The 424,750-nt window shown below is 57.7% G+C and carries 392 protein-coding genes, 6 tRNA genes, 1 pseudogene and 1 riboswitch; of the genes and pseudogenes, 154 read left to right on the top strand and 245 right to left on the bottom strand.

Annotation, left to right across the window (positions count from 1 at the left end):
* A partial coding sequence (locus tag NITLEN_RS18305) for a hypothetical protein (protein WP_219999433.1) occupies window positions 1-184 on the bottom strand: 184 nt, incomplete at its 3' end.
* Window positions 185-217: 33 nt separating this feature from the next.
* Here NITLEN_RS18305 and gspF point away from each other — a divergent pair.
* The 10 genes from gspF (at window position 218) to NITLEN_RS09765 (ending at window position 9,143) form a co-directional block, all read left to right on the top strand.
* The gene (gspF, locus tag NITLEN_RS09720; protein WP_121989417.1) at window positions 218-1,456 is read left to right on the top strand and encodes a type II secretion system inner membrane protein GspF; all 1,239 of its coding nucleotides are present in this window, start codon (window positions 218-220) and stop codon (window positions 1,454-1,456) included.
* Window positions 1,457-1,500: 44 nt separating this feature from the next.
* Window positions 1,501-2,040: a type II secretion system major pseudopilin GspG gene (gene gspG, locus NITLEN_RS09725; protein WP_281267797.1), complete on the top strand. Its 540-nt coding sequence runs from the start codon at window positions 1,501-1,503 to the stop codon at window positions 2,038-2,040.
* A 234-nt stretch (window positions 2,041-2,274) separates the two neighbouring features.
* Entirely contained in the window at window positions 2,275-2,901 is a 627-nt protein-coding gene (locus NITLEN_RS09730; protein WP_181416767.1) for a pilus assembly FimT family protein, read from the top strand.
* Window positions 2,902-2,916: 15 nt separating this feature from the next.
* Window positions 2,917-3,342, top strand: a complete 426-nt coding sequence (locus tag NITLEN_RS09735) for a prepilin-type N-terminal cleavage/methylation domain-containing protein (RefSeq protein WP_121989420.1) — start codon at window positions 2,917-2,919, stop codon at window positions 3,340-3,342.
* Window positions 3,317-3,931: a type II secretion system protein GspJ gene (locus NITLEN_RS09740; protein WP_121989788.1), complete on the top strand. Its 615-nt coding sequence runs from the start codon at window positions 3,317-3,319 to the stop codon at window positions 3,929-3,931. The genes NITLEN_RS09735 and NITLEN_RS09740 overlap by 26 nt, the downstream gene beginning before the upstream one ends.
* Complete coding sequence (gene gspN, locus NITLEN_RS09745; RefSeq protein ID WP_181416768.1) at window positions 3,931-4,821, top strand: type II secretion system protein GspN; 891 nt, start codon at window positions 3,931-3,933, stop codon at window positions 4,819-4,821. The genes NITLEN_RS09740 and gspN overlap by 1 nt, the downstream gene beginning before the upstream one ends.
* A gap of 35 nt (window positions 4,822-4,856) precedes the next feature.
* A complete protein-coding gene (pilM, locus tag NITLEN_RS09750; protein ID WP_121989422.1) occupies window positions 4,857-6,440 on the top strand; it encodes a pilus assembly protein PilM in 1,584 nt (527 codons plus the stop codon).
* A complete protein-coding gene (gene gspM / locus NITLEN_RS09755; protein ID WP_121989423.1) occupies window positions 6,437-6,985 on the top strand; it encodes a type II secretion system protein GspM in 549 nt (182 codons plus the stop codon). The genes pilM and gspM overlap by 4 nt, the downstream gene beginning before the upstream one ends.
* Window positions 6,972-7,913, top strand: a complete 942-nt coding sequence (gene gspK / locus NITLEN_RS09760; protein ID WP_121989424.1) for a type II secretion system minor pseudopilin GspK — start codon at window positions 6,972-6,974, stop codon at window positions 7,911-7,913. Before gspM ends, gspK begins: the two co-directional genes overlap by 14 nt.
* 144 nt (window positions 7,914-8,057) lie before the next feature.
* Window positions 8,058-9,143, top strand: coding sequence for a PstS family phosphate ABC transporter substrate-binding protein (locus tag NITLEN_RS09765; RefSeq protein ID WP_121989425.1), 1,086 nt, complete (start codon window positions 8,058-8,060; stop codon window positions 9,141-9,143).
* Between the two features lie 28 nt (window positions 9,144-9,171).
* Here the strand turns inward: NITLEN_RS09765 and NITLEN_RS09770 are convergent, their stop codons facing one another.
* The 4 genes from NITLEN_RS09770 to NITLEN_RS09785 all read right to left on the bottom strand — a co-directional run bounded on the left by NITLEN_RS09770 (window position 9,172) and on the right by NITLEN_RS09785 (window position 12,543).
* Complete coding sequence (locus NITLEN_RS09770) at window positions 9,172-10,104, bottom strand: hypothetical protein (protein ID WP_121989426.1); 933 nt, start codon at window positions 10,102-10,104, stop codon at window positions 9,172-9,174.
* Entirely contained in the window at window positions 10,095-10,472 is a 378-nt protein-coding gene (locus NITLEN_RS09775) for a hypothetical protein (RefSeq protein ID WP_121989427.1), read from the bottom strand. The genes NITLEN_RS09770 and NITLEN_RS09775 overlap by 10 nt, the downstream gene beginning before the upstream one ends.
* Complete coding sequence (locus NITLEN_RS09780; protein WP_121989428.1) at window positions 10,454-10,990, bottom strand: Slp family lipoprotein; 537 nt, start codon at window positions 10,988-10,990, stop codon at window positions 10,454-10,456. Before NITLEN_RS09780 ends, NITLEN_RS09775 begins: the two co-directional genes overlap by 19 nt.
* Before the next feature lie 62 nt (window positions 10,991-11,052).
* On the bottom strand, window positions 11,053-12,543 hold the full coding sequence (locus tag NITLEN_RS09785; RefSeq protein ID WP_146216156.1) for a hypothetical protein: 1,491 nt from the start codon (window positions 12,541-12,543) through the stop codon (window positions 11,053-11,055).
* A gap of 351 nt (window positions 12,544-12,894) precedes the next feature.
* Between NITLEN_RS09785 and NITLEN_RS09790 the strand changes: the two genes are divergently transcribed.
* The 6 genes from NITLEN_RS09790 to NITLEN_RS09815 all read left to right on the top strand — a co-directional run bounded on the left by NITLEN_RS09790 (window position 12,895) and on the right by NITLEN_RS09815 (window position 18,055).
* Window positions 12,895-13,911 carry a PstS family phosphate ABC transporter substrate-binding protein gene (locus tag NITLEN_RS09790; protein ID WP_121989430.1) on the top strand — a complete coding sequence of 339 codons (1,017 nt, stop codon included), beginning with the start codon at window positions 12,895-12,897 and terminating at the stop codon, window positions 13,909-13,911.
* Between the two features lie 19 nt (window positions 13,912-13,930).
* The gene (gene pstC / locus NITLEN_RS09795) at window positions 13,931-14,875 is read left to right on the top strand and encodes a phosphate ABC transporter permease subunit PstC (protein ID WP_121989431.1); all 945 of its coding nucleotides are present in this window, start codon (window positions 13,931-13,933) and stop codon (window positions 14,873-14,875) included.
* Between the two features lie 25 nt (window positions 14,876-14,900).
* Window positions 14,901-15,785: a phosphate ABC transporter permease PstA gene (gene pstA / locus NITLEN_RS09800; protein ID WP_219999435.1), complete on the top strand. Its 885-nt coding sequence runs from the start codon at window positions 14,901-14,903 to the stop codon at window positions 15,783-15,785.
* Window positions 15,786-15,789: 4 nt separating this feature from the next.
* Window positions 15,790-16,575: a phosphate ABC transporter ATP-binding protein PstB gene (gene pstB / locus NITLEN_RS09805; protein ID WP_121989433.1), complete on the top strand. Its 786-nt coding sequence runs from the start codon at window positions 15,790-15,792 to the stop codon at window positions 16,573-16,575.
* Between the two features lie 17 nt (window positions 16,576-16,592).
* Window positions 16,593-17,267 (top strand): phosphate signaling complex protein PhoU, encoded by a 675-nt coding sequence (phoU, locus tag NITLEN_RS09810; RefSeq protein ID WP_121989434.1) that lies wholly within the window; start codon window positions 16,593-16,595, stop codon window positions 17,265-17,267.
* 92 nt (window positions 17,268-17,359) lie between these two features.
* Window positions 17,360-18,055: an LbetaH domain-containing protein gene (locus NITLEN_RS09815; protein ID WP_121989435.1), complete on the top strand. Its 696-nt coding sequence runs from the start codon at window positions 17,360-17,362 to the stop codon at window positions 18,053-18,055.
* Window positions 18,056-18,191: 136 nt separating this feature from the next.
* On the opposite strand, the gene NITLEN_RS09820 is transcribed toward NITLEN_RS09815, so the two are convergent.
* The 21 genes from NITLEN_RS09820 to NITLEN_RS09925 form a co-directional block, all read right to left on the bottom strand.
* Window positions 18,192-18,440, bottom strand: a complete 249-nt coding sequence (locus NITLEN_RS09820) for a hypothetical protein (protein WP_121989436.1) — start codon at window positions 18,438-18,440, stop codon at window positions 18,192-18,194.
* A 9-nt stretch (window positions 18,441-18,449) separates the two neighbouring features.
* The gene (locus NITLEN_RS09825) at window positions 18,450-18,971 is read right to left on the bottom strand and encodes a phosphate-starvation-inducible PsiE family protein (RefSeq protein WP_121989437.1); all 522 of its coding nucleotides are present in this window, start codon (window positions 18,969-18,971) and stop codon (window positions 18,450-18,452) included.
* A 16-nt stretch (window positions 18,972-18,987) separates the two neighbouring features.
* Complete coding sequence (locus tag NITLEN_RS09830; protein WP_121989438.1) at window positions 18,988-19,371, bottom strand: CBS domain-containing protein; 384 nt, start codon at window positions 19,369-19,371, stop codon at window positions 18,988-18,990.
* 407 nt (window positions 19,372-19,778) lie between these two features.
* Window positions 19,779-20,015, bottom strand: coding sequence for a hypothetical protein (locus NITLEN_RS09840; protein ID WP_121989440.1), 237 nt, complete (start codon window positions 20,013-20,015; stop codon window positions 19,779-19,781).
* A 114-nt stretch (window positions 20,016-20,129) separates the two neighbouring features.
* Entirely contained in the window at window positions 20,130-21,029 is a 900-nt protein-coding gene (locus tag NITLEN_RS09845) for an ATP-binding response regulator (RefSeq protein WP_121989441.1), read from the bottom strand.
* A complete protein-coding gene (locus NITLEN_RS09850; protein ID WP_121989442.1) occupies window positions 21,026-21,385 on the bottom strand; it encodes an Hpt domain-containing protein in 360 nt (119 codons plus the stop codon). Before NITLEN_RS09850 ends, NITLEN_RS09845 begins: the two co-directional genes overlap by 4 nt.
* Window positions 21,382-22,581: a PP2C family protein-serine/threonine phosphatase gene (locus tag NITLEN_RS09855; protein ID WP_181416769.1), complete on the bottom strand. Its 1,200-nt coding sequence runs from the start codon at window positions 22,579-22,581 to the stop codon at window positions 21,382-21,384. Before NITLEN_RS09855 ends, NITLEN_RS09850 begins: the two co-directional genes overlap by 4 nt.
* Before the next feature lie 13 nt (window positions 22,582-22,594).
* Window positions 22,595-22,939 (bottom strand): STAS domain-containing protein, encoded by a 345-nt coding sequence (locus NITLEN_RS09860; protein WP_121989444.1) that lies wholly within the window; start codon window positions 22,937-22,939, stop codon window positions 22,595-22,597.
* A 53-nt stretch (window positions 22,940-22,992) separates the two neighbouring features.
* Complete coding sequence (locus NITLEN_RS09865) at window positions 22,993-23,331, bottom strand: STAS domain-containing protein (RefSeq protein ID WP_121989445.1); 339 nt, start codon at window positions 23,329-23,331, stop codon at window positions 22,993-22,995.
* 16 nt (window positions 23,332-23,347) lie between these two features.
* Window positions 23,348-24,415 carry a protein-glutamate methylesterase/protein-glutamine glutaminase gene (locus NITLEN_RS09870; protein ID WP_121989446.1) on the bottom strand — a complete coding sequence of 356 codons (1,068 nt, stop codon included), beginning with the start codon at window positions 24,413-24,415 and terminating at the stop codon, window positions 23,348-23,350.
* Window positions 24,416-24,436: 21 nt separating this feature from the next.
* Window positions 24,437-25,054, bottom strand: a complete 618-nt coding sequence (locus tag NITLEN_RS09875; RefSeq protein WP_121989447.1) for a chemoreceptor glutamine deamidase CheD — start codon at window positions 25,052-25,054, stop codon at window positions 24,437-24,439.
* A 4-nt stretch (window positions 25,055-25,058) separates the two neighbouring features.
* Entirely contained in the window at window positions 25,059-25,877 is an 819-nt protein-coding gene (locus NITLEN_RS09880; RefSeq protein ID WP_121989448.1) for a CheR family methyltransferase, read from the bottom strand.
* Window positions 25,878-25,881: 4 nt separating this feature from the next.
* On the bottom strand, window positions 25,882-26,343 hold the full coding sequence (locus NITLEN_RS09885) for a DUF420 domain-containing protein (protein WP_181416770.1): 462 nt from the start codon (window positions 26,341-26,343) through the stop codon (window positions 25,882-25,884).
* A gap of 176 nt (window positions 26,344-26,519) precedes the next feature.
* On the bottom strand, window positions 26,520-29,357 hold the full coding sequence (locus NITLEN_RS18560) for a methyl-accepting chemotaxis protein (RefSeq protein WP_121989450.1): 2,838 nt from the start codon (window positions 29,355-29,357) through the stop codon (window positions 26,520-26,522).
* A 22-nt stretch (window positions 29,358-29,379) separates the two neighbouring features.
* Window positions 29,380-29,895 carry a chemotaxis protein CheW gene (locus tag NITLEN_RS09895; RefSeq protein WP_121989451.1) on the bottom strand — a complete coding sequence of 172 codons (516 nt, stop codon included), beginning with the start codon at window positions 29,893-29,895 and terminating at the stop codon, window positions 29,380-29,382.
* A 90-nt stretch (window positions 29,896-29,985) separates the two neighbouring features.
* Window positions 29,986-32,151 carry a chemotaxis protein CheA gene (locus NITLEN_RS09900; RefSeq protein ID WP_121989452.1) on the bottom strand — a complete coding sequence of 722 codons (2,166 nt, stop codon included), beginning with the start codon at window positions 32,149-32,151 and terminating at the stop codon, window positions 29,986-29,988.
* Between the two features lie 78 nt (window positions 32,152-32,229).
* Window positions 32,230-32,601, bottom strand: a complete 372-nt coding sequence (locus NITLEN_RS09905) for a response regulator (protein ID WP_121989453.1) — start codon at window positions 32,599-32,601, stop codon at window positions 32,230-32,232.
* 54 nt (window positions 32,602-32,655) lie between these two features.
* Complete coding sequence (locus tag NITLEN_RS09910) at window positions 32,656-33,744, bottom strand: methyl-accepting chemotaxis protein (RefSeq protein ID WP_121989454.1); 1,089 nt, start codon at window positions 33,742-33,744, stop codon at window positions 32,656-32,658.
* The gene (locus NITLEN_RS09915; RefSeq protein ID WP_181416771.1) at window positions 33,734-34,012 is read right to left on the bottom strand and encodes an STAS domain-containing protein; all 279 of its coding nucleotides are present in this window, start codon (window positions 34,010-34,012) and stop codon (window positions 33,734-33,736) included. The genes NITLEN_RS09910 and NITLEN_RS09915 overlap by 11 nt, the downstream gene beginning before the upstream one ends.
* Window positions 34,013-34,144: 132 nt before the next feature.
* On the bottom strand, window positions 34,145-34,960 hold the full coding sequence (locus NITLEN_RS09920) for a flagellar motor protein MotB (protein WP_121989456.1): 816 nt from the start codon (window positions 34,958-34,960) through the stop codon (window positions 34,145-34,147).
* An 81-nt stretch (window positions 34,961-35,041) separates the two neighbouring features.
* Window positions 35,042-35,812: a flagellar motor protein gene (locus NITLEN_RS09925; protein WP_121989457.1), complete on the bottom strand. Its 771-nt coding sequence runs from the start codon at window positions 35,810-35,812 to the stop codon at window positions 35,042-35,044.
* 132 nt (window positions 35,813-35,944) lie between these two features.
* Here NITLEN_RS09925 and NITLEN_RS09930 point away from each other — a divergent pair, with 132 nt between their 5' ends.
* Complete coding sequence (locus NITLEN_RS09930) at window positions 35,945-36,181, top strand: hypothetical protein (RefSeq protein ID WP_121989458.1); 237 nt, start codon at window positions 35,945-35,947, stop codon at window positions 36,179-36,181.
* Window positions 36,182-36,183: 2 nt separating this feature from the next.
* Here the strand turns inward: NITLEN_RS09930 and NITLEN_RS09935 are convergent, their stop codons facing one another.
* The 9 genes from NITLEN_RS09935 to NITLEN_RS09975 all read right to left on the bottom strand — a co-directional run bounded on the left by NITLEN_RS09935 (window position 36,184) and on the right by NITLEN_RS09975 (window position 45,007).
* Window positions 36,184-36,711 (bottom strand): chemotaxis protein CheW, encoded by a 528-nt coding sequence (locus tag NITLEN_RS09935; RefSeq protein WP_121989459.1) that lies wholly within the window; start codon window positions 36,709-36,711, stop codon window positions 36,184-36,186.
* 26 nt (window positions 36,712-36,737) lie between these two features.
* A complete protein-coding gene (locus NITLEN_RS09940; protein WP_121989460.1) occupies window positions 36,738-38,423 on the bottom strand; it encodes a methyl-accepting chemotaxis protein in 1,686 nt (561 codons plus the stop codon).
* Between the two features lie 219 nt (window positions 38,424-38,642).
* Complete coding sequence (locus NITLEN_RS09945; protein ID WP_121989461.1) at window positions 38,643-39,713, bottom strand: protein-glutamate methylesterase/protein-glutamine glutaminase; 1,071 nt, start codon at window positions 39,711-39,713, stop codon at window positions 38,643-38,645.
* Window positions 39,714-39,765: 52 nt separating this feature from the next.
* The gene (locus tag NITLEN_RS09950; protein WP_121989462.1) at window positions 39,766-40,719 is read right to left on the bottom strand and encodes a chemotaxis protein; all 954 of its coding nucleotides are present in this window, start codon (window positions 40,717-40,719) and stop codon (window positions 39,766-39,768) included.
* Between the two features lie 33 nt (window positions 40,720-40,752).
* On the bottom strand, window positions 40,753-42,630 hold the full coding sequence (locus NITLEN_RS09955; protein WP_121989463.1) for a chemotaxis protein CheA: 1,878 nt from the start codon (window positions 42,628-42,630) through the stop codon (window positions 40,753-40,755).
* Between the two features lie 124 nt (window positions 42,631-42,754).
* Window positions 42,755-43,393, bottom strand: a complete 639-nt coding sequence (locus NITLEN_RS09960) for a protein phosphatase CheZ (protein WP_121989464.1) — start codon at window positions 43,391-43,393, stop codon at window positions 42,755-42,757.
* A 14-nt stretch (window positions 43,394-43,407) separates the two neighbouring features.
* Window positions 43,408-43,791, bottom strand: a complete 384-nt coding sequence (gene cheY, locus NITLEN_RS09965; RefSeq protein WP_121989465.1) for a chemotaxis response regulator CheY — start codon at window positions 43,789-43,791, stop codon at window positions 43,408-43,410.
* Between the two features lie 18 nt (window positions 43,792-43,809).
* Window positions 43,810-44,673, bottom strand: a complete 864-nt coding sequence (locus NITLEN_RS09970; protein ID WP_121989466.1) for a CheR family methyltransferase — start codon at window positions 44,671-44,673, stop codon at window positions 43,810-43,812.
* A 112-nt stretch (window positions 44,674-44,785) separates the two neighbouring features.
* Window positions 44,786-45,007: a helix-turn-helix domain-containing protein gene (locus tag NITLEN_RS09975; protein WP_121989467.1), complete on the bottom strand. Its 222-nt coding sequence runs from the start codon at window positions 45,005-45,007 to the stop codon at window positions 44,786-44,788.
* A gap of 190 nt (window positions 45,008-45,197) precedes the next feature.
* Here NITLEN_RS09975 and NITLEN_RS09980 point away from each other — a divergent pair, with 190 nt between their 5' ends.
* Window positions 45,198-46,097, top strand: coding sequence for a nucleotide-binding protein (locus NITLEN_RS09980; RefSeq protein WP_181416772.1), 900 nt, complete (start codon window positions 45,198-45,200; stop codon window positions 46,095-46,097).
* 58 nt (window positions 46,098-46,155) lie between these two features.
* Here the strand turns inward: NITLEN_RS09980 and NITLEN_RS09985 are convergent, their stop codons facing one another.
* The 26 genes from NITLEN_RS09985 to NITLEN_RS10110 form a co-directional block, all read right to left on the bottom strand.
* On the bottom strand, window positions 46,156-46,752 hold the full coding sequence (locus tag NITLEN_RS09985) for a PilZ domain-containing protein (RefSeq protein ID WP_121989469.1): 597 nt from the start codon (window positions 46,750-46,752) through the stop codon (window positions 46,156-46,158).
* A 27-nt stretch (window positions 46,753-46,779) separates the two neighbouring features.
* The gene (locus tag NITLEN_RS09990) at window positions 46,780-48,201 is read right to left on the bottom strand and encodes a GGDEF domain-containing protein (RefSeq protein WP_181416773.1); all 1,422 of its coding nucleotides are present in this window, start codon (window positions 48,199-48,201) and stop codon (window positions 46,780-46,782) included.
* Window positions 48,202-48,305: 104 nt separating this feature from the next.
* Complete coding sequence (locus tag NITLEN_RS09995) at window positions 48,306-48,506, bottom strand: hypothetical protein (protein ID WP_121989471.1); 201 nt, start codon at window positions 48,504-48,506, stop codon at window positions 48,306-48,308.
* A gap of 23 nt (window positions 48,507-48,529) precedes the next feature.
* Entirely contained in the window at window positions 48,530-48,856 is a 327-nt protein-coding gene (locus NITLEN_RS10000) for a hypothetical protein (RefSeq protein WP_121989472.1), read from the bottom strand.
* A 4-nt stretch (window positions 48,857-48,860) separates the two neighbouring features.
* A complete protein-coding gene (gene fliS / locus NITLEN_RS10005; RefSeq protein WP_121989473.1) occupies window positions 48,861-49,256 on the bottom strand; it encodes a flagellar export chaperone FliS in 396 nt (131 codons plus the stop codon).
* Window positions 49,257-49,287: 31 nt separating this feature from the next.
* The gene (fliD, locus tag NITLEN_RS10010; protein ID WP_121989474.1) at window positions 49,288-50,685 is read right to left on the bottom strand and encodes a flagellar filament capping protein FliD; all 1,398 of its coding nucleotides are present in this window, start codon (window positions 50,683-50,685) and stop codon (window positions 49,288-49,290) included.
* A gap of 20 nt (window positions 50,686-50,705) precedes the next feature.
* Window positions 50,706-51,068: a flagellar protein FlaG gene (locus NITLEN_RS10015; protein ID WP_121989475.1), complete on the bottom strand. Its 363-nt coding sequence runs from the start codon at window positions 51,066-51,068 to the stop codon at window positions 50,706-50,708.
* A gap of 66 nt (window positions 51,069-51,134) precedes the next feature.
* Window positions 51,135-51,962: a flagellin N-terminal helical domain-containing protein gene (locus NITLEN_RS10020; protein ID WP_121989476.1), complete on the bottom strand. Its 828-nt coding sequence runs from the start codon at window positions 51,960-51,962 to the stop codon at window positions 51,135-51,137.
* Window positions 51,963-52,159: 197 nt separating this feature from the next.
* Window positions 52,160-52,678 carry a hypothetical protein gene (locus NITLEN_RS10025; RefSeq protein ID WP_121989477.1) on the bottom strand — a complete coding sequence of 173 codons (519 nt, stop codon included), beginning with the start codon at window positions 52,676-52,678 and terminating at the stop codon, window positions 52,160-52,162.
* A 50-nt stretch (window positions 52,679-52,728) separates the two neighbouring features.
* On the bottom strand, window positions 52,729-54,405 hold the full coding sequence (locus NITLEN_RS10030; protein ID WP_121989478.1) for a glycosyltransferase family 9 protein: 1,677 nt from the start codon (window positions 54,403-54,405) through the stop codon (window positions 52,729-52,731).
* Complete coding sequence (locus NITLEN_RS10035) at window positions 54,402-56,219, bottom strand: CgeB family protein (RefSeq protein ID WP_181416774.1); 1,818 nt, start codon at window positions 56,217-56,219, stop codon at window positions 54,402-54,404. The genes NITLEN_RS10030 and NITLEN_RS10035 overlap by 4 nt, the downstream gene beginning before the upstream one ends.
* 7 nt (window positions 56,220-56,226) lie before the next feature.
* Window positions 56,227-57,402 (bottom strand): glycosyltransferase family 9 protein, encoded by a 1,176-nt coding sequence (locus NITLEN_RS10040; RefSeq protein WP_121989480.1) that lies wholly within the window; start codon window positions 57,400-57,402, stop codon window positions 56,227-56,229.
* Between the two features lie 6 nt (window positions 57,403-57,408).
* Window positions 57,409-63,951 (bottom strand): glycosyltransferase, encoded by a 6,543-nt coding sequence (locus NITLEN_RS10045; RefSeq protein WP_181416775.1) that lies wholly within the window; start codon window positions 63,949-63,951, stop codon window positions 57,409-57,411.
* A gap of 262 nt (window positions 63,952-64,213) precedes the next feature.
* Window positions 64,214-66,109: a B12-binding domain-containing radical SAM protein gene (locus tag NITLEN_RS10050; RefSeq protein ID WP_121989482.1), complete on the bottom strand. Its 1,896-nt coding sequence runs from the start codon at window positions 66,107-66,109 to the stop codon at window positions 64,214-64,216.
* Between the two features lie 55 nt (window positions 66,110-66,164).
* On the bottom strand, window positions 66,165-67,673 hold the full coding sequence (locus NITLEN_RS10055; protein ID WP_121989483.1) for a B12-binding domain-containing radical SAM protein: 1,509 nt from the start codon (window positions 67,671-67,673) through the stop codon (window positions 66,165-66,167).
* 47 nt (window positions 67,674-67,720) lie between these two features.
* Window positions 67,721-68,674 carry a transketolase C-terminal domain-containing protein gene (locus NITLEN_RS10060; RefSeq protein WP_121989484.1) on the bottom strand — a complete coding sequence of 318 codons (954 nt, stop codon included), beginning with the start codon at window positions 68,672-68,674 and terminating at the stop codon, window positions 67,721-67,723.
* Entirely contained in the window at window positions 68,647-69,558 is a 912-nt protein-coding gene (locus NITLEN_RS10065) for a thiamine pyrophosphate-dependent enzyme (RefSeq protein ID WP_121989485.1), read from the bottom strand. Before NITLEN_RS10065 ends, NITLEN_RS10060 begins: the two co-directional genes overlap by 28 nt.
* A gap of 12 nt (window positions 69,559-69,570) precedes the next feature.
* On the bottom strand, window positions 69,571-70,776 hold the full coding sequence (locus NITLEN_RS10070) for a pyridoxal phosphate-dependent aminotransferase (protein ID WP_121989486.1): 1,206 nt from the start codon (window positions 70,774-70,776) through the stop codon (window positions 69,571-69,573).
* A complete protein-coding gene (locus NITLEN_RS10075; RefSeq protein WP_181416776.1) occupies window positions 70,776-71,606 on the bottom strand; it encodes an SDR family oxidoreductase in 831 nt (276 codons plus the stop codon). Before NITLEN_RS10075 ends, NITLEN_RS10070 begins: the two co-directional genes overlap by 1 nt.
* 10 nt (window positions 71,607-71,616) lie before the next feature.
* Entirely contained in the window at window positions 71,617-72,345 is a 729-nt protein-coding gene (locus NITLEN_RS10080) for a nucleotidyltransferase family protein (protein WP_121989488.1), read from the bottom strand.
* On the bottom strand, window positions 72,345-73,424 hold the full coding sequence (locus NITLEN_RS10085; RefSeq protein WP_121989489.1) for a GHMP family kinase ATP-binding protein: 1,080 nt from the start codon (window positions 73,422-73,424) through the stop codon (window positions 72,345-72,347). The genes NITLEN_RS10080 and NITLEN_RS10085 overlap by 1 nt, the downstream gene beginning before the upstream one ends.
* A 33-nt stretch (window positions 73,425-73,457) precedes the next feature.
* Window positions 73,458-74,405 carry an NAD-dependent epimerase/dehydratase family protein gene (locus NITLEN_RS10090; protein WP_121989490.1) on the bottom strand — a complete coding sequence of 316 codons (948 nt, stop codon included), beginning with the start codon at window positions 74,403-74,405 and terminating at the stop codon, window positions 73,458-73,460.
* 15 nt (window positions 74,406-74,420) lie between these two features.
* A complete protein-coding gene (locus NITLEN_RS10095; RefSeq protein WP_121989491.1) occupies window positions 74,421-75,377 on the bottom strand; it encodes an NAD-dependent epimerase/dehydratase family protein in 957 nt (318 codons plus the stop codon).
* Complete coding sequence (locus NITLEN_RS10100) at window positions 75,374-76,570, bottom strand: DegT/DnrJ/EryC1/StrS family aminotransferase (protein WP_121989492.1); 1,197 nt, start codon at window positions 76,568-76,570, stop codon at window positions 75,374-75,376. Before NITLEN_RS10100 ends, NITLEN_RS10095 begins: the two co-directional genes overlap by 4 nt.
* Window positions 76,571-76,776: 206 nt before the next feature.
* The gene (locus NITLEN_RS10105; RefSeq protein ID WP_121989493.1) at window positions 76,777-77,475 is read right to left on the bottom strand and encodes a flagellar brake protein; all 699 of its coding nucleotides are present in this window, start codon (window positions 77,473-77,475) and stop codon (window positions 76,777-76,779) included.
* Window positions 77,472-78,695 (bottom strand): cyclic di-GMP phosphodiesterase, encoded by a 1,224-nt coding sequence (locus NITLEN_RS10110; RefSeq protein ID WP_121989494.1) that lies wholly within the window; start codon window positions 78,693-78,695, stop codon window positions 77,472-77,474. Before NITLEN_RS10110 ends, NITLEN_RS10105 begins: the two co-directional genes overlap by 4 nt.
* A 246-nt stretch (window positions 78,696-78,941) precedes the next feature.
* Here NITLEN_RS10110 and NITLEN_RS10115 point away from each other — a divergent pair, with 246 nt between their 5' ends.
* Together NITLEN_RS10115 and NITLEN_RS10120 are read left to right on the top strand one after the other, a co-directional pair.
* A complete protein-coding gene (locus tag NITLEN_RS10115) occupies window positions 78,942-80,207 on the top strand; it encodes a cyclic di-GMP phosphodiesterase (RefSeq protein WP_121989495.1) in 1,266 nt (421 codons plus the stop codon).
* Window positions 80,207-83,047 carry a hybrid sensor histidine kinase/response regulator gene (locus tag NITLEN_RS10120; protein ID WP_121989496.1) on the top strand — a complete coding sequence of 947 codons (2,841 nt, stop codon included), beginning with the start codon at window positions 80,207-80,209 and terminating at the stop codon, window positions 83,045-83,047. Before NITLEN_RS10115 ends, NITLEN_RS10120 begins: the two co-directional genes overlap by 1 nt.
* 59 nt (window positions 83,048-83,106) lie before the next feature.
* Here NITLEN_RS10120 and fliW read toward each other — a convergent pair whose 3' ends face one another.
* The 42 genes from fliW to NITLEN_RS10330 form a co-directional block, all read right to left on the bottom strand.
* Window positions 83,107-83,595, bottom strand: a complete 489-nt coding sequence (gene fliW / locus NITLEN_RS10125) for a flagellar assembly protein FliW (RefSeq protein ID WP_121989497.1) — start codon at window positions 83,593-83,595, stop codon at window positions 83,107-83,109.
* A gap of 6 nt (window positions 83,596-83,601) precedes the next feature.
* Complete coding sequence (gene csrA / locus NITLEN_RS10130; RefSeq protein ID WP_121989498.1) at window positions 83,602-83,847, bottom strand: carbon storage regulator CsrA; 246 nt, start codon at window positions 83,845-83,847, stop codon at window positions 83,602-83,604.
* 82 nt (window positions 83,848-83,929) lie between these two features.
* Window positions 83,930-85,696 (bottom strand): flagellin N-terminal helical domain-containing protein, encoded by a 1,767-nt coding sequence (locus NITLEN_RS10135; RefSeq protein ID WP_121989499.1) that lies wholly within the window; start codon window positions 85,694-85,696, stop codon window positions 83,930-83,932.
* A 15-nt stretch (window positions 85,697-85,711) separates the two neighbouring features.
* A complete protein-coding gene (gene flgK / locus NITLEN_RS10140) occupies window positions 85,712-87,739 on the bottom strand; it encodes a flagellar hook-associated protein FlgK (protein ID WP_121989500.1) in 2,028 nt (675 codons plus the stop codon).
* Between the two features lie 3 nt (window positions 87,740-87,742).
* The gene (flgN, locus tag NITLEN_RS10145) at window positions 87,743-88,255 is read right to left on the bottom strand and encodes a flagellar export chaperone FlgN (RefSeq protein WP_181416777.1); all 513 of its coding nucleotides are present in this window, start codon (window positions 88,253-88,255) and stop codon (window positions 87,743-87,745) included.
* A gap of 73 nt (window positions 88,256-88,328) precedes the next feature.
* Window positions 88,329-88,634 (bottom strand): flagellar biosynthesis anti-sigma factor FlgM, encoded by a 306-nt coding sequence (gene flgM / locus NITLEN_RS10150; RefSeq protein WP_121989502.1) that lies wholly within the window; start codon window positions 88,632-88,634, stop codon window positions 88,329-88,331.
* 79 nt (window positions 88,635-88,713) lie between these two features.
* Window positions 88,714-89,082: a rod-binding protein gene (locus NITLEN_RS10155; RefSeq protein ID WP_121989503.1), complete on the bottom strand. Its 369-nt coding sequence runs from the start codon at window positions 89,080-89,082 to the stop codon at window positions 88,714-88,716.
* A 75-nt stretch (window positions 89,083-89,157) separates the two neighbouring features.
* Window positions 89,158-90,300 carry a flagellar basal body P-ring protein FlgI gene (locus NITLEN_RS10160; RefSeq protein WP_219999436.1) on the bottom strand — a complete coding sequence of 381 codons (1,143 nt, stop codon included), beginning with the start codon at window positions 90,298-90,300 and terminating at the stop codon, window positions 89,158-89,160.
* Between the two features lie 20 nt (window positions 90,301-90,320).
* Window positions 90,321-90,587, bottom strand: a complete 267-nt coding sequence (locus NITLEN_RS10165; RefSeq protein ID WP_146216157.1) for a hypothetical protein — start codon at window positions 90,585-90,587, stop codon at window positions 90,321-90,323.
* A 15-nt stretch (window positions 90,588-90,602) separates the two neighbouring features.
* Window positions 90,603-91,304, bottom strand: a complete 702-nt coding sequence (locus NITLEN_RS10170) for a flagellar basal body L-ring protein FlgH (RefSeq protein ID WP_121989505.1) — start codon at window positions 91,302-91,304, stop codon at window positions 90,603-90,605.
* Window positions 91,305-91,312: 8 nt separating this feature from the next.
* A complete protein-coding gene (flgA, locus tag NITLEN_RS10175) occupies window positions 91,313-92,116 on the bottom strand; it encodes a flagellar basal body P-ring formation chaperone FlgA (protein ID WP_121989506.1) in 804 nt (267 codons plus the stop codon).
* Between the two features lie 10 nt (window positions 92,117-92,126).
* Window positions 92,127-92,918: a flagellar basal-body rod protein FlgG gene (flgG, locus tag NITLEN_RS10180; protein ID WP_121989507.1), complete on the bottom strand. Its 792-nt coding sequence runs from the start codon at window positions 92,916-92,918 to the stop codon at window positions 92,127-92,129.
* A 9-nt stretch (window positions 92,919-92,927) separates the two neighbouring features.
* Entirely contained in the window at window positions 92,928-93,698 is a 771-nt protein-coding gene (locus tag NITLEN_RS10185) for a flagellar hook-basal body protein (RefSeq protein WP_181416778.1), read from the bottom strand.
* Between the two features lie 216 nt (window positions 93,699-93,914).
* Window positions 93,915-94,652 (bottom strand): GGDEF domain-containing protein, encoded by a 738-nt coding sequence (locus NITLEN_RS10190; protein WP_181416779.1) that lies wholly within the window; start codon window positions 94,650-94,652, stop codon window positions 93,915-93,917.
* Between the two features lie 369 nt (window positions 94,653-95,021).
* Complete coding sequence (locus NITLEN_RS10195) at window positions 95,022-95,771, bottom strand: sigma-70 family RNA polymerase sigma factor (RefSeq protein ID WP_121989510.1); 750 nt, start codon at window positions 95,769-95,771, stop codon at window positions 95,022-95,024.
* Window positions 95,772-95,793: 22 nt separating this feature from the next.
* On the bottom strand, window positions 95,794-96,660 hold the full coding sequence (locus NITLEN_RS10200) for a MinD/ParA family protein (RefSeq protein ID WP_121989511.1): 867 nt from the start codon (window positions 96,658-96,660) through the stop codon (window positions 95,794-95,796).
* Window positions 96,661-96,671: 11 nt separating this feature from the next.
* On the bottom strand, window positions 96,672-98,078 hold the full coding sequence (gene flhF / locus NITLEN_RS10205) for a flagellar biosynthesis GTPase FlhF (protein ID WP_121989512.1): 1,407 nt from the start codon (window positions 98,076-98,078) through the stop codon (window positions 96,672-96,674).
* 8 nt (window positions 98,079-98,086) lie between these two features.
* Window positions 98,087-100,189, bottom strand: coding sequence for a flagellar biosynthesis protein FlhA (gene flhA / locus NITLEN_RS10210; RefSeq protein ID WP_121989513.1), 2,103 nt, complete (start codon window positions 100,187-100,189; stop codon window positions 98,087-98,089).
* A 15-nt stretch (window positions 100,190-100,204) separates the two neighbouring features.
* The gene (gene flhB / locus NITLEN_RS10215) at window positions 100,205-101,299 is read right to left on the bottom strand and encodes a flagellar biosynthesis protein FlhB (RefSeq protein WP_121989514.1); all 1,095 of its coding nucleotides are present in this window, start codon (window positions 101,297-101,299) and stop codon (window positions 100,205-100,207) included.
* A complete protein-coding gene (gene fliR / locus NITLEN_RS10220) occupies window positions 101,292-102,080 on the bottom strand; it encodes a flagellar biosynthetic protein FliR (RefSeq protein ID WP_121989515.1) in 789 nt (262 codons plus the stop codon). Before fliR ends, flhB begins: the two co-directional genes overlap by 8 nt.
* 6 nt (window positions 102,081-102,086) lie before the next feature.
* The gene (fliQ, locus tag NITLEN_RS10225) at window positions 102,087-102,356 is read right to left on the bottom strand and encodes a flagellar biosynthesis protein FliQ (RefSeq protein ID WP_121989516.1); all 270 of its coding nucleotides are present in this window, start codon (window positions 102,354-102,356) and stop codon (window positions 102,087-102,089) included.
* A gap of 4 nt (window positions 102,357-102,360) precedes the next feature.
* Complete coding sequence (gene fliP / locus NITLEN_RS10230) at window positions 102,361-103,137, bottom strand: flagellar type III secretion system pore protein FliP (RefSeq protein WP_121989517.1); 777 nt, start codon at window positions 103,135-103,137, stop codon at window positions 102,361-102,363.
* A complete protein-coding gene (locus tag NITLEN_RS10235; protein WP_146216158.1) occupies window positions 103,130-103,537 on the bottom strand; it encodes a flagellar biosynthetic protein FliO in 408 nt (135 codons plus the stop codon). Before NITLEN_RS10235 ends, fliP begins: the two co-directional genes overlap by 8 nt.
* A gap of 19 nt (window positions 103,538-103,556) precedes the next feature.
* Window positions 103,557-103,925: a flagellar motor switch protein FliN gene (gene fliN, locus NITLEN_RS10240; protein ID WP_121989519.1), complete on the bottom strand. Its 369-nt coding sequence runs from the start codon at window positions 103,923-103,925 to the stop codon at window positions 103,557-103,559.
* A 24-nt stretch (window positions 103,926-103,949) separates the two neighbouring features.
* Window positions 103,950-104,930 carry a flagellar motor switch protein FliM gene (gene fliM, locus NITLEN_RS10245; protein ID WP_121989520.1) on the bottom strand — a complete coding sequence of 327 codons (981 nt, stop codon included), beginning with the start codon at window positions 104,928-104,930 and terminating at the stop codon, window positions 103,950-103,952.
* 10 nt (window positions 104,931-104,940) lie between these two features.
* Window positions 104,941-105,489: a flagellar basal body-associated FliL family protein gene (locus tag NITLEN_RS10250; RefSeq protein WP_121989521.1), complete on the bottom strand. Its 549-nt coding sequence runs from the start codon at window positions 105,487-105,489 to the stop codon at window positions 104,941-104,943.
* 311 nt (window positions 105,490-105,800) lie between these two features.
* Window positions 105,801-107,537 (bottom strand): flagellar hook protein FlgE, encoded by a 1,737-nt coding sequence (locus NITLEN_RS10255; protein ID WP_121989522.1) that lies wholly within the window; start codon window positions 107,535-107,537, stop codon window positions 105,801-105,803.
* Between the two features lie 41 nt (window positions 107,538-107,578).
* Entirely contained in the window at window positions 107,579-108,259 is a 681-nt protein-coding gene (locus NITLEN_RS10260; protein WP_121989523.1) for a flagellar hook assembly protein FlgD, read from the bottom strand.
* A gap of 18 nt (window positions 108,260-108,277) precedes the next feature.
* The gene (locus NITLEN_RS10265) at window positions 108,278-109,906 is read right to left on the bottom strand and encodes a flagellar hook-length control protein FliK (RefSeq protein WP_181416780.1); all 1,629 of its coding nucleotides are present in this window, start codon (window positions 109,904-109,906) and stop codon (window positions 108,278-108,280) included.
* 394 nt (window positions 109,907-110,300) lie between these two features.
* On the bottom strand, window positions 110,301-111,074 hold the full coding sequence (locus NITLEN_RS10270; protein ID WP_121989525.1) for a MotE family protein: 774 nt from the start codon (window positions 111,072-111,074) through the stop codon (window positions 110,301-110,303).
* On the bottom strand, window positions 111,071-111,511 hold the full coding sequence (gene fliJ, locus NITLEN_RS10275; protein ID WP_121989526.1) for a flagellar export protein FliJ: 441 nt from the start codon (window positions 111,509-111,511) through the stop codon (window positions 111,071-111,073). Before fliJ ends, NITLEN_RS10270 begins: the two co-directional genes overlap by 4 nt.
* A complete protein-coding gene (locus NITLEN_RS10280) occupies window positions 111,508-112,812 on the bottom strand; it encodes a FliI/YscN family ATPase (RefSeq protein ID WP_121989527.1) in 1,305 nt (434 codons plus the stop codon). The genes fliJ and NITLEN_RS10280 overlap by 4 nt, the downstream gene beginning before the upstream one ends.
* Complete coding sequence (locus tag NITLEN_RS10285; RefSeq protein ID WP_121989528.1) at window positions 112,799-113,848, bottom strand: F0F1 ATP synthase subunit delta; 1,050 nt, start codon at window positions 113,846-113,848, stop codon at window positions 112,799-112,801. The genes NITLEN_RS10280 and NITLEN_RS10285 overlap by 14 nt, the downstream gene beginning before the upstream one ends.
* Window positions 113,849-114,850 carry a flagellar motor switch protein FliG gene (gene fliG / locus NITLEN_RS10290; RefSeq protein ID WP_121989529.1) on the bottom strand — a complete coding sequence of 334 codons (1,002 nt, stop codon included), beginning with the start codon at window positions 114,848-114,850 and terminating at the stop codon, window positions 113,849-113,851.
* A 2-nt stretch (window positions 114,851-114,852) separates the two neighbouring features.
* Entirely contained in the window at window positions 114,853-116,427 is a 1,575-nt protein-coding gene (fliF, locus tag NITLEN_RS10295) for a flagellar basal-body MS-ring/collar protein FliF (RefSeq protein WP_121989530.1), read from the bottom strand.
* Window positions 116,428-116,464: 37 nt separating this feature from the next.
* On the bottom strand, window positions 116,465-116,770 hold the full coding sequence (gene fliE, locus NITLEN_RS10300) for a flagellar hook-basal body complex protein FliE (protein ID WP_121989531.1): 306 nt from the start codon (window positions 116,768-116,770) through the stop codon (window positions 116,465-116,467).
* A 3-nt stretch (window positions 116,771-116,773) separates the two neighbouring features.
* Entirely contained in the window at window positions 116,774-117,223 is a 450-nt protein-coding gene (gene flgC, locus NITLEN_RS10305) for a flagellar basal body rod protein FlgC (RefSeq protein ID WP_121989532.1), read from the bottom strand.
* A gap of 20 nt (window positions 117,224-117,243) precedes the next feature.
* A complete protein-coding gene (gene flgB / locus NITLEN_RS10310) occupies window positions 117,244-117,651 on the bottom strand; it encodes a flagellar basal body rod protein FlgB (RefSeq protein WP_181416781.1) in 408 nt (135 codons plus the stop codon).
* Between the two features lie 142 nt (window positions 117,652-117,793).
* Complete coding sequence (locus NITLEN_RS10315; RefSeq protein ID WP_121989534.1) at window positions 117,794-119,203, bottom strand: sigma-54-dependent transcriptional regulator; 1,410 nt, start codon at window positions 119,201-119,203, stop codon at window positions 117,794-117,796.
* Window positions 119,196-120,500, bottom strand: a complete 1,305-nt coding sequence (locus tag NITLEN_RS10320) for a two-component system sensor histidine kinase NtrB (RefSeq protein WP_121989535.1) — start codon at window positions 120,498-120,500, stop codon at window positions 119,196-119,198. The genes NITLEN_RS10315 and NITLEN_RS10320 overlap by 8 nt, the downstream gene beginning before the upstream one ends.
* Window positions 120,497-122,662 (bottom strand): tetratricopeptide repeat protein, encoded by a 2,166-nt coding sequence (locus NITLEN_RS10325; RefSeq protein ID WP_146216159.1) that lies wholly within the window; start codon window positions 122,660-122,662, stop codon window positions 120,497-120,499. Before NITLEN_RS10325 ends, NITLEN_RS10320 begins: the two co-directional genes overlap by 4 nt.
* A 161-nt stretch (window positions 122,663-122,823) precedes the next feature.
* On the bottom strand, window positions 122,824-124,275 hold the full coding sequence (locus NITLEN_RS10330) for a sigma-54-dependent transcriptional regulator (protein ID WP_245924429.1): 1,452 nt from the start codon (window positions 124,273-124,275) through the stop codon (window positions 122,824-122,826).
* A gap of 730 nt (window positions 124,276-125,005) precedes the next feature.
* Here NITLEN_RS10330 and NITLEN_RS10335 point away from each other — a divergent pair.
* The 15 genes from NITLEN_RS10335 to NITLEN_RS10410 all read left to right on the top strand — a co-directional run bounded on the left by NITLEN_RS10335 (window position 125,006) and on the right by NITLEN_RS10410 (window position 138,471).
* The gene (locus NITLEN_RS10335; protein ID WP_121989537.1) at window positions 125,006-125,383 is read left to right on the top strand and encodes a hypothetical protein; all 378 of its coding nucleotides are present in this window, start codon (window positions 125,006-125,008) and stop codon (window positions 125,381-125,383) included.
* Window positions 125,384-126,121: 738 nt separating this feature from the next.
* Entirely contained in the window at window positions 126,122-126,724 is a 603-nt protein-coding gene (locus NITLEN_RS10340) for a recombinase family protein (RefSeq protein ID WP_121989538.1), read from the top strand.
* A 1,374-nt stretch (window positions 126,725-128,098) separates the two neighbouring features.
* Window positions 128,099-128,845, top strand: coding sequence for a hypothetical protein (locus NITLEN_RS10350; RefSeq protein ID WP_146216160.1), 747 nt, complete (start codon window positions 128,099-128,101; stop codon window positions 128,843-128,845).
* Entirely contained in the window at window positions 128,842-129,675 is an 834-nt protein-coding gene (locus NITLEN_RS10355; protein WP_121989541.1) for a ParB/RepB/Spo0J family partition protein, read from the top strand. The genes NITLEN_RS10350 and NITLEN_RS10355 overlap by 4 nt, the downstream gene beginning before the upstream one ends.
* Before the next feature lie 310 nt (window positions 129,676-129,985).
* Entirely contained in the window at window positions 129,986-130,153 is a 168-nt protein-coding gene (locus tag NITLEN_RS18685; protein WP_342776543.1) for an excisionase family DNA-binding protein, read from the top strand.
* Between the two features lie 20 nt (window positions 130,154-130,173).
* Window positions 130,174-131,283 (top strand): tyrosine-type recombinase/integrase, encoded by a 1,110-nt coding sequence (locus tag NITLEN_RS10365; protein WP_121989543.1) that lies wholly within the window; start codon window positions 130,174-130,176, stop codon window positions 131,281-131,283.
* A 29-nt stretch (window positions 131,284-131,312) separates the two neighbouring features.
* Window positions 131,313-131,387: transfer RNA gene (locus NITLEN_RS10370), tRNA-Thr, on the top strand.
* Window positions 131,388-131,809: 422 nt separating this feature from the next.
* Window positions 131,810-132,637, top strand: a complete 828-nt coding sequence (locus NITLEN_RS10375; RefSeq protein ID WP_181416782.1) for a sensor histidine kinase — start codon at window positions 131,810-131,812, stop codon at window positions 132,635-132,637.
* The gene (locus tag NITLEN_RS10380; protein ID WP_121989545.1) at window positions 132,634-133,275 is read left to right on the top strand and encodes a response regulator; all 642 of its coding nucleotides are present in this window, start codon (window positions 132,634-132,636) and stop codon (window positions 133,273-133,275) included. Before NITLEN_RS10375 ends, NITLEN_RS10380 begins: the two co-directional genes overlap by 4 nt.
* Window positions 133,276-133,629: 354 nt before the next feature.
* Window positions 133,630-134,274, top strand: a complete 645-nt coding sequence (locus NITLEN_RS10385) for a DNA-binding response regulator (RefSeq protein WP_121989546.1) — start codon at window positions 133,630-133,632, stop codon at window positions 134,272-134,274.
* Between the two features lie 223 nt (window positions 134,275-134,497).
* Window positions 134,498-134,914 carry an FKBP-type peptidyl-prolyl cis-trans isomerase gene (locus tag NITLEN_RS10390; protein ID WP_121989547.1) on the top strand — a complete coding sequence of 139 codons (417 nt, stop codon included), beginning with the start codon at window positions 134,498-134,500 and terminating at the stop codon, window positions 134,912-134,914.
* 198 nt (window positions 134,915-135,112) lie between these two features.
* Complete coding sequence (locus NITLEN_RS10395) at window positions 135,113-135,562, top strand: hypothetical protein (protein WP_121989548.1); 450 nt, start codon at window positions 135,113-135,115, stop codon at window positions 135,560-135,562.
* A gap of 72 nt (window positions 135,563-135,634) precedes the next feature.
* Window positions 135,635-135,868, top strand: a complete 234-nt coding sequence (locus NITLEN_RS10400; RefSeq protein WP_121989549.1) for a hypothetical protein — start codon at window positions 135,635-135,637, stop codon at window positions 135,866-135,868.
* Window positions 135,869-135,921: 53 nt separating this feature from the next.
* Window positions 135,922-136,728 (top strand): peptidoglycan-binding domain-containing protein, encoded by an 807-nt coding sequence (locus NITLEN_RS10405; protein ID WP_181416783.1) that lies wholly within the window; start codon window positions 135,922-135,924, stop codon window positions 136,726-136,728.
* A gap of 87 nt (window positions 136,729-136,815) precedes the next feature.
* Window positions 136,816-138,471, top strand: coding sequence for an alpha-glucosidase (locus tag NITLEN_RS10410; RefSeq protein WP_121989551.1), 1,656 nt, complete (start codon window positions 136,816-136,818; stop codon window positions 138,469-138,471).
* 9 nt (window positions 138,472-138,480) lie between these two features.
* Here the strand turns inward: NITLEN_RS10410 and glgB (NITLEN_RS10415) are convergent, their stop codons facing one another.
* The 23 genes from glgB (NITLEN_RS10415) to treZ all read right to left on the bottom strand — a co-directional run bounded on the left by glgB (NITLEN_RS10415) (window position 138,481) and on the right by treZ (window position 163,577).
* On the bottom strand, window positions 138,481-140,412 hold the full coding sequence (gene glgB / locus NITLEN_RS10415) for a 1,4-alpha-glucan branching protein GlgB (protein ID WP_245924430.1): 1,932 nt from the start codon (window positions 140,410-140,412) through the stop codon (window positions 138,481-138,483).
* Between the two features lie 80 nt (window positions 140,413-140,492).
* The gene (locus NITLEN_RS10420) at window positions 140,493-142,154 is read right to left on the bottom strand and encodes a putative maltokinase (RefSeq protein ID WP_121989552.1); all 1,662 of its coding nucleotides are present in this window, start codon (window positions 142,152-142,154) and stop codon (window positions 140,493-140,495) included.
* A gap of 19 nt (window positions 142,155-142,173) precedes the next feature.
* On the bottom strand, window positions 142,174-144,168 hold the full coding sequence (locus NITLEN_RS10425) for an alpha-1,4-glucan--maltose-1-phosphate maltosyltransferase (protein WP_121989553.1): 1,995 nt from the start codon (window positions 144,166-144,168) through the stop codon (window positions 142,174-142,176).
* A 35-nt stretch (window positions 144,169-144,203) separates the two neighbouring features.
* Window positions 144,204-144,902: a mechanosensitive ion channel family protein gene (locus NITLEN_RS10430; protein WP_121989554.1), complete on the bottom strand. Its 699-nt coding sequence runs from the start codon at window positions 144,900-144,902 to the stop codon at window positions 144,204-144,206.
* Window positions 144,899-146,179: a glycosyltransferase family protein gene (locus NITLEN_RS10435; RefSeq protein WP_146216161.1), complete on the bottom strand. Its 1,281-nt coding sequence runs from the start codon at window positions 146,177-146,179 to the stop codon at window positions 144,899-144,901. Before NITLEN_RS10435 ends, NITLEN_RS10430 begins: the two co-directional genes overlap by 4 nt.
* A 67-nt stretch (window positions 146,180-146,246) precedes the next feature.
* Window positions 146,247-147,446 carry a glycosyltransferase gene (locus NITLEN_RS10440; RefSeq protein WP_121989556.1) on the bottom strand — a complete coding sequence of 400 codons (1,200 nt, stop codon included), beginning with the start codon at window positions 147,444-147,446 and terminating at the stop codon, window positions 146,247-146,249.
* A gap of 30 nt (window positions 147,447-147,476) precedes the next feature.
* Window positions 147,477-149,156: a maltose alpha-D-glucosyltransferase gene (gene treS, locus NITLEN_RS10445; RefSeq protein WP_121989557.1), complete on the bottom strand. Its 1,680-nt coding sequence runs from the start codon at window positions 149,154-149,156 to the stop codon at window positions 147,477-147,479.
* 11 nt (window positions 149,157-149,167) lie between these two features.
* Window positions 149,168-149,836: a DUF5752 family protein gene (locus NITLEN_RS10450; protein ID WP_121989558.1), complete on the bottom strand. Its 669-nt coding sequence runs from the start codon at window positions 149,834-149,836 to the stop codon at window positions 149,168-149,170.
* 71 nt (window positions 149,837-149,907) lie between these two features.
* Window positions 149,908-150,525: a YtxH domain-containing protein gene (locus NITLEN_RS10455; protein WP_121989559.1), complete on the bottom strand. Its 618-nt coding sequence runs from the start codon at window positions 150,523-150,525 to the stop codon at window positions 149,908-149,910.
* A 2-nt stretch (window positions 150,526-150,527) separates the two neighbouring features.
* Window positions 150,528-153,434, bottom strand: a complete 2,907-nt coding sequence (treY, locus tag NITLEN_RS10460) for a malto-oligosyltrehalose synthase (protein WP_121989560.1) — start codon at window positions 153,432-153,434, stop codon at window positions 150,528-150,530.
* Window positions 153,435-153,444: 10 nt separating this feature from the next.
* The gene (glgC, locus tag NITLEN_RS10465) at window positions 153,445-154,698 is read right to left on the bottom strand and encodes a glucose-1-phosphate adenylyltransferase (protein WP_219999437.1); all 1,254 of its coding nucleotides are present in this window, start codon (window positions 154,696-154,698) and stop codon (window positions 153,445-153,447) included.
* A 27-nt stretch (window positions 154,699-154,725) separates the two neighbouring features.
* Window positions 154,726-155,355, bottom strand: a complete 630-nt coding sequence (locus NITLEN_RS10470; protein WP_121989561.1) for a superoxide dismutase — start codon at window positions 155,353-155,355, stop codon at window positions 154,726-154,728.
* A complete protein-coding gene (locus tag NITLEN_RS10475) occupies window positions 155,352-155,984 on the bottom strand; it encodes a superoxide dismutase (RefSeq protein ID WP_121989562.1) in 633 nt (210 codons plus the stop codon). The genes NITLEN_RS10470 and NITLEN_RS10475 overlap by 4 nt, the downstream gene beginning before the upstream one ends.
* Window positions 155,985-156,115: 131 nt before the next feature.
* The gene (locus NITLEN_RS10480; RefSeq protein WP_121989563.1) at window positions 156,116-156,784 is read right to left on the bottom strand and encodes a TetR/AcrR family transcriptional regulator; all 669 of its coding nucleotides are present in this window, start codon (window positions 156,782-156,784) and stop codon (window positions 156,116-156,118) included.
* Between the two features lie 6 nt (window positions 156,785-156,790).
* On the bottom strand, window positions 156,791-157,144 hold the full coding sequence (locus NITLEN_RS10485) for an isoamylase early set domain-containing protein (RefSeq protein ID WP_121989564.1): 354 nt from the start codon (window positions 157,142-157,144) through the stop codon (window positions 156,791-156,793).
* A gap of 40 nt (window positions 157,145-157,184) precedes the next feature.
* Window positions 157,185-157,328: a hypothetical protein gene (locus NITLEN_RS18125; RefSeq protein ID WP_181416784.1), complete on the bottom strand. Its 144-nt coding sequence runs from the start codon at window positions 157,326-157,328 to the stop codon at window positions 157,185-157,187.
* Window positions 157,329-157,411: 83 nt separating this feature from the next.
* On the bottom strand, window positions 157,412-158,377 hold the full coding sequence (locus NITLEN_RS10495; protein ID WP_181416785.1) for a sugar phosphate nucleotidyltransferase: 966 nt from the start codon (window positions 158,375-158,377) through the stop codon (window positions 157,412-157,414).
* 114 nt (window positions 158,378-158,491) lie between these two features.
* Window positions 158,492-158,761: a twin-arginine translocase TatA/TatE family subunit gene (locus tag NITLEN_RS10500; protein WP_121989567.1), complete on the bottom strand. Its 270-nt coding sequence runs from the start codon at window positions 158,759-158,761 to the stop codon at window positions 158,492-158,494.
* Between the two features lie 63 nt (window positions 158,762-158,824).
* Window positions 158,825-159,013 (bottom strand): hypothetical protein, encoded by a 189-nt coding sequence (locus NITLEN_RS10505; protein WP_121989568.1) that lies wholly within the window; start codon window positions 159,011-159,013, stop codon window positions 158,825-158,827.
* Window positions 159,014-159,110: 97 nt separating this feature from the next.
* Window positions 159,111-159,341 (bottom strand): YtxH domain-containing protein, encoded by a 231-nt coding sequence (locus NITLEN_RS10510; RefSeq protein ID WP_121989569.1) that lies wholly within the window; start codon window positions 159,339-159,341, stop codon window positions 159,111-159,113.
* 193 nt (window positions 159,342-159,534) lie between these two features.
* The gene (locus NITLEN_RS10515; protein ID WP_121989570.1) at window positions 159,535-160,002 is read right to left on the bottom strand and encodes a hypothetical protein; all 468 of its coding nucleotides are present in this window, start codon (window positions 160,000-160,002) and stop codon (window positions 159,535-159,537) included.
* A 712-nt stretch (window positions 160,003-160,714) separates the two neighbouring features.
* The gene (locus tag NITLEN_RS10520) at window positions 160,715-161,629 is read right to left on the bottom strand and encodes a mechanosensitive ion channel family protein (RefSeq protein ID WP_121989571.1); all 915 of its coding nucleotides are present in this window, start codon (window positions 161,627-161,629) and stop codon (window positions 160,715-160,717) included.
* Between the two features lie 64 nt (window positions 161,630-161,693).
* The gene (gene treZ / locus NITLEN_RS10525) at window positions 161,694-163,577 is read right to left on the bottom strand and encodes a malto-oligosyltrehalose trehalohydrolase (RefSeq protein ID WP_219999438.1); all 1,884 of its coding nucleotides are present in this window, start codon (window positions 163,575-163,577) and stop codon (window positions 161,694-161,696) included.
* A gap of 148 nt (window positions 163,578-163,725) precedes the next feature.
* Here treZ and NITLEN_RS10530 point away from each other — a divergent pair, with 148 nt between their 5' ends.
* Entirely contained in the window at window positions 163,726-164,628 is a 903-nt protein-coding gene (locus NITLEN_RS10530; protein ID WP_121989572.1) for a mechanosensitive ion channel family protein, read from the top strand.
* Complete coding sequence (glgX, locus tag NITLEN_RS10535) at window positions 164,625-166,760, top strand: glycogen debranching protein GlgX (protein WP_121989573.1); 2,136 nt, start codon at window positions 164,625-164,627, stop codon at window positions 166,758-166,760. Before NITLEN_RS10530 ends, glgX begins: the two co-directional genes overlap by 4 nt.
* Window positions 166,761-166,930: 170 nt before the next feature.
* Here glgX and NITLEN_RS10540 read toward each other — a convergent pair whose 3' ends face one another.
* The 4 genes from NITLEN_RS10540 to NITLEN_RS10555 all read right to left on the bottom strand — a co-directional run bounded on the left by NITLEN_RS10540 (window position 166,931) and on the right by NITLEN_RS10555 (window position 171,644).
* Window positions 166,931-168,349 (bottom strand): sigma-54-dependent transcriptional regulator, encoded by a 1,419-nt coding sequence (locus tag NITLEN_RS10540; protein WP_121989574.1) that lies wholly within the window; start codon window positions 168,347-168,349, stop codon window positions 166,931-166,933.
* Between the two features lie 7 nt (window positions 168,350-168,356).
* Window positions 168,357-169,130 carry a hypothetical protein gene (locus NITLEN_RS10545; RefSeq protein WP_121989575.1) on the bottom strand — a complete coding sequence of 258 codons (774 nt, stop codon included), beginning with the start codon at window positions 169,128-169,130 and terminating at the stop codon, window positions 168,357-168,359.
* A gap of 8 nt (window positions 169,131-169,138) precedes the next feature.
* Window positions 169,139-170,611 carry a sensor histidine kinase gene (locus tag NITLEN_RS10550; RefSeq protein WP_121989576.1) on the bottom strand — a complete coding sequence of 491 codons (1,473 nt, stop codon included), beginning with the start codon at window positions 170,609-170,611 and terminating at the stop codon, window positions 169,139-169,141.
* A gap of 202 nt (window positions 170,612-170,813) precedes the next feature.
* Complete coding sequence (locus NITLEN_RS10555) at window positions 170,814-171,644, bottom strand: hypothetical protein (RefSeq protein WP_121989577.1); 831 nt, start codon at window positions 171,642-171,644, stop codon at window positions 170,814-170,816.
* Between the two features lie 235 nt (window positions 171,645-171,879).
* Between NITLEN_RS10555 and clpB the strand changes: the two genes are divergently transcribed.
* Complete coding sequence (gene clpB, locus NITLEN_RS10560; protein ID WP_121989578.1) at window positions 171,880-174,480, top strand: ATP-dependent chaperone ClpB; 2,601 nt, start codon at window positions 171,880-171,882, stop codon at window positions 174,478-174,480.
* 25 nt (window positions 174,481-174,505) lie between these two features.
* Here the strand turns inward: clpB and NITLEN_RS10565 are convergent, their stop codons facing one another.
* Genes NITLEN_RS10565 through NITLEN_RS10575 form a run of 3 tightly spaced genes read right to left on the bottom strand, consistent with a single transcriptional unit; the run spans window position 174,506 to window position 176,727 of the window.
* Window positions 174,506-174,931 (bottom strand): hypothetical protein, encoded by a 426-nt coding sequence (locus NITLEN_RS10565; RefSeq protein ID WP_121989579.1) that lies wholly within the window; start codon window positions 174,929-174,931, stop codon window positions 174,506-174,508.
* A 44-nt stretch (window positions 174,932-174,975) separates the two neighbouring features.
* A complete protein-coding gene (locus NITLEN_RS10570; protein ID WP_146216162.1) occupies window positions 174,976-175,191 on the bottom strand; it encodes a hypothetical protein in 216 nt (71 codons plus the stop codon).
* A gap of 6 nt (window positions 175,192-175,197) precedes the next feature.
* Window positions 175,198-176,727 (bottom strand): YifB family Mg chelatase-like AAA ATPase, encoded by a 1,530-nt coding sequence (locus NITLEN_RS10575; protein ID WP_121989581.1) that lies wholly within the window; start codon window positions 176,725-176,727, stop codon window positions 175,198-175,200.
* A 130-nt stretch (window positions 176,728-176,857) separates the two neighbouring features.
* On the opposite strand from NITLEN_RS10575, the gene NITLEN_RS10580 reads away from it, so the two are divergent.
* Window positions 176,858-177,499, top strand: coding sequence for a hypothetical protein (locus tag NITLEN_RS10580; RefSeq protein ID WP_146216163.1), 642 nt, complete (start codon window positions 176,858-176,860; stop codon window positions 177,497-177,499).
* Between the two features lie 52 nt (window positions 177,500-177,551).
* On the top strand, window positions 177,552-177,788 hold the full coding sequence (locus tag NITLEN_RS10585; protein WP_181416786.1) for an Lrp/AsnC family transcriptional regulator: 237 nt from the start codon (window positions 177,552-177,554) through the stop codon (window positions 177,786-177,788).
* Window positions 177,789-177,848: 60 nt separating this feature from the next.
* Here NITLEN_RS10585 and NITLEN_RS10590 read toward each other — a convergent pair whose 3' ends face one another.
* Window positions 177,849-178,838, bottom strand: a complete 990-nt coding sequence (locus NITLEN_RS10590) for a Gfo/Idh/MocA family protein (RefSeq protein WP_181416787.1) — start codon at window positions 178,836-178,838, stop codon at window positions 177,849-177,851.
* Window positions 178,839-179,001: 163 nt separating this feature from the next.
* Here NITLEN_RS10590 and NITLEN_RS10595 point away from each other — a divergent pair, with 163 nt between their 5' ends.
* Both NITLEN_RS10595 and NITLEN_RS10600 read left to right on the top strand, forming a co-directional pair.
* On the top strand, window positions 179,002-179,802 hold the full coding sequence (locus NITLEN_RS10595) for a dienelactone hydrolase family protein (protein WP_181416788.1): 801 nt from the start codon (window positions 179,002-179,004) through the stop codon (window positions 179,800-179,802).
* Window positions 179,803-179,865: 63 nt separating this feature from the next.
* Entirely contained in the window at window positions 179,866-180,753 is an 888-nt protein-coding gene (locus NITLEN_RS10600; RefSeq protein ID WP_121989586.1) for a hypothetical protein, read from the top strand.
* A 20-nt stretch (window positions 180,754-180,773) separates the two neighbouring features.
* Here the strand turns inward: NITLEN_RS10600 and NITLEN_RS10605 are convergent, their stop codons facing one another.
* Window positions 180,774-181,175 (bottom strand): DUF423 domain-containing protein, encoded by a 402-nt coding sequence (locus tag NITLEN_RS10605; protein WP_121989587.1) that lies wholly within the window; start codon window positions 181,173-181,175, stop codon window positions 180,774-180,776.
* A gap of 175 nt (window positions 181,176-181,350) precedes the next feature.
* On the opposite strand from NITLEN_RS10605, the gene NITLEN_RS10610 reads away from it, so the two are divergent.
* Entirely contained in the window at window positions 181,351-181,806 is a 456-nt protein-coding gene (locus NITLEN_RS10610; protein WP_146216164.1) for a hypothetical protein, read from the top strand.
* 81 nt (window positions 181,807-181,887) lie between these two features.
* Here NITLEN_RS10610 and NITLEN_RS10615 read toward each other — a convergent pair whose 3' ends face one another.
* The 6 genes from NITLEN_RS10615 to NITLEN_RS10650 all read right to left on the bottom strand — a co-directional run bounded on the left by NITLEN_RS10615 (window position 181,888) and on the right by NITLEN_RS10650 (window position 185,645).
* Complete coding sequence (locus tag NITLEN_RS10615) at window positions 181,888-182,274, bottom strand: type II toxin-antitoxin system VapC family toxin (protein WP_121989589.1); 387 nt, start codon at window positions 182,272-182,274, stop codon at window positions 181,888-181,890.
* Window positions 182,275-182,542: 268 nt separating this feature from the next.
* Window positions 182,543-182,914: an IPT/TIG domain-containing protein gene (locus NITLEN_RS10625; RefSeq protein ID WP_181416789.1), complete on the bottom strand. Its 372-nt coding sequence runs from the start codon at window positions 182,912-182,914 to the stop codon at window positions 182,543-182,545.
* A gap of 375 nt (window positions 182,915-183,289) precedes the next feature.
* Entirely contained in the window at window positions 183,290-183,631 is a 342-nt protein-coding gene (locus NITLEN_RS10630; RefSeq protein WP_121989592.1) for a DUF2489 domain-containing protein, read from the bottom strand.
* Window positions 183,632-183,876: 245 nt separating this feature from the next.
* A complete protein-coding gene (locus NITLEN_RS10635; RefSeq protein ID WP_121989593.1) occupies window positions 183,877-184,557 on the bottom strand; it encodes an RHS repeat-associated core domain-containing protein in 681 nt (226 codons plus the stop codon).
* A gap of 562 nt (window positions 184,558-185,119) precedes the next feature.
* Window positions 185,120-185,206, bottom strand: a tRNA-Leu gene (locus NITLEN_RS10645).
* A gap of 178 nt (window positions 185,207-185,384) precedes the next feature.
* Window positions 185,385-185,645, bottom strand: coding sequence for a YtxH domain-containing protein (locus NITLEN_RS10650; protein WP_121989595.1), 261 nt, complete (start codon window positions 185,643-185,645; stop codon window positions 185,385-185,387).
* Window positions 185,646-185,982: 337 nt separating this feature from the next.
* Between NITLEN_RS10650 and lgt the strand changes: the two genes are divergently transcribed.
* Window positions 185,983-186,810: a prolipoprotein diacylglyceryl transferase gene (gene lgt / locus NITLEN_RS10655; RefSeq protein ID WP_121989596.1), complete on the top strand. Its 828-nt coding sequence runs from the start codon at window positions 185,983-185,985 to the stop codon at window positions 186,808-186,810.
* Here the strand turns inward: lgt and NITLEN_RS10660 are convergent.
* From NITLEN_RS10660 to NITLEN_RS10680, 6 genes are read right to left on the bottom strand one after another with little or no spacing between them, the layout of a single operon-like run.
* On the bottom strand, window positions 186,804-187,184 hold the full coding sequence (locus NITLEN_RS10660) for a metallopeptidase family protein (protein ID WP_121989597.1): 381 nt from the start codon (window positions 187,182-187,184) through the stop codon (window positions 186,804-186,806). The genes lgt and NITLEN_RS10660 overlap by 7 nt on opposite strands.
* 2 nt (window positions 187,185-187,186) lie before the next feature.
* A complete protein-coding gene (locus NITLEN_RS10665; RefSeq protein WP_181416790.1) occupies window positions 187,187-187,600 on the bottom strand; it encodes a tetratricopeptide repeat protein in 414 nt (137 codons plus the stop codon).
* 13 nt (window positions 187,601-187,613) lie between these two features.
* The gene (locus tag NITLEN_RS10670) at window positions 187,614-190,949 is read right to left on the bottom strand and encodes a UvrD-helicase domain-containing protein (protein WP_181416791.1); all 3,336 of its coding nucleotides are present in this window, start codon (window positions 190,947-190,949) and stop codon (window positions 187,614-187,616) included.
* Window positions 190,933-194,208 (bottom strand): PD-(D/E)XK nuclease family protein, encoded by a 3,276-nt coding sequence (locus tag NITLEN_RS10675; protein ID WP_146216165.1) that lies wholly within the window; start codon window positions 194,206-194,208, stop codon window positions 190,933-190,935. Before NITLEN_RS10675 ends, NITLEN_RS10670 begins: the two co-directional genes overlap by 17 nt.
* A 41-nt stretch (window positions 194,209-194,249) precedes the next feature.
* Window positions 194,250-194,417 (bottom strand): hypothetical protein, encoded by a 168-nt coding sequence (locus NITLEN_RS18130; protein WP_181416792.1) that lies wholly within the window; start codon window positions 194,415-194,417, stop codon window positions 194,250-194,252.
* Between the two features lie 24 nt (window positions 194,418-194,441).
* Window positions 194,442-194,705 (bottom strand): glutaredoxin family protein, encoded by a 264-nt coding sequence (locus NITLEN_RS10680; protein WP_121989601.1) that lies wholly within the window; start codon window positions 194,703-194,705, stop codon window positions 194,442-194,444.
* Window positions 194,706-195,045: 340 nt separating this feature from the next.
* Between NITLEN_RS10680 and NITLEN_RS10685 the strand changes: the two genes are divergently transcribed.
* Window positions 195,046-195,270, top strand: coding sequence for a hypothetical protein (locus NITLEN_RS10685; protein WP_121989602.1), 225 nt, complete (start codon window positions 195,046-195,048; stop codon window positions 195,268-195,270).
* A gap of 328 nt (window positions 195,271-195,598) precedes the next feature.
* On the opposite strand, the gene NITLEN_RS10690 is transcribed toward NITLEN_RS10685, so the two are convergent.
* Window positions 195,599-196,642, bottom strand: a complete 1,044-nt coding sequence (locus NITLEN_RS10690; protein WP_121989603.1) for a Kelch repeat-containing protein — start codon at window positions 196,640-196,642, stop codon at window positions 195,599-195,601.
* Between the two features lie 833 nt (window positions 196,643-197,475).
* Here NITLEN_RS10690 and NITLEN_RS10700 point away from each other — a divergent pair.
* Together NITLEN_RS10700 and NITLEN_RS10705 are read left to right on the top strand one after the other, a co-directional pair.
* Complete coding sequence (locus tag NITLEN_RS10700) at window positions 197,476-198,156, top strand: Crp/Fnr family transcriptional regulator (RefSeq protein WP_121989605.1); 681 nt, start codon at window positions 197,476-197,478, stop codon at window positions 198,154-198,156.
* Between the two features lie 386 nt (window positions 198,157-198,542).
* Entirely contained in the window at window positions 198,543-199,163 is a 621-nt protein-coding gene (locus NITLEN_RS10705; protein ID WP_219999439.1) for a cytochrome P460 family protein, read from the top strand.
* 251 nt (window positions 199,164-199,414) lie between these two features.
* Here the strand turns inward: NITLEN_RS10705 and NITLEN_RS10710 are convergent, their stop codons facing one another.
* From NITLEN_RS10710 to NITLEN_RS18135, 6 genes are all read right to left on the bottom strand, one after another.
* A complete protein-coding gene (locus NITLEN_RS10710) occupies window positions 199,415-199,792 on the bottom strand; it encodes a matrixin family metalloprotease (RefSeq protein WP_121989606.1) in 378 nt (125 codons plus the stop codon).
* Window positions 199,767-201,245: a hypothetical protein gene (locus NITLEN_RS10715; protein WP_121989607.1), complete on the bottom strand. Its 1,479-nt coding sequence runs from the start codon at window positions 201,243-201,245 to the stop codon at window positions 199,767-199,769. Before NITLEN_RS10715 ends, NITLEN_RS10710 begins: the two co-directional genes overlap by 26 nt.
* A gap of 41 nt (window positions 201,246-201,286) precedes the next feature.
* Window positions 201,287-202,849 carry a DEAD/DEAH box helicase gene (locus NITLEN_RS10720; protein WP_121989608.1) on the bottom strand — a complete coding sequence of 521 codons (1,563 nt, stop codon included), beginning with the start codon at window positions 202,847-202,849 and terminating at the stop codon, window positions 201,287-201,289.
* 106 nt (window positions 202,850-202,955) lie between these two features.
* On the bottom strand, window positions 202,956-204,059 hold the full coding sequence (locus NITLEN_RS10725) for a DNA topoisomerase IV subunit A (protein WP_121989609.1): 1,104 nt from the start codon (window positions 204,057-204,059) through the stop codon (window positions 202,956-202,958).
* A 6-nt stretch (window positions 204,060-204,065) separates the two neighbouring features.
* On the bottom strand, window positions 204,066-206,096 hold the full coding sequence (locus NITLEN_RS10730) for a DNA topoisomerase VI subunit B (RefSeq protein ID WP_245924431.1): 2,031 nt from the start codon (window positions 206,094-206,096) through the stop codon (window positions 204,066-204,068).
* 1,066 nt (window positions 206,097-207,162) lie between these two features.
* On the bottom strand, window positions 207,163-207,339 hold the full coding sequence (locus NITLEN_RS18135; RefSeq protein ID WP_181416793.1) for a hypothetical protein: 177 nt from the start codon (window positions 207,337-207,339) through the stop codon (window positions 207,163-207,165).
* A 163-nt stretch (window positions 207,340-207,502) separates the two neighbouring features.
* On the opposite strand from NITLEN_RS18135, the gene NITLEN_RS10735 reads away from it, so the two are divergent.
* On the top strand, window positions 207,503-208,009 hold the full coding sequence (locus NITLEN_RS10735) for a HugZ family pyridoxamine 5'-phosphate oxidase (RefSeq protein WP_181416794.1): 507 nt from the start codon (window positions 207,503-207,505) through the stop codon (window positions 208,007-208,009).
* Between the two features lie 145 nt (window positions 208,010-208,154).
* Here the strand turns inward: NITLEN_RS10735 and NITLEN_RS10740 are convergent, their stop codons facing one another.
* Entirely contained in the window at window positions 208,155-208,403 is a 249-nt protein-coding gene (locus NITLEN_RS10740) for a hypothetical protein (RefSeq protein ID WP_121989611.1), read from the bottom strand.
* Window positions 208,404-208,428: 25 nt separating this feature from the next.
* Window positions 208,429-208,917, bottom strand: coding sequence for an exosortase system-associated protein, TIGR04073 family (locus NITLEN_RS10745; RefSeq protein ID WP_121989795.1), 489 nt, complete (start codon window positions 208,915-208,917; stop codon window positions 208,429-208,431).
* Between NITLEN_RS10745 and lnt the strand changes: the two genes are divergently transcribed.
* From lnt to NITLEN_RS10780, 7 genes are all read left to right on the top strand, one after another.
* Complete coding sequence (lnt, locus tag NITLEN_RS10750) at window positions 208,886-210,505, top strand: apolipoprotein N-acyltransferase (protein WP_245924432.1); 1,620 nt, start codon at window positions 208,886-208,888, stop codon at window positions 210,503-210,505. The two genes, NITLEN_RS10745 and lnt, sit on opposite strands and share 32 nt — an antisense overlap.
* Window positions 210,506-210,636: 131 nt before the next feature.
* Window positions 210,637-211,777, top strand: a protein-coding gene (prfB, locus tag NITLEN_RS10755; RefSeq protein WP_181416796.1) for a peptide chain release factor 2 whose coding sequence is annotated in 2 segments (ribosomal slippage) — window positions 210,637-210,705 and window positions 210,707-211,777 — 1,140 coding nt in all. Because the reading frame shifts where the segments join, the coding sequence is not laid out codon by codon here.
* 17 nt (window positions 211,778-211,794) lie between these two features.
* Entirely contained in the window at window positions 211,795-213,276 is a 1,482-nt protein-coding gene (lysS, locus tag NITLEN_RS10760; RefSeq protein ID WP_121989614.1) for a lysine--tRNA ligase, read from the top strand.
* Between the two features lie 12 nt (window positions 213,277-213,288).
* Window positions 213,289-214,560 carry a lipoprotein-releasing ABC transporter permease subunit gene (locus NITLEN_RS10765; protein ID WP_181416824.1) on the top strand — a complete coding sequence of 424 codons (1,272 nt, stop codon included), beginning with the start codon at window positions 213,289-213,291 and terminating at the stop codon, window positions 214,558-214,560.
* A gap of 38 nt (window positions 214,561-214,598) precedes the next feature.
* The gene (locus NITLEN_RS10770; RefSeq protein WP_121989796.1) at window positions 214,599-215,261 is read left to right on the top strand and encodes an ABC transporter ATP-binding protein; all 663 of its coding nucleotides are present in this window, start codon (window positions 214,599-214,601) and stop codon (window positions 215,259-215,261) included.
* A gap of 77 nt (window positions 215,262-215,338) precedes the next feature.
* A complete protein-coding gene (gene traF, locus NITLEN_RS10775; protein WP_181416797.1) occupies window positions 215,339-216,460 on the top strand; it encodes a conjugal transfer protein TraF in 1,122 nt (373 codons plus the stop codon).
* A 16-nt stretch (window positions 216,461-216,476) separates the two neighbouring features.
* Window positions 216,477-217,097: a hypothetical protein gene (locus NITLEN_RS10780; protein WP_121989617.1), complete on the top strand. Its 621-nt coding sequence runs from the start codon at window positions 216,477-216,479 to the stop codon at window positions 217,095-217,097.
* Between the two features lie 53 nt (window positions 217,098-217,150).
* Here NITLEN_RS10780 and trpA read toward each other — a convergent pair whose 3' ends face one another.
* From trpA to NITLEN_RS10820, 8 genes are read right to left on the bottom strand one after another with little or no spacing between them, the layout of a single operon-like run.
* On the bottom strand, window positions 217,151-217,948 hold the full coding sequence (gene trpA / locus NITLEN_RS10785) for a tryptophan synthase subunit alpha (RefSeq protein WP_121989618.1): 798 nt from the start codon (window positions 217,946-217,948) through the stop codon (window positions 217,151-217,153).
* Entirely contained in the window at window positions 217,945-219,138 is a 1,194-nt protein-coding gene (gene trpB, locus NITLEN_RS10790; RefSeq protein WP_121989619.1) for a tryptophan synthase subunit beta, read from the bottom strand. The genes trpA and trpB overlap by 4 nt, the downstream gene beginning before the upstream one ends.
* A 45-nt stretch (window positions 219,139-219,183) precedes the next feature.
* Window positions 219,184-219,810, bottom strand: a complete 627-nt coding sequence (locus NITLEN_RS10795; protein ID WP_121989620.1) for a phosphoribosylanthranilate isomerase — start codon at window positions 219,808-219,810, stop codon at window positions 219,184-219,186.
* A 16-nt stretch (window positions 219,811-219,826) separates the two neighbouring features.
* Complete coding sequence (trpC, locus tag NITLEN_RS10800; RefSeq protein WP_121989621.1) at window positions 219,827-220,651, bottom strand: indole-3-glycerol phosphate synthase TrpC; 825 nt, start codon at window positions 220,649-220,651, stop codon at window positions 219,827-219,829.
* Window positions 220,652-220,654: 3 nt separating this feature from the next.
* Window positions 220,655-221,671: an anthranilate phosphoribosyltransferase gene (gene trpD, locus NITLEN_RS10805; protein ID WP_121989622.1), complete on the bottom strand. Its 1,017-nt coding sequence runs from the start codon at window positions 221,669-221,671 to the stop codon at window positions 220,655-220,657.
* Window positions 221,672-221,694: 23 nt separating this feature from the next.
* The gene (gene pabA / locus NITLEN_RS10810) at window positions 221,695-222,258 is read right to left on the bottom strand and encodes an aminodeoxychorismate/anthranilate synthase component II (protein ID WP_121989623.1); all 564 of its coding nucleotides are present in this window, start codon (window positions 222,256-222,258) and stop codon (window positions 221,695-221,697) included.
* 4 nt (window positions 222,259-222,262) lie between these two features.
* Window positions 222,263-223,759 (bottom strand): anthranilate synthase component I, encoded by a 1,497-nt coding sequence (gene trpE, locus NITLEN_RS10815; RefSeq protein WP_121989624.1) that lies wholly within the window; start codon window positions 223,757-223,759, stop codon window positions 222,263-222,265.
* A gap of 10 nt (window positions 223,760-223,769) precedes the next feature.
* Window positions 223,770-224,408: a LysM peptidoglycan-binding domain-containing protein gene (locus NITLEN_RS10820; RefSeq protein WP_219999440.1), complete on the bottom strand. Its 639-nt coding sequence runs from the start codon at window positions 224,406-224,408 to the stop codon at window positions 223,770-223,772.
* A 231-nt stretch (window positions 224,409-224,639) separates the two neighbouring features.
* Between NITLEN_RS10820 and NITLEN_RS10825 the strand changes: the two genes are divergently transcribed.
* Genes NITLEN_RS10825 through ligA form a run of 3 tightly spaced genes read left to right on the top strand, consistent with a single transcriptional unit; the run spans window position 224,640 to window position 229,563 of the window.
* Window positions 224,640-225,593 carry an AAA family ATPase gene (locus tag NITLEN_RS10825; RefSeq protein WP_121989626.1) on the top strand — a complete coding sequence of 318 codons (954 nt, stop codon included), beginning with the start codon at window positions 224,640-224,642 and terminating at the stop codon, window positions 225,591-225,593.
* Window positions 225,594-227,519, top strand: coding sequence for a hypothetical protein (locus NITLEN_RS10830; RefSeq protein WP_121989627.1), 1,926 nt, complete (start codon window positions 225,594-225,596; stop codon window positions 227,517-227,519). It abuts the gene before it with no gap.
* Window positions 227,497-229,563 carry an NAD-dependent DNA ligase LigA gene (gene ligA / locus NITLEN_RS10835; RefSeq protein ID WP_121989628.1) on the top strand — a complete coding sequence of 689 codons (2,067 nt, stop codon included), beginning with the start codon at window positions 227,497-227,499 and terminating at the stop codon, window positions 229,561-229,563. Before NITLEN_RS10830 ends, ligA begins: the two co-directional genes overlap by 23 nt.
* Here ligA and NITLEN_RS10840 read toward each other — a convergent pair.
* From NITLEN_RS10840 to NITLEN_RS10865, 6 genes are all read right to left on the bottom strand, one after another.
* Window positions 229,556-230,836: a hemolysin family protein gene (locus tag NITLEN_RS10840; protein WP_121989629.1), complete on the bottom strand. Its 1,281-nt coding sequence runs from the start codon at window positions 230,834-230,836 to the stop codon at window positions 229,556-229,558. The two genes, ligA and NITLEN_RS10840, sit on opposite strands and share 8 nt — an antisense overlap.
* 279 nt (window positions 230,837-231,115) lie before the next feature.
* On the bottom strand, window positions 231,116-231,796 hold the full coding sequence (locus NITLEN_RS10845) for an SPOR domain-containing protein (protein ID WP_121989630.1): 681 nt from the start codon (window positions 231,794-231,796) through the stop codon (window positions 231,116-231,118).
* A 3-nt stretch (window positions 231,797-231,799) separates the two neighbouring features.
* Window positions 231,800-232,210: an ACT domain-containing protein gene (locus NITLEN_RS10850; RefSeq protein ID WP_121989631.1), complete on the bottom strand. Its 411-nt coding sequence runs from the start codon at window positions 232,208-232,210 to the stop codon at window positions 231,800-231,802.
* Window positions 232,211-232,643: 433 nt separating this feature from the next.
* A complete protein-coding gene (locus NITLEN_RS10855; protein ID WP_121989632.1) occupies window positions 232,644-233,051 on the bottom strand; it encodes a hypothetical protein in 408 nt (135 codons plus the stop codon).
* 17 nt (window positions 233,052-233,068) lie between these two features.
* Window positions 233,069-236,602: a vitamin B12-dependent ribonucleotide reductase gene (locus NITLEN_RS10860; protein WP_121989633.1), complete on the bottom strand. Its 3,534-nt coding sequence runs from the start codon at window positions 236,600-236,602 to the stop codon at window positions 233,069-233,071.
* 293 nt (window positions 236,603-236,895) lie between these two features.
* Window positions 236,896-237,267 carry a DUF4359 domain-containing protein gene (locus tag NITLEN_RS10865; RefSeq protein WP_181416798.1) on the bottom strand — a complete coding sequence of 124 codons (372 nt, stop codon included), beginning with the start codon at window positions 237,265-237,267 and terminating at the stop codon, window positions 236,896-236,898.
* A gap of 138 nt (window positions 237,268-237,405) precedes the next feature.
* Here NITLEN_RS10865 and NITLEN_RS10870 point away from each other — a divergent pair, with 138 nt between their 5' ends.
* Window positions 237,406-237,699 (top strand): hypothetical protein, encoded by a 294-nt coding sequence (locus NITLEN_RS10870; RefSeq protein ID WP_121989635.1) that lies wholly within the window; start codon window positions 237,406-237,408, stop codon window positions 237,697-237,699.
* On the opposite strand, the gene NITLEN_RS10875 is transcribed toward NITLEN_RS10870, so the two are convergent.
* The 4 genes from NITLEN_RS10875 to NITLEN_RS18690 form a co-directional block, all read right to left on the bottom strand.
* Window positions 237,696-238,988, bottom strand: a complete 1,293-nt coding sequence (locus NITLEN_RS10875) for an AmpG family muropeptide MFS transporter (protein ID WP_181416799.1) — start codon at window positions 238,986-238,988, stop codon at window positions 237,696-237,698. The two genes, NITLEN_RS10870 and NITLEN_RS10875, sit on opposite strands and share 4 nt — an antisense overlap.
* Before the next feature lie 171 nt (window positions 238,989-239,159).
* Window positions 239,160-239,546: a hypothetical protein gene (locus NITLEN_RS10880; protein WP_245924433.1), complete on the bottom strand. Its 387-nt coding sequence runs from the start codon at window positions 239,544-239,546 to the stop codon at window positions 239,160-239,162.
* Complete coding sequence (locus NITLEN_RS18140) at window positions 239,473-240,372, bottom strand: cadherin repeat domain-containing protein (protein ID WP_181416800.1); 900 nt, start codon at window positions 240,370-240,372, stop codon at window positions 239,473-239,475. Before NITLEN_RS18140 ends, NITLEN_RS10880 begins: the two co-directional genes overlap by 74 nt.
* Window positions 240,302-240,985, bottom strand: coding sequence for a matrixin family metalloprotease (locus NITLEN_RS18690; RefSeq protein ID WP_342776540.1), 684 nt, complete (start codon window positions 240,983-240,985; stop codon window positions 240,302-240,304). Before NITLEN_RS18690 ends, NITLEN_RS18140 begins: the two co-directional genes overlap by 71 nt.
* A 39-nt stretch (window positions 240,986-241,024) precedes the next feature.
* On the opposite strand from NITLEN_RS18690, the gene NITLEN_RS18695 reads away from it, so the two are divergent.
* The 4 genes from NITLEN_RS18695 (at window position 241,025) to NITLEN_RS10905 (ending at window position 246,304) form a co-directional block, all read left to right on the top strand.
* Entirely contained in the window at window positions 241,025-241,678 is a 654-nt protein-coding gene (locus NITLEN_RS18695; protein ID WP_342776541.1) for a hypothetical protein, read from the top strand.
* Between the two features lie 332 nt (window positions 241,679-242,010).
* A complete protein-coding gene (gene mtaB / locus NITLEN_RS10895) occupies window positions 242,011-243,360 on the top strand; it encodes a tRNA (N(6)-L-threonylcarbamoyladenosine(37)-C(2))-methylthiotransferase MtaB (RefSeq protein WP_121989640.1) in 1,350 nt (449 codons plus the stop codon).
* Window positions 243,357-244,691, top strand: a complete 1,335-nt coding sequence (gene miaB / locus NITLEN_RS10900; RefSeq protein WP_121989641.1) for a tRNA (N6-isopentenyl adenosine(37)-C2)-methylthiotransferase MiaB — start codon at window positions 243,357-243,359, stop codon at window positions 244,689-244,691. Before mtaB ends, miaB begins: the two co-directional genes overlap by 4 nt.
* Before the next feature lie 632 nt (window positions 244,692-245,323).
* On the top strand, window positions 245,324-246,304 hold the full coding sequence (locus NITLEN_RS10905) for a hypothetical protein (protein ID WP_121989642.1): 981 nt from the start codon (window positions 245,324-245,326) through the stop codon (window positions 246,302-246,304).
* Between the two features lie 13 nt (window positions 246,305-246,317).
* Here NITLEN_RS10905 and NITLEN_RS10910 read toward each other — a convergent pair whose 3' ends face one another.
* From NITLEN_RS10910 to NITLEN_RS10920, 3 genes are read right to left on the bottom strand one after another with little or no spacing between them, the layout of a single operon-like run.
* Window positions 246,318-247,034, bottom strand: a complete 717-nt coding sequence (locus NITLEN_RS10910; protein WP_121989643.1) for a ribonuclease H-like domain-containing protein — start codon at window positions 247,032-247,034, stop codon at window positions 246,318-246,320.
* The gene (locus NITLEN_RS10915; RefSeq protein WP_121989644.1) at window positions 247,031-247,435 is read right to left on the bottom strand and encodes a (deoxy)nucleoside triphosphate pyrophosphohydrolase; all 405 of its coding nucleotides are present in this window, start codon (window positions 247,433-247,435) and stop codon (window positions 247,031-247,033) included. Before NITLEN_RS10915 ends, NITLEN_RS10910 begins: the two co-directional genes overlap by 4 nt.
* Window positions 247,436-247,441: 6 nt before the next feature.
* Window positions 247,442-248,164: an A/G-specific adenine glycosylase gene (locus tag NITLEN_RS10920; protein WP_121989645.1), complete on the bottom strand. Its 723-nt coding sequence runs from the start codon at window positions 248,162-248,164 to the stop codon at window positions 247,442-247,444.
* Window positions 248,165-248,357: 193 nt separating this feature from the next.
* Here NITLEN_RS10920 and NITLEN_RS10925 point away from each other — a divergent pair, with 193 nt between their 5' ends.
* Window positions 248,358-248,852, top strand: coding sequence for a hypothetical protein (locus NITLEN_RS10925; RefSeq protein WP_121989646.1), 495 nt, complete (start codon window positions 248,358-248,360; stop codon window positions 248,850-248,852).
* A gap of 21 nt (window positions 248,853-248,873) precedes the next feature.
* On the opposite strand, the gene NITLEN_RS10930 is transcribed toward NITLEN_RS10925, so the two are convergent.
* Complete coding sequence (locus NITLEN_RS10930; protein ID WP_121989647.1) at window positions 248,874-249,089, bottom strand: hypothetical protein; 216 nt, start codon at window positions 249,087-249,089, stop codon at window positions 248,874-248,876.
* A gap of 132 nt (window positions 249,090-249,221) precedes the next feature.
* On the opposite strand from NITLEN_RS10930, the gene NITLEN_RS10935 reads away from it, so the two are divergent.
* The 4 genes from NITLEN_RS10935 (at window position 249,222) to NITLEN_RS10950 (ending at window position 250,441) form a co-directional block, all read left to right on the top strand.
* Window positions 249,222-249,578, top strand: a complete 357-nt coding sequence (locus NITLEN_RS10935) for a PilZ domain-containing protein (protein ID WP_121989648.1) — start codon at window positions 249,222-249,224, stop codon at window positions 249,576-249,578.
* A gap of 2 nt (window positions 249,579-249,580) precedes the next feature.
* Entirely contained in the window at window positions 249,581-249,907 is a 327-nt protein-coding gene (locus NITLEN_RS10940) for a PilZ domain-containing protein (RefSeq protein WP_121989649.1), read from the top strand.
* 65 nt (window positions 249,908-249,972) lie between these two features.
* Window positions 249,973-250,176 carry a hypothetical protein gene (locus NITLEN_RS10945; protein WP_121989650.1) on the top strand — a complete coding sequence of 68 codons (204 nt, stop codon included), beginning with the start codon at window positions 249,973-249,975 and terminating at the stop codon, window positions 250,174-250,176.
* A 4-nt stretch (window positions 250,177-250,180) separates the two neighbouring features.
* The gene (locus tag NITLEN_RS10950) at window positions 250,181-250,441 is read left to right on the top strand and encodes a type II toxin-antitoxin system RelE family toxin (RefSeq protein WP_121989651.1); all 261 of its coding nucleotides are present in this window, start codon (window positions 250,181-250,183) and stop codon (window positions 250,439-250,441) included.
* A gap of 7 nt (window positions 250,442-250,448) precedes the next feature.
* On the opposite strand, the gene NITLEN_RS10955 is transcribed toward NITLEN_RS10950, so the two are convergent.
* Complete coding sequence (locus NITLEN_RS10955; RefSeq protein WP_121989652.1) at window positions 250,449-251,009, bottom strand: NUDIX hydrolase; 561 nt, start codon at window positions 251,007-251,009, stop codon at window positions 250,449-250,451.
* Between the two features lie 29 nt (window positions 251,010-251,038).
* On the opposite strand from NITLEN_RS10955, the gene NITLEN_RS10960 reads away from it, so the two are divergent.
* The gene (locus tag NITLEN_RS10960) at window positions 251,039-252,214 is read left to right on the top strand and encodes a THUMP domain-containing class I SAM-dependent RNA methyltransferase (protein WP_121989653.1); all 1,176 of its coding nucleotides are present in this window, start codon (window positions 251,039-251,041) and stop codon (window positions 252,212-252,214) included.
* A 116-nt stretch (window positions 252,215-252,330) separates the two neighbouring features.
* Here NITLEN_RS10960 and NITLEN_RS10965 read toward each other — a convergent pair whose 3' ends face one another.
* The gene (locus tag NITLEN_RS10965; protein ID WP_121989654.1) at window positions 252,331-252,879 is read right to left on the bottom strand and encodes a hypothetical protein; all 549 of its coding nucleotides are present in this window, start codon (window positions 252,877-252,879) and stop codon (window positions 252,331-252,333) included.
* Window positions 252,880-253,169: 290 nt separating this feature from the next.
* Between NITLEN_RS10965 and NITLEN_RS10970 the strand changes: the two genes are divergently transcribed.
* Window positions 253,170-253,556 carry a DoxX family protein gene (locus NITLEN_RS10970; protein ID WP_121989655.1) on the top strand — a complete coding sequence of 129 codons (387 nt, stop codon included), beginning with the start codon at window positions 253,170-253,172 and terminating at the stop codon, window positions 253,554-253,556.
* Between the two features lie 62 nt (window positions 253,557-253,618).
* On the top strand, window positions 253,619-253,969 hold the full coding sequence (locus NITLEN_RS10975; protein WP_121989656.1) for a hypothetical protein: 351 nt from the start codon (window positions 253,619-253,621) through the stop codon (window positions 253,967-253,969).
* A gap of 43 nt (window positions 253,970-254,012) precedes the next feature.
* Here the strand turns inward: NITLEN_RS10975 and NITLEN_RS10980 are convergent, their stop codons facing one another.
* The 3 genes from NITLEN_RS10980 to NITLEN_RS10990 are packed head-to-tail and all read right to left on the bottom strand — an operon-like array spanning window position 254,013 to window position 261,492.
* Complete coding sequence (locus NITLEN_RS10980) at window positions 254,013-257,144, bottom strand: multidrug efflux RND transporter permease subunit (protein ID WP_121989657.1); 3,132 nt, start codon at window positions 257,142-257,144, stop codon at window positions 254,013-254,015.
* Window positions 257,141-260,257: an MdtB/MuxB family multidrug efflux RND transporter permease subunit gene (locus NITLEN_RS10985; RefSeq protein ID WP_121989658.1), complete on the bottom strand. Its 3,117-nt coding sequence runs from the start codon at window positions 260,255-260,257 to the stop codon at window positions 257,141-257,143. Before NITLEN_RS10985 ends, NITLEN_RS10980 begins: the two co-directional genes overlap by 4 nt.
* A complete protein-coding gene (locus NITLEN_RS10990) occupies window positions 260,254-261,492 on the bottom strand; it encodes an MdtA/MuxA family multidrug efflux RND transporter periplasmic adaptor subunit (protein WP_121989659.1) in 1,239 nt (412 codons plus the stop codon). Before NITLEN_RS10990 ends, NITLEN_RS10985 begins: the two co-directional genes overlap by 4 nt.
* Window positions 261,493-261,854: 362 nt before the next feature.
* On the opposite strand from NITLEN_RS10990, the gene NITLEN_RS10995 reads away from it, so the two are divergent.
* Together NITLEN_RS10995 and lon are read left to right on the top strand one after the other, a co-directional pair.
* Window positions 261,855-263,816, top strand: a complete 1,962-nt coding sequence (locus tag NITLEN_RS10995; protein ID WP_146216166.1) for a hypothetical protein — start codon at window positions 261,855-261,857, stop codon at window positions 263,814-263,816.
* Between the two features lie 152 nt (window positions 263,817-263,968).
* Entirely contained in the window at window positions 263,969-266,365 is a 2,397-nt protein-coding gene (lon, locus tag NITLEN_RS11000) for an endopeptidase La (RefSeq protein ID WP_121989661.1), read from the top strand.
* A 110-nt stretch (window positions 266,366-266,475) separates the two neighbouring features.
* On the opposite strand, the gene NITLEN_RS11005 is transcribed toward lon, so the two are convergent.
* Both NITLEN_RS11005 and NITLEN_RS11010 read right to left on the bottom strand, forming a co-directional pair.
* Window positions 266,476-267,012 (bottom strand): hypothetical protein, encoded by a 537-nt coding sequence (locus tag NITLEN_RS11005; RefSeq protein ID WP_121989662.1) that lies wholly within the window; start codon window positions 267,010-267,012, stop codon window positions 266,476-266,478.
* Entirely contained in the window at window positions 266,991-267,188 is a 198-nt protein-coding gene (locus NITLEN_RS11010) for a hypothetical protein (protein WP_121989663.1), read from the bottom strand. The genes NITLEN_RS11005 and NITLEN_RS11010 overlap by 22 nt, the downstream gene beginning before the upstream one ends.
* Window positions 267,189-267,461: 273 nt before the next feature.
* On the opposite strand from NITLEN_RS11010, the gene NITLEN_RS11015 reads away from it, so the two are divergent.
* A complete protein-coding gene (locus tag NITLEN_RS11015) occupies window positions 267,462-267,794 on the top strand; it encodes a type II toxin-antitoxin system RelE/ParE family toxin (RefSeq protein WP_181416802.1) in 333 nt (110 codons plus the stop codon).
* Window positions 267,781-268,092, top strand: a complete 312-nt coding sequence (locus NITLEN_RS11020; RefSeq protein WP_121989665.1) for an XRE family transcriptional regulator — start codon at window positions 267,781-267,783, stop codon at window positions 268,090-268,092. Before NITLEN_RS11015 ends, NITLEN_RS11020 begins: the two co-directional genes overlap by 14 nt.
* Before the next feature lie 17 nt (window positions 268,093-268,109).
* On the opposite strand, the gene NITLEN_RS11025 is transcribed toward NITLEN_RS11020, so the two are convergent.
* Both NITLEN_RS11025 and NITLEN_RS17885 read right to left on the bottom strand, forming a co-directional pair.
* Entirely contained in the window at window positions 268,110-268,682 is a 573-nt protein-coding gene (locus tag NITLEN_RS11025; protein WP_245924434.1) for a GDSL-type esterase/lipase family protein, read from the bottom strand.
* 234 nt (window positions 268,683-268,916) lie between these two features.
* Window positions 268,917-269,135: a hypothetical protein gene (locus NITLEN_RS17885; RefSeq protein WP_146216167.1), complete on the bottom strand. Its 219-nt coding sequence runs from the start codon at window positions 269,133-269,135 to the stop codon at window positions 268,917-268,919.
* A 71-nt stretch (window positions 269,136-269,206) separates the two neighbouring features.
* On the opposite strand from NITLEN_RS17885, the gene NITLEN_RS18565 reads away from it, so the two are divergent.
* The 8 genes and pseudogenes from NITLEN_RS18565 (at window position 269,207) to NITLEN_RS11060 (ending at window position 276,962) form a co-directional block, all read left to right on the top strand.
* Complete coding sequence (locus NITLEN_RS18565) at window positions 269,207-269,338, top strand: hypothetical protein (protein ID WP_281267803.1); 132 nt, start codon at window positions 269,207-269,209, stop codon at window positions 269,336-269,338.
* A gap of 220 nt (window positions 269,339-269,558) precedes the next feature.
* Complete coding sequence (locus NITLEN_RS11030; protein WP_121989666.1) at window positions 269,559-270,503, top strand: HamA C-terminal domain-containing protein; 945 nt, start codon at window positions 269,559-269,561, stop codon at window positions 270,501-270,503.
* 29 nt (window positions 270,504-270,532) lie between these two features.
* Window positions 270,533-273,082, top strand: a complete 2,550-nt coding sequence (locus NITLEN_RS11035) for a DEAD/DEAH box helicase (protein ID WP_121989667.1) — start codon at window positions 270,533-270,535, stop codon at window positions 273,080-273,082.
* 81 nt (window positions 273,083-273,163) lie between these two features.
* Window positions 273,164-273,373: pseudogene (locus NITLEN_RS18700) on the top strand (DUF1810 family protein); the annotation flags it as partial.
* Window positions 273,374-273,483: 110 nt separating this feature from the next.
* Window positions 273,484-273,786, top strand: a complete 303-nt coding sequence (locus NITLEN_RS18310) for a DUF1810 family protein (RefSeq protein WP_121989669.1) — start codon at window positions 273,484-273,486, stop codon at window positions 273,784-273,786.
* Between the two features lie 365 nt (window positions 273,787-274,151).
* The gene (gene msrB, locus NITLEN_RS11050; protein ID WP_121989670.1) at window positions 274,152-274,571 is read left to right on the top strand and encodes a peptide-methionine (R)-S-oxide reductase MsrB; all 420 of its coding nucleotides are present in this window, start codon (window positions 274,152-274,154) and stop codon (window positions 274,569-274,571) included.
* A 143-nt stretch (window positions 274,572-274,714) separates the two neighbouring features.
* Window positions 274,715-276,013 (top strand): hypothetical protein, encoded by a 1,299-nt coding sequence (locus NITLEN_RS11055; protein WP_121989671.1) that lies wholly within the window; start codon window positions 274,715-274,717, stop codon window positions 276,011-276,013.
* A 49-nt stretch (window positions 276,014-276,062) separates the two neighbouring features.
* A complete protein-coding gene (locus NITLEN_RS11060; protein WP_121989672.1) occupies window positions 276,063-276,962 on the top strand; it encodes an NAD(P)-dependent oxidoreductase in 900 nt (299 codons plus the stop codon).
* On the opposite strand, the gene NITLEN_RS11065 is transcribed toward NITLEN_RS11060, so the two are convergent.
* The 3 genes from NITLEN_RS11065 to NITLEN_RS11075 form a co-directional block, all read right to left on the bottom strand.
* Complete coding sequence (locus NITLEN_RS11065) at window positions 276,940-277,419, bottom strand: response regulator (RefSeq protein WP_181416803.1); 480 nt, start codon at window positions 277,417-277,419, stop codon at window positions 276,940-276,942. The two genes, NITLEN_RS11060 and NITLEN_RS11065, sit on opposite strands and share 23 nt — an antisense overlap.
* 89 nt (window positions 277,420-277,508) lie before the next feature.
* The gene (locus NITLEN_RS11070) at window positions 277,509-278,045 is read right to left on the bottom strand and encodes a DUF4112 domain-containing protein (RefSeq protein ID WP_121989674.1); all 537 of its coding nucleotides are present in this window, start codon (window positions 278,043-278,045) and stop codon (window positions 277,509-277,511) included.
* Window positions 278,020-278,436 carry a CoA-binding protein gene (locus NITLEN_RS11075; protein ID WP_121989675.1) on the bottom strand — a complete coding sequence of 139 codons (417 nt, stop codon included), beginning with the start codon at window positions 278,434-278,436 and terminating at the stop codon, window positions 278,020-278,022. The genes NITLEN_RS11070 and NITLEN_RS11075 overlap by 26 nt, the downstream gene beginning before the upstream one ends.
* Window positions 278,437-278,577: 141 nt before the next feature.
* Here NITLEN_RS11075 and NITLEN_RS11080 point away from each other — a divergent pair, with 141 nt between their 5' ends.
* Window positions 278,578-280,659, top strand: a complete 2,082-nt coding sequence (locus tag NITLEN_RS11080; protein ID WP_181416804.1) for a DUF4139 domain-containing protein — start codon at window positions 278,578-278,580, stop codon at window positions 280,657-280,659.
* A gap of 2 nt (window positions 280,660-280,661) precedes the next feature.
* On the opposite strand, the gene NITLEN_RS11085 is transcribed toward NITLEN_RS11080, so the two are convergent.
* The 3 genes from NITLEN_RS11085 to NITLEN_RS11095 form a co-directional block, all read right to left on the bottom strand.
* Window positions 280,662-281,210, bottom strand: coding sequence for a DsbA family oxidoreductase (locus tag NITLEN_RS11085; protein WP_121989677.1), 549 nt, complete (start codon window positions 281,208-281,210; stop codon window positions 280,662-280,664).
* Window positions 281,211-281,319: 109 nt separating this feature from the next.
* On the bottom strand, window positions 281,320-283,248 hold the full coding sequence (locus tag NITLEN_RS11090) for a PAS domain-containing hybrid sensor histidine kinase/response regulator (RefSeq protein WP_121989678.1): 1,929 nt from the start codon (window positions 283,246-283,248) through the stop codon (window positions 281,320-281,322).
* Window positions 283,245-284,486: an HD-GYP domain-containing protein gene (locus NITLEN_RS11095; protein ID WP_121989679.1), complete on the bottom strand. Its 1,242-nt coding sequence runs from the start codon at window positions 284,484-284,486 to the stop codon at window positions 283,245-283,247. The genes NITLEN_RS11090 and NITLEN_RS11095 overlap by 4 nt, the downstream gene beginning before the upstream one ends.
* 392 nt (window positions 284,487-284,878) lie before the next feature.
* On the opposite strand from NITLEN_RS11095, the gene NITLEN_RS18885 reads away from it, so the two are divergent.
* From NITLEN_RS18885 to NITLEN_RS11110, 3 genes are all read left to right on the top strand, one after another.
* Window positions 284,879-285,295 carry a RuBisCO large subunit C-terminal-like domain-containing protein gene (locus tag NITLEN_RS18885; RefSeq protein ID WP_181416805.1) on the top strand — a complete coding sequence of 139 codons (417 nt, stop codon included), beginning with the start codon at window positions 284,879-284,881 and terminating at the stop codon, window positions 285,293-285,295.
* Between the two features lie 114 nt (window positions 285,296-285,409).
* Window positions 285,410-285,501: riboswitch (cyclic di-GMP riboswitch) on the top strand.
* A 106-nt stretch (window positions 285,502-285,607) separates the two neighbouring features.
* Window positions 285,608-285,961 (top strand): flagellar basal body rod protein FlgC, encoded by a 354-nt coding sequence (locus NITLEN_RS11105; protein WP_181416806.1) that lies wholly within the window; start codon window positions 285,608-285,610, stop codon window positions 285,959-285,961.
* A gap of 76 nt (window positions 285,962-286,037) precedes the next feature.
* A complete protein-coding gene (locus tag NITLEN_RS11110; protein ID WP_121989681.1) occupies window positions 286,038-288,215 on the top strand; it encodes a B12-binding domain-containing radical SAM protein in 2,178 nt (725 codons plus the stop codon).
* Between the two features lie 86 nt (window positions 288,216-288,301).
* Here the strand turns inward: NITLEN_RS11110 and NITLEN_RS11115 are convergent, their stop codons facing one another.
* Window positions 288,302-288,937, bottom strand: a complete 636-nt coding sequence (locus NITLEN_RS11115) for a peroxiredoxin (protein WP_121989682.1) — start codon at window positions 288,935-288,937, stop codon at window positions 288,302-288,304.
* A 196-nt stretch (window positions 288,938-289,133) separates the two neighbouring features.
* Between NITLEN_RS11115 and NITLEN_RS11120 the strand changes: the two genes are divergently transcribed.
* Window positions 289,134-289,496 (top strand): pentapeptide repeat-containing protein, encoded by a 363-nt coding sequence (locus NITLEN_RS11120; RefSeq protein WP_121989683.1) that lies wholly within the window; start codon window positions 289,134-289,136, stop codon window positions 289,494-289,496.
* A 39-nt stretch (window positions 289,497-289,535) separates the two neighbouring features.
* On the opposite strand, the gene NITLEN_RS11125 is transcribed toward NITLEN_RS11120, so the two are convergent.
* From NITLEN_RS11125 to rph, 5 genes are all read right to left on the bottom strand, one after another.
* On the bottom strand, window positions 289,536-292,469 hold the full coding sequence (locus NITLEN_RS11125; protein ID WP_121989684.1) for a DUF748 domain-containing protein: 2,934 nt from the start codon (window positions 292,467-292,469) through the stop codon (window positions 289,536-289,538).
* Window positions 292,470-292,485: 16 nt separating this feature from the next.
* Window positions 292,486-292,562: transfer RNA gene (locus NITLEN_RS11130), tRNA-Arg, on the bottom strand.
* Window positions 292,563-292,627: 65 nt separating this feature from the next.
* A tRNA-Pro gene (locus NITLEN_RS11135) sits at window positions 292,628-292,704 on the bottom strand.
* Window positions 292,695-293,312: an XTP/dITP diphosphatase gene (locus NITLEN_RS11140; RefSeq protein WP_245924435.1), complete on the bottom strand. Its 618-nt coding sequence runs from the start codon at window positions 293,310-293,312 to the stop codon at window positions 292,695-292,697. Before NITLEN_RS11140 ends, NITLEN_RS11135 begins: the two co-directional genes overlap by 10 nt.
* Before the next feature lie 9 nt (window positions 293,313-293,321).
* On the bottom strand, window positions 293,322-294,065 hold the full coding sequence (rph, locus tag NITLEN_RS11145) for a ribonuclease PH (protein ID WP_121989685.1): 744 nt from the start codon (window positions 294,063-294,065) through the stop codon (window positions 293,322-293,324).
* A 443-nt stretch (window positions 294,066-294,508) separates the two neighbouring features.
* Between rph and NITLEN_RS11150 the strand changes: the two genes are divergently transcribed.
* Both NITLEN_RS11150 and NITLEN_RS11155 read left to right on the top strand, forming a co-directional pair.
* Window positions 294,509-295,648 carry an HD-GYP domain-containing protein gene (locus NITLEN_RS11150; protein WP_121989686.1) on the top strand — a complete coding sequence of 380 codons (1,140 nt, stop codon included), beginning with the start codon at window positions 294,509-294,511 and terminating at the stop codon, window positions 295,646-295,648.
* A gap of 130 nt (window positions 295,649-295,778) precedes the next feature.
* Complete coding sequence (locus NITLEN_RS11155) at window positions 295,779-296,285, top strand: hypothetical protein (protein ID WP_121989687.1); 507 nt, start codon at window positions 295,779-295,781, stop codon at window positions 296,283-296,285.
* A gap of 73 nt (window positions 296,286-296,358) precedes the next feature.
* On the opposite strand, the gene metH is transcribed toward NITLEN_RS11155, so the two are convergent.
* Window positions 296,359-300,054: a methionine synthase gene (gene metH / locus NITLEN_RS11160; RefSeq protein WP_245924436.1), complete on the bottom strand. Its 3,696-nt coding sequence runs from the start codon at window positions 300,052-300,054 to the stop codon at window positions 296,359-296,361.
* 134 nt (window positions 300,055-300,188) lie between these two features.
* On the opposite strand from metH, the gene NITLEN_RS11165 reads away from it, so the two are divergent.
* Entirely contained in the window at window positions 300,189-300,971 is a 783-nt protein-coding gene (locus NITLEN_RS11165; RefSeq protein ID WP_146216169.1) for a hypothetical protein, read from the top strand.
* 36 nt (window positions 300,972-301,007) lie between these two features.
* On the opposite strand, the gene NITLEN_RS11170 is transcribed toward NITLEN_RS11165, so the two are convergent.
* Complete coding sequence (locus tag NITLEN_RS11170) at window positions 301,008-301,640, bottom strand: DUF4124 domain-containing protein (RefSeq protein ID WP_181416807.1); 633 nt, start codon at window positions 301,638-301,640, stop codon at window positions 301,008-301,010.
* Between the two features lie 158 nt (window positions 301,641-301,798).
* Here NITLEN_RS11170 and NITLEN_RS11175 point away from each other — a divergent pair, with 158 nt between their 5' ends.
* Complete coding sequence (locus tag NITLEN_RS11175; protein ID WP_121989690.1) at window positions 301,799-302,242, top strand: hypothetical protein; 444 nt, start codon at window positions 301,799-301,801, stop codon at window positions 302,240-302,242.
* A 37-nt stretch (window positions 302,243-302,279) separates the two neighbouring features.
* Here the strand turns inward: NITLEN_RS11175 and NITLEN_RS11180 are convergent, their stop codons facing one another.
* Together NITLEN_RS11180 and NITLEN_RS11185 are read right to left on the bottom strand one after the other, a co-directional pair.
* Window positions 302,280-302,516 (bottom strand): putative signal transducing protein, encoded by a 237-nt coding sequence (locus NITLEN_RS11180; protein WP_121989691.1) that lies wholly within the window; start codon window positions 302,514-302,516, stop codon window positions 302,280-302,282.
* A 92-nt stretch (window positions 302,517-302,608) separates the two neighbouring features.
* Complete coding sequence (locus NITLEN_RS11185; RefSeq protein WP_121989801.1) at window positions 302,609-302,890, bottom strand: hypothetical protein; 282 nt, start codon at window positions 302,888-302,890, stop codon at window positions 302,609-302,611.
* A 576-nt stretch (window positions 302,891-303,466) separates the two neighbouring features.
* On the opposite strand from NITLEN_RS11185, the gene NITLEN_RS11190 reads away from it, so the two are divergent.
* From NITLEN_RS11190 to NITLEN_RS11200, 3 genes are all read left to right on the top strand, one after another.
* Window positions 303,467-305,074 (top strand): right-handed parallel beta-helix repeat-containing protein, encoded by a 1,608-nt coding sequence (locus NITLEN_RS11190; RefSeq protein ID WP_181416808.1) that lies wholly within the window; start codon window positions 303,467-303,469, stop codon window positions 305,072-305,074.
* Between the two features lie 369 nt (window positions 305,075-305,443).
* Window positions 305,444-306,193 carry an iron-containing redox enzyme family protein gene (locus NITLEN_RS11195; RefSeq protein ID WP_121989693.1) on the top strand — a complete coding sequence of 250 codons (750 nt, stop codon included), beginning with the start codon at window positions 305,444-305,446 and terminating at the stop codon, window positions 306,191-306,193.
* Between the two features lie 11 nt (window positions 306,194-306,204).
* Window positions 306,205-307,077: a formylglycine-generating enzyme family protein gene (locus NITLEN_RS11200; RefSeq protein ID WP_181416809.1), complete on the top strand. Its 873-nt coding sequence runs from the start codon at window positions 306,205-306,207 to the stop codon at window positions 307,075-307,077.
* A gap of 137 nt (window positions 307,078-307,214) precedes the next feature.
* On the opposite strand, the gene NITLEN_RS11205 is transcribed toward NITLEN_RS11200, so the two are convergent.
* From NITLEN_RS11205 to NITLEN_RS18890, 5 genes are all read right to left on the bottom strand, one after another.
* On the bottom strand, window positions 307,215-308,552 hold the full coding sequence (locus NITLEN_RS11205) for a DUF1501 domain-containing protein (RefSeq protein ID WP_121989695.1): 1,338 nt from the start codon (window positions 308,550-308,552) through the stop codon (window positions 307,215-307,217).
* A gap of 26 nt (window positions 308,553-308,578) precedes the next feature.
* On the bottom strand, window positions 308,579-310,309 hold the full coding sequence (locus NITLEN_RS11210; protein ID WP_121989696.1) for a DUF1800 family protein: 1,731 nt from the start codon (window positions 310,307-310,309) through the stop codon (window positions 308,579-308,581).
* A gap of 801 nt (window positions 310,310-311,110) precedes the next feature.
* Window positions 311,111-311,770, bottom strand: coding sequence for a hypothetical protein (locus NITLEN_RS11215; RefSeq protein ID WP_121989697.1), 660 nt, complete (start codon window positions 311,768-311,770; stop codon window positions 311,111-311,113).
* A gap of 11 nt (window positions 311,771-311,781) precedes the next feature.
* Window positions 311,782-312,102 (bottom strand): hypothetical protein, encoded by a 321-nt coding sequence (locus NITLEN_RS11220; RefSeq protein WP_121989698.1) that lies wholly within the window; start codon window positions 312,100-312,102, stop codon window positions 311,782-311,784.
* Window positions 312,103-312,111: 9 nt separating this feature from the next.
* A complete protein-coding gene (locus NITLEN_RS18890) occupies window positions 312,112-312,342 on the bottom strand; it encodes an FmdB family zinc ribbon protein (RefSeq protein WP_121989699.1) in 231 nt (76 codons plus the stop codon).
* A gap of 65 nt (window positions 312,343-312,407) precedes the next feature.
* Here NITLEN_RS18890 and NITLEN_RS11230 point away from each other — a divergent pair, with 65 nt between their 5' ends.
* The 3 genes from NITLEN_RS11230 (at window position 312,408) to NITLEN_RS11240 (ending at window position 314,097) form a co-directional block, all read left to right on the top strand.
* Window positions 312,408-312,674 (top strand): hypothetical protein, encoded by a 267-nt coding sequence (locus tag NITLEN_RS11230; protein ID WP_121989700.1) that lies wholly within the window; start codon window positions 312,408-312,410, stop codon window positions 312,672-312,674.
* Between the two features lie 2 nt (window positions 312,675-312,676).
* Entirely contained in the window at window positions 312,677-313,807 is a 1,131-nt protein-coding gene (hemW, locus tag NITLEN_RS11235) for a radical SAM family heme chaperone HemW (RefSeq protein WP_121989701.1), read from the top strand.
* Window positions 313,808-313,890: 83 nt separating this feature from the next.
* Window positions 313,891-314,097, top strand: coding sequence for a hypothetical protein (locus tag NITLEN_RS11240; RefSeq protein WP_121989702.1), 207 nt, complete (start codon window positions 313,891-313,893; stop codon window positions 314,095-314,097).
* Window positions 314,098-314,107: 10 nt separating this feature from the next.
* Here NITLEN_RS11240 and cax read toward each other — a convergent pair whose 3' ends face one another.
* Window positions 314,108-315,181, bottom strand: coding sequence for a calcium/proton exchanger (cax, locus tag NITLEN_RS11245; protein WP_121989703.1), 1,074 nt, complete (start codon window positions 315,179-315,181; stop codon window positions 314,108-314,110).
* A gap of 34 nt (window positions 315,182-315,215) precedes the next feature.
* Between cax and NITLEN_RS11250 the strand changes: the two genes are divergently transcribed.
* Complete coding sequence (locus NITLEN_RS11250; protein WP_121989704.1) at window positions 315,216-315,896, top strand: hypothetical protein; 681 nt, start codon at window positions 315,216-315,218, stop codon at window positions 315,894-315,896.
* A 33-nt stretch (window positions 315,897-315,929) separates the two neighbouring features.
* Window positions 315,930-316,226: an ATP-dependent Clp protease adaptor ClpS gene (locus tag NITLEN_RS11255; RefSeq protein WP_121989705.1), complete on the top strand. Its 297-nt coding sequence runs from the start codon at window positions 315,930-315,932 to the stop codon at window positions 316,224-316,226.
* 31 nt (window positions 316,227-316,257) lie between these two features.
* On the opposite strand, the gene NITLEN_RS11260 is transcribed toward NITLEN_RS11255, so the two are convergent.
* Entirely contained in the window at window positions 316,258-316,641 is a 384-nt protein-coding gene (locus NITLEN_RS11260; protein ID WP_121989706.1) for a hypothetical protein, read from the bottom strand.
* Between the two features lie 246 nt (window positions 316,642-316,887).
* Between NITLEN_RS11260 and NITLEN_RS11265 the strand changes: the two genes are divergently transcribed.
* The 3 genes from NITLEN_RS11265 (at window position 316,888) to NITLEN_RS11275 (ending at window position 318,535) form a co-directional block, all read left to right on the top strand.
* A complete protein-coding gene (locus NITLEN_RS11265) occupies window positions 316,888-317,562 on the top strand; it encodes a DUF3386 family protein (protein WP_121989707.1) in 675 nt (224 codons plus the stop codon).
* A 62-nt stretch (window positions 317,563-317,624) separates the two neighbouring features.
* The gene (locus NITLEN_RS11270; protein WP_121989708.1) at window positions 317,625-318,065 is read left to right on the top strand and encodes a DUF5069 domain-containing protein; all 441 of its coding nucleotides are present in this window, start codon (window positions 317,625-317,627) and stop codon (window positions 318,063-318,065) included.
* Between the two features lie 29 nt (window positions 318,066-318,094).
* On the top strand, window positions 318,095-318,535 hold the full coding sequence (locus tag NITLEN_RS11275) for a hypothetical protein (RefSeq protein ID WP_121989709.1): 441 nt from the start codon (window positions 318,095-318,097) through the stop codon (window positions 318,533-318,535).
* A 226-nt stretch (window positions 318,536-318,761) separates the two neighbouring features.
* Here the strand turns inward: NITLEN_RS11275 and NITLEN_RS11280 are convergent, their stop codons facing one another.
* The 6 genes from NITLEN_RS11280 to NITLEN_RS11300 all read right to left on the bottom strand — a co-directional run bounded on the left by NITLEN_RS11280 (window position 318,762) and on the right by NITLEN_RS11300 (window position 322,486).
* Window positions 318,762-319,514, bottom strand: coding sequence for a TPM domain-containing protein (locus NITLEN_RS11280; protein WP_121989710.1), 753 nt, complete (start codon window positions 319,512-319,514; stop codon window positions 318,762-318,764).
* Window positions 319,511-320,275: a hypothetical protein gene (locus NITLEN_RS11285; RefSeq protein ID WP_121989711.1), complete on the bottom strand. Its 765-nt coding sequence runs from the start codon at window positions 320,273-320,275 to the stop codon at window positions 319,511-319,513. Before NITLEN_RS11285 ends, NITLEN_RS11280 begins: the two co-directional genes overlap by 4 nt.
* Window positions 320,265-321,560 (bottom strand): FAD-dependent monooxygenase, encoded by a 1,296-nt coding sequence (locus NITLEN_RS11290; protein WP_121989712.1) that lies wholly within the window; start codon window positions 321,558-321,560, stop codon window positions 320,265-320,267. The genes NITLEN_RS11285 and NITLEN_RS11290 overlap by 11 nt, the downstream gene beginning before the upstream one ends.
* 11 nt (window positions 321,561-321,571) lie before the next feature.
* Complete coding sequence (locus tag NITLEN_RS18145; protein ID WP_181416811.1) at window positions 321,572-321,748, bottom strand: phospholipase D-like domain-containing protein; 177 nt, start codon at window positions 321,746-321,748, stop codon at window positions 321,572-321,574.
* Complete coding sequence (locus tag NITLEN_RS11295) at window positions 321,735-322,034, bottom strand: phospholipase D-like domain-containing protein (protein WP_121989713.1); 300 nt, start codon at window positions 322,032-322,034, stop codon at window positions 321,735-321,737. Before NITLEN_RS11295 ends, NITLEN_RS18145 begins: the two co-directional genes overlap by 14 nt.
* Window positions 322,035-322,108: 74 nt before the next feature.
* On the bottom strand, window positions 322,109-322,486 hold the full coding sequence (locus NITLEN_RS11300; protein WP_121989714.1) for a hypothetical protein: 378 nt from the start codon (window positions 322,484-322,486) through the stop codon (window positions 322,109-322,111).
* A 148-nt stretch (window positions 322,487-322,634) separates the two neighbouring features.
* On the opposite strand from NITLEN_RS11300, the gene thiS reads away from it, so the two are divergent.
* The 9 genes from thiS to NITLEN_RS11345 all read left to right on the top strand — a co-directional run bounded on the left by thiS (window position 322,635) and on the right by NITLEN_RS11345 (window position 328,282).
* A complete protein-coding gene (thiS, locus tag NITLEN_RS11305) occupies window positions 322,635-322,835 on the top strand; it encodes a sulfur carrier protein ThiS (protein ID WP_121989715.1) in 201 nt (66 codons plus the stop codon).
* A gap of 2 nt (window positions 322,836-322,837) precedes the next feature.
* Window positions 322,838-323,761 (top strand): cysteine synthase A, encoded by a 924-nt coding sequence (cysK, locus tag NITLEN_RS11310; RefSeq protein ID WP_121989716.1) that lies wholly within the window; start codon window positions 322,838-322,840, stop codon window positions 323,759-323,761.
* A 143-nt stretch (window positions 323,762-323,904) separates the two neighbouring features.
* A complete protein-coding gene (moeB, locus tag NITLEN_RS11315) occupies window positions 323,905-324,717 on the top strand; it encodes a molybdopterin-synthase adenylyltransferase MoeB (protein ID WP_121989717.1) in 813 nt (270 codons plus the stop codon).
* A gap of 29 nt (window positions 324,718-324,746) precedes the next feature.
* Window positions 324,747-325,997, top strand: a complete 1,251-nt coding sequence (thrC, locus tag NITLEN_RS11320) for a threonine synthase (RefSeq protein WP_121989718.1) — start codon at window positions 324,747-324,749, stop codon at window positions 325,995-325,997.
* Entirely contained in the window at window positions 325,994-326,266 is a 273-nt protein-coding gene (locus NITLEN_RS11325; RefSeq protein ID WP_121989719.1) for a MoaD/ThiS family protein, read from the top strand. The genes thrC and NITLEN_RS11325 overlap by 4 nt, the downstream gene beginning before the upstream one ends.
* A 2-nt stretch (window positions 326,267-326,268) precedes the next feature.
* Window positions 326,269-326,508: an NIL domain-containing protein gene (locus tag NITLEN_RS11330; protein ID WP_121989720.1), complete on the top strand. Its 240-nt coding sequence runs from the start codon at window positions 326,269-326,271 to the stop codon at window positions 326,506-326,508.
* A 28-nt stretch (window positions 326,509-326,536) separates the two neighbouring features.
* Entirely contained in the window at window positions 326,537-327,340 is an 804-nt protein-coding gene (gene moeB, locus NITLEN_RS11335) for a molybdopterin-synthase adenylyltransferase MoeB (protein ID WP_121989721.1), read from the top strand.
* Window positions 327,341-327,344: 4 nt separating this feature from the next.
* Window positions 327,345-327,854 (top strand): M67 family metallopeptidase, encoded by a 510-nt coding sequence (locus tag NITLEN_RS11340; protein ID WP_121989722.1) that lies wholly within the window; start codon window positions 327,345-327,347, stop codon window positions 327,852-327,854.
* Window positions 327,855-327,955: 101 nt separating this feature from the next.
* Window positions 327,956-328,282, top strand: coding sequence for a hypothetical protein (locus NITLEN_RS11345; protein WP_121989723.1), 327 nt, complete (start codon window positions 327,956-327,958; stop codon window positions 328,280-328,282).
* Window positions 328,283-328,306: 24 nt separating this feature from the next.
* Here NITLEN_RS11345 and NITLEN_RS11350 read toward each other — a convergent pair whose 3' ends face one another.
* The 13 genes from NITLEN_RS11350 to NITLEN_RS11410 form a co-directional block, all read right to left on the bottom strand.
* A complete protein-coding gene (locus NITLEN_RS11350; RefSeq protein ID WP_121989724.1) occupies window positions 328,307-328,516 on the bottom strand; it encodes a hypothetical protein in 210 nt (69 codons plus the stop codon).
* A gap of 2 nt (window positions 328,517-328,518) precedes the next feature.
* Window positions 328,519-328,713, bottom strand: a complete 195-nt coding sequence (locus NITLEN_RS11355) for a hypothetical protein (protein ID WP_121989725.1) — start codon at window positions 328,711-328,713, stop codon at window positions 328,519-328,521.
* Window positions 328,714-328,987: 274 nt separating this feature from the next.
* Window positions 328,988-330,712: an ABC transporter ATP-binding protein gene (locus NITLEN_RS11360; RefSeq protein ID WP_181416812.1), complete on the bottom strand. Its 1,725-nt coding sequence runs from the start codon at window positions 330,710-330,712 to the stop codon at window positions 328,988-328,990.
* 24 nt (window positions 330,713-330,736) lie between these two features.
* The gene (gene def, locus NITLEN_RS11365; protein WP_121989726.1) at window positions 330,737-331,261 is read right to left on the bottom strand and encodes a peptide deformylase; all 525 of its coding nucleotides are present in this window, start codon (window positions 331,259-331,261) and stop codon (window positions 330,737-330,739) included.
* A gap of 101 nt (window positions 331,262-331,362) precedes the next feature.
* Window positions 331,363-332,154 (bottom strand): HEAT repeat domain-containing protein, encoded by a 792-nt coding sequence (locus NITLEN_RS11370; RefSeq protein ID WP_181416813.1) that lies wholly within the window; start codon window positions 332,152-332,154, stop codon window positions 331,363-331,365.
* A gap of 25 nt (window positions 332,155-332,179) precedes the next feature.
* A complete protein-coding gene (locus NITLEN_RS11375) occupies window positions 332,180-335,257 on the bottom strand; it encodes an efflux RND transporter permease subunit (RefSeq protein ID WP_121989727.1) in 3,078 nt (1,025 codons plus the stop codon).
* 189 nt (window positions 335,258-335,446) lie between these two features.
* Window positions 335,447-336,598 carry an efflux RND transporter periplasmic adaptor subunit gene (locus tag NITLEN_RS11380; protein ID WP_121989728.1) on the bottom strand — a complete coding sequence of 384 codons (1,152 nt, stop codon included), beginning with the start codon at window positions 336,596-336,598 and terminating at the stop codon, window positions 335,447-335,449.
* Window positions 336,595-337,914, bottom strand: coding sequence for a TolC family protein (locus NITLEN_RS11385; protein ID WP_181416814.1), 1,320 nt, complete (start codon window positions 337,912-337,914; stop codon window positions 336,595-336,597). The genes NITLEN_RS11380 and NITLEN_RS11385 overlap by 4 nt, the downstream gene beginning before the upstream one ends.
* A 147-nt stretch (window positions 337,915-338,061) precedes the next feature.
* Complete coding sequence (locus tag NITLEN_RS11390; protein WP_121989730.1) at window positions 338,062-339,138, bottom strand: polyamine ABC transporter substrate-binding protein; 1,077 nt, start codon at window positions 339,136-339,138, stop codon at window positions 338,062-338,064.
* An 8-nt stretch (window positions 339,139-339,146) separates the two neighbouring features.
* Window positions 339,147-339,914, bottom strand: a complete 768-nt coding sequence (locus NITLEN_RS11395; protein ID WP_121989731.1) for an ABC transporter permease — start codon at window positions 339,912-339,914, stop codon at window positions 339,147-339,149.
* Window positions 339,911-340,804 carry an ABC transporter permease gene (locus NITLEN_RS11400; RefSeq protein WP_121989732.1) on the bottom strand — a complete coding sequence of 298 codons (894 nt, stop codon included), beginning with the start codon at window positions 340,802-340,804 and terminating at the stop codon, window positions 339,911-339,913. Before NITLEN_RS11400 ends, NITLEN_RS11395 begins: the two co-directional genes overlap by 4 nt.
* Window positions 340,801-341,901, bottom strand: coding sequence for an ABC transporter ATP-binding protein (locus NITLEN_RS11405; protein WP_121989733.1), 1,101 nt, complete (start codon window positions 341,899-341,901; stop codon window positions 340,801-340,803). Before NITLEN_RS11405 ends, NITLEN_RS11400 begins: the two co-directional genes overlap by 4 nt.
* A gap of 65 nt (window positions 341,902-341,966) precedes the next feature.
* Complete coding sequence (locus NITLEN_RS11410) at window positions 341,967-342,257, bottom strand: hypothetical protein (RefSeq protein ID WP_121989734.1); 291 nt, start codon at window positions 342,255-342,257, stop codon at window positions 341,967-341,969.
* A 46-nt stretch (window positions 342,258-342,303) separates the two neighbouring features.
* Between NITLEN_RS11410 and glgC (NITLEN_RS11415) the strand changes: the two genes are divergently transcribed.
* Genes glgC (NITLEN_RS11415) through NITLEN_RS11425 form a run of 3 tightly spaced genes read left to right on the top strand, consistent with a single transcriptional unit; the run spans window position 342,304 to window position 346,559 of the window.
* Entirely contained in the window at window positions 342,304-343,617 is a 1,314-nt protein-coding gene (gene glgC, locus NITLEN_RS11415) for a glucose-1-phosphate adenylyltransferase (protein ID WP_245924438.1), read from the top strand.
* Window positions 343,592-345,451, top strand: a complete 1,860-nt coding sequence (locus NITLEN_RS11420; protein ID WP_121989735.1) for a helicase-related protein — start codon at window positions 343,592-343,594, stop codon at window positions 345,449-345,451. Before glgC (NITLEN_RS11415) ends, NITLEN_RS11420 begins: the two co-directional genes overlap by 26 nt.
* Window positions 345,452-345,491: 40 nt before the next feature.
* Window positions 345,492-346,559, top strand: a complete 1,068-nt coding sequence (locus NITLEN_RS11425) for a DEAD/DEAH box helicase (RefSeq protein ID WP_121989736.1) — start codon at window positions 345,492-345,494, stop codon at window positions 346,557-346,559.
* Between the two features lie 27 nt (window positions 346,560-346,586).
* Here NITLEN_RS11425 and NITLEN_RS11430 read toward each other — a convergent pair whose 3' ends face one another.
* Both NITLEN_RS11430 and NITLEN_RS11435 read right to left on the bottom strand, forming a co-directional pair.
* Entirely contained in the window at window positions 346,587-347,588 is a 1,002-nt protein-coding gene (locus tag NITLEN_RS11430) for an omptin family outer membrane protease (protein ID WP_181416815.1), read from the bottom strand.
* Window positions 347,585-347,851, bottom strand: coding sequence for a hypothetical protein (locus NITLEN_RS11435; protein WP_121989738.1), 267 nt, complete (start codon window positions 347,849-347,851; stop codon window positions 347,585-347,587). The genes NITLEN_RS11430 and NITLEN_RS11435 overlap by 4 nt, the downstream gene beginning before the upstream one ends.
* 554 nt (window positions 347,852-348,405) lie before the next feature.
* Between NITLEN_RS11435 and NITLEN_RS11440 the strand changes: the two genes are divergently transcribed.
* The 3 genes from NITLEN_RS11440 (at window position 348,406) to glgB (NITLEN_RS11450) (ending at window position 354,817) form a co-directional block, all read left to right on the top strand.
* Window positions 348,406-351,861, top strand: coding sequence for a LamG-like jellyroll fold domain-containing protein (locus NITLEN_RS11440; protein WP_181416816.1), 3,456 nt, complete (start codon window positions 348,406-348,408; stop codon window positions 351,859-351,861).
* A 138-nt stretch (window positions 351,862-351,999) separates the two neighbouring features.
* A tRNA-Arg gene (locus NITLEN_RS11445) sits at window positions 352,000-352,076 on the top strand.
* A 533-nt stretch (window positions 352,077-352,609) separates the two neighbouring features.
* Complete coding sequence (gene glgB / locus NITLEN_RS11450) at window positions 352,610-354,817, top strand: 1,4-alpha-glucan branching protein GlgB (RefSeq protein WP_121989740.1); 2,208 nt, start codon at window positions 352,610-352,612, stop codon at window positions 354,815-354,817.
* 10 nt (window positions 354,818-354,827) lie between these two features.
* Here the strand turns inward: glgB (NITLEN_RS11450) and NITLEN_RS11455 are convergent, their stop codons facing one another.
* Together NITLEN_RS11455 and NITLEN_RS11460 are read right to left on the bottom strand one after the other, a co-directional pair.
* On the bottom strand, window positions 354,828-355,376 hold the full coding sequence (locus NITLEN_RS11455; RefSeq protein ID WP_121989741.1) for an FKBP-type peptidyl-prolyl cis-trans isomerase: 549 nt from the start codon (window positions 355,374-355,376) through the stop codon (window positions 354,828-354,830).
* A gap of 86 nt (window positions 355,377-355,462) precedes the next feature.
* Window positions 355,463-356,029 (bottom strand): YcbK family protein, encoded by a 567-nt coding sequence (locus tag NITLEN_RS11460; RefSeq protein WP_245924439.1) that lies wholly within the window; start codon window positions 356,027-356,029, stop codon window positions 355,463-355,465.
* A 262-nt stretch (window positions 356,030-356,291) separates the two neighbouring features.
* Between NITLEN_RS11460 and NITLEN_RS11465 the strand changes: the two genes are divergently transcribed.
* The 4 genes from NITLEN_RS11465 (at window position 356,292) to NITLEN_RS11480 (ending at window position 358,208) form a co-directional block, all read left to right on the top strand.
* Window positions 356,292-356,657 (top strand): response regulator, encoded by a 366-nt coding sequence (locus tag NITLEN_RS11465; protein WP_121989742.1) that lies wholly within the window; start codon window positions 356,292-356,294, stop codon window positions 356,655-356,657.
* A gap of 175 nt (window positions 356,658-356,832) precedes the next feature.
* Entirely contained in the window at window positions 356,833-357,177 is a 345-nt protein-coding gene (locus NITLEN_RS11470; protein WP_121989743.1) for a PilZ domain-containing protein, read from the top strand.
* A 1-nt stretch (window position 357,178) separates the two neighbouring features.
* Complete coding sequence (locus tag NITLEN_RS11475) at window positions 357,179-357,613, top strand: response regulator (RefSeq protein ID WP_121989744.1); 435 nt, start codon at window positions 357,179-357,181, stop codon at window positions 357,611-357,613.
* Window positions 357,614-357,779: 166 nt separating this feature from the next.
* Window positions 357,780-358,208 carry a VanZ family protein gene (locus tag NITLEN_RS11480; protein WP_121989745.1) on the top strand — a complete coding sequence of 143 codons (429 nt, stop codon included), beginning with the start codon at window positions 357,780-357,782 and terminating at the stop codon, window positions 358,206-358,208.
* Here NITLEN_RS11480 and NITLEN_RS11485 read toward each other — a convergent pair.
* Genes NITLEN_RS11485 through NITLEN_RS11495 form a run of 3 tightly spaced genes read right to left on the bottom strand, consistent with a single transcriptional unit; the run spans window position 358,192 to window position 361,304 of the window.
* The gene (locus NITLEN_RS11485) at window positions 358,192-358,620 is read right to left on the bottom strand and encodes a glycine zipper family protein (RefSeq protein ID WP_121989746.1); all 429 of its coding nucleotides are present in this window, start codon (window positions 358,618-358,620) and stop codon (window positions 358,192-358,194) included. The two genes, NITLEN_RS11480 and NITLEN_RS11485, sit on opposite strands and share 17 nt — an antisense overlap.
* A gap of 45 nt (window positions 358,621-358,665) precedes the next feature.
* A complete protein-coding gene (locus NITLEN_RS11490) occupies window positions 358,666-359,520 on the bottom strand; it encodes a hypothetical protein (RefSeq protein ID WP_121989747.1) in 855 nt (284 codons plus the stop codon).
* A gap of 41 nt (window positions 359,521-359,561) precedes the next feature.
* Entirely contained in the window at window positions 359,562-361,304 is a 1,743-nt protein-coding gene (locus NITLEN_RS11495; protein WP_121989748.1) for a SagB/ThcOx family dehydrogenase, read from the bottom strand.
* 232 nt (window positions 361,305-361,536) lie between these two features.
* Here NITLEN_RS11495 and NITLEN_RS11500 point away from each other — a divergent pair, with 232 nt between their 5' ends.
* The 20 genes from NITLEN_RS11500 to tadA all read left to right on the top strand — a co-directional run bounded on the left by NITLEN_RS11500 (window position 361,537) and on the right by tadA (window position 376,169).
* A complete protein-coding gene (locus tag NITLEN_RS11500; RefSeq protein WP_121989749.1) occupies window positions 361,537-361,950 on the top strand; it encodes a hemerythrin domain-containing protein in 414 nt (137 codons plus the stop codon).
* 125 nt (window positions 361,951-362,075) lie between these two features.
* Window positions 362,076-362,498 carry a hypothetical protein gene (locus tag NITLEN_RS11505; protein WP_121989750.1) on the top strand — a complete coding sequence of 141 codons (423 nt, stop codon included), beginning with the start codon at window positions 362,076-362,078 and terminating at the stop codon, window positions 362,496-362,498.
* A 222-nt stretch (window positions 362,499-362,720) separates the two neighbouring features.
* On the top strand, window positions 362,721-363,494 hold the full coding sequence (locus NITLEN_RS11510; RefSeq protein ID WP_121989751.1) for a tetratricopeptide repeat protein: 774 nt from the start codon (window positions 362,721-362,723) through the stop codon (window positions 363,492-363,494).
* A gap of 156 nt (window positions 363,495-363,650) precedes the next feature.
* Window positions 363,651-364,247 (top strand): acyloxyacyl hydrolase, encoded by a 597-nt coding sequence (locus NITLEN_RS11515; RefSeq protein ID WP_121989752.1) that lies wholly within the window; start codon window positions 363,651-363,653, stop codon window positions 364,245-364,247.
* Between the two features lie 22 nt (window positions 364,248-364,269).
* Complete coding sequence (locus NITLEN_RS11520) at window positions 364,270-365,013, top strand: hypothetical protein (RefSeq protein ID WP_121989753.1); 744 nt, start codon at window positions 364,270-364,272, stop codon at window positions 365,011-365,013.
* 116 nt (window positions 365,014-365,129) lie between these two features.
* On the top strand, window positions 365,130-365,447 hold the full coding sequence (locus NITLEN_RS11525) for a tetratricopeptide repeat protein (RefSeq protein ID WP_121989754.1): 318 nt from the start codon (window positions 365,130-365,132) through the stop codon (window positions 365,445-365,447).
* A 15-nt stretch (window positions 365,448-365,462) separates the two neighbouring features.
* Window positions 365,463-365,663 (top strand): hypothetical protein, encoded by a 201-nt coding sequence (locus tag NITLEN_RS11530; RefSeq protein WP_121989755.1) that lies wholly within the window; start codon window positions 365,463-365,465, stop codon window positions 365,661-365,663.
* 21 nt (window positions 365,664-365,684) lie between these two features.
* The gene (locus NITLEN_RS11535) at window positions 365,685-366,782 is read left to right on the top strand and encodes a hypothetical protein (protein ID WP_121989756.1); all 1,098 of its coding nucleotides are present in this window, start codon (window positions 365,685-365,687) and stop codon (window positions 366,780-366,782) included.
* Window positions 366,783-366,784: 2 nt separating this feature from the next.
* Window positions 366,785-367,585: a class I SAM-dependent methyltransferase gene (locus tag NITLEN_RS11540; protein WP_121989757.1), complete on the top strand. Its 801-nt coding sequence runs from the start codon at window positions 366,785-366,787 to the stop codon at window positions 367,583-367,585.
* Window positions 367,586-367,666: 81 nt separating this feature from the next.
* Window positions 367,667-367,978 (top strand): PqqD family protein, encoded by a 312-nt coding sequence (locus tag NITLEN_RS11545; RefSeq protein WP_121989758.1) that lies wholly within the window; start codon window positions 367,667-367,669, stop codon window positions 367,976-367,978.
* Window positions 367,962-368,873, top strand: a complete 912-nt coding sequence (locus NITLEN_RS11550) for a radical SAM protein (RefSeq protein ID WP_121989759.1) — start codon at window positions 367,962-367,964, stop codon at window positions 368,871-368,873. The genes NITLEN_RS11545 and NITLEN_RS11550 overlap by 17 nt, the downstream gene beginning before the upstream one ends.
* Window positions 368,866-369,981: a radical SAM protein gene (locus NITLEN_RS11555; RefSeq protein ID WP_121989760.1), complete on the top strand. Its 1,116-nt coding sequence runs from the start codon at window positions 368,866-368,868 to the stop codon at window positions 369,979-369,981. The genes NITLEN_RS11550 and NITLEN_RS11555 overlap by 8 nt, the downstream gene beginning before the upstream one ends.
* Complete coding sequence (locus NITLEN_RS11560; protein ID WP_121989761.1) at window positions 369,978-370,178, top strand: hypothetical protein; 201 nt, start codon at window positions 369,978-369,980, stop codon at window positions 370,176-370,178. The genes NITLEN_RS11555 and NITLEN_RS11560 overlap by 4 nt, the downstream gene beginning before the upstream one ends.
* A gap of 8 nt (window positions 370,179-370,186) precedes the next feature.
* Window positions 370,187-371,092 (top strand): hypothetical protein, encoded by a 906-nt coding sequence (locus NITLEN_RS11565; protein WP_121989762.1) that lies wholly within the window; start codon window positions 370,187-370,189, stop codon window positions 371,090-371,092.
* Entirely contained in the window at window positions 371,092-372,150 is a 1,059-nt protein-coding gene (locus NITLEN_RS11570; protein WP_121989763.1) for a radical SAM protein, read from the top strand. Before NITLEN_RS11565 ends, NITLEN_RS11570 begins: the two co-directional genes overlap by 1 nt.
* On the top strand, window positions 372,119-373,081 hold the full coding sequence (locus NITLEN_RS11575; RefSeq protein ID WP_121989764.1) for a nucleotidyltransferase family protein: 963 nt from the start codon (window positions 372,119-372,121) through the stop codon (window positions 373,079-373,081). The genes NITLEN_RS11570 and NITLEN_RS11575 overlap by 32 nt, the downstream gene beginning before the upstream one ends.
* Window positions 373,078-373,854 carry a S26 family signal peptidase gene (locus NITLEN_RS11580; RefSeq protein WP_181416817.1) on the top strand — a complete coding sequence of 259 codons (777 nt, stop codon included), beginning with the start codon at window positions 373,078-373,080 and terminating at the stop codon, window positions 373,852-373,854. Before NITLEN_RS11575 ends, NITLEN_RS11580 begins: the two co-directional genes overlap by 4 nt.
* Window positions 373,855-373,993: 139 nt before the next feature.
* On the top strand, window positions 373,994-374,599 hold the full coding sequence (locus NITLEN_RS11585) for a sigma-70 family RNA polymerase sigma factor (protein ID WP_121989766.1): 606 nt from the start codon (window positions 373,994-373,996) through the stop codon (window positions 374,597-374,599).
* A complete protein-coding gene (locus NITLEN_RS11590; RefSeq protein WP_121989767.1) occupies window positions 374,596-375,612 on the top strand; it encodes an anti-sigma factor domain-containing protein in 1,017 nt (338 codons plus the stop codon). Before NITLEN_RS11585 ends, NITLEN_RS11590 begins: the two co-directional genes overlap by 4 nt.
* A 68-nt stretch (window positions 375,613-375,680) precedes the next feature.
* Complete coding sequence (gene tadA, locus NITLEN_RS11595) at window positions 375,681-376,169, top strand: tRNA adenosine(34) deaminase TadA (protein WP_245924440.1); 489 nt, start codon at window positions 375,681-375,683, stop codon at window positions 376,167-376,169.
* A 35-nt stretch (window positions 376,170-376,204) separates the two neighbouring features.
* On the opposite strand, the gene NITLEN_RS11600 is transcribed toward tadA, so the two are convergent.
* The 3 genes from NITLEN_RS11600 to NITLEN_RS11610 are packed head-to-tail and all read right to left on the bottom strand — an operon-like array spanning window position 376,205 to window position 387,989.
* A complete protein-coding gene (locus NITLEN_RS11600; protein ID WP_181416818.1) occupies window positions 376,205-377,014 on the bottom strand; it encodes a 4'-phosphopantetheinyl transferase family protein in 810 nt (269 codons plus the stop codon).
* A 35-nt stretch (window positions 377,015-377,049) separates the two neighbouring features.
* Window positions 377,050-378,684, bottom strand: a complete 1,635-nt coding sequence (locus NITLEN_RS11605; RefSeq protein ID WP_121989769.1) for a cyclic peptide export ABC transporter — start codon at window positions 378,682-378,684, stop codon at window positions 377,050-377,052.
* The gene (locus NITLEN_RS11610; RefSeq protein WP_121989770.1) at window positions 378,681-387,989 is read right to left on the bottom strand and encodes a non-ribosomal peptide synthetase; all 9,309 of its coding nucleotides are present in this window, start codon (window positions 387,987-387,989) and stop codon (window positions 378,681-378,683) included. The genes NITLEN_RS11605 and NITLEN_RS11610 overlap by 4 nt, the downstream gene beginning before the upstream one ends.
* 373 nt (window positions 387,990-388,362) lie before the next feature.
* Between NITLEN_RS11610 and NITLEN_RS11620 the strand changes: the two genes are divergently transcribed.
* Window positions 388,363-388,452, top strand: a tRNA-Ser gene (locus tag NITLEN_RS11620).
* A gap of 69 nt (window positions 388,453-388,521) precedes the next feature.
* Here NITLEN_RS11620 and NITLEN_RS11625 read toward each other — a convergent pair.
* Window positions 388,522-390,054 carry a DUF2779 domain-containing protein gene (locus NITLEN_RS11625; RefSeq protein WP_121989772.1) on the bottom strand — a complete coding sequence of 511 codons (1,533 nt, stop codon included), beginning with the start codon at window positions 390,052-390,054 and terminating at the stop codon, window positions 388,522-388,524.
* Between the two features lie 72 nt (window positions 390,055-390,126).
* Between NITLEN_RS11625 and NITLEN_RS11630 the strand changes: the two genes are divergently transcribed.
* On the top strand, window positions 390,127-391,467 hold the full coding sequence (locus NITLEN_RS11630; protein ID WP_121989773.1) for an MATE family efflux transporter: 1,341 nt from the start codon (window positions 390,127-390,129) through the stop codon (window positions 391,465-391,467).
* Window positions 391,468-391,492: 25 nt separating this feature from the next.
* Here NITLEN_RS11630 and NITLEN_RS11635 read toward each other — a convergent pair whose 3' ends face one another.
* Complete coding sequence (locus NITLEN_RS11635; RefSeq protein WP_181416819.1) at window positions 391,493-392,845, bottom strand: 2-dehydropantoate 2-reductase; 1,353 nt, start codon at window positions 392,843-392,845, stop codon at window positions 391,493-391,495.
* 66 nt (window positions 392,846-392,911) lie between these two features.
* Between NITLEN_RS11635 and NITLEN_RS11640 the strand changes: the two genes are divergently transcribed.
* Window positions 392,912-393,646 carry an SIR2 family NAD-dependent protein deacylase gene (locus NITLEN_RS11640; RefSeq protein ID WP_121989775.1) on the top strand — a complete coding sequence of 245 codons (735 nt, stop codon included), beginning with the start codon at window positions 392,912-392,914 and terminating at the stop codon, window positions 393,644-393,646.
* Here NITLEN_RS11640 and NITLEN_RS11645 read toward each other — a convergent pair.
* Window positions 393,629-394,345 carry an HAD-IA family hydrolase gene (locus NITLEN_RS11645; protein WP_245924445.1) on the bottom strand — a complete coding sequence of 239 codons (717 nt, stop codon included), beginning with the start codon at window positions 394,343-394,345 and terminating at the stop codon, window positions 393,629-393,631. The genes NITLEN_RS11640 and NITLEN_RS11645 overlap by 18 nt on opposite strands.
* A gap of 159 nt (window positions 394,346-394,504) precedes the next feature.
* Between NITLEN_RS11645 and NITLEN_RS11650 the strand changes: the two genes are divergently transcribed.
* From NITLEN_RS11650 to NITLEN_RS11690, 9 genes are all read left to right on the top strand, one after another.
* Entirely contained in the window at window positions 394,505-395,632 is a 1,128-nt protein-coding gene (locus NITLEN_RS11650; protein WP_146216170.1) for a response regulator, read from the top strand.
* A 289-nt stretch (window positions 395,633-395,921) separates the two neighbouring features.
* Entirely contained in the window at window positions 395,922-398,687 is a 2,766-nt protein-coding gene (locus NITLEN_RS11655) for a valine--tRNA ligase (RefSeq protein WP_121989778.1), read from the top strand.
* A gap of 3 nt (window positions 398,688-398,690) precedes the next feature.
* Window positions 398,691-399,572: a carboxylating nicotinate-nucleotide diphosphorylase gene (gene nadC / locus NITLEN_RS11660; protein WP_121989779.1), complete on the top strand. Its 882-nt coding sequence runs from the start codon at window positions 398,691-398,693 to the stop codon at window positions 399,570-399,572.
* 3 nt (window positions 399,573-399,575) lie between these two features.
* Window positions 399,576-400,415 carry a biotin--[acetyl-CoA-carboxylase] ligase gene (locus tag NITLEN_RS11665; RefSeq protein WP_181416821.1) on the top strand — a complete coding sequence of 280 codons (840 nt, stop codon included), beginning with the start codon at window positions 399,576-399,578 and terminating at the stop codon, window positions 400,413-400,415.
* A gap of 34 nt (window positions 400,416-400,449) precedes the next feature.
* Window positions 400,450-401,238, top strand: coding sequence for a type III pantothenate kinase (locus NITLEN_RS11670; protein WP_121989781.1), 789 nt, complete (start codon window positions 400,450-400,452; stop codon window positions 401,236-401,238).
* A 98-nt stretch (window positions 401,239-401,336) separates the two neighbouring features.
* Window positions 401,337-401,909: a nucleotide exchange factor GrpE gene (gene grpE / locus NITLEN_RS11675; RefSeq protein ID WP_121989782.1), complete on the top strand. Its 573-nt coding sequence runs from the start codon at window positions 401,337-401,339 to the stop codon at window positions 401,907-401,909.
* A 44-nt stretch (window positions 401,910-401,953) separates the two neighbouring features.
* Complete coding sequence (gene dnaK, locus NITLEN_RS11680; RefSeq protein WP_121989783.1) at window positions 401,954-403,870, top strand: molecular chaperone DnaK; 1,917 nt, start codon at window positions 401,954-401,956, stop codon at window positions 403,868-403,870.
* A gap of 74 nt (window positions 403,871-403,944) precedes the next feature.
* Window positions 403,945-405,066, top strand: a complete 1,122-nt coding sequence (dnaJ, locus tag NITLEN_RS11685) for a molecular chaperone DnaJ (RefSeq protein WP_245924446.1) — start codon at window positions 403,945-403,947, stop codon at window positions 405,064-405,066.
* A 39-nt stretch (window positions 405,067-405,105) separates the two neighbouring features.
* Window positions 405,106-405,846, top strand: a complete 741-nt coding sequence (locus tag NITLEN_RS11690; RefSeq protein WP_121989784.1) for a 16S rRNA (uracil(1498)-N(3))-methyltransferase — start codon at window positions 405,106-405,108, stop codon at window positions 405,844-405,846.
* A gap of 25 nt (window positions 405,847-405,871) precedes the next feature.
* Here the strand turns inward: NITLEN_RS11690 and NITLEN_RS11695 are convergent, their stop codons facing one another.
* From NITLEN_RS11695 to NITLEN_RS11705, 3 genes are all read right to left on the bottom strand, one after another.
* Window positions 405,872-415,654: a Tc toxin subunit A-related protein gene (locus NITLEN_RS11695; protein ID WP_121989785.1), complete on the bottom strand. Its 9,783-nt coding sequence runs from the start codon at window positions 415,652-415,654 to the stop codon at window positions 405,872-405,874.
* A gap of 204 nt (window positions 415,655-415,858) precedes the next feature.
* Window positions 415,859-423,442 (bottom strand): SpvB/TcaC N-terminal domain-containing protein, encoded by a 7,584-nt coding sequence (locus NITLEN_RS11700; RefSeq protein WP_121989786.1) that lies wholly within the window; start codon window positions 423,440-423,442, stop codon window positions 415,859-415,861.
* A gap of 242 nt (window positions 423,443-423,684) precedes the next feature.
* Complete coding sequence (locus NITLEN_RS11705; RefSeq protein WP_181416822.1) at window positions 423,685-424,668, bottom strand: YCF48-related protein; 984 nt, start codon at window positions 424,666-424,668, stop codon at window positions 423,685-423,687.
* Window positions 424,669-424,750 lie beyond the last annotated feature (82 nt).

Here is a 424,750-nt window from a genome sequence, read left to right on the forward strand (position 1 = left end):
GGCTCAGGGTGTGACAACGACCGAAGAAGTGATGCGGATCACGCAGCAGGAGATTGACCTCTAGCACGATGCTGAAAACGTCCTCCAGCCGCGTTCTCGCGGCGCTCGTTTCCTCGACGTACCCCAGAGGGTACGCCTCGTCTTCTCGCTTGCTGCGACCTTGCCGGAAGAATGTTTTGAGCATCGTGTGCGCGTCTCGACAGGGAATTCTCTAGTCATGCCGGTCTATCAATATCGCGGATATAAGAGTGACGGCGGATCTGCCGTGGGCATCGTCGATGCTGAGAGCGTGAAGGTAGCTCGCCTGAAGCTCCGCAAGGACGGAGTGTTTCCGACCGATGTGGTTGAGCAGGGGCAAACTGCTGGTCGCGGGTTGGCACATGATCGTGTCGCCGTCTCGGCTCCGCTCGGAAGATCTCAGGTTTTGTCGGCGCCCGATTTGGCCATGCTGACTCGTCAGTTTGCGACGCTGTTGGTCGCTGGGCTTCCTCTGGTCGAAGCGTTGGGAGTCTTGATCGACCAGTCTGAAAAAAAGCAGGCGAAAGCATTGCTTGCCGACGTGCGCGAGCAGGTGCGGGCGGGAAAAGCGCTCAGCAGCGTGCTGGAATCTTACGGCAAAGATTTTTCCCCGATCTATGTGCACATGGTGCGGGCGGGTGAAACGAGCGGCGCGCTGGACCAGATTCTTTTTCGCCTGGCCGAGTTTCTTGAAAAACAACAGGCGCTTCGGAACAAAGTCACCAACGCGATCCTCTATCCCGCCTTGATGCTGATAGTCGGCGTAGGTGTCCTGTTTTTCCTGATGACCTTTGTGGTTCCGAAGATCACAGCGGTCTTCGCCAGCATGAAGGCGACGCTCCCCTTCCCGACCGTGGTGCTGATGACGATCAGTCGCTTCTGCTCCGCCTACTGGCCGCTCTTGTTGCTGGCCGTGGTGGGCGGCGGGCTGCTCGTTCGCCGATTCATCCAGACCGAGTCGGGACGCACCGTTACCGATCGACTGATCCTCCGCATTCCCCTGATCGGAGACGTGGCGCGGATGGTGTCGATCTCTCGGTTGACCGGTACCTTGGCGACGATGTTGTCGAGCGGCGTGCAGTTGCTGGAGGCGTTGGATGTCTCGAAGCGCGTAATGAACAATCGGATCCTGGAAGAAGCGGTCGAATGCGCCAGGCAGAATATCCGGGAAGGCGAAACGATCGCGGACCCGCTCAAGCGCAGCGGCCAGTTTCCATCGCTCGTGACCCATATGATCGCCGTCGGGGAGCGTAGCGGCGAAATGGAAGAAATGCTGCGGCGCATCGGCCAGATTTACGACGGTGAAGTAGAGCGGGTCATCACCCGGTTTACATCGCTCCTGGAACCGATCATGATCTTAGTTATGGGCGTCATCGTGTTCTTTATTGTCGTGGCCATCTTGCTGCCGATCTTTGAAATGGGTCAGATGGTGCGATAGGCCGGTGACCGATGGTGTGTGATGAGTTTAACGGGAGGTATTCGATGAGAGGAAGACAGCAGTGTGGGCCTGCGTGGACGATGTGGGGCGGGCATCTTCGAGGTCCCAGTCGCCTTGCGGCACCCATCACCAATGATCCATCACGCCATATTCTCCGCAGTGAGCGCGGCTTCACCTTCATCGAAATTATGGTAGTGGTGGCGATTCTGGCCATCCTGGCGGCGCTGGTCGTTCCGCGAATCATGGGGCGAACCGACGATGCCAAACGGACGGCCGCGAAAGTGCAGATCCGAAACATCGAAGGCGCGCTCCAACTATATAAGCTCGACAACGGTGTTTACCCTTCCAGTGAGCAGGGATTGCGGGCGCTGGTGGAAAAACCCTCCGTGGGCGTTATTCCAAAAAAATGGAAAATCGGCGGGTACTTGCCGAAACTGCCGGAAGATTCCTGGGGCAATCCCTATAAATATTTGAGCCCCAGCCCCAAGGGCGACTACGAAATTATGTCGCTCGGAACCGACGGCGAAGTTGGCGGAGAAGGTGTGAATGCCGACATTACGAATTGGAATCTGGAAAAGGATTAGCAGTTGTTGAAAGCGTCCGCCAGCGGCACTTTTTCGGCGCCCAAGTCCTCAATGTACGGCGAGGGACAGGCTCCGGCGCAGCCGGTGCCTATCCCTCTGTTTGACGGGGACAGCCACCTGGCGGAAGGGTGGCCGTCCCCTCGCTTGCCGCGGTCTTTCCCGTGGGGCGGCGCGTCTTGGCGCGCCGGGGCTGAGCGGGTGAGATGGTCAGCCATTGTGAGCAACGTGCGAGAGATGTCCAGATCTCTTTCTTTCCTGGCTCTGCTCCGCTCGTCTCGCGTCAGGAGCGCAGGTGGTTTCACCTTGCTGGAGATGATCATCGTCATGTTTCTGTTGGCGGCGATGTTGGGGATCGTGATTCCGCGCATCAACTTGAACGACGATTTGGCGTCAACGGGCCGCAAGTTTATCGGAACGGTGCGAACGCTCCAAGGGATCGCGATGAGCTCGCAGAAACCGGTCAAGCTCTATCTGGACCTGGACCAAAATCAATACTGGGCGAAGACCATCGAGGGGAAAGAAGAGAAGCCCTTGTTGGACGCCGCCTGGGCAACCCCGCGCCTGCTTCCGGACACCATCCGTCTGGCCGAGGCGTCCTCCGGGTCAATCAAACGGACAGCCGGCCGCCTCGAATTGATGCTGTATCCCAACGGCCGGATCGATGAAGCGGTGCTGCATCTGACCGATGCCGGGAACAATGTGTTGGCCATCGTCATCGAAGCCGCCACCGGAGCGATTCGGACCAGTGATGCGCGGATCGAACCTCAGCGCCTCGCATCCATTCCTGATCGCGTCAGAACCCTCTTGGTTCCGACGACCATGACGGCTACTGGGAATCAAGTTGGCCTGCTCAAGCCGTAACGCCGCTCAAACGATATGTGGCCATACTCCCCCAAGAACGAACGCGGATTTACCCTGCTGGAGGTGCTGCTGGCCGTCGCAATTTTGGCGATCGCCCTCCCCGTGCTGCTGGGGCTGAGAAATTTCGATTTAGAACTACAATCCCGCGCCATGGAACTGACGACGGCGACGCTGTTAGCGCAAGAAAAATTGCTGGAAACAGAACTCTCTGGCTCGTTCCCCATTGGAGAGACGACAGGAGAGTTTCAATTGCCGGCCCCCGGAGTCCTCACATCGATCTCGGAGCCCAATCGTGCGCCAGGGTATCGCTGGAAGCGCAGCATTGTGCCGACCCCGCTGGAACTCATTCGCGAAGTCAAAATTCAGATCTCCTGGCCCCGGGGCCAGCAGGATGAAACGTTGGAAGTGAGTACGTATGTCTTTGCCGGCCTCGCATTTTAAGCAAGAAGGCGGATTCACGCTGGTCGAAGCGCTGTTGGCGATTGCGTTGCTCGCCACCTTGGGAGCAATTGTGTTTGGATCGTTACTGACTACGACGCAGGTTGTGGATGCCGGTCGAGCGGCGGCGTCTCGGGAGCAGACAATTCGACGCGTATTGCGGTTGATGGGCGAGGAGCTCACGATCGGCGTCAAGGAAACAACGTTCCCCTGGGTCGGTCTGAACGGGACGCAAGACGGCCAGTCGGCCGATACCCTGGCCTTTGTGACGAGGGGGGACGGAGTCGGCGTGCAGGCCGCGGGCGAGAGCGAGATCGTGCGCGTGATTTATACGCGCGAAGGCGACCGCCTGATCCGATTCGTCCGGCGGAATCTCTATGGGCTCACCGATGAATCGGTTGACCAGGTCAATCTGGCGACGAAGGTGAAGGCGTTCAATGTGCGCTACTATAGTCGGCAAGGTCAGCTGTGGCTGGATGAATGGAGCTCAACCGGACCGCTGCCAGCGGCGTTGCTGGTAGAAATCACGTTTCAGGAGCCCAATGCCGACCCCTATACCATTCGTGAATGGGTCACAGTAGGAGTTTCCTAATGGTGTGGCCCGGGAAGGATCTCTCAGCCTGGAAGGCCCCGCTGTTGTGGATGGCGTTTGGATGCAGCCTGTTGTTCCTGTCAATGGCTCTCACGTTTCCCTATGGGGCCTTACAGACGAGAATCATCGGGGAGCTACAGCGCGCGACCGGGATGGAAGTGCGCGCGGCGGACTGGGCGATCGGGTTTCCAGCGGCGATTGAGTGGCGACAGATGAGTTTGACGAAAGCTGACTGGTCTCCCCTGCAGGTGGGGCTGGTGCGGGCCCAATTGGGGCTCTGGCGGTTGCTGATTGGCGGGGTGGCCCTGGATCTTACGGCGCAGATCGACGAAGCCACTGCGGCCCAAGGCACGGTCAAATTGACGATGACCGCCGCGTCTTGGTCCATGACGGGGCCGGTGGCCATGGTTGGCAACATTCACACGCTCGATCTTTCGAAGGTCATTCGCCCTTTTGTGACACGGGGCACCATGGATGGAGAGTTTACGCATCGGGTCGACGGCGCCGCGACCGCCGGCCTTGCCTCATTCGGCGAGGGTACGTGGAAAGCGAATGCCAAGGATCTGTCGCTGGATCACATTCCAGTCGGCAATGGCCGGATCCTCTCGCTGACCTTCAGCAGCCTCTCGATCGCTCTGGCATGCCGGGAGCAGATCTGCGAAGTGACTGAATTGAAGGGCGACGGAATCGACGGGTCGTTTTCCGGACAGGGAACGGTTACAATGCAGCAACCCTTACAACAGAGTCAGCTGGCGCTGTCGTTGACGGTGATTCCCGGTGTGGGATTTTCGTCCAAGGCTCCTGGGTTGGGTATTCCCCCCCTCCCGCCTGGAACGCCGTTTACGTTTAAACTGCTAGGAACATTGGCACAGGCCAGGGTGGCGTTGTAGAGTAGCACGAGACTGTAAGAGGAATTGCAAACTGCATGAGTATCGCCACTGAATGCGTGGGCTTGGATATCGGCCAGACCGGCCTGAAGGCCGTGCGCTTTCGCCGCCGCCTGAGCGGTCGTGAAACGATCGAGTATTTCCACCAGCCCTTGCCGTTTGCGCATCCGGAAGATGTGGAACCGGCCAGGCGGGTGCAATCGTTGCGCGGCTTTCTCTGGCACAACGGGCTCTATGCCACGGATCGCTTGGTGACGGCAATCCCCTGCCAGGATCTTTTTGTGCGTACGCTCTCGTTCCCGTTTAAAGATGCGGAGAAATTGTCACAGGTCGTTCCCTTTGAAGTGGAGAATCTGATCCCGATGCCGGTGGATGAGCTGGCGATCGGAAGCGTCGTGCTTCCGCCCGGGCTCACCGCCGAGGGGATGTCACGGATAACCAAAGGGTCAGACGTGCTGGTCACGGCGGCTCCGCGGGACAAAGTGGCCGAACATCTGCGTTTCCTTGCCCAGGCCGATATTGAACCGGCGGCGATCAATGTCGATGCGATGGCCCTGTATTCTGTCACACAATTCATTCAGCAAGAAGGCGGCCATGTTCCACACGATCTGGCCATCATCGATGTGGGCGCATCCAAGACCACCATCTGTCTGGTCCATGAGGGGCGTCCGGTCGTCTTGCGGACCATTTTATGGGGCGGCAATCATCTGACTCATGCGTTGGCGGTGCGGCATGCCTGTAGTTTTGCCGACGCGGAACGGCGCAAGCGCAGCTTGACGGTGCAACAGGTCGACCCCTGGTTGGATCCGCTGCTCAAAGAATTGCGCGTGACCATCCAAGGCTACGAAGGGGCGGAGCGCGGGCGTCTCACTCACTGTTGGGTATCCGGCGGCGGCGCAAAGCTCAGAGAGATCGGCGGGTATGTCGCGCATCAACTGGGGCTCTATCCGGTCGGCCCGCGGCAGGGCTTCGGGTTGGACAGTCCGCGCGCCTTTTCGATTGCTTTTGGATTGGCGATTCATCCGAAACTCATTCGGCCGAAGTGGCGCTTCAAGCCGACACCGGCGGGTCTTGCCCTCGATTTGAAGGCCGTCTCGGACGCGAACGCCCCGCAGGCTCGGACCTCGGCGCGGGACAAGCGATTGGCTCTGGTGGGAGCCGCGGTGTTGGGCGTTTTGGCACTCGCGGATGGATTGACACATCTCCATGTGAAAGAACAACGCGTGCAACAGTTGAAGGATGCGCTTCAGGGGCACTATGCCCAACTCTTTGGGCCGGGGGCTGCGCCGGGTGAGGAAATTGATCAGGCCCGTTTTCGCATTGCCGCGGTCGACAAGGCGCTGGCGGTCGTCGATGGTTCGCAGCAGCATATCCTGGCGACGATGGCGGCATTTATGAAGCAAATGCCGGCCGGCGCCTCCGTCAAAATACGGGATTTGACCGTCGAAGGTCCCATGGTATTGCTCGAAGGCGAGACGACCTCATTCGAAGCCGTGGAGAAGATCAAACAGGCGTATTCAGCCGGCGGGATGTTCAAGGATGTGGCTGTCAGCGAAACCCGGGTGGGTGCGTCATCGAATCAGGTAGTGTTTCGGATGAGCGCGACGGTGGCTCAGCCATGATGCACCAGTTGCGTGAACGGTGGACTCATTTGGCTCCGCGCGAGCGCACGATCTTATCGGTCGGCGGTCTCGTGGTTGTGGTCAGCCTGCTGTTCGTGCTGGTCGTGGATCCCCTGTTGGCCTCCATGGATCGCTTGGATCGCCAGGCGGCCAAAAAACAACGAGAGAGCAACGAACTGACGGCGTTGGGGGCCGACTATGCGAGCAAACGCGCGCGACTGAGTCGTGCCGAACAACGGATGCCGGTGACTGATGCGGGGTTCTCCCTGCTGGCATTTATTGAGGAAGCGACGAATCAGGCTCACGTGCGTGAGCGGATCGCCGGCATGCAGCCGCAAGTCCAAGCCCTGGCGCAAGGGTATCAAGAAACCGCGGTGGATCTCCGGTTGGATGGCGTACAACTGCCGGATCTGATGGCGTTCCTGCTGGCGATCGATCAGGCTCCGTATGATCTGCAAGTGAGGCATCTGCAAGTGCGCCCGAAGTTCGACAATCCCATCAATCTCGACGCCACTGTCCGAGTGGTCAGTTATGCCAAAGGATGATGAACGCGGCGTTGCGCTCCTGCTCGCTCTGCTCATCTTGGCGCTGCTGGTTGCGCTGATTCTTGAATTCGACGGCGAAGCCCGGCGCGAATATCGCGATGCGGCTGCGTTCCGCGATAACTTCAAAGCCCAAACCTTGATTCGCGCCGCCGTTCAGGCGGCCCGCGCCGTCCTCCAGCAAGATTTCTTGAAAGATAAAAAGGCCGGTGAAACGTACGATTCGACGACCGATCTTTGGGCCATGCCGATCAAGAACTATGCAATCGGCGACGGCTTTCTGAGCGCACAGATCGAAGATGAGCGGGGTAAGCTCAATCTCAACGACCTGTCTGCTGTCTCTTCCGACTCCATCCAAAAAAAAACAAAGATCGATCGATTCAAACGGCTCTTTGAGTTGCTTCAGCTGAACCCGGACTTGGTCGATGCGGTGGTTGATTGGGTGGATCAGGATGAAAACCAGGAACCGGCCGGAGCGGAAAGTCTGTACTATCAATCGCAGCGTCCGCCCTATCGCGCCGCTAATGCGCCACTCTCAGGCCTGGGCGATTTGCGGCTGATCAAAGGGTTTACCCCGGACATTGTCGACCGGCTCTCACGGTATGTGACGGTGCTTTCTGATTCAGGCTCGCAGGTCAATCTGAATACGGCGGATTCTCTGGTGATTCAAGCACTGGATCCGGCCATCACGCAAGCGATGGCGTCAGAGATTATTCAAGGACGGCCGTATAAGACGAAAGTCGATCTTGATCGAATCGGAAGTTTCCAAGCGATCGGCGCTCGCATCCGATCTGAGTATGATGTGAAGAGCACGGTCTTTTCAGCCCGCTTAGCTATCAGCGTGAATGAAGTGACCAAGACCGCTTTGGTGGTGCTCCAGCGCGACCCGAATAAGGGCGAGAGTACGGTCATGTCCCTACGAGTCTACTGATTCTTTGGGTGATTCTGTTCGCCGTCTCGCTATCCCCCGGAAAAATTAACAATTCTGTAACGTTGAGGTTACTGCCCTGAAATTGTTCCCCGCTAGTATGGCGGGTGTAGGGTGCAGTGAACTCACTATACGGAGGAATGTAGGATGACACCACATCGCGGGGTATGGGCTATGGGATTTCTTCTGATAACGGCGATTCACTACGGCGTTGCCGATAATCGATCCTATGCCGAAGTCAGTGGCCCGATGGTTGCTGCGACGGTCGATAGCGCGCTGGCCCATTACAATCCCCAGTCGCAAATTTCCGGGACCTTCAAGATACAGGGCTCTGAAACCATGTATCCGTTGATGAGTCGTCTGACAATGGAATTTCAACGTCGGCAGTCGAAGGTGGCGATTGACGTGAAAGGCGGCGGTTCCACCAAAGCCGTCGCCGAATTCCTTCAGCCGCCGTTGAGCAAAACCGGCAAGGTCATGTTGCAGGAAGAACGCGCCGGCAGTTTTAAGATGATTACGACGTCGCGAGAACTCTTTGACGCCGAAGTCAAAGAGTTCGTTGCGCAGCACGGCTATGAGCCGACGGCGGTGCCTGTGGCGGTCGATGCCGTTGCGCTCTATGTGCACAAGGATAATCCGGTCACCGGGTTGACGCTCGATCAAGTGGATGCCATGTTTTCAACGACGCGTAAGCGCGGCTATCCATCAGCCATTACCCAATGGGGTCAGCTCGGACTGACTGAGGGCTGGGAGAAGGCCGCGATCCAGCTTTACGGGCGCGATCGTAAGTCAGGAACCAGGGCGTTCTTCCAAGAGCATTGCCTGGCCGGCGGTGAATTTATGCCCAGCCTCCATGAAGATCCCGGTGCGGCATCCGTGATTCTGGATTTGAGCCGCGATCAAGTCGGGATTGGCTACAGCGGATTAGGGTTGCAAGCATCCAGTGTCCGAGTCGTTCCTCTCGCAGAAGCTGCGGGCATGCCGTTTGTGACGCCGGCAGCTTCTACTGTTGCCGATCAAACCTATCCTTTGCGGCGGGTCTTGTATCTGTACGTTGATAAGAATCCGAATGCCCCGCTCCCTGCCGCCGCGCAGGAGTTCTTGAGATTCATCATGACCCAAGAAGGCCAGGAGGCGGTGTCGAAGGCTGGATTCTTCCCTTTGCCCGTTGGTGAGGCCGCGAAGAGTGCCGTGGCAGTGGGACTCTCGTCCCCTGCCCCGGCGGTCCAGTAGAGGGTGGGGACAGAGACGGTACTTGTGGTTATGGCGTGGGGCGTGTGCGAGACGGCTGCTTCTTGGATTTGGTCTGATCCAGTTCGAGACGCAGCCGTTCCATTTGAGCATTCAGTTCTTCCATTTTCTTCTTCTGATCATCAAGGCGGCTGCGGAGTTCTAAGTTGGAACTGGTCAGTTCACGGATTTGAAGTTGTAACTCGTCGGAAGGAGCTGCTGCCGATCCGGTCTTCTGAAGCGCTGCCGGCGGCAACTCGGCTCCCGACCGGATGGTGCGAGCCGGCAATGGCGCCGTAAGATGCGCCAACACGTCTTTGATGTTCAGCGACAGATGCACGGTCTCGAACGGGGCCCATTGAGGCTCTTCCAAATCAGGAACCATGGCCGCCTGAGCGGGGCCTGCCACTGACAGTTTCATTCCTTTCGTGTCGCGGAGATCTTTGAGCTCTCCACCCCCGGTATCTGCCTGGATAAAAGCCGCATGATCCTGAACGACCACGTGCAGGTATCGGCCTCTCATAAACAATGCTCCCACCGTGCGATCTTCGCTATAGGCCACGTCCGGTTTCGGCAGCGAGAAAAAGATCCGTTCAGTCGGTGTGGCTTGCCGGAACGCCGCGACCAGTTTGCCGGAAACCATCGCCAGCTCTTTGGGTGTAAAGAGAGGGATCGGCTGAGGGGTGCTCAGTATGCCGACGAGCGTCCCGCTCCAGCCGCTCACCTGAATGACTCGGAGCAAGGCTTCAAGTTCTGTCACGGACAATTCGGCCGGATGTCGATTGAGAGTGAGGGGGGCGGACCGTGAGAGTGTCGGGTCCGGTTCAAGGCCGATGCGAATCCCCTGCTGGTCGTAGACGATTCGTTCCGCTGGGGAAAAGAGGCTGCAAGATGACATCACAGGTGCGCCGAGCAGCAGCGAGCATGAGAGAATGATGCGGCCCGTGGATTTGTTTATTTGCATGTGAAGTGGATCCCCCATATACGATCGGCCCCGATCTGAGGCCCCCAAGCCCGATCGGCGGCTTGGCTGACCTTCGGCACTTCGCCCTCTTTGACGATATGGATGCCGGATGGACATTTCTCCTGCATGATACGTTGCGCATCGTGCCGGCCGGTGGACGAAAAGACATCCGATTCCGAGAGAATAGAAAATGTCACCAGGCCGCCTCCGGCGGTTTCGCGTTGCAGAGACGCGTCATGACCGCAGGCGGCCGCGCTTAGTAGTGCGATGGCCAGAACGCCGGCTCTGAGAACAGGTTCGATGCGCCGCGTTCTGGCCGCTTTCGGTACGCGAATGGCCGCGTCTCCTGCTATTGAGTAGAGGTGCAAAAGGTGTCTTCTTCCAATGGCTGATAGCCTGCGCCGAAGAATGGAAAATCTGCAATCTCTCTCCCCCCGGTTTTCCAGATGTGGAGACAGGAGGCGACGACTGCGGGAAGACTTCTGGGGAGGTCGTCCACGGATACGAGTTTGGGCGCGTGAGTGGAGCCCACCACCATGATGCGGTTGCCGGATTGAAGGAAAGACGGATCAATCTTCCCTTGATAGGTGATCGCAAATTCCCCGCTTCGCTTTCCCGTGTCCCTGGGGCCGTAGGCAGGATGGGCGACGATGGGCAGCTGTGTCGCGACAATCGTGATGCTGTCTCCCGCCCTATCTGACTGAATAATCCGTCCACCGAGTTGAATCTTTTTGGCTTCGGCCTGGTTGGGCACCATTCGCCAGTGAGCGAAATCGAAATTCTGGTCTACGCCAACGACTGCCTCTGGGGGGAAAACCCCTCGCGCGGCGCATGCGACAAGCGTTGCGCCGAACAAGACCAGAAGCCCCTTCGTAAATATCCCCATGCTGTTTCTCCTTACCGCGGGAGTTGTCGGAATGAAATAGTCTAGCAAATTGCCATGACCGGTTACATGAAGCGAAGTTGAAATTGCACAAAGAACGCATTCTGGGAAAAGGGATCCGATCTCGAATCGAAGGCCGGCGTATTGGGGCCAGTACCGAGTCCCGAGTGATGACGGAACTCATAGTTGAACTGTAACTTGGACTGAATCTTCGGCGGGAAGTTTTCAAAGTAATAGGTCAATCCTACGATCGACCTCGTATACATGTCATTACCCATGTCGGTATTCGGATCGAATTGTTCATACATGACGGTGGGCTCAAAGTTTTCCAGCGGGCCGCTGGTAATCAGATACTTCGCCAGCACGTACCAGGTGCGACGGTGCATCCCGGGCGCACCGGAGCCGCCGCAGCCGCTGGCACAGTCTCCGTTGGCCCCTAATCCGACCGTCGTGGCGTTGGCGCCGTCATGCCCTTGCCAATATTCGCCCTGCACCATGAATCCGGGCAGGACTTTCGAGGTGTAGCGCGCATCGACGCCGTACCGGTCGAAGGAGCCTTTGCCGCGCCCGTTGATCAGTGTGCCGGCGTTGTTCGAATGGCCTTGAATCGTTGTGAAGCTTATAAATGAGACATCGTTTCCGAACAATCTGATCCGGCTATAAAAGGCTTTGGGCTGATTGCTTCCGCCGATCCCGGAGGTGCTGCTGAGAAGGGCATTGGCCGTATAGTTGTTGTTGTTCATTACGCCGACGACATACTCAAGGCGGTTGGCGATTTTCCCTCGAACGTCGACGAAGTAATCCCGCTCTTGGAGGAAGTCAATGGCGCCGCCGGTGCCATTTCTATTGCCGGTCCCGCTTCCGATGGAGGTGAGATAGGGGGAGCTGATGACATCTCGTAATCCGCCCGAGGTTTCCGTGAAGATGCCGAAAGGCATGCGGAAGACTCCAAGCCGGATCATGTTGAGGTTAGGCGCCCAGGATTGAACCGGACGAAAATCGATATAGGCCTCCCGGAAGAACGTCGCCGCGGTCGCAGAGCCGGTGCCGCTCGTCGGGGTGTTGTTCGACAGGCCGGTACTCTGAAACTCCATGAGCGTGTGCCATCGAGGGATCATATCGCTGATTTTTCCCCAGAAGACAATTTCCGAACGGCGAATTGAGAAATTGTCTTGGCTGCGCCCTTCCGGCACCTTGGCATCGACGTGCCCATACAGAAATTGCAGCGCGTTCAGTCCGAAGTTCACTTTGTCTCGAAGCAGCGGAAGCAGTTCGGTTTTCCCTTTCCATTCTTCCAGCGAATCGATCCGGCGCGATTGATCGGCGACTTTATATTCCTGCTCGGCGCGGATTTGAATCCACTCATCCATACTAATGGTGCCCTTTTGCAGGAGCAGATCTTCGATGGACATGCCGCCCGGCGGTAATTCCCGCGCCGGCGCCGGTCCTTGGCCTTCGGGTGTAGATGTGGTCGCCGTCTGTGCGACGATAACCGGTGATTCACCGCGATCTTGGGCGCGCCTCGGCTCTGCGGCGCGGGCATCTGACTGCGGCATGGCCAGAGCCATCGCAGTCAAGATCGCTGCAATATGGACTGTCCTCTGAAGTCCTCTCATTTCGACGTACCCCCTCGGTTGAATGGTGATCGTTTCATGATAGCGAGCCTGTTCTCTCATGAAGGGATCACGGAATAATTGCGGGCATGTTACAGCATTGTTAAAACTCCGTCTGCTCTCATTTCTAGAAAGCGGAAGCGTTCCCGCGCGCGGGGAGAGTTAACGCACTGTTAACAGTTGTGTAACGTGCAGGGAAACCGGCGGGCGTAGGATGCCTTCTATATGACGGTCGGAATGATGATGAAGGCCACGGTGACGATGAGCTCGGTAACGATGAGAAGGAGAACATCCATGCAGAGACTGGTACCGGTCGGGTTGAGCGCGATTCTGCTGTGTGCGGCGATGAGTGTCATGGGCTGGCCTGTTGAGACGGTCTATCCCGAACCTACGACCTTGATCAAGGTCGACGGGTCGAGCACGGTGTTCCCGATTACGGAAGCAGTGGCGGAAGAGTTTCAGAAGGACACGCGAGGGTCGGTTCGTGTGACGGTCGGCATTTCAGGAACCGGCGGCGGGTTCAAAAAGTTTTGCCGCGGCGAGATCGATGTGCAGGATGCCTCTCGTCCTATTTCCAGCAGCGAAATGGACGCCTGCCGCGCCGGCGGAGTCCAATTCTATGAACTGCCGATCGCGTTCGATGCTCTGACCATTGCCGTGAGTCCTCTGGCAACGTGGGTGGACTCCATCACGGTGGCAGAATTGAAAACCATGTGGGAGCCCTCCGCGCAAGGGCGAGTGACCAAGTGGAGCCAGGTCCGTTCAACCTGGCCCGATCAGCCGCTGAAACTGTTCGGCGCCGGGTCCGACTCGGGCACCTTCGATTACTTCACTGAAGCAGTGGTTGGGAAAGCCAAATCCAGCCGGGGCGACTTTACCGCCAGTGAAGACGACAATACGCTGGTCCAGGGCATCGCCAACGACAAGCAGGCGCTCGGCTACATCCCCTTCGCCTATTACGAACCGAATAAGAAGCGGTTGAAAGCGGTATCCGTCGATGGCGGGCATGGGCCGGTAAGCCCGTCGCGCGAGACCGTCGAAAACGGCTCCTACCAACCGCTCTCGCGTCCGTTATTCATCTATGTCAGCACGAAGTCAGCGGCCAGGCCAGAAGTGAAACGCTTCGTCGAGTTCTACCTGGCGCAAGTACCGGTGCTGGCCCCACAAGTGAAGTATGTGCCGCTACCGCCGAAAGCCTATGCGCTGGCCGGTGAACATTTTAAGAATGGCCGACAGGGGACCGCGTTTCAAGGAGGCTCGACGGTCGGGATGAAGATCGAAGAATTGCTTCGCCGCGAAGCGACACTCTAAGGGGCAAAGGATGGCTACGATGGATGTCCATATCGCCGAGAGTCCAGTCGAGAAGCAGACCATCCGCACGGGTCTCTCTCCCCGACTGCTACCCCGTCTCAAGGAGAAAGCGATTAAGCTACTCTTGCAGGCGGCGGCGTTCACCTCGGTGGCAATTACACTTGGAATTGTCGGCGTGCTGGCGTACGAGTCGTTCCATTTCTTTCAGCAGGTCTCTGTGGTGGATTTTCTGACCGACCGGCAATGGACTCCGCTCTTTGCCGATGCGCATTACGGGATTCTCTCCCTCGTGTCGGGTACGCTGGTCACGACGACTGTGGCGTTACTCGTGGCCATTCCAATGGGGAGCCTGATCGCCATCTATCTGAGCGAGTATGCCGCGCGTTCGGTGCGTGAATTCGTGAAGCCGGTGCTGGAGTTGCTCAGCGCCGTGCCGACCGTCGTGTATGGCTACTTTGCGCTGTTGTTCGTGACGCCCACATTGCAAACACTCTGGCCTGACCTGCCGGGCTTCAACATGCTGAGCGCCGGGCTGGTCATCGGCTTCATGATTGTTCCCTATGTCAGCTCCGTGAGCGAGGATGCCATGCGCGCGGTTCCCGTGTATCTGCGCGAAGGCGCTTTTGCGCTGGGCGCGACTCGTATGCAAACGGCGTTGCGCGTCGTCTTCCCTTCGGCCCTATCCGGCATCACGGCCGCCTATGTCTTGGGCGTCTCCCGGGCGATCGGGGAAACGATGGTGGTGGCCATTGCTGCGGGGATGCAACCGACGCTGACCCTGAATCCGTTGGAACCGGCGGCGACGATGACTGCGTACATTGTCCAGGTCAGCTTGGGAGACTTGCCGCACGGGAGCGTGGGCTATCAGACGATCTTTGCGACGGGGCTCATGCTCCTATTGATCACCCTATTATTTAACATTGCAGGCCATGCGCTTAAAAAACGGTATCGCCAAGTATATTAAGTCCACTGCCTTGCAACGACGCATCATGCGGCGCAAGGCCCTCGATCGTTTCTTTGCGTTCGAAGGACTATTCGTGATGGGTGTCGCCCTGCTCGTCTTGTTCGCCCTGGTGGGGCAACTGGCGGCGGACGGAGCCGGCCGCTTGTCCTGGCAATTCCTGACCTCCTTCCCGTCGCGGTTTCCGGCGCAGGCCGGGATTCTCACCGCCTGGATCGGGACCCTCCTGGTCATGCTGCTGACGGCGCTGACGGCGGTTCCGTTAGGGATCGGAGCTGCCATTTATCTGGAAGAATATGCCGCGAAAAGCTGGTTGACTGAGGTGATCGAAATCAACATCGCCAATCTGGCCGGCGTGCCGTCGATTGTCTACGGGCTCATGGCACTCGGGCTGCTGGTCTATGAGCTGCACTTGGGACAAAGTTTCCTGACGGCTGGGCTGACCCTGGGCATGTTAATCCTCCCGATGGTTATCATTGCGACGCGCGAGGCGATTCGATCGGTCCCTCCTGCCGTGCGCGAAGCGGCCTATGCGCTTGGCGCGACCAAGTGGCAGACCGTGCGGGATCATGTCCTTCCCTATTCAATGGGCGGCATTCTGACAGGGATGATCCTGGCGCTCTCGCGTGCCGTCGGCGAGACGGCGCCGCTGATCACCGTCGGGGCCCTGTCGTTCATTGCCTTTCTTCCTCATCCGCCTTGGCAGGAAACGTTCCCCTTTGTGTCGTTTGAATGGCTATTTGATCCCTTTACGGTGATGCCGATTCAAATGTTCAATTGGGTGTCCCGGCCGCAAGATGAATTTCACGTGAATGCGGCGGCGGCCGGTTTGATCTTGCTGGTCATGAGCCTGGCGATGAACGCGGTGGCGATCGTCATTCGAGCGCGGTTTAGAAAACGGATTCATTGGTGATGCTATGAAAGCCTTAGATGTATCGCAGACGGTGTTGAAAGCGGAGTCGCAGGGGCTCAATTTCTTTTATGGATGGGCGCAGGCGCTTCATGGCCTGTCCCTCCCCGTCTACGACCGCTGTGTGACGGCGCTGATCGGTCCCTCCGGTTGCGGGAAAACCACCTATTTGCGTTGTTTCAACCGCATGCATGACCTGTATCCAGGAAATCGCTACGAAGGGGCCGTCATCCTGTATCCGGACCGGGTCAATATCGTCGGACCTGAGGTGGATCCCATCGAGGTGCGCATGCGCATCGGGATGGTGTTTCAAAAACCCAATCCGTTCCCCAAGTCCATCTATGAAAATGTGGCGTATGGGATGCGGATCAGAGGCCTATCGTCGAAGGCCGATCTTGATCTCGTGGTCGAGCGGGCGTTGCATGAGGCGGCGTTATGGGGAGAAGTCAAAGACCGTCTCCAGGCATCGGCGATGAATCTCTCGGGCGGACAACAGCAACGCTTGTGTATTGCCCGGGCGCTGGCGACTAGTCCGGAACTTCTCTTGTTCGATGAGCCGACCTCGGCGCTCGATCCGACGGCTACTGCGCGCATCGAAGAGCTGGTGACGGAACTGAAGCAGAAAGTCGCGATCGTCATCGTGACGCACAATATGCAGCAGGCGGCGCGAGTCTCGGACCACACAGCCTTCATGTATGAGGGGCGTTTGGTGGAATTCGATCGGACAGAGAAGATGTTTACGAATCCGTCCGTCAAGTTGACGGAAGATTATGTTACCGGCCGTTTCGGATAAAAATCGGAGTGAGCACCATGCAACGACATATGGATCAAGAACTCAGTGACTTGAAAGACCGCCTGCTCCAGATGGGGGCGCTGGTCGAAGAGCAGATTGAGCGCGCGATTGCGGCCATGATCGAACGCGATGCTGTGCTGGCGGGGCAAGTCATCGAGCGGGACCGGCTGGTCAATCGTTTCGATGTGGAGATCGATGAAACCTGCATTCGCCTCTTGGCCTTGCAGGCGCCGGCGGCGAAAGATCTGCGCTTTGTCACGACGGCCATGAAGATTTCCACCGAACTCGAGCGCATGAGCGATCTCGCAGAAAATATCTGCGAGCGTGTCATCGAACTCAATGAAGAGCCGCAGCTGAAACCCTACATCGATCTTCCTCGCATGGCTGCCTGGACGATGAAGATGGTGCGTGAATCGCTGGATGCTTTCGTTCGGCAAGATGCCGCCCTGGCTCGAAAAGTCTGTGCCGACGATGACTTTGTCGATAACCTCACGCATCAGCTATTTCGTGAGCTCGTCTCGTTCATGATTGAAAACCCCGCCACCATTACCCGGGCGATCCGGCTCACGTTTATCGGCAAATACATCGAACGGATCGCGGATCATGCCACCAATATCGGCGAATTGGTCATCTATATGGTGGAAGGAAAGATCGTGCGCCATATGACTTCTCCGTCGCCGGGGCCTTCTTGATGTGATCGATTGGTGCGTATTCTTGCCGTCCTGCCTCCCGCCTACATTCTTCTCCCTTCTCAACCGATAGAGGGCCATCACCGAGGAGTGACATGAACATTCGTGCGCGCTTGCTGGCGATCAGCCTGTCGGCCAATCTTGTGCTGGGGGGACTGTTGTTGGCCGGATTTGTGGCTCCCAACGTTCAAACCTCGTTCAATCCGGAGATTGATCTGCCGGTCATTGCCCCTTCCGCCAGAATTCATCCGCTGGCGGCGGTGGATGGATCGGTCACGATCGGGGAACTGGTGTTTGTTGCACCGGGGGCATCGATTCGCGGGGATGAGGGCCAGAACATTGTCATCGGCAACTATAGCAATGTGCAGGATGGGGTCGTGATTCATGGGTTGGAGACGTTCGAAGGCGGGTATGAGCTCTTCCAGAATGAGGTCGAGGTGGCCGGAAAGAAGTACTCGGTGTACATCGGAGACCGCGTATCCCTCGCCCATCAATCGCAGGTGCATGGGCCGGCCAGAGTCGGCGACGATACGATGATCGGAATGCAAGCGCTGGTCTTTCGTGCCCAGATCGGCGATCACGTCGTGATCGAACCTGGGGCAAAGTTAATCGGGGTCACCGTGGCGCCCGGCCGCTATGTGCCGGCGTTGTCGATCATTACACGGCAAGAACAGGCAGATGCGCTTCCTGTCATCACGGACGGTTATGCCTATCGAGAATGGAATGACAGTGTGGTGCGTGTGAATACTCAATTAGCCAGGGCCGGTCAGCCGTTGCCGCTGAATCGGTAGGCTCTCCGCGCTGGAAGACGGCGGCGCCTGAGGCCATCTTGTCCATGTGTTGAATCTCCCCCTGCCCCTCTTTGTCAGCCTCTCGCACGGTCATGGGAAAGCAGAAAGAGTGGAAGCGTGGCGGAGGGCAGCAGCGCTAGGCGGCGTAGTGCGTGGAGAAGAGCGTGTATTCGGAACGGTGCCGGCGCAGGGTAATCCCACCGCATCGGGCCAGGCGATCGACTACATGGAAGATTTGGTTCCAGCTATAGTCCGGCAGGAGTATGACGAGCGCATCCAGGCTGATCACGGCCTGTTCGTCGAGGTGCCCGAGAATGATGGATTCAAGTGCCTCGTCCCCTACCTGGGTGAGCGCCGGTGCGTCGAGAAGTGCATAAGCAGACATAGGATCCTCCTAGTGGGTTGATGAGAAAATTGGGGCGATGGTTGGCGAGGGCGAGGAATGAGCCGGCTGGGCCGGACTGAACCGTACGGCCACGACCCGGATCAGTCCGAGCGTCACGAGGATCACCGCCAGGATAGCCAGCTTCTGCCAGTCTCCCCCGGTGAACCATTGGGAAATCACTTCCGTCAACATCACCACGAGGACGGTATCGACAATAAACGTGACGCGCACACGGCCTTCTGAAAAATATGCCAACGTGGTCTTGAGGACTTCCACCACCGCCAACAGCATGAGCGTATTGACGATGAGGTGACGCAGGCCGAGATCGATCTCGGCCGTCAGGAGGAGCCGCAGGCCGATAAAGGTCTTGATGACCCCGCCCGCCAGTCCGACCAAGATCGTGACGATGAGCAGGCTCAGGACAGCCTGCGTTCCTTTTTCCCAGAGCAGGGTCAGATCCGGTGCCGCGAAAAGCTGCCGGATCCAGGGTAGGCACAGGCGGGATTCAGTTGATGTCAGACTACCGATCATAGACGTTCCTCCTCCTCTAAAACTCGTCGATAGAGACCGGGTGAAGCAAGTCCCGCACAGAGAGCGTTCCGACGATGGCGCCGCTTTTGAACACCGCCAGATGGCGCGTGCCATGGAGTTCCATGAGGTCGGCGGCTTCCGTAATGGGCCGCTGCTCATCGATCCCCACGATGGGGCTGCTCATGATCTCTTCCACCGGAATGTAGTAGGGCACGCGGTCCGCTCCGACGACCTTCCGGACAATGTCCGGCTCTGTGACGATGCCGACGAACTGGTTATTTCGCGTGACGAAGACGCTACCGATCTTGTGCCGCGTCATCAATTTGGCGGCATCGATCGCCGAGGTGCCTGTTTCGATGTGAACGACACGCGGGGTCATGATGTGACTGACGGTGATCATACGAACCTCCTGTGAATGGGTGGTTGAGAGCGCGATGGGATGGCCAGGATGGCAAGATGAGAGATGCCGGCTGCATCGCGTGTGCGAAGCAGCGGGATCCAGGTTGTTCCCCGGAGTCCGAGCAGTGTGTGGCCTGCATAGGCGAGAGGCACGGTGAGACCGAGAGAGAGTAGTCCGATGAAGAGCCCGGCATCCTGCGTCATGGTTTGCCTTTCCTGGAGCCCGTGATGTCGGCTCCTTGTCTGGACAAACTGTACTGCCCGGCTATTCCAGCAGGATCACCGGCGGGTTAACTTTCTGTTAACTCGCAGGCGTTGAGAGTCAGGGGCAGGAGCACAGCGATACGGGCGGAGCGGGTCGCACAACAGACGAGAGTCTGAGGAGATGAACGCAGCGGGTATGAGAAGCTATTCGCTTTCCACGATGCGCCACCCCTCCCGCTGCAAGCAGCGCTCGGTGGCGTTGAGGATCAGTAACTGGCTCCCCTGTTGGAGCTTGGGGTCTCTGATCACGAGATTTTGGCAGCGATTATATTCGTTCGTAAATTCGGTCGACGGTTTCGTCGGGTGGACCCACGTGCTGCCTCCGCAACCGGTCAGGAGCCCTGTAAGCAACAGCGATGAGACGATAAGTCGAATCGTCATACAAATTCTCCCGGTGGCAGACTGATGATGCCGGAAGATAGAGCCTTTGGTGGGGTGGCGTCAAGCTTGTTAGCCTGAGGCTGAGATCGTCCGCCAGCGGCACGGGTACCCAGGTCAATGAATAGGGATTTGGACGGTGACTTCATTCCCCCGATCGTTGTAGCGAAGATTGGGAAAGAATGACCGGGCCAAGAAAATCCCCCGCCCGCTGGCATCTTCGACCTGGCAGGGCGCGGCGGTGCGATGCAGCAAGGTCTTCCATTGAAAGCCTTTCCCCTGATCGATGATCCGATATTCCAGCAGTCCGGCCTGGCGGTCGCAATGGACATGGATAGTAACAGTGCGTTGGACCAGGCGCGGTTGCGCGAGCCGTTCTTGCACCAGCTGGCTCAAGCGATTCTGATCGATCGCTTGCTGTTTGACCTGGTAGGAAATTTCCAAGTTGCCGTGCTCGACGGCGTTGAGCAGCAACTCTTGCAGCGTGCCGCGGAGATGCAGCTGCGTCGTATCGGATAAAGCCCCGGCCGTGGCTCTGATCAACCAGGAGACAATGCCGGGGATGTGCCGCGGGTCTGAATCGACGGTCAGTTCGTAGTCGGAGCGTACCAGGCCCGGCGTCTCCGCCATATCGGCCGGAAGCAGATAGCGCGCTCGTTGCAATGCATGCGCCAGCTCTTCCACGCCGACGGGCTTTTGCAAGAAATCCACGGCCCCAGCGCGCAACGCGTGGATCACCGCCTGTTCAGACTGATGTGCGGCCATCACGATGACCGGGCACGGCACCTGTCTGGCTCGAAGCGTTTGAGTCAACGTTAAGCCCGAGCCTTCCGGAAGGAAGGAATCGGTCAACACGATATCGGGGGCCGTGAGCTCGATGGTCGCCAAGGCGGTGGATGGGTCGGACGCCGTAATCACGGAGAATCCGCGATCTTGCAGGTGGCCCAAGATCTGCGCTTGCGTGTCCCGGCAGGGATCGACCACCAGGACAGTGCAGGAAACCGTTGGCGTATTCATGCCGCGGGCCTGTGTGCAATGTACTCGTTCAACGCCGTCATCAGTTGTTGTAACTCGTGGGTCACGCGGGCACAGACCGGCTTGGCCTCATCGATACGGCCGGCTTTGCCGAGCGCTTCCAGTTGTTTGGTCGCTTCGAACAGTGCAGAGGCAGAGAATTGCAAGATCGCTCCCTTCATTCGGTGTGCGGCGCGGCTTAGTGCCTCGGCATCGCCGGCATCCATGGCTGCTTGTGTGGCGGCCATATCCAACGGCGCCTGTTCCAAGAACAGTTCGGCCAATGTCTGAAACAGTTCTTCATCGTCATCGACACGCGTAAGTGCATCCGCGAGATTGAATACGTCATCGGCGCTCATACGCGGAACTCCAATCCCAGCAAGGCGGCATCGTCGGGAAAGACCGGGGCTCCATGCCAGCGTTCGGCCTCCGCCATGAGCGCCGGCAGTGCCTCTTTGAGCGGTACGGATCGATGGGCGCTGAGGGTGTCCTCTAAGCGCGCGGTGCCCCAGATTTCTCCCGTAGGCGCCGGTGCTTCGTAGACTCCGTCGCTCATGAGAACGACGCGGTCGCCATCGGCAATCTGGATGGTGGTGAGTTCGTAGGTGCTGTCCGGTTCGAATCCCAGGGGAAGGTGCGCGCGAGTCAACCACTCGATGGCGCCGCCCCGCCGTTGAATGAGCGCGCCGCCGTGACCGGCTGTCGCATAGCTCAACTGATGAGTAGTGCGATTGAACGATCCGATCCAAATCGTAAAATAGTTGCCGTCTTTGGTCAGCGGATAGCGGGAGTTGGCCTCGGTCAACATCGCCGCCGGATCGTGCTGCGTGATGCAATGCCGGAGATTTTCTGGTCGGAGGAACGTGGCGAAGGATGCCGCTCGCAATGCGGGGGAAACCCCATGGCCGGAGGCATCCAAAATGTAAAAGTAGATCGAGTGATCATCCCAGCTGGACACGTTGAAGAGATCCCCACCGAGTGCCAGCGAAGGCCGATACGTCCAAGCCATATCGATCTGCGGGGCGATTTCTCCCTCTACAGGCAACAAGGATTGAATGTAGTCAGCGGCGGACTTGAGTTCGCCTTCCAACTCCCCTTGCTTGGCGCGCAGCTCATCGCGCGCGCTTTCAATGCTCCGGACCAGCGACGCGGCGCGCAGTCCAGATTGCACCCGGGCGATGACCTCCTGCTTGCTGGCGGATTTGCTCAGGAAATCGTCTGCCCCGCGAGCCAGCCCCTCGGCGATTTGCTCCGGCTGGTCGTGAGACGTCATCAGGATGAGCTGACTGGACAGGATGTCGGCGTCTTGCCGAACTTGTTCACAGACGGTCGGTCCATCCATTTCCGGCATCACCCAGTCCAGGATCGTCAGATCCGGCCGTTCACGCCGCAGGATGGCGAGCCCTTCTTTTCCATCGCCGGCTTCGAGGACGCGCAGCCCCATCCGCTTCAGGCGGGCGGCCATACTCAAGCGGCTCACCGGCTCGTCGTCCACCAGGAGCACGGTGGCGGTGGCCGAAGGCGCAGCAGGTTTTACATTGGCATCAACATTCATAGCGGCGCAATCGTTACGCGGCCTGGGCGGTGTTCTTGACCGCATCTCGCTCGTTATCAAACACCGGAATCAGCTTGGGGATATTGGCCAGCCCCAGAATTTCCCGCACGTAGCTTTGGGGGTTGAGCATGCTCACTTTCCCCTGATTCAGCTTGAAATTCTGGGAGACCAGCGCCAGCAGGCCGAGGCCTGAGCTGTCGACGAACCGCACATCGGCCATATTCAAAATGACGTGACGGCAGCCTTTTTGGCGCAACGCTTCCACGGCGGCTTTAAAGGCGTCGCGATGGGCGTAGGTCAGATCTCCGTTGAGATCGAGAATGACGGCGTTGGGAATCGGGCGTTCTTTGATTTGCATCGTGGATGTCCTTTCATGTGAGTAAACCGAATGCTGCTATGACGGTCCTGCGGTCACGCGGCTTTTGCGCCGATAGCTAGATCTTCGCTTGCGTAGGTCGGAATCATCTGGTCGATGTGCGCGAGCTGCAAGACCTGTTTCACGGTTCCCTGGATGCCGACCAACGAGAGTTTGCGGCTGGTGCCTTTATAGTGTTGCGAGCTCAAGGCGAGGAGCCCGATGGCCGCGCTGTCGACAAAGGTCACCTGCTGGAAGTTTAGAATGACGTGCGCGCTCCCCGACTGTTTGACCTTTTCCATCGCCGCGGTAAATTCCTTGCGAGTCCCGAAATTAAATTGTCCGCTGATGGATATGACATCGGCATTCCGATAGGTGCGATGGGTGATCTGCATGACAAACCTCCAGAAGTTATGAAAGACGTGATACGTGCGTCAGTACCGCTCCGGCGATATCTCCCAAGGGGAGAATTTTGTCCACGCCGCCGAGCTTGATCGCCTCTTTGGGCATGCCGAACACGACACAACTTGCTTCATCCTGCGCGATGGTATAGGCGCCGGCCTGTTTCATCGCGAACATTCCCTTGGCTCCGTCGCCGCCCATGCCGGTCAGAATGACTCCGACCGCATTCGCCCCGGCATATTGCGCGACAGAATCGAAGAGCACATCGACCGACGGGCGGTGACGATTGACCGGTGGATCCTGAGTGATCCGCACGGAATAGCGCGCGCCGCTGCGCACGAGCGCCATGTGATAGCTTCCCGGCGCCACGAGGGCATGTCCCGGCAACACGCTGTCCCCGTCTTCAGCTTCCTTCACGGAAATGCGGCAGAGTTGATTCATCCGGTCGGCCCAGGTCTTGGTAAACCGTTCGGGCATATGCTGGGTGATCAGAATCGGCGGAGTGTTGGGGGGAAGGACTTCGAGCACCTCTTTAACGGCCTCCGTCCCGCCGGTGGAGGAGCCGATGGCGATGATGGTATCCGTCGTTTTGATCATCGCCGAAGAGAGATGTGTGACCACCCGTGGCGCCGGAGCCTGCCCGCTTCCATTGGCGGCCTGCACCGCTCCTCGAATTTTCGCGACGGCGGCCGCTTTGACCTTTGCAATCAAGTCATCCGCGATGTCTTCCATGCCTTCCCGAAGATCGATCTTCGGTTTGGTGATGAAATCGACGGCGCCCAACTCCAAGGCCCGCAATGTCGTCTGGCACCCGGCTTCCGTGAGCGAGCTCACCATCACGACCGGCATGGGGCGGCCCCGCATCAGCTTTTCCAGGAATGTGAGCCCGTCCATTTTCGGCATCTCGACGTCCAAGGTGATGACATCGGGATTCAAGGCCTTGATCTTCTCGCGCGCTATATAGGGATCCGGAGCCGATCCAACGACTTCAATGTCCGGATCTTTCGAGAGCAATTGCGCGAGGACTTGGCGCATCAAGGCGGAATCGTCGACGGTAATGACGCGTATCTTCCCCATAAGACAGTCTCCCGTGGGCAATCAAAACAATGTGATATCGCTCTGCGGCTGCTCTTGCGCCTCTTCCACCTTGTGTTGGTACGCGACTTCCCGGTCGTAGATCGTGCGATTCTTGATCTTCTCAATCTTCTTCATCAGCACACGTCCGGAGTCCGTGAAGTAGTACACTTTGCGCGGATACACATCGCCGAGATCGCTCTTCGCGAGATTGAGCCCTTCGGCTTTTAGATAGTTCAGCACCCATTCCGTATTGCGCGCGCCGACGTCGATGTTGCCTTCATAGATCTTTCCGGCTCCGAATAGCTTCACTTCCAGCCGAGTCTTTATCCCGCCGCGTTGCAAAATTCCGTTGATCAGCTGCTCCATGGCAAAGGACCCGTAGCGGGTGGATTCCCCGCCCCAGGCATCCCCGGAATGATGCGCTTTCGGCGCCGGCAGCATGAAATGATTCATGCCGCCCACGCCCGCGATCGGATCGCGAATGCAGGCAGAAATGCAGGAACCGAGCACGGTATAGACCACCATCGGCTCCCGGCTGACAAAAAACTCTCCCGGAAGAATGGAGGCAATCTCGTGGGGAAACCGGCTGTCAGTCACGCGGCGCACATGACTGAAATGTTCCGTGTCGATCACTGGCATGGGGCTAGCCTTCTTTCCAATAGATCGTCGGGGCGACCGTCTTGAAGGAATGCTTGACCCATTGCAGACTTTCGGAATGGCCGATGAACAAATGGCCTCCGGGCTTGAGGCATTTGTAAAACTTGCCGATCAGCCGTTCCTGGGTCGGCCGATCGAAGTAGATCATGACATTCCGACAGAAAATGAGGTCCAACGGTTGCTTGATGGGGAAGCGGTCATCCATCAGATTCATGCGGCGGAATTTGATGATGTCGGAGAGATGCGGCTTCACCTTGACAAGGCCGCGTTTCTCGCCGCGGCCTTTTAAGAAATGGCGCCGCGCAATGTCGGGCGGCACGGTTTTGATGCGCTCTTCGCCGTAGAGTCCGGCGGCGGCATGGGCGAGCACGCGGGTGGAGATATCCGAGGCGAGGACTTGGAAATTCCACTGTTCTGGATGCGGCACGCTTTCATGGAGCGTGATGGCGATGGTGTAGGGTTCTTCGCCGGTCGAGCAGGCGGAAGACCAGATCCGAATGCACTTCTCCTTGGCGAGTCCCGGCAGAATCCGGTCGCGGAGAAAATCGAAGTGTTTGGGTTCCCGAAAAAAGTCAGTCTTATTCGTCGAGAGCAGATCCAGCATGCGCGTGAACTCGACGCCGCTGTCATCGCCGGTGACGAACTCGTAATAGGCATCGAAGCTATCCAACTGCAGTTCCCGCAGGCGTTTTGAGAGGCGCGACACGACCAGGGATTGTTTGTTGTCTCCGAGCGAAATGCCGCTTTCGTCGTAGAGCAGCGTACGGATGTGATCGTATTCTTTGACGGTGATGGGGTACTCCATGGTCTTATTCCTTGTACCAGACGAATATCATCATATAGACGAGATAGGCGGTGCCTATCGTGCCGGAGAATGTCCAGAGCAGGAGATGCCCGAGTCTCCGATGCGTCGTCATGCCGGCCGCCATGGCGCCGACACTGCCATAGCGCAGACGATGCAGGCCCATGTAGAGGTTGTACCCTCCGAGTCCGATCGTGCTGACAGCAAAGAGCATGTGGGTGGCGAAGACAGGCAGATAGAGGGTCCAGTATTGCTCGCTTGTGCCGCCGAAATGCTCCCTGCCGAACATGATTTGTTTGAGTACGTAAGCGACAAGCCAAATCCCAACGACCGTGCAGGCAATAATCATCCGGCGCGAGTGGTGCGGGACATCATGACTCTTGGCCGAACGCACCCCTGCCAGGGCGACGAAATAGGCTCCGGTGATGCTGGTTAAGACCGCATACCAAAGGAAGGATTTTAGATCCATGATATCCTTTCCAGTCATTGGTGGCGCCTGTACAGCCACGCCTCCGTATCGGTCCGTTCGTGTGGAATCTTTACTCGTGGATCGTGGAAAGACCGAATTGATCGTGTGTGGGAGGCCCGTCGAAGCGAACGGCGCGGGGCAGGCAGAATCTGCCTACCCCACGCGAGGGCTAGAATCTAAAACTCTTCAAAATCGTCGTCTTTCCGGCGGCGATCATGGCCGTTGCCCGCTCCGACGCCGACCGGTGCCTTGGCCTCAGCGGGTTTCGAGGTAAAGGCCGGTTTCTTCAGTCCTGCTTTCGCGCCGTTGCCGGCGCTCATGGGCTTGGGAGCCGGCTTCGTGGCTGCGACGTACTCACGCCGCGGAGCGGAATGATTGTCTTCGGCCGATGTTTTGAAGACTTCGACTTGCGACATCAGTTCCTTGGCCTGGTCCTTCATGGACTGACTGGCCGAGGTGGTCTCTTCCACCAGCGCGGCGTTCTGCTGCGTGGTTTCGTCCATCTGCATGATGGCCTTATTCACCTGGTCGATGCCGCTGGCCTGCTCCTGCGATGCAGCCGTAATCTCGGCGATGATGTCCGTGACGCGCTTGACGGAGCTGACAATCTCTTCCAGCGTTTTGCCGGATTGATTGACCAACTCGCTGCCGTCGGAGACGCGCTGGATGGACTCGTTGATGAGTCCCTTGATTTCTTTGGCCGCTGTAGCGGAGCGTTGGGCCAAGTTGCGGACCTCGGCGGCCACGACCGCGAACCCACGGCCGTGCTCCCCTGCCCGGGCCGCTTCGACCGCGGCATTCAAGGCCAGGAGGTTGGTCTGGAACGCGATCTCGTCGATCACCGTAATGATGTCAGCAATCTTCTTGCTGCTCTTGTTGATTTCGCCCATCGCTTCGACCGCCCGCACCGTGACCGATCCGCCCTTGTCCGCGATATCGCGCGCGGTGATCGCCAGCTGGTTGGCCTGCTTTGCGTTGTCGGCGTTCTGCTTCACCGTGGACGTCATTTCTTCCATCGAGGCGCTGGTCTCTTCGAGCGACGAGGCCTGTTCGCTGGTGCGCTGCGAGAGATCTTCGTTGCCTTTGGTGATCTGCTCGGCGCCGGCCGTGACACTTTCTGCGGCTTCGCGGACGGTGGTCAGTGCCGTGCCCAACGTCTGGATGGCCCCGTTCAAGCTGGACTTCATCTGATCGAACTCACCCTCGTAGGACCCGGTCATTTGCTTGGTGAGGTCGTTGGCTGCCATCGCCGTCAGAACCATTTGGGCTTCGTGCAATGGCGAGACCACCGCATCCAGCATCTTATTGATACCCAAGGCGAGGGATTTGAAGAAACCCTCGAACTCTTCGGCTTTCATCCGTTGGGAGAGTTCTCCCGCAGCCGCCGCGCCGATCAGCTTGTCGATTTCGTCTTGCGCCTTCTTTTGCGCAGTGATGTCCGCCCATTCGAGCGTGTTGCCGAGATATTCTCCTGAATCGGACACGATGGCGCTGACGGTCAGGGAAAGCGTCAACGGCCCCAGCTTGATGTCCGCCCGGTGGGGAAGATTCTTCGGGTCGCCCAAGAGCCGGCGCTGCATATCGGGGACTTTATGGAAGCTGTCGATGCAGGTGCCGACAATTTTTGCGGTGTCGAACGCCGGCAGCACCTTGCGAATTTCACTTTCCAAGGCCTTCAGCTTGTTCAGAGCCGCTTTGTTGATGTAGGTGATCGTCAGGTTGCGGTCACACATCAGCACGTTGCTGGTGGAGTTATCGAGTGAGTTCTTCAGCGTCGCCATGTCTCGCTCGGCTTTCCGCTTGGCGGTGACATCGGACCATTCGAGAGAGTTGCCGAGATATTCGCCATTCTCGGAGATGATCGCGCCTACATTGAGTTCGAGAAGCAGCGGGCCGAGCTGGATATCCGCCTTGTGAGGCAAGTTGTTCGGATTGTCGAGCAGGCGGCGCTGCATCTCCGGGGCCTTGTGGAAGCTATCGATGCAGGTGCCGACGATGGTATCGGTATTGAAGGCCGGCATCACCTTGCGAATCTCGTGCTCGAGCGCCTTTAATTTATCGTACGCCGCTTTGTTGATGTAGGTGACCCGCAGATTCCGATCGCACATCAACACGTTGCTGATGGAATTGTCCATGGCGGACTTCACCAGGGCTTTTTTCTTTTCTTCCGTAACATCCAAGGCAAACGTGACGACTTTGGAGAGCTTGCCTTTCGCGTCCATAATGGGATTGTAGGACGCCTGGATCCAGAGTTCCTTCCCGCCTTTGCCGAGGCGTTTATAGACGCCGGCATCCAATTCGCCGCGGTTCAATTTGGCCCAGAAGGCTTGGTACTCAGGGCCGGCGGCATAGGCCGGATCGATGAACATCCGGTGGTGCTTGCCTGTAAGCTCATCGAGGCTATAGCCGAAACAGTTGAGGAAATTGTCGTTCGCCGTGATGATCGTCCCATCGAGATTGAACTCGACGACGGCCTGAGAGCGGTTGATCGCGTCTACTCGCGCAGCAAGATCCTTAGCGTCAAGCTTACCGGGTTTGGTGGTGGGTGCTTTCTTGCTCGTGGCCATCTTCATTCCTCCTTGTTGGATTGACGCCGGACGCGGTTCAGCTTCGCGAGCGCCTTCAAGCATGATGTGTGCGATTGTATTCAGGGCATCGGTCCAAGCCTGTTTGACATCGTGCGTCCAGGCCGGCCCGGCCAGTTCTCCCATGACTCCCAGCAGCGTTTCCGCCACCGCGCCGTAGTGAGCCGGCTGCGTGCCGTAGGCGACATGCCGGGCGCCGAGTTGCTTGAGCGCGGGCGTCAGCGTCTCCGGCTTGCGGAGGTTCTGCATGACCAGCACGAGCGAGCCGAGCAGTTTCTTTTTTTGCTCGGACATCGGCGTGCGAGCGAACATCGGCTTGACGGCCGGGTATTTGTCGAACAACCGCTCATAGAAGCGGCTGACCAGCGCTTCAGCCTGGGGTTTCAATAATGCAAAGCTGGATTCCAGTAACCCGACGTTCAAGCCCATGATGTGTAATCCTCCTTTTGTCCTAAGCCGCTACCGCGGCGGTCGTGTCTTGTAAGTCGTCATCCGAGAGCAGGCGATCCATGTCCAGGAGCGCAATGAGTTTGTCGCCGGACTTGCCGATGCCGTTCAGAAAGCTCACATCGACCTTGGCCCCGAATTGAGGGGCCGGCTGAATGTCTTTCTTGTCGATGTTCAGCACGTCGGATACGGCATCGACCACCAGGCCCATGATTTTTTCCCGCACGACCACAACCACGATGACCGTAAACATGGTGTAGTCGATCGTCTGCATGCCAAATTTCGTGCGCAGTTCTACGATCGGTACAATCGTACCGCGCAGATTCAACACGCCTTTGATATGCGCCGGTGTGTTCGGAATCTTGGTGACGGCGGTGTAGCCTTTGATTTCCTGAACCCGGAGAATATCGACTCCGTACAGCTCCTCGCCGAGCTGGAAGGTGAGGAACTGGCTGCCATCCGTCGTCAGCCCGATTTGCTGGTTGATTTCTTTTGCCGCCGTTTCAAGCGCTGCTGCCATGGCATCCTCCCCATTATTAAATAACGCGAGACCCGGAATACGTGACGTTCGCGCAGAGTCTCTGAGACGTCGGCGTGGTGCGGCGCGGCCTTATGCCGCCACCGGCACGTCGCGACGGGCAATGTCGAGCAACCCGCGCACGTCAAGAATGAATCCCACCGTGCCGTCGCCGAGAATCGTGGCTCCGGCGATTCCTTCCACTTTCCGGAAGTTCTGCTCCATACTCTTGATGACGACCTGTTGTTGCCCCAGAATTTCGTCCACCATGACGGCGACTCGTTCGCCTTCCGTCTCAAGAATTAAAAGAATGGCTTTTGTAGGGTCCGTAATTTCCGGCTGTAAGGCGAAGACTTCATACAGCCGCATCACCGGGAGATAGGACCCGTGCACGTTGACCAGTTCTCCCTTGCCTACGACCGTTTTGAGACAGTCCGCTTTGGGCTGGATCGATTGGAGAATCGACAGCAGCGGGACGATGTAGGTGTCCGAGCCCACTCGCACCGTCATCCCTTCAATGATCGCCAGCGTCAGCGGCAGCTTGAGGGTAAACGTCGTGCCCTTACCCGTGACGGTCTTGATGCTCACCGTACCGCCGAGCCCTTCAATATTGCGTTTCACCACATCCATGCCAACGCCGCGGCCGGAAACATCCGTGACTTTTTCAGCGGTGGAGAATCCGGGCCGGAAAATCAGGCCCCAGATCTGATCGTCTGAGAGTTTGTCGGTTTCGGCGATCAAGCCCTGTTTCAGGGCTTTGGCGAGGATCCGGTCGCGATTTAATCCCCGGCCATCGTCCACCACGGTGATGCAAATGCTGCCTCCCTCATGGAAAGCGCCGAGATGAATGGTCCCTTGTTCGGGCTTGCCGGCCGCCAGGCGCTCATCCGGCGGCTCCAAGCCGTGGTCCGCGGAGTTCCGCACCAGGTGCGTGAGCGGATCGCCGATGGATTCGATGACGGTTTTATCGAGCTCTGTTTCCTCCCCTGAGAGCAACAGTTGAATCTTCTTGCCGGCTTTTCCGGAAAGGTCGCGTACGAGCCTGGGAAAGCGGCTGAACGCGTTGCCGATCGGGAGCATGCGGATGCCCATCACGCGTTCTTGGATTTCGCGGGTGTTGCGTTCCAGCTGAGCGATGCGTTCGAGCAACACCGCTATCTGGCCCATCTCAAACCGTGAACCCAAATCGCTCAACATCGACTGTGTAATCACGAGTTCGCCGACCAGGTTGATCAGTTTGTCGATCTTCGCGGTATCCACGCGGATTGAGGCCGCATCGGCGGCTTTCTTCGGCGCGGCGCCCTCCTGCTGTTTTTGGAGCGCGTGCGAGATTTGCTGCGGAGTGGCGGCATGTTGCTCGATCAGGATTTCCCCGACACGCTTCTGTTGCGCCAGCGCCTTGTCCAACGTCTCTCGAGACACCACGCCGGTTTCAACGAGAATTTCTCCCAGCGGCTTGGGCTCTCCCTGCTCGGCAGGTGAGGTGGCAGATGGCGTGGCCGGGGACTGTCCGGATGGTTCGGCCTGCGCTTTGATGGTTTCAATTGTGAGTACGCTGTCGTCCCGGACGAAATCAAAGACAGCTTCAATGACGGAGGGCTGTTTGACTGTGCGCAACTCGCAGGTCCAGGAGAGGTAGCAGACTTCCGGATCGAGCGCTGAAAAGGTCGGCACGTGTCCAACGTCAAGCGAGCGAGATTCGACGGTGCCCAGCTCTTCAAGTTCGGCGATGATTCGCAAGGGATCAAGGCCTCGTTGAAAGAGCCACCCCGGCGGAGTCCAGGCAATGCGATACCGTTGCTGCGAGGGATCCGTCGATGCACCTGAGCCGGCGGCGGCGCCGGGCGCGCTTTGTTTGGGCGCTTTCGACGATTCTCCGGCGGCGGCGGCCAGTTCGCCTTCGAGTTGAGTGATCGTCGCCTGATCGGGAGCGGCTTCTCCGTGGGCTGCGTCGATCAATAACTTGAGGCAGTCGGTGGAGCGGAGCAGGACGTCCGCAATGGCCGGCGTGACAGAGAGATGCCCGTTGCGCAGTTGATCGAGGAGGGTTTCCATCTTATGCGTGAATTGCCCGACAGCGGTGAACCCGAACATGCCGCTGTTCCCTTTGATGGAATGGGCCGCGCGAAAGATGCGGTTCAGCAGGTCCAGATCTTGGGGATGCTGTTCAAGCTGAAGCAGGCCGTCTTCGATCGTGGAGAGGTGCTCGGCCGATTCCTCGAAGAAGGATTCTTGAAACTGTGAAAGATCAGTGCTCATAAATAGCTTTCCGCCTTCAGTCTTCAGCCAGCGGCCGGATCGGATGACCCGGTGTCGACGGCTGATCGCTGACGGCGTCTATGCGGGTAATACTTTCTGAATGACTTTCAACATCTGTTCGGGATTGAACGGTTTCACGATCCACCCGGTCGCGCCGGCCGCCTGCCCTGCCTTCTTCTTGTCGTCTGCCGATTCCGTGGTCAGCATGAGAATCGGTGTGAATTTGAAGGCCGCCATCTTGCGAATCTCCGTGATCAGGGTAATGCCGTCCATCTCCGGCATGTTGAGATCCGTGACGACCAGCGCCGGTTTCGCTCCCCCGTTGAGTTTGCCGACGGCTTCTTTGCCGTTCCCGGCCTCCACGACCTCGTAGCCGGCGCTGGTCAGGGTATAGGCGACCATCTGACGCATGGTCGAAGAATCATCGACTACTAATACTATCTTTCCCATCGCATCCTCCGGTTCTCGTGGTTCAATGTATGTCTTCCTTGTACTGGTGCTGTGTCAAAACAACACAATGTCTTCCGTCGGCGCTTGCGCATCCGCTGTCGGGCTGCTTTTGCCGGCGCTGGAATGGATGAGCCGCTCATCCTGCATGGTGTAACGGTTCTGCAAGTCTTGGATGAAGCGGCGCGTGCCGTCGAATGAGGCCGGCGCATGCCCGGTTTGGACGGCTGTCAGATCCTGCAACAGGAGATCCAAGGGCTCCATCACATGCTCAATCTGTTGGCGGACGCTGTCCTGAAATTGGAGGGACATGATGATGGATGCGATGTCCTGCCCGATACGTTCCGCATTCACTTTGGTTTCTCCGACATTCAACCGCAAGGCCTCGTTTTTGTCGGTCAGGGATTTGGTCATCCCGTCGAGCTTATCTTTGGAATTCAGCGTCTTCGTCAGATCGACGGAGGCCAGCGCCTGGATTTCGATCATCGCCTGCTGGCTTTGCGTCTGAACGTCGGCCACCATGGTTCTAATCCCAATGGCCGCCTGGCTCGAGCGGTTGGCGAGTTTCGTGACCTCATCGGCGACCACGGCGAATCCCCGGCCATGTTCTCCAGCGCGGGCGGCCTCGATCGCTGCATTCAGCGCCAGTAAGCGGGTTTGGTCGGCGATAAACGTAATCTCTCCCAACATGCCGCTGATCGACTTCGTGCTGGCATCCATCTTGTCCATGGTGGTGGAGACGCTCATGGCGATGGTGGCGGAGTGCATGACGTCATTGACGAAGAGTCCGAACATCTCCGACATCTGCGCGACCAGATCCTCTTCACTCACATCGCCGTTGGTGAAGAGGGCGGCCGATTCGGAGGCCTGCTGTCTGGCTCTTCCGGCGATGTCTTGAAAGCGCTGGCCTAATTGCATGATGGCCTGCTCTGTTTGTGCGATCACGTTCCGGAGTTGGCCGGTGAGGATCGGCACTAACGGCGCCAGCGTGGCGCAGATGGCTGTTTCGGGAGCCTCCCGATCAGCCATCTCTATCGCCTTCGCGAGTGCGGCGGCGCTGGTGGCCTGCTTGGCGCGACAGACGAACCACGCTCCGGTAACACCACAGGCCGTTCCTGCAAGAAACGTCGCTCCTTCAATCCACATAGGTGACCTTGCATCCCTTCGGCGGCACCCAGCCTAAACAGGCCAACTGTCCGGCGATACGTTTCGGCGTGTTGCGGAGTTCAATGGGGCCGGCTTCGCAGGCCGCGATGAGCGTTTGCAGGGCCGAGATGTCCAGCGTGCCGACTTGCGCGAGGTCGATGGCCACCCCGTGTCCCAGGTCGATGGCCGCCTGGAGCTGCCCTTTGAACTCGGCGATTTCAAAAATGGTGATATCTCCTGTCGGGGCGCACGGTGTTGGATCGGTCACGAGATCTCCATTCAGTAGCGTCTAAGGTAGAACACGAACCGCTAGGGCTATTGTGTTTGTCCCTATCGGCGTTTCTGAGTCGGTCTTTAGCCTTGTCGGAAAGATTGTTAGACTATTATTAGGTATGAGACGCTATCGCGTGGAAGGCGGCGCCGGGGCGGCCGAGATCTGCGGTGTTTCTGATGATCCGGTCGCGTCATCCGCCACCGCGTTGTCTTGCTGTTCCGGCCGCACCGGCGCATGTTCCAAAATCACCACCTCAACCCGGCGGTTTTTGGCGCGCTGCTCGAGGGTGAGATTCTCGGTCAGCGGTCGGGAGTCGGCGTAGCCGAGCGCGGCGAGGTGTTCCGCCGGCACGGAGTACAGCTCCGATAACACCCGAACGACAATGACGGCGCGGGTCGCGGACAGTTCCCAGTTCGACGGAAACAGCGCCGTGTGAATCGGAACATTATCCGTATGGCCCTCCACGCGCACCTGCCGATTCAGCTCGATCATGGCTTGGGAAAGCCCCTGAAGAAACGGAAGGGCTTCGGGGCGCACGGCGGCTTCTCCGCTGTTAAAGAGGACTTGATCCGGGATGGTGATGACGATGTCGCCATTGAGCTTTTCTTGGAGGTGCATGAAGTCGAATTGAGAGTTCGCTTTCATGTTCTTGACCAGTTCGCGCATCTTTCTGATCGCGACTTCTTTGTTGCCCGGGAGGTTTTGGGTCATCAAGGTCGGCCGCTGTTGCCCGAGCGTAAAGGCCATCGATGAAGCCGGAGGCGTCGAAATGGGATTCAAGGCGGCCTTGATGGAGTCGCTGACCGTGCGATATTTGCCTTCATTGACGGAGGAGACGGAATACATGACGACAAAGAACGCGAACAGCAGCGTGATGAAGTCGGCGTACGACACCAGCCAGCGTTCATGATTCTCATGCTCTTCGTGTTTGTGTTTGGCCATGTGTGACCGTGTACCGTGGTCAGTGTGGTAGTCGAAGCTCCGTGCCGCCGGCGCAAACGCCGCGTCGTGATGCCTTGCCGATTACTTCTTCGCCTCTTTCGAACGTTCCTCATGAGGCAGGAAGCTTTCCAGCTTTTCCTGGAGCAACCGGGGATTCTCGCCTTGGGCCAGGCCGACCAGCCCCATGATGATGATGTTCCGCGCGCCGGACTCTTCCTTCAGTTTCATCTTAATTTTGTTCGCAAAGGGCAGAAAAAAGAGGTTGGCGAGTCCGACCCCGTACACCGTGGCCACGAAGGCCACCGCGATACCGCCACCCAGCTTGGACGGATCCGCGAGATTTTCCATCACGTGAATGAGTCCCAAGACTGCTCCCAAGATGCCGACTGTCGGCGCATAGCCGCCGGCGGCTTCCCATACTTTGGCCGCCTTGACGCCGGCCTCTTCATGATGCTCGACTTCGATTTCAAGAATTTCATGCACCGCTTTTGGGTCGGTTCCGTCGACAATGAGCTGCACGCCCTTTTTGAAGAACGGATCCTTGATGTCTTTGAGTTTGCCCTCCAGGGCCAGCAAACCCTGTTTACGCGATACCGTGGCCAGATCGAGGATCAGCTTGATCGTCGCCTTTGTATCGATGGGAGTATTGCCGAAGACCATGCCCAGCGATCCGATGGACTTGATCACCACCGACAGCGGATTTTGGACGCAACAGGCTCCGATCGTGCCTCCGGCCACGATGATAAAGGCCGTCAACTGCATGATGGAGCTGAGATGGCCTCCTTCGAGCGCCTGCCCACCGATGATCGAGCCGATGGCGAGTACGATTCCGAGTAGTGTTGCTATATCCACGAGTCAGTGTGTCCTTACAATGCGCGCGCATGAGCCGGAGCGATCAGTCGGTGAAGCACGCCTACTTTTGAACTATTGCGCCTCGAATTCCGCCTCTGCTAGGGTGCGGTATCCAACAGAAGGAGCCCGCGCATGGATTCGTCTGATAGGTTGATGCTCGATGCCAAGCAAGCCATTCTGGAGGAACAACATCGCCGGTTTCAGGCCCTCCAGAAGGAAGGCAAGTGGGCGGAGGCGATGCAACAGTTCCAGGCCACGATGCATTGCGCCTCGGATCTGTTGACGGATTCCCTGACCTTGCTCGAACGAGTGCTTGAAACACATCGCCGGCTCCCCCCGGAGAATCCTCAGAACGGTCCCCTGGCATAATCCTAATGCGTGGCTGCCTCCATGGCCGCTTGTTCGCTCGGCAGCAGCAGCCGGTTCAGGTCCAGTACGATCAGCAGCCGGTCATCGATCCGCCCGACCCCCTGAGTAAACTCTGCGCCGGCTGAGTTGCCGACGGAGGGAGGCGGTTCGATCATCACTTTGGGCAACCGCAGCACTTCCACCACTTCATCGACGATGAGACCGACCATCCGCTGACGGACCAGCACCACCATGATGCGTGAGTTGTCCGTCCGGTCGACGGACGAGAGGCCGAACCGCCGGCGGAGATCCAGCACAGGGATGATCCGCCCGCGGAGGTTGATGACCCCTTCGACGAAGTACGGCGCTTTGGGGACGCGCGTCACTTCGACCATCCGGTTGATTTCCTGCACACTGAGCACATCGAGCGCGAATTCTTCATGGGCAATCCGGCACGTCACGAATTGCACCAGGTCATCCCCGCCCTTGCCTGTCCCGCTGGGCCCGGCTCCTTGTTGAACCAGGCCCGGTGTTTTCTCCTCGACAATCATCGGTGTCCCCCTTTCCTGGCTCGGGCCTAGAGCTTGAAGGATCCGACAATGCCTTGCAGTTCGGTCGCCAACTGGCTCAGGTCATGGCTGGCTTTCGCCGACTCATTGGCGCCTGACGCCGATTCCTTGGTGACCTTGGCGACATTTTCGATATCGTTCGCGATCTGTTGCGTCGCGACTGATTGCTCTTCAGAGGCCACGGCAATCTGTCTGATCATATCGGCGCTCTCGGAGACCATCTCGACGATGCGTGATAGCGCTTCGCCGGTCCGGTTCACCAGATCGACGCCACTGGTGACCTTAACGGTCCCCTGTTGCATCGACTCGACTGCGCCGCGGGTATCATGCTGAATCTGCCGGATCATGTCTCCGATTTCCTTGGTGGCTTTGGTCGTCCGTTCCGCCAACTTGCGGACTTCATCCGCGACGACCGCAAATCCACGTCCCTGTTCCCCGGCGCGGGCCGCCTCGATGGCGGCATTCAAGGCCAGCAGGTTGGTTTGGTCCGCGATGTCTTCGATGACTCGGACGATTTCGCCGATCTGATCGGACGATTTGCCGAGTTCCGAGATGATGGTGGCCGAGCTGGACACGGCATCGGAGAGTTGCTGCATCCCCGAGATGGTATCGGCAACCACCGAGCCGCCGTCTTTCGCGGTCTTCACGGTCTCTTGCGCGAGCGTCGCGGCTTTGCCGGAGTTCTGGGCCACCTGGCTCACCGTCGCGTTCATCTCTTCAACCGCGGCGGCCGTCTGAGACGCCCGCGAGGTCAGCGTATCGGTACCCTTGGAAATTTCTTCGGCAGTCGCCGACAATTCCACTGATGCCGAGGCCACTTTGTCGGTGACATGAGCGACTTTCCCGATCATGTGCTGCAACTTTTCGATGAACATATTGAAGAAGCCACCTAACAGGGCAATTTCGTCTTTCCCGTGAACCGGGACGCGCTTGGTCAAGTCGCCCTCTCCCTGCGCGATATCTTTGGTGATCGTCATCATCTCTTGAATGGGCTTCAAAATGATGCTGCGCAAGAGGAAGTAGGTCAACAGCACAATGGCCATGACAATCGTGAGGATGACGCCGGCTGTCTTTACCAAGGACTCCCTGGACAATTCTTTCGCCCTGGTCATCGGCATATTGACGGTCAGCATGCCGAGGGTATCGCCCACTTGTTTGTCAGTGTGGCAGGTGACGCAGCTCGCATTGATGGCTTTGTCGGGTGTGGCTCGGCGAAAGGTCGAGACCCCGTTGATCTCTTCGATGCGTGAAAAGCTGTCGTTTCCGGCCTGAATCGCCTTCATCGCGTCGTTTTCAAACGTGTCTTTCGCGATGTTGGCCGGATTCATCGGATTGGGGCTGATCAGCCGAATATTGAAGAGGCCGCTCTTATTGGCTTCCTCTCCCAATTCCCGCATCGCGGTGGCTGGAAATGGAATGGTGTCGGCGATGCCGATATGCTCTTTGGCCACGACGATATCCGATCCGGCCTTGGATTTCTTGATCTTGCCCACATAGTTCTGGGCGATATAGGCTCGGGTGATCTGCGTATAGCTCTCAATGACTTTCCCGCGACCTTCCAAGAGTACATGTAACTTATCGTTTTCCTGTTCCTGGATCAGGAACAAACCGATCAGCGTGATGATCGCGGCGACTCCCACGATGGCCACCACAAATTTCGGTCCGATGTTCATATTCTTCATCAGCGTCTTCATAGGTCCTCCTACCTGCTACGTGTGAATGAAATGAGTGCGTGCCCTATCAATCCCGTCTCGCTCGTCGTAGTTCGTGCACCAGATGACACTCTTGCCGTAACGGTAGGAGCGGTCACTACCGTATCGGCTGTTTCTCGTATTCCTGTACTGCTATGTCATCGTCAATACCTCGCCGATTGTGCGATCGAACCGTGCCCGGATCGATGCATCCCTCTTCCGTTACACCATGTTCAACACTTCGCCGATGATGTGCGGCAACGGCACAACTTTATCCGCGCAGCCTGCTTCCACGACTGCTTTGGGCATGCCATAGACGATGCAGGTCTTTTCATCTTGCGCGATGGTCCGGCCTTTTGAGGCTTTAATTGCTTTCATCCCCTCAAGTCCGTCATGGCCCATGCCGGTAAGAATAATGCCGATGCCGCGTTCCCCATAAAGCGCCGCGACCGATTGCAACATGATGTCGGCGGCCGGCGCATGCAGGTGCTTTTCATAATTCGGGCTCAGAGAGACGACATTGACGGTAATGGACTTCTTCTTGACTCTAAACTGCATACCGCCCGGCGCGATCAGGACGCGGCCGGCTTTGACTTCATCACCGTCGGCCGCTTCTTTGACTTCCAACGGACAAATTTGGTTCATGCGCTCGGCAAAGGGCTTGGTGAACGATTTCGGCATATGCTGGACGATGACAATGCCCGCGGGAAAATCGGCCGGCAGCATCGGCAGGATTTCCATCAACGCTTGCGGTCCCCCGGTCGAGCAGCCGATAGCCACAAGGCGGTTGCCTCTGGTGACGCTGATCGAATGGGCCGACAAGGCGCCGCCGGCTGGTTTCGCAATCGCGGCCATCGGACTGCTGGAGCGCCGAATTGCCAGTTTCCCGGTCGCTTGGCTGGCGCCCACAATCTTGGCGACCAATTCACGCTCAATCTCGACGATATTGGTGGCGACTCCATCCAATTGTTTCGGAATGAAGTCGACCGCCCCATATTCCAGGGCTTTCAGCGTATCGTTGGCGCCTTCCGTCGTGAGCGAACTGACCATGACGATGGGAACCGGGAATTCCGCCATGATGCGTCTGACCGCTTCAATGCCGTTCATGCCAGGCATTTCCACGTCCATGGTCACGACATCGGGTTTTAAGGCTTTGACCTGTTGAATCGCTTCTTCCCCGTTTCGAGCCAACCCGGCAATGGCGATGCGAGGATCGCTGGTCAGCATCGTGGACAGGCTTTTTCTCATAAACGTCGAGTCATCGACGACCAGGACTTGAATAACTTTGGCCATAACTGAGTAAACCCTTCCTTCTTGGTTGTGCTCCTGCGCGGTGCGCCGGGCCCTAGAGGATGTAACGGGTCAATTTTTGAGAGAACTCTTTCGGGTCGAATTTCGTGACGTAGTCGGTGGCGCCGACCTGTGCGCCTTTTTCCTGATTGCAGCTGCCCGTCAAGGAGGAGTGAAGCACGACAGGCAGATGCGCCAGTCTTGGATCGGACCGAATGTGCTTGGTCAGGGTAAACCCATCCATGTCGGGCATTTCAATGTCACTGAGGATCAGCTGAATGCGATTGACCTGCGGCAGCCCTTGCTTGACCGCATCTTCGGCCAGTTCCGTGAGATAGTCCCAGGCTTCTTTGCCGGTGGTGGTTTGCACAAAGGCGATGCCCATCTTTTCGAGCGCTTTGCGGATCTGAGTCCGCGCCACGGACGAATCGTCGGCGAAGAGGACGCACTTCGACTTCAACTCTGGCCGTATATCAAGGCCGGCATAGACTTCCTCGTCCGGTCTCGGGCAAATATCGCTGAGCACCTTCTCGACATCCAGGATCAGCACCATGCGGCTGTCGTCCAGCATGGTAACGGCGGTGACGGCCCCCTTGTTGTTTTCACGCACCAAGGCGGGCGGCGTTTTGATTTTGGACCAGGACGTTCGGATGATGCGGTCGACCGCCGCGACATGAAAGGCCTGCAAGCTGGCGTTGTATTCGGTGATGATCAGGATCCCGTTTTCCTTGCACTCGGGCTTTGTCAGATCGACATCCTGCTCGCCCAGCCCCAGGGCCCGTCGCAACGCAATGACCGGCACCATCGTGCCGCGGATATTAGCCATCCCCAGCACACGGCTGTCGGCTTCAGGCACTCTGGTCAAGGGCGGCAGTTTCATGACCTCACGAACTTTGAACACGTTGATCCCGAAGACTTCTCCGGTGCCGAGATGGAATAAGAGCAGTTCCATCTGATTGGCGCCGGCCAATCTCGTGCGTGCATCGATTTCATTAATCAGCGTAGACATCAGCGAACTCCTTTGCGGCCCCTGCCCGTTGTCCTAAGCCACCATGGCGGAGGCATGCCAGGCTTGGGCGTTCTCCACGAGCTCTGAAATATCCAGAATGAGTACGACTTTTCCTTCGCCGGTAATCGTGGCGCCGGAAATGCCTTTGATACTGTCCAGATATTCCCAAATGGACTTGATCACGACTTCTTCCTGCGAGCGCAATTCATCAACGACGACGCCGATCCGGCGATCCCCGAGCGCGGCGACCACCACGTAGAACCGGTCGCGCTCCTTGTCCGTTGGAATTTCAAACTCCTTGGCCAGACGCAACAGCGGAAGGACTCGGTCGCGAAGGTGTAAGACCTCCCGTCCGTTGATGGTTTTGATTTCAGATTTGGAAATTCGCACCGCCTCGATGACCGAACTCAAGGGAATGGCAAACGTGGCTCGTTCTACTTCGACCATGAGCGCTTGAATGATGGCGATGGTCAGCGGCAGCTTGATCGTGATGAGACTGCCCTTGCCTTCTTCGGATTCGATCTCCACCGTGCCGTTCATCTTGCGAATGTTCGTCCGTACGACATCCATGCCGACGCCGCGGCCGGAGACATCCGTGACTTTTTCCGCCGTGCTGAATCCCGGCAGGAATACCAAGTTGACGACTTCCCGTGGCTCCATCGTCGCCAGCTCGGCTTCGCTGATAAGGCCTTTCGATAGCGCTTTGGCTTTGATCTTGCTGAGCGCAATCCCTTTGCCGTCGTCCTGGATGCGGATGACGATGCTGTTGCCTTCCTGGCTGGCGGCAATGCGCAGAACTCCCTCACTGGGTTTTCTGGCGGCATGGCGTTCAGTCGGCATTTCGATACCGTGATCGATGGCATTGCGGACCAAGTGGACGAGCGGATCGCCGATTTCGTCGGCCACTGACTTGTCGAGTTCCGTTTCTTCTCCGTGCGTTTCCAGCCTGACTTGCTTGCCGAGCTTCGCAGACAGGTCTCGTACCATGCGGGGCAGTTTGGCCATCACTTTTTTGATCGGCAGCATGCGCGTCTTCATGACGGCGAGTTGCAAGTCGGTCGTCACGAGGTTCAGCTGTGTGAGCGTTTCACTGAGCGCGCGGACCTGCGGATCTGTTTCGTGCGTTTGCTCAAGCACTCCGCCGATCTTGATGAGGCGATTTCTTCCGAGGACCAATTCACCGACGAGATTCATGACGGAATCGAGCCGTCTCGTTTCCACACGGATCGTGGCATCCTCTTCCGCCTTGGGGTGCTTCTCTTGCTTCTGTAAGGCTTGATCGAGCGCCTTTTCGGAGATGGCTTTCGCCTGAATGAGCAATTCTCCAAGCGGTTGCTTGGGGTCAGGTTGCTTGGATTGTTCCGTCAAGGCATCGAAGACCTGTTCTTTGGTCGCCAGGCCCTCGGTGACGAGAATTTCTCCCAACTGTGGGGGCGGAGCCGCCGCCGCTGGCGGTGCCGATACGGGTTCCGGCGCCTGGGCTGCCGGAGGCGCTGGGGGAGTAGCCGTCGCCGCGCTGAACTTGCCGGCCAGAATATCATCGAGCTTTTGCGACATCGCCTCCACCGGAATCTTGACGTCCGTCCCGGAAGAGCGGATCTCGGCCATGATCATCTTGACGGTATCGACGGTTTCGAGAATGACCGTGATGATTTCCGGAACGACCGCCATTTCCCCTTGCCGAAGTTTATTGAGAATGCTTTCTGCCCGGTGGGTCACATCGACGAGATGATTGAATCCCAAAAAGCCGGCTGAGCCTTTCATGCTGTGCATGGCCCGGAAGATCTCGTTGAGAAGATCTTTATTGTCCGGCTGGGTTTCAAGCTCGACGAACTTCTGATCGAGTCCGTCGATCATTTCCGTCGTTTCGGTCAGAAAGTCGTTGAGTATTTCCTGTGTTTCATCGTCCATGGCACCCTCCGGTATGAACTGCCGTGATGTGTGACGCGCAAGCAGAGATTGGGCTTGCGTGCGGTGTCATTGTCTGAGAACCGACACTCGGTACGTCACCCTTCACCGTTCACTCATCACGCGATCAATTAAATCCGAACTGCTTCAAAATCTCGTCCGCGACATCCTGATTCATCGAGGTATTCTTCGACGCTTCCAACTGTTTCAGCATTTCCGATGCCTTCCCGGTTTCTTCTTTGCCGGCGCCTTTGGTGTAGGGGCCGAAGACGACGACGAGTTCGAGCAGCTTGTGCTCGACTTCCTCGACGATGGTCACGAGCTTGTTGACGCGCTGGGCCACGAGGTCCTGGAACGACAAGGCGGTGATGATATCGATGAGCGGCTTGTCGTCCTTTTTTATTCCCGCGCGGATGGATGCGAGGGCTGCCGCTTCATCGCCGGTCAGGTGCTGAGCCAGGGCATCCATTTGAGCGAAGACGCGCTTGTGATTGTCCGTGACTGTTTCAACCAGCTGCATGATCGTATGGGTGCCGTCTTCCGTCAGCTTGCGCAGATCGCGCAGATGCGCAGTCGCATCGGGGAGCTGTTCTGAGGTCGCACTCATCGGGGCGCTGAACTGCGAGATGGTCTTGATCGTCTTATCGATAAAGCGGGTCAATTCACCAAGTTTCTCGTAGAGCGCCGTGTCCGGATTCTCGGCATCAATGTCGTCGTCCAGGCTCTGTGAAGGAGCAGGGGTATTCACATGTGCTCGTGAAGTCATGAGTGCGATCCTTCCTATTTGTTGAAGATCTTATTGATCTTCTCCTGCATGGTTTCCGCCGTGAACGGCTTGACGACGTAATTGTTGACGCCTGCTTGGATGGCTTCGATGAGATTCTCTTTCTGCGCTTCGGCCGTCACCATGAGGACCGGGATATGCTTCAACTTTTCGTCCGCCCGAATGGCGCGCAGCATCTCGATGCCCGGCATGACCGGCATGTTCCAATCCGATACGACAAAGCCGAACGGCTCGGCCCGCAACTTTTGCAGCGCCTCCTGCCCGTTCTCGGCTTCTTCCATGTTGGAAAAGCCCAGTTGCTTGAGAATGTTTTTGACGATGCGACGCATGGTGGACATGTCATCGACGACGAGAATCTTCATGTTGAGATCTGCTGGCATGGGTCCTCCTCTAGTCTCTTATATTTTCTGATAGACGACCGCGCGGCCGATGTGTTGTGACCGGAGCACATCGCTCATCTTGGTCAGGGATTCTGAAAAACCGATGATCAGATAGCCGTTGGGTTTAAGCGCGCCCGCGATATCGATCGCAATCTGATGTTTCGCTTTCTCATCGAAATAGATCAGGCAATTCCGGCAGAACACGATATCGATGCCTCGCACCAACTTGAGGCGCGGGCGGTCATAGAGATTGAGATTCATGAACTTCACCCGGCTTTTGATCGTTGAAGAAATAGCGAAGTTCTCCCCTTGCGCATTGAAATGCCGGGTCTTGAGATGCGGCGGGACATGACGCAAGGCGTGCGCGGTGTAGACGCCCGCGCTGGCCATCTTCAGGATCGGTTCACTGATGTCCGTGGCCAGGATTTCAATATTCCAGTTCACCAGCGGCGCGTAGTCCGACAGCATCAAGGCCAGGGTGTACGGCTCATCGCCCGATGAGCAGGCGGCGCTCCAGATCCGGATCTGTCGGGACGCTTTATTCGCTTCCATGACGGCCGGGATCACGGTCTTGATGAACGAGTCGAGCTGCGGTTGATCCCGGTAGAAATAGGTCTCGTTCGTAGTGATCAGGCCATAGAGCGAGACCAGCTCCCGGTCGCGATACGTATCGAAGCGGAGATAGTTGACATAGTCGGCATAGGTCGCGAGTTTGTGTTCCTTGAGACGGGATGCGAGGCGGCTCTCCAGAAGATATTTCTGGTTCTCCTGAAAGGTGATCCCTGTCTGTTCGTAGATAAATTCCCGCAGCAGCTTGAAGGTCTCGGCATCCATGCCTCGCTTGCTGTTTTCCGCTTCTGCTTTTGTGACTGGACTGCCCATGAGACTCCCTTACCCGCCTGCGGGGGTTGCACATTGGCCGTGGTATTCCCCGCTATGGGGCGCACCTCGACCGTCGGAGGTTATACTCAGCCGCTCTTTGCCGCGAATGGAACTATGCGGCTTGTGAGCGACTGTGCATCCAGTCATGGATGTCGCGTCGCAGGAAGCGCCAATGCTTCCCGATCTTCGATGCCGGCAATTCGCCGACACGCGCGAGCTTATAGACGGTGGACTTGGGCACACGAAGAAAGCGCGCCACTTCCTGGACCGTTAAGATCTCGCCATCCGTTGTGTTTGCCTGGGTCACGATTGATGCGGTCGTAGGATTATTCATAGTGAGTGGGTTATCGGTGTGCCTGATAGAAAACTTGAGAGGACGCTTGCGTCGAATAGCGCAGCGCGTCTCCCGGTGTGATCGATTGGGAGCGAGCCACGCGCGGAGTGAACGGTTGTGCTTAGGTTCGGCGGAAATTCAGCCGATGAAGGATTCGTTATCCATCCCCAACCATCAGGAACTTTGCGCAATGGCCACGATCGTCTCGATCGCATCGGGAAAAGGAGGAGTCGGCAAGAGTGTGGTGTCGGCGAACCTCGCGCTCTTGTTGGCCAAGCACGGGCACCGCGTGGTCTTGGCCGACCTCGATGTAGGCGGCGCGGATAGTCACATTCTGTTCGGTCTCCTGAATCCTCCGCTGACGTTGACCGATTTTCTGAATCGTCGCGTCGCCACGCTGTCGGAAATTGCCCAGCCCTTGTCCGTACATAAGAACCTCCGCATCATTCCTGGCACCGGCGACACGCTGGCCACGGCCAACATGCCCTATTCGAAGAAAAAGCGGCTGATCAAAAACTTCCAGGAATTGGATACTGACGTCATTGTCGCGGATATCGGCGCCGGAACCAGTTATCATGCGCTCGATTTCTTTCTCATGGCTGATCACCATGTCGCGGTGGCCACGCCTGACCCGACCTCAGTCTTGGACCTCTATCGCTTTATCAAGCTGGCGGCGATTCGCCGTGTGCTGTCGTCGTTTCTGGCCCGGGATGCGATGGCCGAGGCATTGTCGGATCGCGATTTCAGCAGCGTCGAAGAAGTATTAGATGTGGCGGGCAAGACGGATGAAGCGGGACGAGTGATCGCTGAGACCTCATTGCGGACGTTTCAACCGGCCCTGATTTTGAATCGTGTCGCCGGTCGCTCGCGGGTCAATGTCTTGCAGCTTCGGAAACTCTTGAAGGAGTATGTCGGCGGCGACCTGACGCTTCTGGGGGAAATTCCCGACGATCCCGCCATGGAACGGGCGGTGCGCAGCTATCTTCCTGTGACCGAACTGGAGCCGGCAGCCCCCGCCGCCGTGGCGCTCGGACGCATTGCCGACACGTTGCGGCAACGCATTCAGGATGCTTCCGCGAAGGCCGCCTAGCGACAACCAGCAGGCATGATCCGTTCAACTCGATTGAGGTGTGAGGACGAGCGTCGTCTCAAGCACTGGCGCGTCTGGCTCGGAGCCGTTCTGCCTGTGTCTGAATAATGTGGCGGATAATATGCTCTTGCTCATCTGGGGCCAGTTCGACGTACTGTGTGGCGATGAGGTAGCCGGGTGCTCCGGTCAGCGGTGACGTGCGAATGACCTTCGCAGTGGTGTTGACGGGAGTGAAGGGCGGAAGAATCAGCTTCAGCGTCAAGAGGTCCGACGGTTGGAATGGTCGCGGTGAGACGAAACTGATTCCTCCCCCGCTGATATTTACCTCGGTGAGTCGCGCGATGGCGATACTGTCAGGCTGCATATGCGCCATGCCGCGCAGCAGTACCTCCATCAACCAATCCACTTTCATGATCCACGGAAGCAAGGGAGACGTCGCCAGCGCATCGCCTGAGCGCGCAAGCAGATCGGCGGTCGGTTTGCCGACGGCAGCCGCAATCATCTCGTCGGTCAGCGGCGGCGTACTCGGCTGAGGGGCGTCGGCTGATTCGCTCGTCAGGCGGTACTCCATCAAAAGATGGTCGTCGACACGGATCCACTCCCGGCGTTCATCGACGGCGAGAGAAGATTCTTTGAGCGACTGGGTGTGATTCATCGTGGGGCTGAGTCTTTCTTACACAGCTTAGGCGGCGACGCAGAGCGTGGCCGCCTGAACCGGAGCGAGTGGAACTGGCGCATGGACGACCACGCGATTACGCCCCTGCGCCTTCGCGTGGTAGAGAGCCGTATCGGCTGCATTGACCCAATCTTCAACCGAGGCAATGGCCGGGTTGCACACTTCGGCGATTCCAATGCTGGCCGTCAACCGCACCGTGCCGTCTTCGACGTCGAATGCATGGGTTTCAATGAGGTTGCGCAGGCGCTCGGCTAAGGGCTGAGCCTGCTCGATTGAGGTATGGGGCAGGATGATGGCAAATTCCTCTCCCCCGTACCGGCCGACCATATCGACGTCGCGCACCGTGTCGGTCATCAACGAGGCCAGCTCCCGCAATACCAGATCGCCGGCCGTGTGCCCTAAGCGGTCGTTCACGGTTTTAAAGTAGTCGAGATCCAGAATCGCCAGGCAAGCCGGCGCTCCGTAGCGGAGGCCCGCCTTCAATTCACGCATCAAGGGTTCATCGAGGGCACGACGGTTGAAGACGCCCGTCAGAGGGTCTCGCAAAGCCATGTCGTGGAGATCCTGGTGGGCATCGGCATTCCGCAACGTGAGGGAGAGTGACGTGCCGATGGTTGCCAACAACTGCTGTTCGTCTTCTGTGAAGGGCTGGGATCCCGCTCGTTGAACGTGGAGCACCCCGATGGCGTGCGGTCCGATCGCCAGCGGAATGTCGTGCATCGCGTGGGCGTCCGGCTGCGGGAGCGCAAGAAGGGCATCGTCGCTTCTTATCGACGGCATGGGATGCGATCCGACCAGGCGCAAGGTCGTCGCTCCTGCTGTGACTCGCTGCGGCGCTCGTCCAAGCCGTCCGAGTAGTTGGGCGTTGAGGGCCTGTTCCCGTTCCTGATTGCCGTCCTTCGACCACGTCCACACGTGTTCCGGATTTGTGCGGACTAAACCAATCAGGTCTGCCCCGATGAGTGCGGGGACGCCGGTAAAGAGGGCTTGAACGACATCTTCGGGCTGTAAGGATCTGGCCAGCGCTTGCGTCAATTGATTGAGTCCGGCCAAGCGTTGATTGAATTGTTTGAGAGTATCGCGCTCATGGGCCAGCGATTGATTGGCGGTGGCGAGATCTCCGGAGAGGTTGCGGACTTCCAAAAAGATTTGGCGGTTGGTGAGCCCACTGGTCAGAGAGTCGGTCAGGCGCGAGAGGGAACAGGGCCAATTGACATAATCGAAGGCCCCGTTGCGAAGAAACTGCGCGACCGTGTCCGGTTTCTGGTTCCGTCCGACGAGAATAATACAGAGGTCACTTTGTCGAGCGGCCATGGCCTTGAGGAAAGCCAGCGTGTCTGCCGCGCGCGCGCCCGCTTGATACACGATAGCCTGGACATCCGCGGTGCGGCCGGTGATGAGTGTGCAGTCTCGTTTTGCGACGGGCACGAAGACCAATCCTTGTCGCGCGAGCTGAATCCAGCGCATGTCACGATGGAAAGCCGGGGTTCCGGCGAGCAGTATACGCGAGCGACCGTCGTGCGATTGCTGGCTCACTTGGACCTCTTGGGGTTATCGCGGTCATGTTCTGGCAGTGCGGTGACGTGCTCATGCCGTTCCCGCGCTTCCGCGGAAACCGAAACGCGGTCGGCCTGACCGCTCACTGGTTCGAGTGCCTTTGCAGGCGGTGCCGGCTGGAGCGCACGTTGATAGGTGCGGACCAGGTTATGGATCTGATGGACGGCGATCCCCATGTGCCTCTCCCGGGTGCGATTGGTTAAACGAGCCGCTCAATCGTCCCTGAGTCCGAAGACCACGCGCCATTCCATTGGCGCAGTCCTTGTAGCCGTTGGCGAGTCTTGGCCGCTTCATCAAGCTGTGAAGTCAAGCCTGCCTGGGCCACCGAAATCTGTTCCGCGATCGTGCGATCAACCGACAGCACATAGGCTCGATGTTCGGGGGAGAGGGATTCCTGAGAGAGGAGTCCTTCTCGCAATTGATAGTAGTGCTCCACCCGATTCCACTCCCCTCGGGCCGCTGCGATCCCTGCCGCATCGGTAACCGCCATGATCGTATCCAGGTGCTCGTCGGATCCTTGGTCCATGTGATTATCGGGCGAGCGCCAGCGGGGCCTGCTGCTGCGCCGCGACCTCTCTCCAGGCTTCCCGCAAGGTGGTGAGGCATCGGGCTGGTCCATCGAGCCGAGCACTCACATGCTTGGCATTGGCTTCCACCAGTTCGCTCAGCATGTAGTCGTAGAGTCGATGCAATGACTTCGCGATCTCCCCGCCCTGCTCATAATCCAGTACACTGTCGAGTTCTCCTACAATGGAGATGGCACGGCCGATGAATCGGGCTTTATCGCGGTAGTTGTTGGTCTCGATGGCGCGGCGTGTCAATTCGATGGATTGAATCGCAGCATCATAGAGTAAGACCACGATTTGTACCCGAGAAGAGGTGAGGATTTGCGTCTGCTGATACTGCTGGGCGTATTGTGCGACCATAGCTGTGTGTATCCCCTACTGCGTAATAAGCTCAGTTTCCGCTGGACGAATTCGATTGAAGTGAAGAGGTTTGGCTCTGGAGGCGCCTGAGCAGACCATCCAGTGACGCATATTGGGCTTTGAGCCGCTCTTCGTACTTGGCGACCGCGTCTTCTTTTCTCAGAATGTCTGCGGACAGACTGGTAATCTGTTTGGCGATGCCGTTCTTTCGGAGCGTCAATTGACCGGATGCCACGTTGGTCAGCGAGTCGATTGCCGTATTGAGCAACTGGGCGACCCCGGCGCTTCCTGTTTGACTGACAAACAAGGTCCGGACACTGCTGTAACTGGCGCTCAATGCGGTATCGAGCTTTGCTTCATCGACGGTGATGGTTCCCTCTCGATCCGTCTTGAATCCCAGATTTCCGAGGGTATTCAGAGATCCCGCGCCGGGGATCGAGGCGGAGAGCGCCGTGCGAATCTGGGAAAGGATTCCGCGAACGGTCGGTTCTCCGAAGAAGTTTCCGCCCTTTTTCGTGGCCACATCGTAGGTCGTGCGCTCATTGATGTATTTGAGGACTTCGTTATAGGCGGTCGCCAACCCTTTGATGTTGTCTTTCACCGCGGTGACATCGCGGCTCACATTGACCTGAACGGTCGATGTTCCAGTGGTCTTCAATAACGTGAGCGTGACGCCGGCAATGGCATCGGAGATGGCATTGGTGCTCCGTGTCACGGTAACAGGGTTGAGCGCCGGGTCTCCGACAATGGCAATGGCATCTTGAGCGGCTTGCAGCGTATCGACGCCGCCGGTTCCGCTGCCGTTTGTGAAATCCAGCGTCGTATTGTCGGCCACGATGGTGATGCCGTTGGACGCGCCTGTGGTGGCGGATGTGAGGACGAGCCGATAGGCCGGAGTCGTATCCGATCCGGTATTGATAATCGAAGCCGTTGCACCGGCGCCGAGATCGTTAATCGCGCTTTTGAGATCTTCCAGCGTTGCCGTGTCGCTGAGCGTCACCGTTTGATCGACTCCGCTGCCGATTTTGAAGGTGAAGGTGCCTGAGGCTCCTGCGACGATATCGGTCGTCGTCGCGGCCACGGTTTTGGCGGCTTTGTTCGTGATTTGATTGGACTGCGCGAGCTGAGTGACCTTGATCGCGTACGTGCCCGATGTGGCAGTGGAGGAGCCGACGGCGCTCAACGCACTGGTATCGGACACGCTTGTCGTGGTCCGGTCAAATGAGGTCGAGAGCCGCAGCTTATCCGCAGCGCTCTGGAGGCCGATCAGTTTGGTGCTCAAGGTCGCGTAGTCGGTCGACTTTGAACTGAGGGCGCCTTTTTTTTCGTTCAGGCTGTCAACCGGCAAGTGTGCGACCTTGACTAGTTGTTCAACCACTTTCCCGAAATCAAGTCCGTTCCCCAGACCGCCAAAGCTGATGGTTGCCATATCTCGTGCCTCTCGCGGGCTTACGCCTCTTTCTTGAGAAGGATGCCTTTCGATTTGTCAAAAAACTTTGCCAATTCGACCACCTCTTTCGGTGGCAATTCACGGATCACTTTGCCTGAGTCCGTGGCAATCACTTTGACAATCACGCGCTCCGTGGAATCATCGACTTCAAACTTCAAATTCGTGTCTTGTGCCTGTACGTCTTCACTGACCTTGGCCACCGCCTGTTCGAGTGTCGTGCGATCAATCGGGGAGGTTGGCGTTTTCTCGGTATCAGATTGCGTCCGTGCGACAGTCGGCTGTTTCGCCGCTGCATGATCCGGTTCACCCCCGCGGGCGGGTGTGGTCAGGAGATCTGCTTTGCCGGTTACCGATGTAATCATGGCAGCCTCCGTGTGAACCTGAGATTGGGGCGGCCGCTCATGAAGAGCGGCCGCCCCTGCTATTTACTACCCTTGCAACAAGGCCAATGCCTGCTTCGGCAGGTTGTTGGCTTGCGCAAGCACCGAGATGCCGGTTTGCACCAAAATCTGATTCTTGGTGAAGACCGACGTTTCATGAGCAATATCCGCATCGCGAATACGCGATTCTGCGGCGGTGAGGTTTTCACTCGTCACCTGCAGATTCGCGATGGTCGCTTCGAACCGGTTCTGGATCGAACCGTATTCGGCGCGGGCGGTCGCGATGGCGCTGATCGCGCTATCGATGTTCGACAATGCGCTGGTGGCATTGGCCGAGGTGGACACGTTCACCGTGCTGAGGCCCAGTGAAGAGGTGGTGATGTCATTCAGGTCGAGGCTGAGTGAATTGCCCGCACCGCTTCTGAATCCGATGGCGATGGAGAAGCTGATGGAACTTCCACTCGTCAAGGCCTGGCCGTTGAATTCGGTAACCTGCGCGATACGGTCGATTTCCGACCGCAAGGCCACGAATTCCTGATCGATGTACGACCGCTCGGTGTTGCCGACCGTACCGCTCGCGGACTGCGAGGACAATTCCCGAAGCCGTGACAGCAGGTTTCCAATGGTGGAGGCGGCGCCGTCGGCGATCTGCGTCAAGCTGATGCCGTCTGAGGAGTTCCGGACAGATTGGTTGATGCTGCGGATCTGCGCCCGCAACGATTCGGACAGTCCGAGGCCGGCGGCATCATCCGCGGCTCGCGTAATCCGAAGGCCGGATGAGAGGCGCTCGACCGAGCGTCCCAACTGGTTGGTGCTCACCGACAAATTCCGCTGGGCAGAAATTGATGCCGGGTTGTTGTTGATAATTAATGCCATGGATGCTTCCTCCTTGCCGACTGCTGTGCTGTACCTGCCTCGCTTCCGCGTCCGTGCAGAAGCGTCTTACCCCTCTACGCCTAGAGAGCGGTTGCATCCCTTATCGGAGGATACCCCTCAGACTTGAGAGGTTCGAAGCAACTGCAGCCAATCGTGCGTGTCGGCAGAAACTGAACGCAATGAACACAGCGGTCATCCTAGGGCTCCAATCTTGGCGCGAGTTCATATTCAAGCAGATCGGCGACGCGAATCAGGTCGCGTTGGGCGCGCGCCTCCAACAAGGCCTGTACCCACGGGGTCATGGCCCGATCGGGATGCATCTTCGCTGGGTAGGATTCCACCAGCTCCAGATAGTCGGCCAGTTTGCCCAGCCATGCATCCAATGCCGTGAGCCGTTCGTCTCCCATGCGGAGATGCGAGGCGAGTTCCTCAGCTTCCTTCCGGAGAAGCTCGGCGTAATGCTGAATCGTCGATGAGGCTCCGCGCATCACCTCATCCATGGTTTGAGACACGGCCTTGAGACGAGTGAAGCGCGCGATCGGTTCACCTAAAAAGGTTGCGTCCAAATCGCGATCTGTAATGGTGCGCTGATCGACGGTCAAGGACGTAATCAGCCGTGAGCGGGCATGGGCTTTCTCGCTGATATCCGTCAACACGTCGCCAAGGCTGAGCCCATTGGCGGCTTCCCACTGATCTTGATCGAGCATCACATGCATAACGTTCTCTCCTTCTTAACGAGGCGGGATAGGCCGGAGCGATCCGGCCGCTATCCTGAATGGGCGACTGGAGAATCCGTGAGCATGGCCAATCGCCGCAATGTGGACTTCGAGGGACTCTGAGTCAGGTATCGCTGGATGTCCGTCAGCTGTCGCCTCCAGTGTCGGTAGGCCAAGGCATGATGCCGGGCCATACGATCGAGGCCCCTGACATGATCTTGGTGAATGGAGCGCACGAACGAGGTCGTCACCGGGGAACTGGCGATATGACTCATTCCTTGGCGGACGACGCGTTCACGCAGCGATGTTTGCTCCCGTTGCAGCGCCTGCAAGGAACCTGGCGATGGCGCAGCCTGCGTGGTGGCCTGGACAATGGCATCGGCTTGACGGCAGAGTCGGTCAATACCCGGCATCATGCCTGCCAGGTGGTGGGCCGCGCCGGCGGCATTCTGAGGCACGGTTGAGTCTTCCGGGATACGGCTGGAGGTGTGAGTCAAGGTTTCATACCAGTATCGTCTCCAATACCGGCTGTACCAGTCGAGATCCGAGGATTCGTCGGTTCCTACCGCGCAATAGTGTCCTAATTGATCTTCATCGACGGACGAGCGATAGAGCCGATAGCCGGGCGCCGCCGGGGGGCACTCCCCTTTGGCCAACACATGTAAGAGCAAGTCCGCCACCATGGTCACGGGAAGACGATCCTTGCAGCTGTGATGGGCGCACACTTGATCGAATCCGCAGGGCGCGCATTCCAGCACCGGTTGCACGACCCAATGCCCAGATCCATACGGACCGGTTTCTCGGAAATCCACATGTCCGACGGACAGGTCGATCACCGGCACCTGAACACCGACGGCCAGATGCATCGGACCGGTGTCGTTGGTTAAGAGGAGCCGGCACTCCGCGAGCAACCCCACCAACTGCTCCAGTGTTGTCTGGCCCGCTGCATTGAGGACGGGGTTGCGTCCTCCGGCCTCCCGATAGACTCGGACAACCTGCGCGATAGTGTCTTGTTCAGCCGGGGCTCCGATCAACACGATGCCACCGTGCCAGCGTGCGCTCAGGTGCGTCAGCGTGCGGCCGAAATGCTCAGGCCGCCAGGCTTTCATGACGTCGCTCGCTCCGGCTTGCACCGCAATCCACTCCTGAGCCGTTTCCGGCGAAGCGGCGAGAAAGCGTCGCGCCCAGTCCTGCGCGGCCGGCGTCACACGCACCGACAAGGGCGCGTAGGCTCCTGGCCCGCTTCCGCCTAACGCATAGACGTCGACAAGGTTGAATCGATTCAACGCGCGGAAATGATGCATGTCCGTGAAATACGCCATCCAGGGATTGTCGATCACACTCTCCCCGTCCCAGGCGCAGCGGGCACCGCGGATATCCGGCGCACCGATGTACGATGCCAATAACGCGCTGGGACGATTGAAGGTGAGATTGATGATGCGATTGTAGCGCCGCTCCACCAAAGGACGAGCCCAGGCGGCGAGATCGGTATAGAGCGCGGTCACACTCTTGACGGCCGCGCGGCTGTCATCAATTAGGGCTTGAAAGTCATAGGTGATAATGTCACGGAGCCCGGGCAGCAGAGACGCCACGGCCGCGAACCGGCGATCCACGATCACATCGACCGCCACGCCCGGCCATTCTTCTTGCAGCCTGGCCAGCAAGGTCCCCATTTGGACCAGGTCTCCCATTCGGGTGACATTCAGGATCAGCACTTGCCGATTCATACCAAGTCCCTTGTTTCAGTCCGATAACTGTCCAGCATGAGAATAAGCAGATCTTCACGGCTGAGTTCTGTGCGGGGTCCGCGGGCGCGAATCTGTGCCGCCATATCCTTCAGCTCGACCCGCTGATCGGGCGCGAACTGTCGCAACATCGGGGCCAGTTCAGGCGGCGTGGTGGTCTGCGCGGTGAGGACTTCCGCCGTCCGATCTCCTCGCAGGATCGAACCCAATCGATCGGGTTCCCGCATGCCCAATTCGGCCAGCAGGTCCTTCATGCGGTGTTCGTACGTATGCTGCAGCATGACCCGCCGGCGGGCCGCGTCGGCGATGGTCCGACGACCGACCGGATCACGCAGCCAGGTTCTGATCAGGGAGGGCACCTCGTCAGTGCCTTCAAAGCTGACGATCTCGTCTTCGGTAAAGCACTCGGGAAGAAGCGCCCGTTGGTCGACCAGTTGGAAGGCGCCTGCCGCGGCCAATTCAAATGTACGGGGATTCACAAAATCTGCCGCCGGGTCCAGTCCCTCACCGGTATTCGAGTGGAGATTCAAATTGATTGCCGTGGCGTTAAATACTTTGAGACAGGTGTCGGTGTCGATCCGCGCACCGTTCCGCTGTAAGACAGGCGCCACCGCATCGGCGCCGTCCCATTCATTGCCCCATACCTTGAAGGTCCAGTCCTTGCCGATCCAACGCGGGAGCACCGCGCGGCGATTGGCGTATCCGGCGCCGACAAAGGACAGATCCGATCCGAATTCCAGTTGTTCGCTCATCGTCAAGCTGAGCGGACGATGCACGGATGGATCGGCGGCCATGGGGAGATAGCTGACATGCGGAGCCCCGGCCCGGCGGAGGGCGTCATGACACTCGTTCTGTTGAATCGTGAACCAATAATCGTATCCGGGAGCAAGTTGCTGCCAGTACGTCAAATGCCTGTAGTTTTCGACGAACCACATCGCCGTCATGAATTTCTTCCGGCGCAGATGTTCGAGAGCGCCGAGCGACATGGGGGCTTGAGCCATGGCCAGAACGAGATCCGGAGGATCTTCCGAGAGTTCCGTCAGCGTGCCCATGCTGAGCACATCGGCAAACCGGCTTTGCATCGAGAGCCGATGGCGGGGGTCATGAAATGTATTGAATCGCTCATAGCTGGCATGATGGATACTATGGTCCACCCAACTCACCCGATGACCGAGGGATTCCAGCGCCCGCACGACGTATCCGGCGATGGGCAATGAGCCGCCATAGATGGGTCCTACGACCGCGACGTGCAGACGCCCATGCTGGCGTGCCGCCAGCAGCCGGCGCAGCTCCACATCGAGGACCTGGTGTTGTGTCGCATAAGGACGCGCCGCCGGTGCATAGGTGAAGAAGCGGAGCGGGGCCGATTTGGAGGCGAGTTGCGTCGCCATTTCATCAGGGCTTCCCCAAATCCATTCAATCGCATTGAACCAGGGACCCAACGGGCGTACGGCCAACGCATCTTTGAACGCGGCGATGTCAGCGATCGCGACGGCCAATCGAGCGCCGGCCGGCTTCAATGCGACTAACGCTTCGACGTGATAGAGCAGTCCTGCGCCGAGCACGACGCCTAGCTCCCCGGCATGCCATTCCTTGGCGTGGAGCGCAGCCCATGACTGGGCTTCCTTTCTCGGGTCGTAGGCACTGTGAATCCATTGACCGTTTTGCGTCGCAGATGGACTGCCCTCTCGTGACGGTGCGATGGTGAGCACTCCGCCGCCGCTTTCTGTCAGGGCAGAAACCAGATTCGGGAACGTCTTTCGAATGCCGTCGAGATGAGTCTGTAAAAGATTCATGCGTTCCTTATACCGGCATGGCTGGTGACAGCTCATGCCACAGGGCTTCACGTTCCCGAGGCGGTGCTGAGGATTGTCCGGCTTCACTATAGTAGGTGCCCCACTCATCAATCTGGCTGGTCCAATGTGACCATTGGGATTGTGCCCGAGGCGATGTGTTGAGCAGCACATCCAGAGAGGGCTCGATGGGCCATGTGGCCGGGACTACCGCTCCCCCATCTTCGCTCTGGGCTTGCCAAATGCGGTGACCGGAACCATAGGGGCCGGTCTCATGGACCCGGGCGCGGGCGAAATACCACCCTAGGGTCGGTGTGCCGACCGCGGCGGCCAGGTGCAAGGGGCCGGTATCTGAGCCCACGACGTATTGGCAGCGGGCGAGTACTTGCGCCAGCGCATGGATGGTCGTCTGTCCGGTGAGGTCCCAGATGCGTCCGAGGATCGAGGGCGGCATCGCGTGCTGAATGTCCCGTGCGCGGTCGCATTCGGCCCCGTGGCCGATCAAGACGACTCGCCCTCTCGGGAGCACCGCCAGAAACCGGACAATCCATGTGCGCCAAACCTCAATAGGAATCTGACGGGCCGGATCCCCTGCCCCGACAATCACCCCAATCCATGGTCCGCCACCCTGCCCGATTGGCTCCAGATTGCGCGAGGGAGAGAGGAGCGGCGTCAAACAGCGCGGCGGCGTTCCCGGAGGGAGGAGTCCGCACATGCCGCAAAAGGCGTCCGACAAATGAATACGATTGGATCGGCGAGTTCGGGCAATCTCCCGGACATACGCGGCCCAGGGGGTCAGCTGTTCACTCAACGGTCCATGGGCGAGCGGTCCGACGCACTCTTTGGCCAACAACGTTCCGGCGACGATGGCCCGCGTGTGCTGATTGAGCACGAATGCCCGATCGTAGGTGTGAGGACAGAGGGCGCGGAGCTCCTGTTCAATCTCTTCCCGCTGATTCGGTCGGAGGCCTTGCGTGGCTTGGGCCGCCCAGCGATGCCATCGGGCCCCATCCCATCCGACGACTCGATCGAGCCCTGGAATCAGAGTCCCGAGATCCCGAAGCGGTTCAGGACAGAGAAGGTCAATGGTGTCGCGAGGGGACAGCTTGCGCAACGCCATGATCATCGGCATCGTTTGCACAAGATCGCCGAGTCGCGCCAGTTGAATGACAAGCGTTCGGGACATACTCTCCTAGGCGTTGGACACATTCATGGCCAGCACATTTTCTTGAGTCGCTATGGCTTGTCCGAGTTCAACCAATCCCTCGTGTGCGGGAGCCAACGCGCGCAGCTGGTCATATTCCTGACGCGCGGCATCCACCAGATCGGCCCGCAATAAGACCCCGGCGTAGGCGAATCGGACCGACAGATCACTGGGGTTCCGCGCCAGATAGTTGTGGAGCTGCACGCTTAACTCACGCCAGCGGTTTTGCGCGGTGCCCGCTCGCAGCAGCCAATGAATCACATCGGCGTCGTCTGGATTTTCCGCGAGGACCCGCAGAAAGGTCTGCCAGGCTCCTTGCGGATAGGCCCGGCCCATCGACGCCATGCCGATTCCCATGAGACACTTCTTGCGATTGGCTCCCTGATTGAGCGCTGTGGTAAAGGCGATTTCAGCTTCACGGTATTGCTCCCGCTGCATATGTAGGATGGCACGCAGCAGCAAGGCTTCGGCATGGGTGGGATACTGTCTGAGTAACGCATCGACACGAGTTGACGCCATCGAGAGCTGACCACCGGCCAGTGCGGCACGAATCTCCTCCAGCTCGCGAAATGCGGGATCGTTGAGGCTTTCAGCTCGGCGGCGATACTCCTCGGCGACGGCCGGCAATTTCATGGATTTCGCCACCGATGCCGCCCATTGCAGAATGGACGAATCCGCCGGCCACTCCGCATGCCGTTTCAAGATGGCTTCGACGGTGGCCAAGTCCTGGTCATGCGCCGCCCGTTGCATGGATGAGACGAGATCCCAGGCTTGTCGTTCTTGAGCGCTATCAAGCAGATGGAGTTTATAGGAGGTGATACCGTTCCGATCCTCTCCCACGGCTTTGTAGCCATCCCCTGCATAGATGCTGTCGTCATCGACCAGCCACCAGCAGTGCCCCCAACGCTGATGCAAGCGATTCGCGTTCGACTGGTCGTGTTGTTTGCGGCCAGGCGTCTGGCTTTCCAGATGGTATAAGACGCTGTGAGGTTGATAGATGATACGGCACTGCTTGTCGCGTACTTTCAAGCACAGATCGACATCCTCAAACCCGTTGATAAACCCTTCATCGAACCCGCAGATCTCAGTAAAGACCGAGCGCCGGATGAGGAGGCAGGCAGCGGTCACGGCATTCAGTTCTCGCCGCTTGTTGACGGCCGGATGATCGCCGGCAAATCCGTTATAGATATGGTAGGGAGTCAGATTATGCCGATCGATGGCCACGCCCGCATGTTGTACGGTGCCGTCTTCATACAATAGTTTGCTGCCGACGACGGCGACATCCGAGTGCGTCCGTACTTCTTCGACCAGCGCGCTCAGCCACCCTGCGAGTGGGATCGTATCGTTGTTCAGAAACACGAGGTACTCGCCCGTGGCGGCGGCTGCTCCTTGGTTGCAGGCCTTGGCAAACCCCAGGTTGTCGTCGTTGGTGATGATGCGGACATCGCCGCCCAGTGACGCAAGGAATTCAGGCGTGCCGTCCGTCGAATGGTTGTCGACGACGATCAGTTCGAACGACACGTCTTCGGTGGCAGGACCGAGTGCGACGAGACATTGACGGGTGAGCTCGACCTTGTTCCAAACCGGAATAATGATGGAACAGACAAACTGTTTGCGAGCGTGCTCTTTGCGATGGGTGGCGAGGTTCTGCTGCTGGTGCTCCCGCACGCCGGCATACTTGGCCGCGTAGGGCGCGTACTTACGATAGATAATCTCCATGGTGCGTAGAAAGATATCTTTGCGCTGGCTCGACATCGATGAGCCGTCCGTCCGCCAGGTAAATTCAGCTGTCGTGGCGGGAAGGCGCGTGAATGGATATCGAGTCGCCATTCTGATCCAGAGATCCCAATCTTCGTGGACGAAGAGGCTTTCATCGAAGCTGCCCACCTCGTCAAGGATGGCGCGTTCATGCATGAGGCATAACACCGGAATATAATTTCCAATCAGGAGTTGGTGCGCATTGAAGTCTTCGGCGTAGGGCTGGTCGCGCTTGATCTCCGTGATCGTGTTGTCGGACAGGCGTTCATGTACCCGCCAGGCGTCGGTGTAGGCCACCTTGCAGCCGGAGTCTTCCAGGTGGGTGACCAGTGTCCGCAGGTGATCCGAAAGAAAGCGGTCATCGTCATCCAAATAGCACACATACTTTCCTGAAGCCTGTCGCAGTCCGGTGTTGCGGGAGGCGGCCAAGCCTCGGTTGCGATCGTGGGTGATGAGGGTAATCCGGCCATCGTGATTCAGATCGGCGATGGCGTCTTCCACCGAGGTCGCTCCGTCATTGACCACAACGATCTGAAAGTCTTGATAGTCTTGATTGAGTACGCTCTCGATGGCGGTGCGCAGACGGTCGGGACGATTGTAGGTGGGGATGATGACGCTGACCATCGGCGTCTTGTTGATCCTTGTGCGTGGTTGAGCTGCAGCCGTCGCGGCCCTCTGCGCTACCCATACCTGATAGATGGGAAGCAGATTCATCGTCTTGACGTTATGCGGAGTGGGCGCAGGAATATACCGGAGGCTGGGAATCTCGACGTAGATCCGTTCGAGGCCCAAGGGAGTGAAGCCTTGAGCGATCATGGCTTGGGCGAGCCGGTCTTCGGTGATCCAATCTTCGATCGGTTGGCAAGGCGGCGCGATGCGTTGCCACTGTTCCCACATTTCTCCTCGCGGCGTGGTCAGAATGAGATAGCCATCTGACGTCAGCAACTGCCGTAGCTCTTCTAGGAACGCCGGCTTCTGAGGATCCGGCACATGCTCGATAACTTCTGAGCACAGCACCACATCATAGGGAGTAAAATCAGGGCGGCGCAGGACGGCGTCCGCTGTTCCGGCTTCAAACCGAATGTGCGGAAACATCTTCCGGGCGTGAGAGACGACGCCAGCGACTGGCTCCACGCCTTCCACCGTCCCGTATTGGGAAGCCAAGTTGCTCAGCCATCCCCGTCCGCTGCCGACTTCAAGGATGCGGAGTGTGGCATCCGGATTGTTGACCTTCACTCTCCGGAGGATATGTTCCAGGAAACCGGCGATTTTCGACCAACGGGCGGATTCATCGTCATTCGGTTCCGGCGTTGACCATCCAGGACTCTTCACAAACATATTGATGTAAAACTGATCTTGGTCCATTGAGCCCTCGTGTGATGGTGTAACAGCGGGATGCTGTGGCCGCTGTGCGTCCGGTGAAAGACTCGCGGATATTGGTGTGCGTGCGGCAGCCGTCCTTGAGTCGTTGTCTGGTTGATGGCGCGTTGAGGAAACCGGGCTGATTGCGTGGAACTGTGTCCGCAGGCGGTCACGCGTGCGCGCAATCGCGTCCGGAGTCTCAAAGGATTGCGACAGGTGCCCGTCGCGAATCAATGAGACCCATCCCGCAAGGATGCGCTCCCATTGAAAACAGCGTACCCAATGTTCATAACCTGAATGGCCCAGCTCGGCGCATAACTCGGGATGCGTCATCAACCGCTCGACCGCCGATCGAAATTCGCTCAGTGAAAGGATCAGACCACCAGCCTGCTCGTTGGCCGTTCCACAACCAGGCGTCGCGATCCATGGCCGCTTCAAACTCATGGATTCTAAAATACAGAGCGGCGACACTTCGGCCTCGGAGGAGAGTACGACGAGATTCGCGGCTTGAATCGCCGCAGCGACTCCTGTTCGATCGAGTCCCGGAATAGCGAGGACGTCGGGGCGAGCCGCGAGGGCGCGTTGGACTTCTGCGACATACTCGGTTTCATGAGTCGGCTGGCCGACCATGACCAACATGGCCCGTGGCGGTAAATGTTGCAGCGCATCGAGTAAGCCCAGATGGTTCTTGACTCGATACAGATTGGCAATATGAACAACAAGGAAGCGATCCGGTGAGATGCCGTACTCTTTTCGAAAATCGAAGGCCGGCTTCAAGACTGGCGTGCCGTTAGGGATAATAGTGGCGGGAATGTCCGATTCCAGGCAAAACCGCGCGTCGAGGGTGTCATGCCCTAACGCAATGACGGCGGCGGTTTTATGGGCCAATTGTTTTAAGAGGGAACGGACCATCGGTCGCTCTTGAATGAAATCGTACCCTTCTTGATTGATGGTCGGCTGGAAGAGAATCCTGCGGGATTTCAGATCGTGAATGTCCAACATTGCGTAGAAGAGTGCATTCATGGGCGAACCCAGCAGAATGCATGACTCGTAACGGTTTGAAGTAATCAGCTGTTTCACTTGGAGTGCTGCGGTCGGTACACCATTGATCATCTGATCCGGAGGAGCCAAAGGGATGATGTCGATGCCCCGATAGCGATCCATTGTTCGATCAGTTTGTTCATAGCAGGCGACCTGCACATGGAACCCCGCCCCAATCAAACCCGCGCCCAGATCCTCTGCGACTGTTTCGACGCCGCCGACAGAGGGCCAGAAATATGGAGTCACGATGAGAATATGGCGTGGCTGCCCGGTTGTGTCCTCTGCGAGTGCTGCAGAAACAAGCGGCGGTGGTTCAGCTGCTGGTCGGGAATCGGTTGAACGCGGCGAAACTGGCTGACTGCTCCACTGGACCTGCTCGAAGGGGATCGGCGGATATCGCAGTGGCGGAGCGGCCTGCGAACGATCATAAGGCTGAGACACCGGCGGAGTATTCTTGAATAGCCGTCCAAAGAGCTCCAGCTCTTTCACGTTATAGGCGCGCGCGTCTTTCTCCCGGTCCGGCGCTCTTGGCGCTTCGATGATTCCATGCGCGGCGCCGAGGAGCGCAAACAAGTGGAGCGTGTCGCCGGTCTCGCGGAACTTACAGGCCTTTCGGTAAATATCGGAGGTCAACAGATTCCACTGCCGAATATCCTTCTCGTACATCGTTTTGTAGCGGCGGTAAATGCTTTCGGGCGTGTACGTAGTCCCGTGTCGTCCGAGTATGGCGGGATGGAGGATCCAGCGAATCCCCTGTTCTCCCATTTGCTCCAACAGGTTCATTTCACTGGCCTTGAGATCTTGGAAGGACACCCGCCTCAATAACTCGGTCCGGTAGATCTTGATGCCTTGGATCGGACATTCCCGATCGTCGTCATACAAATGAAAGCAGATCATTCCTACTTCGGGCGGCGCTTGAGACATGGCCTGTTCCATCCGGCTGACGGCATCGGGATCTAGCACCATGTCTTCGTCGACCTGAATGAAGTACGGGGTAGTACATCGTGTGATCATTGCTTGAGCGGCGGCGCTGAATGGACAGACGTCTTTAATCGTGTCGGTCTTGAAGACTGCTCCGGCTTGTTCGTTCACCGATGCGGCACAGGCCTCGAAGGCTGGGTCCCCGACTGTCAGCAAAAAGACTGTGGTGGATATGCGGTCTGGCTCAGGCTCAGGTGACAGAGGGGCCGTGGAAGAATTGACAGGTGTCAAGGATATGACGCCTGTCGGCTGTTCCGCGAGCGTGGGCTGGTTCCCGTAGTGAGGTTCTGTTCCGCTTTCCAGCCAGTGAAGAATGTCCTTGATCCGACGTTCCGCAGTATGGTGCGCCAGGAGTGTACGTTGTCCTTGGGCACCGATTCTCTGAGCAAGCTGCGTATCTTTCACAATGCGATCTATCTGATGGGCCAGCGCACTGGGATCATCCGGCGAGAACAGCAGGATGTCCCGGTCGTCTTCAAATAAAGCATTGATCCTCGGCCGGTCTGGTATACGCCAAGAAATCACCGGCCGACCGGCTGCCATGGCTTCATAGACACGACCGCCGAAACAACGGGTCAGGCCAGGAAGATTGACGATACCGGCCCAGTCGGCGAGCCCTGACAGCCAGTCACGAAACTCTGCCTCGCGCACGGTATGTAAGGCGCGGACGTACCGCTCAAGATCCACTGTGGTCACTAATGGAAGATGGCGCAGCCGCTCGCTTGCCACTGCTTGCAGGTCATCGAATTTCTGTTGGTTCGGCGTATATTCAGCCGGCGTCTTGGCGAACGTCATGCGGTCGCGCAGGAGCGGATGGTCGATCCACTGGGCGCGTTCTCCGTAGACATTGCCATGAAAGACGGCTCGATTGTGACGAGGGACACGCGGAGACTGTGCAATAAATCGGCTGGGAACCAACCCTGGGCACCAGAGTGCCGGCGTTGTTCCACGCGCCCTGAGCTCATCGACGTCACGTTCATCTACCAGCAAGGCGTGCGTGAGATGGTCAAGTTGGCGGTGAAAGTCGACCTGTCGGGTCCGCAGTTCAGGGGCCCAACGATAATCTTCCTCTTCATACCGCAACGATTCCATGAAGAATCCGATACGCACGGGAGCCAGCTCCGCGACCCATTCAAGTATCCGTGCGTCAATCGACGCATGCACAAGCCATATCCAGACTTGGTCGAACCGCTGTCCGGACAGCATACGGCGGGCGTGAAACAACCATGAATCGGGCGATGAGGCCGGCGTGTCGGGAAAAACCGGAACCGTCAGGCACGTGACTCCATTGGCGGCCAGTCCGTCGGCTACAGCAAAGCTCGCTCCGTACGTCCAGGGTCTGGCCGTTTTCCATGTCGGAAACTCAAGCTGAAGAAGCAGTGTTCTCATCGACATCCCGTGAGGCGGTCAAAGGGCATGCGCTCGTATACCGCTATCCTGCTTACGCGGCTTAGTGGTGAGATCTTCAAGTAATGTGCCAGCTCCGGTTGAGCTGGCTATGAGGAAACTGTGGCGGATCGCACCGCCGCGGACCTATCAGGCGATGGGAAGGAATATATTGCCGGGTGATCCGGCACCTTATTCCGTTGGGCAGGATGTGGGTCTGACAAGGCCCAGACCACAGACGGCTCAGGCGATGCGCGCATGCGTCTTAGGCCGCAAGAGCAATCGCCGCGGCGTTGGCCGCTCGGACACGATCAGCGATCTCACGCATACCCAGCACTGTAAATCGTGTGGTCCAGTAGGCCGACTCCTGTTGATACTGGTCCGCCAACGCGAGGCGCCGCTGACTTTCGTCAAACTCATGCAGCTTTGACGCAATCACGGCGAGAAACAGATTGCCCATGGCATTGTCGGTCGTGTACTCATCGGTAATCTGCCGCAGCATCACCCGGATATTGCGAAGCTTGACCGGCTCATGGATGTGGAGCAGCTTTTCATAATTCATTTTATAGTCGGCGACGAACCAGAGATCATCCAACTCCGCACCCGTCGGCACATGATCGGCCGGCAGGGTGTGCAGCAGATCCACGAATTCCAGCGCCGCGTATTTCTCCGCTCGTTCACGTTGACGCAGCGTGCCGCCTCCTTTGCTCTTGGACCCGGCCGCCAGACCTTTGAAGCTGGCATCTGTGGGGGGCTGTATCAGGCCTTGCTCGATCATGCTCACGGTAATCTCTGTGCCCGGCAGCGTGGTCAATAGTTGTAACGGGTACCATCCGAACTGCAGTTCACAGCCGAGCGTGACCGTATCCCGTATCTGCGCGATGGTCTCATGCGGAAACCCGATGATCATGAAGCCTTTGACGAAGACATGCGGATACCGATCCAGAATGGCGCGGGCCTGCCGGTAGCTTTTCGTCGTGCCGGGCTTGTGAATGGATTTCAGAATCTGGTCATTACCAGACTCCAGCCCGAGATTGAAACCGATACAGCCGGATTCTGATGCCGCCTGCATGATGTCCGGCGTGATCGCCGCCGCAATCAATCCGTTGCTCGCATCCCAGGTAATGTGGAGATTCCGTCTTGTGATCTCGTTGAACAGCGCGATCGCGCGTTTCCCGTTGTAGAGCAGGTCATCATCGAGCCACATAAAATGAGTCACGCCATAAGTGGAGTACTGGTGTTCGATTTCATCGACCACACTGGAGACGGCCCGGCCTCGGACGCTGATGTCGTTGAAGTTGCGGACGGCACAGAAGGAGCACATCGCACGACATCCTCGATTACTGATGATGGTCGTGGCGGTCCGTTCGCCCCGCATGAAATTGTAGGCGCCCATGGAGCCGTAGTGCGTATAGTCTCCGATGGGTAAATCATAATATTCCGGTTGAATGTCCATCTCCTGATCGGTCGGCGTGGCTCGCTCTTTCGTGGAAACCAGTTGCTCCCCTTTCAGAATCGCCACCTGTCTGATTGCAGAGAGCGGTTGTTTCCCGTTGATCACGTCCAGCAGATCCGGAAAGCTGCGATCTCCTTCATAAAAGCTTCCGATGTCGATCTGTGGAACGGTGCGCAGGATAGACTCCACGTCATTGGAGACACAGACACCGCCGGCGATAATCGGAAGGGAGGGGTAATGCGATTTCAGAAATGCCGCGACGGCGGCGAGCGAAGGCCGTGAAATGGTGAACATGACGCTGATGCCCACTAGATCAGGCTGAAACGCGTCGATCTTCTCGATCAACTTGTCTTTCCAGACCTGAAACCTGAAGTGAGCCGGATTCTCATGCGCCTGCTGTAAGACATGGAAGTTCAAGTCGAGCAACGCGCTTCGATACCCTCGTTGCTCCAGGTTGCGCGCAAGAATGCCGGGCCCATAGGGAGGAAAGCAGGGATAGCGCTTGCTCAGCACCAGGTCGAGGTTGAAATCGTTCTCCGGGGATTCCGGTGGCGTCACGAGCAGAATGCGAGAGCACCCGTGCGGCAGCAAGCCGGTGAGATGCTCGTAGATCGTGTGATTGACGGGAGTCTGGTCCGTCCCGCAGGCTGCCGGCCGGTTATCGTGAATTGGCGTCGAGACGACGTTCAATGTCTTGCTCCCCATCGAAACCTCCTCACTCCTGCTCGCCGGTCAGTTACATCTCACGAAGCGCACGCTTCTATGAGCGAGCTGTTGCGGCAAGCGATTCATCAAGATGCTGTCTCTTCAGCCGATGCTTCGTCATGTCCCGGAGATGCTCGACTGTGTCGCTGCCGAATTTGGCTTCGACGTGTGCGAGATATCGGGGGTGCTCAAAAAACGTATGAAATGCAGCGTCCCGGAAACCGAGAACGGTACTGGCCGACAGATGCTCGGTCGGCAGCGGCAGTGCCTCATAGGCATGCTGGGAATATCCGATCCAGGTTTCCGGCAGCGGCAGATGTTTGTCCAGCGCAAGTTCATAGAGCTTGGATCCCGGATAGGCCATGGCTGAATAGAAATTCGCCCAGTCCGGGCAGAGCTCGATGGCGAGATCCAGAGTTTCCTGCATCGTAGCCAGGGTGTCGTCGGGAAGGCCGAAAATAAAATTTGCGCCGATATTGATGTCCGCCGCGCGAATCTTCTCGAAAATCTCTTTGATGTCTTTCTTGCCGAAACTTTTGTCTACTCCGTCGCGGACATATGTGCTGGCCGATTCAATGCCGATTCCCAGCCAGTTGACGCCCGCTTGCTTCAACTTCTTCAACATGCTGTCTTTGACCGTATCGATCCGCGCGTAGGCCCAAATGTTCAAGTCATAGCCGCGGTCGATGATGCGATCGCAGATGCCGAGAACCTGCCGCTCGTTCAGAATGAACATCTCATCGGCCATCTTGATGTTGCGCACGCCGTATTTGGTGACGAGCTCATCGATTTCCCGGATGACACTATCCGGGCTGCGGTAGCGGATCATCGGTTTCCCGAAGGGGGTATTGATGCAGCAGAACGAACATTTAAACGGGCAGCCGAGGCTCGTATACATCGACGCATAGGGCTTGCGGTCGCCGATATGGCCGAAACAATGCCAATTGTGGGCGCGGTATTTGTCCATCGGCAACAGATCCCACGCGACCGCGCGCAAGTCCTTATCCAGATCTTCGATCACCGGGGCTTGCGGCGTTGAACAGATGACGCCTTTCTTCCGGTACCAGAGTCCGTTGACCTTGCTGTAGTCGACCGGGCTGTTCCACTCAGGCTGCTGCAGGAGACCAAGAAGGGTATAGGGGCCTTCTCCCTGGCAGACAAAATCGACGGCTTCCTCCCGCATGGTGCGTTCAGGCAACGCCGAGGGATGCAATCCGCCGATGAGGAGCGGCTGGTCAGGCAGACTACGCTTGATGGCTGTGCAGACTTCTCCCGCGGCGGTCATGTTCTGAGTCGACGCCGACGGTTGTTGCCCGTAGACAATGACGGCCGCCAGCCTCGGGTGCAGATGGCGAACCTGTTCCGTAACATCTTTCGGCCCGATCCCTTCCGCTTCCGCATCCAGAATCTTGACGGAATATCCACGGTCCCGAATGAATGTCGCCATCAATCCGATCCAGACAGGCGGTTCGACCGCGGCAAGATCAGACCCGAGGCTTTGATAGACTCTGGCTCGTGAGTTCGGATTGATGAGTAAGAGATCCAGCCGGCCTGGACGCGTCATGGCCGGCTCCTGTGAGCGGTGGGCCGAAGTTACTGGTCCGATCTGGATCATTGCTCCCCTCCCCTTGTGACTCCCACCGGCGCGTGCTGTCTCTTTCTGACCAATTCCCGGACGACGCGGATAATTTGCTCGGGAGTAGGAGTCGGGTTGTCCAACGATTCAGCAACGCCTGCCGATCTGTCCTCTAGCCCCAGGGCGAATACCGGCGCGCCGGATTGATGCATGAGATCATAGGCAATCGACCGTGACGGGCCGCCGATTTCAAAGTCTGAATCGATCACAAGTCCCAACTTCGTTCTGGATAAACTGTGCTGCATCTCATCCGTCACTGTGAAGGGCTTGAGCCAGACAAGATGCTGGATGTCGCAGATGATTCCTTCCCGTCGCAATGTCTCCACCGCTTCCAGGGCATTGAGGCGGGCGGCGGAAATGGGAAACAACGTGATGTCCGCATCGGGCTCGATGCGGTTGTCGAATTCATAGTCGATGACAAAACTACGGCGATGCTCACTGACATAGAGCGGGTCGTCATGGCGCATGAACCACTGCCAGGCCTCCATCCATTCGTTGGGCGACATGGGCGCGCACACCGGCATGCCGGGCATGCGCATGATGAGACCATGCTGGGAGGCCGAGGCGACGGGACCGATGCCATTGCCTTCCATGGCAATGGCGCGGAGAAACACGGGACAGGGCACGCCCCAGACATCCTTTGATTTGGCCGCATAGTTCACAATGGGGGCGGCGTTGTACCACATAAATCCTTGATAGCGCACCGTATAGATCGGCCGCCGGCCGACGAGCGCCGCCCCAACGGCGATACCGGCATTGGTCACATCGGCGAGCGACAGTTCGACGATGCCTTCCGCTTCCGACATGTTTGGTACCGTGCCGCCGATCCATCCCACGGCGGACACACACTGACCTAAAAAGAGGCCGCGATTGTTCGTCAGATGGTCCCTGGTCGTCTCTCTTATGACTTCTGCAACCGTTCTGCCCATAAGCCTTGTACGGTCCTTTCAGTATCGGATTCGATGGCGGTGATGTCGTTCTCCAATCCAAGGATCCTCATGGTGTCCTTGATCAAGGCAAACCGATCCCACTCCGGTGGTCCGTCGCAACCGGACCCGGCGTGCCATAACCCGCGACAGGTTCTAATATTGATCAGTGCCGGCAACTGTTGGCTGAGTTCCTTCACGTGATGCGCAATGAGCCAGGGGTCGTCGGTGATATCCACTGCGGGAAGCCCCAACCCTTGGGCAAGACCGCAGAGGGTCCACGAACGCCGAACCGGTGTCCTGGTCAGGATCGATAGGTCATTGTCTTCGCAGACGAAGAGGACGGGTAGTTTCTTCGTGACGGCAAATCCCAAGGCCCCGTAGATGTAGTCCTCTTCCGCGGAGGCATCGCCCATGACCGTGAGCACCGGCTTCTCTGCGCCTAATGCAGCCCCCACCGCAATCGGAACTTGATCGCCCATCAGCCCGCTATGCCCGAACATGCCGATCTGCTGGGAATGTATCGAGGCCGAGCCTCCCATGCCGCGCGCGCATCCGGACGGACGACTTAAGAGTTCGTCGATGAGCTGGAGAGGATCACCGCCGAACGACAGATAGACAGAATGAGCGCGGTGCTGCGCAAAAATCAGACAGTCGGAAAAGACCGACGCGATGGCGGCAGGAATATGCTCCTGTCCGACCGACAAATAAATCGGCAGCTTCATCAATCCTTTGTCGTAGGCCTTCTTCACTTCGAATTCGAAGAACCGGTTGAAACAGATCTGTGTGAAAAGCTTGAGGGCATACTCTTTTGAAAACCTGTTCGCCACGTCCGGGATGAGTCCGTAGGCGGGTGTCCTTGCTGTCTGCTCCAGTTCGCACTTCATGATGAGTCCTTCTTAGGCCGCGCCCGTCCATCGGTTCAGAAACTCTGTAAGGCGTGTCAGACCGGTTTGCAGTTGTTCAACGCGTGGGGTAAAGGCAATGCGGACATACTTGTCCGATGTCGGGCCGAACGTCGCTCCCGGTGCCACCACAACATGTGTGTCCTTGAGGAGGCGATCGGCAAAGTCGTCGGAACGCAGCCCGGTAAAACCGATGTTGACCAGCAGATAAAAAGCGCCGGCAGGACGATATCCTGCATAGGAGCCAAGCGCCTGCATGACCAGATCGCGCTTCTGTTCATAGGTGGCTCGCATCGCATCCGGATAGGCGCCACCGTCGGCCAATGCTTGGAGTGCGGCCGCTTGCGAAATGGACGGGGCACATGAAATGTAGAGCTCTTGGGCGTTCAGCAATGCGCGGCGCAACGCCGGATGCCGCGTGACGACATAGCCCACGCGCAGGCCGGTGATGTTATAGCTTTTCGAAAAACTGTAGAGACCCACGACATGGTCGCTTCCTCCGAACGAGAGCGGCGAGACATGTCGGCGCCCATACACATACGTTTCATAGACTTCGTCCGAAACCAGCCACAGTCCCCGCTCGCGTGTGAGCTGGACTAACTGGTCCATCATGCCGGGATCGATAACCGCGCCGGTCGGGTTGCCGGGAGAATTGATGATCAGGACTTTGGTTGCCGGAGAGATGAGCGCCGTCAGCTCATGCAGATCCGGAAGGAAGCCTGTTTCTTCCCGCAACTGATAGAACTTCACAATGCCGCCGTAATGCCGCACCGCGGCGGCGAAGTTGGGATAACCAGGATCAGGCACCAGCACCTCATCCCCCGGGTTGATCAGACATCCTACCGTCACGGCCACGCCATAGGTCGCGCCGGGGGTGACAAACACACTGTCGCTGTCTGTGTCGATGCTATTGCGCACGGTCAGTTTCGTGACAATGGCGTCACGAAGCACCCGCAGGCCCGCATTTTCCGTGTACCCCAGCGTGCGCTCTTCCGTGGCCTTGATAATGGCCTTGCGGATGAGGTCATCCGTCGCTTCTTGCGGCTGCCCGAATCCCAGCTGAATCGCATCGTCCATATCCTGGCTTCCCATGACCTGGTCCGTCAGCCGGCGTATGCCGGAACGTGGAAGGGTTCCCAGCACATCGTTCACCCTGTGCTGGGAAGCCGGCGTCATGATGGAAGCGGTGGGTGTCATCATTAGCTCGCTAAGAGCACGCCGGGCTCATGCATCCACTGACTGACCGATTCATAGGAGATCTTGTTGATGGCGACATGAGAATGGATCGCGTGCAAAATAGAATCCGCCGCTTCCTGCACGGACATGCTTTCGTCGTTGTGCGCTTTTCTCGTAGCTTTATCCCAGTGCGCGGTGAAATCCGTGTTCACGGAACCGGGATTGATGAGCGTGAACACCATGCGATACTGGACATATTCCTTCTGCATGGCCTCGACCAGTTTCTCGACCGCACCTTTCGCCGCGGTATAGACGCTCAACTTGGGCAAGGTACGCTCACCTGAGCGGGACGACAGCATGAGCACATGGCCCCGCTTGGTATCCCGCCGGTCGATCTTGTTGAGTTTCATATACGGCAAGAGCGCGCGCATCCACATGATGGGAGCCTTGGCGTTGACATCGAAAATCGCATTGATGTCCGCCATGGTCATCTCTTCCAGCGTCCCATAGACATGGCTGCCGCCTGCCGAGCTGACGAAAATGTCGATCTGATCTTTCCCTTTTGAATATACATCGCCGATCCAGGCTTGCGCGGATTCGATGTTGCGCACATCCATCGCGCAGGTATTGATTTCTGTATGAATACCGGTCCGCGTATTCTTTTGGAGGCGAAGCAGCGTCTCCTTCGCTTCGGCGAGCTTCCCGTTCTCATTGCGCGAGATCAACGAAATCTTCCGGCAGACGCCATTGAGCCGCTTGGCGACCTCGAATCCGATGCCGCTTGAACCGCCTGTAATCACCACGTGTTTGCCGATGCCCCAAACCGGTTTCGCAAGTGTCAAAGCATGTTTCATAGTGTCGCTCCTATTGTGACAGTGAAATGGTGAGATGGTGATCGGAGGTGTCCTTATCGAGTGCTTGGAAGGCGGCCAAACGAGCCGGCGTCCCAATGTCGTAGAGTGGAGCCTCACAGGCATAGCCGTAGAGCTGGCCTTCCACCAGGCGAGGGAAGAGATCTCGCTCGAGTGAACAGGCGCCCGCGTCTGGAATGCGATGAAGTACCGTGGTCTGAATCGCATAGATCCCGGCATTCAGAAACGGAGCCGGTTGTTTTTCGTGAAACGAGCGGATCCAACCCAGCGCATCCATGGTGACTCCTCCGGCGTCCAGACGATCGTTCGAGGGGATCACCGCCATTGTCGCCTCGGCTTGCTTGTCTTGATGCAGCGCCAGTAAGGCCTGGAGGTCGATCCGGCACAAAGAGTCGCCGTTCAGAACAAGGGCCGTCGGTGTGGTGAGCAGGGAGCGGCAGGCCCGTAAGGCTCCGGCCGTGCCGAGCGGGGTGGTTTCATGCGAGATGATCGACTCACAATCGTGTCGTTGGGTGACATGTCGCGCGATCCAGTCGCCATGATGGCCTGTGCAAAATACAATCCGACGAAAGCCATTGGAGAGGACATGGTCGATCACCAGGTCGAGAAAAGGCCGGCCATTGATCGGGGCCATGGGTTTTGGGCGATCCTGCAGGACCGGCGTGAGCCTGGTTCCCAAGCCTCCGCAGAGAATGACAACGTCGGGCGATGCATGCGTCATCAGGCGGCGTCCTTTTTCCACGTATGACTGGCGTGCTCTTCGAGTTCTGCCGTAGTGGGTACGTCACTCCATAAGGGCGCCCGTCTGATGGGGACTTCCTGCTGAAAAAATACGATCTGACTCCCCGACCCTTCAAACTGAAACGGCACTTGCAGCAGGCCGGGTAGCGCGGCATTAATTTTGGCGTGGAGCTCTGGCTTAGCGTAGATCAACATGAAGCCTCCCCCGCCGGCTCCGAGCAGCTTGCCGCCGAGCGCACCGGCGTTGCGGGCGGCATCGTAAATCTGATCGATGAGCGGAGTGGTGATCTTGCTGGTCAGTCCTCGCTTGACCATCCAGGCTTCGTGCAGGAGCTCGCCGAACTCCGCGAGATCGTGGTCGCCGGTCAGGAGCGAAATGCCTTCCTGCACCATCTGCAACATGGCAAACAGTTCCACCCGCCGATGTTTAGTCGTGGCGATCTGTTCCTTGGCAATTTCGGACGCCGTGCGTGAGAAACCGGTGAAATACAGCAGCAGATGATCTTGAAACTGCTTGAGCCGTTCAGGCTTCATGATCAGCGGGGTGTAGCCGATCTCTCCGCCAGGTGAGAAGGTCAGGCGGCAGAGACCGCCGTGCGCGGCCAAGACCTGATCCTGGCACCCGACGGATTCCTGTACGATATTCTGTTCAACATGAATGGCCGCATGAGCCAGTTCTGATTTCGTCGGCATCCGGTGTTGCATCGCATAGAGCGCGTGCAGCAAACCGACCGTGAATGAAGAACTGGATCCCAGACCGGTACGGGCCGGAAGATCGCCGTCGTGATGGATCTCCAGCCCTTCTGTCATGTTGAGATACTGCAGAACGCCCCGCACGGCGGGATGCTCAATCTCGGCGTTGCTCTTGGCATGTTCGATACGCGAGTAGGCAATCCGCGTTTTATGTTCAAAGAACGGCGGCAAATGACGGCACGAGATGTAGCAATACTTGTCGATCGTGGTGGCCAGAACGGAGCCGCCGTGCTCTTTGAACCACACGGGGTAATCGGTTCCGCCTCCGAAGAAGGAGATGCGAAAAGGTGTGCGGCTGATGATCATCGAGCCTCTCCTTCCATCCGTTGGATGCCGGCGCTAGACATTGCCGTATCCCGTTCCGGTCACAATGGTGTAGCACTTGGACAATTCCAGAATGCCGCGCTCGAGCGACCAGTCCGGTGTGAAGCCAGTCGAGAGAATCCGTTCGTTCGACACAATGTAATCTCGTTTGTCGGGGTCTTCTCCGATCGGTGCTTCAAAAAAGACAAACTGAGGAATGTGCCGCTGGATCTCTCCGCACAATTCCACTTTCGAAAGATTGGCGTCGTCCAGCCCAACGTTGTAGGCGCGGTTCTTCATGCTCTCGAAGTGATCCATGGAATGGAGAAAGGCCTTCACGACGTCGCGGATATGGATATAGTTCCGCTTGCAATGGCCCTCGAACACCACGACGGCTCGGTCATGCACCGCGCGCCAGACGAAGTCATTGACCAGGAGATCCATTCGCATGCGCGGAGACGCGCCAAAGACTGTGGCCAACCGGAGTGTGATCGCGTTGCCGCGATCCAACACGACCCGTTCAGCCTTGACCTTCGTTTCGCCATACAAGCTGATGGGACGTAACGGCGAATCCTCTGTGCAGGGAACGCCCGGTTGCCCGATGCCATATCCGCTGTTCGTGACTGGGAAGATGATCTGTTGCTGTTGCGAGGCGAGCTTAGTCAGCATCTGCACGGCTTCGAAATTGATCGTGTAGGCGCCGACCCGATCACGGTTGCACAACGGGGCTCCCACCAGCGCCGCAAGCGGAATGATGACATCCGCGTCATGCAGGAGATCCGTGACGATGCGTTCATCCCGACAATCCCCGCGCACAACCCGGAAGGTGTCAAAGGGACAGCAATCCAACAGGCTGTTTTGACGATAGAGAAAGTTGTCAAGGACGGTGACGCGATGACCCCGGTCAAGAAGCTGTTTGCACAGCACTGATCCGATATAGCCCGCTCCCCCGGTCACCAGCACGTGTGTCTGTTGTGTAGTCATTGAGATCGCGACTCCTTAGGACTGATGACAAAGTGGAAGGGATCCGTTCGATAATCCGTTTCCTGACAATGAGTGATCGAGAAACCAACGCACCGTCACGTCGAGACCGCTTTTCAGACTGGTGAACCGAGAATCAGGAAACCGCTCTGAAAAGGATAGGCTCCGCAAGCGCTTGACCAGCACGCCTTCCGGTTGAGTACGGTCAAATACCAGCGGACCCGTGTAGTCCATGGCTGCCGCGATGGTTTCTGCCAGGGTTTGAATAGTGATGCCGGCGTCCGGGGCAATGATGGTCGTGGTCGCATCAAGGTTACGCTGAACCGCCTCGACGGCGATCTTGGCCACATCATCGACAAAGACAAATTGGCGCACCGCACGGCCGCTTCCCCATACGACAAACGGAGTCCCGCTTGTTTTGGCCGCCCAGCAACGGTTGATCAGCGAGCCCACCACATGTCCCCTCTCGGGATCAAAGGAATCCTGTGGGCCATAGAGCGTGACCGGCGTCAGCGTGGTCCAGTTCCAGCCCTCTTCTTTCGCCACGAGTCGAGTGTGAAGGTCCAGCATCCGCTTGGCATAGCCGTATCCTGCATTGCCGTCATACGGAAGTGCGGCCTGGAGATCGTCTTCGGTCGTCGCCCGATCAGGATAGAGGGGAAACGCACAGCTTGAGAGAAGCGAGACCAGCTTGTGGATTCCAAGTGAATGAGCCGCGGAGAGCACCGCCGTATTGATGAGCGCGTTCTCCTCAAAGAAGCGGCTATTGTTCGCCGCATTGGCCTTCACGCCCCCGACCACACCCGCCAGATGAAGGATTTGTCCTGGCCGAATATCTTTCAGCAGCCGTTGCGCCACGCTACGGTCGCGAAGGTCTCCGTCTGTACGGGATAGGAAGATCGCGTCAGGCCGAAGTTTCCGGATCGCCGATCCCAGCAGTCCGGTTCCACCGGTCACCAGTAGCGGACCTGTCATGCGGCCTCCAGGACGACCTGCGAAATCGCGGCGACATCGTCCGATGTCAGCGCTGCGTGATTGGGCAGAAAAAATCCGCAGTGGTGAATGCGATCGGCCACCGGGAAACTCGTGCTGCCATACCGGTTTGCCCAGAATGGATGGAGCCCCAGGTTGCCGGCAGAGAAAATGCGGGTTTCAATCCCACGCGCCACGAGTGCCTGAACGATCCGCTGGCGCTGTTGGCGCGATTCCGCTAACAAGCCGACCGAAATGCTGGCAACTTGGCTGTTCTTCGGGGGACGTTGAACATAGAAGCTGGAACTCAGGCGATCCAGATACCGTGCATGATTTGCCCGGCGCTGTTCCGTCATCCAATCCAGCTTCTCCACTTGCCCAATTCCAATGAAGGCATTCAGATCGGTCGATCGGAGATTAAAGCCCGGTTCGTAGAAGACGAAGGGAGAGTGGAAGTCATCGATCTGGTGTTGAGTGACCAGTGCACGATGGGTCGCGGTATCCAGATCCTTGCTCCAGCCGTGGCTCCGGAGCATCAGCAGGAGATCCGCGAGGCCTTTGTCGTTCGTGGAGACCATGCCGCCTTCGATCGTCGACATCTGATGGCCGAAATAGAAGGAGAAGCTGGCCATATCTCCGAATGAGCCGACTTTGCGCCCTTCATAGCTCGCCCCGATTGCGGCGCACGCGTCTTCCAATAAGATGAATCCATAGCGCTCTTTCAGGGCCATCATCTCCCGCATCTTATGCGGGACGCCCAAGACCTGAACGAGCATGACCGTCTGAGGTTGATGCTGCTTCACGAGCGCTTCGAGGTGATTCAGATCCAGCCCGAATGTATCCGGGTCGGCTTCACACATGATGGGTTCAAAGCCGAATTGAATGGCCGGCGCGATCGACGTCACCCAGCCCACACTCGGCACAATGACTTTCTTATTCTTCAGGCGTCCGGACGCCTGAAGCGCGTAATACATCAGCAAGTTGGCCGACGATCCGGAATTGCAAAAGACGGAGTGGGAAGCTCCCAGCCAGTGTGACCAGCGCGATTCGAAATCGACGGTGATCGGGCCTTTCGTCAAGCGAGGATAGGTCTGCAACCATTCCACCAATCGATTGATGTCCTGGCGATCGATCGTGTCATAGGCAAGACACCATCGCGGGTTCATTGTCTGCTGTACTGAATCACGGCCTTCCATGGCGTACTCTCCTTGAGCGTAGTCTCGATGGCCTGAGTCCGGCGGAAGAGGCTAGTACAAGTTATGTGCCATTGATTCCGGCTTGGAATTCGACAAATTATGGAGAAACAGCGGAAAGATGCGTGATTCACCCGGCAGAATGTGCCGCGGAAGGAGGAAAGAAACGACAGGAGAAGAGACTCGAGGAGGACGCGTGAGCGGCCAGGCTATTGGGGTGGAAACGAATCGGTTGCTTTCTGCGCGGTCCACTGTTCGATGGCCTGATGAACGGAGCCGCCCCATCCGCGGTATTCGATATATTCCATGTCCTGAAAACGAAAGGCGATGCCGAGTATGCAGCCGGCCTCCGTGGCCTCGGAACTTTTGACAAGACCCGTCAAATTTGTGACGTGACCGAGCCCGGCCAGTTCGAATTCCAGCCGTAGGGAGGTTCCTGCCCGAAGCCAGGCCGGCGCCTGCGGAACGATCACGCTACAGCCGCCGATGCTCAGATTTTGAAGCAGCCCGCCGACGATCGCCGTGACGCTGTCCATCCGTGCAAGCACAATGGGCTCACAGGAAGATACGCGAGCATGTTTGCGCAAGTGCATTTCTTCCACGGTTTGGGGAAATGCAAGAAAGAGGAGCGGCACCGGCGCACTCAACCTGTCGCGAATTTCAGTTCGATACCCGACCAGCTTTCCGTCATGGAGATAGCTGACCGTACAGGGCGTTCCTTGCGGAATCTCCGTCCCATGGCCAGCTTGCAACGGCCATTCACAGACCAGCCAGGCATGGTCTTTCCACCCCAGAAGCGTTGATCCATACATCCCCTTCTGCCCGTTGAGGGTGAAGGAGAGTTTGAGGGAAAGGCCGACCGTGAGGAAGGATGCCGGCGTCGCCTGTAGTGTGGTCACTGCATTCATGACGGCTCCTGATCGAGGTAGACGGTGGGATTGATACCGGTGCTGGTGGGATCGGTGACTGCGACAATAGATCGGCGGGGCGCCCCGTCCGTGTGAGCAAGATCAACCGTTTCAGGATACGACATCATCGTATTGCCGGCGCTTTTGACCACAATGACCACCGGCTCAAGCGGCGTGTTCCGATTGATCCGGCCGACCACTGCGATCTCTCCAGTATTGAGTCGGACGACTGAGCCGACGGGATAGACGCCGACGATCTGGATAAATCGTTGGACGAGGGTGTGTTCAAGATGACCTTTTTGGGAGATGAGATAGAGGAATTGCAGCGCTTCATGCGCCGGTTTGGCTTTGTGGTAGCAGCGTTCGCTCGTGATGGCATCGTAAATGTCTACGACGGCGGCGATCATCCCGAACTGGCTGAGCTCGCCTTTGCGCAGTTGATAGGGGTAGCCAGTCCCGTCCACGCGTTCGTGATGTTCCAGCGCCGGTTTCAGGTAGTGGTCCGTCAACCCCGTCGTGCCTGACAGAACTTCAGCGCCCCGCATCACATGCTGCTTCATGATCTCAAATTCATGCGCTTCGTATTTGCCCGGCTTATTCAAAATCTCCAATGGGACTTTGGTCTTCCCGATATCATGGAGCAAGGTGCCGACCCCGAGTTGATGCAAGCGTGTTTCGTCGATGCCCAGATTGCGCCCAAGCGATAAGGCCAGCAGCGAGGTGTTGACGGAGTGAAAGAACGTGTACTCGTCAAAGTGCTTTAACCGCGAGAGGCTCGTGAGGGCATCGGGATTGCGGAGAACGCTGTCGGCCATCTCCGAGACCACCTGATTGACCGCATCCATGTTGATGTCGCGGCCCATGCGAACGTCGAGCATCGCTTCTTCGATGACAGTCTTCGCTGCGGCGTAGACGACCTTGGCGGCCGGTAGTTCTTCTTCGAATGGAATCGCGGTGCCGTCAGGATTCGCGGGGGGAGCCGGAGCGGGATCACTAGCGGTCACAGGCTCTTGTACCTTCTCTTCCGGTGCCGGAGCGTCCGCTTCAAGCTCTCCTGCAATGTCGAGGGTTTCCACTCCGCAGGCCTTGAGCTGCTCTACCTGCTCCATCGATGTCACCGCCATGCGGTGCCGGAAAAACGGCGTCGAAAACCAGGAGCAATCGAGTTTCTCGATGCGCATGCCGGGACGAAGCTGGGAGATGTGAATGCGTGTCGCCATGAGTAACAGCTACCGATATCCGGTCACAGTGCATGCAGATTCATGCGTGTATCTGTATCGGAAAGAACACAGAAAGTCTTGAGAGGGATTGCCGGGCATCGCGCAGGGAACTCTAAACCGTCTTCGCCAGGAATGACGCATCTCTAGGCCGTAAAGATCGTTCCTCTGGGAACCGATAGGACATGTGGGATCCTCTCGAAGCGGACATGCGGGCTTTGAGCGTGGCAACTGGGGAGATAGGAATTCATGAGCGGGACAAAGCAGATATCCATTGATCAACTCATACCGGGGATGTTCATCGTCGAGATGGATATTCCTTGGTATCGCACACCCTTCCTCTTCCATAAACGCCTGATTCGTGACCACGAAACAATCGGTGTAATGAAACAGCATGGCGTCCAACACGTCACCATTGATACGACCAAAGGACTGGATGTGCAGGCGCAGGCACCCACGCCCTCCCCTCTGCCGGAGACATCAGCCGATGCGGAGCATGCCAGCCCTCCTGACAATACGCCATCGGAAGACTCCAGCTCAGTCCCTCCGGACGGCAGTGCGCTGCAGATTGCCGCCGTGTATGGGGAAGCACAAGAAGCCGTGGAACGCATCTTTGCCGATTTGGAACGCGGCGTTCCGCCGACTCCAGCTGCGACCAAGGTCATTGTGGGAGGGGTGATCAGCCAGGTCATGCAGGACCGCAGCGCCCTGTTGTTGCACAGTACCTTTCTCAAACTGAAACAGTTCGATCGTTCGCTGGGCGCCCATGCGCTGGATACGGCTATTTTATCGCTGGTCGTGGCAGTCGAGAGCGGCGTCGATCGGGCTCTCTATGAGCACTTGGGGACGGGAGCGCTCTTGCATGATGCCGGATACGTCCGCCTCCCCCGCAATCTGGTTCGTAAGCGAGATGAGTGCACTGAGTCGGAACAGCGGCTCTTGGAGCAGCACACCCAATTGGGCCTCCTTGTGCTCGGAGAGCGATCCGGCTTTCACCAGGAGGTGTGCCGCATTCTTGCAGAGCATCACGAGCGTTGCGATGGAAGCGGCTATCCGCGGAAGATGAAAGCCGCAGACATCTCGGCCCTGGCCCAAATCGTCGGGATAGTCGATCTCTATGACAAGATGGTCAGCCGTCGCGGCGGCCGGCCGGCGATGATCCCTCACGATGCGGTCCGCCAATTGTTTCTGGTCGGGGAACGCGGACAGTATCCCAAACCCTTAGTTGAGGCGGTGATTCGAAGTATCGGCGTATATCCGGTCGGAAGCCTCGTGCGTTTGAATACCGGCGAGCAAGCGGTGGTCGTTGGAGTGAATCCGGAACAGCGATTGAAACCGCAAGTGAAGATTACCGGCGGGCCGCACGGAGAGTTCTACTCCAATCCCGAACAAATCGACCTGTCTCTCCCTTCGCAGGATAAGGTCTCGCGGACGGTCTTGCGCGTGCTGGACCCTGCCCAGGAGCGCGTCAATATTGCCATGTACCTGGGTGATGTCGCGGAGCGGGCGGCCTAATGAAGCCACTTCCCCAACGGCGGCGGCCGGCGTCGACTCGGCCGACCAAGAAGAGGTCACTGCAGTCATACGAAGGGCTTTTGGACGGACTGCCGATCGGCGTCATCCTGGTGAGCCCGGATGGGGACATCTCGGCCATGAATGCCGAAGGCGCTCGTTTGTGCGGCGGAGTTGCCGCAGCTCCGATCGGGGCTTCATTTCCTGAATTGTGGGAGCGGTTGACGGGGCTGAGTGCCGGCGCCACCAAAGCTCTCCTTCAGGGGGTCCATCGCGAGAAACAACCCCGGCAGCCGGCTCAGGTGTCCATACGGCAAGGCCGAGGCCCTGCGATTCCTGTCGAGTGGACGTGTCAGCCGGTCAGTTTTGATCAACACACCGGAGTCTCCATTAGTCTTCACGATACCTCGCGAGAGCAGGAACTCACGCACGATCGCAATCGGCTCGCTTCCATTGCCGACGAGAGTCCCTACCCGATTCTTGAGCTCGACGGTCAGGCCAGCCTGATCTATGCCAATCCGGTGATGAGCGCCCTGTTGACGCGATTCGGCTATGGACCTGACGGATTCCCTCACGTCGTGCCGCAGGGCTTGCCGGATCTGGTGCGGCGCTGTTTGGATTCGAATGCGCCCATCCAGGAGATCGCCTCCCGCCTCCCCGACGCCTGTTATGCCTGGGTCTTTTGTCCTGTGAAGACGGATCGCCATGTCCGCGGGTATGCCGTGGACTTGACGGAAGCACAGCGCGCCAAAGAGGCGCTCCACGCCTCGGCTGAGGAATTGATCGCGCAAAACCTGCGATTGGATCGGGCTCTGCAAGAAGCGCAGGCCGCCACGAAAATCAAAGCGGCGTTCCTCGCCACCGTCAGTCACGAATTACGCACCCCCATGAATGGGGTCATTGGAATGACCAACTTGTTACTGGATACCACGCTGGCTCCGGAACAGCGTTCGTATGCCGAGACCATTCGTCAGTGCGGGGAAGCACTGCTGCAATTGATCAACGATGTCCTGGAGTGCAGCAAGATCGAAGCGGGTAAGCTCGAGTTGGAATCGATCGACTTCAATCTTCGCACGACGGTGGAAGATGTGCTCAAATCGTTCGCTGAGCGGGCCGAGGCCAAGGGGTTGGAGCTGACCTGCCTCATACATGCGGCCGTGCCGACCGGATTGCGAGGCGATCCAGGCCGGCTCCGCCAGGTCCTGACCAATCTTCTCGGCAATGCGATTAAGTTTACCGAGCATGGCGATGTCACCCTCCAGGTGTATCTCGAAGAGGAGACCGAGGGGGATGCCCTGCTCCGATTTGACGTGACGGACAGCGGCATCGGGATCAGCGAAGACACGCAACGCAAGTTGTTTCAACCCTTTGTCCAAGCCGATTCGTCTATGAGCCGGCGATATGGAGGAACGGGACTGGGCTTGTCGATCTCCAAGCAGTTGATTGAATTGATGGGTGGGCAGATCGGCGTAAAAAGCGCGCCGGAGCGCGGCAGCACCTTCTGGTGTACGGCCCGTTTCCCGAAGCAGTCCTCGTCGGTCTTGGCGATTCTTCCCCTGGCGGACCTGCAAGGTCACCGCGTCCTTATCGTGGATGACAATGAATCCAACCGGCTCATCTTGCATCATCTAGTCTCCGGCTGGGGCATGCAGGATGTGTTGGCGGAGGACGCGGCCAGCGCCCTGGCGCGGATCGAGGACGCGGCTCAGCGCGGCACCCCATTCGATTGCGCCATTGTGGATATCGTGATGCCGGGTAAAGACGGGCTTCAATTAGCGGCTGAACTTCAGCGATTGCCCAGCGCCGCCACGCTGCGGATTGTCGTCATGACCTCGCTCTTGCAACGGGGGCATGCCGAGCGCGCGCGTAAGGTCGGGGCGAAGGGCTATCTCACGAAACCCGTCCGGCATGATGAATTGCGGGATTGTCTGCGCACGGTGCTCGGGATGGCCCCCGCGTCCGCTGAGACGCCCCAGGCCGATGAGGCCGTGCCTCGGTTAGTCACGCGGCATACGCTGGCGGAGCTTTCCACGCGCCGACGGGTCCTAGTCGTTGAAGACAACAGCGTCAATCAAAAGCTCGCTGTGCGAATGCTGGAGAAGCTCGGCTACCGTCCCGATCTGGTCGAGAACGGGCAAGAAGCATTAACGGCGCTCGACGCGGGAGGGTATGACGCCGTCCTCATGGATTGCCAGATGCCGATCATGGATGGATTCGAGGCGACTGCGGCAATTCGCCGGCAGGAAGCAGCCGGTAAACGCTATAGCAGCGCCGGTCATTTGCCGATCATCGCCGTGACGGCCAATGCGATGCAAGGCGATCGTGAGCGGTGCCTGGCCTCCGGCATGGATGCCTATCTTGCGAAACCGATCAAGCTGGAAGATCTGCGTGTGACACTGGCGCGATGGATCCAGTCTCCGGCCTCAGCTGAGTCGGATAAGAACGCGGTACAGAGCGCCGGTCCGCTGTCTGAAGGACGGGCCATCTTTGATCCCTCTCAAATGCTCCAGAATATTGGAGGCGATCAGGATCTCTTGCTCCAACTTGTGGATCTCTTCCTTGAACGTCAGGCCGACATGATGAGCCAGATCCGGCAAGCGCTGTCTCTTGGGGATGCCGTGACGGTCGAGCGTGCGGCTCACACACTCAAAGGCACCGCCGGCAATCTCTGCGCTCCGGAAGTGGTATTGGCCGCCGGGCGGTTAGAAGCCGTCGGCCGGCTAGGGACACTGCATGATGCTCCCGCCGTCTATGCGCACCTCGAAATGGAAATGCTGCGACTGTTGCGTGTGCTCGAAGAGTACCGTGGCCGGAGCGGAGGCCTCGCGCAGGCCGCGGCCTGAGGCTTCCTCGAAGTCTCGTGTGTCCCCTATCAGAATGCAGTCGGACAGACAGAATGCAGTCAGACGGAACAGACGGCCGAGGCAGCCGGCTTAGTAGAGGCGCCCGTCTCAGTGGAGGGCTTGTGTGAGAACAGCGGGAAGCGAGTGGGATAGCTGTCGGAGAGGATCAGTTGTTTACAAAGCTTGGTGCGCGGGTTCATCAGCAGCGGCCCACGCAGATTTGCCGTGATGCCGGTCGGGTCGTTGGATGGAATGGTGAGCAGCACGGACAGGATCAATTCGTCGTCATCCTTGCCGTCCACCTCAACGAGCGCTTCATGGGGAAGCTGGACATCATAGCCAGAATGGAATGTGGCCGGGTCGAGAATCACAAAGGCCAAGCCCGGTTCGTCCAGTGACTGTAACCATTTGAACGGCGCGTCCGTATCGTGATCGAGAATGACGTAGCGGCGGCAGTCGGGAAATCCAAGAATGCCGTTCGGAAACGTCAGAACGGCGTCTGGGCGAACGTCACAGGTACCGAAACGGGTCGAACGACATTGCATCATGCATCCTTATGGCGCGCTCCGTCGTTTCGACGGTGCGAGGTGTCGAAAGGCGTCGAGTGGAATGACTTGCGTTCGTGACGCCAAGTGATTCTCGTCTTGAATCCGCGCATAGACTTCATCGCGATGCACCTCAATGGTGTGTGGCGCTTCAATGCCCAGGCGAACCTGGCCGCCTTTCATTCCGAGGACAATGACCCGGATATCCGGACCGATGGTCACACCTTCACCGCGTCTTCGTGTCAGGACCAGCATGAATGCCTTCCATGGCTGTTAAACCGATGCCCCCTACGAGTGTATCGGTTATTCTGCTGAAACCTTAAGCGCCCGTCCCTATCTATGAAAGATATTTCAAGAGGGAATTGCCGAACAGTTGATTCAGCGTACGACTCGCGGCTTCGATCGCGTATTGCTGCAAGGTTAAATCGGAAATCGCTTTGGCCAGATCCACGTCCTCAGTTTCCGACAGAGTTTGCGTAAAGAAGGTTTTAAATTCATCCAGACGGCCGGCGCTGCCGGTCAACCGATTGGAGAGGGCTCCGACTTCTCCCAGGACGGCGCCGGCTTGGCTGAGTCCAGTGCCGACATCTCCGATCGTGTCGCGAATGCCCCCGCGGTAGTTGGTCCTGAGCGAGGTCACGAGGGTCTTGATCGAATCAAATAGGTCGATATTGGGGCCGCTAAACACGCGATCTCCGGAGACGTTCGTCGGCACCACTTGATTGTTGCCGACCTCTACCTGATGAACGCCGGCATCGCCTTGATATTGTAACCCTGTCACCACGGCAAACCGGTCGCCCGTCGCCGGAGCGCCGCTGCCCGTGGAGAGTTGCAGCCGAAGTCCGTCGAAACTGATATCGCTCCCGGTGCTGTAGGTTTGATTGGCCAGCACCGTGCGCGGAGCGAGGCTCACCGCAAAGGCATCACCGCTTTGCGGTCCGCCGCGATCGCCGTTATTGAGGACGACCCGGAGCCCGTCAAACTCAATGGCGTTGCCGGACACGTAGGTGTTTCCAGAAGACACCGTGGCGCTCGTCGTGGTGTTCACGACGTTATATTGCGTACTCGACGTGAACTGGATTGCATAGGCATTGAGGGTCAGATTGGCCGGTCCAATAATCGCGGCATCAGCCGAGAAGGCCCCGCCGGTATTGGCGCCGTTCTTCGTGACATTCACAGGCACCGTCACATCAAAGACATCGTACTGCGTTGCCGATGAAAACCGGATCACGTAATCGTCCAGGGTGACAAGATTGTCGTCAACGACGGTCCCCTGGTTGACCACTGCGCCGCCGGTGTTGGTCGATCCCGGGCTGGTGGTGGCCGTGAGGGCAAAGGGCTTATCTCCGGTGGTCCGGCTCCCCCCTACCAGTCCCAATGTGGCGCGAGAGGTGCCTCCGGTCACCGTGACGGTTGAATCCGACCCATGCAAATCGGACGCAATGACAAGATGATCCGTGTCGAACGTGACGGTCACATGTTTGCCGGCTGCGGTGAGTGCGGTATCGGCGTTGATCTGAGTCTGCACCCGCGCGGCAAGCTGTGCGCCGGTCAAACTTCCGGTCGCCGCGGTCAGATCGATCGTGCCGGAGGTCACTCCATCGACTGAGACGACGAGACTATCATTGGTGCCGTTGGTCAGCGTGACCGGTGTGGTAATCGCAAGCCCCGTCGTCCGGCCGTGGGTGCTGGTGCCGGTAAAGACGGCCTGTCCATTCAACTCGGCATTGGCATATTGTTGGACCAGCGAATAGAGTTGGCGGACTTCGCGGGATCCGATGACGCGTTCAGCCGGACCGTTCGTATCGCTGGCGAACTGGACGGCGAGCTCTTGCACGCGGCTGAGGGTATCCGTCGTGCTGTTGAGGAGCTTGTCGCTCAGATCGAGGCGAGTCCTGCCGAAGGAAATATTGCGCAAGCGTTGCTCGATCGAGGCGACCGATGCTTTATCGAGGCTGATATGGTTGAAGGCGCTGGGATCGTCGGACGGCTTGCGGACTTTCTTCCCCGTTGAGACCTGCTGTTGCAGGTCCAGGGAGCGCGCGCGGGACCGTTCCAGGTTGTGGACCAATACGCCGAAGGTTTGTTGCTCAGTGACGCGCATAGCGACTCATCCCTTCTAACGTTTGAGGGACAATAAGGTGTCGAACATCTCGTCGGTCACACGGACCAAGCGCGCGGCTGCCTCGAATCCCCGCTGAAACTTCACCAGATTGACGAGCTCTTCATCGATCGAGACGCCTGAGACCTGCGCGCGGAACGTATCGATTTGATCGCGGAGGATTTGCTGCGCCGTTTGCTCGCGATCGGCCGTTTGAGCAGAGACCCCGAGATTGGCCGCGGTGCTGCGATAGGCGTCATGCAACGTCGTGTTATTCAGACTGGCAAACTGTTGGTGCTGAAGGGCGACCAGTTGGAGCAACGTAGCATTGTTGCCGGGAATGCCCGCGCGCGTGGAGGATGCGGCAACCGCGGCCGGGTTCGTGAGGGCGACGGCAAGGTTGCCGGCGCTGTCACGATAGGAGTTCACTCGAAACACGTCATTCGCCGCAGGGGTGCCGGACAGTGTGACGCTGATGCCGTCGAAAATAAGCGTGGAGGGATCGCTATAGGTGCCGGAGGCTGCGGTGCTGGTTCCACCCAGCAGGCCCAGGCTGGTTCTGGCGTTGCCGCCGGTTACATTGACCGCCGAAGACGTACCGGTCCCGTTGGATGTCAGGACGACCCGGTTGGTGGCCGTGTCGAATGTGGCCGATACGGTCAGCCCCGCAGTTTGCAGTGTCGTATCAGCATTGATCTTCGCCTGAATTTCCTGAGCCAACGCCGCGCCGGAGGTATAGGACTGCCCTGGTGACGCGGCTCCTGTCAGTGTAATCGTCCCGGACGTGACCCCGTCGACTGAGACGGTCAGTGTATCGTTGGTTCCGGTGACAATCGAGAGTGGCGCGGCACTCGACGGAGCCGCGATGGCGGTGCCGGTATAATTGCCTCGAATGGTCGCCCCTGTGGTGGTATTCACAATCGAGTAGGCCGTCGCGGAGTTGAATTGCACTTCGTAGTCGTGAAAGGTCAGCAAGCTATTGGCGGTCACGGCTCCGCTGCCGATCGCCGCCGTTCCCTGATTGGCGGAACCCGCTTGAGTGGTGACGGCGGGGGGCGTAAAAAAGTCTCGTCCCGTGGACCCGTCAAGGCCATAGCCTTGACGATGAATCAGGTTGACCGCATTTGAAAGCGTCGCGCCAATCCGGTCGAATTGATCTTGCAGCCCTTGAACCGTGGTGTCGCGCAGATCCAGCAAAGCGCGCAGCCGTCCGCTGGTAATTTGCCGGTCAAGACTGACGGTTCTAGTTCCGCCTGTCGAATACCCGACGTCGAAGAGTCCTTCATTGTCTGCCGACGCCACTGCGGCGAGGTCGCGATGCGTATCGCCTTCCACGACGACCTGTCCGCGAGCGGCAAAGACGGTCAACCCGCCGGTGCCGCTTTCAATGCTGGTGATATCGATGCGCTGGCCCAATTCATTGAGCGCCAGTTGGCGCTGGTCTCTCAAGTCGTTGGCATTCTGCCCAGTCACTTCCGCCGTGATGATTTTTCCGTTTAGCTCGGCCAACTGCGTCGTGAGGCTGTTGATCTCGGTAATGGTTTGGGAGACCTGAAAATTCAATGAAGAGCGGGCGTTGGTGAGATCCGATGAGGCTTGGTTAAGACTCGATGCCAGCTGCGTCGCCTTTCCCAATAAGACCGACCGTGCCGTCGATTCGCCCGGCGACGTCGAGACATCCTGCAATCCCTGGAAGAATTCACTGAGGGAGGCCCCGATACCCTGATCGTTACTATCGCCGAATATATTCTGCAGGCGAAAGAGCTCGTCACGGGACACGGAGAGCCGCCCGAGGGTTTGGTCGGAGACCGTCAGCTGTTGCTCGATGAAGCGATCGACATGACGCCGGATCGAGGTGGCTTGCACGCCGGTTCCCGTCATGCCGGGTTGGCCGTTAATAGGCGGCCGCTCAGTCAACACGGCTTCCTGTCGTGAATAGCCGGGAGTATTGACGTTGGATATATTGTGCCCGCTCACCGTCAACGCTTGCTGCGCGGTGTTCAGTGCAGTTCTGGCAATATCGAAGAGGGAGTTTAAGCCGACCATAGGCTATCCCTGCTGGTAGAGGACGGCTGATAATGGATGTGCGAGCGCGGGTTTTCCTGTCCGGCCGTATGCATTGCCGTCCGTCAGAGCGGCTGCTCCGGCCGTCAAGGCATGCTCAACAAACCCGCGAATGCCATCGATAAGGACCACGTTTTGCTTGATCTCTTCCCGCACATGTTTGGCGGTGGCCATCAGTGTCTCGTGATGTCGGCGAACGGTGGCCGATTCCAAACCGTGCCAGCGATCGAGCAGACTGTGCAGCGATGAGGCCGAATCAGACAGCGACAGGGCGGCGGTAATCTGGCGGACCGCCTGGTCGCGCGCATCCGCAATGGATTGGAGTTGTTCCAGTATCGCAAGGCGGCGAACATTGATAGGGTGAAAGTCGCCGATGGCGAGGGTTTTGATGGCGTGACGTTCCGCTTCGACTGTCTCGAGGAGGGACTGGCAGGCGGCCAGTTCCCGGAGAAGAATGGTCACTAATTGTGCTGACAGTGCCGTTGAAACCGAAGGCATACGCGCTCCCTGCGAACTTGCTTCGGACATAACGCCGCCATCCTGGCAGCGCAGTCGATGTGAATCGTGACGGTTACAACACCGCGTCGGTCAGCACTTGCTTGATAAGCGCATCGCCGACTTTGCGGCCGCTCACATCGTAGGTGCCATGCTCAAGGGCATTCTTAATTTGCTCAACCCGAGCGGCCCGTTCCTGATCGGGCGTCTGGCCCAGCGCACGAATGCGCTGCAGCTCTTTAGCCTGATCCGAGATCTGGACCCGGTCATTCCCCGCCTCTTTCTGAGACGATTGCGGCTGGGGCGACGGACCCTTCGTCTCCTGCGTGCCTAAGAGAATCTTGGCCAGTTGATCGGACCGACCCGAACCTGAGATCTGCATATCGCTCTCCTTCTTCTGGGAAACGGCTGAGCCAACCGGGGTTTTCCCCTCTCGGTTGCTTCAAACCCTGTCGCACACCTTATCGGTTTTCACTGTCTGGAACTTTAGCGGCCGGCGGATAATTCTTTTCAATATATTCCTGAACCATTTGCGTAATCCCGATGCCTCCTGATTCGGATGCTCTATTTCCGATCTCTTGGTCATAAAAGGAGTAAAAGTATGAGCCCATTTTGCCGGACATCTCTGATTCATGAACGGTTTCCCGCATCACCTTCATCAGATAGGACACAAAGAAGGCTTCATACTGCTTGGCGGCCTTGAGTAACTCTTTCCGATCACCTGGAGCCCCCTGTACCTGCAATGAGCTGAGGTCATTCTGATTCCCCAGTGGATCGGTGAAGACCGGAGAAGAAAGAAACTGCGCTTGAGTCGAATCATGAATATTCATTGGAACTCTCGTGTAATGTAGCCCGCTTTCAACGCTTTTCAATTACTGCATTAGTTCATATTATCAATATCTTAACTAGATAATCTCAAGATTCGCTTGGAGTGCTCCTGCTGCTCGCAATGCCGAAAGAATTGAGACCAGGTCTCTGGGCGTTACTCCGACAGCATTCAGTGCCCTCACGACCTCGCCCAGCGTGACAGTCTCGTCAACGACGATCAGCCGAGACTCTTGCTCCTTTACCTCTGTTTGGACGTCTTCGGTCACGGTCGCGGGTTGACTGCTAGCCGATCCGATCAGCGGGGCATTGGGTTGAGAAACACTCAAGGTGTTCTTGACCGAAATCGTTAGATTCCCGTGAGAAATCGCACAGGTGGAGATGCGCACATGTTCGCCGAGTACGACCGTACCGGTTCGTTCGTTCACGACCACTTTGGCGGCCATGTCGACCGAGACATCCAGGCCTTCGATTGACGCAATGTATTCGACAACTCGACCGTGAAAATTCGTGGGAATCGTGGCCTTCACATGACCGGCATTGATGGGTAAAGCACTGCCTTTCCCAAAGACTCCATCGATGGCTTCAGCCGTTCGAATCGCCGTCGTAAAGTCCGGCTGCCGGAGCATGACCGAGACGGTCTCCCAAGCATCGATATTGACCACCAATTCCTTTTCGATAATCGCGCCTCCCGGCACCACCCCGGCGGCCTGGTGATTCTTGGTCACCGAAGCACCTCCGGCACCTCCCACTCCACCGAGGAATCCACCCACCGACACCGGCCCCTGTGCGACGGCAAACACTTGCTGATTCGCCGCTTTGAGCGGAGTCAACAAGAGCGTTCCACCTTGCAGGCTTTTCGCATTGGCCATGGAGGACACGACCACATCAAGAGTTTGGCCGGGTTTGGCGAACGGGGGAAGTTTGGTGGTGACCATAACAGAGGCAATGTTTTTCGTGAGAAGCTGGATCGGATCGATGACCAGATTGATCCCCATCTTATTCAGCATGGACATCATCGCCTGGATCGTGAACTGACCACCGATGACCTGGTCGCCGGTGCGATCGAGTCCGACGATCAGTCCATAGCCGATCAGTTGGTTTTCACGAACGCCCTCAATGGCTCCGATATCCTTGATCCTGACCGCCTCCGCTGGGAGCGGGAGACCTACGGCTCCGATGAAGAGTCCCGCCATCAATGACCTGGCCCAAGATGTAATCATTTCACCCGTAATCCTTGTTGTTACAACTTCTGTGTTGACTGAACGTGCGATTTACGGCCCAAGAGCATTCTCGAAATCCAGCCCTGCTCAGACGCCGACTCTTGCGGAATGCTGACTCGGCGTTTCCTGCCGTGCCAATAGCCGGTTCGGCCGGGATCCTGAGGCGGATCTAAATCCGCTCGCCGCACCACACCGCTCATCACCATCATTTGCAACGACCGAATCGAGATCGCGCCGCGCCAGAGCCCCCACTTCGCCGAGACGTTTCGTGTAGCAATCAATTTCACAAGCAACATCCTTCGTTAGAACGGGTAGATCCAATCAAGCACTCGAACCAGCCACCCCGGCCGTTGCACATCGTCCAAGACTCCCAACCCGGCGTATTCGATTTTGGCATCGGCGATCGCCGAGGAGAGCACGGTATTCTTCGTGTCCACATCTACGCGCCTCACAATGCCGGCAATCGTCATCATTTGCTTTTCACTGTTGACGGTAACCTCACGCCGTCCTTCAACCCGCAAATCGCCGTTCGGAAGCACTTCGACTACAATCACCGAGATCGTTCCGGTTAACGTGCCTTCTCGGCTGGTGGCGCCCTTTCCACTGAACTTGTTGCTTGCCGAGGCATCGATCCCGAGCCCTCGCCGGGCTTCATCGCCAAGTCGGAGACCGGGAATGCCGATATATCCGGTTCCGGTTCCCGCCAACGAATTGGATAACGTTGAATCACGTTGCGCCGAAGTGTCCGCCGATTTTGATCCTCGGTGCTTCTCGACAATCTTGACGGTCAGGATGTCCCCTACCCGCATGGCCCGCATATCTTCATACAAGTACGCACGGCCGTTATCTTCTTGCCACAGCGAGCCCAGCGTCTTGGGCGGAGCCAATGCCGGCACGGTAAGCTTGGAGGAAACGGAGGGAGAGCTTGAGGGAAAAAGACTACAACCGCTCAGCAGCAGGCTGATGACGACCACTCCCGATGTGTGAGTTGTTGCGCAGCGCATGCGTGATCCTAAAACTCCACTTGAACGAGTCCTGGAGCGACGATCTTCGCCCGCAGTTCTCGCCCGGAATCGAGGTTTGCCACCATCACTGTCTGTCCGACTTGCCCGCTTCCCTTCGTCACGCCTGATGTTTGAACGGAGAAGTTGCCGCGCCGCGCTTCAATCATGACGTGATCGCCCTTTTTCACCATAAAAGGTTTTTTCAGGAAGGTCGGACGCAACGGAGTATTCGGTTGCAGCGGACGGGCCGTGCTTTTTCCAATGACGGCTTCCGGGTCAGTGATGAAGGGGTGCTTCACATCATAAGTGACGATACGCGCGGTGGTGAGATCATCCGGCTCAATGGTCTCTTCAGACTTGAGAAAACGCGCCGGAACGACCACGTCGATCATGGCGGAAATATCCGCCAGGGCATCAATGGTCTTCCATACATTCCCGTTGACCATGACCTGGATAGGAAAGCTTCTTCGCCCCATCGTTGTGGAGCCTCCAGGAACGGCAGGGATCTGTAGTTCGATTACTCCGGCCGGGATTTTGATCGGATCCAGCGGCTCCAGAAGGGTGACTTGCACCGACTTCACCCGGGTTCCCCATTCGCCTTCAAGATACTTCTGAATGGTCTTTTGGATTTGCTCAAAGTGCAGCGCCCGCATCGTCGGCCGGGTCGAATCCAACTTGTTGAGAGCCGCTCCGCTGGCTCCCTGCCCGCTCATCGATATGGGCTTGACCAGTTTCTCCGAACTCCCGCCGATGGCCGGGGCGGCCACGGCGGCAAGGATACAGACGGCGGCGATGATGCGAAGGCTAGTCATAACGTCTTCCTTATCGTCTGAGATTGTTCGCGATGGACATCATTTCGTCAGACGCTTGAATCGTTTTTGAGTTAATTTCATAGCTCCGTTGCGCGATGATCATGTTGACCATTTCTTCAGCCAGGTTGACGTTCGAGCTTTCGAGGAAGCCCTGCTGGATGGTCCCGAATCCGGTGGAGAATCCGCCGGTCCCTTGAGTCGGAGGGCCCGACGCAAAGCTGTCGATGAACAAATTGTTTCCCATCGCCACGAGTCCGGCCGGATTGTCGAATCGCGTCAATTGAATCTGGCCGACCTGGGACGCCTGGGTCACACCAGGGAGCAAGACGGAGACGGTTCCGTCCTGACCGATATCCATCTTCAACGCGCCGGAGGGAATGGTAATGACCGGATTCAACAAGTCACCGTCACCTGTGACCAAGTTGCCGACGTTATCGCGTTTGAACGACCCGTTCCTGGTGTACATGATGGTTCCATCCGGTCTGGAGACCTGGAAGAACCCCGGTCCATCGATTGCGATATCCAGATCGTTATTGGTCTGGCGCATGTTGCCCTGGAGCCATTCCTTCGAGACCGTGGTGGGGCGCACACCGGCGCCGACTTGAATGCCGACGGGAAAGACACCGACGTTGGATGCGCTGGTGCCCGGCAAGCGCTGGATTTGGTAGAGCAGGTCAGCAAATTCGGCCCGGCTGCGCTTGAACGAGTTGGTGTTGACGTTGGCCAGGTTGTGGGCCACGGTATCCACATTGATCTGTTGTGCCGTCATTCCGGTGGCGGCCGTCCACATTGCCCGAATCATAATTGCCTCCTAAGCCACTCGTCCGAGTTCTTGAATGGCTGTTTCAGCCATTCGGTCCAGGGTTTGAATCAATTTCTGAGCCGATTCATACCCGCGCATACCTTCGATCATCTTGACCATTTCACCGATGGAATTGACGTTGGAATCTTCAATATGTCCGGCCTGGATTTGAGGAGCCTTCGCCGGAAACCCCTTGTCGGAGACGAACATGCCTTCCGCATATTTTTGCGGCATGTTGGTATCGGGGAAATCCATCACCTTGATGGTGCCGATGGGATTGCCGTCGACTCTAATTTCACCCTGATTGGAAATGTCCATTTTCCCGACGGGAATCTTCAGCTCGCCCTTGGTGCCCATCACCGGATATCCGAGATTGGTGACCAGCCGGCGTTGATTGTCGAGAGACAGCATGCCGTTGCGGGTAAAGCGTGTGCCTTGAGGGGTTTTGACTTCTAAGAACCCGCGGCCCTGGATGGCCAGATCGAGAGGGTTTCCGGTCAAGCGAATCCGGCCCGCGTCATACGTTGTTTTGACCGTATTCGGAGCCGCATACACGCGTTCTGTCGGGCCGAAAGGTTTCGCTACGATTTGGTTCGCCAGCGACACCGTGCCGGGGATCGCGGGAATGGCCAGTTGCACTTTTGGAAATACGGCTTTGAAGGTCTGCTCATCTTGCTTGAACCCGGCCGTGTTGACGTTGGCCATGTTGTTGGCGAAGACTTGCATCCGTCGCTCATGGGCGAGGGCACCGGACAGGATTGGATAAATACCTCGATTCACAGTCTTCGCTCCTTGGTCATTCGATTCGCAAGGACATACAGCAACGTGCATGCCAGACCGTGACGCTCAGTCGGCGTAGACCTGTTCGATGAAGGAAGAGAGAAATGCGGGGAAATATGGCAGGCTGTCAATTATCCGACGGTCGGATGGAAGGCGCGCGGGCCACTCTGTTCTTTTTGATCAGGCGAATAATTCCGTGGTGGAGGAAGAAGTTGCCTAGCGTAGAAGGGATTCGCCGGCCGCCGAAGACTGGGCCATGGAGGCTATGCCTGGAACTTCACCGATCGACTCGGAGAAGCGGATGGGATTCTCAGCGGTCGCGAGGGCCAATGATTTCACGGCCTGGCTCAATAGGGCTTCTCCTGATGAGGCCGAAGAAGTATACATAGATCCGCCGATGTGACAGGTCAGCAGCACTTCCTGTCCTTCAATCATCAGGGGCAGCGACATCGTGCGATAGATATTCTGCGCGAGGGTATCGATCTCATCCCGTGCGACCACGCTTTCAATCAGAATGGCGAATCGCCGATCGCCGATCCGGGCGACGGTATTGTTCGAGGGCAACGCGCTCTTGATGCGGGCGGCCTGCACTCGCACGATCAACGAGATATTGGGAGTCGTCATTGCGGTCGGCAGCGGATGAAACTGCTGAAGATCCGCGACCAGCACACCGACACTGCGGCCCATATGCGACGCCCGCGTGAGCCCTTGTTCGAGGAGCACGGTGAAGAGACGCAACGTGGGCAGACCCGTCACATGGTCGTAGGCCGCCAGACTGTCTTCCTGTGGCTGGATTCTGGTGCGCCGGGCAAACGGCCAATACCACATTCCCGCAAGGCTGAGGCTCAGGCTCATGAACAGCCCGATTCCGCCGACCAGAGATTCGGGAGTCGTGAGCGACGCGCGCTCTAGGCTGCCGCCACTGCTTGTGTCGAAGGGAGCTCTCGGCGGCATACTCGTGAGCCATTGAGCCGCGAAGAATCCGGTGGCAAGCGCCAGCGCAAAACAGCTGATGGATCTTGTGCGAGACGATGCGCTGATTCGTGAACGCGAGCGGCCGAGGCGGGAGAGACCCAGAGTGAACGGCCCGCGATAGCCGATGGAAGACGTAGAGGGTGTTGCACCGGCCGATGTAGGTTGTTCTCTATCCATGAACAAGAAGCGGAGACATCCTTATAAGTGATGCCTCTGTTTCGGTTATTCAGAGAGAGAACTGAAGGACTCGTATGTGAAGCGTGCGATCCGGCACAAACTGCCACAAACAATCACCGTGAAGATTGCCTCGGGGGCAAGCACACCGCACCAGTGCACGTATGCCGGGCGCTACTCTTCGGCATGGAGAAACGCTTTCAGTCGAAGAATCGCTTTGGTGTGAATCTGGCACACACGAGATTCCGTGACCTTCAAAAGCTCGCCGATTTCCTTCATCGTCAGTTCTTCATAGTAGTAGAGGGTCAAGACCAGTCGCTCTTTTTCAGGCAATTCCTGAATGGCTTCGCCGATCGCTTCGCGCTCTCGCTCGTTCACCAAGCTGGATAACGGATCCAGGTGATGTGTATCGGCGAGCATCTTGACGACTTTGTGCCCATCCGGTTCTTGAAGCCCCAAGTCGTCGATACTGATCATCACGGCCCCACGGGCCCGCGAAATAAATTCGTCGAGATCAGCCAAGGGCATCTTGAGTTCGGACGCCACTTCTTCATCCAACGGAGGGCGTCCCAGTCGATTCAACAACGTGATATGGGTCTTTTGCAGGAGACCGATGCGTTCGTGCACGGAACGTGGAATCCAATCCATCGAACGAATTTCATCCAACATGGCGCCGCGAATGCGGAACTCCGCGTAGGTCTTGAATTTCGCTTCGCGATTGGGATCGTATTTCTCCATCGCATCCATGAGGCCGATTGTCCCGACTGAGATCAAGTCCTCGGCATCCAGGTACGCCGGTAATCGAAAGGCCAGTCGATGGGCCATCGCCCGAATCACGTGCGCGAACTCTTTGATCAGTTGTTCCCGATGGGCGTCTCCGCTGGGAATCGCTTGATGGACACGATGAACGGCCGTTTTGCTCATAATAAATATGCCTTTGACTCCATCACATGACTGCGGTGGTCTGAAGTAAGCGTTGCCACAACAACTGCACAGCGCTCTTAGGAAAATTCGGCTCGGGCCACTGCAAAACTTGCCCAGCCAGCCGCGTCAACGCCTGCGCCGCCGGCGAGGCTGGAAACAGCTCCAGCAGTGCCTTTTGTCGCATTACTGCCAGCGGAACATAATCGTCTTGAGGGATATAGCCGACATACTCAAGCACAACATGCAGGAACCGATCCGCAGCGGTATCGATTTTCCTAAACACTTCTGCCGCTTCTCGCGGGCTCTTTGCCATGTTGACCAACACTTTGAAACGACGCTCCCGATATTGCCTGGTCAACACTTTGATGAGGGCATAGGCATCTGTGAGAGAGGTGGGCTCGGGAGACACCACGACAATGGTATCCTGCGCCGCCGAAGCGAAGAAGGTCACATTCGGAGAAATCCCGGCCCCGGTATCGATAAGGAGCACATCGACGTCGCGCGAGAGGGCTTCGAGTTGTTCCATGAGCATCATTTGCTGTGATTCGCTCAACGAGGTCAGCTGTGGAACGCCAGAACTGGCAGGCAGCACCCGGATTCCTCCCGGTCCATCGACAATGACATCATCCAAGCAGTGCGTCCCCGCCAGCACATGTTCGATGGTATGTTCCGGGACTAAGCCCAGCAGCACATCCAAATTGCCCAACCCGAGGTCGGCGTCCAAGACGAGGACCCGCTTCCCTGCTCGACTGAGAGCCATCGCCATATTGGCGACGATATTCGTTTTGCCAACGCCGCCTTTCCCGCTGGCCACGGCAATGACGCGCGTCAGCGAGGAGACTCGCTCCGACACATCCCCTGCCATGGATGTCAATGATCCGCTCTGCATTGTCTGTCCTCCTACCGGGTAACAGTGTTCATGGTGACGGTGTGCGAGCCGCGTGACGGGGACCGCTCCGCCGATGCGTGCGCATCCACGGACGATCGGAACGGAACCGTATAGCGGCGGCCGATGAGAAGCTCGGCCAGCCGTTGGGGCGTGGCGACTTCAAGATCCTCTGGAACCCGCTGGCCGGCGCTCCAATAGGACAACGGAATGCCCGACTGGTGACTTAATTCGTAGAGCGCCCCGAATGAATCCGTTTCATCGAGTTTGCTGAACAACAGGCGCAGCAGCGGGAGCGCATGAATCTGCGCGACCTGGCGTTGTAAATCCTGCTCCCGCGTCGAGGCCGAGACGACGACGTGCGTTTGCACTTCCGGTTCCGTCTTGAGCAGCTGATGCAGGGTGTGCACCAAGGCCAGATCCCGTTCTGCAAAGCCGGCCGTATCGATCAGAATCAAGTCCGCATCGGCATGCTTGTGGACACAGGTGGCAGCCTGTTTGGCCGACATCGCCGATTCGCAGGGAATGCCTAGCACCTCGGCATACATCCGCAGTTGTTCGACCGACGCCAGTCGATAGGTGTCCAGCGAGACAATGGCGACGGACTTCTTTTCTTCCAACTGATAATGTGCCGCAAGCTTGGTGATGGCCGCCGTCTTCCCCGCCCCGTTCGTTCCGATCATCATGGCGATGGTCCGGTCTCCTTGACCCGAGAGCAGCGCACCGCTCACGCGCATGTCTTGCGCCAGACACTTCGCCAACGCATTCTGGAGGTCGTGCGGCTCCGTCACATTGCGACCGGTCAAGTCCGCGCTCAACGATCGGCCGATCCGGTCGGCGCTCGATGGGCGCAGGCCTTGCGCCACGAGACTGCGGCACAACGCCGCGATGGCCGGGTCTGCATGTTGACTCAACGATTGTGCGGCTGCCGGCAAGGACGCGCCGATCTCCCGGCTCAATGTGCGCAATTCTTTACGCAGATCTTGTAAACGGCTCTGCGTGATCTCCGCTGGCCGCGGCGCGACCGGGCGTGTGTGTCGAGGGGCCGGTGAGGGCGCCACAGGCTGTTTTATGCCATACACTTGAGAAAGCGGCGCCGGGTTCGCCAACATTCCCTGTAAGGTGTCATGAAATACTTCCGGGCCGACCGGCGGCGGCGTTGTACTGGCAGCAGCTGGCGCGGGTCGAGCTTTGCGGGTCTCGCTCGGGGCTGAGGTGTCACGTGCCGGCTTGATAGGCGGCAACGGATCATATTCGGCAGCGGCCATGACCTCCAACACCGGCTTATTGAAGTAACTCATCAGCCGTCCGCCTTGATGCACTTCCTTCGACGAAAGGATGACTGCGTCCGGACCCAGCTCTTCTTTGATGGCTCGAATCGCATCCTGCATGGTCAAGGCATGAAATGTTTTGACTTTCATTGGTCACCTCACGACGGTTGCGGCAGTTCTGAATCCAGCCGGATGGTATCGAGCGACTGCAATCGCACCATGGCATCGATTTCATTCAGGCCAATCACCGGGACAGAATGCAAAAGCCGGTCCGTCAGCCGGCGGAGGTGTCGGCGCACAGCCGGAGAGCAGAGCAGAATCGGCTGTTGACCGCGCGCAGCCACGCGTTCCGCCGATTGCTTGAGCGCCGTCAGGAGCTTGTGCGACAACGCGGGATCCAGATTCAGCATCGCCCCCTGCGGCAATGTTGACGCTTGCTCCGCCAATGTTCGATCGAGGCGCGGATCCAGAGTAATAACCGGGAGCGAACCGTCCGGTGCCTGGTACTGCTTGGTAATGGTCCTGGCGAGCGACTGCCGGGCCATCTCCGTCAAGAGTTCGGCATCCTTGGTCGTCATGGCGTGATCGGCGATGGCTTCCAGGATGGAGCGAATATCCCGGATGGGAATGCCCTCTTTCAGGAGATTGCCCAAAATCCTGACGACCGTGCCCAGCGACACCATGGTCGGCACGAGTTCTTCCACCAGCTTGGGGTGCGTTTTCCCCACTTCGTCGAGCAAGGCTTGGGCTTCCTGCCGGCCCAACAATTCATGGCCGTGGCGTTTGATGATCTCAGAGAGATGCGTCGTAATAGCCGAGCTGGCATCGACGACGGTATAACCGGCCATCTGCGCCTGCTCACGTTGATCCTCAGCGACCCACAACGCCGGCAACCCGAAAGCCGGCTCTTTGGTGGGAATGCCCTGGACCATCCCGCGCTGCGCTGTGCCGGGATCGATCGCCAGCACATGACCCGGGAGCACTTCGGCCTTGGCAACCTCGACCCCCTTCAGCATGATCGCGTATTCATTTGGGCGCAGTTGCAGATTGTCCCGGATATGAATGGGAGGCACGACAAACCCCATGGATTCGGCAAACTGTCTCCGCAAGCCCTTGATACGATCCAGGAGCGCATTGCCCTGTGTGCCTTCTACGAGATTGATCAAGCCATATCCCACTTGCACCTCCATCAAATCGAGCGGAGCAATGTGGGCGACCGGCTCGTCGACTTTGGCAGTCACCGGCGGAGGAGTCAGAGTTTCAGGCGCCTGTTCCCGTTGATAGAGGTGGTAGGCAATCCAGCACACGCCGCCTCCCAGCACGAGGAAGGCCAGATGCGGTAAGCCCGGCACCAAGCCGAGGGCCAGCAAGATGCCGCCCGCCGTTCCCACGGCGCGGTGTGAATTGAGGAGTTGCTGCGTCATCTCCGCGCCCAGGTCGTTTTCTGACGCGGCGCGCGTCACAATCATACCGGTGGCGGTCGAGACGATCAGCGCAGGAATTTGGGCGACCAGGCCTTCACCCACGGTCAGGAGCGTATAGGTTTGCGCCGCCAGGCCTGGGCTCATGCCCTGCTGCAGAATGCCGATGGTCAGGCCTCCGACGATATTCACCACCACGATGATGACCGCCGCCACCGCGTCCCCGCGCACAAATTTGCTGGCACCGTCCATGGCGCCGTAAAAGTCCGCTTCTTCCGCGATATCCTTCCGGCGCCGCCGGGCTTCATCTTCCTTAATGAGACCTGCGTTCAGATCGGCATCGATCGCCATCTGCTTACCCGGCATCGCATCCAAGGTGAAGCGGGCAGCGACTTCAGCCACGCGGCCGGCGCCCTTCGTGACCACGACGAAATTGATAATGACGAGAATCGCGAACACCACGAGACCGACGGTGTAGTTCCCGCCGACGACAAAATTCCCGAACGTTCGGATGACTTCCCCTGCCGCCGCCGGGCCTTCATTCCCATGCAACAGAATCAGGCGGGTCGATGCAATGTTTAGAGACAACCGAAGCAGCGTGACCATCAGGAGAATCGATGGAAAGACCGAAAAGTCCATCGGCCGGCGCACTTGCAATCCCACCAGCAAAATAATGATGGAAATCGTGATGTCGAAACTGAGCAAGAGATCCAAGAGAAAGCGCGGGAGCGGCAGCAGCATGACCATGAGCACGCCAACCACACCCACGGACATGACAATGTCCGGATGCTTCAGTAGCGGAGGATGTTCGATCGGAGGCACGGTCGTCGTGGATGCCATGTAATAGAGCCCTTCTTATAACTGTCCGGGGTTCACACCCCTGGCCCGGTACACAAAGGCCAGGATTTCAGCCACAGCGCGATACAGATTCGACGGAATTTCTTTTCCGATATCGACCAACCGGTACAGCGTGCGAGCGACCAATTTATTCTCGACCACCGCCACGCCATGATGGCGAGCCAGCTCACGGATACGCTCCGCAACAAATCCGGCGCCCTTGGCGACCACGAACGGGGCGGCCTTCTGATTCGAGTCATATTTCAGCGCCACCGCCAAGTGCGTGGGGTTGGTGACCACGACATCGGCGGTCTTCACCGCCGCCATCATGCGTTTCTTGGCGAGATCGCGCTGCGCGGAGCGGATACGGCCACGAACCAACGGATCGCCTTCCGCTGCCTTGTGCTCTTCCTTCACCTCTTCTTTGGTCATACGCAGATCGCGAGACCACTCAAACCGTTGATACATGTAGTCCACGGCCGCGAGAACCGCCAATGCGCCGACCACGCCCATCGCCACTTTCAGCGTGAGATGCCCGGCCATTTCGACCGAAGCCGGCAGGTCGTAATCCATGAGTCCGGGCACCATGAGCAGATCGTGACGCGCGGTAAACAGTCCGACCGCCATAATGATCGCGATCTTCACAAGGCCTTTGGCGAGTTCCATGACGGATCGGGTGGAGAACAGTTGTGCCAAACCCTTGGCCGGATTGAGCTTGTTGAAATTGGGTTGGAGCGCGTTCGGTCTCCACAGGAATCCTGTTTGCGCCAGTGAGGCGCCGGTCCCCATGAACAGAATGACCGCGAGAACGGGAAGAATCAGAACCATCGTCGTGACACTGATTTGCACGACAATGGTGTGGATATGTTCCACTGTCAGCGCTTTCCAAAACGTTTCGTCAAAGGATAAGGACAGCCCGCGCCGCGTGACGTCGGTCAACTGCCGCAGGCCGATCGGCACCCCGATGGCTAAAAAGCCGACTCCGCCGATCAGGACTGCCGCGGTGCTGACATCCCGGCTGATCGCGACCTGTCCGTCGCGCCGCGCCTCAGATTTGCGCTTTTCAGTCGCTTCCTCTGTCCGACTGCTTTTATCTGATTCTGAGTCAGCCACGTCCGAGACTCCTCAGTAAGGCTTCGATCGTGAGTTGGAGTTGTTCGAACTCCGACCCGATCAACGACACGGTAAACGGCATGCCGATACTCAGCACGAGCAACCCGCCCGCAATCGTAATGGGAAAGCTTAAGACAAAGACCTGCACTTGCGGGACGGCGCGGCCGAGCAAGGCCATGAGCACGTTGATGAGCAAAATGGCAATCAGCACCGGCGCGGACAGTTTCAGACCGATCGTAAACATCCGCTGCGAGAGCAGAAGAATTTCTTCGCCCAGGTGCGAAGACAAATGGGCGCCGAATGCGGGAATCGCCTCATAGCTGTGAATGATGGTCGCCATGGCGAACAGATGGGCATTCAATGAGAGAAAGATCAACGAGGCCAGCATGGTAAAGAACTGGGCGAGCATCGGCGTTTGTTGCGATGTCGTGGGGTCGAACAGGTGGACCGCACCGAAGCCCATTTGAATTCCCAATAGCTCGCCGGCGACTTCCAACGCGCCGAACAGCAGGCGAACTGCCAAGCCGATTGTGACTCCAATCATCATCTCGCTGAGCATGCCGCCCACCAAGATCATGGGATCCAGTGAAATGGCGGGCATCGGAATCGATGAAGCCAGCATCAGGCTCAACGTCAGCACTAATCCAAGCTTGACCTTGACGGGAATCGTCCGTCCGCTGAAGACCGGCAGCGCGGCCAGCAATCCCCCGATGCGGGACACCAGGACAAGAAACGCCTGGAACTGGGGAAGAAGAATGTGAATCGTCTGCGTCAGTCCCATGCCGTCCTAGCGAATGTAGTCAGGAATATTGGTCAGAAGATTCGTCATGAAGCTGGTCATGATGCCCAGCATCCAGGGCAAGAACACGAGAATCGCGCCGAAGAGCGTTAAGACCTTGGGCACAAAGCTCAAGGTCGGCTCATTCAATTGCGTCATGGCTTGAAACGCGCTCACGACCAAACCGACCAACAGACTCAACCCTAAGATAGGAGCCGAGACCAGAAGAGTCGTTTCCAGTGCTTGCCGGCCAAGTTCAGTGACCATTTCTGGTGTCATAGAATTACTGAAAGCTCCTTACCATGGAGCCGACGACGAGATACCATCCGTCGGCCAAGACAAATAGAATGAGTTTGAACGGCAATGAAATGACCGCCGGCGGCAAGAGCATCATACCCATCGACATCAGAATGCTGGCCACGACCATGTCCACAATCAGAAACGGGATATAGATCAAGAACCCGATCTGAAAGGAGATGCGCAGCTCACTCAGAATAAAAGCCGGGATCACCACATGAGTCGGCACATCGGCGATCTTTTCCGGTTTAGGAATCTTGCTGAGCGTGATGAAGAGCTCGAGGTCTTTGTCCCGGAGCTGGCGCAACATGAATCCCCTGACCGGCTCGATGCCCTTCTTCCAGGCCTCTTCATAGGACAGCTGTTCGGCCAGGAGCGGTTGCAGCGCTTCGCCGTAGACTTGCTGTCCGACGGGAGCCATGATGAACATCGTGAGAAACAAGGCGAGCGCCAGCAACACTTGATTCGGCGGAACCGATTGCGTACCGAGTGCTTGGCGGAGAAACGAGAGGACGATCACAATCCGCGTAAACGACGTCACCATGATGAAGAGCGCCGGCGCCAGCGAGAGGACCGTCAAGAGAATCAGAATCTGAATGACGACGGCGGTCTGCTTCGGCGAATCCGATCCCAGATCGATGCTCACCGACGGGCCGGCGGCCCACACTTGATCCGGCGTCGCCATCTCCAGGCCGAGAAGGAGCAGGATCCCCAGCAGCACGAATCTCGTCCAGGGCAGCACCTTGCGCGTCAGGCTATACATGCGGTCCGCCTTGCTTCCCCTGCCCCAAGGCGTTGGTGACATCCTGCCACCATTGAGCCGACAGCAAGTTGCGAGGGGATAGTCCGTTGGGAATACCGGTCTGACCGGAAGATGTTACGAGGGTCGCCAACTGTTCCGTGGCTTCAATACGACCGAGGGGAATCAGCGTCTCTGCCGTCACCCCGACGGCAAAGTATTGACCGGCAATGGCAACCAGGGCGATCGATTGCCGTGGAGCGAGGTAACTGTTCGCCACGACTTGAATGAGCGGCGTGCCGCCCGACAGGCCCATGCGTTGCGCGAACACGCGACGCGCGACCCAGGCCACGGCTCCCATCAGAAGGAGGACCGCCCCTAGCGCCAAGAGTGTCCGGCCCATGCTTTCCCACACGTCAACCACAGTGTCGCTCCTCTATCGCTTAGGCCAGTTGCTTGACACGTTCCGCCGCGCTCACCACATCGGTGAGCCTGATCCCGAACTTTTCGTTCACGACGACCACTTCGCCCTTGGCCACCAGCTTATTGTTCACCATGACTTCCATCGGTTCGCCGGCCAATTTATCGAGCTCGATGACCGAGCCTTGCGCGAGCTGCAAGAGGTCTCGAATCGCCATTTTCGTCGACCCGACGTAGATGGATACCTTCATCGGAATATCGAGAATGAAGTCGATATTCTTCGGCTGTTCCGCGACCGCCGTATTCGTTACCGGCGGAAACGAGGCCGGCGCCGCGGCGGCAGCCTCTTGCGTCGTCGTGTCGGCAGCTTGATTCACATCGTCGTCAGCCATACGGTCGTCTCCCCTCCCTGCGAGTTACGCCAGCACTTTCGTGACACGACAGGCGTGATTGCCTTTAAATACCCCGGGGCTTCCCAAAAACTTGAGATAGTCCTCGACATAGCATTCCAGCGGATCGCCGGGGCGCTGATCCAGCATCACCACGTCGCCGGGCGCAAAGTTCAGCACGTCCTGGACAGTGACGGTGGTGGAACCCAATTTCACCGCGATCGGCAACTCGCACTCATGAATCAGATCGCGGAACTTGCTGTTCCAGGACCCATCCTGTTCCAGCTGATCCGACACCAGTCCTGAGTAGAGCTTTTCCTTGATGGGTTCCAGCATCGAATAGGGATACACCACGAACAGATCCCGGGTGGTCTCCCCGATGATGACTTGCAGCGTCACTACAATGACGACCTCTGAAGCCGTCACTACCATGGCAAATTGGGGATTACTCTCGGAGCGCACATAATCCACCTTCACCGGCATAATCGCCTGCCAGGCCTTTTCCAAATCCGCGAGCGCCAACATGAGCAGCTTCTTGATCATGCGGAGTTGTACGGCGGTAAAGTCTCGCCCTTCGGGCTTCACATGCGTTTGTCCCTTCCCGCCGAAAAAATAGTCGACCAGCAGATACACGAGAAAGGCATCCATCACGAAGAGCCCGCTGCCTCGCAGAGGAGCCATGTGAAACACATTGAGCGAGGACGGCATGGGAATCTTTTTCAGAAACTCGCCGAATTTGATGACCTGTGTTCCGACCACGACAAATTCGATCGCTTCGCGGAGCACGCCGGTCCAGGCGACGGCTTGGCGCCGGACAAACCGATCGTTGATCATCTCCAGGGTCGGCATGCGTCCCCGGATAATCCGCTCCTGATTGAGGAGATCGTACCCCTTCACGCCGGTCGTCGCTTCCGCCGCCGTCTCGGCCGCCGGCGCGGTTTCGACTTCACCGGAGACCACGCCGTTCAACAGCGCATCGATCTCATCTTGTGAAAGAATCTTTTCCATAGCCGTCTGTCTACTGAACCACGAAGTCCGTAAAGTAGGCGGTCTTCACCCCCGGCTTGGGCAGCAGGCCGTTGACTCGTTGCGTAATCTCATCTCGAAGTTGAAATTTGCCCTGCGGACTTCGAATCATGGCCGAGTCTTTGCTTGAGAGCAGCACCAGAATGGTGTCGCGCAATTGAGGAATACGGCCTGACAGATTCGCCGAGACCCCTTCATTCTCCACCTCTAACTTAATGGTCAGTTTGAGATAGCGAATGTCCGGCGCGTCGGCCAGATTGACAATGAACGGATCCAGATCGAACACCACGCCGGGGCTTGCTTTCCCTGCGGCTTCGCCATGCCCTTCGGATTTTGCCGACGCCTCCGTCTTATGCTCATCCGCCGCCTCTCCCCCACCGTGGCTCTGGCCCCCCATGAATTTCACGATGACAAAGGCGCCACCAAGTCCGGCGACGAGCGCCGCGGCGACGACAATAATAAGAAGCTTAATGGGAAGCGCCGGTGCCGGCGCTGCGGGCTTGTCTGCTTCAGGGGTTGCTGCTGCTGCTTCATCTGACATGGAGACCTCCTCAATTCACATGCGCAATTGCCGTCACCGGTGGTTTGTGCAATGGATATGCCATCTGAGGTAAAGCCGGCTGTCATCGAGTTGGCAGACGACTACACGCCAAATGAGCGTAATTAATGGGGCCTGTGTAAGAAATACGGAGAAGGCTTCGTTGCGCGAGCCGGTCCGTTGACGCTGTCAGAAATCTGACGGTGAGACTAGACCTGCTGGAGGAGCCGCTACAGACGAATCGAGGATGAAAAGAGCGGAAGGGAAGCCGGGATGAGTTCGTCTAGACACTCATCCCGGCAGAGGCGGCTGTTCTATCGTTTCAGATTCACCAACTCCTGGAGAATTTCATCCGATGTCGTGATCACGCGCGAGTTGGCCTGGAAGCCACGCTGCGCGGCAATCATGTCGATAAAGCTTTGACCGAGATCGACATTCGAGAGCTCCAGCGAATTAGACAGGACACGGCCGAGACCGGCGCTATCCGGCGATCCTGTCACCGGCTGACCGGAGTTTCCTGATTCGGCAAAGGTATTTTTCCCGGTCCTGGTCAAGCCGATCGGATCCGGGAACCTGGCTAGGACCACTTGAGCCAAGGCGCGCAGCTGTCCATTCGAGAACCGGCCGCTGATGACGCCGTTCGTATCGACGCTAAAGGCCTGGAGCGAACCGGCGGCATAGCCGTTCTGCGTCTGCTGGACCAGCGCGGAGGTGGAGCCGAATTGCGTGGTGCCGGTGAGACCGTTCCCGCCGTCGGTAATGACGCTGTCGCCGAAATTGATATCGATGAGTTGATCCTGTGTGGCGCCGACGAAGTCGATCTGGAGTTCTCCAGGGTTCGTGCCCACCGTTCCTGCCGCCGTATTGGTATCGAAGCGAGTCACCGGCCCTTCACGCTGCAGCGTCCCGTCTGTCCCGAAGGTCAGGGTCCCGGCGCCGACTCGGACGATCCCGAGCGTGGTATCGATATTACTGGAATGATAGTTGGCCGTATTCACGTCGGCGGTGCTCGACACGACGTTATAGTTCCAGGTATTCGATCCCACTTTCGTGAAATAGGTGGTCAACAGGTGATCGTTCCCCAACGAATCGTAGACCGTCAGCGAGGTGGTGAAGTTCGAGGTGCCGACCGGATCCGACACGTTGAAATCGGAGCCGGTGGTCGACGCACCGGCCAGCAGGTTGAGGGTCGATGCCAGGGTATTGGCGCCGCTTGCGGCCACCACGACGGTGCTGTTATTCGTCGCGACATCGTTCGTCGTGCCGGAGAGGCCGGATCGCAAGGTGAAGATATTACTCGCGCCCACCGTGGCTTCAAAGCCGTCATAGGCCCCTTGCAGGTAGGGGTTGACCGCCGTCAGACTCCGCACCGCACTCTGTATGGCACCGGCCAATGCCGACCCAGTGAGGCCGTTCGCCACCGTCACCGTCCGCACGCCATCGCCATTCAAGTTGATCGTAAAGGCATTATTGCCGGCCGCCGTCGTCGTGACCGAGGCGGACGATCCGATAATATTTGCGCGAACGCCGGTGGTCGCCGTGCTGGAATTCAGGTTGGCGGCCAATAGCGCCGTGGTGGTTGGGTTCGGCGACGCCGTGGTGGTCGGCAAGGCAATGTCTCCGATATTGCCGGTGATGGTCCCAGTCGTGTCGGCGAGGAATCCCTGCAGTTTGAACCCGGTGGGATCGACCACGACGCTGTCTTTATTCAAGCGGAACAGCCCATTACGTCCGTAGAATGTTCCGTTCTGCTTGTCTTTCATCACAAAGAACCCGTTGCCGTCGATAGCCAGATCGAGCACATTCGAGGAGGTGGCCAGCGATCCCTGCGTAAAATCACCCTGCACGGAGGTGAGCGCCACACCGATTCCGGTCTGGACTGAGCCTGATCCGCCTGAGATCGAGGAGCTGATCAGGTCGGCGAACGTGGCGCGACTCCCCTTGAACCCGACGGTGCTGAGATTGGCGATGTTGTTTCCGATGACCGACAATGCCGTGCCGTTGGCATTGAGACCGCTCACACCGGCAAACAGAGACGACAGAATACCCATGGGTCAGATCCTCCTTTGTAACAAATGCGCGCGCGTTTCTCTTATCGCAGTTCGACAATATCGTTGCGGTCGATCACATAGTCGCCGGCGGCCAGTTGCGGGCTGCCGTTGACCATCCGCACACCGGAGATTTTCAAGACAGAACTTGGGGCCGCGACGACCGCTCCACCCTTCGAGTCTTTGGCCAGGACCTGGTACTGATAGGTTCCGTTCGGCATCAACTGCCCGTTTTGATTGCGCCCGTCCCACTGGACTTCCTGTTTGCCGGCACTCTGCGTGCCCAAGTCCAGTATGCGAAGGGCCTTCCCCTGCTTATCCTGAATGGTGACTCGGACGGTACTCGCTTCGCGCTCCAACGCATACGTGAGTTTAGCCGGCCCGTTATTCAGATCGATGAGCGAGCCTTCGACCTGCACATTGCGCCCGATCATCGGCAAGAGGGTGTACTGCATCGAATCCGCTTGCTGAGCGATGCTTTTCTCCAGTAACTGAACCTGTTTCGTGCTCTGGTCCAATTGACTGAATTGCGCGAGCTCGGCGACGAATGCGGTGTTATCCATCGGCTTCAAGGGGTCTTGATTCTTCAGCTGCGTGACCAGAAGCTTGAGGAAGTCGTTCTGCCCCATTTGCTGGTTGCCGCTCAAGGCCCCGGCGATTCCGCCGCTTGCGGGCGCTGTGACTCCGGGTGTCGTCTGTGAGGTCGCTGAGCCAACGGTTGCCATAATGCGGTTCCCCTATCCTTATGCCACCAGATTCAACATGCCGCGACGCGGCGTCGTCTCACGCATCGTTTCTTCACGTCCCCGGCCCGAGTTCTGCCGCTCTTCCTGCGGAGCATGGCCCGGTGACTGGTCCCGAGACGTCGGTTGTTCGAAAGACCGTCCGGCGCTCTGTCGGTCAATGTCGACTTGAAAGCGTCCCAGATCCAAGCCCGATGCGGTCAATGCCGATTGCAACCGGTCTTGCCCGTTCATCAAATACTGTCCTAACTCGTTTCGCTCGGATGAGAAATGCGTGTGGACGGTCTCCTGATTGACCGCGACACGAATATTCACCCGTCCCAGATCGGCTTGCGAAAGCTCGAGTACCATCGACTTGGTTTGGCCCGTTGAATTCCCCGGCATCCAATCGGTCGACTGAACGGGAGGGAGGGTTGCGGCCGGCTGAGTGTCGGCGGGAAGCTTGGCTGAAGGAGCGGAGGAAAACGCGCGGTGATCCACGCCATGGGTCACCAACGTGGGATTCGATGGCGCGGCAGGCGCGGAAGCCTCCGGCACGATGGATTGGGCCGCAGTCTGCTCGGCAGACGGGCGTTCGCGATGGTCATGGCCGGACCACTCCATCCCGCCTTCATCCTTCTGGCTTGCGGCTTCTTGCCAGGCAGTCAGGGCAACCGCAGGCTGACGAGACACGTCCTCTTCTTTCGGCGCCGGAGTGTCTTGTACGGGCATCGGACGTTCCATGACCAGAGGCCGATTGTCTTCCGAACGTTGGATCTGTTCAGCGGTCAGTGCGTGGGCCGCCGCGAGGTCTTCCCGTACCTGAGAGCGCAACTCGTTGGGCAGGATCACCGGCTCAGCCTTCACCTCACTTGTTGCAGGAGCGTGCGGCTGCTCTTCACGCGTGAGCGGGAATGTCGGTTTTTCCTGTTGAAGCGTGCGGAGTTCTCCGGGCGTCGGCTGAGCTTGACCGCTCGGTGTCGTAGCGAGGTCGGACAAGGTCGTCTGCTGTCCGTTGGTATCGACGGACGGCTGCAGCGTGGCGCCTGATGGAATGGCCGCCGTGGAATCTGCGGATGCGGCCGCGAGGGCTTTGTGTTCGACCTGCGTAACGGTGGAGGAGTCCGCCGCCGTGATCGGCAACGATGTCCCGTCCTCCATGACAGAAGGCATCACGGACTCCATAGCGGTGTTCGTCTGTTCACCCGGTGCGGTCTGCATCGGGACTGGAGCATCTGTGATGACTGTGGGCTGCGCGATCAGTGCCAGCAAGACGCTTTGCGTCGTCACATCGGGCGGCGGCGCCGTGACCATGGGGGTGGAGTCCGGCCGTGCGGGTTCGGTCTCTTTGTCGCCGGCTTGGTTGCCTCGGTCGGCGCCGGAGGTTGTCGGTGCCGTTGTGGCGGACGCCGGCTGATCCGAAGCCGTCTGGGCATCGTGGGCATCGTGCTCATCGCTCGAGGCTTGGCTGCGTCCAGCCTCGTGACGGGATGTCTGTGCCGTATGAACCGACTGCAATTCAGATGAAAAAGATTTTCCGGATCCGGCCGATTCTCGACGGCTGCCTCCAGATCCTTGACGAGAGGTGCTCTGGGGGCCGGTTGCGTTGGAAGAGCCGGCCGATGCGAGATGCGGTAGTTGAACGTCCATTATGACCTCAGGTGTTCCCGATGATTGTCTGGTGACACGCACCGGCATAGTTCAAGCCTTGTGCCAGTGCGCTTCGCCGAAAACTCTGCGCCAATTGATGGAAATACACGAGGTGTGATCAGCTGATTCACGCAGGAGGAAAGTATTTCCTATCCCGTAGGCAAGATGCTTCCACTTACGAGGTGAACAGGCATGCAGGATGCTGAGATTGTCCGTCAGCAGTATTCCATGCCTTCGTCAAAGCGCGTCACGCAGACAGGTGGCATCACCGCTGTTGCTTCGCTAGTTGTGGCTGGAAGGCAAGTCTTTGCGAGCAATCTGGCGTTGCGCTTCGCGATCTCATCCGAAAGACGTCGCGCCGACTGTCGGCATCGACGAGTCTGTCCGTAGTCTGTTAGGGGGTTTGACCGAGCAGCTGTTCCGTGAGCTTGGCGGCACGGTCCACACGCACTTGAGAGAGAATGGCACCGGCAGTTTTCGGCTTGACGATCCGAAGGATTTCGATCGCTTTGTGCTCGGGCATCTTTTCGAGTCTGGCTGCGGCTTCTTCTGACGGCATGGACTCATACATCTTCGCGAGCTGCGCCTGGCTCTGACTCTTCTGATCCTGCGCTTGCTTGGAGAACAGGGCTTTCCGCTCCGCGATAAACTGGTCCTGCTGGATTTTCTGTTCCGTCGTTTGTTTCTGATGCAGCCGCCGAGACTCCTCCAGCTTCTTCTGCGTGGCCTCATTGCGCGTAAGCAGCCCTTCCAGTTCCGTCTTGAGGGCGAGGATACGCTCTTCTTCTTGCCGAACGGCCGTTTCACGGCGGTCGAGATCTTTCTTGCGCTGATCCAGCATCTCAATGATTTCTCTCGGCGTCTCAATGGACGGTTCTGGCGTAGCCGTGGCAGCGGCTGTGTCAGCCGTCGTGTCAGCGCTCCCGGACGGTCCCGCCGGTGTGGAGCTTGCCGCTGCAGCGGCCGGCTTCGCCGGTTTGGGTTGCGGCTCGGATGACGCTTGGCCCAGCTGCACCATGACCCACAGCAGAAATACCGATCCGGTCATGCCTCCGGCTAAGGTCCACAGATGGGAGCGCCGCGCCGATCGAGTGACTGTAGATTGCGGCCTCACGCGATGCCGCAGCGTAATGCGATCGGTGACCGGATTGGTGTAGACAGGCTTCATGACAACGTATCTCCCTGGCCGGCAAAGCGATGATGCGCTGACTCATCCGTCGCCATCTGCTCGCGGCGGCGCATTTCCGTCAGGGCCGCCTCCCGATACCGCTCAATCAGACGATCCAATGTACGGCGATCCTGACTGGCGGCGACCAGTTTGGCTCGCGCCTCGTCCCATTGCAGTTGCCAATGCGCCAGCGTACGCCGGGCCTGCTCCGTGGCGGCCGCTTGCGCTTCAAAGTGCGATTGCCACTCCAGGAGTTGCTCGATGGTCAATCCTTGGCTGGTCTCTTCACGGTACCGCTCCTCCTGCTGCCGCTGATCGTCCGCCAAGCGCGCGATGGATTGTTCCGCCTGGAGGAGTTGCTGTGTAACTTCGGCCAGCTCCATCTTGAGCTGCTCCTCAATCTGAAGACGATAGTGTTGCAGCGACTGTACGCTCATGTCTGTTGTGCCAAGTTCAGAAGGTGCTGTCGAGACGCGGCAAAGTCAGCCGGTTGTTCGACCGCCTGGCGGAGATACCCGTTAATGGCGTCTTGTCCGCGCACCGCCCGATCCAGCGCGGCATTCATCCCCTGCTTATAGGCGCCGAGAAGAATAAGATCTTCGGATTGCCGATACCGCGCCATCAGTTCGATCGTTTGGCGCGCCGCCGCTTCATGTTCACGCGTGACAATGTCGCGCATGACCCGGCTGGTACTTTGGAGCAGGTCGATGGCCGGGAAGTGGTTTTGCGCCGCGAGGGTGCGTGAGAGGACGATGTGTCCATCCAGAATCGAACGCACCGTATCGGCGATCGGGTCGGACAGATCGTCGCCGTCCACCAGTACCGTATACAACCCAGTAATCGTGCCGACGCCGGGACCGGTCCCCACTCGCTCCAGCAGTTTCGGTAACATGGCGAACACCGACGGCGTATAGCCTTTGGTCGTCGGCGGTTCGCCGATCGCCAAGCCGACCTCCCGTTGGCTGTAGGCCAACCGCGTCAGTGAGTCCATCATCAATAAGACCTGGCGTCCCTGATCGCGAAAATATTCGGCGATACAGGTTGCCACGAGCGATGCGCGCAGCCGGACCATCGGCGGTTGATCCGATGTGGCCACGATGACGACTGAGCGCTTCAAGGCTTCAGGTCCCAGATCGCGTTCCAGAAACTCATTCACCTCACGTCCGCGTTCGCCGATTAACGCAATGACATTGACGTCCGCCTGGGTATAGCGGCTAATCATTCCGAGCAAGACGCTTTTCCCGACGCCCGATCCGGCGAAGATCCCGACCTTCTGTCCGCGCCCGCAGGTCAAGAACCCGTTGATCGCCCGCACACCCAAATCCAACGGGGTCGTGATCCGGTTCCGCGACAAGGGATTCGGCGGACTCGTCCGAAGTGGATAGTGGGCCTGCGCGACGAGCGGCCCTTTGCCGTCCAAGGGTTCCCCCAACCCATTCAAGACCCGTCCGAGCAGTGCGGGGCCAACGGCGAGTCCGGCCGCTTGACCAGTCATCGCAATGCGGCTCGATGGCCCGATCCCTTCCATTTCTCCGAGCGGCATCAGCAAGACACGATCGCCTCGAAATCCTACGACTTCCGCTGGAATGATCCCTTTGCCGTCTTCCCTCGTGATGTGGCAGATGTCGCCGACCGTCGAGCGCGCGCCGGTGCCTTCAATGACCAGGCCGACGGCTTGCGCCACGCGCCCGGTAATGTCCAATGGTTCGACCTGATCGAGAAGATCACTGAGCGACATGTGTGCCTCTTGCGCGAAGCGCTTCACCTAGGCGGGAGAGTTGTGTCTCAAGCGAGGCATCGACCACTCGGTTGACTGTCTGCACGATACATCCTCCACGGGGCAACGTGATATCCGGTTCAATATGGAGCGAGAGCGTGAGATCGCCGACCCGGCTCAATTCGTCCCGCATCGCGTCCAGCGTTCCGGCATCGGCGGGATGCACCGTAATGGTCACGCGGCCGGACTCTTTCAACGCGGCCAGCGCCGATTTGGCTTGTGCCACCACTTGTTCTTTGACCTGCTCGGCGCGGTCGCGCAGCACTTTGGTGGCAATCTGAAAGGCTAGACTCACCACTTCTTCTTCCACGGTCTGATGCAAGGCCAGCCAGGCTTGATCGAATTTCCTCACGGCATTGGAGAGCACGGTCCGTTCATGACGCCGGCGTTCTTCATCACGGGCGCAGGCTCGCCGCTCGCCTTCGGCAATGCCGCGTTCAAATTCCGTCAGTCCATCTTGCCCGCGTGTGACCCCGTCTTCGCCGAATGTTTGCAAGACCATGCTGTGTACGCGCAAGCCGCCGGCTCGCACGACCGCATGTTTCAAGACCGTGTTTTCCGCGCGTAAGGCGTGCAGTTCGAGCAATCGTCGAGCGGTCATCAGCATGACATCGTTCTGAATCGGCTTCATGAAGAACTCGGCTGCGCCGGCCTTCATGGCCCGGACGGCCAACTCGACGCTCGGCGATCCGGTCATGACGACGCTGATCACTCGTTGGTCGCAGGCTTGAATCTGCTCCAAGAGTTGAATCCCATCCAGATCCGGCAGGGCAATGTCCACCATCACGAGCGCCGGGGGCGCTTGTTTCACCATCGCCAGCGCTTCCTGAGCGGTTCCGGCGACACGAATGGCCACCCCTTCAGAACGAAAGAGTTCGATAAAGAGATTCCGGATAATCTCGTCATCATCGACGACGAGAATCGACCCGTGTAGTTTCGGCGTTCCGGACGCAGCCGGCGCGGACAATCTCGCTGGCAGTGATACGCTCGTGGCCATTTACAGCATCTCCTCCCCTGCACCGGCCACCACAATCCGGCCCTCTTCCTCCAGTTTTCGGCACACTTTGAGGATGTTCTGCTGCGACCGCTCCACATCTGCGATTTTGACCGGGCCCTTGGATTCCATATCGTCCTTGAGCATCTCGGCCGCGCGGCTCGACATGTTTTTGAAGAATTTATCCTTAATATCGGAGTTAGCCCCACGCAGCGCCAAGGGCAGATCTTCTTTGCTGATTTCCTTCATCAGTTCCTGCATGCCGCGATCATCCAGCTTGATCAGGTCGTCGAAGACGAACATCAGGGCGCGGATCGCATCGGCCAGCGGCTGACTCTTCTCCGCGATCTTGGCCATAATGTTGCCCTCGGTGCTCTTATCGAGTCGGGTCATGATATCGGCCATCATCTCCGTTCCGCCGAGCGATTGGGCACGCATGCCGGTATTCGACAAGAGCGCTTCCTGCATGGTGTTGCTGAGTTCCTCCAACACATCGGGTTGGACTTCTTCCATGGTCGCCACGCGCAAGGCGACGTCGCCTCGCAAGAACTCCGGCAGCTGAGCCAACAACTGACTGGCCTGTTCGCTCTCCAGATGCGCCAGAATGACGGCGATAGTTTGGGGATGTTCGATCTTAATCATACTGGCTAACGATTTGGCTTCGACCCACTTCAAGGCTTCCAGGCCTGGATAGGATTTCCGCGTCATCGATTCGATGATGGCCTTGGCTTTTTCTGGACCCAGCGCTTTGATCAAGACGCTGCGAATATATTCATTGCCCTTAAATTGGACGTCTCCCGAGGCGCTCGCGCTTTCGAATTCTGAAATCACCACCGCTTCATCTTCCTTTGAGATTTGGGCAGTGCCATTCATGTAATGACCGAGCTTCTTGATCTCCTTGGGATCGAGCTGCTTCATGACTTGAGCAGCCGCTTCTTCCCCGATGGCGCGCAGCAGAATCGCCGCCTTCTGTTCACCGGACATCTGTTTCGCGTCACCGGCCATGGCTATGCATTACCTTTCAACCACTGTTTCACGACCACGGCGGTCCCGTCAGGATTCTTTCGGGCCATATCGACGATTTGCGCGCGACTCGCACTCGATTCCAGCGAGGCTTCCACCGCGCTGACGGATGCGGGCAAGGCCGGCGCCGTGGCTTCCGCCGCCGTCGCTTCCACCGTCGAGACGCCCAGCATCGCGATAAGGGGCCGGACGACAAAGAAGAGAATGAGCAGGAATAACAGCGCACCGACACCGTATCTCATATACGGCATCCAGGGTTGCGTGCTTTCCGCGACCGCCTCGACCGTCGCGGTGGCCGGCTCTTCAGGGCCAAATCCGAACTGCACATTGACGACCTGCACTTGATCCTGGCGTTCCGTTGAATAGCCCATCGCTTTTTTGACGATGTCTTCAATCCGCTTGATGTCTTCTTCACTGCGGGGAATATACTTTCTGATGACATCACCAGCCGGCTTGTCGGCTGCCTGACCTTCCGCGGCTTTGGGCGTTTCGTAGGTTCCGTCCACCAGGACAGCGACCGAGAGTTTCTTGATCGAACCGATCGGCTCCACGATGCGGGAGACGGTCCGGCTGATTTCATAATTGACCGTTTCGTTCTTCGTTTGCGTCGCATTGGAACTCGTCGGCGTGGCCTCCGCTTCCGTCCCGGGCGGCACGTTGGACTGCACTCCCGGCACGCCGCCGGACATGCCGTTGACGCCGTTGGCTTTCTCTTGCCCGCGCTGTTCGCTGCGAACGACTTGCCCGTTGGGGTCGTAGCGTTCTTCCGTCGTTTCGACTTTTCTAAAGTCGATCAAGCTGGAGACGCGGACTTCCGCCTTATTCAACCCGACGATCCGCTCGAGCATCGACTGAATCCGGCCTTCGATGTCCTTTTCAATCGTGCGTTGATATTCGAGCTGTGTATTAGACAGGCCGGCGGTTTCGTCCTGCGCCGTGGAGGATAGGAGATGACCGTGGCCGTCCACAACGGTAATATCGCGGGCCTGCAATCCCTCCACGCTGCTGGCAACGAGATGCACGACACCCTGGACTTGCCCCTTGCTCAACACTTGGGCATTTCTGAGCGACACTACCACGGAGGCGCGGGGCCGCTCCTGTTCCGCGGCAAACAACCGCCGTTCAGGAATCGCCAAATGGACGCGCGCGCGTTCGACTTCCGGCATCTGCGCAATCGTACGAGCCAGCTCGCCTTGCAGCGCGCGCCGGTAATTCAGTTTCTGAACGAATTCCGACATTCCGATGGAGGTACGGTCAAAGATTTCATAGCCGACACCGCCGCCCTTGGGAATGCCTTGGCTGGCCAGCGTCAAGCGAAGATCGTGCACCTGTGCCGTGGGCACAAGAATCGTGGCTCCCCCGCCCGTCGTATCGTAGGGCGTCTTTGACTCCTTCAATTTATCGATAATCGACGACGCGTCTTCACTATTGAGATTCGTGAAGAGCACTTGCATGTCCGGTTGTTGCGTCCAGAGGGCGAGCGCAATGAGGCCGGCGACGGAGCCCGCCAGCGCAACCAGAATGATCATGCGTTGATTGATCGAGAATTTCGAAAACATACAGCTGGTTTACCTCATCCGCCTCAAAAGGCCCCGGTCACACTTGCATCCGTTGAATTTCTTCGTACGCCGTCACGAGTTTGTTGCGAATCTGCATCATCAGCTGGAACGACGCATCGGCCTGCTGCAACGCCACCATCGTCGTATGGAGGTCTGACGATTGACCGGTCACCAGGGCATCGACGGCCTGATTGGCCTGGAGCTGCACGTCATTCGCTTTTCCGATGGCGTTTTTGAGCGAATCCAAGAACCCGCCGGATGCGGATGAGTCCGCCGGTCCGACCGGAGCAATCCTGTCCGCAATGGGGGGAAGAATCGGCGAGATGCCTTGAATGGGTGTCATGGTTTACCTCCCGATCTCCAGAGCCTTCGACCGCATCGTGCGCATCGCGTTAATCGCCTGGACGTTGGCTTCATAGGCCCGCGAAGCGCCGATCATATTGACCATCTCTTCCATCACATTGACATTCGGCAAACGGACAAACCCTTTGGGGTCGGCATCAGGATGATGTGGATCGTAGATCAACTGTCCCGGTTTCTGATCCTCGACGACGCGCGACACCGCCACGCCTTCCAGTGCGTGCGCCGTTGTGCCCATGGCCACCTGGCGAAAGGCTTTTTGGAATGCACTGGGCACCGGGGCGGAATGAAACACCACGTCCCGCCGCTTGTAAGGCCCGCCGCCGGGGGTACGCGTAGACTGGGCGTTGGCCAGGTTGCTGGCAATGACGTTCAGGCGGCGCCGTTGCGCATCCAACCCGGAAACCGAGACTGCCATCGCATCTGACATATCCATCGTCGTGTCTCCTTTCGCCGTCAACGGGCGTCGCGAATCGCACTGAGGAGCTGGCGGAACCGTTGAGCGGTAATGGTCGCCGCCGTGTTGTACTGTCCGGCATTGTCTGAAGACTTTGCCATTTCCAATTCCAGATTGACGGAGTTCGCATCCATGGGGAGATCGCCGGCGGGCACTTCCGCCAGTTTTCCCGTGACGGCCTGATATCCTTGCCCGCGCAATCCGATGTGTTGTCCTTGCGTCACTGCCATGGTGAGCGGAAAGCGACCCTTGTGCGCCGCGCGCAGTTGTTGGGCGAACTGCAGATCGGAGGCGCGATACCCCGGCGTTTCTTCATTGGCCAGGTTGGATGCAATCACCCGCTGTCTGGCGCTGGACAAATCGAGACTTCGATGTAGCAACTGCATGGTTTTATCGATCAGTTCCATGGCTACCTCCTTCGGTGTGAATCCCCATCTCATGTTCTATAGCAACGTCGATGCCTAAGAATGGCCCGCGCGTTGCCCGGTCTATTCGCTAGACCCGGCAACGCTTGCCGAGTCGTATCCTGCCTATGGGAAGATCTGTCACTTACGAGTGCTCCGACATCGTCAGCGGCAGTTCCGTCTCACGATACTCTCGCAGTTTGTTCCGCAAGGTCCGGATGCTGATTCCCAGTTCTTTCGCCGCATGGGTCCGGTTATCCTTCACTCGCGATAATGTCTTGAAAATCAGCTCCCGCTCCATTTCCCAGAGCGATCCGTTCACGGCGGCCGGCGTGGCGGCTGGTGCCGGGTTCGCGGGCGCCGCCTGGTCTTGACGGGCGTCGGGAAGGTGCATCGGAAGAATGGTCCCCTGTCCGGCGAGCAAGACGGCACGCTCCATCACATTTTCAAGTTCCCGGACGTTCCCTTTCCACGCCAGTGTCTGGAGATGCGCCACGGCCGCTTCGGACAAGGCCGGTTGAGCGACGCCATTTCTGACGGCGGAGGCGCCAGTAAAATGGCGTGCCAGCAAGGCGATATCGGCCGGCCGTTCTCTCAGCGGCGGGACGGTAATGGGAAACACATTGAGCCGGTAATACAAGTCTTCCCGGAAGCGCCCCTGTTCCACTTCGCGATAGAGGGTACGGTTTGTGGTCGCGATCACCCGAATGTTGACGGCCACCGGATCGCGGCCGCCGATACGATCGACTTCCCGTTCCTGCAAGACTCGCAAGAGCTTGGCCTGCAAGCTCAAGTTCATTTCGCTGATTTCATCCAAAAGAATGGTGCCGGTGTGCGCCATTTCAAACTTGCCGATCTTCTTCATCATCGCCCCGGTAAACGCGCCGCGCTCATGTCCGAACAGCTCGCTTTCCAGCAAACCATCCGGCAAGGCGGCGCAATTCACGGCGATGAACGGCCGGTGGGCGCGCGGACTGCGTGTATGGATGAACCGGGCCAGTAATTCCTTTCCGGTGCCGCTCTCGCCATTGATCAAGACGGTCGCTTGACTGGCTGCCACGCCCTCAACGGTGCTGAGCAACCGGATCATGCCGGGGTCTTGCGTCAGAATCGCACGGCCTTCAACGGCAGTCGAAGTGCCCGGAGAGTCGAGATCGCGCCCTTCTTTGAGATTGGCGATGACCCGTTCCAGCAAATCCATGGAGAACGGCTTGAGTAAATAGTCGCTCGCCCCGAACTTCATCGCATCCACCGCGGTCTCCACGGTCCCATAGGCCGTCATCAGGACAATCACGGTCTGAGGGGCGCGCGCCTTGATGTCCTTGATGAGGTCCAACCCGGTCATGCGCGGCATCTTCAGATCCGTAATGACCAGCCAGGGACGGAAGCGCGTCACCCGCTCTAACGCATCGGCCCCGTCGATGGCGCCTTGCACCTCATAGCCCAGTCGACGCACGGATTCCATGAGCGCCGTGCGCATCGATGGTTCATCGTCCACGATAAGAATCCGCTCGGAGTGTTCACCGCCTTCTATGCTTGTTTCACGATCATTCATGGGTAGACTCCTCCATCAACTCGCTAAGGGCGATCGTTTTTGAATCGGACAGCGGTCTCTCCCCCTGGCCGTTCCATTCATGCGGTTCCCCGTCTCGCAGAGACGGTTCCGTCGGGTACGGCAGCAGGATGGTAAAGGTCGTGCCGTCACCGAGCCGGCTCTCGACATCGATCCGGCCATGATGCGCATCGATAATCGCATGGACGATCGCCAGCCCTAATCCGGTTCCCTCATCCTTCGTCGTAAAAAACGGATCGAAGATCCTGGACCGATGGGCCGGATCGATGCCGGGGCCATTGTCGGCGATGGTCATGCAGATGGCGCGCCCGCCGAGGGCCTGCTCGTCCGCTTGCACGAGCTTGAGCGTCAGAATGCCTCCGGCGGGCATGGCTTGAATGGCGTTCAGGATCAGGTTCAACACCACTTGCTTGAACTGCCCTTGGTTGCACCAGATCGCCGGAATCCGGGGATCGAGATCAAGCCGGATATCCACGGGGGTTTTGGTAATGGCGTGGGCTGCGAGGGTCAAGGCATCCAACACCAGCGTTTCGACAGGCTGCCACCCGCGTGCCGACCGCTCCGGTTGCGTATAGATCAATAAATTCGACAGCAAACGATCGAGGCCATGGACTGCCTGCGAAATCTGTTCGGCGTAGGCCAGGCTTGCAGGCTGCTCGTGCAGGTCGCGCCGCAGCATGGAGGCGAACAGTTCGATGCTGCCCAGCGGGTTGCGAATCTCATGGGCGATGCGTCCCACCATTTCACCCATCGCCACGAAGCGATGCTGGCGCTGCAGGCGTTCTTCCAATTGACACATCTTCGTCACATCGTGAATGAGGATCAGCTGGCCGGAAGACTGTCCCGGTGAGGCCTCCAATGAGCGTTGGGCGATGGTCAGTACATGAGACTCGTGCCGTTGAGGCTGTTCGCTCACGGTGAGCTGAAGCTCGGCCATGAGCGTGGCAGCGGATTGTCCCCTGAGCGTATCGGCGGGGCGGCTCAACAACCGGCTCGCGGCCGCATTCACTCGGGTGATATGACCGTCGAGATCCAGCACCAAGACTCCGGTCGTGAGGGAGTCCAAAATGCCATTCAGGTGTGCCCGCATCGCTTCATTTTCCTGAAGCTGCTGTCGCAAGGCAGCATTACTTTGCGAGAGCTCCACATCCATCTGTTCAATGCGGTCCGTCAGCGTGGAATAGGACTGCTGCAGCGTATGGGCCGCCTGATCAAACGTGTGAAAGGCCTCCTGAAGCAGATCGCGTTCAGCGGGATGCAATGCGGTCGATGTGGTCATAGTCCCTCCTGCGGCAATTGCCGTTCTTGTTTGATGCTTTCATGGATTGAGCTTGAAAACCGGGTTACCAGCGCGTCATCTGTCTGTCCGAGCTCGGCGAGCGCGACCGTGGCGCGATCGGGTTGTTTTAACGCCTGCCAGCCACGGACAATCTGAAGCCGAGCCCATTGGAGCTGAGACTGATTGGGCTTTTTCTCGATGACGCTGTGGTATACGTCGATGGCCTCTTGATACCGTTTCATCTGTGCCAGCAGATCGGCATAGGCGAGCAGCGCGTCGATGGTCTTCGGCGCCCCTGCTTTAAAGGCCTCTTCTGTCGCAATCACGGCTTCCTCATGCTTGTTGAGGCGCAGAAACACCGTGGCCATCTGTTGATACATCCAGGGACGATCCGCATGTTGGGGATGATGGAGCATCCAGGCTCGGCAGAAATGCAGGAGGCCGGCCAGATCGCCCTCATCCGCCATCGTCTGCACCAGAAGATGGAGCGCTTCCTGCTCGCCCTGGCCGGTGGGATACTCCAAGCGATAGCGCTCCAGCACCTTTCTAGCTGCCGCCGTGTCGTGTTGCGAGAGATAAACCTTCGCCAGGCCTAGGAGTGCCTGTTCCGTCACCAGAGGGCGTTTGGTTCCTTTGGTCATCAGCTGATAAAGGCGGCCGGCTTCGGTCGTAAAGCCCAGGCGGTCGTGAGCATCGGCAATTTCGAGCAGGAGTGGAGAAGATAAATAATGCCGTTCAGCAGCGGGCCCATGCCGATGAAAGAGGGTCGTCAGCGTCAAATCGTCGTGTGAGCGAACGGCGGCTTCCATCCAGGGACGCAAGATCGTGGCGAGGCGCTCGCCGGCTTTGGCCGGCCAGGGATCGTCAGGCCCTCCGCTGGACCGATCGGCGACCTGTTTATAGGCGATCAACGCCGGTGCAATTTCCTCCGCTTGCTCCAGATGCGCAGCCACTTGAAAGAGCGCTTCGCTCCCGATGGCATCGTGGTCATGTTGCGCAGCCACCGCACGCATGTACTTGAGATACTCCTCCACACTCTGATTCGGAGGAGGCGTGTCATACATCAGCCTCGCCGCACTTTGGCTTGCCGACGGGGTTCCGTCCGCGGGAGTCTGTTTCACTCGCAGGGTGGCCAGGCGCACCGCCGCCAACGCTGCCGGCGGGGTCTCTACGTAGTGCGCCGCAATAAATCCATAAAAGAATTCCGCGCTGGGCAGGTATTGTGAGGACTGAAGGCTATCTGCCAGCCGCAAGAGCATGGCCGGCGCATCCTGGTGTGCGGGATACAGATTGTAAAATTGCAAGAGCAAGCCCCGGCCGATCACCTCATGGTGCAGTTCCAGTTGAATCGACGCATAGCGTCCGAGAGCCAGGGGGTTCATTCGCAGGGACTTTGGCCAGCGTCGATACGCCAGGTCATACATCGCCGACGCATCTTGAGTGCGCCGTTGATGAAAGAGGGACGAGGCCAGGCCCATGGTGGCGTGCAGCAGAATAAGATCGTGACTGCTCCGTTTTCTCAAATCTTCGAACGTCAGCTCCGCATCCCTCCATTTATCCAGGGCCAACGCGGTATAGCCGAGGCCTAACAAGGCTCGCTCCCCGTCCGGCGACTGTGCATTGTGCGACAGCGCCCGCTCATACAGCGATTGGGCTTCCTGATGCCACCCTTGCGAGAGATACACATCGGCCATGCGCCATTCCGCACGTTTTGCGTTCAGTGATTGCGGATAATCCCGCAGCAGCGTCTTGTATCGATCGAGCGCGTCCAGCCGGTTGCCGTTCGCCGTATCTTCCTTCAGCGAGGTTTCTGCGAGAAATGCCATGGCCGTGGGCGTCAGCGCGCTTTCCGGCTGTTGCGACACGACTTTTTCAAATAGCCTGCGGGCCTGACTCCACTCCCCCCTGCCATACGCGTTCAGGCCTTCCTGCAAGGCCAAGGCATCCATGCCTTGCGATTGTCCTTCGAGCCTCGGTCCGTCATCCGGCAAGTTGGTTAAGACAAGTTCGGCCGAGTCAGAGGCGTGAGCCGACGTGGAGGGCGTAGCCGTCGTCGAACCGGCATGCACGAGGGTAAGGTCTCCGGACGCCAGTGGGCGCAGGCAAAACCATGCGAGGAGCAAGAGGGTCAGTTGTGTCCAAGATCGGTGTGATGAGTACACGGCAAGGCTACTTCAGCAAAGACCGTGCCTTTAGCCGCGAGGGTAGACTTCGTTGAATATCGGGGCGGATGGAGCGGATTCTGTCGATGGGGTGGATCGGACGTCAAATCGTCCGACAGGGAGAGGTGCAGGCCGTCAATGATTTGACGACAGCGGACGCGCTAATTCGGAAAGGCATCGACGCGGGGTTTGGCGTCGATCCCTCGGCGTTTCAACTTCTCAACGAGTGTGGTGCGATTGACGTGGAGCAGCTGCGCCGCGCGTGCGGTGACGCCGTTGGCTTTGCGCATGGCTTCTCCGATCAACTGATTCTCGTAGTGCTCCACTTCATTGGACAGATGAATTCCGTCTTCGGTAAATCGGATGAACTGGTCCTTCATCTCTGGCTGACTGGCGGCTTTCTTGTGCAGCTTTTCGGGCAAGTCGGCAACGGTCAAGAGCCCCTGTTTCTTGAGCACGACCAGGCGCTCGATCATGTTTTCCAACTCGCGAATATTCCCGGGCCAGTGAAAAGCCGTCAACAACTCTAAGGCCTCAGGAGCAAGTCCCGAAATAGCGGTTTGCTTCATATGATTGAAGCGCTTCAGGAAATGTTCAATCAGCAATGGAATATCGCTTTGCCGGTCGCGCAACGGCGGCGTCACAATCGGAATGACGTTGAGGCGATAAAAGAGGTCTTGCCGGAAGCGTTTCTCCTCAACCATCTTTTCGAGGTCCTGGTTGGTGGCGGCGACAATTCGCACATCGACCTGGATCGTCCGGCTCCCTCCGACCCGCTCAAAGGATCGCTCTTGTATCACTCTCAACAGCTTGACCTGCAGGGAGAGACTCATCTCGCCGACTTCGTCGAGAAAGATCGTTCCGCCGTTGGCAAGTTCGAATCGGCCCATGCGTGTTTGGGCCGCGCCGGTGAAGGCGCCCTTTTCATGCCCAAACAGCTCTGATTCCAGCAACGTTTCAGGAATGGCTCCACAATTGACGGGCACCATGGGGCGATCTTTACGGGAACTATTGAAGTGGAGCATGCGCGCCACCAGTTCTTTTCCCGTTCCACTTTCCCCCTGAATCAACACGGTGCTGTCGCTGTCGGCGACTTTTTGCACAAAGTCCAGGACTTGCCGCATCGGTTCGCTGATCCCGATCAATTGTTCCAGGCGATACTGTTCGCGGACGGCTTTCCGAAGAAGATGGTTTTCCTGGCGGAGGCGTTGAAACTCGATGGCCTTTTTCACGACGACTACCACGGTATCGGGGTCGAAAGGCTTCGTCACAAAATCGAAGGCGCCCGCTTTCATGGCCTGAACCGCACACTCCACGGTTCCAAATCCGGTCATGACGATAGAAATGACCTTCGAGTCGATCCTCGTCACTCGTTCAATGACTTCGAGACCGTTAATATCCGGCAGCTGGAAGTCTGTCACCAGAATCTGAACGGGACGTTCTTTGACGACTTGGATGCCCGTGGTGGCATCGGCGGCAACTGAAACGGTATAGCCCTCTGCAGACAATGTTTCCTGCAGGACGTCGCGCACCGCTTGGTCGTCGTCAATGACTAAAATATGAGGAGCAGTCATCAGATATTTATTCCGCAGCACGGGTAGAAGTTGGCGCATAGAATAAAGATCCTGTGGCATCAATGCAAGCCTAACAAAGCATCACAGGCTGATTCGCCAATCGCAGGTTTCTCGACCAATTCCTTGACAGAATATTTGGGGAGTTGCTAGGGTGCGCGTAGTGGCGAGCCCTGCTGTGCGGCAGGGTATTTCCATGTGGCTGGCGTAGCTCAATGGCAGAGCAGCGGTTTTGTAAGCCTTTCTGATTCATCTACACAACCCCATGTCGGTACAGCGGAACACCTCTCTCACAGAGGGATTGCGCTGTTTTGACTACTCAGTTTTGTTCAGGTGAGCTGGGGCGAATTTAGGTGGTTTTTGGTGTGGAGAGGACATGCCGCGAACACGTAGGGTTTATATGTAGAAAGCGCTGTATGTTCTGTCAGCTCAGCGATGGGATCTAGGCCACATGGAATTAATGCCACGTTGTCAAGATGTAGATACAAACCAGGAAAACCGCTCAGCAGATCCCTATTGCGATCCAAACCCGTAAGTCTATCCCTTGCCGTTTCTGTTGTTGAGGAAGTAGAGGACGGCCATCGAAGTGGGCCTTTGCTGCTTGAATTATGGCTTTGAGTTGTTCTTTGTCGTCCATCTAGATAGTCCCGTAGGGATGTCCGTTTCTCAGACGGTGCAGTATGCTGGGAGCCAGGTCTCCCTGTCCATACCAACAAACTCAAGCGCAACCATGCTTAGGCAGAGTGCCACCTAACGAAGGAGAGCCGGTAGCATGAGACCAGCGGTAGCCCTCACGTTAATGTTACTGCTCCTGTTAGAAGGATGCACAAGCGTCGGCAGCTACGCCACATCCTTAGGTATCGAGGATGCTGCACAAATCAAAGGCGCTGAGGCAGATTACCTAGCAGCGCTAGCTGGGTTTTCGCGGGCTGGGGTGCTCACACCTGAGGAAGCGGAACTCGAATATCATTCCGAGCGGATGCGACTTAATGAAGGAACGTGGAGCAAGGCGCGTCTGGAGGGCTATCGGCAAGCTGTCCTTCGCGGGCAACCACGCGTGCATACCTACAAACAACAATGTTTCTGGGTAGATGCTAGGAAAGACGTTCGGTGTAAGGGGCAATTATTGATTTCCGGCATTGGCAAGTGAACCCGCTGACATGGCTGCTTGAACGAAACGACAGCGCCTAGCTTTGAGAAGAGGAAATAATTCTGAGATAAAAATGTGAGAGCGCATATACAAGGGCATTTTCAATGTAGCTTCCCCATGCCGGGTCGTCTTTCTTAGTGGGCCGGTCGGCACTGTGCTGGAGGTCGCACGGCAGTAGGCCGATTGCAGACCGACACGAGCAGGCGTAGAGTTCACCCACACCACACGAGGCACACCATGAGACGCCTTCTCTTCTACTCCTTCCTTCTCTATCTCATTCCAGCAATCCAGACGCTCCCAGCACACGCTGAACTGGACTTATGGGGGCAGCCCTCACAGCTTGGGCCATCCATCCGGGATCAACCGTCTTCCGTTCCTCAGCAGTTCAGGCCGAACGGAAACGCAGGCTATCTGGGGAGCGACCTGCCGCCCAGCGACTACCAACCCGACGAAGCACTAAGACACCGATACGGAAGCGAGACTGACAGGACTGCCCCAAGCGCACCCCTCGACAACGGACAATACTCCAGCAGACCTAACCCGTACTGCACTAATGCCGAGTTGTGTGGTGGTTCGACTCAGTAGCCTCTATTTACTTAACCCCTTAAAACCACCTGAGAAACTTCCTGTGTTTCCGTGCCGGGAAACGGTCTAGTTTATCTATTTACAATACACTTGATTAGTAAATAGCCTCTCTGATACTCTCCCGACCACCACACTTCACCAGGAGGGCACACTATGAAGCGGGTTGCGCTCTACGCCAGAGTCAGCACAGACGGGCAAACCACAGAGAACCAGCTCAGGGAACTCAGAGAGACCGCCAAGCGCCACGGCTGGGAGATTACCGGGGAGTTCATTGACCGGGGCATTAGTGGGGCAAAGGGCAAGGAGGGACGGCCACAGTTTAATGCCCTGCACACTGCGATAGCACGTAAAGAATGCGACCTGGTAGCCGCCTGGAGTGTGGACCGCCTTGGGAGGAGTCTCAAAGACCTGGTGGACTTCCTTGGGCAGGTGCATGCGAAGGGCATCGGCCTCTATCTCCATCAGCAGGGCCTCGATACTACCACTCCGGCAGGAAAGGCGTTGTTCGGCATGATGGGCGTCTTTGCGGAGTTTGAACGGGCGATGATCCAAGAGAGGGTTAAGGCAGGATTGTCGAGAGCGAAGGCCAACGGGACACGCCTTGGAAGGCCTCCTCTCGCTGCTTCTGCCGATGGTTTGAAGGTGCAGCGGAGGGTACTGGATCTCCGGAAGAGTGGGCTGGGGATGTGCGCTATTGCGGAGAAGGTCGGCATCAGCTCGCGCACTGTCATGAAGATTGTTGCAGCGACAGCCTAGACACGTAGAAGTGGCAATACTTCCATGTATGGTAAATACCCGTAGGTGGATGATTAGAATTGTTGCAGGTAACCTGTGAGGAGCGTACAAGGCTCTCTATGCGGTCGGTTCTTCAACAACTAACTCGGAGGTTGCTATGCTAGTTCGCTTGGGACGCCGGTTTGAATTTCAAGTCAATGGGTGCGGCCTATACCTTAAGGCTCCCATTCTCGGTGAAGTCTGGATCGGGAGTGATGGGCAGCGGTACTGGGATAAGTAACCCGCTGTAGTCCTCGCAGTTCTCTTCCCCTGCCTCTCTCTTCGTTTGCTCCCTTCTCAATAGCCTGTCAGCATTGATAGGCTCCCTCCGGCCAGACCCATCCACTAGTGGGAACAGCCTCCTTAAGCCTCGGAAGTTCATACCTGTCTGCCTTACCCTGGACTTACAGAGAACCCACCGCTGTGGATTAGGTAGCACTTTAGGGTGTCTGGTCAAGGCCAAGACAAGCGCCCCCTCTCATGGCGGCTTAACAGATTGTTTTAGTTCAGTGTTTCTGTGAATTAAGCCATTAGGTGCCCCTTACAGAGGAATGAAGCGGGGAATTACCCGTGACTTATGAAGAACAAGCCGCCCATTAACCCCGACTTACAAGAAGAACCGCCATTAAGGCGGACTTACGACTAACCAGCCCCTCCCCTCATCCTTCGTTTCATCGCTTGCGTCTCAGCCCCCTGTCTATTATTCGCACGGACCACACCTACCACCCAAAGGAGAACCACCCCTATGCACGATCCCTTAAACAACCCGGTGACACAGCCGCAACACAACGGGCGATGTGTCCTTCACGTTCGCCATGCAACCGCTGTGCGGAGGCTTCGGACGGATGGCGAATCGGAGGCCGCCTTGATGTGGTTGAAGTCTGCACTTGCAGGCGAGGCACCAGCCGACAGGCCAAGTATTTCCCTTCTCCTACGTCGCGCTCTCAAACGCTATAGAGGTCATGTCTCTACCCTCCTCGGAACACCTCAGGGCCTCGAATATGAACGCCTCCTCGTAAGGCAAGGCAGTCGCCTGCCCACACTCCGCAGACCCACCAAATGCCAAGCGGTGGAAGTTACCCAGTCCTAGCCTAACTGCCCTCCCGGTAATCCTCTTTCTCTGACCTCTCAGCCCGCAATTCAGTAAGGCACCCAGACACCCCTTCCGCTCTTCCTCTATTTGCCCTAAGACGCACGCACACCCTCTAACCCATGCCAGGAGTCGAACCACACCACAATGACCACGCAGAAGCCCCGCCCCAAAATTCACCCTGATAGAAAACAACAGTTTACACAGTCAGCTCAACACCTCTTCCGCGTGTCTCGGACTGGTACGACGTGGTGTACCTGCGGACGATGGACCTTATGGGAGGCTTCGAAGGAATCAGCCAGGAGGTCGCACAACTATCACTTGGAGAATCTCACCCGATGCCGATAGTAAGTCAGGCAGTGGCCCAAGCGGCCCTGGAGGAGTGCCTACGGAATTGCGCAGAAGGCGAACGAGTTTTCAAAGAGAAGCAGGCCACCACGACAGGCCGAGACCCCTCTCAGCCCTGGCACCCGCTCTTCAATCCAAACCCCGAAGAACTTCTAGAAGCCCATATCAGGCACAAGGAGGGGTTAGAACAGAAACCCTTTGGGGAATTATGGGGTGCTGTGCTGGCTGGGGTGGAGAGTGGGGAGTATCGGTCAGGGAAAGATATCGCTGACAAACTCGGCAAGCCGTACTCCTGGGTCTTGAGGTTGTTGCAAGTTGCCGTGAAACAGCGACGGTTCACCAGGGAGCAGCTCCGGGCCTACTTTAGGAAACAGCGCATCCAGCACGCCGGGGTCACAGCTCAACGTAGTATCCGAAAACCCAACCGAGTGACCCGCGACACATTCGCAGAGGTTTTCATGGCGAAAGACCCCGCGCTGACGTTTGACCTTGTGGTGCGGTTGCTCCGGGTTGGTTGTTGGAAATGCGTTGGGGACTTCACTACACACTTTGCTCAGTCGAAGAAGTGGGTGCAGGCTTTCAGGCGGCTGCTAATCCGGGAACTGGTGATGAGTGCACAAGAGTGGAAGGCGTGTTGGAGCGTGGGAAGAAGGAGTAGGCGGTGAAGCCCAACACTTGGCTTGCCCAATTCAATGCCCTCAAAGGACGCGGCGTTGATACCCTTACCGTCAGTGAGCGGGGACTTCGCCGTCTTCCGATTGAGGAGGTTCGCACGCTTGAGGCTGTCTTTCAGCCAAGGCAGCTTGAGGATGCAGCAGCAAGCGGGAGGCACCTAGGGGAATTGCTCCGGGTGCTCCGCGATCATGCCGCCCTCGACCCTATCGCCGTGATGAAGATTGGTGGAGACTGGTACTGCATAGATGGCCATTACAGACTAGAAGCCTATAGGCAAGAGCGGGAGGCTGGAAGCAGGCGTAGCCACCTCCCCGTCAAAGTATTCAGTGGAACTCTAGAGGAGGCGCTTCGGGCCAGCATCGAAGTGAATGCTCCAGATAAATTGAACCTGACCAAAGAGGACAAGTTAGAAGCTGCATGGCGGCTGGTGGTGTTGGGGCAAGACTCCGTGGCACAGATCAGCCACACCTCAACCATTGCCGAGAGAACCGTTCAGCGCATGCGGCGAGGGTTGGAGCAGGCGCGGACGCTGCACCCCTCTCAGCCGTTTGAGACCTGGACATGGGCCAAGGTCAAGGACCTGCTCCGGGGCGAACTGAAGGAAGTGCAGACCGCATGGCAGGATGCAAAGGCGGGGGAATGGGCCAAGCAGCTAGCACGGACCTTCAAGGGGCTTCCTTCTGAACACCCGCGTGTATTCGCTAAAGCACTCCTGCGGTACAACGCGGAAACTGCGAAAGCGATTGCAGAAGAGATCCACCAAGCAACACAACAGGGGAAATTACGGGCTGTCGTGTTTGAGGAAGCGCCGGATTTCTAGGCTGGTTGTTGGGGGCGACACACTTGAGGGGGTGCCAAGTCACCCCTACCCCACCCGCTATGGGTCATGCATAAGCGTGCGAAAGAAGAAGGCCTTCGGGCTACTTCACGCCTTAGAACGAGCGTGACAGCTTGTCACGTTCATTTCCGGTCAAGAAAACCCTTCAGGACCAGCCGGAAGTCGAGTTCGTCCAGGATCATTCCGTAAACACACAACACATTTTTGAGCGGTCTATCTCTGAGGGGAACCCTCTTGGAGGGAGACCGCTCTTTCATTTCATAGGAGACTCATGAGCAGCACATTTTTGACAATGAATGAGGCGGCAGAGTATCTAGGCGTATCAAAATTGACTCTATATGGGTGGGTCTCCGCACGAAAGCTGACCTTCATAAAGGTTGGGCGTCTTGTGAAATTCAAGCAAGATCAACTAGACAAGTGGATTGACCTACACACTGTCAAGGCACGAGTAGCCGTATAGCTGGTGGGAGGGCCGAGAAAATGGGGCTGACCAAGAGACCTGATAGCTACTATGTGGAGTTCCGGGTGATTGACAGTGCAGACGGAAAGTCTTTGGTGTTGGCGAGTGGTGTACAGGGAGCAAGAAAGAAACGCTGGAAGGTGGGGTGTCTGAATAAGACCGTTGCCAGGGAAATGGAAGCAGCGATTAAGACGCGCATTCTTCTAGGCCAGGAACAGACCGAACAGGCGAAACCTGTTCTATTCAAAGAATGGGCAAAAACATACCTCGACATGGAGTCTGTCAAAACATTACGCAGCTATCAGGATCGCGTAGAGATCATGGGCAAGCAATTGATCCCGTTCTTTGGTGGGAAAATTCTTGGCGAGATCAAGCCCGCCGATGTTGAGACCTATCGAGGGCAACGGAAGAAGCGAAATGGGAGTATGGCCAGCACACAGACAATCAACAATGATCATATCGTTTTGAAGCATGCCCTCAATGTGGCCGTTCGGCGAGATCTCCTAGTCAGCAATCCAGCGGCCAGAGTGCCAATGCCCGACCCACAAAATGCACGTGATCGGGTGTTGAGTGAGGAGGAATGGGGCAAGTTGTATCAGGCAGCAAAACCCCACCTACAACCAGTGCTCCTTCTCGCCTACCAACTCGGGCAGCGGCTGAGCGAAATCGTTAACCTCACCTGGGACCGCGTAGACTTGAAGCGCGGGTTTGTCACGCTCCGAAGCCAAGACACTAAGACAAAAAAGCCCCGGCAAGTTCCAATTACTCCAGATGTACGAGGGACGTTACAGCAGCTTGCTAAGTTGCGGAGTTTGGCTACTCGCCATGTCTTCTTGTATCAGGGAGAACCGCTGAAGGACTTCAGAACGGCATTCCGCACAGCACTTAAGGACGCCGGTGTAATCGGCTTCAAGTTCCATGACTTGAGGCACTGCGCTGCAACCAATCTAAGGCGTGCTGGGGTGGATACTACCACGGCTATGCAGATCGTTGGGCATACCTCCCCGCAGATGTGGAAGCGCTACAATCACATACGGGAGGAAGACTTGTCCCAGGCAGCAACCAAGCTCGGAAAGTATCTCCAGCAGACCACGCCCAGAACACTTGACGGGCAAGCGGAGAGCAGGTAGAAAGATAACTCCGCAGAATAATTAGATGGGCTGGCGTAGCTCAATGGCAGAGCAGCGGTTTTGTAAACCGCAGGTTGGAGGTTCAATTCCTCTCGCCAGCTCCATATTTCAATCACTTACCATCTCTATTTCAATCTACCCCCTGCTGAGCATTCGCTGTCGATTCACGGGCTCTAGTCCGCGCGGATGAATCTTCGTCTCATTGCCCTTCGAGGGGCAGCCGACGCGTGAGTGCGTCGGCTCCGTTCTGCCATACCGTCTTATCTCCCATGTCCGCCAGAGTGGCAGCGTAACAGGGTAAGCACCTAATTGCTCACCGCCTTGATGGCACAATCTCTGCCCGCGCAAAAGTCCGTCGACGTACACGCTATTTCTCTAGTGAGCTTGGCATGGTTATCCACTCGTTGCCTCGGCTAGATCCGAAATCAGACCTTCATCTCCTAGCCTCTTGCGATGAGATCTTGGCACGGTGCCACATTAGCGATTGCGTAAGCCCTTCATGGGCAGTACGTTAAAGAAAGACTTCATGGCTGGTTACATTCGGAGCGACTCGCGCAGCGAGTGGAAAGAAGGTGCCGTCACGACTCAGAAACACACCACGCAAGCGCGCGGACCGATAATCGATGCGGTTACGCTCGACTCACGCTCGGTCGATCCGGGGCACGATCAGAACCGACTTGACCGCAGCCGCGAAGAACTGCGCATGCTGACCGGTAAACTGCTCACGGTTCAGGATGAAGAACGCCGCAGAATCTCGCGTGATTTGCATGACGACGTGAATCAGCGCTTAGGCGCCATCGGGCTTCAATTGGACTCGTTGTGCCGGCATCTGCCGGCCTCTTCGACGCTCATTCGCCGCAGAATCGGCGCGATCCGCCGCCACGTCAGCCGGCTCTCGGACGATGTCCGCCAGCTGGCCTACCGGTTCCACGAAACGACCGTCGAAGACCTCGGTCTGGCGGTGGCACTCCAGCGATACCTTCATGACTTCGTCAAACGCACGGGCATCAAAGCCAAATTTATCAAACCGCATTCTGCCATGCCGATCCCGCCGCAGTTGGCTACCTGCCTGTATCGAATTGCCCAGGAGAGCTTGGGAAATGTCGGCCTGCATGCCCAGGCATCCCAAGTGACCATTCAACTGGCCCTGCTCCCTGACGCAGTCTCGTTAACGATTCGCGATAACGGAGTCGGCATGAATCCCGACGATGTTCAAAGCCGCACGGGAGGATTGGGCATCCTGAGCATGCAGGAACGCGCCCGCCTCCTCAATGGATCGGTGGAGTGGCATTCGACCACGGGAGCGGGTACGGACGTTGTCGCGCACCTGCCGTACCCGGTTGAGGCGCCATGACAAAGCCAAGAATTCTGCTCGCCGATGACCACACCATGTTCGTGGAGGCGTTGCACAAAGTGTTAGAGCCGGAATTTGATCTAGTGGGGTCGGTCGGAGATGGACGCGCCCTGCTCGAGGCCGCTCCTCGTTTGAAACCGGACGTCATTCTGCTCGATCTGTCGATGCCCTTGCTGAACGGAATCGATGCGGCGCAGCAACTCCGTCAGAGCCTGCCCTCCGTGAAAGTGGTGTTCCTCAGCATGCACGGGGATCCCACGTATGTCACAGAAGCCTTTCGCGCCGGCGCGTCCGGGTATGTGCTCAAACGCGCGAGCGCGACCGAGCTGATTCAGGCGATCCGCATCGCGCTGCGCGGCCATCTCTACATGTCGCCCCTGCTGGCCAAGGGCGTCTTAGATCCCTTGCTGCATCATCGCCCGTCGCCATCGAGCGCACAAGCGACCCTTACGCTCCGGCAACGCGAGGTCCTGCAGCTTGTGGCCGAAGGCCGGTCTCTCAAGGAAATCGCCTCCATTCTGTGCGTGTCTGCCAAAACCGTTGAGTTTCACAAGACGCGCATCAGCAAGCAACTTGGCCTACACACGACCGCCGATCTCACGAAGTACGCCGTCACGCACGGATTAGTCTCGCCCTAGCCATACCGGTCTACCGTTCAGATTTGTGAGGTGAGTCCTGCTACCCGCATGCGCATGAGCGCACGGTCATTCTAGGACAGCGTGCCGCCAAAACCGGGGATTCTCCGAGTTCCCTGTCGCATCGTTCCCCTTTACGGTGGGCCTCTACAGGAAGGGGCCCTACGGCGCATGGCAATTGTTGTCGCGATGACGATGTTGATCGCGTGGATCGTCTTCCGGCGATATGGAAGCAAGGGAGACTGACGCGCATTCCGCAGACACTTCAGACTTGCGAACAGAATGCTCCGGGACCGTACCACAGACGATTCACGGCACCGAAACAATCACACACGAAGGGAAGGATCGCGGTAAAGCATGGCGGATGCTCCCATACTACGGCAGCGAGTACTGTTCGCGGGACCCCCGTCCGAGATTGAGGCAGAGAGTCAGCGTCTGCTCTGCGGCCGCTATGAGATCGAGCGGTGCCCCGCAGACGAATTGTCGCTTCTTGCCAGAGTGGAGTTCCTTCGTCCGGATGTCGTGATCGTCGATCTCCAGCACCTCAGCAGCCTCAAGACGATCGGCCGCATCTTAGAACGCGCTCGATCGTGCCAGGTCCTGGCGTTGACCGGTATGCCACAGTTATCGATAAGAGCAGCCGTGTTCGCGGCGGGCGGGACCGGGGTGATTGTCCGGTCCGAGCCCGCAACGGAGATCACAGGATGGATCGATGCAGTGCTATCAGGCCGTCCCTCTACTCGCTGCCTCCCGCCCGATGCCGAAACAAGTGCGAGAGAGAATCCGATCAGGCCAGCGCCACGCTTGACCGACTCGGACCGGCTTGTGCTCAGCCTGGTCGCACGATCCTATCCGGCCCATCGCATAGCCAGAGTGTTGGGGTTGTCGACCGGGGCAGTGCGATTGTCTCTGGCCTATCTGAAACGCCAGTTCAGAGTCTGCACACGACAGGAACTCAAGCAGCATGCCGGGAACCAGAGGTTGATTCCCGATATTCCGTAACGGCGATTGCGCGGCGCGCCGGTGCGCGCCTTTGCCTTTTCGATCGACCAGACTGGTTGTCAAATCGGCATACATCGAATCGCTTTCCGCCCCCCAGGGATGAAGCCAGAACCAACTAGGAGTTTTCCGAGTTCTCCGACGCCGGTCCGATGAGGCAGACTCGTAACTATCGTCTCCCGGCGCGAGTGTTTGTTCAGCCTGACATGAATAGGGAGGGGCGAGCGTGAAGCGGCCTGACAGCGTTCACCATCCGGCACCTGACGGTGTCATTCGCCTCGTCCACTGGGGAGATACGGTACGCATCCATGTTCTTGTTTGGCTGAAAGATGGAACACTGCTCGGCTCATCGAGCCTGGGTGGACCGCTGACCTTCACGACGGGAGAACAGGCGGTCATGCAAGGAATAGAAGAATTGGTGATCGGCATGGCAGTCGGAGAATCGAAAACGGAAATGATGGCGACGGATCGCGCGTTTGGTCCGAGCAGTAGCGATTCAATCTCCCACGCCCCCGATCGGCATCCGCGCCTTCGGTTGGCCGGACAGACACTCATTCTTCAACTCGAACTTCTGGACATCCTTGATCCCGTGCCGCAGTCCGTCACAAAACCATCACCCTGGCCTGGAGCGTTGCGCACGTGATGATACTGCTGGCAATCGGCTTACTGATCGTCGTGCTGGCTGGTTGGATTCTATTCATTCTGAGAAACGGCCGGCGACTCTCGGCTCGGGCCAGAAAGAATAAACCGTTACGGCGGCTATCTATCCGTATGTAATTGGCTGAGCCCTTGCCGCTACCGCGCCTGCGTCGGAGCCGGCCACCTGGAGTGGAGGAATCGTATGATGATGGCAACCGTATTACGCCACTACCGACCGGCCTTGGTGATACCGCTCATGGTCATCGGGTTCTGGTTGATTTCATACAAAGGCTGCGTGCCCGATCAGGATCTGAAACCGACGCCGGCTCTGGCGATTGCGGCGACCCCGCTTGTGGCCGAGGCCCTTTCGGTTGAAGGTTTAGGCGACCTGAACTACTTGGGCGATCTGAGCTACTTGACGGGGCCCAAGGCGCTGCCCCCGTCCGGGAACGCAGCCCAATCGTTACTCCGTGCAGCCAAGCTTCTGAAACAAGCCGCTCCCTTGATCGATAAGAATGAACATATGGCCGTGCAGTTCATTCGAGAAGCCATCGCGATTCTTAAACGCGACGTAATTCTTGCGCTGAACGCGCCCGAGTCCGACAAAATATCAGGGGCGACGGATGAGCACGACAGGGCACGGCCGCTTTAATTCAATGCCGGCAGCACCTCATCTATCAAAGATGAGACAGAATCCTGAACGGACCAAGGAAGGAACACGCCGATGAAAACAACCATGGAACGGACCGTCGAAAACAACCTGCTCGACGATATCCGAAAAGAGTACGGCCACAATATCTCCCACATTCCCTGCGCCTTTTGTGGAGAACCGGCCAATCTTCACGATGCCGACGTGATCGTTGAAATGCATGGGCCGCACGCGGCGCCCGATCACAGCAAGGACATCTGGCATCGGTCCTGTTTTGAGGATTTCCTCGACCAGGGTGAAGAAACCTGATGGCGCGGCGCAGGATGGGTCTCGCATCACACGTGGAAGGCGGGAGGATGACGATGACAGTGACACGGAAGATGGCCCTATTCCCCCTCATGAGCCTGTTGGGGGTTGGAATGTTGAATCTCAGCGGGTGCGACTATTGGCCGCCGGCCCTTCAGAGCGAGATCGCAATCCTCCGCGCCGAGCTCAATGACGCGCTGGATGACCAGCATCGGCTGAATCAGGAGCTCGAAGAGATGAAGGCGACACAGGCCTCCCTGCAACGCCTGGTTGACGACAAGACGCGGGACAATCATGCACTGACTGATCGAATCGCCGCGTTGTCCAGACCGGCTCCTCCTGCCAAGCCAGCCGCAACCGCCATCCCCGTCGCGCCGGCGGCGACACCCTCAGCTATTTCAAAAGGCGCCTTCGCCTCCCTCCGGGTTGAAGCCCCGGCTCGGCGAGGAGCGCAGATCGTTCACCTTCAGCGGCTCCTGCACCGCCATCGCGTTCCGATCCGCATCGACGGCCTGTACGGACAGGACACGGCAGCGGCCGTCCGGTGGTTTCAACGAACTCACGGTCTACGGCCTGATGGCATTGTCGGGCCCGCGACCTACCAGGCGCTTCATCGCCCGGAGAAAACCGTTCAGACTGCCCAGCTCGCCAGGCAGCTCTGGCTCCAACGTCCCCCAGTGGCAGGGCAAGACGTCCTGAAGATCCAACGCGCGTTGCGGAAGGCTGGATACCGCGTGACCCTCGACGGCCACTTTGGACCGGAAACAGACATTGCGGTCATGCGTTTCCAGCGAAAGCATGGCATCGCGCCGGACGGGATGGTCGGGCCGCAAACCTGGAATGCGCTGATGCAGAGGCGATGACGGCGGCCAGTGAAGCGATTGTCTTTTCCTCGAATCTGTCTATACTGACCCCAGCGAGTACGACCCCACCCTATTCAGGCTGCTCTTATGACCACTCGACTCCCCTGGTGGCAATCCGCCGTGGTGTATCAAATCTATCCATGGAGTTTTCAGGACTCCAACGGCGACGGGATCGGCGATATTCCCGGCATCATTTCCCGGCTCGACTATCTGAATGACGGCACGGCGGACTCGCTCGGTATCGACGCGATCTGGCTCTCGCCGATCTATCCGTCCCCGATGGTCGATTTCGGCTACGATGTGGCTGACTTTTGCACGGTCGACAGCCGGTTCGGGACGCTCAGCGACTTTGACCGCCTGGTGAAGGAATGCCACAGGCGCGGGATCCGGCTGATTATGGATCTGGTGCTGAACCACACATCCGATCAGCATCCGTGGTTTCAAGACAGCCGTTCTTCTCGAAGCTCGGCCAAACGAGACTGGTATTATTGGGCCGACGGCAAAGGATTCGGGCGGCGGCCCAATAACTGGAATGCGCGATTCGGCGGTTCATCGTGGACCTGGGATGCTCACAGTGGACAGTATTATCTGCATTCGTTTCTAAAAGAGCAGCCGGATTTGAACTGGCACAATCCCGCCGTACGAACCGCCATGTGGGACGTCGTAAAGTTTTGGCTCGACCGCGGGGTGGATGGATTTCGCTTGGACGCCATCAATTGGCTCGGCAAGGACAAGCGCTGGCCGAATAATCCGTTCAAGCTCGGTCTCCGAGGCTATACCAGACAAGAGCACCGGTATGACCGGGATCAACCTCTTGGGCACCAAGCCTTGAAGGAATTGCGCGCGCTCCTGTCCGGCACTCCCGATGTTGTCTTGATCGGGGAAGCCTCGGCCGATACCCCGGGTGGGCCGTCCGCGTTTTACGGCAATGGGTATGATGAGCTGCACATGCTGTTCGATTTTCGCCTCTTGAAGTCGCCCTGGCAGGCCGAACGGTTTGCCCCGCTTCTCGAAGCCGGCGACCGGGTAATTCCTCGCGGCGGTTGGCCGACCGTGGTGTTCAGCAATCACGATCAGCCCCGGCATATCGATCGCTATGGAGCCAACGGCGACGCGGAGCGGCGCGCGCGAGCCGCGGCTGTGTTGCTCTTTACCTTGCGCGGGACCCCGTTCATCTACTATGGGGAGGAACTCGGGATGCGCAACACCCCGTTGCGATACCGCGATCTTCGGGATCCCTATACCAAACGATATTGGCCGTTTCGCATCGGGCGTGATCCGGCGCGCACACCGATGCAATGGGATGGATCCGAGCAGGCGGGATTTTCAACCGGGCGTCCCTGGCTGCCGGTGTCCCCGCACTATCGGGAGTTGAACGCGGCGAGGGAAGGAGCCGATCCCGCCTCGTTGCTGAATCTCTATCGACGGCTTATCCGGCTCCGGAAAACCTTTCCGGCACTCAGCGAGGGAACGTATCGGCCGATTGGGACGGTGCCGGCCGGCTGTCTCGTGTTCATCCGGGAAGACGCGTCTCCTGCAAAACGCGACAGCGACATGTTGGTGGCGGTCAACTTTTCTTCCGAGAGCCGCACCGTGACAGTGCCGGACGTCACAAGCCCCGGCGTGATACGGCTCTCGACGTGGAGTGGGACGGATTCAGCCACGCCATGGATTGCAGCGCGGTTCCATTTGGAACCGGACGAGGCCATCATCGTCTCGCTGGGGAACCAGACCGCAGCGTGACGGTGCGCGCTATTCCGGGCTCTTGAAAAATAGGATGGCCAGCGGCGGCAACGTCAGCGTAAGCGAGTGCGACCGCCCATGCAGGGGCACCGGCATCGCTTCGACTCCACCGATATTGCCCCAGCCGCTTCCGCCATACAGCGTCGCGTCGCTGTTCAAGACTTCCTTCCAGAATCCGCCGCACGGGGCACCGATCCGATAGTTGGTCCGGGGCACCGGCGTGAAATTGCACGCCACGAGCATCTGACTGCCGGCAGACTTCCCTTTCCGCAGCATGCTGATGACGCTGGATTCCGCGTCGGTACAATCGATCCATTCAAATCCCGCCGGATCCAAGTCCCGTTCATGCAGCGCCGGCTCGTCGCGATACAGCCGGTTGAGGTCCGCCACCCAGCGCTGCAGGCCCTTATGCGCGGGCTGGTCCAGCAGATGCCACTCCACGCTGCGATCGTGAGCCCACTCGCTGCGTTGGCCGATTTCCCCTCCCATGAAGATCAGCTTTTTCGCCGCCTGCGCATACATGTAGCCGAACAAGAGACGAAGGTTGGCGAACTTCTGCCAATCATCGCCGGGCATCTTCCCGAGCAAAGAGCCTTTCCCATACACCACTTCGTCATGCGACAGCGGCAAGACAAAGTTTTCGTGAAAGGCGTACAGCATCCGGAAGGTCAACTTGTCGTGATGATACCGTCGGAAAAATGGATCCAGGCTCATGTAGGCAAGCGTGTCGTGCATCCAGCCCATGTCCCATTTGAGGCCGAACCCGAGGCCGCCAAGATACGTCGGCCGTGAGACCATGGGCCAGGACGTCGATTCTTCGGCCGTGGTTTGCACATCCGGATACTGCGCATAGATTTCTTCGTTCAACCGCCGCAAAAAACCAATGGCTTCGAGGTTTTCCTTTCCTCCGTACTGATTCGGCACCCATTCCCCTTCTTTGCGCGAATAATCCAGATACAGCGTGGAGGCTACCGCGTCCACGCGAATTCCGTCGATATGGTACTTATCCATCCAGAAGAGCGCGCTGCTGATCAGAAAGCTGCGTACTTCATTCCGGCCGAAATTGAAAATGTAGGTCTGCCAATCGGGATGGTACCCTTGCCGCGGATCGGCATGTTCAAAGAGGTGGGTCCCGTCGAAATAGCTCAACCCATGCGCGTCGGTCGGAAAATGCGACGGCACCCAATCCAAAATAACGCCGATGCCATGCCCGTGCAATTCGTCGATCAAGAACATCAAATCCTGCGGCGTGCCGTAGCAGCCAGAAGAGGCAAAATAGCCTGTCGTTTGATAGCCCCAGGATCCGAAAAACGGATGGTCCATGATCGGCAGAAACTCGACGTGGGTAAAGTTCATCTCCCGCAGGTATCCCGGCAGCACCGCTGCCAGCTCTCGATAGCTCAAGGAGCGATCGCCTTCGTCTGGCACCCGTTTCCAGGATCCGATATGCATTTCATAGACCGACTGCGGCGCATCCAGCGCATTGTGGGCGCGCCGGGTCTTCATCCACTCGGCGTCCCGCCACGCGTATTCGCAATCCCACACGATCGAGGCCGTCTTCGGAGGAATCTCATTGAAGATGGCAAAGGGATCCGTCTTCTCAACCTGATAGTCGTTGAAGCGCGAGCGAATATGGAATTTATAGAGGTCTCCTTTCCCGACGCCCGGCAGAAAGCCTTCCCAGATTCCCGAATGCTCGCGCATATGCAGCGGATGCGCGCCCGGCTTCCAATCATTGAATACCCCAATGACCGAGACCTCCGCCGCATCCGGCGCCCAGACTCCAAACGTCGTTCCGCTCACACCGCCCCGCTTGACCGGATGGGCGCCTAACTTGTCATACAGATGGAAATGCGTGCCTTCGTTGAACAGGTAGAGATCATCCTGGCTCAACAGACTCGTTTCGTTCACCGTGTGTGTCATATCGTGCGTCTTCGCCATAGTGTCACCTCTTGACGGATGTTACAGCCACTACCCTGCGCGCGCGTATCGAGACACGTGTGTTCACAGCATCCACGTCGTCACGCCCGTTCCGACCCGGCCATCTCCAACAGATCGACGAGACCGTGCAGCGGAATCTCAACCCAATCAGGCCTATTATTCAGTTCATATCCCAATTCATAGATGGCCTTCTCGACCAAACACACATCAAACAATACGCGCACATCCCGCTCCTCTTTCGGCCAAAATTTCGTGGCGCTCGCGATGCCGAGATAGGCTTTCAGAAATGCGACGCTGGCCCAATCGGACCAAAATTGAGCCCACAGCACACTCTCTCCGGGAATGCCCTGCGCGGCGACGGCAAGGCCGGTCCGCTTTCCCGCAAGAAAGGCGAACGGCGCATAGTGAAACGAGCGGACCATGCCGGCCACGTCCAGCATGGGCGGATGTTTTCTGCGGCGTGAGGCCAAGGACCTGGCCGGCTCTCCTTCAAAATCGATAATCACAAAATCGCTTCCCGTGGATAACACCTGGCCGAGGTGGTAATCGCCGTGGCACCGGATAAGGGAAACGGGCCGTTCGAGATCACGGAACGCGCGGAAGGTTCGGTCCAACGCCGGCTTGAGATCGAACAAGCGCCGCGCCTCGGTTTGTCCCTTTGGGGAAAGCTGCGCAACTCGTTCCTTGAGCAGGGCCATGGTCTGCTCCGCAGAGGCCGCCATCGTGACGTACCGCTCGTGCCGATACGCGCTCGTCAGCCCTTCGGGAGTAAACGCCGGATCGTCCTCAATCTGACTGAGCGCCAGATGCAACTCGGCAGTCCGCCGGCCTAAACATTCGGCCGACTGCACATACCCACCGAGCAGCTCTCGCGCGACGGGAAGATACTCCTCCCGCGCAAGATCAAGGAGCGGACGCCCCCGGCCGGGCGGCGCCGCTTCCCGGTAGAGGTCTCCGGCAGTCCGAACCATAAATTGATCGACCGCATGCAGGCTCTGTTGCCACGCATCCCCGTCATTGCGGATGAATTGCTGCAGCAGCGCCAGCGTCATCGGATCGCCTGAAGTCCGCCGGTATTCAATCGCGCCGGCAATCGGCGGAACGCAGGGAAATCGCACAGCGGTCAAGTGCCGTCCGATTTCAAGGTCGGGGTTCATGCCTTCTTCCAATCGCCGATAGAATTTCAAGATCACCTGCCCGCCGCAGGAGAGAGAGGTGTTGCTCTGCTCGGCCTTCAGGACCGTCGGGTCTTGCGGATACGCGACATCTACAAGCTCACGAAAGGCCTTGGTCGGAGTTGCGGCGGCGGTTCCGGCCGTACCGTGAAACTGCTCCCCCTGCCCGATGGCCTCGAACAGCCTGCGCGAGAGCGCCGGATTCCAGAGCGCATCGTATAGGATGCCCTGCTCTTCCCCGCTGTCTGAACGCACCGTGAGCGGCGCAAGCACCGCCTGGGGAGCGGTCTCTTGAAGACGGATCGCCTCGCTTCCGAACGCCGCCGTCACCGGCATCTGATACGTTTCGGATGTCCCATCGCTGTACTCGACGCGCACCAGCAGGAGCCGCATCGTCGCCGTGCCCGTGGAAACCGCGACGGATTCGACGATGGAGACCGCCTTGATACGGCGGGCTTTGCCGCCGAACCACCGCTTGGTCTTGAGAATGTCCGGCAGCAGCGCCGTCAAGGCCTCGGCGCCGGCGCCTTCGCATAATGATTCCCACTGGTGCATGGCCGTCAACATGGACTGCTCGGTCCTCCTGCTACAGAAAATAGTCAAAATCCTGTTCCGTGCGAACACGCCTGCGAATACGGAAAATATGCGCGGGAGCCGAATGGGGGTTCACCTCAATATAGTTGCGCTCTCCCTGCCACAGGTAATGCGCGTGCGTCAGGAGATCCTCCACTTGGAACGGCTGATCGGCATCGAGCCCTAGGCTCGCAAGATCCAATTCCAGCCATCCGGAATGCACGTGATGGGGACTCAAATTCACCACGACCAGAATGACATTGGATCCGTCTGCCGTGCGCTTGCTGTAGCAGAGCAACTGCTCGTTCGCGATGGCGTGAAAGCGGAGACTCCCATCGCGCTGAAGCGCGGGATTGTCCCGCCGTATCCGATTCACGCAGCCGATGAATTCCTGCAAACTATCCGGCCTATCCAGATCCCATCGCTTGATTTCATACTTTTCAGAATCCGCATATTCTTCGCTTCCGGCTTCGCGAGGCAGATGCTCGCCGAGTTCATACGCCGGACCGTAGATCCCGTAGCTGGCTCCCAGCGTGGCGGCCAGCACCAGCCGAGACATAAAGACGGGGCGTCCGCCATGCTGCAGCTGCTCCGTCAGAATATCCGGCGTATTCGGCCAGAGATTCGGCCGGAGATATTCCCGCACATCCGACTGCGTGAGCTCCGTGAAATATTGCGTGAGCTCTGCCTTCGTCGTGCGCCAGGGGAAATAGTTGTAGGATTGGGAAAAGCCGATTTTAGCCAGACGATTCATCACTTTCGGCCGCGTGAACGCTTCAGCCAGAAACACGACGTCCGGATGCGTGCGCTTCACCTCGCCGATGAGCCATTCCCAAAACGGAAACGGCTTGGTGTGAGGATTGTCCACGCGGAATATTCGAATGCCCTGCTCGATCCAATAATCGACCACCTGCTTCAATTCATCCCACAATGCCCGCCACTGGTCCGTCTCAAACTCCAGCGGGAATATATCCTGATATTTCTTCGGCGGATTCTCCGCATACTGCACCGTGCCATCCGGCCGGATCCGGAACCATTCGCGATGCTCTTTCACATAGGGATGGTCCGGGGAGCACTGAAATGCGATGTCCATCGCGATCTCGATGTCATGGGTGCGGGCCCGTTCCATCAAGCGTCGAAAATCTTTGAGCGTCCCCAACGCCGGATGAATCGCGGTGTGTCCCCCGTCCGGCGAGCCGATCGCCCAGGGACTGCCGTGGTCTTCCGGCCGGCTGGTCGGCGCATTGTTCTTACCCTTCCGATGAGTCTTTCCGATGGGATGGATGGGAGGAAGATAGAGCACGTCAAACCCCATGGAGGCGATGTAGGGCAGCCTCTTCTCACAGTCTTTGAAGGTGCCGTGCACGCCGGGCTTAGTGGAACAGGACCGCGGAAACATTTCATACCAGGTGCTATAGCGGGCTTTCTCGCGATCGACAATGACGGCAAATTCAACCTCGTAAAGGGAGGCCTGGGCTCGATCCGGATGTTTCGCCATTATCCCGGCCAACTCGGCGCTCAGCGCTGCGCGAATACGGTCCGCTTCAGGGGCGTCCGTCGCGCGGAGCTCCTTCACCCATCGAGACAGCGCCTGTTCCACTTCTTTCGGGGCCTGCGTGGCGGCCTTTTCAATCAACTGTGCGCCGATGAGAAGGTCTAGTCGAAGATCTTGGTTCGCGTCGCGTTTCTTAATCAGATCCCGGCGCCAGGTGAGAAAGTGATCGACCCATCCCGTGACGGTGTAGCGATACTGCCCGATGTTCGAGAGAGGGAATGCCGCGCGCCACCGGTCGTTTCCGATGGCCTCCATCGGGATCTCGGTCCATTGCGGAACCGACTCAGCCCGGTAGCGGAGAGCCACGGCGAGCGCATCGTGTCCGTCGGCGAACACGTCGGCCTCCACGATCAGTTCGTCGCCGATCGTCCGTTTAATGGGAAAGCGGCCTCCGTCTACCGCAGGCCGCACGCCCTCAATGATCACCCGTTGTCTGCCGCGGTCATCACGCATGCTATCCCTCTCCTCTGTCAGCGCCTATCAGGGCTCTAGATATGCGACACCTCGTCATCGTCATGCTTCCGGCGGAATCGCCGTTCCAGCGCATCCTTCGCGATCGTGCGTCCACCCATTCCCAACGCGAGGGCTAATGCCAGAACGGCCCCGCCGAAGATAATGGAGAACGCCGCGACCACGATTTCCTTGGCGATTCCCAATTGGGTCAACACCATGGCCGCCGTAAAGGTGAGAATCCCCCAGCGAATGAGATTGGCGATCAGCCGGGCCTCTTGAATCTGGGCATTCACCGCCGCAATCAAGGCCGCTTCGCTGCTGAAATTGGCCAGCAGCGCTCCGAGCAGGGCGACCAGCATCGCCGCCAGCACATGCGGCAAAAATCCCAGAATGATACTCATCAGATTCGCCGTCGCCGGCAGATCCAAGGCATCGATTCCCATAAACGCAAAGAGCAGGAACACCGTCCAAAACGAGAACCGGCCGATCATGTGAGAGATCGGCTGTTTCATGCCCGCCTTTCCCAAGGCGGGAGTGAGCCCCAGCCGCTCGCACAAGGGGTCGAAGCGAAACGCTTTCAGAATGCGCAGGAGCAGAAACTTGACGAGCCAACCCACGGCCAGGCCGATAAGCAGAAAGGTCAGCAGCGCCATGAGTTTCGGCAAGAAGAGCGCAACGCGTTTCATCGTTTCTCGAAAGGCTTCTACCATTGCCTCTTGCCATAGTTCATTCATTGGAACCTCCATCGCCCGACTAAGTAGGGCTTCATGCTTTCGAACGACTCGCACACCCGCTCACCCGCACGGTCGGCATCACCCGGCTCTCCATCCTTCGTTTCAAGGACCAGCGACGCGGTGCGCCCCAGGTACAACGGAGTCAACGACTTCAGCAGGTGCTCTCGATGAATCACTTTTTCGTGATACGCAATCGCGAAGTCGTAGACGGTCTGGGTCCAGAGCGGGATGGGAAACCGGAACTCTTCTTCATCCTCCAGCCCCAAAGTGAGAATCCCGGCCAGCGTGTCGGGGGCCAAGATCGATTCCCAGATCGGCAGCAGATCGCGCAGCCCTTGGCGGAACCCCTTCACCATCCGTTCGACGTTGATCGCGACAGACGCGTCCCCCGGACCGTACGGCGCGCCGACCGCCGGAACGGCGCTCGACTCCTTCCGCTGTTCCCACACCTCCTGATACTGCTCCATATAATGGTAGGCGGCTCCCACCGCTTGAGCCAGGATGAACGACACATCCTGTCCGCTTGCCTTGGAATCCTGCACTTTAGCCCCGAGAAAGGCCTGCCACACGTGGAACCCTTCGGCCACGGCGACCGTCGTCAACCAATTATCGATGCCGTATTTAGCCGTCTCGCCTTCCCAGAGATCCTTCGCGAGGCAGCGATTCGTCAATCGTGCGGAAAATCCGTACCCGCCGCCGCTCTGGCAGGCCACTCGTTTCCCATAGAGCGCCCGAGTCAATGGTGCAATGAGACTGTTGGTCAAACTCCCCTCATACCGCTGGCGCCGGAAGACCGGCGCGACAAAATCCGCCCCTTGCTCCAATACCGGCTGCGCCAACCGTTCGATCCATTCAGGGGTGACCGAGCGAAGCTGGGCATCCATGACCACGCAGGCCTTCGCCTCCACCTTCTCGGCGATCGTAAAGAAAGCGCGAAATGCCGCCTCCCGCTTCGCCACTCCGGACTCCGACAGCCGATCCAAGGCAGCCGGCTGTGCCGACAGTCCTCCCGTGAGGTACTGAACCGACACAACGGGCACCGCGCTCCCTACGGCGCGTTTAATGATGTCCGGGGTGCCATCCTGCGATCCGGCATCGGCATTGACGACCACCACCGAGACCTGGGGAAGAAAGGCCGCGAGTCCTGCCATGACCGACTTCACCACCAGCTCAACGGTCGAGCCATGATTGAAGGTCGGCAGACCGACAAGGAGATCCGCCTTGCGGAGATCGGGACATTGCGCCTGAACCTGCTCCCACGCTGTCATGTGCGTCACCGCGTCCCTTCTCTCGGACCATTCGTGTGAGACATCCGGTCTCCCAATCCCACCTGTGCTCCCTCGCTCACTGCTTCGCAAATAATTTCAGCAGCGTCAGGTAATCGCTCAAATGACGCGTGATGAGAAAATTTCTCCGGACATGCTCCCGCGCCGCCCCGCCCATGCGCTGAATGAGGCCGGGATTATTCAAGAGATATCGGGCTCTGAAGGCGACCCCTTCGACGGAATAGACGGTGTACCCGGTGACTCCGTCCACGATCTGGGCGGCAATCCCGCCGGCCGTACTTCCGATCACCGGCTTCCCCTTCCACATCGATTCAGACACGGCGACGCCAAAACCCTCCTTGATGGATTTCTGAATGACGATGGTCGCGGCCCGCTGAAGCGCATTGAGTTCAAGGTCGGCCTCGGGCGGCAGCTGGAGCACATGAATATCCGAATCCTTTCCAGCCGCTTCCTGCACCTCGGCTAAAACCGCTTCCCCTTCCTGATCGTGCATGACCCCGGACCCGGCAATGATCAACCGGCAGCGATGATATTTCTTAATCATGCGATAGGCCTTGATGGCACCCAGGGGATCGTTGAATCGTTCGAAGCGGCCCATTTGCAGCAAGATCGGTTTGTCTCTGGGGATACCCAGCCGCACAAGGACCTCATTCACTTCTGCCCGGGACAACTCCAGATTTTTTTGGCTTAACGGATCAATCGATGGGTGTATCAAGAACTTGGGGATCGACAGCCGATGGGCGAACCCCGGCATGGAAAAAATCGCGGCATCGTACCGGACGATGAACCGGCGAAGAAAGCTCCAGCTCTGCTGGTGAGGTTTGGCCAAATCGAGATGGCAGCGCCAAATCCAGTTGCCCCCCGACTTCTGCTCAATCAGCGCCGCCGGCTGAAGATCGTGGATCATGACGAGGTCCGCGTCCAGCTTGAGCGTCTGTGCGTTGCGCTGGTTGATCTTGAGATAGGCCTGCTCCATCGCCTCGGTCAGATCTTCTTTTCGCCCCTGCAGCCCGTTCGCCAATCGTTTCGTGATATCGAAAAATTCCTGATCGCCCGCGATGACGTCCCATCGTGCGGCGACCCCTAGGGCTTTCATCATCGGCACCAACCGGCGGAGAATTTCCGCGATCCCGCCGCCGTACCGGACGGAATTGACGTGCAGAAAGCTTCGCCCCGCCACGAGGGCGCTCAACCGGTAGAGGAATTCGACTGTGCCTTTCGGCGCGAAGTCTCGATACTCGTCCAGTTCCTGAACCATCCGTGATGCCTCCCGATTGTGCGCACTGCGCTAAATGAGACTGTCTTCGATCCCGTAGGAACGGTCCTGCCCCGCCGCCTGGTGCAGCCGAAACCAGTAGAACCCGTAGGGGGCGACGCTCAACACGTAGGGCTGCGTTCCCACCTGGGGGAATCTCGAATCTCCGAATAATTCGATGGGGACTGCGCCTTGATATTTGCCCAAGTCCAATTCGACGGCCTGAGCCGATCCGGCCAGATTGTGCACGAGCAGCAACGTCTCCCCGCCGTACTCCCGCAAGTAGGCCAGCACTTTGTCGTTTCGCGGGCGCAAAAACTCCACGGTCCCGCGGCCGAAGGCCGGATGTTGCTTGCGCACGCAGATCATCCGTTTCATCCAGTGCAGAAGGGAATGGGGTGATTGCCGTTGGGCCTCCACGTTGATGGCCTGATATCCGTACACGGAATCGGAAATGGACGGCAGATACAGTTTCGACGGATCGGCCTTGGAGAATCCCCCGTTGCGGTCGTCGGTCCATTGCATCGGTGTGCGCACGCCGTTGCGGTCTCCGAGATGAACATTGTCTCCCATCCCGATTTCATCGCCGTAATAGACGATGGGGCTGCCGGGGAGCGTAAAGACCAGGCTATTGAGCAGTTCGATTTTCCGGCGATCGTTTTCCAACAAGGGCGCCAGCCGTCTGGCGATCCCGATATTGCGCCGCATCTGGGGATCGCGCGCGTACGCGTAGTACATATAGTCCCGCTCTTCTCCGGAACACATTTCGAGCGTCAGCTCGTCATGGTTGCGCAAAAAGAGGCACCACTGGCAATTCTCCGGGATCGCCGGAGTGTGCGTGAACATGTCCACAATGGGGTGCCAATCTTCGCTACCCACGCCCATGAACAGCCGCGGCATCAGCGGGAAATGAAACGCCATGTGGAACTCGTCGCCATCGCCGAAGTAGGGACGGACGTCCGCGGGCCACTGATTGGCTTCAGCCAGCAGCACACGCCCCTGATACGACTCGTCGATGCGTTTGCGGACTTCTTTCAGATAGGTGTGGGTCTCCGGAAGGTTCTCGCAGATCGTCCCCTCTTGCTCGAATAAATAGGGCACGGCATCGCAACGGAATCCATCGAGCCCCTGCTCCAGCCAAAAGGACATGACGTCCAGCATGGCTTTGCGCAACTCCGGATTCTCATAGTTCAAATCCGGCTGGTGGCTGAAAAACCGATGCCAGTAATAGGCCTTCGCGACCGGATCCCACGTCCAGTTGGACTTCTCCGTGTCGATAAAGATGATCCGTGCCTTGTCATACTTCTTGTCGCTGTCGCTCCACACATAGTAGTCCCGCTTGGGAGACTGCGGAGAACTCCGCGCGTCTTGAAACCAGGCATGCTGATCCGACGTGTGATTCAGCACCAGATCCGCAATCACCCGCATGCCTCTGCGGTGCGCTTCGTCGAGGAACGTCCTGAACTCGTCCATCGTCCCGTAGTCGGGAAAGATGTTACGGTAGTCGGCGACATCGTAGCCGTCGTCTCTCAACGGAGACGGGAAAAACGGCAGCAACCACAGGCAATTGACGCCGAGCCATTCCAGGTAATCCAGCTTCTGGATTAACCCTTGGAAATCTCCGATGCCGTCGGCATTGCCGTCAGAGAACGCTTTGACATGCAGTTCGTAAAACACCGCATCTTTGAACCACAAGGGATCGGTCGTCGGCACGATGCTCCTCCTTACCGTTCAGGCTCGCGGACCAGAAACTCATCGCACAGCGTCAGCATCGCCGACCGAAGCCGTTCGAGACTGCCCAAGTAGGGATTGATGGCGCGGAACTTCTCGGCCAGATCCGGCATTCCCAGACTCTGATCAATCCACGCAGAGAAATCGCTCTCTTTGCGCTTGAGGCGATGCCGGGCCTCGAACACATGAAAATAGATCGCACTCACTTCCACCTCACTCACGGCATTCCGGAACTCCCGAAGCGTCCGCACTTCTAGTCCCGTGGGAACTTCGAGGTGTCGGGACTGGTTGAAGTGAAACGGTTTGCCGAACATGACGCGCGGCACGATCGGCGTGCTGGACAGGTGATCGTCGATGATGGCGATCAGCTCCGTACGTAGGGCTTCGAGACCGTTCAATTCGAACGGATCGACGACCGCCAGCCGTTCTCCCAATACGTGATCCCGAACCTCCATCGCCACCCACTGGGCAAAGTCGTTCGGATACACTCGCTCCACATAGCTGTGCCGGAGAAAATAGCTGTGCGTATGGTAATAGATCGAATCGAGCGGAACCGTCTCCAACAGCTCGACCAGCCGCCGCTCATCCTCGGCTTCTTCACCGAGGATTTCCCGCAGCTCACTGCACCCGATAAATTGAAACGCGGTGTCTGTCTGTTTCACGATGCGTATGTCCTCATGGTGATGGGTCGCCTCATGTCGCTTGACTCGTCCTCACCGATCCCGCCGATGTATCAGGACGCCCCGCCACCCGGAGCGGCATCTTTGGCGATCGCGTCTTTTGTCACCTGAGCGGCCTCCTTGATCCGAGCCGCGGTCTTTTTCATTGCGCCGCGCGCGCTTTCGGCCACGGATTTCCACGAATCCTCAGTCTCGGTCACAATCTCATCGAGTTCCTGCCTGGCCGTCTCGGCTCCCCGCCTCAAGCGCTGTCGAACCGACGGTCCTGACACCGGAGTCGTCAGTAACACCGCCACGGCGCCGGCCAACGCGCCGAGTCCGAACGCTGCCAATACCACTGCGGCCCCCATCCCGCCGCCACTCTCTTCATCGTGCCCACGCCGCCGATTGTCTTGTCCCGTTTCCATCGATAGGCTCCTTTCCGCCGTTGTCTCGGTGCAGCGTTCTGCGGATGAACGCCCCGACTTCCCGTTCACCGTTGTCCTTGCGGCGAGGGCGCTGAGCCCTCCGACGACAGCGCCGGCCAGCAGTGGAACAAGCCCGACTGCCGCCGACCTCCATCTGATCGCGCGCGACCCGCTCACTCTATCGCCGTCGACATAGGCCTCTCCGCCTGGCCACCATGTCGGCGCTCCCTTCTCTGACTCGCTCACATCAATCAACCGCACCATGGTCAGGCCACTTTCTCCAGACAGGCGACCGGATAGTGAGCAAAGATCTCTCCGACGGACAACACCTGTTTATTCCCGCGTAACACCGTTTTGACCACCTCTCCGGTCAGAATATTGCGAAACCTGACGCCCTCCTGCCCGACCGGGACGACGAGCCAGGTGTCACGCCAGACGGCTTCGCCGAACGGCGGCGTCTGCGCATCCGGCACGACCGCGGTGATCAACCGGGGGACAATCGCGAGCACCATCTCCTCACCCTGACAGCGGGCAAACGCGAAGAGATGATCGGCATGCTCTCCTCCGGCGGCCAGCGGTACATAGCGGCCGTGCGCAAACAACTCACGATGCGCACGCCGAAAACGCAGGAGGTCAGCGGACAGAAATAATTTAATCCTGCCGTCCTGCCGTCGCGCGAAGAGGTCCTGTGCCCGCGCAAGGCGATCGGCGTCGGCGGACGACGCACGAGTCCATTCGGTCAGGCAGCGAACCCTGGTGGAAAAATCAACGGGCCGCCGGTTGTCCGGATCCACCAGACTGAAGTCCCACAGCTCAGTCCCCTGATACACATCGGGCACACCCGGCGCCACCATCTTGAGGAGGGTCTGTGACAAGGAGTTGTAAAGGCCGTATTGAGCCACCTGTTGTTGAAATGGAAGGAAGTCATCCAGAAATTCGTTCGGAATCGATCGATCCAACGACTTGGCGATAAAGGCTCTAATGCCCTCCTCGTACTCCGCATTGGGACTGACCCAGCTCGTGTGCTCCTTCGCCTCTTTGACGGCCTTATTCATGTACGCCTGGATGCGCTCGACAAAGCAGGCATACTCCGGTTCATCCAGCGGCGCCAACGGCCACACGCCGATCACGGTCTGATACAGCAGATACTCTTCGTTGCAGCCGGGAATCGTGTCGCCTCCGACGTGTGTTTTGTGGCAACGGTTGATCTTGACCCAGCGCAGCACATGTTCTTTCCATTGCTTGGGGATCTCTGACAGCACATTGAGCCGCGCGCGAACGTCTTCGCTTCGTTTCGTATCGTGGGTCGAGGTGGCCGAAAGCGACGTCGAGCGAAGCTCCTGCCGGGATTCCCATTGGTGATGGACGAGCGAGGGGGCGATACCGAATTGTTCGGGGCTGGATCCGACTTCATTGAGAGACACAAACCTGTGATAGCGATAGAAGGCCGTATCCTCCACGCTCTTGGCCGTCACGGGGCTGGTCGTTTGCTGGAAGCGCGTCACAAACTTCAACCGTTCGTCGCAATCCGATTCGGCATGGTTGGAGGATTGCAACAAGAGATCGCGCACGAAATTAAAGACCAGTCCGCTCACCGCAGGGTTCCGGCGTTTGGCATGCGCCACGGCTTGCCAGATGAACACGCGATCCCGGTCAAGAATGCCGTCGGTGTCGCCGGTCGTATAGGTGCGATAGACGGGGAAGCAGGCAATAATCTCCTGAATCGCGTAGGTCAAACTATTGAGCGTGAAGTCCCGTGACCGCCGGTCCCGTTCAGACAACCGGTCCAATTGATGGCCCAGCACAGCGAGTTCACTGGCCATCGACACCTGCATGATGAGCTGCTTGCACCGGTAGACGAGTTCTTCAAATGATTCCACCCTTCTGGACATTCGCCTGTACAGGGCATCGAACGCCCGCTCATTCGCGCGATCCACGAACAGCGCGTTCAGCCAGCCGAGAAAGTCGTAGCCTGTGGTACCGAAGACCGGCCAATTCGCCGGCAGCTGCTCATTGACGCCGAGAATCTTTTCGACTACCACATAGAGCGGGCGCTCCGTCACATCCGATGCGACGGTCAGTTCCTTCTTGGCCCACGACTGCAGTTTATTCAGATAGTCGGCCGGATCGTAGAGCCCGTCCACATGATCGATGCGCAGGCCCGTGACCGACCCTTCCTTAAGGAGGCGAAACAAGAGTTTGTGAGTCTCCTCAAACACCGTGGGATCTTCCATACGAATTGCGGCCAACTCGTTGATGTCGAAGAAGCGGCGATAATTGATCTCCTCCGCCGCAACCCGCCAATACGCCAGCCGGTACGCCTGATCGTTCAGGACTTGATCCAGCAGATCAAAGCTTCGAGGCTGACCTTTTGTGCCGTTGACGATCCGGACATTCTCATGGAGAAACGTTCGCACCGTCGCGCTGCTCTCAACCAGCGTGGCCAGGCGGCGCTTGATAATTTCCTTTTCACGATAGCGCTCCGCCACCAGCGCCGGCTCTCGGTCCTGCCGAGTGGGCAAATGCCGCAATGCCGTGATGATACTTTCCAATTCCATGACATGCGGACTGTGTGGACCCGTTTCACGGATCAGCGAATCCAGCCGATGCAAGAGAATGAGGGCGGACGGTTTCGGGGCCACCGGGAGAGAATGGTCATAGTATCGGATTAAAAACCGTCCATCCTCGTAGACCAGTTGCAGTTCCTGATTTTCCAACACCAGGCCATACTGATCCCCGAGGATCGGCAAGAGCACCTTGTCCTGCAATTCAGACTTGAGCGGATCCCAATCGATATCGAAAAACGACGCATACGGAGAACTCGGACCGTTTTCCAGCACGTCCTGCCACCAGCGATTGAGCTGCCGCGTGATCCCCATGTGATTGGGCACCACATCCATCAGCTGGCCCATGTCGTGCCGCTGCAACGCATCCACCATCACGCGGTAGTCTTCCTCCGTTCCAATGTCCGCATTCAACCGGGTGGGATCGACGATGTCATAGCCGTGCGAACTGCCCGGCACGGCCGTGAAATAGGGCGAACAATAGAGATCCGTAATCCCCAGGTCGTGCAGGTACGGGACGATCGCCGCCACATCGCGGAACGTGAAGGTCCGGTTGAGTTGGATCCGGTAGGTTGAAACGGGAATTCTTGGGTGAACGGTTTGGTGCATGCGCTCCCTGTTATGAAGAGATTCGGATATTGGATGCGCTCTTGCCGAGGGTCTGGCCACGGGGCAGCACGACCAGGCCTGATTTCGTTGTCTTGTAGTGTTTCCGATCCGCTTCGAGTGATATGCCGATGTGCGTCGATTGCGGAATCACGTTATAGCGGTCGGCAATCACTCGGCGGAGGCGGGCATTGGCCCCGATCCTCGCGCCGTCCAGAATGACACATTCTTCAATCTCGACTCCGTGCTCGATATGGACATTGCGGCCGATCACCGAGCGGGAAATCTTCGCATCGGTCACCAGGCTCCCCTGCCCCACCATAGAGTCTTCGATCATCGCTCGGGCAAAACTGGCTGTCGGGCCATCGAACGTGTCCGAGAGAATCGGCCAGGCCTCATTGCGAAGATCGAGCACCGGCGCAGCCCCGAGCATATCCATATGCGCCTGCCAATAGGCGTCCAGCGTCCCGACATCGCGCCAGTACCCTGGTTCCTCATACGGCTTGATCCCCGGCACGCTGTTGTCGCAAAAATTGTAGGCCATCACGCGATGGCTTGAGATCAAGCGAGGAATAATGTCTCGGCCAAAATCATGCGACCCCGGTTTCGAGGCGTCCTCCTCCAAGACGGTGGCAAGCAACTCGCGGTTAAAAATGTAATTCCCCATCGAGGAGAACGCATGCCGGGGATCCTGCACCATGGGTTTCGGCTGCTTGGGTTTCTCTTCAAAACCCGTGACACGCCCGTCATGGTCAGTCTCGATGATTCCAAACCCCGTGGCCGCCTGCAGCGGCACCGGCAACGCCGCCACGGTGACGTCGGCCTGTTGCTCTTGGTGAAAGCGGACCATCTGGTTAATGTCCATGCGATAGATATGGTCGGCCCCAAACACCGCGACCAGATCCGGCGCGAAATCATGAATCAGATTCAGATTGTGATAGACCGCATCGGCGGTCCCTTCATACCACCCGCCCCGCGCCTTCATTTGCGGAGGGACGACGGTGATGAAATGCTGTTTGATGCGCCCGCCGATCCGCCAGGCTCGGCGCAAGTGTTCGATCAACGATTGAGAGCGGTACTGCACCAGCACATAGATCGACATGATCCCGGAGTTCAAGAAGTTACTCAGGACAAAATCCGCAATACGATACTTTCCGCCGAACGGCACGGCCGGCTTACTCCGCTGCTCGGTCAACGGCATGAGCCGCTCGCCCTTGCCTCCGGCCATAATGATGGCCAGCACGCGATTGCCTGGTGTGCTCGTCACGACCTGGTTACTCCTTTGGGCCGCACATTACGCCGCATCCCTGCCCGCGATAGGAAGCTGAGACTTCAGGCAATCCGACAACCGCTTTTCGACTCGTCCCCAATCGATCACGTTGAAGAAGGCTTCCACATATTCCTGCCGTTTCAGCCGGTAGTCCGGAAGGTAGGCATGCTCGAACATATCCATGACCAACAACGGAAGGGTATCGACCAACAAACCGGTATCGTGCTCATTGAGCCAGACATTGAAAAGTCTCCCGGTCTGCACGTCATAGGACAGGATGACCCAGCCAATCCCACGCATGCCGCCGGTCCCCTTAAACCCCTGTTCCCAGAGGCCATAGCCGTTAAAGTCTTCTTCGATTTTCTTGTAGAGCTGCGATTGCCGGTCCAGCGCCGTGGCTGTGCCGGTGAGGTTCTCGAAATAATACTCATGCAGGCGCATGCCGTTGAACTCCCAGGCGAAGCGCCGTTTCATTTCCGCCCATTCGATCGTCCCGCATTGTCCGACCGTTAATTGCTCACGCATCATTTCGGCGAGGAGGTTCGTGTTGTTGACATAACCCTGATAGAGAGTCAGGTGCGTTGTCACGGACTGCTCACTGAACCCGGGCAAGCGCATCAGATGGTCATACGCTTTCGCATGATATTCTTTCATGAGGCCCTCCTTTTGATCACCGCCGTCGCCGGGCGAGGCGGAGGGAGTGCCGCCTCGAAGCGCCGTTCGACCACCGGCCAGGCAATCGCCCGCATAAAGGCCTGGACATAGGCCGTGCGGTTCATTCCGAATTCCTGCAAGTACGCGTGTTCGAACACATCCATGACCAGCAACGGGGTCGACCCAACGAGAAATCCGGCATCGTGCTCATCCAGCCAGACATTGAACAGGCGACCGGTCTCTGGATCTCGCGTGAGGACCACCCATCCGATCCCGCGCATGCCGCCGACACTCCTGAACCCACGCTCCCAGGTGGAGTAGTCCCCGAATTCTTGCCACACCTTTTCGTAGAGCGGGGATTCTTTCCTGAGTGGAACCGGGCGCTTCGTCAGATTCTCGAAATAGAGTTCATGGAGACGCATGCCGTTGAACTCCCAACCGAAGCGGCGCTTCATCTCCGCATATTCCATCGTGTCGGCTTTTCCAAGCTTCACCAGATGGATCAGGTGCGCGGCCAACTGATTCGTGTTCTTGACGTACCCCTGGTACAGCGCGAGATGGTTTTGCAGCAGCTGATTGCTGAAATCACGCAACCCTTTGAGATCATCAAACTTCTTCACACGGTACATGTCAGCGCGTCCTTCCTGTCCTGCGACTCTATGCGTGTCACCGGCTACCGACTCGCTTCCGCAAGATCGGAGCGTAGGAGCAAGGCCGCCGCATATGAATTGAGGCCGCCGGCTCAAACAGCCCGAAAGGCTTACTTACCCCGCTTCAGAGAGATCGAGCGTCCGCTGCCGCTCTTGATCAAAGCCTTTACACTCTGCTCAATGGCATGAACCAAACTGTCTCGCCGCCGCCGGACGCCTTCAGCGCCCTCGAACAGCACATGATAGGTCAAGAGTCCTGATGTATAGGCTGCAATCGCCGTCGCTAGGTCTCTCGCCGTGCTCGCCTCGGTTCCTTCCACCGCCGGACGCACGGCCTTCGCAAGCCAGCGGAGATGGGCGTCGTACACCTCCAATAAACCCTTCGCCGCATCGACTTGCAGTTGCAACATTCCCCGCACCTGGTGAAACAACAGCAAATAATCGGGATGCCGGAGAAAGAAATCCACGCGCGTGGTAATCGCCGCCGAGAGGATCTTTGCCGGAGATGAGGCCCGGCGCACCGCGGCGTCAGTTTCCGCCGCCAGCTCGCTAAGTCCTTCTTCCAGCAAGACCCGAATGATCGCCTCTTTCGATTCGAAATATTTGTAGAAGGTGCCTTTCCCCAGATCCGCCAATTCCGTAATATCTTCGACCTTGGCCCAATAAATTCCCTTTTCCGAAAAGAGCTGTCGCGCAACTTTGAGCAGGCGGCGATTGGTTTCCACCTTCCGCCTGGCGACTCGGGAAAGTGCGACCTCTTCCTGCGCTGGTATCATCATTCTCCTCTATCCTTTTCTCTCCGGTAACTGCGCAACCGGCGCACCCACCTTCCGAATTGAATTAAACGTCGCGTGGTCGTTATAGATGCGATGCAGATTCAAGGGGTCCTCTTCCCATCGGTCTCCGTTCACAACAAACTTGTACTGATAGGCGCCAGGCTCCAGGCGAACGGTGACTTTCCATAATCCTCCGGCATCGCGCTTGAGCACGCGCGCCGCTGGATTCCACTGATTGAAATCTCCAGCCACGGTGACAATCTTTGCCGCAGGATCGAAGTATTCGAAAACCACAGGCTGTTTGGCCGGCGCGCGCCGCCGGGGCAATCCAGGCGGCGTCTTTTTTCGAACTGGCTGCTTCATGACTCCTCCTTTTGTCGGCCACTGTGCCGTGACACAGACCTCACCCGCCGAGCAAGAACCACATCCCGAATACCGTGAACGCTCCAACCGCCAGTATCAACGCACCCCACACGTAATGTCTGAGGGGAGAGTCATCCCATAACTTCAGCTGCAACAGACTCCGCTTCGGTATCAGAGGACTCATGACGTCGCTCCCCTCCATTGCGGACAATGGAGACATTCGGTCATCGCTCCCAAACCAAATCCATTGTTGTGCGGTGCCGACCCTTATGCAACCCCCGTCAATTCCGCGGAGAACACCGGAACCTTTCCGATCCCGCGCAAACTCTCGGTGATCCTCTCCGCCCGGCCCCAGTCATTCCAGGCCACATCTCTCACTTCAAAGGCGGCCACATGCGAGGGCGCTCGTTCCAGCACATCCGATGAGAAATTGCGCACCGGCATGCGCTCATACAGCCGGCCCAGGACTTGAAGCTCGCGCGACGTTCCAATGGCCGGTTGAAAGGTTTCAAACAATCGCATCATCGACGGCAGGGTTTTCTCCCCCAACTTCCAGAGCATATCCACCTTTGCCACGATGATCATCGTGTTCCACAAGACCTCTTCTCCAAGGGATCCGGCGGTCCGGGGATCCGGTTTCTCCAGAAATTGGTCCACCGTCCACACCGAATGGGGTCCATAATCAGCGACCCGTTGATCCAGCTTTATATGGCCATACTCAAACTCTTTGGCGTCCGGCCTGATCCCGAGAAGCATCAGCCGGTCGTCCATGAGGTCGGCAGCCAACGCCGCATGACGGACCGCGTCGATAAAGACGCCTTCAGGGTAGATGAAATGATCGGAAGGATAGATGACCACCGTCGCGTCGGGATCCATGGCCCGCACATAGGTGAGGGGTAAATAGATCCCGGCCGCTGTATCGCGATTGGCCGGCTGAAGAACGAGTTTGCCGCCGCGCGAGTCCAACTGCCTGACCGCCTCTGCCTCATGATGCGCGCCCACGACCGTCACCCGTTGTTCAGGCGCGGCCAGGCAGTCGGCGCGATCCACCGTATGTTGCAACATGGATCGCGTTCCGGTGAAGGTACAGTACTGTTTAGGTTTTTCTTCACCCAGCCACTGCTTGATGACTGGTGCCAATCGTTTTCCTTCTCCTCCTGCCAGTACAATCGACCAGAGCGGAGAAGCCGTGCGCGTGTTCCCTTGCATCGATTTCGTGTATGTCTGCATCATAAGGGACGCCTCCTTTCTTAATGGCACCGGTCGCGGCAATGCCCCGGTTAAGGGCACGGGCGGCCATGGCATGAACAATACGGGCGGGATCGGGATCCTCCTTTTCAGCCGACGTCAGGTGTGTGGAGGCTGCAGGCCGTTCCCAGGTGGTTCGGCCGGAGCGTCGATAGTCGTTTGAGAGGCCGCTTCTGACCTCGGAGGGATCGTGGGTTGCGGTGCCGTCGGCTCAGCGGCTATCTCGTCTGCCTCATGGACGGACTTCTTAAACCCCTTAATGGCCTTTCCAACTCCTTCACCCAGCTGCGGCAGCTTCCCCGCCCCGAAGATAATCAGAACGATAAAGAGGATGAGGACTAATTCCATGATGCCGAATGAACCGAACATGCATCCTCCTCTCCGCACAGTCGTACGTATCGGGACGGCTCGGCACTCATCGCACCTTCGGCCCTACACCACGGCCAGACGTTCCCAGCCTCGCCGATCTCTGGTCTTCCCCCGGTAGGGCCCCTCCGGATGATTGCGCCGATGGGCAAGCACCACGGCATCGACCACTTCTCCGCAATTCACGCAACGCCATCCCTGAAACACCACCGTTCCCGTGTCATCACGAAGATCGCAAAACGAATCGCGGATCATACATCCATTGCATCGTTGGCATGACATCATTCACTCCCTTCGCTTGATTCACGTTGCCTGTGTTCCAACACATTCACGCCCGCGTATCTGCCCTCATCTAGGCGGAGACCAGGCGTCGTCCACGCTCGACCATGGACTCGACCGCCCCCTTGGTATCCTCCGCAAGAACGCCGACTCGCTCTTTCACATCTTCAGTCAGGTTCCCTAGTCGGCGACGCGTCCTGGCACCTGATTGAGGAGCGAACAATAATCCGGCCACTCCGCCGGCCAACACACCCGTGATAAATGTAAATCCGACTGTCTTTATCCCGTTACCATTGACGGTCATAGATCACCGTTCCTTTCTGGATTCCGTTATAGAACTCCCGTTTCTCTCACCACATTCAGCCGAGCACTTCCGCCTGAAGACTCTACCGCTTCATGGATTGAAGGCGATGAGTGCTCTGCCTGACTACTGGGCCAACACCGCCCCAGACGACCCGGCTGCGGGATGACCGGCTTCGCGATTCCGTGCAACACCTTCATCTTGCCTCCTTTGGGCTATTCGCCGCCGCACATCCGACAGCCAGAGCCCCACTTGCGTGCAGACGGACACCAAAACCCTTCACATTCTTAAAGTGATCGGCCACCGGGCAGAGCCAAACAACCGTCGCTTCCGTTGCTTCCAAAGTGCCCGATCCCGGAGTGCCTAATTGAGTCGGTTGAATCGAGATGGTCGTTCCGACGGGAAGCAGCATCCGCGATTCGACAAAGAGAAATTCGTCGTTCGTCCTCTTTGTGGTTCCCTCGCAACAGGTGCCGTCAGGCAACCACACACTGATGGTTTGCTGACTCGGCCCACCGCTGACGTCATCACCAACAACACTTAAGCAGATCGCATCTCCCAACTTCGCACTGCATGGCTCGCTATGAGCGGCATCGACCTTCACGCCCGGTCCTCGCCCCTGCCCCCTAGAGACACGCCCCGCTTCGGACTTGAGTAATCTCATGGCAGCCTCCCTCTCCACTCCGGAATCATCGCATCGTGACCATTCATTCAAATGTGACCGATGAGTCACTTTACCGCTTTACCAATTTCCAGTCAAGAACTATTTTCACTCGTTCTTCACGCATCCCTATCGCTCTGCGCACCTGCCTGCGGCGCGTCAAGCAGCTGAATTCTTACTGCCCGATTCCCGCACAGCTCCGGTGCAAGACAAGACTGCGTCTGGCGGCTCACATCACAGCCTCGGCAGCGCGCAGCGACCGTCACGCTTTCTTGCTCTTCAAGCTAGCTAAACCCTGCTTGCCGCAATGAACTCAATCAGGTCCTTCGTCTGAACGTGATAGATCGAGATCGCCACGCATGTGCGCGGCGCCACCGAGAAGCATTCTTATGTAATGATTGGAGGCGACAGAGAAATGATGCGCCGGCTCGTCATCAGGACGCCGTACTGACGCAGAGTGCAGCCAGATGAACGGGGCTCGCAGCCCGCCCCCGGCCCCGTAGAAGCCGATCTACGCCTATTGGCCCCCACGTATCCAGCACAGCACTACTTGGCCAAGCAAAGCAGGATAGTTCCCACCACGGAGTCAATTGGCAGAACCTGAGTGTAGCTTGTAGCTATAGGATGGAAACCAATACAGCACACAGAGCCGCAATGCCGTGACCGCCACCTCGTTCAACTATTCAGCTCAAGCCGAGAATGCCGGCAGGCTTCATTAATTAGATGCTGCGTTCGATTGATGCAGTTCCGCGACGTATAACGGCGGCGGCGTCCCCTTCTTGGGCTCACCCCAGTAAATCGTCTGATGCGGGAATGGGATCTCAATCCCCTTGGCGTCAAAGGTATTTTTGATTCGCCGGTTCATCTCTCGACCGATGCTCCATTGTTTCAGAGGCTCGGTCTTAATGCGGCACTTAATAATCACGGCAGAATCCGCAAATTGATCCACGCCCAACATTTCCATCGGCTCCAGAACGTCGTTCGTAAACCGGGGATCTCGACGCAGCTCTTCGGCAATCTCCAGCAAAACGGCCATCACCTCATCCACATTTTCTCGGTAGGCGACCCCGACGCTGAACAGAGCGAAGGAGTAGTCTTTCGTCATGTTTTTCACTTTATCGATGACGCCATTGGGAACGACATAGACCGTGCCGGACAAGTCGCGGAGCTTGATGGTGCGCAGTTCGATTTCTTCGACAAGCCCTGTCACTCCTGCCACCTCAACCACATCTCCCACTCGAACGGAGTTTTCCAAAAGAATAAAAAACCCTGAGATCAGGTCTTTCACAAGACTTTGCGCTCCAAAACCAATGGCCAATCCACCAAGACCGGCAGCCGCCAGCAACGGTTTCAAGTCCACCCCGATTTCGGACAAGATCATCATCCCCCCGACGGCAATAATGATGATCCGCACGACATCCCTGACAATATGCGTCAACGTGCGCGCGCGCTTGATTTGGGACGGACCGGGGAGCGCCCCTTCATACACAGAACGGAATCTCGCCATGCCCCGCTTCAGTAGCGTCAACAAAAAGAACATGGCGACTGCGATCAAGAGCACGCGTAAACCCGAAGTGGAGGCCCATTCGAGTAGCCGATCAAACAATTGCGTTATATGGGATGGCTGCATACCACACCTCCACTGGTTCAGGTCCGACCCGGTGCGCCACCGCTCGCCGGCTTCCTTGGTCTTGTCAGATAGACTTCTTGGGTTGTACCAAAGCGTATACGGCTGCGTTATACGCGGGAATGATCAGCGTGCTTCCCTGGGGAGCGATGACGAGCTCTTGCGGCATTCCCTCTGCTCCAGTTCCACCGAACTCTATCGCTCCGGAATCCAGTCCGAGTTGCCAGCTCCCCACCGGCCTAGAGAGTGTCAGCTTGGTTGGGGAAGGATTGAATCCAAACAGCAACAACGCCGCATCGCCGCTATCGGACCATCTATGTAGGATCAATACGTGTTCTTGTTCCAAGGCCCACACGGAATGGTGTATCCGAGTTCCCTCACCGGCACCCAGGATTGGAAGCGTTTTCCTGAAGTAGGTAAGCGCGCGGGTCCAGCGAAGCAGTCCGGCCTGCCCTTCATTGAGCCGCTCCCGATTCAACCGGCTTCGCTCGAAGGTCGCTGGGTCCTGCGGATCAGGAATGTCTTCTGCCTTCCATTCAAAATGAGCGAACTCGTCCCGCCGCCCCTGCCTGACAGCGTCGACCAAGCCGGGATCGCCGTGCTCGATGAAATATTGGAAGGGCGCTGTTTCCCCATATTCTTCGCCCATGAATAACAGCGGAATTTGGGGTGAGAGCAGGACCAGCGCACGCGCCACCTTCAGCGCCCCCATGGGAAGGTGCGTGGTCAACCGGTCTCCGACCGCACGATTCCCAACCTGATCGTGATTTTGGGAATAGATCACCAGCTGAGACGGACGGCTCTGTTGCGACGAAGACCCGTGCCGGCGTCGCCGATGCGCAGAATACCGTCCGCTGTACACAAACCCATCGCGAACCGCCGTGCCGAGGTCCTTTAGACCGTGGAAGTCCTCATAATAGCCTCGCCGCTCTCCGCGCAACGTCACTCGCAGCGCATGATGAAAGTCATCGTTCCACTGCCCGTCAAGACCGTATCCGCCCAACGCGGGCGGGTCGATGATCCGTGTATCATTCAAATCGCTTTCGGCAATGACCACAACGTGGCGGTTGAGCGTGGCCGCCTGATGCTGTACCGACATCGCCAGTTCTTTCAAAATATGCGTTGCGCTGAAATCGTAGATCCCGTGAATTGCGTCCAGCCGCAAGGCATCGATGTGATATTCGGTAATCCAGTAGAGGGCATTGCTGACGATATAGTGACGGACCTCGTCGCTGTCCGGGCCATCGTAATTGATCGCCGAACCCCACGGCGTCTTGTACCGGTCGGTAAAATAGGGACCGTACTCGCCGAGATAGTTTCCTTCGGGGCCGAGATGGTTGTACACCACGTCGAGCATGACGGCGAGCCCTAGAGCATGACAGGCATCCACCAGGCGCTTCAGCCCTTCTGGCCCGCCGTAAGTGTTCTGCGGAGCAAACGGGTACACCCCGTCATACCCCCAGTTCCGCCCCCCTGGAAACTGCGCCACCGGCATCAATTCAATGACCGTCACACCGACAGTCTCTTTCAGATAGAGCAGCTGCGGAATAATGGCATCGAATGTTCCTTCCCGCGTAAAGGTTCCCGCATGCAATTCATAGATGATCATGTCTTTCAGCCGCAGGCCTTGCCAGGCCGTATCCGTCCACACGAACGAGCGCGGATCGATGACCGCTGAAGGACCATGCACTCCCTCCGGCTGAAATCGTGACGCAGGATCCGGCCGCGCGTTCTTCCCGTCCAAGAGATACCGATACCGCGCCCCTGGCCCGATTCCCTCGACCATGGCTTCGAAATATCCCCCTTCTGTGGATTGCATCGGGAAGGAAGATCGGTCCTGATCGGCCATTTCGACAGCCACCGCATGGGCCTTCGGCGCCCACACTCGAAAGTGTACGCGGTCTGTTCCAACAAGCCTGGCGCCGAAATCCAACTGCCATGTGTCTGCCACTGGAGCCTCCGAATCATCTCTGAATCATGACGATGTGATTTCACATTACTGGGCAGCCGGTTCTTACACAAGACGAATACGGGGGGAAATTTCTCCTTGCATACGGTTTGGGGGCACCGTAAGAACTGAATGAATAGGACGGAGTCTCATGAGCGCGCTGCCTCAACCGTGGGTGATTTGGACGAACGACCTTGATGATCGCCTGATTTATACCGTCGTCCTGCTCATCGTGTTCGTCGCGGCGGTTCGCCTCGGCGAATGGGCCGCGGAGCGCACCGTGTCGGATGAGCACTGGCGCTATCTCATTCGAAAGCTGATCCGATACAGCGCCGTCAGCATATTCCTGGTGACGATTCTGGGGATTTGGGCTCAACGGCTACAAGGTCTGCTGCTCGTGCTTGGCGCGACGGGAGCGGGACTGGCGATCGCACTGGCTCCGCTCATTGTCAGCATGGCCGGATGGGCGCTGATCATTTCGTCGAATCTCTATAAGGTCGGCGATCGCATACAACTGGGCGGGGTCATCGGAGACGTCATCGATATGGGCATTTTGAAAACGTCGCTCTTGGAAATCGGCAATTGGGTCTCGGCCGATCAACTCACTGGGCGTGTGGTCAACATCACGAATGCCGCCGTGTTCAAAGATCCTGTCTTCAATTACACGCAAGGTTCTCCGTATATATGGGATGAATTTACTGTGCCGATCTCGTACGGCCCCAAGTGGGAACGAGCCGAGCCGACGATCCTGGAAGCAATCTCCGATTACACGCGAGACACGGCAGGCCCGGCGAAAATGGCTATGCAACAGTTGCCCGGGGCCTCATTCGTTGGCGACCTCGACACCGATAGTCATGTGTACATCTCGCTGACGGAACACTGGGTGGCCTGCACCCTGCGTTATGTCGTACAGGCGCGCGCACGGCGAACGGTCAAACATCACATGCAGATCCAGGTGCTACAATCACTGGCACAGGCTGGGATTGCAATCGCGTCTCCGGCCTTAACGGTGGTGAAATACCCGGCTGAACGAAACTGGAAGGATCCACAATGAGAACTTGGCCAGGACGACCGTATCCCCTGGGCGCGACCTGGGATGGCGAGGGAGTCAATTTTGCGATTTTCTCCGAGAACGCCACCGCGGTCGAACTCTGCCTGTTCGATGGACCCGATTCCCCACAAGAATCGATTCGGATCCGATTGGAAGAGCGGACCGACCAAGTTTGGCATGTCTATATTCCCGGACTCTGGCCCGGACACCATTACGGTTATCGGGTGCATGGCCCCTATGCCCCGGAAGCGGGACATCGATTCAATCCCAATAAGCTCTTGATTGATCCCTATGCAAAATCCATCGCCGGCACGATCCAGTGGTCGGATGCCATGTTCGGCTATAGCATCGGCGACCCGAAAGCCGACCTGTCATTCGACACCAGGGACAATGCCGCCAATATTCCCAAATGCGTCGTGATCGACCAGGCCTTTACCTGGGGCGACGACCGTCTGCCGAAGACCCCCTGGGACAAAACAATCATCTACGAAGCGCACGTCAAGGGATTCACCGCGAGACACCCGGATGTCCCCGAGCATATGCGCGGCACCTACTCCGGGATGACGACTCCCGCCGTCATCGACCATCTCGTGAACCTCGGTATTACCGCGGTCGAGCTGATGCCGATCCAGCATTTCGTTCGCGACAAACACCTGCTCGACCTGGGGCTCACCAACTATTGGGGCTATAACACCATTGGATTCTTCGCGCCGGATATTCGATACGCCACCTCTCCTGTGCGCGGACGACACGTGCGCGAATTCAAAACCATGGTGAAGACGCTGCATAGTGCAGGAATCGAAGTGATTCTCGACGTGGTGTACAACCATACGGCAGAGGGCAACCACTTGGGGCCGACCTTATCCTTTCGCGGAGTGGACAATAGCGCCTATTACCGCCTGAGCTCGGCGGAGCCCCGGTACTACAGGGACTACTCGGGGTGCGGCAATACGCTCAATGTGACCCACCCACGTACGCTTCAACTGATCATGGACAGTCTGCGTTACTGGGTCACGGAGATGCACGTGGACGGATTCCGCTTCGATCTCGCATCCGCGCTCGCACGAGAACTGCACGCCGTCGACCGGCTGAGTGCGTTTTTCGATATCCTCCATCAAGACCCGCTCCTGTCACAGGTGAAGTTGATTGCCGAGCCCTGGGACGTGGGTGAAGGCGGCTATCAAGTCGGCAATTTCCCGGTCGGCTGGGCCGAGTGGAACGGCAAATACCGAGACACGATCCGCCGGTACGTCAAGGGTGACGGAGGCCAGGTCGCGGAAGTCGCCTACCGGCTCACCGGCAGCAGCGATCTCTACAGCATGAGCGGCCGGCGACCGTATGCCAGTGTCAATTTCATCACGGCTCACGATGGATTCACCCTCCAAGACCTGGTGTCATATAACAACAAACACAATGACGCCAACGGCGAAATGAACCGCGACGGCACAGACGACAATGCAAGCTGGAACTGCGGCGTCGAAGGCCCGACAGAGGATCCGGCCGTCCTCGCGTTGCGCGAGCGCTTGAAGCGCAATTTCATGACGTTGTTGTTTTTCTCGCAAGGCGTGCCGATGCTCTGCGGAGGCGACGAACTCGGCCGCACTCAGATGGGAAACAATAATGCCTACTGCCAGGACAATGAAATCAGCTGGTACGACTGGAACCTGACCAAAGCTCAGCGCGATCTGTTTGACTTTATCCGAGGCCTGATCGGATTCCGCAAGCGCCACCCCGTTCTCAGAAGAAGGCGGTTTTTCCAGGGGCGGCACATACGAGGATCTGAAGTAAAAGACATTTCCTGGTTCAAGCCAGACGGCAAGGAGATGACCGACGAAGACTGGTATGCCGGGTATACAAAATCCTTAGCGCTCCGGCTGGCCGGAGACGCCATCGGAGAAACCGATGAAAAGGGACGCGCCATTATCGACGATACGCTCTTGATTCTTCTCAATGCCCATCATGAGCCGCTATCCTTCACACTTCCGGCTCACAAGCGGGGCGTTCGATGGCAGCCGATCCTCGATACCTCAGTGGCAGCGGGAACGGAGAAGGAGGTCGTGATCCTCAAGGGAGGCGAGCGATACGAGCTCGAAGCCAGGTCCATCGCGGTGCTCCAACTCAGCGAGACGCCGTGAACATCTCACTCGCCACGAGACGAACCCCTGGACGGCGTTACAGCCCCTTCCCCCTATCCTCACCGGTGTCACGGCACTTTGTTGCGCCGTGACTGACTCACAAGCCGCGCACCCGGTTGCAATATAACCAACCGGCACGAATCCTCATTTCCCCTGCCGACGAGAATGCCTTATCGATCGGCTTCCATCAGAGTCGACTCATCTTCCATTTCTTCGATATCAGCCTCGATCTTCCCCTTCGTGGTCGAGGGGTGCAATCCATATTTCCGCAACATTTTATAGAAGTCCGCCCGATACCGGCCGGCGAACTGGGCCGCGCGGGAGATGTTCCCGCCGGTCAATTGGAGGACATTCTTCAGATACGTCCGCTCGAACTCTTCCTTCGCCTCTGTCAGTGGTTTCAGCGGCGTATCGGGAGACACCCCGACGGACGGCAGGAGATCCGGCGTAATCATATCCTGGCGGGTCATCACCACCGCTTTCTCAATCGCGTTTTCCAATTCACGCACATTTCCCGGCCAGGGATTCACCATCAACCGGTGCAGCGCCGTCGGTGTAAAGCCACGGACATCTTTATTCGCCCGCTGGTTACTGATTTTCAGGAAATGCTGCGCGAGCAATGGAATATCGTCGCGACGGTCGCGCAACGGCGGAATAAAAAGCGGCACCACGGAAATCCGGTAATACAGATCGTTGCGGAAGCTGCCGTTCTTGACCGCCTCGCCGAGATCTTTGTTCGTCGCAGCAATGATGCGCACGTCAATTTTGGTCGAGAGCTCAGATCCGACTTCGCGGACCTCCCGCTCTTGAACCGCGCGGAGAAGCTTCACCTGCATCGAGAGCGGCATTTCACCGATCTCATCCAGGAAAATCGTCCCGCCGTTGGCGCTCTGAAAGAGTCCTTTTTTAGCGCCGTGCGCGCTGGTAAAGGCTCCGCGCACATGCCCAAAGAGTTCGCTTTCGAATAACGCTTCAGGAATGGCGGCGCAATTTAACGCGACAAAAGGCCCTTTGCTTCGGCGGCTGTTGGTGTGCGCCACCCGGGCCATCACTTCTTTCCCAGTACCGGTTTCGCCAAAGAGCAGAATCGTGGCATCGGAATCCGCCACTTGGGCGATCTGCTGAAAGAGCCGCTGCATGGCCGGACTCCGCGCGACGACGTTTTCAAGTCCGTAGAGCTCTTTGACCAAAGACTTGAGCCGTTGAATTTCCTTGCTCATGCGCTGTTGCGACAGAGCCTTTTCGATCGTGGCTTTTAGCTCTTTGTCGTCGAATGGTTTCGTCAGATATCCGAAGGCTCCGCGCTGCATCGCTTCGACGGCATTTGGAATGCTGCCGTGCGCGGTCAGAATAATCACCGGCAACTGCGGATGAATCCGCAGCAGTTCCTCCGTCACATCCAGACCGTCTTCCCCGTGCAGTCGCAAGTCCGTCACGGCTAGATCGAACATCTTCTTTTTCGCCTCCACCAGAGCTTCGTGCCCGGTGGTGCATGAGGTCACGGCAAATCCCTCTGCGGAGAGTCGCATCTTCAATAGATGCAACAATCCTTCATCGTCATCGACTACTAAGATTTGTTCCTTGTCCATAGGCTCCTTACTGCGCAGGTGCGGGTTCTGTCGCGGGGACAGGCGCATTCGCTGATGGCGGACGAATCGGTCGAACCTTCTCGCGCATCTCCTGATCGATCCGCTTCAGCGCCTCCAACTGGCTAGAAAGTTCTTCGATCTTCTTATCCCGTTCTATGACTTGTTTCTGAAATGTTTGAACTGAGCCTTGCTCGGATGCCGTTTTCAGGCCGTCCTTGTCCTTCTTCGATGTCAATATCTCGATCTTTCGCTCCTGGTCGGCAATCTGCCGTTGCAGCGCCTCAATCGCTTGCGCATCGGCCTCCTTCATCCCACGAAGTTGCTGCATAATCACTTCACGGTCAAGCAAGTCCCGCACCAGGCGGTCTGTCGCATGATTTAATGAGCTATTCGCATCAGCCACGGCAGGAGCCGTCAACACCGCCTGCACCCACGATGGATCCTTAGAGCCATTCGAATCCTGCAGCAATTTCAGCCACGCTTTACTGGAGGCCGCTAACTGGCTCTTGGGTGCAACGGCGAGAACCTTTCCAAAATATTTTTCAGCAACTTCGCGGCTTTCGTACAGTCCTAAGAGGCCCCGAGTAAAATAGGCGTGGTCGCACGAAGTCGTTTCGTTGCATTTCTGCACGATGGCATCTTGCTTCTTTGCAAGTGTCTGATAGAGCTTAGATTCTGCTGAATCAACGTGGAAAAATGGTTGATTCAGCGGCAATGGCGAAGTCCAGCTCGCACATCCGCTGACCACAATAGGAATAATCCACAATACGGCACTCTTCATAGTCACCCTCAGCTTGTCCCGCCTGGTTTGGTCAACCGTAGGATAAACCGTACAGTCGTCCCCTTTCCAGCCTCCCCTTCAATCCAGATCCGCCCACTATGGGCTTCCACAATTTTCTTTGCCAGCGCCAATCCCAGTCCGCTCCCTGCCGAGGCATTCTTGGCCTTATTTCGTCCTTGATAAAATCGCTCAAAAATATGAGGCAGATCTTCCGAATCGATACCCGGCCCGGCATCAGAGACTGATATTTCCAAGACCCCCGCCTTGGCATCCTGTGCCATGTGCAATTTGACGATGCCTCCTTCGGGGCTGAATTTCAAGGCGTTGGACAAGAGATTATCGAACACTTGTTCGATGCGCAACGCATCCGCTTTCACCCACAACCGCTCTTTCGGATGCTCCGTCAGAAGCTGAACGTGTTTGGAATCAGCCAAGAGACGGACCTTATTGACTGAAATATCCGCAATTCTATTCAGATCGATCGGAACAATTCTATACTCCATCATCCCGGCTTCCATCTTGGAAAGATCGAGAATCGTCGAGATGAGGTGAATCAGCCGTCGACTGCTGTCGGCCATGATCCGAAGCGTAGTCCGCTGCTCTTGAACGAGCGGTCCTGGAATTTCATCGAGAAGCAGATGAGTCCCTTCCTGAATCGAGGCCATCGGCGTGCGTAATTCGTGGGACACGTGGGCGAGAAATTCAGACTTCATGTCGTCCAGCTCTTGGAGCTTCCCCCCCATCCAGTTGACGGTGTCCACCAGATCGCGAAGCTCTGAAGGGGCAGTAATCTCCAAGGGTGTCCCGAATTTTCCTTGCCCGATCAGCTTGATATGTCCCTGTAGTTGACCAAGCGGCCGTAGAATACTGTAACTGGCAATTCCTGCGAGTCCAATCCCGAAGACCAAGGCCACCAGCACTAACTGCTCTGTCACGGCTTCCGCCCGCGCTGCGCTGGCGCGTGATTCGCTGACGCCCACACTCACGCGAGCTTCATGCACGTCGATATAACTTTGAATCGTCGCAGACATTCGATCCATGATGGCATCTCGACGATTCTCGTATCCTACCGCATGCCCGCCGACTTGATCGGCGGGATGCTCGAATTCGTCATGAAAAAGCACCAGGCGTTCCTGTAGCAGCCGTCCGGCCTCTTGCAGCAACGTGATGGCATGAGGAGTAATTTCTTGATCGCGGAGGTGCTGAAGGTTTCGCTGAAATTCTTCAACCTCTTCATTATAGTTCGTCAGAAACGCCGTATCCTTCGTGGCAAGATACTTTTTCTCACTGTTCAGTTGCGCAAACAACGATTCCTGCAATCGCTTGGCAGCCTCCACTGCGGGATAGTGAAACGACGCCATTTCTGTACTGAGCGCCGTGAGTTGGCGAAGCTGGAATAAGGCATAGAGATTCACCCCTGCCATAACGACAATAATCACAAGGCAGGTAAGAACCAACCGCCAAAAGATGGAGAGTCTCATGATTTGGGAAGCCTTCGCCCTATGAGCTGGAGTTGGTCAAAGACCAAGCGTAGGTAAAACCATACACAATTTCACCCTCTACCACAACTCTTGCCGTACTCTATTGCGTGAATTCGAGAATATTTTATGACAGGTCTCGCTCGCGCACAGTCTACTCAGAGAGTCTGCGCCAGCTCTACACCGGCAGTCGCCATTCACCTATCTACCGCCCGTCGTCAAATCGACGGGCGAACGCACGTTGTCGGTGAGATGAGCCATGCAGTAATGCAAAGAGATGGCCGCGAAACAAAAGGATGCTCATGGCCACAGGAGGAGTCAGCAGAATCGCCAGGATCCAGTAGGCGTCGGACGGAAGCCCCAGATAACTGAACCACCCGCCGAGCACGGTGAACGGGAGAATCAATAGTTGGAAAAAGTCGAGCCCGGCTCCCCGGCCAAGACGACTCGATAAGCGAACAAATTGCTCAAGCCCGGACGGCGAGATCACCACCGGAAGGATCAAGAGTCCAAACGGCAAGAACCATTCGATCCAATTTTCCAGGACAAACTCGTAGCAGGTTTTCAGTACGTCCAGCGGAGAGTCCTGCCGCACCTGATAAATCACCTCCGGTGCCGGATTCAGCAAAATGAAAAGAAGCAGGAGCACTGCCGACGAGAGAAATTGGCCATAGGGATTGGCTTGAGTCCCCAAGTCGAGCGCCATGATGGGGAGCCATAAGACAAACCCCACCCCGATGACCTCCCAAAAGTAGGCGCCCAGACTTTCCTGAATGTCGTGCAATTGAAGGGAGCGGGCGCCGTTCAGCGAGCGCTCGATCAACGAAAGTGTCGCACCCACCAACAAGGCATTGAGGGCTCCCAGAATAAAACCGCCGACGATCCCTAACGTGCCGGCCACCTGCGACACCACGACGAATAGCAGCGCAAACCCCACCAACGCGAGCATGGCGATCCAACTATGACGAAGCGACCGCCCCGTAGACCGAATCGCTTGCCGGTACAATTCAAATAACGAAGACACCTGGCTGGACATCGATAACTCTTAGCGCCTCATCCTACTATCGTTCGTACGGACAGACTGGCGGTGTCGGCTCATCAACGATTGAACAGCCACAAAACCACCTCAGTTCGCACCATAATCCTGAACGACCGGCTGGTCAAGAACTGTCCGGAGAAGAGAGATTCTCTCCTCCGTCGCTTGACACATGCCGCCCGATGATTATTAATCGATCATCAGCAACTCGTCCATCTGTCGAGGAGGGATTTCCGTGGACATGAACACCATGACGATGAAACTCCAAGAGGCGTTGCAAACAGCCTCATCCCATGCCATGCGCCGTAACCATCAGGGCATCGACGTCGAGCATTTGTTGCTCGCACTGCTCGACCAGGGAGGCGGAACCACATCAGCATTACTAGAACAAACCGGCGTGGCGCTTCCCGCCGTTCGCCAGGCCATCGAGCAAGCACTCGGAAAACTGCCTCAGGTACAGGGTGCGAGCGGCGGACCTGGACAGGTGCATGTCACCAATCGCCTGAGCCAGGTGCTCAGCAAAGCCGAAGATGAAAAAACCGCACTGAAGGATGACTATCTCAGCGTCGAACACGCCCTGCTCGCCATGGCCCAAGAAGGCGGCATTTTCAAAAAACTGGGCATCACGCGGGATCGCCTGCTCTCCGGGTTGCAGCAGGTGCGAGGCAATCAACGGGTCACCACGCAAGACCCTGAAAACACCTATCAATCACTCGAAAAATATGGCCGCGATCTGACCCGGGCAGCGGGCCAGGGAAAACTCGATCCGGTGATCGGACGAGACGACGAAATTCGCCGAGTGATTCAGATCCTTTCCCGGCGTACCAAGAACAATCCCGTCCTGATTGGCGAACCCGGCGTGGGCAAGACCGCCATCGTCGAAGGGTTGGCCATCAGAATTATCAAGGGAGATGTCCCGGAAGGGCTAAAACAGAAACGAGTGATCACCCTGGATATGGGGGCCCTGGTCGCCGGCGCAAAGTTTCGCGGTGAATTCGAAGAGCGGCTCAAAGCCGTCCTCAAGGAGATCCAATCTTCGCAGGGACAGATATTGTTGTTCATCGACGAATTGCACACCGTCGTCGGAGCCGGCGCTGCCGAAGGTTCGATGGATGCGGCAAACTTGCTCAAACCCATGCTCGCGCGCGGCGAACTGCACCTCATCGGCGCCACCACACTCGATGAATACCGCAAATATATCGAAAAAGACGCCGCGCTCGAACGGCGGTTCCAGACCGTCCTCGTCGATCAACCGTCGGTCGAGGATACGATTTCAATCCTACGCGGCCTGAAGGAACGCTACGAAGTGCACCACGGCGTGCGCATTAAAGACAGCGCGCTGGTGGCCGCCGCAAAGTTGTCGAACCGGTATATCGCCGATCGCTTCCTGCCCGATAAAGCCATCGATTTGGTCGATGAAGCGGCTGCGCGACTACGGACGGAGATCGATAGTCTGCCGGCTGAACTGGATGAAGTCTCCCGCAAAGTGCTCCAACTGGAGATCGAGCGTGAAGCGCTCCGGAAAGAAAAGGATCAGGCGAGCGCCGCTCGATTGACCACGCTCGAAGCAGAACTTGCCGAAAAACAAAGCACCGTTCAAACGCTCAAGACCCAGTGGGATTCAGAAAAAGCCTCTGTAGGACGGCTTCGCAAAACCAGAGAAGCGATTGAAGAAGTGAAATTGAAAATTGAACAGGCAGAACGGGCCTACGACCTCAATCGAGTAGCGGAGCTCCGCTACGGAGACCTCCCCCGCCTGGAGCGAGAACTCTCCATCGAACAAACCTCCTTGGGGAAGAAGCAGGATCAAAACCGGCTGCTCAAGGAAGAAGTCGATGAAGACGAGATCGCCGCTGTCGTGAGTCGATGGACCGGGATCCCTGTCTCGCGTTTAATGGAAGGCGAATCCGATAAACTGCTCAAGCTCGAAGATCTCTTGCATCAACGGGTCATCGGGCAGGATGAAGGCGTGCGCGCCGTGGCCGACGCCGTGCTGCGGGCACGATCCGGCATCAAAGATCCCAACCGGCCGATCGGATCGTTCCTCTTTCTCGGTCCGACCGGAGTGGGAAAAACAGAATTGGCGCGCGCCCTGGCGAACGTGCTGTTCGATGATGAAAGCAATCTCATTCGCATCGACATGTCGGAGTATATGGAGAAACATACCGTCGCCCGCCTGATCGGAGCCCCTCCTGGATACGTGGGCTTCGAGGAAGGCGGTCAACTGACCGAAGCGGTGCGCCGGCACCCATTCTCCGTCGTCCTCTTCGATGAAATCGAAAAAGCGCACCACGATGTCTTCAATGTGTTTTTACAAATCCTGGATGATGGCCGGTTAACCGACTCCCAAGGCCGGACGGTCGACTTTAAAAATACGGTGCTGATCATGACGTCGAATATCGGCAGCCCACAAATCCTAGAGGCACAACAGCGCGGTGCTTCCTATGAAGAGATGCGATCGGTCGTCATGGCAGAACTCCGTCAGCATTTCCGTCCGGAGTTTCTCAATCGCGTGGACGAAACCGTCGTCTTCCATCCCTTGGCCACTGAACAACTGGTGAAGATTGTGGAGATTCAGCTGGAGCGGTTGCGGGCGCGACTCGCGGAGCGGCGCATTCAGCTGGCCATTACCCCGGCGGCGCTCACCTATCTGGGGGAGCGCGGCTACGATCCGATCTACGGCGCGCGGCCGCTCAAACGGCTCATTCAGCAGGAGCTGGAAACGCCCCTCGCGAGACTCTTAGTGAAGGGAGAATTGCGCGACGGTGAGACCGCGTCGATCGATCGAGACAAGAATGCCCTGGTGATTGTCCCGACAGTGGCGGCGGAAGGCTGATCGATGCATAGCGGTCGGACTTGCACTACCCAAGTCTGACCGCACCGCCTTTCACATCCTGTGTCGTGCCGCTGGCTCGAAGCTTATCGATTTTCCATTCCTTTGAAGACACCTCCAGGAGGTGGCCCTTCATTGTAGGAAAGTCACCCTTCGAGAACACCACCACGTTCGGCGCTTTCACGTCGAACTGGAGCAACACCTTCCCCGAGGCCGATTCTTTTAACGTGACCGTCTTGGGCGCTTTGGTCACATCATAGGCCCGGCGCTCGTTGAACATGATGGTGCTGTCGACCAACTTCACCAGCATTTTCCCCGTCTGGTCGAACAGCGCGAAATTCAGCAGGATGGATCCGGTCGACGGATGTTGCGCGACTTGGATGAGCGGCACGCCCTCGACTTCAATCGTGCCATCGGTATTGCGATAGAGATTCGATCCGACTTCAAGATCCATGATTCCCCTCGTGTGACCAACCGTCAGTAAAAAAACCGCACGTGTTATGACTTCTTGATGCGATCGAGAATTAACGCGATGCAGCCGCCGAGCAGCCCCCCGCCGATAATGGTCGTCAGCAGTTCCGCCAGCTTGAGCGTCCAGACCGATCCCTGAGCCTGCATGACATCACGGATGCCGCCTTGCAGCATCAGCACCGAGAGTGCCATCGTCGCCCCAACGATGAACCACCAGAGAAACACTTTCATTGTCGTCAACACGGCCCGTCACACCTCAATCGCTCGATCAAGCGCCCGATACTGAATAGCTTCTGCGACATGGACGGTCTCAATCTTATCAGAGTCCGCTAAATCAGCAATGGTCCTCGCCACACGCAAAATCCGTCCATGGGCGCGGGCTGACAGATTCAGCCTCGCCATCGCCTGCTCCAGCAGTTCTTGAGGTCCGACCGCGAGCCCACAATACCGCTTCACGAGTCTGGGCTTCAACTGGGCATTTGTGTAGATGCCGTCGTCACGATAGCGCACCTGCTGCCGCCCGCGCGCGGCCAGCACGCGCGCGCGAATCGCGGCCGAGCTTTCCGTCGGAGGCTGTTCATGGCGCAACTCGCGAATCGGCACCGGCGGCACCTCCAGGTGCAGATCCAACCGGTCAAGCAAAGGACCAGAGAGCTTGGCGCGATAGCGGCGGATCTGCGGCACCGTACAGACACAAGGCCTCGCTCGATCACCATAGTATCCACAAGGACAGGGATTCATAGCCGCGATCAGCATGAAGCGGGCCGGATAGCGTATCGTGCCGCTGGCCCTCGTGAGCGTCACATGCCCGTCTTCAAGCGGTTGCCGCAATCCTTCCAGCACGGGCCGCTTGAACTCCGGCGATTCGTCCAGAAAGAGCACGCCGTTGTGTGCGAGCGACACCTCGCCCGGTTTCGGCACGGCCCCGCCTCCCACCAATCCGGCATCCGAAATACTATGATGTGGGGCTCGAAACGGCCGGACCATGAGTAGCGGACGGTCCGGCGGCAGCTGTCCCGCCACACTGTGGACTCTGGTGGTTTCAATCGCTTCATCCAGCTCCATGATCGGGAGAATCGACGGGAGTCGACGCGCGAGCATCGTCTTTCCGGATCCCGGCGGCCCCACCATCAGGAGATTGTGGCCGCCGGCCGCAGCCACTTCCAATGCTCGTTTCGCAAAATCTTGTCCCCGGACATCCGCATAATCTTCATCGTCCGCCGGACGTAACGACTCGAGATGGTTGAGATTCGACAAGCAGGCAGTGAGCCCCTGGCTCCCTTTCAGGAACTCGACGGCTTCTGGCAGGGTATGGAGTGGATAGGCGTTGACTCCTTCAACAAGCGCCGCTTCAGGTCCATTCGCGGCAGGGAGGAGAAGATCGTAGCCTTTGCGACAGGCCAGTCCAAAGGATAGTGCGCCGGTGATGGGCTTGATTCGTCCGTCGAGCGAGAGCTCGCCCAACAAGACCCGCCGGTCTAGTGCCTCCGGCGGAATCACCTCTTCCGCGACGAGGATCCCGATGGCAATGGCCAAGTCGAGCCCGGATCCTTCTTTCTTGATGCCTGCGGGAGCGAGATTGACCGTAATACGTTTGGCGGGAAAATGAAACCCTGTGTTCTTCAGAGCAGCACGGACACGATCACGGCTTTCACGCACGGTCGCATCCGGCAATCCCACCACTGAGAATTGCGGAAGCCCTCCGGAAATGTCGACTTCGACGTCGACAAGATGAGCATCCAGCCCCACGAGTGCAGCACTCGCGACCTTGGCCAGCATGGAACGTCACACCTTTCTGTGCCCGACGAACGCGGGATTATAGAAACTCCTCAATAGTGTTGCAAGCGAATGATCGAACGTGCGTCGTAGCCGGTAGCTGCCCTTCCCGTAAGACTGTATAATGCCCGCCATGCGTCTCTCTCTTCGATGCCTCTCGCCCGCACTGCAACCGTCCATATACTTCGTCACTGCATTCCTGACCGTCCTCATTTTCGGCGGACTCGTTGCAATCATTGAAGCGGCGCCCGCATCGGCAGATCCGGCAGAAAACCCGGCGCTGACCCTAACCGCACGATCCGCCAAAACCGCCTCGCCTCACATCGGTTCTGCGATGGCCGTGCTCGCCACCCTGCAAGACGCAGAGGTCTTGCCGCCCGAAGGCACGCCTGAAGCGAACCACATCATCCGGTTCGTGATTCAATTTCAATCGGTCTTCACAAAAAGCGACGACGTCGCGGTTCAGGAATTCGCCAGACAGGCACTGGCTGAGCAATATGGCAACCAAGCTCCAGACAACGTCAACAACCTCCGGACGACCGGTTGGACAGCAGACCTATTGGAACGGCTCTCCGATGAAGAGGCGCGACACACGTCTGAAGACCTGCGCGTCCTCGCTCCTGGATTCGCCTCGTTCAATCTGTCGGTCGAGGAATTTCATCGGTTCATGCAGTTGGTACGGGACGCCCGGCTGGCCTTTCAGGCCCGCGGGCTTGAGTTCAGCACGATATTTTCATCACGCAGAAAGGAGATGCCTGGAGCTGGATCCAGTTAGTGTCCGATGAAGTGGTGGGGATGAATTCATGCAGCACACGAAGGAGGAAGTCATGGCAACACGTGCGTACATCCTGATTAAGGTCAAGGCAGGCAAGACCAAGGACGTCGTCCAGGCACTCAAAAAACTGAGTGGAGTCGAGCAGGCCCATTCCTGCTTCGGTCGCCCGGATATTTTCGTCTTCATCAACGTCCAAGACGAGCGGACCCTCTCCGACGTCGTCATTACCAAAGTGCACGCGATTGAAGGGGTCGAAGAAACCGATACCCATATCGTAGCGGACGCCTAACAACGAGACGAGCGCGAGACAGACGGGATGGATGGACAGCCGCACGCCGAATGAGAACGCTTATGCCCGTAGAGGCAGAGTCATGCTCGCGCCATCCGCCTCGGCGGAGCGATAGCAGGCTTCCGCAATCTCGACGGCGCGACATCCGTCTTCCCCGGTAATCGGCATGGCAGTGTGTTGCTGCAGCGCACGCAAAAACTCTCGTAGCGTGGAGAGGACGGTCTGACTCAGGGCGACCGGCCACTCTTCGCTGCGGGAGGCGCTGTCTGTATACCGAACGTGCCGGTTCGTCCAATCGGCCAGAATCCGGCCTTCTGATCCAATCCATTCGGCTCGCCCTACCCGCCCTGCCTCCACACGCGCGACATCAATGCTGCACGGCATCCCGCTCCTCGTTCGGAGATCGACCTTCGCGACGGTCTCCGGGTGAGCCGGCGGCAACTGATTCAAGACACAGCTCGCCGATTCAATTTCTTCCCCGGTGAGCATGCGAACCAGATCCAGCAGGTGCACGCCAAACTCCAGGAGCGCTCCCCTCCGGCCATATCCATCGGCATGGTCCGCGCTCCGCCCTTTCGTCTCAATGTGGCTCGTCAGGACCAGCTGTTGAGGACGGCCGATTCGTGCACGGGACGCGAGTACCGATTGAACCGCCGCATCAAATCGCAGGGTATGCGCGGTCATCAACGGAACGTTTGCCCGTGCAGCCGCATCGACCATCACACAAGCATCATGGTACGTCGTTGCCAGGGGTTTTTCGATGAGCACCGGCTTCCGTGCCGCAACAGCGGCCAGACATAGTTCTTTATGAAGTATCGGTGGAACGACGAGCACGATTGCATCGACCAGTGGATCCGCGATCAGCTCCTCAGGCCGCCCATACATTCTGACGGCCTCGCTCCCGGGAACGCCCAGACCCTGTTCCGGATGTTGCCGGCAGACCGCGCGCAATCGGGCATCGGGAATATCCTGGATCAGATGGCGGGCATAGCGAATGCCATGGCGACCGGCACCAATGAGTCCCAGACCGATTTCCGACCGTCCCGCCATCCCCACTCCTCTCATATGCACTGTAGACAGGAAGCCCTTGCCGGTCAATGAGTTCGCGACGCAACACTCCGTTGACATTCCCGCAAACGGTTCCCTATAGTCGAACCCCAGGTTCGATGCGGATCAGCATTCGGAAATGCGGGTAGGGAAAGGGTTGAGCACCATGACCACGACACATTCGGCACCGTTTACGTTAGATCAAATTGGAACAGGCATCGCCAGATTCCCGAGCGGCGTGCCGATCCCGACCCATAGCGATGCCATGGTGGATCCCTACATCAAAACGCGCATGCCGAAAGAAGTGCAGGTTGAAACCATCTTGTTTTGGCCTCAGGACAAAGCGCTCTACCCAAGTCTCGTTCTGCTCCACGACCGCTGGGGTTTGACCGGGCAGATCAAAGACCTCGGCGCTCGTCTGGCCTGCGAAGGGTACGTGGTAATCATCCCCAATCTCTATGGACGGATCGGCGGCATGGTCACGGCCAATGATGAGGTCGGCGAGGCGCTGATGGCCAAGATGGACGAGACTCTGGCGCTTCGGGATATCAACTCCTGCTGCGAATATCTCAATACCAAAGATTTTACCAAGCGGAATATTCACGGGGTCGTCGGCTATGGGCTGGGAGCCTCGCTGGCGCTCCGCTTTGCCGCTCAGCGGAAGCGGTTGCGCACGACCGTCGCCTATTATGGAAAGATGTTTCAGCCGCGGGAGCTGATGAAAGAGGTGATCTCACCGATTCTCTACCATCAAGCCGGGCAGGACACCTGGGCCACCGCAGACGATGCCGAGCAATTGCGCGCCGCCGCCGCTGAATATGGGAAAAAGGTCGAGATCGCGACCTACCCGGATGCGCCGCATGCCTTCTGCAATGAAATGAAGACCAACTCGTATCGTGCGGATATCACCGCCACAGCGTGGGAACGATCGGCCGTCTTCCTCAAGTCCTGCTTTCAAGGAACCTAGCGAGCATCTCAACAACCCTCGCATTCATCCCTATCCTGGTGACCTATGAGTCGATATCTGAACATGGCAGGGGTTTTCATCGGTCTGCTCCTGTTCGTTGATTCCGGCCATGCCGCAGAATCCATCTCCGGACCGGCTGACCTGCATCCGTTAGTCCACGCTCACTCCGAAACGCTTGGGGCCCTGTCGGACAATGCGATGGCCGTCTCTCTTTTTACAACGAAAGTCGGACCCGCACTGGGCCTCCAAGATGTTGCGAGTACACTCGCCGCAAAAAATATCCCCACTAAAATTGCCAAAGAACTGGGTGTTCAAGAACTGACCGCTTCGGCTCAACGCCTCATTGCCAGCTTGGCTGCTTGGCAGGCGGCCGACCGCCTCGCGCAATCATTGGGTGATTCCGCGACTCCCATCGCAGCTCCTCCGGCAACGTTGGTGACTTGGATCCAGACGGCAGCGTCCGAGCCCTCATTTGCTCCCATGGCAAAGGAATTAACGCAACTGGCTGAGGCGAAGCCGGATACCGCCGTAGCCGATCGCCTGCCCCTCGCCCTCTCAGCAGGACGGCTGGCCCTCAACGCACAACAGCGGGCGCTTGCGGAATGGTGGCAACTCAAAACCTGGAAAGATCGGGTACGCACCGTGCGGGGACGCAACAAGCTGTGCGGAACCTGGCAATGGATTATTCACAATCACCAGCAGCACCATCAAGAACAGAAGCTCGCCTTGCTCTTTCCCCCTCCGGGGACTGAATATCCGCTGCCCCCCGGGCTGGTCGAAACCGTCGTGCTCGGAGAGAACGTCTATCTTCGGTGGGAAAGCAACGGCCAGGTCCAGGAAGACAGCCTTCAATTTACCAAAGAAGGGAAAGGCCTAGAAGGCTCCTTCGTCAACTCGCAAGGCGGATGGGGATCGATTAGCGGAAAGCGAACCAGCGACTGCAAACCCTAACCCGGTTGCCTGGTACGTGCTCAATCTTGCCCGGGCATCTTTTCACGCCAGACAGACCAGCCCAAGAGACTCCACCCCAGAATAAAAGCCACTCCTCCAATCGGGGTCAGGGCGCCTAACCAGCGAATGCCCAGCAACGAGACTCCGTAGAGACTCCCACAAAACAAGAGGATTCCTGCTGCGAAACACCAGCCAGCGCGCAATACCCGAAGGCAACCAAAGACCTGCCCGGCTAATCCAGCGGCGATCATGCCCAAGGCGTGGTACATCTGATAGCGTGCTGCGGTCTCAAACACCGCCAGCATCGGCGGATCCAATATCTGTTTCAACATGTGGGCGCCGAACGCCCCCGCCGCCACGGCCAGTGCCGCCAACAGGCTTCCGATTCCGATGAGCGTTTGATAGGATCTTCGTGACTGCATTGAGTCCTCGCGGTATTGTAGCGCTGCAATGAAGCTCTACTTGAACGCATTCTAGCAGACTGCCGGATGTCGTCACATGCCGATTGAATGCCCCCGATGTCTTCAGATGAACCCTGACTCGTCGCTCTCGTGCGATTGCGGGTACGACCTCACGGCGCTCATCCGGCGTCGCTTGATGTCTCGCACAGACCAGCCGCCTCCCTCAAGCAACCGGTCTTTTGAAAGTCCGCTGACTCATTGGCATTTCTCGATCGGGGTGGCCATCGTCGGCCTTCTCTTGATCGCCGGGGAAGGCATCCGCCTCAAACTCGATCTCGGTTCCCGCGCAACCTCGCGGCTTATCATCGACAGCGTCCTGATCGGACTCACTGATTTGGCCGGAGCCTTGGGGGTCGGAGCGCTGGCGTGGATGGTGGTGTGGGTGCTGCTTTCATATGACGAAGGCCGTTACCGCCCCTGTCCCAAACGCACGACGTTAGGAGCCACGATCACCGCCGCCGCCCTCATTTTCCTTGGCCGTCTGACGCCTCCGGACATCGCCAGCTACTACTTCACTCAGATGCTGGTGTATCTCGCAATTGTCATCCCAGCATACTTCGCCGGTTCGCGCCATTGGCTAGGAAAGTGGTAACCGTCAGCGGTCCTGAATATACCTATACCAAGATCCGCACAACACAGCATCCAGCTGCCCAGCCATCCAGAAACACCTCTCTTACCACTGAGTTCTAACCGGATATTGCGCAATCAGAGGATCGGGAGTGAGCAGCAAACAGTCGTGTTCAATAGCCTGGCAAATCAACAGCCGGTCGAATGGGTCCCGATGCAACGCAGGCAGCTTATGAAGATGCAGCACAGCCGGTTCATCGAGCGGCAGTGTCACGATCCCATGCTGCTCCCGTTGCTCCACTAGAAACCGCTCGATTGGGCCTGGCAAAGGCAACTTGCCCAGCGCATGCTTCACCGACAGCTCCCAGACCGACACCGCACTGAGCAACACATCATTGGCAGGGTCTACAAACAACGCTCTCGCCCTGAGAGAGAGTTCGTTTGAACCTGAGATGATCCACAAGAACGTGCACGTATCGAGCAGACATTTCATCCGCGCAAACTTTCAAAGGCCTGAAGCACGTCATCTGGCAGAGGTTCAAAGAATGACCGAGGAACAGTGAATCGGCCCTTGGCCAAACCGATCGGGCGGGGCCGAACCTCCATCTGAGGCAAGGGGGTAATTTCTGCAATCGGGTGATTATGCCGGCACAAGAGAATACGATCCCCCGCTTTCAGCTTCGCCAAATATCTGGAGAGGTGTGTTTTCGCTTCGTGAATATTTAATTTAATCATGATTCAAGGCTGAACTTGAAAGTGAACTAAGTCAAGTGCGGTGAATTCACGATATACCCATGGATAATGGAACTGAACCCATTGCCGGTCGTCGTCGTCACGGTCACAGCCGTCGCGCCGGTGCGTGCGGCAAAGGAAATCTGGACGGTGGCGGTGAGAGAGGTCGGAGTCGTGAGGACGTTACGAACGAGAATGCCGGGGTTATCCGTGGCCAGCGCCGCGCCGGTGAGATGGGTGCCGGTGAGGGTGACGTTGACCGAGGCCCCCGCATTACCGGTGTTCGGCGTGAGCGCCGTAATGGTTGGCGCGCCGACGCCGCCGGTGTTGCGTGCGATGGAGAGTAGATTGCCGACGGCATCATACGTGTACGTCGCGACATTCCCCTGCCCGTCGATCACCTGGGAGAGCCGGCCCAGATCGTCGTAGATGTATTGCGCCTAGTCGGCAATTGCCAGCGACGGCGCTGACATGCAGAGCATTAGCACGCAGGCCACAGCCGACAAGACTTTTACAAACGCCATCTGCTTCATCGACAGTCTTTCGTCACCGAGTTGGACTCATTTGTGCTTCACTTGGATCGCACCATTTTCGTTTGTCTTGCTGAGTGCACAGTCAAGAACCGACCCCATCTCTCTTTTCGTCACTGATTCAGCTCACTCGCACGTCCATTCCAAAGCCACATCGCACTCAAGCTCCGCCAGAAAAGTAGCCTGTCTCATTTTCTCCTCCCCTTCAAGAGTTTATGACTTCCCGAACGGCTTCTACCCGTTTTGTCATACCTCTCCCCCCTTCGGAAACGTTCGGAGTATCTCCTGACATGCAGCGAGAATATCTGGTTTGCAATCATCGATAAGCTTGTTCATTTTATCGTCGAGTCTTTTTAGATGGTTGGGCTCGTATTCTGCTCGCAACTTTCCGATGGGAAACGCTTCTGTATCGTCCTCAAATGCAATAATTGCATTGAAAACCTCATGCCCAGGCTCATCAATTTCGAATCGTAACCTGTTAATCTTCCGTGTGCCTTCAACGAGATGCATCCGATCTTCAATCATTGCCGTTGCCACTGTTCTCAACTCAGCCAGCTTCCTGGCTTTAATGATATCTGGCAAACTCATGGACCACCCCGGAGTTAAGGCTTACTGGGGAGAAGTTTAGTCTTGAATTCCTGTCTCTAGTTAGTCTTCATATTCTCGATCCAATGCGTCTCAAATCGTGTGCCATCCGGTGCGGTATGTGGGACGCTACTTTTTTTCGCCCACTCAGAGGGATCTCCACCATACGTCTTCGCAGCACGATCTGCATCGCGAAATGGCTTATCTGAACCGGCCCCCGCAATGGTTCTGGCTGGCGGGCCCGACATTTAGGATTGGCTTCCAACCGACTTATTAAGATTGTTCCTGTTAGTCGCACTGGACGTACCTGTATTCCCAGATTTATTCCCTGCCCCTACACATCCCTTCGCCGCATCCAGGAGATCGTCCGGATCAACATCCGGTTTGCGTTTGGCGAGATCAGTCCCGGCAATCTTCGCGATCGCCTTGATCAGCCCGACAACGCATTTCTTCACGAAGGGCGGAATCCTGCCCGCTTCCCCGGACGGATCGACCAAGTTCGTCGGGCTATTGGAGACATAGTCATACAAATTCGGATCACCCGCGTCAAACCCTAGCGGGTCTTCACTCAGGAACCAACTGCGTGTGGGGCTGTAGTACCGCGCTCGATAGTAGTTGAGCCCGGTGCCATCGTTTTCCCGCCCAGTGAATTGAAACGGATTCGTCGAAGAGCCGGTGACGGTGGTGGAACCGAATGGCCCGTAGGTATAGCGCGTCGTGACGGATCCACTATCGTCGCTCAGGGCGACGGTCGAGCCGAGATCGTCGGTATGGAAGAACTCGTTTCCGCTTGGCGTTTGCCGGACCAGCGGCTCATCGATAGTCAGCGTGCTCAGATAGCTGGAATTCGTCGCGCCGTTGATGGTTTTGGCCAGGCGGCGATCCAGGGCATCGTAGCTGAAGGTGGCAGAGAGGGGGACAGTCCCCATGCCGGAAAGGGACTGTCCCCTGTGATCCCTGTTGCTGATCCCGATCAATCAATCGCGCGCATCCCAGAGAATAGTTGATCTGCGTCACGCTCCCATCGGCCATTGAAGGCACCGGGCTAGTCGCAGACGCCATCGATTAGGGGATCGCATATGAGGTCCCCGATGGCTGACGGACGCATGTAGGTAGACGAGGGATCCTGGGAACCGAGCGCTCCCTTAATGGGCGGGCCTCCGGGCATTCCAGGTAGTCCCCTCCCAGCAGAACCCAATGTGCCGGCTTTTGCGGAACTCGGTATCGTTCCGATCCCTTGCACCACTGAAGGTGAGGCGATCGGCGCAGCGGGAACTCCGCCTGCTCCACCTGATGGATCAAGCCCGTTTTGCAAACTGAGGGAAGATGGATTCTGAGGATTCGCTGCGGGTGTGCTGCTTTGAGCCAGAGCGGAAGAAGCGCAAACCGAGAACATGATCGGGAGCACGCAGAGCAGGACTCGCATCCTTGCAATCGGTCTCTCGCCCCTGCTCGCCGAGCGCATGCACACAAAGCACCACCTTCAATGCGTGGTGCGCGAGGCGGGAATTGAACCCGCACGCCATTGCTGACCCAGGATTTTAAGTCCTGTGCGTCTGCCGATTCCGCCACTCGCGCATGCGGCGCAGTGTAGCGGGAATGTCACCTGAGCCGCAACACCTGGCTCAGACCTGGACAGGATTGAAAGAGTCAACGTAGACACGAATCGAACGTGAGCAGCTGAAGCCTCGGTTGAGCGGGAGCCCGAACCTCTCGCTCAACCGTCGCTTCGACTGCATTCGTCGCGTCGACAAACTTACGCCGCCTCAACCACAGGCCGCGCCTCGCGACGCTGCACCAACTGCTTGCTCCGATTCATCACATCCTGCACTCCCGATTGAACCGTGCGGCCCCAACGGGTTGCCTGAACCTGCGCCTTCTTGGCATAACGACCGATATCGCGACGAGTTTCCACTCCGGACTTTGGTGCAAACAATAACCCCAGCCCTGCTCCAATCACCGCTCCACCGGCAATCATTGCGGCGACCTTGGCTGCCTGCTTTCCCTGTTCCGACATTGCACGCCTCCTGGTTATTGATGAAGGTTTGTAGAGAGTCTTGTTCTCGCCCTCTTGCCAAGTAGCTACAGCAGATCCCGTGCCAGGTCACATTCTGCTGAATTTCGCCCGAATATTCTCCACTACCGCTGCCAGGGTTAGGGCCGTCTCATGAACGGTGCCGTTTTCTCCACAGTCCGCAACACACCCGTTTCAGAAATCTTACACTCCCGGGCCTATCACGATAAATCGGCCACAGTATTGAGCTGCAAGGCCTCGTCACTCTGCCGGTAACCGTCGGCTTGCTTTGAATAGGCTCCTTCCCTATGATCCGGGCCAGTCCATTGCTGGAGGTCACATGGGTTCGTTCGCCGCACTTCCCTATCCACATATTGATCCGGTATTTCTCGACCTCGGGCCGCTCCAGTTCCGCTGGTATGGCTTGATGTATCTGATCGGGCTGACAGCCGCCTATTTCATGATTCGTCGCAGAGTCCGCGAACAACACATTCCGCTCACTCCGGATCAGATCTACGACATGGTCGTGTACGCCGCATTCGGCGTGTTTATCGGCGGACGCATCGGATATACCCTGTTCTATAATTTCTCCTACTACGCTCAGAATCCGTTGAAAGTCTTCGCCGTGTGGGAAGGCGGTATGTCGTTCCACGGCGGCCTCATCGGAGTCATCATCGCGTTAATTTGGTTCAGTAAGCGGCAAGGCCTGCCCGTGTACACCATTGCCGACCTGGCTGCCGCGGTGACGCCGATTGGGCTGGGATTCGGCCGGCTCGGCAATTTTATCAATGGAGAACTGTACGGGCGCGCCACCGATGTGGAGTGGTGCATGGTGTTTCCCGCAGGAGGGCCGGCATGCCGGCATCCCTCTCAGCTCTATGAAGCAGGGCTGGAAGGCGTTCTCCTCTTCACGATCCTCTGGCTGCTCGCGCGCACGTCGCCGCCGCCCGGATCGCTGTGCTGGACATTCCTCGCCGGCTACGGCATCAGTCGTATGATTGTGGAATTAGTGCGAGAGCCCGATCAGCACATCGGTTTTGTGCTTGGGCCGATCACGATGGGGCAGATGCTTTCGGCTCCCATGGTGATGTTGGGCCTGTTCATGCTGGTATGGGGCTATCACAAACGTTCGCTGGAACGCGCACGTTCAGTTCCGCATCCTCAATAGGGCATCTCGTCGTCATCTAAGCCGACGTGGTGCCCTAACTCATGCACGAGCGTGTCGCCTATTTCCTGAACCATCTCCATCTCCGTGTCGCATTGCCGAAGAATCGGTCCGCGATAGAGCGAGATCTGCGGCGGGGCCTGACCTCCGGCACGAAAGAACGACTCATCATTGAGGGGGAGGCCATGGTACAGCCCAAGCAGGTCTTCTCCCTCTTCAAGCTCAAGCTCTTTCAGCACACTCAAAGAGGGTTCGTCCTCCACGACGACCGCCACGGTATCGAGCAAGCGCGCATACTCGACGGGCAAGTCCGCGATGGCCTGCTGAACGACCCTGGCGAACGACTCCGCCGACATTCGGTAATGAGCGCCCGTCATTCTTAGAATCGTTGGCCAGGAGCGGGATCGAGAAAGGATTTTTGCCGTAAGTTGTGATTCAGTCCAGTCTCCCTGAGCGGCGGTGAATCCCAGATCACTTTGTTGCCGGGAGCCAGATTCGCGGCCTCCAGATAGTGCTTCTTCGCTTCCGTCTTGTCCCCCATGCGATCCAGCGAGACCGCCCAGTTATAGTGCGCTTCCGCCAATGCCGGTTGCTGGACGGCTGCGGCCTGATACGCCTGAGCCGCCCCGGCCCAATCGCCCGACCGGAACAATCGCTCCCCTTCGGTCATGGCCGCAGCGGCCTGTGCCGAGGTATCGATAGGACTCGTCAGAATGGTGGTCCGATATTTTACCGGACTCGCGCAACTTGCAAGCAACCCACAGAGCAATACCAGCGTGAGGTAGCGTCGCATGGTCCGTCTCCTCTCAAAGTTCATACCCAACCGCGCAGCGAAGGAACAGCAGCTGCGCGGATATCGCCGACACCCCTAAGCTTTTCTCCGCAGCAGCCTTATAGAGCATCATCTGAGCTCGATAGCGCTCAGCCCGCTCAGGCACGTCCTGCGCCAGCACCGCGTCGGTTTTATAGTCCCCAATCCAGATCCGGCCGTCAAGACGGTAGATCACATCCATCACGCCGTGCACAATCTGGCCCTCTTCCCACGCCATCGCAAATGGCACCTCACGGCCGAGAATCGTCGCTGACGCCAACCGCTGATACAGCTCGGATTGTATGAAACCACCGAACAGCTCCAGGAGCGATTCGGTCACAGCAGACGCGACCTCCGCGTCGTCCGGCATGAGCTGCTGCCGAATCATCGGTTCGATTCGCTCCAAGAACGTGTGGGCTGGCAGATGAAAATCCCATTGCTCCAGCACGCGATGGGTCACGATCCCGACGAGCCTCCCGACGGCTTGATCTGCGCCACTCCCAGAGTGGTAAACCAGGCCGGGCGGGTCACCTTGCCCTATCGTACTGGGAGTGAGCTGGCGAGGCGTCCGGCAGGCCGTCTTCCAGCGATCCTCACGCGCACTCCATAGCTTTGCGATGACCGCCGCATCGAGCGCTCCAGCGCCCGGTCCCACCGCGCCGGGCCGGCTTGAATGTTTGCGGGGGGGCGCAATCGCCGTTCTGTGCGGTATGACCGACGCGCCGACCGTCAGCGTCTCTGTTTCTGACGCCCCCACCACACCCTCCCCGATCTCTTGCAACATGCCGAAGACGGTTTCCCCCGCTGCACGGCCAGTCATTCCGCCGGACAGCACCAGCATATCCTTCGCCCTGGTCATGCCGACATAGAGCACCCGCCGCCGTTCGGCCTCTTCTCTGACTTTCTGTTTCTCCTGCACCAAGACCGCCCCGAAATTGTGCACCCCGCCGAGCGAGAGGCCATACGATCCACTGGACCAATCAAAGGTCACGAGGGGCAATCCTCGCTCCTTCCCACTCCCTTGGTGTAACCCGGGCAAGACGACAATGGGAAACTCCAGTCCCTTGGCTTTATGAATCGTCAAAACCTGGATGGCATTGGACGATTCCTCGGATAAGGGACTGTCCGCCTCATCCGGTTGCTCTTCGAGCCTGGCCACCATCAGATCCACAAACCCGCTCAACGTCAGATGCGGCCGATCGGACAAGACGGCGGCGGTGTGTTTCACCTTGAGAAGATTGGCCACAGCCTGTTCGCCCTGCACCGAAGCGGCGGCGATTTCCAAAATCGGAAGACGGTCGAAGATCAATTCCAGCGCCTCGGCCAGCGGCAGGGCTCCGACCTGACCATGCAGCCAGGCGAAGTGTCCATACAGGAGACGAACCGCAACGGCGTCAGGATGCATCCACGCCGAGAGGGATTCGGAGCGAAGATATTCAAACCCGTCGGCCTGGCGCAGTTCATAGAGTGTGCGGTCTGACAAGCCGCCTAACGGACTACGCAGGACACCGGCGAGCGCCACGGTGTCATGGGGATGGTCCAGCACCCGCAGGACATTCATCAGATCGATGACTTCCTGCCGCCGGTAAAAATGTTTTTCCCCTTCGATCACATAGGGAAGGCCATACCGGCGCAACGCATCCACATAGGTATCGGCCTGCGTCAGCTTTCGAAACAGCAAGGCGATATGCCCGGGTTTGACCTGCGGACGGATCAGCACCTCTTCAGTAAGCCAGCGCGCCAGCGTTTCCCCTTCCGCCCTGGTCGCACCCGCCGCATCGAACGCCCGCTCGTCCGGAGCCGGCAGCGTCACTTGCACGCGCACACCGGCGTCGAAGGCTGATGGACGCCGCTGCGGTTGTACCTCCAACCGGACATTGGCCGGTTGAACGAGGAGACGCCGTTCGAACAGGCGGTCGAACACATCGTTGACCGGTCCCAGAACTGCCGCATCACTTCGAAAGTTTGTCGTGAGGGTCTGAATGACTCCCCCATCCTCTTCAATCTTCTGGACGACGCGGTCGAACGCTTCGATATCCGCCCGCCGGAACGCATAGATCGACTGCTTGGGGTCGCCCACGATAAAGAGCTTGCCCGGCTCTAAGACCATCTCCTGCCATGTCGAGGCCTGCGCCCCTAAGCCTTCTGAAATCGCGAGGATCAATTCATACTGCACAGGATCGGTGTCTTGGAATTCATCCACCAGCACCGCACGATAGTCCTGCTTAATCCGCTCGCGAATGGCCCGATGATCCCGCAACAACGTTCGTGCCCGGGCAAGCAGCCCATCGAACGAGACCCATCCTTTCAGTCTGAAGGAGAGGCGAATGTCAGCCACCAGCGGCCCAAGAAGCGTCAAGGTCTGCCTAAAGAACTCGGTGTTCACCACCAGATATTGCTGCGCCGTGTTGATGATCGACTCGGCTTCACGAAATTCATCTTGCTCCCATCCCGCGACGGGATTGCCCAGATCCTTCTTCAGCCAGTCGAGATCGGCGGCGGAGAGGGCGTGAATGCCCGCCGCCCCTTGATCCAGAATCTCCTGCATAAGGTTCACCGCCGCCGCTAGCATCTGCTCGATCTTCCGCCGCTTGGGTCGATCGTGCGCATCGAGAAGCACGCGCCCGCGCTGATGCGTATGCCGAACCCACTCGACGAGCACAGGACTCAGCTGCTCGTCATGGATCTGAGCCTGCAACACTTCCACATCGACCAACTCACTGCACAGGGCTCGAGCCAGCGCGCGCACATCGTCCAGCGTGGCGAGACTCAATACCTTGCGCCACAGGTGATGATGAGCTCCCTGCCGGCTCAACTCCCGATCGATCCAGATCTCCCACGCCGCCGCAAAGTGCTCTTCGAAGCGGAGCCCGTCATCTTCCTGAAACGCCGGATCCACGCCACCTTCAAGCGGATAGAGCCGCAGCAGATGGGCCGCAAAACTGTGGAGCGTGCCGATCTGGCCCTTCTCCAGATCATGGAGCGCGGCCTTAGCTCTGCGGACAACTTCGTCGGTGGAGAGACCGTACCGTGCCCGTAAGTCCGCCAGCGACACCGCCCCGCCGTCTATAACCCGCCCCGCTTCCGGATCGGCCAAGACCATCAGCCGTTCACGCAGCCGGACCTTCATCTCCGTGGCCGCCTTATTCGTAAAGGTCAACGCGACGATCTGGGCGACCGTCACCGGACGAGGCTCCTTGATGAGGAGATGCACCAGGCGATTGACGAGCAAGGTTGTCTTGCCGGTGCCGGCGCCGGCTACGACCACGACATTTCGGTCGAACGTCGTCTCCGCCAGATTGCGGGCCAGGCGATCAGGAATCAGTTCCACGCGGCTCCTCCGACGGACGTTGCAGACGCAGATTCTTGAGGGCTTTGACCTCGTCCGATCGATACGACCGCCACCACGACGGCTGGTGTTCGCGGCGGCAGATGACACGGAATTCACATTGCTCACAATAGGTGTCGGGCAGAATAAAAAACCGTCCGGCCTGAAGTCCGGTGACCAGCATGCGCAGTGTCTGTTGGATTTGCCGGCCGGACTCGCCCGACAGCACGCTGGCCTCGAACGTTGAACGTGCGATGGACGGCTCCCACAGCGGCGCCAGAAACATGAACTGCACCTGGCTTGGCGCAGGCTTTCCGGGCAGGAGCAGGCGAGCATAGAGCGGAGGCTGGAGCCGATACCCCCGCATGGCGGACTGCAGCAGATTGCGATCCTCCGACTTCATTGATCCGCCGGTTTTGAATTTGTAGTCGATGATGCGAATGGCTCCAGTATCCCGATGCCGGTCGATCCGATCGACGCGTCCTCGAATCTTCAGCGCCGCAGTCGGATCGGGCAGCACTTCGGCAATCGTGCCTTCGGCATCCAGCTCGAATGCTACGGGCAGAAACGGCGTCTCCGTATACGCGTCCATATCCGCATCGACCGCAGCGGTGATCAGCGTGACGACATGTTCCTTCGCCAACTCCCACAGTAAATAATGACCGGTCCGCTGGCCCGCCTCGCAATCCTGCGCCGCCAGATCCACGGCCGAGCGAATACACCACTCCATCGTGTCATCGGTGACCGGCTCGGCCGGCCAGCCGGTCGGGAGAAGCTGCTCGTAACAGCACTTCAAGGCCGCATGGCAGAGGGTGCCCAACAATGCGGCATCCGGCTCCTGCGAAACAGACCATCGCACCGGCTCCAGCCGTAATACATCGGCGGCAAAATACTGGAAGGGGCAGCGCGCATACCGCTCTAACGGCGTCGGAGCCAACCCGCGCTCACGCAAGCGAGACCAGTACGCATCAAGCGGGCCGGTCAATCCATCATACTCATTCAGTCCGGGAGCAGTGTTCTCTATTCCCATTAAGGCAGTGGCCGCATGCCGAAACCCTTCCGCCTCGCGACCGACCGCCTGGAGCAACACCGTCGGGTCCTGCCCGGTCATCGCCATCCATTGAGCGAGCTCAGCCGGCGGAAGGAATCGTTGCATGGTGGGACGCTGCGCCACGCGATCCGTCAATCGTCGCGGCACCGCCTCCACCGATCGCCCGTCGAGCCCGGCCTGCTTGAGCAATGCGTCAAGAAACGGCGAGACCGCGAGCACACGACCGGCCTCATCAGCCCGTTGATAGGACAGATCTAAGCGGCGGCTCGCCCCCTGCGCGATCAGGTCACACAGCAGCGTTTCTTCTTCATACCCACCGAGCTTTTCATCGATCTTGAACCCAAGCGTCGCGTCGAGCACCCGCCGATGCCGGTCGCGAAGAAACGCGTCCTCTCGGATATATCGGGGAAATAACTTTTCGTTCAAGCCCAACACGCACACGGCTTTGAATGTCAGCCCGCGCGCCGCCATCGCGTCAACGACGGTCACGCCCCGATGAGCGGTCTCATCCGATGGAATCATCGCACGCTCGCAGGTATGGGTCAGGAGCTCCACAAAATCCGCCCAGGACATCTCCTCCCCAAGTAGATCTAATTCCTCCAACTTGGTCATAACCCCGTCGATGGCAGTCCAGACCGCCGTCAACCTGATCTGAAGCGGATCCACATCCTGCGCTTCCAGACGACGTGGGTCTGCCAGATGCCGGCGGCCCAGTTGCCGAGTGGCCGTGACCAACTGACCGACAGTCCCCCGCTGAGGGAGCGCCAAACAATCGGTCAATAGTTCAGACACCACCTGCCAGAGCAGCAGCAACACGTCAGGGGCGATATCCAATCCATCGATCGCATGCCCCTGCTCTTCGCCTTCCGCCAATTCCAGCGTCATTCGGGAAGCCGATTCCAATCGCTTCCATTCTTCGACTCCGCGAGTGATCTGGAGGCCCGGCACGGCCATCTTCCATTGTTCCGGACGATAGCCGACGGCTTCACGATCGAGCAGATCCGAAGCGAAGAGCGGAGAGGTCACGACGTCCAGCATCGTCGTGCGGTAGAAATCGTTGAGCGGCAAGGCGAGCAACTGCAGCAGGATCTTGCACAGGGGTTCCTGCATCAGCGGTTGCCCGGCCGTTGAAACAAAGGGGATCCGATATCGATCGAAGACGCTCGACAGGAGCGTCCGATAGGGATCCAGCGTGCGAGCTACCACACCAATGTCGTCAAACTGATACCCGTTCGTCTCGACCAGATCCAGAATCCTTCGGCAAGTCGCTGCTAACTCCTCTTCCGCCCCAATGACGCTGTGCACGGATATCGCGATCGGCTCAGCGGAAGGTGGCCGGCCAGGATCCGCCAGTCTCGTGACCATGTCGGGGTTGGCCGCACGGGGCTGAATACAGCGATCGAAGAACCGCCGGGCAAATCCCCAGCGCGGTCCCTGTTCAAGGGGGAACAGCAGCGTGGTAGGCACGGCGGTGCTGACCGCCTCGAACAAAGACAGCTGCACCTGGGTCAGGTCGTAGAATCCATAATAGAAGGCGTGCCGCAGCGAGGCTAAAAACGGAGACTGAGCCACCTCCGGAATGAGCGACTCGGCCAGATCGTCCGGAGTGCCGACACCTAACGTCTTCCCCACGTCCCGAACGGCCGCGTGCAATGAGAATAACGCCGTCAGCCAGGCATGATCCTCCTGATCGAAGCAGCCCTCTTCAACTCCGCGCAAGGCGACGGCAGGATCGACGCCGGCATCTTTTAAGTCGCGAATGGTCGACCACAGCGCACCCCACATGCCGGATGACTGCCCAAGCTGTTGCAACGGCGCCAAACTAGGGAGCCGGACCTGCACAATCTGCCGGACCAATTGTTCAAAGAAGATATCGTCGACGACATGCAGCGGCGACTGCGCCAAACGGCTGCGCCGCTCATCCGCCAGACGGAGCGCCAGCTGATGGAAGGTCATGAAGTGGATATTGAGCGTGGCGTGCAGCTCAGCGGCCAACACCTGCCGCACGCGGGCCAGGAGCGGCGCGGAGGGAACAAGGACCGCGATGGGAGCGAACGGGTCCGCCGCCTTCGCCTGGCTCACCTGAGCGACCAGCGCGGATTCGAGCGACGGATGGAAACGGCCGGCAATGACGTGAAGCATCAGAAACCGTGGCGTGTGAAGAGTGCTGCGTGGCGCAGCGAGTACCGGATGGAGAGGCAGGCGGCTCACAGCAATGCTCGAACGCACTGCCCCTCACTATTCGCGCAAGACTAGCCCGTCTCAGGCCCCAGCAATTCGCCGTTACAATCAACACAGGCCCAATCGCCATCGATAAACTTCATCGGGTCGCCGCAGATCGGGCAATCCGGCGGCGGGCCCTTGTCGTAGATGGGCAAATCAGGCAATTCAAAGTTGTCGTCGTCGTCTTCATCAACCATTGGCTATCTATCCTTCTACCGCGCTTACTCGCGCGGCTTCATCTTCAACAGTAGCGCCTTTTCGGCGCTTTCCCGGCTCGGCACACCGACAAACGTCAGCCGTCCGTCGATAATCGTGGCAGGCACCGCCCGCACCGAATGACGATTGGCCAACTCCGCACCATCCGGTGTCGTGATGTCGACTTCCCGGTAGGAAAAACTATATTTCACTCGCAGCTGCTTCCATAGACTTTTGGCCGAGGGACAGGCTCCACAGCTGGGCGAAACCAATAACATAATGCTTGGCATAGTGTATCTCCAGAAGAGTCAGCGGCGAATCTTAACACCCAGCGGAATGAGGGGGCAAGCCGCGTCGGGACCGCTACGGCCCGGTCAAAGCCGGAGGATCAGACCAGCTGCGTTCCAGTTTGACTTCCCATACCGGAAAGCGCAGCATGCGCGTAATTTCAAGCTATGAGGCGCTCTGTGCATCCTTGCTAACAACAGCCAGTCTTTTCATAGAATACGGCTCACGCCCCTTGCTACGCCCTCGTGGTTTCCGTTGCCATGAGGGCGTTGTTGTTTCTGCACCCACACCGTTCCTCAGTCCATTCCCCGTCTCGCCACTATCTTCTGAAAGGAGATTTCGATGAAACGTCTCGCGATCATCACTGCAGCCGGAATCCTGGCATCACCGAGCCTCGCCCTTGCCGTCGAACACAATGCGAGCTACCAGGGTATCGCCCAGATCTATTTCGTGTTTATCGGAGCCGTCCTGATTTACGGTGTGTACGACTCCTTTGGAAAGACCGCGATGTATGTGGCGACGCCCGCGATTCTCGCCTGGTGCTATTGGATGCTTCCTCCTGCCTAGGGGGAAGAAACAGACCGCTGCTGGCGGCATCGGAACCCTGCTGTTCAGGTGCCGTCAGCGACTCTCCCTCAGATATCGCTTGCCGTCGTATCCCTTTTCCTGCCACCGCTCCAAGAGTTGAATACAGTTCTGCAGTTGCTCGGTCGTCGCGCCATAGATAGTCTTGCCAATTCATCAAGCCAGCGCATCATGCTGAAAGCTGAGTCAAAGCCGGTCGCGTTGATCCCGATCAGTTGATTGCAAGCATTCCAGGTATGCGTCGCCGTGCCGCTGCCGGTCGCACACAGTCAAGCAACGACCCCATTCGGCGCCGTAGACAGACGACTCCTTATCGAGGACTGAACTCGAAGATATCGTGGGAGTCTGTCACGACGCGCATTCCGGTGATGCCGGCAGACTGAATGTCGCCGCTCGCAAAGTACAAGCGATCGCCCACGACGGCGCCGGCGAGACCATGGCGGGGCATCGGCATTTTGGGTAGCTCTTCCCAGCTGTTCGTGGCTGGATCATAGGCTTCTAAGGCTCGGAAGGCTGCCAACAGATAATTGTCCTGATGTTCGCCGCCACCCACATAGATGCGGTTCTTGTAGACCGCCCAAGCTCCGCCGCTCCGCTCCGTTGGCATCTTCGCCTTCACGAGACCCCACTGGTCGGTCGCCGGATCATATTCCTCCACGACGTTGGTATTGCTCGCCGTGAAGATAAACGCGCTGCCCAAGCGGCCGCCGATGACATAGATCTTGTTGTTCACCGCCCCAATGGCGGCGTGGTTTCTTGCCGTCGGCATCGAGGACCGCTGCGCCCAGCTATTGGTCTTCGGGTCGTACTCCTCGACGGTGCCGACCGACCGATGGGGTTTGGCAGGCTGTAGAGATGACTCACTCGATCCTGGATGCACGGCGGCTCCGCCAATCACATAGATCTTGCCGTTCACCGCTGCGGCGACGGCCGAGCCGCGCTTGGAGGGCATGGGCGCTAAGGCCTTCCAGTGGTCGGTCGCTGGATCGTATTCCCAGGCGCTGTTGATGGGCACCCAGGCCGGCGGGCCGGACTCGGGCGGCACGAACCCTCCGAAGGCGTAGAGCTTCCCGTCCAATTCGGTGATCGCAACATGATGCGAGGGCAACGCCATGGGTTGTTTCTTGGTCCACCTATCCGAACCCGGATCGTATTCATAGACCAAACCTTGCGGGATCCATCCCGGACCCAAACCACCAAACACGTAGAACTTCCCGCCGACCGACGCACCGACGAGTTCCTCGGACGGCTCCGGAAACGGCGCCCCTTTGCTCCACTTCCCCAACAACTCCGCTCCGGCTGGAGTAATCATCATGAGTACTGTCACAATGGCGAGCATCATCACAGCTGGCATATCAGTCCTCCATGTTCCGGTGAGCTACATCTGGCCGGGCGATAATACGCTTCATGCCATCTCCGCAGATTCACGGATGCTACTCAATATAGACGCTGCGCACACCTGCCGGGCCACCCAATACCAACCACGGCTTTTCCAAAATAGGGTTTCTCCGTTCATTAATCAAGGCGCAACCATACCGCACGCAATCTACAAAGGATGACGGGAGACCCTCGGCTCAGACAAAACTTTTATGGGGGAAAGATGGGGTCACCGCCTGGTCGATGCGCCCTCCAGTGCGCGTGATCAGCTCCGCATTAAGGCGCGATGATCCACGCCGGTGCCGTATTAGTGGAGAAAGATGGCCTCGTTTGTTTGAACCGTAACCTAAAGCCGCATCGAAACTGGAGTCGCTCCGAACGAGTGTGGACCGAGACCGCCCGTTCGGTGAAGAAGCCTGGATGCAGCGGATGGCTACGTGCTCCGGCATGAAAGTAATCCTACGACCTCCTGGACGACGGAAAGAATCCTGAACCAACGACTCCCGACCACTTTGATTTCCTCCATGCAAAGCCCGCTGAAGCCGATCATCCAGCACCTTGAGCAACACGACGCCGCCATCGATGCTGGCAGGGGCCTGATCGAATCGGATCACCACCGGATTCAGTTTGTCATGGAATTCACACATCACTTGCGGTATACAGCCTGTCGCCATCAGGCCTCCTTTCCGCTATACGTAGCAGCGTCTCGACACCGCTCCTATAGCACCGCGTGGAGCCTCGGTGGCTTTTTTGTTGCCGGAGTCATGACGTATTCGGATGAGGCGACTGGCTAGCTGAGGAGTATTGATCATGAACCATGCCGATGATCTGCAATCGCGATTCTTGGCTTCATTACGCAACCTCCACCCTGTCTCTACCCAAGCCTTGAGCCATGGGAAAGTGCTGTACGCGACCTACGTGCCAGGGAAGACGTACATCGTGCAGAGCGGGTACGTACGACTGATGGCGATCGGAGAGAATGGGGATCAGTTCACTCGGATGTTGCTGGGGCGAGGATCGATTTTTGGCGATCTGCCATTCACGCCACCGCTTTCGATGAAGGAAGAATCGGCCGTTACCAGCGGGGCAACGTCTATTCTTGAATGTCAGCGTCACACGATAGAAGCGGTTGTCCATCGCGATGAAGTCCTCTGTAAAATCCTGTTAGAGGTGTACAGCCGGCAACTGGGCCTGATGGATCGGCGAGTGCAGTGGCAGTTTGCAGCGCCGTTGCGTCGGCGAGTGGCGATGATTCTTCTCGATCTCATGGAGTTTGGAAGAGCCCCATGCCCGCATCATGATGGGTTCCTGGTGGATATCCGCATGACTCATGAGGAACTGTCCGAGCTGGTCGGGGCAGCTCGTCCCAATGTGACGGCGATTCTGAACGAGTTTCGTGACGAAGGCCTCCTACGGTACACAAGGACCTACCTCTGTGTCCGCAGCCTTTCAGCGCTCGGTCAAATTGTTCAGTCACATGAAGTGCGCTAGACGGTGTTGGCATCGACAGTCGGACACAACACGTTCGGCCTGCCTGCTAGAGATTCCCCTCCACAATAAGTCCTGATCTTCCTGCGACTTCGTTCCAGCCGCGACTCATCGCACGTGGATGATACGCCATGACATGGCTGTGAAATGAACCATTCCATCACGACTGTCATCTGGATGACAGATCATGCCGAGTCGAGTGGCGTATAAGCTCGTGTACGGAACCACACCATACAGAGCGCCCTGATCCTCCACGTGTCAGTCGATTCGCAGGACCGGTCGCCTGTGGATGTATGTGAGGGGGCACAGTGATTCCGAGAGTGTACTTAGGGCTGTGATTGGAGTGGCCGTTGAAGAACTACGAACTGTATCTATTCTGGGAGGCAATCATGAAGAAAAAGATCGCGTTCTTAATCGTAGGAATGGTGCTGCTCGTGACCGCACAGGCGATCACAAGCTCATTCGCCGAGGACAGCAAGCCCTTTGTACCGCATGTGGTGGATGCATCCACCGGCAATATCCGTGTGCCTGAGGGTTATCGACTGTGGCCCACACTCGGCACGTGGGCGCATGCGAAGAAAGACACCACGCTGAAAACGAATGGCGTAGCGGTGCACGAGTACCACGTGGTGTACACGCAACCGGAGACGATTGCGCATTACCAGAAAACTGGGCAATTCCCCGATGGGGCCGTGCTCGTGAAAGAACTGCTTCATGCCAAGACCATGGCTATGAGCACCGGCCCAGTGGTAGGTCACGCGACGACAACCAAAGGGTGGTTTGTGCTCGTCCGCGACACCCAGGGCCGCTACAAAGACTCCGGGCTCTGGGGAGAAGGATGGGGATGGTCATTTTTTAGTGCGGAAGATTCGGTGCATACAACCTCGAAGAATTTCAAAGCCGAGTGCATTCCCTGCCATATGCCCGCAAAACCACTGGCTCCGGCCAATAGCGTGGAAGAGGATAAGTGGATCTATGCGCTCGGATATCCGGTTTTGCAGAAGAAGTAACACGGGCTCGTTCACGATGGAAATACTCGGGTCAGGTTGAGATGGCCAGGATTTGATCACCTTATTAGACTGCGGAAAGAAAAGAGACCGCTGCTGGCAGCATCGGAACCCTGCGGTTCAGGTGCCGCCAGCAACTCTCCCTCAGGTATCGCTTGCCGTCGTATCCTTTTCCTGCCACCACTCCAAGAGTTGAATCCGTTGTATGCGTCGCCGTGCTGCTGCCGATGGTACACAGTCAAGCAACGCCCCCCTTAGGCTGACGCACCGGCGAGCGGCGTCAGGGTGCCAGATTCAAGGAGCGCCACGTTGAAGGCGTCCTGGTGACGAGTCAGGGGACTGGCTCCGACCACGTCGGTGCCTGTCCCCGGTTCTGTCGATGATGCAACTGGACCAAGATCCAGCGCTGAGGGCAATCGCCGGACGCCGGGATCAATGGAACCAGCCATGAGGCGCGTGCCGTCTACGGCGGAGCTGACGTGGTCCAATCCCATGACATGCCCGAGTTCGTGCATGAGCACGGTCATGAGATCGATCGTGCCGGCAGCCGCACGGCCTTCCAGCGCGGTGAACTGCCAGGGGTTCGCGCCGACCGCAAACTCTTCGTCAACGGGGTCGAATCGATGAACCACCCATACCCGGCGGCATCGGTGTCGAGCGTGATCGTGGTCCCCGACGTGAGTGCCAGGTAGCCATCAGCCCAGTGAAACCACTGCCAAATGCATCGACTTGATTGACCACATTCCGATCAGTCGGTACAGTTTGGCTACCGAAGGAGAGATGATGCTCAAGCGAACGTTGATTCTGTTGGTTCTGGCTCTGGCTCAATTCGGATGCAGTCAGTATGGGGAAAATGTCCCTCCCTACGATGTTCCTGTCTTGCCCGAAGAGGGACGATTCCAACGAGAGGCTGCCAAGCGTGATCACCTCCAAATTGAGGATCTCACCATTGGAAGTGGCTCGGTCGCCGCTCGAGGTCGACGTCTGACCGCTGATGTTGAAGTTCGATACATTGATGGCACCGTTGTTTATCGCGGCACCATAATCACTTACCCCGGATTTGGTGTTGACCTCCTCAATGGTATTAGCGATAGCAGGCTCCTCAGCACGACTCAGGAAGGAATTGATCTTGGATTGAATGGCATGGCTGTCGGAGGCCGCCGACGTATCACCATCGACCGAAGTCTTGTATGTACCGATATCCCCGAAGGTTCCCCCCTCAATGCCTTTTGCTATTTGACTCGTGCCCCCAAGGATCGCATCGAAGTCCGCAAGCAGACCTTGATTGTTGAAGCGACTCTGAATGAATCCTGTAATCCCGTTCTCATCTGGCAAGGCATCTATATGTTCGGCGGATACTTGATCCACTGGCCCGCCTGTCGCAATGAATCTATCCCCCCAATTGCCCCCGGCACTCCCATCTGGCATTACTACTGAAAGATTGCCGAGACCTAACCAGTTGCCAATGGCCACTTGAAGGGCTTGCTGTAAGGATGCATCAGTCAGTGCATCGGCAGAACTATCTTCGAGAAATCCGACTTCAGTGACTAGCGGTAAACTCGGCCCAAAGTTTCGATCACCGGGCAGACGAACAAACGCAATGGCATCAATCCAAATCTTGGCGGTTCCGAAGAAAAGAGAGGGGGGCGTTGCTTGACTTTGCATCTCGGCAAACGACCTTCCCTTACGCTCAGGTGAACCATACCTCCGCTGCGACGACTGCGAGGCAAGTATGCGAGGTCCAGCAACCTCTCCGCCAGCTAGTACTAACACCAGATCGGTGTGCACCAGGCTCAAATTCCCCGTGAACGGCGCCACACTTTCTTGTACCTGCTGAAAGATGGCCTGAGTCAAATTGGCTAAGAGCTGGCTGACATCTGTCGGGCCGTACGGCCATTTCTGCCCATACACGTCGGATTGGGGGGGTCTGGATTTTTTCTTCAGAGACCTTTCGGCCATCCTCGTGGACGGAGCGTCGATTCCATCCACAATCGCTTGTATCAGGCCAAAGACTCTCGCCCCTTTTGTCGTAACGCGATGCATGTGGCGACGCCCAAGATTCTCGGCTGGTGCTGCTGGCGGCATGGAAATCCTGCTGTGCAGATGCGTCAGCGAGTTCGCTTCCGTTATCGCTTACCGTCGTATCCCTTTTCCTGCCATCGCTCCAAGAGTTGAATTCGTTTCTGCAGCTGCTCGGTCGTGGCTTGATCGACGCGCCCTCCGGTCCGCGCGATCAGCTCCGCATTGAGGCGGCGATGATCCACACCCGTTTTCCGCGCAACGGACGCCACCAACAGGCGATGCGTATCGCGCAGATCCAGTTTCTGCTCGTGCAATGAAACTGCGATGTCTCCCGCAACGACGCCTCCGCCCTCCCCTCGCGGGTCTTCTTCCCCGATGAGCGAGTCGAGCTTGGCCACGGCGTTCAACGGCATGTATTCTTTCGTGCTGGACACGGTGATGCGTCCGAACAAATCCCGCTGCCCGGCCGGCATGATGTCTTCCAAGACGTGATCGCGTTCCGCTTTGATCTGCCTGGCGTAGTGCACCAGAATCGGATCTTTGGGCAAGTAGAGCCAGGCACGTTGCGGCTTAGGCATGCCGTCCTGCATGCGCACGAATCGCCCGACGACCTGCCTGAAGTACATTTCCGTCAACACGTTGGTCCCGTACACCCCCACCCGCAACCGAGGGATGTCCACGCCTTCGCTCACCATGTTCACAGCGACCAGCCAGGCCTGGGTTTTATGGTCTGAGAATGACGCGATGGTCCGCGAGGCCCCCGGGTCGTCCGATACGGCCACGACCGCCTTTGTCCCGGTGATTTTTCCGATCAATTCGGACACCCATCGGGCATGGTCCTGATCCATAGCGACGATCAATCCGCCGGCATCGGCCTGCTCTTCCTTGCGCAGTCGAGTCAGTTGCTTGTGCGCATCCGTAATCACCGGACCCAGCCACGTCTCTTGCAGCAGTGCCGTCTTCAACCGTTCACGTTGGAGATCAAACTTTAATCCATCCTCGAAAGTCGCCGTATGCTCACGCCCGTCGGAGAGCCAGGTCAATTCACCTTCATAGCTGGGAAACACAATCGGCCGGCACACACTGTCTTTGATCGCCTCCGTGTAGCCATAGGCAAAGTCCGCGTGGCTCTCGCCTTGTTCGTAGCGGATGAAGGGAATCGGATTATTGTCGGAGCGAAAGGGCGTGCCGGACAGGATCAGGCGAAACACCGCCGAATCGAATGCGGTGCGCAGCGCTTTTCCCCAGTGCTTGCCGTCTCCCGCGTGGTGCAACTCATCCAGAATGAGGAGCGTGCGCTTCCCGGTGCAGGTGCGTTGAAAAATCGCCGGAGCGAGACTGACCTGCTGATAGGTCACGACGGCGCCGTGATAGTCGGAAGCTTCGTTGGCTTGGTCGTTCGTCAGCGCCGGATCGAGTTGCAGACCGATTTTTCCAGCGGCCTCCGACCATTGCGTGCGCAGGTGGTTGGTCGGGCACACGACCAACACACGCACCGCGGCCCCTCTGGAAAGGAACTCATGCGCGATGCGCAGGGCAAAGCGGGTTTTCCCGGCCGCCGGCGTCGCCATGGCAAGGAAATCCGCGGTCTGATGACTTTGGACCGCGGTAAGGGCACGCTGCTGCCAGTCGCGCAGCGGGGCTGTCCAAGGAGGTAGCGTCTTCATGATATGGCTGAATCCGGGTTGGCACAAAGGTCGGCAGCCGCGGCGCACGCGCGGGCTCCCTGATCTGGTGACTCCTGATTATCGAACGGTGGACCCGGGGCGACGGCTAATCGATCCAATCTTTTTCTTTGAGCTTCCTCGGCAGATATTTCTTGGTCAGATATTGAAAGTCTTTATTGGCCAGCGAATCCAGCTCGTACTTGAGCCCACTGGTCAGCATGCGCTTGATCTCCGCCTGCCAGGCCGGCTTCTGGAACCATTGGTAGTTCAGCAGCTCTTTCGCCCGCGCGATATCTTTCTCGTTCAACTTGATCCCCACGTTTCTGGGCAATTCGTAACGTTCCGGATCGGCACTCGATAGGCCGATAAACTTCGCTTTGGGTATGGCCATGCGCTGGCTCTCGAAGGCGAGATTGATCGACCCCTGCTTGATTACGGAATAGATGTAGTACCCCCAGGGATCGTTATCGACCAGTACATACACCGGCAACTTATGCTCTTCGTGCAGCCGCCGAGCCAGCCGGCGGACGCCGCGCGGCGGCTGGCCGTTACCGGTCAGCAGCACGCAGTTATACCGCCGCCAGAACTTGTCTTCCGAGAGGCGGTTCCACTGCGTCCCTTTTTCAACGAGCAACAGAAAGTCGGCCGTGCACCGGCGGATCTCCAGATACTCCGGCTCGACGATCGATGGAACTGAGTAGCCGCCTTTGCCGAGCTTGGCGCAATCCACCCGGTCACCGTCATCGCCGAATACGACCGGGCCGACGATGCTGCCACTGTTTTCCGCGCGCACATGCAGCTCTTCACGCAAAGCCGCGAGCGACACCTCCAGGTCTTCGATGACCGGATCCGATTCATCCTGCGTGTCGAAGGTGTTCTCATGGGAATCTTGAATGGTGTGTTTCGTCCGGTAGTAAATTTCTCGCAACGAGGTCGTCAGATCCGCACGCTGCAATTCGGAAAGGGCATCGGCGACCAGCACTGTCTGCATAAACTTCTTGGCCATGCCGACGTTGAAGAAGGACCGGGCCTGTTTCTTACTCCCCATTTCAATGAGACCTTTGCGCTCATTGAAGGACACGTTCGACAAGGCGCGAATGGGAATCGCAAAGGTCGGATCTTTCGACCGGTCAGCCGCCGCGATCACAATATCCGCCAGGCTGATGAGCTTCTTCTCAACGGCGGTCGTTTTCTTCTGTTTGGTCGCCATGTGGTGTTATTTCTTTCCTCTAGGCGCAGCCTTCTTACCCGGTTTCGCCGGTTTCCCCTTGGGCTTCTTGTCCGTGGCTCCCCGATCAACCACCACCGCCGGCTGTGACGCCTTCCCCTTCTTGCCTTTGGGAACTGCAGGATCAGCCTTATGCGGCGCTGCAATTGCAGTCTGTGCCGCCGGTGCAACGGAAGCCTGTACCTGTGTGGCCAACTCAACTTCGCCTTCCACGCCGTCGGCTGTCACAATAATCGAATGGGGCAACCCTTCCGGCCCGGCACCGGTTTTCCCCAAGGCTTCATCCGTCTTGAGCCCGCCCGTGCGCGATGTGGCGATCTTCTGCAGCTGCGCTTTCAGCTTTTCTTTTGCCAGCGTGCCGCCCTTGAGGCGATTGCAGGCTTCCACCACTTCTTCGATGTAGAGCTCAAAAATATTGCGCCGCCGAAATTCGCTGGCCGCGCGTTCCCGTCGCCGCAGGAACAGCCCCAACCGCCGGCCGCACTCCCGCAGCGCGAGGGTAATTTCTTTCTGAATCTCATCGTAGTCCGCAATGGCTTCCTTGGATTCACTCGTGAACGGCACCCACACCGAGGCCATGTGCACGAAGATCACCATCGGCCCGCCCGGCAAGGCGCCGCGTGACTGCGTCACACCATAGTTCTTCCACCCCGTGCTGAGGACGGCCTTGAAGGTGGAACAGGCGGACTGCTGATAGAGCAAGGGAACCCGGTTGGCGTAACGAATCACTCGCGCGAGTTCAGAATCCCTGTCGTCATCCTCGCCTTCCGCTTTCGGCATGGCGGGCTGCTTCGGTTTGGTCTGATCCTCCGGTCGATGGCCGAAGGCCAACCCGGCTTCGATGATAAAGGGATTGCCTCGATAGACCGCCGGCGGCCGGCTCACCGCCGTGTAAAATTCGCCTTTGATCTGCTTATAGAGTCCCGAAAGAATGGCCCGCTCGCCGATCGGCGAAAGACAATTCGTCGGCGGCGCCATGATCTTAGTGTTTTGGATGGTCTGATAAAGAATCTCTGCGGCTGGCCCCTTCAAGTCTCGCGGCTTCATGTTGGGAGAAACCTTGGCGGCCTTGCAGATCTCGTCCGCCAGTTGCGGCGACACTCGGCAGAAATCGCCGGAAAGGAAGCTGGAGACCGAGTGGCCTTTGGTATCCTGCAACATTTTCAGCAACATGCCGAATTCGATCCCGTAGGGATGCGGCATGATCTCTCGCGGGGATGGCGGCAATTCGTGATAGGTGCGAGGATACTCCTTCACCTCGCCTTCCGGCGGAGAGTAGATCAGGCGGACATGCGGATTGGCGATGGAGGTCTGCTCCAGCCATTCGTCGACTGAGGCCCGGCCCTTTTGATATTTTCCCTCGACCTCGATCGCGACTTGCGTTCCTTGCGGCTGATTCCATTCAATCTGCTTATTCTCATGAACGAGCGGCTCATTTTTCTTCGTATCGATCTGCACTTCGAAGTAATGGGCCGTCGCCTTCGGACCCGTACGGGAAATAATCTTCACCGGCTTCCCGGTCGTCAACTGCCCGTACATCCCCGCCGCCGAAATCCCGATGCCCTGCTGGCCCCGGCTCATCCGCATGCGGTGAAACTTTGAGCCATAGAGTAGCTTCGCAAAGATCCGCGGAATGTGCTGACGGACGATACCCGGCCCGTTGTCCGTGACCGTGATGCGAAATCTGGTTGCCTGGCTCGGAGCGACCGGCTCCCCGGGTGAGACCACTTCAAGCTTGACGGTCACTTCAGGAAGAATCCCGGCTTCTTCACAGGCATCGAGCGCGTTATCGACCGCTTCCTTCACACAGGTCAACAACGCCTTACGCGGGTTGTCGAACCCGAGCAGGTGCCGGTTCTTCGTAAAGAATTCAGAAACGGAAATTTCCCGCTGACGCGCGCCCATCTCAGCCGCCGTGACCTGTTGGACCGGCTTGGCGGCAGCCGTCTTCGCACCGGCTGATTCAGAAACGGGTTGAGCGATAGAAGCGGACTTCGAAACAGCGCGCGCGATGGCCATTCACCCTCTCACAGCATCACATTGGAAAAGTGGGCGGCATTGTACACAGTTTGCCACACTGAGCAAACCCTCGGCACAGGATCGACTGCGACCTGATGTCAAAGAGGAGATTCGCAGGAGGGCAACCAGCCGCCGCAACTGTATAGGGTGGGAGGAGCACGCACCTACCGAGGAGTTAGTAGGTACGGCGGAGATCTCGGGAGAGCATTAGGCTTCCCAGTACAAGCTGGTCCTGCACACCGCTCTCACTCTCAACCCCCTTATGGACCATATTCCCCCGGGGCGTTAACTCCCCCCACACGTTAAGAGTAGGCCCGCAGTCGGAGTGAGTCAAGGGCTCTCTTTCTTGCCGAGAAAATAATTCAGCTGGAGCCGGCGAACATCGCCGGAAAGCCTACCCGCTTGTTTCACACCATGAGGCGCCGATGACGATTGCTTCCATGATTCTTCCTTCGCACTGAGCCACAACCTATTTCAAAAAATAGCAAGGGCCGAATCGGGCAACGATGCGTTTTTCATCGGTGCGTGGAAAATATTTCCTCACGCTGGAAGAAAAAATATATGACAGCTCGCCGTTCTTCTCATTGGACGAACATGAATCTGCCAGACCTCTCAAAAACCAAGCACTTCCATTACCGAAACTGTGATTCACGACGGTGTTCCTCCGCGACTCCCCAGCTTCTGTGGATAACTCTGTGTATGAGTGAGATCCTATCGCTGAAATGGCTGCTCTCAACAGTCATGCGAGCAGATTGCCTAATAAATAGGCATAGTGCTCCCACGAACCAACCCACTATATTTAGCGGCTTGACGGATGATTCTTTTTCTTTTCCACAATCCCTGGGTCGGTATAAAGCTGAGGATGACGGGCTGATCGAAACTATCGCGTCTAGAGCCAAATAGACCCTATCCGTCCAGACTTATGCACAGCAACGCGGTCTTACTGTGGAGAAACCGGTCACATTTCATGAGTATTTGCGTGTTTTTTGGGCGAAAAACACCCTCAATCATGGAGCGGTCTCTTCTTCCCTTTCATCCATCGTTCCGCTCGGGCAGAAGGGCCCTGCTATTTTTTGCGGTAGACGTTCAGTCCGATCTTTTCTTCACGACCTGGAATCGTCACATTGCCTTCCGTTGACGCAATGATCGTGGTCTTCCCCGATGCCGACGGGCCAAACTCTTTGGACAGATCGACCCTGATCGTCAGCATCGTTCCTTCAATTGCCATCTCGACATTTTTCATGATCAGCTCCTTTTGTGCAGAATTGATTGCCGGACCTCTATTGCTCTGATGTCCGCCGACAACGCGAGCCATGACACTGACAGGCGCCATTAAGAGATGACGGCCTAATACCGATAGGATTATTATCACCTAACAAGCCGCTATGTGCGAGAGGATCTGGACGATGACTGAGTCAATGCCCAATGAAGCGGTACGCGACGCGTGGATAGCACTGACGCAGGACGTGCGAACCGGCGTGCTCCTCACGATGCGAAACGGGAAGCCCTTCGGTTCGCATGTACCCTATGTGCTGGGCGACAATTGGACGAGAGTGTATCTACACCTCAGCCAACTTGCCCTGCACACCCAGCATCTGCGTCAGGACCCACAGGTGTCGCTCTTTCTTTCTGAGCCTGATCACGCTGAGAAAAACCCGTTGGCGTTGCGCAGAATCAATCTACAGGGCACAGCCACAATTCTGTCGCCGGACGCGCCTACCTATGCACAGATGAAAGCGCGCTATCTCGCGCGATTTCCAAAATCTGCCATGACGTTTGGATTTGCGGATTTTTCGCTGTGGGAGCTGCAACTGCAGGACGCCCATCTAGTCCTAGGGTTCGGCCAAGCCTATCAGGCAACCGCTCCCTCCCCCGACCACTGGATCCATCAACAACCTGAGCGGAACAAATAGCAGGCTGCTGAAAAAATCTGCCAGCGGCGTTCTCGCTTCGTTCAGAGGCTCAACGTGCCACAAGGGTACGCCTCGCCGCTTCACCCGCTGCGGCCTTGCTGAACAGCCTTTTTGAGCAGCCTGATAAAGCGGGAGCGGGGTCAGACTATGACCGCATCTTGCGCAAAAGGCTGGACGTAACCGTTCCCAAAGCAAGGCCGCCCAGGAAGGTGAGGCCAAGAATCGTGAGGGCGAGGCCCGGGGTATTCCGTTCTGTCTGACACACATGCCGGCGGGCTTGAGTGCCCACTGACGCCTCTCCGCCCATCCAAAAGCCTGAGTCATCCACCGGCGCGGCGTCCGCTCTGGTGAATGGGGTGATGCGGATCCTGCGTGTTGGAGTCGACTCGTCCATAGTCTCCCTCGAATAGGTTCTGTATCTACTTGCCGTCAACTGCCGTCGAGTCTGAGGGATCATCGGATTCCCATGCATATGCCGGTGTCACCATGGGTTCGTAGGTCGGCAGCGGAACGGCGAAGGTCGCTGTTTCCACGACGCCGGCGACGGTGCGCGCGAAAAACATTCCGATGCCGTCGAACGGACCGCGCAGCAGGCCGCTCACCCACCCCTCATGAGTCCCGACTTCATAAATCTGCCGCGGGACCTCGATCCATCCGGTCGAAATATTCGCCACCCCACGGATGAGCTTCTCGGAAATCCGGTCGCCGAGTGTCGACGGCTCATCCGCATGGACTGGAGCATTCGTCACAAGGCTTGCAACCAGCACCGCCAGCACCGCCCAACACTTCGCATCCGGCCGATTCAACAATCTGCCCCGTCTACCGGTTCCTTGCAAGTCGAAATCGCTTTCGTTATGGTACCGCACGATGGATCGAATGCGTGTGCGCCAGCTTATTCTTGCCTGCATAAGTGGTCTCCTTCTCCCATTGTGCTTCCCGAAATTCGATCTGGGCCTGCTCGCATGGGTGGCCCTGATCCCCCTTCATATCGCTCTAGACTCGGCGACGAGACGACGCGCCTTTTGGATCGGATGCCTGACGGGAACGATTGGATTCACCGGGATTATGGTCTGGGTCGTGACCGTCATGACCACCTATGGGAAAGTCCCGCTCCCCGTCAGCTCTGTTATTTTGCTCCTGCTCACAGCCTACCTTGGACTCTACGTCGGAATCTACAGCTGGAGCGTCGTCTGGTTGCGTGAATTCTTACCACGGTACGGAATTTTTTTCTCCCCCTGTGTGTGGGTCTCGCTTGAGCTGCTGAGGACCTACGCCTTTTCAGGATTTCCCTGGAGCCTGCTGGGCTATTCGCAATATCGCGAGCTGGAGATTATCCAAGTCGCCGACCACCTCGGTGTGTATGGCGTCTCCTTCCTGATTATCCTCGTGAATCTCACGCTTGCCGAAATGCTGTTGTGGCTGATGCCCTTCTTCCGCGGATTCCGCCCGAAAAAGCTGCCCTGGGAACTCGCTACCATCACCAGCCTGCTCATGCTCCTGACGTACGGCTATGGAGAATCGCTTCTAACCGGATCCGCACTGCCCACGCCGAAAGGGGTCGTAACCGTCGGATTGGTTCAACCCAATATCGACCAGGTGATGAAATGGGACAGCGCCTATCGAGACGAAACGATGCATCGATTCGATCGCCTGACCGGCCAATTTGGCGAGACGACCGACTTGATCGTCTGGCCCGAAGCTGCCACGCCATTCATATTCGAACGGGAGAAAGACTATCAGCTCCAACTCATGGCCCTGGCCGACCGGGCCAAAGCCCCGATCCTGTTCGGCAGCCCGGCATTGCGCTTTTACCCGGATCGCCGCCCCTACTTATTAAACAGCGCCTATCTGCTGTCCGCAGATGGAACCATCCTCGGACGGTACGACAAACACCACCTAGTCCCGTTCGGAGAATACATTCCACTGAAATCATCGTTGCTATTTTTCCTCGATAAACTGGTTGAAGGCATCGGCGATTTTGAAGCCGGTCCAGGCGGAACCACGTTGTCGTTGACGCCCAAAGCAACGATCCGGGAAGATGGAACCTCCGTTCCGTCACGCCCCGTCAAGTTCGGCGTAGCTATTTGCTATGAAGTGATCTTTCCGGATCTGGTCCGGCAACTCGCGGTCAACGGCGCGGAATTCCTGGTAACCATTACGAATGACGGATGGTTCGGGCACTCATCGGCGCCCGCCCAGCACTTTTCTATGGTGGTCTTCCGCTCGGTAGAAAATCATCTGGCCTTTGCGCGCTCCGCCAACACCGGGATCACCGGCGCCGTCGATCCTTACGGACGGATTCTGCACGCCACCGGACTCTATACGGAGGAGTCGGTTCGGGTGACGATCCCCGTCTGGCAACCGCGCACCTTCTACAGCCGGTACGGGGATGTGTTTGCCTACGGCTGTGTGGTAATCTGCGCGCTGTTGTGCCTGATCAGTCTCCTCCGGCCCAAAGAGCCGGTTCACGGCACCACCGCCATCACCCCGGTATGAGCAAGTCTGTGCTTGTCTGCCGCTGTATGGTACGCTGTGCGCGTTTGTGCCTGATCAGTCTGCTCCGGCCGAACGAGTCAGCCTATGGCACCATCGCCATCACCCCTGTGTAAGTCGAAAGGACACGAGTCATGTTAGACGAGGTGCGGAGTCGCGTGCAGACAGTCGGCGTGCAGGTCTCGGAACTACGGGGGCATCTTTGACCTCGCTCGCATGACCGCTGAGCTCGAAGAGCTCGAAGCCAAGATGGGCGTCCCGACATTCTGGAACGACACCAAATCAGCCGCATCGACCAGCAGAAAAAAAGTCACGATTGAGCGCGAGCTGATCCAATGGCGCGAGATCGAGGCGAAGCTCGGCGATCTTCACGCCTTGCTGGAATTAGCGGAGGAAGGTCAGGACGCCTCCCTTGAACAAGAACTGACGACCGAGCTTCATCGCCTTGAAACCACGCTGGCCACGCTCCGCGTCGAGATGCTCCTCTCCGGAGAACTTGATTCGAACAATGCGATTATGGCCATTCATCCCGGCGCCGGCGGCACCGAGTCGCAGGATTGGGCGCAGATGCTCCTGCGCATGTATGTTCGATGGGCTGAAACCAAAAAGTTCAAGGTAGAAACATTGGATCTGCTCCACGGCGACGAAGCCGGCATCAAAAGTGTGACCATCTCTGTGACGGGCCCCTATGCATACGGGTACTTGAAGGCTGAAGCCGGCGTGCACCGCCTGGTGCGCATCTCTCCCTTTGATGCCAACAAGCGGCGCCACACCTCCTTTGCCTCGGTCTTCGTCTATCCGGAACTCAATGATGACATTGATGTCGTCATCGACGATAAAGAGCTGAGAATCGATACGTTTCGAGCCGGCGGCGCCGGCGGCCAGAACGTGAACAAGGTTGAGACGGCGATCCGGATTACGCACATTCCCACCAACATCGTGGTGCAATGTCAGAACGAGCGATCGCAACTTCAGAATCGCAACGGCGCGATGAAGATTCTCAAAGCCCGTCTTTTCGAAGTGGAGCAGAAAAAGAAAGAGGCGGAATTCAACGCCATCGTCGGCGAGAAGAAAGAGATCGGCTGGGGCAGCCAGATCCGCTCCTATGTGTTCCAGCCCTATCAAATGGTCAAAGACCACCGGACGGCTCATGAAACCGGGAACGTGGCGGCAGTCATGGACGGCGATCTGGATACATTTATTGAAGCGTATTTGAAGAAGAAGATGGCCGGAGCGCTCCTCGCCCCGACCACGGCCGGCACGGATGAGGATTAACAGGACACGGAACGACCATGGATGAATTGAACGAACAACGACAGCAACGCATCAAGAAACTCGATCAATTGCGCGCCGGCGGCGTGGCCCCCTACGGCACTCGCTTTGAGATCAAAGACCGCGCGGGCATGCTCATCAAGCTGCATTCCGAGAAATCCAAGGAAGTCCTGGAAGAGGAAAAGATCAGCTGCACCTTCGCCGGCCGCGTCGTCGCACTGCGCCGGTTCGGGAAAGCCGGCTTTGCCGTCATACAAGACGGCGCGGACCGCTTGCAGGTCTATCTCAAAAAAGATCTCCTCACCGAACAGTCGTACATGGTAACGGAACAGCTCGACCTGGGTGACTGGATCGGCGTCACCGGCACTCTCTTCCGCACCAAGACCAATGAATTCACCGTAGAAGTGCGCGAACTCACGTTCTTGAGCAAAGCCCTTCGGCCATTGCCTGAAAAGTGGCACGGGCTCACTGACGTCGAAACGCGCTACCGGCAACGCTATGTCGATCTGATTGCGAATCCGGACGTCCACAGTATCTTCGCCACTCGCAGCAAAATCATCGCGGGCATCCGGTCCTACCTGATCGAGCGCGGATTCCTGGAAGTCGAAACCCCGATGATGCACCCCATCCCCGGCGGCGCGGCGGCGAAGCCTTTTGTGACCCATCACAACGCGCTCGGCATCGATCTCTACTTGCGCATCGCGCCGGAGCTGTACCTCAAACGCCTCATCGTCGGCGGCTTTCCCCGCGTATTCGAAATCAATCGCAATTTCCGCAACGAAGGCATCTCCACAATTCACAATCCTGAATTCACCATGCTGGAGTTCTACGTCTCGTACGCCGACTATCAGGACTTGATCGTCCTGACCGAGGACATGGTCTCCAGTCTGGCTCAGCAGCTGCTCGGCAAAACTGTGATTGAGTACCAGGGCAAAGAGATTACTCTCACACCACCCTGGCGACGCTGGTCCTACCACCAGTCCATTCTGGAAGTGAACAAACTGGATCCATCGGTTCTGCAAGACAGGGACAAGGCCGCCGCTGCCGCAAAATCGCTCGGGCTCCAGGTCGATCCCAAGGCCACGCTCTTCAATATTGTGAATGAGATCTTCGAGGAAACCGTCGAGCCGAATCTGATTCAACCGACCTTCATCACCGACTATCCGATCGAAATCTCTCCCCTCGCCAGGCGGAAAGATTCCAATCCCGCGCTTACCGACCGGTTTGAGCTCTATATCGCCGGGCGGGAAATCGCGAATGCGTTCTCAGAGTTGAACGACCCGCTCGATCAGCGAGAACGGTTCGAAGGCCAGGCCGCGCAGCGTGAAGCCGGTGACGAAGAAGCGCATCTCGTCGATGAGGATTTCCTGCGCGCATTGGAATACGGCATGCCGCCGACCGCCGGCGAAGGGATCGGCATCGACCGCCTGATCATGCTCTTCACGAATCAGGCGTCGATCCGCGATGTAGTCCTCTTTCCTCAACTCCGGCCGGAGAAATAAGCGCCCATGTCGATGCCGTATGAAATCTTTGTCGGCCTCCGTTATCTCCGCGCCAAGCGGCGAAACCGGACGATCTCCCTCAACACATTTGTGTCGATCGCCGGGATTACCCTCGGCGTGGCGGCCCTGATCGGAACCGTCGGCATCATGACCGGTTTCAAAGAGGACATTCAGGCCAAGATTCTCGGGACCACGGCCCACATCATTGTGCAGGACCGGATGAAAGACGGCATGGCCGACTACGAACCGACCACGAAACAGATTGAAGCCGTCCAAGATGTCGTGGCTGCCACCCCGTTTGTCCTTAAGCAGGTCCTGCTGACAACGCCCAACGGCGTCCAAGGCATCGTGCTCCGCGGAATTGATCCGCAGCGGGAAGGGCAGGTCACTGAGATCGCCAAGAACCTCGGCACCGGCGAACTATCGGATCTGAGCACGCCCGTCAAAATAAAGCAGCCGCCGGCCGACGATCCTACCGGTCCGGCCGTTGAGATGGAGAAACCGGGAATCATCCTTGGGAAAGAGCTGGCGATGCGCCTCGGGGCGTTCGTGGGCGACACCGTCACTGTAGTCTCGCCCGTCGGCCCGATCAGCGCCATGGGCATGGTCCCGAAGATTCGCACGTTTGTCGTCGTCGGCCTCTTTCACTCCGGCATGTATGAATACGATTCGTCGCTGGCCTATATCGATCTCGCCGAGGCTCAGAAGTTCTTCAATATGGGGGCAACGGTTTCTGGGATTGAAGTCAAAGTGACCGACGTGTTTCGCGCGAACGACATCGCCCACAACATCGAAGGCTCACTGGGATTTGTGTACAGTGCCAGAGATTGGATGCAGATGAACCGCAATCTTTTTTCAGCGCTGAAGCTGGAAAAGACCATGATGTTTCTGCTGCTGGTTCTGATCACCATTGTCGCCTCATTCAACATCGTCAGCACGCTCACGATGATCGTCACGGAAAAGCAGAAAGAGATTGCGATCCTGAAAGCCATGGGCGCCACCAGGAAAAGCATCCGGCGCATCTTCATGCTGAACGGCCTCATCATCGGCTTCAGCGGCACGGCCATCGGCATTCCCTTGGGCTATGCCTTCCTCTGGCTGATCCAGACCTTTTGGACATTTGACCCGACCGTCTACTACATCTCCAGAATTCCCGTCCACGTCCAGGCACTCGATGTGCTCCTCGTGGCCGGCTCCGCGATCCTCATTAGTTTTGCCGCGACCGTCTACCCGTCGCTCCAGGCGGCCAAACTCGAACCAGTTGCGGCCCTGCGCTACGAATGACCACCACGCCTACACCCATGACCGAAGAGAACTATCCGATGATCCGAATCACGAACCTGCACAAATCCTTCACCATGGGGTCGCAAGAACTCACGGTGCTCAAGGGAATCGATTTGGAAATCCCTCGCGGGCAAATGGTGGCGATCGTCGGAGCGTCAGGCGCCGGTAAAAGCACCATGCTCCATATCATGGGCATGCTCGACCGGCCTACCACCGGAACCGTCTACTTCGACAATCAGGACCTTTTCAAGATGTCCGAGGCGCAGCAGGCCGAATTCCGCAACCGCCGCATCGGCTTTGTCTTTCAATTTCATCATCTCTTGCCCGAATTCACCGCGCTGGAAAACGCCTGCATGCCAGCGCTCATTCAGCGGCGCCCCATTGAGGAGATTGAGCAGGAGGCCACGACCCTGCTGCAGGAAGTGGGATTGGGACAGCGGCTTCATCATAAGCCCGGCGAGTTATCCGGCGGCGAACAGCAACGAGTGGCCGTCGCCCGGGCCCTCTTGCAGAAACCCGACCTCGTCCTCGCCGATGAGCCGACTGGAAATCTTGACACGCACACAGGTGAATCTCTCTTCGGCCTGCTCCGGGATTTGAACCGAACCCGCAAAACGACCTTCGTGATTGTGACCCACAACGACAAGCTCTCCGCCCAATCCGACCGCATCATTCACATGCAAGATGGAATGATCGTCTAAGTCTTGACGGACATGGTCGAGATCCCTAGACTGCAAAATTATTGCGGAGTGCGCTCCGCTTCATGCGAGACAAAGCTATGAAACATCTATTGATTCGCACTTTGTGGTTGGCAACACTCGTGCTGATTTCGAGTCCGGTCCTCGCCGGAGAGTTTGTCGTGGTCGGCCCGCGAGCCGCCGGCATGGGTGGCGCCGGAGTGGCGATTACGACAGATGCCCTCGCTACCTATTGGAATCCGGCCGGCCTGGCCATGACGCAGACGGTGGATATCCGGCTGCAAGCCACCGCGCAAGGCACGGATCGCCACGGTCTTGTCCGGGCCCTGAAGGATATAGAAGATCTTGATTTGAGCAATGCGGCCAATGCCGGGCGAGCGAATGACTTGGCCAATCGACTCAATCGCCCCGGCGCTTCGCTGTCGGCAAGCGGCGCCGCCGGCCTCTATTTTAAAGGCCACTTCGGAGAGCATGCCTTCGGATTCAATGTGTCGGATGTGGCGACGAGCGGAGGATTTATTTCGCGGCCGGTAACGGCCACCGGAGCCGGGCCGATCACCGTCGACGGGCAAATGGCGCTTCGCGGACTTGAAGCAAGGCAGGCGGCTTTTTCTTATGCCTATGCCTTTGCGGATAAGACCTTCGCGATTGGAATCACGGCGAAAGCTATTCAAGGTGCAGCCTACTCCGGGTCCGCAACCATCAACGGCCAAGACGTGACGCTCTCCGACAATTTCGGTAAATCCAAGCTCTCAACGGCTTTTGGAGTCGACGTTGGTGCGATCTACCGTCCGGCATCATGGCTCCGGTTGGGCATCGTGGCGAAAGACCTCAACCAACCGGAATTCGATGCCCCGGACGGCACAAAGCTCAAAATCGTCCCGCAAGTCCGCGGCGGCGTGGCCGTCAACCCCTATTCGAGCCTGACGCTTACCGCCGACATGGATGTCACTTCGAACAAGACGTTTGTCCCAGGCCTGAAGAGCCAAGTGCTCAGCGTGGGATTGGAACAGACGATCTTAAATGAGTTTCTGTCCTTGCGTGCCGGTGCTTACAAGAACGTGCAGGATGCGGGATCGACGATCACTCCGACTGCAGGGTTTGGTCTGCGCATCTTCGCCTTTCGAATGGATTTCGGCGCAGGGTATGACTTCCGCGAACAAGGGATATTGGGCTCTCTCTCCCTCTCTTTGACATTCTAATGGTATACTGAACGTTATGATGTTGTTGAATAAGCCCCTTCGACAGGTTTTGCTCGCGAGTGCAGTGCTTCTCACGCTGGCCGGCTGCGGTGGTCTTCAGGAAACGTGGGAAGGCCCCGGCGCCCGAGTGTTTCGCCCTCAGTCCATCGCGGTGTTGCCTCCCATGGCCAGCCAATACGACAGCGCGCGTGAGGATATTCAAGAAGTCCTCGCGGGGTCGCTCAGCAAGACAGGACGGATCGAACGAGTCGTCCCGGCCGAGCAAGTCACTGATATCTTTCAGGGATCAAAAGAAGCGTTTGACTCGCTGGTGTTCTATTTCTCTCGGCTTGAAATGACCGGTCAATCGGACAAGGAATCGGCGATCAAGCTGGGCAAGTCGCTCAATGTCGAATCATTTCTCGTGATTCGAATCAATGCCTGGGAGTATTCGAGAAAAGAAGGCGACAATGTCGGTCGTGTCGGTCTGAGCATGCGTCTCATCGATGCCACAACCGGAACGACCGTCTGGAAGGCCAGACACGAGAAGGCCAGCAGTTATATGTTCTTCAAGCCGAATCTGAAGGACGTCGCGGCTGAATTGACCGATGAGATGATCAAGTACATGCCGCCATCGACAAGCTCCGGCAAGCGGTAGACCCTCGCTTATCCAACAGACTCGTCCAAGAACCAGTCCCCATCCTAGACACTCTAGTTCATCGCCGTTTTCAAAGATGCGACAAAGCGGCCGACTTTCTCCGGCATGTCTGAGGATTGCTGGTGCGCCGCAATTTGCTTCACGATCGCACTTCCGACGATGACTCCATCCGCCATGGCCGACACCGTGGCAGCATCTTCCGGCGTTGACACACCGAATCCGACTGCGACCGGCGTCTTGGTCACCTTCTTGATCTTGCCGACGTTCTTACCGACTTCCGCCATGTTTTGAATCTTGGCTCCGGTAATCCCGGTGAGCGAGACATAGTAGAGAAATCCTTGAGATTCCTTGGCGACATATTCCCGCCGTTCCGTCGTACTGGTGGGCGCCAAGAGGAAAATCAGTCGCAAGCCAGCTACCGCCGCCGGACCTTTCAACGGACCCGCTTCATCGGGCGGCATGTCGGGCACGATCAGCCCATCAACTCCCGCCTCCCCTGCCGCACGGCAAAATGGCTCCACCCCCATGGCATGGATCGAGTTGTAATAGACCATGAGCACGATCGGAACCTGGGTTCGCATCCGGAGCGACTTCATCATGGCCAAGATCTTCTTGAGCGACGTCCCGCTTCGCAGCCCTCGTTCTGCCGCCAACTGGATGACCGGACCATCGGCGATCGGATCTGAAAACGGGACGCCAAGCTCAATGATGTCGGCTCCTGCTTGCTCGATCTCCACGACCAGCCGCTCGGTATCAGCCAAGGTCGGATCGCCGGCCATCAGATAGGCAATCAACGCTTTCTTATTTTCCTGGCGCAAGCGCTGGAAGGTCGATTCAATCCGTCCGGTCATAGCGTCACCCCCCGCATCCGCGCCACCTGCTGAACATCCTTGTCTCCACGCCCGGAAAGATTGGCAATGATGACGTTGGATTTCTTGAGCTTCGGAGCCAGCTTCACAACCTCGGCGATAGCATGCGCACTTTCCAGCGCAGGCACAATCCCCTCCACTGTCGCCAGCAGATCGAAGGCGGCCAATGCTTCATCGTCAGTGGCATAGGTGTATTGAACACGTTTCAAATCGTGATAGAGGCTGTGCTCCGGTCCCACGGCTGCATAGTCCAGCCCCGCCGACACCGAGTGGGTCAAATTAATCTGCCCGTCTTCATCTTGCAGGAGATACGTCATCGTCCCCTGGAGTACGCCAGGCTTTCCGCCGAAAAAGCGCGCGGCATGTTTTCCGCTTTCGATGCCGGTGCCTCCCGCCTCGACGCCGATCATCTTGACCTTCTTATCGCCGAGAAAGGCGTGGAACAATCCGATGGAATTGCTTCCCCCGCCGACACAGGCCACCAGATAGTCGGGCAACTTGCCTTCCGCAGCGAGAATCTGTTTACGGGCTTCCTGTCCGATGATCGCCTGAAAATCTCGGATCATCATCGGATAGGGATGCGCGCCCAGCACCGAGCCGAGAATATAGTGAGTTGTACGCACGTTCGTGGTCCAGTCTCGCATGGCCTCGCTGATAGCGTCCTTGAGCGTTCGGCTGCCGGCGTCGACGCCGGTGACTTTCGCACCGAGCAAGCGCATCCGAAAGACATTCAGCGCCTGCCGCTGCATATCCTCCGTGCCCATGTAGATTTCGCACTCCAGGCCGAACATCGCGGCTGCCGTCGCCGTGGCCACACCATGCTGCCCTGCGCCAGTTTCGGCAATGATCCGGGGCTTCTTCATCCGCATCGCCAGGAGTACCTGGCCGATGGCATTGTTAATTTTATGCGCGCCGGTATGGCAGAGATCTTCTCGCTTCAAATAAATTTTGGCGCCGCCAAGTTTCTTGGTCAGCCGCGAGGCAAGATACAGCGACGTCGGCCGCCCGACATACTGCTTGAGATAGTAGGCCAACTCCTGGCGGAACCCGCGATCTTTCCGAGCCGCCGCATATTCCTGCTCCAGTTCAAGCAGCGCCGGCATGAGCGTTTCCGGAACATAGCGGCCGCCGTAGGGGCCGAATCGTCCATGGCTGTCAGGGACCTTCTTCATCGCAGTCCGATCCTTTCAGATGATCGCGAAGTATAATGTGACGTCTCAAGCCGAGACAAGCCTGGCGGCCTGGATAAACGCTTGCACCTTGGCATGATCCTTCTGTCCCGGCCGTACCTCGACACCGCTGCTGACATCGACGCCATAGGGGCGCACCTGGCGAATCGCCTCCGCCACGTTGTCGGGCGTGAGTCCTCCGGCAAGAAGAATTCTGGACGCACGAGCCGCTTCGGCCGCCAAGGCCCAATCGACGGTCTGTCCCGTGCCACCGTAGGCCTGATCGGAAAAGGCGTCCACCACGAATGCGCGGACGTTCGCGCGCCCTTGAAACTCAGCCAGCGCCAGAAATGTTCCACGGTCTTTGAGCCGCAGGGCTTTCATGGACGGACGCCCCAGTCCTTCGCAATAGACCGCGGACTCGTCGCCATGCAATTGAGCCAGCGCCAATCCGCACTCGTCCATAAGTCGCCGCACAACCGTGGCCTCTTCGTTGACGAACACGCCGACCGTCGCAACAAACGGCGGCAATCCATCAATGATCCGCTTGACCACCGCCGCTTCGACGAAGCGCGGGCTCTTGCGATACATGATGAACCCGAGCGCATCGGCCCCGGCCTCAACAGCTACCCGCGCATCTTCCTCGTTGGTGATCCCGCAGATTTTGACTTTCACGTGGAACGCATCACTTTCACTGGGTATTGACTGACTCCGTTGTCCCGCGAAGCTCCGCGATCTTCTTCTCGATACTCTCGGATTTAATCAGCGACTCACCGACCAGCATGGCATGCACACCGGCTTCTACCAGCTTCACTACGTGCTCGCGCGTATGAATGCCGCTCTCGCTGATAATGATCTTGTCGGACGGAATGCGTTTGGCCAGCCGGAACGTCACGCCCAGATCCGTCGTAAACGTCTTCAGATCCCGATTGTTGATGCCGATCATGCGGGCCGTCGGGATCCACTCCAGGACCGTATCCAATTCCCGTTCATGATGCGTTTCAAACAGCGTATCCATCTTCAGTTCGGTGGCCAGCGCATGAAAGTCGATGAGCTGACGCTTTTCCAATGCGGCCACGATCAGCAGCACCGCATCGGCGCCATGAGCCCTGGCTTCATAGAATTGGATATCCCCCACCATGAATTCTTTGTCCAACGCCGGCATGGGTAGCGCCTTCTTGATCTCTGCCAGATACCGCAGATCACCCTGGAAGAAATCTTTATCGGTCAACACCGACAAGGCCGAAGCTCCGTGTTCATGGTACGCGCGCGCAATACGGAGATAGTCAAAGTTGTCGGAAAACTCGGGACGCAGCAGACCGAGACTCGGCGAAGCTTTTTTCACCTCGGCAATCAGGGCCGGACTTGTCGCCGTCCGCGTCGCATCAAGCGTCACGGCAAATCCGAGCGGCGGCGACGCATCCCGAATGGCGGATTTGAGATCGGCCAGGTAGCCGCGACTCTGCTTGTGCCGAAGTTCTGCTTTCTTATGCTCGAGAATCTGATCCAGGATCATGCGTTACGACACTTTCTTCGTCCAAGCCACCAGCCGATCGAGTTTCTCTGCTGCGGCGCCGGTATCGAGCGCCTCCTTGGCGACTCGCAGCCCGTCTTTCAACGTCTTCGCCCGCTGGCCTGCGACAATCGCAGCCGCCGCATTCAGACAGACAATGTCGCGCGTCGGCCCCTTCTTCCCTTGCAGAATGTCTCTCGTGATCCGGGCATTCTCTTCGGGCGTTCCACCGGCGATTTCCTTCTTGTGCACACGGGGCAGATCGCATTCCTCCGGCGTCACAAAATAGTTGGACACGACCCCGGCTTTCCCTTCGGAGACTTTCGTACGGTCGCAGACCGTGAGCTCGTCGAGCCCGTCCATGCCATGCAAGACAAAACAATGTTGGGAACCCAATTGCACCAGGACTTTCGCCATCACCTCGGTCAGTTTCGCATCATAAACTCCGAGGACCTGGTGTGTGGCCCCAGCCGGGTTGGCCAGCGGGCCGAGGACATTTAAGAGGGTGCGAATCCCCATTTCCTGTCGCGGCACCGCGCAATGTTTCATGGCACCATGAAAGAGCGGCGCATACAGAAAACCGATGCCCACCTCATTGATACAATTCGCGACGCGCTCCGGCTGAAGATCGATCTTCACGCCCAATGCGCTCAGCACGTCCGCGCTTCCCGACCGGGACGACACCGACCGGTTCCCGTGTTTCGCCACCGTGAGTCCGGCGCCGGCTACCACAAACGCCGCGGTCGTCGAAATATTGAAGGTGTGTCCGCCGTCACCGCCCGTTCCGCAAGTGTCGAGCACGATCGAACTGCCGACTTGGATTCGCGTGGCCCGGGCGCGCATCGCACGAGCCGAGCCGGCGATCTCATCCACCGTTTCACCTTTTTGGCGAAGCCCCATCAGATAGGCGGCGATCTGCGCCGAGGTGGCCGCGCCGTCCATGATTTCTGACAGCACCTCCTCCGCTTCCTGTTCGGAAAGGTCTGTGCGGTCGGCCAATTTCGCGATTGCGTCTTTGATCATGGGAAACGGACAGTCCGGCAAGACTAGAGTTTCAAGAAGTTTCTCAGCAGATCTTTCCCGGCCTTCGTCAAAATCGATTCCGGATGGAATTGCACACCCTCGACCGCGAGCGTCCGGTGACGCAGTCCCATAATTTCACCGTCGGCGGTCTTGGCCGAAATCTCCAGACAGTCGGGAAGATTCTTGGGATTCACCAGCAGCGAGTGATAGCGTGTCGCCTCAAAGGGATTCTGTAATCCCTGGAAGATCGTTTTTCCGTCGTGCGAAATCATCGACGTCTTCCCATGCATCAACCGCTGGGCCCGGATGACTTCACCGCCGAACGCCACGCCTAACGACTGATGGCCGAGACAGACGCCGAGAATCGGCATGCGTCCGGCGAATTGGCGGATCGTCTCGACGGAGACGCCGGCTTCTTTCGGCGTGCAGGGACCCGGTGAAATCACAATACGACTGGGCCGAAGATCTTCGATCTGCTGCACGGTGATCTTGTCGTTCCGATGCACCTGCACATCCTCACCTAACTCACCGAGGTATTGCACCAGGTTGTAGGTAAAGGAGTCGTAATTGTCGATCATCAAGAGCATGACGCTACTCCAGCCCCTGTTCGGCCAACTCGATGGCTTTCATCATGGCGCGCGCTTTATTGCAGGTCTCTTCGTATTCGTGTTCGGGATTCGAGTCCGCCACGATACCCGCGCCGGCCTGAATGAAAGCTCGCCGCTTGGCGACCACGACCGTGCGGATATTGATGCACATGTCCATATTACCGGAGAAGCCGAAGTAGCCGACCGCGCCGGCATAGGGTCCTCGCCTGGTCGGTTCCAGTTCTTCGATGATTTCCATCGCGCGAATTTTCGGGGCCCCCGACACCGTGCCGGCCGGGAAACAGGCCTGCAACACATCGTAGATGGTCTTCCCTTCGGCCAGTCGGCCGCTCACGTTGGACACAATATGCATCACATGTGAGTAACGCTCGACGTTCATCAGCGATTCGACTTTGACGGAGCCGCTCTCGGCCACCCGCCCGACATCGTTCCGCCCTAGGTCCACGAGCATAATATGCTCGGCCCGCTCCTTCTGGTCGGCCAGCAGGCGACGCTCCAGTTGCTCATCCTCATCGGCGGTGGCGCCGCGACGGCGCGTGCCGGCGATCGGGCGAACCGATATCTGCCCGTCTTCGCATCGCACCAGAATCTCCGGCGATGACCCCACCAATTCGACACCCGCAATCCTGAGGTAGTACATGTACGGGGACGGATTGACGACCCGGAGTGCGCGATAGAGCTGAAACGGCGTCGCATGAAGCTTCGTCTCCCAGCGTTGCGAGAGCACGCACTGAAAGATATCGCCGGCCTTGATGTATTCCTGCGTCAGGCTGACCATTTTCTCGAAGTCGGCCTGGCTCATATTCGGGGTAAAGGTGATCGGCGTCCGCCGACGCTTGGGCGTTGCCCGTCGCAGCGGCCGGCGCAACCGGGCGATCATCCGTTCAATCCGCGCGGTGGCTTGACGATAAGCCTGCCGGATGGCCCGCTCCGATTGCGATGCAACATGGGCATTCGCGACCACTTTAATCTTCTGCGCGACATTGTCGAAAATCAGCAGCGTGTCGGTCAGGAGAAAGGCAAACTCCGGAAGATTCAAACTCTCCTTCCGGCGAAACGAAATACTCTCAAACGTACGGACCATGTCATACCCGAGATATCCGACGGCTCCCCCGACAAACCGGGGAAGCCCGGGAACGGTCACGGGGCGATACGTCTCCATAAACTCCCGCAGGCGATCCAGCGGGGCGCCATGGCAGGCGATGCGGCGGGTGCGCTTCCCGTCCTTGATCAGAAGATCTCCGCGATCTTCCATCATAAGGATCGGCGACCCGCTGCCCAAGAAGGAGTAGCGGGCCCACTTCTCCCCTCCCTGCACGCTTTCCAGCAGGTATGCCGACGGACCGTGGTCGATCTTCGCAAAGGCCGAGACCGGCGTCTCATAGTCCGCGAGAATTTCCCGGTACAAGGGAATGAGGTTGCCCTCCTTCGCGTACCGGCGAAACTCGTCCAAGCTAAGCGAATACGTTGGCGTTGCCATACCTGCGGAATTACTCCATCCCGACGGTGAGTTTCTGCCCCACTTCGATAATATCGTCCGGCAGTTTGTTCCACTTTTTCAGCTTATCGATCGACACCCCGTACAGGCGGCTGACGCGAAACAACGTTTCCCCTGGCTTGACCACGTGAATCGTGGCTCCTGCTTTGACGCCTGGTTTGGTCGCTTCCGCCCGGGGAAGCAAGTCGGCCATCTCTTTCGTTGAATCCTTCAGGAGCGCCTCTGTCTCACGTGAGAGCGCCGCCAATTCATCGACCTTCTTGGACTTGGCCGCTGCGGATGGGACCGACTTCCGCATGTCCAGCATCGCCTTCCGCTCCAGCATGGCCGACTCCTTCACCGCCTCGGTTTCCTCCTGGAGCCTGCCCATCTGCTCGCGCGCCGACTGAACTTGCGCAGCCAACTCGCGGTTCCTCGCCTCGAATTCCACTAATTCTTTTTTCGTTCGCTTGGCTTCGCTGTCGAGCTCGGCCGTGCGTTTTTCTTCTTGCGCCAACAAACGCTGGAAATTCAGACTCCGCGCCTTCTCCGCATTGTACTTTTCTTCCAACACCACGCAGCCGTTGAGCAACAGAGTGCCGCACAATACGAGAACACCGGAACCCACCATCTTGTAAGTCTGATTCATCACTCGACGCTCCTCCCTCTTCATTGTCCACTTTTGCCGCCGAAGCCTGTCGCTCCTGAATCGGCCATCCCGCCCCTCTTAATACCCTCTCCGTACACAACCGGGGAGTCACTAAGAATACGGTTCAACGCCGTGAAAGTCAAAGCGAATTGGGGCGGAACAGGGGTTTGACCCACTCCCGGTGCTATGTTACCGTCCGGTCCATGAAGATGCCTCATCAGAAATCGTGCAGCCATGGATAATCGCGCACAAACCTCCCCCGCCAGAACCATCTCGGTACAGGGGATTACGCTGCATCTGGCGCAGCCCATTACGACATTGCAAGAATGGATCGGAAGCCGAGAGCCGCTGCAACAGCTCCTCGCCTGCTGGCTCAAAGTCGATCCGCGAGATCTTCCTCTGTCGCCGCGTATTACCGGTCCCCCGGGCATCGGCAAAACCACCTTGGCAATGTCAGGAGCTAAGGAACGCAAGCAGGACCTGTACGTCTTTCAATGTACCGCCGATACACGCCCGGAAGACCTGCTGATTACACCCGTCCTGGCAGAATCGGGATCGATCGCCTACCACGCGTCGCCGCTGGTGACGGCGGTGCTAACCGGAAGTATCTGCGTTCTGGATGAAGGCAATCGGATGAACGAGAAGAGCTGGGCATCCCTGGCCTCTTTGCTCGACCATCGCCGCTGTGTCGAATCGATCATCGCCGGCATTCTGATCGAAGCGCACGAAGACTTCCGCTGCTGCGTCACCATGAACGAGGATGCCTCCACCTATGAAGTGCCGGACTACATGCTCTCCCGTCTGCAACCGACCCTCGGCCTCGGATTCCCGTCGCGCCAGGATGAAATGGCAATTCTCCGCTACCATCTTCCTTTTGCAAAGGAAGATATCCTGAGCATCGCCGTCGGCTTCCTGCAGGATGCCCATCAGCTGAACCTGGAATATTCGATCCGCGACGGCTTGCATCTCATCCAATACGCCGTCAAACGGCTCGCCCAGGATTCGTCCCATCCGGTCGCGCTCGATCGCATGTGGCAAGAAGCCCTCTTGAAAGTGCTCGGAGCCGAGTCGCTTGATTTGGAAGAGCAGTCGAAGCGAAGGAAGCGGGCGATGGGTGATCAAGCGCTCCCTAAAGGCTTCGGGGATTTCTTTTTTGAGGAAGACGACCCTCTACACCCGGGACGCTGAATGTCTCGCTATACGCCGACCGACGCCCGCATACTCAGCCTGTCGCCGCGCATTGATCTCCTTCCCATCCTCCATGGCAGCGGCGACATCGCGCAGGAAGTCCGTGAAACCCTGATCGGGAAACGGTACGACTGCCTGGCCGTTCCACTCCCGCCCTCCGTGGAAGGCTGCCTCGAACAAGCGGTGGAGCGCCTCCCCGAGATCAGCCTCATCGTCTTGCCTGAACCGGCGCAAGAGGAAAAGGCCGGCGTCAGCATCATCCCCGTCGATCCCTGCCAGGCCGTCATCATGGGCATCCGCGTGGCGATGGGCGAATCTATCCCCCGCGCCTACATTGACCGTGAGGTCACTCGATTCGAACCAATTCCTTTTGTCGGGCCTGATCCCTATGCCGTCAAATCCGTCTCGCTTCCGATGCTTGCGGCTGCGACGCTGCCCTCTCTTGTCATGCCGCCGCCGGACTCACAGCAGAATCGCCGAATCAATTGGATGGCGTTTCGGCTTCATGAACTGGAGCTGGATCATACCTCTATCCTCTGTCTCTGCCACCTGACGGATTGGCCTTGGCTCCGCGCCGCCTATCAAGCCAATGCCCCCTATGACCGGCCGGAAACAACAACCGGACGGCCGGTCCGTTGCAGCGTCAATCGCGACTCTCTCTACTTCGCCTTGGGCGAACTGCCCTTTCTCACCGAATTGTACGAACGGCGTCGTGAAACGCTGCACTCAGATTGGAATCTTGCCATCGATGGCGTGAAGGAACTCCTCATCGAAACAAGGGCGCGGTGGATTGAACACCATCGAGCTGAAGGCGCTTCCATTCCGGACTGGGTCACGCCGCAGATCCTTCAGGCCCTCTTGCAGTACGTTCGGAATCTCACCCTGCTTGAACGCCGTCTGACGCCGTCACTCTATTCACTTATCGTCGCCGCCAAGCAAACGGCCGGAGACGACTTTGCCGTGATGCTGCTGAAGACGGCTAAGAGCTATGGCTATCAGGAAGATCACAATCAGTCGCGACTCGACGCCATCACCGTGGGACTCAATCAAGTGGAGTTGCCCGACGGTACTGTCGCCTCCGCCACCAACCGTCTGCAGGGACCGCCGCTTGTCTGGCGCGAGTTGTCGTTGAAACCGAAACCTGACCGGAAAACCAGCCGCCGATGGTCCCATCTCTGGAACCCGCAACGGCAATGCTCCTGGCCTCCGGAGGATCAGCGGATTGAAAGTTTCAATACCCACGTGCGCGCCCAGGCCTCCGCGCTCATCGGCGCGGACTTGGCCAAGACGGAAAAGTTTACGACGTCGATGAAAGACGGATTGGATCTCCGGGAAAGTCTTCGCCGGTGGCTGGGTGGGAAACGATCGGCTGGCTCACCGTCCGGCAGTGCCTTGAGTTCACTGCCGCGCATGGATCTGTATGTACGAGAAATCCCGCCCGCCCGCGGGAATGTCGAAGTGGTGATTTTTCTGTTTGATACTCCCGCCGATCCCTTGACCTATTCCTGGCAGGCTACCTGGTTCGCCGAGCACCAGGAAGAATCCACGCTCTGTTTTTACGCCACCCCGTTTGCCGATGACATGGTGGGGCCCGGCATTGCCCAGTCGCGTTATGGCGGCGCCTTCTTTCTGTTTCCGCCCCGTCCCATTCCGGATATCTGGAGCGATCCCCTCCTCGCTTTTGCGACCACCCTGGAGGAGCGGCTAATTGCGGCGGCGGCCGTTCACACTCGGGAAACGCACATTGCGCTGGTAACACCCATTCCGCCCCGCGCCAGTTGGCGGAGGATCGCCAAACAATTCGGACGGACGCTCGTCCCGATTCCGCTCACCAGATTTTCAAGCCAGACACTCGACCGGCTCCGTCGCTTTCACGTGCTCAACGGCCATGAGATCAGAAGTTATGCCGCCAGATTTATTCGATAACCTTTCGCCGTCTCGGCGGCCTGATTCATCCGCACCGGTTTCCGAACAGCTCGACTGGCTCCGGCAGGAGATCCGCAGGCATGACTACTTGTACTACGTCAAAGACCGTCCTGAAATCTCCGACGGTGAATATGATCGGCTATTCAAAGACCTGAGCGAGCTCGAAACTGCCCACCCGAATTTGGTGTCGGATGATTCTCCGACTCAACGGGTCGGCGCACCGCCTTTGGCTGAGCTGGGCAAGGTTAAGCACGAACGACCGATGTTGAGCCTCGACTCCATCGTCGATGTGGCCGACGTCCTGGCATTCGATCAACGGATGAAGCGTGAACTGGAGCACCAGCACATAGAATATACGGTCGAACCAAAATTCGACGGTCTCTCCATCGAGCTGGTCTACGAGCAAGGCCGGCTGGTTCGCGGCTCCACCAGAGGCGACGGAACGACCGGCGAGGATGTGACCGTCAACCTCCGGACAATCCGCTCCCTTCCCCTTCACTTGCGCCGTGATTCTTCCCCACCGGACCATCTCGCCGTGCGCGGCGAAGTCTATATGAGGCTCGACGACTTTCATGCCTTGAACCGGACCATGACGGAGCGAGGAGACGAGGCTTTTGCCAATCCGCGCAACGCCGCGGCCGGCTCGCTTCGTCAGCTCGACTCGACCATCACCGCCGCCCGCCCGTTAGTCGTAACCTGCTACGAGGCCATGGCGGTATCCACTACACCGCCGGATTCCCATTGGAGCGAACTCGATGCGCTCGCCGAATGGGGACTGCCCATTCCCAGCCATCGGCGCCGGTGCCTCACGATTGAAGAGGTCATCGCATTCCACCGCGAAACCGAACAGGTGCGCGACAACCTCCCCTATGAAATCGATGGGCTGGTGGTGAAAGTGAATCGCCGGGACTGGCAGGAGCAGCTGGGCTTCAAATCCCGCAGCCCACGCTGGGCCATAGCCTTCAAGTTCGCCCCGCGCAAGGAAATCACCGTAGTACAGGATATCGTCGTCTCGGTCGGACGTACCGGCACACTGACTCCTGTAGCACTACTACGACCGGTTGAAGTCGGCGGGGTTACGATCAGCCGGGCCACGCTGCACAATGCGGATGAGGTGGCACGGAAAGATATTCGTGTGGGCGATACGGTCAAAGTCGAGCGTGCCGGCGACGTGATCCCCGCGATCGCGGAACGGATCCCGATTCCCGATGAGTCCCGATCAGATCCATTCACCATGCCGGACCATTGCCCGGTATGTGGCTCAGCCGTCGCGCGCGAGGGTGCCTATTACTACTGTACCGGCCAATCTGGCTGCGTCGCGCAATTGAAAGGCGCCATCGAACATTTCGCCTCCAAGCAGGCGCTCAATATAGAAGGGCTTGGGAAAAAGACTGTGGCGCAGCTTGTAGACCAAAAGCTGGTCGGAAGTTTGGCCGATCTCTATCGCCTGACCCGCGATCACCTGCTACCCCTTGAGGGGTTTGCAGAGAAGTCGACCTCGCTCCTACTCGAAGCCATTGAGCAGAGCAAGACCGTGTCGTTGGATCGCTTCTTGATGGGGCTGGGCATCCGCCAGGTCGGCCAACACATCGCGAAAGTCCTCGCCAGGGAGTTTGGAACGCTGGACACCATCATGGAAGCGGACGAAGCGCGATTCCTGATGGTTAAAGAAATCGGCCCTGAGATCTCCGCCAGTCTGGCCTCCTACTTTCGCGAAGAGTCCAATCGCCGAGTGATCGCTCAACTGCGCGAGCTCGGTCTGACGCTTACGGAACAGGCTCGCTCCGCCTCACCCAAATCTCTTCCCCTCGCCGGAAAGACCTTCGTGTTCACCGGCGGACTTGACCGCTTCAGCCGCGATGCGGCCAAAATTCTGGTCGAGCGCCTGGGAGGAACCGTGTCATCCAGCGTGAGCAAACGCACGTCGTTTGTCGTCGCAGGACATGATCCAGGATCAAAGCTTGAGCAGGCACAAAAGCTGGGGGTTGCGGTGTTGAGCGAACAAGCCTTCTCTGACTTGGTCAAAGAAGGGAACGCTAGCTGACGGGATTCAGCGAAGGAGTTTCCACCGTGACGGGGGTTTTTTCTTCTTTATAAATGTCCACGCTGCGGATCGATCGGGGATCGGCCTCGTGAACAACTAAGCGGCAATGTGCGATATGCAACTCTTCTCCGGCTTTCGGGATACGGCCGAGTTCGCCCTGAATGAGTCCGCCGATGGTCAAGGCCTCGTCGCCAAGATCGACCTTCAAGAAGTCGTTCACCTTGCGCACTTCAGTCCTCCCGTGGACCAGAATCTGATTCTTTCCGATTCGCTTGATCAGCTCTTCGGTAATGTCCGTCTCATCGACGATTTCGCCGACGACTTCCTCCAGGAGATCCTCCAGCGTAACCAATCCCATCACGCCGCCATACTCGTTGACGACGATCCCCATGTGACGTTTTTCTTGCTGAAACTGCTTCATCAAATCGTCGGCCGTCTTTCCTGCCGGCACAAACAAAGCCGGGTGGGCAATATCCCTGAGGCGAACATCTGAACGCCCCTTCGCCAACTCGGTTAACGCCTTCGTCTTGTAGAGCACGCCCGTGATGTTATCCAACGTCCCGTCATAGACCGGAATGCGGGAATACTTCGAGTTATACAGCAACTCCTGCGCTTCCTTGAGCCGCAAATTCCCATCCAGAGAAAATACGTAAATGCGCGGAGTCATAGCATCTTCTGCCGTAATATCTTTCAGTTGAAAGACATTCTTGATCATCTTCACTTCTTCCGATTCCAACTCGCCGGCCTTTCTCCCCTCATCCAGCATGATCTTGAGCTCTTCCTCAGTCACAAGAGGCAGGGTTAACCCCTTCCCTCCGGTCAGTCTCTGGATGAGCGGCACCATGAGAAACAGGAGCGGCTTCAATAATATCTGAACGCCGTACACCGGATACGCCATATTCAATGTAACCGGTACGGCAAATTTGGCGGCTAAGGTCTTTGGAATGACGTCGACCGACACCAGCAACACAAATGTCAGAACGCCCACCATCACGGCAATGGCTTCCTCAAATACAGTTTTCCCACCATAGGCGTTGAGCGTAATAAAGGTGGCATACATCGGGATAGCGGTTCCCACCAATCGGTCCCCGACCAGAATGGTCGAAAGGAGTCGTTGCGGGTCACTTCGGAGCATCAAGGCCATGGATGCGCGTTTGTTGCCATTCTTGGCAAGGGCGCGAAGACGAGTCTCATTAACTGAAAAAAACCCAATCTCAGCCGTCGAAATGACGGCCGATAACGCGATCAACGCTAGGAGGATCAGAATATCCATTGGGGCTCTTGATTAGGGACGACTAGCCACGAAGGCTAGCCTGATAGAACGAACCGCGTGGATTCTGTCGCGGAGAGGAGGCAGAGCCTCCCCTGACTGAACAGATTCAACCGACCATGTGGGAGCTAGGATGATCATCGGATGATAGATCTATCACACCCACTGGGAAGGGGCAAGAGATTCAAAGAAACTGACAGGAATATCAATCAGTTCGAATAGGCCGAGTCGTGAATGGACGTGAAGACGATCGGAAACAATCTACGTTTGACTACGTATGATCTAGTTATCATCTCTCACCACAAAGGACTGGATATGATGTTGAGCATCCAGTCTAGATGAGGCGGTCTGCGCATCGGCCTCAGTCAAAAACTGTCCCACCTGTACCCGATACCGCCGGCCTTCAGGTAATTCCACCTGCACCACACGCCCGCCAGGATACTGAGCCCCGACCTGCTCGAATAACCCTCTGGCATTCAGAGGATCAGCGAAAGCCCCCACCTGAATGCGCAAAACCCCCATCCCTTCGGGTCTGGCCTGGTATCCGATTACCTGAAGCTCAATCTGATCAGTCCCATTTCCGGTCATTCCGATCGCTTCAGCCCCGGCCAACGAGAGATCAAGCACCCGTCCCTTGGCAAACGGACCACGATCGTTGATACGTACGGTCACCTGCCTCCCGGTGGAAACCGATCGCACAACAGCGATAGAACCCAGCGGTAATGTTCGGTGAGCCGCCGTGAGTTTGTGCATGTCATACTGCTCACCGTTCGCGGTTTTGTTTCCGTGAAATCCAGGACCGTACCAGGACGCAACTCCTCGTTCATGGAATCCGACCGGATATCCAGGGAATCGGTGAACAGGAGGCGGTTGGGACTGGCACGAGACCAAAACCGTGCAGACCAACAGCGCAGCGGTGAAGGCGAGAGGAGAACGGACGGACACGGGCCTGAAGCCCTTCATGGCCTAGAACTCATCAAGTGATTGATCTTGAAGCAGCGCCAACGCCTTATTCGTATTCGAGACGGTTAATACAACGATGGCGCGCTTCCCTTCGCGCGAGGGCGTGCAGTAACCGCATTTGATATTGATACGGTTTTGAGTCAGCAGTTCCGCCACGTCCATCAGGGCGCCGGGCTTATTTTTCAAGCTCAAGAGAAGCGCGGTTTCTTCCTTAAACTTAATCTTCGCGGCCTTCAATGCCGCTCGAGCCCCGTCGAGATCCGCAACAAGTAAGCGCAGCTTTCCGGTTCCTGTCACCTCGGGCGCCGAGAACGCCTTGATGTTAACCCCCGCCTCACCTAAAACAGCCGCCACCTGAGCCAGCACGCCTGGCTTGCTCTGTCCGCTAATGACTACTTGTGTTGTTGTCGGCATTGGGGTTACTCCTCGTTGCGGTCGAAATCAAAGAATAGTGACGATGCTGTTGTACTTGAAATACTCGATAGAGATCAATTTTCGTGCTCATCCAACCCGGAGTCTTTCAAAGGAGACCAAGACCGATAGAGATGCTTGATGCGCGAGCAGGATGCGGTCTTTCCTGGAGCTCTTCTGCCACAGTCATACCGTAGTGAGCGCCGGATGTTCGTATTCGATGGCCTCAACGCCCCCCGCTTTCCCTGACAGCAGACACGCCAGGGCTTCCAACTATTCATCATCAGCCTGCTCCTTTTGTCTATCTTCGATCCGCGAGTTCAACTGATCCGCAGAGCACTGGGCCGACATGGAACATCTTTCCCCATGAACCGCATCAATAAAACGCTGACTTGCAGCGTCGATTCACAACGCCTCAGGAGACACAACGAAGCCGTTAGAGAATTTGCACCACGCCATTCACAAAGCCGTACTCATAGATACTGCTGAACCGGAGGTCCACTGACGCGGCAATCCTTTCGGCCTGCGCCCGGTTCCCCCGCGGGATCAGCAAATACATCGGCACGCCGGCGACAGCGGTACGCTTCCATTTATACTGGGTATCGGGATTCTGAAGCGAGTCCTCGGTCTCGACTTCAGCCATCCATTGCATACTATTGCCGCGCGGGCTAAACGACCATCCGGCAATATCCGATTGCTGGCCAGGATCAGCCCAAGGATTATGATCCGATGTCGTCCTAATGGTGACCTTGCAGTGAAACGCACGTGCCCATCGCTGAGCGGCTTCACTAACGACCTGGTCGTGAATCGTCTCAATCCCCGTTTCACGTAAAATCGCATTCATGGATGGCCTCCCCTACATCACGAACATCCATTCGTCGCACCGCAGCTCACACACTTCAGGCAGGTGCCGTTCCGCACCATCGTAAACTGCTTGCACTCCGGACAGGGATCGCCTTCATAGCCCTTGACCTTGGCGCTCTGCACCTCTGTCAGAGTCAGCGTCTCACGGATCAGCTCGACTTTACGCGCCGCTAGCGAATGACCGTTTCCGCTCCCATTCTCTTTTGTTCCATTTCGGCGAATCGGCAGATGCTCCATACTCACCGATGATTTCGCCAACGCAGCAAGATCGGCTTCTTCATCCACACATTCGGGATCCTGCTCATCCATCTTCATCGAATCCATCCGAAGATCGTCCTCTTTGACCTGCGCCAAATCGTATCGATCCAGGTAGGTCACGGCCAATTCACGGAAAATGTAGTCGATGATCGACGTCGACATCTTAATGCGATCATTCAGCTTGACCGGCCCATTCGGCTCAAAACGGGTAAACACAAAGGCTTCGACGAATTCCTCCAGCGGAACTCCATGCTGCAAGCCCAAGGAAATCGCGATCGCAAAACAATTCATCAGACTGCGGAATGCGGCGCCTTCCTTATGCATATCCAGAAAAATCTCGCCGACCGTGCCGTCTTCGTATTCGCCGGTGCGCAAATAGAGTTTATGTCCGCCGACAATGGCTTTCTGGGTATAGCCGTTCCGCCGTCCCGGCAACGGTCTCCGCTTGGCCAAATAGCGGACCAGCACACGTTCGGTAATCTTCTCTGCGGCCGCCGATATCCTGTTGACCGATGCCTCGACAGTCTTCTCTCCGTCGCTCGACGAACTCAGCGGCTGACTTAATTTTGAGCCGTCCCGATAGAGCGCGACCGCCTTCACCATGCTCTTCCACGCAAACTGGTAGGCGGACTTAACTTCCTCCAGCGTCGCCTCTGCCGGCATATTGATCGTCTTACTGATGGCGCCGCTGATAAACGGTTGCGCCGCAGCCATCATTCGAATATGGGCATCGACATGAATAAAACGCTGGCCGATCCGTCCGCAACGATTGGCGCAATCGAAAACCGGCAAATGCTCGGCTTTCAAATGCGGAGCCCCCTCGACCGTCATTGTGCCGCAGCAATATCCGTTAGCTGCGGCAATTTCCTCCTGCGTGAACCCCAGCGCTTTGAGCATATTGAAATTCGACTCGGCCAACTGAGCATCGTCCAGGCCGAGTTTTTCAATGCAAAACGTTTCGCCCAAGGTAAATTTATTGAACACGAAGGCGATCTCAAACGCCTGAACCAGATTGCGTTCCAGCCGTTCCAGCGCAGCATCGTCAAACCCTTTATTCCGCAACGTCACGTGATTGATAAAGGGCGCCCCCTTGAGCGTCTGAGCGCCGACGCAATAGCGGATGATGTCCTGAATCTGGCTCTCGGAGTACCCCTGCGTGGTAAGGGCCTGAGGAATGCTCTGGTTGATGATCTTAAAATATCCGCCACCGGCCAGCTTCTTGAACTTCACCAAGGCAAAGTCCGGCTCGATCCCGGTGGTATCGCAATCCATCACCAGCCCGATGGTGCCGGTTGGCGCAATCACCGTCACCTGTGCATTGCGATAGCCATAGGCTGTCCCAAGCTCCAACGCCCGATCCCAAGCCCGGCGGGCGGCAATGAGCAGATCCGGCGGACACTGCTCCGGCTGAATGCCCATGGGAACGATCGACAACCCCTCATATTCATCTGCCGCGGTATTATAGGCCGCACGGCGGTGATTGCGGATCACCCGCAACATCTGGTCGCGATTTTTCGTGTATCCGGGAAACGGCCAGAGCTCCGCAGCCATTTCCGCCGAGGTGCTATACGACTCTCCGGTCATGATCGACGTAATCGATCCGCAAATTGCCATCGCTTTGGGGGAATCGTACGGAATCCCCTGCCGCATCAATACCGTCCCGAGATTGGCATAGCCCAACCCCAATGTGCGGAACTGATAACTTCTCTCTGCAATCGATTTACTCGGAAACGAGGCCATTAGAACGCTGATCTCCAGCACGATCGTCCAGAGACGCACGGCATGACGAAAGTTCTCCAGCTCGAATTGCCCGTCCGCCGTATAGAACAGCGCCAGATTCAGCGAAGCCAGATTGCAGGCCGTATCGTCAAGGAACATATATTCGGAACAGGGATTGGAGGCGTTGATCCGACCATCCTCCGGACAGGTGTGCCATTCATTGATCGTCGTGTCGTACTGCGTCCCGGGATCGGCGCAGATCCACGCGGCCCAGGCAATCCGATCCCAGAGATCGCTCGCCTTCACGGTCTTGCAGACCTTGCCATCAATCCGACGTTTCAACTGCCAATCGCTGTTGTTTTCGAGCGCTTCGAAAAACTCATTCGGGATTCTGACGCTGTTATTCGAATTCTGCCCGGAGACCGTCTGATAGGCTCTCCCATCCCAGTTCGTGTCGTACTCATGGAACACAAAATGGGTAAATCCCTGTTGGGCGTAAGCATACATACGCTGAACGTAGGATTCCGGCACCATATCCCGGCGAGCCTCAGCCAGCGCTTCCCCTAAGATAGGATTCTTCTTGGGATCAATCTCGGTCTTCGTCTGGCCCATGCTATCGACGACATGGCAGGCCTTCAACACAGCATTCAACCGCTGTGCGCAGATCTTCGATCCCGTGACCATCGCGGCCACTTTCTGCTCTTCAATGACTTTCCAATCGATAAATTCTTCAATATCGGGATGGTCGAGATCCAAACACACCATCTTGGCCGCACGCCGAGTCGTGCCGCCGGACTTGATGGCGCCGGCCGCACGATCGCCGATTTTGAGGAACGACATCAGGCCGGACGACCGGCCGCCGCCGGATAAGCCTTCACCGTCTCCCCGCAACCGCGAAAAGTTGGTTCCGGTTCCAGACCCATACTTAAACAACCGGGCTTCCCGCACCCACAAATCCATGATCCCGTTTTCGTTGACGAGATCATCATCGACCGACTGAATAAAACAGGCATGTGGCTGGGGGTGTTCGAATGCGTTGACCGACTTCACCACTTCACGGCTTTTGGGGTCTACGTAATAGTGCCCCTGCGCCGGGCCTGAAAGCCCATAGGCGTAATGCAACCCCGTGTTGAACCATTGCGGCGAATTGGGAGCGGCCATTTGCCGGGCCAACATGTAGCCGACCTCATCCTGGAAAGCCTCGCTATCCTCCGGCGTCTTAAAGTAGCCGTACTCTTTGCCCCAATGCGTCCAACAACCGGCCAGCCGGTCGAAAACCTGGCGGGCATCGCGCTCACTACCCAAGACCGGCTTCCCATCAGCACCTACCAGAGGATTGCCCGCTGCATCCTTCTGAGGCACACCCGCTTTCCGAAAATACTTCTGGGCGAGAATATCGATCGCCAATTGAGACCACTGTTCAGGCACATCAATATTCTCAAGTTTGAATACCGTGGACCCATCTGGATTACGAATCTCCGACGACCGCTTGACGAAGGTGAGCCCCTCGTAGGGACCCTGGCCACGACGGGTAAATCTTCGCTCAATTCTCACAATAGTCCTCCTCCTTCAAGAGGGTGCTGTAGCTGTATACGAATAGGGGCATAATTGAGGGTCTTTTCTCTGGTACGGGACGACCGTGATGTGAGACATCCATCGCGGATGGACTACATATAGCTATTCAGAATTTTTGTCAACACCAAGTATAGTGGTTCAGGCGTGATATGAGGGGAAAACCTGGGGACAACCAATGTGCGTGTCTGATCGCTAGCTTGTGACGATTTTGAGGTACTTATCCACAGAAACAGAGCTCCAAAATAGCAGGAAATTGATCGGTACGCCCTCCCCTAAAATGCCAATTGTCCAATTTTAATGGTCGCCTCCTCCACCCCTTCGATAGGAATGAAGTGCCCAGCCACACCGATCACAACAATCTTCGTACTCACTGCCTGGGTAACATACCTACTCGCTAGTCCCCAATTCTGCCGCATGGTATGGGGGCGAACCACCTCTTGGAGAATCTTCTTACTCTGACTCTGGAAGATCTGCCGGATAAATTGCTGTTCGCGGCTGGGAGCACTGCGATCCATTCGATCAATCGCCTTTCCTAATTCGCTCTCTACAAACTGGAGATAGTCGTCCATCGTCGGATTGGACAAAGCCAGCCCCACCGCCACGCCCAAGACCAGCACAATGCTCGCGAGACGAAGCAGGCTCATATCATCCCCCATGAGATCCACCAATCACCTAGCACAGAACAACCTCGCAGTTTGACAAACCGAAACCGGCTGATTAGCCTAGCTCCCCACCACCGCTCCCGATCGCGATAGGGCGGCCACATCTCACAGGAGGATCTCATGTTTGTTTGGAGTAAACGCCTGGTTGCCGCTCTGCTGGGAAGCTTCATGCTCTTGCTCATGATCTTCCTTTTTCAAGGCGCACCGGATAGCACAAGCGGCCTGAAGATCCACACCACCCGCTGGATGGCCCTCAACTATGCCGGCCTCATGATCTGGATCTTCGTCTGGATGATCGACCAGGCCCGCGTCCGTGGAAAGAATGTCTGGCTCTGGCTCGTGCCGTTCCTCTTTGCTCCGCTGGTGACCCTTATGCTGTTCGTGCTCTTCCTCCAGCGCAAACTGTCATCTTAGCGAGTACCGGCCGGCTGAACCGGTACGACAGCTGGGACAACCGGCGCAACTGGACCGGTCGGGCCAAAGGAAATTCGTTCGCGCACGCGCCATACCGCCCAGAGACCGGGCAGCGCCACCACAAAGGTCAGCAGAAAAAACTGGCCCCACCCGACCGCCGCGACGACATCGGCAGAAGGACGCCCGGCAAACACACGACCGAGAGCTTCGAGCGAGGACAGCAGCGCAAACTGCGTCGCCGTATACCGCGGATCACAGAGCGACATCACCAAGGCGACAAACGCCGCGGTGCCCATCCCTCCAGTAATATTTTCAACCATCACCACGCCGGCAAGCAACGCTGCACTCTTCCCCGCCCAGGCCAACACCACAAATCCGAGATTAGACACCGCCTGCAGCAGGCCGAATAGCAAGAGCGCCTGCACAAGCCCCATCCGTGCCATCAAGAGACCGCCGAACAGTGCCCCCAACAACGTCGCCAGAATCCCGATACCCTTCACGTACCCGACTTCTCCGGCAGTAAAGCCGATGCCACCGATGAGAAACGCGGTTTGGAGCGACGACGCAAAAGCATCACCAAGCTTATAGAGCACAATCACCGCCAGAAATCCGACCGCATGGGGACGCGTAAAGAATTCGGCAAGCGGCGCACCGATCGCTTCGCCCATCGTCTTGGGAGCCTCGGCAACGCGGCTCGGCTCCGGACTCAGCACAATGACAGCGGTTCCGATCACCATGAGCCCTGCCAACAACAGATACGTCGTTTGCCACCCCACGAGATCCGCGACGACCAGCGCCCCAGCCCCGGCCACTAACAACGCAATCCGATATCCGTTCACCCAGACGGCTGCACCGAATCCCCGCTCCTGCGACTCCAACGTCTCAGTCCGATAGGCGTCGAAGACAATGTCGAGCGAGGCCGCGAGAAAGGCCACGAGCAGTGCAAAGGCCGCCAGCAACTCCGGATGCTGCCGCGGACTCGTCACGGCCATCAGGACCACGCCGAGTGCGACGCAGAGCTGCGTCAGCACCATCCAGCCGCGCCGACGACCCAGCCAGGGAGGAACCAACCGATCAATAACCGGCGCCCAGAGGAACTTGAGCGTATAGGGCAATCCCACCAGCGTGAAAATGCCGATGGTTTTCAGATCCACCCCCTCTACCGTCAACCAGGCTTGCAGCGTCCCGGCCGTAAGCGCCAGGGGAAGTCCGGACAAAAACCCAAGAGGGAACATGACCGCCAAACGGCGGTTCAACAAAACAAGCGGTATGAACTTAGAGATATTCATTCGATTCGTCATTCATGAACTGCGCGCAAGACGCAGATGGCTCCTGCAGATGAACCCGAAAGCAGAATACCATTGAACAGGATCGCTTTCTCAGCAGAATCTCGAATCCACGCGGACTCGCGAGAGGGGCGAGCCTGCCGCCATTCGCACGACACCGTGAACCGAATGACGCTAACAGGGTTGGCCGTTAAACGCACAGGGTTTGTATCGTAAAATATCGAAATCGATATTTTCCTGATACACGCGCTCGTTGCCGTTCACGCCGTCCTGCTCGGGATCATTCCACATCGTGTGATCCCACCAATAAAAGAGCGGTTGGTCCTCGGTCTGGTAGAGGGGATTACCGTAGTTGCTCCGCGCATACTCCTGCACAAGCCGGCCGGTCACATAGTCCACCTGCCCGTTCCCCTTCAAAGAATAGAGCATGATGAACAACCGCGCTTCATGGTCATAGAGTTCATCGAGCCGCGTGGTCAGCTCCGGCTCAACCGGCAAGACTCCGTGGGACGCGGTATGGGCGGGCACGATCAAGAGAGAGGCCATCAGCAGTGTACGCATCCAGGTCGCTCGTGAGACCATCTCGACACCTCCCGGCAAGGTGGGTCACTTTATCGGGCACGAGGCGCACTGTCAATTCAGCAGAAGCGCCACGCGCCGTGGCATTGAACCTCGCCCCTGCCGGCAAGCCGGTCGCGCGGTACCCCAGCGGCTGTGCCGGGAGGTCCGAATAGGTCGCGGCCATCGTGAGCCGCAACTCAGCCTCTTCGTTGACCACCTTGGGCCCAATCGGATGGAGCGTCGGCGGAGTAGTGGTCAGTTCTTTCACGTCGACCGTCATGCGGCGAGTCGCGGACAAGACCGGCGTCCCGGCATCCGTCACAATCACGGCTATCGTGTAGCGGCCCACCGTCTGTGTGCGCGGGACCGCCCAACTCAAGACGCCGATGTTCGCATCAATACTGGTGCCGCTCGAGGCGCCTGGTGCGAGACGGTAGGTCAAGACGGTGGATTCCGGCGCGCTGTTCGAATCGCCCGGATCCGTGGCCACTACGTGAACCGTCAACGTGCGCCCCTGCTCCACCGTCTGTGCCGCCATCGGCGCGATCACCGGCGCATCGTTCGTCGGCGTGATGGTGAGCGTGACGGTCGCGCCTTCGGCGACGGTGTAGGCATCATTCACCGCGACGGGCGCCGCCGTCGGGTGCCCGTTCGTGAGCAGCACGTTGTCGAGGACGATGGTACTGGTGCGGTCCCCAAACCCGAGCAGATCGAACGAGAACCGGGCCCCTGCTCCAGCCGTGATACCGGTCAGGTCAATGTCGACGAGCACCGGTTGCGTCAGATCCAACGTGGAACCGGAGAGGGCGCCAGTCGAGAGGCTCACACGGTTGCTGAAGCGGACCGTGCCGTCCTGTTGGAGATTGAACAGCGAATCCGTCTGCGTCAGGCCCGCGGTCACACCGGCGAGCGGCGTCAGGGTGCCGGATTCGAGGGGCGCCACTTCGAAGGCGTCCTGGGGACGGGTCAGGGGACTGGCTCCGGGCGGAGCCGGTGCCTGTCCCCGGTTCTGTCGATGATGCCACGGCTCCGAGATCCAGCGCCGAGGGCAATCGCCGGATGCCGGGATCAATGGAACCAGCCATGAGGCGCGTGCCGTCTACGGCGGAGCTGACGTGGTCCAATCCCATGACATGCCCGAGTTCGTGCATGAGCACGGTCATGAGATCGATCTTGCCGGCAGCGGCACGGCCCTCCAGCGCCGTGAACTGCCAGGGATTCGCGCCGACCACAAACTCTTCGTTCGTCAACGGGGTTGAATCGATGAACCACCCATACCCAGCGGCATCGGTATCCAATGTGATGGTCGTGCCGGACGTGAGCGCCAGGTACCCATCAGCCAGATCGGCGATGGTAATCGTGGCCTGGTTGAGCAAGGCAAGTTGATCGGACGTCAGCCCAAGGAAGCCGCTGCCAAATGCATCGACTTGATTGACCAAGTTCCGATCAGTCAGTACAGTTTGGCTACCGAAGGAGAGATGATGCTGAAGCGCATTCTGATTATCCTGGTTCTCGTTCTGACTCAGGCCGGGTGTGATACCAAATATGGGGAGGACCTGTCCCCTTTTGTCCGAGGTAAGCTGGACGCTCAGGGACAACTGGACGTCCAGCGGCAGAAGCGGGAACTGCTTCAGATTGAGGACATCAAGGTTGGAACTGGTCCCGTCGCCGCTTGGGGACGACGTCTCTCCGCCGATTTGACTGTTCGTTACACCGACGGCACTCTGGTCTATCAAGGCCTGATCTACACTTACGTTGGATTCGTCGACATTACCGGCATCGAAAATGATATCCGAATCGGTCCATTTCTCACGGGAATCAACGGAGGCATTCAGTTGGGACTGAACGGCATGGCCGTTGGTGGTCAACGCCGATTCACTGTCGACAGGAGTTTGGTCTGTTTGAATATCAAGATGGATGCCGGTCCCAACGCTACTTGTGGCCTGATTGAGCGAATCAAAGTCCGAAAAGAAAAATTGATTGTGGAGGCCGCCCTCATCGAATCCTGCATTCCCTTGAGCTTCCGCGCCATCTATATGAATGGGGAATACCTGCTGCATTTCCGAGCCGGTTGCCGCAATTCCGATCTGCCTCGACTCGCCCCCAGCGCTCCCATTTGGCACGTTTACTAAGTTGTTCCACTGCTCCTGTGCAGACACAACGAGTGAACCGAGAAAAGAAAATGGGACAGGCTGAGCTAGCCCCACTTTCTTACTTCAGCAATGTAATGTCTGTCTGCGCTATCTGGATGGGAGCAATACCGGTCGTCACACCAACAGATTCAGCCTGAAGCTGCAAGCCGCCCCTAGCAAGCGAACATTATCGATGTAGATTCGGTCAGTACCCACATCGCAGGCGACCGTCACGAAAAGGCTCCCGACCATTTTTATCTTCCATCAGCTCCCTTCTCTTGCCCATCTCCCACCTTGCCCCTCTCGCAACCCCTCCCCTATAATGCCACCGGATGATCACGAACACTGCACAACCACGCGCCTCGCTGCATACGCTCGGCTGCCGGCTCAATCAAGCTGAAACTGCCGTGCTCGGTGAACGACTGCGGCAAGATGGCTATCGCCTGGTGGCATTCGGTGAACCCACTGACCTTCTCGTCCTCAATACATGTTCTGTCACGGAAGACGCCGAACGGACCTCCCGCTATCTCATTCGCAAGACACTCAAACATTCGCCCAACGCCTTTATTGCCGTGACCGGCTGCTATGCGCAGACGGGACCGGAAGGATTGAAGAAACAGGCTGGCATCGACCTGATCGTCGGCAATCAATACAAGCTCGACCTCCCGACCTTTCTGCCGCCCAGCGATCGTCTGCAGAAGCACGCGGCACCGGTCGTACATCGCACCAAGACCATCGCCCCGGAGGATTTTGAACTCCCCGAGTATGGAACGCCAGACTCCACCCGCGCACCACTCAAGATTCAAGACGGCTGCAGCACCATGTGCAGCTTCTGCCTGATTCCCTTTGCGCGAGGCCGGGAACGAAGCCGTCTGCTCGACGATCTGTTGCGCGAGGCCGAGCTGCTGGCTGAACAGGGAGTTCGGGAAGTCGTTCTGACCGGCGTGAACATCGGACAATACCGCCAGGCCGGCGCAGATCTCTGCACTGTAATCGCACGGCTGGAAACCATTCCCGGTCTGGAACGCATCCGTATTTCCTCCATTGAACCGACGACGGTCACTGATCAGTTGCTGGAGCTGATGGCCTCGTCATCCAAACTTTGCCCCTATCTCCACATTCCTCTCCAAAGTGGAGACGACGGCATCCTAGCCGCGATGAACCGATCCTATTCCGCACAGGACTATGTTCGGTTGATTGAGCGAGCCTTACACAAGATTCCCGATCTGGGACTTGGCACAGACATCATGGTCGGCTTTCCCGGGGAAGACGAAGCGGCCTTCGGCAATACGCTGAAGCTGGCCACTGAACTTCCCTTTGCCTATTTCCATGTGTTCCCATTTTCCCCAAGACCGGGAACCGCGGCGGTGAAGCTGGCCAATCCCGTCGCGGTAACGCAGATGAAAAAACGAACCGCCATCTTAACGAGTCTGTCGCAAGCCAAACGCCTCGCCTCTCACGACAGGCATATCGGAACGACGATCCCGGTCTTGTTCGAAGCCGGCCTCCATGACGGTTTTGCGCTGGGTACGACGGCTAACTTTCTGAAAGTCGCCGTCCCGTCTCAGTCCGAACTCACAAACCAGGTCCATCCCGTCACCATTACCGCTGCCAGCGAACGCTGGGCTGTCGGCCACCTGGCTACGCATCATGCCACGACAACGACATTACAGATGCTATGACGAACAAGACCACGCCACCTCTCGTTCATATTGAAACCTTCGGCTGTCAGATGAATGAATCTGACAGCGAGCTCGTCCGCTCATTGCTCAAACAGGACGGGTTCGCCTTCACCGAAGACCGTGAGCGGGCCGATGTGATGCTGATGAACACCTGCGCGATTCGGGAGAACGCGCACAACAAGGTCTACGGCCATCTCGGAGAATTGCAGGCGGTCAAGAAAGAGCGGCCGCTCGTCGTCGGTGTGTTGGGTTGTATGGCGCAAAGCCTCAAAGATGAGTTGACGAAAAAAGTGCCGCTGATCGACGTGCTCGCCGGTCCCGATGCCTATCGCCAGCTCCCCATGCTGATTACAAATGCATTGCAGGCGCAGGAACAGGGGTTTGCCAAGAAGTCTTTTGCCCTGGACCTTTCTGAATACGAAACCTACGAAGGGGTGCTGCCGGATCGTGAAGGCGGGGTCAATGCCTGGATCACCGTCATGCGCGGTTGCGACAATTTTTGCAGTTTTTGCGTCGTCCCCTATACCCGCGGACGTGAGCGTTCACGCGATCCTCAGAGCGTCCTGGTCGAAGCGCAGCAAGCCGCAGCCCTCGGATACAAACAAATTACGTTGCTCGGGCAGAATGTGAACTCCTATCGTTCCGGAGACTGGGACTTTGCCGCACTCATCTCTGCCGTGGCCGACACCCCTGGTATCGAACGGGTCCGCTTCACTTCGCCACACCCTAAGGACTACCCGCGTTCACTGATCGAGGCGATCGCCGCACACCCAAAGATCTGTAAGCACATCCATCTGCCGCTCCAATCCGGGAGCGATCGCATTCTCGACCTGATGGGACGCGAGTACACCGCCGCCGATTATTCCAAGTTGGTTGACCAGATCAAGGGAATGATCCCGGATATCGTCCTGACCACCGACATCATCTGTGGATTCAGTACAGAGACTGAGCAAGACTTTGAGAGCACCTGTCGACTCGTCGAACAGACCCGATTTCATTCAGCCTTTGTCTTTGCCTACTCTGAACGGAAGAACACCATCGCCGCCAGAAAGTTTCAGGACGACATACCGGAAGAGGTGAAAGGCAATCGCGTCAAACGGCTTGTGGAGCTTCAGCGCGAGATCGGCGGGGCAAGGAATCGTGAATATGTTGGCCAGACGCTCCCCGTTCTCGTCGAACGGGAAGCCACCCGTTCACCTAACCGCTGGATGGGTAAAACCGACGGAAACATTGCCGTCATTTGGGATAAAGCCCTTGAACCGCTCCAACCTGGCGCACTCACGCATCGTCGGATCACCGACTCATCGGTTGCCGCACTATTCGCTGAGTAGTCTCAAGTAAGCCCTCTGCACATCATCTCAGTTGCCGTCACATCCGCTACTTCTTCATCAGCACACACTCGTCAACATAGGAACATTCTTGCACGTCTGCTTTAGGTACTGAACATTTTCTGACACGCTTTCGTCAAAAACCACTCACAATCTCGAAGTATTCTTTGGTATCCACTCCTCTGCCCTGCTTTTCAAAACGCATGAAGCCCACTCAGTCACACGCAATATTTTCTATCAATAGATCACGCAAACAATTGTTTTATTTAAAAAGATCATCTACAACATCTCCTAGATCTTTTACGAAGATGCAGTCCACGCCGTCCCGCGTGAAAAGATTTCCTCATCACACTAAAATATTTTTCCTCTTACTTCTCAATGGCATGCCAATTGCTATCCGAGAAAGAACAGACGTGATCAAAAAGAGTTACTCGATATATTCATCATCTAACTAAGCGGATTGACGCATGACACTCGAGACAATTATTTCACTGGGCGTTTTGGGATGGATGACGGTAGGCATGGTGCTTATGGGCCTCGGCATCTGGTAACCCTCCAAGCGCCAGTTACGCATCTAGCTAGATAGTCCCCTTGCACACGCCGATACTTTTCTACCCATCGAAAAAGGAGCAGCCATGCACCCCCTTCGAAACAAGCCGACCCACTATACGACCACAGGATTGCTTCTGGGAGCCGTACTCTTGAGCGGCTGTTCCATAATCTCGGGATCGCAGTCCATGCATCAGAGCGCCAAAGGCTCCGTCTACCTCGAAGAAGTTTCTGAATGGTCCTTCGAAGCCAACCACCCGACGATAATCGATCAGAACACGATGCTGAAAATTGTAAAAGGTGTCGTCACCGAAGAGGCCGTCTCGGCCTCGACCAGAATGCCCGCGAGTGGCAGTAAGCCGATGAGAGTATTCAGCGATGGAGATGCCGAGTTTCTCGCTCCCCTGCTAGCCCAAGGATTGTCGCGAGCGAAACCGGAACAGATTGTCGGTTTCCGTGTATCTTCATCGGCAGGGTCAGGCGCTGCACCCACCGCGGGCACCCTTTACGTGCAACATGGCGCGGCCTATTTCACCCTCTCATCTCCCAAGGGGATGAAAGCCGCCGGGTTCATGCCGAGATCGGCCGCCCATATCGAGTCGGCGCCCTCATTTGCGGCCAACGGTGCCGCCGGTGCTATGTCGATGGTGATTGACTATGCGGCATTGGCCAGGGCATCCATGCCGGCTGCGATGCCCGTAGCGGCTGCAGCCCCTGCGCCTGGTGCACAGTCTGCCTTTTCAGCCCCGGTGAAAGTCACCGCCAGACAAGATGCTCCCGCATCGACTTCGGCTGTCGCGATCAGCGAGATGGCCGCGTCTGCCGACAAACCGACAAGTGATCTGACCACCGAAGATATCCTCAATAGGAATTTGGAGGAACTACGCCAAGCGAAAGAGGCTGCCGCCCTTAAGGAATCGGAACTCAAAATCCTGCGCAAGGAAACCGAGTGGATGAAGAAAGAACTGCGGGAACGCACCGCCGAACGCGATGCGATACGAGCCAAGAACGTAGCATCGAAAACAGCGCCTAAAAAGAAGCCCGCGGAGCTTCAGCCGACTCGATAGGAGCACGCCATATCTACAAGAGCTCCAGCAACTCCGGCTGGAGCAAAACCACTTCACTAGACAGGGGTTGCCGAAAGTTCATTCGACAATAACACGCATACGTCACATACGTATCTTGCAGACAATACCGGGCCAACTCCTGTCCCTGCCCCTTCTCCCACATCTCTGCCACCTGCGATCCGCTGCCCGACTTGGTTTCCACATGAAGCGCGCGCGCTAACACATCCAGCTTGACCCACCCCCGCGTGTCCCAGTTACTCCAGATCGCCATCGTGTCATAGACAGGTTCGGCCCGAAACTTCGCCAGACTGATGTCGTAGCTTGGTTTCACCTGGTGAATTATCGATCGCTTTTTAATAAACGGCAGATCGAATCCGAGGCCGTTATGAGTAATGAACAAGGTAGGCCGGTCCTGCGCAATCCTGGCCCAGAACTGACGGAGTAGTTCCTTTTCATTGCTCCCATACCAGGCCACCGCACTGCGCGCTTCCATCTGATCGGAAAATTCGAGCAGGCCGATGCAGACAATCTTACTGAAGGTCCCATCGAACGCCGATTTGGCATACTGCTCATCTTCCGCATGACGCGCTTCTTCAGCGGCACCGGCTTCAAAAAGATCCATCCCCCCGTGCCTGGACGATTCCTCTTCTGGCGGGTGCTCTTTTCCGACCAAATGTGCCCATTCCGCACGCGGCGCTTGAATCGTCTCAATATCCAATACGACTTTCATCGCGACTCCATAATTGCATCACGCTGCAAAGACTCGAGAATAACTGCGTCAGCAGGTGGAAAGGTGAACTGATTGAACTCCTCCGGCAACACCCAACGAAGCTCCGCACAATCCAATGCCTCAGCTTCGCCGCTTTCAATCACACAACGAAAGAAATGTAGCTCCACGATCTTCTCCGGATACTCATGCCGCACAATCCGATAGGGCAGCGGAATACCGACCACCACGTTTAACTCTTCGCGCAGTTCTCGCCGAAGACAGTCTTCCAACGATTCTCCGCCTTCACGCTTTCCCCCGGGGAATTCCCAATAGCCGGCGAGATGCACACCGGCCTTCCTCCGGGCAATCAGATACCGCCCATCGCGCTGAATCAAACCGGCGGCCACCTCGATGACGGTCATATCCGTCTATTTCCTGTTAGACGCGGCATCGAACGGATACGTCTTGCAGATCGACTTCATCGGACACAGCAAGCAATAGGGATCGCGCGCGGTGCAGACCATCGCGCCGAAATCCATAATGGCTTGATTGAAATCATAGCCCTTGCCTCTCGGAATCAAGGCCTCGGACAACTCCCACAGCTGCGCCTTTTGCGCTTTGGGGTCGCCTTCGGCGATAAACACGCGATGCAATACCCGGATCACGTTCGTATCGAGAATGGGGGCGTCTTCGTTGAACGCGAAGGAACGAATCGCCCCGGCCGTATAGCGCCCAATCCCTTTAAAGGACAGCAGCTCTTCCGCATCATTGGGTAACTGCCCGCCGTATCGCTCCACCGTTTCACACGCGATGCTGTGGAGCCGCTCCGGCCGGATGTTATAGCCCAACGGATACCAGGTCTTCTTCACATCGGCGACCGGCGCCTCCGCCAGATGCTCGAAACTCGGATAACGATCAAGAAACTCATGGTACTTGGGAATCACCCGATCGACCTGCGTCTGCTGCAACATCACCTCTGAAACAAGAATGTGGTACGGATCGGACGTCTTACGCCAAGGCAAATCACGTCCATGCTCGCCGTACCACTTGAGTAAACGCTGCTGAAACCGGCGTTTCTGTGACGGTGTGAGTGCGGGACTCTGAGCCTTTGACCGGGTCTTTCTTCGAGGGGATTTGGATGAGGAGGGCATACTCTTTCCGTGTGAACAATGGCACATTCTAGGGGGGCCGCTCACTCAAAATCAAACGGCTCACAAAGCGGAAAAATGGTCCGGACGTCAACCGATGCAATCCCCATACGTTCATTGAATCATGCGGGACTATTCAACGGTACAAACACGTGGTAGCGTATGTGCAAGTCCATTTAGAACGAGGAGGAACACCATGGCCCCTCAGGCGACTGTGATCGTGCCTGCCCGAGCGCAGCACTTCGCGCAATCCATCCTCATCGCAGGAGCCGCTGCGGCAGCCTTACTCCTCGCCGCAGGCATCGCTCGCGCAGAAAGCCAATCCGTGCCCTGGGAATGCTCGACCTATGATGGTGAGGCACAGACTCGCTGTTTGAACATGTTCATCGAGTTGCAACGGGAAGAGATCGGAAAACTAAAAGGGCAGCTTCAAGCTCAACAAGGCGCCGTCGAGCAGCTCAAACAGCAAAGCGATCGGCAGGCAGCCGCCACTGCGGAGATGCAACGGCAAATTGCCGCCCCACCGGCTATTATTCCAGCAGCCCCCTACAGCGCCTACACCTATGCCTATCCGCCGGCTCTTGGACTCGGTCTCTACCTGGGTCGCCCAGGATTTTACGGATATCCCAACTACTACGGCCCTCACATCTATTGGGGACCGCGGTACTACCGCCATTGGGGCCGGCGCTGAACATCAACGCATCGCAGACGGCTACGGCTCGTTTTTCGCCGACACGGAGTACAGCCGCACAAGCACCAGTCCCGCGCCGACGGCAATGAGCAATCCCGCCGCTATCCGTACCTCCATCGAAATCGGAGCGACCAGCAGATGATAGAGCTGCGGAAGCGCTCCTGGACAGACCACCGCCAACCCCAGCGCCAGCACATGGCGCCCTAAATAGATCGGCTCTCCCGGTTTTCTCTTCATAGCCATGATTCCTCAACCGTGAACGTGAGATGCTCTCGCACAGATGAGCGTTTTCATTGACATTCCACCCCCTGCCACATAGCCTTCATAAAGAATCACACCGGACCAGTGAACAGGAAATCGTTTTCCACGATGCGATCACTTACACCTCAATCTAAGCGTGAACGGGAAAAGGACGAATTACGCCAACAAACCCGCTATCGCGTCGAATTCCCGATCACAAGCACCGGCGACTGTATCACCACAGGTACCGTGTACAACCTCGGCCTGGGTGGATGCAAGATCATGAGCGCCGCACGAGTCACCTTGGAAATAGGCGCCATCCTCAAACTGGAACTCCATCCGCCCAAGCTCGCGCCGATCTCTGTCCATGCGGCCACCGTCCGATGGACCATGGAAGATGATTTCGGCGTCGACTTTCTCGGCATGCAGGAATCAGATCGAGATCGATTGGCGCAATTGATTGAGCAGCTATCAGAGGAGTCCTGACAATGGTCACCCGGAAGTTTCCCCGATTCCCGACGTCAATCTCGAGCATCCTCGTCCAGCGGGATCGATTGAAGTATAACGCCGCGCTTCGCGATGTTTCCGTCAAAGGCTGCCGAGTCGAAAGCGTCATTAGACCGTTTACCGGCATGCAATTAGAAGTCTCCCTGCAACTTCCCGGCGAAGCCTCCCCGATCACGATCACGAATGCCGCCGTGCGCTGGACCGGCTCGCATGGCATCGGTATTGAATTCCTTACCATTGCGCCCCCGCAACTCGAACGGCTCACTCAATTGATCACTAAGCTCTCATCCGCCACGCACGCCGCCTAAGCCTTATCCGCTCTCACCACGCAACAGTTGCAATTCTTCCGAGCAAGTCCGTATCCTCACGCATTATGGATTTGCCTCAGCTCACGCCTCAACAGTTAAAAGAACTTGTTCAGGGCTTCGTCGATGATCGCATCCGTGAACTCATCGGCGACCCGGACCTCGGATTGTCATTGGGGGACGCCTTGCGATCGCGCCTGAAAGAATCCCTCGCCGGCAGCGACCGGCTCTCCGGCGACGACGTCGCCGACCGGCTCGGGCTGCGCTGGTAACGCCATGGCCTGGTTCCGCCTCGCCTTCCGGCCAACCGTCATCCAGGACCTGACACCGGTCGATCCCGCCATGGCTCAACGGCTCTTCGACAAAACAAAATGGATCGCATCGAACGTCGACAACCTGCGCCACGAACCGGTCGCGCCGGACCTGCCGGGCCTGTCGAAATATGCTGTCGGGGATTGGCGGATTTTTTATTCGATCGATCGCGCCGACTCGCTCGTAGACATCCACGCCATCGTCCCGCGCGCCCTACTCCGGTAGGTAACGGTCATAAATCAGGAACCGGCTCAGGCGGCATCCGATCATTCACGCTCGCCAGATGCAGCGAAAACTGTCCGTCCTCCGCATCCTTCACATAACGGCGAAGGGCTTCAGTCACCACGGGAAAGGCCATGCCATCCCATGGAATCGCATGGCGGGGAAACAGGCGAACTTCCAGGCTTTCCGTGCCGACTCCAAACTCCGGCGTGAGCATCCGTCCACGGAACACCATATAGACCTGCCCGATATGCGGCATACTGAGCACGGCATAGAGCGCCGTAATCTCCACATCCGCCAGCGCCTCTTCCTTCGTCTCCCGGGCTGCCGCCTCTTCTGTCGTCTCCCCGATCTCCATAAATCCGGCCGGAAACGTCCAGAGCCCCAGCCGCGGTTCAATCCCGCGCCGGCACAACAAAATCTGCCCCTCCCACTCGGGAATACAGCCAGCGACAATCTTGGGATTGTGGTAATGAATAGCGTGGCAATGGTCGCACACATAGCGCAACACATTATCGCCGGCTGGGATCTTTTGACTGACCGGGGCCCCGCAGGTGCTGCAGAATTTCACGGCAGGCTCTTTCTCATTAGGTGATCAGGATGGATAACACAAACTACCGTTGCTTTGCACCCTGTCCACGCGGCCTCGAAGCGTTGCTGCAGCAGGAATTGGCCGCCCTCGGGGCCACCGATCTGCGCCCGACCGAAGGCGGCGTCGGCTTCTCCGGCACCCTCGCCATCGTCTATCGGACCAATCTCGAAAGCCGCATCGCCAGCCGCATCCTTCTGGAAGTCGCGCAGGTTTCCTATCGCAACGAACAGGATATCTACGCCGCGGCCTCCGCCCTCCCCTGGCCGCAATGGTTCCAGGCCTCGCGCACCATCAAAGTCAAAACCAGCGCGCAACACTGTCCGCTCAAAAGCCTCGACTTCGTCACCCTGCGTATCAAGGATGCCATCTGCGACACCTTTACGAAGCTGAAGGGCGCCCGCCCCAGTGTGAATTCCAATCGCCCGGACATTCGCATCGACGCCTTTCTCGATGCCACTCAGCTCACGCTCTATCTCGGAACCACCGGGGACTCGCTCTTCAAGCGCGGCTTCCGCGAGTCCACCGTCGATGCGCCATTACGCGAGAATCTGGCCGCCGGCATTGTCCAACTCACCGGCTGGAACGGGACCACGCCACTCCTTGATCCCCTCTGCGGCGGCGGGACGATTCCACTCGAAGCCGCCATGCTCGCCAGAAACATAGCCCCCGGCCTGGGTCGGCGCTTCGCCTTTGAACTGTTTTCGAATTTCGACGCGGCCCTCTGGAAAACCGTCCAAGCTCAGGCCCACGCCAAACAATTGCCCGCCAGTCCAGCTCCCATCTATGCCTCTGATCGGGACGCCCGCGCCGTACAGACCGCCAAAGATCAGTTCATCCGCGCAGGAGTCGCCGACAACATCGCACTGAGTCAAACAGATCTCTTCGACCTCACTCCGCCGCAAGAACCGGGCATCATCGTCATGAATCCCCCCTATGGCGTCCGGCTCGGAACCCAAGCCGATCTGGACGTGTTCTATCCCAAACTCGGCGCCTGGCTGAAAACCCGTTGCGTCGGCTGGCGCGTCTATCTGTTTACCGGCGACCTCCGCGCCCCGAAGCTCATCGGCCTCGCTCCCACCAAACGCACCCCTCTCTTCAACGGCGCCATCGAATGCCGCCTCTACGAATTTATCATCGTCCAAGGCGGAGCACGGCGCCGACTCACCGCACCAACACAGACCTGACGCCGCTCGACAGTCCAACCGTCGCCCGTCTGTGCGATTGACGCCTCTGCATGAAATCGACCCCTGATGTGTAAGCGGCTGCCCGGCGGCAGCCGCCTCACGACTCTCGGCTCTGTCTAGCTCTTGCAGCGAGGATCTTTATTCTGCAGCGCCGCGATCTGCTGATCATCGATCGGTACAGGCGCGCAGCCGTGTCCTTTTTCACAAACGAAATCGAACTGGACAGCCGGCTGGTGACAGCTCATGCACTTCACACCCTGAAAATTCACGGTCTGGTCTCCACGGCTTGCGATCTTCGTCCCCTGGCCGGTGAGGTCGAGGTGAAAAAACTCCCACCCGTTCGTCTCGGGGAATTTCTGTTTCGGGTGCTTCACCATCGCCTCATCCGGCAAGAGCTGCAGGAAGGTGCCGACGGGATACTCCTTGTTCGGCACACTGTCTTTGAAAATCCGCACAGCGTCCTTGAGCTTCTGGGGATCCGCATGCGTGATATAGGTATTGCGAACCTTCGTCCATTCCTTAATGCAGCCGAATGAATGTTCTGACACCGTGAGATCCGCGGCATAGAGGCCGGACACCATCACCAGCCCCAGTCCCATGGCGATGAGACTGCGTGACCAAACCGCACGAGTGAACGGCAACAGCGAGATCATGAGATGACGCATGAGAAAGCTCCCTTCGCGTGAAGTGAACAGCATGGCAGGCCGAGCTGCCCTATCGCGCACAGCATTATAGACAGGATGGCGCACAGAAAGCGTGGCAGAAACCTGCGGGCAGGGACTGCATGGCTGGTTCGACTCCTTACCCGCTGCCAAACAATAGTGCGACAAGCCTGCGTCCCGATTCGCCAGCACTCGATTCTCCTCGTTGACACATTCTGCCTAACTGCGTAGGCTGTCCCCACTAAGCACCCTGTCTCGACTGACAGTCTCACCACGTTTGTGAGGAGGACACGATGCCGCCATTTATGCAGAATTATGCTCCGCACACCTATGCGCTCATGCGCATCGTCACCGGGTTTTTATTTCTCTGGCACGGAACGCAAAAGCTGCTGAGTATCCCGCTGCCGCCGCCCCCGATTCCGCCCTTTGTGATCTATGTAGCCGGTCCTATTGAGCTGATCGGCGGCATCCTCGTGATGATCGGACTGTTCACCGGATGGGCGGCATTTCTCTGCAGCGGGCTCATGGCCTTCGCCTATTGGATGGTGCATGGATCGCAGGCGCTGCTTCCCATTCAGAACGGCGGCGAACTCGCAGCCCTCTATTGCTTTATCTTCTTGTTCATTTCGTCGCAGGGATCCGGCATCTGGAGCCTAGACGCGGCCAGAAAATCCGCGTAGCGACATACTAGGACGGGCGATGATCAGCACGAAGCCTGCCTGGAACTGGGCACCGTCATAATATGGAACTGGCAACGAAGTCGGATGCCGAGATCCTGGCGATTGCGAATCCGCTCATGGACAATCTCATGGAGGCCTCGACGGCCATCGACCATGCTCGCCACGTGAGGGATTTTACCGAGCGTTTGAAAGCGATCGTACAGAAAGACTACCTAGAACACGTCTGCCGGCAATATCAGCGTGAAAAGGGATTCTTTGGCGCCAGAGTAGTCGTCGCCATTTTCCGCCGTCCAGACTCCATCGCCATTGTCTGGAGGCAGCAGTTCACCAAAGTCCCAGGCGACTACGTTGCCGAAATGGTCCTCGTCCAACAAGACGCCCGGTACTTGGTCGACCATGTGATGGTCTTCTGACTTCCGCGCTCCGGATCTCCCTATCGCGCCGGCGCGCCGCCGCTTAGCCTTGGACGTCCGGCAATTGCGTGCCCGAAGAAAGCGGCCTGTCCGCCTCCCGACCTCTGCGCAATCGCGCAAACCGCAACCGCACACGATCGAGATAGAGATAGATCACCGGCGTCGTATAGAGCGTCAGTAACTGGCTCACGAGGAGTCCGCCGACAATGGCAATGCCGAGGGGCTGCCGCAATTCCGACCCAACCCCCGTCCCCAACGCCAGAGGCAACGCGCCGAACAGCGCCGCCATCGTGGTCATCATGATCGGCCGAAAGCGCAACAGGCAAGCCTCGTAGATCGCCGCCTCCGGAGTCTTCCCCTCTTTACGTTCCGCCTCCAAGGCGAAGTCGATCATCATGATGGCGTTCTTCTTGACGATACCGATCAAGAGAATGATCCCGATCAGCGCAATCATGCTCAGCTCCGTCTTGAACAGGAGCAACGCGAGCAGCGCGCCCACTCCGGCGGACGGCAGCGTCGACAGGATCGTCAAGGGATGGATGTAACTCTCGTAGAGAATCCCCAACACAATGTAGACCGTGAGCAGCGCGGCGAGGATGAGAAACGGCTGATTGTTGACGGAGGCCTGGAAGGCTTTGGCCGCGCCTTGAAACGTGCCCTGGACGCCGGCCGGAAGCCCCATTTCCCGCGTCGCCTTTTCAATCGACTGAACCGCATCGCCCAGCGAGGCTCCCGGAGCCATATTGAAGGACAACGTCACACCGGGGAATTGCCCCTGATGGTTGACCAACAGCAGCGTATTCGTCGGTTCATAGCGCGTCACGGCACTGAGGGGCACCTGCGCCCCCGTCGGCGACCGCACATAAATTTCCTGCAGCGTCGAGGGGTGCTGCCAATATTGCGGAGCGACTTCCATAACGACGTGATACTGGTTGAGCGGCGTATACATGATGGAGACCTGCCGCTGACCGAAGGCATCGTAGAGCGTATCGTCGATCAGTTGGGGACTGATCCCCAGCCGGGAAGCCGTGCTGCGATCGAACACCACGAGCGATTGCAACCCCTTGTCCTGCTGATCGCTGTTCACATCTGTAATTTCAGGCAGCGTGCGCAACTGCCGCTCAACCTTGGGTGCCCAGGTGTTCAGCTCGGCCAGATCGACGCTTTGCAGCGTATATTGATATTGGGCGCTGCTGGCGCGTCCACCGATACGCAGATCTTGAATCGCCTGCAGCACGGTTGGGGCGCCCGTCACTTTCGCCAGCTTGGGACGCAGACGGGCAATCACCTGATCGACGCTGATCTGCCGCTCTTCGAGTGGTTTCAGCGAGATAAACATACGGCCGGCATTGGTGTTTCCGCTGACGCCGCCGCCGCTGAATCCCGTGACGGTGTCCACGGCTGGATCGCTCTTAATGATGTCCACGACCTCAGTAAGTTTCTGCCGCATGGCCTGAAATGAAATATCCTGCGCGGCCTGAATATTCCCGAACATGCGCCCTGTGTCCTGCTGGGGGAAAAATCCCTTGGGCACGATGGTGTACAGATAGATACTGAACGCCATTGTGGCCAGGGTCACGACGAGCATGCTGCGCGGATGGCGGAGGACCCAGCCGAGACTTCCCGCATAGCCGCGGCGCAGACGTTCAAAGAACCATTCGCTCATCCGGTACCAGCGCCCATGGGGCTCGCCGGTCTCCGCTTTGAGTACGCGGGCGCACATCATCGGCGTCGTAGTCAGCGACACGACCAGCGACACAAGAATCGCCACGGAGAGCGTGACGGCGAATTCGCGAAAGAGCCGTCCCATCATCCCCCCCATGAAGAGAATCGGGAGGAAGACGGCCACCAGCGAGATGGTCATCGAGAGTACGGTAAAGGTGATCTCGCGCGCGCCGCGCAGCGCCGCTTGCATCGGCTCCATCCCCTGCTCCCGGTACCGGCTGATGTTCTCCAGCACGACGATGGCGTCGTCCACAACGAACCCGGTCGCAATCGTGAGGGCCATGAGCGACAGATTGTCCAGGCTATAGTCCAAGAGATACATCACGCCGAACGTACTGATCAGCGAGACCGGCACCGCCACACAGGGAATGAGCGTGGCCCGGATGTCCCGAAGAAACAGAAACACCACCAGGATCACGAGGCAGACTGAGATCGCGAGCGTCCGCTCGACATCGTGCAACGACGCGCGAATGACCGGGGTGCGGTCCACCACCACCTTCAGCGTCATGCTCCCTGGGATCGACGCTTCCAATTGAGGAAGGATGGCCCGCACACGGTCGACGGTTTCGATGATGTTGGCCCCCGGCTGCCGGTTGATGATAATAAGCACCGCCGGGACGCCGTTCGCCACACCGCTCGTCCGCAGATCCTCGACCGACTGCTCGACCGTCGCGATGTCCGAGAGCCGCACGGCCCGCCCTTCCCGGTAACTCACGATCAGGGGCAGATACTCTTCCACCGTATGGAGCTGATCGTTGCTCCGCACCTCCCAAGTCCGTTTTCCGTCGGACAACTGTCCCTTGGGACGATTGACGTTGGTGCTGCTCAGCATCCGGCGGACATCCCCGAGTCCGATCCCGTAGCTGTTCAATGCGGTGGGATTCAGATCGACACGAATCGCCGGAAGCGAGCCGCCGCCCACCGTCACCTGCCCCACGCCCTCGATCTGCGAAAGTTTTTGCTGAAGAATGCTGGAGGCGACATCGTACATGCGGCCCCGGCTGACAAGATCGGACGTCAGCGACAGGATGAGAATCGGCGCGTCGGCCGGATTGATCTTCCGGTAGGTGGGGCTGTTCGGGAGGGTCGTCGGCAGTTCGCTCCGTGCCGCCATGATGGCGGCTTGGACATCGCGCGCGGCGCCGTCGATATTGCGGCTCAGGTCGAATTGCAGCGTGATATTCGCCGACCCCAGCATGCTCGTGGAGGTCATCTCCGTCACGCCGGCGATGCGGGTGAACTGATGCTCCAGCGGAGCCGCCACCGAGGTAGCCATGGTTTCGGGACTGCCGCCCGGCAGCGTAGCCGAGACATTGATGGTCGGAAACTCTACCTGCGGCAGCGCGGCAACGGGAAGGAAGCGGAACGCGACGAGACCGATGAGCGTGACGCCGACGGTCAATAAGGTGGTGGCGACCGGACGGCGAATGAACGGCGCCGAGATGTTCATAACATTCCCGGGGTAAGCGCCTCTGCGGTCGATGGTTCCGGCCGCCCGTTCCGGATGCGCCGCGCCAATCGGTCGAATGCCAGATACACCACCGGCGTCGTATAGAGCGTCAGCACCTGGCTCACAATCAGCCCACCGATAATAGCGACTCCGAGCGGATGCCGGAGCTCCGACCCCACTCCCGAGCCGATCGCCAACGGAAGCGCGCCCAACAGCGCCGCCATCGTCGTCATCATGATCGGCCGGAAGCGCAACAGACAGGCTTCGTAGATCGCCGCTTCCGGGGTCTTTCCCTCTTTACGCTCCGCGTCCAACGCAAAGTCGATCATCATGATGGCGTTCTTCTTGACGATGCCGATGAGCAGAATGATGCCGATCAGGGCGATGACGCTGAATTCAATTCTAAAGAGCATCAAGGCCAGCAACGCGCCCACGCCGGCGGAGGGCAGCGTGGACAGAATCGTGAGCGGGTGGATATAGCTCTCGTACAAAACCCCAAGCACGATATAGACCGTGACCAGCGCGGCAAGGATCAGCCAGACTTCATTGGCCAGCGACGCTTGAAAGGCCTGTGCCGTACCCTGAAAACTTCCCCGAATACTGACCGGCAGATTGATCTCCCGTGAAACGTCCTCGATCGCGGAGACCGCATCGCCGAGCGATTTCCCCGACGCAAGATTGAACGACACCGTCACGACGGGAAACTGTCCCTGCCGGCTGATGGCCAGAGGGGTCGTCGTTTCGGAAAACTGCGTGAATACATTGAGCGGCACCTGTCCGCCGGTGATCGACCGGATATCGAGAAACTGGAGCGACTGCGGCCCGGTCTGAAATTCCGGCATCACTTCGAGGACAACGCGATACTGGTTCAGCTGCGTGAACATCGTGGACACCTGCCGTTGTCCGAACGCATCATACAGCGTGTCAACGATGAGTTGTGGAGAGATTCCGAGCCGCGAGGCCGTGCTGCGGTCGATCACCAGCAACGAAGCCAGTCCGCGATCCAGCTGATCGCTGCTGACATCGCGCAATTCCGGCAGCGCCTGCAACGCCGTCACAAACGCAGGCGCCCAGCGGCTGAGCTCTTCGGGGTCCGCATCTTCCAGCGTGTATTGATACTGCGTCCGGCTGATCCGATCTTCTACGGTCAAGTCCTGCATCGGCTGGAGGAACAGCGACATTCCCTCCACATCGGCTACCTGCGCCTGGACCCGGTGGATCACATCCTGGACGCTCAGACCCCGTTCGGCCATCGGCTTCAGGTTGATCTGGATGCGCCCGCTGTTCAGCGTGGTGTTGGTCCCGTCCACGCCGATGAACGACGACAGGCTGGCGACGGCCGGATCGGCCAGGATCGTGCGGGCCAACGCCTGTTGCCGCTCGACCATTCCGCTGAACGAGATCGACTGTTCCGCCTCGGTGATGCCCAAGATCGCCCCGGTGTCCTGTGCCGGAAAGAACCCCTTGGGAATGACGATATAGAGCACGATGGTTAGGACCAGCGTACCGGCCGCCACCACCAGCGTGGCCGATTGATGCTGCAACACCCGGCGCAAGGTCCGGCCATAGGCTTCGATGGTCCGATCGAACAGCTGCTGAGACGCGCGATAGAACCGGCCCTGATCCGTCGCCGGCCGGTGGCGGAGCAATCTGGCGCACATCATCGGCGTCAACGTCAGCGAGACCACGGCCGACACGAGAATCGTGGCACTGAGCGTGATGGCGAATTCGCGGAACAGCCGGCCCACCACATCGCCCATGAAGAGGAGCGGAATCAGCACGGCGATGAGCGAAATGGTCAAGGAGAGAATGGTGAAGGCAATCTGTTTCGACCCCTTGAGGGCCGCCTCCAGCGGCGACTCGCCTTCTTCGATATAGCGCGAGATGTTTTCGATCATGACGATGGCGTCGTCCACGACAAAGCCCGTGGAGATCGTGAGCGCCATCAGGGTCAGATTATTCAGACTGAACCCCATGAGATACATCACCCCGAACGTGCCCACCAGCGACAGCGGAACCGCCGCCGCGGGAATGATCGTGGCCGAGAGGGTTCGCAAAAACAGGAAGATCACCAGAATCACGAGCGCCACGGCCAGCATCAATTCGAACTGCACGTCACGCACCGACGCCCGGATCGACGTGGTGCGGTCAGTCAACACCGTGACCTGAACCGCGGACGGCAATGCGCTTTGCAGTTGCGGCAGGAGGGCCTTGATCCGGTCGGCCACGTCGATCACGTTGGCGCCGGGCTGCCGCTGGATATTGACGAGAATCGCCGGCTGCTCATTCATCCACGCCGCCTGCTTCGCATTTTCCACATCGTCGACGACATCGGCCACATCGGACAGATGGACCGGCGCGCCGTTGCGATAGGCCACGATCAGGGGCCGGTAGTCGCGGCTCGACAGCAATTGATCCGTCGCATTAATGATGGAGGCCCGGCGGGGACCGTCGAACGCGCCTTTGGCCTGATTCACATTGGCGGCGGCCACGGCAAACCGCAGATCCTCCAGCGTCAGTCCATAGGCGGACAGCGCGCGCGGGTTCGCTTGGATCCGCACCGCCGGGCGCTGCCCTCCGCTGAGACTGACCAGCCCGACACCGGCCAGTTGCGAGATTTTTTGAGCCAGCCGCGTCTCGGCCAGATCTTCGACTTGCGATAGCGGCAGGGTCGCGGAGGTCAAGGCGAGGGTCAGAATCGGAGCATCCGCCGGATTGACCTTGCTATAGATCGGGGGATTGGGCAAATCCCGAGGAATCAACGTCGCAGCCGCATTGATCGCGGCTTGTACCTGCTGCTCGGCGATATCGAGATTCAAGTCCAGACTGAATTGCAGCGTCACGACCGAACTGCCGCCAGAACTCGTCGAGGTCATCTGGTTCAGCCCGGGCATCTGGCCGAACTGTCGCTCCAACGGCGCGGTCACGGAGGAAGCCATGACGTCCGGGCTGGCGCCGGGATAAAACGTCACCACCTGGATGGTCGGATAATCCACCTGGGGCAGCGCGGAAACCGGCAGCAGACGATAGGCCAAGGCACCCGCGAGGACGATGGCCACCATCGATAAGGCCGTGGCCACCGGCCGCAGGATGAACAGACGGGAGGGATTCACGAGGCCGAACCTCGCTTCGGCCGTTCCGGTCCAGCGGGAGCAGCGGGCGCGTCCGCCGGTTTTGCCGGAGCGCCTTTCTGATTTCGGACCTCGACCTTGCTGCCTTCGCGCAGCTTCTCGGTCCCGTCCACGACGACGATGTCATCAGGAGCCAGGCCGCTGTCGATGGACTGATCGTCACCTTGGGCCGCCCCCACCCCCACCGCCCGGACCGCGACCGTCTGGTCTTCCTTCACCACATAGACGAAGGTACCCTTCGAGCCCCGTTGCACCGCCGCCGCCGGCACAATCGTGACGCCATGTTTGGTTTCCAGTAACAGCCGCGCATTGACGAACTGATTGGGGAACAATTGCCCGTCTTCGTTCGGGAACACCGCTTTGAGTCGGACCGTGCCGGTATTGGAATCGATCTGATTGTCGACGGTAAGCAACCTGCCGGTCGCCAGTTTTTTCTTCTGTTCCCGGTCATACGCTTCCACCGGAAGCGGCTCACCGGTGTGCAGCCGCGCCATAACGGCCGGCAGATTGTCTTCCGGAATCGTAAAGACGACGGTGATCGGCATGAGCTGCGTGATGACCAGAAGGCCGTTCGCGTCGTTCGCCCGCACCATGTTGCCCGCATCGACCAGCCGCAACCCGATCCGTCCGTCGATGGGGGAAGTAATGCGGCTATACACCAGTTGCAACTTGGCATTATCGATCTGACCCTGATCGGCCTTCACGATTCCTTCCAGTTGACGCACCAGCGCCTGCTGCGTATCCAGCTGCTGCTTGGGAATGAAGCCCTGTTTGAACAAATCCTTATACCGTTCCAGATCCAACTGCGCGTTCGTGAATTGCGCCTGATCGCGCGCCATCTGCCCTTGCGCTTGCGTCAACTGCACGTCGAAGGGGCGCGGATCGATCTCCGCCAACAGATCACCCCGGCGGACGAGCTGCCCTTCCTGAAACAACACTTTCATGAGCTGCCCGTCGACGCGACTTTTGACATTCACGGTATTGAGCGGCACCACCGATCCGAGGCCGTTGAGGTAGATCCCGATGTCGCCAGTTTTGGCGGTTGCGACGGCCACGGGGAAAGTACGAGCCCCGCCGCCCGGTGCCTGTCCGGCCCGCGACGGCTCCTCGCCCGACTTCGCAAGCAGCGCGTACCCGGCGAATGCCAGCAGGCAAGCAGCCACGAGACCGATGACCCAGCGTTTGACAATGGTGGCGAAACGAATAGATTCCGACATAGTGTCCTTCTCGTCTAAACCTGATCAATCAGCCGGTGCTCCGGCGACCGGGAGCCGGACAGGCTTGGTTCCCTCACGGCGAAAAGAGGCAACGCGCTCTCACGGAACAGTATAATCAACCGAAGCCTCGATTTACATCGTTTAACCAGAACCGGCGCGGGAAACCGAACGCGCTGTCTGTAGAGCCTCCGCCCATCACTGCGCGCGGCAACCGGCATCTGAATGCAGAGTGCCGCAGAATCTTTGCCCTGGCTGTGCTAAGTTACCCGGTCATGGTGGCGTTCGGATTCTCTCAACATCGAAATCCTCACAGGCTGCGCCTGCGCAGCCTTGCGGTCGCCTCACTTCTCTTGTGGACCACCGTGACCGGCTGCCAGATGCTGGCCTTCAAACCACCCACGCCTGGGATGACGTCCAAGAGCCGTCTCTACACCTCCGTCGTGGATCGACTGGCGCCGATGGTGCAACCGGACATCGAAAAGCAACAAGGCCCTCAACAAACCCGCGTGCTCGCCACCCATGCCATCGGTCGCGATGTCCCGGCGCGACATAAACGGCGGATCGCACTCCAAAGCCTCACAGATCCTTGGGCCGGTTTTGCATCACTGGAGCATCAGGGGCTTCTGATGGCTGACCTGGCCGCAGGCGGCGTGGAGAATGTGCCGGCGCTGCTTGATGTGATGGAAGCCGCCGCCGACCGCACCTCCGAATACTTCAAGCCGATTCCCTTCCCCGGCACGACCGCCCAGAAGGATATCGTGACGTTCCTGACCGACACGTTAGAGGATGCGGCCATTCAGCGGGAAAAGGCGCTGGCGAATCTCTCCGACGATGAGCGGCGGTTTCTCTTCAAACATGCCCGTACAGTGGCCGATCAGTTTGCGCCTCGCTCGAATGAGCCGGTCCAGGAGCGTGCGGCCCGCCGCAAGCTCGATGCGGAATTCGCCCGGCTCGTGGATGAACAGCTCGACTATGCCTCACTCATCGCAGCAGCGCAGACCGTGGCCCGGCTGGGCAACGAGAACGTGCTTCAGCGCCTGGCGCTGACCTTTCAACATCACGCTCCGGTTCAACAGCCTCCCCCCGGCATCACCGGGGACGTGTTGTTCGTGCAGCAGACACGCGCCGGCTTGATTGTCATCGGCGGAGCAGGCGTCAACACCTACGACCTGGATCGCCGCGCGCTGCTCGTCATCGATCTCGGCGGGGACGATACCTACCACGGGAACATCGCGTCTTCCGGCGACATCGACCACGGCATCGGCGTGGTGATCGACCTGGCCGGCAATGATACCTACACGAGCGACCCGCTTGGGCTGGCCACTGGCCGGCTCGGTGTCGGACTGCTGGTCGATCTGGACGGCGACGACGTGTATCAGCTCGATCAAGGCTCCGGCGGCACCGGCTTCGCCGGCATCGGGATGCTCTTCGACCGGAAGGGCAACGATGTCTATATGGGAAACCGGTTCACGCAAGGCGCCGCCTTCGGAGGGCTGGGCCTCCTGATCGACCTGGCCGGCAACGACCGGTATACCAGCCACGCCTTCGCCATCGGATTCGGCGGGCCCTTGGGTATCGGCGCGGTCATCGATCACACCGGCAACGACGTCTATCAATGCGGCGACAAATATCCCAGTCCCTTCAATCAGCCGGATGCGCCCACCGCCAAGCCGGATGACCCAGCCTATCAATATCTCTGCTTCGGCATGGGCAGCGGCGCCGGTCTGGATGGAGGGCTGTCAAAAACGGATGCTCAACTCCCGATCTTGGCCGGCGGACTGGGCTACCTCATCGATCTCGAAGGCCAGGATCAGTATCGCAGCGGCACCATGGCCCAGGGGTCCGGCTACGACTTCGGCGTCGGAGTCGCCCTCGATCTCGACGGCGATGACACCCGCACCGGAGGGAGAACCAGCATCGGGGCCGCCGGTCACTATGGCGTCGGCCTGTTCGTCGATGCCCAGGGCACCGACCGCTATACGTCGTCGGGGCCCAAGCACACGTTGAGCACCGCACACGACCGCAGCGTGAGCCTGTCCATTGACGCCGGATCCAAATCGGACACCTATGACTTCACTCGCAGTACCGGACTGGGAGAGGCCGACAGCGAATCGTGGGCCCTCTTCATTGATGAAGGCGGAGTCGATCACTACCAGGGTCTGGCCGGTTTGGGCCAGGGCAGCAAGGACAGCCTGGGACTCTTCTTTGATCTCGCCGGCATCGACACCTATGACACTCCACAAGGGACGCCCGCGACCGCCGCATCCGGCCGCGGCAATGAACGGACCATCCGCGCCGTCGGCAGCCTGTTTCAGGATCGCTGAATCGGCCGCGCCACCCCGCCCCTGTCTACTCGCATCGAGATCCGGCCATCTTCCCAGCGGCCCTTGACTTGCCCGATCCTCGACCTATCTCTGTGTGCAGACGCTCACCCATTGTGTCTCTGCTCAGGGATGAGAGAGAGAAAGGACTCAATATGGATAGCGAGACCAAAGTGTTGACCCTTCCCGTATTACCTATCAAGCGAACGGTCTTATTCCCCGGCGTCATGATGCCCCTCACCGTCGGTCGCGCCCGATCGATGGCGGCGGTGCAAGCCGCGATGAAGACAGAAGAGAAGATGATCCTGGTCGTGGCTCAGCGCGACTCGCAGACTGAAGAACCGGGCCTCAACGACCTGTACACCATCGGCACCAAGGCGATCATCAAGCAGATCGGCCAATCCTCGGAAGGCGCGATTCATGCGTTTGTCCAGGGCGTCGACCGCGTGGCGGTCATCGAAGAAACTCAATCGGCGCCCTATGCCATCGCGCGGGTCCGGTCGCTGGACCGCCCGTCAGAAACCGGCACGGAAGTGCAGGCCATGCATCGGGCGATTCAAGAACTCGTGCGGGAACTCCCGCGCGTGATCCAAGCCCCTGGCATGCAAGAGGCCAGCGAGGCGTTGAGCCATGAAGATGACCCGGTGGCCTTGGCCTATCGCGTGGCCTCCCTGGTCAACCTCAGTGTGGCGGAAGAGCAAAAACTGCTCGAAAGCACCGCGACACTGGATCTATTGCGCGCACTGTACGTGGCCTTATCCAAAGAGATTCAGATCTTACAGCTCCGTGACAAAATCACGAGCGATGCGCAAGCCAAGATCGGCAAGAGCCAGCGCGAATACATGTTGCGTGAGCAATTGAAAACGATCCAGCAAGAGCTGGGCGAAAACGACGATGATGACAACGAGATCGCCCATCTGAAGAAGCAAGTGGCCGAGGCGGATTTGCCCGACCATGTGCGGAAGGAAGCGGAGCGCGAGCTCAAGCGGCTGGCCAAAGTGCCGCCGTCATCGGCCGATCACCAGGTGCTCCGCACCTATCTGGAATTGGTGCTCGAACTGCCCTGGAAGAAAGCCTCGGCGGATGCAATTGATCTGGCAACCGTCCGGCAGGTGCTCGAAGAGGATCACTACGGCATCACGGAAGTGAAAGAGCGGATCGTGGAGCATCTTGCCGTCTTGAAACTGAATCCATCGGCCAAGGCGCCGATCCTCTGCTTAGTCGGCCCTCCGGGTGTCGGCAAGACGAGCTTGGGCCAATCCATCGCCAGGGCCATGGGCCGGACGTTCGAACGGCTCAGCCTGGGCGGCGTGCATGATGAAGCCGAACTGCGCGGCCACCGCCGCACCTATGTCGGCGCGTTGCCGGGCCACATTATTCAAGCCGTCCGGCGGGCCGGGGTGAATAATCCGGTGCTCATGCTCGATGAAGTCGACAAGATGGGGCGCGACTTCCGCGGAGACCCGGCTGCTGCGCTCTTAGAAATCCTGGATCCGGCGCAGAACCACACGTTCCGCGACCACTATCTGGATCTCCCCTTCGATTTGTCGAAGGCGTTTTTCATCACGACGGCGAATACGCTGGACACGATCAGCCAACCCTTGTTGGACCGGATGGAGATCATCCGCCTGCAAGGCTACAGCGAACATGAGAAAGCGGAAATCGCCCGGCGCTATCTCTGGCCGCGACGGTTGAAGGAAGCGGGCTTGAATGCCGAGCAGGCGTTGCTGTCGGACGAGGTGTTGAATCTCGTGATCGGCCGGTACACGCGCGAAGCCGGTGTACGCCAGCTGGAGCAGATGCTCGGACGGTTGACGAGAAAAGTATCCTTGGCCTTTGCGGAACTCCCAGAGGGCCAAGAGCGTCAGCCGGTCACCATTCGCCAGGACATGCTGGATGAATGGCTCGGCTCGGAACGGTTCATGCCGGAAGAGGCGAGAAAGAATCTGCCTCCCGGTGTGGCGACGGGATTAGCCTGGACACCGGCGGGAGGCGATGTCCTGTATATCGAAACCACGCTGTTGCCCGGCAGTCATGAACTGACGCTGACGGGACAGTTGGGCGACGTGATGCAGGAATCCGCCAGAGCGGCGCGGAGCTACCTCTGGTCGCATGCCGAAAGCATGGGGCTGGATATCTCCAAGTTCAAGCGGAACGGCGTGCACATCCATGTGCCGTCCGGAGCGATTCCGAAAGACGGCCCGTCAGCCGGCATCACGATGGCCACGGCGCTTGCCTCGTCCTACGTGGGCAAAGCCGTCCGCAGCGACACGGCCATGACGGGAGAGATCAGCTTGAGCGGATTGGTGCTGCCGGTCGGCGGCATCAAGGAGAAGGTGCTGGCGGCCCATCGAGCGGGCATTAGGCGGATCATTCTGCCGAAGGCCAACGAGAAGGATCTGAAAGAAGTGCCGCAGGAAGTGCGCGACCAGCTCACGTTCATTCCGGTGGAACGGATCGAAGAAGTTCTGCCGGCGGCCTTCAATCAGGACATCCCTGCAGCCCCACCGGCTGAACGGGATGAGCCACTCGCCACCTCGACCGTCTCGTAACTGCAAGAGGCCCCGGGGAGACCCGGGGCCTCCATTGTTGCATCAGCACCAGATCAGACATCCCCAGAGGAGCAGTCAATTAACCACGCGTATTCCCGTATGTCATGCCCCTACACATCCGAAAGACCTAGTACCGCTTTCCACTGCTCCACATAGGTCCAGTCAATATGCAGATCGGCCTCTCGCATATAGATTTTCTCCAAATCAGCGCGATCCTGTAACCGACCTGCCAGAGTTTTTAAGACAATCAGATCCTCAATGGCCAGAACCGGGACCGGGAGCGATCCAAAGATCACCGTGCGTGTACGTCCCAATGCCGTCCTCAGATACTCAGAATCCGCCAACAACAAATCGACAAGAATTTCTTGATCACGGCGAATGCCCACGATTCGCCAAATCGAGAGATTCCGAAGCACCATCGGTGCGGGATAGATCACCGTGGAATCAAACAACGGCGATACAAGAGACTGCAGCGTATCCCGGGACGGCTGATCGAGCAGAATGAGGAGATCGATGTCCGTCGTAGCCCGAGGCTCAACCAATGCGCTGTACGCCCAGCCTCCCGCGAGAGCATAGGGCACACCACGACGATTGAACTCGGCGATGAGGTCGGAAAGGGCTTGAATTAGGATCGGCCCTGCCGCCATGCCTGCTCTTTAGCCAGTCGGATCTCGTGCATCACCTGCACGATTCCCTGGCCCTGCGGATGGGTTTGCGCAAGCATCGCTTGGCGCAAGGTTAACCCTAACTCGGTGAGTTCGGTGGTCTTACGCAGATTGTCAGCAATCCGCTCGGCATCGGGATGTGTCGCAACTTGTGGCATCAACACGCATCCATGAAAGGAAGAAATCTACACGAGAGTCTACTAGACGACTCACAGAGGCGCAAGAAAGAAGACCGGACTACATGATTGAATAAACAACCTCACCGGCTGAACGAGATGGGCCACTGCCACATCAACCGTCTCGTAACTGCAAGCAACCCCGGCGGAACGCCTGGCCCCCTCCTTCCCCTCGTGCCTTCCAGCTAAAGTCAAATTCTCTGATGATTGTGCCGCCCTCTTGCCAATGTCCTAATTCTGAGACATACTGCGCCTGTGAAGTCGATCACCTTTCACCCGAAAGCCCTGGCATTTATCCGTGACCAGTCGCCATTGCTCAAGCGTGAACTAGGTGAAGCACTCCGAGACCTGCAGAAAGGCATCAGCATAGGCCTTCCACTGAGCAGACCAATGCCTTCTGTCGCATCGGGAGCGCATGAGCTCAGAGTGCGAAGCACGACAACCACGGTTCGAGTATTCTACTTTGTAAAACTGGCTGACACGATTCTGGTGTTTCACGGATTTCAGAAGAAGACGCAGAAAACACCGGCACACGAAATTGCACTCGGCCAACGGCGTTTACAGGAGATGGTTGATGGCAACGACTAGAATCAGCAAACGAGTGACGGTACGGACAGCCAAAGACCTTGGGCAGGCGCTGGGTTTGTCAGTAGCGGACACGGCCGAAATGGAGTTTCGGTCCGACCTCACCGTCGCACTGGCTAAGATCATTCAAGCTGGCCAGCTAACCCATGCAGCGATTGCAAAGAGTGCGGGCACATCAAGAACGCGGGTAACGGCGATTGCAAATGGAAATACCCACGGAGTCTCGACTGATGTGCTGATTCGAGTCCTTGCAGCGACCGGTCATCGGGCTGAAGTCCGGGTCAAGAAAGCTGCGGCGTAATCAACCCACCCCTTCCCTCACTCTCCCAGCAATACCTTGAGCTGAGGTTCCATGCCTTCGGCCCAGACTTGATAGCCCTGTTCATTGAGGTGAAGCAGATCCGGCATGAGGTCTCGCTTGAGTCGTCCGTCACGATCCAGAAACAGGTGGTCGAGATCGAGATAGAATAGGTGCTGACCGTCGGCGAATCCACGGAGACGATCATTGATCGATCCGTTCACGCGCCGCAGGGAATCACTCGAAGTTGCACCACGTGGGAAGATGCCGAGCAGGAGAATCTTGGTCGCCGAAAGCTTCGCACGGAGCAACGTCACAATCGCTTTTATCCCGGCAACCGTCTCCTCCGGCGGGTCTTCTCTTGTCCCCGAGTTGTTCGTGCCGATCATCACCACCGCCACCTTCGGGTGGATGCCGTCAATCTCTCCATGCTGCAATCGCCACAAGACCTGCTCAGTCCGGTCACTGTTGAATCCCAGATTCACCGCCCGGCGATGGGCATAGTAGCGCTCCCACACCTGCCGCCCCTCGTCGCCCCACCCCTGCGTGATGGAATCGCCGATCATGAGCAGATCGACAGATCCCTGTCGCACGCGTGCCACATTGCGTTCATGTTGAGCCATCCACCAGTCGGCAGTCTGTGGAGCGGGAACGACAGCGGGTACTTGTCGATCAGCGGAAAGAATAGTGGCAGCCGGAAAGATGAATGCGCTGGAGAGGATACAAAGAAGAAGGACGCAGGCGGATCGGACATAGCTCGTCATGAGAGCCAACTGTACCAGATTCACGTTGGCAGGTCAGCAAGCGCTGAGAATGCAATGCGCCGATCAGTCAGGCTTGGGCCGTTGATAGCGAAGCGAGTAGTGCCCGCATTTCATGCAGACGACTTGGAACGGCGGAAGAGCCGGATCGTAGGCCTTGTGAATGTAACCAGGCGGCACCGTCGAATCGGGGTAGCCTTGGTTGCGCTGAGAGTCGAGCTCCCTCCCGCACTGGCCATTCGCACAATTCACAGTGAGTGACACGATAGGAGCATTTGTAGACATGACCGCACCATAGCAGGGTCATCGGGCCAAATGTAAGGGGTGCCGGTTTCCAAGGATGTCAGAAGGCCAGAGTGCGCGACGAACTCACCGTCATTCCAGTGGAACGGATCGAAGAAATCCTGCCGGCGGCCTTCAATCAGGACATTCCCACAGCACCATCGGCGGAACCGAATGAACCGTTAGCGACCTCGACAGCCTCGTAATCTTACTAGGGCCTAGCGAAGATTCGTGGCAATCACACTCCACGGCTGTTCTTTATTAACAAAATAAGATGGAATAATCCAAATTCCCCCTCTTATGTACACGTGATTAATCCTAGAATTAAGCGTATTCTTCGACGCTATAAATTAGCAGGAACACTAGTTTATCTTGAGTCTTCACCCAAGAACACAGGATAGACGGTCACGTTTCGTGAATAGATGTATGACTACTGACACAAAAGCATCTCCCCTCTTCGATCTCGACAAATATCTTTCAGCAGCCCGAGACAAATATGACAAGTGCCTTGATGTGGTTGAACACAAGGAAATCATTAGTGGCATTAACGTCACCACAAGGCTTCATCATCTTAAATTTAATGGAAACTGTCAGCCCGCCATTGATGTCCTAACAGGCTACCTCTATGGACGGATCATCGACTATTGCCTTGCCATGAAGAATCGCCCTGCACTCATGACTTCTGAAGAAGCGGCCATGTTTACGAAGGAGGCTAAACGGCTTTTCATAAATCCTACCCCAAAGCCGGATGATCCAGACAAGACAGGAGAAGCAGGCGAGATCCTATTATATTTCCTGTTGGAGACAGTGCTCGGCGCTCCACAAATCGTCGCCAAGATGGATCTCAAGACAAATCCGAAGTTGGAGAGCCACGGTTCTGACGGAATTCATATGAAGTGGAATGAGCCTGAAAGTATGGTTGACCTTTATTTTGGAGAATCTAAACTATACCAAGATGTTGGCCAAGCCATGACTGCTGCATTAGCCAGCATTAGAGATTTCCACGATAAAGACATATTCCAACACGAGTGCAAGATGGTCACCAAGCATTTCAAGTATGCACAACCGCAAATTCAGCATGCGGTTGCGGAACTCTTTGATTCAGGGAAGCCGGGAATTGGAGTAAGAGTCAATCACGCGTGCCTAATTGGATACAATTGGGCTGAGTACGGGAAGTTGCCTTCCTTGGCTCAGCAAAAACTCACCGAGGATTTCCGCGCTCGCTATCTTGCTGACGCACCAAGATTGCACCAGCTGCTACAGACGCGCTTTGATACTTGGTCCAAAAAAAACCTCCGATTCGAAGTTTTCTTTCTTCCATTTCCAACGGTTCAGAATTTTCGAGATGCATTCAATAAGGAACTAACGTGACGACTTCATAGATTAATTTTACACAAAACATGCCAATTGAAGAACAAACATCTTTTACTGCTAACTTTCGCAAGCTTCTCCTAGCTGACCTTTCCCTTCAACTGCCTGGCAGCCCACTTAGCTCAAGTGATGGCTATGTTCTTACTGAGCATGAGGTCTTTGCACTTCTCAGCCACGCATCAATACTAGCTATATCCTCAGCAGCAGAAGATCGTGCCTTGGCCTATGAAACAACAACACGGCTGATTGAAACCTTACAAAATAGTATACCGGCCGTAATCGCGTGCACAGATATAGTCTTGTCCCGCCTAGGGAATTTCCCAGGAAGAAAACTACTTCGAACAAGATATACATCCACACCCGAGAACCCTCCCCACGTCCCCGTTCTTCTCGCGTTAGAACGAGCTGCCCGAGAAATTGAAAATTCCGTCTTTGCACCAGACGGCAGTGGAGTAGCACTCACAGACTTCCAGTTTGACCTATTCTCCTCTCTAGACAACTCAGGAACAGTCAGTGTTTCAGCCCCAACTTCAGCAGGAAAGAGCTTTGTTCTCGGCTTAGACCTTGTCCGAAGATTACGAAAAGGAGATCGCGCGAATATCGTATATCTCGTCCCCACCCGCGCTCTAATTCGTGAGGTCACGCTTAAAACTCGGGTTCTACTTAGGCAAGCTGGGCTTGAGATGGTTCCTGTTCGAACTGTGCCATTTCCCGTTGACCAAGAAAAGGCACCGCATGGAGCAGTGTATGTACTCACACAAGAACGACTGGTGAGCCTACTGCATTCCTCACGTGGAAAAGCTTGGATCACAAGAATCCTAGTAGACGAGGCCCAAGGGATTCAGGACGATGCACGAGGCATTATTCTGCAAAGCGCGGTAGAAATGGTGATACGGCAATTCCCGACTGCTGAGGTACATTTTGCCAGTCCGTTGGTTAAAAACCCCAGTTATCTACTCTCCCTATTTGGCAGGAATGAGGGAGGGCGGTCGATCTCAGAAACTGTGTCACCCGTATCTCAGAATATAATCCTGGTTTCTGAGGTCCACAGGAAACCCACACAGGCCAATTTTGAGTTATTAGCAGATCATGACCGAATCGCACTTGGCGTTCGCGATCTCGGCTTCTCTTTCAGAGGAACCATACATAAGCGGCGATCGAAATTTGCACAAGCCATCACAAGGGCTGACGAAGCTACCTTAATCTATGCTGATAACCCTTCTGGCACTGAGGAAGTCGCCCTAGCACTAATCGAAGGGCTCGGAGAACCTCATGATGTTGATCAAGAGATCCAGCAACTTATTGAATTCATTCGAGTCGAAGTCCACCCGGATTATCCTCTGGTAAAAACACTTCCGCATGCAGTCGCTTTTCACTATGGCTTCATGCCATCGATTGTACGTGCACAAATTGAAGAGCTATTCAGACGCGGGAAAATAAGGATAGTCTGTTGCACCAGCACGCTCCTGCAAGGTGTGAATCTGCCAGCTAGGCACATAGTGATTGAGAATCCCCATCGTGGACAGGGCAAACCAATGACACGGCAAGCTTTCCTAAACCTGGCAGGCCGTGCGGGAAGGCTAGTTTCAGAATTTCATGGAAACATTTGGTGTCTTACACCAGCCAAGTGGGACGTGCCTTCATACCAGGGAGATAAGCTCCAAGATATTGCATCTTCCATGAATGAAGTGATGAGCGATGGGGGAACTGCCATCCAACGCCTCCTCGCAGGACAAGCAGATCCGGATGAAATTGATTTAGCCGAAGCAGCTTTAGGAAAGCTCTACTGCGATTTCACAATGGCAGGAAAAAGCCTTGCTCAGTCAGAATACAAAACGCAGGACAATCAAGCCATGCTTTCGGAGACTGACCGACGATGCGCTGCAATTGTTGTGACAATCCCTCGTGAAATCATAGACGCCAATCGTTCCGTGCGACCCGACCGACTGCAGGCGCTGTACTTGCACATGAAGTCTCAGCCTGACCCTACTGTACTACTTCCATTGAAACCAGGCGCTTCAGGTTCGAATCAGCGCATGGAAGAAATCATCCTGCAAACCCAGAAATATTTAGAAGGAACTGATACTGAGAGCAATGCCAGCTATAAATTCTACAAGATGCTTGCCACTCGCTGGATCTACAATATGCCTCTCGGCCAAATTATTAGGGAGCACCTTGCACACCTCCGCAAAAAAGGGGACTCGCGCTCGAGTTCAGTAATAATTCGAGACCTTCTCAAAACATTGGAAAGGTATATCCGTTTTCGACTTGTAAAACATTACATGGCTTACACCAGCCTGCTAGCTCTGGTCCTGAATGAGGCAGGGCAGACGGAGCAGGCCAAAGCGGTTGAGCCTTTCCACGTTTACCTAGAATGCGGTGCTTCAGATAGATCAGCACTTAATCTTATCGCACTAGGACTTTCCCGAGCGACAGCACTCGCCTTGTCCAGTGCAATTAATCTTCCAGAAGAAGCGTCCCCTGAAGACTATCTCAATCAGTTGAATAACTTCGATCTTGAACAGACAGGAATTCCAGGATTGTGCATTCGCGAAGTCAGAGAGCTTCTTGGCATATAGATCCAGAGAGATAAAAGGTCTCGGAACCATTTCATTGCGCTGGACGAACCCAAGGAAGAAACCGGATCGCGGGCACAACCCATGACCGACAAGTACAATCTTCACCGCTTTCTCGACGCGCAAGAGCGCGTCTATGACACAGTCCTTCATGAACTTCGAGCCGGGAGAAAGTCGAGTCACTGGATCTGGTTTATCTTTCCTCAGATCGCAGGACTTGGTCACAGTGGAATGGCGCAGAAATTCGCCATTGACTCCCTCGACGAGGCCAAGGCCTATCTGCAACACCCTGTCCGGGCCCGCAATATTCACGAAAACTTCTACTGCAACCGCCGATACACCGCTACGACAAGCCTAACGGCGGGCGGACTCGCCGCTCAGTCAGTCGACATACTGTTTCAAGTATGCCTCCCTTCTTCGCAGCTCCGCGCGCCCGTCTCGCATGGTGTCTTGGCGGTTTCGTCACGAACTCTCGTGAATACTGCGGGCTGGGTCCCAGGCTCAGAGCATGTACGCAGCTTGTTCTCAACGTGGAAGGGCGCAGCGCTGAAGAGATCTTCTCCTACCCGGACAATCTTAAATTCCGCTCCTGCATGACCTTGTTCATGACCGCGACCACCGACAACACAATCTTCAAAGATGCTCTTCTTAAATACTTCGACAGCAAGCCTGACACCTTGACCCTCGACCTCCTGGCACATCGATAGCTTTCGTCCTCCTCTCCCAAGTGCGGCGTAGACGACACCCCGTCTGCGACTTGCACGAAGGCGCTTGACCTCCTAACCCTTTTCTCACTAAGGGGCTGGGGCTCAATGCGAACGTCGCCGGAGGAGCGGGGCCCCATCGAGGGTCCGCTAAGAAGGGAAACGGAAACTGACCGAGTCTGCGAGGGAATTTCCGAAGGCTGCCGCTTAGCGGAGCCCGCATGGGTCGCTCCGGGAGGTGCGAGAGCAGTTGAGCCCCAGCCCCACATCCACTTTCCTTGCCCTTCCGTATTGGCTTATGCAAGGATGAGTTTCGTTATTCCACTGACCATCACATTCCCCCTCTGAAGCGATAAAGGAGATGCCCTATGCCTCCCAAGATTGAGATCCCCGCGATTGTCAAAGTGGCGAAAGCCGACGAAGAATGGAAGAAGCAGCTGTCGGCTGCGGCCTATCAGGTGTTGCGCCACGAAGATACGGAACGGGCGTTTACGAGTCCGCTGCATGAGAATCACGCCTCTGGCATCTATTACTGCGCGGGTTGCGATCTCCCCGCCTATTCGTCGGAACAGAAGTTCGACAGCGGCACCGGCTGGCCCAGCTTCTGGCAGCCGATCGACCCGAAGGTGGTGGAGACGCGCACCGACTCGAAGTTCTTCATGACCCGCACCGAAGTGCACTGTGCCCGCTGCGGCGGCCACCAGGGCCATCTCTTCGATGACGGTCCGAAGCCGACCGGACTCCGTTACTGCATCAACGGCGTCTCGCTGAAATTTGTCGCAGGGTAATCGCCGGCCCGGTCGCAATTCGATGGCGTGAACCTCCCTAGGTTGTTCCTCTCAGGTGCTACCCGCTCCCCCCAATGGACGGGTAGCACATGCCCCCCGATCCATGTACAATCATTTCTCCATCTCCTGGAGACTGAGTCTGTATGTCACGTTGGGTTTCGCTCAGCAGTCTATGCCTCTCCAGCCTTACCCTGATCTCTTGCGGTAATGGACTCTCGCCGTTTGCCTCGGACACCGATCCCTGCTCCCTCATCACGTCGGCAGAGGCCGAACGCGCTCTGGGCGAACCGGCTCGCGAGGGCCAGCGCACTGATGCGACCACCTGTGTCTTCAAATCTACCCGCGACAGCGCCAATGCCGTGACCGTGCAGGTGGACGAAACCCCTGGCAAGGACCGGCGCGCCAGATTCAATAAAGACCGGCTCAGACGCGATAGCGTGCTTGTGTCCGGTCTGGGAGATGGGGCGATTCGGATCGACTCCCCGCCCTCATTGTCGCGAGTGACCTTCTTAAGCGGCGACAATCTTGTGACGGTCATGGTCTCATCTATTCATGCCAGCAACCTCTCAGACGCCGTGATGACCATCGGCAAGAGCGCAGCGGAACGGTATGGCGCCGCCGTCATGGCCTCCCGGATTCCGCCTCCGCCTTCCGTGGCGTCTGCGGACGCGGCCACGGCCGATCGCCAGACGGGCGCTCCGTCGCTCTTGCGCACTTCGCCGGTGTCCGTCTCGCAGACACGAACTGTCGGCGACACAGATTCGACCGGCCCCACCAAATCCGCGACGGTCGAGACCGGCGCACTCGTCGGCACCTGGCAGGCGCACGCCCTCCAGGGCACGACGAAGCACAATTACCTGCTGGTGGTCGGACAGAATCAATCCTGGACGCTCTCGTCCCTCACGCAATTCGACGGGGTGCTGGATGCCGAGTCCGGCCGCTGGTCGCTTGGCCGCGCGAATACGTTCAAGGGCCAATCGTGGAAAGGCACCTATGTGGCGGAGCAGCCCGATTCCTTTGTGACCACCGGCAGCCTCCACAGCACCTGGACCCGATTGGACGGCGAGCAACCGCCCAGCAAGATTCCTCCGGAACTCTGGAGCCTGCGGAACAACACCACGAGCGTGCCGGTCTTTCAACTCAAGAGCGTGGATCGCGCGCTGGTGGGAGTCTGGGAAAGCACGGGCACCTATGCCGGCGGGCCGGCCACATTTGTCTGGACGATTAAAGCGTCTGCGGCCACGGATCTGTTTATCATGGATCAAACCCGCGGAACGATCGTGACGAAGGGCGGCATTGTGCAGTTGCAGCCCACCCAAAAACGCCAGCGGAATTTGGGCATCGTCGCCACGCAGGACGGCGGCTTCACCACCAGCGACGGAAAAACCAGCCTGCGCTGGACACGCCTCACGCCACAAGCGGACACCACACAACCACTCTAGCGATACCGGGCACGCAACATCCCCGTGCCCGTTGCAGGGAGCTATTGCCATGTTCACGACACATGAGACTATCGGATTCGTCGGCGTCGGACGCATGGGCGCGAATATGGCGCGCCGCCTGAAAGACTTCGGCTTTCCAATTTCGGCCGTGTATGACCGGCAGGCCTCCGTCGCCGCGGCCCTGGCGAACGAACTCGGCTGTCAGGCCGCTGTGGACCCCGCAGCCGTGGCCCAGGCCTCACAGACCGTCATCACCGTGGTCACCGACGATGCGGCGATGGATCAGATCTTTGCCGTCGATACCCCTGCCAGCCTCCTCACCCACGCAAAGGGCCGGCTCTTCATCAATTGCGCCACGGTCTCTCCATCGATCCATCGTGAGGTAGAACAGCGAGTCACCGCGCTCGGCGGCGCGTCACTCGAAGCCTGTATGGCGAGCAGTATCACTCAAGCGCGGCAAGGCACGCTCTATCTCATGTGCGCCGGCCGGCGGATGGCCTTCGAGCGGGCCAAGCCGATGCTGGAGACGCTGGGACAAACCGTCCGTTACGTCGGAGCCAGCGGGACGGCGGCGGAGGTGAAGGCGCTGGTGAATATGGTGATGAACTGCAATACCGCGGCACTGGCGGAAGGACTTGGATTGGGACAGGCTCTCGGATTGGATCTGACGATGCTCCGCGAGGTGTTCAGTCAAACCGGCGCAAACTCACGCGTGCTGGAGACCGACGGGGAAGACATGCAGCAGCGAGCCCACGACTGCTATTTTTCCGCGGCTCATGCCGCGAAAGATTCGGGCATCGCCATCGCAATGGGCCGCGCAGCCGGACTGACGCTCCCCGTGGCGGAGGCGGCGCTGGCGCAATATCAACGGCTGATCGCGAGCGGGAAAGGCGAGCTGGATAAATCGGCCATTGCCGAACTCACCTTCAAAGACCGGCTGGCTGGATAGCGCACTGCCCCGTACCGGCTGGGCTGGAGACCACTCTAGACTTCGATTCGAATGCCGCCAGCACAGCGCGGACTTTCGAGACCAGGATGGAAGGAGAATAGGGCTTCTTCAGCATCCACCCACCCATGACTCCCTCAAAATTCGCATACGACACCAGGCCCGACACGAACAAGACGGGCAACTCCGGTCGCTGGATGCGCAATAGATGAGCTAATTGCGGTCCGGACATCTTCGGCATCACGATATCCGCCACTAAAATTGAGATCTGGTCACTCTGATCGTCGAACAGCGCCAGCGCCTGCTCTCCATTTTCCGCGTACAACACCTGATAGCCGTGAAGTTCCAACATCTGACCGGTCACATGACAGACCGCAGGATCGTCATCGACGACCAGAACTTTTCCGGACTCTGCGGGTTTTCCTGCCTCAACCGATTGCGCCATCTTCGAGCCGTTCATGCCCCCTCCTTGAATAAACCGCTCCAGATGTATCATGGAAGTGGCGCGCGGCCAAGGACAAGATTGGTTTTAACCGGCACGGACCCGCTCTACTGGATTCCGGCAAATCGGCTCCAGAGGCTGATCGCCATCCACAACACAAGCGCGACAAGCCCGAGGAGAAGGCACACCGTCCCGCCGACGATGCCGACGACATAGGCCCAATCATAGCGCGTGCGTCTGGTGGCTTGCGTCGCTGCCAGGCGAAGCAGATCGGCATTCCGGCTGTTGCTGCGAAACCACACCGAAAAGAGGTCGCCGAGGATGGGAATCGCACCGACGACTCCGTTGATCAGCAGATTCAGACTCATTCGAGTGAGGACGATACGCGGCACCTCCAGCCGCACGGCCATGCCCAAGATGACCGTCCCCATCAGATTTGCCAGCACATCGCCGATGCCTGGAATCAACCCAATCAACGGATCGAGTCCCAGATAGAGCGAGGTCCCCGGAATCTTGACCGTGGTATCCAGCGCCTTCGCCAACACTACCGCCGTCTCGACGAGCGCCTGGCGGCGGAGTTCTGTCTCGGATGAGTCCTGCGAGGGACCCGGCGAGGGGTTAGCCACGGCGTTGCCTGACCGCATGGTCCTTCAACCAGCAGCGATCCATCACGACGGCGAGGCCGGCTTCTCGTGCGAGCTGCGCCGCTGCTTCGTTGATAACACCTTCTTGCATCCAGATGGCTTTCGCGCCACGCACAATCGCTTCTTCGACGATCGGCAAGACGTCTTCCGACTTCCGAAAGATATCGACCAGATCGATAGGACCCGGCACAGCGGTGAGCGACGGATAGGCCGGCTCGCCGATGACGGTCCGTTCATTGGGATTCACCGGAATGACCCGATAACCATGTGTCTTCATATAGGCGGCCACGTGATTGGACGCGCGCGCAGGATTAGACGACGCACCGACCACAGCAATCGTCCGGCAGTCCGCCAGAATCTGTTGAATCGTATCGTGTTCAGACTGGTCCATGGCCCCACCCTACCATGTGTCACGGTCCTCAGAAAACGGGTGAAAGGATCGGCCCCTTGACGACATATCAGGGATAGGTCATATCACCTACGCTCTGGGTCGCATTGATCCAGAGCGACACTCTTTACGATGGAGGCTCCCATGCGACCTAGCTGGCGTACGATACTCACTCCGGTGCTGCTCTCCTGTGCCGGTCTTTTCGCCCTGGGGACTCCTCCGCTAAGCCTGGCCGAAGATACCGCGGGGTCGCTGCCCTTGTCCAAGATCATCCTCTACTCCAGCGGGGTCGGCTACTTTCAGCATGACGGCACCGTGACCGACCGAACTCAATGGGATCTGCGGCTCCAGACCAATCAGATCAACGACCTCTTGAAGAGCCTCGTGGTGCAGGATTTTGGCGGCGGGAAAATTTCCACCGTCACCTATGGATCGCGCGATCCCATCACGAAAACCCTCGGCAGCTTCGGCATCAATTTGAATGGGAACCCAACCCTGGGCCAGATCCTGACGCAGATACGCGGCGAACGGGTCGAGGTCACGGCACCCAATCCCCTGCTGGGCACCATTCTGGGCGTGGAAAAGAAAACGGAATCGCTGAGTGATGGTCAGTCTCGTCGAACCATCGAGCAGGAATACCTCAATCTTCTGACCGACGACGGGTTTCGCTCGCTCCCGTTCGCGCAGATCCAGCGAGTCAAATTATTGGATGCCGGCTTGAACGCAGAACTGCAACAAGCCTTGGTCACACTAGCCGGCCAGCACGATGCGCAACGCAAGACCGTCTCCATTGTGTTCGATGGCACCGGACGCCGCCCAGCCCGTGTCGCCTATTTGACCGAAACACCGGTCTGGAAAACAACCTATCGCCTGGTACTCGATGAGGAGCACGCGCCCTACCTGCAAGGCTGGGCCATTGTGGAGAATCAGACACATCAAGACTGGAAGAATGTGACGCTGTCGCTCATTTCCGGTCGGCCCATCTCTTTCACCATGGACCTCTATCGGCCGCTCTACAATCCCCGACCGGTCGTGGAACCGGAACTCTATGCGAATCTGAAACCTCAGACCTACGGGGACGCTCTGGATGAGGCAAAATCCTCGATGCCGGCGGCGACCTCTCCAGCCCGAAGCGACATGAAGAAGGAACGGTTACTAGGCAAGCTGGCCGAAGGCTATGCCAGCGCGCCGTCGGAAATGGCCATGGCCGATGACCGAGAGATGGGGCGAATCGACCAGGGCGTCACCTCGATGGCCATGACCGAAGACAAGGGTGAGCTATTTGAATATCGCCTGGATCAACCGGTCACACTAGACAAACATCAGAGCGCGTTGTTGCCGATCATCGGCCAATCACTCCAGGGTCAGAAAGTCGCCGTCTATAACCCATCCGCCAATGCCACGCATCCGCTCCACGGCTACCGCCTCAAGAACAGCTCTACCCTGCATCTGATGCAAGGCCCCATCACGGTGTTCGATGGCGGCGCCTACGCCGGCGACGCGCAGATCTACGATTTGGCGCCGGGGCAGGATCGTCTGATTAGTTACGCCCTCGATCTGAAAACGGAAGTTGAACCCAAGATCGAAGGCGGCACACAGGAACTCGTAACGGTCTCGCTTAAGAAGGGCACCATGCTGGTGTCTCGTCGGCTGGTTGAGGATCGCACCTACCTCGTCAAGAATCGCGACCAGAAGCCCAGGACCGTCTTGATCGAGCACCCCTATCGAGCCGACTGGAAACTGGTCGAACCGAAGGATGCGACCGAACGGACCAGGGACCTCTATCGGTTCAGCATCGCGGTAGCCGCCGGAAAAACCGCTACCCTGCGCGTGAAAGAAACGCTCCCGATCCAGGAATCGATACTCTTGATGGAAAGCGGCCTCGACCAGATCGCCTATTTCCAACAGGCCAAAGAGGTCAGTGCCAAGGTCAAAGAGGCGCTGCACCGGGTCGTGCATCTGCGCAGTAAGCTCGATGAAGCCCGCGCGCAACGAACCAGACTTGAACAACGCATCGGCGAGATCACGGCTGAGCACGGTCGCATTCGCGAGAACATGCAGCGGCTACAGCAGAACTCGGATCTGCACAATCGTTATGTGAAGAAGTTAGATCAGCAAGAAACGGAACTGGAGAAGCTTCGCAAAGAGATCGAGGCGCTTAAAACAACGGAGGAAGAACGCCGGCAGGAACTGCAGACCTACGTCATGAGCCTCGATCTCGCGTAACGTCAGTCCTGCAATCTGAAGAAGGCTTGAACCTGCTCGGCCGGCACACACCCGGTCAGCAAAAAGCCTCCCGGTGAGACCACCAGAGGAACTCCGGCCTGGCCAGTCTCGTGCCAGGCCGCTTCCCACTCCCCCATCACCTGGTCGAGATCACTCCCGTCTGTAATCCCGAACTCGTCGAGGACAAGCGGGTTCGAAATGTCTTGTCCATTCACCCAGAATGCGTGGTACAAGGCGCGCACCGTCTGCATCCCTGCCACACGATCACGCTGGAACAGCGATGCGGCCAGGGCAATCGCCGGTCTGGTATTCGGTTTACCGGAAGGCAGCGCGATCGGAAGCCCCGGCGCCAACCGTTGAACGACCGCCACCTCATGGCGCAATTCCGCCCCTAACGACCCGTCCCACGCCTTCATGGGACGCGGCAGATGCGGCGCATGTTGCACCCCCCGCCACTCACAGCGATCAATGAGCTGCAGGTCATACAGCCGCTCATGCAGGGCGTAGCAGAAGGGGCAATTGAAATCGCTGTAGAGCACATAGCCTGGCATCACCGGTCGACCCTCCGATATGAAGACAGAACGTACACGATGCAGACACGAAGGGTCCAGTGGCTTGTGAAGGATATATCTATTGGGAAAGACGCGAGCGAGACGATCCCTATCCGCCGCAAAGAATCCGGTCGAGGGTCCCGCGCAGTGCCGGAAGCGTCACCGGCTTGGTGAGAACAGCATCCATTCCGGCATCCAAGCAAACTCGCTCGTCATCGGCGGAAGCATGGCCGGTCAGGGCAATGACGGGAATATGCTTGCCCTGACTCTTCTCTCGTTGACGGATCGCACGAGTCGCACTATAGCCGTCCATCTCCGGCATCTCGCAGTCCATCAAGATCGCATCGTAGGGGGTTCTCGACGCGGCTTCTACCGCCTCGCGACCATTCCGGGCAACTTCCACTTCGAAGCCGAGCTTCTGAAGAAACTTGCATGCAACGACCTGGTTAATCTCGTTGTCATCGGCGACCAGGATGCGCTTCGGAACGCTGGCTCTGGCCTCATGCGTGCTCACGGTTGCGATAACCGGTTCGACCTGTTCTCGCTGAATCGCCGGTAGCACCAGGGTCGTGTAGCGGAAAGTCGTCCCCTTCCCAGCCTGGCTTTCGACCGCGATCTCTCCCCCCATCAGCTCCACAAGCTGGCGGCAGATCATCAACCCGAGGCCTGTGCCACCAAATTTCCTAGTCGTCGAGGCCTCCGCCTGCGAGTACGCCTGAAAGAGTCTGGTCTGCTGCTCATCCGTCATCCCGATACCGGTATCCTCAATCCTCCAGCCCAGCATAATGCTATCAGGCAGGTGCGCAGGGGCCGACTGCAACGCGACCGAAACCGCCACGCGGCCCTGTTCTGTAAACTTGATCGCATTGCCGACCAGATTGAAGAGAATCTGACGAAGGCGCACCGGATCTCCTCGCAGACTTTCCGGCACATCCGTCGCCACATCCACCGTCAATTCCAACGTCTTCTTCTTTGCCAATTCAGAAACCAGGAGCAGGACATCCTCGATGAGCGAACGAAGATGCACATCCGCTGTTTCCAGGGACATTTTCCCAGCTTCGATTTTCGAAAAGTCCAGGATGTCATTCACCAGAGCCAAGAGTGCTTCGGCAGACCGATGCATGCTTTGCAGTAATTGCCGTTGTCCATCGGTCAACGACGTATCTTGCAACAACTGCGTACACCCCAACACTCCGTTCATCGGGGTCCGGAGTTCATGGCTCATGGTGGCCAGGAAAATCCCCTTCGCGCGGGCAGACTCTTCCGCGACGTCTTTCGCACGACGCAACGCCACGTCCGCGGTCACGTCCAACCCATAGGCTCGAATCTGATCGAGATCGCCCAAAGGGAAAAACGACCAGGCGATCACCCGTTCGGCGATCGCATGCTCGATGCGACAGGTCGCAGAGCGGGTGCGCAAACAGTCCTTGAGAATGGCCTCAAGACCGGGAGGGAGCATCGCCTCGATCCCTCGCTCAAGTGCGCCGCACTCGGTCAGAAGCTCCACCATGGCCCTGTTGGCATAGAGCATCCCGCCGGCCCCATCGAATTCGACAATTGGATTCGGTGAGTCCTCAGCGAGTCGCGCGACTCGCTGCACGTCTCGCTGCACCTCCATCTCAGAGGTCAAGTCCCGCGTAACAATGACTGCGCCAACGCGCTCAGCCAGCTGCACCCTCGGCCAGAATGTGGTCGAGAGTTCAAACCGGGTTCCATCCCCTCGCGTCCACTGATGGGACGGCAGCATCGTCACTTCGCCGGTGCTCATCATCTGTTGAAACGGAGCCCCCCCCGCTTCGTTAGGCTCAGAAAACCAGCAATTCATCAGCTCCTGAAATGACTGGCCGATGATCTCGCGTGTGCGTCCGACCAGCTGCTGGGCCATTGGATTCACGGACACAATATGCCCGCTCCGGTCAACGACAAAGACGGCGTCGCCTGACGATTCCATCAACAGAAACGCGTCTTCTCGAGTCGGCAACCAGGACATCCGTCCCGGCCCGCGCGCACTCGATTCCGGTTGAGGCTGGCCACTCATGCGGCCACTTGCCTCAGAATCGATTCCACATCGATGCCTTCCCGTTGTGGGTCCCGAATGTCATGAATACTTCGTCCGCCTTCCGGCTCTTGCGCAAGATCCAACTCCTGAGGGGGCACACAAGATGCGCCTTTCGCATCCCGACAGAGATACAAGATAGGAAGGTGGGCCTTTCCGGGGGTAATGGATCCCACGATACCAACCTCTCCTGTTTTCAAGGCCACAAGACTGTAGAGCGGAAACACGCCGATCGCTCTGATCAAATAAGACACCTGGTCGAGTAAATACGGCTGGTTGCGGTATCGCTGATACAGTTGCGTCATTGCTTGATTGGACGACATAGGAGGGCCGCCCGTTTGGCCGGTCAACAGTTCATCATACTGGTCTACAATTCCCACCAGCGCAGAATACGCCCGGTCTTGTTCTGACTGCCCTTCTGTATCGACTGGGCGCGCTGGGTCAATATGATGATGCCTGATGATCGTGAGCACCTCCACGTCGCGAACCCCGCTTTTCTCCAATACCAGAAGTCCCTGCGCCGGATGGCTGTCGTAGAGAGCTTGCTGCGCCGGCGGCATAGACTTGGTGCGTTTCAGAATATTTTTTGGTAGGCGGACAAGACCCACATCATGCAGAAGCGCGGCCACCCCTACATGTTGTAACGCTTCACGCGGATAGGCCAGCGCCTGCCCAATAATGACCGACAGTGTGCACACGGTGAGGCCGTGCTCGTGCAAGGTCGGATCTTGCTCCCGCAGCCCCATGACGGCGTAACAAGCCGCCTGCCGCTCGAAGATGAACCCGATCATCTCATCGACGAGCTGACTGGCTTCCGCGTACGACACCAGCCCTGTCGCCCGTGTGCCTTCAAAGATATGATTGAGCCGGCCAATCCACTCCGCCCGCCGCTGTTTTGCCAGTGCAAGATTGTCCGCCAGCATCACGGTCGTCCGTTCCAGCGGCGCGTCCGTAGCGCCCGATGGACCGGCGGCCTCCGGCTGTCTCTCAAGGACCGGGGCAAGATTGTCTGGCGTTATCTCAAGTACCGCAAGATCAAGTCCTCGCTCAGTATCAATTGTCACCCGCGCGATGCCCGATGCCCGCAGTGTGTCAATTTCTGACTGCGTACTAATTTGAAATTTATGCCGGAGAAACGGCGTGTGAAGCCAGGAGCGGTCCACCCCGATGAGATACATCCCGACTTTTAAATCTGACAGCTGAATGGTGCGATGCGCCATCTTGTTACTGGCCCTTCACATATCAGAACACACATGTAGCCCTCTTGCATCGGTCGGTTTCCGCTCAAACTTGAATACCTCCCGTAGAATTCGAATCCAGTGATCCCCGTCTTTGACAAATGCTCTCCGATTTACTCGATTCATGGATTTACGCCTTCCTGCCAGACACGTATGACGACCGACACAGAACCTACATGGACAGAGCTATATTCTCCTCAGAGAGACGACGTGGCCGATGAATACGCTTTCGGGTCACCGCTTTTCTGTCGAATACAATCTCACGAGAACTGAGACACGCGCGCGCAGCGGGGCCGGGCGCCTGTGCGCCGATCAAACCATAGAAGCTCCGCTGTCACTCTTGCGCACTTGCCGGATTCCTGAAGGACTTCTCGGTGGCGTCGAGGAGTTCGCATGAGAGGAAGAATCGCGGCATAGCGAGCATCCGCACGAACACTGGCACAACTGATCGTCCGTTGGTCTGTGCCGTTTTAAAGCCACGCAGGATCTCTCCTACAACGCTGGCAGAATTAGCTCATAGCTTCGTGCTCGGCAGCGTGGACATCATTAAAGATGATCAAGGGCTTGGAGATCATGCCTTCTGCCCTTTCGAAGAACGCATCCGGCGCTGCATCACATCCATTCGTGACGCCAGCCGCTCTGGAGAAGACCCCATCAGAGAGATGTGCGAGCTCTACGGCCGCGGCTGTGTCTTCATTCTGGGAAGCCAGATTCGGAAATCTCCGAAAGACATCGCGGCATCTTGTGAGCGTTTCATGCGGAGTCTCACGAAATGTTCCGATGCTCATTGAAGCCGGTTCGTGCTGTTTCCTTGCGAGTCAGCTGCACTGTAGCCCCGCAGAATCTGCTACACTTAGGCCAGTTCGAATACCGGTTGGGTTGGTCAATCCCGATCAATGCCGACCATGTGACAAAGGCAAACCACCTGAGAGGGTGGGACGCAAAGCCAAGGGACCTAACGAGGGACGTATGTTCCAGGGTCAGCCTAGCCGCCACAACGCAGTCCATTTCAAGCGCGACCGGCGTGCCGGCTGTCTCCCTGAACACTACTCCCTCCGCAAGCTCCAAGGCGGTCATCCCAAAACGGGATGGGGAGGTGCTTTATGATGTCCGCTATCGATACGGCCTTATCAGGCCTGACAAACTTTGCCAAGAAGCTCGATGTCTCTGCCAATAACGTGGCCAATGTGAACACCGACGGATTCCATAAATCGAGAGTTGAGTCTGTCGAGGTCGGAACCGGCGGCGTGTTGCCAGTGGTCCAAAAGGATGATTCGTCCGGACCGAGCGTGCTGAAGGACCGTGGGTATGGTGCGGCGCAGGTTGAATTGTCCAACGTCGATCTCGGAGATGAGGTGGTCAGCCAGATCGTGGCTCATCGCGGATTCGAAGCCAATCTCCGCACGTTGAAAACCGCCGACGATATACTGGGCAGCATCATCGACACCAAGCGGTAAGTTTCAGAACCCACCATCCGTGCCATCGGGCACGGCGACATAGCATTCCCGCCTGACAGTGTGCTATGTCGAGGTCATGACCGCGCCTCGAGTCTTGTTACTGATTCCCCCGCTCACCCAACTCAATACTCCGTACCCGTCCACCGCGTACCTCACCGGATTTCTGCAATCTCAGGGGATCGCCTGTGAACAGGCCGACCTTGGGATTGAAATGGTGTTGCGCCTCTTCAGTCCGGATGGACTTTGCGACGTCTTTCGCCTCGTGCGACAACAGCAAACCGATCTTCCCGAACAAGCCCTCGCCATGCTCGCGGATGAGGACGCCTACTTGAGCACGATCGAAACAGTCGTGACGTTCCTGCAGGGAGTGAATCCGAAGGCAGCCAGACAGCTCGTCCGTCCTGGATTTCTTCCCCAAGGTCCACGATTCAGAGGGAAAACGAGATTTGCGACCGCTGTCCCGGTTGAAGATCGGGCAAAGCACTGGGGCACCCTCTACCTCGAAGATCTTGCCGATCTGGTTCAAGCCACGGTCAGCCCATCCTTCGCGCTCAGTCGTTATGCTGAACATCTGGCTCACTCCGCGTCGTCGTTTGATCGATTGGCCTCGGCTCTTAACGATCCGCTCAGCCTGACGGATGAATTCCTACTGGATGCTCTGTGGCCACACCTCGACCGTGTGAATCCTACCCTTGTGGGTCTGTCAGTCCCCTTTCCCGGCAATCTTTATGGTGCATTTCGGATTGCCCAGGCGATTAAGCAGCGACAACCAACGCTCCCGATTGCGCTTGGCGGCGGCTATGCCAATACGGAATTGCGTCGCGTCAGCGATCTTCGCGTGTTCGACTACGTGGACTTCATCACATTGGACGATGGTGAACGACCGATCCTCTCGCTCCTCGAACATCTCACGGGCCAACGCCCGCGTGCCGGGCTCTGCCGCACATTTCACAGAGAGCATCATCATGTCTGCTTTACCGATGATCGGTCTGTTCCGAATTTCAGCATGAATGATATCGGGTGTCCGACCTATCGGGGATTGCCGTTGAATCGCTACCTCACAATCCTCGATAGCACGAATCCGATGCATCGTCTCTGGTCCGAAGGGCATTGGAATAAGCTGACCGTCGCGCACGGCTGTTATTGGAAACAGTGCACGTTTTGCGATGTCGGGCTTGACTACATCAGCCGTTACGAAATGACGCCGACCGATCGGCTGATCCAACAGATCGAACAATTGATTGCCGAAACCGGACAACGGGGATTCCACTTTGTGGACGAAGCCGCCCCGCCTGCCGCACTGAAAGCACTGGCACTGGGATTACTGGAACGGAAGATCGACATCACCTGGTGGGGAAACATCCGGTTCGAGGAGGCCTTTTCACCGGATCTCTGCAAACTGTTAGCCGCCTCCGGCTGTATCGCCGTCACGGCAGGACTGGAAGCGGCTTCGGATCGCCTACTCGACAAGATGAAAAAAGGGATCACCGTCGACCAGACCGCACTCGTGGCGGCCGCCTTCAAAGAAGCCGGCATTATGATTCATGCCTATCTCATGTACGGATTCCCCTCGGAAACAATCCAAGAAGCTGTGGATGCCCTTGAGCGCGTGCGGCAACTCTTCAAACTGGACCTGATGCAATCGGCCTTCTGGCATCGCTTCACCACGACGGCCCATAGCCCGGTCGGCCTCGATCCCAAAGCCAATGGACTACGCATCCTCGGGCCGGCGTTTGAAGGGTTTGCCGATAATGACCTGATTCACCGCGACCCTGTCGGGAAAACACCGGTCTGGCTGGCCGAGGGCTTGCGTCGCTCCATGCTGAACTTTCTGGAAGGGCGAGGACTGACGCTGGATGTTCGCCAATGGTTCGACCATGACGTGCCGGAACCGGATGTCCCTAAGAACTGGGTGCGAACCGTTCTCCGCACACGAATAGCCGTCGACCATCTGCCGCTTGAACGCCGGCTGGTGTGGCTCGGCGCTCAGCCAATTGCCGCAACACAAACCAGACGAGTCACACTGACACTACAGGGACGATTTGCCGATGCGGTCATCCCACTCCCCCACGCTCAGGGGCAGTGGTTACACACGGTCATCAAACAAGCGACTCCGCGCAAGAACAAAACAACCGCCTATCCCTGGGTTCGAGACATACAGGCCAGCTTTCCAGGCACGGCTGAAGACTTTGTTACGTTTTTACAAAGTCCCGGCTGGAGAAAAGCCCGCACAGCCGGGCTGTTGTTGGTCTAACGCTCTACAGACTTTTCATACATCCAAACTAAAAGGGCGGGAGATGCTCAGCACCTCCCGCCCCCTGCATCGCGCCTGAACGCGTGCTACTTATTCGGCTGCGGCGTATAGCGCAGGTACGGCTTTACGGTCTTGAATCCCTTCGGAAAAAGCGTCTTCGCCTCCGCATCATTCACGGCCGGAGTGATGATGCAATCTTCCCCGTCCTTCCAGTTCGCCGGTGTGGCGACCTTGAACTTTGACGTCAGCTGAAGCGAATCAATTACTCGCAGCAATTCGTCGAAATTTCGGCCACATGAAGCTGGATAGGTCAATGTAAGCTTGACTTTTTTATCAGGCCCGACAATGAAGACAGAACGGACGGTCATGTTGTCGATCGCATTCGGATGGATCATGTCGTAGAGGGTCGCGACCTTCTTATCCGGATCGGCAATGATCGGATAGTTCATCGTGGTCTTCTGAGTCTCGTTAATGTCATTGATCCAGCCCTTATGGGAGTCCAATGGATCGACGCTGACCGCGATGACTTTCACCCCCCGCTTCTTGAACTCCGGAGTGATCTTGGCCACCGTCCCTAATTCGGTCGTACAGACCGGGGTATAGTCCTTCGGATGCGAGAACAGGATCCCCCATCCGCCGCCAAGCCATTCATGAAAATTGATCGGACCTTCGGTTGTCTCAGCCGTAAAATTCGGTGCTTCATCTCCTAAACGGATCGCCATATGACACTCCTTTCATGAATTCGATAGAGGACAACAAGTTCGTTTATTGAACATCACATCCAGGCCGCTACATTACTGACTTCAGACCAAAGAGTTCAACCCCTCCCCTGCTGAGGAGGCAAGCACGCCCGCCGTCCCTCAAGTGTTTCCTTTCTGCCTCCGATACAGGCCAGAGCCCAACGGCATAGGAGGATATATGGAGCAAACAAAGCCTGGCCCAATCGCACTCCGGATCTCGAGCGATCCAATGTACAAATTGCTCCGTGAAGGCTGCATTAAGGAGTTCAACATCAAGAAGGCCTCAGGAGACAAGTGCGATTTGAAAAGCTGCGATCTGAGAGGGCTGGACCTCCGCGGCCTGGACGCCGTCGGGCTAGATTTCAGTGATTGCTACTTCCGGCAATCCGATCTTCGTGGAATCGACTTCAGCCAATCTAACCTGAGAGGCGCCTCCATCAACGCCTCTAAGATTTCCGGCGCCCTGTTCCCAGAAGAACTCTCTGCCTCAGAAATCGAGCTCTCACTCCTGCAAGGCACCCGTATGCGGTACACGAAGTAGGATCGAACCTCTGTATTACTCTGTCAGCGGACACGGACGCTAACGCGCAGCCATAGCAAGAGCCGCCGATACGGTCGTGCCACTCCCGTCCTTAAATCCCGCCTCTAGAATAAAGACTCGGGCCTCTTCTATCTTCCCCTGCTGCGTCAGCCATTCCCTGATCCCCTCTGCGCGACGTTGCGCCAGGAGTCGAAGCTGCCCTTCATCGACAGCGATCGTTTGGAGTAAGCGGCCTTTCATCTCATGAACTGAAAGCGGCGGTACGTCAGGCGGACCTGCTACCGGAGGGAATTGCTTGGCATACCAGGCTGTCGTCAGACGCGATTCATCCTCCGGTGAAAGAACAGGCGCCGGCTCTTTTCCAGCCGGCTTGCCGGTTTCTTCGAGCTTGAACCGCCGCAACCGCTCAAGGAACTGATCCTCCGCCAGCACTCGCGCATCCACATGCGTATCGGCCATGCCCGTCACATCTAGCGACAGAGCCGGCCGTTCCGTCAGCACGGTGACTAAAGTCATCAGCTTTTTCGTTTCGACCGCAGAGAGATCGCTGCGTCCGGGAGCAAATTCGATCGCCTGTAGCTCCTCCCCGCTGCCTCCAACGAGAGAGCCGATTAACGCAAAGGGCGAGGTGACGGCCTTGCCGAGCAAATTCAGCACCGTATTCAACAGCAACTTCCCATACTTAAAGTCCGGATCCTTCAGATTGCCACGCACCGGCAAATCAATCGCAATCTGGCCTTTTCGATCTTTGAGCAATGCGACAACCAGAGGAACCGGCAACGAGGTGGCATCGGGACTCTCGGTCTTCTCTCCAAAGCCCAACTGATCGATGAGTACCTTGTTCTCCGCCTCCAACTCATGTTGAGACAGCTTGTACGCCAGATCCAGAAAGAGCTTCCCCTTCCGGATGGGATAGCCCACATACTTCCCGCTATAGGGGCCAGCCGTAGTCAGGTCGATATTGTCGAACTTCACCGAAATATCGGTGAAGGCATTCTCGCTAAGCGGATTGATCTTGCCCACAACCCGCAATGGCGCCACGCGACCGAGCTTGCCCGACAAGTCGACGTCAGCCTTCGCCACTTGCTTCGAAGACAACCCCTTCACCGTCCCTGACAATTCTTCGAGCCCCGTACGCACTGTCGGTGAAATGGAGTCATCTTGAAAGATGACCGCACCGTTGGTCAGCTTCACCGTCTTGATGGCAATGTCTGGCGCCGGTTTTGATTTACCAGGAGGCGGTTCAGGCGCTGGAGCCGACTTCACCTCAGTCTCCTTTTGGGCTTTGACAAGGTGCGCCAGATTCATCGTTCCATCGGACTGCACCGCCAATTGAACACGGAGTTGGTCGAGACCGACTTCCGCAAGGGAGACGGTCGTCGGATCCACTGTCAGAGCGATCTGCTTCAGCAGCAGATGCTTCCAGGAGACAACCGGCAGCCCCTCTTCTCGGTTCACCAGCGCCAATGATTTCACTCCCAGGTTTCCTCGGAAGGTCATCAGCGGAGCCTTCGGATGTTCGACCGCCAGATGAAACGATCCATCAACATCCAGTGAACCGTCGTCGATTCCAACACGGGTCGCCTGTTCCAGATAGGGTTCGAACGGCGCCAATCCCAGGTTCTTCAATGCCAGCGTAAAGTCCGCCTGAAAAGGCGACACGACCATCTGGCCATCGAGCGCGAAGGTACCAGTGTCATTGATGGTCTGGTCGACGGTGAGCGGAATCGGACCTTTGATCGGCCAGGCCAGATCATGCGACCGTGCAGACCTCACAACAACCTTGGCCTGCATGGTAGAGGGAAGAGAACGATCCTCAAATCGAATCGTATGATTCTTGATCTGTACGTCCTTCACCGCCACCGACCAGGGCGATGATTCTTTGGCCGATTCTTTGGGCGTGGTCTTGGGAGGAGCCTTCTCGGCCACCGGCCCGCTCTCGGCCGGCGCGAAGAGCGCCTGAAGGTTCAGACTCTTATCGGGATTCAGCCAGACCCGGTCAGATGCATCGGCAAGACCCACTGACGCAATCGACACCGTATGCTGCCGCAAATCTACCTGAATGCCGTCGATCCTAAACGAAGGAACGGAGATCACCGGATCCACACTGCCTTTTTCAACCAAACCGACATCCGAAAGGTGCAGAGAGGCCTCTGAGACGATACAGTCCATCGGAGCCACTCCCATATCGAGCCGATACGGCACCTTGGCATCGATCGTACCAGTGGGGATATCAAAATTGAATTGGCCCTGCACATACTGAAAAATGGTGGGGATCCTCACGCCGCTCAAAACCAGCGCACCCTCAGAACGGATCGGTTCCAAGGTGATGGTGCCTTTCCAGTCCAACACCTCCCCTTTGCCCAGTTCCGCGGAAAACGAATAGGTATTGTCTCCACCCGGCTTGGTATGGAAATTCCTCAGCACGATACCGATCGGCACAATATCAATGGCCACCGGCTTGGGCTTAGATTCGTCTCGAAACTCCACGATGCCCTGGGTAATCTCAAATACCCCGATCTGCACGGCAGGAATCGCCCCCGGATGCTCCTGCGCCTTGGCAGGAGGCAGCTGATCATCCGGCGCACCCTGAGGAACCAAATCGAGCACATTGAGATGACCGTTCGGCGCCACCTTCGCCGCCACATACGGCATGGTCAGACGGATAGCATCAAATACATACGCCAGACGGAACAGCGAGACCGCTTGGAAATTCACGAAGAATTCCTCAAACCCGACCATAGGCGTCTGATCGCTCTCGCGAATTTCCAACCCGGTTATCCGCAAGGACAATTCAAATGGATTGACGGCCACCTCTCTCACGGCCACCGGATGGCGGATCGTCTCGGCGACTTTCGGTACAGCGTAGGTGGTAATCAGGTACGGCAGCAGGAAAAATCCGACAAGCGCATAGAGCAGCAGCGCGACGCCGCTACCAATCGCGAGAGGAAGAGGACGGAAGAATCTACGCATGGATGGCTAACCAACGTGGTGCGCCCGGCTGGAATCGAACCAGCGACCTACGGCTTAGAAGGCCGTTGCTCTATCCAACTGAGCTACGGGCGCAAACACTGGATGTGTTTATCCCGTCGCCAACAATGTATGAGGCTCCGGGTCGAGCAGGCTCAATTTGGTCGGGGCGAGAGGATTTGAACCTCCGACATCCTGCTCCCAAAGCAGGCGCGCTACCGGGCTGCGCTACGCCCCGACGGCACTCTCAGACTGCCGCGCACGAAGGAGTTCCTTGGCTTGAAGGAACGCCTTCGCACGATGACTGATGCGATTCTTCTGCTCAGCAGATATCTCCGCTAATGTCACGTTCAACTCCGGGACATAGAACACCGGATCATATCCAAATCCTTTTGATCCGCTGGCCTTATCCGTAATATACCCGGTTAAAACCCCCTGCGTCACTTGAACTGGCTCTCCCGGCACGGCAATGGCTGCGACCGTGATGAATCGAGCGGTCCGCCGTTCATACGGAATGCCCTCAAGCTCCTGAACTAACTTGTGGCAATTGTCTTCATAGGTCGCGTGCTCTCCCGCATAGCGGGCAGCATAGACACCAGGTCTGCCATCCAGCGCATCCACTTCCAACCCGGTATCGTCGGCCACGGCCGTCAACCCCGTCGCCCTTGCAATCTCACAGGCTTTCTTGATGGCATTGGCCTCACAGGTTGCACCATCTTCTTCAACTTCAGGCGCATGCGGAAAATCAGCCAGCGTGCGGATCCGAATGCCCAGATCGCCAAGCAATGCCGCCAATTCTTCGACTTTGTGCCTGTTTCTCGTCGCGAGGACGACTTCTGAAATCACAGCAGCCTACTAGTCTAATGATCCAATCAGTTCTTTTTGAATGGCGGTGAGACGCTGAATAGCCTGCCAGCCAAGATTCAAAAACTCGTCCATATCCTGCTTGGCAAAAGGTGTCTTTTCTGCCGTCCCTTGAACTTCGACATACCGACCGCGGCCGGTCATCACAAGATTCATATCCACTTCAGCCATCGAGTCTTCAGTATAGGCCAAATCCACCATGACTTCCCCACCAACTTTACCAACGCTAATCGCCGCCAAATAGTCAGTCAGTGGAAGGCGCTTGATCAAATCCTTCTTCTTCAACACGGTGAACGCGTCCGCGAGTGCAATAAACGCCCCTGTAATCGACGCGGTTCTCGTTCCTCCGTCCGCCTGGATCACGTCACAATCGATCCAGATACTCCGTTCGCCCATTTGGGTCATATCGGTCACGGACCGCAAGGCTCGGCCGACCAACCGTTGAATCTCCAGCGTTCTCCCCCCCTGCTTTCCCTTAACGGCTTCACGGGAAGTCCGCTCATGCGTTGCACGGGGAAGCATGGAGTATTCTGCCGTGACCCATCCACTGCCTTTGCCTTTGAGAAACGGTGGCACTTTTTCTTCAATGGACGCCGTGCAAATGACCTTGGTATCCCCCATTTCAATGAGGACGGACCCTTCAGCATGCTTGGTGAAGCTTCTTGTCACTTTGACCGGCCGATGCTGGTCTTTCCGTCTGCCATCAAATCGTACTAATCCGGCTACCGCGCTCATCGCATACTCCCCTTCTCGTCTTCAATAAAGTGAGAGCGGGATTATAGTGGAGCCCTGTCCAAAGCGCAAACCAGAGCTCACCCACTCTTCACGCTCAATCTCTACTCCGCGCGCTTCTTGAATTGTACGAAATACGCCTATGCAGCAGACATATTCTGTACAGGTCGCTATTGAGTCGACCGCCTAGCCCCTCGCCACACAACGGGAAAGTCCTTCCGCCTAAAAGACACGAACGGCTTGCTGGTAAAGACATTTCATGCGACGCTCAGCCCCGATGGATCGTAGTCTTCGGAGTATTGAAACCGTCGCCTCGCCGCTGCTATTGACTGGCATAAAAGGTGCAGAAAATCGAGTAGTTCACAAAACTCTCAAGAGTCCACACAGCAAGCCGATAATGATTCTACATAACGCGCTTCACTCAACCTCGATACCGCAATAACTCCATGCCTATTTTGTCTGATCGTGAGACCCAGCAAGCCCTCCTTGAAAACCGGAACATTCTGGTTGTCGATGATGAAGAACCGATTCGCCGCCTACTGGGGTATATGCTCCAAACTCATGGCTATACCGTCACCCTTGCCGCCGATGCGCGTGAGGCCCGGCAGCGGATGGATGAACAGCCCTTCGCCTTAATGCTGTGCGATGTGAACATGCCCGGAGAGTCCGGCATGGATCTCGTCCGGAACCTATTCGCTGACCGCCCACATATTGCCGCCATCATGGTTACCGGCCTCGATAGCTCGGTACTGGCGAACGCGGCGCTCGACATGGGAGCCTTCGGATATATCGTTAAACCCTTCGAATCAAACGAAGTGCTCATCGATGTCGCCAATGCCTTGCGCCGCCGCCGGCTGGAAATGGAAAACCGTTTACATCGGGATAATCTTGAAGAAATTGTCAGAACCAGAACGATGGCCTTGCAGCAGGCCCTTGAGTGGTTGGAGCGCAGCGAGAAAGAGCTTCGCCTCTCCAGGGAAGAAACGATTGAACGATTGGCTATTGCCGCCGAATTCCGTGACAGCTCTACAGCCCAGCATATCCAACGAATGAGTCACTACTGCGAGTTACTGGCGCGTAAGCTCGGGCTGGCGCCGGACCGGGTGGATCTGATTCGCACCGCAAGCCCGATGCATGATATCGGTAAGATCGGGACTCCGGACCACGTGCTTCTCAAACCGGGGAAATTCACTGCGGCAGAATTTGACGTCATCTCCCAGCACGCGGAAATCGGCTACAAGATTCTCTCCGGATCTGATTCCGAACTACTGAAGGTCGCCGCAATCATCGCCTGGACACATCACGAACGCTATGACGGAACCGGCTACCCTCGCAAATTGAAAGGCGAAGAGATTCCCATTGAAGGCCGTATCGCCTCCATCGCCGATAACTTCGATGCCTTGACCACTGCCCGGGTCTATAAGCCGGCATTCGACTTCGAGCACGCCCGCGACTTGATGATCAAAGAACGCGGCAAACACTTCGACCCCGAATTACTCGACCTCTTTCTCTCTGCCCCCGAAGACCTTCGGCGCATCCACGAACAATACACCGACAGCTCCAAGCAAGACTCCACTGCGGCCTAGCGCATTCTTCGCAATTCGTTGACCGGGTTTCCCCTCACCGATATACTTTTTTTATTCCACCGGAACCACCTCGCCACGACGTTCCGAAGGCTGTCTGATACTGACATTCCTCACGAAAGGGTCGCCGACCATGGCTAAGAAGACCACTGCGCTCCAGAAGCGGACTGCGAGCAGAAATTGGATTGCCTACCTCTGTGAAGCGTTGGTGACATCCGGTGTGATGCCGACTTGGGAGGCCGCCACCTATCTCACGGAGAACCTCTTTGGAGAGAAACCCAACCCTCGACTCCTGAGTCCCTCACAGGCTCATGAGATGACCGCACAGTTTCTGCGCAGACTCTACGAGCCGATTGCCGAAGCGGCTATGCGAGACAGCCACCTTCCGGCATCAGAGAAGCTTCATGTATTCACCGATATTAGTCTGACCGGAAACTCAGCCGTTCTGGTCGTCCATCTCTCTCAGGCCGACCACACTCAGCATCTCTTACTTCTGGACCCAGCCAAAGCGTGGGACCTCGTATTTATCGATGCGGAATCGTTCAACTCGTGGGCTGAGGCACGCTATCGATCCATCTACCACGCACTCCAAACAGCCCGTCTGAATGTATCAAACGATGTGTTGGAGACAGCCGTCTAACGGCTGTCACAACCACACCGCTCACGCGTTGTGCGCGCTCCAATAGGATCGTTTGATTGAGAAACTAAAACTGCTAGGCCGATTCGTAGTTGAGATTCGGCGAAAGCCAGCGCTCGACCGTGCCTAGATCCATCCCTTTTCGGCGGGCATAATCTTCGGCTTGGTCTTTTCCGATCTTTCCCACGGCAAAGTATTTCGCCTCCGGATGAGCAAAATAAAAGCCGCTGACCGCCGCAGTCGGCAGCATGGCGAAACTCTCAGTTAATGTAATACCGGCGTTCCGTTCAACCTGAAGCACGTCAAACAGGAGACGCTTCTCGGTATGATCCGGACAGGCCGGATAACCAGGCGCCGGACGGATACCACGATACCTCTCGCGAATTAGTTCTTCAGCCGACAACGTCTCTTGTTTTCCATAGCCCCATTCATCGCGGACGCGTTTATGAAGGAATTCAGCAAAGGCCTCAGCCAGGCGATCAGCTAACGCTTTCGCCATAATCGAGTTGTAGTCGTCATGATCTTTATCGAACCGACGACACAATTCATCCAAACCGATCCCCGCCGTCACCGCAAAAGCCCCGATATGATCTGCCCGGCCTGAGCCGTGGGGAGCCACATAGTCGGCCAACGCAAGATTCGGCTGGCCTTGAGGCTTTTCTGATTGCTGTCTGAGCGTATGGACAGTTGTGACCTGCTGCATGCACGTCGCATCTTGATAGAGTTCGATGTCGTCGCCCATACTTGCCGCGGCAAAGAATCCGTACACGCCCTTCGCGGTCAGCAACTTCTTCTGGATAATCTCGTCCAGCAATCGACGCGCATCGTCATACAGTTCCTTCGCCTTCGGGCCGACCGTCGCGTCATTGAAAATGGCGGGATAACGGCCCCTCAATTCCCAGGTATGAAAGAACGGCGACCAATCGATAAACGGCACCAGTTCACTTAAAGGCTGATCGCTGATCGTCCGCACGCCCAGGAAAGACGGTACTGGAACCTCAAGCGTTGCCCAGTCAGAGGTAAACCTGTTTGCACGTGCGTTCGCGATCGGCAACACCGGCTTGGCGCCGCGGTCTTGATGCGCCTGCCTCATCCGCTCGTAATCATCCCGCACCTGTTGCACAAACCCCGGCTTCTGGGACGGACTGATCAAGCTGCCCACTACCCCAACCGCCCGCGAGGCATCCAACACATGCACCACCGATGGCGTGTAGGAGGGAGCGATCTTCACCGCTGTGTGAGCCTTGCTGGTCGTCGCCCCGCCGATGAGCAGCGGCACGGTAAAACCTTCGCGGGTCATTTCCTTGGCGACATGCACCATTTCATCCAGCGACGGCGTAATAAGTCCGCTCAGTCCGATCACATCGACCTTGAGCTCTTTTGCCGCCGCTAGGATCTTGTCGCAGGACACCATAACCCCGAGATCGATCACCTCATAGTTATTGCAACCCAGCACTACGCCGACGATGTTTTTCCCAATGTCGTGCACATCGCCTTTCACCGTCGCGAGCAAGATTTTCCCTTGCGCCTGATAGCCGCCGATCCGCTTCTTCTCCTCTTCCATGTACGGCATCAAATAGGCAACGGACTTCTTCATGACCCGCGCGCTCTTCACGACTTGCGGCAGAAACATCTTGCCGGATCCGAAGAGGTCGCCGACGATGTTCATGCCGGCCATCAACGGGCCTTCGATGACAGACAACGGCTTCGGATATTTCTGGCGCGCTTCTTCCGTATCCTGATCGATGAAGTCGGTAATACCTTTGACTAGGGCGTGCGAGAGACGTTCCTCAACTGTCCCCTTGCGCCACTCATCATCTTTGACGACCGCTTTCCCCTTCTGCTTGACCGTTTCGGCAAAGTTCACCAGCCGTTCGGTGGCATCAGGCCGCCGGTTCAGCAACACATCCTCAACCAATTCGAGCAGGTCCTTGGGAATCTCTTCGTACACCGCCAACTGACCGGCATTCACGATCCCCATATCAAGGCCGGCCTTGATCGCATGATAGAGAAACGCCGCGTGCATCGCTTCACGAACCACATTGTTCCCGCGGAAGGAGAACGAGATATTGCTGATGCCGCCGCTGACCTTGGCGCCGGGCAAATTCTTCTTAATCCAGCGGGCGGCTTCGATGAAATCCACCGCATAGTTGTTGTGCTCTTCAATGCCGGTGGCGACGGTCAAAATATTGGGATCGAAGATGATATCAGTTGCCGGCAAACCCACCCGTTCCGTCAGAATCTTGTAGGAACGCGCGCAGATCTCCTTCTTTCGCTCCAATGTATCGGCCTGCCCCTGCTCATCGAATGCCATGACGACGACGGCGGCCCCGTACCGGTGAACCAGTGTCGCTTGTTCGACAAATTTCTGTTCGCCTTCTTTGAGGCTGATACTGTTGACAATAGCCTTGCCTTGAATATTTCTGAGGCCGGTTTCCAACACCTCCCACTTGGAACTGTCGACCATGATCGGCACTTTGCAAATATCCGGCTCCGAGGCGATGAGGCGGAGAAATTTCTCCATCGCCGCCTTGGAGTCCAGCATGCCTTCATCCATGTTGATATCGATGATCTGCGCGCCGCCTTCGACTTGCTGACGCGCCACAGACAGGGCGGATTCGTAGTCACCGGCCAGGATCAGCTTCGAGAAGGCCGGCGAGCCGGTCACGTTGGTCCGTTCACCAATATTGACGAAGTTCGAATCGGGACGAAGAGTGACCGCTTCAAGCCCGCTCAAACGCGTGTAGGGTTCGACCGTTGGAATTGCCCGGGGCTCTACGCCGCGCACGGCTTCAGCGATCTTCTTGATATGGTCCGGAGTCGTCCCGCAACAGCCACCCACAATATTGAGCCAGCCGTTCTGCGCCCACTCGCGCAATTGCGGCGCGAGCGTCTCGGGCGTTTCCGGAAATCCCGTAGGCAGCAACGGATTGGGCAATCCGGCATTCGGATGGGAACTGATATAGATCGGCGCGATCTGGGACAACTCTTCGATCAACGGCCGCATTTCCTTCGGCCCCAACGCACAGTTCATCCCGACGCTCAGAAGCGGCACATGCGAAATCGAATTCCAGAACGCTTCAACCGTTTGCCCCGTCACGCCACGATTGCTGCCGGCTTGAATAAATGTCACCGAGGCCATGACCGGCACCGGCCGCCCGCCGTCCTCAAAAATCTGTTGGATGGCAAAGAACGCGGCCTTGGCGTTGAGTGTGTCGAAGATCGTTTCTACGAGCAGGAGATCGGCTCCGCCATCAAGCAGCCCTCGCACCTGCTCACTGTAGGCCGCCACAAGTTCTTCGTAGGTCGTCCCCCGCGCGGCTGAGTTATTGACGTCCGTCGAGATCGACGACGTTTTTGTCGTCGGCCCAATGGCCCCGGCCACGAAACATTGCCGGCCCGGTTGAGCCGCTTGCGCGGTGAGCACCGCCCGCTTGGCACATTCCGCTCCGGCTTTTGACAGCTCGTAGCCCAGCGTCTCCAGGTGATAGTCGGCCAGCGAGATCGACTGCGAATTGAAGGTATTCGTTTCGACAATGTCGGCTCCGGCATCGAGATACTGTCGATGGATGTCCTCGATAATGGCCGGCTGCGTAATATTCAAGAGATCATTGTGCCCCTTGAGGTCCTGCTTCCAGTCTTTAAAGCGCTCGCCGCGAAAGGCCGCCTCGTCCAGCTTCCGTTGCTGGATCATGGTTCCCATCGCCCCATCGAGGATCAGGATTCGGTTCTTGAGAAGTTGCTCGATCGATGTCTGTATGGATTGACCCACTGGTGAATATCTCCCATAACAAATCTTATAAGAATGCCATGATACTGGAAGGGTTTCAGACCGGCAAGGCAGGCTGCTTTCTTGACAGACCTTCAGCCCTGTCGATACGATGCTCACGCGTACGGAGGATGCCCTTGCCGACTCGACGATCCAGGTACCGCCTCGCGTGGGTGCTCCTCCTAGGCACTCTGCTGTGTCCTCCTCAGAGCCTTTCGGCTACGCCGTATTTCGAAGACGGCTTCCTCGGCCTCACACAAAAAGAACTTCACGAACGGCTGGGGATGCCCCAGGCGGTGCGGGACAGGAAGTCGGCGCTCCGGGTCTTCACCTACTACCCCATCACCGACTGGCAGAAATACTTCAGCAAACTTGTCTCACCGGAAAACGGCGAGGATGTGTATACCTTCACCAGAAACGGCATCGACATACGGTACTCCTTCGCCTATGCCGTCGATCCCAACGATACGAGCGACACTCGCCCCCTGTATGTGCGGCTGGTGGATATTGAATTCACGCCACCCGTTCCCATTGCCCAAGTTCCCTCGCTCGTTCCCGAATTCAGCCCCTCCAGAGACTCCCACGCGCCGGCTTTTCGTTCGAATATCTGGATACTACTATTTAAAGGCTCCCCGTCGGACGCCGCAAGATTCTTGATTAAGGAGAAAGGGAAAGAGCAACTGGACTGGACACTGACGTATCAGCTGTTTTCGCTACAAGGATTGCCTGATCGCTTCACGACGTTGGCGACGATCGACCGGATGGAAATCAGCACGCAAAGCCTCCAGTTGGTCACACAGCGCCAGCGTCACACCCATGAGGCCATCGTGAATCCCTACTCGCCTGAATTTGCGGAACGGGTTATTCCTTCACCTGCGGCGCAACCCAAAAAAATTCCGGTGCCTCAATACGCTGAATAGGACGCCTCATTGAGGAGACGGACAGTGCCCGCTCGCCTACTGCCCAACCGGCTTGAGACGATCTTGTTGGGCCTGACCGACGGCCATCGCTCGTCCCTTCATACTCGCCATCGGACCATTATCACTCACATAGAGCAAAATCGGTGTGGCCACACCCAGCGTCACAAGCAGGCAGAGAGCCAACAAACGCACCAGTTGGCTCTTACTGAAATACATCATGAGCAAGAGCACAACCGCTGCCGCACCGGCATAGTTCACAATCTGCGATTGCGAAGAGTTCATGTCTGATGATGGGACCGTTGATGGCACCGACTGTATTTTCGTAGAAGCAGAGGATCGTGCAATGCCGAAACCCTGAAGTAGTTCCGTCACTTTCTGCTTCACTGTCGTAATCGGCGGCAACACAATGGCCTTCACGGAATCTAAGGCAGACGGAGGACGTTCCTGAGGCGTCGCCTGCTCATGAGTCTTCACTTTCGCTCGATACTTCTCCGGAATGTTGTCCATCGAATCACTGAACCGGGGATTACCATGTTCATCGATGTAGGAATATATCGTTGTGGCATGGGCCTGATAGAGATAGGGATCGATACCAAGCAGCAACCCTGCCAGCATGATTCCGCCTAACCACGATCGCATTGCGCTGAGCCGATAGACAGTTTGTTTCATCGTTGACCTCATCCCTACTCGCCTGACCTCGCCAAGACTGTCCCGCTCTTGATCGAGGCTCCCCTGCTAAATTGTCCTGAGATACTGCCCGGTTAGCTTGACTCACCCTACCCCCCTTAGTTAGCATGCGCCAGCTCATTCAGGAAGCAATTACGACTATGGAACAGACTCCTTCTGCCCCCGAACAAGTCCCGGTCCACGAGGACGAACAATCGTTTATCCGGCGCCCCCTCGTCCGCAAAATCATCTATGCAGGGCTGGCGATTGCCTTCCTGATGATGGTCGTCGTCCCGCTTGCCGTTCAGCTGAGCGACCCTGATTTCAAAAAGCATATTGAGCAGCGCCGAGTGATGGCCGGCATGTCGAAAGATCAGGTCCTCAAATCTTGGGGAGGACCACAGACCATCAATACGTCCTTTACGAAGGAAGGACTACGGCGTGAAGAATGGATTTTTGAGGATTGGATCAGTACTGCCGAGGTGAAGCACCGCTATCTCTATTTCGAAGAAGGTCTGCTGATCGGCGGGTGGTATGAAGGATCCGGGGAACGTAAGCCAACCGACCTCCCTGCCGACTCGCCCCATCCCAAAATTCCACGATAACCGAATCGTGAAAATCCGCGTTCGACGTGCCATCCCGCTAGGGAGATGGTGCGACTTCTCGAATCGGCAGACGCAACCGGCTAATCAGCGTCTTTGCCCGCTCCCAGTCGGATTCGTCTACCATCACCTGACAACACAAATCCAGCACACCCGGATACAGACTACTCACGTGTTCGTCCTGAAACACACAGACAATGCCGTTGGCCTCGCACAGGCTCTTGATGAACCCAAGCTCCCCGATATCCTGCGCTGTGGTCAAATACCGCATTCGCATGGAGTAACCACCGTTCCTTACCCCAGAATCGACTGACAAACAGGATGCACATCGGCGCTGTTCATCCGGTCGCTTTGACGCTCGAACAGCCGTTAGGGCGTTTCTCTGATTTGGACGCGCCGCTCTCGGCCACCGCCGGAAACTGTCAGCACTCGTTTCCACTCGCGAATCTGATAGATCGCCCAGGCATTCGGCTGGCCTTTGTAAAAAGCTGTGGCGTCTTCACCGGAGGCGTTGAGGAAGATCGGTTCTGTAAACCCTTCTTCAAGCACATAGTCCAGAAGACAGTCCGTTGAAAAGCCGGGCCCCTGCAAGGAGACCTCAGCCAAGAGGGTCAGGATCTCGTCGGGGTTTTGAATAGTGATTGGATTCATCGCTGTCCTCTCAAAGTCTGGAGATTCTAACGAGACAGCCTTCAAGAAGGCAAGGATTCGCGCCTTCCATTTCTTGATTATCACCTGGTATTCTTGATCTTCAATAGGGCAGCGAACTGGAAACTCTGGTGCGCGTGGATAAACTTTGTACTCTATTGCCAACCATCTTCACCAACACCGATCCGGGGATGGAGATGTTGCTCAGAACCTATTTCATGTGGCTCAGGCTGAACTTGTGACCCTGCACTTGACTGACACCTCCCTGCACATGCCGTGGAGTCGTGAATCCCTTTCTGTGACGGTGGCCCCTCCCCGAGCCTCCGTTAGGTCTATGATTGTTCGAGAATACAACCACCCACATTGTCGGCAGACCAAACTTCCGCACTACGCATGATCCGCTCTTGGCCCATACTATTGGCAACATGGATATATACGGTATCCATGTTGCCGTTGGCTCACGCCTCTATCTCATTCTATGTCTCGCCCACCGGCAACGACAGCAACCCAGGAACCGAAGCAGCCCCGTTTCAATCCATTGAACGCGCACAAACTGCCGTGCGTACCCGTACCAACACTATGACAAATGATATCACCGTCGTGCTGAGAGGCGGCCGATACCAGCTCGCTGACACCATGCGATTTGATCATCGCGACTCGGGAATGAACGGATTTCAAGTTATCTATCGATCCTTTTCAGGAGAGCATGCAGAACTCAGTGGCGGACACCGAATTACAGGCTGGACCACGGCAAAGAACGGACTCGCTCAAGCCAACGTCGGATCCAATCGATTTCGGCAACTCTACGTAAACGGCATCCGCGCCACGAGAGCCCGCACACCAAACGCGCCGGAGTTTTCTCGATTGCTTCGATGGGACGAAGCCACCCAACAAATTGTCACGCGTCCACACTCTATCGCTTCATGGTCCGACACCCCGTCGGTTGAGCTGATTATCATGAAGCAATGGACACAAAACAATCTGCGCGTGGAATCGTTCCTTGAACGGGATGAGGGTCTCTTTATCCAACCACGAGAACCTGACCGGACCAAGGCGTTCCTTGGGCACCTTTACCTCCGCCTTGAGGCACAAAGTTATTATTTTGAAAATGCACTCGAACTACTTGATGTCCCCGGCGAATGGTATCTGCGCGTCCCCACAGAAGAGGTCTTCTATCTCCCACGTGGGACAGAAGATCTCTCCCAAGCAACCGTCATGGCCCCACATATCGAACAGCTCCTCGACGTGCGTGGGGCCGCTGGGAATCCGGTCCATCATCTCGCTTTCATAGGGCTCACGTTCGAGTACGCCGGCTGGACCGAGCCGAGCGAGGAAGGCTTTGCCGTGAGCCAAGGCGATGTGATTGATCATGGGACCACGCCATCATCGGGACGGGTCACAGCCGCGGTCAATTTTACACATGCTCATCATATTCAATTTGAGCGGAATACCCTTCAGCATCTTGGCGGAACGGGTTTAGTCCTTCATACCGGTGTGACCGATGTTCAGGTGGTCGGCAACCGGTTTCGGGATCTGTCAGGAAGCGGAATCGTCATCGATAGTCTCCTGGAAAAACGCACGATCGATCCTCGATTTGTCTGCCAGAACATTCTCATCGCCAACAATCTCATTACAGACATCGGCCTCGATTACCGTTCCAGCATCGGAATCTTTGCAGGGTTCGTCTCGAATACCAGCATCGAACACAATGACATTCATGACACGCCCTATACTGGCATCAGCGTTGGATGGGGATGGACGGATGCGGATACCTTGCTCGGGGCAAACCGGATCGTCGGGAATCGCATCTATCGGGTCATGACCACCATGGCGGATGGCGCCGGAATCTATACCTTGTCAAAACAGTCAGGAACCATCATCCAAGATAATTACATATACGATCTCCTTCGCTCACCTTGGGCGGGGAATGCTCCAATCTCAGCAATTTACCTCGACGAGGGAAGCTCCGGAATTACTATGGCAAACAATGCACTCGAACGTGTGCCACTGGGGATCTTTCTCCATCGTGCCTCAGGAAATACAATCGTCAATACCGTTGGAACCTATGAGGAACGTTGGGGAGCAAAGAACAATAGCTTTCAGCTCGATCCAGAACATTCGCTCGACACCGTCAGATCGCAGGCCGGCCTTGAGCCTACATTCAAAGATCTCCACTCGATTGAGTAAACCGGCTCGATCGCTGATGAATCATCACATCGCACATATCTGACTACCTTCCTGGCACAGAGGCCCGAGAATGAATCACGCAAGCATTTGCACTTTCCGGCTCTCCTCTTTACACTCCAACGTGAGTGAGGGCGTTTCTGTCTTTTCCACGATAGAACTTCGGCAGCCAGACACCGCCAGCAACCGTTCCACTCACGGACTAGATAGACGCCCCCCAAGCATGCGATCAGCCGGTGCACAAGACCGCCTGTCGCCAGTTGTGGCTTTGGTGAAATGGGTCCCGCAGGGTTTTGAGTAGCAATTGGATTCACGCCGTCCTCGCAGAATTTGACGATTCTCGCGAAACGGCCTTCAAGAAGGCAAGGTACGATGGCATCACGACTGACACAAGCCCGCTTTCTCGACGCATTACTCAAGGTCATGGACGGCAAACACCATTGGGCTTGGGATCACTTCGCCACCGGACGATTGACCAAAGATCAGCTCAAGGTTCACTTTCAGCAGGAATATTTCGTGTACGTCCGCGATTTCCCCGTCTTCCTCGCCCGAATACATGGACACAACCCACCGCCGTCTGTCCGGCGCATGCTGGCGGAAAACATCTATGAAGAAGATACCGGAGGACTCTCACTCGGCAAATCCCATCCGGAACTCTTCCTCACGATGATGGAAGGGTTAGGGTTCGCCGCGAAAGACTTCGAACAGATCCGCCCCTTGCCCGCCAGCCGCGCGTATCGCGCTTGGCTGGATCGAGTTTCCAAACAACCGACCTGGGTCCTGGGTGCCGCAGCCCTCACCGTTTTTGTAGAAGGCAGCGTCAAAGACCGGAAGGAACTGCGTGAGCCCTCCAAACCGAAGACGGCGGAGGAGATCGAGACGACCATCAAGAACCATCCCCTCGTCCGGTATCACGGCAACTCCCCGGATTGCATGGATCTCATTCGGGCCCATCAGCTCGTTGAGTCCGGTCATCGGCACGATGCCTACGACATGGTCACTCAAAACGCTCCCTCCGCGACAGCGCAACAGGCCGTCCTCAGCGCCGTGAAACGGAGCTTGCGACTCTGGCTGACCTATCGCGATGCAGTCGCCAAGGCTTGCGGTCTCAAAAAACCGTAATGCAGGCATGGATGAGAGGAGTGCTCCTCCTACTCCTGACTGTCAGCGCGATCCGTCCCGCCTTTGGTGCCGAACCTTCCGCTGATATGGTGCTAATCCCCGCCGGGGAATATCGCATGGGCACCGCGGAAGGCAGTGACGGTCTGGCCGATGAACATCCCGAACGATTGATCTATCTCCACGCGTTCTTCCTCGACCGGTTTGAAGTGACCAATCAGGGCTATGCCGCATTTGTCCAATCGACCGGTCACCGCCCACCCGCAAACAAGAATCCGGCTTCGACGATCTGGGACGGTACGATCTATCCATCAGCCATCGCCAACCACCCAGTAGTGAATGTGAGCTGGGAAGACGCCGCGGCCTATTGCCAGTGGTCCGGCAAACGCCTGCCTACTGAAGCCGAATGGGAAAAGGCCGCGCGAGGAACCGACGGACGCCGCTATCCCTGGGGAAACGACTGGAGTTGGAAGAACGCGAACAGCGCCAGCTATTGGGCTGGACACACCATTGAGTTTCAAAGCGGAACCGATTGGGAAGCCTTTTGGATTAAGGGAGACGGGGCGCGCATAGCCAAAAAGCAGGGTATCAATGGCGAAGTCTTGACCCTGCCCATAGGAAGCTTCCCTGATGGAGCCAGCCCGTACGGGATTCAAGACCTCGCCGGCAACGCCGCCGAATGGGTGCAGGATTGGTATGATCCGAACTATTACCGGTCAGCGCCACTCAGCAATCCAGGTGGACCTGAGCGAGGCGCCATTAAGTCCATGCGAGGCGGGTCCTGGCTAAAACCGGCGATCAGCTTGCGAACCAGCGATCGAGACTGGGGGATTATGGACAGCCGCCCGAGCGGGACCGGGTTTCGATGCGCCAAAGACAGCTTCTGACGACGGCTGAGCCATCCAGGCTAAGCCACTGTTGACATCACCTTCATGCCTGCGAGAGGGAGCTGAAATACTGACTCCGTTGGGCTGTAGATTCCGGCTCCATCCGTTCAAGCGTTACCCCGATCTTTCTCCCTCCACTAGATAAACAGCCCGGCAGGCGCATGGACATGGCCAGGCAAGACCGCACCGAGCTCTGACGTGCTGACACCAAAATGTTTGACCAGCACATCAGCAAAAATATCCCTGAACTCGACCGTGGGTCTGATGTACCGCCCTTCATCGAGATTGGCCTCCGTTAAGGAGCTGGGCCAGCCGGCAGCGCCTTTGTACACCCCACCCTTCACCGATCCGCCGACCAGGAACCACGCCGAAGCCTTGCCGTGGTCCGTTCCCCCGCTCGCATTTTGCCTGACCGTGCGACCGAATTCGGTACAGGTCATCACGACCACATGATTCATCAGCGGCCCCAGATCATCGACAAAGGCCCGGATGCCTCCGGAAAAATCCGCGAGCCGCCCGGCTTGACGATTGGCTGCCGCACCACCCGCCCCTTGATCGTCATGCGTATCCCACCCGCCGATATCCACGGTGGCCACCTCGAGCCCAAGGCCCGAACGAATGATATGGGCCAGATCCCGCATTTCACGCCCGAACGTGCTGTTGGGGTATGTCGCCCCGTTTTGCGGTGCAGCAGCGCCAATTCCCTCGATTGCCGCGACCCGGCTCATGAGTTCCGGCCCCAGTGCATGCACTGCCGATCGAGCCGGATTCGCGGTACTCGATGCCGGATCTTGGGCATACATGGCGCGTAGATTCGCGTCCAGCGCGGCCTTGGACGCCCCAAGGCGGGCGAAGCTGAACGAGGATACATCGGTTAGTGATGGAACCAGCACCGTCCCGCGTAGAGACTTGGCGACATCGTCGCCAATCGCGGCAGCCCGAATGGTGGACGTACCGGCAGCCGGGACCGCAGCCAGATATCGATTCAACCATCCGTCCCGTTGCTCTGGGAAACCATGTTCGATCGTGTCCTGGTCCGTAAAATGCGATTGCGTACTGCCGGCGAACCCCGCCGCCGGCAGGACCGCTAAACGATTGCTGGTATAGAGCCCATGCAAGGGAAGAATAGACGGATGCATGGCAAAGCCGGTCCCTGTCAGATCGAGGCCCGATCCATCACCGGACCCTGGCGGCAAAATACCGATGCCCCCATTGGTTGACCGAGGACGCATGGCATAGTACTGCGGATCAGAATAGGGCACGATGGTATTCAGACCGTCGTTGCCGCCGCGTTGAAAAACGACTACCAATGTTTTGCCTGCATTGCTCGCTGCATGCGCCCGGCTCTGAAAGAACAGCTCCAAAGGAAACATGTTGGCGGCCAACGCGGTGGCGGCCAGCCCCAAGGCCCGTTTTAATACAGTGCGCCGTGACACCTGTTGGAACGCCGACGAGCAGCAATGACAGTGGTCCATGATCGTCCCTCTCCATGATCGCCCCGCTATTGATAGAGATACCGCGGATTCGTGAGCATGCTCGCCAATGTCCGATCGAGCGCCGCTTCTGTGCTGGAACTGTCCAGATTGAATGCCCCCCCGCCGCTCCGCAACGTCGTCAGATAGATTTGATACTCGGTGGCCGTAGCCACTCGGTCATTCGTGAGATTCAGGAGAAATCCTAAGACCTCTGCCTCCGTCCTCAAACCAAGGCCCTTTAACCACAGACGAGTAAGCCCTCCGCTCGTATCCGATCCGAATCGGATGGTCGAGCCAAACCCGGGGATAGTGGCTTCGTAGGCCATTGCCGTTTCATGGAACAACACATAGGTATTCAGCCAATGCTCGGACTTTTCTTTATAGCCGGTCGGTGGAGGCATTTCGAATAATCCCTGCCCGGTCGCCGTCAGTCGCCGTCGGATAGGCTCGTGCGATGACCAGACCCCGAGATTACGATAGAGTCCGACGACGTACTCCAAGGGCGTCTTCACCAGACTTCGATAGTTGGCCACATTATTGAAGTCCGGTGACGTAACAATAGCGATTAACACTTTGCGTATATCGCCGCCTGAATCGCTGAATACCGACGCCACTTCAGTGATCAACGCAGAAGATGGTGTTTCACTGACGAAGTACTCACAGAGCTTTTTCGCCAGATGCCTGGCGGTTGAGGGATGGCTGGCCGCAATTTGCAACACCCGCTCTCCTTCGGTTGGTCCACTCCCGTCAAACGCCACCGACTGCCCCAGCACTGTTTTGGTTCCCAGGCTGTGTCGACTGGACACGAATCGAAATCCAGGCGCCGAGCCTTCCGGCACCGTCCAACCGGTAAATGCCTTGGCGGCCTCATTGATATCCGCTTGAGTATATCCAGCCGGATGCCCCTGCTCATCCACTCCAAGGGTATGGAGCTCCAAGACTTCGCGCGCATAGTTCTCATTCGGATTCTCTTTCTTATTCACATCGGTATTCAGGTACACCATCATGGCCGGGCTCTTCCCGCTCGCGATCAACAAATCCACAAACCGCCCATAGGCTCGAGTCCGAAAGGCCTCATTCTCATAGACTTCGTATTGGCCACGGAAATGCGACCGGTAGTCGGTGTTGAAATGGTTGTCCCAGAAATAGACCATCTTCTCGAGCAACTGACGCCGGCTATACAGCTTCCTGATGAGATCATGGTCCTGTATTTGCTGAAGCTCCGGTTTCAATACTGTCGGCTCAGGATCATCTTTCTTCCAGGCACGCTGAGCGGCTGCCAAACGGAAATCCGTGTCGGTATCCACAATGGGATTCGCCACAGGCAATGGCGTGGTTGAATGGAGATTCGTCGGCCAGGGCTGGGCCGGATCGAGACCCAGCTGTTCCTTCATATAGCCGGTCGCCCATTCTCTGGATTGAGCGGCCGTCATATGAGACACCGCATTGAGTTGATTAGGAGTGCCTCCAAAGGTGAGTCGGCTCAATACGTGATAGCCGAACCAGTTTGCCGGCGCTGTCGGAAGCCCCGAGGCAGGAGGATCCGAGGGGGGGGGCGGGCATTGCAATTGTTTCAGGAGGAAGCGGGGTCGAGATTGCGCGTGTGAGTCCTGGAATCCCGGAGGACAACCGCTGAAGGCCCCTGTTGGACGGTGTCGACGGTCCTCCAACCACGGAGCTGCCTGAGGCACCGGGGGCAGCCGCTGCGATCGCAGGGCTGGCACTCGGTGCGGCAGCAGCCATAGCCGTAGTCCCACTCATTGTCGTAGACATACCGGCCCCGGCCATCGCCGGGACTCCGGACGCAATCAAACTCGTTGCTTTCATCCCACTCGCACTCTCCTCAATCTTTACTGGTGCCCGCCCCGGTGGCTCTATCGCCGACACGCGCTGAGATTCAGCAGCTGGCTTTTTCGTAATTACTTTGGCTTTCTTCTTTTTTGAAGATTTCTGGCCAGGTTCAGAGATTGAGGAAATCGTCGCCGCCTCCTTCACTTCCGGCAAAGCCATATCAACCGGCCGAACCGGTTTGAGAAGGGAGTGTCGTGGACCTGAAGAAGAATCTGAAACCGGATGCACCTCCCCCTCATGCGCATAGATAGGAATGTTCCCTCCACCTATCGACCAGAGTGAGAGGGCGACGACAATGGAGACTCGACCGGATTTCACCCACATTGATTCGGCAATGTTTGACAACATAGTGTGTTGCTCGTCTTTGAGTAACCCCATAACGGACCTCCTCTATGAAACCGAGGTCTCTTCCTGTGGGGCGTTGGGTGAGCAAGACCAATACCCTACGGCTTGTTCTTCGATGCCGCCTGGCATTCCTATACGAATCGCGGCGTTATCCCTCGCACAGACCAGACTGAGGGGGATTCCCTACCGCTGATGTACGAGAGAGGCCTTCCGACCACGTCCACAATGTGACGCACCCTGGCTGGCGCCCCATACAGAGAACGCATGACCCTATGCCGGATCAGCTACGTATTTATGGCTATGATCGATGAGCAGATGACGTCAGCGAGGCCAGAGAAACACGAGCGGAGGAATGTTGAGAGTTAAGGTGACAGTACGTAGTGCATCTCCTCAACCTGGACAACAGGCATGATGAGGCCGCCCCCCTCCTGGTCATGGGAGAAGTCATAGACGATCGACTCCTCGGGAATGAGTCGACCGACGATGATGACGGCAAATTCTACAGTCTTTCCAGCAGCAAGCTCCCGCTGCCATCGATCCAACGACTCTGCCGGAGGGATCGCTCTGAGCCCTCCGGGCAAATCATCCAGTTTGAAACGAACCTGGCCCCAGCCTGTCGCGGTAAACACCGGTCCCACCGCCACCGAAAAACCCTGCACCTCCGGATCGAATCGAGATAATTCTCCCGTCCACCGAAATGCAATCCGTTTAGCCAGCGCGGAGTTTCCGACGCGACTCGCATCACGTTCACGATTAAGGGCGAACAGCCGATCATCATGCCCGGGGTCATGATGACCATACCCATAAACTACTGGCCAATCAGGAGGCCGGCCGTCTAAGACCGTTAGAAACTTTTCGATGGAAGGCGCATCATCCAGCAACTGGATGTCTTTCAAAATAGCGGCAGCAAACTGAGGCAGGCTCAAGAATTGGAGAGGCCCAACCCCTACCCCTTCTTCCGCTCCTCTTGCAGGAGCGGACAACAGTACGATCAAGATGACGAACACGGCGCGTATGGCCATCGCCACCCCTACTACTCAGCAGGAGCTTGAGCCAAGGCTTGAGAAAACGTCTTTTCGAGTCCGCGCACGGAAGGCTGATCAACATGTAGGACACCAGCCTCAAGCAAGACGGCCACCCGAGGGGAAGGATCGATTCGCCGAAGCGCCGCTTGAGTCAACCCCTCCGTCCTGATCACCTTCTCGTAGGTCCCCAGCCAGGCCTCAATGACGGCACGCAATCCCGCATCTGCGGGCTTCATCTTGCCCAGCTTTACTTGCTGAAGGAGCTTGATGATCGGATCAGATTGCGCAATGGTGTTCATCGCACGTTGAAGCAGTTCCTCGGATTGCATTGGGACCGCCTAGTTGGTCGAGCAGGAACCAGGTCCCCGCGGATCGCCGCAGCTGCCACAAGACCCGCCGGATCCGGATCCTGGTGAAGCCCATCCTCCCGTCGCGCCGACTCCGAAGGAAGAGATCTGCTTTTCCAGCCTTGTCGCCTGGCACTTCGGACAAGCGGCTTCATCTGATCTATGGATCAAGAGCTCAAACCGGTGTTTACATTCGCTACAGACATATTCGAAGATAGGCATGCATCACACTCCTTGTTGGGGCACATTATAAAATCACCCTGCTCAGATCGCAATGCGAGGTCCCTATGTACCGTGAAGAACAATCCTTCACTCTCCGATTCAGCCTGGAAGCCAGTTTTCCGGACAACTACGACGGAGACGAGGATCAGCGAGCCTGGACCGGTGAGTGGGAAGCCCGTATCAAGCCGGACATTCTCAAAATGGTCTTTGAGTCCTTACGCCGTCACCCAAACTGGGCGGCGCACATTCGCAATCGGGGGAAATCCGCCCTCGACGAAATCGAAATCGTCGTTGAGAGGGATTTCGGAAAGCCACAACCCTTCAAAATCTAATTATGCCGCCTCAAAGAGATATTGGGCTCTATATTCACGTCCCGCTCTGCCGGCAACGCTGTCACTTCTGCGCCTTCTACTTAGAGATCGCCACACCAGCTCGTATTGCAGCCTTCCTTTCAGCACTTGAACGTGAACTGACCCTCTATCACCGGCAGGACGTACTTGCTGGACGCGCACTACAGAGCATCTACTTCGGAGGGGGAACACCCACGACCATTCCCTCATCGCAACTGGCCTCGCTCCTCACCCGTATCAGAAAGATCTACGCCCTCGCACTCGACGTCGAAACCACTGTCGAAGCTCATCCCTCAACGGTCACGCGACAGGATTTAAGTCGCCTTGCCGAAGCCGGCTTCAATCGGATCAGCCTGGGGGCTGAATCGATGGCTCCCCAAGACTTCATTCCAATCGGCCGCCCGGGGACAATATCTGAAACCGAGCAAGCTGTCGAAAATGCCCGCGCGGCAGGATTTTCAAACATCAACCTGGACCTCATGTACGGACTGCCAGGCCAAAACCTCGCATCATGGACGGCCACCCTGCACTCACTCCTCGCCCTCGATCCGACACATATCTCTTGCTATGCCCTGACAATCGAAGACCACACCAAGCTGGCACAGGATATCGCCAAGGGACTGGTCCCTGCACCTGACGAAGGGCTGCAAATTGAGATGGAAGAGGCTGCAGAAACGGTCTTGGCACAGGCCGGATTTACTCGCTACGAGATATCAAACTACGCCAAGTCGGGCTACGCCTGTCGCCACAATCTGCTCTATTGGACTGACGGCGACTACCTGGGCCTCGGCCCCAGCGCACAGTCCTACGTCGCCGGAAGCCGATTCGGCAATATTGCCGATCTCGACGCCTACACCGGTCAACTGCAGACCGATCACCTTCCGGTTGCGGAGCGCCGCATACTGACCCACGAAGAACAACAACGCGATGCCCTGATTTTCGGACTTCGATTACTGAAGGGGGTCCCGCACACCCTCGCTCGTGATGATGCCGGACAGCGCGATATTCTCACGCACCTCACTGAGCGAGGTCTGATCGTCAACGAACACGACCGCATCACACTCACCCCCATGGGCCGCCGTTTTGCCGACAGCGTGGCATCAGAGCTGTTCTGAGCCTGACGCGTTCATCTCCGCCATGCCATTGACAACCGACGCTTCCGAAAGAGACACTATTATCCTTTCACGCGAGGTGACTCATGCCTGTCAATATGGATCCAGCCAAGAAGCGCAAGCCCGGCCAAGCGGAACCGACCCCAGCCTCGCAAGCGGTCCCCGAACCCACAGAGACCGCACCGCTCGCGTTTGGAACCGAAACCCATGCTGATCGCGAGAAAGACCTGGCCGATGCCGAATGGAAGAATTTGTGGGATGCGACTGAAGTGATCGATATGGATAAGGTGTAAGCGGCGCTGCTCAAGCCGGAAGAAAATAGAAGGCGATCGCCAGCATCGCGTACACCCCGACCAGCATGGCGCCCTCCATCCAGTTTGATTCTCCGTCGATCGCGACGAAACCCACGACAAACACCGAGATCGTCACCGCCGCCACTTCAAACGGCGTAAAGATCAAGTCCAGAGGGGTTCCAAAGAGATAGCTCGCAAAGACCAATACCGGTGCGACTAGAAGCGCAATCTGCAGGCTCGACCCCACGGCAATGCCATAGGCCAAATCCATTTTATTCTTCATGGCCATGAGAACCGCCGTCGAATGTTCCGCCGCATTACCGACCAATGCCACGAGGATCACGCCGACGAAGACCTGCGTCAAACCCAGTTTGTGCGCGGTCGGTTCGATCGCCCCGACCAACAATTCGCTCATGACCGCAATCAACGTCGTCACGACCGTCAGCACGGCCACGGACATACGGAAACCCCAGGGCTGTTCCCCGAGATCTTCTGCATCATGCGACTCTCCTGCATATAAATGGCGATGCGTCCTCAGTGAAAACAGCAGGCTCAGGCCATACATGACGAAGAGCACAATCGCGATCTCCAGACTCATCTCCCGTTCGATCGCGACGCCCCTGTCAGCAGCGGTAAAATGGAAGAGCGCGGGGATAATCAAGCCGACCGCCGCCAATAACAAGAGACTGGAACCCATGCCCGCCGCCGTTTGGTTGAACTTCTGCCGTTCATACTTCAACCCGCCGGCCACCATGGATGCCCCCAGCACAAGCAGGATGTTGCCGAGGATAGAACCGGTCAGTGACGCTTTCACCACATCATGGAGCCCCTCACGGAGCGCTGCGAGTGCTATGATCAGCTCCGCGGCGTTCCCCAGTGAGGCATTCAACAAACTGCCGACCCCGGCACCGACATGCGATGTGAGATGTTCGGTCGCGCGACCCAACATGCCGGCGAGTGGAATGATGGCACAGGCAGAAGCAGCAAAGATCAAGAGCGGATCGGCCTTCGCAACCTCAAAGGCGATTGCAAGCGGAATGAACACGAGCAGCACGTCGAGCCAGGATGTAAAGATTCGTTTCATGACTGAAACCTAGCATGAGTCCTGGTGATTGTCGATGAAACCCACACCAACCACAGATACATTGTTCTATCCATTTCATCTCTGCCATGAGGAGACATTGCATCGCCTCTTGGCGCGATTCCACCGTATCCACTTTCGCGACTATATGGCACTCCAGCTCAGCCCCTTTTCAGGAACCACCGCCTATGCCGATCGCATGGGGGGCATATTTCCAGAACTGGTAACCACCGGCAGACTGATTCAAGGTCACCACGTCAGCGGCCCCTTAAACGATGTCAGCCAGATCTCCATCGACCGTGACTTGACCGATAGTCGCTGGCGAGCGCTCTTCCATACCGCGCTCCGTGAAGACCGGAGATTTCAGCGGGGACTCTTCGATCCCGCACATGCCATGACGATTGGTCGCGATACCTTGCCTGGCCCCGCGGCACTGCTCCGACTCATGGGCGAGAATTTTCTCCATCTACCGTTCACCGTCAAGGCCGTACAACAGCTGAGCCGCGAACGGCTGAGCGGAGATGCCGCCTTTCGTTTCGAGTATGGTCTGGCATTGGTCAAAACCGCCGCGGCTCAGTACCATACGATTCAACTGGCTCACACCCTACAGGTAACAGCCGCCACAGATTCGCCCGCACATTTTCAGCTATTCGGCCACACACTCACGCGCGAGAACGAACGGCTTCCCAACCATCTGGTAATCAGAGCTGGGTATTAACCTCCTCTCAAGACTCTGCTACACTTTTCGGCTATGGCGAAACCATCCTTTCCGCAGACCATCCCCGACGTGACGGAAGAGACCGGAACAGGAACCGATGATGGTCTTGAAGCCCGGGTGATCGTCTATAACTGTGACTGCCACACGTACCAACAGGTGATTGCCCTCCTGTGCAAGTACGTGCCAGGCATGACTTCGTCACGCGCCTTTGAGCTCGCATATCAGATTGATCATGAGGGAGAGGCGATGGTCTTTGAAGGAGAGACAGGGCAAGCCGAACAGATCGCCTCAGGGCTGGCAAGCGGAGGCCTGCGCGTCGTCGTCCAATAAGTCGCGCACCCACGCAGGCCCTTGAAATGAACTACTTGGCTTTCCGTTTCGCTGGTTGCTTCGCGCCTTTGGGGGCAACGGGAATCACCGCTTTGACAGATTTCGCCGCGTTCGCCGGCGTTGCGGGTTTGGCGGCTTTTAACGGCTTCGCCGATACGCGGGGTTTTGTGGGAGGTTGCTTGCCCGCTTTGGCTGACTGGCGACTGGATCGCGACGATCCCGACTTCACCGGAATCGGCATGGCGGCATACACTTTATTGATCTTCGTCAGCTGGTCCGGATTCATGACCCGCACTTGATACAACTCAAACAGTTTGCCGATAGCTTTCTGATCGCCTCGCTTTGCCGCATTGAGCAACTTGCGGCGTTGGTTCATTTCTTCTTCTTCAGTGTGGGAGGCAGCGCGTCGTTCCATTCTACTCCATCCTCTTCTCGCAACTCTTCAAACAGACACCAGGCCTGCCGAACAGGTACAAAGTCGCGGAACTATATCAGAAATCACACACATGTTGAAACAGGTTGTATATCCGATAAAATTCAGGCCCCAAAGGCACGTCAGACGCACTGAGGGGCCATCAACAAAGGAATACCTTCTTCCCCATTGAGCCCCGTCAAACCAGGTAGGTATAATCGTCCCACTACATTCACCGGAGATTTGATCATGTCCATGCATACCGCCCCGCAATCCACCGTCGCAGACGATCCAAAAGCCCGTGAGGTCATGCGGCAGGCATTCGAAAAGACCGCCCGTTGGCCGAAAGATTTTAACGGCTTCACCGCCGATCTCACCGTCAATATTAACGGGAAGGTGACCACCGGTCCCGTCATGGTAAAGGGCCCCCGTGAGGTATCAGTGCAACTCGGAGACGCCGAGGTACAGAAATGGGCCCAGGAACAGCTTGGGATGATCGCCGTCCACCGCGGCCCTCGGAGCTTTGAGGAATCAGACGGCAAGTATTCCCTGACCATGGAAGAAGACGGCCACCCGTTCGGCACCAAGCTCGACATCCACGGGTCGAACTCCTTCTATCGGATCAAGGACAACCGCATCACCCAGATTAACCGCAAAATGGCCCATCCTGGCATGACCCCGTTTGCCTTCTCGATCAATGTCGAAGAAAGCTCCATCACGCAGGACCAGAAGAATCTGACCACCAAATACACCGTCTATTACTATTCCCCGACCGACGGCAAGTTGAACAACGTCGAGAGCTTCACCGACACGCATGTCCGCGTGGGAGCGGCCGATCTGCCCGCCACCCGCCGCATCATTGCATTTGAGAACGGCCAGGTCATCGTGAAGAACCTGACCTTCGCTAATCACAAGCTGCTCTAGATCCATTCTCCCGCCCGCTCCCCGCTTGGGGAACGGGCGGACAATGGACGGTAAATACCTCAATGGACCTCAGAACCTCATTCCCACGAAGCATGCGGATCAAGCTGGAGGGCTACGTTCATCTCGCGCGCATGCTCGACAAGTGCCGCGCCGTTCTCGCCGGCACCGAAGGCGAATATATCTATCCCTGCCCGATGGACGAACGGCTGTTGGAGTTCGCCGGGATCACCAGCGAGCAATTCACCGCGGCCGTAAACACGAATCCGGCAGATGCAGGAGTCGCCGCCTGGTTTCGGCAGACGGCGACACCGCATCCGACAGCTGAATTGGAGAAATGGAATGAGAAGCTGTTGGCGCGCGGCCCGAGCTCTCCGGAGAGTCTGAAGAAGTTCAAGAAATACCGCGACGCCGTCGATCCGTCGAGGACCGATCTGACCGCTTGGTCCGATCTGCAGGATCTGGAGGAAGGACGAGGCGTACCGCAACGACAGGTGGTCGCGTAACCGACGGCTGAGCCAAAGGACACCGCAACATGAAAATGACCACAGCAACCTATGCGTGCCTATTGATCGGATTGACCAGTGCCGGCTGCGAAACCGAGCAGCTCATGCTCCAAAAGAGCGCCTTGACCACTGAACTACGCCAGGAAACCACTACCGGTATGGCGCTACCAGCCGGTTGCCCGACGCTTATGAAATCTCTTCCCGCCACGCAAACCAGCCTGACGGTTTCCTACCTCGAACCAACAAAAAATCAGAATGGCGCCTTGCTCACCGACCTCGCTTACACCACGATTTATCTGAACGCCACAGGCGCTCCAACAAGGGCCATTCGCGTCTGGACCAATGACCCTCACGGCGGAGCCCAGGTCACCATCAGCGATATTCCCGTGACCGCATCAGAGATAGGCCTGTGCGTCACCGCAACGAATTGGGCAGGAAAAGAATCGTTGTCGGCTTCGACCAAACCGTAGCGTTTCTTCACCAACGGTCAGTTGCGTAGCATCGTTCAAGAACCTCGAATGGCGAGGTGTATTTAGGAGAGGCTCTATTGGAAAGCAGCCCGCTGTGTTACTTGCCCTTCTCGCGTTTCGCTGCCTTTTTCTCTGCCATGGTCTTCGACGGTTTCTTTTTGGTCTCTTTCTTCTTGTCCTGACCTTTGCCCATGACGCTGCTCCTTTGTGGTGAGAGTACCGCTGCCTACTTGTAGCCTTCCCCGCTCGTTCCCCCGCCGAACCCGCCCCAGTTGCCGCCGAAACCACCCTGCCCTGTGCCCCAATACTCGCCACGTTGAATGCGCCGATAGGGATGTCGCAGGTCCGGGCGGCTGATCCACCAGAAAAAGGACATCGCCCCCAGGCTGGTGAAGAGGGTGATCCAGAACCCGACACCTTTGAAATGGTGCTTAGGCAACGTCCCAACCCGCACCTCTTGAGCCGGCGTCGCGAGCGCGACCACGGTCCGGTACAAGCCTTCACCGAAGTGCCCCAACTGAATCGCGGGAAGCAACGTGCCGCCGCCGACGTCGGTCATGATCGTCGGTGTGATAATGGGGAGCATCTGGCGCCCCAACGTCATCGCCGCCTGCCGCTCTTCCACGGAGACCAGCACCATCACTCCATGTTCCTGCTGCGCCGAGCCGATCCCCCATTTCCCATAGAGGGCCGCCGCATATTCGTTGGCTGAGAGAAACGGCTTGATCGACGGCACCGTGACCACGACCATCTCCACTCCGGTCTTTCGTTCGAGGTCCTGACAGACAGAACGAATCCGTTCTTTCCACTCCGCATCCAGTACGCCGGCGTGATCGCTGACGTACCCCATCGGTCCGGGCAAGGGCGCGCGTTCCTTCGGACGATCATAGAGAGCCGCTTCCGCCGCTCCGATCACAACAAGCAGCAGCACGCTCAATATCGCCATCGAAAAAACGAGTGTTTTCAGCCGGCCGATCACGCTGGCTCCTGCGTCAATCGAGTTTCTACGGATTGCACCAGCCGTTCAAAACTATCGAGATACCGCTCCATGAGCCGCGGCACTTCCTTTTGCCCCGGCGAGATCTGCCCGCGCTTGAGCAACCACGCGTCGTGCAGTCCCGACAGATCGACGGAGAATAGGGTTTCGACATCCTTTAAGAGCGGCTCACCTTGCGACAACACCGGCCGCCCCAACAATCGCTGCACCCCGCGCAAACAAGGCAACGTCGCCGTCAATGACAGCGGCAAGAGAATCGTAATGGCTTCTTCAACGCCCCCGCCTTCGATAAAGCGCTGGCGCACACGCAACAGATTCCCCCGCAAGCTTTGCAGCACTTCAGCACGGAGATAGCGCTGGTCGACCTTGAACCCGACGAACGGATCCTGTCCGGCGAGAAGCCGATGCTGCTCCTGTATTTCCAGATACTCGAGAGGAAATACCAGCGCCATCGCGGGCAAATCAGCCTGCGTGACAAACAGCGGCACGACAATCTGCTCCTTCGCCCAACGGCGATGCAGCGGGCTATATTTTTTCAGCTGGTCCGCCTTGGTCGATTTCACAACCAGGACTATATTCAGATTCGAGCGCCCCGGTAGAAACTCCCCACGCACTGCGCTGCCATACAGCAGCACGCCATCGAGCGAGTCGCCATACACCCGCTGCACATCCTTCACATAGGCGCGCAAGTGCTGCTGATACTCATCCGGCAATCCGTCGATCACCCATTCGCTACCTGCCATCGTGTAACCTCGCCATTCCTGCTGCCGTATTCCGGGCAAACGGATCCGGAAGAAATCCTGCTGCCATGACTCGATCGACCATTGAAAACGGCGCCGATTGCCGCAGACCCGCGGTGGTGGACAAGACGCGATACCGCAGCCGTGCATTCCGATCCAGCGTGCGGAAGACCCGGTTACGCAGGAACCCGATGACGGGATTCGCCGTGTTCCAAAACAGGACCTGTTCATCCGCCAATCGTTGCAACATCGTCACCTGAGGCCGCCGGGCATCCTCGTACACTTTCAATCTCGCCGCCGAGAAATTCCGCTCAGCCAGACACTTCGGCAATAGGTCCGCGAGCGTCATCGCGTCGACCATCGCTTGCATGCGGCCTTGCGACGCGTGCGGGTTCATCGCATGGGCCGCATCGCCGATCAACACTGCACCGTCCGCCACCCAGGTCGGTGTCCGTACGCGCCCGGTCGGCATGAACGCCGTCTGGCTCCAATCCTTCAATTGCAGGAACAGCGGCTTGAGCGTGGAATCGATGGCCGTCCAGGCCTCCTGCAAAGCCGGAAGGCCCTGCGCCTTAGTCTGATCATAGGTACCCGTTGGAATCATATAGAAGCAATAGACCTTGCCGCCCGCCGCGGGAAAGAGTCCGAGAATCGTTTTTTTGCCGACATAATACTTGGCCTCGGTGATCGGCAGCGGAGAATCCAAGATCGCGATCAGATACCCCTGCGGATAGAGATGCACCTCCGCCGGAATCTGCAGAGCCTGCCGAACCTTGGAAAACGCGCCATCGGCCCCGACGACCACCTTCGCACGAACGGTCACCTCTTCACCGCCGCGCGTGGCGGTCAGACCGCTCACCTGCGTCCCCTCATGCACCAAACTCACAAAGCTGGCTCCATACCAGAGTGAGACCGAAGATTCCGCCTGAATGGCATCAAGAATCGCATGGTGCACCACGTTCGGCAACGTCACGACGGCATGATTGTATGGCGCGGGCAATTCTCCATAGTCGATCGTGCACAACCGTTCGCCACCCACTCGGCAGAAATGAAACTTGCGGATCGGCCTAGTCGAGTCCGTCGGCAACTTGTTGAGCAATCCCAGCCGATCTAAGACCTGTTGGCCATTCGGCTGAAGAATTTCTCCACGTAGCCCCTGCGGCGGACCTAAGGCCTGCTCCAGAACGATCGTCTTGATCCCCTGCTGCGCCAGCGCGAGCGCCAAGACGGCCCCTCCGCCTCCCGCCCCGACCACCGCAATGTCTGTGTCGACGATAGTCCCTGCCACGTGTATCCCGCTTATGGTTTCCAGAGATGGTAGCGCTGCTGATCGTTCCACATCGTCAAAAACTTCTCTCTCGCCTGAGCCGTAATCGCGTGATCTCGTATCACATCCAGCCGCTCGTCGTTGTAACGATTCCCGCTGCCGGTATGGTTCATCGATCCGGAAGCGTTGATCTCATCATCGATCACCACCTGCGTGTTGATTGACCAGAATGGGAATGCCGGCCAGGTGCAAGGTCTCGACGGCGGTCCGTTGCTTTTGATCGTCGAGCCTCTGCCGATCTGTAATCACACGCACGTCAAGGCCGCGCTTCTTCGCCTCAACCAGGCCTTTCACGGCCAACGGCGAGGTCAGCCCATACACGGCCACGTAAATATAGCGTGAGGCTTGCTCGTAGATCTTCGACAGTTTTGTCAGCGGCTCGTCTTCTGGAGCATAGAACACCTCGATACTGGTGGCATCGGCTGAACCGATCACGCCTCCAGACAGGCAGATAACGCAGAGGACAACCCGAAGGAGATAGTGGCAGAAGGCTGGCAAGCACCGCCTCGTCATTCGACTTCGAACAAATCTCGAAAGTGATCGTCGGACGCGTCCCACGCTTGAGTGGAATGGGTACCGAGCCACCCCCGCAGGAAGGCTTTCTGACCGGGCGTGAGCTGTTGTTTGATCTGATGCGATCGCCCTTGAAGAGGCTGAAGAAACCCCACTCGCTTCTGAAAATCCAACGTGGCGGTGCGGACGTAGACGCCGGTATACATCGACGGCTTATCGTCCTCGCCCTCCCCTTGAATCCAAACGGACAAAAACTTCTCTAACTGTAATCCGGCGCTATCCATCGCCGGGTCGGTTTCATGAAACAGCTCTTGCTCGGACTCCTTGAGCGGGGTTGCCTCAAGAGCCCGAAACATAAAATTTTGTTTCCACATCGACGACTCCTCCGAGAGGGTCGCATAGTGTATGGGGAGCCAAATGAAAGTCAAGCAACGTGCCAGGCCCGCGTTGCCTTGACAAGGGCGGAGACTCTTTGTTAACGTCCTGAAATTCCTTAATCTCTAGGCCAACTTGGGAGAATCCATGCAGGTCAAGGTCAATGGGAAATCCGAGGACATCCAGAGCGGCAGCGTCCTCGATTTGCTCACACTCAAGAAGATCGATCCGCAGATGGTTGCGGTCGAGGTCAATGACAAAATGATCGAACGGGAACATCTCGCCACCACCACCCTCAAAGAGGGCGATCTGGTCGAATTCCTCTTTTACATGGGAGGAGGCCGGTGACGATGATGATGCATAAAGAAATTACCGAATTGATCGGCAAGACTCCGCTTGTCCGCTTGAACCGGCTGTCCAAGCCTGGTTCAGCGACGATCTACGGCAAGGTGGAGTTTTTCAATCCGGGCGGCAGCGTCAAGGATCGCATCTGCCTGAATATGATCAATGAGGCAGAGCGACAGGGTAAGCTGAAGCCGGGCGGCACTATTGTGGAACCGACCAGCGGCAATACCGGCATCGGCCTGGCGCTGGTCTCAGCCGTGCGCGGCTATAAGCTCATCCTCGTCATGCCGGAAAGCATGAGCATGGAACGGGCGAGCCTGCTGTCCTCCTACGGCGCACAGCTGGTCCTGACTCCCGCGTGGGAAGGGATGAAAGGGTCGATTAAGGAAGCCGAAAGCATCCTCGCTCAGAATCCGAGCTATTTTATGCCGGATCAGTTTTCGAATCCGGCAAATCCGGCAATGCACCGGATGACGACGGCTCCTGAAATTTTGGATGCGCTGGATGGAAAGATCGACGCGTTCGTCGCGGCAGTCGGTACGGGCGGGACGATTACAGGCTGCGGAGAGCTGTTCAAGGAAAAGAACCCGAACGTGCTGGTGGTCGCCGTAGAACCGGCCGGCTCACCCGTGCTATCAGGCGGCGATCCTGGCCCCCACAAGATCCAAGGCATCGGAGCCGGGTTCATTCCCAAAGTCCTGAACCGGAAGATCCTCGACCGCGTGATTACCGTGACCGACGATGAGGCCTATCAAACGGCCAAGCAACTGTCGAAGAAAGAAGGCCTATTGGTCGGCATTTCTGCCGGAGCAAACGTGTTTGCCGCACAGAAAGTCGCCGAAGAGCTTGGCCCTGGCAAGAATGTCGTCACCATTTTGTGCGACACCGGCGAGCGCTATATCAGCATCGAGAAGTATTTCAACATCTGATGGTTGATCAAGGAGGGATGCTCAAAATAGACATCCAACAAGGCCGCAGGCGAAAAGAAACCGGAAGCGTACCCTCTAGGGTACGTTGAGGATTTTTCGAGCCGAGAACGAAGTTGAGGGCTATTTTCAGCATCTCGTGGAATATGGAATTCACCGAAGAACAGATAAATCGCTATAGCCGGCATATCCTCCTTCCTGAAGTCGGCGGCAAAGGACAGAAGAAGATCGCCAAAGCGAAGGTTCTTCTTGTCGGCGCCGGAGGTTTGGGCTCACCGGCGGCGCTCTATCTGGCCGCAGCGGGCGTCGGTACTGTCGGCTTGATCGACAGCGACGTGGTAGACCTCACGAACTTGCAGCGACAAATCCTCCACCACACGTCCGATGTAGGCCGTCACAAAGTGGTGTCCGGAAAAGAAAAGATTCTCGCACTGAATCCCGACGTCATCGTGAAGACCTACGAGGAGCGCTTGACCGCGGGGAATGCGCTCAAGATTTTCAGCGAATACGATGTCATCATTGACGGCGTCGACAACTTCACGGCGAAGTTTCTGATCAACGATGCCTGCTTCTTTGCCGACAAACCGTTGGTGCATGGCGGCATTCTTCGCTTCGACGGCCGTGTGACGACAATCATCCCAAGGAAGTCGGCCTGCTATCGTTGCGTGTTCAAGACCCCGCCGCCGGCTGGCCTGGTGGCCTCCTGTCAGGAAGCGGGCGTTATCGGCGTGTTGGCCGGAATTATCGGGACGATTCAGGCGACGGAGGCATTGAAGCTCATCCTCGGAATAGGGCGGCCGCTGACCGACCGGCTGCTCGATTTCGATGCTAAGAAAACCCTGTTCCGCGAGATCAAAGTAAAGCGCAATCCACATTGCGCGCTCTGCGGTGACCATCCGACGATCACCGAGCTGTTCGACGATGGAGACCCGTTTGCCGGCTGTGCCGTTCGTCCGTAGCGTTTAACTTTTTACGTAATGGTGTCGCAATGACCAAAATGAAAGCCCTCGTCTGCCGGGAATGCGGGAAAGAATATCCCACCAAAGCCATCCACGTCTGTGAGATGTGCTTCGGCCCCCTCGAAGTGAAGTACAACTACGAGGAGATCAAGAAGGCAATTTCGCGCAAGAAGATCCAAGAGGGTCCTCACAGCATGTGGCGGTATATCGACCTGCTGCCGGTCGAAGGCACGAACTTCGTCGGCCCCCATGCCGGGTTGACGCCGTTGGTCCGCGCCAAGAATCTCGGTGCCTATCTCGGCCTTGATGAGCTGTACATCAAGAACGATACGGTCAACCATCCCACGCTCTCCTTCAAGGATCGCGTCGTGGCGGTCGCGTTAACGCGCGCCCGAGAGTTGGGATTTGAAACAGTGGCCTGCGCCTCGACGGGCAATCTGGCCAATTCCGTGTCCGCCCATGCCGCCGCCGCCAATCTCCATTGCTACGTCTTCATCCCGGGAGATTTGGAAGCCGCGAAGGTGTTGGGCAACCTCATCTATAAGCCCCATGTGGTTGAGGTCGAGGGCAATTACGACGATGTAAACCGTCTCTGCAGCGAAATCGCCGGCGAACATGGCTGGGGATTTGTGAACATCAACATCCGCCCCTACTACGCCGAAGGCTCCAAGACGCTTGCATACGAAACCGTTGAGCAACTCGGCTGGAAGACACCGGACCAGGTCGTCATTCCCATGGCCTCTGGCTCTCTCCTGACCAAGATCTGGAAAGGCCTGCACGAAATGAAATACGTGGGGCTCATCGATGAGGTTCACACGAAGCTCAACGGCGCCCAGGCGGAAGGCTGCTCTCCGATTTCCACCGCCTTCAAAGCGGGACGCGATTTCTTCAAGCCGGTCAAGCCCAAGACCATCGCCAAATCGCTGGCCATCGGCAACCCTGCCGACGGCTACTACGCGCTGAAGGCGACGGCCGAGAGCAAAGGCGCTATGGAGATGGTGACCGACGAAGAAGTCGTCGACGGGATCAAACTGCTCGCGCAGACCGAAGGCATCTTCGCTGAAACCGCCGGCGGCGTGACCATCGGCGTGCTGAAGAAACTGGTCAAGCAGGGCGTGATCAAGAAAAATGAAGTGACGGTCGCCTACATCACGGGGAACGGATTGAAGACGCAGGAAGCGGTCATCGACGCCGTCGGACGGCCGACCCGCATTCAACCAAGCCTCGTGGCCTTTGAAAAAACCTTTAAGTTGGGAAAGAACGGTGGTGGTGACGCATGATTAAAGTCCGCATTCCCACTCCCCTCCGGCCGCTGACGAAGAACCAGGGGGAGGTTGAAACGACAGCCGGCAGTATCACGAACATGATCGAGTCGCTGAACAGCGCGCATCCCGGGATCAAGGACCGCCTCTGCGATGAGACCGGTGAATTGCGCCGCTTCGTCAACATCTATGTCAACGAAGAAGACATCCGATTCCTCAAGGGCAAAGAGACCATGCTCAAAGATGGGGATGAAGTCTCCATTGTGCCCGCGATTGCAGGAGGCTAACCATGTCACACTTACGCTTCCATGTGCGGTTTCCTGAAGACAAAGTCAAAGAACCGATCATTTACCAGATCGGCCGCGAATACAATATCGTCACCAACGTCCGCCGGGCCGATGTGCGCGAAACGACCGGCTGGGTGGATGTAGAGTTGTCCGGCGAAATCGCCGAGATCGAACGGGCCCTCGACGGCCTTCGCAAGAAGGGCTGCGTCGTCGATCCCATTGAATTGAACGTGGTGGAATAAGACAACCGGATTGCAGTCTACGCACATCATGGAACTTACAGAATCGCAGATACAACGTTATAGCCGCCACATCATCTTGAATGAAGTGGGCGGCAAAGGGCAGAAGAAGCTCTCGCAAGCGAAAATCTTGCTGATCGGGGCAGGAGGCCTCGGATCACCGGCCGGGCTCTATTTGGCAGCCGCCGGCATCGGCACGATCGGATTGGTCGACGGCGATGTCGTCGATCTTTCCAATCTCCAACGGCAGATCATGCATTCGACCGCCACGGTCGGCATGCCGAAGGTTGAATCCGGTAAAAAGACGTTGACGGCCATCAACCCTGAGATTACGGTCAACGCCTATCACCAGTTGGTCGATGCCGATAATATTCTTCCGCTCATCTCGCAATACGATATCGTGCTGGATGGCTCGGACAACTTCTCGACCCGCTTCCTGGTGAACGATGCCTGCTTCTTTGCCAAGAAGACGCTCATCTCAGCCAGCATGTTTCGGTTTGAAGGCCAGCTCACGACCATTAAGCCGCACGCAGGCTACCCCTGCTATCGCTGCCTCTATCCGGAGCCGCCTCCGGCTGGACTCGTCCCGAACTGCCAGGAAGCCGGGGTGCTCGGCGTGCTCGCAGGCACGATGGGAATCTTGCAGGCCTCTGAAGCCATCAAGGAAGTACTGGGCATCGGCGAAACCATCGCCGACAAGCTCGTGATCTACGACGCGCTCGACATGAAGTTCAGGAAGGTCAGCCGCCCGAAAGATCCAGCCTGCCCGCTCTGCGGACCGAATCCGAAAATTACAGATCTCAATCTGGACTACGCAGTCAGCTGCACCATTTAATATCGTGGCCGACCTGATTATTCCCCAGTCCATTCTCGACGACATGGTGGCCCATGCGAAGGAGCTCGCACCCTATGAGTGCTGCGGGCTCCTCGCTGGAACTGGTCAAACGGTCACCAAGATATATCGCATCAAGAATGTCGTCGCGCTGGAAGGAGCCCAACAGCTGGCCTCATTCGATCCGGCCAAAATCGCACATCTGGAACGACTCAGCCCAGCTGAACGGGCCGAGATCGCGTTTGTCATGGATGCTCAGGATCTGGCTCTCGCGCAAAAAGACATGCGGCGCAACAGCCACACCCTCCAAGTCGTCTACCATTCGCATCCGCACGATCCGGCGCGCCCTTCTGTCACAGACATCAAGATTGCCACCGACTACGAAGATTATTGGGGCAAGATCAACCTCCCCGTCCCCGCCTATCTCCTCGTGTCCTTAATGCACCAGACACCGGACATCCGCGCCTACTGGATCAAGGGCGGCGTGGTGTCTCCGGCTCAGATCGCCACGCAGTAGTTCATACTCCGCCCATGTCCGCTCGGAATTTCGTATTTCCCTTCTTCCATTTTCAATGCGATAATGTGCCACCATCGACCTCATTAGAAGGAGCAATCGTCATGGCATTCATCCGTACGATACTTCTCGCTGCCGCCCTTATCGTCATCATGACCGGTCAGAGCCTGGCCGAAGACAAGAGCTACTACAGCCCCGTCATTCAGATTGATACCGAAAATCACCGTATCCTGATTTCAAAGCTCGGCGGAGTCTTCTTCATCGATGTCCCGGAGGTCGCGAGGCCCCATATGGAGAAACTGCCGGTTTCCGGCCTCGTCGATTTCGTCGTGGAAGTGCGCGGCGACACAGACATGCCCATGATCAAAACCTGGAAGGTGAAATCAGGCGAGTCCACCTGCATGTTCTTCAATGGGAAAGAGTGTAAGTAACGAGGACTCGCTGTATCGATCAGCCTACTCCGAACTGCCCAGCATGTCGTCGATCAACGGACGATTGATGTCGGTGCAACCCAGGCAAATGGTATCGAACAGGGAGTCGTGATCCGCGACAAAGTTTCTCGCGTCCGGCAGCTTCTCGGCATACACCTGATCGTAACAGGTCTCGCAGAGCATCATAAGCCCTCGCGAGACGGAGACGGTTTTCCGGCCTGCGCTTCCCGCCATAGCTACACCGATCCCTTCTGTCGTGCGATCCAAAAGTCTTCCGGCTCCAGGTCGATACCGCACGTCCCGCACTCATACACCGACTGCCCTTCCGGCAGTTGGATTTCCGTGCGAATAATGCGGCCTCGGCACACATGATAAAAGCGCCCCCTGGCATCCTCATCGTCCAATGGATCGCTCTCGTATATCAGCACCATAGTGGTATGACGTCCTTGTAATTCGTGAGGGGAAGTATACTGACCCGCGATCGGTGGCCGCAACCGTCCGGGCGATGAAATAAACTATGGAACAACGTATTTCCTTTGACCACTCTTGTGCGCATGAACATTGAAGGGAAGAGCTCTTTCGCAGGATGCTCAAAATGGTCGTTCAGCAAGGCCGCAGTGAGTGAAGGGCCGAGGCGTACCCTCTGGGTACGTCGAGGGTCTGACCGATGCGAGAACGCCGCTGACGGACATTTTCAGCATCCTGCTACACCTGAAACTGCGCCTCGTACAGGCGTGCGTAGACGCCTCCGCGCGTGATTAAAACCTCATGCATGCCTTCTTCGACAACCCGCCCGTGCTCAACCACGATGATACGATCGACCTCATTGATGGTCGAGAGCCGGTGTGCAATGATGAGTGTAGTCCGGCCTTTGGTGAGTTCATTCAACGCCTCGCGGATCTTGACCTCGGTCTCCGTGTCGATATTGGAGGTGGCCTCGTCGAACATCACGATCGGAGGATCTTTGAGCAGCACACGCGCAATCGACACCCGTTGCCGCTGTCCGACCGAAAGTTTGACGCCACGCTCCCCGATCCACGTCTCGTACCCTTCAGGAAGTTTTACGATAAACTCATGGGCGCGGGCGGCCTTGGCCGCAGCTTCAATGGCGTCCTGCCCTGCCGAGAGATCGCCGTAGAGAATATTTTCCCTGACAGTGCCGTTGAAGAGAAAGGGCTCTTGCTGAACAAGGCCGATCTGATTTCGCAGAAACGCCAGCGGCACCCGCCGGATATCCATCCCATCGATCGTAATCGACCCGCCGGTGACGTCGTAGAATCGATTCAATAATTTCAGCGTCGTACTCTTTCCTGCTCCACTGGGCCCCACCAGCGCCACCCGTTCGCCGGCTCGCACCGTGATATTGACATCCTTGAGAATGGGCGCATCGCTGCGATAATGAAATTGCACATGATCGAAGACGACAGCTCCGGTAAAGCGGGCGACCGGCGCCTGAATACCCGGTTCGTCCCGCACCTCAGGCACGGTATCGAGGACGTCGAAGACCCGTTCGCTCGCCGCTAGCGCATGCTGCAGCATGTGGTTGACGGAATGGATCTGGTTGATCGGCACATAAAACAACGCCAGGTACGACATGAACATGACCAACTCGCCGACCGACAGATGTTTGGCCAGCACCTCGGCAGTCCCGAACCACAAGACCAACGCGCCGCCAAGGCTGCCGACCAGCATCATCCCCGGCGAGTAGAACGACCACAGGTACATGGCCTTCAAGGTATCCTTCCGGCATTGGTCGCTCTTCCGGCCGAATCGATCCTGCTCATAGGGCTGACGGTTGAACCCCATGGTCTCCCGAATTCCGGCCAGGGAATCTTGCAGCAACGCATTCAGTTCCGCCGCGCCCTTCCGAATCTCACGATAGTAGCCGTGGACGCGTTTCGTAAACAACGCCGCGCCGATGATCAAAATCGGGATCGGTAACAGCGCTAACAGCGCCAGCTTCCAGTTGAGCCAAAACAAGACCACCATGATCCCAATCAGGGTCAGTCCGGCGGTAATGATTTCTTCAAGTCCGTCGACGAAGATCCGCTGCATATGCTCGGTATCGTTCAAGACCCGCGACATGATCTCACCGGTCGGACGATTTTCAAAAAAGCTGATGGAGAGGCGCTGCAAGGCGGCAAACACCTGCACGTGCAAATCGTGCACGACCTGCTGCTCCAAGGAATTGTTGAGCCGGATGCGCATCGCACTGCACAGATTGCGCAGGAGGTAGGATCCGAGCAGCCCCACGAATACCCAGGTCAGAAGGTCGATCCGATTTGCCTGGATGACATCGTCGATCAAAATCTTGATGAGCCACGGGGGAACGAGTTCGAAGGCCGTCGTCAAGCCGGCAAACAGGAACGTCCCCAACACCATCAGGCGATAGGGCCGAAGATACTGAAGCACACGCAGCAGGGTTTTCACAGGGGCAGGCTACATCCCGGCCCGTCAGATGACGGCGGCAGGGTCTTTCTTCCAATACTGGTCGAATTCGGCAAGTTGCGTCAGCGTCGACATTCCGGTCATTCGGTCCAGGAATAACTTCCCAATCAAATGATCCATCTCATGCTGAATACAGACGGCAAACAATCCGGTGGCCTCGAAATCGAGCGCCTTGCCCTGTCGATCCAACGCCGTCACACGAATTAATGAGGGCCGGGTGACTTTCCCCCGTAAACCATCCACGCTCAAGCACCCTTCCCAATTTTCCACTTGCTGGGGTCCGTAAAACGCGATCGACGGATTGATCAGCACGGTTTCAGGAAAGTCCCCCTCGCAGGCCATCACCACTAACTGCACGGATCGGGACACTTGCGGAGCGGCCAGGCCGATACCGGGCTCGTCGTACATCGTCTCCAACATGTCGTCGATCAAGCGTTGGATGTCGGCCGACTTGATCTGACGCGGCCCAAGAGGGTCCGCCTGTCGACGCAGAATGGGATTGCCGAGTTTCGCTATTTTCAAAATCGCCATAGGGATGGAACTCACTCTCTACAAAGCCGTGACCGTACAATCCTGTATAGGTAACATAGGCCGGTTTTGGCGTGCAACCTCCCGGTCTCAAAACGTGGCGATCAGGAACTTCTCCCGGAACGGCGCGGCTCAGGAATCTCGAACGCCTCCTTATTCGACGCCCACCACTCCACCCACTCACTCGCCCACGCCTGCCGATCCTGTTTCGTCGACGTATCCCAATCGTGAAACTCGGTTTCATGACGCGTCACAATCCAGAGTGAATGCAACGCCGACATCGCCACGAATCGTTCGTCGTCGGTGATCATGGGGATCAGCGTGGGGATCACCGCTTTGAGTCTGACATACCGAGATTCAAACGCCGCCGCTTTCCGGACGGATGGATTTTGATCCTTGGACATGACCTCAATCGCCTCGGGCGTTTTGGCCGCATCGAGCCGGATCGCCACACGCAGGGCATGCTCCCGGACGCGCGGAAGTTCGTTTGGATCTTTGGCTGCCTGGAGCAGCGCCGGCACCCCAGACACTCCTTTCATCATCGACAGGGTCTCGATCGTATTGTAACGAATTCTGGGGCTCGGCATCGTGAGCCCTTTGACCAACGCCGGAACCGACGGCTCTCCCAAATGCACAAACTCTCCCATGGCCCAAAACTCCTGCTTGCCTTCTAGCAAGGGAAGCAGCGCTTCAGCCCGGGTCATTTCCTCCGGAGTGAGCGGGTTCGTGTTCGGCGGCACCGACACATCGGGCACTTCCTGTTGCTTCGGCGGCGCCTCATAGGGAATTTGGACAAGCACGACAGGATTCTTCTCACCTGCCCACAGATCGGCCGACAACCCGGCGCCAAGAACCAGGACACACACCCCCACCGCTGTTACAATGCGTCTGTTCATCGTCACAAGTCTCCTCTTCGAATCGTTACGATTGTGCTTCCTCGTCGATCTCTTCACGCCGATGGGCGAGCTCATATAATACCGGCAACACGACCAAAATCAAAAAGGCCGCCGTCAACATACCGCCGACCACGACGCGGGCCAATGGTTTTTGGGCTTGCGACCCGATACCCGTCGCCAGCGCCGCCGGCAATAGTCCGATCGCCGCGCCCAGCGTCGCCATAAGAATCGGGCGCATCTGCACATCCGCGCCCTTCCTGACAGCATCACGAAGACTCAGCCCCGCCTTGCGAAATTCCTCGATTCGTGAAATCAACAGCACCCCGCCAAGAATCGCCACCCCTAACGTCGAGATGACGCCGACGGCCGCCGAAATGCTGAAATGTGTATCGGTCAACACCAGGGACAAAACTCCGCCGACCAAGGCAAACGGCACCGTGGCGAGGACCAGCAAGGCATTCTTGAGTGAACCGAACGTCGTGTAGAGCAGAAATAAAATAATCACCAGGCTGACCGGCACCACTTTGGCGAGACGCCGCTGCTCATCCGTCAATTGATCGTATTGCCCGGCCCACTCCATCCGATACCGCTCCGGCAGGACAATCTGCTTGGCCATCAACGCCTGCGCCTCTTCCACCGTACTCTGGAGATCTCGATCCCGCACACTGAATTTGATCGGGATATAGCGTTCGTTGTTCTCTCGATAGATGATAAAGGCCCCTGTTTGCGTCGTGATACTGGCCACTTGTTTCAGCGGGACTCTCGCCCCATCCGGGGTACTTACGAGAATATTCCCGATGGCCTCCACGTCTTGGCGAAACTCCGGCAGGAATCGCACGACGAGATCGAACAACCGCTCCCCTTCGTAGACTTGCGTGACGGCCTGTCCGCCGACAGCCGCCTGCACCACCGCATTCACGTCCGCTACCTGCAATCCGTACCGCGCGCTCGCCTCGCGATCCACTTGAATGAGCAAGTTCGGCTGGCCGACCAGGCGGAAGATTCCGAGGTCTTTGACGCCTTGCACCCCTTGCATCACCCGCTCAATCTCACCGGCCTTCGCCTCCATCGTCTTGAGGTCCGTCCCGAACAATTTGATGGAGTTTTCGCCTTTGACACCCGACATGGCCTCTTCGACGTTATCCTGAATGACCTGCGAGAAATTGAAAATCACACCGGGGATATCTTTCAATCGCCCCTCGATTTCCTCAATCAGCTGATCCTTACTGAGCCCGCGCCGCCACTCCTCCTGAGGCTTCAGGTTCGCCAGAAACTCCGCATTGAAGAAACTCGTCGGATCCGTTCCGTCGTCCGGCCGCCCAAGCTGCGACACGATCGTCGACACTTCCGGAGAATCTCTGAATAGACGGCGAATGTCGCTGGTCAACCGGGCTGCTTGATCGAACGAAATATCCACGGGCATCGTCGCGCGCACCCACAGATTGCCTTCCTCCAACGCGGGCATAAATTCTCCGCCGAGGAATCGAAGCGCCACCACCGTGACCAGCAGCGTCCCTCCGGCAAACCCCAGCACGGTCACGCGATGCCCTAACGCCCAATTCAGCGTCGCGGAATAGACCCGGCGAATGCCGCGCACGACGATCGTATCCTCTTCACTGATCTTTCCCTTCAAGAGGAAGGAGCACAGCACGGGCGCCAGCGTGAAGGCCATGAGCAGGGCACCGACCAGCGCAAGCCCGTACGTGATCGACATCGGCGCAAAGATTTTTCCCGGCACACCCGTCATGGTAAAGAGCGGGATAAACGCCACCACGATAATCGTCGTCGAGTAGAAGATCGGCTGGCCGACCTGGCGGGCGGCGCGCACGATCTGTTGATGCACCGTCAGGCCCAGCGTCTTCGAATGGGCCAAGTTGAAGAAAATACTCTCGACCATAATCAAGGTGGCATCGACGATAATGCCGAAGTCGATCGATCCGAGCGAAATGAGGTTGGCCGACTCACCCATCAAGATCATCATCGTAAAGGTAAACAACAGCGACATCGGAATCGTCAGGGCGACGATGAAGGCCGCTCGGAAGTGCCCCAGAAACACGACAAGGATGATGAAAACCAGCACCATGCCGCTGATCAAAATATCCAACACCGTTTCCACGGTCGTATGGATCAGCTTGGTCCGGTCATAGAACGTCTTAATCTTCACCCCTTCCGGCAGCTTCCACCCGTTCAGGTCTTCGACTTTCGCGCGCACCTTATCCAACACCGAGAGGGCCTTATAGCCACGCTGCAAGAGAACAACCCCCTCGACCACATCGTCGCGGTCGTCGATCCCGACTTTCCCCAGCCGGACCTGGTGGCCGACCGAGACCTTGCCCAGCGTATTGACGAAAATGGGCGTGCCTTCTTTTTCCGCAACGACCACATTCTCAATATCTTCCAACCGATTGATCAGACCCAGCCCGCGGATGTTGTAATTCTGGGCCCCAATCGTCAGATAGTTTCCACCGACGTTGGCATTGCTGTTCGTGAGCGCCGTCATGACCTGAGACAAACTCACGCCGTAACTGATGAGTTTCCCGGGGTCGATGTCGACGTGGTACTCCTTCGTCGTCCCGCCGAATGCCGTCACATCGATCACGCCAGGAACGCGCCTGAATTCGCGCCGGACTTGCCAATCTTGAATGGTCTTCAGCGTGGTCAGATCGGATTTTTCGCCGGTGAGTTCATACCGGTAGATTTCCGCGATGGCCCACCAGGGCGAGAGCGTCGGATCGGCGCCTTTGGGAAGTTGCACCGTTCCCAGCCGATTCAACACTTCCTGCCGGTCCCGGAACATGTCCGTCCCGAAATCGAAATACACTTTGATGTCGCTGAGACCGAAAATCGAAAGGGAACGGATGTCGGTCAAGCCCGGCATCCCGTTCAACGCGACTTCAATGGGAATCGTAATCTGCCGTTCTATCTCTTCCGCCGACCAGCCGGGATACTGCGTGATCAGTTCCACCATCGGCGGCGACGGATCAGGATAGGCGACGATGTCGAGGAGATGGAAGGCATAGAGCCCTCCGAAGAGCATCATGAATCCCAGCGCACACAGTAAGAAGCGCTGCACCAGAGAAATTTCAACGAGACGCGCGATCATCGGGGAAATTGGCCCGGGGAGACAACAGCAGAAAAGCTTTGCACGCGGTTAGCAGACAGGCATCTCAGGATGCTCAAAAAGGCCGATCGGCAAGGCCGCAGCCAGCGAAGAGGCGAGGCGTACTCTCTGCGGTACGTCGAGCCTCTAAGCGCCACGAGAATGACGCTGGCGGGCTTTTTCAGCATCCTGTCAGGTCCCTTTGACTTCCTGGCCCTTAATCAGGACGGCCCCTCTAATCACGATTCGTTGTCCCCGAGTCAACCCCTCCAGGATACGCACCTGATCAGCTGAAATATTCGATACCTTGACCTCGCGTTTCACATAATGGTTCGGCTCTTCCACAACATAGACGAACTGCTTCCCATCCAATTCCAGTACTGCTTCACGGGGAACCGCAATAAACGGCGTAGCGTCGCCGACATTGAGATGGAGCCTGGCAAACATCTCCGGTTTCAGTTTATGCGGATCGTTGTTCACCCAGGCCCGGACTTTGATCGTGCGGGTAGCCGGATCGACGACATCCCCGATTGCGGCCACCGTGGCAGGAAAATCGACACCGGGGTAGGCTTCCACCGTGACCATGGCAAACTGCCCCTCTCTGACGAGGGCCAGATCGCGCTCATACAAATCGGCGAGCACCTGCAACATATCCAAGTCCGCCACGGTAAACAGCACTTGCGACGGATCGCCGCCGACCGACTGGCCCGGCGTCACTGCCCGCTCGACGACGATCCCGGTCAACGGACTTTTCATCTCGAATCGTGAGGTAATTTTCTGCTTATCCAGCGGCTTGGTCAGCTCATCGCCCGGGACACGCAGGGACAGCAACCGCTCTTTCGCCCGGCGAAATTCCGCCCGGGCTTTGACCAGTTCGTTCTCGGCCTGCTTCAAATCCTTCAGCGGCATGGCCTTGTTTTCGTATAAATCTTTCGCTAAATCGTAAGCCCGCGTCGCATACTGCAAATCCGAATCTTCCTTCACGTATTCCGAATAGGCCTGGGCAATATCCGGGCTGTCGACGATCAGCAAGACATCGCCTGCCTTCACACGATCCCCCAGATGCGCCCGCACCTCAACCACCCGGCCCTGCAACGGCGAGGAAATCTTGGAATAGCGATCTTCCCCGTACGCCACTTTCCCGGACAAGATCAGCGCCTGATGCGACGGACTGAATTCCACAACCGCCGTTTCAACCCGTGGCTGCGATGGTGCGGGCTCCGGGGCGGGCTTCGCCAGAGGGGCCGCAACCGAATCGGACGACGCAGGCTGGTCGGCCTTCCCGCAACCCGAGAGGAGGAGCAATGCCATCGTGACGGCCAATGGAGCCCTGTAAGCGCTCATAACAAGATCTCCTGCCCCACCGCACTTTCGAGTTGAATCACGTGGCGTTGATAGCTGAACAGAGCCTCGAAATAGTTCTGTTGGATGGTTCGGGATGTCCGCGCCGCATCGAGCAAATCCAGAATCGTCGCCCCGCCCCGCTCGTAGGCCCGCTCGACGATCGTAAAGGTCGACCGAGCATCGTCCAGAACCCCGCCAAGAAACGCTTCGACCAACCGGCGGCTTTGGAGGAGATTCCGATAGGCGACATCCACCTCGTTTTCGACCTGGTTGAGCGTCTTGCTCAGATCGGCCTCGGCAGACTGCACCGCCACCTCTGCTTGCACGATACCGCCCTGATTTCGATTGAACAACGGCAGCGGCAGGCCTAGATTGAGCGCCAGCTGGCCTTGATTATCGGGGCCCTTCGAGCCCTGCACCGCATAGCCTCCACCAACCGTCACATCCGGAATCCGATAGGCTCGGGCCAATTTCAATTCGGCTTCGCGTTGCGACATGGTGAACCGCTTGGATCGCACATCGGGCCGCGCATCGAGCGCCATGGTCCGCAGCCGGTTAATGTCGGGATCGATCCGCTTATAGTCAAACTCCGAGGTCAATTCGAGCCCCGTCGCCGGCGACACCCGGAGCAGTTGCCGAAGATCCCCGCGTGCGGTGTCGCCTTCCTGAATGGACTGGATGACCTGGGACTGAAAGTCAATGAACTGCAGCCGGATCCGGATCAGATCGACTTCCGCGATATAGCCTTTTTTGAAGCGGATGGTATTCACATCGAGGATGCGTGAAAAACGATCTCGATTCTCTTCGGCCAGGGCCAGCCGTCGCTGGGCCAATTGCGTGCGGTTATACGCATCTTTTACAGTAAAGGTGAGCTGCCGGACCGCATCTTCGAAGGCGGCTTCCACAGACTGGGTGCCGAACCCAGCGCTTTCGATGCGGTATCCGCGCTTGCCGGCCAGTTCGAACAATTGCTGCACTTGGCCGAAGAGCTGACCGCTGTTCCCAATGTTCCGGCCCTGGGTATAGGCGCTGAGCGTGCCGATAGACACGGTGGGATTGGGAAATAACTTCGCGGTGATCTGCTGTCCTTTTGCCGACTCGATCCCGAACTTGGCCATGAGCAGATCGAGATTCTGACGCAGAAACAGCGCCACGGCATCATCAAGACTGATCCGCAAGGTCGTCGCAGCAGGAGCAGCTGTCGCCGCCGCTTTCTCCGAGAGATCAGTCGCAGCCGACGCCGGGAGAGACAATCCCATCGCCAACAGGCTGCAACACGCAATCAAGCCGACGCACCGACAACGTTGCGCCTTCATGGCACGGGCATCATATTGCATCGATCTATACCTGCCCACGTTCCCACACATGTCCGGTGAGTTGCAGCGAGAGGATGAATTCGGAAGAAAGACAACTACATTATATACTTATTTTTTCAGCACTTGCAAAGCGATCTTGCTATCCAGCTACTGTATTTTCAGTTCCGTCCACGCTCGATCGTAGATCCTCATCGCTTTTCCCACATCCCCCATCCACTCCATTCGCGAAATCAGCTCGGCCGGAGGATACACGGCGGGATTGTCAAGAATGTCCTTGTTGATCCATGCCCGGGCCTCACGATTGGATGCGGCAAACAGCAGTCGCTCGGAGGTGCGTGCTGCTACCCGCGCATCGATGAGAAAATTGATGAACTGCATGGCCAGCGCCTTATTCGGCGATGAACGAAGCACCACGAGGCAATCGGCCCAAATCGTTCCCCCCTCCTTGGGAACCACATAGCGAATCGACGGGCGATCGCGCATCGCTCGCGCAACCGGCCCTCCCCACCCCTGCGCCAACACCACGTCACCAGAGGCTAACAGCTGATCGTAATGGTCACTCGCGTAGGTTTTCACCAGCGGTTTCTGGGCGATCAGCTTTTGCTTGGCCGCTTCGATCATCGTGGGATCGGTCGTATTCATCGATTGCCCCATCGAACGCAGGACTGCGCCAAAGACCTCCCGCTGATCATTCAACATGCTGATTCTGCCGCGATAGCGGTTCTCCCACAGAATGTCCCAACTGTCCGGGGTCGGCGTCACTACTGCCGAATCGTAGCCGATTCCCACCGTACCCCAGAGATACGGCACGGCATACCGATGCGTCGGGTCGAATGCAGGATGCTGGAGATGAGGCTCAAGCGCCTTCAGATTCGGCAATGCGGCAGGATCCAACTCGGCCAGCATCCCTTGTGCGGCCATGATCGATACCATGAAATCAGAGGGCACCGTGACGTCGTATCCGGAAGCCCCGCCTTGCAGCTTGGCCAGTAACTCTTCATTGCTGCTGAACGTATCGACGACGACACGTGCGCCGTGTGCCTGTTCAAACTCATGGATCAATTCAGGGCTGACATAGTCCGACCAGGTAAAATAGTGGAGTGTCGCCATGGCACCGGTGCCGCCCGGCTGATGGCTCTCTCGCCCCCGGTCGCACCCGCTCCATACAAGAAGGGAGAGCGTGACGAACCCCAGAAATCTGACGAGACCTCGTGCAATACGCATGAGCCGCCTCACCGCCGCTGATACAGAAGAGACAACCCGACCAGTCCCATGGAAGCCAGGACCAGTACGGAAGACAGGGCATTGATCTCCGGGGAAAGGCCGGACTTGATCATGGAATACACCTTGAGCGGCAAGGTGGTGGCGCCGGGACCGGCGACGAAGAATGTCACGATGAAGTCATCGAGCGAAATCGTGAAGGCCAGAAGCGCGGCCCCCAGCACCGCCGGACGAACCAGCGGCCAGGTCACTCGGTAAAACGTCTGCCACGCCGACGCCCCGAGATCGCTCGCCGCCTCCTCCAATCGCGGATCCAGCTTCTGTAGCCTGGCTCGCACCATCACAATGACAACCGGCAAGTTGAACGCGGCATGCCCGACGACGACCGTGACCAGACTCAGCGGCCATTGAATCATGACGAAGAACAGCAACAGCGCCACACCCATCATCACTTCAGGCAATACCAGCGGCAGCAAGAAGATCATATCCAACGTCTGCCTGCCACGCCCTCTCAGACGCTCCAGTCCCATCGCGGCCGGTACACCAAGCAGCACAACAAGACTCGTAGACAGCGCCGCCACCCACAGTGAATTCGCCGCGGCGGCCAACAACGCCTCGTCATGCCATAGCACCTCGTACCAGTGCCAGGAAAAGCCCTGCCACGTTGCCGACAGGCGTGACGCATTGAAGGAAAACACCACCAGCACGATGATCGGCAGATACAGGAATGCCATGCCGAGCCCGCTGATGCCCCGCAGCCAGATGCCCTGTCCTCTCATAGCCCGCCTCGCTCGCGGGTCTGCGGCGATTGTGCGCGGAAGTACCACAGCAGGCTGCTCATCACGATGATCATGAGCACGATGGACAACGCTGAGCCCAGCGGCCAGTCTCGCGCGACCAGATACTCATGCTGAATCAGATTCCCAATCATCATGCTGCGCGCGCCGCCGAGCAGATCCGGAGTCAGATACGCGCCCAGCGAGGGGATAAACACCAGCACGCAGCCGGCAATGATGCCGGGCTTCGTCAACGGGATCAGCACTCGACGGAACAGCGACCACCGATCCGCATAGAGATCCCAAGCCGCTTCGATCAAGGCCGGGTCAATCCGTTCAATGGCCGCATAGAGCGGCAAGACCATGAATGGCAGATACCCGTAAACTAGCCCCAGTAGTACCGCCTGATTGGAATAGAGCAGGTCGAGCGGAGCCGAGATCAGATGCCATTGCAAGAGCACGGTATTCAGCAATCCTTCGGTCCGCAGAATAAACATCCAGGCATAGGTCCGCACCAGAAAGTTCGTCCAGAACGGAATCATGATGAAGATCAGCCACAAGGCCTGCCGCCGCGGGGGCAGCCGGGCAATGTAGTAGGCCAAGGGAAATCCCAACGCGAGACAGATTCCCGTGGTCATCCCGGCCAGCAACAGCGATTGTCCGAAGATCCGCCCGTAGAGAGGATGCAGCAGGTCACGATAGTTGTCCGGACTGAACTCCCACAGGATTCCCCCGTAGGTGCCGCGCGTGGCTAAACTCACTGCCAGAACGACGACCAGCGGGAACAGGCAGAAGACGGCGGTCCACAGCAAACCGGGACCGAGCAATCGCCACCCCCGAAAGCGGGAACACAGACCGGTCGCAGTCTCTTGTGAAGATGACCAGAAATTCATGTCAGAGGAATCACCACGCCATCGACTGAATGCCACAGCAACGAGACGGGCGCTCCGACCGCAACCGGACGACTCCCGGATGCGGCATTGGAGGCATGAATGGTCCAGCGCACCGACGGGCCAACCCGCACAGTCCCCTGCCATTCGCTGCCGATATAGCGCATCGCCTCGACCACGCCATGCAAACAATTCGACCCGGCATCCGCAACATGGCCCGGCATGATGCGAATGCGCTCAGGCCTGACCGTCACTACAACCTGCGTGCCGGACTGAAGATCGGCATGCACCGATAGGCGAATGTCACGCGATGGGGACACGCCACTAAGCTTGAGGATCCCCTCACCGGCTTGAACATCAGCCAACGTTCCAGACACCTCATTACTGACTCCGACAAATCGCGCTACAAATAGATTCTCCGGACGCTCATACAGGTCCTCCGGACGCCCGACCTGCATCACCCGCCCCTGCTGCATGACCGCCAGCCGGTCGGACAACGCCAAGGCCTCTTCCTGATGATGCGTCACACAGACAAACGTCAGCCCCACTTGCGCCTGAATGGTTTTGAGCTCGGTGTGCATTTGTTGTCGAAGCTGCTGGTCCAGCGCGGCCAGCGGCTCATCCAGCAAGACAACAGCGGGCCGGTTGACCAACGCCCGGGCCAGTGCCACTCGTTGCTGCTCACCGCCAGACAGATGAGCCGGCAAACGGTCCCGCTTATCGTTCAACCGGACCAAATCGAGCGTAGCCCGAACCCGCTCGGCAATTTCACCGCGCGGGACGCGTTGCATTTCGAGGCCGAAGGCGACGTTTTCTGCGACCGTCATATGAGGGAAAAGCGCGTAGGATTGAAAGACCAGATTCACCGGCCGCCGATTCGGCGGAACTCCCGCCATCGACCGGCCGTCGATCAGAATGTCACCGGCATCGGGCATTTCAAACCCTGCCAGCATTCTGAGGAGTGAGGTCTTCCCCGCCCCGCTGGGGCCGAGAAGCGAAAAGAATTCTCCGCGATGGATCTGCAGAGACACATGATCGACGGCAAGCGTCGCGCCGTGACGCTTGACCAGGGCTCGAATATCGATGCTCAGGTCAGCCACGGCTCCGAAATCCTATGTCGGGGAACAACGCTGGGGAACACGGAGGCGAGGAAGGCACCGCACGCTCAACTATCCAGTCCGGCCTTGGCGCTCCCGTCACGAAGATGCTTCCGAACACGCACTTTTTCGTGATGCTTCCGCAACAGCTGCTGCCGGATGACATTCCGGTCTTCCGCGACGATCCGCACCAAGCGGTCCACATCTTCGGCATGGTCTCGCACCAGCTCGGTGAGTTTTTGCAGCTGGGCTTCCAACCGCTCCACACGCCAGGACACGCTTTCGGTCTCCACAACCCGCTTGCTCACGGCCTTACCGTTCTTGCGGGGAAGCGCGGCCACAATCAGATCACGTTTCATACGGGACTCCTTTTCTCATCACACCGCTCGCATATCGGAGCTAGTATTGTCTCTGCAGTTCCCGAAGTCAATCATTCCTCTTTCTTTCCATTTCAACACCGTCCTGCTACAATTCGCCGCGATGAACAATATTTTCACGATGATTCTGGCCGGCGGCAAAGGCGAGCGACTCTCCCCGCTCACGGAACAACGCGCCAAGCCGGCAGTCCCCTTCGGCGGGAAATACCGGATCATCGACTTCGCACTGAGCAACTGCCTGAACTCCGGCCTGCGCAAGATCGCCGTGTTGATTCAATACAAATCGCACTCGCTGGATAAACACATCCGCAGCGGATGGAATATTCTGAACGCGGAACTCGGCGAATACATCGCATCGGTCCCGCCTCAGCAACGCATCAGCGAAGAGTGGTACCGGGGCACCGCCGATGCCGTCTACCAGAACATGTTCCTCCTCGACACCGAGCAGGCCGACTACCTGCTGATTCTGGCCGGCGACCACATCTACAAGATGAACTATGCCGAGATGTTCCACTGGCTGCTGGCCAAAGGCGCGGACGCCGTCGTCGGGGCGCTCGATATTCCCATTGAGGACGCCACACGGTTCGGCGTCATCAGCGTGGATGAAGATCTGCGCATCAATCGCTTCGATGAAAAGCCCAAGCACCCCACGCCGATTCCCGGAGATCCGACACACGCCTTTGCCTCCATGGGCATTTACTTGTTTAAGACCTCGGCCATCAAAAAATATCTGATCGCGGACGCGCAAGAAGGTACGGCCCACGACTTCGGCAAGAACATTATCCCGCGCATGATTCAGGAAGGCCGAGTCTATGCCTTCAAGTTTCAGGACGAGAACAAGAAGGCCGTGAAATACTGGCGGGACATTGGAACGCTCGACGCCTACTGGGAAGCCAATATGGATCTGGTTGCCGTCGATCCCCTGTTCAATCTGTACGATCCCAACTGGCCGATCCGCACATATCAAGGGCAATTTCCTCCGGCGAAATTTGTGTTCGCGCAGGATTATCAGGGCGGCCGCATGGGTGTGGCGCTGGACTCCGTTGTCTGCGGAGGCTGTATCGTCTCCGGCGGGCGCATCCAGAATTCCGTGCTCTCTCCGAACGTGCGGGTCCTGGACCACGCCGAGGTGCGCGAATCGATCGTGATGGAAAATGTCGTCATCGGTGAACATAGCCGCATCCGCCGGGCCATCATCGACAAAGACGTGATCATCCCAGCCCATACGGAAATCGGATACGATCGGGAGGCCGATGCCCGCCGATTCACGGTCACGGAATCAGGCCTGGTCGTCATCTCAAAGGGAATGAAGCTGAATGCCTCCCTCGATCCATCCGGTTGATCTAATCGCCGCGCTTCGCGAGAAATCGCTCACGCCTGCGATTGTCTTTCTCACCTCACGCCGTGCCTGCGATGAAGCCATGGAGGCGTTCGACCACGCCCACACGGTACTCCCGCCGGTGCGCCAGGCAGCCATCGCCGCCGCGCTCGAACGGGTCATCGCCCAATATCCCAGCATCGCGGAACATCCCTTGATTCCGACCGTCCAACGGATCGGCGTCGCGGCGCATCACGCCGGCCATCTCCCCTCCTGGAAAATCGCGATCGAAGAGTTGATGCGGCAGGGCTGCCTCGACGCAGTCTTTGCAACCACAACGTTGGCCGCCGGCGTCGACTTTCCGGCGCGCACCGTCGTCATCACGCAATCCAGCATCCGGAAGGCCCGTGACTTCATGGATCTGACCATCGGGGAAGTGCAGCAGATCGCCGGGCGGGCCGGCCGCCGGGGAAAAGATTACGTCGGCTTCGCCGTCGTGACCCCGTCTCCCTACATCGACCTGGAGGTGCTGACGAAGGGATTCACCGGAAATCCGGAAGCCATCGACAGCCAATTTACTATCAGTTATCCGATGGTCCTCAATCTCCTGAAAGCACATCCGCACGAGCAGATTCAGGCGATTCTGGCCAAGAGCTTTGCCCAGTTCCAACTCAACCAGCGCGCGAACCTGCTCGAAGGAAAGCTCGACACCCTGCACACGCAAATGGAGCCCTTCGGTCCGCGTGTCTGCACGGATTGGATTACCCAGTGGCATACGTTCGACCAAGCTCGCCGGCAAAAGCCCCATCGACACCAGATTGCCCGCCACGAATCTCCGGAAGTCACGGCGCGATTTCACTTTATGACGCCGGGCCGGGTCGTCGGGCTGAATAAAGGGCGCGGCATCGTCTTGCGCCAATACCGGAGCAAGGGACAAAAGAGCCCGATGGTCACCGTGTTGCGAAGCGGTGGAGCCGTCACCGAATCTCCTGCCGGCATCGTCACCGATGTGTTCGATCGCCTCTTCGAATGCCAGGAGCAACCAGGCTATCCCTGGTGCACCCCCGAATCGTTCGATGAACTGCTCTATCAGCTGACGGAGTTGCCGACCAGACTGCCCCTGCTGCCGATTCTCGTCTCGAAAGAGTCCGAACTGATCCCCGACGCCATCGTGCAGAGCTTGGGAGACTTTCCCTGTCCGACCTGTTCCTCCCGCCCGGCCTGCCAAAAAGATTACCTTGTGGCCTCCCGTCTGCGGCAGGAACAACAGCGTCACATCAAATCGATCCAGGCGCTGCGCGCCAGTTTATGGCATCGGTTTCAGGAACGGATCGACGTGCTCCAGAAATTCGGCTACCTGAGCCCCACTTCCCATTTGACCGACGACGGCGAATGGGCGCGGCTCATCCGCATCGATCACTCCCTGCTCATCACCGAATTGATCCGGGCCGAAGCCTTTGCGGGCGCCGACCCGGCCGTGCTCACCGGCGTAATGGCCAGCATCGCCCACGACGACGACCGGCCCGGGGCCTTCCCGCGGGTCAGCACCGGACTCAGCTCGTTGCTTGGGCAAGTGCGGAAATTGGCGGAAAGCCTCTCTCCCTATGAAGATCCCCCGTTGTTACGCGCGGATATTGCCGCCGTCGCCGAGCGCTGGGTATCCGACCCGAGTCTGACGTGGATCGGTCTCTGCCGCTCAACTACTATGGCGGAGGGTGACATCTATCGCCTGCTTGCTCGGACACTCGAATTCCTCTCGCAGTTGCACACCCTGCGCGCGACCCATCCCGGCCTGGCAGACTCGGCCTCCCGGGCTATCGCACTGATTCGCCGTGGTGTGCTGGAAGAGCTGCCGTGAACAAAAACTCAGCATCCAGTTCTCAGCCGACGGAGTGCGCATGACCACTGACGAACTCACACAACTCCTAGTTCAGCAACCGATTGCGGTCCTCCATAAATTATCGCGCGGCCGCGTGCACCGGCACTTTCGGGCAGGCAAGCGCCGCCTGATCGAACTGCTGCTGCAACACTCCTCCCAAAACCTCGCCGGCCTCGAATCCGATTTACAAGCTCTGATTAGTGAACGGGATGCGCAGCCGCAACTCGCACCGACGCCTGCCAGACAGACGCCGCCGCGGCACACCGCTCCTCCTCCAAACAGAAGGCCGCATCGGGCACATGAACCGGAATCCACCGACCCTGGAGTCTCCCTTGCAGCCTGGCTGGAAGGGCTCGGCGTGCCGAGTCCACAGCCCTTTGTTCCGGATCCCTGGCAGGAAGAGGCCTTGGCAGGACTGGCGGAAACAGATGTGGTCGTGAGCGTGCCGACCGGCAGTGGAAAAACCTACGTCGCCGTGGAAGCCGCGCGACGCGCGATGGATGAGAATCGGACGATCATCTACACCTCCCCGCTGAAGGCGCTCTCGAATACCAAGTTCACCGAATTCTCCAAGATCTTCGGGAGCGACCGCGTCGGGATTCTGACGGGAGACCGGCAGGATAACAGTCAGGCGCCTATTCTCATCATGACCACGGAAATTCTCCGCAATCTACTCTACGACGCCGCCAGCGGTGAAATCGATGTGCGCTTGGATACGCTTGGGCTGGTGATTTTAGACGAATCGCAATATCTGGCAGATCCGGAACGGGGCGTCGTGTGGGAAGAAACCATCATTTTCTGTCCCTCACAGGCGAAGCTGCTGTTGCTCTCCGCCTCCATCGGCAATCCCCAAGACATCGCCGACTGGCTCACGTCTATCCGGCCCTCTCCCTGCCGCCTCGTGCGCCACAGCAAGCGCACCGTTCCGCTGCGAGCAGGCTTTCTCCACCCTAACGGCAAGCTCACCCCGCTCTTCCGCACCGCCGGCATTCCCTACGGCCATCCGGGACAGCTCCACCCGGAAGCCAAACGGCTGTTCCTCCAATATGAAGAGGACACGCTGCCGTCCGGACGACCGCGCCGTTGACGATAGTTCTTTCTGTTGTGGATACGACTAGAAGGCCGCAGTAAGCCCGATCGTGGCCCCGTGGCGAATGGTCTGAAACTCGCGAAGCGGCGCGGATTCTGATGCCGATCCCACCGGGTGATTTTCCCACGTCCCGGTGAATGTCCGGTTCCACCAGACGCGATAGCCCATAGTCAGCGCGACATTTCTCGCGAGCATGAATTTCATCCCCGCGTCGGCATTCGCGCTCATTCCTAGCCCCCACATCGTAAAACTAGGGCGTTGAAGGTCGGCACGCAATTCATGCCGATCTTCGTTATACACAATGCTGATCGGACTCGCCGCGAGTTTTCCCTCAAGGCTAAACCACCGGGTCAGTCGATATTCCGTCTGAATGCCGGCACGGAACGGGGTAATCCAATGCGTGGTGTTGACGATCGCCAAGGCCCCTAGATTGCTCACGGTCCCGGCGGCGCTGCAGGTAAAGGCACCAGACGGGTTACAGACTTCTTGGCGAACACTGCGCGCCTCATACTTCGTTCTCCAATACTGAAACCCTCCGAATACATCCAGGTAGCCACGATTGCCGCTGAATTCGGCCACTCGCTGGCCGCCATCAAGGTTGAGATACCAGGTGCCATGTCCGGTCGTATCACTATTGGTTCGTGAATAGAGATGCTGGCCGCCCGTTGAAAGATAGTCATCGTCGGTCATTTTCCCGCGATCAAAATCGACGGAAAACCCCACGTCACCACGCAGAAACCAGCGGCGCGACAAATTGATCTTGGCCCCCAACTCCATAATCTGCGTATTGTTATCTTTGTACGTTAGCTTTGAGGTGGGATTCCCTAGCCGCGAATCCAGCCCAGAGGCATCGTGACTCCACTTCGTTTCGCCGTTCGTGAACATCCAGGATCTAAGTGACAGTTCGACGCGCTGCCGAGCGGCCTGCTCCACCTCTTCAGCCGAAGCGAATACCGGAACAGATAGGAGGCTCACCCCGATCAAAATCCCAAAGATTATGCCCTTGCGCATCGTACATTGACTCACCGTCTCATTCCTCCCCGCTGAATGACCACCGTATCCACACAGCGATCGACTGTCTCCGGCATGACCCGCTGACAAGCCGCCCGGATATCCGCCTCATTGTGCTGACGCTGGATCACGAAAGAGAACCACACCAGCCACGTACCGATGACGGCCGCCACAATCGTGCCGACAAGAAGCGCACCCCAGAGTCCCCAGGAGCTCCCATGAGACGAGCAGGCGCACCCGCCGTCGTGACCGAGTGGTTCTGTCTGCTGTGCGTGCATAGGGAGTCAAGCTCCAACGGAAATCTTCCAAATCATACCTGAGCACCTTGCAGCTGAATAGCGTTTTACTTTTATGCGCCAACATCCACTGCGCTGAGAAGAACTTTCTCTACGACTCCTGAGAGCAGCTGTCGATCTTGTACCTGGCGACACCACGCTTCCCATCTCCGATCCAGTACCCCGGCTCACGGCAATCCGAATCTACTCAACACGGCGCTTCATGACTTTCACCGCCCCATTTGTCGGTGAAGGCCGCTGCGTACAATCCTACAATCAGCAAGTCGTCTCGCAATCCAGCCGCGAGCCGCACATCCTTTTCACGAGCCATTTCGTAGGCATTTCACGAAATTTCCGCAGAAACTTCGCCTGAAGAGACGGCGGCACAGTCATTGCTCAAGCCACCTCCCGCAAGGGTTCTCTCTCGGTTGTTTGTCGGCGCTAAAAAGTGGATCACCCACCCTCTGATCACTGGCTCTGCTGACTGCACATCGCGAACGGCCCCATCCAATCGGAATTGTCGTTGCAATAACTCACTCTGGATCATGGTGTACCGAATGCCTGGAAATTTGTTTCGTGCGCTGTGCGCAGTCCTATTCGCAACGTGTTTTGCAACAACGCTGCACGCTCAAACCGGCCCGACCTCCGGTCCTTTGCGCATCCATCCGACCAACCCGCGATACTTCGCCGACGCAACCGGACGTCCCGTCTACTTGACCGGATCGCATATCTGGCACAATCTGCAAGACGGGAATGCAGCGGCTTTCAACTATTCCGCATACCTCGACCAGCTACAGGCCAACAATCATAACTTCATCCGCCTCTGGATCGCCGAATCTCCCCAGGCTGACATCGCCCTCATGCCGGCCCCTGGTTTTACTGGAAACACCCCCTGGTATCAGAAAGCCACCCCTCTACCCTACGCGCGAACAGGGCCGGGCACCGCGTCCGACGGACTCCCAAAATTCAACCTGGCGCAATTCAATCAAGCGTACTTCGATCGATTGCGCGCACGTGTGATAGCAGCCCGCGACCGAGGCATTTACGTCAGTATCATGCTGTTTAATTTCCGGGATGTCTGGAACGCGAATCCGGCCACGCCCGGCCGGAACGTGTGGCGCTACCATCCCTACAATATGAATAACAACGCCAATGGTATCAACGGAGATCCCAACGGCAACGGCAATGGTGAAGAAACGCATACCCTGCAGCTTGCCGCCGTGACACAGCTTCAAGACGCCTACGTCAGAAAGGTCATCGACACGGTCAACGATCTGAACAACGTCATTTTCGAAATCTCCAATGACGATCAACCGGGCGACCCAGCGTGGCAGGCATACGTGGCGGCACTGATCCGAACCTACGAGGCCGGGAAAGCTTCCCAACATGCCGTCGGCATGACCGGAACTCCGGGCGCCGGAAACGCCGCCCTCCTCAACGGTCCGGCGGACTGGGTCTCCTTCGCGGCGGGATCGTTCAACAACTCCGGCGACCCATTCATCAGCAGCCCTCCGGCTACCGACGGAACCAAAGTCAGCCTCCTCGATACAGACCATCTCGGTTACGCGCTCTTTCAAAACAATCCATCGGCGACAACCATGTGGGTATGGAAAAGCTTTCTCCGTGGGCACAACCCGATCCTGATGGAAGACTTACAGGGATCCGCCGGTTGGGTGGCGGGACGCTCCGCCATGGGACATACTCGCGCCTATGCGATCCGGATGGACCTGTCTCCCGTAGCCCCGCGAAGCGCGCTCTCGACCACCGGCTTCTGCCTCGCCAGCCCCGGTCGAGAGTACTTGGCCTACCAACCGGGATCCGGAAGCTTCTCCGTTGACCTCGTGTCAGGCACCTACACCTACGAATGGTTCAACCCGACCACCGGTACAGTCGCCGCCACAGGCACCGCCGGTGCTTCCGGAGGCCCTCAAGTCTTCACTCCGCCATTTAGCGGCCCGGCCGTGCTGTATCTCAAATCAAACACCACCCTCACTTCCACGGCCTCGGCCGATGCCACCGCCATGGGTCATTGGCCATTTGATGAAGGCGCCGGAACAATTGCCGGCGATAAAACCGGGAACGGACTCCATGGCACACTGGTCAACAGCCCTACCTGGAGCGCGGGCAAGACAGCGGGAGGACTCACATTCGACGGCACGAACGACTACCTGCAAATCTCGAATCCCGGCTCGCTCTCGCCGCAAAAACTCACCCTCTCCGTGTGGGCGAAACCATCAAGCTTTGCCAATCCCGATTGGAACTCCACGCTGGCGAACGTAGGCCTCCACGAATGGACGGATGGATATTATGGGTTGGCCATCGATACCGATGGAAAACCCCTTGCCCTCCTGAACATTGGGGGAGGAGAGCAAAACGCCTACTACATCGAAGGGGCTGCAATCAGCGTCGGGCAATGGCACCATTTTGCCCTCTCCTATGACAATGCCACGTTACGGCTGTACGTAGACGGAGTTGCAGCGGGCAGCCTATCAATTAACAGGATCAGGACGAGTAACGCCGCGCCGCTCCTCGTGGCCCGGCGGGGAGATGCCGGCTATCACTTCAAAGGCACGCTCGACGATATCCGCGTTTTCAGTCGTGCAATGACCGTAACGGACATCGGCGCCATCATGCAAGGCATCGCCACGACCTCGATACCATCATCCTCGATAGATACAGCCTTAACAACTGCCGGCACCACCACGACTGCCGGATCAACTACGTCGACCGCCACCGCATCTGGCACCGCGATCATCGGAACCACGACCTACCGGGCTTCGACGGACTTTTCCGGCGTCCAGGGACAACGGGGCTGGTGGTATCTCGATTCCACAGAAACACGCCTCACATTCAACACAGCGGCAAATTCGTGGCAAGGATCGGAGTCCTACCTCCAACTTACCGCCAATGACGGGCATCCGGGCGCCACACGTGACGCAGTCCGCCGCTGGGTCGCCCCCGGCGCCGGGACTGCGCAGATCTCCGGCACCGTCCGAGATCTCAATTCCGGTGGCGGCGGCGGCGTCACCGTCGCCATTCGCAAAGGCACCACCGTCCTCTGGCAACAATCCATCGCCAACGGCAACACCACCGGCGTCACCTTCAATGTCTCCACCACGCTCGCCGCCGGAGACGCCGTGGACTTTGTGATCAACCGCGGCGCCGACGGCTCTAACTCCTATGACACGACGGCCTTCGACCCCACCATTAGCTTCGCCTCCTCCACCACGACAACGTCTCCCACCACCCCACCGCCCACGGGCTCCTCGGCAGCTGGTACAACCTATCGAGCCTCAACGGATTATTCCGCCGTCCAGGGCCAACGCAACTGGTTCTATCTCGACTCTCTCAGCAACCGCATGACCTTTAATACCGCCGCCAATGTCTGGCAAGGCCCGGAACCGTACATGGTTCTGGGGAGCAACTACGGCCATCCAGGCACAACTCTCGACGCGGTCCGCCGCTGGGTCGCCCCCGGCGCCGGGACTGCGCAGATCTCCGGCACCGTCCGAGATCTCAATTCCGGTGGCGGCGGCGGCGTCACCGTCGCCATTCGCAAAGGCACCACCGTCCTCTGGCAACAATCCATCGCCAACGGCAACACCACCGGCGTCACCTTCAATGTCTCCACCACGCTCGCCGCCGGAGACGCCGTGGACTTTGTGATCAACCGCGGCGCCGACGGCTCTAACTCCTATGACACGACGGCCTTCGACCCCACCATTATCTTCGCCTCCACCACGACAACGTCTCCCACCACTCCGCCGCCCACGACCGGAACCGCAGCGGTCACACTCTCATGGAACAAAAATACCGAATCGGACTTGTCGTTTTATCGCGTGTACTATGGCACCAGTTCGAGAAATTATTCGAATTCGATGGGGGTAGGCACGGCGCTCTCTTCGACAATCAGCAATCTCACACCTGGCACGATCTACTACTTCGCTGTCACGGCCGTCGACACCAGTGGTAACGAAAGTGCTCCTTCGGGAGAGGTCGCGATCAGCCGATAGCCAATCCGATGCGGTCATTGCCGGACTCCTGGCAGCATACTCATCGGGCGCTGACTTGACCCACAGGAGCCCGGACATGTATAACCACGCCCTACCTCTTGCTGTCTGGGCCTTAGCGCTTCTTACTCAAGAGACCATGCGCCCGTAGCTCAATTGGATAGAGCATCTGACTACGGATCAGAAGGTTACAGGTTCAAGTCCTGTCGGGCGCACCACTCGCTCCCTGTTTCTCCTTTCAGTTCACCCTTCCAGCAACCCGCTGTAACAACAATCCTGTGAGCAAAAAGACACCTCTCTACCCGGTGGATGAGAACAGTTCCTGTGTGGGTTCAAGGTTCTAGTGCAACACCCGTATCCTGCAGCTTCCAGGAATGAAGGAGTTGCACATAGCCCTCAACCAACGGTTGACTCTCATGGAACGAGAAGAACTCAGTCGTCTGTTAGCGGCCAGGTAGAGTCTGCGCACTGCGGCGCGTGCCAAGCACGATGCCGCGGGAACTTGCTCAGCACCACACAAGTCCCATCACCTATCAGGCGGTCCCAGCCCATCACCGCGCCCACCCGTGGGTCCATCACCGACTTCGCCTCGCCGTGTTGACGCAGCTCAATGACCGCCAGCGGAAAATTCTAAACTGACACAGTCCGGCTCAGGTCATTCATCCACTGCGGTACCAGGATCTTGAATGCACACCCCTCCTATTCGCGTTTTCCGCTTCCCTATGATCAAGTGACGCTTTAGGATAGGCCTATGACAACCTCTACCGCACTCAAGCAGGACGACCTCGAACGACTCATCTCCGGCACGCACTGGAACCCGCGCGCGATTCTCGGCCCGCATCCGAACCCTCAAGGCCTGACTATCCACGCCTGGCTTCCGTTTGCCGAATCTGTTGAAATTGTGCCTGCCGGTCAAACCACTCCGGTCCCAGCCAAGCGCATCCACGAGGCAGGCCTCTTTGAAGCCATCCTCCCCAAACAGAGTGACGCGCTCCACTATAAGATCCGCACTCGAGCTGCCGACGGCACCATCACGGAAGGCCATGATCCCTATGCGCTGCCGCCGCTGCTGACCGATTTTGAGTTACATCTGTTTTCTGAAGGCACATTTTATCGCGCCTACGAATCGCTGGGAGCCCACATTCGCACGGCAGAAGGCATCACCGGCGTGCATTTCGTCGTCTGGGCACCCAATGCCGCGCGCGTGAGTGTGGTCGGTGAATTCAATCGCTGGGATGGCCGTTGCCACCCAATGACGAATCGAGGGGCGACGGGGCTCTGGGAACTCTTCCTCCCCGAACTACCCGACGGTAGCCTCTACAAATATGAGATTCGACCGCGCGGCCAGGACGCCGTCCTGACCAAGGCAGACCCCTATGCGCGCGCCGGCGAGCTTCGTCCCCGCACCGCCTCGATCGTGCGTGACCTCTCCGGTTTCACCTGGCACGACGAAGCCTGGATGACCGCCCGCGCGCAGTGGAATCCCCTGCGTGCACCGATCTCCATCTATGAAGTCCATCTCGGATCATGGATGCGGGTACCGGAAGAGGAGAATCGCTGGCTCACCTACCACGAGCTGGCTGCCCGACTCATTCCCTATGTGAAGGACCTCGGCTATACCCATATCGAACTCCTCCCCGTCACCGAACATCCCTTTGATGGATCCTGGGGCTATCAAGCTACCGGCTATTTCTCTGCCACCAGCCGCTACGGCACGCCGGAAGACTTCATGGCGTTTGTCGATGCCGCCCATGCGGCCGGTATCGGGATCATCATCGACTGGGCGCCTGCGCATTTCCCTGACGATCCGCACGGCCTCGCGTTCTTCGACGGCACCCATCTCTATGACCATGCCGATCCTCGCCTCGGCTATCACCCGGACTGGCATAGCCGGATCTTCAATTACGACCGGCCGGAGGTGCGCAACTTTCTCCTGAACAGTGCGCTGTTCTGGCTCGACACCTATCACATCGACGGCATACGCGTGGACGCTGTCGCCTCGATGTTGTATCTCGACTACGGACGCAAGGTCGGCGAATGGATCCCCAATCAGTTCGGCGGCCGCGAAAACCTGGGCGCCGTGACACTGCTCAAGGAACTGAATGTCCTCGTGCATCGAGACTTTCCCGGCGCCATGACCATTGCAGAAGAGTCCACTTCCTGGCCGGGCGTGTCTCGCCCCACCTATACCGGAGGGCTCGGGTTTACATTCAAATGGAACATGGGCTGGATGCACGACACGCTCGACTACTTCGCCCATGAGCCGGTGCACCGAAAGTTTCATCAAAACCAGATCACCTTCGGCCTGCTCTACGCCTTCACGGAAAACTTCGTCCTGGTCCTCTCGCATGACGAAGTGGTACACGGCAAGCGCTCGCTGATCGGGAAAATGCCCGGCGATCCCTGGCAACAATTCGCCAATCTCCGGGCCCTGTACGGATACATGTACGGCCATCCTGGGAAGAAGATGCTGTATATGGGCAATGAGTTCGGGCAATGGCGGGAATGGAACCATGACGCCAGTCTGGATTGGCATCTCTGCGAATATCCGCCCCATCAGGGGTTACAGCGTTTTGTTCGAGATTTGAATCATCTCTACCAGCAAGAACCGGCGCTGCACCGGGTCGATTACGAATGGAATGGATTTCAGTGGATCGATTTCAACGACACGGAGAACTCCGTCATCGCCTTCCTTCGAAAGGCGGAAGACGTCTCGGAATCGATTGTCTGTGTGGGAAACTTTACACCGGTTCCCCGACACCACTACCGCATCGGCGTCCCGACCGCGGGGCACTATCGAGAGCTGCTCAACAGCGATGCCGAACTATATGGAGGCAGCAACATGGGGAACTCCGGCGGCATACGCGCCGAGGGCAGCCCATGTCATGGCCTGCCCTATTCACTGAGCCTCACGCTTCCACCGCTTTCCATGCTCTTCTTCAAGCTGCAGCGAGAGTAGCGGCCCTCGCCTACTTGACCTTGGCGTCAGCGCGGATGTCCAAAATTTTGACGTCGAAGTACAAGGTCTTCCCGGCCAGCGGATGATTGAAATCCAGTACCACGGAATCCTCTTTCACTTCCGTCACATGGGGAAACAGCGATTGCCCTTCAGGCCCCCTCGCTTCCAATTCAGCCCCGACTTTCCACGCATGCTCCGGGACTAGGGCCTTCTTCACTTCCTGAATGGCTTTCGGATCCACCTCGCCATAGGCATCCACCGGTTTCACCGCGATGTGCTTCTTCTCCCCGACCGCCATGCCCTCCAGCGCTTTCTCCAGCCCGGGGACAATTTCCCCCGCGCCCTGCTGATAGGTCATCGGCTCACCGCCGACATTCGATTCCACGACCTCTTTCTCGTTCAGCTTCAGCGTATATTCCAGCGACACGTGCTTCCCCTTCGAGACCACGAGCTTCGTCGCACCATCAGCCGTCTCGGCTTGAATCAATGTCGCACTGCCGAACATTCCCATCGCCGCAACCAGGCACACACATCTCAGAGTATCGAGACGAACGTTCATACCATCCTCCCCAAAAATAATGAGTCGCTACAGGCGGGACCAGAACACGAGGATACCGCGATACAGGCACCGGTCGCTACCGGCGTTTACCAGTACCGGAAGGCTCCGGAATCCAGATGCACGAATTTCGAACGAGGATAATAGCCGATGCCGCCGTAGCCCAATTCCAGCGCAGCCTGTCGAATGACCTTGGGATGAATGCCCGGAATCTGTATATCGATAGCCTGCCCCTGCATGTGCAGGCTATTCTTCGCCGCGCGACGGCCGGCGCGAACGAGTTTCGCATTATACTCCGGAGAGCGATAGCCGGAGACGATATGAATCTCCCGGTCACCGCCTATCTTTTTTTGCACCAGATTGACATGTTCCAACACCCGCACATCGATCGCTGAGACTTCACCGGTCGCGTGGCACCGCAGGATATGATTGATATCGTCCAGCGCGTCCAAGTCATACTCGCCGGCCTCATTCCGATACGTCACGTCCAGCCGTTCATCGGTCCAGACATTCAAGAAGGTCAACTGGCCCTCAGGAAGCGCCGCCGCCGCGACACGCGGGGGCCGGAGCCCGGGCAGCACCGCGAGCGCCAAGACCATCACGGAAGTTTGCAAAAACGTACGCCGGGTCCAGGCCCGATTCGAATCAGTTGTCACAACGATACGCTCCGAAGAAGGTGTATTGCAGAAAACCGGCAGCAGATGAATCGAGTTTTACCAAAAAGGATCGGATCGGTCAATGAATATTCATTCAATCGATTCTTCACTCTTGTCCGTTCCGTGTCGATACGTCGATACGATGTTGCGCGTGATCGGCGCGGAGGGAACAATCCACGACCTAAACCAGGCGCAACCATTTTCTTCCTAGACACTCAGCTGGCAGACGAGTAATATCATCGGGAGAGAGTAAGGAAATTCCATGGCTACCATTTTGATCATCGACGACGAAGAATCCATCCGCCATCTCCTCCGCGAGGTGTTGGAAAGGGCCGGACATCAGGTGCGTGAAGCGTCCAACGGCCGCGAAGGGCTTGAGACCTATCAACAGCATCCGGCGGACTTGGTCATCATGGATCTGCTGATGCCAGATACTGACGGCTTGGAAACCACACTGCAACTGACGCGCGAATATGTAGACGCCAAGGTCATCGCGATTACTGGCGCGCAAGGTGATCGAAACTTTCTTGACGTCGCAAACCTTTTCGGCGCCAGACGGACATTCCAGAAACCCTTCGACCTCAACAAGCTCCTCCAAGCCGTGCAGGAAGAGTTGGTCGCCCAGTAGCCCATTCCCGTGCCCGACAGTCCCAGCCTGTCTCCGCCGACATCATTTTCCAATCACATCCGATCCGTTGCACCTCAAGTTGACTACCTGTTGCGCCGATGAAGGTGGGCAGAAACCAGTCCTCGTGGACTCGGTATACATCGCGCGTTAACACAACTCCGACAGGTGCATCAGCATGGGATACCATCGAAAGAGCCCGCGATTCGGCGTGAATTTCGGCAGCACCTTCGCCGGCGACGCCCTGGCCGGCCAGGGCACCATCACCAATCTGTCCGTAGGCGGCTGTAGCGTCGACTCCAAGATATCGCTACCGACCCAGAGTGTGGTCGGACTGAAAATCCAACTCCCGGACTCCCAGTGGCCGCTGGAGATCGAGCAGGCGGTCGTCCGGTGGGTGCGAGGCAATACCTTTGGCCTGGAGTTTCAAGCGCTGTCGAATCCAAACACCACCCGTCTCCAACAACTTCTGCAAGACCTCGATCAAGGGCCGCTGGTGGTCATGCACCGCGCTGCGTATTGATATGGAAACACGCGCAACCATACTCGTCGTCGATGACAGTCCGGACTTTCAGCTCTTCATGAAAGCCCTACTGACTGAAGAACACTACGCCGTCCGCTCTTCCGGCGATACGCTCCAAGCAACGGGCGTCGCGCTCCGAGACAAACCCGCACTCATTGTGCTGGATCTCGGGATTCCCGGCGGGGATGGCTGGGTGTTACTCGACCGGCTCAAAACGAATATCTTAACCAAACACATTCCCATCGTGATCGTAACGGGACAAACCAAGAGCGGACTCGAACACAAATCCCGATTGAGAGGAGCGGACGGATTTTTCCGCAAGCCCATCGACAAACAGGCCTTCATCGGCACGATCACGACCATCCTCGCCGCCCACCCTCCTACCCACCACACTCCATCTCCATTCCCTCCGACAGCACCGCGCTTCCTGCCCTAGGCTCGGACCAATAGGCAACCATGGCCGCAGCCATCGGCGAACCGCTCCATCATGGGCGCGCGATGATAAAAACAGTATTTACTGGAAGTCTTTCTCGAGGATCTGAGAGGATCACGGAAGCGGTGGTGCCGAGATACGCGACCTTGTAGGAAACTGTCCGACGATCATGCAGCTGATTCTCTGGATTCTATACGGCGTTCTCATTCTCGCCAGCGGCATCTATGGATCCGACTTTGTCGGCCATTCCCATTGGGACTATGTTATTTGGATTCCGCCGCTCGACGAGATACAGACCTTCCAATTCTGGCTCGACATTGTGGTGAATGTCACCCTCTATGCCCCCTTTGCCTTCCTCTTTCTCCAATATCGGAATTCGACTCATCGGTCCGCTCTCGTCACGGCCGTCCTGTTGGGATTACTCCTCTCCTGTGCGGTCGAACTCTATCAGGTCTATTCACACAATCGCCGCCCGTCGCCCTTAGACATTGCCTGCAATCTGAGCGGTACCATCATCGGAACACTCCTCTGGAAAGCTTGGCGAAGATCTGCGCGGCAGACTCCACAACTGAAAGCACCGGCTATTCCCATCCCATAGGTTCATAGCCGCGCTCTTGCAGACAGCGATTCACAAACTGCTTGAACGCCTGACTCGGTGGCGATTTTCTAAACAGGCCGCGGAGCAAGCCGCCGGTTGCCCCACTTGCCGCTCCGACCATCGCACCGCGTCCCGGACGCCCGACGACCGCCCCACCCACAGCCCCGGCCGCCGAGCCGATCGCGCCACCCGCCGTCGTACTCCCGGCTACCTGGCCGCTCTTCCCCTGACTCGGCGTCGCGCCGGCTTCTTTTGCCATGGCAGAACAGTCCTCGATATCCTGTTCCGCAACAGACTCCCCGACCTGGCGAAAATGGGCGTTGGGATAGAGAATCGGCTTGGGTGCCGCGCAACCGGACATCAGGAGGAGACAGGACAGGAGAATCCAAAACTGGTGGGATGGTGATTTCATCTCATGAGCTTGAACGAACTGGCGCAAGACCCGTTTACCAGTCTGCTAGCGGCCACCCGATAGTTCCTTCCGGACAAGCCCGCGCATCATCACAGGATCGTTGTAGGCCACCTCGCTCAACGCATCCAGGATGTGAATCCCCTTGGATGCCGCCAGGTCCTTCGCCTTCAGATAATTTTTCGCCCCAAACCGCGCCACCGACGACTGGCCATTCACAATCTGGCATGCCAGCACCTCCGCGCCGACTTCCAGCGTGCCACCCTCTTCGATCAGCTGCTTGGCCTGCGCTACCGTAATCGCGTGCAACTGCGCAAACTCCTCCAACCCGCCCGTCTCGACCAGGCGTCCGTCTGGCATGATGCAGAGCCGTTTGAAGTGCGGCGACCAATCCTTGCGAAAATCGATGTACTTGATATCGCCGCCCTTCGCGACGGCGCGATCGATCATGCGATAGTCCAATCCCAGATTCTTCTGCTCCAGCTTTTCCTTCAACTCATCCGGCAAGGTGCGATGGAAGATCTCATAGGCCGCCTCGGCCATCGAAAGCGACCGCGCCCGGGCCAAATGCTCCGTCTCGGCAAACTGCATCAGATCCAACACGAATGTCCGTTTCGGCAGCGCGCCCGTCGAATCGATCACACAGGCAAAAAGCCCGCGCGTCAGAAGTCCGCCCTCGGCGGGATAGACGTAGACGCCACCCTGGCCGAGCAACTCCGTCATCGTTGCCACCGGCACGCCATAACTTTCTGACAAAATCTTGGCATGGCCAGGCAGATCTTCAGGAAGCGTCATCGCGCAGGCCGTCACATTTCCTGGCGCATCAGCCTCCGAATAATCTTCGATCACGTTATAGAGGACCGGAAGTTTCGGTTTCTCGATTTTCTTCTTGATCTTAAACATAAATAACTTCCATCCAAACTATTGGTTTTACACGCTATCGTCTACTGCCGCTGAAGATGGTGATAGGGCGGCAATGTCATCATGCGGCGATCTTCCACCGGTCCGCCGATCGTAAAATGATAGAGCGATTGGAAAGACAAACCCTGAACTCCCAGCATCTCATGAACCGGATCGTCGAAGAAACAGCCGATCCCGGTCCCACGCACCCCGGCAGCTTCCGCCTCCAGATACAGCACCTGGCCGAGTAAACCAGCCTCCCAGAACAACCGAGGATAAAACCAGGCACCCGCCTGGCGCAAGCGTCCCTCAAATTCAGCCAACATACCCAGCGAAAATGCGCTGTCCGCAGCGATCTCCTGATGGCAGCTCACCTGCGCTGCCGCACGCTTGGCATCGCCTTCCAACAACCAATAGAGCGGGAGATCTTCAGGGCATCCCGGCGGCGGCGTCCAGACTAGCTCCGGATTGAGTGACTGTTGAACCAGGCTGAGCTTCGTCTGATCCCGCACCAAAACATAGAGGCCCGGCGTGAGCCCCTCGACGCGATGCACAAAAATCATCAAATGAATCGCCGGCGCGTGGGGCCACAGATCCCAGGGCATCGGCCGTTCCAACTGAGGACGCTCGGCGCGCGGCATCACCCGCTGCAAAATCCGAAAGAACGTCGCAGCTGAAATCGCCGTCCGTCCGTCAAATGACACCGCACTGCGGCGTTGACGGATGATTTGCCCGGCCGGAGGCTCGACCTCATGCGTCATGCCTATCGCTTCATTCGCTGTAGGGAGAGGGCGCGACAACACCGGCTGCTCTTGCGACAACTTCCACGAAGCATCGGCTACCTGGTCGATCGCATCCCAGTGCACTCCGTGCTCCCCGCTCAGTCGGTTCGCCTTCCCCTGCCACGACACCGTCGAGAGATCCTTCACCAAGGCCGCATCGAGGAAGAGGGGGATTTCTTCACCCTCAGGTCGCACCACCTCGCGAGGCCACAGCACACAGAGACAATCTGGATGCTCCGGTTCGACGCCGGCAAAATCATCCACACGATGGGTGCCCAGTACCATTGCCACGGTGTTTTGATCCACGCCGTCCAGCAACGCCATGCTCCACCCCAATGTTGCCGCTGCAATCCGCGCAGATCCAAGGGCATGTCCGACGTCATGATTGCAATAACGAAACGCCCGCTCGCCATACTTCCAGGCTTCCCGCCAGTGCACCGACGAGAGGCCGAACAGAAATGCGCCCGGGGGAAACGGAGCGAGCAACCGCGCGATCAACTCAGCCGGAAACGCCGCCCGCCACTCCAGCCCATGCTCCCTCGGCGCATAGTGATAGAGCCCCGGTTGCATGGCGAGTCCATCGATCTGCGGCAGAACGATATACCCTTCCGTCGGATGCAGATTACCTGAGGAGGGATTGCTCCGCAGCGCCCATTCCGTCTCCCCGCCTTTCTTCCAGGCTGACAACGCCAATGCACACTCAAAGAACCTGGATAGCGAACGCAGGGTGACTGGCTGAACGGGAACCGCCCCCGGCCGATAGATCGCGTCATAGCCGGGCGAGATAGGCTCCTCATCCGGCTTCAGCAGCGGCAGCGGGATCAGCTCCGCACCGGCGAAGCGCCGAAAGGGATCAGGCTGATTCGCCCAATCGAGGAATCCCATCGACCGGGCATAGCGGTTGAAGTAATGCTTCGTCTGAAGATGATAGCGGATGACCTGATCGACCGGATCGGCTGAAACAGAGTCTGCGGCTGGAGAGACAATCGGCTTCTCGGTACTCATTGCAATAGTGAGGACAGTCTACAGAGCGGTGGGGAAGAAAGTAAACGCGCCAGCGCCGTGCACTTCTTCGTTCAACAATATTGTCTTGAGCAGACTAGACCGCTGCCTTTGCACCTGACAGCCGGCACTCTGTGGATTCATCGCCAACTGCCGTTTCACCAGGATACCTACACATTTCATCACTTCCGTCCGATAAGAGTCTATTACATTCTATTTTCATGGGAGCTGTATCATGGCTGGACTTATTCAGGAATTGAAAGAACATCACGTCCACTTACTCTCGATTCTGCAATTGGCCAAACTCAATGGCTTCGCCACACTGGAAACCAGGGAGCTGTTGCGCTCGGCGCGAACGACGCTGCTGGATCATCTGCGCAAGGAAGATCTCGAACTGTACCCGGTCTTGCGTACGGCGGCGGCGAAGAATCCCGCCGTCAAAGGAACGCTGGACACATTTGCCGCGGACATGGCCGACACCTCGAATCTGGCCATCGCCTTCTTCAAGAAATGTGATCAAGGCGGAACCGATCACGACTTATCGAAGGAATTCGGTCTCCTCATCGCCAAGCTGCGCAGTCGCATTCGCCGTGAAGAAGAACTGCTCTACCCCCTTTTCGAGCAACTTACCGCAAAACCAGCGGCCTAGCCCCTCACGGATTTCCACAGCCCGGTGCCGTTGACCACCTGACAGCTGCGCCATCACTCGCCCGCGATCATTGACCTCCCTTTCTCTCTCCACGTATCCTGCTCCCACACACACGAGGCCCAACCATGCAATTCGATGCAGCCCTTGCCGCGCAAGCGGCATTTGAAGAAGCAGAACCCGAACTCGGGTCCGACTGGGAAACCGCCGCTGATCTGGAAGCCACTTTTTCATCCAACGCCGGATCGACGGCGCGGGAAGCCTATGAAGGATTACTCTCGCTGGCAACCCGCTACCCACAGGCCCATGCCTTTCAGGCCTTCTGCATCTACATCACCTGGCAACAGGTGACGGAACAGACGATCGCGCACCACTTCGAGACCGGGTTGCGGCTCTCTGAATCCTACCTGGCTTCGCGCGACGGCAAAGACCAGCAACACCTCGATTACGTCACCGAACTCATGGAATCGTTTCGTGCAGGACTGGGATTGGACGAGGAAGACGACATTGTCGTCGAATTCAGAAAAGACACGCCGAAAGGCGGCGACTAGCGGGAACAGACCGGATCAGGACGGGTCTTCGGCTGCCGGCTGATGACTGCATGGCGGCGGCTCCGGATCGGCTTCATCGAAGCCGCAATGCGGACAGGGCATACAGACCGGTCCGTCACAGCAATGATAGATGTACGCTCGACCGCAGCGTCTGCAATGGGTATGCGCCATACGTAAGATCGCACGGTAGCAAACTTCCGCCTCTCGCTCAAGAGTCGCCGCATGTCCGATGATGACAAACACCGCGCCAGAATTTTTCTCCACCGCGGACAGCTGGCTCACGCCAAAGATGCCTATGAACAGGCCGTCGCGGACGATCGTCTCGCCGGCAATCCCCGCGAACTCTCCGCCTCGCTCGGCAATCTCGGAAATGTCTGCGCCCTGTCGGGCGATTTCGAAAAGGCCGAGGCCTGCTATCGGGACGTACTGGCGATTCAACGGACAGAACAAGACCGACAGGCCGTCGCTCACACCCTGGTGAATCTGGGCAATCTCCACATCGGCGCCGGTCGCCCTGAAAAAGCCCGGCCCTACTACCTTGAGGCGCTCGATCTGCTGAAACCGCTTCATGATGACCGCGCGCTCGGCATTCTGTACCACAACCTCGGCATGGAAGAGGCGCGGCAGGCTCACTGGGACCAGGCCATCGCCCACTTCACAGACGCGCTGGAATCTCATCGCCGCATCGGTAATGAAGAGGGCCTTGCGCTGACCTACAGCCAACTCGGCAACACCTTCCTCGACTCCGGCGCCTTGCGTCAGGCGGAAAAATGCTTGAACAATGCCTCCGAGCATTTCATCAAGCTCGGCAACGCGCCCGGAGAAGCCGCCGTTCTCCGGCTGCTGGCCGCGCTCTATGTTCGTGAAGGGAACGCTCCGTCGGCGATTCGCTGTCTCGAACGCGTCGTGTCGCTCGATCAACACTATCAACTCCTGGAACTCACCAGAGACCGCGCACTGCTCACTGAGCTTCGTCAATCTATTTCACATCCGTAGTCACGCCCTCCGTTCCGCCTTCACTGACGTTTCTCAGATCTTTCTGGACAGATACAACGGCTCTGCTACCGTAGGACCGTCACAGCGATTGCATCAAGTTTTTCCCGCACACAACCGACAAGATACTGACGTACACATGTAGACAAAGGTGAACTCTTGCTGCTACGTGCCTTTTGGTTATTCCTTATCGTCGCCGCCGTCACCACTCCGGTACAGGCGGCAGAATTCACGGCTCCCCAGATCACGGTCGGCACCCAAGAAGTCGGACTCTCTGCCGGCTACCTTCTCCCCCACCGGCTCACAGATGCGCACACGACCAAACAGCAAGGCGTCGCCTTCATGCCGTCCTGGATGATGACCGTGACCGATCCGATGGGTGACAGCTGGTATCGCGGACAAGTCTCCTTGGGGGCCGAAGTCGTCTACATCCAGTTTCAAGAACCGTTCTTGACGCACGGAATGGGCTTTACGCCTAAGATCAAGTACACCTTCGTAGCCCATGACCGGATCCGCCCCTATGCCGAGTTTGCCGGCGGCCCGTTCTGGACCGACCTCGCTGGGAAAATCCCTGAAGAGTCCTCACAGTTCAATTTCGTTCTGACCGCAGGGTTCGGCTGTTCGTTCTTTTTGACACCCCAGACATCATTCAATATCGGCTATCGGTTCCACCATATTTCCAACGCCGGCACGCGATACCCCAACTTGGGACTCAACGCCAGCTTGCCGTTCGGCGGATTTTCGTTTTACTTCTGACGAAGGGGAAGGGACAGAGATCATGAAGTACACCACACCCTCACGCATCGTAGCGGTGCTGATACTCAGCAGCGCGCTGTCTACCGGCTGCACCAGGTCCATCGAGGTCATGCCCTCCGCCGCCACGAGTCCCGACAGCACGCCGGCCTCCATTGCGAGTATTGAGCGCGTGCCGCTCATTCTCGACCAAGTAAAGATCAGCCAGAATGGCGCCCCCCAAAATCCATCCACGGAACTGGATCGCCGCCTGCTCGGCTCGCTGCAGAGCCTCAAGTTGTTCTCCCAGCTCTCCCTAGCCGAACAGGGAGCGCCGGCCGACAACGAGAAAACGCTCACCGCCCATGTGACGATCGATGACGCCATCGACTCCCATCCCGGCGAAGCCGCCTGGAAAGGGTTTGCCATCGGCACCTCCATGTTTCTCCTCGCTCCGGTGATGGACTTTCACTATGACTATGGAACCCGCCTCACCTTGGAAATCGAGCGCTGGGACGGGACCGTCAAGACGTATCAAGCCGAATCCTCCGGCACCGCGCGCTACAATCTCTTCAGCGCCAGTCCGTCGATGATCACGGAACTGAAAGGCCATGTGCTGGAAGCCGGAATCACCGACCTTATGAATCAACTCGTCAAAGATACGACCTTCTACAATGCCAGCAGCGCCCCCATGACGGAACGCACCATCCATAGCGTCAGCGTCAAGACGAAGCGCCGGGGCACGGCTGCCGTGTCCGTCTCCACCTCTGCCCCAGGCAACGCGCGCTAGCGTCCGGTACGCACATTCCCGCTCACCCGCCTCTCCTAGGCGCGACCGGTCACATCATGACCTGGCCTCTCGCCGGCTGCTAATGCTATGATGCGCGTCTCACAGCGGGAGCACACATGGACATTGAAGCCTTTCGTCAAATGGTCGTCAAAAATCCCAAGGGGTTCCTCGGACGCTACGGCCTGGGTAATAAAATTCTGCAGGAAGGCGGCAATCTGGAAGAAGCCGTCGAACACTTGCGCGTCGCCGTGCAACTAGACCCCGTGCATGTCGCATCCCATCTGGCTCTCGGGCGCGCTCTGATCGGCGTGGGACGTCCGGAAGAAGCCAAGCCCGTACTGCAAGCCGGGATCAACGCTTCCGCCTCTGGGCGGGCCAACGGCGGGCGCGACCTCGTTCCCGAAATGCAGATGATCCTCCAAGGACTGCGCTAACCACGGAGACCTCCCATGACGTTAGATACCGCCAGACAGCGCCTCGAATCAGCCATCGCGCAATTCGGACCGCGCGCAGCCCCCATGATCGATCTGGTCATGAATGAAGTGCGTTCCGATATGGGCGCACAGGCGTTCAATGAACTCGTCGATGAGTTCGATCTGGAATTGGAATACAATATCGCGCCGCTCGAGTCCGATTACTCCAACAGTTAACGAACCGCGAGTCACCTGTCTGTGCCACTGATCTGGTCCGCTATTTCCGCCCACGGCTATGGACACGCCGCCCAGGTCGTCCCCGTGCTGAACGAACTGGGCAAGCGGATTCCCGCGCTCCGTATCATGCTCCGCACGAACGTCCCCCGGCATTTTTTCGAATCGCGTATGACCGTACCGTGGGAATTGCGCCCGGCCCAGATGGATATCGGGTGCCTGCAGCACGGTCCCCTCACGATGGATTGGGACGCGACCTGGCAAGCCCATCACGCGTTTCACACACACTGGCAAGCTCGGCTCACGGAGGAAACCCTCGCCATCCAGGAGGCTCGCCCCGATCTCGTCATCGGCAATACGCCCTATCTGGCTATGGCGGCGGGCGCCGCTGCCGGCGTGCCGACGGTGGCAATCGCCAGTCTGAGCTGGGATGAAGTCTTGCGAGAGCACGTCGATCCCAAACAGCCCTGGCACGCCGCTATTCTTGAGGAGATGCGCCACGCATATGGCCAAGCCGATCTCCTGCTGCGCCTCACACCGGGGCTGCCGATGCCGGCATTCCCGCGCGCGCGCGATATCGGCCCGATCGCACAGCCCCTGCCTCCCGAGAGGACGCGTATCCGCCAGCATCTGGGAATCCCGGATCAGGACGCACTCGTCCTCGTGGCCTTCGGCGGAATCCGGTTCGAAGCACTCCCCTTTGACCGCATGGAATCGATGCCGGGCATGCAATTCTTAATCGACGGTCCCGTTCCTCCGAGCAATCGTCGAGTCCATTCCCTCTCCGCACTCTCAGAGCGGTTCAGCACCATCCTATCGTCCGTCGATGTCATCATGACAAAGCCCGGCTATGGAACCACGATTGAAGCCGTTGAGGTTCAGACTCCCGTTGTCTACGTCCGCCGCTACAACTTTGCCGACGAGGACTCTCTCGTCACCTATTTACATCGCTATGGTCGCGGCCTGGAACTTTCTCGTGCAGACTTCCTGGAAGCCCGCTGGGAATCGGCCATACGACAGGCGCTAGCATTATCGACACCAGCCTCCCCGCCACCGGCCGCTACCGGCGCGGCCGATGCGGCCATGCACCTCCTGCCGTTGCTGCAGCCATCAAGAAAGTAACCATGCCGCTCCTGGCCCTCATTGTCACGGGATGCGCGAAGCTCGTGGGGGTTCTCGTCCGATGGCTCACACAGCTCCACCTGTTTCTGTATGGCATTCTGCCGGCGCTCCTGCCGCCCGACCGACTCAGAACCCTCATGCGCCGATACTACGACCTCAGCTATGAACAAGCTGGCACCCGCATTCCCCTCACCGCCTATTCCTGGTCATTGGAAACCTGGGAAGAACGTATATTGACGCAGCACCTATCGCCCCCCGCGACCATCCTCGTTCTCGGAGCGGGGCTCGGGCGTGAGTCACTGGCGCTGGCGCAACGAGGCTATCGCGTGCTGGCCCTGGACGTCGCCCGGGGCGGATTGATCGTCGGCGCCCGCCGCGCTGCATCATTGCACCTCCCCGTTACCTTCATACAGGCGGACTTCCTTACCCTCCCGGTTCAGGCCGCGTCCGTCGCCTACGTCCTCCTCTCCGGCGTGATGTACAGCGCCGTCCCGGGGCGTGCACAGCGGCAAGCATGGTTGCGAAGCCTCCGCACCTGCCTCACGCCAGGTGGCACGCTGGTCTTGAACTACGTGATCGCCCGAGAACCCGACACGGCTCTTACCCGCATGAGTCGACGGTGCACCCGCGCCATCCTCTCCTGGCCGGGAAGCAACCCCACCTATCAGGACGGCGATACCTGCACCAACGACCACTTCATGCACGTGTTCCGCGATGAGCACGAACTCCGTACGGAGATCACCGAGGCCGGCGCGACTCTGATTGAACTGCATTGGCCCGATGGCTACGCGGTCCTCTCCTAAGCCGGCTCCCACCCGCCCTCCGACCCACTTTCCCTGAAATACCGCTGGAAGCCCCCTGGAGGATTTGCTATCCTCTCGACCATGAATCCAACGGCCGTCTATGCGAAACATCCGGATTATGTCCAGCGCGACGTGGCCGGAGAATGTATTCTGGTCCCGGTGCGGCGCTCCCTCAAAGACGCCAACAGTATTTACGTCCTCAATGAAACCGGAGCCGCTCTGTGGCAACGCTTTAATGGCACCTGCACCGTACGGGACATCTGCACCGCATTTCTCGAAGACTACGACGTCGCCCCGGACCGATTGAATCAAGACGTCGACATCCTGCTGGCAGACCTACTCTCGATCCAGGCAATCCAAGAGGTGGCTGTCGCCCATGGTCCCACAGGTTAAACTCAGCCATCTGCCGGAACGGTATCCCCTCGCCTGCCAATGGGAGATCACCTGCCGCTGCAACCTCCGATGCGTCATGTGTTACACGGACTGCCGGAATACACCGGAATCCGTTCGCCAAGAACTCTCCACCGGTGACATCTTCCGCATCATGGACCAGCTGCTTGAGGCCGGCCTCCTTGAACTCTGCCTGACCGGCGGCGAGCCGCTCGCGCGGCCGGACTTCTTTGAGATCTACGACTATGCCGTCTCGCGTGGGCTCCTCGTGACCCTCTTTACCAACGGCACGCTCATCACGGCGTCCATCGCTGACCGCTTCGCGGCCCTGCCGCCGCATCGCATTGAAATCAGTCTCCATGGCACGACGACCGACACCTTCGAGCGCGTGACGCAAGGAACCGGCTCGCACGCCCGTTGCCTGGAGGCGATTCGTCTACTGGCAGCCCGGCATATTCCGCTTGTCATCAAGACTACCGCGATGACCGTCAACCGTGATGAAGTGCTCGGCATCAAATCGTGGGTGGCTTCGTTGGGACCGATACCCTTTCGGCTGGGTGAAGACCTGAGACCGGAACTCGACGGCGGAGCCGGACCGTTTCGCTATGCCCTCTCGCCACAGGAGCTAGAGACACTGAACCGGCAGGACCCGGACCTCTGGAGCGAAGCCTGCCGGAAATCCAGCGCCGATCTCCCGCCCTGCAACAGCGGCCTACACCGCTTTCACATAGACGCCTACGGCGGCTTGCAGCTCTGCTCGGGCAACCGGCAGCAGTCCTACGACTTACGACAGGGCTCATTCCACGACGGCTTCTACGAAGCGCTACCCTCGTTTGCCTGCGCCTGGAAGATGCCGGCCTCTACGTCGCTCATTCAACCGGAAGTGCATCATGTCTGACCGCCGCCCGCTGGCCATGCTCCCTTACGGCACCTTCAGCCGGAACGTCCATGACCAGGCCGCCGCTCAGCATCAGGTCATCAAGGCACAGCTCGAACTCACCTATCGCTGCAACCTCCACTGCCGGCATTGCTACACCGATCCGTATAACGACAGCGCCTACTTTCCGCGCGAGCTCACGCTGGCCGAGATTCAGCGGCTCCTCGGCGAAATGCGAGAGGTCGGAATCATCTGGCTGAACCTGACCGGCGGCGATATTTTTATGCGGCCGGACTTCTTTGAGATCTACCAGGCCGCGGTGAACCACGGATTCTTGTTGCAGCTCTACACAAACGGGACGCTTTTCACCCGCGCGATCATCGAACGGCTGCAAACGCACCCGCCCTTCTCCATCGATATTTCCTGCCACTCAGTCGATGAATCGCAGTTCGACTGGTTCACGCAGGTCCCAGGCTCGTATCGAGCCTTCCTCCGCGGGATCGACCTCCTAGAGGCCGGCGGCCTTCCCTTTTCCCTCAAAACCAAATTGATGAACTGGAATGCCGGTGAGACCGACACACTCCGACGATTCACCGAAGCCAAGGGTCAGCCATTCGGCTATACGACCTCGCTCTCGCCCCGCCTGAACGGAGACTGCTCCTCTCTCGACTACCGCATTGCCCCCGATGCCATCCGCCGACTCCGCGCAGATCAGGAGGCTGTTCACGAGCCTGACGATTGCTCCACGCACGATCCCCTGTCGCAACCGGGACACGAACGGCTGTTTCGCTGCGGATGCGGCACCGACACGATCCACATCAACGCCTGGGGCGAACTCAGCACCTGCACGTTTCAATATGAAACACGGCTATCGCTGCGCAGCCGCACAGTCCGTGCCGCGATCGACCAGGCCTTCGCGGCAACCAGGAAGCTCACTTACCAAACACATTCGGCTTGCCGCACCTGCACCGTGCACGAATTCTGCGACAAACAACCGACACAGGCCAGATGGGAGGTCGGGCACTCTGAAATGCCCATTCCATACGATTGCGATATCGCCGTCGATCGAGCCTCCCATTCGCACGGAACCCAAGTCCACCATCCGTTACAACCAGGATCTTCCCGATGACGACCAAAAAGCCCTATATCGCACCGCAACTCTATCGCGTGCCGCTCGATCCCGAGCAGGCCATTCTCTCCTCGTGCAGCCTCTCGGCCATGAGCGTTTCCAATGGCGGCGGAGGGGGCTGCCGTCCGGCGGGATCCGGCAACTGCAAAAATCGCTCGGGATTGGGCAATCGAGATAGCGGCCCGCGCGCGTCGTAAGGACCACGATGCGCTTTACGCTTGAGATCGGCGGATACCGCATCACGGTCCATGAATCCCAAGACCATTCCGTTCTCCTCTGGCCGCTTCGCCCCTTCGACGTGTTCCTCGTGGACAACCACGATCCCGCTGACATCATGGTGACCGTTGCCGTAGTTCCAACGCTCCCCGACCTCCCGACGGACCGGGTGCGTTTCGATTCCGCTCACGGACACTGGAAGCTGTTGGAGTCAGGCGACCAGCTCGTCATCAACAGCCTCAGTCCGAAAACCGGCGCGTCACGCGCGCGCGCGCGGGTATCGGCGGACTACCGCCGCGTAGAAGCCTGGGTGTTGCCGGACGTTCAGAGCGGGGACGTGGGCTGGTCTCCTATGTATCTCTTCAATCCAATTCTCGAGGTCTGCCTGCTGTCGCTCCTGGCGCGGGATGGAGGAATCCTGCTCCATGCCTCGGGATTGGCTTACCAAGAGAGTGGATTCGTCTTCACCGGCGCATCAGGAACCGGCAAATCCACACTCGCCGGATGGTTTGCCGAACAGGGCGCCCATATCCTCAGCGATGAACGCATCATCGTGCGCCGGACCTGCTCATCGGTCACGCTGTACGGCACCCCTTGGATTGGGTCGGGAGAATTTGCTGCCAATGCCGCAGCGCCGCTGTCCCGGCTCTTTTGTATCCGTCATGGACAGGATCGGCATCGATTCGAGCCGCTCCCGGCTTCGCGTATCGTGGCCTTTCTCCTGCAACAAACGTTTCTCCCCTATTGGGATCGCGCCGCCATGGACGCGACCGTCGACAGTCTGATTGCGCTGACACGACAGATTCCGTGCATCGGCCTCGCCTGTTTAAAGAACCCGGACGTCGTCGATGCAATCATGGAGCATCAGCGAACCGCCCCGCTCACAACCGTCTAATGCAACACCTTGACGCCCAAACGTTTCTCAACTCCCTCTCCGCCCGCTCCGGACAAGACCGCCGGCCGGACAGCGCCACCTTCGAGCTGACCTATGGCTGCAACCTTCGCTGTGTCCATTGTTACAATCCCACCCATCGCGCCTTGCCCCAGGAACTGACGACGGCCGAGATCTGTACCATCCTCACTCAGATGGCCGAGCTGGGCGTGCTGACCGTCAGCCTCAGCGGAGGAGAACCGTCGCTGCGGCCGGACATCGAACCGATCCTTCGCCACGCGCGCCGGGCCGGTCTGCTGATCTGGATGTTGACGAACGCCACGCGTATGACGCCGATATTTGTGTCGCTCCTCACAGAGATCCCCATCGCCCATGTGTTCGTCTCCATCTACGGCGCGACGATGAGTACCTATGAATCGATGACCGGAGTGACCGGCTCTTTCGCACACTTTCTTCACGGACTCGATACGCTAAAAGCCTGTCCATTCCCGGTGACCGTCAGAATGCCCGTGACCACGCTCAATTGGACGGAAGTCGATGCCTGCCAGGACCTCGTGGAATCCCGCGGATTCAAATTTCAATACAGCCTCGACATCCACCCGCGAACCGATGGCGGCTCCGCGCCACTTGCCTATCGGCTGGCTCCCGATCTCAAAACTGAACTCGATCGTCGGAAGCTGGGGGCCGCGCCGCCGGAGACAGCGCCGGACACCTGCGCCGCCGATGAACCGTTCATCTCCTGCGCGTGCGGCCGCAGCCGCTTTGCCGTGACGCCCTACGGCGAGATGAATCTCTGCGTGGCCTTTCCCACGCCCGCCTATGATTTGCGAACCGGCACTCTGCGCGAAGGATGGGCCATCCTCAAAGACACCGTCGATCGGGCGCAGCCCAATCACCACTATGAGTGTCCAACGTGCGACGTCAATCGATTCTGTCGCCAAGGGCGCAGCGATGCCTGGCTGGAGACCGGCGACATGAGCGCCTGCCTTCCGCATTTTAAAGAGTGGGCTACACTGGAGCACCATACCCATGCCCTCCTCGACCCTCGACGACCTCGCTGACGCCTACGTCTGCGTGAGCGCCGGCAATGCCGTTGTGCTTGAGCAGTTTCATGCCTTCGCCACACTGCTGGAGCGGGCACAGATCCCCTTTGTCGTCATCAAAGGGCTGGATGTTCTCGTCAGATTTTATGGCATTCGCGGGACCCGGCCACTGTCCGATGTCGATCTGCTCGTTCATGACACCGATCTCGCTGCGATTGATACGATCCTGACAGAGGCCGGCTATACCGGACAGATTGATGGCAACCCCTGCTATGCGTCTCCGGGGAATGGACTTTCCTTCGATATCGTCACCACGCTCTGGTATCTCGATGAGCAGGGCTTGAACGATGTGTGGACCGCTGCCCGCGCCCATAAGCTCCCGCCTCGAACCGTCAGACTCCTGGTCGCCGACGATCTGCTGATTCATCTCACCGCCTATGCGATTCTCCATCGCGGCGCGCTTACCCCCGCATGGGAACAGGACCTGCGCTTGCTGCTCTTGCACGAACCCATCGATTGGATAGCCGTCACCCGCAAAGCCAGGCAATACTCGCTCTCTATTCCCTTGCTCCATGGACTCACGTACCTTCATCACCGCAAGCCGATGCTTCCCATTCCGGACGCAGTACTCCAAGCCATGGCGCCGGCCGGATACGTTGAGCACAGTCTCTACCGGCTCCTCCAACGGCTGGTCACAAATCAGCCCATTCCTGAGCTCGGTCATGTCCTACTCTGGCTGACCAGGCCCACCGGCAAGAAATGGCCGTGGCTGCGCCGGACCCTCTTTCCATCCAAAACGTTTCTCGGGTACCGCTACGGAGCCGCCGCCGCGCGCACGCCTCTGGTCACCCGCTGCCGCCGCGTCATCAGCCTTGGCTGGGCGATCCTTACCCTGGCAACCCGTATTGTTCGGCGGCTCCTCCAATGGCCCGTGCGAGCGTCCACATGATCGTGACACTCACACCTCGCACCGCAACCCGCTTTGCCGGCAGCGCGCTCCCGGAGAACTGCCAGGGACCGGCCCTGCAATATCTGCAAATCCCGCGCGTGGCCTCCTGGAGCATGTATCCCACGCTCTGCAAAGGCGATCGCCTTGAACTGGGTCCGGCTGACCCACTCAACGTCGGCGACTTAGTCGTCTTCCGGAGACCGTTCGGGCTGGTCTGCCACAGGTTGGTCGCACGACAAGAGCAAGTCCTGCTCACACAGGGCGATGCCAGTTCAGGAGCTCCGGAGCCGGTGCTGCTCCGAGATGTGCTCGGAATTGTCGTCGCGGTGGTGCGCGGATCAACCCGCGTCGTCACAGCAGATCTGGCGACTCTCGCGCCTCCGCCACCGTGGTGCCGCACCATCGATCAGCTGAGCACGACCATTCTGGATCGAAGCCGGCGAGGAGCCCACCGATTTATTCGTCTGGCGTTACAGCACTCCTGGGTCGGAGGGTTCTTGGCCGATCGGATGGTACGATGGACCACCGTTGAACGCATGACGGCAAGCCCCGTACAGTCGCTCAGCCAGGCCTTCGCCCTCAATCCAGCGGCCCTTCCGTTACATCCGGACGATCGGCCAGACCCATCGGCACTACTCGAGATTCGCCTTGGTTCGATTTGGCTGGGGACCTTTCACCAATCCGCTGAAAGATTAGACATTCGGCCCGTCCTAGCCGGCACCAGCCTTGAGTTCACCCTTCGAGAAGCGCTTCGACATCGATATGGATCCTGACCGCAACGATCCTCCCGCCGATCACCGCGCATTCCAGCCAGTTGAAACACACATCCTTTTGCTCGATCCATCCGTAGAGTGTTATAGTTGGGGCGTGCTTGAGACCGAAGTCGGAATGTCGTTATTCAGCTGACCCACTATGGACGCCTCGTCGCAACACGCCGCCTCACACATCGACCCAAAACTGCTGGCCCGGGTGGTCAAGGGAGACCATCAGGCATTCAGTCAGCTGTACGATCAATCCAGCACGCTCTTGTATACGATGGCACTGCGCATTCTCGGCAATCGCGATGAAGCGGCTGAACTTCTCCAGGATGTCTATCTGGAAGTCTGGCGCAAAGTGTCCCGCTACGATGTCGGACGAGGGACCCCTGTGGCCTGGCTGGTCACGCTGACGCGCAGTCGCGCTATTGATCGACTCCGGGCTCGGGCCTCCCGCGGCCAGAATAAACCGACGGAATCCCTGGATAGCTCGTCGGCCTCCCAGATCGCCGACCGCGGCCCCAATCCGTTTGACGCGCAAGCCGATCAGGAAATGAGAAGCTTGGTGGGAGGCGCCCTGGCGGCGCTCCCGCAAGCCCAGCAACATGCCCTGGAATTGGCCTATTATGAAGGGCTGTCCCATGCGGAAATCGCAGCCCGGCTGAATCAGCCGCTCGGAACCGTGAAGACCAGAATCAAGCTGGGTATGTCCAAGCTCCGGGAATCGCTCCGGCGCTGCTGGGAACAGGGTGAGCACGTATGACCCACGAAGAACTTGAAGAAGCCGTCTCGCTCTATGCCGCAGGCGCGCTCGAACGCGCTGAACGGCAGGCTCTTGAAGCCCATCTCCTCTCCGGTTGCGTCTCCTGCCACACGGCGCTCAAGGAGTTCCAATCGGTGGCGGCCATTCTGCCGTTTGGATTAAGCTCAGTCCCGGCTCCCCGCGCATTGAAGGCGACCATCATGGCCGCGCGGACGCCGACCGCCATCGCTGAAGATCCTCAAGAAAGAACCGATTCGAAACCAAGTCTGGAACCCGGCGAATGGATGAATCATCTTTTCCCGCCGGAATCCGCCGCCGCTCCGAAATCTTTTGGATGGGCATTAAGCTTCGCCGCGGCGGCGATTCTCTTTATCGGAGGTTATCTCGCCTGGACTTCCTACACTCAAAACGTCACCGGTACCGCTGCGGTCCAGCAACTCCAAGCGGCGTCGGACGATCAGACGAAGAAAGTCGCCGCTCTACAGCAGCAACTGGAAGACCAGGACCGGGCGATCGTTCAAATGAAAGAAGAGTTGCAGCAACGCACAACCGACTCAACCGAGCTGAAAGATCAGCTCATTCAGCGCGAGGCGGAGCTTGAAGATCTGAAGTTCCAATTCGCTGCACGCGGGGGAGTGCCCGCCACTCGCGAACCGGAGGATGAGCTCGCCGCCCTGCTCCGCGTTCCGAACGCGAAAACCGTCTCGCTCAATGGCTCAGACATGGCTAAACAGGCATCCGGCATGCTCGTCTACGATGCCAGAACCAAGAAGGCCTGGCTCTACGCGATCAATCTTCCGGAATGCTCCAACGGCACCACCTACCAACTCTGGGCGATCAATGACAAGCCGGTCAGCATGGGAACCTTTCATATGGACAGCGGTGAAACCGCGCATCTTCTGGTCAGCCGGGTGCCGGAATTCGCCAAGACCAGAAAGTTTGCCGTCAGCCTTGAGCCTTCAGGAGGGCGCCCCGCACCGACCGGTCCGATCTATCTGGTCAGCCAATCGTAACAACGCTCGTCACATGACCCAACCGGCATTGCCATCCACGCCATGAGCGTCGATGAGCGACGGCGTAGATGAAGGCCTCGCCCATGACCATCGACCCCACACAGGATGAAACCTTCATGCGCATGGCGTTAGCGCAGGCGGCGCTGGCTCCTGCACTGGGGGAAGTGCCCATTGCCGCGCTGCTGGTCCATGCTGGACAGGTGTTGGCGCTGGCTCATAACCTCCGTGAAACCCGGCAGGACCCGACAGCGCACGCGGAAATTCTGGTGATTCAAGAAGCCGCCGCCAAGCTGGGCACCTGGCGGCTGATCGACTGCGCGCTCTATGTCACCCTGGAGCCCTGTCCGATGTGCGCAGGCGCCATTGTCCAGTCACGCATCGCCAGGATCGTGTTCGCCGCCTGGGATCCCAAGGCCGGCGCCTGCGGCTCACTGATGAATATTCCGACGGATCCACGGCTGAATCACCGGGCGACGGTGACGGGAGGGCTGTGCGAAATTGAAAGCCAGGAGCTGCTGCGAGAGTTTTTTCGACAACGGCGCCGCGAGACACCTTAGCGCATCTGCTCCGGCTGCTCAAATATTGCCTGCGATCAATCCGTTGCCGCTGTACAGGAGTTGCAGGGGTTGATCGTCCAATCTGATTCTCGCGCCGCCACCGCACCGACCCATCCAGGTCCGCAATCCAGAGTCCTGACGACCCAAGGCTGTTGGGAACCTCCGGCGAGTCGCACGGGCACCCCGTCTCGATCCGACCCGCGAGACCAATCAATTTCACAAGACTGCAGCGAAGCTAATCCCACCCCTTCAGCTTTCAGTACCGCTTCTTTCGCAACCCAGTAGTGAAAGAATTCCTGACTGCGTGATTCGGATGCCGTGGATCGCATATGCAGCTGCTCGCGGTCAGAGAAGAACCGCTCAGCCAGCTTGAGTGCATCCACATCCTCCCTGATCATCTCCAGATCGACCCCAACCTCTCGGCCCTGGGCGACCGCGACCATGGCGTTGCCATGCGAATGGGAGAGATTGAAGGTCAGCGCCGCGCTCTCCGGCCGAAGACCCGCCAATGCCGGCTTTCCAGTCGCTGTCAAACTGAACTCGATGCGGGCCGGAGCGAGGTCGAGATAAAGCCCCAGAATAAATCGCAACCCTCCGTGGGCCAGCACATATCGTTCGCGATCTTGCTGCCGAAGAAATCTGGAAGCCCGTTCACGTTCCTGTTGATCAAGCCAATCCAGACACCGGCCATACTCGGCATCTTCACCGATGAGGGTCAACGGCCAGAGATCGATCGTCGAGGCAGGAAGATCCCGACGGCGCGCGACAGACGCCTTGAATAGCGTACGAATCGGAGAGAACTCCGCACTGACACTCGACGGCATTCGGACCGATCGTGAGCTCATCTTGCGTCCCAGAGTCATCCCCTACCAGACGGGTGTCAGGAGGGCACGACTTTTCCGTTCTCCAGTTTGATGACCCGATCGCCGAGATGAAAATACCGGTCATCGTGCGTAATGACAACCACGCTCTTCCCTCTCGCACGAAGTTCCGGCAGCAGTTTCATATAGAAGACGTCCTTATACTGTGGATCCTGATCGGCGGCCCACTCATCAAACACATACACGGGTCGGTCCTCCAAATACGCGGTCAGCAGGGCCAGCCGTTTGCGCTGCCCTTGGGACAAATCGATCGTGGAGAATCTTCCTTCCTTCACCTTCACCTTGTGATCCAGCTGCAAGCTGGAGAGATACCCGGCCGCCGAGGTCCGAATCCGCTCTTCTTCAATACCTAACAGTTTCTCAAATAAGTAAAAATCAGAAAACACCACGGAGAAATGCTCGCGGTACCAGTCTCGGTTGGCATCCGCGATCACAGTCCCGTTCAGCGATACTTCGCCCGCATGCGGGACATACAAGCCAGAGAGTAGCTTGACGAACGTCGATTTCCCGCTGCCGTTTCCTCCAATCACAAAGGACAATTCACCGGGACACAGCGTCAAGCTGATCGGGCCAAGTGCAAACGGATCGTTTCCATGACTGTCGGTGGCGTATTGAAACGTGACCGACTCCAATGTCAGAGAATCCAGCCGCGTGGCCGCCACCGGCAAAACAGCGCTGGGGAGGCTCTCGGAAGATTTATCCAAGGACACACCCAGCCTCTGGATATTCTCAAACGCGACCTGCCCGCGTTCGACGGTCGGCAAGATACCAATGATCCCCCAAATGGGAGACATCATATACAGCAAGACCACGACATATCCGATCAATGACTCCGTCGATAGCGGAAACATCAGAGGGAACACAAACAGGATAATGCCGATCATGGAATAAAATGCGAAATGCGACCAGGCTTCGGCAATCGCATATTGCCTGGCGGCATCAATACTGGTTCGCCGGTATAGATCGGCCGCTCCGTGGAGCTCCTGATCGATAAATTCTGTGCGCCGTTGTCTGTGAAGGGTCAACTCCTTGATCCCTTCCGTCAAAGACCGGAAATGCCGGAACAACTGCGCCCTAGCCTCCCGAGATGAGTGAATGGTCGAAAACGCCCTGGTATGCAACCAGTGATACCCCCACGCACCCAGCAGTGTGGCCGTCACGACGAGCAGAAACGTCGGCCATGACAACCAGAGCAGATAGACTCCGCACCCCAGAACGATGGCCGCATTCATCGCCAGTTGCGGCAAGCACTGGATCGACCAGGCCAGCATGCTCACGTCGTCCGTCAGGGTGACCAGGATATTCGCATGACCGTACGTCTCGGTACGGCGATACGGAGATTGGAGGATTTTCTTACAGAGCGTGAGCGAGAGATCGAGCGTCGTGTCTTGAGCAAACCGCGTCAGGGTCAATTGCGAGATAATCTGGGTGGCGAGTTTTCCCGCCACGACGGCCACAAACCCCAGCGCCAGTAGGCTTTCTTGGTCATGCCGCTGTTGCAGCACTCGATTGATCAGGGCCAGCACGCCCGCGCTACAGAGTCCGGACAACACCCCCACGCAGACCATAGCGGCCATCACGGAGCGCGAACGCTGAAAAAGAAACGAGACAAACCCTGGAAGGCGGATGTTCATGCGGACTGATTGTTGCGCGCCGGCATTCCAACCTCAGCAGCGCGATCCAGGCCCTTCTGGAGATGACTCTGCAAATGACCGGCAAGGTCTTCCACAAACGGCGACACGAACAGGCGGCCGGAGTCCTCGGCCGGAATATGCACGGTACAGCTCGATTCCGTGCCTAATTCCTGCCATCGATGCCGAGTGTCGGGAATGACATCGTCAACGTGCCGGTTGGATGCCACCACATTCACGACCCGAGCGGCAATCGGCTGCACTCGATACCTGGCTACGGCTAGGAGCGTGGCCTCCGTCAATCGCTGCACTTGAAAATCCCTATCCTGGATATGATCCGTGAGGGACTGCGAAAACAAAGATAACGCCACGTGAGTTTTGCGTGCAATATTCGCCCACCACTCGTTCATCGGTAACCGCGACAGGCTTCGGATATCTCCGACAATCTTGCCTAGCACGATCATGGACATGCTGGCCTTCGCCAGCAGACGATGCCTATACCTGCGGTACGAATCAGGATGCCACGTATCCATCATGAAGAGAGTGACCTGGCACCCTAGCGCAATAAGCTGCCTAGCCATTTCATATCCAATCAGCCCTCCGGTACAAACTCCGCCGATCAGATACGGTCCATCGGGATGCATGCGCCGCACTTCCTGCACATAGTGGGAGGCCATCTCCGGCACCGAGGTAAACGGCGCTTCTTTTCCATCGAGCCCCCTCGCCTGCAATCCATAGAGCGGCTGTTCCGTCCCAAGAATGCGCGCCAGCTTGGCAAAGACGAGGACATTCCCACCGACGCCCGGCACCATAAACAATGGCAATCCGGTTCCGCTTGGCTGGATCGCGACCAGAGATTGCCACGGGGGAACCCAACTTGCTTTGGTCAGCACAGCGGCAAGCTCGGCGATCGTCGGAGCTTGAAACAGGGTGGCTAAGGGAAGTTGCTTCTCAAACACGAGCTCCAGCTGATAAAACAACTGCGCCGCCTTGAGAGAATGTCCGCCAAGGTCAAAAAAATTGTCGTGAATCCCGATCTCCTGTATCCCAAGAACCTGCTGCCACAGCGCCGTCAGCTGGACTTCCATTCCGTTTCGCGGGCCGACATACGGTTGACCGGCTATATGGCCAGACAGCTCCGGTTGAGGCAAGGCCCGCACATCAATTTTCTTATTGGCCGTTAAGGGGAACGCATCAAGGAACACAAAGAAGGAGGGCACCATATACTCGGGCAGCACCGCGCGCAGGAAGGACCGCAGTTCTTCCGCTCCTGCCTCCTGCCCTTCCTGCAACACCAGATACGCCGCCAACTGTTTCATACCATGCTGATCATCGCGCGCGGTCACGACCGTTTGTTTGATTTTGGCGTGACGGCTGAGCGTGGCTTCAATTTCGCCCAGCTCGATACGGAATCCTCGAATCTTGACCTGATGATCGATCCGTCCCAGATGGACAATTTTCCCGTCGGGTCGATAACGCCCGAGGTCACCGGTCCGATAGAGCCTGGCGTCCGGATGAAGGGAGAACGGGTGAGGGATAAATCGGTCCGCCGTAAGGTCCAGGCGGCCATGATACCCCCGCGCCACCCCATCCCCTCCGATATAGATTTCTCCGGCGACACCGACCGGGACCGGCTGTAAATACGGATCGAGGACGTACACATCCGTATTCGCGATCGGGCGGCCAATCGTGATTTCAGAAGAATCCTGGCTGATACGATCGAGCGTCGACCAGATCGTCGTTTCCGTCGGACCATACATGTTCCAGAGCGCCTTGGTTCTGTCACGCAGTGCGACCGCAAGATCCTGAGGAAGCGCTTCCCCTCCGCAGAGAGCGGTCAACGAAAAACTCCCGGCCCATCCCGCCTCAAGGAGAAGCCGCCAGGTTGCGGGAGTCGCCTGCATGATGGTCGGCTGGACTCGTGCAAGGGTGTCTCGAAGCTTATGTCCGTCCGTAGCGACCGCGCGACTGACAATCTCCACCCGCCCTCCGACAAGGAGCGGCAGATAGAGTTCCAGTCCTGCGATGTCGAAAGACAGTGTCGTGACAGAGAGAACGGTATCACTCCGAGTACAGCCCGGCTGACGCTTCATGGACCAGAGGAAATTCATCAGCGAACGATGCTGAATTTCCACACCTTTCGGTTGCCCGGTCGATCCCGAGGTGTAGAGGATGTAGGCAAGATCTTGCCCGGTGGCCAAGGGTGGAAGATTGTGCTCATCGCCTTCCGAAAAGACGTGTCCCTCGCGATCAAAACACCAGACACGGCACGATTGGCCACTAAAACGATCAGACAACGCCGTGGTCGTGATGACGAGCGGGGCCCCGGAGTCTTCCACCATAAACCGGACGCGATCGCGTGGATAATCGGGATCAAGCGGGACATAACATCCCCCGGCCTTCATCACCGCGAGTAACACCGGAACCATGTCCACCGACCGCTCCAGACAGACGCCGACGGCCACCCCTGGAGAGACGCCCATTCCCCGCAAGGCTCGCGCTAACTGATTCGCCATCCCGTTGAGTTCACGATAGGTAAGCGCGCGATTGTCCATCGACACGGCAACGGCATCGGGAGTTTCTTCAGCCCGTCCTTCAATGTGCTCCGGCAGACAATCCGTATGGGGATATTCAGCCGCCGTCCGGTTCCACTCATACAGAATGCGCGAACGCTCTATCTCCCCCAGCATTTTCAGATCAGACACTCGCGCCTGCGGGTTCGTCATCGCACTCTCGATCAACGCCAGATAATGTCCGGCAAAGCGCTCGATGGTTTCGCGCATGAAAAGCGCTGAATTGAAGGTGAAATACGCCTTCTTCGCGACTTCCAATTCGATGGACAGACTCAAGTCGAACTGGGCGGAACCAGGCTCAACTTCGAATGGCGCCCACTCCAATCCATAGAGTTGAATATCGCTGATCGGCGCATTGGCCATGTTGAACAAGACTTGGACCAGCGGCGCCATACTCGCATCGCGTTCGATCTGAAGACTTTCCACCAGTTTATCAAAAGGATAATCCTGGTTGGCAAACGCGCCCAGTGCGGCATGCTTCATACGCTCCAAAAGCCCTGCAAACGTAGGATTGCCGCTGACATCGACGCGAAGCGCCAGGGTATTGACGAATGTTCCAATCAACTGCTCCATCAGCATATGCGTCCGGTTCGCGATCGGACAGCCGACGGCCAGGTCCACCTGCCCCGTATAGCGGCTCAAGAGCAGCTGAAAGCAGGCTAACAGCGTCATAAAGGGAGTCACGTGCTGGTCGGCGCTGAACTGTTTGAGTCGTTGGATCACGGAATCCGGAATATCTACCGCGCACAGCCCCCCCTCAAACGTTTGGACGGCCGGCCGCGGGAAGTCCGTGGGAAGGTGGAGGATGGGAAGCTGCTCCAGCGTGTTCGTCCAATACTGCTCTTGCGCGGCTAGGACCGCTTCCGTCATACACCGGCGCTGCCACACCGCGTAGTCCGCGTATTGGATGGGCAGGGTCATTTCGGGCAACGGTTGTCCCTGACATAACGCATTGTAGTATGCGGAAAAATCGCGCCCAAGAATTCCAAAGGACCATTGATCCCCGACAATATGATGTAGATTGAGGACAATCAGATGATCTTCTTGATCGAGCGTGATCAGCGAGATTCTCGCGAGCGGCCCTTTCTCGAGATCAAACGGGCGAGCCCCTTCTTGTTCGGCAATGCGTCGGGCTTCTCCCTCGCGTTGATCCGTCGGAATCCTGCGCAGGTCGATCTCAACCAAATGAGGAGCCTCCCATGGCGCAATACGCTGCTCCAACCCGGCCCCGGTCATCGCAAAGGTGGTTCGAAACGCTTCGTGGCGTTGAGCGAGCAAATTTACAACCTGCCGGACCACAGGCACGCTCATCGCTCCCTTATGGCGAGAGACGAACAGAAGATTGTACGCCGTGGCCTCCGGCGCCAGTTGCTGAACAAACCACATGCGCTGCTGCGAGAAGGACAGCGGCAACGCCCCCTCACGCGAGACCGGCACAATCGGCGGCAAGGGCGACGGCGCGTTCCCCCGATGCTGTTCCACGCGAATCAACTCAGCAACACCGGCAATCGTCGGCGACTCGAACATCGAACGCAATGGAAGCTCCACGCGAAACACTTCGCGAATGCGCGAGATCACCTGCGTGGCCAAAAGCGAATGGCCACCCATAGCAAAGAAGTTTTGATGGATATCGATCGTCCGCTCTCCCAGCACATCACGCCAAATATCGAGCAGCCCCTGCTCAATTGGATCGCGAGCCCGAACGGAGGCGGTTTCGCTCCGGTTCCCACCCAATGTGTATTGTTGAAGCGCCTGCCGATCGACCTTTCCATTGGAAAGATACGGAAGCCCATCGATCGCAAACACGGCGGCGGGAACCATGTAGGAAGGAAGTGTCCGTTTGAGCAGCTCATGGAGATAGGGACTGGCTGATCCCGGCGCCTGATCGGACGTCACAAAGGCAATGAGACTCGGCCCTGTGGTCATATCATCTCGCACGACCACGGCAGCGGCACGGACCCCCGGTAATCCGCTCAGGGCAGATTCAATTTCGCCGAGTTCGATACGATACCCACGCACTTTTACTTGGCTATCCGCGCGCCCAACATACTCGATATTCCCATCCTGGCGTATCAGCCCAAGATCGCCCGTCTTATAGAGACGGGATTCCGGCACAAATGGATTGGCGATAAATTTGATACTCGTCAGTTCAGGAAGATTCAGATACCCTCTCGCTAAACTGCCCCCGCCGATTACAATCTCTCCCACCACCCCAACGGGAACTGGAGACAACCCTTCATCAAGCAGATAGATGGCGGCGCCGGCAATGGGCTTTCCAATGGGAATGCGTCCGCCCGACTCGGTTCCAGTTGTCCGGTACACGCTCGACCACACGGTCGCTTCCGTCGGTCCATACTCGTTATACAGCGCCGCCTCCTGAAGCCGTTCATAGTGCCGCCGCACCAGCGAGACCGGGAGGCTTTCTCCGGCTGACACCACCACTCGGAGTGAACGGAGTGAAGGGATGGCCACGTCACGCAACATCGCCTCGTAGAGCGATGGCACGAGCACAATGTGGGACACCTGATGCCGAGAGATCAGCGCGCCGAGTTGTTCTGGATCTCGATAATGGTCTTCCGTCGGGATGACGAGAGTCCCTGCATGAAGCAGCGTCCAGAAGATGCTTGTCACGGACCCGTCAAAGGCAATCGGAAAGGTCAAGAGACAGCGTTCGACCGGATCTTTGTAATATTGTAGTCGCGCCAAAAGAGAATGCAGGAGGGCCCCCTGCGTAATCTCCACCCCTTTGGGCCGACCCGTCGATCCTGAGGTGTAGATAACATAGGCAGCATGGTCGAGCTCCTGTCGCGGCCACGCCACCTGCCCACCGTGATACGGCCCCTCTCCGGCAAGTGACTCTAGCTCGATGACCGGGCCGCCGCCATATGGAAGCGTGGCGCGCAGATGCCGTTGCGTCACCAGAAGCGCGACTCCGGCATCCTTGAGAATCAATCTCTGCCGCTGTTCCGGCGCACTGGCGTCCAAGGGCACATAGGCGGCACCGGCTTTCAGAATGCCAAGAATCCCGATGAGACTCGAGAGTGAGCGATCAACGCACAACCCGACTCGGGCATTGCTTCCTCCAGTGGCGTCATGCACCGCCCTGGCAAGCCGATCCACACGCTCGACGAGCTCGCGATAGGACAGCGTCTCTTCCCCACACACCGCCGCCGCCCTCTCGGGAGCTTGCTTGAGGCAAGCCTCGATCATCGGCATAATTGATGTGGTCTGCTGCACATCGACCGTACCGCGGTTCCACTCAATCAGCAGCTGCTCTCGTTCATCGTGCGTCAGCAGCGGCAGATCCAGAAGACGCGAATCAGGATTTTCGATCAGACCTTTCAAGATAATTTCGATCTGGGCAAGCATCCGATCGACCGTTTCGCCGTCGAACAATGCCCGGTCATAGAGCATCACCAGCTCAAGCCCGTCGACTCCATTGACCACCAGCAACGTGAGATCAAGCTCGACGGCCACGTCGTCAATCGGAATGTGTCTGACAGACAACCCATCAAGACGCAACTCGCTGAGCGGATCGTCCTCCCACACCATCATGACATTGAACACATGCGGTGAGTCAGCGGCTCTTCGCCCCTTGAGCGAGCCGATCACCCGTTCGAACGGCACGTCTTGATGGTCATAGGCATCACAGACCGTCTGGCGAGCGAGTCGGAGGAGCTGGGCTCCCGTCTCGACAGCTGAGAGATCCATGCGCAAGGCTACGGTATTGGCGCAATATCCCACCACCCCCTGCCACCGCGCTTGGCGACGATTCGCCACGACCGTGCCGATGACGATATCTGCAGTCCGGGTCGCGCGTTGGAGCCAGGCAGACAAGGCGGAATAGACCGCCATGAATTTGGTCGCGCCCTGCCTACTGCAGAATGCTTCTAGGTCGGCCACCATTGGTCCGGGAAGCACGCGGATTCTCGATCCACCCTGGAACAGCGGCACGCGAGGACGCGGGCGGTCGGAGGGTAGATCAAGCACAGATGGCAGATGGTCCAACTGCCGTTGCCAATATCCCAGCTGCGTGACGTATCGTTCACTCTCCGACTGATTTCTCTGCCATTGGCTGAATTCAAGGTACGATCGCTCCGAACGCGAGGAAACCGTTCCGTGACCGTTGACATGCGCCCCGTACTGCTCCGTGAGCTCCCGGCAGAGTAACCGCAATGACCATCCATCCGAGACGAGTCGATGAACGGTCAAGACGCAGCGATGCTCTCCATCACCGGTCTCAAGCAGAAGCACCCTGAGCAAGGGAGGGTTTCCCAAATCAAATGGAACGAGTACTTCCTCTCGAATCCTCCGTCTGATTTCCATCTCACGATTCGACGGAGGGATATCGCACAAGGAAGCCCACGTGATCTTCGCGACGGCCTCGGTCGAATTCGCCTGATAGGGAAGCTCACCGACGGACGCAAACCCCATCTTCAATATGTCATGCCGCTGCACAAGCCCTTGAATGCTGGCACTAAAAACAGGAAGGTCTAACCGTCCGGACAACCTCATTCCGATGGAAATGTGATTCAACGCGCTGCCAGGCTGTACTTGCTCCAAAAACCACAGCCGCTCTTGACTGGAGGACAGCGGATACTGCCCGACGTCCCCGCTCTCTGCCAACAGGCCGCTCTCATCGGACCTCGGCTCGTCGGCCAGCCCTCGCGAGCTCGCTCCTATTCTTGAAGAGGACTCTGGAAGAGACGTCAGAAGATACGCCGCGAGATCCCGCACCGTCCCCTGGCCAAATAGCTGACCGAACGAAAGATCAACCCCGAACTCCTGCTCAAGTCGATTCTTGACCAGGCTGGTCCCGAGAGAATCCAGACCGATATTCACCAAAGGCATTCCCACTTTGATTCTGGAGACCGGGAGCCCTGATTGCTCTGCAAACACACGCATCACATATTCTTCAAGTCCGTCACGGCTCTTCAGCAGATCGCGGACATTTTGGGAGCCGTCACTGCGTGACTCCGAACCAGCCACGGCCTCTTCAGTGGAGAGCATCTGCAGCGAAAGCACAGCCAGAGAATTCTCCAGATAGGCTTTTCGGCAAGCTTGCCGTTGTACCTTTCCGCTTGACGTCTTTGGAGTCGTTCCGTGACGTACCAACACAATGCCCCACACCGGAACTTCAAACCGTTCCGCCAAAATAACGCGAACGGCCGTCGCCACCTCGTCGGCCCGAAGATCTTGTTGCCGATCAACTTCAAGCACCATGATCAGACGCTCGACCTCGTCCACTTCGACCGAGAACGCCACGCATCCGCCAGTGCGCACCATCGGGTGACAGCCGTCAACGGCCGCCTCCAAGTCTTGCGGATAGATGTTTCTCCCGTTCAAAATAATCAGATCTTTTAGACGACCCGTAATGACAATCTGTCCGTCGCTGAAGAACCCCAAATCCCCCGTGCGCAGGAAATGTTCGGCTGGCCGGCCGGAAACCTGCGCGTTGAAGGCCTCGCTGGTCGCCTCGTCCCTTCGCCAATACCCTAAGGCCACACTTGGACTGGACACCCAGATCTCTCCAACTTGGCCGGCCGCACATTCCACACCGCTTCCAGGCTCAACGATGATGACCTGAGAACCCGGGAGCGGATGGCCGCATCCGACAAGCTCGCGTGCACCCACCTGACCCGAGCTTCGAGATTCGACCCGATGCGACTCAAGCGCAGCCGAATCCACCGTGATCATATGGGGCAATTCAGACCGCGACGTACTGGATACGACCAGGGTGGCCTCAGCCAACCCATACGCCGGCATAAATGCATTCCCCTTGAATCCGTGGGGAGCAAACACCTGGGTAAACGCATTGATCGTCCGATGGTGAATAGGCTCGGCGCCACAACTGGCCACCGCCCAGCGTGCGAGATCGCCGGACCAGCCCGGTTGCTTCTGATACGCCTTCACACAAGCATCATAGGCGAAGCTCGGAGCGCCGCTATGCGTGATATCCCAGCGGTCGATGGCCTCAAGCCAGCGGAGCGGCCGCCGAAGAAATGTCAGCGGTGAGAGAAGGAACGCCGGAATGCCCGCATAGAAAGGCGCAAGGATTCCGTGCACCAATCCATAATCATGAAAATACGGGAGCCAGCATAACGAGCGGCTCTCAGCATTGACTCCCGCTATCTGCCGGATGGCCTCGCATTGCGCCAGGACATTGCGGTGACTGATCATCACGCCGCGGGGTGTCGCCGTTGAACCGGAGGTATATTGCAAATAGGCCAGATCCGAGATCGGTGAACGGCGTTCCAGACTTGGCCACGCCTCACCCGCCGGTTGATCAGTAGCCAGCCATTGGACCTGGCGGTCCGTTGCCACAAAGGATTGCTCCGCACACAGCGCTTGAATACCGGATGTCGTCAGAACGAGCGCGGCTTGCGCATCATGCAGGATGGCTTGCAGGCGCGAGAGACTGTGCTTGCGTCTGATGGGATCCGGCGCGGGGGCCGGAACGGGAACGAGGCCGGCTTGGATACAAGCCCAGAAGGCGACGACCACTTCGAGTCCGGGGGGATACATCAGAAGCGCGCGCGTGCCCGGTTCAGCACGCCCCCCCAGAGCCTTTGCAAGAACGTTTACTTCGTCCGCGAGTTCAATCCACGTCAGCTGACGGTCTATCGCCGCGGTATCTTTGAGATACGCATAGGCCAATCCTCCGCCGACCTGCTCGCAGCGGTAGGCAAACAATTCGGCAAGAGTGTGGATTGAAATAGGTACTGATTCGCTCATGCACGCAAAGGGAACACCGGGAAATAATAAAGCCAAACGACCCAATAAATAGACTGATCCTATGCCGGACCAGAAAGATCTCCTACCGTTACGGAAGGATAGTACGGGCCACTGTATTCTCGAAGAGATTTCCTATTCTGCGCACAAACCAGGCCAGCAGAACTCCTCGCAACATCACAATTCAATGGAACAATTCATTCTACTCCGAGAACTGCGAGCCACCAGGATGTTTTCTCCGATGAATTCGTAGACGACTCGACCTCGATGAGAGAAAACTCATTGAAATATCATGTCTCCCACTGTAAGCTCCCCCCACAGCTTGGGCAGTCAGGAGTGCACGTCCTTCAGTGCTTCCCAATTCAGCAAGTTGCCAGGAGAGGTGCCAGAGTGGCCGAATGGACTCGCCTCGAAAGCGGGCGTCCTCGCAAGGGGACCGTGGGTTCAAATCCCACCCTCTCCGCCAAACAGCACTCGCTCGATCCGGAATCATTCTTATGGTACGTGGCAATGAGATAAGTTCTGTGTGCGTTTCTTAAATCCTCGCCTGTCCCTTCGCCTTCTCCCCTAAGACCCGCCGTAATTCGACCATCGCCAGCGTGTCGCGCTTGCAGTAGGCCAACAGCGCCTCCTGAATCTTTGCCCGCTCGATCCAGTCCGTCTCAACGAACACCATCTTGTAGTATTCAGACGCAGCCTGCCCGCCTTCTCGGATAGTGAGATCGTCATACCGCAACGAGGGAACCAGTGCCGGCAGCACTTCTTTCAGCGAAAAGGAACCGCCGAACTCGGGATGATAATAATGTTCTTTGACAATCGGGTGCAGATCCCAAATCCGTTTCACCAATGCCTTGAGCGCGGTTCGTTGTTCAGGAAGAAACTCAGCCAGCTGCTCGATCACAGACTGTTCATACGAAGAGTAGACACAGATGCTCCCCTTGCTTCCCAGGGAATTCAGGAGAGACTCGGCCAATGACTTGCGCGGATCGGTCCCTTCTGTGTGCAGAAACTCGTGATGCACAAGCTCGCCGGAATCCTGCTCGATGTGATTCGACCATTGCACCGGCAGCGCTTGATACGGACGAGTCCCGGCAAACCGCGGCACGGCCAGCATGACGGTTTCAAAATCAAGATGATGAACGGGAAGCCGTACGGTCTTGAGTGCGGCCTCCAATTTCTCGGACATCCACTCTACATTCTCTTTAACTTTCCGCTGAACCGCCGACAGCTTTGTGCCATCGGGAATCGCATCGATGGTCACGATACCCTGCTCAGCCAGTTGGCTGGCAATCTGCTTGGCGCCGGGCAGATGAAAGATCCACCGTGCAGGCTTCTGACTTGTGCAATGCGCCCAGAAAGGACATTCATACGGCGTGAAACAATGGCGATCCGGGTCGATCACGGGAGCGGTCGATGCGAGTAACATCGCCTTCATCGCGCTTATCCGGTCCGGCACGGTCACCTGCCGTTCCAGCACAATTGAAGAAAGCTCCTCAATTGCAAACAGTTCGTTCAGATCAACCTCGCCGCCGGCATAGGTATAGGCGGTATTGATACGCATGAGATGACAGCTGACGATGTTCAGCCCAGCCCCCACCAGCACATGGCGCTGCAGCGCCAGATCGTCCAGGTGCACATCCTTCACTTTGGTGGACGATTTCACCTCGATCAACCGCCACGCTGCCGGGGCTCCATCTTCTGTTCGTACCCGCTCCAGAATATCCACACGGACGAGCACGCCATCGGCCATCAACGCCGCTTCGAAAATCGCCGGCACGGACTCGTCGGCCATCAGCGTCGCGGTTTGAGCCAGCGCCGCCTCGGTCTTGCGATACCCGGCCGCCACCAGATGACCACCGGGAAAACGGCGCCGGGCCAACTCACCGACGTCCGTCCCCATGTCCAGAATCGCCTGAGTCCCCGCATCAGGGAGCGTTGCAAGATAGGGCTGGTAGATGTCCAGATACAGGCGCTTATGGCACTGGAGACCGGAGATATATTTGGACTTCGATAAACGAGGCGTTTTTCGAATCTCGTCTTGCGGAAGATCTATTATTTTTTCCACCATAGCCTGACCCTAACGAACGATGCCGCATTTGTCTAGCCGAGCATCGCCTCAGTTCTGCTAGGATAGGCGCACATGGCCTCCCGCATCGCAGACATCCGCAAATCCGTGCTTACCCTGGCCCTGCCGGTCACTGTCAGCAGTCTCCTTCAACGAACCGAAGGCATCGTCGCGGTCTTTTTGGTTGGGGGACTCGGCGTCATTCCCATTGCCGCCGTCGGCCTGGGACAGCTCCTGGCGTTCATCGCCACTACCCTGGTCTCAGGTCTCTCAGTAGGATCGAATGTCATCATCGCCCAGCTCTGGGGAGCCAAACGGCAACGGGATGCCGGAGAAGCCGCCCGGCACTTTCTCGGAATTTCCCTTGCCGTCTCGCTGGTGCTGGCGACGCTGGGCATGACGCTGAATCACGTTGCGATGGACTTGCTGGGAGCTGAGCCCGGCGTCATTGCGCTCGCGATTCCCTATTCAACGATCATCTTTCTGGTGATTCCCTTCACCGTGCTGCTTCAGGTTTTGTCCTCAATCCTACAGGGTACCGGTGATACACGCACGCCGATGTACGCCATGATCCTGGTGAACTTGCTGCACATCGGAATTGCCTACCCCCTCGTCTATGGGTATTGGGGCCTGCCCGCACTGGGTGTCAAAGGAGCCGCGATTGCCGTGGGGATCGCCGAAGCCATCGGCGTGGCCTTTCTCTGGCGGCGCAGCCGTCCCATATTGCACTCGTCCACGCACATCCGGCTGGATCTCATTCGAACCATGTGGCATGTCGGTGCGCCGGTCTCAGGCGAGCGGATCGTGCAGCAGGCGGGCATCCTCATCTATACGAAACTCGTGCTCCTCTACGGCACCGTGTCTTACGCAGCCCATCAGGTGGGACTCTCCATCGAGTCGCTGTCGTTTTTGCCAGGCTATGGCTTTGCCATCGCCGCCGCGACGATGGTCGGCCAGAGCATCGGCGCCGGCAAATACACCAGAGCGAAGCTAGAGAACTGGGAAGCCAACCGCCTCGCGATCGTCATCATGGCCAGCATGGGCGTCGTGTTTTTCTTTTTCCCCTATCTGCTCTTGCGCGCCTTTACCACCGATGACGCCGTCATCGAGCTCGGCACGGTGTTTCTCAAAATTGTCGCCGTCCTGCAGATCCCGCTCGCGCTCACGATGGTAATCGCGGGATCGCTGCGCGGAGCGGGAGATACCCGATTCATCATGGGTGCAACGATGGTGGGCATGTGGGGCGTGCGTGTGCCGATGGCGTTGATTGTCGCCCTCTGGCTGCACCTCTCGGTGTTCTATGTCTGGATGGCGATGATCGCGGACTGGACCGTGAGAATGGCGTTGCTGCTCTGGCGCTACCGATCGGAACGGTGGAAAACGATTCGCGTCATCAAAACAGCGCGCACGGTATGAGCTGAATACTTTCCCATACCCTCACCTAACACTGCGTTCGTTCCTCAGCTGGCGGCCTCGTATCCTTCCCGTTCCCGACGCGCACCTCGATCCGACCCACGCCTTTCACGTTGGCGCAGAGGTCGTCGAGTCCCGGCGTAATCAAGCGATAGGGTCCACCCTTTCCATCGGGTAGCGGCTCGCCGTTGAGTTCATAGAGCAGGAGGCCGAAATCCCTCGCCTGCTGCAGCGTGAGCGTGGCGGCATACTTGCCGTCGAGCGAATGAAACGTCACATGATCGGCCTCGATCGCCAGCGCCGGTACATCGAGCAAGCCCTTCACCTTGATCGCCCGCCCCTGCATTCCCGGCATGACGGTACTAACGTCCTCGACATGATGCTCCGCCGGAAGTTGCCGGAGGGTCGCACGATCAAGTGAAACCGCCTGCACCACCGCCCCATCGATTCGCACGACTCCTGCCCCCTTCTTGTCCTGCTCGGTAATCGTCTTAATCATCGCCGTCATCGCCTCATTCACGGGAGTCGGAATACCCAACTCGCGTCCTTTCTGAACAATGTAGCCGTTCAAATACCCAATTTCCGTCTGCCGGCCCGCCTTCCAATCATCGTACATCGACGTATGGATATCCCGAATCTCCTGCGTCGCCTTGACGACCCGCTCCGCCATATCCGCCGGAAGCGGCACCTTAACCGCCGCCGAGACCGCTGCGACTTCATCGACGATCTGATGAATCACCCGCATCATCTCCGGGTGATCCAACGCCTTGGCCACCTTGTCGTCGATCAAGACGGTGATCGGATTGAAGACACAGTTCCAACACATCTTCTCCCACTTACTCCGGCGGATATCTTTCGAGAGATGGCAGGGAATACCAGCCGCCGTGAACAGATCCTTGATCTTGAGCAGGCGATCACTCTCATGCCCCATCAATTCGCCGATCGCCACCGCTCCTTTTTTATAGTGGTCGATCACCCCAGGCGCGGCAATTTTCGAATAGATGAACGCCACACCGCCAACGACACAGTCCCGTGTGGTGCGTGCGATAATCCGGTCTTCGGTATCGATGCCGTTTTGCAAGGTAAGGATGACAGTTTTATCCGTGAGTACCGGCTCGATCTGCATCATAACCTCGTCGAGGTCGAACGCCTTCACGCCCAGAATAATCAGATCCGGTTTCGGCAGATCCCGGACATCCGATGCCGCCTGCGGGCGAACGGTGAACGTCCCGCTCGCACTGCGAATCGTCAATCCGTCCTGCTTCACCGCCGCCAGCGTCTTGGGCCTGAGCAGAAACGACACATTCGGATTGTTTTTGGCGAGATGCGCGCCGAAAAACCCGCCCACAGACCCGGCCCCGACCATCAGAATATTCTTCATGATCACTCCCTTATTTACGACGGCCGTACTATAGCAGGCCGCCGAACTAGGATAAAATACCTTGCCATGAGCCAGCACCTTTTGCATGAAGCGCATACTCGCATAGTCTCAGCCCAAGCCATCACCATCTTGACCGGCGCCGGCATCTCTGCGGACAGTGGCGTCCCGACATTTCGTGGGGCCGATGGGCTATGGCGTAATTTTCGAGCGGAAGAACTGGCGACCCCGGAGGCATTTGAGCAGGACCCTCTATTGGTCTGGGAATGGTACAACTGGCGACGAGAACTTATTGTCACGAAACAGCCTAACGACGCCCATCACGCTGTCGCAGCATTGGAGTCGCGCGTCAACGATTTCTGGCTCATCACACAAAACGTGGACGGACTACACCGCACGGCCGGCTCTACCAAGCTGTCGGAGATTCACGGCAACATCTGGATGGTGCGCTGCATGGCATGCGGCGCCGTTACGGAAAACCACCAGGTTCCGCTGCCGCTCCTGCCCCATTGCGGACAGTGCGGAGGGCTGTTGCGTCCTCATATCGTCTGGTTCGGTGAATCCTTACAGGAGGAGGATCTTGCCCGCTGCGCAAAACAGTTGCAGATCTGTGACGTACTGCTCGTGATCGGCACCTCCGGCGTGGTATATCCGGCGGCGGGGTTTGCTTCGATCGCGAAAGAGGCCGGTGCCTATGTGATTGAAGTGAATCTCGATCCGACGCCGCAATCCGATCTCGTCGACATCGCACTGCACGGACGCGCAAAGGAACTCGTACCGCTTTTGTTACAGGCGAGTGAGTAACGGTTGGAGTTGTTCAAGAGACCGGATGCGATGAATCCCCGGCGCGACCTCTGCCTCTGACCGGTCGATCAGTACACTCGTGAGTCCAGCCTTCGTCGCGCCTTCCACATCTTCTTTCAAACTGTCCCCGACATGTACCGCATCTCCGGGATCGACGGCATGCTTCTCCAGGGCAAGGTTGAATATTTTCGGAGCAGGTTTCGCCGCCTGAGACAAACTGGAAATCGTGATCGTGTCGAAAAACTGTTCAATACCCAGCCCCCGCAACACCGGAAAGAGTCGCGAGTCGAAGTTTGAGATAATCCCCAATTCCAATCCTTGTGCCTTGAGCTGACGCAGCACCACTTCGGTCTCGGGGTAAAGCTTCCAGGTTTTCGGATCTCCGAATACTTGAAAGACTTCCTCGAAGAATTCGTCAAACCCTTCGAACATTCCCACTCGATAAAACACATTATGGACGATATCAAACCACCAGAGCCGCTCACTTTGCTTCAAGGCAGCCGGCTCCGTCGGGGCAAAGACCGGCGGCGAAGCATCCTTGAAGGCCCGGCTGAAGGCCTGCGTGATGGACGCCAGCGAGGTCGGGGTCTGCCGAAACCCGTGGCGCACGGCATACTGCAAATAGATCTCGGCGACCGATCCATTGATGTGAAACAATGTCTGTGCTGCATCAAAAAAAATGACTTGGTACGAGGCCATCACAACCATCTCCCCTCAATGCCATCACACATCAGAAAGCGTGCGGGATTGTAAGGCGCTGATAACGCAGAGTCAAAACCGAGCACTATCCTGCGTTTTCTTGACAAAGAATACCCCCGCTGCTAGCTTCATAATACTTCAATACAATTGGAGAGTTACGTGTCTTCTTCTATTTTCATCATCGATAGCAGTCCGGCCGTCAGGCGAATGGTTGAGCAAATCTCAACCCCTGAAGGATTTGATGTCGTCGGATTTCAGGACGGTCCTGCCGCCCTCGAAGCGGCCCGCCGCATCAGTCCGGCACTCATCATCGCCGATTACCATCTCGACAACATCACGTTCTCCGGCTTCTGCAAAGAAGTGAACAGACTCGACAACCTAAGCGAAACCTATCTGATCTCGCTGGTCAATCCAGCCGATCGCCCGGACGAAAGTCTCCTTAAAACTCTGGGTGTGAAAGCTTTTTTGAATAAGCCGTTTCAATCAGAAGATTTGCTCGATGTCATCAAGAGCCTACAGCAACAAACACAACCACAGCAGAATGGCAATCGCCTTAAGCGTCGAGTCTGGCCCCCCGACTCCACATCGACCGACACAGATGATGATGACGCGGTGATGGACCAGTTGGACGTCGCCGATGAGCAGGAGGATCTCACCATGGCCCATCCGCCGGAATCCACGACCACCACGAAAGCCGCGCCGGTCGCCGCCGGCCCTGAAGAAGCGATGAAAGGCCTCTTCGGACAGCTGTTGGAATCAATGACTGAGCGGACGGAAAAGCGGCTTGCCGATGTGCTCCCGCAAGCCATCGAGAAGGAACTCACGACCCGTATTCACTCGGCCGTGAAAAATGAACTGAACGGACAGCTGGGGGAAATTCTCTCACAAGAGCAGCTGGCAACGATTGTCCACCCGCTGTTGGTGCAAGAACTCCCCTCATTCATCAAGCAAGAAATGGCTGCCAGCGAAGGCCTGATCCGTCAGGCCGTATCCGATATCGCCATTCCCGTGATCAAGGACGTGCTGGACCAATCAGTCCGCGAACTGGCTGAAGCCAGCGTGCGCAAACAACTCCCCGAGGTGGTACGGGAACACCTGGGATCGATTGATCTGCTGGTCAAAGAAGAAATCAGGCAGGCGACTCTCAAACATGCCCCGCTTATCGCCGACGATATTGTCCGGGCAACCGCGGAGCAGACTGTCGAACAGGCGGTGCAACGAATCGTTCCTGAACTCGCGGAACAACACATTAAGGCCGAACTCACCCGCCTCACGGAAACGGAGTAGGCTTCACGCCTACTCCGCCCTAGCTCTTCTTTCCGGCTCGCTTCCCCTTCTGCCGTGCCCTCACCAGCGCTTTCACGCGCGTGACATTCTTGCGGTGTTTCTTGCGGGTCTTCCGGTCTTTCTCGCGTCCTCGCGGCATGATGACTCCCTTACATGCTGAAAATGAATCGTTGGCTGCGGGCGATTGTATAACACAAGCCAGGCGCAGCCACAAGCCAAGCGGCCGCCCGTTCCCCGTCATCGGCAGACATGCTAAGATGCATGCTCATTTTTTGACGAAGGGCGGGCCATGGCCTCACAACTCGACAAGACCTACGAACCTAAAGCCGTCGAAGACCGCTGGTATCAGGAATGGATCCGCCGCGGCTACTTTCAGGCCTCGCCGCAGAACCCCGGCGTCCCCTATTGCATTGTCATTCCTCCGCCAAACGTGACCGGTTCACTGCACGTCGGCCATGCGCTGAACAATTCGCTTCAAGATATCCTGATTCGCTGGCGCCGCATGCAAGGCCGCAATGTGCTCTGGATGCCGGGTACCGACCATGCCGGCATTGCGACGCAAAATGTCGTCGAGAAGCAGCTCATGCAAGAGGGCACCTCACGGGAAGCGCTGGGGCGCGAGGCCTTTCTAGAGCGGGTCCGGCAATGGAAAGCGACCTCCGGCGGCACCATCATTCAACAGTTGAAACGCCTCGGCGCCTCCTGCGACTGGAGTCGGGAGCGCTTCACCATGGACGAAGGGCTTTCGAAAGCCGTTCTGGAAGTCTTCGTCCGGCTCTACGAAGACAAGCTGATCTATCGAGGCGAACGGCTGATCAACTGGTGCCCCCGCTGCCAGACCGCGCTCTCCGACATTGAAGTGGAGCACGAAGACATCAAGGGCAAGCTGTACTCCATCGAGTATGCGTTGGCTGAAAATCCTGACGTGCGGCTTACCGTTGCCACCACGCGACCGGAAACACTCCTCGGCGATACCGCCGTGGCCGTCCATCCAGAAGACGAACGCTTTCGCCACTTGATCGGCAAACAACTCCTTCTACCGCTTACCACACGCACGATCCCGATCATCGGCGATGCAATCCTCGTCGATCGCGAGTTTGGAACCGGCGCGGTCAAGATTACCCCGGCGCATGATTTCAACGACTACGAAGCCGGCGAGCGCCACAAACTGCCACGACTCGCCATTCTGGATCATCAAGCGCTGCTCGATCCCGCCGGCATGCAGAAAGCCGGAGTCGAACCTGCCGTGATCGAAATGCTGCAAGGGCTTCCCGTCACCAAAGCCCGGCCAAAAGTGGAAGCGCTCCTTCGAGAGCGGGGCATCCTCGCCAAAGTCGATGACCACAAAATGGCCGTGGGCAAATGTTATCGCTGCAAGACCGTCGTCGAGCCCTACTTGTCACCCCAGTGGTTCATCGACATCAAGCCACTGGCTGAACCTGCCATCAAAGCCGTGGAAGACGGGCGCATCCGCATCATCCCCGAAGGCTGGACCAACAATTATCTCGGCTGGATGCGGGACATTAAAGACTGGTGTATCTCCCGACAGATCTGGTGGGGCCATCAGATTCCCGCCTGGTACTGCCTGGCATGCAACGCTAACTGCATCGTCACGACAACGCATACCTCACCTTCCGGGAGCCCCGTCACGAGAACCACCATTCTCCAGGGCGCACGACCGATCGTCGCGAAATCTGCACCGACCATCTGTCCGACGTGCAAGGGACAGGAGTTTCTGCGCGACCCTGATGTCCTCGATACGTGGTTCTCTTCAGGAATTTGGCCGTTCTCTACGCTCGGGTGGCCGGAGCAGACGCCGGATCTCAAAGCCTACTATCCGACCGCCACACTCGTGACCGGTCTGGACATTCTGTTCTTCTGGGTCGCGCGCATGATCATGTTCGGACTGAAATTCATGGACGATGTCCCCTTCCGCGACGTCTACATCCATGCCCTCGTCCGCGACGCCGAAGGACAGAAGATGAGCAAGTCGAAAGGCAACGTGATCGATCCGCTCCACGTCATGGAACAGTTCGGGACCGACGCCTTACGCTTCACTCTTGCATCCATGGCCTCTCCCGGTCGCGACATCAAACTGGCGGAAGAGCGGATCGAAGGCTATCGCAACTTTGCCAATAAGATCTGGAACGCCGCCCGTTTCGCCCACATGTATCTCGACGGAGCGAAAGAAGCGCGGCCGCCCAAAGACCGCTCCTTCCCCGACCGGTGGATCCTCAGTCGCTTGAATGACACCATCCGAGTCGTTGATCTGGAGCTGGAGGCTTATCGATTCGATCGAGCGGCCAGTGCGCTCTACCAATTCTTCTGGCATGAGTACTGTGACTGGTATCTCGAACTAATCAAACCGGTCCTCCAGGACCCCGCACACCCTGAAGGTCCTTCTACTCGTCACACATTGTCGGAAACGCTGGAGATCTGGCTGCGGCTTTTGCACCCCTTCATGCCGTTCCTCTCGGAGGAAATCTGGCAGACGCTGCCACACCAGGGCGAGACGATTGTTCTACAGGCCTACCCGACCGCACGGGATGAATGGCACGATGGAGCGGCCGACGACGCCTTCCGTCTCCTCGAACGCAGCATCGGCCTCCTGAGAACCGCGCGTGTCTTGCTCAACTATCCGCCCGGCAAACCGATCAACTTCTTTCTCACGCACGACGACCAGAAGACCGCCGCTACCCTGCAGGCGCTGAAGGCCGACCTCGCCCATCTCGGGAAAGGCTCGTTGACGCTGACGCCGATCGCCGAATGGCCCACGACCCAGATTCTCCGACTCGTGACTGAAGGGTTGACCGTGGGGATCACGGTCGAGGGTGATGTCGATCTCAAAAAAGCGCTCGATCGGCTCCTCAAGCAAATTGCCGAGGCCGAGAAGGAAGCACAGCGGATCGACGGCAAGCTGAAGAGCGCAGACTTTGTGTCCAAAGCCCCACCCGAGGTCATCACAGAACATCAGGAGCGGGTGCGCAGTCTCACCCGTGACCGAGCCATGCTGGTGAGCAGCGAGCAGCAACTCCGTGCCATGCTGGGAGCCTGATCGATGATCCAACTGCCCGCCGCAGATATCCGCCGCGCCGTGCGCGCCGGACTCGAAGAAGACCTCGGCGAAGGCGACCTGACCACGACGGCCCTCTTCTCCAAATCGGTGCCGGCCCAGGCTTCGATTATTGCCCAGCAGCCGATGGTGGTCGCCGGACTCGCGGCGGCCGTGCAGACCTTTCTCATGGTCGATCCCTCGCTCCGGCTCACAACCCATACCCATGACGGCGACCGCATCCCCACCGGCGCGGCGCTCCTCGACATTGAGGGCGACGGTCGCTCCATCCTCCAGGCCGAACGGGTCGCGCTGAATTTCCTCCAACATCTCTCAGGGATCGCGACGCTGACTGATAAGTTCTGCCAGGCCGTACGCCATACACCCGCACGGATTCTCGACACAAGGAAAACCCTGCCCGGCTGGAGGTCGTTACAGAAATGGGCAGTCGCGTTAGGCGGCGGCACCAACCACCGCTTCTCACTCGGCGATGGTCTGCTGATTAAAGACAACCATCTCGCATTGCTCCAGAAAGGCAAGCAATCAGTCCGTACCGCTTGCCGACTGGCCCATCAGGACACCTCCCGTGCCGTGCCGCTGATCGTCGAGGTGGAATCATTGGCAGAGGTTCGCCAGGCACTCGCGGGAAAAGCCGACATCATTCTGCTCGACAATATGACTCCGGCGATGGTTAAGCAGGCGGTTGTGCTGATCCGGCGCCGAGCCATCGTGGAAGTGTCCGGCGGCATTACGCTTAAGAACGTGCGGGCCATGGCGCGGGCCGGCGCCGATCGCATTTCAATCGGGGCGCTCACCCATTCGGCCCCGACAGCCAACATGAGCCTGGAACTGACTCCTGTCCGCCGTCCGCGGCGGCCGCGCACATAAGCCGTGTCATCCTCTTCACCTCTTACTCTCGACGACATTCGCAGTACGCTTGCGTCGAAACGCTTAGGGCGGCACCTGCACCTCCACCACAGCCTCGCCTCGACCAATTCAGAAGCGATGATGCTGGCCCAGAATGGCGCGGAGGACGGGACCGTTGTCGTCGCAGAAAGCCAATCAGCCGGACGAGGCCGTCATGCACGAACATGGTTCTCACCGCCCGGCTTAAATCTCTATTGCTCGATCATCGTCCGCGGCCTTGGGCGAGGTCTCTCCCTGGCTGACTGGCTCTCATGGGTTCCTTTGACGACAGCGCTGGCAGTGGCAGAAGCCGTCCAAGAAACGGCCGCGACATCGCTCGCGCTGAAATGGCCGAATGATCTCTTGCTGGATGAACGAAAAGCCGGCGGCATTCTCTGTGAAAGCTCACTCGCGATCCCGGATAGCCCGATCGTCGTCATCGGAATCGGTCTGAACGTGAATGTCCCCCGGGAATCGTTCCCCGACGAATTGCGGCCGATCGCCACCTCGCTCTTTGAGTCCTCACACCGGCTGGTTGATCGTAACCGGCTCCTTGCCCGGCTCCTCCTGGAATTGGAACAGAGCCTCGATGAGTTGCGCGACCATGGATCATCCAGGCTGCTGCAGGCCTATCAGCGCCGCTGCACGACCCTCGGCCGCCAAGTTCGCGTCGTACTTGGCACCAATGAAGAACTCCTCGGAACCGCCGTCGCCATTACCGCCGACGGCACCCTTCAAGTCAGGCCTTCCACAGAGAATTCCGGCACAGGCAAGGCTCCGCTTATCGACATTCGGGCAGGCGACGTGATTCATGTCAGGAACTAGCGAAATCCCCCGTGCACGAAGTAAAATAGGACCTATGCTACTGGTCATCGATATCGGCAATACCAACGTCGTGTGGGGGATCTTCGAAGGATCCACACTGATTGCGCATTGGCGTTTGGCGACGGATCCCAAGACGACGGCTGATGAATACGGCGTACTCTGCTTGAACCTCCTGGCCAGAAGCGGCCGCACGCCGCAGCAGGTCACGGACGCCATCATCTCCAGCGTCGTGCCGGCTCTCACTGGTACCTTCGACACCATGGTCGAAACCTACTTTCACCGCACTCCCTTAGTCGTGTCATCGGATATGGATGTCGGCCTCATGCTCAAATATGCCAACCCCAAGGAAATCGGCAGCGACCGGATCGTGAATGCCGCCGCGGCCTATCATAAGTACAAGACCGATCTCATCATCGTGGATTTCGGCACGGCGACGACCTTCTGCGCTGTCACGGCAACCGGAGACTATCTTGGCGGGGTGATTGCGCCGGGAATCGGCATTTCGGCCGAAGCGCTCTTCGCTCGTGCCGCCAAGCTCAGCAAAGTTGAACTCGCCCGGCCGAAAACCGTCATCGGCACCGATACCGCGAGCAGCATTCAGGCCGGCCTGTTGTTCGGCTATGCCGGTCTCGTCGATGCGCTCGTCCGGCGCATGGAGCAGGAACTCGGACGCACCTGCCTGGTCATCGCGACGGGAGGCCTGGCTTCGGTCATTGCCCCCGAAACGACCTCCATTAAACGCATCGAGCCGTTACTAACCCTTGATGGGTTGGAACTTCTCTACCGGCGCGCTCGCGGGACCTCATCGGCTACCTGGACCTAGCGTTTCCGTTATCCCCATCATTATTCTCAGAAATTTCTTTCCTCCCCTGTTGACTTCCACTTCCTTATGGATATCTGCACCACTGTAGAGGAAACATAATGAGCAACGATCAAGACAACGCCAATACAATTGACAACTTAGATGACGGGAACGTCACTGACCCAAGCCTCGATGGAGGGATGCAGGCCGTCCTTGCCGCCAAGGAAGACGAGTGCAAAGCCCTCAACGAGAAGTACCTGCGGCTGGCGGCAGAATTCGAAAACTATAAACGCCTGGCCCAGCGGGATCAGCGTGAGCAGATCAAGTTCGGAAACGAACAGCTGTTGCGGGAGCTCCTCCCCGTCGTCGATAACATGGAACGAGCCATTAAGGCGGCGCACGACAAGGGTAGCAGTGCGGCATTGGTCCAGGGTGTGGACCTGACCTTGAAACAATTGACCGGCGCCCTTGGAAAATTCGGCGTGCAGGCCGTGGAGAGCGTGGGCAAGCCGTTTGATCCTGGAGCCCATCAGGCCGTCTCTCAGGTGCCATCGGATCAAGTGCCCAGCGATCATGTCCTCGACGAGTTTCAAAAAGGCTATCGCCTGCACGACCGGATCCTCCGCGCCGCGATGGTCAGTGTGTCCTCAGGTCCGGCGCAAGCCGGTGGCAAGTCTTCGGAAATAAACTAAGACATCGGTTATTTTTAGTCGCTGATATCGGAAGGAGTTCACTCATGGGTAAAGTCATCGGCATCGACCTCGGTACCACCAACTCATGCGTCGCGATTATGAGCGGCGGCGACCCCGTCGTCATCGCCAACGCGGAAGGCGCCCGTACCACCCCGTCTATCGTCGGCATCACCGAGAAGGGCGAGCGGCTGGTCGGACAGATCGCCAAGCGTCAGGCCATCACCAACCCGGAAAATACGATTTTCTCCGTCAAGCGCCTCATGGGCCGCAAGTTCAAGAGCCGTGAAGTGCAGGAAGCCATGAAGCGGCTCCCCTACAAAGTCGTGGAAGCCGATAACGGCGATGCGCATGTCATCATCCGCGGCAAATCCTACAGCCCGCCGGAAGTCTCCGCCATGATTCTGCAGAAGATGCGGCAGACGGCGGAAGACTATCTTGGAGAAAAGGTCACGGAAGCGGTCGTCACCGTCCCGGCCTATTTCGACGATAGCCAGCGCCAGGCAACGAAAGATGCCGGCCAGATCGCCGGACTGAACGTGCTGCGTATCATCAATGAACCGACGGCGGCCTCACTGGCCTACGGCCTCGACAAAAAGAAAGACGAGCGGATCGTGGTCTACGATCTCGGCGGCGGAACCTTCGACGTCTCCGTCCTCGAAATCGGCGAAGGCGTGTTCGAAGTAAAGTCCACCAACGGCGATACCTATCTCGGCGGCGACGACTTCGACCAGCGCGTCATGGATTGGCTCGTCGACGAATTCAAGAAAGACCAGGGCATCGACCTCAAGAAGGACCGGATGGCCTTGCAGCGGCTGAAAGAAGCCGCCGAGCGCGCCAAGATCGAGCTGTCGTCTTCACCGGAGACGGAAATCAATCTGCCGTTCATCACGGCCGATGCCAGCGGTCCCAAGCACATGGTCATCAAGTTGACCCGGGCAAAACTGGAGCAACTGGTCGATGACCTGATCCAGCGCACCATCGAACCCTGCCGCAAGGCATTGGCCGATGCCGGGGTCTCCGCCAAGGATATCCAGGAAGTCGTGCTGGTCGGCGGCATGACCCGTATGCCGAAAGTCATTCAAGTCGTGAAGGAGTTCTTCGGAAAAGAACCCCATCGCGGCGTGAACCCGGATGAAGTCGTCGCCATCGGAGCCGGCGTGCAGGGCGGCGTGCTCAAAGGTGAAGTGAAGGATGTGCTGTTGCTCGACGTCACCCCACTCTCCCTGGGTATTGAAACCCTGGGCGGCGTGTTTACGAAGCTCATCGAGCGCAACACCACCGTCCCGACGAAGAAAAGCCAGGTCTTCTCGACCGCGGCCGATAACCAGACCGCCGTCACCATTCGTGTCTTCCAAGGCGAACGGGAAATGGCGAACGACAATAAACTGCTCGGCCAGTTCGACCTCGTCGGAATTCCTTCGGCTCCTCGCGGGATGCCGCAGGTCGAAGTGACCTTCGACATCGATGCCAACGGCATCGTCCACGTGTCGGCGAAGGATCTGGCGACGCAGAAAGAGCAGTCGATCAAGATCACCGCGTCCAGCGGTCTCAGCAAGGAAGAAGTCGAAAAACTCGTTAAGGATGCGGCCTCGCATACCGAAGACGACAAGAAGCGGCGCAAGCTGGCTGAAGCCAAGAACCAGGCCGATAACCTGATCTATCAGACCGAAAAGAATCTGACGGAGTACGGCGACAAGGTCGATGCGGAAGAAAAGACCAAGATCCAGGATGCGGTGGCCGCGTTGAAGACGGCGCTCGAAGGGACCGAACCGGACGCCATCGAATCAGCCACCCAGACGCTCATGACCGCGTCGCACAAGCTGGCGGAAGAGATGTACAAGAAAGCTGCAGCGACCGCCGCACCGGGATCGGGCGCGGACGCATCGGCCTCGGCCGAAACCAAGACCGATGAAAAAGTCGTGGATGCAGAATTCGAAGAAGTAGACAAAGAGAAGAAGTAGTTTACAATAACCTCAGAAGTGACCGAGTTTCCTTGTAAGAGGGAACTCGGTCTTTCTCTGCTGTTCACCTGATGATGGCTCCTGTGTCAAAACGAGATTATTACGACATTCTTGGCGTTGAGAAAACCTCTTCCGACGAAGAGCTGAAGAAGGCCTATCGCAAGATGGCCCGCCAGCACCACCCCGACTTGCACCCCGGCGACAGCCAGAAGAAGGACGCCGAAGCCAAATTTAAAGAAATCAACGAAGCCTATGAAACGCTGAGCGATCAGGAACGACGCAAACGCTACGACATGTTCGGACATGCCGGCGCGCAGCAAGGACAAGGCTTCGACGGATTCAACGCCGGCGGCGGATTTGGCGACGTCTTCAACGATATTTTCGAGGATTTTTTCGGCGGGCAGCGCGGCGGCGGTCGCCCCGAACGCGGGAACGACCTGCAATACAACCTCGAACTCAGCTTCGAAGAAGCCGTCTACGGCAAAGAAGCCAAGCTCAAGATTCCTCGCTGGGAAACCTGCGGCGATTGCAAAGGAACCGGCGCGAAGTCGGCGGCCTCGATCAAGACCTGCCCCAGCTGCAAAGGGGCCGGCCAGCTCAGATTCCAGCAGGGATTCTTCAGCGTCAGCCGCCCCTGCGGCCAGTGCGAAGGAGCCGGACAAATTATCACGGAGCCCTGCGGCACCTGCCAAGGCCGCCAGCGGGTCTATCGCGAGCGCACAATCGCCGTTCACATTCCCGCCGGCATTGAAACCGGCATGCGTTTACGCCTGACCAATGAGGGCGAGCACGGCGCGAACAATGGTCCTCCCGGGGATCTCTATGTCGCCGTCACCGTCAAACCCCATCCGGTCTTCCAGCGCAAAGGCGTCGACATTCTCTGTGATGTGCCGATCAACTTCATCACGGCCACGCTCGGCGGCAAGATCGAAGTCCCGACACTGAAGGGCAATACCATCATCAAGATTCCCGCCGGCACGCAATACGACAAAGTGATGCGTCTGAAGGGACTCGGAGTCCCCAGCCTCAAGGGTGGACAAACCGGGGACCAGCTCTACGCGATCAAAGTCCAAATCCCCACGAAGCTCACGGCTCGACAGAAAGAACTGCTGACCGAGTTTGCCAAAGAGGGCGGCATGGTCATGGAAGCCGACGGCGACGGCTTCTTCGATAAGATGAAGACCTTCTTCGAATAGCGCCGACGCACACGGTTCGTTCGACCGACTGAGTCCTTCATGCCTGTGTTTTTTCTGCCTCCCGACGCCATTACCTCTCCCTCTATTACCGTGCCTCCGGCGCTCCAGACGCATCTGCGCGACAGCCTTCGGCTGGAACTCGGCGAACAGATCTGGGTCTGCGACGGACAGGGCACCCGCTACCTGATGGAACTCACGCGCGTCACCAAACAGGAGCTGACCGGGCGCATTCTCAGCACCAGCCAGGAACCGGTACGCACCGCTCCCCGCCTGCGCCTTGCCCAAGCATTGCTCAAAGGGGAAAAGATGGATTGGGTGATTCAGAAAGCCACGGAGCTGGGCGTGAGCGAAATCATTCCCCTCCAGAGCCGGCACACCATCGTGCAGCTCAGGCCGGAGCGTCTCGACGCGCAGCTCGCCCGCTGGCAACGCATTGCACTGGAAGCAGCCCAGCAATCGGAACAGTGGCACATGCCGATCATCGCCCAACCTCAGACGCTAGCTGCATGTCTGAGCAACCTCCCTGCACCGGCACTCTCACTCATCCTGACCGAACGGCGGGATGGACAGAGCTTACACAGCATCCGCCTTCCGGAAAACAGCAACGAATCGGTCATGATGCTCATCGGACCTGAAGGAGGATGGGCGACAGAAGAAGTGGCGCAAGCCGAACAAGCCGGCTGCGCGCGGATCACCCTCGGCCCGCACATTTTGCGCGCCGAGACCGCAGCCATTGTCACCGCGGGGATTCTGCAAAGCCGTGCAGGCGCACTCGGCTAGCGTTCGCTGACCTCTCCCAGCCATTTTACGGGGGCGATGGAGCGGGAGTTGCCTTCACACCAACATCGAGCAGGATAATCTTATCGATACTGCCGATGATCCGGCCGAGATTCCCCTCCCCCACACCATCTCCGTTAAGGGCATCCGCCGGCCATGCAGCAGGATCCCCCACGCCAGTTGGCGGCGGCCACACCAATTTGAAATCGAGTGGACTTCGCGTAGCCTTCGTCACATCAACGATGCGGACTTCGCGCACCACCAGCCCTGCCGCCTCCATCCAATACGGCAATAGCGTGCGTGTGAATGGAATCGTAAGATCCGAAGCTGTACCGGCACGCGCCCATTCTGTGGGAAAATCAGAGCGGCAACTAAGCGCCACCGGGAACCGCAATGAAGTGAGGCCCGCTGTAGAGGGCAATACCAGCTGTGAGTCAATTGCCGCTGTGGCGGCGCTTCGCAGATCATCGCCTCCATCGCGCGCGGTATAGCGAATGCTCAGCACGACATCCGAGATCGTGGCATAGTCGAACTGCGGATATTTCCCCGGCAACTCCACTCGCCACGTGCTGATGACGCCGTTGCCTTCGAACGGGAGAAACCGCTCGTCGCGCAATTGGGTCTCGAACAGGCCGCTGTCGCCGACTCCGGTGCTCGTCACGATGGCTTCCGACGCACCATAATAGTCGGTAAACCGGTCATCGTCGGCGGCATCGAGGCGAAGATACCCTGTGCTCTCCTTGAGACTACGCTCATGCCGCACCCTGCTCTTCAGCAAGGTGAGCTTGCAACTGACACTCGTATACGGACCGGTAACGCTGGGAATGCTGAGGCTGACCGACTTGATGCGGCGCAGATACTGGCCTGGCGTATCGAGATCGAACAACCATTCGGGAATATCGAATTCGCAACTGCACCGGCCCTCGCCATCGCGAATCCGCAGATTCGCCAGCGCCTGCGGATCGAGCCGGCGCAATGAAATATGTCTGGTCAATTCATATTCGCGGCGGTTCTGGTCAAGATAGGCGATTTCCAGCCGCTTGAGATCCTGATGCAGACGCTCGCCGGCCAGCAACCCGCCGCGCAGAGAATCCCAATAGTCGTTGCGCACAATATTCAACGGCTTGACGCCCAACTCACGAGAAGCTGCGCGCTCGGCTTTCCGGGCCATCTCAAGCGCCATGCGGTACGTGTTGAAGTATAACCGCGACAGCTCCGTCTTCATCCACTCATAGAGTTGAACGTTCGAGAACTTACTGCGCATCACCTCATCGACAGCCTTGGCCTGCTCAATCTGCTCGACATGATTAGACAGTTCCTTTTGAGTCATATCGATGCGGATCTGGCTGGCAAGAATCTGCTTGTCGATCTGCTGCATCTCCTTGAGCGTTTGATTGCTCTGGAAAGCCCACTCGTCGCGGCGGCGGATATGCCCAGCCAGCATCCCCTGCTGCTCAGCATGATTGTGCCACGCTTGCGACACCGTCGAGAAGGCTTCACCGGCAGCCGCTAATCCATGCGCCACCGCAGTGGCGACTTTCGCGCCGCCCTCACTAAAGAGTGTGGCGAATGCCGGGGCGGCAGCCATATGGGCAATGCCGCTGGCGGTTTTAGCAACTCCAGCAGCCGTCGACCAACCGCTGGCTTCGATGAAGCCAACGTACTGTTCGTCCTCCTCTTTGAGCAGTCCCAGGCTCGACTTATTACTTGCCAATGCCGAGTCAACGGTACCCAGCATCGACTCTTCCCCTGTACTTTCCTGTTCTTTTGGCAGCGTGACGTCTTTCTTGCCGAGCAATCGCTGATACTGGTTGTACCGTGATTCGAGAGATGTTCTGCTCGCGCGCAAGGCCTCGAGATTACGCTCTGCCTCGGTAATTTGCAGCGTACGCACATCGCTCACCAGCTTCAGCAAATTGATTTCATTGGAAGAACGCAACTGAGCCAAATATTCCGCATCGCGTTTTTCGATAGCCGACAACATCGCCGCACCCAATGACTTACACTCGTTCGCGAGCTCCGCCGCGCGGGCGGACAGGATGCCGTAACGGTAATGAGGCGGCGGCGCATAGAGCCCCGCGATCACGTCGCCCAAGTCCAGCCCCGCCGCAGTGGCGCGAACCAGCAGCTCCGGATCGATCGGCGCATCCATCAACGGCAATTTGCGCTGGATCCCCTCGATATTGCGGCAGGTGCGTATATTGCTGAGCCGGGCATCGACGATATTCCAATACGACACAATCTTGTCATTGAACGGCATGCAAAAATACAGCATCCCGTCAGGACTCGGCTGGTTGATCGTATCTTTTACCCGCCACGCGGTTGTGAGATTGCGGCGTCCTTGCGCGCCGGCGTCGATCCAGAAATTGGCAAATTCATCCCAGCCGGAAACTTTCTCATCGTAGGTATGCGCCGGGCGATTCGATGGCCCCTGGTGCAGTTGCGGACGGCGGCCAAGGATTCTTTCGGCCAACACATACAACATGGTCGCCTCGTTGATCGACTCACGAGTATCGCGCCGATAGAGACTATCCGCCCAGGCGATCAGATTATCCAAATAGGCGAACAACGTCCGCCACAAGAACGCGATGTGCCGCCGCCGCGCGATCAGGAAGGGGCGGAACGGCGCATCGCGCCAGCGGTCGATCAACTGATGCACAGCACCGACGTCGGCATCGCTTGCATAACCACCTGCCACTTGTGCCAAGGCGGTCAAATCGTCGACGACCTGTTGATTCAAATCCAGCTCTTTGAAGACGCGAAACTTCAAGAACCGCTTGGCATCAGTGCCCGTATCACTGCTGGTGGGGTCGAACACGAAGCGCAACCAGCGCTCCGCATCTTCAAACTTATGTTGCTTCGATAATTGATCGGCAATGAGCAGAGGGGCATGAAAGAACACTTCCCAGTTGTAGCAGGCATAGGGCAGCCGGTGGTCGAAGGTATAGACACCATTCGTTATATCGGTCCAACTTATAGAGTTGCCCATTTCTGGCACCGGCAGATTGTTTGCCCCGAAGTCGCTCCGCTGATTTTGAGCAGCAGGTAAGGTCCGACTCTCAGACCAATCCACACGGCGACTCGTCGCCTCCGGGTAGGAATCAGGATAGACCAGAAAGCCGCCATCGGTTTGACGAAGCCGATAGGCAAGATCAACATAGCCGCCACAACCACTTTCAGAATAATGCCAGGTTACCGGGATAGAAGGTGTGCGCCTCTGCCAACTGGCTGCACCGACCACCCAAAACTGAGACGCTCCCGTCGTTTTGAAAATAGGAGATGCAGTTCTTGAATAGTTGGCGATTTGCAGAGGACTATTTGGATGTGCATTGTCTCTTGTTGATATTTCCCTGAATCCATTCATCCAAGGGCGCGAAACATCCACCGGATTATCTATCGGGACTTGTGGTGTCCATGGCGGTGACTGGGAGGAGACCATATCGTCACGAGTAAGAAAGAATTGGCTTACCATCCTAAGTGTTTTAAAGGCATCAAGATCAAAGCCGATATCGATTGCGTTGTGCATCGTTCCATCGATCACAAAATGCACGGTTTGTGTCGCTTCATATCCTTCGCTAATAGAGCCTAGCTTATAGATAGCCCCTGGTGGAGCATTCAATATCGTTGTGCTGCCAGAGCTACCTCTTAGCCTGAGGCTAAGGGTACAGTTCACTTCAGGCTGACCTCCCAGTTTCCAATCCAGAGGATAGGACACACCTGGATTGAAAGGGATCGTCTCCGTCCCAATTCTGCACGTATACACACCCTCATGAGCGCCACCGGTCAGCGAGATAAACGCGATCGGGTTCGTGCCATCGGGAGCTTTGAGTTTAATCCATGCTTTACAAATGACAGTCCGACGTGAGCTTACCTGTTGAAGTCCATTGTAAAAGGCATTGAAACCTGCATAATTTGAGGTAGGAGAATGCGGCAAGGTTCTTTGCGCGTCGCTCCAGTAAGCCCAGATAAAACGAACGGTAGACTCGTTAATGTAGGCTTGATCTACTGGTCGAGTATCCGCATTTGGAAGGGGAGCATGTTCATACCGCCATTCTGCCACTTGAGGATTCGAAAACAAAATCACCCTATCGTTTGAATCAGACCCTCGCTCCATAAGCGCTAGCAGGACCCCCTGCCATGGCGGAATAGGAGCCTTTGAGTTTTCTCTCCAAGTCGCATAGATCTCCAATTGTTTCTTGATTATTTCTGGAAGTGCGGAGTGATTGTTCCGAATAAGAACATCAAGAAACGCAAACGCTGTATCAGGATTTTGAGCTTCGCCTGGATACGTTACGCGCCGATCCCATTGGGAACGAGTCGGGTCTTCAACCGATGGCGCTCCGATTTCTGTACTCGTATCAATATCGTTGGTCAGTGCGTACACAAGTATGGCTACCTTACGGCCATCAAAAGCCGTCTCACTACGAAACGCAAATCCCCTTCGTTCATCCGAGAAAGCCGCAGCGTGACCAGTCCACGAGTCACGTGAAACGCTGGATTTTTGCCAGTTTTTCCCATCATATCGTGACCAAGCAAGCTTGATCTCCCATCCGTCTTTCGTAGCTCCTTCTGGACCGACTTTTATGGCTCGAATTATCGGCCAGGCGATATACAGCTGCCCGCCCAAAAGAAATGGCAGTACATGGTCACCCTGTATATCAAGTTCAATGCGCTGCCATGGCGACCACTCCATGTCAGGGCCTCCAAAATCAACGCATTGGCGCCAGAAATAGGCATAAGGCGGATTGAGAGTTCTGCCAACGACATAGAGCGTACGGCGAAGAGGATATTTCCTCTCATTCAAAAGGATATTGCCCTGATCATCGTGCGATATAGCCTCGTACATGCCAAGCACCTCGATCTGCCCCATCTGCGCCACGTCATCGAGAAACTTGCCGAAGGCCTGATTGGCCAGGTCTTGCGTCAGCTCACCCTGCCCCAGCGCCGACTCGAGTTGCTTGAAGCTCGACGATGTGTCGTCGCGCAGTTCTGGAAACAGCCAGTTTTCCGGAAACAGAAAGACTTTGCGATTGGCTTCCCAGACGCGGTAGTTGCGCATCCACGTCCAGCGCTGCCTGAGTTCCGGTTCGGCCGTGGTCGCAGGTTCGACACCGAACAGAATGCGCTGCGCGAACAACTGCACGGCGGTGACGGCTTCCAAGATGCGCGTCGTCTCAAAGCACGGCTCCATCTGATGGTCGATCAGGAAATGCTCGTACAGCGCCTTCGCATCGCTCCATTGATCCGAATTATTGCGGCCGACGATGTGCGCAACGAGATAGCCTACCAGCGCGTCGCGCCGCTGCCGGCGCAACGAGTTGCCGATCGCCTGCAATGCCGTCTGTACATTGCCGCCCGCCAGCTTCGCTTCAAGCAGCGCTTTCGCCGTGCCGGCGGCAGCCGTATTGCCGGCAAGATCGGTGAGCTGTGCCATCTGCTCGGCCTTCGCGCCCAAGTGTTTCGCGAGCAGCAGCCATTCAAAGATACGCCGCAACGTTCCCGGATTGCGCACCTCATCGAGTGCGGGAAGTGCGTCCAGCGGCAATGAAAGGGCCTGCGCCATGAGAGGCAAGACAAGCTCTTCTGCGATATTCATACGCGCGGTCAGCGGCCGCACGGTATCCCGAGAAACCTGAGCGCCTGAAGCGCTTAACCGATGTAATACATCACCGAGGGTCTGCCGCGAGAGCCGATCTGGATGTTGCAGCCACAGCAGATCGAGCCAGGCCTGCCACTGAGGGTTTTGCCAGGCCGTGCTATTCGCCGGAGTCGAAGCGAGCAGGTCGCGCCAATTAATCCCCGCGTTCGATCCCACGACGACAAGCTCTGCCATCTGCATTAGCTCGGTATCGGCGGTGACTGCGGCGCTGAGAGCGATCAGTCGATGCAGGCGATCCATCCATGCATGCAGCCTCGGCATCGCTGCAATGGTCGCACTCGGCGGACCCGGTTGAGCCGATGACACATCGGCCCAAAATCTTTCGTTGAGAAACGCCTCCGACGCATAGGAAGACTGTCCTTGTGCGGGGTCAAGCAGCAAGCGCGCGCCGAGAAGAGGGAGCACCTCGGCTTCCGCCAGTCCGCACTGCTCGGCGAGAACGGCCAGTAATGCTCTTTCCCGCCGTCTGGATGCGACCGCCGTCAGCACGCTGGTGAAGCGGTCATCGGCGTTTGCCGTCGCAACGCTGAACAAGGTCTCCGCTTGCTGCGCAGTCATGATCGGCAACCACGCGCCCAAGGAATGCCCGGTGGCGCCGGACAAGGTTGCCACCAATTCGGCCATGACCGTAGCTTCGGGCGCTTTTCCCGCAGGGCCGGACGCCTCGCGAATACTCTTCAGCACCGCATCGGCCGTCGCACGGTCATAGATCTCGTGCAACGCGTCAGCAGCCTGGGCTTCTAGCCCACTGTCCGGTCTCGCCACAACGACAGCGCGCAGGCGTTGCTGGACGGCCTTGAGCAGGGTTTCAATATCTTCATCGGATTTGATCGAGGACGGCAGCTCTCTGGCCACAGCTTCCCATTCCTCTCTCGTCAGCAGCGCGTGCGCTGCCTGTTCCACCGACAAACCGATTTCGCGCAGACACCTGACAGCGCGACACACACGTTCCAATGCATGCCAGTCAACGTTCTGTGCGGTCGGCCTATACCCTGTGAGTTCTTTCAGAAGAGCGAATTGCAGCAGCGACAGCCCGAACGCCTTGCGCACATACGTTTCTGACACCGGCCGTTCGAGCAACGCATCGAGCGACAGCCCATAGTCGTCGTGTAGACGTTTGACGATCGTCAATGCGACGAGGAGATCACCTCTCTGCGGATCGGTCGTGGTCTCACGTTCGACTCCATTGCACGCAACGATGGCCCGCCCAAGCGTGTCGATGGACCATCCTGGCAGTTGTGCCCGCAACCGTGTAAAGCGATGCAAGCGATCCAGAATACCTTCCAGCACAGGGCCTTCAGCCGGCAGGCGCATTGCACTGGTTTTGCATTGCTCGCGTCCGTTCAACGCAATGCCGCTGACATAGCCGGACACGAACTCCGTCCGAAGCGCCTGCTCCAGCTCTTCCAACGACAGCCCTATACGGTCTATCAAAAAAGACGCCCGAGTCAGCACAGCTTCTACCGTCTGATTGGTCAGCCGCTCTCCTGAAGCGGGATCGACGATTCCAATGTCATTGTCTATAGTGAATCCATAGGCTGCCCATAGCCTGGCACCCACGCGTTGTTGCGTGAGCAATGCCCATTGCGAATTCGCATTCGAATTGCCGGTCTGATCTATCGGCGCATGGAGCGCTTCCGAGGCCAGATGCGCCGGCACCGCGTTCCGCTGCAACGCCAATACTTTCTCACGCGATACGCCAAGCTTGGTCAGATAGGCATCGACCTCTGCGTACCCCCGGTCAAACGGCAGATGCCAGGGATAAATCGCTTGGCGCAGCTTCTGGTAGGCAATGAGCTGGATGCTCTCCGTCGTCGAGCCCGCAGGGGCTTCTAGTGCCGCCGCTTTCTCTAAGATCTCCAGCACGATGTCGATATGCTGAATGGTCTGTTCTGCATTTTCACAACTGAGTTTCAAGTTGAAGATATCGGGACGCCTAGCCCTGAGTACATCCAACGCGTTGCCGCTTGTGCTCGTGGACTTTGCCAACAGATTGAGCAAATCCACCAAATACGCCGGTTGCCCGAGCATGGATTCGCAAGGCCGGCACACACACTCGTCCAGATCGCCGAATAGTGCAGCCAGCGTCGGCGCGTTTTCCCGAACCGGTTCCGGGAGCGGAATCCCATACTCTTCCAAATCCTTGCTCCAGTAGTGCGCCGGCGGCCGTCGATTAATGCCGATCTCAATCGCGGCACCGTTGCCGCCTTGCACCAGCCCATCGGCATAGCGATAGAACCCGTCGAGCACCTCAGCCACCCCTTCTTCGAGCAGTCTATTCTGGAACTGCTTGCGCAAGTGCTCACGCCCATAGCGCAAGGCCGCGCCGGGAGAGTCAATGCCGCCCTTCATACAATCTGCGGCCAGCTCCATGCTGACCCCGGTGCGCACAAAGCGGCCCGTGTTTCGCAGCACCGCATGCGTTGCGGATTCCTCAGCCTGTACCGGCGCCTTACCGAGCAACAATTTCTCAACCATCGCGGGCTGCTTTTTGATCAAGGCCGCCACATCGCTGCCTGGCAGGTTCGGCAAATCGAACAACCCGGCATGAACCTTCGACTCCAGCGCCGTCAGCGGATGCTGATATTCCACCTGCGCCTGCGCCTGCAACGCCAGCCCTGCGCTAACGCCCGCCTCTTTCGCCATCCCGATCCACTCAACCGCTCGCACGCTCGCCAGCGGCGCAATCGAGTCCGACGCACCCTCCAAACGCGCATTCAAGACGCGAGACAGTCCTGCGTGACCAGACGTCAGCTGATGCACCCGCACCGCGCGCACAAACATTTTAATCTGGGCTTCGGCATCCGGATGCCGCTGTGCGAGGGCGAGCAGTGCATCCACGTCGTTCAATCCTTTTTCCTGAACGACAGACAGCGCATCCAACGCAACAGTTTTTGGCAGAGGGATCGCGAGGTTGGCCAGCACCTTCGCAAAATCACTGTGGCTGTTTTGCACAGGATCAAGCTGTTGCACACGCTGGAGCAATCCCAGTGCATCGAGACAACCGTCTGCATGCTTTTCATTGAGCGGCGGAATCTGATGAGCAGACACTGCGGCCTTCAGCATCTGAGCCATCTTCTGTGCAGGCTCACGCAACAGCTCGTCTAGCTCGCTCGCGCCTCCCTGCCGGACAAGACCATAAAAGAAGGGCCAGCCATATTTGCGCAGAATGCCTTGCTGGGCCGCGTGCTCGTCAGTCAGCCGCAAGACGGCATCCCGCACCATGCGGCTGGATGCCGCCCATGCCTGAATGGCTGCGCGGTCGAATCCTGTCTCAATTGCGAGAAAGTCGAGATCGCTCGCGGCAATATCCTCGGGTGGAAGGTCCGCCCGCGTCTGGCCAGTCCTCGTTTTGAGCTGCGGCGCGCCTTGTCCTTTGAGGAGCGGCACAACGGCCTCGCCGATTCGCTGCCATTCGGATACGACCCCTACATTAGATAGCGTGAACGAGACAGTTTGGTCGCGGTCTGGCTTCTGAACTTCCTGCTTAGCCAGCGCATCACCCTCAGCGGTTTCACAGACCTCGACAATGAGCCAAGGAGACCGGCGTGACGGCAGATCGCCAAGCTGAAAATCATCAGGACGGTAGTCGATGCGATAGCCGCCGTTCGCAGCGGTTTCGCTGGTACCGAGCAACTGCGGAAATCGCAAATCGCGGTCTAACGCACGCACGATCATATTGGGCAGCGGGCTACCCTTCGCATCTGTCACCAGCCCCCGCACCGTATAGGACTGAGCAGGCACTTGGATGTTCAGCTGGTATGCCGCCGGAGCATTGTTCTTTTTCTTACTGGCAAACAGCGCCTCGCTCAGATCGTTATAGACACGCACGATCACATCGGCGCCGCCACGCTCTTTAGGGCTGCGGCGAAACGAGGCGGCGCTGTAGGAAATCGTATAGGCGCCCGCCGCGTCCGTCGTCGCCTGGCCGAGCCGGTCTTCTCCAGACTCGTCCTTGTCGTAGGCGATGACGGTCAAACCGGTTGCCGGTCTTGCATCCGCATACGTCACAGTCCCCAAGACGACAAACGTCTCGACGGTATCAATTGACGATCTTTTGCCAGGCTTCTTCGTGGCGGCCTTGCTGCGCACAGACGGCTTCTTAGCTGAGGGAGCTTTGGTTTTTGATGAACGCTTCGGCGACTTGGCCATTGCTATCGTCTCCGTGACTTACATGGTTGTGCGGTTGATCGGCTCACACAGACGAGCCAGACAGCGAAACGAGCTATGAATCTCTGTTATCAATTTGGACTTGTTCGACATTATCCTTGTCATTTCGCCAGAAGATCCTAGATATATCCACTCAATTACAATGCCACTTTGACTGCCTCAATGGCTCGCACAACCTAGCTCTCACTATTTCAATTGACCATCAGGCTTTCTAAATATGCTCCACCCTTTCATAGCAGTCTTTATTGACTGCCAATTCTTTTCTCGCTCATCTGGGGTCATTTTCGGCACCGCGTGAAGCAGCCGTGGAGGAGACTTCTGCTCGATCTCACGAGACCGCAATAAGACTTCATGTGCTATCCCCAAACGGAACCATGCAAATCCACCGTTGGAGCTTGATGGCCCTGCCACGCCAGAATCCCATCCGCCACGATATTCACCTTCCTTCTTCCATTGATGCAGCGGTTGAAACATACCGAGTCCAGCTTGGGATACCGACTCTCTCCCCCAATCGCCGAATAGGCCGGGTCCAGATCTGCCCCAAAGGTAGTAGTGCGCGTCACGAAGCAGCACGCTCGTGGATGCATTCGAAAGCTTTGGGACATAGGACACCTGTTGCCGTCGCATGCTTTGGATATAATCACCTGCAACTTCCAGCATATCTTGAGTCGAATGATCGCCATCTCCCAATTTCAACGCCGTTTTCAGTAACACCATATTGACAACCATCTGAACTCTTCGAACATGTTCAGGATCATCTATCCGGTCATCCCATCGAACTCTTATCTCAGAATGTTCCTCCTCAACCCACTTAGGTAAATCATTGGCCTCAAAATCGTCAATGACTGCGGAAAGCACTTGCTGATTCTCAGAAGTCTTAACAGGCTGCTTAGGTAGTTCGGCGTCTATTTTTTGGACCAGCACGCGGTCTTGCTCTGTCGGATCAGGATGGCAGGCCGACAGACACAGCGTGTGATGCTCATTTGGTCTATCCTGCGTTCCCGATATATCGACTCGAATGATCGGCGAACTACTGCAAAATTGAAACACATTCGGACCTCCAGAAATTCCAATGGGGTCGACGCTTCCCCATCTTCCCAGCCATGGCATGTAATATCGTGCTGTGTGATAGCTCAGCCCACTCTCCTCATCCCTCTCCATCCCCGTATAGCGATACCGTTTCGCCGGCGCTTCGCTGTCTCGTGTCATCGCCCGATAGGCGCTCGTGCCGTAGGGGTGATATTCCTCATAGGAAATGATTGCGGCCTCGTGATCCAGCTCCAGACAGGCAGATCCTAGATGATTGCTGTACTGATAACGGTACAGCGGTCCCGTTTTATAGTTGCGGCCATCAGCATGGGTTTTGTTAGTCGCACGCACATCATCCACCAGCAGCACTCGCTGCTCGCCTTCAAAGAGGTGATGGGACTCGATCTCCTCGACCGGCGTCGTGCCGCTCCCGCTATAGCGGCGATAGCGCTCATAGCCGCCGAGATAGATACGTTCCCAGTAGCCGCCGCCGCTTTGCGCCACGATGCGTTTCCGGCTGCGCTGCTTGCCGCTGTCATATTGATAATGCGCCGTGCCGCCGCCGCCGAGAGCAAGACGCGCGATCATGTCGCGGTGATCCCATTGCATCTGTTGGCCTAGCGCGACATTGGCCACGTTCAGCATGTTGCCGTGGGTGTCGTAGCCATAGGTCACCGCTTGGGTTCTGTCGCCGCCGGTCCAGGTCTGCCACAGGCGATTGCTGACAGCCTGATTGGCATCCTCGAACGCATAGGCATAGTCGCGCGTCCAGCCACCGATAGCGCCGGTCACGACATGACGCATCTGTCGGATATTGCTCACGCTGTCGTAATGATAGCGCTGGGTGTAGTTGCGCAAAGCATTGCCGTCTTGCACCGGGAAATCTGCAGCATCGTCTCGATCGAACTGGCCGGGGGCATCGGCGTTCGCCACACTCTCGCGACCGGTGGCAGAAATCAGGCGGTATAGGGCGTCGTATTCGTACCGGCTGCGCGGCTCGACCATGACGTTGGCAAAGAAGACCGGCTTATAGGCTTCATCGTAGATCTCCGTAATGTTGCCGACCGGGTCGTAGGTGTAGTGCAGTTGCTGGACGATGCCGGCGTCCTGCAAATTCGAGTGCCGTTGCGGAAAGCTGCTCGCATCGGCCGGACGCGTGGTTCGAATTTGCTTCAAGCGAAACGTCGTCTCATCGTAGTCGTACTGAGTCAGCGTGCCGTTGCCGAGTTCGAGATATTCTTTCTGGCCTTTGACGTTGTAACGAATCGCTTTGATGGCATTCGTCGTGGCCCCACGCAGGGCAAGAGTTTCACTTTCCAGAATCCCGCGCTCGTTATAGACAGGCTGGTACACCGCTCCCGCGCCGCCAAGCCGGTGCCAATTCTCCTGCCGCGTCATGCGGTTCACAGCATCGTGCTCGGTAAGCTGCACATAGGATTCTGGCTCAAGCGTGCCGGCCGGAGTGCCCTGCCAGTCAATGATGGATGCGGTCGCATCGTTTACCAATGTCCGGCGCGTCTCCTGCACATTGCCCTTGAAATCGCGCCGTACGGTTTCAACCAAGCCGCTGGAATCGTAGCGGCGAATCAATTGGCCGTTAAGATTATTGAGATCATTCGGCGCCGCGTCCTGGTATTCATACCGCTCAATCATGATCGGCGCACTGGCATTGATCGTGAGCCACTGCGCCACCGGCCGGTGGAGCGAATCGTAGTCCGTACGATAGACACGATTCTCCCTGGTCGCTGCGCTGCCATGCGGGGTTTCGTTCAGATCCCAGGCCAGCATGGGTTTGCCGGCGGCGTCCATTAACAGCCAGCGGTCGCCTGCATCCATGCTGTGCTGAAACAGCAAATTGCCGGCGATGTCGTAGCAGGGCACTGCATCAGCAGGCAGCGCGTTGCTTGCATCGTTGTTCGCCTTGGCCGGCGCGATGTACTGCATCACCAGATGGCCGCGCGCGTCTCGGATCCACAGCGGCTTGCCCTCGGCATCGAGCCGAGTGAACGTAAGAAACGCCTCGTCCACGCCACCGGCTCGGTTGTGGGCAATCGCAATGACATCACGCCCCAAACTGTCGAGATGCACCTGCGACGGGGTGTTGGCGTGCTGCGCGGCCAGCCAGGCCGCGCGCTGATCGGGCGTCGCAGTCGATTCCCCGGTAATGGGATTGCGCGGCAACGGTTGGTCGTACGGAAACGGACTGCGATCTCCATACCAACGGCTCTCCAACACCGTGTCGTTCGCGTCGAAGCTCGTCACGTGCCAAGGCGAGAACTCCACGCGGCTGAACGTACCGTCCGGCATCTCGGTGCGCACCACACGCCCGGCGGCATCGTAGTACATGATCGGCGTGACACCATTGGGGCCAGGCATTTCGCAGCCAAAGTGATCGCTAAACGCAGGCTCATATTGCTTGACTGGTTTACCCTTGTTGTTGAGTACCGTCAGTCCGTTGATGATCCAACGCAGAGCGGTTTGGCCGGGAGCGGGTTCAGCCTGCGCCTTCTTCATCAAGACATTGCCGCTACCGTCTGAGCATTCGAGAGCGACTTGCAATGGACTATTGCCGCCGCCCGGTGCAGTCGCATGTATCTCGCGCACGATGCCGCACGCGCCTGCCGGCCTAGTCGCCCATCCGGTCACGTGCCCATTGGCATCACGGCTCTCGCCGAAGTGATACACAAACCGGGCGGTCGCCCGATTGAGCCAGGCCCGCGCCCTCGGCTCATTCAGCGCACCGTCTGTGCAAAACGCTTGCACCTCGGCGGCCGACGGGTTCGCGAGATCGTCATCGAAACCGGCGAGATCGTCGCCTTCCGTCCCGTCCCCGTTGCCCTTTACCGCCGACGCCACCACCATGCCGAGCACATCGAAATAGACTTCCGTGCGATTGCCATTGAGATCGATCATTTCGGCTGGCGCAAGCACACGGTAATCGAATCTGGCAATGCTGACGCTGTTACCCAATGCATCCGAGCTGGAGCGGACGTACAAATCCAGCGGGTCGTAGTCCAGCGTGGTCGTGTTCCCAAAGGAATCGATAAACTTCTCAGGAAGATAGAAATGGTACGCCGCGTCGCTCTTGAATCCGGCGATACCAGAGCGCATCCACCATTGCTCGGTGAGCATCGACGACAGCGCGGTGCCGGAGACATATCCGGAAAGAGTCGGCGTATTCAGACGTGTGACGACATCGGAAGTGAGTTTTGCGCCGAACACGGCGTTGAGCAGCGCTCTCGTCAGCGCAAGTTTGTAGGTCTCGTACGGCAAGCCGAGCCAGGCATAGGCGCCAAATGGTTCTGGGCCGGTCAGATCATCTTTCCAATACAGCGTCCGCGTCCATTCGACCAGGCGCTTGTGCGCCCGGTCATCGGTCGGTCGCTCATGGTACGCCAGCGAGACCACCGGTTTCGGCCCCTGCCCAGGCAGAAGGTCGCTGAGGGCGAAGGCCCTCACATCGTCGAGTGAGAAATAGAGGCCAGCGCTGGGCGAAAATCCACCCGCGCTATCGGCGCCGGTCAATTCATAGGTGAGGACTTCGCACGGAGCCGGCAACCGATGGCGGTGCAGATCCTCCGGCAACTCAGCGGTAAAGTGCGTCTCGGTATAGGCAATGTGCCGCTCGCGTTGGACCCTGCGAATGAGGTCTTGCTGGTCCTGCGTGAGGAGATTGGCGGAATCCCCGAAGGGAACCAGGCGTGGATAGACCACGGCGACGGATTGCTGCGCACGGCCATAGGCATCGAATCGCAGGTTGAGCGTATGCGCAATGCGAGGATCGGGACTCAGTGCCGCCTGGCGCAGATCCAGCTCATAGTGGTAGGTGATCGCCTCACTCTCCGTGACGAGAAAGACCGCGTGGCGGTTGATACCTTGCGGTTGCAGACGTGTGATCGCGCAGTTGTGATAGGCGGTGGTGTAGAGGCGCACGGGCAACTCGACACCTTGGACGAGCTCGTCCACATCCAGCTCAAAGACTTCCTGCCGGAGCACCATCCCCTTGCAGGCGCGGAGGGCTTCGCGCCACTCCTCGGCAGAGAGATCGGCCGGCGTCAGCGTCGGCTCCGGAAGCTGATGTTCGGTGAATCCAGGAATCGCGACATACTCGTGCTTGAGCGCCGAGAGAATCCGCTCTCGATCGACGGCGGCGCCGGTGTGATACCACGTCACGGTCTTAATGGGCGGCTGATAGAGCGTCTGGTCGTCGGTAATATAGGGACTGGCACTATTACCCTCTGCAAATTTTCCGAAGCGCTCGATATCCACCTGCTCCACGCGACCGAATCCACGAAACTCGCGTTCGATTCCATCGAAGTAGCCGTGATGGTAGCTATAGGTGCTGCTGAACGCGGTGCCACGCCACTTGTCGCGCACCGTGACCGTTTCAACGCAATGCACGGGGAAGGGAAGCTTGGTGATCCAGGGTCTCCCGGCCTGTTTATCTTGGAGATAAAATTTGGTGGACGGAGCGTAGACGATGTCGGTTTCGCCACCGAGATTATTGACGGTCTTGATAAGCAAATGCGGTTTCAACCCGCCCATAAGGTCGATGTAGCGGAGCGTGCTGCGCGCATCGCCCGGCAAGGGAGACGACCAGACGAGGCAGGCCGTGCCGTTGCCGAGTAAGTCGACGGTGGAAACCGCCGACAGGTTATCGATGCGTGGAAATGTCGTGATGAGTCGCCGTTCGCTCCAGGCATTGCCGGATTGATTGAAGTAGAGCTGCACTCCCTGGCCGGTGAGATACAGAATATCCACCAGGCCTGATCCGTCGATATCCGCAAGGCGAATGCGGCGTTGATCGAACAGATCTGGCGCATCGAACCACGGCGCGCGATCCATCGCGACCTTCGCGCCGAACCGACCGTATCCAAGATTGGGCCAGTAACAGACGTCTCCGTTGCGGATGCGCACCAGGTCGGTGAGCCCATCCCCGGACATATCGGCCTGGTAGATGGATTGGGTGCCATCGGCAAAGACCAGTCTTGGCCCCTGTTCCTCGTCGATCGCCTGGCGCACCGTCTCAGCGGAAGCGAACCCGGCTTCGGCCATCGACTGGTACCAGGTAAAGGCATGATCTTCGGTGATCAGGATATCGGCATGGCCATCGCCGGTGAGGTCGATCAATTTGAGATTGGGGTCCTGCCACGCGATGTTCGGGATAGACGTAAACGGCCGGTGCGGCGCCCACTCTTCATTCGAAGTCCGCGCGAAAAATCCCGGCACGGGGCCTTCGAAATCGACGACATCTAACCGGCCGTTCCCTGCCAAATCCATGAACTGCTGATCGCCGCTGAGATTGGCCGGTGAGGGCATCGTGGCCACGCGCTCCAGCGGAGCAAAGCGGGCCACGGTTGTTGCGTGGCCCGCCGCATTCTTCACCGGCACGGCGCTCTGGTTGCGCTTGTAGAACCAGGCGCCGCTCTGTTCCGTCAAAATACCTGAAAGCCCTTCCCCATCCAGATCCACCCATTGGTACCGGCTGTGATCCAGCCCTTGAGGAAGATTCTCCACACTGGCGGCATCGACTTCATGGACCTCGTCCCCAATGACCACCTCGCTGTAGGTAAACTCGACGGGTGGGAGGGATTTCTTGCGATACGTGCCATCGCTCTTGCGCCGATAGCTCGATTGAGTGACGGATGTGAGGAGCGAGGCAATCGGGCCCGGTGCATGATGAAGATCCGTCGAGCGCACCAAACATGGCGCCGCGCCGAGCTCGCTGAAATGGTGGAACATCAAGACGCGTCGGCACAACCGGTAGGTCCGCACTTCAAAACCGGCTCGATACGTGGAGAAGGGGTCCTGGCGAATGGGCCATGGCGCGGCTAGTTCATCCGGCAACGGCACGTCCGGATCGTGATCCCCATAGTCGAATACCACTTCAAACATCCACGAGGCCTGAGTCAGATCCGGCTGAGCCAACCGCGAGACGTGATTTCCATACTTGATCCGTTTTAGATAGCGGTTGGCCGTGCGTGCGCGATTGCGTTCGTTAGCTCGGCCGCGATCGACATGGTCGTCGTTCTCGCCGGCATACTCGTAGACGATGGCATTGCCGGTATCGTCGTAGCTTTCGCAAATCAGCCAACTGAAAATATGCGGAGCCGCGGCCGGGTCAGCCACACAACTCTTGTCCGTGGAGCCATACAGGGTGGTGACGTTGTCTTTGGAAATACTGCGCCAGTGCGAAACACCCTGCGCATTCGTCCAACGCTCAATCCTGGCAAACAGGCCTTCGATGCGAGGCCGGTAGCGGCGGATCCGGTATCCCTGCGCCGATGTGGTGTCTTCATACCGACTCCCGTCCTCGTTAAGCACCGGCACCAAATCCTCGGCGCCGGAAAGAATGAAGACATCGGACTTGTCGCCGTCGTGATAGCGAGGGACGCCTTTATCGGTTTTACGAGTAATGGCGGGAAGCGAAAGATTCCAACCAAGACCAAAGGGGGTATTGCCGGCGCCGGAGTCATACGACAATGACAGTTGTGGGCCGAAGCCGGAACGGCCCGGGCTCATCGCAATCGGCACGGACATCGAGCCGGTGCCCGTCACGGGATTGGCTGCGAATTTTTCGCCGATGCCGCGAATGGCCCCGCCGCCTTTGGGCAGCGAAACCGACGGCGCTGTCGTTTGAAAAGAATTCTCTGAAGGCGTACCGGACGAGCCTGACGTTCGCGCCCCTGGGTACTGAGAGGATGCGGACTCGGTGGATCGTCCGCTCGATGAGGGAGTCATGCCAACCTTTTCGGCTCCGGCTGCAGGACTATCCTGCAACCAGCTTGGGCAGACTTAGCGGATACGATTTAAAAAGTAAAGACCGGTTTCAAGACCGAGCATGGGGAATCGGCAGAGAGAAGATACGGCAAGCACGATCGTCTCAGCGTCGGCGATACGGTCACAATATCTCAACGGGAATAATACGACACAGTGGCAGCCTCTGCGCGGCGCAGGCCCGCCACCAGCAGAGGCGAGTGGCCTTACTTACCGGCCTGCAGATACACGACCGTCCCGTTCTCTCCGCTCGCCCAGCCGTGGGCCGCATCGGAGAAGGTCAACCCAAACAACGAGACCGGCGCAATCGGAGCGCCGTCACTCCAGGAATAGCCTGCATCCGTGGTGCGATACAGCATGCCCCGCTCGCCGACAATCCACCCTTCTTGAGCGGTGGTGAAACGGACCTTCAGCAGATCGATCACCTTGGTGCAGGTCTTCCCGCAAGGCAGCGTGCGATCCACCCACTTGACGCCGCCGTCATTCGTTTGAAACAGCGCGCCCGCATTGCCGACCGCCCACCCGGTCGCGTCATCGGTAAAGAACACATCGAACAGCGTCACCGCCCCCTGCGAGACTTGCGGCACCCACGTACGCCCGCCGTCGCGCGTCGCTAAGATGGTGCCGAGCGCGCCCACGGCCGTCCCTCGTTGAGCATCGAGAAACTGCACGGCGTACAACGCCGCACTGGTCCCGCTCGCCTGCTCGACCCAATGCGCGCCGCCGTCAGCCGTATGCAGGATCGTCCCGCCCCCGCCGACCACCCATCCGTCGGCCGCCGACGTAAAGTGGATCCCGTAGAGCGGTTGTTGCGTTTCAAGCGGATGTCCCGTCCAGGTCTCTCCCCCATTGAGCGACTGCCTGAGCGTGCCGGCCGCCCCGGTGACCCATCCTGTTTTTTGATCGATAAAGTAGACGCCGGTCAGCAATGTCGAGGTTCCGCTCGCCTGCTTCTTCCACTTCTTCCCGCCATCCACGGTGCTGAAGAGCGTTCCACCAGAACCGACGGCCCAACCGGCCTTGGCGTCCTTGAACTGGACCGCCATCAGCGTCATCGGCGTATTGGTTTTTTGAAGAGTCGCGAGCACGGGCGTCTCCGCGCTCAGGGCTCCCCCAGGCATGAACCCAACCACCATCAGACAGGCACAGAGGACGGCCCTCTTCACACCGCGACACATTCCTACAGGCATTCCCCAGTTCTCCATTTTACTGATTCGAGTTAGCATTATTGACTAGTATTGGCGTCGGGGCGATTGTTGTTCCAGTACCCAG

The sequence above is a fragment of the Nitrospira lenta genome, from assembly GCF_900403705.1.
Lineage (GTDB): Bacteria > Nitrospirota > Nitrospiria > Nitrospirales > Nitrospiraceae > Nitrospira_D > Nitrospira_D lenta.

What these genes read in the sequence shown, in the direction of transcription:
- gspF (WP_121989417.1), top strand. Translation starts at nt 218, where the DNA reads ATGCCGGTCTATCAATATCGCGGATATAAGAGTGACGGCGGATCTGCC.
- gspG (WP_281267797.1), top strand. Translation starts at nt 1,501, where the DNA reads ATGAGAGGAAGACAGCAGTGTGGGCCTGCGTGGACGATGTGGGGCGGG.
- NITLEN_RS09730 (WP_181416767.1), top strand. Translation starts at nt 2,275, where the DNA reads ATGTCCAGATCTCTTTCTTTCCTGGCTCTGCTCCGCTCGTCTCGCGTC.
- NITLEN_RS09735 (WP_121989420.1), top strand. Translation starts at nt 2,917, where the DNA reads ATGTGGCCATACTCCCCCAAGAACGAACGCGGATTTACCCTGCTGGAG.
- NITLEN_RS09740 (WP_121989788.1), top strand. Translation starts at nt 3,317, where the DNA reads ATGTCTTTGCCGGCCTCGCATTTTAAGCAAGAAGGCGGATTCACGCTG.
- gspN (WP_181416768.1), top strand. Translation starts at nt 3,931, where the DNA reads ATGGTGTGGCCCGGGAAGGATCTCTCAGCCTGGAAGGCCCCGCTGTTG.
- pilM (WP_121989422.1), top strand. Translation starts at nt 4,857, where the DNA reads ATGAGTATCGCCACTGAATGCGTGGGCTTGGATATCGGCCAGACCGGC.
- gspM (WP_121989423.1), top strand. Translation starts at nt 6,437, where the DNA reads ATGATGCACCAGTTGCGTGAACGGTGGACTCATTTGGCTCCGCGCGAG.
- gspK (WP_121989424.1), top strand. Translation starts at nt 6,972, where the DNA reads ATGCCAAAGGATGATGAACGCGGCGTTGCGCTCCTGCTCGCTCTGCTC.
- NITLEN_RS09765 (WP_121989425.1), top strand. Translation starts at nt 8,058, where the DNA reads ATGACACCACATCGCGGGGTATGGGCTATGGGATTTCTTCTGATAACG.
- NITLEN_RS09770 (WP_121989426.1), bottom strand. Translation starts at nt 10,104, where the DNA reads ATGCAAATAAACAAATCCACGGGCCGCATCATTCTCTCATGCTCGCTG.
- NITLEN_RS09780 (WP_121989428.1), bottom strand. Translation starts at nt 10,990, where the DNA reads ATGGGGATATTTACGAAGGGGCTTCTGGTCTTGTTCGGCGCAACGCTT.
- NITLEN_RS09785 (WP_146216156.1), bottom strand. Translation starts at nt 12,543, where the DNA reads ATGCCGCAGTCAGATGCCCGCGCCGCAGAGCCGAGGCGCGCCCAAGAT.
- NITLEN_RS09790 (WP_121989430.1), top strand. Translation starts at nt 12,895, where the DNA reads ATGCAGAGACTGGTACCGGTCGGGTTGAGCGCGATTCTGCTGTGTGCG.
- pstC (WP_121989431.1), top strand. Translation starts at nt 13,931, where the DNA reads ATGGATGTCCATATCGCCGAGAGTCCAGTCGAGAAGCAGACCATCCGC.
- pstA (WP_219999435.1), top strand. Translation starts at nt 14,901, where the DNA reads ATGCGGCGCAAGGCCCTCGATCGTTTCTTTGCGTTCGAAGGACTATTC.
- pstB (WP_121989433.1), top strand. Translation starts at nt 15,790, where the DNA reads ATGAAAGCCTTAGATGTATCGCAGACGGTGTTGAAAGCGGAGTCGCAG.
- phoU (WP_121989434.1), top strand. Translation starts at nt 16,593, where the DNA reads ATGCAACGACATATGGATCAAGAACTCAGTGACTTGAAAGACCGCCTG.
- NITLEN_RS09815 (WP_121989435.1), top strand. Translation starts at nt 17,360, where the DNA reads ATGAACATTCGTGCGCGCTTGCTGGCGATCAGCCTGTCGGCCAATCTT.
- NITLEN_RS09820 (WP_121989436.1), bottom strand. Translation starts at nt 18,440, where the DNA reads ATGTCTGCTTATGCACTTCTCGACGCACCGGCGCTCACCCAGGTAGGG.
- NITLEN_RS09825 (WP_121989437.1), bottom strand. Translation starts at nt 18,971, where the DNA reads ATGATCGGTAGTCTGACATCAACTGAATCCCGCCTGTGCCTACCCTGG.
- NITLEN_RS09830 (WP_121989438.1), bottom strand. Translation starts at nt 19,371, where the DNA reads ATGATCACCGTCAGTCACATCATGACCCCGCGTGTCGTTCACATCGAA.
- NITLEN_RS09840 (WP_121989440.1), bottom strand. Translation starts at nt 20,015, where the DNA reads ATGACGATTCGACTTATCGTCTCATCGCTGTTGCTTACAGGGCTCCTG.
- NITLEN_RS09845 (WP_121989441.1), bottom strand. Translation starts at nt 21,029, where the DNA reads ATGAATACGCCAACGGTTTCCTGCACTGTCCTGGTGGTCGATCCCTGC.
- NITLEN_RS09850 (WP_121989442.1), bottom strand. Translation starts at nt 21,385, where the DNA reads ATGAGCGCCGATGACGTATTCAATCTCGCGGATGCACTTACGCGTGTC.
- NITLEN_RS09855 (WP_181416769.1), bottom strand. Translation starts at nt 22,581, where the DNA reads ATGAATGTTGATGCCAATGTAAAACCTGCTGCGCCTTCGGCCACCGCC.
- NITLEN_RS09860 (WP_121989444.1), bottom strand. Translation starts at nt 22,939, where the DNA reads ATGCAAATCAAAGAACGCCCGATTCCCAACGCCGTCATTCTCGATCTC.
- NITLEN_RS09865 (WP_121989445.1), bottom strand. Translation starts at nt 23,331, where the DNA reads ATGCAGATCACCCATCGCACCTATCGGAATGCCGATGTCATATCCATC.
- NITLEN_RS09870 (WP_121989446.1), bottom strand. Translation starts at nt 24,415, where the DNA reads ATGGGGAAGATACGCGTCATTACCGTCGACGATTCCGCCTTGATGCGC.
- NITLEN_RS09875 (WP_121989447.1), bottom strand. Translation starts at nt 25,054, where the DNA reads ATGCCAGTGATCGACACGGAACATTTCAGTCATGTGCGCCGCGTGACT.
- NITLEN_RS09880 (WP_121989448.1), bottom strand. Translation starts at nt 25,877, where the DNA reads ATGGAGTACCCCATCACCGTCAAAGAATACGATCACATCCGTACGCTG.
- NITLEN_RS09885 (WP_181416770.1), bottom strand. Translation starts at nt 26,343, where the DNA reads ATGGATCTAAAATCCTTCCTTTGGTATGCGGTCTTAACCAGCATCACC.
- NITLEN_RS18560 (WP_121989450.1), bottom strand. Translation starts at nt 29,357, where the DNA reads ATGGGCTTGAACGTCGGGTTACTGGAATCCAGCTTTGCATTATTGAAA.
- NITLEN_RS09895 (WP_121989451.1), bottom strand. Translation starts at nt 29,895, where the DNA reads ATGGCAGCAGCGCTTGAAACGGCGGCAAAAGAAATCAACCAGCAAATC.
- NITLEN_RS09900 (WP_121989452.1), bottom strand. Translation starts at nt 32,151, where the DNA reads ATGAGCACTGATCTTTCACAGTTTCAAGAATCCTTCTTCGAGGAATCG.
- NITLEN_RS09905 (WP_121989453.1), bottom strand. Translation starts at nt 32,601, where the DNA reads ATGGGAAAGATAGTATTAGTAGTCGATGATTCTTCGACCATGCGTCAG.
- NITLEN_RS09910 (WP_121989454.1), bottom strand. Translation starts at nt 33,744, where the DNA reads ATGTGGATTGAAGGAGCGACGTTTCTTGCAGGAACGGCCTGTGGTGTT.
- NITLEN_RS09920 (WP_121989456.1), bottom strand. Translation starts at nt 34,960, where the DNA reads ATGGCCAAACACAAACACGAAGAGCATGAGAATCATGAACGCTGGCTG.
- NITLEN_RS09930 (WP_121989458.1), top strand. Translation starts at nt 35,945, where the DNA reads ATGGATTCGTCTGATAGGTTGATGCTCGATGCCAAGCAAGCCATTCTG.
- NITLEN_RS09935 (WP_121989459.1), bottom strand. Translation starts at nt 36,711, where the DNA reads ATGATTGTCGAGGAGAAAACACCGGGCCTGGTTCAACAAGGAGCCGGG.
- NITLEN_RS09940 (WP_121989460.1), bottom strand. Translation starts at nt 38,423, where the DNA reads ATGAAGACGCTGATGAAGAATATGAACATCGGACCGAAATTTGTGGTG.
- NITLEN_RS09945 (WP_121989461.1), bottom strand. Translation starts at nt 39,713, where the DNA reads ATGGCCAAAGTTATTCAAGTCCTGGTCGTCGATGACTCGACGTTTATG.
- NITLEN_RS09950 (WP_121989462.1), bottom strand. Translation starts at nt 40,719, where the DNA reads ATGTCTACGCTGATTAATGAAATCGATGCACGCACGAGATTGGCCGGC.
- NITLEN_RS09955 (WP_121989463.1), bottom strand. Translation starts at nt 42,630, where the DNA reads ATGGACGATGAAACACAGGAAATACTCAACGACTTTCTGACCGAAACG.
- NITLEN_RS09960 (WP_121989464.1), bottom strand. Translation starts at nt 43,393, where the DNA reads ATGACTTCACGAGCACATGTGAATACCCCTGCTCCTTCACAGAGCCTG.
- cheY (WP_121989465.1), bottom strand. Translation starts at nt 43,791, where the DNA reads ATGCCAGCAGATCTCAACATGAAGATTCTCGTCGTCGATGACATGTCC.
- NITLEN_RS09970 (WP_121989466.1), bottom strand. Translation starts at nt 44,673, where the DNA reads ATGGGCAGTCCAGTCACAAAAGCAGAAGCGGAAAACAGCAAGCGAGGC.
- NITLEN_RS09975 (WP_121989467.1), bottom strand. Translation starts at nt 45,007, where the DNA reads ATGAATAATCCTACGACCGCATCAATCGTGACCCAGGCAAACACAACG.
- NITLEN_RS09980 (WP_181416772.1), top strand. Translation starts at nt 45,198, where the DNA reads ATGGCCACGATCGTCTCGATCGCATCGGGAAAAGGAGGAGTCGGCAAG.
- NITLEN_RS09985 (WP_121989469.1), bottom strand. Translation starts at nt 46,752, where the DNA reads ATGAATCACACCCAGTCGCTCAAAGAATCTTCTCTCGCCGTCGATGAA.
- NITLEN_RS09995 (WP_121989471.1), bottom strand. Translation starts at nt 48,506, where the DNA reads ATGGGGATCGCCGTCCATCAGATCCATAACCTGGTCCGCACCTATCAA.
- NITLEN_RS10000 (WP_121989472.1), bottom strand. Translation starts at nt 48,856, where the DNA reads ATGGACCAAGGATCCGACGAGCACCTGGATACGATCATGGCGGTTACC.
- fliS (WP_121989473.1), bottom strand. Translation starts at nt 49,256, where the DNA reads ATGGTCGCACAATACGCCCAGCAGTATCAGCAGACGCAAATCCTCACC.
- fliD (WP_121989474.1), bottom strand. Translation starts at nt 50,685, where the DNA reads ATGGCAACCATCAGCTTTGGCGGTCTGGGGAACGGACTTGATTTCGGG.
- NITLEN_RS10015 (WP_121989475.1), bottom strand. Translation starts at nt 51,068, where the DNA reads ATGATTACATCGGTAACCGGCAAAGCAGATCTCCTGACCACACCCGCC.
- NITLEN_RS10020 (WP_121989476.1), bottom strand. Translation starts at nt 51,962, where the DNA reads ATGGCATTAATTATCAACAACAACCCGGCATCAATTTCTGCCCAGCGG.
- NITLEN_RS10025 (WP_121989477.1), bottom strand. Translation starts at nt 52,678, where the DNA reads ATGCATGTGATGCTCGATCAAGATCAGTGGGAAGCCGCCAATGGGCTC.
- NITLEN_RS10030 (WP_121989478.1), bottom strand. Translation starts at nt 54,405, where the DNA reads ATGAATCGGCAAGTGCTGATCCTGAATGTCACCCGAATGGGAGACCTG.
- NITLEN_RS10035 (WP_181416774.1), bottom strand. Translation starts at nt 56,219, where the DNA reads ATGAATCTTTTACAGACTCATCTCGACGGCATTCGAAAGACGTTCCCG.
- NITLEN_RS10040 (WP_121989480.1), bottom strand. Translation starts at nt 57,402, where the DNA reads ATGTCCCGAACGCTTGTCATTCAACTGGCGCGACTCGGCGATCTTGTG.
- NITLEN_RS10045 (WP_181416775.1), bottom strand. Translation starts at nt 63,951, where the DNA reads ATGAGAACACTGCTTCTTCAGCTTGAGTTTCCGACATGGAAAACGGCC.
- NITLEN_RS10050 (WP_121989482.1), bottom strand. Translation starts at nt 66,109, where the DNA reads ATGGGGAGCAAGACATTGAACGTCGTCTCGACGCCAATTCACGATAAC.
- NITLEN_RS10055 (WP_121989483.1), bottom strand. Translation starts at nt 67,673, where the DNA reads ATGACGCGTCCAGGCCGGCTGGATCTCTTACTCATCAATCCGAACTCA.
- NITLEN_RS10060 (WP_121989484.1), bottom strand. Translation starts at nt 68,674, where the DNA reads ATGGGCAGAACGGTTGCAGAAGTCATAAGAGAGACGACCAGGGACCAT.
- NITLEN_RS10065 (WP_121989485.1), bottom strand. Translation starts at nt 69,558, where the DNA reads ATGAAGTGCGAACTGGAGCAGACAGCAAGGACACCCGCCTACGGACTC.
- NITLEN_RS10070 (WP_121989486.1), bottom strand. Translation starts at nt 70,776, where the DNA reads ATGATGACACCCACCGCTTCCATCATGACGCCGGCTTCCCAGCACAGG.
- NITLEN_RS10075 (WP_181416776.1), bottom strand. Translation starts at nt 71,606, where the DNA reads ATGAAACATGCTTTGACACTTGCGAAACCGGTTTGGGGCATCGGCAAA.
- NITLEN_RS10080 (WP_121989488.1), bottom strand. Translation starts at nt 72,345, where the DNA reads ATGACGCATGCATCGCCCGACGTTGTCATTCTCTGCGGAGGCTTGGGA.
- NITLEN_RS10085 (WP_121989489.1), bottom strand. Translation starts at nt 73,424, where the DNA reads ATGATCATCAGCCGCACACCTTTTCGCATCTCCTTCTTCGGAGGCGGA.
- NITLEN_RS10090 (WP_121989490.1), bottom strand. Translation starts at nt 74,405, where the DNA reads ATGACTACACAACAGACACACGTGCTGGTGACCGGGGGAGCGGGCTAT.
- NITLEN_RS10095 (WP_121989491.1), bottom strand. Translation starts at nt 75,377, where the DNA reads ATGACAGGTCCGCTACTGGTGACCGGTGGAACCGGACTGCTGGGATCG.
- NITLEN_RS10100 (WP_121989492.1), bottom strand. Translation starts at nt 76,570, where the DNA reads ATGGAAGGCCGTGATTCAGTACAGCAGACAATGAACCCGCGATGGTGT.
- NITLEN_RS10105 (WP_121989493.1), bottom strand. Translation starts at nt 77,475, where the DNA reads ATGAATGCAGTGACCACACTACAGGCGACGCCGGCATCCTTCCTCACG.
- NITLEN_RS10110 (WP_121989494.1), bottom strand. Translation starts at nt 78,695, where the DNA reads ATGGCGACACGCATTCACATCTCCCAGCTTCGTCCCGGCATGCGCATC.
- NITLEN_RS10115 (WP_121989495.1), top strand. Translation starts at nt 78,942, where the DNA reads ATGAGCGGGACAAAGCAGATATCCATTGATCAACTCATACCGGGGATG.
- NITLEN_RS10120 (WP_121989496.1), top strand. Translation starts at nt 80,207, where the DNA reads ATGAAGCCACTTCCCCAACGGCGGCGGCCGGCGTCGACTCGGCCGACC.
- fliW (WP_121989497.1), bottom strand. Translation starts at nt 83,595, where the DNA reads ATGATGCAATGTCGTTCGACCCGTTTCGGTACCTGTGACGTTCGCCCA.
- csrA (WP_121989498.1), bottom strand. Translation starts at nt 83,847, where the DNA reads ATGCTGGTCCTGACACGAAGACGCGGTGAAGGTGTGACCATCGGTCCG.
- NITLEN_RS10135 (WP_121989499.1), bottom strand. Translation starts at nt 85,696, where the DNA reads ATGCGCGTCACTGAGCAACAAACCTTCGGCGTATTGGTCCACAACCTG.
- flgK (WP_121989500.1), bottom strand. Translation starts at nt 87,739, where the DNA reads ATGGTCGGCTTAAACTCCCTCTTCGATATTGCCAGAACTGCACTGAAC.
- flgN (WP_181416777.1), bottom strand. Translation starts at nt 88,255, where the DNA reads ATGCCTTCGGTTTCAACGGCACTGTCAGCACAATTAGTGACCATTCTT.
- flgM (WP_121989502.1), bottom strand. Translation starts at nt 88,634, where the DNA reads ATGCAGATCTCAGGTTCGGGTCGGTCCGATCAACTGGCCAAGATTCTC.
- NITLEN_RS10155 (WP_121989503.1), bottom strand. Translation starts at nt 89,082, where the DNA reads ATGAATATTCATGATTCGACTCAAGCGCAGTTTCTTTCTTCTCCGGTC.
- NITLEN_RS10160 (WP_219999436.1), bottom strand. Translation starts at nt 90,300, where the DNA reads ATGATTACATCTTGGGCCAGGTCATTGATGGCGGGACTCTTCATCGGA.
- NITLEN_RS10170 (WP_121989505.1), bottom strand. Translation starts at nt 91,304, where the DNA reads ATGCGCTGCGCAACAACTCACACATCGGGAGTGGTCGTCATCAGCCTG.
- flgA (WP_121989506.1), bottom strand. Translation starts at nt 92,116, where the DNA reads ATGACTAGCCTTCGCATCATCGCCGCCGTCTGTATCCTTGCCGCCGTG.
- flgG (WP_121989507.1), bottom strand. Translation starts at nt 92,918, where the DNA reads ATGATTCGGGCAATGTGGACGGCCGCCACCGGAATGACGGCACAACAG.
- NITLEN_RS10190 (WP_181416779.1), bottom strand. Translation starts at nt 94,652, where the DNA reads ATGCCGCCGAGAGCTCCCTTCGACACAAGCAGTGGCGGCAGCCTAGAG.
- NITLEN_RS10195 (WP_121989510.1), bottom strand. Translation starts at nt 95,771, where the DNA reads ATGAGCAAAACGGCCGTTCATCGTGTCCATCAAGCGATTCCCAGCGGA.
- NITLEN_RS10200 (WP_121989511.1), bottom strand. Translation starts at nt 96,660, where the DNA reads ATGCAGAGCGGATCATTGACATCCATGGCAGGGGATGTGTCGGAGCGA.
- flhF (WP_121989512.1), bottom strand. Translation starts at nt 98,078, where the DNA reads ATGAAAGTCAAAACATTTCATGCCTTGACCATGCAGGATGCGATTCGA.
- flhA (WP_121989513.1), bottom strand. Translation starts at nt 100,189, where the DNA reads ATGGCATCCACGACGACCGTGCCTCCGATCGAACATCCTCCGCTACTG.
- fliR (WP_121989515.1), bottom strand. Translation starts at nt 102,080, where the DNA reads ATGGGACTGACGCAGACGATTCACATTCTTCTTCCCCAGTTCCAGGCG.
- fliQ (WP_121989516.1), bottom strand. Translation starts at nt 102,356, where the DNA reads ATGACACCAGAAATGGTCACTGAACTTGGCCGGCAAGCACTGGAAACG.
- fliP (WP_121989517.1), bottom strand. Translation starts at nt 103,137, where the DNA reads ATGTATAGCCTGACGCGCAAGGTGCTGCCCTGGACGAGATTCGTGCTG.
- fliN (WP_121989519.1), bottom strand. Translation starts at nt 103,925, where the DNA reads ATGGCTGACGACGATGTGAATCAAGCTGCCGACACGACGACGCAAGAG.
- fliM (WP_121989520.1), bottom strand. Translation starts at nt 104,930, where the DNA reads ATGGAAAAGATTCTTTCACAAGATGAGATCGATGCGCTGTTGAACGGC.
- NITLEN_RS10250 (WP_121989521.1), bottom strand. Translation starts at nt 105,489, where the DNA reads ATGTCAGATGAAGCAGCAGCAGCAACCCCTGAAGCAGACAAGCCCGCA.
- NITLEN_RS10255 (WP_121989522.1), bottom strand. Translation starts at nt 107,537, where the DNA reads ATGGGTATTCTGTCGTCTCTGTTTGCCGGTGTGAGCGGTCTCAATGCC.
- NITLEN_RS10260 (WP_121989523.1), bottom strand. Translation starts at nt 108,259, where the DNA reads ATGGCAACCGTTGGCTCAGCGACCTCACAGACGACACCCGGAGTCACA.
- NITLEN_RS10265 (WP_181416780.1), bottom strand. Translation starts at nt 109,906, where the DNA reads ATGGACGTTCAACTACCGCATCTCGCATCGGCCGGCTCTTCCAACGCA.
- NITLEN_RS10270 (WP_121989525.1), bottom strand. Translation starts at nt 111,074, where the DNA reads ATGAAGCCTGTCTACACCAATCCGGTCACCGATCGCATTACGCTGCGG.
- fliJ (WP_121989526.1), bottom strand. Translation starts at nt 111,511, where the DNA reads ATGAGCGTACAGTCGCTGCAACACTATCGTCTTCAGATTGAGGAGCAG.
- NITLEN_RS10280 (WP_121989527.1), bottom strand. Translation starts at nt 112,812, where the DNA reads ATGTCGCTCAGTGATCTTCTCGATCAGGTCGAACCATTGGACATTACC.
- NITLEN_RS10285 (WP_121989528.1), bottom strand. Translation starts at nt 113,848, where the DNA reads ATGGCCACGAGCGTATCACTGCCAGCGAGATTGTCCGCGCCGGCTGCG.
- fliG (WP_121989529.1), bottom strand. Translation starts at nt 114,850, where the DNA reads ATGGCCGGTGACGCGAAACAGATGTCCGGTGAACAGAAGGCGGCGATT.
- fliF (WP_121989530.1), bottom strand. Translation starts at nt 116,427, where the DNA reads ATGTTTTCGAAATTCTCGATCAATCAACGCATGATCATTCTGGTTGCG.
- fliE (WP_121989531.1), bottom strand. Translation starts at nt 116,770, where the DNA reads ATGACACCCATTCAAGGCATCTCGCCGATTCTTCCCCCCATTGCGGAC.
- flgC (WP_121989532.1), bottom strand. Translation starts at nt 117,223, where the DNA reads ATGGATATGTCAGATGCGATGGCAGTCTCGGTTTCCGGGTTGGATGCG.
- flgB (WP_181416781.1), bottom strand. Translation starts at nt 117,651, where the DNA reads ATGGAACTGATCGATAAAACCATGCAGTTGCTACATCGAAGTCTCGAT.
- NITLEN_RS10315 (WP_121989534.1), bottom strand. Translation starts at nt 119,203, where the DNA reads ATGAATGATCGTGAAACAAGCATAGAAGGCGGTGAACACTCCGAGCGG.
- NITLEN_RS10320 (WP_121989535.1), bottom strand. Translation starts at nt 120,500, where the DNA reads ATGACCACATCGACCGCATTGCATCCCGCTGAACGCGATCTGCTTCAG.
- NITLEN_RS10330 (WP_245924429.1), bottom strand. Translation starts at nt 124,275, where the DNA reads ATGCGCCAACTTCTACCCGTGCTGCGGAATAAATATCTGATGACTGCT.
- NITLEN_RS10335 (WP_121989537.1), top strand. Translation starts at nt 125,006, where the DNA reads ATGAGACCAGCGGTAGCCCTCACGTTAATGTTACTGCTCCTGTTAGAA.
- NITLEN_RS10340 (WP_121989538.1), top strand. Translation starts at nt 126,122, where the DNA reads ATGAAGCGGGTTGCGCTCTACGCCAGAGTCAGCACAGACGGGCAAACC.
- NITLEN_RS10350 (WP_146216160.1), top strand. Translation starts at nt 128,099, where the DNA reads ATGGACCTTATGGGAGGCTTCGAAGGAATCAGCCAGGAGGTCGCACAA.
- NITLEN_RS18685 (WP_342776543.1), top strand. Translation starts at nt 129,986, where the DNA reads ATGAATGAGGCGGCAGAGTATCTAGGCGTATCAAAATTGACTCTATAT.
- NITLEN_RS10365 (WP_121989543.1), top strand. Translation starts at nt 130,174, where the DNA reads ATGGGGCTGACCAAGAGACCTGATAGCTACTATGTGGAGTTCCGGGTG.
- NITLEN_RS10375 (WP_181416782.1), top strand. Translation starts at nt 131,810, where the DNA reads ATGGCTGGTTACATTCGGAGCGACTCGCGCAGCGAGTGGAAAGAAGGT.
- NITLEN_RS10380 (WP_121989545.1), top strand. Translation starts at nt 132,634, where the DNA reads ATGACAAAGCCAAGAATTCTGCTCGCCGATGACCACACCATGTTCGTG.
- NITLEN_RS10385 (WP_121989546.1), top strand. Translation starts at nt 133,630, where the DNA reads ATGGCGGATGCTCCCATACTACGGCAGCGAGTACTGTTCGCGGGACCC.
- NITLEN_RS10395 (WP_121989548.1), top strand. Translation starts at nt 135,113, where the DNA reads ATGATGATGGCAACCGTATTACGCCACTACCGACCGGCCTTGGTGATA.
- NITLEN_RS10400 (WP_121989549.1), top strand. Translation starts at nt 135,635, where the DNA reads ATGAAAACAACCATGGAACGGACCGTCGAAAACAACCTGCTCGACGAT.
- NITLEN_RS10405 (WP_181416783.1), top strand. Translation starts at nt 135,922, where the DNA reads ATGACAGTGACACGGAAGATGGCCCTATTCCCCCTCATGAGCCTGTTG.
- NITLEN_RS10410 (WP_121989551.1), top strand. Translation starts at nt 136,816, where the DNA reads ATGACCACTCGACTCCCCTGGTGGCAATCCGCCGTGGTGTATCAAATC.
- glgB (WP_245924430.1), bottom strand. Translation starts at nt 140,412, where the DNA reads ATGGCGAAGACGCACGATATGACACACACGGTGAACGAAACGAGTCTG.
- NITLEN_RS10420 (WP_121989552.1), bottom strand. Translation starts at nt 142,154, where the DNA reads ATGTTGACGGCCATGCACCAGTGGGAATCATTATGCGAAGGCGCCGGC.
- NITLEN_RS10425 (WP_121989553.1), bottom strand. Translation starts at nt 144,168, where the DNA reads ATGCGTGATGACCGCGGCAGACAACGGGTGATCATTGAGGGCGTGCGG.
- NITLEN_RS10430 (WP_121989554.1), bottom strand. Translation starts at nt 144,902, where the DNA reads ATGAATGAACTATGGCAAGAGGCAATGGTAGAAGCCTTTCGAGAAACG.
- NITLEN_RS10440 (WP_121989556.1), bottom strand. Translation starts at nt 147,446, where the DNA reads ATGGTTCAGGAACTGGACGAGTATCGAGACTTCGCGCCGAAAGGCACA.
- NITLEN_RS10455 (WP_121989559.1), bottom strand. Translation starts at nt 150,525, where the DNA reads ATGGTGCGGTTGATTGATGTGAGCGAGTCAGAGAAGGGAGCGCCGACA.
- treY (WP_121989560.1), bottom strand. Translation starts at nt 153,434, where the DNA reads ATGCACCAAACCGTTCACCCAAGAATTCCCGTTTCAACCTACCGGATC.
- NITLEN_RS10470 (WP_121989561.1), bottom strand. Translation starts at nt 155,355, where the DNA reads ATGAAAGAATATCATGCGAAAGCGTATGACCATCTGATGCGCTTGCCC.
- NITLEN_RS10475 (WP_121989562.1), bottom strand. Translation starts at nt 155,984, where the DNA reads ATGTACCGTGTGAAGAAGTTTGATGATCTCAAAGGGTTGCGTGATTTC.
- NITLEN_RS10480 (WP_121989563.1), bottom strand. Translation starts at nt 156,784, where the DNA reads ATGATGATACCAGCGCAGGAAGAGGTCGCACTTTCCCGAGTCGCCAGG.
- NITLEN_RS10485 (WP_121989564.1), bottom strand. Translation starts at nt 157,144, where the DNA reads ATGAAGCAGCCAGTTCGAAAAAAGACGCCGCCTGGATTGCCCCGGCGG.
- NITLEN_RS18125 (WP_181416784.1), bottom strand. Translation starts at nt 157,328, where the DNA reads ATGAGTCCTCTGATACCGAAGCGGAGTCTGTTGCAGCTGAAGTTATGG.
- NITLEN_RS10495 (WP_181416785.1), bottom strand. Translation starts at nt 158,377, where the DNA reads ATGATGCAGACATACACGAAATCGATGCAAGGGAACACGCGCACGGCT.
- NITLEN_RS10500 (WP_121989567.1), bottom strand. Translation starts at nt 158,761, where the DNA reads ATGTTCGGTTCATTCGGCATCATGGAATTAGTCCTCATCCTCTTTATC.
- NITLEN_RS10505 (WP_121989568.1), bottom strand. Translation starts at nt 159,013, where the DNA reads ATGATCCGCGATTCGTTTTGCGATCTTCGTGATGACACGGGAACGGTG.
- NITLEN_RS10510 (WP_121989569.1), bottom strand. Translation starts at nt 159,341, where the DNA reads ATGACCGTCAATGGTAACGGGATAAAGACAGTCGGATTTACATTTATC.
- NITLEN_RS10515 (WP_121989570.1), bottom strand. Translation starts at nt 160,002, where the DNA reads ATGAGATTACTCAAGTCCGAAGCGGGGCGTGTCTCTAGGGGGCAGGGG.
- NITLEN_RS10520 (WP_121989571.1), bottom strand. Translation starts at nt 161,629, where the DNA reads ATGCAGCCATCCCATATAACGCAATTGTTTGATCGGCTACTCGAATGG.
- NITLEN_RS10530 (WP_121989572.1), top strand. Translation starts at nt 163,726, where the DNA reads ATGAGCGCGCTGCCTCAACCGTGGGTGATTTGGACGAACGACCTTGAT.
- glgX (WP_121989573.1), top strand. Translation starts at nt 164,625, where the DNA reads ATGAGAACTTGGCCAGGACGACCGTATCCCCTGGGCGCGACCTGGGAT.
- NITLEN_RS10540 (WP_121989574.1), bottom strand. Translation starts at nt 168,349, where the DNA reads ATGGACAAGGAACAAATCTTAGTAGTCGATGACGATGAAGGATTGTTG.
- NITLEN_RS10545 (WP_121989575.1), bottom strand. Translation starts at nt 169,130, where the DNA reads ATGAAGAGTGCCGTATTGTGGATTATTCCTATTGTGGTCAGCGGATGT.
- NITLEN_RS10550 (WP_121989576.1), bottom strand. Translation starts at nt 170,611, where the DNA reads ATGAGACTCTCCATCTTTTGGCGGTTGGTTCTTACCTGCCTTGTGATT.
- NITLEN_RS10555 (WP_121989577.1), bottom strand. Translation starts at nt 171,644, where the DNA reads ATGTCCAGCCAGGTGTCTTCGTTATTTGAATTGTACCGGCAAGCGATT.
- NITLEN_RS10565 (WP_121989579.1), bottom strand. Translation starts at nt 174,931, where the DNA reads ATGGATCTTGAAGTCGGATCGAATCTCTATCGCAATACCGATGGCACG.
- NITLEN_RS10575 (WP_121989581.1), bottom strand. Translation starts at nt 176,727, where the DNA reads ATGCTGGCCAAGGTCGCGAGTGCTGCACTCGTGGGGCTGGATGCTCAT.
- NITLEN_RS10580 (WP_146216163.1), top strand. Translation starts at nt 176,858, where the DNA reads ATGCGTCTCTCTCTTCGATGCCTCTCGCCCGCACTGCAACCGTCCATA.
- NITLEN_RS10585 (WP_181416786.1), top strand. Translation starts at nt 177,552, where the DNA reads ATGGCAACACGTGCGTACATCCTGATTAAGGTCAAGGCAGGCAAGACC.
- NITLEN_RS10590 (WP_181416787.1), bottom strand. Translation starts at nt 178,838, where the DNA reads ATGGCGGGACGGTCGGAAATCGGTCTGGGACTCATTGGTGCCGGTCGC.
- NITLEN_RS10595 (WP_181416788.1), top strand. Translation starts at nt 179,002, where the DNA reads ATGACCACGACACATTCGGCACCGTTTACGTTAGATCAAATTGGAACA.
- NITLEN_RS10600 (WP_121989586.1), top strand. Translation starts at nt 179,866, where the DNA reads ATGGCAGGGGTTTTCATCGGTCTGCTCCTGTTCGTTGATTCCGGCCAT.
- NITLEN_RS10605 (WP_121989587.1), bottom strand. Translation starts at nt 181,175, where the DNA reads ATGCAGTCACGAAGATCCTATCAAACGCTCATCGGAATCGGAAGCCTG.
- NITLEN_RS10610 (WP_146216164.1), top strand. Translation starts at nt 181,351, where the DNA reads ATGTCTCGCACAGACCAGCCGCCTCCCTCAAGCAACCGGTCTTTTGAA.
- NITLEN_RS10615 (WP_121989589.1), bottom strand. Translation starts at nt 182,274, where the DNA reads ATGAAATGTCTGCTCGATACGTGCACGTTCTTGTGGATCATCTCAGGT.
- NITLEN_RS10630 (WP_121989592.1), bottom strand. Translation starts at nt 183,631, where the DNA reads ATGAGTTTGCCAGATATCATTAAAGCCAGGAAGCTGGCTGAGTTGAGA.
- NITLEN_RS10635 (WP_121989593.1), bottom strand. Translation starts at nt 184,557, where the DNA reads ATGGGGACTGTCCCCCTCTCTGCCACCTTCAGCTACGATGCCCTGGAT.
- NITLEN_RS10650 (WP_121989595.1), bottom strand. Translation starts at nt 185,645, where the DNA reads ATGTCGGAACAGGGAAAGCAGGCAGCCAAGGTCGCCGCAATGATTGCC.
- lgt (WP_121989596.1), top strand. Translation starts at nt 185,983, where the DNA reads ATGGGTTCGTTCGCCGCACTTCCCTATCCACATATTGATCCGGTATTT.
- NITLEN_RS10660 (WP_121989597.1), bottom strand. Translation starts at nt 187,184, where the DNA reads ATGACGGGCGCTCATTACCGAATGTCGGCGGAGTCGTTCGCCAGGGTC.
- NITLEN_RS10665 (WP_181416790.1), bottom strand. Translation starts at nt 187,600, where the DNA reads ATGCGACGCTACCTCACGCTGGTATTGCTCTGTGGGTTGCTTGCAAGT.
- NITLEN_RS18130 (WP_181416792.1), bottom strand. Translation starts at nt 194,417, where the DNA reads ATGGTTGATGAAGACGACGACGACAACTTTGAATTGCCTGATTTGCCC.
- NITLEN_RS10680 (WP_121989601.1), bottom strand. Translation starts at nt 194,705, where the DNA reads ATGCCAAGCATTATGTTATTGGTTTCGCCCAGCTGTGGAGCCTGTCCC.
- NITLEN_RS10685 (WP_121989602.1), top strand. Translation starts at nt 195,046, where the DNA reads ATGAAACGTCTCGCGATCATCACTGCAGCCGGAATCCTGGCATCACCG.
- NITLEN_RS10690 (WP_121989603.1), bottom strand. Translation starts at nt 196,642, where the DNA reads ATGCCAGCTGTGATGATGCTCGCCATTGTGACAGTACTCATGATGATT.
- NITLEN_RS10700 (WP_121989605.1), top strand. Translation starts at nt 197,476, where the DNA reads ATGAACCATGCCGATGATCTGCAATCGCGATTCTTGGCTTCATTACGC.
- NITLEN_RS10705 (WP_219999439.1), top strand. Translation starts at nt 198,543, where the DNA reads ATGAAGAAAAAGATCGCGTTCTTAATCGTAGGAATGGTGCTGCTCGTG.
- NITLEN_RS10715 (WP_121989607.1), bottom strand. Translation starts at nt 201,245, where the DNA reads ATGCCGCCAGCAGCACCAGCCGAGAATCTTGGGCGTCGCCACATGCAT.
- NITLEN_RS10720 (WP_121989608.1), bottom strand. Translation starts at nt 202,849, where the DNA reads ATGAAGACGCTACCTCCTTGGACAGCCCCGCTGCGCGACTGGCAGCAG.
- NITLEN_RS10725 (WP_121989609.1), bottom strand. Translation starts at nt 204,059, where the DNA reads ATGGCGACCAAACAGAAGAAAACGACCGCCGTTGAGAAGAAGCTCATC.
- NITLEN_RS10730 (WP_245924431.1), bottom strand. Translation starts at nt 206,096, where the DNA reads ATGGCCATCGCGCGCGCTGTTTCGAAGTCCGCTTCTATCGCTCAACCC.
- NITLEN_RS18135 (WP_181416793.1), bottom strand. Translation starts at nt 207,339, where the DNA reads ATGAAAAATGTCGAGATGGCAATTGAAGGAACGATGCTGACGATCAGG.
- NITLEN_RS10735 (WP_181416794.1), top strand. Translation starts at nt 207,503, where the DNA reads ATGACTGAGTCAATGCCCAATGAAGCGGTACGCGACGCGTGGATAGCA.
- NITLEN_RS10740 (WP_121989611.1), bottom strand. Translation starts at nt 208,403, where the DNA reads ATGGACGAGTCGACTCCAACACGCAGGATCCGCATCACCCCATTCACC.
- lnt (WP_245924432.1), top strand. Translation starts at nt 208,886, where the DNA reads ATGCGTGTGCGCCAGCTTATTCTTGCCTGCATAAGTGGTCTCCTTCTC.
- NITLEN_RS10745 (WP_121989795.1), bottom strand. Translation starts at nt 208,917, where the DNA reads ATGCAGGCAAGAATAAGCTGGCGCACACGCATTCGATCCATCGTGCGG.
- lysS (WP_121989614.1), top strand. Translation starts at nt 211,795, where the DNA reads ATGGATGAATTGAACGAACAACGACAGCAACGCATCAAGAAACTCGAT.
- NITLEN_RS10765 (WP_181416824.1), top strand. Translation starts at nt 213,289, where the DNA reads ATGCCGTATGAAATCTTTGTCGGCCTCCGTTATCTCCGCGCCAAGCGG.
- NITLEN_RS10770 (WP_121989796.1), top strand. Translation starts at nt 214,599, where the DNA reads ATGATCCGAATCACGAACCTGCACAAATCCTTCACCATGGGGTCGCAA.
- traF (WP_181416797.1), top strand. Translation starts at nt 215,339, where the DNA reads ATGAAACATCTATTGATTCGCACTTTGTGGTTGGCAACACTCGTGCTG.
- NITLEN_RS10780 (WP_121989617.1), top strand. Translation starts at nt 216,477, where the DNA reads ATGATGTTGTTGAATAAGCCCCTTCGACAGGTTTTGCTCGCGAGTGCA.
- trpA (WP_121989618.1), bottom strand. Translation starts at nt 217,948, where the DNA reads ATGACCGGACGGATTGAATCGACCTTCCAGCGCTTGCGCCAGGAAAAT.
- trpB (WP_121989619.1), bottom strand. Translation starts at nt 219,138, where the DNA reads ATGAAGAAGGTCCCTGACAGCCATGGACGATTCGGCCCCTACGGCGGC.
- trpC (WP_121989621.1), bottom strand. Translation starts at nt 220,651, where the DNA reads ATGATCCTGGATCAGATTCTCGAGCATAAGAAAGCAGAACTTCGGCAC.
- trpD (WP_121989622.1), bottom strand. Translation starts at nt 221,671, where the DNA reads ATGATCAAAGACGCAATCGCGAAATTGGCCGACCGCACAGACCTTTCC.
- pabA (WP_121989623.1), bottom strand. Translation starts at nt 222,258, where the DNA reads ATGCTCTTGATGATCGACAATTACGACTCCTTTACCTACAACCTGGTG.
- trpE (WP_121989624.1), bottom strand. Translation starts at nt 223,759, where the DNA reads ATGGCAACGCCAACGTATTCGCTTAGCTTGGACGAGTTTCGCCGGTAC.
- NITLEN_RS10825 (WP_121989626.1), top strand. Translation starts at nt 224,640, where the DNA reads ATGGATAATCGCGCACAAACCTCCCCCGCCAGAACCATCTCGGTACAG.
- NITLEN_RS10830 (WP_121989627.1), top strand. Translation starts at nt 225,594, where the DNA reads ATGTCTCGCTATACGCCGACCGACGCCCGCATACTCAGCCTGTCGCCG.
- ligA (WP_121989628.1), top strand. Translation starts at nt 227,497, where the DNA reads ATGCCGCCAGATTTATTCGATAACCTTTCGCCGTCTCGGCGGCCTGAT.
- NITLEN_RS10840 (WP_121989629.1), bottom strand. Translation starts at nt 230,836, where the DNA reads ATGGATATTCTGATCCTCCTAGCGTTGATCGCGTTATCGGCCGTCATT.
- NITLEN_RS10845 (WP_121989630.1), bottom strand. Translation starts at nt 231,796, where the DNA reads ATGAAGGGCTTCAGGCCCGTGTCCGTCCGTTCTCCTCTCGCCTTCACC.
- NITLEN_RS10850 (WP_121989631.1), bottom strand. Translation starts at nt 232,210, where the DNA reads ATGCCGACAACAACACAAGTAGTCATTAGCGGACAGAGCAAGCCAGGC.
- NITLEN_RS10855 (WP_121989632.1), bottom strand. Translation starts at nt 233,051, where the DNA reads ATGAATGCGATTTTACGTGAAACGGGGATTGAGACGATTCACGACCAG.
- NITLEN_RS10865 (WP_181416798.1), bottom strand. Translation starts at nt 237,267, where the DNA reads ATGAGCCTGCTTCGTCTCGCGAGCATTGTGCTGGTCTTGGGCGTGGCG.
- NITLEN_RS10870 (WP_121989635.1), top strand. Translation starts at nt 237,406, where the DNA reads ATGTTTGTTTGGAGTAAACGCCTGGTTGCCGCTCTGCTGGGAAGCTTC.
- NITLEN_RS10875 (WP_181416799.1), bottom strand. Translation starts at nt 238,988, where the DNA reads ATGAATATCTCTAAGTTCATACCGCTTGTTTTGTTGAACCGCCGTTTG.
- NITLEN_RS10880 (WP_245924433.1), bottom strand. Translation starts at nt 239,546, where the DNA reads ATGCGTACACTGCTGATGGCCTCTCTCTTGATCGTGCCCGCCCATACC.
- NITLEN_RS18695 (WP_342776541.1), top strand. Translation starts at nt 241,025, where the DNA reads ATGATGCTGAAGCGCATTCTGATTATCCTGGTTCTCGTTCTGACTCAG.
- mtaB (WP_121989640.1), top strand. Translation starts at nt 242,011, where the DNA reads ATGATCACGAACACTGCACAACCACGCGCCTCGCTGCATACGCTCGGC.
- miaB (WP_121989641.1), top strand. Translation starts at nt 243,357, where the DNA reads ATGACGAACAAGACCACGCCACCTCTCGTTCATATTGAAACCTTCGGC.
- NITLEN_RS10905 (WP_121989642.1), top strand. Translation starts at nt 245,324, where the DNA reads ATGCACCCCCTTCGAAACAAGCCGACCCACTATACGACCACAGGATTG.
- NITLEN_RS10910 (WP_121989643.1), bottom strand. Translation starts at nt 247,034, where the DNA reads ATGAAAGTCGTATTGGATATTGAGACGATTCAAGCGCCGCGTGCGGAA.
- NITLEN_RS10915 (WP_121989644.1), bottom strand. Translation starts at nt 247,435, where the DNA reads ATGACCGTCATCGAGGTGGCCGCCGGTTTGATTCAGCGCGATGGGCGG.
- NITLEN_RS10920 (WP_121989645.1), bottom strand. Translation starts at nt 248,164, where the DNA reads ATGCCCTCCTCATCCAAATCCCCTCGAAGAAAGACCCGGTCAAAGGCT.
- NITLEN_RS10925 (WP_121989646.1), top strand. Translation starts at nt 248,358, where the DNA reads ATGGCCCCTCAGGCGACTGTGATCGTGCCTGCCCGAGCGCAGCACTTC.
- NITLEN_RS10930 (WP_121989647.1), bottom strand. Translation starts at nt 249,089, where the DNA reads ATGAAGAGAAAACCGGGAGAGCCGATCTATTTAGGGCGCCATGTGCTG.
- NITLEN_RS10935 (WP_121989648.1), top strand. Translation starts at nt 249,222, where the DNA reads ATGCGATCACTTACACCTCAATCTAAGCGTGAACGGGAAAAGGACGAA.
- NITLEN_RS10940 (WP_121989649.1), top strand. Translation starts at nt 249,581, where the DNA reads ATGGTCACCCGGAAGTTTCCCCGATTCCCGACGTCAATCTCGAGCATC.
- NITLEN_RS10945 (WP_121989650.1), top strand. Translation starts at nt 249,973, where the DNA reads ATGGATTTGCCTCAGCTCACGCCTCAACAGTTAAAAGAACTTGTTCAG.
- NITLEN_RS10950 (WP_121989651.1), top strand. Translation starts at nt 250,181, where the DNA reads ATGGCCTGGTTCCGCCTCGCCTTCCGGCCAACCGTCATCCAGGACCTG.
- NITLEN_RS10960 (WP_121989653.1), top strand. Translation starts at nt 251,039, where the DNA reads ATGGATAACACAAACTACCGTTGCTTTGCACCCTGTCCACGCGGCCTC.
- NITLEN_RS10965 (WP_121989654.1), bottom strand. Translation starts at nt 252,879, where the DNA reads ATGCGTCATCTCATGATCTCGCTGTTGCCGTTCACTCGTGCGGTTTGG.
- NITLEN_RS10970 (WP_121989655.1), top strand. Translation starts at nt 253,170, where the DNA reads ATGCCGCCATTTATGCAGAATTATGCTCCGCACACCTATGCGCTCATG.
- NITLEN_RS10975 (WP_121989656.1), top strand. Translation starts at nt 253,619, where the DNA reads ATGGAACTGGCAACGAAGTCGGATGCCGAGATCCTGGCGATTGCGAAT.
- NITLEN_RS10980 (WP_121989657.1), bottom strand. Translation starts at nt 257,144, where the DNA reads ATGAACATCTCGGCGCCGTTCATTCGCCGTCCGGTCGCCACCACCTTA.
- NITLEN_RS10990 (WP_121989659.1), bottom strand. Translation starts at nt 261,492, where the DNA reads ATGTCGGAATCTATTCGTTTCGCCACCATTGTCAAACGCTGGGTCATC.
- lon (WP_121989661.1), top strand. Translation starts at nt 263,969, where the DNA reads ATGGATAGCGAGACCAAAGTGTTGACCCTTCCCGTATTACCTATCAAG.
- NITLEN_RS11005 (WP_121989662.1), bottom strand. Translation starts at nt 267,012, where the DNA reads ATGGCGGCAGGGCCGATCCTAATTCAAGCCCTTTCCGACCTCATCGCC.
- NITLEN_RS11010 (WP_121989663.1), bottom strand. Translation starts at nt 267,188, where the DNA reads ATGCCACAAGTTGCGACACATCCCGATGCCGAGCGGATTGCTGACAAT.
- NITLEN_RS11020 (WP_121989665.1), top strand. Translation starts at nt 267,781, where the DNA reads ATGGCAACGACTAGAATCAGCAAACGAGTGACGGTACGGACAGCCAAA.
- NITLEN_RS17885 (WP_146216167.1), bottom strand. Translation starts at nt 269,135, where the DNA reads ATGTCTACAAATGCTCCTATCGTGTCACTCACTGTGAATTGTGCGAAT.
- NITLEN_RS11030 (WP_121989666.1), top strand. Translation starts at nt 269,559, where the DNA reads ATGACTACTGACACAAAAGCATCTCCCCTCTTCGATCTCGACAAATAT.
- NITLEN_RS11035 (WP_121989667.1), top strand. Translation starts at nt 270,533, where the DNA reads ATGCCAATTGAAGAACAAACATCTTTTACTGCTAACTTTCGCAAGCTT.
- NITLEN_RS18310 (WP_121989669.1), top strand. Translation starts at nt 273,484, where the DNA reads ATGCCTCCCTTCTTCGCAGCTCCGCGCGCCCGTCTCGCATGGTGTCTT.
- msrB (WP_121989670.1), top strand. Translation starts at nt 274,152, where the DNA reads ATGCCTCCCAAGATTGAGATCCCCGCGATTGTCAAAGTGGCGAAAGCC.
- NITLEN_RS11055 (WP_121989671.1), top strand. Translation starts at nt 274,715, where the DNA reads ATGTCACGTTGGGTTTCGCTCAGCAGTCTATGCCTCTCCAGCCTTACC.
- NITLEN_RS11060 (WP_121989672.1), top strand. Translation starts at nt 276,063, where the DNA reads ATGTTCACGACACATGAGACTATCGGATTCGTCGGCGTCGGACGCATG.
- NITLEN_RS11065 (WP_181416803.1), bottom strand. Translation starts at nt 277,419, where the DNA reads ATGAACGGCTCGAAGATGGCGCAATCGGTTGAGGCAGGAAAACCCGCA.
- NITLEN_RS11070 (WP_121989674.1), bottom strand. Translation starts at nt 278,045, where the DNA reads ATGCGGTCAGGCAACGCCGTGGCTAACCCCTCGCCGGGTCCCTCGCAG.
- NITLEN_RS11075 (WP_121989675.1), bottom strand. Translation starts at nt 278,436, where the DNA reads ATGGACCAGTCTGAACACGATACGATTCAACAGATTCTGGCGGACTGC.
- NITLEN_RS11080 (WP_181416804.1), top strand. Translation starts at nt 278,578, where the DNA reads ATGCGACCTAGCTGGCGTACGATACTCACTCCGGTGCTGCTCTCCTGT.
- NITLEN_RS11085 (WP_121989677.1), bottom strand. Translation starts at nt 281,210, where the DNA reads ATGCCAGGCTATGTGCTCTACAGCGATTTCAATTGCCCCTTCTGCTAC.
- NITLEN_RS11090 (WP_121989678.1), bottom strand. Translation starts at nt 283,248, where the DNA reads ATGAGTGGCCAGCCTCAACCGGAATCGAGTGCGCGCGGGCCGGGACGG.
- NITLEN_RS11095 (WP_121989679.1), bottom strand. Translation starts at nt 284,486, where the DNA reads ATGGCGCATCGCACCATTCAGCTGTCAGATTTAAAAGTCGGGATGTAT.
- NITLEN_RS11105 (WP_181416806.1), top strand. Translation starts at nt 285,608, where the DNA reads ATGATGTCCGCTATCGATACGGCCTTATCAGGCCTGACAAACTTTGCC.
- NITLEN_RS11110 (WP_121989681.1), top strand. Translation starts at nt 286,038, where the DNA reads ATGACCGCGCCTCGAGTCTTGTTACTGATTCCCCCGCTCACCCAACTC.
- NITLEN_RS11115 (WP_121989682.1), bottom strand. Translation starts at nt 288,937, where the DNA reads ATGGCGATCCGTTTAGGAGATGAAGCACCGAATTTTACGGCTGAGACA.
- NITLEN_RS11120 (WP_121989683.1), top strand. Translation starts at nt 289,134, where the DNA reads ATGGAGCAAACAAAGCCTGGCCCAATCGCACTCCGGATCTCGAGCGAT.
- NITLEN_RS11125 (WP_121989684.1), bottom strand. Translation starts at nt 292,469, where the DNA reads ATGCGTAGATTCTTCCGTCCTCTTCCTCTCGCGATTGGTAGCGGCGTC.
- rph (WP_121989685.1), bottom strand. Translation starts at nt 294,065, where the DNA reads ATGAGCGCGGTAGCCGGATTAGTACGATTTGATGGCAGACGGAAAGAC.
- NITLEN_RS11150 (WP_121989686.1), top strand. Translation starts at nt 294,509, where the DNA reads ATGCCTATTTTGTCTGATCGTGAGACCCAGCAAGCCCTCCTTGAAAAC.
- NITLEN_RS11155 (WP_121989687.1), top strand. Translation starts at nt 295,779, where the DNA reads ATGGCTAAGAAGACCACTGCGCTCCAGAAGCGGACTGCGAGCAGAAAT.
- NITLEN_RS11170 (WP_181416807.1), bottom strand. Translation starts at nt 301,640, where the DNA reads ATGAAACAAACTGTCTATCGGCTCAGCGCAATGCGATCGTGGTTAGGC.
- NITLEN_RS11175 (WP_121989690.1), top strand. Translation starts at nt 301,799, where the DNA reads ATGGAACAGACTCCTTCTGCCCCCGAACAAGTCCCGGTCCACGAGGAC.
- NITLEN_RS11180 (WP_121989691.1), bottom strand. Translation starts at nt 302,516, where the DNA reads ATGCGAATGCGGTATTTGACCACAGCGCAGGATATCGGGGAGCTTGGG.
- NITLEN_RS11185 (WP_121989801.1), bottom strand. Translation starts at nt 302,890, where the DNA reads ATGAATCCAATCACTATTCAAAACCCCGACGAGATCCTGACCCTCTTG.
- NITLEN_RS11190 (WP_181416808.1), top strand. Translation starts at nt 303,467, where the DNA reads ATGACAAATGATATCACCGTCGTGCTGAGAGGCGGCCGATACCAGCTC.
- NITLEN_RS11195 (WP_121989693.1), top strand. Translation starts at nt 305,444, where the DNA reads ATGGCATCACGACTGACACAAGCCCGCTTTCTCGACGCATTACTCAAG.
- NITLEN_RS11200 (WP_181416809.1), top strand. Translation starts at nt 306,205, where the DNA reads ATGAGAGGAGTGCTCCTCCTACTCCTGACTGTCAGCGCGATCCGTCCC.
- NITLEN_RS11205 (WP_121989695.1), bottom strand. Translation starts at nt 308,552, where the DNA reads ATGGACCACTGTCATTGCTGCTCGTCGGCGTTCCAACAGGTGTCACGG.
- NITLEN_RS11215 (WP_121989697.1), bottom strand. Translation starts at nt 311,770, where the DNA reads ATGGCCATACGCGCCGTGTTCGTCATCTTGATCGTACTGTTGTCCGCT.
- NITLEN_RS11220 (WP_121989698.1), bottom strand. Translation starts at nt 312,102, where the DNA reads ATGCAATCCGAGGAACTGCTTCAACGTGCGATGAACACCATTGCGCAA.
- NITLEN_RS18890 (WP_121989699.1), bottom strand. Translation starts at nt 312,342, where the DNA reads ATGCCTATCTTCGAATATGTCTGTAGCGAATGTAAACACCGGTTTGAG.
- NITLEN_RS11230 (WP_121989700.1), top strand. Translation starts at nt 312,408, where the DNA reads ATGTACCGTGAAGAACAATCCTTCACTCTCCGATTCAGCCTGGAAGCC.
- hemW (WP_121989701.1), top strand. Translation starts at nt 312,677, where the DNA reads ATGCCGCCTCAAAGAGATATTGGGCTCTATATTCACGTCCCGCTCTGC.
- NITLEN_RS11240 (WP_121989702.1), top strand. Translation starts at nt 313,891, where the DNA reads ATGCCTGTCAATATGGATCCAGCCAAGAAGCGCAAGCCCGGCCAAGCG.
- cax (WP_121989703.1), bottom strand. Translation starts at nt 315,181, where the DNA reads ATGAAACGAATCTTTACATCCTGGCTCGACGTGCTGCTCGTGTTCATT.
- NITLEN_RS11250 (WP_121989704.1), top strand. Translation starts at nt 315,216, where the DNA reads ATGAAACCCACACCAACCACAGATACATTGTTCTATCCATTTCATCTC.
- NITLEN_RS11255 (WP_121989705.1), top strand. Translation starts at nt 315,930, where the DNA reads ATGGCGAAACCATCCTTTCCGCAGACCATCCCCGACGTGACGGAAGAG.
- NITLEN_RS11260 (WP_121989706.1), bottom strand. Translation starts at nt 316,641, where the DNA reads ATGGAACGACGCGCTGCCTCCCACACTGAAGAAGAAGAAATGAACCAA.
- NITLEN_RS11265 (WP_121989707.1), top strand. Translation starts at nt 316,888, where the DNA reads ATGTCCATGCATACCGCCCCGCAATCCACCGTCGCAGACGATCCAAAA.
- NITLEN_RS11270 (WP_121989708.1), top strand. Translation starts at nt 317,625, where the DNA reads ATGGACCTCAGAACCTCATTCCCACGAAGCATGCGGATCAAGCTGGAG.
- NITLEN_RS11275 (WP_121989709.1), top strand. Translation starts at nt 318,095, where the DNA reads ATGAAAATGACCACAGCAACCTATGCGTGCCTATTGATCGGATTGACC.
- NITLEN_RS11285 (WP_121989711.1), bottom strand. Translation starts at nt 320,275, where the DNA reads ATGGCAGGTAGCGAATGGGTGATCGACGGATTGCCGGATGAGTATCAG.
- NITLEN_RS11300 (WP_121989714.1), bottom strand. Translation starts at nt 322,486, where the DNA reads ATGTGGAAACAAAATTTTATGTTTCGGGCTCTTGAGGCAACCCCGCTC.
- thiS (WP_121989715.1), top strand. Translation starts at nt 322,635, where the DNA reads ATGCAGGTCAAGGTCAATGGGAAATCCGAGGACATCCAGAGCGGCAGC.
- cysK (WP_121989716.1), top strand. Translation starts at nt 322,838, where the DNA reads ATGATGATGCATAAAGAAATTACCGAATTGATCGGCAAGACTCCGCTT.
- moeB (WP_121989717.1), top strand. Translation starts at nt 323,905, where the DNA reads ATGGAATTCACCGAAGAACAGATAAATCGCTATAGCCGGCATATCCTC.
- thrC (WP_121989718.1), top strand. Translation starts at nt 324,747, where the DNA reads ATGACCAAAATGAAAGCCCTCGTCTGCCGGGAATGCGGGAAAGAATAT.
- NITLEN_RS11325 (WP_121989719.1), top strand. Translation starts at nt 325,994, where the DNA reads ATGATTAAAGTCCGCATTCCCACTCCCCTCCGGCCGCTGACGAAGAAC.
- NITLEN_RS11330 (WP_121989720.1), top strand. Translation starts at nt 326,269, where the DNA reads ATGTCACACTTACGCTTCCATGTGCGGTTTCCTGAAGACAAAGTCAAA.
- moeB (WP_121989721.1), top strand. Translation starts at nt 326,537, where the DNA reads ATGGAACTTACAGAATCGCAGATACAACGTTATAGCCGCCACATCATC.
- NITLEN_RS11345 (WP_121989723.1), top strand. Translation starts at nt 327,956, where the DNA reads ATGGCATTCATCCGTACGATACTTCTCGCTGCCGCCCTTATCGTCATC.
- NITLEN_RS11350 (WP_121989724.1), bottom strand. Translation starts at nt 328,516, where the DNA reads ATGGCGGGAAGCGCAGGCCGGAAAACCGTCTCCGTCTCGCGAGGGCTT.
- NITLEN_RS11355 (WP_121989725.1), bottom strand. Translation starts at nt 328,713, where the DNA reads ATGGTGCTGATATACGAGAGCGATCCATTGGACGATGAGGATGCCAGG.
- def (WP_121989726.1), bottom strand. Translation starts at nt 331,261, where the DNA reads ATGGCGATTTTGAAAATAGCGAAACTCGGCAATCCCATTCTGCGTCGA.
- NITLEN_RS11370 (WP_181416813.1), bottom strand. Translation starts at nt 332,154, where the DNA reads ATGAACAGACGCATTGTAACAGCGGTGGGGGTGTGTGTCCTGGTTCTT.
- NITLEN_RS11375 (WP_121989727.1), bottom strand. Translation starts at nt 335,257, where the DNA reads ATGATCGCGCGTCTCGTTGAAATTTCTCTGGTGCAGCGCTTCTTACTG.
- NITLEN_RS11380 (WP_121989728.1), bottom strand. Translation starts at nt 336,598, where the DNA reads ATGAGCGCTTACAGGGCTCCATTGGCCGTCACGATGGCATTGCTCCTC.
- NITLEN_RS11385 (WP_181416814.1), bottom strand. Translation starts at nt 337,914, where the DNA reads ATGAAGGCGCAACGTTGTCGGTGCGTCGGCTTGATTGCGTGTTGCAGC.
- NITLEN_RS11390 (WP_121989730.1), bottom strand. Translation starts at nt 339,138, where the DNA reads ATGCGTATTGCACGAGGTCTCGTCAGATTTCTGGGGTTCGTCACGCTC.
- NITLEN_RS11395 (WP_121989731.1), bottom strand. Translation starts at nt 339,914, where the DNA reads ATGAGAGGACAGGGCATCTGGCTGCGGGGCATCAGCGGGCTCGGCATG.
- NITLEN_RS11400 (WP_121989732.1), bottom strand. Translation starts at nt 340,804, where the DNA reads ATGAATTTCTGGTCATCTTCACAAGAGACTGCGACCGGTCTGTGTTCC.
- NITLEN_RS11410 (WP_121989734.1), bottom strand. Translation starts at nt 342,257, where the DNA reads ATGAAACGTGATCTGATTGTGGCCGCGCTTCCCCGCAAGAACGGTAAG.
- NITLEN_RS11420 (WP_121989735.1), top strand. Translation starts at nt 343,592, where the DNA reads ATGCCTCCCTCGATCCATCCGGTTGATCTAATCGCCGCGCTTCGCGAG.
- NITLEN_RS11425 (WP_121989736.1), top strand. Translation starts at nt 345,492, where the DNA reads ATGACCACTGACGAACTCACACAACTCCTAGTTCAGCAACCGATTGCG.
- NITLEN_RS11435 (WP_121989738.1), bottom strand. Translation starts at nt 347,851, where the DNA reads ATGCACGCACAGCAGACAGAACCACTCGGTCACGACGGCGGGTGCGCC.
- NITLEN_RS11440 (WP_181416816.1), top strand. Translation starts at nt 348,406, where the DNA reads ATGCCTGGAAATTTGTTTCGTGCGCTGTGCGCAGTCCTATTCGCAACG.
- glgB (WP_121989740.1), top strand. Translation starts at nt 352,610, where the DNA reads ATGACAACCTCTACCGCACTCAAGCAGGACGACCTCGAACGACTCATC.
- NITLEN_RS11455 (WP_121989741.1), bottom strand. Translation starts at nt 355,376, where the DNA reads ATGAACGTTCGTCTCGATACTCTGAGATGTGTGTGCCTGGTTGCGGCG.
- NITLEN_RS11465 (WP_121989742.1), top strand. Translation starts at nt 356,292, where the DNA reads ATGGCTACCATTTTGATCATCGACGACGAAGAATCCATCCGCCATCTC.
- NITLEN_RS11470 (WP_121989743.1), top strand. Translation starts at nt 356,833, where the DNA reads ATGGGATACCATCGAAAGAGCCCGCGATTCGGCGTGAATTTCGGCAGC.
- NITLEN_RS11475 (WP_121989744.1), top strand. Translation starts at nt 357,179, where the DNA reads ATGGAAACACGCGCAACCATACTCGTCGTCGATGACAGTCCGGACTTT.
- NITLEN_RS11480 (WP_121989745.1), top strand. Translation starts at nt 357,780, where the DNA reads ATGCAGCTGATTCTCTGGATTCTATACGGCGTTCTCATTCTCGCCAGC.
- NITLEN_RS11485 (WP_121989746.1), bottom strand. Translation starts at nt 358,620, where the DNA reads ATGAAATCACCATCCCACCAGTTTTGGATTCTCCTGTCCTGTCTCCTC.
- NITLEN_RS11490 (WP_121989747.1), bottom strand. Translation starts at nt 359,520, where the DNA reads ATGTTTAAGATCAAGAAGAAAATCGAGAAACCGAAACTTCCGGTCCTC.
- NITLEN_RS11495 (WP_121989748.1), bottom strand. Translation starts at nt 361,304, where the DNA reads ATGAGTACCGAGAAGCCGATTGTCTCTCCAGCCGCAGACTCTGTTTCA.
- NITLEN_RS11500 (WP_121989749.1), top strand. Translation starts at nt 361,537, where the DNA reads ATGGCTGGACTTATTCAGGAATTGAAAGAACATCACGTCCACTTACTC.
- NITLEN_RS11505 (WP_121989750.1), top strand. Translation starts at nt 362,076, where the DNA reads ATGCAATTCGATGCAGCCCTTGCCGCGCAAGCGGCATTTGAAGAAGCA.
- NITLEN_RS11510 (WP_121989751.1), top strand. Translation starts at nt 362,721, where the DNA reads ATGTCCGATGATGACAAACACCGCGCCAGAATTTTTCTCCACCGCGGA.
- NITLEN_RS11520 (WP_121989753.1), top strand. Translation starts at nt 364,270, where the DNA reads ATGAAGTACACCACACCCTCACGCATCGTAGCGGTGCTGATACTCAGC.
- NITLEN_RS11525 (WP_121989754.1), top strand. Translation starts at nt 365,130, where the DNA reads ATGGACATTGAAGCCTTTCGTCAAATGGTCGTCAAAAATCCCAAGGGG.
- NITLEN_RS11530 (WP_121989755.1), top strand. Translation starts at nt 365,463, where the DNA reads ATGACGTTAGATACCGCCAGACAGCGCCTCGAATCAGCCATCGCGCAA.
- NITLEN_RS11540 (WP_121989757.1), top strand. Translation starts at nt 366,785, where the DNA reads ATGCCGCTCCTGGCCCTCATTGTCACGGGATGCGCGAAGCTCGTGGGG.
- NITLEN_RS11545 (WP_121989758.1), top strand. Translation starts at nt 367,667, where the DNA reads ATGAATCCAACGGCCGTCTATGCGAAACATCCGGATTATGTCCAGCGC.
- NITLEN_RS11550 (WP_121989759.1), top strand. Translation starts at nt 367,962, where the DNA reads ATGGTCCCACAGGTTAAACTCAGCCATCTGCCGGAACGGTATCCCCTC.
- NITLEN_RS11555 (WP_121989760.1), top strand. Translation starts at nt 368,866, where the DNA reads ATGTCTGACCGCCGCCCGCTGGCCATGCTCCCTTACGGCACCTTCAGC.
- NITLEN_RS11560 (WP_121989761.1), top strand. Translation starts at nt 369,978, where the DNA reads ATGACGACCAAAAAGCCCTATATCGCACCGCAACTCTATCGCGTGCCG.
- NITLEN_RS11565 (WP_121989762.1), top strand. Translation starts at nt 370,187, where the DNA reads ATGCGCTTTACGCTTGAGATCGGCGGATACCGCATCACGGTCCATGAA.
- NITLEN_RS11570 (WP_121989763.1), top strand. Translation starts at nt 371,092, where the DNA reads ATGCAACACCTTGACGCCCAAACGTTTCTCAACTCCCTCTCCGCCCGC.
- NITLEN_RS11575 (WP_121989764.1), top strand. Translation starts at nt 372,119, where the DNA reads ATGCCCTCCTCGACCCTCGACGACCTCGCTGACGCCTACGTCTGCGTG.
- NITLEN_RS11580 (WP_181416817.1), top strand. Translation starts at nt 373,078, where the DNA reads ATGATCGTGACACTCACACCTCGCACCGCAACCCGCTTTGCCGGCAGC.
- NITLEN_RS11585 (WP_121989766.1), top strand. Translation starts at nt 373,994, where the DNA reads ATGGACGCCTCGTCGCAACACGCCGCCTCACACATCGACCCAAAACTG.
- NITLEN_RS11590 (WP_121989767.1), top strand. Translation starts at nt 374,596, where the DNA reads ATGACCCACGAAGAACTTGAAGAAGCCGTCTCGCTCTATGCCGCAGGC.
- tadA (WP_245924440.1), top strand. Translation starts at nt 375,681, where the DNA reads ATGAAGGCCTCGCCCATGACCATCGACCCCACACAGGATGAAACCTTC.
- NITLEN_RS11600 (WP_181416818.1), bottom strand. Translation starts at nt 377,014, where the DNA reads ATGAGCTCACGATCGGTCCGAATGCCGTCGAGTGTCAGTGCGGAGTTC.
- NITLEN_RS11605 (WP_121989769.1), bottom strand. Translation starts at nt 378,684, where the DNA reads ATGAACATCCGCCTTCCAGGGTTTGTCTCGTTTCTTTTTCAGCGTTCG.
- NITLEN_RS11610 (WP_121989770.1), bottom strand. Translation starts at nt 387,989, where the DNA reads ATGAGCGAATCAGTACCTATTTCAATCCACACTCTTGCCGAATTGTTT.
- NITLEN_RS11625 (WP_121989772.1), bottom strand. Translation starts at nt 390,054, where the DNA reads ATGGTGGAAAAAATAATAGATCTTCCGCAAGACGAGATTCGAAAAACG.
- NITLEN_RS11630 (WP_121989773.1), top strand. Translation starts at nt 390,127, where the DNA reads ATGGCCTCCCGCATCGCAGACATCCGCAAATCCGTGCTTACCCTGGCC.
- NITLEN_RS11635 (WP_181416819.1), bottom strand. Translation starts at nt 392,845, where the DNA reads ATGAAGAATATTCTGATGGTCGGGGCCGGGTCTGTGGGCGGGTTTTTC.
- NITLEN_RS11640 (WP_121989775.1), top strand. Translation starts at nt 392,912, where the DNA reads ATGAGCCAGCACCTTTTGCATGAAGCGCATACTCGCATAGTCTCAGCC.
- NITLEN_RS11645 (WP_245924445.1), bottom strand. Translation starts at nt 394,345, where the DNA reads ATGGCCTCGTACCAAGTCATTTTTTTTGATGCAGCACAGACATTGTTT.
- NITLEN_RS11655 (WP_121989778.1), top strand. Translation starts at nt 395,922, where the DNA reads ATGGCCTCACAACTCGACAAGACCTACGAACCTAAAGCCGTCGAAGAC.
- nadC (WP_121989779.1), top strand. Translation starts at nt 398,691, where the DNA reads ATGATCCAACTGCCCGCCGCAGATATCCGCCGCGCCGTGCGCGCCGGA.
- NITLEN_RS11670 (WP_121989781.1), top strand. Translation starts at nt 400,450, where the DNA reads ATGCTACTGGTCATCGATATCGGCAATACCAACGTCGTGTGGGGGATC.
- grpE (WP_121989782.1), top strand. Translation starts at nt 401,337, where the DNA reads ATGAGCAACGATCAAGACAACGCCAATACAATTGACAACTTAGATGAC.
- dnaK (WP_121989783.1), top strand. Translation starts at nt 401,954, where the DNA reads ATGGGTAAAGTCATCGGCATCGACCTCGGTACCACCAACTCATGCGTC.
- dnaJ (WP_245924446.1), top strand. Translation starts at nt 403,945, where the DNA reads ATGGCTCCTGTGTCAAAACGAGATTATTACGACATTCTTGGCGTTGAG.
- NITLEN_RS11690 (WP_121989784.1), top strand. Translation starts at nt 405,106, where the DNA reads ATGCCTGTGTTTTTTCTGCCTCCCGACGCCATTACCTCTCCCTCTATT.
- NITLEN_RS11695 (WP_121989785.1), bottom strand. Translation starts at nt 415,654, where the DNA reads ATGGCCAAGTCGCCGAAGCGTTCATCAAAAACCAAAGCTCCCTCAGCT.
- NITLEN_RS11700 (WP_121989786.1), bottom strand. Translation starts at nt 423,442, where the DNA reads ATGACTCCCTCATCGAGCGGACGATCCACCGAGTCCGCATCCTCTCAG.
- NITLEN_RS11705 (WP_181416822.1), bottom strand. Translation starts at nt 424,668, where the DNA reads ATGCCTGTAGGAATGTGTCGCGGTGTGAAGAGGGCCGTCCTCTGTGCC.